The 449,502-nt window shown below is 75.1% G+C and carries 416 protein-coding genes, 9 tRNA genes and 2 pseudogenes (2 of these 427 cut by a window edge); 168 read left to right on the forward strand and 259 right to left on the reverse strand.

All coding sequences use genetic code 11. The features are described from left to right. The 18 genes from rpoB to dnaK form a co-directional block, all read right to left on the reverse strand. On the reverse strand, positions 1-3,942 hold the 5' portion of the coding sequence (gene rpoB, locus A2CP1_RS11855) for a DNA-directed RNA polymerase subunit beta (protein WP_012526295.1). It extends 327 nt beyond the left edge of the window; 3,942 of the gene's 4,269 nt are visible here — the first part of the coding sequence; its start codon is at positions 3,940-3,942; its stop codon lies beyond the left edge, outside the window. A gap of 223 nt (positions 3,943-4,165) precedes the next feature. Beyond that, entirely contained in the window at positions 4,166-4,543 is a 378-nt protein-coding gene (rplL, locus tag A2CP1_RS11860; protein WP_012526296.1) for a 50S ribosomal protein L7/L12, read from the reverse strand. A gap of 93 nt (positions 4,544-4,636) precedes the next feature. After that, complete coding sequence (rplJ, locus tag A2CP1_RS11865; protein WP_012633519.1) at positions 4,637-5,161, reverse strand: 50S ribosomal protein L10; 525 nt, start codon at positions 5,159-5,161, stop codon at positions 4,637-4,639. Between the two features lie 270 nt (positions 5,162-5,431). Then, positions 5,432-6,136, reverse strand: coding sequence for a 50S ribosomal protein L1 (gene rplA, locus A2CP1_RS11870; protein ID WP_012526298.1), 705 nt, complete (start codon positions 6,134-6,136; stop codon positions 5,432-5,434). 16 nt (positions 6,137-6,152) lie between these two features. Further along, a complete protein-coding gene (gene rplK, locus A2CP1_RS11875; RefSeq protein ID WP_011420644.1) occupies positions 6,153-6,599 on the reverse strand; it encodes a 50S ribosomal protein L11 in 447 nt (148 codons plus the stop codon). Positions 6,600-6,686: 87 nt separating this feature from the next. Continuing rightward, positions 6,687-7,226, reverse strand: a complete 540-nt coding sequence (gene nusG / locus A2CP1_RS11880; RefSeq protein WP_012526299.1) for a transcription termination/antitermination protein NusG — start codon at positions 7,224-7,226, stop codon at positions 6,687-6,689. A gap of 110 nt (positions 7,227-7,336) precedes the next feature. Further along, entirely contained in the window at positions 7,337-7,729 is a 393-nt protein-coding gene (secE, locus tag A2CP1_RS11885) for a preprotein translocase subunit SecE (protein ID WP_012633520.1), read from the reverse strand. 62 nt (positions 7,730-7,791) lie between these two features. Then, a tRNA-Trp gene (locus A2CP1_RS11890) sits at positions 7,792-7,867 on the reverse strand. A gap of 15 nt (positions 7,868-7,882) precedes the next feature. Beyond that, entirely contained in the window at positions 7,883-8,041 is a 159-nt protein-coding gene (rpmG, locus tag A2CP1_RS11895; RefSeq protein ID WP_011420641.1) for a 50S ribosomal protein L33, read from the reverse strand. A gap of 15 nt (positions 8,042-8,056) precedes the next feature. Further along, complete coding sequence (gene tuf, locus A2CP1_RS11900; RefSeq protein WP_012525973.1) at positions 8,057-9,247, reverse strand: elongation factor Tu; 1,191 nt, start codon at positions 9,245-9,247, stop codon at positions 8,057-8,059. Between the two features lie 65 nt (positions 9,248-9,312). After that, positions 9,313-9,385 (reverse strand) — tRNA-Thr (locus A2CP1_RS11905). 22 nt (positions 9,386-9,407) lie between these two features. Beyond that, positions 9,408-9,483, reverse strand: a tRNA-Gly gene (locus tag A2CP1_RS11910). A 63-nt stretch (positions 9,484-9,546) separates the two neighbouring features. Next, positions 9,547-9,629: transfer RNA gene (locus A2CP1_RS11915), tRNA-Tyr, on the reverse strand. 46 nt (positions 9,630-9,675) lie between these two features. Further along, positions 9,676-9,748: transfer RNA gene (locus A2CP1_RS11920), tRNA-Thr, on the reverse strand. Between the two features lie 105 nt (positions 9,749-9,853). Continuing rightward, positions 9,854-10,624 carry a 23S rRNA (guanosine(2251)-2'-O)-methyltransferase RlmB gene (gene rlmB / locus A2CP1_RS11925; protein WP_012633521.1) on the reverse strand — a complete coding sequence of 257 codons (771 nt, stop codon included), beginning with the start codon at positions 10,622-10,624 and terminating at the stop codon, positions 9,854-9,856. Positions 10,625-10,628: 4 nt separating this feature from the next. Further along, positions 10,629-11,054 (reverse strand): hypothetical protein, encoded by a 426-nt coding sequence (locus A2CP1_RS11930; protein ID WP_012633522.1) that lies wholly within the window; start codon positions 11,052-11,054, stop codon positions 10,629-10,631. A 42-nt stretch (positions 11,055-11,096) separates the two neighbouring features. Beyond that, positions 11,097-12,038, reverse strand: a complete 942-nt coding sequence (locus A2CP1_RS11935; RefSeq protein WP_012633523.1) for an ATP-grasp domain-containing protein — start codon at positions 12,036-12,038, stop codon at positions 11,097-11,099. A 143-nt stretch (positions 12,039-12,181) separates the two neighbouring features. Beyond that, positions 12,182-14,080, reverse strand: a complete 1,899-nt coding sequence (dnaK, locus tag A2CP1_RS11940) for a molecular chaperone DnaK (RefSeq protein ID WP_012633524.1) — start codon at positions 14,078-14,080, stop codon at positions 12,182-12,184. Between the two features lie 279 nt (positions 14,081-14,359). Between dnaK and A2CP1_RS11945 the strand changes: the two genes are divergently transcribed. After that, on the forward strand, positions 14,360-15,439 hold the full coding sequence (locus A2CP1_RS11945; RefSeq protein WP_012633525.1) for a diacylglycerol/lipid kinase family protein: 1,080 nt from the start codon (positions 14,360-14,362) through the stop codon (positions 15,437-15,439). Between the two features lie 7 nt (positions 15,440-15,446). Here the strand turns inward: A2CP1_RS11945 and A2CP1_RS11950 are convergent, their stop codons facing one another. The 7 genes from A2CP1_RS11950 to A2CP1_RS11980 form a co-directional block, all read right to left on the reverse strand. Continuing rightward, positions 15,447-15,734, reverse strand: a complete 288-nt coding sequence (locus A2CP1_RS11950) for a DUF493 domain-containing protein (RefSeq protein WP_012526306.1) — start codon at positions 15,732-15,734, stop codon at positions 15,447-15,449. A gap of 151 nt (positions 15,735-15,885) precedes the next feature. Next, a complete protein-coding gene (locus A2CP1_RS11955) occupies positions 15,886-17,208 on the reverse strand; it encodes a PhoH family protein (protein ID WP_012633526.1) in 1,323 nt (440 codons plus the stop codon). Positions 17,209-17,309: 101 nt separating this feature from the next. Further along, positions 17,310-19,604 (reverse strand): sensor domain-containing diguanylate cyclase, encoded by a 2,295-nt coding sequence (locus A2CP1_RS11960; protein ID WP_012633527.1) that lies wholly within the window; start codon positions 19,602-19,604, stop codon positions 17,310-17,312. Next, positions 19,601-19,900, reverse strand: a complete 300-nt coding sequence (locus A2CP1_RS11965) for an FtsB family cell division protein (protein WP_012526309.1) — start codon at positions 19,898-19,900, stop codon at positions 19,601-19,603. Before A2CP1_RS11965 ends, A2CP1_RS11960 begins: the two co-directional genes overlap by 4 nt. A 143-nt stretch (positions 19,901-20,043) precedes the next feature. Next, complete coding sequence (locus A2CP1_RS11970) at positions 20,044-21,090, reverse strand: HlyD family secretion protein (protein WP_012633528.1); 1,047 nt, start codon at positions 21,088-21,090, stop codon at positions 20,044-20,046. Between the two features lie 2 nt (positions 21,091-21,092). Further along, positions 21,093-22,682 carry a DHA2 family efflux MFS transporter permease subunit gene (locus A2CP1_RS11975; RefSeq protein ID WP_012633529.1) on the reverse strand — a complete coding sequence of 530 codons (1,590 nt, stop codon included), beginning with the start codon at positions 22,680-22,682 and terminating at the stop codon, positions 21,093-21,095. Then, positions 22,679-23,287 carry a TetR/AcrR family transcriptional regulator gene (locus tag A2CP1_RS11980; RefSeq protein WP_012633530.1) on the reverse strand — a complete coding sequence of 203 codons (609 nt, stop codon included), beginning with the start codon at positions 23,285-23,287 and terminating at the stop codon, positions 22,679-22,681. The genes A2CP1_RS11975 and A2CP1_RS11980 overlap by 4 nt, the downstream gene beginning before the upstream one ends. Positions 23,288-23,412: 125 nt before the next feature. On the opposite strand from A2CP1_RS11980, the gene A2CP1_RS11985 reads away from it, so the two are divergent. Further along, complete coding sequence (locus tag A2CP1_RS11985; protein WP_245529768.1) at positions 23,413-24,417, forward strand: FAD:protein FMN transferase; 1,005 nt, start codon at positions 23,413-23,415, stop codon at positions 24,415-24,417. Between the two features lie 19 nt (positions 24,418-24,436). Here the strand turns inward: A2CP1_RS11985 and A2CP1_RS11990 are convergent, their stop codons facing one another. The 9 genes from A2CP1_RS11990 to A2CP1_RS12030 form a co-directional block, all read right to left on the reverse strand. Beyond that, a complete protein-coding gene (locus tag A2CP1_RS11990) occupies positions 24,437-24,976 on the reverse strand; it encodes a hypothetical protein (RefSeq protein WP_012633532.1) in 540 nt (179 codons plus the stop codon). Continuing rightward, on the reverse strand, positions 24,969-25,445 hold the full coding sequence (locus tag A2CP1_RS11995) for a hypothetical protein (RefSeq protein ID WP_012526315.1): 477 nt from the start codon (positions 25,443-25,445) through the stop codon (positions 24,969-24,971). The genes A2CP1_RS11990 and A2CP1_RS11995 overlap by 8 nt, the downstream gene beginning before the upstream one ends. Then, on the reverse strand, positions 25,442-25,996 hold the full coding sequence (locus A2CP1_RS12000; protein WP_012633533.1) for an FMN-binding protein: 555 nt from the start codon (positions 25,994-25,996) through the stop codon (positions 25,442-25,444). Before A2CP1_RS12000 ends, A2CP1_RS11995 begins: the two co-directional genes overlap by 4 nt. A gap of 9 nt (positions 25,997-26,005) precedes the next feature. After that, the gene (locus A2CP1_RS12005; RefSeq protein WP_150106342.1) at positions 26,006-27,352 is read right to left on the reverse strand and encodes a hypothetical protein; all 1,347 of its coding nucleotides are present in this window, start codon (positions 27,350-27,352) and stop codon (positions 26,006-26,008) included. 69 nt (positions 27,353-27,421) lie between these two features. Next, entirely contained in the window at positions 27,422-28,099 is a 678-nt protein-coding gene (locus tag A2CP1_RS12010) for a metal-dependent transcriptional regulator (protein ID WP_012526318.1), read from the reverse strand. After that, the gene (locus A2CP1_RS12015) at positions 28,096-28,314 is read right to left on the reverse strand and encodes a hypothetical protein (protein WP_012526319.1); all 219 of its coding nucleotides are present in this window, start codon (positions 28,312-28,314) and stop codon (positions 28,096-28,098) included. The genes A2CP1_RS12010 and A2CP1_RS12015 overlap by 4 nt, the downstream gene beginning before the upstream one ends. Before the next feature lie 11 nt (positions 28,315-28,325). Beyond that, on the reverse strand, positions 28,326-30,392 hold the full coding sequence (feoB, locus tag A2CP1_RS12020) for a ferrous iron transport protein B (RefSeq protein ID WP_012633535.1): 2,067 nt from the start codon (positions 30,390-30,392) through the stop codon (positions 28,326-28,328). Then, positions 30,389-30,892, reverse strand: a complete 504-nt coding sequence (locus A2CP1_RS12025; RefSeq protein ID WP_012526321.1) for a Fur family transcriptional regulator — start codon at positions 30,890-30,892, stop codon at positions 30,389-30,391. The genes feoB and A2CP1_RS12025 overlap by 4 nt, the downstream gene beginning before the upstream one ends. 99 nt (positions 30,893-30,991) lie before the next feature. Beyond that, the gene (locus tag A2CP1_RS12030; protein ID WP_012633536.1) at positions 30,992-31,600 is read right to left on the reverse strand and encodes a hypothetical protein; all 609 of its coding nucleotides are present in this window, start codon (positions 31,598-31,600) and stop codon (positions 30,992-30,994) included. Between the two features lie 83 nt (positions 31,601-31,683). Here A2CP1_RS12030 and A2CP1_RS22820 point away from each other — a divergent pair, with 83 nt between their 5' ends. Both A2CP1_RS22820 and A2CP1_RS12040 read left to right on the forward strand, forming a co-directional pair. Beyond that, positions 31,684-33,525 (forward strand): helix-turn-helix domain-containing protein, encoded by a 1,842-nt coding sequence (locus A2CP1_RS22820; protein ID WP_012633537.1) that lies wholly within the window; start codon positions 31,684-31,686, stop codon positions 33,523-33,525. Positions 33,526-33,565: 40 nt separating this feature from the next. Beyond that, a complete protein-coding gene (locus tag A2CP1_RS12040; RefSeq protein WP_012633538.1) occupies positions 33,566-33,895 on the forward strand; it encodes an FmdB family zinc ribbon protein in 330 nt (109 codons plus the stop codon). 51 nt (positions 33,896-33,946) lie between these two features. Here the strand turns inward: A2CP1_RS12040 and A2CP1_RS12045 are convergent, their stop codons facing one another. Genes A2CP1_RS12045 through A2CP1_RS12055 form a run of 3 tightly spaced genes read right to left on the reverse strand, consistent with a single transcriptional unit; the run spans position 33,947 to position 37,177 of the window. Continuing rightward, positions 33,947-35,515: a sensor histidine kinase gene (locus tag A2CP1_RS12045; RefSeq protein ID WP_012633539.1), complete on the reverse strand. Its 1,569-nt coding sequence runs from the start codon at positions 35,513-35,515 to the stop codon at positions 33,947-33,949. Then, positions 35,512-36,789: a periplasmic substrate-binding domain-containing protein gene (locus A2CP1_RS12050; protein WP_012633540.1), complete on the reverse strand. Its 1,278-nt coding sequence runs from the start codon at positions 36,787-36,789 to the stop codon at positions 35,512-35,514. Before A2CP1_RS12050 ends, A2CP1_RS12045 begins: the two co-directional genes overlap by 4 nt. Before the next feature lie 25 nt (positions 36,790-36,814). Next, positions 36,815-37,177 carry a hypothetical protein gene (locus tag A2CP1_RS12055; protein ID WP_012526327.1) on the reverse strand — a complete coding sequence of 121 codons (363 nt, stop codon included), beginning with the start codon at positions 37,175-37,177 and terminating at the stop codon, positions 36,815-36,817. Positions 37,178-37,301: 124 nt separating this feature from the next. On the opposite strand from A2CP1_RS12055, the gene A2CP1_RS12060 reads away from it, so the two are divergent. Both A2CP1_RS12060 and A2CP1_RS12065 read left to right on the forward strand, forming a co-directional pair. Beyond that, a tRNA-Leu gene (locus tag A2CP1_RS12060) sits at positions 37,302-37,385 on the forward strand. Between the two features lie 100 nt (positions 37,386-37,485). After that, positions 37,486-38,211: a tetratricopeptide repeat protein gene (locus A2CP1_RS12065; protein WP_012633541.1), complete on the forward strand. Its 726-nt coding sequence runs from the start codon at positions 37,486-37,488 to the stop codon at positions 38,209-38,211. A gap of 58 nt (positions 38,212-38,269) precedes the next feature. Here A2CP1_RS12065 and uxx1 read toward each other — a convergent pair whose 3' ends face one another. Further along, positions 38,270-38,485 carry a UXX-star selenoprotein family 1 gene (gene uxx1, locus A2CP1_RS12070; protein ID WP_012633542.1) on the reverse strand — a complete coding sequence of 72 codons (216 nt, stop codon included), beginning with the start codon at positions 38,483-38,485 and terminating at the stop codon, positions 38,270-38,272. A gap of 283 nt (positions 38,486-38,768) precedes the next feature. Here uxx1 and A2CP1_RS12075 point away from each other — a divergent pair, with 283 nt between their 5' ends. Then, positions 38,769-40,073: a diguanylate cyclase gene (locus A2CP1_RS12075; protein WP_012633543.1), complete on the forward strand. Its 1,305-nt coding sequence runs from the start codon at positions 38,769-38,771 to the stop codon at positions 40,071-40,073. On the opposite strand, the gene A2CP1_RS12080 is transcribed toward A2CP1_RS12075, so the two are convergent. Beyond that, on the reverse strand, positions 40,070-41,479 hold the full coding sequence (locus A2CP1_RS12080; protein ID WP_012633544.1) for a sigma-54-dependent transcriptional regulator: 1,410 nt from the start codon (positions 41,477-41,479) through the stop codon (positions 40,070-40,072). The genes A2CP1_RS12075 and A2CP1_RS12080 overlap by 4 nt on opposite strands. Then, positions 41,476-42,399 (reverse strand): histidine kinase dimerization/phospho-acceptor domain-containing protein, encoded by a 924-nt coding sequence (locus A2CP1_RS12085; RefSeq protein WP_012633545.1) that lies wholly within the window; start codon positions 42,397-42,399, stop codon positions 41,476-41,478. The genes A2CP1_RS12080 and A2CP1_RS12085 overlap by 4 nt, the downstream gene beginning before the upstream one ends. A gap of 334 nt (positions 42,400-42,733) precedes the next feature. Between A2CP1_RS12085 and A2CP1_RS12090 the strand changes: the two genes are divergently transcribed. Continuing rightward, positions 42,734-43,978, forward strand: a complete 1,245-nt coding sequence (locus A2CP1_RS12090; RefSeq protein ID WP_245529769.1) for a CapA family protein — start codon at positions 42,734-42,736, stop codon at positions 43,976-43,978. Here the strand turns inward: A2CP1_RS12090 and A2CP1_RS12095 are convergent. Continuing rightward, positions 43,956-44,450 (reverse strand): deoxycytidylate deaminase, encoded by a 495-nt coding sequence (locus A2CP1_RS12095; protein ID WP_011420608.1) that lies wholly within the window; start codon positions 44,448-44,450, stop codon positions 43,956-43,958. The two genes, A2CP1_RS12090 and A2CP1_RS12095, sit on opposite strands and share 23 nt — an antisense overlap. Positions 44,451-44,526: 76 nt before the next feature. Between A2CP1_RS12095 and A2CP1_RS12100 the strand changes: the two genes are divergently transcribed. Then, a complete protein-coding gene (locus tag A2CP1_RS12100; protein WP_012633547.1) occupies positions 44,527-45,153 on the forward strand; it encodes a hypothetical protein in 627 nt (208 codons plus the stop codon). A gap of 40 nt (positions 45,154-45,193) precedes the next feature. Here A2CP1_RS12100 and A2CP1_RS12105 read toward each other — a convergent pair whose 3' ends face one another. Continuing rightward, the gene (locus A2CP1_RS12105; RefSeq protein WP_012633548.1) at positions 45,194-46,045 is read right to left on the reverse strand and encodes a S1C family serine protease; all 852 of its coding nucleotides are present in this window, start codon (positions 46,043-46,045) and stop codon (positions 45,194-45,196) included. An 84-nt stretch (positions 46,046-46,129) separates the two neighbouring features. After that, positions 46,130-48,391: a PrkA family serine protein kinase gene (locus tag A2CP1_RS12110; protein WP_012633549.1), complete on the reverse strand. Its 2,262-nt coding sequence runs from the start codon at positions 48,389-48,391 to the stop codon at positions 46,130-46,132. Positions 48,392-48,527: 136 nt separating this feature from the next. Between A2CP1_RS12110 and A2CP1_RS12115 the strand changes: the two genes are divergently transcribed. Beyond that, positions 48,528-50,057, forward strand: coding sequence for an Hsp70 family protein (locus A2CP1_RS12115; protein ID WP_012633550.1), 1,530 nt, complete (start codon positions 48,528-48,530; stop codon positions 50,055-50,057). A gap of 69 nt (positions 50,058-50,126) precedes the next feature. Here the strand turns inward: A2CP1_RS12115 and A2CP1_RS23945 are convergent, their stop codons facing one another. From A2CP1_RS23945 to A2CP1_RS12135, 4 genes are all read right to left on the reverse strand, one after another. Further along, positions 50,127-51,584 (reverse strand): DUF6600 domain-containing protein, encoded by a 1,458-nt coding sequence (locus A2CP1_RS23945; protein WP_012633551.1) that lies wholly within the window; start codon positions 51,582-51,584, stop codon positions 50,127-50,129. A 296-nt stretch (positions 51,585-51,880) separates the two neighbouring features. Beyond that, positions 51,881-53,164, reverse strand: coding sequence for an ATP-dependent Clp protease ATP-binding subunit ClpX (gene clpX / locus A2CP1_RS12125; RefSeq protein WP_012526339.1), 1,284 nt, complete (start codon positions 53,162-53,164; stop codon positions 51,881-51,883). 111 nt (positions 53,165-53,275) lie between these two features. Beyond that, entirely contained in the window at positions 53,276-53,890 is a 615-nt protein-coding gene (locus tag A2CP1_RS12130; RefSeq protein ID WP_012633552.1) for a hypothetical protein, read from the reverse strand. A gap of 7 nt (positions 53,891-53,897) precedes the next feature. Beyond that, positions 53,898-54,830: an AgmX/PglI C-terminal domain-containing protein gene (locus tag A2CP1_RS12135; RefSeq protein WP_012633553.1), complete on the reverse strand. Its 933-nt coding sequence runs from the start codon at positions 54,828-54,830 to the stop codon at positions 53,898-53,900. 83 nt (positions 54,831-54,913) lie between these two features. Between A2CP1_RS12135 and truA the strand changes: the two genes are divergently transcribed. Further along, a complete protein-coding gene (gene truA / locus A2CP1_RS12140; RefSeq protein ID WP_012633554.1) occupies positions 54,914-55,732 on the forward strand; it encodes a tRNA pseudouridine(38-40) synthase TruA in 819 nt (272 codons plus the stop codon). Positions 55,733-55,837: 105 nt separating this feature from the next. Here the strand turns inward: truA and A2CP1_RS12145 are convergent, their stop codons facing one another. The 8 genes from A2CP1_RS12145 to A2CP1_RS12180 form a co-directional block, all read right to left on the reverse strand. Next, complete coding sequence (locus A2CP1_RS12145) at positions 55,838-56,062, reverse strand: ribbon-helix-helix domain-containing protein (protein ID WP_012526344.1); 225 nt, start codon at positions 56,060-56,062, stop codon at positions 55,838-55,840. A gap of 181 nt (positions 56,063-56,243) precedes the next feature. Then, entirely contained in the window at positions 56,244-57,098 is an 855-nt protein-coding gene (larE, locus tag A2CP1_RS12150) for an ATP-dependent sacrificial sulfur transferase LarE (RefSeq protein ID WP_012633556.1), read from the reverse strand. A 36-nt stretch (positions 57,099-57,134) separates the two neighbouring features. Then, positions 57,135-57,878 (reverse strand): adenylyl-sulfate kinase, encoded by a 744-nt coding sequence (gene cysC, locus A2CP1_RS12155; protein ID WP_012633557.1) that lies wholly within the window; start codon positions 57,876-57,878, stop codon positions 57,135-57,137. A gap of 309 nt (positions 57,879-58,187) precedes the next feature. Continuing rightward, positions 58,188-58,880, reverse strand: coding sequence for a HesA/MoeB/ThiF family protein (locus A2CP1_RS12160; protein WP_012633558.1), 693 nt, complete (start codon positions 58,878-58,880; stop codon positions 58,188-58,190). A gap of 22 nt (positions 58,881-58,902) precedes the next feature. After that, entirely contained in the window at positions 58,903-59,181 is a 279-nt protein-coding gene (locus A2CP1_RS12165; RefSeq protein WP_012633559.1) for a sulfurtransferase TusA family protein, read from the reverse strand. Further along, on the reverse strand, positions 59,178-59,927 hold the full coding sequence (locus A2CP1_RS12170; protein WP_012633560.1) for a HesA/MoeB/ThiF family protein: 750 nt from the start codon (positions 59,925-59,927) through the stop codon (positions 59,178-59,180). The genes A2CP1_RS12165 and A2CP1_RS12170 overlap by 4 nt, the downstream gene beginning before the upstream one ends. Before the next feature lie 66 nt (positions 59,928-59,993). Then, the gene (locus A2CP1_RS12175; RefSeq protein ID WP_012633561.1) at positions 59,994-60,368 is read right to left on the reverse strand and encodes a hypothetical protein; all 375 of its coding nucleotides are present in this window, start codon (positions 60,366-60,368) and stop codon (positions 59,994-59,996) included. 1 nt (position 60,369) lies between these two features. Beyond that, on the reverse strand, positions 60,370-62,685 hold the full coding sequence (locus A2CP1_RS12180) for a TIGR02266 family protein (RefSeq protein ID WP_012633562.1): 2,316 nt from the start codon (positions 62,683-62,685) through the stop codon (positions 60,370-60,372). 189 nt (positions 62,686-62,874) lie between these two features. On the opposite strand from A2CP1_RS12180, the gene A2CP1_RS12185 reads away from it, so the two are divergent. The 3 genes from A2CP1_RS12185 (at position 62,875) to A2CP1_RS12195 (ending at position 64,721) form a co-directional block, all read left to right on the forward strand. Further along, positions 62,875-64,191, forward strand: a complete 1,317-nt coding sequence (locus tag A2CP1_RS12185; protein WP_012633563.1) for an inositol-3-phosphate synthase — start codon at positions 62,875-62,877, stop codon at positions 64,189-64,191. A gap of 33 nt (positions 64,192-64,224) precedes the next feature. Then, on the forward strand, positions 64,225-64,548 hold the full coding sequence (gene fdxA / locus A2CP1_RS12190; protein ID WP_011420590.1) for a ferredoxin FdxA: 324 nt from the start codon (positions 64,225-64,227) through the stop codon (positions 64,546-64,548). Between the two features lie 91 nt (positions 64,549-64,639). Beyond that, positions 64,640-64,721, forward strand: a tRNA-Leu gene (locus tag A2CP1_RS12195). A gap of 110 nt (positions 64,722-64,831) precedes the next feature. Here the strand turns inward: A2CP1_RS12195 and secG are convergent. The 5 genes from secG to A2CP1_RS12220 form a co-directional block, all read right to left on the reverse strand. Further along, the gene (secG, locus tag A2CP1_RS12200) at positions 64,832-65,200 is read right to left on the reverse strand and encodes a preprotein translocase subunit SecG (RefSeq protein ID WP_012526353.1); all 369 of its coding nucleotides are present in this window, start codon (positions 65,198-65,200) and stop codon (positions 64,832-64,834) included. Then, the gene (gene tpiA / locus A2CP1_RS12205) at positions 65,197-65,958 is read right to left on the reverse strand and encodes a triose-phosphate isomerase (RefSeq protein ID WP_012633564.1); all 762 of its coding nucleotides are present in this window, start codon (positions 65,956-65,958) and stop codon (positions 65,197-65,199) included. The genes secG and tpiA overlap by 4 nt, the downstream gene beginning before the upstream one ends. A 2-nt stretch (positions 65,959-65,960) precedes the next feature. Beyond that, complete coding sequence (locus A2CP1_RS12210; RefSeq protein ID WP_012633565.1) at positions 65,961-67,151, reverse strand: phosphoglycerate kinase; 1,191 nt, start codon at positions 67,149-67,151, stop codon at positions 65,961-65,963. Positions 67,152-67,159: 8 nt separating this feature from the next. Next, entirely contained in the window at positions 67,160-68,161 is a 1,002-nt protein-coding gene (gap, locus tag A2CP1_RS12215) for a type I glyceraldehyde-3-phosphate dehydrogenase (protein ID WP_012633566.1), read from the reverse strand. 162 nt (positions 68,162-68,323) lie between these two features. Continuing rightward, complete coding sequence (locus tag A2CP1_RS12220) at positions 68,324-68,542, reverse strand: hypothetical protein (RefSeq protein ID WP_232288193.1); 219 nt, start codon at positions 68,540-68,542, stop codon at positions 68,324-68,326. Positions 68,543-68,784: 242 nt separating this feature from the next. Here A2CP1_RS12220 and A2CP1_RS12225 point away from each other — a divergent pair, with 242 nt between their 5' ends. After that, positions 68,785-70,377: an NAD(P)/FAD-dependent oxidoreductase gene (locus A2CP1_RS12225; protein ID WP_012633567.1), complete on the forward strand. Its 1,593-nt coding sequence runs from the start codon at positions 68,785-68,787 to the stop codon at positions 70,375-70,377. Further along, positions 70,374-70,652: a hypothetical protein gene (locus A2CP1_RS12230; protein ID WP_012633568.1), complete on the forward strand. Its 279-nt coding sequence runs from the start codon at positions 70,374-70,376 to the stop codon at positions 70,650-70,652. Before A2CP1_RS12225 ends, A2CP1_RS12230 begins: the two co-directional genes overlap by 4 nt. Positions 70,653-70,962: 310 nt before the next feature. Here the strand turns inward: A2CP1_RS12230 and A2CP1_RS12235 are convergent, their stop codons facing one another. The 8 genes from A2CP1_RS12235 to ispH form a co-directional block, all read right to left on the reverse strand. Further along, positions 70,963-71,319, reverse strand: coding sequence for a cupin domain-containing protein (locus A2CP1_RS12235; protein WP_012633569.1), 357 nt, complete (start codon positions 71,317-71,319; stop codon positions 70,963-70,965). A 30-nt stretch (positions 71,320-71,349) separates the two neighbouring features. Further along, positions 71,350-72,078, reverse strand: coding sequence for an SPOR domain-containing protein (locus A2CP1_RS12240; protein WP_012633570.1), 729 nt, complete (start codon positions 72,076-72,078; stop codon positions 71,350-71,352). A gap of 71 nt (positions 72,079-72,149) precedes the next feature. After that, entirely contained in the window at positions 72,150-73,946 is a 1,797-nt protein-coding gene (locus tag A2CP1_RS12245; RefSeq protein ID WP_012633571.1) for an arginine--tRNA ligase, read from the reverse strand. A 70-nt stretch (positions 73,947-74,016) separates the two neighbouring features. Continuing rightward, positions 74,017-75,126, reverse strand: coding sequence for a tetratricopeptide repeat protein (locus tag A2CP1_RS12250; protein ID WP_012633572.1), 1,110 nt, complete (start codon positions 75,124-75,126; stop codon positions 74,017-74,019). After that, positions 75,123-75,620: an HIT family protein gene (locus A2CP1_RS12255; protein ID WP_012633573.1), complete on the reverse strand. Its 498-nt coding sequence runs from the start codon at positions 75,618-75,620 to the stop codon at positions 75,123-75,125. The genes A2CP1_RS12250 and A2CP1_RS12255 overlap by 4 nt, the downstream gene beginning before the upstream one ends. Positions 75,621-75,645: 25 nt before the next feature. Continuing rightward, complete coding sequence (gene sppA / locus A2CP1_RS12260) at positions 75,646-76,794, reverse strand: signal peptide peptidase SppA (RefSeq protein ID WP_012633574.1); 1,149 nt, start codon at positions 76,792-76,794, stop codon at positions 75,646-75,648. A gap of 105 nt (positions 76,795-76,899) precedes the next feature. Further along, a complete protein-coding gene (locus tag A2CP1_RS12265; RefSeq protein ID WP_011420576.1) occupies positions 76,900-78,606 on the reverse strand; it encodes a 30S ribosomal protein S1 in 1,707 nt (568 codons plus the stop codon). Positions 78,607-78,827: 221 nt separating this feature from the next. Continuing rightward, positions 78,828-79,664 carry a 4-hydroxy-3-methylbut-2-enyl diphosphate reductase gene (gene ispH / locus A2CP1_RS12270; RefSeq protein WP_041450506.1) on the reverse strand — a complete coding sequence of 279 codons (837 nt, stop codon included), beginning with the start codon at positions 79,662-79,664 and terminating at the stop codon, positions 78,828-78,830. A gap of 148 nt (positions 79,665-79,812) precedes the next feature. Here ispH and A2CP1_RS12275 point away from each other — a divergent pair, with 148 nt between their 5' ends. Further along, on the forward strand, positions 79,813-81,201 hold the full coding sequence (locus tag A2CP1_RS12275) for an alpha/beta hydrolase (RefSeq protein ID WP_012633576.1): 1,389 nt from the start codon (positions 79,813-79,815) through the stop codon (positions 81,199-81,201). A 248-nt stretch (positions 81,202-81,449) separates the two neighbouring features. Here A2CP1_RS12275 and A2CP1_RS12280 read toward each other — a convergent pair whose 3' ends face one another. Beyond that, positions 81,450-82,106, reverse strand: coding sequence for a hypothetical protein (locus tag A2CP1_RS12280; protein WP_012633577.1), 657 nt, complete (start codon positions 82,104-82,106; stop codon positions 81,450-81,452). Beyond that, positions 82,103-82,858, reverse strand: a complete 756-nt coding sequence (cmk, locus tag A2CP1_RS12285; protein WP_012633578.1) for a (d)CMP kinase — start codon at positions 82,856-82,858, stop codon at positions 82,103-82,105. Before cmk ends, A2CP1_RS12280 begins: the two co-directional genes overlap by 4 nt. A gap of 98 nt (positions 82,859-82,956) precedes the next feature. Here cmk and A2CP1_RS12290 point away from each other — a divergent pair, with 98 nt between their 5' ends. Continuing rightward, a complete protein-coding gene (locus A2CP1_RS12290; RefSeq protein ID WP_012633579.1) occupies positions 82,957-83,343 on the forward strand; it encodes a hypothetical protein in 387 nt (128 codons plus the stop codon). On the opposite strand, the gene A2CP1_RS12295 is transcribed toward A2CP1_RS12290, so the two are convergent. From A2CP1_RS12295 to asd, 6 genes are all read right to left on the reverse strand, one after another. After that, positions 83,327-84,295, reverse strand: a complete 969-nt coding sequence (locus A2CP1_RS12295; RefSeq protein WP_012633580.1) for an acetyl-CoA carboxylase carboxyltransferase subunit alpha — start codon at positions 84,293-84,295, stop codon at positions 83,327-83,329. The two genes, A2CP1_RS12290 and A2CP1_RS12295, sit on opposite strands and share 17 nt — an antisense overlap. Before the next feature lie 171 nt (positions 84,296-84,466). Continuing rightward, positions 84,467-85,090 (reverse strand): hypothetical protein, encoded by a 624-nt coding sequence (locus tag A2CP1_RS12300; RefSeq protein ID WP_245529770.1) that lies wholly within the window; start codon positions 85,088-85,090, stop codon positions 84,467-84,469. Between the two features lie 154 nt (positions 85,091-85,244). Further along, the gene (gene miaA, locus A2CP1_RS12305; protein WP_012633582.1) at positions 85,245-86,162 is read right to left on the reverse strand and encodes a tRNA (adenosine(37)-N6)-dimethylallyltransferase MiaA; all 918 of its coding nucleotides are present in this window, start codon (positions 86,160-86,162) and stop codon (positions 85,245-85,247) included. Continuing rightward, positions 86,162-86,707 (reverse strand): hypothetical protein, encoded by a 546-nt coding sequence (locus tag A2CP1_RS12310; RefSeq protein ID WP_012633583.1) that lies wholly within the window; start codon positions 86,705-86,707, stop codon positions 86,162-86,164. The genes miaA and A2CP1_RS12310 overlap by 1 nt, the downstream gene beginning before the upstream one ends. Positions 86,708-86,712: 5 nt before the next feature. Next, positions 86,713-87,957 (reverse strand): histidine--tRNA ligase, encoded by a 1,245-nt coding sequence (gene hisS / locus A2CP1_RS12315; RefSeq protein WP_012633584.1) that lies wholly within the window; start codon positions 87,955-87,957, stop codon positions 86,713-86,715. A gap of 68 nt (positions 87,958-88,025) precedes the next feature. Then, positions 88,026-88,874, reverse strand: coding sequence for an archaetidylserine decarboxylase (asd, locus tag A2CP1_RS12320; RefSeq protein WP_012633585.1), 849 nt, complete (start codon positions 88,872-88,874; stop codon positions 88,026-88,028). A gap of 102 nt (positions 88,875-88,976) precedes the next feature. Here asd and hutU point away from each other — a divergent pair, with 102 nt between their 5' ends. The 5 genes from hutU (at position 88,977) to A2CP1_RS12345 (ending at position 93,901) form a co-directional block, all read left to right on the forward strand. After that, complete coding sequence (gene hutU / locus A2CP1_RS12325) at positions 88,977-90,617, forward strand: urocanate hydratase (protein WP_012633586.1); 1,641 nt, start codon at positions 88,977-88,979, stop codon at positions 90,615-90,617. Then, positions 90,614-91,879 carry an imidazolonepropionase gene (gene hutI / locus A2CP1_RS12330; protein WP_012633587.1) on the forward strand — a complete coding sequence of 422 codons (1,266 nt, stop codon included), beginning with the start codon at positions 90,614-90,616 and terminating at the stop codon, positions 91,877-91,879. Before hutU ends, hutI begins: the two co-directional genes overlap by 4 nt. Before the next feature lie 7 nt (positions 91,880-91,886). Next, a complete protein-coding gene (locus A2CP1_RS12335) occupies positions 91,887-92,408 on the forward strand; it encodes a metallophosphoesterase family protein (protein ID WP_012633588.1) in 522 nt (173 codons plus the stop codon). Positions 92,409-92,500: 92 nt separating this feature from the next. Continuing rightward, the gene (locus A2CP1_RS12340; protein WP_012633589.1) at positions 92,501-93,274 is read left to right on the forward strand and encodes a class II glutamine amidotransferase; all 774 of its coding nucleotides are present in this window, start codon (positions 92,501-92,503) and stop codon (positions 93,272-93,274) included. Between the two features lie 165 nt (positions 93,275-93,439). Next, a complete protein-coding gene (locus tag A2CP1_RS12345; protein WP_012633590.1) occupies positions 93,440-93,901 on the forward strand; it encodes a hypothetical protein in 462 nt (153 codons plus the stop codon). 13 nt (positions 93,902-93,914) lie between these two features. Here the strand turns inward: A2CP1_RS12345 and tsaE are convergent, their stop codons facing one another. The 10 genes from tsaE to tilS form a co-directional block, all read right to left on the reverse strand. Continuing rightward, on the reverse strand, positions 93,915-94,466 hold the full coding sequence (gene tsaE / locus A2CP1_RS12350; RefSeq protein ID WP_012633591.1) for a tRNA (adenosine(37)-N6)-threonylcarbamoyltransferase complex ATPase subunit type 1 TsaE: 552 nt from the start codon (positions 94,464-94,466) through the stop codon (positions 93,915-93,917). Beyond that, positions 94,454-95,983, reverse strand: a complete 1,530-nt coding sequence (locus A2CP1_RS12355) for a bifunctional ADP-dependent NAD(P)H-hydrate dehydratase/NAD(P)H-hydrate epimerase (RefSeq protein WP_012633592.1) — start codon at positions 95,981-95,983, stop codon at positions 94,454-94,456. Before A2CP1_RS12355 ends, tsaE begins: the two co-directional genes overlap by 13 nt. Further along, the gene (locus tag A2CP1_RS12360) at positions 95,980-96,366 is read right to left on the reverse strand and encodes a holo-ACP synthase (protein ID WP_012633593.1); all 387 of its coding nucleotides are present in this window, start codon (positions 96,364-96,366) and stop codon (positions 95,980-95,982) included. Before A2CP1_RS12360 ends, A2CP1_RS12355 begins: the two co-directional genes overlap by 4 nt. A 31-nt stretch (positions 96,367-96,397) precedes the next feature. Then, a complete protein-coding gene (locus A2CP1_RS12365) occupies positions 96,398-97,126 on the reverse strand; it encodes a pyridoxine 5'-phosphate synthase (RefSeq protein WP_012526384.1) in 729 nt (242 codons plus the stop codon). Between the two features lie 120 nt (positions 97,127-97,246). Then, positions 97,247-98,737, reverse strand: a complete 1,491-nt coding sequence (glmM, locus tag A2CP1_RS12370) for a phosphoglucosamine mutase (RefSeq protein ID WP_012633594.1) — start codon at positions 98,735-98,737, stop codon at positions 97,247-97,249. Positions 98,738-98,746: 9 nt separating this feature from the next. Continuing rightward, positions 98,747-99,136 carry a YbbR-like domain-containing protein gene (locus tag A2CP1_RS12375; RefSeq protein ID WP_012633595.1) on the reverse strand — a complete coding sequence of 130 codons (390 nt, stop codon included), beginning with the start codon at positions 99,134-99,136 and terminating at the stop codon, positions 98,747-98,749. Continuing rightward, complete coding sequence (gene cdaA / locus A2CP1_RS12380; RefSeq protein ID WP_012526387.1) at positions 99,123-100,004, reverse strand: diadenylate cyclase CdaA; 882 nt, start codon at positions 100,002-100,004, stop codon at positions 99,123-99,125. The genes A2CP1_RS12375 and cdaA overlap by 14 nt, the downstream gene beginning before the upstream one ends. Before the next feature lie 22 nt (positions 100,005-100,026). Then, on the reverse strand, positions 100,027-100,878 hold the full coding sequence (gene folP, locus A2CP1_RS12385) for a dihydropteroate synthase (RefSeq protein WP_012633596.1): 852 nt from the start codon (positions 100,876-100,878) through the stop codon (positions 100,027-100,029). 48 nt (positions 100,879-100,926) lie between these two features. After that, positions 100,927-102,834: an ATP-dependent zinc metalloprotease FtsH gene (gene ftsH, locus A2CP1_RS12390; RefSeq protein WP_012633597.1), complete on the reverse strand. Its 1,908-nt coding sequence runs from the start codon at positions 102,832-102,834 to the stop codon at positions 100,927-100,929. A 121-nt stretch (positions 102,835-102,955) separates the two neighbouring features. After that, positions 102,956-104,308, reverse strand: a complete 1,353-nt coding sequence (gene tilS / locus A2CP1_RS12395) for a tRNA lysidine(34) synthetase TilS (protein WP_012633598.1) — start codon at positions 104,306-104,308, stop codon at positions 102,956-102,958. Positions 104,309-104,813: 505 nt separating this feature from the next. On the opposite strand from tilS, the gene A2CP1_RS12400 reads away from it, so the two are divergent. From A2CP1_RS12400 to A2CP1_RS12415, 4 genes are all read left to right on the forward strand, one after another. After that, positions 104,814-105,029 (forward strand): TIGR04563 family protein, encoded by a 216-nt coding sequence (locus tag A2CP1_RS12400; RefSeq protein WP_011420549.1) that lies wholly within the window; start codon positions 104,814-104,816, stop codon positions 105,027-105,029. Positions 105,030-105,174: 145 nt separating this feature from the next. Then, positions 105,175-106,455 (forward strand): hypothetical protein, encoded by a 1,281-nt coding sequence (locus A2CP1_RS12405; protein ID WP_012633599.1) that lies wholly within the window; start codon positions 105,175-105,177, stop codon positions 106,453-106,455. Positions 106,456-106,635: 180 nt separating this feature from the next. Next, positions 106,636-108,006: an ammonium transporter gene (locus A2CP1_RS12410; RefSeq protein WP_012633600.1), complete on the forward strand. Its 1,371-nt coding sequence runs from the start codon at positions 106,636-106,638 to the stop codon at positions 108,004-108,006. Positions 108,007-108,265: 259 nt separating this feature from the next. Then, entirely contained in the window at positions 108,266-109,030 is a 765-nt protein-coding gene (locus tag A2CP1_RS12415) for a hypothetical protein (RefSeq protein ID WP_012633601.1), read from the forward strand. An 81-nt stretch (positions 109,031-109,111) separates the two neighbouring features. Here the strand turns inward: A2CP1_RS12415 and A2CP1_RS12420 are convergent, their stop codons facing one another. The 16 genes from A2CP1_RS12420 to A2CP1_RS12495 all read right to left on the reverse strand — a co-directional run bounded on the left by A2CP1_RS12420 (position 109,112) and on the right by A2CP1_RS12495 (position 125,803). Further along, a complete protein-coding gene (locus tag A2CP1_RS12420) occupies positions 109,112-109,600 on the reverse strand; it encodes a PilZ domain-containing protein (protein ID WP_012633602.1) in 489 nt (162 codons plus the stop codon). 11 nt (positions 109,601-109,611) lie between these two features. After that, positions 109,612-109,884, reverse strand: coding sequence for an HU family DNA-binding protein (locus A2CP1_RS12425; protein WP_011420544.1), 273 nt, complete (start codon positions 109,882-109,884; stop codon positions 109,612-109,614). Positions 109,885-109,988: 104 nt separating this feature from the next. Further along, the gene (locus A2CP1_RS12430; RefSeq protein ID WP_012633603.1) at positions 109,989-110,807 is read right to left on the reverse strand and encodes a beta-keto acid cleavage family enzyme; all 819 of its coding nucleotides are present in this window, start codon (positions 110,805-110,807) and stop codon (positions 109,989-109,991) included. 45 nt (positions 110,808-110,852) lie between these two features. Further along, complete coding sequence (gene kal, locus A2CP1_RS12435; protein WP_012633604.1) at positions 110,853-111,248, reverse strand: 3-aminobutyryl-CoA ammonia lyase; 396 nt, start codon at positions 111,246-111,248, stop codon at positions 110,853-110,855. Further along, the gene (kamE, locus tag A2CP1_RS12440; RefSeq protein WP_012633605.1) at positions 111,248-112,015 is read right to left on the reverse strand and encodes a lysine 5,6-aminomutase subunit beta; all 768 of its coding nucleotides are present in this window, start codon (positions 112,013-112,015) and stop codon (positions 111,248-111,250) included. The genes kal and kamE overlap by 1 nt, the downstream gene beginning before the upstream one ends. Beyond that, a complete protein-coding gene (locus A2CP1_RS12445; RefSeq protein ID WP_012633606.1) occupies positions 112,012-112,560 on the reverse strand; it encodes a hypothetical protein in 549 nt (182 codons plus the stop codon). Before A2CP1_RS12445 ends, kamE begins: the two co-directional genes overlap by 4 nt. Then, positions 112,557-114,131 carry a lysine 5,6-aminomutase subunit alpha gene (kamD, locus tag A2CP1_RS12450; protein ID WP_012633607.1) on the reverse strand — a complete coding sequence of 525 codons (1,575 nt, stop codon included), beginning with the start codon at positions 114,129-114,131 and terminating at the stop codon, positions 112,557-112,559. Before kamD ends, A2CP1_RS12445 begins: the two co-directional genes overlap by 4 nt. Before the next feature lie 99 nt (positions 114,132-114,230). Next, complete coding sequence (mnmA, locus tag A2CP1_RS12455; protein ID WP_012633608.1) at positions 114,231-115,286, reverse strand: tRNA 2-thiouridine(34) synthase MnmA; 1,056 nt, start codon at positions 115,284-115,286, stop codon at positions 114,231-114,233. A gap of 43 nt (positions 115,287-115,329) precedes the next feature. Continuing rightward, complete coding sequence (locus A2CP1_RS12460; protein WP_012633609.1) at positions 115,330-116,583, reverse strand: hybrid sensor histidine kinase/response regulator; 1,254 nt, start codon at positions 116,581-116,583, stop codon at positions 115,330-115,332. A gap of 18 nt (positions 116,584-116,601) precedes the next feature. Beyond that, positions 116,602-117,912, reverse strand: a complete 1,311-nt coding sequence (locus tag A2CP1_RS12465) for a CCA tRNA nucleotidyltransferase (protein WP_012633610.1) — start codon at positions 117,910-117,912, stop codon at positions 116,602-116,604. Further along, on the reverse strand, positions 117,912-118,217 hold the full coding sequence (locus A2CP1_RS12470; protein WP_012526402.1) for a hypothetical protein: 306 nt from the start codon (positions 118,215-118,217) through the stop codon (positions 117,912-117,914). The genes A2CP1_RS12465 and A2CP1_RS12470 overlap by 1 nt, the downstream gene beginning before the upstream one ends. Positions 118,218-118,367: 150 nt before the next feature. Beyond that, positions 118,368-118,580 carry a phage tail protein gene (locus tag A2CP1_RS23770; protein WP_232288197.1) on the reverse strand — a complete coding sequence of 71 codons (213 nt, stop codon included), beginning with the start codon at positions 118,578-118,580 and terminating at the stop codon, positions 118,368-118,370. A gap of 566 nt (positions 118,581-119,146) precedes the next feature. Further along, complete coding sequence (locus A2CP1_RS12480; protein WP_012633612.1) at positions 119,147-120,166, reverse strand: sigma 54-interacting transcriptional regulator; 1,020 nt, start codon at positions 120,164-120,166, stop codon at positions 119,147-119,149. Between the two features lie 44 nt (positions 120,167-120,210). Then, positions 120,211-121,575 (reverse strand): TolC family protein, encoded by a 1,365-nt coding sequence (locus A2CP1_RS12485; protein ID WP_012633613.1) that lies wholly within the window; start codon positions 121,573-121,575, stop codon positions 120,211-120,213. 25 nt (positions 121,576-121,600) lie between these two features. Beyond that, complete coding sequence (locus A2CP1_RS12490) at positions 121,601-124,687, reverse strand: efflux RND transporter permease subunit (protein ID WP_012633614.1); 3,087 nt, start codon at positions 124,685-124,687, stop codon at positions 121,601-121,603. 12 nt (positions 124,688-124,699) lie between these two features. Next, positions 124,700-125,803, reverse strand: a complete 1,104-nt coding sequence (locus A2CP1_RS12495) for an efflux RND transporter periplasmic adaptor subunit (RefSeq protein ID WP_012633615.1) — start codon at positions 125,801-125,803, stop codon at positions 124,700-124,702. A 276-nt stretch (positions 125,804-126,079) separates the two neighbouring features. On the opposite strand from A2CP1_RS12495, the gene A2CP1_RS12500 reads away from it, so the two are divergent. Further along, positions 126,080-126,646: a TetR/AcrR family transcriptional regulator gene (locus A2CP1_RS12500; protein WP_041450507.1), complete on the forward strand. Its 567-nt coding sequence runs from the start codon at positions 126,080-126,082 to the stop codon at positions 126,644-126,646. Between the two features lie 5 nt (positions 126,647-126,651). Here the strand turns inward: A2CP1_RS12500 and A2CP1_RS12505 are convergent, their stop codons facing one another. From A2CP1_RS12505 to map (A2CP1_RS12515), 3 genes are all read right to left on the reverse strand, one after another. Next, a complete protein-coding gene (locus tag A2CP1_RS12505) occupies positions 126,652-127,788 on the reverse strand; it encodes a sensor histidine kinase (RefSeq protein ID WP_245529771.1) in 1,137 nt (378 codons plus the stop codon). A gap of 143 nt (positions 127,789-127,931) precedes the next feature. Beyond that, positions 127,932-130,217: a PAS domain S-box protein gene (locus A2CP1_RS12510; protein ID WP_012633618.1), complete on the reverse strand. Its 2,286-nt coding sequence runs from the start codon at positions 130,215-130,217 to the stop codon at positions 127,932-127,934. Between the two features lie 188 nt (positions 130,218-130,405). Further along, positions 130,406-131,155, reverse strand: coding sequence for a type I methionyl aminopeptidase (gene map / locus A2CP1_RS12515; RefSeq protein WP_012633619.1), 750 nt, complete (start codon positions 131,153-131,155; stop codon positions 130,406-130,408). 133 nt (positions 131,156-131,288) lie between these two features. On the opposite strand from map (A2CP1_RS12515), the gene A2CP1_RS12520 reads away from it, so the two are divergent. Continuing rightward, positions 131,289-131,561 carry a LysR family transcriptional regulator gene (locus A2CP1_RS12520; RefSeq protein WP_012633620.1) on the forward strand — a complete coding sequence of 91 codons (273 nt, stop codon included), beginning with the start codon at positions 131,289-131,291 and terminating at the stop codon, positions 131,559-131,561. A gap of 94 nt (positions 131,562-131,655) precedes the next feature. Here the strand turns inward: A2CP1_RS12520 and A2CP1_RS12525 are convergent. Both A2CP1_RS12525 and A2CP1_RS12530 read right to left on the reverse strand, forming a co-directional pair. Continuing rightward, positions 131,656-131,729 (reverse strand) — tRNA-Arg (locus tag A2CP1_RS12525). Between the two features lie 106 nt (positions 131,730-131,835). After that, positions 131,836-132,114 carry a YciI-like protein gene (locus tag A2CP1_RS12530; protein WP_012633621.1) on the reverse strand — a complete coding sequence of 93 codons (279 nt, stop codon included), beginning with the start codon at positions 132,112-132,114 and terminating at the stop codon, positions 131,836-131,838. A gap of 167 nt (positions 132,115-132,281) precedes the next feature. Here A2CP1_RS12530 and A2CP1_RS12535 point away from each other — a divergent pair, with 167 nt between their 5' ends. Together A2CP1_RS12535 and A2CP1_RS12540 are read left to right on the forward strand one after the other, a co-directional pair. After that, positions 132,282-132,476 carry a hypothetical protein gene (locus A2CP1_RS12535; RefSeq protein WP_012633622.1) on the forward strand — a complete coding sequence of 65 codons (195 nt, stop codon included), beginning with the start codon at positions 132,282-132,284 and terminating at the stop codon, positions 132,474-132,476. A 264-nt stretch (positions 132,477-132,740) separates the two neighbouring features. Next, a complete protein-coding gene (locus tag A2CP1_RS12540; RefSeq protein WP_012633623.1) occupies positions 132,741-134,330 on the forward strand; it encodes a methyl-accepting chemotaxis protein in 1,590 nt (529 codons plus the stop codon). Here the strand turns inward: A2CP1_RS12540 and A2CP1_RS12545 are convergent. Both A2CP1_RS12545 and A2CP1_RS12550 read right to left on the reverse strand, forming a co-directional pair. Next, positions 134,327-135,217 carry a class I SAM-dependent methyltransferase gene (locus A2CP1_RS12545; protein WP_012633624.1) on the reverse strand — a complete coding sequence of 297 codons (891 nt, stop codon included), beginning with the start codon at positions 135,215-135,217 and terminating at the stop codon, positions 134,327-134,329. The two genes, A2CP1_RS12540 and A2CP1_RS12545, sit on opposite strands and share 4 nt — an antisense overlap. Before the next feature lie 176 nt (positions 135,218-135,393). Next, positions 135,394-135,876: an adenosine-specific kinase gene (locus tag A2CP1_RS12550; RefSeq protein WP_012633625.1), complete on the reverse strand. Its 483-nt coding sequence runs from the start codon at positions 135,874-135,876 to the stop codon at positions 135,394-135,396. Positions 135,877-136,093: 217 nt separating this feature from the next. Between A2CP1_RS12550 and A2CP1_RS12555 the strand changes: the two genes are divergently transcribed. Then, positions 136,094-136,681, forward strand: a complete 588-nt coding sequence (locus A2CP1_RS12555; protein ID WP_012633626.1) for an HPF/RaiA family ribosome-associated protein — start codon at positions 136,094-136,096, stop codon at positions 136,679-136,681. Between the two features lie 92 nt (positions 136,682-136,773). Here A2CP1_RS12555 and A2CP1_RS12560 read toward each other — a convergent pair whose 3' ends face one another. Further along, the gene (locus tag A2CP1_RS12560) at positions 136,774-137,379 is read right to left on the reverse strand and encodes a YceI family protein (RefSeq protein WP_012633627.1); all 606 of its coding nucleotides are present in this window, start codon (positions 137,377-137,379) and stop codon (positions 136,774-136,776) included. Between the two features lie 197 nt (positions 137,380-137,576). Between A2CP1_RS12560 and pdxH the strand changes: the two genes are divergently transcribed. Next, the gene (pdxH, locus tag A2CP1_RS12565; RefSeq protein ID WP_041450508.1) at positions 137,577-138,173 is read left to right on the forward strand and encodes a pyridoxamine 5'-phosphate oxidase; all 597 of its coding nucleotides are present in this window, start codon (positions 137,577-137,579) and stop codon (positions 138,171-138,173) included. 6 nt (positions 138,174-138,179) lie between these two features. On the opposite strand, the gene A2CP1_RS12570 is transcribed toward pdxH, so the two are convergent. The 3 genes from A2CP1_RS12570 to A2CP1_RS12580 form a co-directional block, all read right to left on the reverse strand. Continuing rightward, on the reverse strand, positions 138,180-139,943 hold the full coding sequence (locus A2CP1_RS12570) for a hypothetical protein (protein WP_041450509.1): 1,764 nt from the start codon (positions 139,941-139,943) through the stop codon (positions 138,180-138,182). Between the two features lie 120 nt (positions 139,944-140,063). Beyond that, positions 140,064-140,702 (reverse strand): hypothetical protein, encoded by a 639-nt coding sequence (locus A2CP1_RS12575; protein WP_245529772.1) that lies wholly within the window; start codon positions 140,700-140,702, stop codon positions 140,064-140,066. Continuing rightward, positions 140,699-141,523 carry a metallophosphoesterase family protein gene (locus A2CP1_RS12580; RefSeq protein WP_041450677.1) on the reverse strand — a complete coding sequence of 275 codons (825 nt, stop codon included), beginning with the start codon at positions 141,521-141,523 and terminating at the stop codon, positions 140,699-140,701. Before A2CP1_RS12580 ends, A2CP1_RS12575 begins: the two co-directional genes overlap by 4 nt. A 182-nt stretch (positions 141,524-141,705) precedes the next feature. Here A2CP1_RS12580 and A2CP1_RS12585 point away from each other — a divergent pair, with 182 nt between their 5' ends. Next, positions 141,706-143,061 (forward strand): two-component system sensor histidine kinase NtrB, encoded by a 1,356-nt coding sequence (locus A2CP1_RS12585; RefSeq protein ID WP_012633632.1) that lies wholly within the window; start codon positions 141,706-141,708, stop codon positions 143,059-143,061. After that, positions 143,036-144,382: a sigma-54-dependent transcriptional regulator gene (locus A2CP1_RS12590; RefSeq protein ID WP_012633633.1), complete on the forward strand. Its 1,347-nt coding sequence runs from the start codon at positions 143,036-143,038 to the stop codon at positions 144,380-144,382. Before A2CP1_RS12585 ends, A2CP1_RS12590 begins: the two co-directional genes overlap by 26 nt. Positions 144,383-144,419: 37 nt before the next feature. On the opposite strand, the gene A2CP1_RS12595 is transcribed toward A2CP1_RS12590, so the two are convergent. The 4 genes from A2CP1_RS12595 to A2CP1_RS12610 all read right to left on the reverse strand — a co-directional run bounded on the left by A2CP1_RS12595 (position 144,420) and on the right by A2CP1_RS12610 (position 146,502). Further along, positions 144,420-144,914 carry a universal stress protein gene (locus A2CP1_RS12595; protein ID WP_012633634.1) on the reverse strand — a complete coding sequence of 165 codons (495 nt, stop codon included), beginning with the start codon at positions 144,912-144,914 and terminating at the stop codon, positions 144,420-144,422. A gap of 25 nt (positions 144,915-144,939) precedes the next feature. Beyond that, entirely contained in the window at positions 144,940-145,410 is a 471-nt protein-coding gene (locus tag A2CP1_RS12600; RefSeq protein ID WP_012633635.1) for a universal stress protein, read from the reverse strand. 76 nt (positions 145,411-145,486) lie between these two features. Continuing rightward, positions 145,487-145,975: a universal stress protein gene (locus tag A2CP1_RS12605; RefSeq protein WP_012633636.1), complete on the reverse strand. Its 489-nt coding sequence runs from the start codon at positions 145,973-145,975 to the stop codon at positions 145,487-145,489. 179 nt (positions 145,976-146,154) lie between these two features. Beyond that, the gene (locus tag A2CP1_RS12610) at positions 146,155-146,502 is read right to left on the reverse strand and encodes a LuxR C-terminal-related transcriptional regulator (protein WP_012633637.1); all 348 of its coding nucleotides are present in this window, start codon (positions 146,500-146,502) and stop codon (positions 146,155-146,157) included. A 220-nt stretch (positions 146,503-146,722) separates the two neighbouring features. On the opposite strand from A2CP1_RS12610, the gene A2CP1_RS12615 reads away from it, so the two are divergent. Further along, entirely contained in the window at positions 146,723-148,627 is a 1,905-nt protein-coding gene (locus tag A2CP1_RS12615; protein WP_012633638.1) for a chloride channel protein, read from the forward strand. 134 nt (positions 148,628-148,761) lie between these two features. Next, positions 148,762-150,570 (forward strand): glycoside hydrolase family 15 protein, encoded by a 1,809-nt coding sequence (locus tag A2CP1_RS12620; RefSeq protein ID WP_012633639.1) that lies wholly within the window; start codon positions 148,762-148,764, stop codon positions 150,568-150,570. A gap of 15 nt (positions 150,571-150,585) precedes the next feature. Here A2CP1_RS12620 and A2CP1_RS12625 read toward each other — a convergent pair whose 3' ends face one another. The 4 genes from A2CP1_RS12625 to gnd form a co-directional block, all read right to left on the reverse strand. After that, positions 150,586-152,859: an alpha,alpha-trehalose-phosphate synthase (UDP-forming) gene (locus A2CP1_RS12625; protein WP_012633640.1), complete on the reverse strand. Its 2,274-nt coding sequence runs from the start codon at positions 152,857-152,859 to the stop codon at positions 150,586-150,588. 119 nt (positions 152,860-152,978) lie between these two features. Next, entirely contained in the window at positions 152,979-153,710 is a 732-nt protein-coding gene (gene pgl, locus A2CP1_RS12630; protein ID WP_012633641.1) for a 6-phosphogluconolactonase, read from the reverse strand. A 5-nt stretch (positions 153,711-153,715) separates the two neighbouring features. Continuing rightward, positions 153,716-155,221: a glucose-6-phosphate dehydrogenase gene (gene zwf, locus A2CP1_RS12635; protein WP_012633642.1), complete on the reverse strand. Its 1,506-nt coding sequence runs from the start codon at positions 155,219-155,221 to the stop codon at positions 153,716-153,718. After that, complete coding sequence (gene gnd / locus A2CP1_RS12640) at positions 155,218-156,204, reverse strand: phosphogluconate dehydrogenase (NAD(+)-dependent, decarboxylating) (protein ID WP_012633643.1); 987 nt, start codon at positions 156,202-156,204, stop codon at positions 155,218-155,220. Before gnd ends, zwf begins: the two co-directional genes overlap by 4 nt. A gap of 187 nt (positions 156,205-156,391) precedes the next feature. On the opposite strand from gnd, the gene A2CP1_RS12645 reads away from it, so the two are divergent. The 3 genes from A2CP1_RS12645 (at position 156,392) to A2CP1_RS12655 (ending at position 163,196) form a co-directional block, all read left to right on the forward strand. Next, on the forward strand, positions 156,392-161,041 hold the full coding sequence (locus A2CP1_RS12645; RefSeq protein ID WP_012633644.1) for a GNAT family N-acetyltransferase: 4,650 nt from the start codon (positions 156,392-156,394) through the stop codon (positions 161,039-161,041). A gap of 4 nt (positions 161,042-161,045) precedes the next feature. Continuing rightward, positions 161,046-162,176 carry a homocitrate synthase gene (gene lysS, locus A2CP1_RS12650; protein WP_012526438.1) on the forward strand — a complete coding sequence of 377 codons (1,131 nt, stop codon included), beginning with the start codon at positions 161,046-161,048 and terminating at the stop codon, positions 162,174-162,176. Positions 162,177-162,347: 171 nt separating this feature from the next. Further along, a complete protein-coding gene (locus tag A2CP1_RS12655; RefSeq protein WP_012633645.1) occupies positions 162,348-163,196 on the forward strand; it encodes a DMT family transporter in 849 nt (282 codons plus the stop codon). Here the strand turns inward: A2CP1_RS12655 and A2CP1_RS12660 are convergent. The 3 genes from A2CP1_RS12660 to A2CP1_RS12670 form a co-directional block, all read right to left on the reverse strand. After that, positions 163,182-164,384 carry a patatin-like phospholipase family protein gene (locus tag A2CP1_RS12660; protein WP_012633646.1) on the reverse strand — a complete coding sequence of 401 codons (1,203 nt, stop codon included), beginning with the start codon at positions 164,382-164,384 and terminating at the stop codon, positions 163,182-163,184. The genes A2CP1_RS12655 and A2CP1_RS12660 overlap by 15 nt on opposite strands. Positions 164,385-164,430: 46 nt before the next feature. Further along, the gene (locus tag A2CP1_RS12665) at positions 164,431-164,820 is read right to left on the reverse strand and encodes an ACT domain-containing protein (protein WP_012633647.1); all 390 of its coding nucleotides are present in this window, start codon (positions 164,818-164,820) and stop codon (positions 164,431-164,433) included. Between the two features lie 117 nt (positions 164,821-164,937). Then, the gene (locus A2CP1_RS12670) at positions 164,938-165,960 is read right to left on the reverse strand and encodes a D-cysteine desulfhydrase family protein (RefSeq protein WP_012633648.1); all 1,023 of its coding nucleotides are present in this window, start codon (positions 165,958-165,960) and stop codon (positions 164,938-164,940) included. A gap of 284 nt (positions 165,961-166,244) precedes the next feature. On the opposite strand from A2CP1_RS12670, the gene A2CP1_RS12675 reads away from it, so the two are divergent. Next, entirely contained in the window at positions 166,245-167,768 is a 1,524-nt protein-coding gene (locus tag A2CP1_RS12675) for a WD40 repeat domain-containing protein (protein ID WP_012633649.1), read from the forward strand. Between the two features lie 23 nt (positions 167,769-167,791). Here the strand turns inward: A2CP1_RS12675 and A2CP1_RS12680 are convergent. Continuing rightward, positions 167,792-168,352, reverse strand: a pseudogene (locus A2CP1_RS12680) (DsbA family oxidoreductase); the annotation flags it as partial. Positions 168,353-168,483: 131 nt separating this feature from the next. Between A2CP1_RS12680 and A2CP1_RS12685 the strand changes: the two are divergent. The 3 genes from A2CP1_RS12685 to A2CP1_RS12695 are packed head-to-tail and all read left to right on the forward strand — an operon-like array spanning position 168,484 to position 172,125. Then, the gene (locus A2CP1_RS12685; protein WP_012633650.1) at positions 168,484-169,089 is read left to right on the forward strand and encodes a DTW domain-containing protein; all 606 of its coding nucleotides are present in this window, start codon (positions 168,484-168,486) and stop codon (positions 169,087-169,089) included. 10 nt (positions 169,090-169,099) lie between these two features. Continuing rightward, a complete protein-coding gene (gene tgt / locus A2CP1_RS12690; protein WP_012633651.1) occupies positions 169,100-171,139 on the forward strand; it encodes a tRNA guanosine(34) transglycosylase Tgt in 2,040 nt (679 codons plus the stop codon). Continuing rightward, positions 171,136-172,125 carry a YheT family hydrolase gene (locus A2CP1_RS12695; RefSeq protein ID WP_012633652.1) on the forward strand — a complete coding sequence of 330 codons (990 nt, stop codon included), beginning with the start codon at positions 171,136-171,138 and terminating at the stop codon, positions 172,123-172,125. Before tgt ends, A2CP1_RS12695 begins: the two co-directional genes overlap by 4 nt. Positions 172,126-172,128: 3 nt before the next feature. Here the strand turns inward: A2CP1_RS12695 and A2CP1_RS12700 are convergent, their stop codons facing one another. The 8 genes from A2CP1_RS12700 to A2CP1_RS12735 all read right to left on the reverse strand — a co-directional run bounded on the left by A2CP1_RS12700 (position 172,129) and on the right by A2CP1_RS12735 (position 182,594). Next, complete coding sequence (locus A2CP1_RS12700; RefSeq protein ID WP_012633653.1) at positions 172,129-173,229, reverse strand: acyltransferase family protein; 1,101 nt, start codon at positions 173,227-173,229, stop codon at positions 172,129-172,131. 100 nt (positions 173,230-173,329) lie between these two features. Then, positions 173,330-173,623 carry a c-type cytochrome gene (locus A2CP1_RS12705; RefSeq protein WP_012633654.1) on the reverse strand — a complete coding sequence of 98 codons (294 nt, stop codon included), beginning with the start codon at positions 173,621-173,623 and terminating at the stop codon, positions 173,330-173,332. Between the two features lie 53 nt (positions 173,624-173,676). Continuing rightward, positions 173,677-174,927 carry a sulfate reduction electron transfer complex DsrMKJOP subunit DsrP gene (gene dsrP, locus A2CP1_RS12710; RefSeq protein ID WP_012633655.1) on the reverse strand — a complete coding sequence of 417 codons (1,251 nt, stop codon included), beginning with the start codon at positions 174,925-174,927 and terminating at the stop codon, positions 173,677-173,679. A 16-nt stretch (positions 174,928-174,943) separates the two neighbouring features. Then, positions 174,944-175,924: a 4Fe-4S dicluster domain-containing protein gene (locus A2CP1_RS12715; protein WP_012633656.1), complete on the reverse strand. Its 981-nt coding sequence runs from the start codon at positions 175,922-175,924 to the stop codon at positions 174,944-174,946. Then, positions 175,921-176,556, reverse strand: a complete 636-nt coding sequence (locus tag A2CP1_RS12720; protein WP_012633657.1) for a cytochrome c3 family protein — start codon at positions 176,554-176,556, stop codon at positions 175,921-175,923. Before A2CP1_RS12720 ends, A2CP1_RS12715 begins: the two co-directional genes overlap by 4 nt. 209 nt (positions 176,557-176,765) lie before the next feature. Then, the gene (locus A2CP1_RS12725) at positions 176,766-178,535 is read right to left on the reverse strand and encodes a chloride channel protein (protein ID WP_012633658.1); all 1,770 of its coding nucleotides are present in this window, start codon (positions 178,533-178,535) and stop codon (positions 176,766-176,768) included. Between the two features lie 159 nt (positions 178,536-178,694). Next, entirely contained in the window at positions 178,695-179,987 is a 1,293-nt protein-coding gene (locus A2CP1_RS12730; protein WP_012633659.1) for an MFS transporter, read from the reverse strand. 33 nt (positions 179,988-180,020) lie between these two features. Next, the gene (locus A2CP1_RS12735) at positions 180,021-182,594 is read right to left on the reverse strand and encodes a M1 family metallopeptidase (RefSeq protein ID WP_012633660.1); all 2,574 of its coding nucleotides are present in this window, start codon (positions 182,592-182,594) and stop codon (positions 180,021-180,023) included. 203 nt (positions 182,595-182,797) lie between these two features. Between A2CP1_RS12735 and A2CP1_RS12740 the strand changes: the two genes are divergently transcribed. Both A2CP1_RS12740 and A2CP1_RS12745 read left to right on the forward strand, forming a co-directional pair. Then, positions 182,798-183,781, forward strand: a complete 984-nt coding sequence (locus A2CP1_RS12740) for a zinc-dependent alcohol dehydrogenase family protein (RefSeq protein ID WP_012633661.1) — start codon at positions 182,798-182,800, stop codon at positions 183,779-183,781. Positions 183,782-184,028: 247 nt separating this feature from the next. Beyond that, complete coding sequence (locus A2CP1_RS12745) at positions 184,029-185,969, forward strand: acyl-CoA dehydrogenase family protein (protein WP_012633662.1); 1,941 nt, start codon at positions 184,029-184,031, stop codon at positions 185,967-185,969. 70 nt (positions 185,970-186,039) lie between these two features. Here A2CP1_RS12745 and A2CP1_RS12750 read toward each other — a convergent pair whose 3' ends face one another. Together A2CP1_RS12750 and A2CP1_RS12755 are read right to left on the reverse strand one after the other, a co-directional pair. Further along, a complete protein-coding gene (locus tag A2CP1_RS12750) occupies positions 186,040-187,758 on the reverse strand; it encodes an HNH endonuclease signature motif containing protein (protein ID WP_012633663.1) in 1,719 nt (572 codons plus the stop codon). A 148-nt stretch (positions 187,759-187,906) separates the two neighbouring features. Next, positions 187,907-188,185, reverse strand: a complete 279-nt coding sequence (locus tag A2CP1_RS12755; protein WP_150106345.1) for a hypothetical protein — start codon at positions 188,183-188,185, stop codon at positions 187,907-187,909. A gap of 400 nt (positions 188,186-188,585) precedes the next feature. Between A2CP1_RS12755 and A2CP1_RS12760 the strand changes: the two genes are divergently transcribed. After that, complete coding sequence (locus tag A2CP1_RS12760; protein ID WP_012633665.1) at positions 188,586-189,413, forward strand: hypothetical protein; 828 nt, start codon at positions 188,586-188,588, stop codon at positions 189,411-189,413. A gap of 83 nt (positions 189,414-189,496) precedes the next feature. Here the strand turns inward: A2CP1_RS12760 and A2CP1_RS12765 are convergent, their stop codons facing one another. From A2CP1_RS12765 to A2CP1_RS12780, 5 genes and pseudogenes are all read right to left on the reverse strand, one after another. Further along, positions 189,497-190,189 (reverse strand): hypothetical protein, encoded by a 693-nt coding sequence (locus A2CP1_RS12765; RefSeq protein WP_041450510.1) that lies wholly within the window; start codon positions 190,187-190,189, stop codon positions 189,497-189,499. 383 nt (positions 190,190-190,572) lie between these two features. Continuing rightward, positions 190,573-191,764 (reverse strand): annotated as a pseudogene (locus A2CP1_RS12770) (IS256-like element ISAde5 family transposase). A 71-nt stretch (positions 191,765-191,835) separates the two neighbouring features. Then, on the reverse strand, positions 191,836-192,582 hold the full coding sequence (locus A2CP1_RS24070) for an RHS repeat-associated core domain-containing protein (RefSeq protein ID WP_425358186.1): 747 nt from the start codon (positions 192,580-192,582) through the stop codon (positions 191,836-191,838). Continuing rightward, positions 192,561-192,983 carry a tetratricopeptide repeat protein gene (locus A2CP1_RS24075; RefSeq protein ID WP_150106346.1) on the reverse strand — a complete coding sequence of 141 codons (423 nt, stop codon included), beginning with the start codon at positions 192,981-192,983 and terminating at the stop codon, positions 192,561-192,563. Before A2CP1_RS24075 ends, A2CP1_RS24070 begins: the two co-directional genes overlap by 22 nt. 23 nt (positions 192,984-193,006) lie before the next feature. Further along, positions 193,007-195,004 (reverse strand): RHS domain-containing protein, encoded by a 1,998-nt coding sequence (locus A2CP1_RS12780; RefSeq protein WP_012633668.1) that lies wholly within the window; start codon positions 195,002-195,004, stop codon positions 193,007-193,009. 14 nt (positions 195,005-195,018) lie between these two features. Between A2CP1_RS12780 and A2CP1_RS12785 the strand changes: the two genes are divergently transcribed. After that, on the forward strand, positions 195,019-195,483 hold the full coding sequence (locus A2CP1_RS12785; protein ID WP_041450407.1) for a hypothetical protein: 465 nt from the start codon (positions 195,019-195,021) through the stop codon (positions 195,481-195,483). A gap of 69 nt (positions 195,484-195,552) precedes the next feature. Here the strand turns inward: A2CP1_RS12785 and A2CP1_RS12790 are convergent, their stop codons facing one another. The 4 genes from A2CP1_RS12790 to A2CP1_RS12805 are packed head-to-tail and all read right to left on the reverse strand — an operon-like array spanning position 195,553 to position 200,195. After that, positions 195,553-197,016, reverse strand: coding sequence for an IS66-like element ISAde1 family transposase (locus A2CP1_RS12790; protein ID WP_012631481.1), 1,464 nt, complete (start codon positions 197,014-197,016; stop codon positions 195,553-195,555). Between the two features lie 13 nt (positions 197,017-197,029). Continuing rightward, a complete protein-coding gene (tnpB, locus tag A2CP1_RS12795) occupies positions 197,030-197,428 on the reverse strand; it encodes an IS66 family insertion sequence element accessory protein TnpB (RefSeq protein ID WP_012631482.1) in 399 nt (132 codons plus the stop codon). Next, positions 197,425-197,859: an IS66 family insertion sequence element accessory protein TnpA gene (gene tnpA, locus A2CP1_RS12800; protein ID WP_012633669.1), complete on the reverse strand. Its 435-nt coding sequence runs from the start codon at positions 197,857-197,859 to the stop codon at positions 197,425-197,427. The genes tnpB and tnpA overlap by 4 nt, the downstream gene beginning before the upstream one ends. Further along, the gene (locus A2CP1_RS12805; protein WP_012633670.1) at positions 197,856-200,195 is read right to left on the reverse strand and encodes a DUF6531 domain-containing protein; all 2,340 of its coding nucleotides are present in this window, start codon (positions 200,193-200,195) and stop codon (positions 197,856-197,858) included. The genes tnpA and A2CP1_RS12805 overlap by 4 nt, the downstream gene beginning before the upstream one ends. Before the next feature lie 807 nt (positions 200,196-201,002). On the opposite strand from A2CP1_RS12805, the gene A2CP1_RS12815 reads away from it, so the two are divergent. Next, positions 201,003-202,105 (forward strand): IS3-like element ISAde3 family transposase gene (locus tag A2CP1_RS12815; RefSeq protein ID WP_076611840.1). Its coding sequence is split into 2 segments (ribosomal slippage): positions 201,003-201,258 and positions 201,258-202,105, totalling 1,104 coding nucleotides; the frame shifts between segments, so codons are not numbered across the junction. On the opposite strand, the gene A2CP1_RS12820 is transcribed toward A2CP1_RS12815, so the two are convergent. The 3 genes from A2CP1_RS12820 to egtB form a co-directional block, all read right to left on the reverse strand. Further along, entirely contained in the window at positions 202,094-203,293 is a 1,200-nt protein-coding gene (locus A2CP1_RS12820) for a CARDB domain-containing protein (protein WP_041450512.1), read from the reverse strand. The two genes, A2CP1_RS12815 and A2CP1_RS12820, sit on opposite strands and share 12 nt — an antisense overlap. Positions 203,294-203,551: 258 nt before the next feature. After that, positions 203,552-204,526, reverse strand: a complete 975-nt coding sequence (egtD, locus tag A2CP1_RS12825) for an L-histidine N(alpha)-methyltransferase (protein ID WP_011420465.1) — start codon at positions 204,524-204,526, stop codon at positions 203,552-203,554. After that, positions 204,523-205,824 (reverse strand): ergothioneine biosynthesis protein EgtB, encoded by a 1,302-nt coding sequence (gene egtB / locus A2CP1_RS12830; RefSeq protein ID WP_012633674.1) that lies wholly within the window; start codon positions 205,822-205,824, stop codon positions 204,523-204,525. The genes egtD and egtB overlap by 4 nt, the downstream gene beginning before the upstream one ends. A gap of 199 nt (positions 205,825-206,023) precedes the next feature. Here egtB and A2CP1_RS12835 point away from each other — a divergent pair, with 199 nt between their 5' ends. Further along, positions 206,024-207,817: a MutS-related protein gene (locus tag A2CP1_RS12835; RefSeq protein ID WP_012633675.1), complete on the forward strand. Its 1,794-nt coding sequence runs from the start codon at positions 206,024-206,026 to the stop codon at positions 207,815-207,817. An 18-nt stretch (positions 207,818-207,835) separates the two neighbouring features. Here A2CP1_RS12835 and map (A2CP1_RS12840) read toward each other — a convergent pair whose 3' ends face one another. The 4 genes from map (A2CP1_RS12840) to A2CP1_RS12855 all read right to left on the reverse strand — a co-directional run bounded on the left by map (A2CP1_RS12840) (position 207,836) and on the right by A2CP1_RS12855 (position 212,545). Further along, complete coding sequence (gene map, locus A2CP1_RS12840) at positions 207,836-208,825, reverse strand: type I methionyl aminopeptidase (protein WP_012633676.1); 990 nt, start codon at positions 208,823-208,825, stop codon at positions 207,836-207,838. 169 nt (positions 208,826-208,994) lie between these two features. Continuing rightward, on the reverse strand, positions 208,995-209,492 hold the full coding sequence (locus A2CP1_RS12845) for a hemerythrin domain-containing protein (RefSeq protein WP_012633677.1): 498 nt from the start codon (positions 209,490-209,492) through the stop codon (positions 208,995-208,997). Positions 209,493-209,616: 124 nt separating this feature from the next. After that, entirely contained in the window at positions 209,617-211,905 is a 2,289-nt protein-coding gene (locus tag A2CP1_RS12850; protein WP_012633678.1) for a nitric-oxide reductase large subunit, read from the reverse strand. 31 nt (positions 211,906-211,936) lie between these two features. Next, complete coding sequence (locus tag A2CP1_RS12855) at positions 211,937-212,545, reverse strand: hemerythrin domain-containing protein (RefSeq protein WP_012633679.1); 609 nt, start codon at positions 212,543-212,545, stop codon at positions 211,937-211,939. A 211-nt stretch (positions 212,546-212,756) separates the two neighbouring features. Here A2CP1_RS12855 and A2CP1_RS12860 point away from each other — a divergent pair, with 211 nt between their 5' ends. Then, positions 212,757-214,295 carry a sigma 54-interacting transcriptional regulator gene (locus tag A2CP1_RS12860; protein ID WP_245529773.1) on the forward strand — a complete coding sequence of 513 codons (1,539 nt, stop codon included), beginning with the start codon at positions 212,757-212,759 and terminating at the stop codon, positions 214,293-214,295. Between the two features lie 19 nt (positions 214,296-214,314). Here A2CP1_RS12860 and metX read toward each other — a convergent pair whose 3' ends face one another. Next, positions 214,315-216,549, reverse strand: a complete 2,235-nt coding sequence (metX, locus tag A2CP1_RS12865) for a homoserine O-acetyltransferase MetX (protein WP_012633681.1) — start codon at positions 216,547-216,549, stop codon at positions 214,315-214,317. 403 nt (positions 216,550-216,952) lie between these two features. Between metX and A2CP1_RS12870 the strand changes: the two genes are divergently transcribed. The 16 genes from A2CP1_RS12870 to A2CP1_RS12945 all read left to right on the forward strand — a co-directional run bounded on the left by A2CP1_RS12870 (position 216,953) and on the right by A2CP1_RS12945 (position 231,091). Further along, positions 216,953-218,176, forward strand: coding sequence for a sigma-54 interaction domain-containing protein (locus tag A2CP1_RS12870; protein WP_012633682.1), 1,224 nt, complete (start codon positions 216,953-216,955; stop codon positions 218,174-218,176). A 6-nt stretch (positions 218,177-218,182) separates the two neighbouring features. Continuing rightward, positions 218,183-219,502: a hypothetical protein gene (locus tag A2CP1_RS12875; RefSeq protein WP_012633683.1), complete on the forward strand. Its 1,320-nt coding sequence runs from the start codon at positions 218,183-218,185 to the stop codon at positions 219,500-219,502. A gap of 37 nt (positions 219,503-219,539) precedes the next feature. Continuing rightward, a complete protein-coding gene (locus tag A2CP1_RS12880; protein ID WP_012633684.1) occupies positions 219,540-219,998 on the forward strand; it encodes a flagellar basal body rod protein FlgB in 459 nt (152 codons plus the stop codon). A 13-nt stretch (positions 219,999-220,011) separates the two neighbouring features. Then, complete coding sequence (flgC, locus tag A2CP1_RS12885; RefSeq protein WP_011420453.1) at positions 220,012-220,434, forward strand: flagellar basal body rod protein FlgC; 423 nt, start codon at positions 220,012-220,014, stop codon at positions 220,432-220,434. Between the two features lie 3 nt (positions 220,435-220,437). After that, positions 220,438-220,725: a flagellar hook-basal body complex protein FliE gene (fliE, locus tag A2CP1_RS12890; protein WP_011420452.1), complete on the forward strand. Its 288-nt coding sequence runs from the start codon at positions 220,438-220,440 to the stop codon at positions 220,723-220,725. A gap of 21 nt (positions 220,726-220,746) precedes the next feature. Further along, complete coding sequence (gene fliF / locus A2CP1_RS12895; RefSeq protein WP_012633685.1) at positions 220,747-222,348, forward strand: flagellar basal-body MS-ring/collar protein FliF; 1,602 nt, start codon at positions 220,747-220,749, stop codon at positions 222,346-222,348. Further along, complete coding sequence (locus A2CP1_RS12900) at positions 222,341-223,390, forward strand: flagellar motor switch protein FliG (RefSeq protein ID WP_012633686.1); 1,050 nt, start codon at positions 222,341-222,343, stop codon at positions 223,388-223,390. Before fliF ends, A2CP1_RS12900 begins: the two co-directional genes overlap by 8 nt. Positions 223,391-223,405: 15 nt before the next feature. Beyond that, positions 223,406-224,032, forward strand: coding sequence for a FliH/SctL family protein (locus A2CP1_RS12905; RefSeq protein WP_012633687.1), 627 nt, complete (start codon positions 223,406-223,408; stop codon positions 224,030-224,032). Continuing rightward, positions 224,029-225,387: a FliI/YscN family ATPase gene (locus A2CP1_RS12910; RefSeq protein ID WP_012633688.1), complete on the forward strand. Its 1,359-nt coding sequence runs from the start codon at positions 224,029-224,031 to the stop codon at positions 225,385-225,387. The genes A2CP1_RS12905 and A2CP1_RS12910 overlap by 4 nt, the downstream gene beginning before the upstream one ends. Beyond that, positions 225,380-225,949 carry a magnesium transporter MgtE N-terminal domain-containing protein gene (locus tag A2CP1_RS12915; protein WP_012633689.1) on the forward strand — a complete coding sequence of 190 codons (570 nt, stop codon included), beginning with the start codon at positions 225,380-225,382 and terminating at the stop codon, positions 225,947-225,949. The genes A2CP1_RS12910 and A2CP1_RS12915 overlap by 8 nt, the downstream gene beginning before the upstream one ends. 608 nt (positions 225,950-226,557) lie before the next feature. Then, positions 226,558-227,223, forward strand: coding sequence for a flagellar hook-length control protein FliK (locus A2CP1_RS23775; protein ID WP_245529774.1), 666 nt, complete (start codon positions 226,558-226,560; stop codon positions 227,221-227,223). Between the two features lie 8 nt (positions 227,224-227,231). Then, a complete protein-coding gene (locus tag A2CP1_RS12925; protein WP_012633691.1) occupies positions 227,232-227,909 on the forward strand; it encodes a flagellar hook assembly protein FlgD in 678 nt (225 codons plus the stop codon). A 32-nt stretch (positions 227,910-227,941) separates the two neighbouring features. Beyond that, a complete protein-coding gene (locus A2CP1_RS12930; protein ID WP_012633692.1) occupies positions 227,942-229,228 on the forward strand; it encodes a flagellar hook protein FlgE in 1,287 nt (428 codons plus the stop codon). Between the two features lie 41 nt (positions 229,229-229,269). Next, positions 229,270-229,506 (forward strand): flagellar FlbD family protein, encoded by a 237-nt coding sequence (locus A2CP1_RS12935; protein ID WP_012526482.1) that lies wholly within the window; start codon positions 229,270-229,272, stop codon positions 229,504-229,506. 2 nt (positions 229,507-229,508) lie between these two features. Then, on the forward strand, positions 229,509-230,294 hold the full coding sequence (locus A2CP1_RS12940) for a flagellar motor protein (RefSeq protein ID WP_012633693.1): 786 nt from the start codon (positions 229,509-229,511) through the stop codon (positions 230,292-230,294). 17 nt (positions 230,295-230,311) lie between these two features. Further along, positions 230,312-231,091 (forward strand): OmpA/MotB family protein, encoded by a 780-nt coding sequence (locus A2CP1_RS12945; protein ID WP_012633694.1) that lies wholly within the window; start codon positions 230,312-230,314, stop codon positions 231,089-231,091. A gap of 9 nt (positions 231,092-231,100) precedes the next feature. On the opposite strand, the gene A2CP1_RS12950 is transcribed toward A2CP1_RS12945, so the two are convergent. The 8 genes from A2CP1_RS12950 to A2CP1_RS12985 form a co-directional block, all read right to left on the reverse strand. Further along, positions 231,101-232,189, reverse strand: a complete 1,089-nt coding sequence (locus A2CP1_RS12950) for a protein-glutamate methylesterase/protein-glutamine glutaminase (RefSeq protein ID WP_012633695.1) — start codon at positions 232,187-232,189, stop codon at positions 231,101-231,103. A 3-nt stretch (positions 232,190-232,192) separates the two neighbouring features. Beyond that, positions 232,193-233,104, reverse strand: coding sequence for a CheR family methyltransferase (locus A2CP1_RS12955; protein ID WP_012633696.1), 912 nt, complete (start codon positions 233,102-233,104; stop codon positions 232,193-232,195). Further along, positions 233,085-233,642 (reverse strand): chemotaxis protein CheW, encoded by a 558-nt coding sequence (locus A2CP1_RS12960; protein WP_012633697.1) that lies wholly within the window; start codon positions 233,640-233,642, stop codon positions 233,085-233,087. The genes A2CP1_RS12955 and A2CP1_RS12960 overlap by 20 nt, the downstream gene beginning before the upstream one ends. A 25-nt stretch (positions 233,643-233,667) precedes the next feature. Continuing rightward, positions 233,668-235,533: a methyl-accepting chemotaxis protein gene (locus A2CP1_RS12965; protein ID WP_012633698.1), complete on the reverse strand. Its 1,866-nt coding sequence runs from the start codon at positions 235,531-235,533 to the stop codon at positions 233,668-233,670. An 87-nt stretch (positions 235,534-235,620) separates the two neighbouring features. Next, positions 235,621-237,606 carry a chemotaxis protein CheA gene (locus A2CP1_RS12970; protein WP_012633699.1) on the reverse strand — a complete coding sequence of 662 codons (1,986 nt, stop codon included), beginning with the start codon at positions 237,604-237,606 and terminating at the stop codon, positions 235,621-235,623. A gap of 10 nt (positions 237,607-237,616) precedes the next feature. Next, entirely contained in the window at positions 237,617-237,985 is a 369-nt protein-coding gene (locus A2CP1_RS12975) for a response regulator (protein WP_012633700.1), read from the reverse strand. Further along, positions 237,978-238,271, reverse strand: a complete 294-nt coding sequence (locus tag A2CP1_RS12980; protein ID WP_012633701.1) for an STAS domain-containing protein — start codon at positions 238,269-238,271, stop codon at positions 237,978-237,980. Before A2CP1_RS12980 ends, A2CP1_RS12975 begins: the two co-directional genes overlap by 8 nt. Positions 238,272-238,288: 17 nt before the next feature. After that, positions 238,289-240,079 carry a methyl-accepting chemotaxis protein gene (locus A2CP1_RS12985; protein WP_012633702.1) on the reverse strand — a complete coding sequence of 597 codons (1,791 nt, stop codon included), beginning with the start codon at positions 240,077-240,079 and terminating at the stop codon, positions 238,289-238,291. 589 nt (positions 240,080-240,668) lie between these two features. Here A2CP1_RS12985 and A2CP1_RS12990 point away from each other — a divergent pair. From A2CP1_RS12990 to A2CP1_RS13000, 3 genes are read left to right on the forward strand one after another with little or no spacing between them, the layout of a single operon-like run. Continuing rightward, the gene (locus A2CP1_RS12990; protein WP_012633703.1) at positions 240,669-241,253 is read left to right on the forward strand and encodes a chemotaxis protein CheW; all 585 of its coding nucleotides are present in this window, start codon (positions 240,669-240,671) and stop codon (positions 241,251-241,253) included. After that, the gene (locus tag A2CP1_RS12995; RefSeq protein ID WP_012633704.1) at positions 241,250-243,967 is read left to right on the forward strand and encodes a methyl-accepting chemotaxis protein; all 2,718 of its coding nucleotides are present in this window, start codon (positions 241,250-241,252) and stop codon (positions 243,965-243,967) included. The genes A2CP1_RS12990 and A2CP1_RS12995 overlap by 4 nt, the downstream gene beginning before the upstream one ends. After that, on the forward strand, positions 243,967-245,037 hold the full coding sequence (locus tag A2CP1_RS13000; protein WP_012633705.1) for a protein-glutamate methylesterase/protein-glutamine glutaminase: 1,071 nt from the start codon (positions 243,967-243,969) through the stop codon (positions 245,035-245,037). The genes A2CP1_RS12995 and A2CP1_RS13000 overlap by 1 nt, the downstream gene beginning before the upstream one ends. Before the next feature lie 14 nt (positions 245,038-245,051). Here the strand turns inward: A2CP1_RS13000 and A2CP1_RS13005 are convergent, their stop codons facing one another. Genes A2CP1_RS13005 through A2CP1_RS13015 form a run of 3 tightly spaced genes read right to left on the reverse strand, consistent with a single transcriptional unit; the run spans position 245,052 to position 248,471 of the window. Then, on the reverse strand, positions 245,052-245,531 hold the full coding sequence (locus A2CP1_RS13005) for a chemotaxis protein CheD (RefSeq protein WP_012633706.1): 480 nt from the start codon (positions 245,529-245,531) through the stop codon (positions 245,052-245,054). Next, complete coding sequence (locus A2CP1_RS13010; RefSeq protein ID WP_012633707.1) at positions 245,528-246,334, reverse strand: CheR family methyltransferase; 807 nt, start codon at positions 246,332-246,334, stop codon at positions 245,528-245,530. Before A2CP1_RS13010 ends, A2CP1_RS13005 begins: the two co-directional genes overlap by 4 nt. 1 nt (position 246,335) lies before the next feature. Continuing rightward, complete coding sequence (locus A2CP1_RS13015; RefSeq protein ID WP_012633708.1) at positions 246,336-248,471, reverse strand: chemotaxis protein CheA; 2,136 nt, start codon at positions 248,469-248,471, stop codon at positions 246,336-246,338. 476 nt (positions 248,472-248,947) lie between these two features. Between A2CP1_RS13015 and A2CP1_RS13020 the strand changes: the two genes are divergently transcribed. From A2CP1_RS13020 to A2CP1_RS13095, 16 genes are all read left to right on the forward strand, one after another. After that, positions 248,948-249,373 carry a chemotaxis protein CheX gene (locus tag A2CP1_RS13020; RefSeq protein ID WP_012633709.1) on the forward strand — a complete coding sequence of 142 codons (426 nt, stop codon included), beginning with the start codon at positions 248,948-248,950 and terminating at the stop codon, positions 249,371-249,373. Positions 249,374-249,439: 66 nt separating this feature from the next. Continuing rightward, on the forward strand, positions 249,440-250,597 hold the full coding sequence (locus tag A2CP1_RS13025; protein ID WP_012633710.1) for a response regulator: 1,158 nt from the start codon (positions 249,440-249,442) through the stop codon (positions 250,595-250,597). A gap of 10 nt (positions 250,598-250,607) precedes the next feature. Further along, positions 250,608-251,474, forward strand: a complete 867-nt coding sequence (locus A2CP1_RS13030; protein WP_012633711.1) for an HDOD domain-containing protein — start codon at positions 250,608-250,610, stop codon at positions 251,472-251,474. 300 nt (positions 251,475-251,774) lie between these two features. Continuing rightward, positions 251,775-252,278, forward strand: a complete 504-nt coding sequence (locus A2CP1_RS13035; protein ID WP_012633712.1) for a flagellar basal body-associated FliL family protein — start codon at positions 251,775-251,777, stop codon at positions 252,276-252,278. Positions 252,279-252,286: 8 nt separating this feature from the next. Further along, the gene (locus A2CP1_RS13040; protein WP_232288203.1) at positions 252,287-253,291 is read left to right on the forward strand and encodes a flagellar motor switch protein FliM; all 1,005 of its coding nucleotides are present in this window, start codon (positions 252,287-252,289) and stop codon (positions 253,289-253,291) included. 7 nt (positions 253,292-253,298) lie between these two features. Continuing rightward, positions 253,299-253,592, forward strand: a complete 294-nt coding sequence (gene fliN, locus A2CP1_RS13045) for a flagellar motor switch protein FliN (protein ID WP_012526504.1) — start codon at positions 253,299-253,301, stop codon at positions 253,590-253,592. A gap of 10 nt (positions 253,593-253,602) precedes the next feature. Continuing rightward, positions 253,603-254,286 (forward strand): flagellar biosynthetic protein FliO, encoded by a 684-nt coding sequence (locus tag A2CP1_RS13050; RefSeq protein ID WP_012633713.1) that lies wholly within the window; start codon positions 253,603-253,605, stop codon positions 254,284-254,286. Continuing rightward, a complete protein-coding gene (fliP, locus tag A2CP1_RS13055; protein ID WP_012633714.1) occupies positions 254,283-254,993 on the forward strand; it encodes a flagellar type III secretion system pore protein FliP in 711 nt (236 codons plus the stop codon). Before A2CP1_RS13050 ends, fliP begins: the two co-directional genes overlap by 4 nt. Continuing rightward, positions 254,990-255,253 (forward strand): flagellar biosynthetic protein FliQ, encoded by a 264-nt coding sequence (locus A2CP1_RS13060; RefSeq protein ID WP_245529775.1) that lies wholly within the window; start codon positions 254,990-254,992, stop codon positions 255,251-255,253. Before fliP ends, A2CP1_RS13060 begins: the two co-directional genes overlap by 4 nt. Continuing rightward, entirely contained in the window at positions 255,254-256,006 is a 753-nt protein-coding gene (locus A2CP1_RS13065; RefSeq protein WP_012633716.1) for a flagellar biosynthetic protein FliR, read from the forward strand. 4 nt (positions 256,007-256,010) lie between these two features. Then, entirely contained in the window at positions 256,011-257,078 is a 1,068-nt protein-coding gene (locus tag A2CP1_RS13070) for an EscU/YscU/HrcU family type III secretion system export apparatus switch protein (protein WP_012633717.1), read from the forward strand. Then, on the forward strand, positions 257,075-259,153 hold the full coding sequence (flhA, locus tag A2CP1_RS13075) for a flagellar biosynthesis protein FlhA (protein ID WP_012633718.1): 2,079 nt from the start codon (positions 257,075-257,077) through the stop codon (positions 259,151-259,153). The genes A2CP1_RS13070 and flhA overlap by 4 nt, the downstream gene beginning before the upstream one ends. Before the next feature lie 33 nt (positions 259,154-259,186). Then, positions 259,187-260,329: a flagellar biosynthesis GTPase FlhF gene (gene flhF, locus A2CP1_RS13080; protein ID WP_012633719.1), complete on the forward strand. Its 1,143-nt coding sequence runs from the start codon at positions 259,187-259,189 to the stop codon at positions 260,327-260,329. Next, the gene (locus tag A2CP1_RS13085) at positions 260,326-261,216 is read left to right on the forward strand and encodes a MinD/ParA family protein (RefSeq protein WP_012633720.1); all 891 of its coding nucleotides are present in this window, start codon (positions 260,326-260,328) and stop codon (positions 261,214-261,216) included. Before flhF ends, A2CP1_RS13085 begins: the two co-directional genes overlap by 4 nt. Positions 261,217-261,224: 8 nt before the next feature. Continuing rightward, positions 261,225-261,923, forward strand: a complete 699-nt coding sequence (locus A2CP1_RS13090) for a sigma-70 family RNA polymerase sigma factor (protein ID WP_012633721.1) — start codon at positions 261,225-261,227, stop codon at positions 261,921-261,923. 216 nt (positions 261,924-262,139) lie between these two features. Continuing rightward, positions 262,140-262,910: a GNAT family N-acetyltransferase gene (locus A2CP1_RS13095; protein WP_012633722.1), complete on the forward strand. Its 771-nt coding sequence runs from the start codon at positions 262,140-262,142 to the stop codon at positions 262,908-262,910. Here the strand turns inward: A2CP1_RS13095 and A2CP1_RS13100 are convergent. Then, positions 262,894-263,310: a hypothetical protein gene (locus A2CP1_RS13100; protein WP_012633723.1), complete on the reverse strand. Its 417-nt coding sequence runs from the start codon at positions 263,308-263,310 to the stop codon at positions 262,894-262,896. The two genes, A2CP1_RS13095 and A2CP1_RS13100, sit on opposite strands and share 17 nt — an antisense overlap. Positions 263,311-263,432: 122 nt before the next feature. On the opposite strand from A2CP1_RS13100, the gene A2CP1_RS13105 reads away from it, so the two are divergent. The 16 genes from A2CP1_RS13105 (at position 263,433) to A2CP1_RS13180 (ending at position 275,585) form a co-directional block, all read left to right on the forward strand. Further along, entirely contained in the window at positions 263,433-264,140 is a 708-nt protein-coding gene (locus tag A2CP1_RS13105) for a flagellar hook basal-body protein (protein WP_012633724.1), read from the forward strand. Positions 264,141-264,151: 11 nt separating this feature from the next. Beyond that, a complete protein-coding gene (gene flgG / locus A2CP1_RS13110; RefSeq protein ID WP_041450513.1) occupies positions 264,152-264,937 on the forward strand; it encodes a flagellar basal-body rod protein FlgG in 786 nt (261 codons plus the stop codon). Positions 264,938-264,944: 7 nt separating this feature from the next. Further along, complete coding sequence (locus A2CP1_RS13115) at positions 264,945-265,577, forward strand: hypothetical protein (RefSeq protein ID WP_012633725.1); 633 nt, start codon at positions 264,945-264,947, stop codon at positions 265,575-265,577. Further along, positions 265,574-266,263 carry a flagellar basal body L-ring protein FlgH gene (locus A2CP1_RS13120; RefSeq protein ID WP_012633726.1) on the forward strand — a complete coding sequence of 230 codons (690 nt, stop codon included), beginning with the start codon at positions 265,574-265,576 and terminating at the stop codon, positions 266,261-266,263. The genes A2CP1_RS13115 and A2CP1_RS13120 overlap by 4 nt, the downstream gene beginning before the upstream one ends. A gap of 9 nt (positions 266,264-266,272) precedes the next feature. Beyond that, positions 266,273-267,391 (forward strand): flagellar basal body P-ring protein FlgI, encoded by a 1,119-nt coding sequence (locus tag A2CP1_RS13125; protein ID WP_012633727.1) that lies wholly within the window; start codon positions 266,273-266,275, stop codon positions 267,389-267,391. Next, positions 267,388-268,104 carry a M23 family metallopeptidase gene (locus tag A2CP1_RS13130; RefSeq protein WP_012633728.1) on the forward strand — a complete coding sequence of 239 codons (717 nt, stop codon included), beginning with the start codon at positions 267,388-267,390 and terminating at the stop codon, positions 268,102-268,104. The genes A2CP1_RS13125 and A2CP1_RS13130 overlap by 4 nt, the downstream gene beginning before the upstream one ends. Positions 268,105-268,117: 13 nt before the next feature. Continuing rightward, positions 268,118-268,420 carry a flagellar biosynthesis anti-sigma factor FlgM gene (locus A2CP1_RS13135; RefSeq protein WP_012633729.1) on the forward strand — a complete coding sequence of 101 codons (303 nt, stop codon included), beginning with the start codon at positions 268,118-268,120 and terminating at the stop codon, positions 268,418-268,420. Positions 268,421-268,428: 8 nt separating this feature from the next. After that, positions 268,429-268,869: a hypothetical protein gene (locus A2CP1_RS13140; protein WP_012633730.1), complete on the forward strand. Its 441-nt coding sequence runs from the start codon at positions 268,429-268,431 to the stop codon at positions 268,867-268,869. 11 nt (positions 268,870-268,880) lie between these two features. After that, positions 268,881-270,290: a flagellar hook-associated protein FlgK gene (gene flgK, locus A2CP1_RS13145; RefSeq protein WP_012633731.1), complete on the forward strand. Its 1,410-nt coding sequence runs from the start codon at positions 268,881-268,883 to the stop codon at positions 270,288-270,290. A 3-nt stretch (positions 270,291-270,293) separates the two neighbouring features. Beyond that, positions 270,294-271,178 carry a flagellin N-terminal helical domain-containing protein gene (locus A2CP1_RS13150; RefSeq protein ID WP_012633732.1) on the forward strand — a complete coding sequence of 295 codons (885 nt, stop codon included), beginning with the start codon at positions 270,294-270,296 and terminating at the stop codon, positions 271,176-271,178. Between the two features lie 100 nt (positions 271,179-271,278). Further along, positions 271,279-272,115 (forward strand): flagellin N-terminal helical domain-containing protein, encoded by an 837-nt coding sequence (locus A2CP1_RS13155; RefSeq protein ID WP_012633733.1) that lies wholly within the window; start codon positions 271,279-271,281, stop codon positions 272,113-272,115. Between the two features lie 62 nt (positions 272,116-272,177). Next, positions 272,178-273,533 carry a flagellar filament capping protein FliD gene (fliD, locus tag A2CP1_RS13160; RefSeq protein ID WP_012633734.1) on the forward strand — a complete coding sequence of 452 codons (1,356 nt, stop codon included), beginning with the start codon at positions 272,178-272,180 and terminating at the stop codon, positions 273,531-273,533. A gap of 2 nt (positions 273,534-273,535) precedes the next feature. Continuing rightward, positions 273,536-273,889, forward strand: coding sequence for a hypothetical protein (locus A2CP1_RS13165; protein WP_012633735.1), 354 nt, complete (start codon positions 273,536-273,538; stop codon positions 273,887-273,889). Next, positions 273,886-274,161: a hypothetical protein gene (locus A2CP1_RS13170; protein ID WP_012633736.1), complete on the forward strand. Its 276-nt coding sequence runs from the start codon at positions 273,886-273,888 to the stop codon at positions 274,159-274,161. The genes A2CP1_RS13165 and A2CP1_RS13170 overlap by 4 nt, the downstream gene beginning before the upstream one ends. Before the next feature lie 111 nt (positions 274,162-274,272). Then, complete coding sequence (locus A2CP1_RS13175) at positions 274,273-275,112, forward strand: flagellin N-terminal helical domain-containing protein (protein ID WP_012633737.1); 840 nt, start codon at positions 274,273-274,275, stop codon at positions 275,110-275,112. 89 nt (positions 275,113-275,201) lie between these two features. Continuing rightward, complete coding sequence (locus tag A2CP1_RS13180; RefSeq protein WP_012633738.1) at positions 275,202-275,585, forward strand: flagellar export chaperone FliS; 384 nt, start codon at positions 275,202-275,204, stop codon at positions 275,583-275,585. Here A2CP1_RS13180 and A2CP1_RS13185 read toward each other — a convergent pair whose 3' ends face one another. The 5 genes from A2CP1_RS13185 to A2CP1_RS13205 form a co-directional block, all read right to left on the reverse strand. After that, complete coding sequence (locus A2CP1_RS13185) at positions 275,586-276,920, reverse strand: glycosyltransferase family 2 protein (RefSeq protein ID WP_012633739.1); 1,335 nt, start codon at positions 276,918-276,920, stop codon at positions 275,586-275,588. 67 nt (positions 276,921-276,987) lie between these two features. Beyond that, positions 276,988-277,764, reverse strand: a complete 777-nt coding sequence (locus A2CP1_RS13190; RefSeq protein WP_012633740.1) for a PilZ domain-containing protein — start codon at positions 277,762-277,764, stop codon at positions 276,988-276,990. A 177-nt stretch (positions 277,765-277,941) separates the two neighbouring features. Continuing rightward, positions 277,942-280,149, reverse strand: a complete 2,208-nt coding sequence (locus tag A2CP1_RS13195; RefSeq protein ID WP_012633741.1) for a DPP IV N-terminal domain-containing protein — start codon at positions 280,147-280,149, stop codon at positions 277,942-277,944. A gap of 14 nt (positions 280,150-280,163) precedes the next feature. After that, positions 280,164-280,739 carry a molybdopterin-guanine dinucleotide biosynthesis protein B gene (gene mobB / locus A2CP1_RS13200; RefSeq protein WP_245529776.1) on the reverse strand — a complete coding sequence of 192 codons (576 nt, stop codon included), beginning with the start codon at positions 280,737-280,739 and terminating at the stop codon, positions 280,164-280,166. Then, positions 280,712-281,881, reverse strand: coding sequence for a molybdopterin molybdotransferase MoeA (locus A2CP1_RS13205; RefSeq protein ID WP_012633743.1), 1,170 nt, complete (start codon positions 281,879-281,881; stop codon positions 280,712-280,714). Before A2CP1_RS13205 ends, mobB begins: the two co-directional genes overlap by 28 nt. 189 nt (positions 281,882-282,070) lie before the next feature. On the opposite strand from A2CP1_RS13205, the gene A2CP1_RS13210 reads away from it, so the two are divergent. The 7 genes from A2CP1_RS13210 to A2CP1_RS13240 all read left to right on the forward strand — a co-directional run bounded on the left by A2CP1_RS13210 (position 282,071) and on the right by A2CP1_RS13240 (position 287,625). Next, a complete protein-coding gene (locus tag A2CP1_RS13210) occupies positions 282,071-282,727 on the forward strand; it encodes a Crp/Fnr family transcriptional regulator (protein ID WP_012526537.1) in 657 nt (218 codons plus the stop codon). 46 nt (positions 282,728-282,773) lie between these two features. Next, a complete protein-coding gene (locus A2CP1_RS13215) occupies positions 282,774-282,989 on the forward strand; it encodes a twin-arginine translocase TatA/TatE family subunit (protein ID WP_011420389.1) in 216 nt (71 codons plus the stop codon). Between the two features lie 610 nt (positions 282,990-283,599). Beyond that, entirely contained in the window at positions 283,600-284,022 is a 423-nt protein-coding gene (locus A2CP1_RS13220) for a universal stress protein (RefSeq protein WP_012633744.1), read from the forward strand. Positions 284,023-284,096: 74 nt separating this feature from the next. Continuing rightward, entirely contained in the window at positions 284,097-284,537 is a 441-nt protein-coding gene (locus tag A2CP1_RS13225) for a CBS domain-containing protein (RefSeq protein ID WP_012526538.1), read from the forward strand. 87 nt (positions 284,538-284,624) lie between these two features. Beyond that, positions 284,625-285,764: a sensor histidine kinase gene (locus A2CP1_RS13230; RefSeq protein WP_012633745.1), complete on the forward strand. Its 1,140-nt coding sequence runs from the start codon at positions 284,625-284,627 to the stop codon at positions 285,762-285,764. Positions 285,765-285,778: 14 nt separating this feature from the next. Continuing rightward, positions 285,779-286,501 (forward strand): response regulator, encoded by a 723-nt coding sequence (locus A2CP1_RS13235; RefSeq protein WP_012633746.1) that lies wholly within the window; start codon positions 285,779-285,781, stop codon positions 286,499-286,501. Then, the gene (locus A2CP1_RS13240) at positions 286,498-287,625 is read left to right on the forward strand and encodes a sensor histidine kinase (protein WP_012633747.1); all 1,128 of its coding nucleotides are present in this window, start codon (positions 286,498-286,500) and stop codon (positions 287,623-287,625) included. The genes A2CP1_RS13235 and A2CP1_RS13240 overlap by 4 nt, the downstream gene beginning before the upstream one ends. 19 nt (positions 287,626-287,644) lie before the next feature. Here the strand turns inward: A2CP1_RS13240 and A2CP1_RS13245 are convergent, their stop codons facing one another. The 8 genes from A2CP1_RS13245 to A2CP1_RS13280 all read right to left on the reverse strand — a co-directional run bounded on the left by A2CP1_RS13245 (position 287,645) and on the right by A2CP1_RS13280 (position 293,749). Continuing rightward, complete coding sequence (locus A2CP1_RS13245; RefSeq protein ID WP_012633748.1) at positions 287,645-289,096, reverse strand: sigma-54-dependent transcriptional regulator; 1,452 nt, start codon at positions 289,094-289,096, stop codon at positions 287,645-287,647. A gap of 145 nt (positions 289,097-289,241) precedes the next feature. After that, positions 289,242-289,916 (reverse strand): TatD family nuclease-associated radical SAM protein, encoded by a 675-nt coding sequence (locus tag A2CP1_RS13250; protein WP_041450514.1) that lies wholly within the window; start codon positions 289,914-289,916, stop codon positions 289,242-289,244. A gap of 109 nt (positions 289,917-290,025) precedes the next feature. Then, a complete protein-coding gene (locus A2CP1_RS13255) occupies positions 290,026-290,337 on the reverse strand; it encodes a TraR/DksA family transcriptional regulator (protein ID WP_012633750.1) in 312 nt (103 codons plus the stop codon). Between the two features lie 126 nt (positions 290,338-290,463). Then, positions 290,464-290,925, reverse strand: coding sequence for a CBS domain-containing protein (locus A2CP1_RS13260; RefSeq protein ID WP_012633751.1), 462 nt, complete (start codon positions 290,923-290,925; stop codon positions 290,464-290,466). A gap of 73 nt (positions 290,926-290,998) precedes the next feature. Beyond that, positions 290,999-291,430, reverse strand: coding sequence for a CBS domain-containing protein (locus tag A2CP1_RS13265; protein WP_012633752.1), 432 nt, complete (start codon positions 291,428-291,430; stop codon positions 290,999-291,001). A gap of 106 nt (positions 291,431-291,536) precedes the next feature. Further along, a complete protein-coding gene (locus A2CP1_RS13270; RefSeq protein WP_232288448.1) occupies positions 291,537-292,025 on the reverse strand; it encodes a universal stress protein in 489 nt (162 codons plus the stop codon). Between the two features lie 119 nt (positions 292,026-292,144). Then, a complete protein-coding gene (locus tag A2CP1_RS13275) occupies positions 292,145-292,543 on the reverse strand; it encodes a hypothetical protein (RefSeq protein WP_232288206.1) in 399 nt (132 codons plus the stop codon). Positions 292,544-292,594: 51 nt separating this feature from the next. Continuing rightward, a complete protein-coding gene (locus A2CP1_RS13280; protein ID WP_012633753.1) occupies positions 292,595-293,749 on the reverse strand; it encodes a zinc-dependent alcohol dehydrogenase in 1,155 nt (384 codons plus the stop codon). Positions 293,750-293,855: 106 nt separating this feature from the next. Here A2CP1_RS13280 and A2CP1_RS13285 point away from each other — a divergent pair, with 106 nt between their 5' ends. Continuing rightward, the gene (locus tag A2CP1_RS13285) at positions 293,856-294,509 is read left to right on the forward strand and encodes an SOS response-associated peptidase (protein WP_245529777.1); all 654 of its coding nucleotides are present in this window, start codon (positions 293,856-293,858) and stop codon (positions 294,507-294,509) included. 8 nt (positions 294,510-294,517) lie between these two features. On the opposite strand, the gene pncA is transcribed toward A2CP1_RS13285, so the two are convergent. Then, positions 294,518-295,159, reverse strand: coding sequence for a bifunctional nicotinamidase/pyrazinamidase (gene pncA, locus A2CP1_RS13290; protein WP_012633755.1), 642 nt, complete (start codon positions 295,157-295,159; stop codon positions 294,518-294,520). Positions 295,160-295,342: 183 nt separating this feature from the next. Between pncA and A2CP1_RS13295 the strand changes: the two genes are divergently transcribed. Next, complete coding sequence (locus A2CP1_RS13295) at positions 295,343-296,929, forward strand: HD domain-containing protein (protein ID WP_012633756.1); 1,587 nt, start codon at positions 295,343-295,345, stop codon at positions 296,927-296,929. 78 nt (positions 296,930-297,007) lie between these two features. Continuing rightward, entirely contained in the window at positions 297,008-297,733 is a 726-nt protein-coding gene (locus A2CP1_RS13300; RefSeq protein ID WP_012633757.1) for an HAD family hydrolase, read from the forward strand. 28 nt (positions 297,734-297,761) lie between these two features. On the opposite strand, the gene A2CP1_RS13305 is transcribed toward A2CP1_RS13300, so the two are convergent. The 4 genes from A2CP1_RS13305 to holB are packed head-to-tail and all read right to left on the reverse strand — an operon-like array spanning position 297,762 to position 303,155. After that, entirely contained in the window at positions 297,762-298,538 is a 777-nt protein-coding gene (locus tag A2CP1_RS13305; protein ID WP_012633758.1) for a TatD family hydrolase, read from the reverse strand. Between the two features lie 60 nt (positions 298,539-298,598). After that, positions 298,599-300,683 (reverse strand): methionine--tRNA ligase, encoded by a 2,085-nt coding sequence (gene metG / locus A2CP1_RS13310; protein ID WP_012633759.1) that lies wholly within the window; start codon positions 300,681-300,683, stop codon positions 298,599-298,601. After that, complete coding sequence (locus A2CP1_RS13315) at positions 300,680-302,077, reverse strand: DNA polymerase III subunit delta (RefSeq protein ID WP_012633760.1); 1,398 nt, start codon at positions 302,075-302,077, stop codon at positions 300,680-300,682. Before A2CP1_RS13315 ends, metG begins: the two co-directional genes overlap by 4 nt. Beyond that, entirely contained in the window at positions 302,064-303,155 is a 1,092-nt protein-coding gene (holB, locus tag A2CP1_RS13320) for a DNA polymerase III subunit delta' (protein WP_012633761.1), read from the reverse strand. Before holB ends, A2CP1_RS13315 begins: the two co-directional genes overlap by 14 nt. A gap of 130 nt (positions 303,156-303,285) precedes the next feature. On the opposite strand from holB, the gene A2CP1_RS13325 reads away from it, so the two are divergent. Beyond that, complete coding sequence (locus A2CP1_RS13325; protein ID WP_012633762.1) at positions 303,286-303,789, forward strand: DivIVA domain-containing protein; 504 nt, start codon at positions 303,286-303,288, stop codon at positions 303,787-303,789. Positions 303,790-303,811: 22 nt separating this feature from the next. On the opposite strand, the gene polA is transcribed toward A2CP1_RS13325, so the two are convergent. From polA to A2CP1_RS13420, 19 genes are all read right to left on the reverse strand, one after another. Beyond that, on the reverse strand, positions 303,812-306,505 hold the full coding sequence (gene polA / locus A2CP1_RS13330; protein ID WP_012633763.1) for a DNA polymerase I: 2,694 nt from the start codon (positions 306,503-306,505) through the stop codon (positions 303,812-303,814). A gap of 78 nt (positions 306,506-306,583) precedes the next feature. After that, positions 306,584-307,204, reverse strand: coding sequence for an FHA domain-containing protein (locus A2CP1_RS13335; protein WP_012633764.1), 621 nt, complete (start codon positions 307,202-307,204; stop codon positions 306,584-306,586). Positions 307,205-307,284: 80 nt separating this feature from the next. Beyond that, positions 307,285-310,011 (reverse strand): hypothetical protein, encoded by a 2,727-nt coding sequence (locus tag A2CP1_RS13340; RefSeq protein WP_012633765.1) that lies wholly within the window; start codon positions 310,009-310,011, stop codon positions 307,285-307,287. Then, positions 310,008-311,351, reverse strand: coding sequence for a hypothetical protein (locus tag A2CP1_RS13345; RefSeq protein ID WP_012633766.1), 1,344 nt, complete (start codon positions 311,349-311,351; stop codon positions 310,008-310,010). Before A2CP1_RS13345 ends, A2CP1_RS13340 begins: the two co-directional genes overlap by 4 nt. An 87-nt stretch (positions 311,352-311,438) precedes the next feature. Beyond that, positions 311,439-313,544, reverse strand: coding sequence for a glycine--tRNA ligase subunit beta (gene glyS, locus A2CP1_RS13350; RefSeq protein ID WP_012633767.1), 2,106 nt, complete (start codon positions 313,542-313,544; stop codon positions 311,439-311,441). 63 nt (positions 313,545-313,607) lie between these two features. Beyond that, positions 313,608-314,537 (reverse strand): glycine--tRNA ligase subunit alpha, encoded by a 930-nt coding sequence (locus A2CP1_RS13355; protein WP_012526564.1) that lies wholly within the window; start codon positions 314,535-314,537, stop codon positions 313,608-313,610. A gap of 115 nt (positions 314,538-314,652) precedes the next feature. Next, on the reverse strand, positions 314,653-315,603 hold the full coding sequence (locus tag A2CP1_RS13360) for a carbohydrate kinase family protein (RefSeq protein ID WP_012633768.1): 951 nt from the start codon (positions 315,601-315,603) through the stop codon (positions 314,653-314,655). 69 nt (positions 315,604-315,672) lie between these two features. Continuing rightward, on the reverse strand, positions 315,673-316,437 hold the full coding sequence (gene recO / locus A2CP1_RS13365) for a DNA repair protein RecO (protein ID WP_012633769.1): 765 nt from the start codon (positions 316,435-316,437) through the stop codon (positions 315,673-315,675). A gap of 43 nt (positions 316,438-316,480) precedes the next feature. Then, the gene (locus A2CP1_RS22825) at positions 316,481-316,912 is read right to left on the reverse strand and encodes a helix-turn-helix domain-containing protein (RefSeq protein WP_012633770.1); all 432 of its coding nucleotides are present in this window, start codon (positions 316,910-316,912) and stop codon (positions 316,481-316,483) included. Positions 316,913-316,925: 13 nt separating this feature from the next. Further along, positions 316,926-317,678 carry a tetratricopeptide repeat protein gene (locus A2CP1_RS13375; RefSeq protein ID WP_012633771.1) on the reverse strand — a complete coding sequence of 251 codons (753 nt, stop codon included), beginning with the start codon at positions 317,676-317,678 and terminating at the stop codon, positions 316,926-316,928. A 2-nt stretch (positions 317,679-317,680) separates the two neighbouring features. Next, positions 317,681-318,151 carry a hypothetical protein gene (locus tag A2CP1_RS13380; protein WP_012633772.1) on the reverse strand — a complete coding sequence of 157 codons (471 nt, stop codon included), beginning with the start codon at positions 318,149-318,151 and terminating at the stop codon, positions 317,681-317,683. Positions 318,152-318,167: 16 nt separating this feature from the next. Continuing rightward, positions 318,168-318,797 carry a hypothetical protein gene (locus A2CP1_RS13385; protein ID WP_012633773.1) on the reverse strand — a complete coding sequence of 210 codons (630 nt, stop codon included), beginning with the start codon at positions 318,795-318,797 and terminating at the stop codon, positions 318,168-318,170. Positions 318,798-318,931: 134 nt separating this feature from the next. Then, a complete protein-coding gene (locus A2CP1_RS13390; protein ID WP_012633774.1) occupies positions 318,932-319,564 on the reverse strand; it encodes a radical SAM protein in 633 nt (210 codons plus the stop codon). Positions 319,565-319,623: 59 nt separating this feature from the next. Further along, complete coding sequence (locus A2CP1_RS13395; RefSeq protein ID WP_012633775.1) at positions 319,624-320,310, reverse strand: lytic transglycosylase domain-containing protein; 687 nt, start codon at positions 320,308-320,310, stop codon at positions 319,624-319,626. A gap of 5 nt (positions 320,311-320,315) precedes the next feature. After that, the gene (locus A2CP1_RS13400) at positions 320,316-320,663 is read right to left on the reverse strand and encodes a phasin family protein (RefSeq protein WP_012633776.1); all 348 of its coding nucleotides are present in this window, start codon (positions 320,661-320,663) and stop codon (positions 320,316-320,318) included. A gap of 2 nt (positions 320,664-320,665) precedes the next feature. Then, positions 320,666-321,079, reverse strand: a complete 414-nt coding sequence (locus A2CP1_RS13405; RefSeq protein ID WP_245529778.1) for a hypothetical protein — start codon at positions 321,077-321,079, stop codon at positions 320,666-320,668. Between the two features lie 230 nt (positions 321,080-321,309). Beyond that, positions 321,310-322,404 (reverse strand): quinone-dependent dihydroorotate dehydrogenase, encoded by a 1,095-nt coding sequence (locus A2CP1_RS13410; protein ID WP_012633778.1) that lies wholly within the window; start codon positions 322,402-322,404, stop codon positions 321,310-321,312. 67 nt (positions 322,405-322,471) lie between these two features. Then, positions 322,472-322,951, reverse strand: a complete 480-nt coding sequence (gene rimI, locus A2CP1_RS13415) for a ribosomal protein S18-alanine N-acetyltransferase (protein WP_012633779.1) — start codon at positions 322,949-322,951, stop codon at positions 322,472-322,474. A gap of 1 nt (position 322,952) precedes the next feature. Next, positions 322,953-323,624 (reverse strand): hypothetical protein, encoded by a 672-nt coding sequence (locus A2CP1_RS13420; RefSeq protein ID WP_245529779.1) that lies wholly within the window; start codon positions 323,622-323,624, stop codon positions 322,953-322,955. Between the two features lie 105 nt (positions 323,625-323,729). Here A2CP1_RS13420 and A2CP1_RS13425 point away from each other — a divergent pair, with 105 nt between their 5' ends. From A2CP1_RS13425 to A2CP1_RS13445, 5 genes are all read left to right on the forward strand, one after another. Next, positions 323,730-324,686, forward strand: coding sequence for a DnaJ C-terminal domain-containing protein (locus A2CP1_RS13425; RefSeq protein ID WP_012633781.1), 957 nt, complete (start codon positions 323,730-323,732; stop codon positions 324,684-324,686). A gap of 63 nt (positions 324,687-324,749) precedes the next feature. Continuing rightward, positions 324,750-325,499 carry a HEAT repeat domain-containing protein gene (locus tag A2CP1_RS13430; protein ID WP_012633782.1) on the forward strand — a complete coding sequence of 250 codons (750 nt, stop codon included), beginning with the start codon at positions 324,750-324,752 and terminating at the stop codon, positions 325,497-325,499. 88 nt (positions 325,500-325,587) lie between these two features. After that, positions 325,588-328,188: a 1-acyl-sn-glycerol-3-phosphate acyltransferase gene (locus tag A2CP1_RS13435; protein WP_012633783.1), complete on the forward strand. Its 2,601-nt coding sequence runs from the start codon at positions 325,588-325,590 to the stop codon at positions 328,186-328,188. 132 nt (positions 328,189-328,320) lie between these two features. Continuing rightward, on the forward strand, positions 328,321-329,853 hold the full coding sequence (gene scpC / locus A2CP1_RS13440) for a succinyl-CoA:acetate CoA-transferase ScpC (protein WP_012633784.1): 1,533 nt from the start codon (positions 328,321-328,323) through the stop codon (positions 329,851-329,853). A gap of 103 nt (positions 329,854-329,956) precedes the next feature. Continuing rightward, positions 329,957-330,748 (forward strand): inositol monophosphatase family protein, encoded by a 792-nt coding sequence (locus A2CP1_RS13445; protein WP_012633785.1) that lies wholly within the window; start codon positions 329,957-329,959, stop codon positions 330,746-330,748. Here A2CP1_RS13445 and A2CP1_RS13450 read toward each other — a convergent pair. The 10 genes from A2CP1_RS13450 to uvrB form a co-directional block, all read right to left on the reverse strand. Continuing rightward, entirely contained in the window at positions 330,648-331,310 is a 663-nt protein-coding gene (locus A2CP1_RS13450) for a GNAT family N-acetyltransferase (protein WP_012633786.1), read from the reverse strand. The genes A2CP1_RS13445 and A2CP1_RS13450 overlap by 101 nt on opposite strands. Then, entirely contained in the window at positions 331,307-332,806 is a 1,500-nt protein-coding gene (locus tag A2CP1_RS13455; RefSeq protein ID WP_012633787.1) for an AAA family ATPase, read from the reverse strand. The genes A2CP1_RS13450 and A2CP1_RS13455 overlap by 4 nt, the downstream gene beginning before the upstream one ends. Positions 332,807-332,846: 40 nt before the next feature. Continuing rightward, the gene (locus A2CP1_RS13460) at positions 332,847-334,682 is read right to left on the reverse strand and encodes a GspE/PulE family protein (RefSeq protein ID WP_012526585.1); all 1,836 of its coding nucleotides are present in this window, start codon (positions 334,680-334,682) and stop codon (positions 332,847-332,849) included. A gap of 145 nt (positions 334,683-334,827) precedes the next feature. Then, a complete protein-coding gene (locus tag A2CP1_RS13465; protein ID WP_012526586.1) occupies positions 334,828-335,028 on the reverse strand; it encodes an FmdB family zinc ribbon protein in 201 nt (66 codons plus the stop codon). Between the two features lie 33 nt (positions 335,029-335,061). Next, the gene (locus tag A2CP1_RS13470) at positions 335,062-335,544 is read right to left on the reverse strand and encodes a DUF2721 domain-containing protein (RefSeq protein WP_012633788.1); all 483 of its coding nucleotides are present in this window, start codon (positions 335,542-335,544) and stop codon (positions 335,062-335,064) included. 85 nt (positions 335,545-335,629) lie between these two features. Beyond that, positions 335,630-336,226, reverse strand: coding sequence for an inorganic diphosphatase (locus tag A2CP1_RS13475; protein WP_245529780.1), 597 nt, complete (start codon positions 336,224-336,226; stop codon positions 335,630-335,632). 60 nt (positions 336,227-336,286) lie between these two features. Continuing rightward, positions 336,287-337,225: a serine O-acetyltransferase EpsC gene (epsC, locus tag A2CP1_RS13480; protein WP_012526589.1), complete on the reverse strand. Its 939-nt coding sequence runs from the start codon at positions 337,223-337,225 to the stop codon at positions 336,287-336,289. Next, on the reverse strand, positions 337,222-338,151 hold the full coding sequence (gene cysK / locus A2CP1_RS13485; protein WP_012633789.1) for a cysteine synthase A: 930 nt from the start codon (positions 338,149-338,151) through the stop codon (positions 337,222-337,224). Before cysK ends, epsC begins: the two co-directional genes overlap by 4 nt. A 52-nt stretch (positions 338,152-338,203) precedes the next feature. Continuing rightward, complete coding sequence (gene uvrC / locus A2CP1_RS13490; RefSeq protein ID WP_012633790.1) at positions 338,204-340,327, reverse strand: excinuclease ABC subunit UvrC; 2,124 nt, start codon at positions 340,325-340,327, stop codon at positions 338,204-338,206. A 122-nt stretch (positions 340,328-340,449) separates the two neighbouring features. Beyond that, positions 340,450-342,549, reverse strand: a complete 2,100-nt coding sequence (uvrB, locus tag A2CP1_RS13495; RefSeq protein WP_012633791.1) for an excinuclease ABC subunit UvrB — start codon at positions 342,547-342,549, stop codon at positions 340,450-340,452. Between the two features lie 113 nt (positions 342,550-342,662). Here uvrB and A2CP1_RS13500 point away from each other — a divergent pair, with 113 nt between their 5' ends. The 3 genes from A2CP1_RS13500 (at position 342,663) to A2CP1_RS13510 (ending at position 344,519) form a co-directional block, all read left to right on the forward strand. Then, positions 342,663-343,895 (forward strand): MXAN_6577-like cysteine-rich protein, encoded by a 1,233-nt coding sequence (locus A2CP1_RS13500; protein WP_012633792.1) that lies wholly within the window; start codon positions 342,663-342,665, stop codon positions 343,893-343,895. Between the two features lie 138 nt (positions 343,896-344,033). Next, on the forward strand, positions 344,034-344,237 hold the full coding sequence (locus A2CP1_RS13505) for a cold-shock protein (protein ID WP_011420331.1): 204 nt from the start codon (positions 344,034-344,036) through the stop codon (positions 344,235-344,237). Positions 344,238-344,327: 90 nt separating this feature from the next. Continuing rightward, positions 344,328-344,519, forward strand: coding sequence for a hypothetical protein (locus tag A2CP1_RS13510; RefSeq protein WP_012526597.1), 192 nt, complete (start codon positions 344,328-344,330; stop codon positions 344,517-344,519). Positions 344,520-344,550: 31 nt separating this feature from the next. Here the strand turns inward: A2CP1_RS13510 and cysS are convergent, their stop codons facing one another. The 3 genes from cysS to A2CP1_RS13525 all read right to left on the reverse strand — a co-directional run bounded on the left by cysS (position 344,551) and on the right by A2CP1_RS13525 (position 347,883). Next, complete coding sequence (gene cysS / locus A2CP1_RS13515) at positions 344,551-345,996, reverse strand: cysteine--tRNA ligase (RefSeq protein WP_012633793.1); 1,446 nt, start codon at positions 345,994-345,996, stop codon at positions 344,551-344,553. Positions 345,997-346,030: 34 nt separating this feature from the next. Continuing rightward, entirely contained in the window at positions 346,031-347,191 is a 1,161-nt protein-coding gene (ispD, locus tag A2CP1_RS13520) for a 2-C-methyl-D-erythritol 4-phosphate cytidylyltransferase (RefSeq protein WP_012633794.1), read from the reverse strand. A gap of 176 nt (positions 347,192-347,367) precedes the next feature. After that, a complete protein-coding gene (locus A2CP1_RS13525; protein WP_011420328.1) occupies positions 347,368-347,883 on the reverse strand; it encodes a CarD family transcriptional regulator in 516 nt (171 codons plus the stop codon). A gap of 194 nt (positions 347,884-348,077) precedes the next feature. Between A2CP1_RS13525 and A2CP1_RS13530 the strand changes: the two genes are divergently transcribed. The 3 genes from A2CP1_RS13530 (at position 348,078) to A2CP1_RS13540 (ending at position 351,590) form a co-directional block, all read left to right on the forward strand. Continuing rightward, entirely contained in the window at positions 348,078-350,381 is a 2,304-nt protein-coding gene (locus A2CP1_RS13530; RefSeq protein ID WP_012633795.1) for a DNA internalization-related competence protein ComEC/Rec2, read from the forward strand. A gap of 9 nt (positions 350,382-350,390) precedes the next feature. Next, the gene (locus tag A2CP1_RS13535; RefSeq protein ID WP_012526601.1) at positions 350,391-350,651 is read left to right on the forward strand and encodes a hypothetical protein; all 261 of its coding nucleotides are present in this window, start codon (positions 350,391-350,393) and stop codon (positions 350,649-350,651) included. A 120-nt stretch (positions 350,652-350,771) separates the two neighbouring features. Then, positions 350,772-351,590 (forward strand): FHA domain-containing protein, encoded by an 819-nt coding sequence (locus tag A2CP1_RS13540; RefSeq protein ID WP_012633796.1) that lies wholly within the window; start codon positions 350,772-350,774, stop codon positions 351,588-351,590. A 4-nt stretch (positions 351,591-351,594) separates the two neighbouring features. On the opposite strand, the gene A2CP1_RS13545 is transcribed toward A2CP1_RS13540, so the two are convergent. The 12 genes from A2CP1_RS13545 to A2CP1_RS13600 all read right to left on the reverse strand — a co-directional run bounded on the left by A2CP1_RS13545 (position 351,595) and on the right by A2CP1_RS13600 (position 365,894). After that, positions 351,595-352,002: a hypothetical protein gene (locus A2CP1_RS13545; protein ID WP_012526603.1), complete on the reverse strand. Its 408-nt coding sequence runs from the start codon at positions 352,000-352,002 to the stop codon at positions 351,595-351,597. A 189-nt stretch (positions 352,003-352,191) separates the two neighbouring features. Then, positions 352,192-353,118 (reverse strand): hypothetical protein, encoded by a 927-nt coding sequence (locus A2CP1_RS13550; protein ID WP_012633797.1) that lies wholly within the window; start codon positions 353,116-353,118, stop codon positions 352,192-352,194. A gap of 56 nt (positions 353,119-353,174) precedes the next feature. Next, positions 353,175-354,473 (reverse strand): adenylosuccinate synthase, encoded by a 1,299-nt coding sequence (locus A2CP1_RS13555; RefSeq protein WP_012633798.1) that lies wholly within the window; start codon positions 354,471-354,473, stop codon positions 353,175-353,177. A gap of 133 nt (positions 354,474-354,606) precedes the next feature. Then, complete coding sequence (gene hisZ / locus A2CP1_RS13560) at positions 354,607-355,656, reverse strand: ATP phosphoribosyltransferase regulatory subunit (protein WP_012633799.1); 1,050 nt, start codon at positions 355,654-355,656, stop codon at positions 354,607-354,609. Between the two features lie 42 nt (positions 355,657-355,698). Then, positions 355,699-356,454 (reverse strand): hypothetical protein, encoded by a 756-nt coding sequence (locus A2CP1_RS13565; protein WP_012633800.1) that lies wholly within the window; start codon positions 356,452-356,454, stop codon positions 355,699-355,701. Positions 356,455-356,548: 94 nt separating this feature from the next. After that, on the reverse strand, positions 356,549-358,135 hold the full coding sequence (gene serA, locus A2CP1_RS13570; RefSeq protein ID WP_012633801.1) for a phosphoglycerate dehydrogenase: 1,587 nt from the start codon (positions 358,133-358,135) through the stop codon (positions 356,549-356,551). A 226-nt stretch (positions 358,136-358,361) separates the two neighbouring features. Continuing rightward, positions 358,362-359,006, reverse strand: coding sequence for a TetR/AcrR family transcriptional regulator (locus A2CP1_RS13575; protein ID WP_041450516.1), 645 nt, complete (start codon positions 359,004-359,006; stop codon positions 358,362-358,364). A 129-nt stretch (positions 359,007-359,135) separates the two neighbouring features. Continuing rightward, on the reverse strand, positions 359,136-361,586 hold the full coding sequence (locus A2CP1_RS13580) for an LPS-assembly protein LptD (RefSeq protein WP_012633803.1): 2,451 nt from the start codon (positions 361,584-361,586) through the stop codon (positions 359,136-359,138). A gap of 18 nt (positions 361,587-361,604) precedes the next feature. Beyond that, complete coding sequence (locus A2CP1_RS13585) at positions 361,605-362,975, reverse strand: AMIN domain-containing protein (protein ID WP_012633804.1); 1,371 nt, start codon at positions 362,973-362,975, stop codon at positions 361,605-361,607. A gap of 89 nt (positions 362,976-363,064) precedes the next feature. Next, positions 363,065-364,291: a bifunctional folylpolyglutamate synthase/dihydrofolate synthase gene (locus tag A2CP1_RS13590; protein ID WP_012633805.1), complete on the reverse strand. Its 1,227-nt coding sequence runs from the start codon at positions 364,289-364,291 to the stop codon at positions 363,065-363,067. Between the two features lie 41 nt (positions 364,292-364,332). After that, positions 364,333-365,193, reverse strand: a complete 861-nt coding sequence (gene accD, locus A2CP1_RS13595) for an acetyl-CoA carboxylase, carboxyltransferase subunit beta (protein ID WP_012633806.1) — start codon at positions 365,191-365,193, stop codon at positions 364,333-364,335. Positions 365,194-365,246: 53 nt separating this feature from the next. Continuing rightward, the gene (locus A2CP1_RS13600; RefSeq protein ID WP_012633807.1) at positions 365,247-365,894 is read right to left on the reverse strand and encodes a Crp/Fnr family transcriptional regulator; all 648 of its coding nucleotides are present in this window, start codon (positions 365,892-365,894) and stop codon (positions 365,247-365,249) included. Between the two features lie 525 nt (positions 365,895-366,419). Between A2CP1_RS13600 and purM the strand changes: the two genes are divergently transcribed. From purM to A2CP1_RS13630, 6 genes are all read left to right on the forward strand, one after another. Further along, a complete protein-coding gene (gene purM, locus A2CP1_RS13605) occupies positions 366,420-367,457 on the forward strand; it encodes a phosphoribosylformylglycinamidine cyclo-ligase (protein ID WP_012633809.1) in 1,038 nt (345 codons plus the stop codon). Next, the gene (gene purN, locus A2CP1_RS13610) at positions 367,454-368,131 is read left to right on the forward strand and encodes a phosphoribosylglycinamide formyltransferase (RefSeq protein WP_012633810.1); all 678 of its coding nucleotides are present in this window, start codon (positions 367,454-367,456) and stop codon (positions 368,129-368,131) included. Before purM ends, purN begins: the two co-directional genes overlap by 4 nt. A gap of 116 nt (positions 368,132-368,247) precedes the next feature. Then, complete coding sequence (locus tag A2CP1_RS13615) at positions 368,248-369,792, forward strand: phytoene desaturase family protein (protein ID WP_012633811.1); 1,545 nt, start codon at positions 368,248-368,250, stop codon at positions 369,790-369,792. A 65-nt stretch (positions 369,793-369,857) separates the two neighbouring features. Continuing rightward, a complete protein-coding gene (rpmB, locus tag A2CP1_RS13620; RefSeq protein WP_012526618.1) occupies positions 369,858-370,079 on the forward strand; it encodes a 50S ribosomal protein L28 in 222 nt (73 codons plus the stop codon). Between the two features lie 26 nt (positions 370,080-370,105). Beyond that, on the forward strand, positions 370,106-370,942 hold the full coding sequence (locus A2CP1_RS13625; RefSeq protein ID WP_012633812.1) for an N-acetylmuramic acid 6-phosphate etherase: 837 nt from the start codon (positions 370,106-370,108) through the stop codon (positions 370,940-370,942). Positions 370,943-370,959: 17 nt separating this feature from the next. Next, on the forward strand, positions 370,960-372,588 hold the full coding sequence (locus A2CP1_RS13630) for a DUF6178 family protein (RefSeq protein WP_012633813.1): 1,629 nt from the start codon (positions 370,960-370,962) through the stop codon (positions 372,586-372,588). Positions 372,589-372,719: 131 nt separating this feature from the next. Here the strand turns inward: A2CP1_RS13630 and A2CP1_RS13635 are convergent, their stop codons facing one another. The 4 genes from A2CP1_RS13635 to A2CP1_RS13650 form a co-directional block, all read right to left on the reverse strand. Next, complete coding sequence (locus tag A2CP1_RS13635; protein ID WP_012633814.1) at positions 372,720-372,968, reverse strand: hypothetical protein; 249 nt, start codon at positions 372,966-372,968, stop codon at positions 372,720-372,722. A gap of 95 nt (positions 372,969-373,063) precedes the next feature. Further along, on the reverse strand, positions 373,064-374,065 hold the full coding sequence (locus A2CP1_RS13640) for an amidohydrolase family protein (RefSeq protein WP_012526622.1): 1,002 nt from the start codon (positions 374,063-374,065) through the stop codon (positions 373,064-373,066). A gap of 52 nt (positions 374,066-374,117) precedes the next feature. After that, the gene (locus tag A2CP1_RS13645) at positions 374,118-374,588 is read right to left on the reverse strand and encodes an FmdB family zinc ribbon protein (RefSeq protein WP_012633815.1); all 471 of its coding nucleotides are present in this window, start codon (positions 374,586-374,588) and stop codon (positions 374,118-374,120) included. Between the two features lie 70 nt (positions 374,589-374,658). Then, on the reverse strand, positions 374,659-374,889 hold the full coding sequence (locus A2CP1_RS13650) for a hypothetical protein (RefSeq protein WP_012633816.1): 231 nt from the start codon (positions 374,887-374,889) through the stop codon (positions 374,659-374,661). Between the two features lie 127 nt (positions 374,890-375,016). On the opposite strand from A2CP1_RS13650, the gene folD reads away from it, so the two are divergent. The 7 genes from folD (at position 375,017) to A2CP1_RS13685 (ending at position 382,400) form a co-directional block, all read left to right on the forward strand. Further along, positions 375,017-375,865: a bifunctional methylenetetrahydrofolate dehydrogenase/methenyltetrahydrofolate cyclohydrolase FolD gene (folD, locus tag A2CP1_RS13655; protein WP_012633817.1), complete on the forward strand. Its 849-nt coding sequence runs from the start codon at positions 375,017-375,019 to the stop codon at positions 375,863-375,865. Next, positions 375,862-376,962 carry a metallophosphoesterase gene (locus tag A2CP1_RS13660; RefSeq protein ID WP_245529782.1) on the forward strand — a complete coding sequence of 367 codons (1,101 nt, stop codon included), beginning with the start codon at positions 375,862-375,864 and terminating at the stop codon, positions 376,960-376,962. The genes folD and A2CP1_RS13660 overlap by 4 nt, the downstream gene beginning before the upstream one ends. Positions 376,963-377,177: 215 nt before the next feature. Continuing rightward, positions 377,178-378,260, forward strand: coding sequence for a glycine cleavage system aminomethyltransferase GcvT (gcvT, locus tag A2CP1_RS13665; RefSeq protein ID WP_012633819.1), 1,083 nt, complete (start codon positions 377,178-377,180; stop codon positions 378,258-378,260). An 11-nt stretch (positions 378,261-378,271) separates the two neighbouring features. Next, on the forward strand, positions 378,272-378,658 hold the full coding sequence (gene gcvH / locus A2CP1_RS13670) for a glycine cleavage system protein GcvH (protein WP_012526628.1): 387 nt from the start codon (positions 378,272-378,274) through the stop codon (positions 378,656-378,658). A gap of 63 nt (positions 378,659-378,721) precedes the next feature. Further along, positions 378,722-380,059: an aminomethyl-transferring glycine dehydrogenase subunit GcvPA gene (gene gcvPA, locus A2CP1_RS13675; RefSeq protein ID WP_012633820.1), complete on the forward strand. Its 1,338-nt coding sequence runs from the start codon at positions 378,722-378,724 to the stop codon at positions 380,057-380,059. 2 nt (positions 380,060-380,061) lie between these two features. Continuing rightward, positions 380,062-381,630 carry an aminomethyl-transferring glycine dehydrogenase subunit GcvPB gene (gcvPB, locus tag A2CP1_RS13680; protein ID WP_012633821.1) on the forward strand — a complete coding sequence of 523 codons (1,569 nt, stop codon included), beginning with the start codon at positions 380,062-380,064 and terminating at the stop codon, positions 381,628-381,630. A 59-nt stretch (positions 381,631-381,689) separates the two neighbouring features. Further along, positions 381,690-382,400, forward strand: coding sequence for a hypothetical protein (locus A2CP1_RS13685; protein ID WP_012633822.1), 711 nt, complete (start codon positions 381,690-381,692; stop codon positions 382,398-382,400). Between the two features lie 73 nt (positions 382,401-382,473). Here the strand turns inward: A2CP1_RS13685 and A2CP1_RS13690 are convergent, their stop codons facing one another. Together A2CP1_RS13690 and A2CP1_RS13695 are read right to left on the reverse strand one after the other, a co-directional pair. Next, positions 382,474-382,950: a methylglyoxal synthase gene (locus A2CP1_RS13690; RefSeq protein ID WP_012633823.1), complete on the reverse strand. Its 477-nt coding sequence runs from the start codon at positions 382,948-382,950 to the stop codon at positions 382,474-382,476. A 55-nt stretch (positions 382,951-383,005) separates the two neighbouring features. Continuing rightward, positions 383,006-384,265: a TonB family protein gene (locus A2CP1_RS13695; RefSeq protein WP_012633824.1), complete on the reverse strand. Its 1,260-nt coding sequence runs from the start codon at positions 384,263-384,265 to the stop codon at positions 383,006-383,008. Positions 384,266-384,381: 116 nt separating this feature from the next. Here A2CP1_RS13695 and A2CP1_RS13700 point away from each other — a divergent pair, with 116 nt between their 5' ends. After that, a complete protein-coding gene (locus tag A2CP1_RS13700; RefSeq protein WP_012633825.1) occupies positions 384,382-386,352 on the forward strand; it encodes a biosynthetic peptidoglycan transglycosylase in 1,971 nt (656 codons plus the stop codon). 85 nt (positions 386,353-386,437) lie between these two features. Here the strand turns inward: A2CP1_RS13700 and A2CP1_RS13705 are convergent, their stop codons facing one another. The 5 genes from A2CP1_RS13705 to A2CP1_RS13725 all read right to left on the reverse strand — a co-directional run bounded on the left by A2CP1_RS13705 (position 386,438) and on the right by A2CP1_RS13725 (position 389,613). Further along, entirely contained in the window at positions 386,438-387,520 is a 1,083-nt protein-coding gene (locus tag A2CP1_RS13705) for a heparan-alpha-glucosaminide N-acetyltransferase domain-containing protein (protein ID WP_012633826.1), read from the reverse strand. Between the two features lie 68 nt (positions 387,521-387,588). Beyond that, positions 387,589-387,810, reverse strand: a complete 222-nt coding sequence (infA, locus tag A2CP1_RS13710; protein ID WP_012526636.1) for a translation initiation factor IF-1 — start codon at positions 387,808-387,810, stop codon at positions 387,589-387,591. A gap of 100 nt (positions 387,811-387,910) precedes the next feature. Further along, complete coding sequence (locus A2CP1_RS13715; protein ID WP_011420292.1) at positions 387,911-388,111, reverse strand: cold-shock protein; 201 nt, start codon at positions 388,109-388,111, stop codon at positions 387,911-387,913. Between the two features lie 177 nt (positions 388,112-388,288). After that, entirely contained in the window at positions 388,289-388,714 is a 426-nt protein-coding gene (locus A2CP1_RS13720; RefSeq protein WP_012633827.1) for a tetratricopeptide repeat protein, read from the reverse strand. A gap of 8 nt (positions 388,715-388,722) precedes the next feature. Further along, positions 388,723-389,613: a hypothetical protein gene (locus A2CP1_RS13725; RefSeq protein ID WP_012633828.1), complete on the reverse strand. Its 891-nt coding sequence runs from the start codon at positions 389,611-389,613 to the stop codon at positions 388,723-388,725. A gap of 189 nt (positions 389,614-389,802) precedes the next feature. On the opposite strand from A2CP1_RS13725, the gene ruvX reads away from it, so the two are divergent. From ruvX to A2CP1_RS13755, 6 genes are all read left to right on the forward strand, one after another. Beyond that, positions 389,803-390,216 carry a Holliday junction resolvase RuvX gene (ruvX, locus tag A2CP1_RS13730; protein ID WP_012633829.1) on the forward strand — a complete coding sequence of 138 codons (414 nt, stop codon included), beginning with the start codon at positions 389,803-389,805 and terminating at the stop codon, positions 390,214-390,216. Then, a complete protein-coding gene (mltG, locus tag A2CP1_RS13735) occupies positions 390,213-391,244 on the forward strand; it encodes an endolytic transglycosylase MltG (RefSeq protein WP_012633830.1) in 1,032 nt (343 codons plus the stop codon). Before ruvX ends, mltG begins: the two co-directional genes overlap by 4 nt. Before the next feature lie 180 nt (positions 391,245-391,424). After that, positions 391,425-393,497 carry a PrkA family serine protein kinase gene (locus A2CP1_RS13740; RefSeq protein ID WP_012526641.1) on the forward strand — a complete coding sequence of 691 codons (2,073 nt, stop codon included), beginning with the start codon at positions 391,425-391,427 and terminating at the stop codon, positions 393,495-393,497. 102 nt (positions 393,498-393,599) lie between these two features. Continuing rightward, positions 393,600-394,706, forward strand: a complete 1,107-nt coding sequence (locus A2CP1_RS13745; RefSeq protein ID WP_012526642.1) for a DUF444 family protein — start codon at positions 393,600-393,602, stop codon at positions 394,704-394,706. Between the two features lie 6 nt (positions 394,707-394,712). After that, a complete protein-coding gene (locus A2CP1_RS13750; RefSeq protein ID WP_012633831.1) occupies positions 394,713-396,212 on the forward strand; it encodes a SpoVR family protein in 1,500 nt (499 codons plus the stop codon). Positions 396,213-396,272: 60 nt separating this feature from the next. Next, positions 396,273-397,595, forward strand: coding sequence for a M23 family metallopeptidase (locus A2CP1_RS13755; RefSeq protein ID WP_012526644.1), 1,323 nt, complete (start codon positions 396,273-396,275; stop codon positions 397,593-397,595). On the opposite strand, the gene A2CP1_RS13760 is transcribed toward A2CP1_RS13755, so the two are convergent. Both A2CP1_RS13760 and A2CP1_RS13765 read right to left on the reverse strand, forming a co-directional pair. Further along, entirely contained in the window at positions 397,588-398,901 is a 1,314-nt protein-coding gene (locus A2CP1_RS13760; RefSeq protein ID WP_012633832.1) for a PAS domain S-box protein, read from the reverse strand. The genes A2CP1_RS13755 and A2CP1_RS13760 overlap by 8 nt on opposite strands. A gap of 76 nt (positions 398,902-398,977) precedes the next feature. Next, the gene (locus tag A2CP1_RS13765) at positions 398,978-400,936 is read right to left on the reverse strand and encodes a DEAD/DEAH box helicase (RefSeq protein ID WP_012633833.1); all 1,959 of its coding nucleotides are present in this window, start codon (positions 400,934-400,936) and stop codon (positions 398,978-398,980) included. Between the two features lie 208 nt (positions 400,937-401,144). On the opposite strand from A2CP1_RS13765, the gene A2CP1_RS13770 reads away from it, so the two are divergent. After that, complete coding sequence (locus tag A2CP1_RS13770; protein WP_012633834.1) at positions 401,145-402,113, forward strand: sigma-70 family RNA polymerase sigma factor; 969 nt, start codon at positions 401,145-401,147, stop codon at positions 402,111-402,113. Positions 402,114-402,171: 58 nt separating this feature from the next. Here A2CP1_RS13770 and A2CP1_RS13775 read toward each other — a convergent pair whose 3' ends face one another. Further along, entirely contained in the window at positions 402,172-402,834 is a 663-nt protein-coding gene (locus A2CP1_RS13775) for a hypothetical protein (protein WP_012633835.1), read from the reverse strand. Then, on the reverse strand, positions 402,831-403,085 hold the full coding sequence (locus A2CP1_RS13780) for a hypothetical protein (RefSeq protein ID WP_012633836.1): 255 nt from the start codon (positions 403,083-403,085) through the stop codon (positions 402,831-402,833). The genes A2CP1_RS13775 and A2CP1_RS13780 overlap by 4 nt, the downstream gene beginning before the upstream one ends. A gap of 135 nt (positions 403,086-403,220) precedes the next feature. Between A2CP1_RS13780 and A2CP1_RS13785 the strand changes: the two genes are divergently transcribed. From A2CP1_RS13785 to A2CP1_RS13795, 3 genes are all read left to right on the forward strand, one after another. After that, positions 403,221-404,000: a DUF4159 domain-containing protein gene (locus tag A2CP1_RS13785; protein WP_012633837.1), complete on the forward strand. Its 780-nt coding sequence runs from the start codon at positions 403,221-403,223 to the stop codon at positions 403,998-404,000. 6 nt (positions 404,001-404,006) lie between these two features. After that, on the forward strand, positions 404,007-406,292 hold the full coding sequence (locus A2CP1_RS13790; RefSeq protein WP_012633838.1) for a glutamine amidotransferase: 2,286 nt from the start codon (positions 404,007-404,009) through the stop codon (positions 406,290-406,292). Positions 406,293-406,403: 111 nt separating this feature from the next. Then, a complete protein-coding gene (locus tag A2CP1_RS13795; protein ID WP_012633839.1) occupies positions 406,404-406,895 on the forward strand; it encodes an FKBP-type peptidyl-prolyl cis-trans isomerase in 492 nt (163 codons plus the stop codon). Between the two features lie 63 nt (positions 406,896-406,958). Here A2CP1_RS13795 and A2CP1_RS13800 read toward each other — a convergent pair whose 3' ends face one another. Next, positions 406,959-408,752, reverse strand: coding sequence for a PEGA domain-containing protein (locus A2CP1_RS13800; RefSeq protein ID WP_012633840.1), 1,794 nt, complete (start codon positions 408,750-408,752; stop codon positions 406,959-406,961). A gap of 77 nt (positions 408,753-408,829) precedes the next feature. Here A2CP1_RS13800 and A2CP1_RS13805 point away from each other — a divergent pair, with 77 nt between their 5' ends. The 3 genes from A2CP1_RS13805 to A2CP1_RS13815 are packed head-to-tail and all read left to right on the forward strand — an operon-like array spanning position 408,830 to position 410,893. After that, positions 408,830-409,732, forward strand: a complete 903-nt coding sequence (locus A2CP1_RS13805) for an HAD family hydrolase (protein WP_012633841.1) — start codon at positions 408,830-408,832, stop codon at positions 409,730-409,732. Then, positions 409,729-410,517, forward strand: coding sequence for an SDR family NAD(P)-dependent oxidoreductase (locus tag A2CP1_RS13810; RefSeq protein WP_012633842.1), 789 nt, complete (start codon positions 409,729-409,731; stop codon positions 410,515-410,517). The genes A2CP1_RS13805 and A2CP1_RS13810 overlap by 4 nt, the downstream gene beginning before the upstream one ends. Before the next feature lie 37 nt (positions 410,518-410,554). Continuing rightward, on the forward strand, positions 410,555-410,893 hold the full coding sequence (locus tag A2CP1_RS13815; protein WP_011420273.1) for a (2Fe-2S) ferredoxin domain-containing protein: 339 nt from the start codon (positions 410,555-410,557) through the stop codon (positions 410,891-410,893). On the opposite strand, the gene A2CP1_RS13820 is transcribed toward A2CP1_RS13815, so the two are convergent. Next, a complete protein-coding gene (locus tag A2CP1_RS13820) occupies positions 410,886-411,734 on the reverse strand; it encodes a SirB1 family protein (protein WP_012633843.1) in 849 nt (282 codons plus the stop codon). The two genes, A2CP1_RS13815 and A2CP1_RS13820, sit on opposite strands and share 8 nt — an antisense overlap. After that, positions 411,734-412,735 carry a BtrH N-terminal domain-containing protein gene (locus A2CP1_RS13825; protein ID WP_012633844.1) on the reverse strand — a complete coding sequence of 334 codons (1,002 nt, stop codon included), beginning with the start codon at positions 412,733-412,735 and terminating at the stop codon, positions 411,734-411,736. Before A2CP1_RS13825 ends, A2CP1_RS13820 begins: the two co-directional genes overlap by 1 nt. Positions 412,736-412,896: 161 nt before the next feature. On the opposite strand from A2CP1_RS13825, the gene A2CP1_RS13830 reads away from it, so the two are divergent. The 4 genes from A2CP1_RS13830 (at position 412,897) to A2CP1_RS13845 (ending at position 416,416) form a co-directional block, all read left to right on the forward strand. After that, a tRNA-Asn gene (locus A2CP1_RS13830) sits at positions 412,897-412,972 on the forward strand. A gap of 184 nt (positions 412,973-413,156) precedes the next feature. Further along, complete coding sequence (locus tag A2CP1_RS13835) at positions 413,157-413,600, forward strand: DUF1801 domain-containing protein (RefSeq protein WP_012633845.1); 444 nt, start codon at positions 413,157-413,159, stop codon at positions 413,598-413,600. Between the two features lie 44 nt (positions 413,601-413,644). Continuing rightward, the gene (locus tag A2CP1_RS13840; RefSeq protein ID WP_012633846.1) at positions 413,645-414,502 is read left to right on the forward strand and encodes a class I SAM-dependent methyltransferase; all 858 of its coding nucleotides are present in this window, start codon (positions 413,645-413,647) and stop codon (positions 414,500-414,502) included. Between the two features lie 81 nt (positions 414,503-414,583). Beyond that, positions 414,584-416,416 (forward strand): tetratricopeptide repeat protein, encoded by a 1,833-nt coding sequence (locus tag A2CP1_RS13845; RefSeq protein ID WP_012633847.1) that lies wholly within the window; start codon positions 414,584-414,586, stop codon positions 416,414-416,416. Positions 416,417-416,856: 440 nt separating this feature from the next. Here the strand turns inward: A2CP1_RS13845 and A2CP1_RS13850 are convergent, their stop codons facing one another. From A2CP1_RS13850 to A2CP1_RS13865, 4 genes are all read right to left on the reverse strand, one after another. Beyond that, positions 416,857-418,140: an IS1182-like element ISAde2 family transposase gene (locus A2CP1_RS13850; RefSeq protein WP_012633848.1), complete on the reverse strand. Its 1,284-nt coding sequence runs from the start codon at positions 418,138-418,140 to the stop codon at positions 416,857-416,859. 153 nt (positions 418,141-418,293) lie between these two features. Next, a complete protein-coding gene (locus A2CP1_RS13855; protein ID WP_012633849.1) occupies positions 418,294-418,746 on the reverse strand; it encodes a DUF1801 domain-containing protein in 453 nt (150 codons plus the stop codon). A 179-nt stretch (positions 418,747-418,925) separates the two neighbouring features. Next, the gene (locus tag A2CP1_RS13860; RefSeq protein ID WP_012633851.1) at positions 418,926-419,453 is read right to left on the reverse strand and encodes an SRPBCC family protein; all 528 of its coding nucleotides are present in this window, start codon (positions 419,451-419,453) and stop codon (positions 418,926-418,928) included. Next, the gene (locus tag A2CP1_RS13865) at positions 419,450-419,782 is read right to left on the reverse strand and encodes an ArsR/SmtB family transcription factor (RefSeq protein ID WP_012633852.1); all 333 of its coding nucleotides are present in this window, start codon (positions 419,780-419,782) and stop codon (positions 419,450-419,452) included. The genes A2CP1_RS13860 and A2CP1_RS13865 overlap by 4 nt, the downstream gene beginning before the upstream one ends. Positions 419,783-420,153: 371 nt before the next feature. Here A2CP1_RS13865 and A2CP1_RS13870 point away from each other — a divergent pair, with 371 nt between their 5' ends. Next, positions 420,154-422,556, forward strand: a complete 2,403-nt coding sequence (locus A2CP1_RS13870; protein WP_012633853.1) for a hypothetical protein — start codon at positions 420,154-420,156, stop codon at positions 422,554-422,556. 82 nt (positions 422,557-422,638) lie between these two features. Here A2CP1_RS13870 and A2CP1_RS13875 read toward each other — a convergent pair whose 3' ends face one another. Next, the gene (locus A2CP1_RS13875; protein ID WP_012633854.1) at positions 422,639-425,875 is read right to left on the reverse strand and encodes a fused MFS/spermidine synthase; all 3,237 of its coding nucleotides are present in this window, start codon (positions 425,873-425,875) and stop codon (positions 422,639-422,641) included. A gap of 363 nt (positions 425,876-426,238) precedes the next feature. Here A2CP1_RS13875 and A2CP1_RS13880 point away from each other — a divergent pair, with 363 nt between their 5' ends. Both A2CP1_RS13880 and A2CP1_RS13885 read left to right on the forward strand, forming a co-directional pair. Next, entirely contained in the window at positions 426,239-427,237 is a 999-nt protein-coding gene (locus A2CP1_RS13880; protein ID WP_012633855.1) for a hypothetical protein, read from the forward strand. A 76-nt stretch (positions 427,238-427,313) separates the two neighbouring features. Then, on the forward strand, positions 427,314-428,024 hold the full coding sequence (locus A2CP1_RS13885) for an SDR family NAD(P)-dependent oxidoreductase (protein ID WP_012633856.1): 711 nt from the start codon (positions 427,314-427,316) through the stop codon (positions 428,022-428,024). Here A2CP1_RS13885 and A2CP1_RS13890 read toward each other — a convergent pair whose 3' ends face one another. Next, positions 428,025-429,800, reverse strand: coding sequence for a sensor histidine kinase (locus A2CP1_RS13890; protein ID WP_012633857.1), 1,776 nt, complete (start codon positions 429,798-429,800; stop codon positions 428,025-428,027). Between the two features lie 131 nt (positions 429,801-429,931). On the opposite strand from A2CP1_RS13890, the gene A2CP1_RS13895 reads away from it, so the two are divergent. Next, positions 429,932-430,363 (forward strand): DUF2267 domain-containing protein, encoded by a 432-nt coding sequence (locus A2CP1_RS13895; RefSeq protein ID WP_012633858.1) that lies wholly within the window; start codon positions 429,932-429,934, stop codon positions 430,361-430,363. Between the two features lie 18 nt (positions 430,364-430,381). Here A2CP1_RS13895 and A2CP1_RS13900 read toward each other — a convergent pair whose 3' ends face one another. From A2CP1_RS13900 to A2CP1_RS13940, 9 genes are read right to left on the reverse strand one after another with little or no spacing between them, the layout of a single operon-like run. Then, positions 430,382-431,011 (reverse strand): V-type ATP synthase subunit D, encoded by a 630-nt coding sequence (locus A2CP1_RS13900; protein ID WP_012633859.1) that lies wholly within the window; start codon positions 431,009-431,011, stop codon positions 430,382-430,384. After that, the gene (locus A2CP1_RS13905) at positions 431,008-432,441 is read right to left on the reverse strand and encodes a V-type ATP synthase subunit B (protein WP_012633860.1); all 1,434 of its coding nucleotides are present in this window, start codon (positions 432,439-432,441) and stop codon (positions 431,008-431,010) included. Before A2CP1_RS13905 ends, A2CP1_RS13900 begins: the two co-directional genes overlap by 4 nt. 2 nt (positions 432,442-432,443) lie before the next feature. Beyond that, entirely contained in the window at positions 432,444-434,183 is a 1,740-nt protein-coding gene (locus A2CP1_RS13910; protein WP_012633861.1) for a V-type ATP synthase subunit A, read from the reverse strand. Then, a complete protein-coding gene (locus A2CP1_RS13915) occupies positions 434,180-434,578 on the reverse strand; it encodes a V-type ATP synthase subunit F (RefSeq protein WP_012633862.1) in 399 nt (132 codons plus the stop codon). Before A2CP1_RS13915 ends, A2CP1_RS13910 begins: the two co-directional genes overlap by 4 nt. Before the next feature lies 1 nt (position 434,579). Beyond that, entirely contained in the window at positions 434,580-435,593 is a 1,014-nt protein-coding gene (locus A2CP1_RS13920; RefSeq protein ID WP_012633863.1) for a V-type ATPase subunit, read from the reverse strand. Beyond that, on the reverse strand, positions 435,572-436,183 hold the full coding sequence (locus A2CP1_RS13925; RefSeq protein ID WP_280959877.1) for a hypothetical protein: 612 nt from the start codon (positions 436,181-436,183) through the stop codon (positions 435,572-435,574). Before A2CP1_RS13925 ends, A2CP1_RS13920 begins: the two co-directional genes overlap by 22 nt. Then, positions 436,180-436,395 carry an ATPase gene (locus A2CP1_RS13930; RefSeq protein ID WP_011420255.1) on the reverse strand — a complete coding sequence of 72 codons (216 nt, stop codon included), beginning with the start codon at positions 436,393-436,395 and terminating at the stop codon, positions 436,180-436,182. Before A2CP1_RS13930 ends, A2CP1_RS13925 begins: the two co-directional genes overlap by 4 nt. Before the next feature lie 16 nt (positions 436,396-436,411). Then, positions 436,412-438,271, reverse strand: a complete 1,860-nt coding sequence (locus tag A2CP1_RS13935) for a V-type ATP synthase subunit I (RefSeq protein ID WP_245529783.1) — start codon at positions 438,269-438,271, stop codon at positions 436,412-436,414. After that, positions 438,268-438,606 carry a hypothetical protein gene (locus A2CP1_RS13940; RefSeq protein WP_012633866.1) on the reverse strand — a complete coding sequence of 113 codons (339 nt, stop codon included), beginning with the start codon at positions 438,604-438,606 and terminating at the stop codon, positions 438,268-438,270. The genes A2CP1_RS13935 and A2CP1_RS13940 overlap by 4 nt, the downstream gene beginning before the upstream one ends. A 196-nt stretch (positions 438,607-438,802) precedes the next feature. Between A2CP1_RS13940 and A2CP1_RS13945 the strand changes: the two genes are divergently transcribed. The 9 genes from A2CP1_RS13945 to A2CP1_RS13985 form a co-directional block, all read left to right on the forward strand. Continuing rightward, positions 438,803-440,275, forward strand: coding sequence for a CheR family methyltransferase (locus tag A2CP1_RS13945; protein WP_012633867.1), 1,473 nt, complete (start codon positions 438,803-438,805; stop codon positions 440,273-440,275). Further along, positions 440,262-440,900, forward strand: coding sequence for a chemotaxis protein CheW (locus A2CP1_RS13950; RefSeq protein ID WP_012633868.1), 639 nt, complete (start codon positions 440,262-440,264; stop codon positions 440,898-440,900). Before A2CP1_RS13945 ends, A2CP1_RS13950 begins: the two co-directional genes overlap by 14 nt. After that, positions 440,900-442,543, forward strand: coding sequence for a methyl-accepting chemotaxis protein (locus A2CP1_RS13955; protein ID WP_012633869.1), 1,644 nt, complete (start codon positions 440,900-440,902; stop codon positions 442,541-442,543). Before A2CP1_RS13950 ends, A2CP1_RS13955 begins: the two co-directional genes overlap by 1 nt. 13 nt (positions 442,544-442,556) lie before the next feature. After that, entirely contained in the window at positions 442,557-444,674 is a 2,118-nt protein-coding gene (locus A2CP1_RS13960) for a hybrid sensor histidine kinase/response regulator (protein ID WP_012633870.1), read from the forward strand. Between the two features lie 2 nt (positions 444,675-444,676). After that, positions 444,677-445,705 (forward strand): chemotaxis-specific protein-glutamate methyltransferase CheB, encoded by a 1,029-nt coding sequence (gene cheB / locus A2CP1_RS13965; protein ID WP_012633871.1) that lies wholly within the window; start codon positions 444,677-444,679, stop codon positions 445,703-445,705. Positions 445,706-445,770: 65 nt separating this feature from the next. Continuing rightward, positions 445,771-447,066, forward strand: coding sequence for a GAF domain-containing sensor histidine kinase (locus A2CP1_RS13970; RefSeq protein WP_012633872.1), 1,296 nt, complete (start codon positions 445,771-445,773; stop codon positions 447,064-447,066). A 114-nt stretch (positions 447,067-447,180) separates the two neighbouring features. After that, entirely contained in the window at positions 447,181-447,810 is a 630-nt protein-coding gene (locus tag A2CP1_RS13975; RefSeq protein WP_012633873.1) for a TetR/AcrR family transcriptional regulator, read from the forward strand. A 1-nt stretch (position 447,811) separates the two neighbouring features. Further along, positions 447,812-448,783, forward strand: coding sequence for an HlyD family secretion protein (locus A2CP1_RS13980; protein ID WP_012633874.1), 972 nt, complete (start codon positions 447,812-447,814; stop codon positions 448,781-448,783). Positions 448,784-448,786: 3 nt separating this feature from the next. Next, positions 448,787-449,502, forward strand: partial view of an ABC transporter permease gene (locus A2CP1_RS13985; RefSeq protein WP_012633875.1) — the 5' portion only. The gene runs 421 nt beyond the window's last position; only the first 716 of its 1,137 coding nucleotides appear in the window; the start codon lies at positions 448,787-448,789; the stop codon falls past the right edge of the window.

The raw sequence follows: 449,502 nt of genomic DNA on the forward strand, positions 1-449,502 counted from the left end.
CTGGCCGCCGAACTGGGCCTTGCCGCCCAGCGGCTGCTGCGTGACGAGCGAGTACGGCCCGATGCTCCGGGCGTGGATCTTCTCGTCCACGAGGTGGTGGAGCTTCAGCATGTACATGACGCCGACCGTCACGTCCTGGTCGAAGGGCTCGCCGGTGCGGCCGTCGAACAGGATGGACTGGAGCGTCGCGGAGCCCTCCTCCATGAGGGCCTTCATCTCGTCCTCGCGGGCGCCGTCGAACACCGGCGTCGCGACGTGCATGCCGCGGCGGAGCTTCTGCACGAGCTTCGGCAGCTCCTTCTCCGGCACGTCCTCGATGAGCGCGGCGAGCCGCTCGCCGACGGGGCCGCCCTCGGTCCCGGCGAACGCCGCCTTCAGCTTCTTCCGCAGCGGGTCGGCGCCCCACTCCTTCTCGATCATCTCCTGCAGCCGGAGGCCGACGTTGCGCGCGGCCCAGCCCAGGTGCGTCTCGAGGATCTGCCCGACGTTCATGCGCGACGGCACGCCGAGCGGGTTGAGCACGATGTCGACCGGGGTGCCGTCCTCGAGGTACGGCAGGTCCTCCTCGGGCAGCACGCGCGAGACCACGCCCTTGTTGCCGTGGCGGCCGGCCATCTTGTCGCCGACGGCCAGCTTGCGCTTGATGGCGACGTACACCTTCACCATCTTGATCACGCCCGGCGGCAGCTCGTCGCCCTTCTTCAGGCGGCCGATCTTCTCGCCGAAGAGCAGCTTCACGAGCTCCTTCTGCTCCTCGAAGTTCTCGATGATCTTCCGCGCCAGGTCCTGCACGTCGCCGGCGACGGCGATCTCGCCCCAGTAGCGCTGCGGGACGGTGTCGAGCAGCGCGTCGTCGAGGACGTCGCCCTTCTTCAGGAGCTGCTCGCCCTTGTCGTCGACCAGGCGGGCCGTGACCTCCTTGCCGAGGAGCAGGCGGCGGATCTTCTGGAACGCCGAGTCCTGGATGATCTTGATCTCGTCGTTCTGGTCCTTGAGGAGCTTCGCCTCCTCCATCTCCTCGATGGCCTTGGCGCGCTCGTCCTTCTCGACGCCCTTGCGGCTGAAGACCTTGGCGTTGATCACCGTGCCCGAGACGCCCGGCGGCACGCGCAGCGAGCTGTCGCGGACGTCGCCGGCCTTCTCGCCGAAGATGGCGCGGAGGAGCTTCTCCTCCGGCGAGAGCTGGGTCTCGCCCTTCGGCGTGATCTTGCCGACCAGGATGTCACCGGGCTTCACCTCGGCGCCGATGCGGATGATGCCGGACTCGTCGAGGTCCTTGAGGGCCTCCTCGCCGACGTTCGGGATGTCCCGGGTGATCTCCTCCTTGCCGAGCTTGGTGTCGCGCGCGACGCACTCGAACTCCTCGATGTGCACCGACGTGAACACGTCCTCCTTGATGAGGCGCTCGGAGAGGAGGATGGAGTCCTCGAAGTTGTAGCCCTGCCACGGCATGAACGCGACCACCACGTTCTGGCCGAGCGCGAGCTCGCCCATCTCGGTGGCCGGGCCATCGGCGATGACGTCGCCCTTCTTCACCCGCTCGCCCGGCTTCACGATGGGCTTCTGGTTGATGCAGGTGTTCTGGTTGGAGCGCTGGTACTTGATGAGGTTGTAGATGTCGACCTCGTTCGCGACGTCGGTCGCCGAGGTCGGCACGTCGGCCTTCACCACGATGCGCGAGGCGTCCACCGACTGGACCACGCCGTCGCGCTTCGCGACGGTGGTCACGCCGGAGTCGCGGGCCACGATGGCCTCGATCCCGGTGCCCACCAGCGGCGCCTGCGTGCGGAGCAGCGGCACGGCCTGGCGCTGCATGTTGGAGCCCATCAGCGCGCGGTTCGCGTCGTCGTTCTCGAGGAACGGCACCAGGGAGGCGGCCACGGACACGAGCTGGTTCGGGCTCACGTCCATCAGGTCCACCTCGTCCGGGCGGACGTAGATGTACTCGCCCTCCTTGCGGCACCAGACCTTCGCCTCGGTGAAGTTGCCCTTCTTGTCCACCGGCGCGTTCGCCTGGGCGATGATGTGCTTCTCCTCCTCGAGCGCGGAGTAGAAGGTCACCTCGTCGGTCACCCGGCCCTTCTCCACCTTGCGGTACGGCGTCTCGACGAAGCCGTACTCGTTGACGCGGGCGTAGGTGGACAGCGACGCGATCAGGCCGATGTTCGGGCCTTCCGGCGTCTCGATGGGGCAGATGCGGCCGTAGTGCGTGGAGTGGACGTCGCGCACCTCGAAGCCGGCGCGCTCGCGGGTCAGGCCGCCAGGCCCGAGGGCCGAGAGGCGCCGCTTGTGCGTGACCTCGGAGAGCGGGTTCGTCTGGTCCATGAACTGCGAGAGCTGGCTCGACCCGAAGAACTCCTTGATCACCGCGGTCACCGGCTTCGCGTTGATCAGGTCGTGGGGCATGAGCGTCTCGATCTCCTGGAGGCTCATGCGCTCCTTGATCGCCCGCTCCATGCGCACCAGGCCGATGCGGTACTGGTTCTCGAGCAGCTCGCCCACCGCGCGGACGCGGCGGTTGCCGAGGTGGTCGATGTCGTCGACGTCCTTGTTCGGCTTGCCGTTCTTGAGGTCGATGAGGAAGCGGACGACCTCGAGGATGTCGCGCTTGGTGAGGACCGTGTTCTCGAGCGGCTCCTCGATGCCGAACTTGTAGTTCAGCTTGAGGCGGCCGACCTTCGACAGGTCGTAGCGCTCGGCGTTGAAGAACAGGTTCACGAAGAGGTTCGTCGCGGTCTCCGGCGTCGGCGGATCGCCGGGGCGGAGGCGGCGGTAGATCTCCATGATCGCCTCCTCGGGCGTGGAGATCTTGTCCTGCATGAGCGTGTCGCGGAGCGCGGGCAGGATGTTCAGGTTGTCGATGAAGAGAACCTTGAACTCGTTGATGTTGCGCTTGCGCAGCTCCTCGACCTTGGCCTCGGTGACCTCCTCGTTCACCTCGAGGAGCACCTCGCCGGTGGTCTCGTCGACCACGTCCTCGGCGGAGATCTTCGTGTAGACCTCCTCCGGCTCCACCGGGAGCGACTTCATCTTCGCGGCGACCAGCTTCTTGATCGCGCTCTCGGTGTACTTGCGGTTCTTCTTGACGATCACCTCGTTCGACTTGGGATCGCGGATGTCGCGCGTGGCGCGCTGGCCCTTGAGCAGGTCGGGCACGAGGTCCTTCTCGTACTTGCCCTTCCCCTCGATCCGGATCGTCTCGGTGTCGTAGTAGTACTTGAGGATCTCCTCGGCCGACCCGTGGAACTCCACCGGGTCCTTCTTGGCCGTGTCCGGCGTCGCGCCGAGCGCGCGCAGCAGCACCGTGGCCGGCAGCTTGCGGCGCCGGTCGATGCGGACGTAGAGGATGTCCTTGTGATCGAACTCGAAGTCGATCCACGAGCCGCGGTACGGGATGATCCGGGCGTTGTAGAGCAGCTTGCCGGACGAGTGGCTCTTGCCCTTGTCGTGGTCGAAGAACGCGCCCGGGGAGCGGTGGAGCTGGCTGACGACGACGCGCTCGGTCCCGTTGATGATGAAGGTCCCGTTCTCCGTCATGAGCGGGATCTCGCCGAAGTAGACCTCCTGCTCCTTGACGTCGCGGATCGACTGGGCGCCGGTCTCCTCGTCCTTGTCCCAGACGACCAGGCGGACGACCACCTTGATCGGCGCGGAGTAGGTCATCCCGCGCTGGTGGCACTCGTCCACGTCGTACTTGGGCTTCTCGAGGTGGTAGCTCACGAACTCGAGCGAGCTGGTCTCGTTGAAGTCCTTGATGGGGAAGACCGACTTGAAGACACCCTGAAGGCCGGTGTCGTCCCGCTTCTCCGGCGGGACGTCGGCCTGCAAGAACTTGTCGTAGGAGAATTTCTGGATGGCGATGAGGTTGGGGATCTCGGCGATCTTGTTGATCTTCCCGAAGTTCCGCCGGATCCGGAAGTTGTTCTGAATCGTCGTCGCCATCGATTTCGGTCCTCTTTCCCCAACGAGACCCGCCACAAAAGGGTCTAGCCGGCCGCCGGGCCGGCTATCCTGCGTCGCCCGGCCGAGCGGCCGGAAATCCAGGAATCGTTGATGGGATGGGGGTTTGTAACGGCTCGACCCTCGCCCGTCAAAGATTCCAACGTGGGCCACGGCGGGGCGGCTTGCAACCCCGCCCCGCCGTGCCCAGCAACGGCGAACGGTCCTACTTGACCTCGACCTTGGCGCCAGCGGCCTCGAGCTTCTTCTTGAGCTCCTCGGACTCGGCCTTGGCGACGCCGGCCTTGACCTCCTTCGGCGCGCCCTCCACCAGGTCCTTGGCCTCCTTCAGGCCGAGGCCCGTGATCGCGCGGACCTCCTTGATCACGTTGATCTTGTTCGCGCCGGCGTCCACGAGGACCACCGTGAACTCGGTCTTCTCCTCGACCGGCGCCGCAGCGGCGGCCCCGCCACCGGCGGCCACCATCACCGGCGCGGCGGCGGCGGACACGCCCCACTTCTCCTCGAGCTGCTTCACCAGCTCCGCGGCCTCCATGATGGTCAGGCCCGAGAGCTGCTCAACGATCGCATTCAGATCGGCCATTGCTTCTTTCCTCTTCTCTCCGCCGGGCCGTCCCTGACGGCCCGATGCGTCTCTTTGGCCCGCGCAATCGCGCACGGGCGGTTCACGTACCGTTTACGCCTGCTTCTCGAGCTGCTCGCGGCGGGCGCCGACCACCCGGGCCAGCTGCTGGCCAGGGGTGCCGACGAGGCGCGCGAGCTTGGTCGCGGGCTGGGCGATCATCGCGGCGATCTGGCCGCGGAGCTCCTTCAGGCCCGGCATCTTCGCGAGGGCCTGAACGCCCTTCGCGTCGATGACCTTGCCTTCGATGATCGCGGTGCGGATCACGAAGTTCTCGCGGTCCTTCATGAAGTCCGCGAGGAGCTTCGCCGGGGTGACGACGTCGTCGTACGACATGACGAGGGCCGTCGGCCCCACGAACCGATCCGCCACCGGCTCCACCGGCGTGCCCTTGGCGGCGCGCGCGGCGAGGGTGTTCTTCACGATCCGGTAGTCGATCTTCGCATCCCGGAGCTTCTTGCGAAGATCCGTGACCACCGCGACGTTCAGCCCCTTCGGCTCCGCGACGATGGCCGCCTTCGCCTTCGCCATCTTCTCGTGGAGCTCACTGATGACCTGCTCTTTTTCCGTCCGGTTCAAGTTGACTCACCACCTCTCCGGCCGGCCGGCGCGTCGCGCCGGGCTCGGCGTCGTTCGGGTCTCGGACCGGACGTCCGGTACGAAAACCCCCTGGCCAAGCAGGGGACGCTGCGGTGAATCGCAGTTCCCGTCTCGGCGGGTCGGATCCGCGAGGATCCGCTTGGCCGCTGTCCGCTCCGAACTGCGCTCGCACCGGAGCGGTGGCAGCGGGCCCGCTGTCTTGGACCAGAACCCCGGCGGCGAGATTGCCGCCGGGAACTCCTGAAGCGCTTAAGCGTGCTGCGCGGCGAGCTCCGCCAGGTCCACCTTGATGCCGGGGCCCATGGTCGTGCTCAGGGTGACGTTCTTGACGTACACGCCCTTCGCCGTCTGCGGCTTCGCCTTGTAGATGACCTCCATGATCGCGCTGAAGTTCGCCTTCAGCTTGTCCGGATCGAAGGAGGCCTTCCCGAACGGCACGTGGACGATGCCCGCCTTCTCGACGCGGAACTCGACCTTGCCGGCCTTCTGCTCCTTGACGGCGCGGGCGAGGTCCATCGTGACGGTGCCGACCTTCGGGTTCGGCATGAGGCCGCGGGGCCCGAGGATCTTACCGAGGCGGCCGACCACGCCCATCATGTCCGGGGTGGCGATGAGCTTGTCGAAGTCCATGAAGCCGCCCTGGATCTTCTCGGCCAGGTCCTCGGCGCCGACGATGTCCGCGCCGGCCTCCTGGGCCTCCTTGGCCTTGTCGCCCTTCGCGAACACCGCCAGGCGGACGGTCTTGCCCATGCCGTGCGGCAGCACGACGGCGCCGCGGACCACCTGGTCGGCGTGCTTCGGGTCCACGCCCAGGTTGATGGACGCGTCCACCGTCTCGTCGAACTTCTTGGTGGCGGTCTGCTTCACGAGGCTCATGGCCTCGTCGAGCTTGTAGCGCTTGGTGCGATCCACCTTCTCGGCGGCCGCCTTGTACTTCTTCGCAACGTGAGCCATGTGCGTGTCCTCCCGGCTAGCCGACGATCTCGATGCCCATGGACAGGGCGGTCCCCTCGACGGTCCGCATCGCGGCCTCCAGGGTGCCCGCCGTCATGTCCTGCATCTTGGTCTTCGCGATCTGCTCCACCTGCTTGCGCGTCACCTGCCCGACCTTCTCCTTGCCGGGCTTGTGCGCGCCGGAGCCCTTCTTCTTCTCCGTGTGGAGGCCGGCGGCCTTCTTGAGGAGGATCGCGGCGGGCGGGGTCTTCAGCACGAAGGTGAAGGACCGGTCCTGGTACACCGTGATGATGACCGGGATGATGAGGGCTTCCTTCGCCTGGGCCTGCGTCGCCGCGTTGAACTGCTTGCAGAACTCCATGATGTTGACGCCGTGCTGGCCGAGCGCCGGGCCCACGGGCGGGGCCGGGTTCGCCTTTCCGGCGGGGAGCTGCAGCTTGATCTGTCCCGTGACCTTCTTCATCGTCGCTCCTCGCGTGGTGCAAGCGAGCTCATCGCTCTCCCACGCCGTCGTTCCCCCCGCGGCGGACGCCGCGGGGCCCTGCAAAGGCTAGGTCTTCTCCACCTGCATGAAGTCGAGCTCTACCGGCGTGGCGCGGCCGAAGATCGACACCAGCACCCGGAGCTTGCCCTTGTCCGGCTTGACCTCCTCGACGGTGCCGTTGAAGTTCGAGAACGGGCCGTCGGTCACGCGGACCGAGTCGCCCTCCTCGAACTGCACCTTGGGCTTCGGCTTGAGCGAGCCCTCGGAGATCTGCGTGGTGAGCCGCTGCACCTCGACGTCGGACACCGCCGGGACCTGCTCCGGCGTCTTCGCGTTGCCGACGAACCCGGTGACCTTCGGCGTCCCCTTCACGAGGTGCCAGGTCTGCAGGCTCATCTCCATGTTCACCAGGATGTAGCCGGGGAAGAACTTCCGCTTGGAGGTCTTCTTCTCCCCCTTCACCATCTCCTGGACCACCTCCATCGGGATGAGCACCTCGCCGAACGCGTCCTGCAGCGAGTGCTGCCGGATGCGCTCGTCGAGCGACTTCTTCACCTTGTTCTCGAACCCCGAGTAGGTGTGGACGACGTACCACTTCTTCGCCATGACCGCTCCGTTCCGTCGCCCGCGCGTCGATTCCAGAAAACGCCGATGGAGCCGTGCTGGCGGCCCCCAACCGCCGCGGCTCCGTCCCGGCCGCGAAGAACGCGGGGACCTCAGTAGATCTTCGAGCTCAGCCAGCTCCAGACGAGATCGAAGAGACCGAGGATGACCGCCGCGACGGCGGACGCGACGATCACCGCCACGGTGGCGGCGCGCGTCTCGCGCATGCTCGGCCAGGTGACTCGCCGGAGCTCGAGCGCCACCTCCAGCGACACCTGCTGCGTCTTCGGGATCCGCCAGACCACCACCGCGGTCGCGATGGCGAGCGCGAAGCCCGTCACCGTGGACAGCGTCCAGTCGCTGAACACCGCGAAGTCGTTGACGCCCGCGTACCCGAGCGCCAGCTCGAGGACCTTCTCCAGGAAGATCCCCAGCGCGATGGCCGCGAGCACGTAGAAGATCCCCACGACGCGCTTCGGCTGATCGACCCCGCCGACGTTGTCCATGACCCTCGACCTTCGGCTTCGGAGGGCGGGGCCGCCCGTGGACGGCCCCGCCCCGTTCTGTCTGGCAGGCCAGGAGGGATTCGAACCCCCAACCCGCGGTTTTGGAGACCGCTGCTCTACCGTTGGAGCTACTGGCCTAGGTGCCGCTCGTGGCTACTTCGTCTCCTTGTGCTCCACGTGCTTGCGGCAGCGCGGGCAGTACTTGGAGAGCGTGAGCTTGTCCTGCGTCTTCTTCTTGTTCTTGGTGGTCGTGTAGTTCCGCTCTTTGCAGGTCTTGCACTCGAGCGTGATGATGCTGCGATTGCCGGCCATGACGTCCTTCTTTCCTTACTGGATGACCTCGGCGACCACGCCCGCGCCGACCGTGCGGCCGCCCTCGCGGATGGCGAAGCGGAGCTCCTTCTCCATCGCGATGGGGGTGATCAGCTCCACCTCCATCCCGATGTTGTCGCCCGGCATCACCATCTCGACTCCCTGCGGCAGCTGCACCGACCCCGTCACGTCCGTCGTCCGGAAGTAGAACTGCGGCCGGTAGCCGTTGAAGAACGGGGTGTGACGACCACCCTCCTCCTTCGTCAGCACGTACACCTCGGCCTTGAACTTCGTGTGCGGCGTGATCGACCCCGGCTTCGCCAGCACCTGACCGCGCTCCACCTCCTCGCGCTTCAGGCCGCGCAGCAGCGCCCCGATGTTGTCGCCCGCGCGCCCCTCGTCCAGCAGCTTGCGGAACATCTCGACGCCGGTCACCACCGTCTTCGCCGTCGCCTTCAGCCCGACGACCTCGATCTCCTCGCCCACCTTCACGATCCCGCGCTCCACGCGGCCCGTCGCCACCGTCCCGCGGCCCGAGATCGAGAACACGTCCTCGACCGGCATCAGGAACGGCTTGTCCGTCGCGCGCTGCGGCGTCGGAATGTACGCGTCCACCGCGTCCATCAGCTTGAAGATCGCCTGCTCCCCGAGCTCGCCCTTGTCGCCCTCGAGCGCCTTCAGCGCCGACCCCTTCACGATCGGGATCTCGTTGCCCGGGAAGTCGTACTCGCTCAGCAGCTCCCGGACCTCCAGCTCCACCAGGTCCAGGAGCTCCTTGTCGTCCACCATGTCCACCTTGTTCAGGAAGACCACGATGTACGGCACGCCCACCTGACGGGCCAGCAGGATGTGCTCCCGCGTCTGCGGCATCGGACCGTCCGCCGCCGACACCACCAGGATCGCGCCGTCCATCTGCGCCGCCCCGGTGATCATGTTCTTCACGTAGTCCGCGTGCCCCGGGCAGTCGACGTGCGCGTAGTGCCGCTTCTCCGTCTGGTACTCCACGTGCGCCGTCGCGATCGTGATGCCGCGCTCCCGCTCCTCCGGCGCCTTGTCGATCTGGTCGTACGCCAGGAACTGCGCCCCGCCCTTCTGCGCCAGCACCTTCGTGATCGCCGCCGTCAGCGTCGTCTTGCCGTGGTCCACGTGCCCGATCGTCCCGACGTTCACGTGCGGCTTGCTGCGCTCGAACTTCTCCTTGGCCATTGGGTACGCTCCCTGCTGTTGGCGCGTGCGCCGGATGACTCGGCTACCGCGACGGAGTGACTGAGAGCCCTCGTCCAGGATTGAACTGGAGACCTCGTCCTTACCAAGGACGCGCTCTACCGACTGAGCTACGAGGGCAATTCCTTTGATCCGACCTCACTGGAGCGGGAAACGGGATTCGAACCCGCGACATTCAGCTTGGAAGGCTGACGCTCTACCAACTGAGCTATTCCCGCAAGTTTTCCCGAACCTCTTCTTCGCTTCTCGCCCAGCGAGCTGCTGCTACCGGTGCTGCGCAGTGGAGGGGGGTGGATTCGAACCACCGAAGGCGTAAGCCGGCAGATTTACAGTCTGCTCCCTTTGGCCGCTCGGGAACCCCTCCTGATGTCTTCACCTCGATGACGCTGCGTGAACCCCACGGCGCGCTGAGCTGGCGGTGGGATTCGAACCCGCGACCTGCTGCTTACAAGGCAGCTGCTCTACCAGCTGAGCTACGCCAGCAAAATCCTTCCCGAATCCACGACCGTCGTCCCTCGGGCACGGCTCGGGCGAACCCACCGCCGTCCGTTGTGGAGGGCGGTCTTTAAAATGAGTGGCCCCATCTTGTCAAGGACGCATTTCGACCGCTGATTTCGACGGCGTCCCCGCGCGCTGCCGCGCGGCCTCGTACAGGGCGACCGCGGCCGACGCGGACACCGACAAGCTGTCGAGATCACCCGACATGGGGATCCGCGCGGAGAGGTCGCAGGTGCGGCGCACCAGCGGCCGGATCCCCTCCCCCTCGCTGCCGAGGACGAGCGCCGTGGGGCCCTTGAGATCGACCTCGCCGAGGGGGCGTTCGCCGTCCGCTGCGAGCGCGACCGACCAGATGCCCGCCTCCTTCAGCCGCTCGAGGGTCTTCGCCACGTTGGTGACGCGCGCCACCGGGCAGCGCTCCACCGCGCCGGCCGACGCCTTCGCGACCGCGGGCGTGACGCCCACGGCGCGGTCTCGCGGGATGACGACGCCGTGCGAGCCGAGCGCGTGCGCCGAGCGGATGATGGCGCCGAGGTTGTGCGGGTCCTCGACGCCGTCGAGCACCACCAGGAGCGGCGGGCGGCCGCCGGCCTGCGCGCGCGCGAGCAGATCCTCCAGCTCCGCGTAACGGAAGTCGGCCACCACCGCGACGACGCCCTGGTGCCGGTCGGTGCCGGCCAGCCGGTCGAGCTTGGCGCGGGGCGCCGCGCGCACCTTGGCGCCCGCCCCCCGCCCGAGCCGTTCCAGCTCGGCGAACGCGGCGCCGCGGGTGCCGCCCTCGGCCAGCCACACCTCGGCGACGTCGCCGCCCCCGGCGCGGAGCAGCTCGCGCACCGGGTTCACGCCGTAGACGACGCGCATCGCGCTACTCGACCTTGACCGGGACCGACACGTCGCGCGCCTGCTTCACGCACCACTGGTCGGAGCAGATGAAGAAGTCCACCTTCGCCCGCGCCTCCTGCGCGCCGGCCTGGGCGGCGGTGAACGGCACCTCGAAGCGCGGTCCCTCGGCCTTCGGATCCACCGCGTCCTTGTGGCCGAGCCGGTCCTTGGAGAGCGTGAGCCCGGGCGTCGCCGAGAGCGTGATCTTGAGCGGCGCCTGCGGGTGCACGTGCGTGCCCGCCACCGGCACGATCGAGATCACCAGCTTCCCGGCCGCGCCGGCCTTCACCGACCGCGTGGTGCCCTCGGTGTCGATCCGGTAGCTCTTCGCGGCGGCGTCGGCGGCCGCGTCGGCGCGCGACGCCGCGGGGGCGAGCAGGAGCGCGAGGGCGAGTGCGAGGGTGCGCATGGTCGGGCTCTATACCAGGGACGGCCGGGGGCGGCCACGCATTCAGGGACGCGCCGCGGCGGCCGCCCCGTCGCGCCGCCGCCGCCCCGCGCCCGCCGGGGCGCGCCCGCCGCGCACCAGGGCCATGGCGCGCTCCACGATGCGCCCCGCGGCGTCCACGCCGCACGCGCTCTCCGCCTCGCGGATCGACGGCGAGGAGTTCACCTCGAAGACCCGCGGCGTGCCCTTCACGTCGAGCATGTCCACCGCGCAGACCTCGAGCTGCAGCACCCGGGCGGCCTGCGCGGCGGCGCGCGCGTAGACGGGCGGCAGGCTCACCTGCTCGAACTGCGCCCCGCGCCGCAGGTTGCGCGAGAAGCGGCCGACCGGCGGCCGGCGGCGCATCGCCGCGACGACCTCGCCGCCCACCACCAGGGCGCGCAGGTCCCGCCCCTTCGCGCCCTTCAGGTACTGCTGCACCACGATGTTCTGGCCGAGCCCCAGGATGGCCTCGAGCGCCGCCTCCAGCGACTGGAGCGTCTCGCAGATCATCACGCCCGACTTCTCGCTGGTGGAGAGCAGCTTCACCAGCACCGGGACGCCGCCCACCAGCCGTGCCATGTCCTTCAGGCCGGAGGGGTCGCTCGCCATCACGGTGCGCGGCACCGGCACCCCGGCGGCGGAGAGCATCTGGAGGCTGCGCATCTTGTTGCGGCTGGCGGCGATGCCGTAGGCGCCGTTCAGCGCCGGGATGCCGAGCAGCTCGAGCTGGTTCACCACCGAGAGGCCGTACTGGTGGATCGACAGGCCGATCCGCGGCACGACCACGTCGGTGCGGGGGAAGCGCTTGCCGCGCCAGTAGGCCTGCGGCGCCTGGTCGAACAGCCCCATCTCCACCTCGAGCGGATCGACCACGCGCGAGCGGACCCCGCGGGCGCGCGCCGCCTCGACCAGGCGGCGCGTGGTGTAGATCTCGCTCGAGCGCGACAGGACCGTGAGGTGCACGGGCGCGAGATTAAGGCGGGGGCGGCGGAAAAGCGAGGCGCGCTGGAGCTCGGCGCGGGCGCTCCGCCCGGACGCCGGACGCCGGACGCACGACGGGCCGCCCGGCGACGCCAGGCGGCCCGTCTCGACGCTGCGGTGACGCGCTAGACCTGCTTGAACTCCGCGTCCACCACGTTGTCCTTCGGCTTCTCCTCGGCCGCAGGGCCGCCCGGAGGCGGCGCGCCCTCGCCCGGACCGCCCGGCGCGGCGGTCTTGTAGAGCTCCTCGGCCGCCTTGTGGCTGGCCTTCTCGAGGCGCTCCATGGCGGTCCTCACCTCGGCCGCGGTGCCCTTCTCGCGGACCTTGTGGACCTCCTGCACCGCCTCCTCGATCTCCTTCACGGTGGCGGCGGCGAGCTTCTCCTTGTTGTCCTTGAGCAGCTTCTCCATCTGGTAGGCGAGGTTCTCCGCCCGGTTCCGCTGCTCGACCTCCTCGCGGCGCGCCTTGTCCTCGGTCTCGTGCGACTGGGCGTCGGCCACCATCTTCTCGACCTCGTCCTTCGCCAGGCCGGACGAGTGGCTGATGGTGATCTTCTGCTCCTTGCCGGTCCCCTTGTCCTTCGCGGACACGTTCAGGATGCCGTTCGCGTCGATGTCGAACGTGACCTCGATCTGCGGCATGCCGCGCGGCGCGGGCGGGATGCCCTCCAGGTGGAAGCGCCCCAGCGTGCGGTTGTCGCGCGCCATCTCGCGCTCGCCCTGCAGCACGTGGATCTCCACCGACGTCTGGCTGTCCGACGCGGTGGAGAACGTCTCCGACCGCTTCGCCGGGATGGTCGTGTTCCGCTCGATGAGCCGGGTCATCACGCCGCCGAGCGTCTCGACGCCGAGCGAGAGCGGCGTCACGTCGAGCAGCAGGATGTCCTTCACCTCGCCGGAGAGGACGCCAGCCTGCACCGCCGCGCCCACCGCCACCACCTCGTCCGGGTTGACGGTCCGGTTCGGCTCCTTGCCGAAGAACCGCTTCACGGTCTCGACGATCTTCGGCATGCGGGTCTGGCCGCCGACCAGCACCACCTCGTCGATCTGCGACGGCTGGAGCTTGGCGTCCGCCAGGCAGCGCCGGGTCGGCTCGATGGACCGCTCGATCAGCGCCTCGACGAGCTGCTCGAGCTTGGCGCGCGAGAGCTTGACCGACAGGTGCTTCGGGCCCGTCTGGTCGGCGGTGAGGAACGGCAGGTTGATCTCGGTCTCCATCATCGAGGAGAGCTCGATCTTCGCCTTCTCGGCCGCCTCCTTGAGGCGCTGCAGCACCATCTTGTCCCTCGACACGTCGATGCCGGTGTCCTTCTTGAACTCGGCGATCAGCCAGTCGATGACCTGCTGGTCGATGTTGTCGCCGCCGAGGTGCGTGTCGCCGTTCGTGGCGAGCACCTCGACCACGTTCTCGCCCACCTCGAGGATCGAGATGTCGAACGTGCCGCCGCCGAAGTCGTAGACGGCGATCTTCTCGTTCTTCTTCTTGTCGAGGCCGTAGGCGAGCGCGGCCGCGGTCGGCTCGTTGACGATGCGCCGCACGTTCAGGCCGGCGATCTCGCCCGCGTCCTTGGTGGCCTGCCGCTGCGAGTCGTTGAAGTACGCCGGCACGGTGATGACCGCGTCCGTCACCTTCTCGCCGAGGTAGTTCTCGGCGGCGCGCTTCAGCTTGAGCAGCACCTGCGCGCTGATCTCCGGCGGCGAGTACTGCTTGCCGTCGATCTCGATGCGCGCGTCGCCGTTCGGGCCCTCGGCGACGTGGTACGGGACGCGCTTCATCTCGTCCTGCACCTCCCCGAAGCGCCGGCCCATGAAGCGCTTGATCGAGTAGACGGTCTTCTCGGGGTTGGTGATGGCCTGGCGCTTGGCCACCTGCCCGACGAGCCGCTCCCCTTCCTTCGTATAGGCGACCACGCTCGGGGTGAGCCGGGAGCCCTCCTCGTTCGTGATGACGACGGGGTCCTTCCCCTCCATCACCGCAACCACGCTGTTCGTGGTGCCGAGGTCGATGCCGATGATCTTGGCCATGGTTCGAAAGTCCTCCTGGACGGGGGGCAACGTAAGTCCGCGCGGAACCCTGTCAAACGGCGCGCTCGCGCCCCCGCCGCCCCGGCCGGCGGGCGACGGCGCGCTGCGTAGCCCGCGACGCACCGCCACCCGGACGACGCGTCCCACGCTCCCCGCACAGGGCGCCGCGCAGGCGAATAAGCAGCCGTCATCCCACGGTTTTGCCAGGGTGACGCGCCGTGGCACCTCGCTTGCTCCGGAAACCCGGACATCCGCGTCAGGGCCTCACAAGGGAACTTCATGCTTCGAATGGTCGCCACCGCCGAGCGGTCCCACGGGTTCGAACAGCCGTTCGCCCCGCCAGGCGCCGACGTGGCGGTCCTCCTCAACGCGAACGCGAAGCAGGTGACGCCAGGCGTCCGCCGCGCGCTCTCCTCGGTGCTGCCGGACGAGCACCTCTTCGTGTCGCGCTGCGCCGACGAGGCCGCGGCCATCGCCGACGAGGTGGTGGCGCGGCGGTACCGGACGGTGTTCACCGGCGGCGGCGACGGGACGTTCGTCTCCTGGGTGAACCGGATCCTGGAGAGCGCGGAGCGGCGCGCGGCCCGGCCGCCCTGCTTCGGCGTGCTCGCCCTCGGCACCGGCAACGCGGTGGCCGGTGTGGTGGGCGCGACCCCGCGGCGGCACGTGCAGGACCTTCTCCGCTTCGTGCGCGGCGAGGTCGGCCGCGTCCGCCGCCTCGACCTCGTCTCCTGCGGCGACCGGCTCACCCCGTTCGCCGGCGTCGGCATCGACGCCGCGGTGCTGAACGACTACATCTGGCTGAAGTCGCAGCTCGCCGACACCCCGCTCCGGCGCCTGGGCCTGGGCGCGAGCGGCTACGGCCTCGCCATCGCGCTGCGCTCCGCCCCGCGCTGCCTGGTCGAGCGCCGCCCCACCTACTGCGAGATCGTGAACGTGGGCCGCCCGGCCTGGCGCCTCGACGCGCGCGGCAACCGCGTCGGCCGCCCCATCGCCCACGGCGAGCTGCTCTACGCCGGCCCGTGCATGATGGCCGCCGCGAGCACCGTGCCCTACTACGGCCTGGGCCTGCGCGCGTTCCCGTTCGCCGGGCAGGCGCCGGGCATGATGCAGGTCCGGGTCGCCACCAGCATCCCGATCCGCACCCTGCTCACGAGCGTCCCGAGCATCTGGGCCGGCCGCTTCGCGCACCGGGGGCTGCTCGACTTCCACGCCGACCGCGTGGCGATGCGGTTCGAGAAGCCGATGCCGCTGCAGATCGGCGGTGACGCCGAGGGCTGGCGCGACGAGCTGACGTTCGGGATGGCGCCGCAGCCGGTGGACCTGGTCGACTTCGGCACCCCCTGCGCCGCGGCCTGAGCCGCGATCACAGGTAGTAGACGACGCGCTCGTCCTGCCAGAGCAGCTGGTACACGGCGCGCCGCTGCGCCTCCGACTCCAGCCGCACCGCCACGCTCACCGAGTGGTACTTCCCGCCCGACGAGGCGCGCACCGTGACGTCGATCGCGGGGGCCTCGCCCACGCCGCGGGCCACCAGGCGCCGCGCATGCTCGGCGAAGTCGTCGGCGGCGAGCCCCATCACCTTGAAGGTGTAGCGGAGCGGGTAGTCGAGCGCCGGCGCGGCCGGCGGCGTGGGATCGGCCCGGTTCGTCATCGGTCAGAGCCTAGCGGCGACGCCCGCGCGGCGCAGCCGCGCCCGCGGGGACCTCGCGCGAGCCCGCGAGCGCAGGCGCGGAGGTCACGGGACCCCTCGCAGCAAGCGGGTCCCCGCGGAGCTCCGCTCCGTGGGGCGGGGCGCAGCCCCGTCACAAGAGATTCGCTGCGAGCTCGGCCAGCGGGCTCCGCTCGCCCTTCTCCAGCGTGATGTGCCCCGCCAGCCGCTCGTGCATGAAGCGGTTCACCACGTGGATGAGGCCGTTGTTGGTCTGGTCCACGTAGGGATTGTCGATCTGGTACGGGTCGCCGGTGAGGACGATCTTCGTCCCGTCGCCGACGCGCGTGATGATGGTCTTCACCTCGTGCGGCGTCAGGTTCTGCGCCTCGTCCACGATGATGAACTGGTTCGGGATGGAGCGTCCGCGGATGTAGGTGAGCGGCTCGATCTCGAGGATGCCGAGGTCGAGCAGCTCGTGGTAGCCGCGCCCGGCCTTCTTCTCCGAGCGCGACAGGTTCATGAGGTACTCGACGTTGTCGAAGATCGGCTGCATCCAGGGGTTGAGCTTCTCCTCCACCGAGCCGGGCAGGTAGCCGAGATCGCGGCCCAGCGGGAAGATGGGCCGGGAGACGAGCATCTTCTGGTAGACGCCGTCCTCCATGGTCTTCTGCAGGCCGGCGGCGATGGCGAGCAGCGTCTTGCCGGTGCCGGCCTTGCCGACGATGGTGACGAGCCGCACCTCGTCGTTGAGGAGCAGGTCGAGGGCGAACGACTGCTCCTTGTTGCGCGGCCGGATCCCCCAGACGCCCTCCTTCGGCGTCTTGATGAGCGGCACGTACGCCTGCTTCGCGGCGCTGTACTTCCCCACCGCCGAGTGCTGCGGGTTGGTCCGGTCGCGGAGCACCACGAACGCGTTGGGCGGCGGCGCGTCGCGGCCCTCGGCCGCCGGCAGCGCGCCGCCGGCGTAGAACGCGTTCACGTCCTCCGGCGAGACCTCCAGCTCGGAGCTGCCGCTCCACAGCTCGTCGAGCACCACGCCCTCGACGTCGTAGTCCTCGGCGTGCAGCCCGAGCGCGTCGGCGCGGATGCGGAGGTTGGTGTCCTTGGTGACGAAGACGGTGGGGGTGGCCTGGTCGCGCTGCGCGAGCTCCAGGGCCACCGCCAGGATCTGGTCGTCGATGGTGTGGCCGTTCCCGACGCCGTGCGGGAGCTTGTGCTCCGCGACCAGCACGCGGAGGTGCCCGTGGGCGTCGCCGATGGGCACGCCCTCGCGCAGCTTGCCCCGGGAGCGGAACTCGTCGAGCGAGCGGGAGACCTGGCGCGCGTTGCGGCCGAGCGTCGAGAGGTCGCGCTTGAAGTTGTCGACCTCCTCGATCACGTAGATGGGGATGACGACGTCGTTGTCTCCGAAGCCGAAGATGCTGCGCGGGTCGTGGAGCAGGACGTTGGTGTCGAGGACGAAGTTCTTTTTCAAGCCTGGGCGGCTCCGGGCGAGGCCGTCCAGGGGACGGACGGCGCGGACCGAAGTCTAGCAGGGCGCGGGCGGCGACGGCCACCGCCGCGGCGGACCGACCCTCACACCGCGGCGCGGCGAGGGGCGCGGAGGCTGGCCGCCGAGACGCTCTGGTTCCGGCCGTGCCGCTTGGCGTGGTAGAGGCAGGCGTCGGCGCGCTCGATCAGCGCCGGCTTCTGCGCCCCGTCGTCGGGGAAGGTGGCGACCCCGAGCGACAGGGTCACCTTGAGGGGACCCTGCTCGGTCTCGAAGACGAGCTGCCCGACCTTCTCGCGGATGCGCTCGGCGATCACCATCGCGCCGCCCGTGTCGGTCTCGGGCATGACGATGGCGAACTCCTCGCCGCCGTAGCGGGCCACCACGTCGGTGCCGCGCGCGGCCCGCGCCAGCGTCCTCGCCACCCCGCGCAGCACCTGATCGCCCACCGGGTGGCCGTACGTGTCGTTCACCGACTTGAAGTGGTCGATGTCGCACAGCAAGAGCGACGTCCGCTTCCCGTACCGCTGCGCCTGGCCGAGGTGCGCGTCCAGCCGCTCCTGGAACGTCCGATGGTTCGTGAGGCCGGTGAGGCCGTCGGTGGTGGCGAGCCGCTCGGTCTGGTCGAACAGGCGCGCGCGGTCGATCGACTGGGCCGCGTGCATCGAGATCACGAGCAGTTGCTGGACGGCGTCGCGGCCGTACGCGCCGGCGCGCTTGGCGCCCAGCACGAGCGCGCCGATGGAGCGCTCGCCCACCTTGAGCGGGAAGATCTTGAGCGAGGCGAGGCCGCGCAGGCAGACCGCGCCGAACACCCGCGTCTTCGCGGGATCGAGCGCGTTCACCGGGAGCACGTCGTCGATCTTGATGGCCGAGGACACCAGGCAGCCGTCGCCCATGGCGAACTCGAGGTCGTCGAGGCCGGCCGCGCCGGTGCGATCGCCCTCCCCGCCCGCCACGCGCACCACGCGCACCCTGGACGGATCCACCTCGTCGCGCAGCGCCACCGCGGCGAAGTCCACCGTGACCATCTCCGACGCCACGCCCACCAGCGCGTCGTAGACCTCCGAGAGCTTCCGGGTGCGGTTCAGCCGCTCGATGGACCGGTAGAACCGGTCCACCTCCGCGCGCGTCTGGCGGACGTCCTTCATCAGCCGCTCGGCGCCGACCGCCCGCAGGATCTCGGCGGCCAGCGTGACGAGGAGCTTCTCCTCGGCCTCGGTGAACGGCGTCGGCTCCATCCGGTCCACCAGCACGACGCCGCGCACGTGGCCGCCGCGCGGGTCCACCAGCGGCGCGGCGAGCAGCGCCTTCGGCCGGGTGCCGTCCGCGTAGTAGCTGACCGCCTTCACCTCGCCGTGGAGCCGCACCGGGGAGCGGCGGCGCACCGCGCCGCCCAGCGGGCCTTCCCCGGCCGGCAGCGGCTCGCGGCCCACCGCCTCGCTGGGCGAGCGGCAGTCGAGCAGCGTGAGCGTCTTCTCGTCCTCGCTCAGCCAGAACAGCGCGCAGGTGTGACAGCGCAGGGCGGCCACCGCGACCTCCAGCGCCCCGCCCACCGCCGCCTCGATCTCGATCACCGCGCCCTCGCTCCAGCGGCGCTCGCGCTCGGCCGGATCCTGCGCGTCGTCCGGCGCCGCCACGCTCAGCCGGAACGCGCGCGCCAGGTGGTCGATCTCCTTCATGCGCCGCTCGATGGCGAGCCGCTCGTCGCGCCGGCTGGCGGCGACCTGCCCGGCCAGCACGGCGTAGTAGAGCACCGCGAACACGGTCACGAAGCCGGCGTGCACCACCGCCTCGGGCAGCTCCGCCACCCGCGCGCCGCGCCCGGCCCACAGCAGCGCCTCCAGCGTCACCGCGAGCGCCACCAGCCCGGCGCCGACGCCCGGGGCGAGGAACGCCACCAGGAACGCCATCACCAGGTAGACCACCGGCTGGAACGCCGACTCGGCGTGCCCGAAGCTCGCGCTCTGCGCCACCGCGTACGCCGCCACCACGAACAGCGAGCCCAGCTCGAGCTGCTCGCGGTAGCCCGCCTGCTCCCCCGCGGCCGCGCGCGCCACCCGGCGCCACACCAGCGCGCCGAGCGCGACCGCCAGGACCGCCATGGCGGCTACCTGACCCCAGCCCGCGGCGGACTCGAAGCCGCGCAGCGCCACCAGCGCGCCCACCGCCACCGTGACCAGCGCCGGCAGGCTGCGCAGGACGAAGCGCGCCGCCCGGCGACGGGCGATGGGGCCGGCCAGCCCCGCGTCGCCGAGCAGCAGCGCGTACGCGCGGATGAGCAGGGGCCGCGAGCGCTGCAGCGCCAGGCGGCGGCGCACCGTGGGCGTGGCGCCCACCGGCGCGCGCACCGGCGGCAGCGCGGGGAGCGGCTCGCTCACGGGGCCCCTCCGCGCTCGGCGCCCAGCCAGTAGACCCGCTCGCCCGGGCGGATGTACCGGAGCTCCTCGCGCACGGCGCGCTCCAGCGCGGCGGGCTCGGAGCGGAGCGCCCGGACCTCGCGCGCGAGGCGGGCGTTCTCGGCCGCCAGGCGCTCGTTCTCGGCGCGCATCTGGTCCACCTCGCCGGCGAGGCGCAGGTGCTTGCGGAGGCCGGACGGATCGGCGGCGGAGAGGGCCGCCAGCAAGGCGACGACCCCCACGTACACGCCCCACCTGCGTCCGCGCGTCACGGCCATTCGGCTGCCTCGCCGGGACCGTAGCAGCCGGAGGGGACCCGTCCAGAAATCGGCCGATGTCTGGACGCCGCGCGGGTGGGCGGGTGTGGGGCGCCGGCGGCTCCGACGGCGGGGCGAGGGCGCAGCCGGGCGCAGCCCTCGTTCTACCTGGTATGCACCGTCACGAACGCGGAGAGGCCGGCGCGCAGGGGAAGATCGGCCGGCACCGCGTCCCAGGCGATCCGCACCGGCACGCGCTCGACCACCTTGACGAAGTTCCCGGACGCGTTGTCCGGCGGCAGGAGCGCGAAGCGCGCGCCGGTCCCGCCGGAGATGCTCTCCACCTTGCCGTGGAGCGTGCGCCCGCCGTACGCGTCGATCTCCACGTCCACCGGCTGGCCGGGGCGGATCTCGCCGGTCTGCGTCTCCTTGAAGTTCGCGATCACGTAGGTCCGGTCGGGCACGAGCTGACCGAGGCTCTGGCCCGGTTGCACGATCTGCCCCACCCGCGCGGCCAGGCGCGAGACGCGGCCGGAGGCGGGCGCGCGCACCTCGGTGTAGGAGCGCTGCAGGCGCGCCAGGTCCACCGCGGCCTGCGCCGCCTTCACCCGGGCCCTGGCCAGCTCGCCGCTGGCCAGCGCGGCCGCGTACTGCGCCCGGTTCGCGCCGGCGCCGGCGCGGGCGGTGGCGCCGGCGATGCGCGTGGCGTCGTAGCGCTCGGCCGCGATGGCGTCGCCAGCCTTCAGCTCCTCGGCGCGGCGCAGGTCGAGCGCCGCCTTCTCCGACTCGGCCTCCGCGCGCGTCACCCCGGCGCGCGCGACCGACACCTGCGCCTCCGCGGCCGCCGCCTGCGCCTGGGCCGTCGCCAGCTCGGCCTCGGCCTGGCGGACGCGCACCTCGTAGTCGGCCGGGTCGACGCGCACGAGCGGCTGGCCCTGCCGCACCTGGGCGTTGTCCGCGACCAGCACCTCGGCCACCGGGCCGGCCACCCGCGGCGCGATGGCGACGACGTCGGCCTCCACCTGCGCGTCGTCGGTGCTCTCCTCGCCGCGGGTGAGGAGCGCGTGCGCGCCGAGCGCGATCGCGACGAGCAGCGCGGCCAGGACGGCGCCCACGAGCACGCGGCGCCGGCCGCCCGGACGCGCCGGGGCGGCCGCCGGCGCGGGGGAGCTCGGGACCTCGTGGAGCCTGGGATCGGCGGGAGGGGTCATGGTCACATCTCCATCTCGACGTGGACCTTCTCGCGCGGTCCGTGCCGGTTCACCTTGAGGAAGTAGAGGAGCGGGAGCACGCACAGGAACAGGACGCCGGTGACGAACAGCACGTGCTCGAAGGCGATCACCATCGACTGCTTGCGCACGATGCCGTCCAGCGCCCGGAGCGCGGCCTCGCGGGCGGAGACCGGGTCGAAGCCCCGCTGCGCGAAGAACGCCGCCAGCTGCCCGAGCCGGTCCTGCACCTCCGGCCGCTCGGGCCCGAGGTGGCTCGCGACCGCGGCCCGGGCGTGGACGCCGGCGCGGTCGAGCAGCGTCGCGAAGATGGCGAGGCCCATCGACGCGCCCACCTGGCGCAGCAGCGAGTTCAGCCCGGTCGCGTCCGCCAGCCGGGCGCGCGGCACGTTGGAGAGCGCGGCGGTGGTGAGCGGCACGAACAGGAAGCTGAAGCCCACCCCCTGGATCAGGATCGCGTGGACGATGCCGGAGGAGGTGCTCTCCAGCGTGATGCGCGAGACGTCGAAGGAGCCGAGCGACACCAGCACCACGCCGATGGCGACCAGCAGCCGCGGCGACACGCGCGAGTAGAGCCGGCCGACGATGGGCGTGACCAGCATCATCACCAGCACGCGCGGCATGAGCGCGAGGCCGGACTGCATGGCGGTGAAGCCGAGCAGCTCCTGCATGAACAGCGGCAGCAGGAACATGCTCGCCATCAGGATCGCGAACATGACGGCGCCGATGACCGTGCCGGAGGTGAACACCGCGTCGCCGAACAGCCGCAGGTTCACCGCGGGCACCTTCGCCACCAGCTCGCGCCAGACGAACAGCGCCAGCGCGACGGCGGCCACCGCCGCCACCGCGGTGATGGTGCGCGACTCGAACCAGTCGTCCCGCTGCCCCTCCTCGAGGAAGTACTGGAGCGTCGCGAGCCCGACCGCGAGGAGCGCGATGCCGAGCCAGTCCATGTTCCGCCGCTGCTCGGCCGCCGCGGCCGCGTTCGCGGCGCGGATGTCCTCCGGCTCGTGCACGAAGCGCCACACCATGAACAGGCCCAGCGCGCCCACCGGCAGGTTGATGAAGAAGATCCAGGACCAGTGGAAGTTGTCCACGATGTAGCCGCCCAGGGTCGGGCCGACGGCGGGGCCCACCATCACCGCCATCGCGAACAGCGCCATGGCCATGCCCTGCTCCTTGGGCGGGAAGGTCTGGCGCAGGATGGCCTGCTCGGTGGGCTGCAGCGCGCCCGCGCCGAGCCCCTGGATGGCGCGGAAGGCCACCACCTGGCCGAGGCTGGAGGCCAGGCCGCAGAGCGCCGAGCCGACCACGAACACGAGCAGGCTCGCCATGTAGACGCGCTTCTGCCCGAACAGGCGGCCCAGGAACGCGGTCAGCGGCATCACGATCACCGTGGCGATGGCGAAGCCGGTGGTGATCCAGGTGATCTCCTGCACGGTCGCGCCGACCGCGCCGCGGATCTGCGGGAGCGCCACGTTCACGATGGACGCGTCGATTGCGCCCATGAGCGTGCCGAAGGTGACCGACACGGTCACCAGCCACTTGTTGGTGGGCGCGCGCGCGGCGCTCACCGCCCCGCCCCGCGCAGGAACGCGTCGAGCGCCGCGTCCACGAAGCCGTCCCAGCTGCCCTGCCGTTCCAGCGTGCGCACCACCAGCGCCCGGGTGATCCCCAGGAACGCGACCGCGTGGACGCCATGCCCGTCCGGGCGGAGCTCGCCCGCGCGCACGCCACGCCGGACGATCGCCTCCGCGCGCCGGGTCAGCTCGGCGTTCAGCGTCGCGGGGGGACGGGCCCGCGCCGGCCCCTCCCCGGACTGCGCCAGCACGGCCAGGAACGGGCCCCGGGCGCGGGCGTGGTCGCGCACGCCCTCCAGGAACGCGCGGAGCTGCTCGGCCGCGGGGCGGCCCTGCGCCGCCGCGACCGCCGCATCGACCCGCGCCAGGAGCGCCTCGCGCCCGTCCCGGCACAGCGCCTCGACCAGCGCCTCGCGGTCGGCGAAGTGGTTGTACAGCGTGCCCACGGCCACGCCGGCGGCGGCGGCGATCCGCTCCATCCGCGCCGCGTGCAGCCCCTCCTCCCCGAACACCCGCTCGGCCGCGGCGAGGATGGCCCGGGCGGTCTCCTCGCGGAGCCGCTCGCGCAGGCGGGGGACCTCTTGTGAACGCGTGTTCATGATGCTGAATCCAGATTCATCACGTGAACGTCGATGTAGACATCCTGCCGCACGCGGTCAAGCGTCGCGGGCTGGAGGCCGGCGCGGTGGCAGGCGGACAGGCGCGCGGATATGCCCTGGCATCCGTGCTCGCCCTCCCCGCCCTCCCCGCCCTGCTCGCCCTCCTCGCGCTCGCGCCTCCCCCGGAGGGCGAGCTCCGCGAGTCGCGCCCGGGGATGGGAACCCTGCTCACGGTCGCGGTGGTGGCGCCACCGGAGCGCGCCCGCGCCGGCATCGACGCCGCGTTCGCGGTGTTCGACCGGGTCGACCGGGTGATGAACGAGTGGCGGCCCGACTCGCCGCTGTCGCGGCTGAACGCCCGCGCCGGGCGGGGCTGGGTGGCCCTGCCCGCGGATCTGTGCGAGGTGCTCCGGATCGCCCGGCGGGGCGCCCGCGAGACCGGTGGCCTGTTCGATCCCACCTGGGCGGCCGTCTCGGACCTCTGGCGCTTCGACGGCACCGAGCAGGCGCCCCCGCCCGACGAGGCGGTGCGGGCGCGGTGTGCGCTCGTCGGCTGGCGCGGGCTCGAGCTGCGCGCGCGCCGCGGCGACGCGGGGTGCGAGGCGCGCCTCGTGCGCGCCGGGATGAAGGTGGGCCTCGGCGGGCTGGCGAAGGGCTGGGCGGTGGACCACGCCGCCCGGCGCCTCCGCGCGCTCGGGCTCCGGAACTTCCTGCTCCAGGCGGGCGGGGACCTGTACGCCGCGGGGCGGCGCGGCGGCGCGCCGTGGCACGTCGCGATCCGGGACCCGCGCGGCGGCCCGCTCGACGCGATGGCCGCACTCGACGTCTCCGACCGCGCCTTCTCCACCAGCGGCGACTACGAGCACGCCTTCGAGGCGGGCGGGAAGCGCTACCACCACCTCATCGATCCGCGCACCTGCCGGCCCTCGCCGGCCAGCCGCGCGGTCACGGTGCTGGCTCGCACCGCCGTGGAGGCCGAGATCCTGGGCAAGGCGGCGTTCCTGGAGGGCGGCGAGGCCGGGCTGGCGCGCGTCGAGGCGGCCGGGGCCGCGGCGATCCTGGTGGGCGGCGATGGCGCGGTGCGCGTCTCGCCGGCGCTCGCCGGCCGGCTGGTGCGCGCGCCGCGCTGACGCACCGTCCATCTCACCGTCAATCGCGCCGCGGCGCCCCGGGCACCCGCTGCGGGCTCGCGCCGTCCGCGGCCGCGGCGCGGCGCACGTGCGCCTCGGCCCGCTCCGGCAGGAACAGGCCCACCAGCAGCACGGCCCAGGCGACGAGCGCCGCCTCGAGCCCCACGAACGCGCCGATCTTCACCCAGGCCAGCCACGGCGCCACGAACCGCACGCCCAGCCCCGCCAGCGCGCCGGCGAGCGCGCAGCCGAAGGAGAGCCGCACCAGCGCCGCGTAGGCGCGCGGGCGGAGCGCGCGGGTGAACGCGACCAGGTGCGCCACCGCGAACAGCACCAGCGGGACGGCGACGAGGTGCGGGACGGCGACCTCGAGGATGCCGCCGAGCGTCCGCGGGGCCGCGAAGCGCGCCTCCGACCCCAGGTAGAACTCCTGCACCCGCGCCGCCGTCGTCCCGAGCTTCAGCACGAACAGCACCGCCCCGCTCGCCGCCGAGACGAGCAGGAGCGCCGCGAACGCGAGGGCGGGCGCGCGGAACGGCGCGAGGCGCGGATCACGCACCGGCGCGCCTCCCCGGCCGCCCGTAGGTGGCCGCGACCAGCGCGAGGAGCGCCCCCAGCGATCCCAGCGCGGCGACCGACGTCGCGACCCGCAGCCCGCCGGCGCCCCCGAGCCGCACGACTGCGAACGGCGCGAACAGGTCGGCGAGCGCGGCGGCGAACGCGAGCCCCACCAGCGCCGAGCGCAGCCGCGCCGGCACCGGGCACACCGCCAGGAGCGACCCGGCCATGAGGAGCACGAAGCCGTAGAGGAACGCGCCGACGTGCACCTCCTCCCAGAGCGCCGCCGCGGGGAGCGGGTCGCCGCCGGCCAGGTACTGGTCGAGCACGCCCGCGGGGGTGAAGCCTCCCGCGGCCGCGCGCTGGACCGCGACGCCGGCCAGCGCCAGCGCCGCGAAGACCAGGAAGGCGCGCACCGGCGGGCGGGCCCGCGCCAGCGCGTCGGGGGTGGGCTGGACGAGGAACCTCACGGCCGCCCCCCCGCGGCCTCGCGCAACGCCTGGAGCAGCCAGCGCGACTGCTCGGCGATGCCGCGCGCCGAGAGCGTGGCGCCGGTGATGGGCGCGAGGTCGTCGCCCACCGCCAGCCGGTCCGCGGGGCCCTTGCCCTCGAGCTGCCGCAGCCAGCGCTCCGGCGGCCGGTACTCCTGCGGCTCGAGGAACGCGAGCACCGTCACCTTGCGGATGCGCCCGTCCGGCTCGAACGCGAGGAGCAGCGTCTCGCGCTTGGTCCGGACCACGTGGCTGTGGATCACCGCGTGGCCGAGCACCTCGCCGCCGCGGCGGGCGGTGTAGAACGTCACCAGCCGCTCCTTCACCCGGGCCCGGGCGAGCCGCTCGATGCGCTGGACCATGTCGTCGGTCAGCAGCACGTCACGGATCTCCACCCGCTCGGTGCCCGGGAACGCGGACCGGACCACCGCCTCGTCCTTCGCCGGGGCCGATCCCGCGGCATCGGCGGCGGCCCCGCCGGCGGCGAGCGCCGCGGCGGTGGCCAGCCCGATGAGCAGCGCGCGCGCCATGGCCGCCCCCTAGAACACGAAGCCGGCGCCGACGTTCACCTGGTCGGTGGCCGAGCCGGCCTTCGGGTCGCGCCGCTGCCAGTCCGCCTTCAGCACCACCGTGGGGATGGGCTTGAACGTGAGGCCCGCGGTCACGGCGGTGCGATCGAGGCCGGGATTGCGAACGCCGCCCGCCGGCACGCGGTCGTGCAGGTCGTAGCGCTCCACCCGGACGAACGGCGACAGCGAGGCGGCGCCGCCCGGCGCGACCTGCGTCATGACGTCGTAGGCGACCTCGGCGTAGCCGCCCTTCACCCCCGAGCCGAGGACCTCCTCGCCCGCGAGCCCGAGCTGCTCGGACACCTGCGCGGCGTCCCCGAGCCGGCCGACGACGCCCAGCACCCGGGCGCTCGCGCCGCGCCAGGCCGCCTGCGCGTGCAGCTCGGCCAGGGTCACGTCGGCGCGGATGGCCTCGCCGGTGGCGGTGCGCTCGCGCTGGTCGGCGCGCCCGCGGTAGACCGACCCACCCACGGTGGCGGGCCCGGCGGCGTAGTCGAGCGCGAGCACGCCCGCGCCGGTGGCCGCGCGCGACTCGGCGCCGCCGCTCCGCGACTGGCGGATCCACGAGTCCGCCTCGGGCGTCTCCTCGCCCCCGCGGAACAGGTCGAGCCCGGTGAGCAGGTATGCCTTGTAGCGGAGCCCGGCCACCTCGCCGTGCACGCCCACGCCGTTCTCGCTCCAGGTGGTCGGGATGATCAGGCGCTCCACGTCGGGGCGGAACACGCCGTTGAAGAAGGCCGGCTCGTGCATCTCGTTCACGAAGCCCATGGGGACGAGCACGTTCCCGACCCGGAGGCGCACCGCGTCGGAGAGCAGGAAGTCGAGGTAGGCGAACTCGACGCCCACCTCGTGGCCGGCGTGCTCGAACTCGATCTCCGAGTTGAAGACGATGCGCTCGTCGAAGCGGTAGCCGACGTACAGCACCGCGCGGAGCAGGTCGCTCTGGTCGCCGGTGGGACCGTCGGTCATGTTCCGGTAGGTCAGCTCGCCGTACCCGCCGATGGAGAGCCCCTTGGGCGCGAAGTAGACCTTGGACGCGGCCGGGCCCATGCCGCCGTACGACTGGTACTCGACGTCGCGCAGCCCCAGCTCGAGCTTCAGGCGGCGCACCTCCTCCGCGAGCGTGCGGACCTGGGCCTGCGTGGCGGGGGCGTCGTCGTCCTTCGCGGCCGCGCCAGCCTTCTCGCCGCCGGACGCGGGCTGCGTGGACACCGCGGGCGGCGGCGCCGGGGCCGCGGCGGGCTCGGCCGCGCGCGCGGCGGGGGTGGCGAGGGACAGGGCGAGGAGCAGGGTGCTGGTCGTGATGTTGATTGTCATTCTCATCTTGGGCCCGCGCAGGAGCCCGCCTCCGGTGTGGCTTCCGGGTGGACTGCGATGGCCGGGGCGCTACCGCGCCTCGACCGGCTTCACGTAGATCTCGCCCGCGATCTCCGGATCGAGGGCGATGGTGGTCTCGCCGACCTCGATGACGTACGAGGGCGAGCGCTGGTGCAGGCGGAGCGTCGAGCCGGGGATCACCCCCAGCGCGGCGAGCCGGTCCATGCGGTCGTGGAACTTGGGCGCGATGAAGACGATCCGGCCGGTGGCGCCGAGGTCGAAGGCGGCGAGGCCGGTGACGAGCGGGCGCACCGTGCGCTGGAACGTGCCGCAGCACGGGCCCGGCGGGATGGGCTTGCCGTGCGGGCAGGTGGGCGGGTGGCCCAGCAGCGTGCAGACCGAGTCGGTGGCCTCGGGCGAGAGGATGTGCTCGAACTCGCAGGCCTGCTTCTCCATGGGCTCCTCGCCCAGATCGAGCAGGTCCCGGAACAGCCGCTCGGTGAGGCGGTGCCGCCGGACCACGTCCTGCGCCTGCCGCTCGCCCGCCTCGGTGAGCGCCACCCGCGTGCCGTCGAGGCGCAGCAACCCCTCGGCGGCGAGCGCCTCGAGGTCGGACGCGTCGGCGCCGGGCGCGTGATCCGGCGCGGCCTGCGCCAGGATGCCCGCGGCGGCGTCGCGGCCCGCCTCGCGCTCGGTGAAGACCGCCTCCAGGATCTCCTCGTTGCGGTGCGTGGTGCGGTGATTCACGGTGCGTGTCCCCTCTTCTCCTTCAGGCGATCGAACAGCTTGCGCAGGCCGCCGGCGACCCCGGACTCCTGCGGGAACGAGTAGCCGCAGGACGGGCAGCAGATCACCTTGCAGCCCTTCGCCATCGGGCAGCTCGGGCGGCAGCCCTGCCCCTCCGCGTCGAACTCGGTCCCGCACAGCGGGCACCGCTCGCTCCTCGAGACCACGGCCGGCACGCGCGCTCCTCTCAGTGCACCAGGCGCATCAGCTGGTTGACCGCCGCACCCACGCCGAACGCGAACGGGACGATGAAGCCCATGATGGCGAGGCCGGTCTTCCAGCCCCGCTCCTTCAGGATCATGAAGAAGTTCGCGATGCACGGGACGAACAGCGTGATCGTCACCAGCGCCACCACCACCTGGATCTCCATGCTCCAGGTCATGGTGCCGGCCTGCATGTACGGCTGGAAGTGGCGGAACAGCCCGGCCGCGGCGTAGTCGCGCCGCAGGAAGCCGAGGATGAACGCGGTGGCGGCCTCGGGGGGCAGGTCGAGCATGCCGACCACCACCGGCGCCGCGGCCCGCTCCAGCACCGCCAGGCCGTGGAACCGATCCAGCACCCACAGGATCAGCGTCCCGAGCACGAACAGCGGCAGCGCCTCGCGCAGGTACCACTCGATGCGCGCCGAGGTCTTCACCGCGATGTTCGAGGCCTGCGGGAGCCGGAGCGGCGGCAGCTCCAGGATGAAGTCCGAGCCGCGCCCGGGCAGCACCTTGGCCGCGAGCCAGCCCACCAGGAAGATGACGAGCAGCAGCGTCCCGACGAACCAGGCGGTGGCCCCGGCGGAGAGGCCGGCGGTCATGGCCAGGATGACCGCCATCTGCGCGGAGCACGGCACCGCCAGCGCCAGCAGCAGCGTGACGATCACCCGCTCCTTCCGCGTCTCCATGATGCGCGCGGTCATGGTGGCCATGGTGTCGCAGCCGAGCCCCAGCACCATCGGCAGCACGGCCTTGCCGTTCAGGCCCATCCGCTTGAAGACCTTGTTCACCATCACCGCGAGCCGCGGCAGGTACCCGGAGTCCTCGAGGATGCTGAACGCGATGAAGAACGTGGTGACGATGGGCAGGACGATGGCGACGCCGTACGAGAGCCCCATCGACACCAGGCCGTACTTGCCGATGAGGAACCCGCTGTGCTCCAGCGGCGGCACGCCCGGCGGCCCGACCAGGAACGTCTGCACCGCGCCGGCCGGGACGATCCAGCGCACCAGGTGGTCGGTCCAGGGGATCAGGTACTCGTGGAAGACGGTGTTCTCGAGGAAGTCCACCGCCGTGCCGGCGCCGAAGTCGCCCACGAACAGGTAGGCGACCGCGAGCACCACCGCGAGGATGGGCAGGCCCCACAGCGGGTGCGTGGACCAGGCGCCGAGCCGGCGGGCGAAGCCGCTCGCGGCCGAGGCGTCGCCCTTCGTGAGCACCGCGTCGTGCAGCCGATCGACCGCGGCCAGGCGCTGCCGGGCGATCACGAAGCGCAGCGACTCCGGGTAGCGCGCCGCCAGCGCCCGGCGCGTCTCGTCGATCCGCGCCAGCTCGACGGCCGAGAGCTTGCCGGCGACGTGCGCGCGGAGCGAGTCGTCGCCCACCAGCGCCATCACCGCCAGCGCGCGCGGGCCGATGCCGCCGCGGGGCATGGACGGCTGGACGCGGGCGATGGCGGCCTCGATGGCGGCGTCGTAGGTCGGCCGCCACGGCGACGGCCGGGCCGAGGCGAGCCGGGCCTGGAGGGTGGCGAGGCCCTTGCGCTGCACCGCCACCGTCCGCACCACGTCGATCTGCAGCGCCTTCGAGAGGGCCGCCTCGTCGATGCGGATGCCGCGCCCCTCGGCCTCGTCGGCCATGTTGAGCGCCAGCGCGAACGGGATCTCCGCCTCGGCGAGCTGCGCCGAGAGGAGCAGGCCGCGCCGGAGGTTCTTCGCGTCGCAGACCTGCAGGCAGACGTAGTCGCGCTCCACCAGCAGGATGTCGCGCGTCACCTGCTCGTCCTCGGACATCGGGAGCAGGTTGTTCGTCCCCGGCGTGTCCATCACGTGCCAGGGCCGGCCCTCGATGGTGGCCGAGCCGCGGGTCACCTCGACGGTGGTGCCGGGGTAGTTGGAGACGGTGACGTACTTGCCGGTGAGCGCGCCGAACAGCACGCTCTTGCCGACGTTCGGGTTGCCGACCAGGATCACGGACCGCGCGGCCGAGACCACCTGCTTGCGATCGAGGTCGGCCTCGTGGCGCGCGGCGGCCTCCGGGGGAGGAGGCGTCACGGGCGCGCCTCCGGGCGGGCGCGGCCCGGCGGGCGGCACCGGGCGCAGCGGCCGTACAGCTCGAGGCGGTGGCTCTCGACCTCGAAGCCGTGGCGGCGCGCCACCACCTCCTGCAGGCTCTCGATCCGCTCGTTCGCGAACTCGATGATCTCGCCGCAGGCGGTGCAGATCAGGTGATCGTGGTGATCGCGCCCGGCCGACGCCTCGTAGCGCGTCTGCCCGTCGCCGAACTGCCGCGCCACCGCCAGGCCGCACTCGGCCAGCAGCTTCATGGTGCGGTACACGGTGGCGACGCTGACCCGCGGGTCGTCCCGCCGCACGCGCGCGACCAGCTGCTCGACGGTGACGTGGCCACCCATGGCGAAGAACGACTGGGCGATGCGCTCGCGCTGCCGCGACTGCTTGAGGCCGCGCTCCTGGATGTACGCGGCGAGCGTGGCCGTGGGACCGGACACCTGCGCCGACCCGCTGCCCTCCCGCGGCCTGCTCGAGCCCTTCATCCTGTCGTCCCGTTCGGTGTTCATGTTGATAATGGTTCTCAATATCAGACCACGGCACCGGACACAAGCCCCAGACCGTGTGCCTGCTCCGGTCCGCGCCTAGCGCCGGATCAGCCCCCGCGCGCGCCAGAACGCCCGCCAGCGCGCCGGCGCGTCCGGGCCGTCCCCGCCGGCGTCCTCGCCCGCCAGCGCCGCGAGGCTGGCGCGCGCCTGCCGCCGCACCTCCGGCACCGGATCCGCCGCCAGCTCCACCAGCCCCGGCACCAGGCGCTCGGAGACCTCGCGCGGGCGGTGCCGTGCCAGCTCCGCCGCCATGGCCCGGGCGTCCGGGTCGGCCGAGGCGAGCGCGCGGGCCAGGTCCACCGGCGCGTCCGGCGTCGCCTGCCCGCGCTCCAGCGCGATCCCGGCGATGACCGCGACCATCAGCACCATCAGTCCCAGCTGCACCAGGGCCTTGCCGGCCGGGTACCGGCCGGCGCGGACCAGCGCGAAGCGGTAGGTGGCGTAGCCGGCGATGAACACCGCCACGAGCGCGGGCGGGATGGCGAGGGTGGCGCGCGGCCAGTGCCCGGCCGCGACCGCGCGCTGCAGCTCGGGGAGGCCCGCCAGCGTGAGGGCGGCGGCGGCGAGCAGCAGCGCGTAGAGGATCCACCGGAGGGCGCGCACGAACGCCGGGACGCGCGCGCCGTTCGGCGCAGCAGGTGACATGCGCCGGAGTGAACCACGCGGACGTGCCCCCGGCAACGTGATCCTTGACTCCGGAGGCCCCGTCGGCAACGTTCCGCGTCGCGATGGCCGACCTCGACGACGAGCTGCTGGAGCGGGTGGCGCGCTGGTGCGCGGAGGCCGGGCGGCAGGCGCGCCCGGCGGAGATCCGCCGTGCGCTGGGCGCGCTGAGCTGGGACGAGCTGCTCATGGTGAAGGCGCTGCTCGCCGACCCGCCCCCCGCGCGGCCGCTGGGGCCGCAGGCCCTCGCGGACCTGGCCCGGGGGACCCCCGCCGACGTCGCGGCGGAGCGCGACCGCGGCGGGATGTACCGGCGCGACGAGGAGCCGCCGGCCAGCGCGCCCGCCGGTGCGGCGCCCGGCCGCGCGCCCGCGGCGACCGCGCGCCGCAAGGGCGCCGCGAAGAAGGCGAAGCTGGTGGTGCGCCGCGCGCGCGATCGCGCCGCCGAGCCCGAGGCCACCCCCGCCCCTGCCCTGCCGCTCCTCGACGAGCTGCAGCTCCCGGCCGGCCGCGGCGAGCTGGAGCGGCTGGTGCGCCGCCACGGGGCGCGGCGTCACGCCATCGTCGGAGCCCTCGCCGCCGGATGGCGGAGGGCCGATGGCGCGCCGGTGGATGACGCCGACCTCGGCGCCCTGCTCGACCTTCACGGCATGGCGCACGCGTTCGCCCGCCGCGAGCGGGACGAGCTGCTCCACGCGGTCCGCGCCGCCGGCGGCGTGCTCGCCCGCGCCGCCGAGCGCCTCGGCCTCGACGCGGCCGGGCTGCGCACCGCCCTGGCGCGCGCCGGCGCGGAGCGCGAGGCGGAGCGCGTGCGCGACGAGCGCCGCGCCGAGCTGCGCGCCCGGGCCACGCTCACCGAGCGCGTGCGCCTGCTGCTCGCCGACGAGCCGCGGCTCGCCGACCTCGGCCTGCTGCCCGAGTTCGAGGCCGACCTGCGCGCCCGGCTTCCGGAGCACCTGCGCGCGCTGCGCGCCTCGGGCGGACCGCTCCGGTCCGCGCTCGGCGCCAGCCTCTCGCTGGATCGCGCCGGGGTGGACGCCCTGGGGGCGCGCCTCGGTCTCGAGCTCGGACCGGCCGGCGACGCGTCGGCGCCCGAGTGGCCCGGTCGCCGCTTCGCCCGACCCGAGCGCGCCGACCGCGCGCCGCGCGGGGCCAGCGGTGAGCGACCCCCGCGCCGCCGTACGCCCGGCACCGGCCGCCCGCCGGAGCGCGGCGGGCGGCCGCCCCGGACCGGCGACCGCCCCGCTCGCACCGGCGCCGGACGCCCGGCGGGTCCGCAGCCCTGGCGCCCGCGGACCCCGGATCGCCGCGGCGCCGGACCTGGTCCCGGCCCCGCGCGCCCCGGCGCAGGCGGCGGCGAGGGCTCGCCAGCGGCCGGCGCGAGCCCCCGCCCTGCCCGCTCCGGTCCCGGCCGGCCTGGTGGCTTCGCACGCCCCGGTGGCCCCGGCCGGCCCGGCGGCTTCGGCCGGCCTACCGGCCCCGGCCGGCCCGGTGGCACCGGCCGGCCCGGTGGCTTCGCACGCCCCGGTGGCCCCGGCCGGCCCGGCGGCTTCGGCCGGCCTACCGGCTCCGGCCGGGCCGGCGACTCCGGCCGGCCCGGTGGCCCCGGCCGGCCCGGTGGCTTCGGCCGGCCCGGTGGCTTCGGCCGGCCCGGTGGCCCCGGCCGGCCCGGTGGCTCCGGCAGGCCCGGTGGCTCCGGCAGGCCCGGTGCCTCCGGCCGGCCCGGTGGCCCCGGCCGGCCTGGTGGCCCCGGCCGGCCCGGCGGCTTCGGCCGGCCTACCGGCCCCGGCCGGCCTTCGGGTTCCGGCCGGCCCGGTGGGCCCGCCCGGCCCGGACCCCGCAAGCCGGGCGCCGGCACCTCCCGGCCCCCTCGCGGCCCGCGCCCCGGCGGGCGGCACGGCCGGTGACGCTTTGACCGGCGCCGCTCGGCGCCGCTAGGATCCCGGCGTGCCCATCTACGAGTTCGTCTGCGAGGCGTGCGGCCGGATCACCGAGGTGATGCAGAAGATGTCGGACCCGGCGCCCGCCGCCTGCCCGGAGTGCGGCGCCGGCAAGCTGGCCCGCCTGGTCTCGCGCACCACGTTCCAGCTCAAGGGCGGCGGCTGGTACTCCGATCTGTACGCGTCGGCGAAGTCGAAGCCGGCGCCCGCCGGCCAGGCGGCACCCGCCGGCGACGGCGGCGCGGCCCCGGCGGCGGCCCCGGCCAAGGCGGCGCCTTCCGCGACGCCCGCAGCACCCGCGGCCCCCGGTGCGGGCAAGGGCGGCGCGACGTCCTGAGCCGGCGCGCGCCGGGGATTCACGTTCCGTGATGGGCGCCCCGCTGGCCGCCTAGCCCTCCTCGTCGAGCGGCGGCGCGATCGCCGGGAAGGAGAGCGTGAACGTGGTCCCGGCGCCCTCGGCGCTCGCCACCTCCACCGCCCCGCCGAGCCCCTCCACGATCCGCTTCACGTTCGCGAGCCCGAGCCCGAGGTGGCCGGCCCCGCGCTTGGTCGAGCCGAGGTCGAACAGCGAGGCGAGCCGCTCCGGGGGCATGCCGGCGCCGCGATCCGCCACCGACAGCAGCCCGCGCCCGCCTTCGACCGCCGCGCGCAGCCGCACCTCGGCTCCGGCCGGCGACGCCTCGCAGGCGTTCCAGACGAGGTTCAGCGCGGCGCGCTCCAGCAGGTGCCGGTCGGCGCGGATCCAGGCCTGCGCGCCCGCGTCGAGCGCGAGCGTCAGACCGTCGCGGCCGGCGTGCGGCCCCGCGGTGCGGACCAGGCTGGCCGCGAAGGCGCCGAGCTCCAGCGGGCGGCGCTCCGCCGCGCGCACGTCGCGCGAGAGGTCGGAGAAGTCGGCCACGAACGCGCGCAGCGCCGCCACCTCCGCGCGCAGCCCGTCCCGGAGCCGCGGCAGCGCCTCGCTGCGCCCTTCCTCGGCGAGCCCGGCGAGCTGCTGCAGGATGGCGACCCGATGCCCGAGGTCGTGCGTCACGCCCGCCGCGATGCGGCCGGCGGTGCGCCAGCGCTCCTCGCGCTCGAGCTCGGCGAGCACGCGCTTCGACTGCGCCAGCCCCACCGCGAGCGAGAGCGCGAGCGCCGCCAGGACCACGGCGGCGAGCGCCCACTGCGCGGTCCGGGCGGCCCGCGCCGCCTCGCCGGCGGGCCGCGCCACCGCCACCGCCCAGCCGGAGCGCGGCAGCCGTGCCCAGCCGCCCAGCAGCTCGTCGCCGTCCAGCCCCACCCAGTGCGTCGGCGCGGTGCCTTCGCCGCGGGCGACCCGGACCGCCACCTCGGCCTCCGGCACCCGCTCGCCGGTGAGCACGGCCGCGCGCAGCGCGCCCGCGCCGGACGCGACCAGCCGGCCCGACTCGTCGAACGCGAGGACGGTCCCCGCGCCGCCGCCGTGGACGCGCCCCACGAAGCGCCACAGCTCCAGCAGATCCAGGCTGGCGCAGACCGCCACGTCCGGCTGGCTCGGCGCCGGCACGCACAGGTCCTGGGCCGGGGTGAGATCGCGCGCGAGGTAGAAGGAGGAGCGCACCGGCGACCCGGCCCGCGCGCGGGCGGCCAGCGCCGGCGTGATCCGCTCGGGCAGCGCCGACGGCGGCGTCTCCGGCCCCACGCGCACCACCCGGCCCAGGCCGGGCGCCTCCAGCACCAGCTCCTCCAGCCGCTGGCCCGAGTGCGCGTCGGCGACCGACGCGGCGGCGCCGACCCGCAGGGCCTCCTCCTGCGCCGCGAGGTACGCGTCGATCCGCTCGGCGGCCTGGCGCGCCAGCTCCTGCATGGTCGCGATGGTGGACGCCTCGGTGTGCCGGCGCATCGCCTCGATGCCGACCGCCCCGAGCGCCACGATCGGCGCGACGCCGGTGAGCGCCAGCATGACGATCAGGCGCGCCGCCACCTTCTCGCGCGTCACGGCGCGACCTCCCAGTCCGGCAGCGTGTCGAGCGCGCCCCAGCCGAAGACCGCCCCGCGGATCCGCGCGTCCACCGCGCCGGCGCGCGTGGTCCGGCACAGGCTCACGGCCGGGCCGTCCTCGCGCAGGCGGCGGACGGCGGCGTCGGCGTCGCCCCGCGCGATGGCGGCCTCGAGCTCGGCGTCGCGGTACCCGGCGGCCGCGAACGGCGCGCCCGCCGCCCACACCTGGGCCACCGCGATGGGCGGCCACACCACCTGGCGCGTCAGCACCAGGTCCGCCCCGGCGATCTGCTCCGCCACGCCGGCGCCCGGATCGAACGGGACGATCTCGCCCCCGCGGCGGCCGAGCGCCCGCCGCAGCGCCAGGGCGCCGCGGCGCTCGCCCACGCCCTCGCCCACGACCAGGATCCGGAGCGGCGCGCCCGGCGGGATCTCCTGCGCCGGCCGCTCGGCGGCCGGGGGCGCGCCCGAGGCCGCCTCCGCGCCGCAGACCGCGGCGGCCAGCTCCGCGGCCGGCAGCGCCGCCTGCAGCCGCCGTCGCTGCGCGCCGCCCAGCCGCCGCTCGTTCAGGATCACCGTCCACGCGTGCGGGCCTGGCGAGCGGACCGGCCGCAGCCCCGGGACGTCCTGAAGCAGGTCCATGGAGCGCCGGTCCAGCCCGATCATCGCGTTCACGTCGCCGCGCAGCAGGCGCGCGAGCGCGTCGCGCTCGCTGGGAAAGCCGAGGACCTCCACCCGCGCGATGCGGCGCGGCGACGGGCGCACGCGCTCGAGGACCATGCGATCCGCGGACTGCTCCACCATCCGGTACGGGCCGGTGCCCAGCGCGCCCCGCGCGCCGGCGCGGAACACCGCGGTGAAGAGCAGCGCGCCCTCCACCGGCCGCCGCCCGGACGAGACCGTCACGGTGCCGTCCGGCGCGACCTCGGCCTCGAGCCCTGCGGCGCGCGCCGAGCGGGCCAGGTCCTCCGGCGTCACCGGCGCGCCGTCGGAGAACGCCGCCGCCGGCTCGACCCGCAGCCGGCAGCGCCCCGCACCGCGCCGCTCCACCACCCGCGCGACGCCGGGGCGCGGCGTGCCGTCCGCCCCGGGCGCGAGCGCGCCCTGGTACACGAGGTCATGGGCCAGCATGGCGTGCCCCTCGCTCCCGAGCGGATCGAGCGGCGAGAAGCGCCCGACCACGGCGAGCCGCAGCACGAACGGGCGCTCCGGCGCCGGCCGCGCGCAGGCCGCCGCGAGCGCGGCCACGAGGATGGCGAGCGCGCCGCGCACCGCGCGCCGGGGAGCCGCCGGGCCGCTACCGGGGCTTGGGCGCGGGCTTGCCCTTCTCGAACACCACGCCATCGCCGTACTTCTGCACGATCTGCTTCTTCGTCTTCAACCCGGTCAGCTCGATGACGAAGTTGGGGACCCGGCGCGCGCGGCGATCCGCGGCCCAGCGCGAGATGTCGCCGCGCGGGCGCGTGGTGCGGGCGGCGATCGCGGCGCGCGGCCGCCGGCGGCCGGCCCTCGCCACCCCGACCTCGAGCTGCTCGGAGAGCTGCGCGGCCGCGAGGTCCGCCACCGCGCGCGCGATGGCGACCGAGGCGCGGCGGACCACGCCGTCCATCGCCTCCCGCACGATGCTGTCGATCGAATCCTGGGCTGGACGGCGGGCCATGTTGCGTCTCCTTGTGGCGATCGATTGCTCGGGTTTGCGCCGAGCTCAATCTGGGGGGTGCATCCAGTATAGCCGCCACGGCATGCGCCAATTCCAGTTTTCTGATAGCTTGCCCCCAGTTCGCGGCCCTCTGGCGGAATGGTAGACGCGCTCGACTCAAAATCGAGCGGGGCGACCCCCCGTCCCGGTTCGAGTCCGGGGAGGGCCAAACCGTCGCGCCGCTCCCCGCCGCCGGCCCGTTTTCGCTTGCGGCGGGGGGCCGCGCGCGTGTATCGGGTAGCGGCACCCAATCCCCAGGGATCTCCGCAATGTGGAACCTCGTCATCAGCCTGGCGCTCGGCGTCGCCGTCGCCGCGGCGATCCGCTTCGGCACGGAGTTCGGCTGGGCGGCCGCCATCCTGCCCGGCATGGTCGTCGCGACCGCCGCCTACCTCGTGCTCGCCCGCCGGACGTGGAAGCGGCTCGAGGCGCTCTTCGACGCCATGCAGCGCGAGGTGCAGGCCCAGAAGTTCGACAAGGCCATCCAGACGCTGGAGACCGGGTTCGCGCTGGCGCCCTGGCAGTTCCTGGTCGCCTCCCAGCTGCACTCGAACATCGGGATCCTCCACTACCTGCGCCGCGACTTCGACGCGGCGCTGCCCCACCTGAGGAAGAGCTTCTCGCGCAACTGGATCGCGCGCGGCATGCTGGCCGTCGCGCTCTATCGCAAGCGCGACCTCGACGGCATGAAGAAGGTCTTCCAGGACGCCACCAAGGTGAGCAAGAAGGAGGGCGTCCTCTGGTCGGCGTGGGCGTGGATCCTCGAGAAGGAGGGGGACCACGCGCAGGCCATCGCGGTGCTGGGGCGCGCGGTGGCGGCGAACGCGTCGGACGAGAAGCTGAAGTCCTCGCTGCAGGCGCTGCAGAACGGCAAGAAGCTGAAGCTCGGCAAGCTGTACGAGGAGCAGTGGTTCCAGTTCCACCTGGAGGCCCCGCCCCCGCAGTTCGCCGGCCCGGGCTTCCGCGGCGGACGCCGCGCCATCTACGGACGGTGAAGGGCGTCGGCCGGCGTTCCGGCCGCTCCGGGCTCCCGACCGGGAGCCTTCACACGCCTCAGCTCCCGCCGAAGCCGCTGCTCACCCGGCCCCGCTCCACGATGAGCGGCACCTGGCGCTCACCGCCGGAGAGCTCGAGGAAGCGGGCCATCGCGGCGCGATCCCGCAGCACGTCGAAGTACCGCACCTCGAGCCCGCGCGTCGCGTACTCCCGGCGCGCCGCCGCCGTGTAGGGGCACGCGTCCTTGCCGTAGATCTCGACCACGTCCGCCATCGCCGCGCCTCCGTCCCCGGAGGATAGCCCTCCTCCCGGCGCAGCGGCCCCGGGCCGCCGTGCGATGCGCTCGCCTGCGCAGCCCCTCGGGGGGCGCGCGTGGCCGCCGTGTGCCGGGCGCAGTACGCTGGCCGGCGGGGGTGCGCCGCGGCGGGACGGGCGGGCGGGCGCCGGATGGGCTCGGGCGGGGCTGCTGCCCGGGCGAGCGCCCGAAGGCTGCCCGGAAGGCCGACTGCTGGGCGACGGCGGCCCCCCTAGATTCAAGGGGATCCCCGGTTGCCGCATGAGCTCCGTGAACGGACACCCCGAGGGCCCGCCCTCCGACGTCCCCGCCTCCGACGCGCTGGCGCGCCTCGCGGACGCGCTCGCGGCGGCGGGGGGCGGCGCGCCCGCCGAGATCGCGCGCGCGCTCCGGGCCGCGCTGCCGGCCGCGGTGGCCGAGCTCGCCGATGCCCAGCGCCATCTGGCCGAGTCGGCGGCGCGGCGCGACGCGCTCGTGGCCACCGCCGCGGACGAGCTTCGGGCCGCGGCCCGCCTGCTCGAGCCCGACGGCGGGCCCGCCCGCGCCGAGCAGGTGCGCCGGCTGCTCGAGCTCGCCGACGAGCTGGATCGCGCCCGCTCGCCCGAGGCCGCCGAGGGCCACGCGGCCCCGAGGCGCCGCGGCGAGCGCCCGCTCCTGCTGGTGGCCGACGACGAGCCCGACGCCCGCGAGGTGCTGTCGCAGGTGCTCGCGCCCGAGTACGAGGTCGCGTCCGCCTCCGACGGCCAGGAGGCGCTGGACCTCGCCCGCGCCGAGCACCCGGACCTGGTGCTGCTCGACATCGGCATGCCGCGGCTGGACGGCTTCGAGGTGCTGCAGCGGCTCCGCCAGGACCCGGCCACGGCCGACATCCCGGTGATCTTCGTGTCGGGGCGCGGCGACGACGCGGTGAAGGTGCGCAGCCTCGATCTCGGCGCGGTCGACTACCTCCAGAAGCCGTTCTCCGAGCGCGAGCTGCGCGCGCGGGTGGAGCGGACGCTGCGCCTGGTCCGCTCCCAGATCGCGCTCCGGGAGCTCGCCCAGACCGACGCGCTCACCGGCCTCGCGAACCTGCGCGCGTTCCGCGCCCGGGTGGACGAGGAGGTGAAGCGGGCCCGCCGCTACCGGACGCCGCTCACCTGCGTCATGGCGGACATGGACAACCTGAAGCCCATCAACGACGCGCTGGGCCACGCCGCCGGCGACCGCGCCATCGCCGCCGTGGCGGCGGTGATCCGGGAGGAGCTGCGCGAGACCGACTTCGGCGCGCGCTACGGCGGCGACGAGTTCGTGCTCCTGCTCCCGCACACCACCGGCGAGGAGGGGCACGTGTTCGCCGAGCGCGTCTGCACGCGCCTGCACGAGACCGTGCTGGAGGTGTCCGGGGAGCGGGTCCCGCTGGGCGCCTCCTTCGGCGTGGCCTGCCTGCCGGACGAGGACGGCGACGACGGGGGCGCGGAAGCCCTGGTGCGCGCGGCCGACGCGGCGCTGTACGTGGCGAAGCGGGCCGGGCGCGGGCGGGTGGCGCTCGCGGCCACCGAGCCCCACGCCTCGGCCAGCGCCGGCTAGGCCTTCGCGCCTCCCGCCGCGGCGGGATCGCCCTCCGACGCCTCGCCGCGCGACCGGGCCTCGGCCGCGTAGCGGTTCAGCTTGTTGTAGAGCGTCTTCTCGCTGATCCCGAGGATCTCGGCGGTGCGCGCCTTGTTGCCGCCGTTCCGCTGCAACGAGGCGAGGATGTACTCCTTCTCGACCTTGTCGATGTGCAGGCCGAGCGGCACGCGCAGCGTGGCGGCCTCGGGACGGCTGGCCGGCATGTCGGGCGGGAGCTGCTCCTCGCCGATCACCTCGCCGTCCACCAGGATCATCGCCCGCTCGACCGTGTTCCGGAGCTCGCGGATGTTGCCGGGCCAGGCGTAGCCCTGCAGGACCGCCATGGCAGCGGGCGAGACGCCCTGCACGCGCTTGCCGGTCTCGGCGTTGAACTTCTCGATGAAGTGGTGGACGAGCAGCGGGACGTCCTCGCGCCGCTCCTTCAGCGTGGGGAGCAGGATGCTGAAGACGTGCAGCCGGAAGTAGAGATCCTCGCGGAAGCGGCCGCGGCGGATCTCCTCCTTCAGGTCGCGGTTGGTGGCGCAGATCACCCGCACGTCCACCTCGACCTCGGAGCGCCCGCCCAGCCGCCGGATCTTCCGCTCCTCCAGCACGCGCAGGAACTTGGCCTGCAGCTCGAGCGGCAGCTCGCCGATCTCGTCCAGGAACAGCGTCCCGTTGTGGGCCAGCTCGAAGTTCCCGAGCCGCCGCTGGTCGGCGCCGGTGAACGCGCCGCGCTCGTAGCCGAACAGCTCGGACTCGATCAGCGTGGCCGGGATGGCCGAGCAGTTCAGCGCCACGAACGGCTTGTCCTTGCGCGGCGACAGGTTGTGGATGGCGCGCGCCACCACCTCCTTGCCGGTGCCGCTCTCCCCCGCGATCACCACGCTGGCGTTCGAGGGGGACACCTTCTTCACCAGCTCGAACACCCGCTGCATGGCGGGCCCGGAGCCGATCATGTCGGTGCCGGGGGCGAGCGCGGCGATGCGCCTGCGGAGCAGCTGCACCTCTCGCATCGTCTCCTTCTTCTCGAGCGCCCGCTCCAGCACGAGGCGCAGGCGCGGCACCTCCAGCGGCTTCTCGATGAAGTCGAACGCGCCCTCGCGGATGGCCTGCACCGCGGTCTGGATGGTGCCGCGACCGGTGAGCAGCACCACCGGGCAGTCGGGCAGCTCGGCGCGCAGCGCGCGCAGGAGCCACAGGCCGTCCATGTTCGGCATCACCAGATCGGTGAGGATGACGTCGGGGTGGCCCTCGATGGCGCGGCGGAGCGCCTCGGTGCCGTCGCTGGCGGTCTGGACGTCGTAGCCCCAGCGCTGGGTGAGCTCCGCCAGCGCCTCGCGGCTGTCGGTCTCGTCGTCCACGATGAGGACGCGGTATCTCATGAGCGTTCGTTCCTCGGCAGGCGCAGCACCGTCCGCTGCTCGCCGCCTTCGCGGATGACTTCCTGGCGGCCGCCCAGCGCCTCCGCCGCGGCGGCGGCCACCTCGCTGTAATACCCGCCCTCGGGCGCGGGATCACCCGGGGCCTGCTCCAGGCGCACCACCGCCCACTCCCCCTCCGCGGCAGCCCGGACGACCAGGCGGCCGCCCTCCGGCGTCGTGGCCACCGCGCGCGCGAGCGCCCCGAGCAGCAGCCGCCCCACGCGCGCGGCGTCGGCCACGGTGCGCACCGCGCCGCCGTGCGCGTCCACCGTGAGCGCGACGCGCCGCCGGCGGGCGTCGTGGCCGAGCAGGCTGGCCGCGTCGGCGAGCAGCGCGCCCACGTCGGTGTAGCCGAGCGGCGCGGACGGATCGGCGACGTCCACCAGGCGCCGCAGCACCTCGTTCACCCGGACCACCTGGTCGCGCAGCGCGCCGAGGTGCGAGGCCGCGGCCCCGCTCGCCTCCGGCGAGGCAGAGAGCTTCTCGGTGAGCAGCGCGAGCTGCAGCGCCATCGCGTTGAGCGGGTTCTTGATGTCGTGCGCCACGCCGGCCGCGATCCGGGTCAGCCCCTCCGAGCGCGCCGCGTGCTCCATCCACTCCTGACCGTCCGCCGGCCGGACCAGCAGCAGGACCCCCGCCTTCGCCGGGACGCGCTCCAGCTCCACGGCGCGCGCGCCGTCCGCCCCTTCCAGGCGTGCCCGCGACGGCCCCTCGCCCGCGAGGAGCGCGCGCAGCGCCGGGCTGCCCTCCGCCCGCGCCCGCAGCGCGCCGGTGGGGTCGCCGCCGTCCAGCCCGAGCCCCGCCAGGAACCCGGGGTCGGCCGCGATCACCGTTCCGTCCGGGTCGACGAAGGCTGCGCCTGCTGAAAGGTAGGTGTGCATACGCTCGCTTGCTGCGGCCCCACGGGTGGGCGTGAGATGCGTACGAACTCCGCTTTTTTCAAGCCTGCTGGGAGGATAGCCTGCTAACGGAGGTTGCGTGACCTCGACTGTCGGCCTCCGGCGCGCCGCGCCGGTCGTAACCCTCTGTTTACTCGCGGGATGTGCGGCGGTGCCGCGCCCCTCCGCCACCGGCCCGTCCACCCCGGCGGCGTCCCCGGCGGCAGCGGGCGGCGCGCCGGTCGCGGGTGCGCTGCCTTCCAAACCCCACGCGGTCGCCGTCGCGCCAGCGGTCGCTCCACCGGTCCGGAGCGAGGCGCGCGTCACGCTCGCCGCGGTGGGCGACGTGCTCATGCACGACGCGGTGAAGCGCGCGGCCGAGGCGCGCCGCGCCGACGCGCCGGACGCGGGCTACGCGTGGCTGTTCGCGCCGGTCGCCGACCTGCTCGGCGCCGCCGACCTCACCTTCGCGAACCTGGAGACGCCCATCGCGCCGCAGGCGTCGCAGGGGTCGCGCGCCTTCGTGTTCAACGCGCCGCCCGCGGTGATCGCGGCGCTCCAGCGCGCCGGCGTGGACCTCGTCGCGGTCGCGAACAACCACGCCATGGACCAGGGCCGCCGCGGCTTCGAGGAGACCCTGCGCTGGCTCCGCGCCGCCGGCCTCCCGTACGTGGGCGCCGGGCCCGCGCCGCGCGCGGCCGGCCCGGTGCGCATCGAGCGCAACGGCCTCGCGCTCGCGTTCCTCGGCTACACCTATGGCCTGAACCAGGACGGCAACGCCTGCCCGCCCGCGGCCGCCCGCTGCGAGCAGGTGGCCGAGGTCGACCGCGCCCGCATGGTGGAGGACGTGCGCGCCGCCGCGGCGTCCGCCGACGCGGTGATCGTGTCGGTGCACTGGGGCGTCGAGTACCAGCAGGCGCCGCGCGCCGACGAGGTGGACCTGGCGCACCGGCTCGCCGACGCGGGCGCGCTGGTGGTGCTCGGCCACCACCCCCACGTGCTCCAGCCCGTGGAGCTGTACCGGCGCGCCGACGGCCGCACCGCCGTGATCGCCTACTCGCTCGGGAACTTCGTCTCCAACCAGTCGCGCAACTACGTCGCCGGGGTGACGCCCGACGCGGTGGCCGCCACCCGCGACGGCGCCCTGCTGCGCGTGTCCCTCGCGCGCCGCGACTACGGCCGCGGCGTGGAGGAGGTGGAGGTCGCCGGGGCCGACTACCTGCCGCTCTGGACCGAGAACGACACGGTGGAGATCGACCGGCGCAAGGAGCCCGCCCGCCGCCCGGCCATCCGGGTGGTGGCCGTGGACCGGGCGCTGGCGTCGGTGCGCGCCGAGCTGGCCGCGCTCCCGGACCCGCTGCCCGACGGGGAGCGCACCCGGTACGTGGCGCTCCGCCGCCGCGAGGAGCTGTACCTCGCCCGGCGCGCCGCGGTGGCCGGGGTGATGGGGGAAGACCTGCTCCGCACGCTCGGCCCGGCCGAGCTGGCCGGCACGGACGCGCCAGCGCCGTCCGCGCCCGCGCCAGCGCCGTCGGCCCGCGCGCCGGGCCCCGCGCCGGCTACTCCGTCCGCCGCGCCGTGACCGGGTGCGGGACGCCGGTGTCCGGCGGCTGCACGTCGGGCCGCGCCGGCACCTTCAGCTCGACGAGCTCGATCCCGAGCCGCTGCGCGAACTCGAAGATGCGCGCGTCCCGGTAGAACTCGCCGAACACGATGCGGCGGCAGCCGGCGTTCGCGATGAGCTTGAAGCAGGGCCAGCAGGGCGAGGCGGTGGTGTAGATGCTGGCGCCCTCGATGGCGACGCCGTTCTTGGCCGCCTGGATGATGGCGTTCGCCTCGGCGTGGACAGTCGCCACGCAGTGGCCGTCCTCCATCATGTGGCCGGCCTCGCTGCAGTGGGGCAGCCCGCGGATCGAGCCGTTGTAGCCGGTGGAGAGGATGGTCTTGTCGCGCACCAGCACCGCACCGACGTGCTTGCGATCGCAGGTGGCGCGGGTGGCGACGACGCGCGCCACGTTCATGAAGTACTCGTCCCAGCTCACGCGGTTGTCCATCCGTCCTCCCTGGTGCGGTCGGTCATCCTACCCCACGGGGCCGACGCCGGGCGCCCGCCGCGGCATACCATGTCGCATGATCCGCCCTTCCCTGGCGCTGCTCGCCGCCGCCCTGCTCGTGCCCACCGTCGCCTCCCCGCAGGAGGCCGGGCCGCCGCCGGCCGCGCCCGCCGCGCCGGCCTCCGAGCCGGTCGGCCAGCTCCCGCCCCCCCGCGCCATCCCGGATCCCACGCCCGCCGCCGGCGAGAAGGGCGGCGCGAAGGCCAGGGACGGCAAGGACGCGAAGCCGGCGAAGCCGCTGCCGCGCGCCTCGGTGCTGGAGGAGGTCGTCGGGACGGTGAAGGAGGTGGACCGCGCCCACCACCGCCTGACCATCGACGCCGCCGCCGGGCCGGTCACGCTGACGATCGATCGCAACACGCTGGTGTACGGACCGGCCGGGCTCACCACGGTGCTCGACGTCGTCGCCGGCGCATCGGTGCGCGCCGGGCGCAACGCGGACGACCTGGCCTACTGGGTCACGGTGCGCGGGCCGCAGCGGCCGCCGTCCACGCCGGCACAGGGCACCGGCCCCGGCGGCGGCGGCCCGCCCCCGGCCGGCGAGGGAGGCGCGCCCGCCCCGACCGCCCCGCCCCCGGGTCCGGCCCCGGGCAGCACCTCGCCCGGCCCGCCCTCCCCGCCGCCCGGCGGGCCCGGGCGGTGACGGCAGGTGCAGGACGCGCCGGAAGGCCGGCGCAGGCGCGCTAGAACTGCTTCGCCGCGGCCGGCGTGGCCACCGGCCCCTGGGCGCCGGCCACGGCCTCGGCGGGCGCGAGCCGCCCGAGGCCCTTCTCGACCAGGAAGCGGCGGATCTTCGCCGCCGGCGCGACGAACGTCTCGCCGGGCATGGGGACGTCGAACGCGTACTGCTCGGCGTCCTTGCCGAACGCGACGCGCGCGGTGCGGTACCCCTCGACCAGCCCGATGAGGCGGCCGCCCGGCACGTCGAAGACGCCGCCGCCCGAGCTGCCGTAGCCGATGGCCGCGTCGGTCTTGAGCGCCCGGGCGCGCCGCGGGGCGGCGGCGTTCTCGGCGAGCTCGTACTCGACCTGCGACACGATCCCGGCCGCCACCGACAGCCCCTTCCCGAAGGGCGCGCCGATCACCACCAGGTCGTCGCCGAGCTCCATCCGGTCGTCGCCCGCGAGCGGCGTCACCGGCAGCGTCGCCTGCACCTCGAGGACGGCCAGGTCGGCCTCGGGCACCCGCCCGCGCGCGACCACGTTCGCCGCCACGCCGGCGGAGCCGTCGGAGGGGAGCACCCGCAGCGCCGCGCCCTCCGGCCACTCGCGGGCCGGCTCGACCACGTGCGCGTTGGTGAGCACGTACGTGCGGCCGCCGTCGTGCGCGAACGCGATGCCGGAGGCGCTCCGCACCACCTGCTCGCCGGCGACGATCTGGAGCCGGACCGCCGAGGGGAAGACCTTGTGCACGGTCTCGGCGCGCGGGTTGCCCGCGCGCGGCGTGGTGAGCCCCAGCAGCGGGGAGGCGAGGAGGAAGAGGCCGGCGACCAGGGCCGCGCCGCCAAGGCTGGAGAGGAGTCGATAGCGGGGCACGAAATCCGGAACGGCGGACCCGAACAGGCAATTCCCTCGCCTTTGCGGACGGACTCGCGACCACGGCGTGCGCTCACTCGGCCGTCAGGCGGGCGCGTCGTAGCGCCGCCGCGTCAGGAACAGGATCGCGTCGCGCGCGCAGTCCTCGCAGTAGCCGTAGCGGTCGCGCATCGCGGCGAGCGTGCGCTCGACCTGCCGCCGCGCCTTCTCGTCGAGCGACGCGCGCTCGTCGGAGAGGTAGCGGAGCAGGCCGTCGGTCGCCCGTCCCAGCTCCCGCCGGCGCTCCTCGTACGTGTGCTCGCGCAGCCGCCGGAACAGGTCCGGGAAGATCGCCACGTAGTCGATCTCGGCCGCGTCGGGGTGGTCGAGGCGGTACGCCCCGACCGCCGCGATGAGGCCGCGCCGGAACGCGGTGCGGTCCTCGCCCTCCGGCATCACGACCTTCTCCAGCTCGACCATGCGCGCCTCGTCGGCCGGGGCGTACTCGCCGGTGACGGCGTTGCGGATCTTCTCGCCCCGCACCCAGTGCGAGACGAGCGCGACGTGGCGGCCGAACAGCTCGCGGTACTGGGCCTCGGAGACGAGGCCCATCGACTCGCGGATCTCCTCGTCCACCGCGTCGAGCACCTCCGCCTCGACCACGCGCACGAACGCCTCGTGGTCGTGGTAGCCGTCCACCACCTCCTGCTGGAGGAAGTCGTGCACGGTGCGGTCGCGGCAGATCGCCCGCAGCTCGTCCAGCACGGCGCGCGGGGTGAGGCAGCGCGTGGCGGGCGACTGGGCCGCGTTCAGGAGCGCGGTCTTGACCTCGCGCGCCGAGGCGCCCATGCGCCCCTCGTAGTTCGGGTACGACTCCGACTCGCGGTAGAGGTCGGGGGCGTGCTTGCGCAGCACCTTGCCCTGCGCGAGCGAGAGCCGGTCCGGCGCCGCGCCGGCGTCGTACAGGCGCAGCTTCTCGAGCGGCGCCAGCTCCTCCACCAGGCCGCGCAGCTCGCCCTCGTAGCGCTCGGGGAGCGGCCGCTTCAGCCGCGTCAGCACCGCCCAGCGCGCGGCCACCTCGGTCGCGTGCGGGGCCACGTGGCGACCGACCGCCGCCGAGGTGATCTGCTGGTCGTACACCTCGCGCTCCACCGACGCGCGGCGCAGGTACGGCACGCGCACCAGCTCCAGCCGGCCCTTGTACGAGGCGAAGTCGGGCGACTCCTTGAACGCGGAGAGCTGCTTCTCGTTCGCGCTCGCGATGAGCACCGCGTCGAGCTGCAGCAGGATCTGATCGAGCGCGACCCGGCCCGTCTCGGCCATGCCGAGCAGGTACTTGAACGCCTCCGGCGGGCGCTTCAGCAGGTCGGAGTACTCCACCAGCCCGCGGTTCCCGGCCACCAGCGGCCCGGCCGGTTCGAGCAGCGTCAACGCGTGCAGCGCGGGCGGCAGCGCGGCGGCGCTGCGGTCCACCGTGACCTGCCGGTAGCCGGCGTCCACCGACAGCTGCGGCTCGAGCGTGACCGCCGCCTGCTGGTAGCGCGCCGACACGTAGAGGCGCTCGACCTGGACGTGGCGCAGCACCTTGAGCCAGTCGCCGCGGTACGCGGCCAGCAGCGCGTCGTGCACCTGCCGGCAGTACTGGCAGACCTCGCCGTCGAGCAGGTAGTCGGAGAGCACGAAGTCGCGCTCCCCCGCCCCCTCGCGCGAGCTCGGCCGGCAGCGCTCCTCGAGCAGCGCCCGCCGCTCGGCGCGCGGCACGAGCAGCAGCGGGTGGTCCTTCATCGGGCAGGAGAGCCGCGCGTCCAGCGCGTCGCCCTCCAGGTGCGCGAAGCTGGGCAGCTCCGGCTCGTCGCCGCGCCCGCCGCCGAACCCGAGGCCCCCGCCGCGGCCGGCGCGGCCGCTCGGGAACACCCAGTGGAACCGGTAGAGCGTCCCCTCCGGCGTGCGCGAGTACGCCTCCATCCCGCGGATCAGCGCCGAGACGATCGACGACTTCGCCGAGCCGTTCGGCCCGTGCAGCAGCACCAGCTTGTTCACCCGGCCGCTGCGGACGAACGCGCCGAGCGCGCGGTAGATCGCGGCCTGGACCTCCTCCTGCCCGGCCACGCGGTGCTGCCGGCCGTCCGGATCGAACGGGAGGTCGAACAGCCTGAAGCGGCGCACCCGCCCGACCGGCGTCTCCCGCTCCTCGGATCCGAAGTGATCGAGGACGTCGCGCAGGTACTGGGCGGCGGAGCGCGCGTGGGCCCGCGGCGCCTCGAGGAAGGCCTGCAGGTACTCCGGGTAGGACAGGATCGAGCGGTTCGCCACGAACGCGCCCTTCACGCCCGACCCGACGTTCGCCAGCCAGCGCTGCGCGTCCATGGGTGGCCTCCCAGCGGTTCCTAACCGTGGCACGGGGCGACCGCCGCGCCAACGGCCGGGCGGGCGGGCGCGTGTGTGCGTGCACGCACGGCGGGCACTCCACGCTGGGTCCCCTCCGTAGTACCCTCCGGCACCCATGGAGCGGCTGCCCAGCGACGTCATCATCGGGATCGACCTCGGCACCACGAACTCGTGCGCCGCGCTGGCCGTCGGCGACGGCCAGGTCAAGCTCATCCCGTACAAGGGCGGCGAGTACACCATCCCGTCGATCTTCGCGATCGACGACAAGGGCCACGAGCTCATCGGCCAGGAGGCCAAGCGGCAGTGGCAGCTGAACCCGCGCAACACCCTCTACGCCACCAAGCGCCTCATCGGGCGCGCCCCCAAGGACGACGTGGTCGAGTCGGTGCAGCGCTCGGTGCAGTACCGGGTCCACGCCGGCGACCTGAACGACGTGGCGCTCGACTGCCACGGCCGCAGCTTCCACGTGCCCGAGGTGAGCGCGAAGATCCTCGGCAAGATCCGCGACGTCGCCTCCGACCACCTGGGCATCCCGGTGAAGCGCGCGGTGGTGACCGTGCCCGCGTACTTCACCGACCGCCAGCGCCAGGCGGTGAAGGAGGCGGGCACGCTGGTGGATCTCGAGGTGGTGCGGATCATCAACGAGCCGACCGCCGCCGCGCTCGCCTACGGCATCGGGAAGCGGCTCGACCAGCGGGTGCTGGTCTACGACCTGGGCGGCGGCACGTTCGACGTCTCGATCATCGAGATCCGCGACCGCGTCTTCGAGGTGAAGGCCACCGGCGGCGACATCTTCCTGGGCGGCCTCGACTTCGACAACGCGGTCATCGGGTACGTGCTCGACGACTTCCGCCGCAAGCACGGCATCGACCTGTCGTCGGACCCGGTCGCGATGCAGCGGATCAAGGACCTGGCCGAGCGGACCAAGATCGACCTGTCGGCCCGCACCGAGGCGCCGTTCTCGATCCCGTTCATCACGATGACCGCGCAGGGCCAGCCGCTCAACATGGACCTGCGCTTCGACCGCACGCTGCTCGAGGCGCTCACGCATCACCTGGTGGACCGGTCGATCGAGATCATGGCCGGGGTGATGGTCGACGCGGGCGTCGGCGCGGCCGACATCGACGAGGTGATGCTGGTGGGCGGGCAGACCCGCATGCCCATCATCCAGGACCGCCTCACCCGCTACTTCGGCCGTCCGCCGTCCAAGGGCGTCCACCCGGACGAGGCGGTCGCCATCGGCGCGGCGCTGTACGGGTGGTCGCTGCGCGAGACCTCGGATCTCCGCATCCAGCTCCTCGACGTGATCCCGATGGCCATCGGCATCGAGCAGGCGGGCGGGACGATGCACGTCGTGTTCCCGCGCAACGCCTCGATCCCGAACGCGCGGACCATCGCCGCGACGAACGCGGTGGACGGCCAGCGCGAGTTGGTGGTGCGGATCTTCCAGGGCGACCACGGGCTCACCGCGCAGAACGAGCTGCTGGGCGAGTTCACCTTCAGCGGGGTCCGGCCCTGCCGCGCCGGCGAGGTGCGGCTGGAGATCGCGTTCGAGGTGAACGTCGAGGGGATCCTCTCCATGAGCGCCCGCGACCTCGACACCGGCCGGCAGATGCGCACCACGGTGCGCGTCACCTCGAGCTGAGCCCGGGCGCCGCGGAGACGGCGCGGCCCCCGGGCGCCGGGGGCCGCGAGCACGGCGCGACGACTCCGGCTAGCGCCGGTCGCCGCCCCTGCCGGGCGCGGTCGGCGCCGCGCGCCCGCCGCCGTGCGATGCGGCGGGCGGGGCCGCGCGCGGCGACGCGGCGCGGGCGGGCGCCGAGTACGCCGGCGCGCTGCGGGCCGCGGGGGCGGAGTACGCCGGGGCGCTGCGGGCCGCAGGGGCCGAGTACGCCGGGGCGCTGCGAACCGGCGGCGCGGCGCGGGCGGGGGCGCCGTAGGAGCCATACGAGCCGCCGTAGGCCCCGGCGTCTCCGCCGCGGTCCTGGCGCGCGTAGCCGGGGGCGGCGCGCGGCACCTCGCCGCGCGGGCCCGCGTCGGGCGCCCGGCCACCGCGCGCGGGCGGCGCCGCGGAGGGACCGCGGGCCGGCGGCGCGGCGGAGGGGCCGCCGCCGCGCGGCGGCGCGTAGCCCGGGGTGCCGCGGTTCTCGCCGCCGCGGGGCGGCGCGTAGCCGGGGGCGCCGCGGGTCGCGCCGCCGGACGGCGGTGCGTAGCCCGGGGTGCCACGGTTCTCGCCGCGCGAGGGCGGCGCGTACCCCGGCGCACCGCGGCCGTCGCCGCGAGAGGGCGCGCTGCCGGGGGCGACCCGGCCGCCGTCGGAACGCGCGCCGGGCGCCGGCCGCGCGTCGGGCCGGTAGATGGAGACCTCGCCGGGCCGCGCACGGGCCGGCCCGGGTGCGGGCGCCGCGACCACGCGCACCGGCGTGACCGGACGACCGAGCCGCTGCTCGATCACGCCTCGCGCCGGGCCGCCCCACGCCGGCCGGCCAGGAGCCGGGCGCACGCCGCCGGGCCGCCCGGGCACCGCGCGCCCGCCGCCCATCGGCGGCGCCGGCGCGGTGGCGTAGAAGTACTGGCGCGTGTAGCGCGGCCCGTACGCCACCCGGTACACCGGGTAGGAGACGAAGCTGCCGCACGGCACGAACGTCCACCAGGTGTCCACGAACGGATAGCTCGAGACGTAGATCGAGACGCCCGGCCCGAGCGGCGCCCAGCCGACCACGTCGCCGGAGTAGCGCCAGGCCACCCACGCCGGCGCCCACTGGTAGCCGGGGATCCAGACCCAGCCGTAGCCGGGGTCGAAGGTCCAGCGGCCGTAGTGGTACGCGGCCCAGCCGAACGGCTCGTCGGAGACCCACAGCCACCCTTCGCTCGTCCACTCCCAGCGGCCGTAGTAGTACGGGCGCCATCCGGCGGCGACGTACGGCCGCCACACGCGGCCGTACCCGCCCACCACGACCCACTGGCCGTACGGCGAGAGCGCGCCCTGGAAGGTGTCGAACGTGACGGCGCCCGGAGCGTCGTTCAGGTCCACCGAGACGTCGTAGTCGGCGGGGCGCTCGTCCGACCACTGGTCGGTGTAGTCCTCCTCCCACTCCCGGTCGTCGGCGCGCGGCAGGGCCGGCGCGGCGACGGCCGCGAGGGCGACGAGGGTGAGCGTGCGGCGGAGCATGGCAGCCTCCTGGCGATGCGGTGGCTTCTGCTGGCTGGACGGGCGATCGCCCCTGAGCCTTCCCCCGTCCTACAAGCAAGTGCAGTGCCGCGCAATTCCACCGTTCTGACGCCGAGTTGCCGGCTGCTCGCGGGTCCACCGGGGCACAGTGTGCGCCGGCTTCACCGTGCCGGCACGGACCGCCCCGCCGCGCGGCCACCGTGCGCGGGGCGGCACCCCGCCGCAGCGTCGGGTCCCGGACGTGCGAGCGGCCGCCCGGAGGCGGCCGCTTGGGGGTGTCGGCGAGGCGGACGCGCTCAGGCGGTCCGCTTCTCCTTCTCGAAGCTCAGGAGCGGCGGCTCCCGGTTGACGATCACACCCTCGGTGATCTTGCACTCCTTCACGCCTTCCCGGTACGGCACGTCGTACATGATGTCGAGCATGGCCTGCTCGAGGATGGCGCGCAGGCCGCGCGCGCCCGACTTGCGCCGCATCGCCTCGCGGGCGGTCGCCCGCAGCGACTCCTTGGTGAAGGAGAGCTTCACCTTCTCCAGGTCGAAGAGCTTGATGTACTGCTTCGTGAGCGCGTTCTTCGGCTGCGTGAGGATGGTGACGAGGTCGTCCTCGCTCAGATCGGACAGCGTCGCGATGATGGGCAGGCGGCCGACGAACTCGGGGATCATCCCGAAGCGCACCAGGTCGCCGGGCTCCACCCGCGCGAGCAGCTCGCCCAGGCTAGCCTCCTCCTTGCGCTCGATCTTGGCCCCGAAGCCGAGCCCCTTCACGCCCACGCGCCGGCGGATCACCTGCTCCAGCCCGCAGAACGCGCCGCCGACGATGAAGAGCACGTTCGAGGTGTCGACCTGGATGTACTCCTGCTGGTTGTACTTCTTGCCGCCTCGCGGGGTGACGTTGGCGCGCGTGCCCTCGATGATCTTGAGGAGCGCCTGCTGGACGCCTTCCCCGCCCACGTCGCGGGTCGGCGAGGGCGTGTCACCCTTGCGCGCGATCTTGTCGATCTCGTCGACGTAGACGATGCCGCGCGACGCCTTCTCCACGTCGTAGTCGGCGTTGTGCAGCAGGTTCTGGATGATGTTCTCGACGTCCTCGCCCACGTAGCCCGCCTCGGTGAGGCTGGTCGCGTCGGCGATGGTGAACGGAACGTTGAGGAAGCGCGCCAGCGACTGCGCCAGCAGCGTCTTGCCCGAGCCGGTGGGCCCGATGAGCAGGATGTTCGACTTCTGCAGCTCGACGTCGTCCTGCGCCGCGCGCGCCTGCCCCGGGCGCGCCGGCCGGGCGGGCTTGCGGGAGTAGACGCGCTTGTAGTGGTTGTAGACCGCGACCGAGAGGACCTTCTTGGCGCGGTCCTGGCCGACCACGTAATCGTCGAGGAAGCTCTTGATCTCGGCCGGGGTGGGCAGCGAGACGGCCGGACGGCCCTCGTCCCGCTCGGCCTCCTCCGCGATGATGTCGTTGCAGAGGCGGATGCACTCGTCGCAGATGTAGACCGTGGGCCCCGCGATGAGCTTGCGGACCTCCCGCTGGCCCTTGCCGCAGAACGAGCAGGACAGGTTTCCGTGGTGATGCTCTTTCCGGCTCACGCGTTCCCTCGACGCATCGGATGTTACCACCAAACTGGGAGTCCCCGGAATTCGGAGCCCGGCTTCGAATATAGCCAGGGTGCCGCGTGGCCGCTCCCCCAAACCCCGCGGCTAGCGATCGAGGAGGGCCTCGATCTCCCCGGCGAGGGCATCGGCCTTTTGCGCCACGGACCGAGGCATCGCGTCCTCGTCCCGGCAGGCCGAGGCGAGTCGCCGCGCCGCGGCGGCGAGCCGCTCGACCCGCTCCGACCTGGGCGGCGCCGGCGGCGGCGGGGGTGGACCGAACCGCTCCGCGATCTTGCGGTTCATCGCGGCCGGGGTGGGCGGCCGCTCGATCACCTCGTCCCGCAGCTCGCGCCAGCCCGAGTCGGAGAGCCGGCCGGTGGCCTCGGCGCGGGAGAGCACCTCGATCACCTCGAACGGCGGGGCGCGCGTCTCGCCTCTCGCCTTCGCCAGCTCCGGCTCGTGCCGCTCGAGGAACCCGTAGCTGGCGGTGAGCTTGTCCGCGGTCGCGCCGCGGATGAACAGCTCCTTCGTGCAGTACCGCTCGAAGCTGGGGTAACCCCACCCGCGCCACAGCTCCTTGCGCCGCACCTCGGAGAGGAGCCGCCCCAGCTCGACCCAGGCCGACTTGAAGCGCTGCGCCCCCTCGAGCACCTTCCGGCGCATCGAGCCCTCCGGGAGGTCCTCGGCGCGGGCGGCCAGCTTCTCGGCGGTGGCGGTCATGTGGGGCTCACTGGCCGATGCGGAACGCGAGCGACACGGTCGGGCGCTGCCCCGGGAACGGGTCGAAGCGCCAGCCGTGGAGCGCCTGCAGCAGGCAATCGCGCAGCGCGCCCTGCTTGAAGCGCGGGTCGTCCACCCAGAGCGCGGCCACGCGGCCGTCGTTCCCGATCGCGAACTCGATGGGCACGTCGCCGCGGAACTCGGGCGAGCGGGCCGCCTCGGCGCGGAAGCACGGGACGAGCGTGCGCTGCTCGCGCGCCACCACCGACTGGATCTTCCGCTCGTCGAACTGCGCCGCGACCAGCTCGCCGCCGCTCACGTCGCCGCTCGCCGCGCGCCCCGCCGGACCGCCGCGCCCGGTCAGGCCCGGCTCGCGCCGAAGCGCGCCTCGCGCCCCGCCGCCGCCGCCGGGCCCCGCGCCCGGCGTCCCCTCGCCGGGGCCGCCGTCGAGCGGGACCTCGATCTCGTCGTCCGGCGCCGCGCGGCTGGAGACGCCGACCCGCGCCACCGAGGCGATGCGGATGCCCGCGCCGAAGTCCTCGAGCAGCGGGTTGGTCCCGGCGCTCCGGCGGGCCATCAGGAACGCGCCGCCGATCGCGCCGGCGACGAGCAGGAGCGCGGCGGCCGCGACCGCCAGGGCCTTGCGTCGGCCGCGCCGCTGCCGGAGCAGTCGCGCCCCGGTCACCTCGCGCTCGACGCGCAGGGCGGCCTGCGCCTTCTTGGCGTGGACCACGAACGGCGGGAGCTCGCCCACCGGCGTCCAGTGGCCGTCGCCGGAGGACACCGGCGTGGTCGGCTCGAGCTCGCCCCGGTACAGCATCGCGGCGAGCGTGCGGGAGTCCACCGGCCCGAACACCTCGCCGGCGCGGCGGAACAGCCACTCGCCGCCCTCGAGGGCCGGGTCGTCGTTGATGGGATTCGGTTCGGTGCCTGGCGCCATGCGGTGCGGGGACGTGGGGTGAGGTCGGAGGCGCGCGGCCGGCTCGCGCCGGCGCGGCGGGCGTGGGAACTTAGCACGTCGGCATGGAACGGCGCTCCTACGCACTGCGGCTCGCCTACGACGGCGGCCGGTTCCGGGGATTCCAGCGGCAGCCCGGGCTGCCGACCGTGCAGCAGGCGCTGGAGGAGGCGCTGGAGCGGCTCGGGGTGCGGGCCCAGCTCCACGTCGCGGCCCGCACCGACGCCGGCGTGCACGCCCTCGCGCAGGTCGTCAGCTTCTCCGCGCGCGCCGCGCTCGACCCGGTGGCGCTGCGGGGGGGACTGAACGAGGGCCTGCCCGAGGGGATCCTGGTGCTGGACGCGGCGCGGGTCGGCCCGTCGTTCCACGCGCGCGGCTCGGCGATCGCGCGCACCTACGTCTACCTCGTGGGCGCTCCGCCGCCGGTGGGGCTGCGCCCGTACGCGTGGACGCTGCCCGACGCGCGCGCGTTCCCGGACCTCGCCGAGGTCCCGCCCCTCGACGCCGCGGCCATGCGCGAGGCGCTCGGGCACGCGGTCGGCGAGCACGACTTCGTCGGCTTCGCCCGCCCCGGCGAGCAGCGCGGCACGGTGCGGACCCTGCTCCGCGCCGAGGTGATCGAGGCGGGCTGGGCACCGCTCGTGGCGGTGGTGCTGGAGGGCAAGGGGTTCCTGCGCGCGATGGTGCGGAACCTGGTGGGCACCGCGGTCGCGGCCGGCCTCGGCCGCGCCCCGCCGGACGTGATCCGCACCCTGCTCGCGACGCGCGGCCGCTACCGCGGCGTCCGCGCGCCGGGCTGGGGGCTCACGCTCGCAGCGGTGCGCTATCCGGACGGTACGTGGCCGTCGCGCGCGGCGCCGCCGGACCCGGCAGCGCCTCGATGATCCCGTCGGCGCGGCGCACCACCGCGACGCGGACCAGGCGCAGGCGGGCCAGGGTCCGGACGGGCAGCGGCGGCGGGCGGGCCGACTCGGCGCGCTCGCGCGCGATCACATCGCGCTCCGCTGGTCCGGCAGGTGGCCGTACTTCGCGAGCAGGTCGGCGACCGCCTCCCGGAGGTAGTCCGACTGGCGCACGCGCGTCTTCCGCGCCAGGTTGCGCAGCTCGGCGGCGAGCGCCGGGGGCAGGCGCACCAGCATGGGCTCGAGCCGGTTCGGGTTGCCTTCGACGGCGCTGCTCTCCAGGGACTCGGGTGCGATATCGGCGGGGTGCATGTGCGCTCCTTGCGACATGGGCTGACTTGCACCTACACGCTACCACCCGGTATCCGGCCATCAAGAAAACCGCCAACTGACCGGAAACTTGACAGAACGAGCGGGAGTCGCGCCGGCGCGCCACGGACGGGGCCGAAGCCCTCCGGGTGCGTCCACGACCGCGATGGACCTGCCGGGGCGATCAGCCGTCGACGACGGGCAGCGCGATGCCGGCGAGCGCGTTCATCCGCCCGGAGCGGAACGGCTCCAGATCGAGCACCGCGAGCCGGAAGCCGGCCGCCTTCACCGCCTCGACCAGGGCGGCGCGGCGCGCGAACGCGGCCTCCAGCTCGCCCTCCCCCACCTCGACGCGCCCGATCTCGCCGTGGTGCCGCACCCGGAAGTCGCGAAGCCCGAGCGCCCGCAGCCCCGCCTCCGCCCGCTCCACCTGGGCCAGGCGCTCCGGCGTGACCGGCGTGCCGTAGGGAATCCGGGACGCGAGGCACGCCATCTGCGGCTTGTCCCAGGTCGGCAGCCCGTAGGCCGCGCTCCAGGCCCGCACCTCCTGCTTGCCGAGGCCGGCCTCCGCCAGCGGCGAGCGGATCCGACGCTCCAGCGCGGCCTGGTGGCCGGGCCGGTGGTCGCGGCGGTCGTCGGCGTTGAAGCCGTCGAGGATCGCGGCGAGCCCCGCCTCGCGCGCCGCGTGCTCGCAGAGCCGGTACAGCTCGGACTTGCAGAAGTAGCAGCGGTCGGCGCCGTTCGCGAGGTAGCGCGGGTCGTCCTGCTCGTGGCTGTCCACCTCGAGGTGGCGCGCCCCGAGCCGGGCCGCGAGCGCGCGCGCCTCGGCGCGCTCCGCCAGCGGGACCGACGGCGAGTGCGCCGTGAGGGCCACCGCGCCGGGGCCCAGCACCTCGCGCGCGACCGCGAGCACGAACGTGGAGTCCACGCCGGCCGAGAACGCCACCAGGGCGCTGCCGCAGGCGGCGACGTCCGATTTGAGCCGGGCGAGCTTGGGCTCGGAGGCCCGGCGGATCGCGTCGAGGTCGTCGGGGCGCATGGCGCCGGTCTTATACCCGGCGCGCGCCCGAGGCCGCTACCGGCGCCGCTTCGCGCCCTTGGCCGGGCTCGCCGCCGCCTTCCGCGGGGGGCGCCGGGCGGCCTGGCGCGCGTCGAGCTTCCGGCGTGCGCCGCCGGCGGACGCGGCCTTCGGGGCCGCCTTCGCCGCCTTCGGCTTCGCGGCGGGCTCGGGGCGCGCGCGGCGCGGGCGCTGGCCGCCGGTCAGGCGGCCGAACTCGGCCGGGCCGATGACCTTCGCGTCCACCATCGCCTGGAGCACGCGCAGCACGCACTCGTCCACCGAGAGCTGGTCGGTGTGCACGACCACCTCCGGGCGCGCGGGCGGCTCGTAGGGCACGTCCACCCCGGGCACCCCCTTCAGCTCGCCGGCGAGCGCCTTCGCGTAGAGGCCCTCGGGATCGCGCTCCCGCAGCTTCTCCATGGAGCAGTCCACGAAGACCTCGACGAAGCGGCGCGCCTCGCGGCGGAGCTGCTCGCGCGCGTCGCGGTTCGGCGAGAGCGCGGCGCAGACCGCGATCCCCCCCGAGCGCATCACCGCCTTCGCGACGAACCCGAGCCGGGCGACGACCTTGGCCCGGTCGTCCTTGAGCGTGCCCAGCCCCTCCAGCAGCAGCGCCGCCTCGCCGTCCTCGTCGAGCAGCGTCGCGGGACGGCCCGCGGCCGCGAGCCGCGCGACCAGGTGGGAAGCCAGGGTGCTCTTGCCCGCCCGGTTCATCCCGGTGAGCCAGACCACGAACCCGGCGCCGTGTTGCGTCTCCATGCCGTCCTCCGGACGCGCCGCGGCGGGGTCACCGGCGGCGAACGAGCGGTTTGGTCGGTGGAGTATACCCTCTCGCACCTCCGTTCTCAAAATCGGACCGCATCGCGCCAAACTCACGTTCGCGCTGTTTTTCCAGGCGTTTGCGCAATCCGATATCGGTGGACCCGTTCTCCCTGGGTCAATCTGGAGCCGGCGGCGGGCCCGGCGTTCACGGTGGGAGAACACGGCCGCGGGCCCTCGCCGCCGCCCGGCGCCGGGCGTGGCGCCGCGCCGGCGGCCTCCCCCGGGCGCGGGATCGCTGGGCTTTCCTCAGGCTTCGGCCGGCTGCGCGCCGGCGCAGGCGCAGCCGGCGAGCCGCGCGGTGGGGCGGGCCGTCGCCACGCCGCGGACCAGCTCGACGCGCCGCCCGGCCACGCTGCCCGGCTGGGCCATCAGGTGGAGCAGCTCCGCCGCGCCGAGCGCGGCGAGCGCCGCGACCCCCGGCTCCGGCGGGCGGCCCGCGCCCGCGGCGGACCGCGCGCACGAGTAGCATGGCGCCCCCGGCGGCACCGAGATCACCGCGCCGCCGTCGCCGTCGGGCTCGACGACCACGTGCGGGATGCCGGCCCGGCGCGCCGCCTCCGCCGCGGTGACCGCCTGCACCACCGAAGGCGCGCAGACGAGCGCCGCGCTGGGCACGCCGCCGGTCGGGTACCGGTCCACCTGCACGAAGGCGGACAGCGGCGCGAGCGCGCTCCGGGCCGCGTCGACCCGCGAGGAGCCGACCGCCGACGGTGGGAACAGCCACCCGGAGAGATCTGCGGGCGACACGTCCTCGGGATCGTCGAGCCAGAGCCGACCGACGCCCGCCTGGACCAGGTACACGAGCGCCGCCGACGCGACCGCGTCCACCCCGACCACCCGCACGCGGGCGCCGAGCAGCCGCTCTTGCACGTCCTCCCCGAAGCCGGGCACCAGGAGCTGCCGGGCCCAGCGCGCGATCCGATCGTCGCTCAGCGACATGGCTCCTCCGGGCGGACGCGGCTCACGGGAGCACCGGCGCGTCGGCGGGACGGCGCTTCTCGAGGACCAGACGGAACGCGCCGTCGCCCGCTCCCGGCAGCGGCTCCACCGCGAGCACGCGGTGGCCGTCCTCCTCGGCGCTGCGCGGGACGCTCTCCAGCGGCTCGCCGGCGCGCAGCCACACCTCGAGCCGCTCGCCCTCCGCGAGCCGCTCCAGCGCGATCCGCGTCTTCACCCAGGTCATGGGGCAGGCGTAGGCGCGGATGTCGATCCGGCTCGGGGCGGGCTCGGGGCCGCTCACGCCGCGCCCCCCGCCGGCGCCGCCGGTGCGTCGCAGGCGGCGGGCGCGCTGCTCCCCAGCACCTGGCGCCCGGCGCAGGCCAGGCACCCGGGGCGCTTCCGGACCAGCACGAGCCGCGACCGCCCGCTGCGCAGCTCGTAGGTGAACAGCCGCCCCTCGTACGTCCCGCGCTCGCCGGCGAGCAGGCGCAGCGCCTCGGCGGCAAGGAGCGCGCCGGCGAACCCGGCCACCGGGCCGAGGATCCCGGCCTGCGAGCAGGACGCGACCGATCCCGGCGGCGGCGGCGCCTCGAACAGGCAGCGCAGGCAGCCGCCCAGGCCGGAGGGGGCCACGGTGAGGAGCTGGACGGTGGTCCGGAGCACGCCGGCGTGCACCAGCGGGCGCTTCACGCGCGTGGCGGCGTCGTTCGCGAGGAACTTGGTCTCGAAGTTGTCCGACCCGTCCACGATCACGTCGGCGCCGCCGGCCAGCGCCTCGGCGTTGCCGGCGTCGAACCGCTCGTCGCGCGCGTCCACCGCGACCGATGGGAAGATCGCCCGCAGCCGCGCGGCCGCGACCGCCGCCTTGCGCCGGCCCACGTCGGCCTCCTGGAACAGCGGCTGCCGGTTCAGGTTCGAGGTCTCGACGGCGTCGTCCTCGAGCAGGACGAGCTGCCCCACCCCGGCCGCCGCCAGCGTGAGGAGGGCCGGGGCGCCGAGGCCGCCGGCGCCGATGACGAGGACGCGCTTGCCGGAGAGGCTGGTCATGGGACGCGTTCGCCTATATCCCGCCCCCGCCTCCCCGGCAACAGCGCCGGGGCGCGTCGGCGGCGGTCAGAAGGTGAGCGCCCTGCCCGCCCGCGCCGCGCGCCACAGCGAGGGCAGCGTGTCGATGGCGTCGAGCCGCCCGAGGACTTGATCAGGATCGAGGCCGGCGAGCCGCACCGCGGTGTCGCACGCCACCACGCGCAGCCCCAGCTCGCGCCGTGCCTCCTCCAGCGCCTCCGCGAGCGGCGTCACCCGCGCCTCCGCCGCGGACGGCGGCGCCCCCTCGTCGAAGCGCCCGTCGACCCAGAGCCGCAGCGCCTCGAAGAAGAGCGCCACCGTGACCTGCTCACCGAAGGCGGCCGCGGTCACGGCGAGCGTGACCGCCTGGTAGCGATCCTCCCAGGCGGCGCGGTGAAGGAAGACGACCAGCGGACCGGCCATGTCACTTCCTCGAGCCGAACATGCGGCCGAACAGGCCCTGCCTGGGCGTGGCGGCCGGCGGCGCCGGCGCGGGCGGGCGCGGGTGGGGGGCGCGCTCCAGCGGGCGGGCGCCGCGGGGCGCGGTCTGCGGCTCCGGCAGGTCGAGCTTCTGGCGGAGCGACTCGGGGGTGTCGAGCGTGGCGAGCTGCATGGCGGTGACCTGGCCGGTGGCGAGGTCGCGCGCGGTGACGGTGAGGATGCCCTCGGCGCCGAGCGCGAACTCCACCGCCACCCGGACCTCGCCGCGCGGCCGCGCCGGCAGCCCCTCCACGCGCACGGTGCCGAGGTACTCGCACTCGGACGCCTTCACCGAGTCGCCCTGGAACACCTGCAGCTCGAGCTCCGTCTGGCCGTCGCGCGTGGTGGAGTGCTCGTGCGCCTTCTTCGCGGGCAGGCGCGTGTTGCGCGGGAACACCGGCGCCATCCGGCCGCCGGGCAGCCCGACCCCGATGCCCATGGCCAGCGCGTCGATCAGCACCACCGAGTCGATGCGGTGCGCCGAGTCGGCCAGCAGCGCCGCGCCGAGCGCCACCGCCTCGTCCGGGTGGACGCTGCGGTTCGGCTCGCGCCCCAGCGCCTCCTGGATCTTGCGCCAGACGAGCGGCATCCGGCTCTGGCCGCCCACCAGCAGCACCTCGTCCACGTCGCCGGGCCCGAGCCCCTTCGCACCGAGCACCTCGCGACAGACCTCGAGGGTCCGGTCCACCAACCGCTCGGTGAGCGCCTCCAGCTCGGCCCGCGTGACCGTCACCTCCAGGCCCACGTCCTTGCCGCCCCGGTCCTTGCACAGGTACGGCACCTGGGCCACCGCCACCTCGCGGGTGGAGAGCGCGACCTTCGTCTCCTCCGCGGCGTCGCGGATGCGCTGCCACACCACCCGGTCCTCGGGCGGCGCGAACCCGTGCTCCTCCATGAAGCGCCAGACCAGGTGGTCGAGGAGCTGCGCGTCGAAGTCCACGCCGCCGAGGAACGTGTCGCCGCCGGTGGAGATCACCTCGTAGACGTCGCCCTGGATCTCCAGCACCGAGGCGTCGAAGGTGCCACCGCCCAGGTCGTACACCAGCACCCGCTTGTCCAGCCCCTTGCCGAAGCCGAACGCGAGCGCCGCGGCGGTGGGCTCGTTCACGATGCGATCCACGGCCAGGCCGGCCAGGCGCCCCGCCTCACGGACCGCGTTGCGCTGGTGGTCGTTGTAGTAGGCGGGCACGGTGATCACCGCGTGCTCGACCGGCGCGCCCAGCGCCTGGGCGGCGGTCTCGCGCATCTCGCGCAGGATCAGCGCCGCGATCTGCTGCAGCGAGAAGTCGCGGCCGGCGAAGCGCACCGCCGCGGCGCCGTCGGGCCCCGGCACGATCTCGTAGTGGAAGCGGTCTCGGCACGCCTGCACCGTGGGCGAGGCGAACGGCCGCCCCACCAGCCGCTTCGAGCCGTAGACGGTGTTGCGCGGGTTCACCACCATCTGCGCCTTGGCGGCGTGCGCGACCAGCAGCCGCCCCTGCGCGTCGTAGGCGACCACCGACGGGAGCGTGCGGTACCCCTGGCGCGAGGCGAGCACCTCGGGCTTGCCGCCCCGCACCACCGCCACGCAGGAGTTGGTCGTGCCGAGATCGATGCCGATCACCGGACCGCGCGCCTTCGCCGGGGGCGCCGGGGACGCTGCGGACGGCGGAGACGTCGGCGAGGGCGGGGCGGGCGCCGGCGAGGGCGCGGCGGCCGAGGCCGGGCGGACCGCGGGCACGCCCGGCGGGTGCCCCGGCGGCGGGGCGGCGGCGCGCGTCACGGGCGCGGGCACGCCGGGGGGACGTCCCGGGGGCGGCGCGGCCACGCGCGGCGCGGGCCCGGGCGCGCCGGGCGAACGTGCGGCAGCCGGCGCTGGCGCGGCGGGCGGTCGCGCCGGCGGGGCCGCCGGGCGGGGCGGCTCGTCGCTCTGCGCCGCGCCGCCGCGGCCCGCCACCAGCCGGTCCACCAGCGCCCGGCTCTCGGGCGAGAGGTCCACGAACTTGATGCCCATGCCCGGGACGCGCGCCGGCTCGCCGGGCGCGGACGGGGGCGTGCTCCAGCGCACCACGCCGCTGCCGTGGATGACCTGGTCGCCGGACTCGAGCACCACGTCCAGGCGCAGCGGGGTCCCCGGCGGCTGTGGCTCGAGCGTCCGCACGAACAGGCCGCCGCGCGAGACGTTCAGCGCGAAGCGATCGACGAACTCGTCCACCGATCCGTAGGCCAGCCGGATGCGGAGCAAGACGGGGACACGGGGGTCGCGGCGTTCCTGCGGCATTTCGGCGGATTGTACCCCCGACGGGCCGCCCCGCCAGCCCGAGCCCAATGGCGGCCCCTTCGCGGCGGTCGGTGGCCTACGCTTCCGGTGACCGGCCGCCCGCCCGGCCACGCGTCAGGCCTTGCGGCGGCGGCCACGGCCCGAAACCTTGTTGGGAGCGGTCGCGCACCGCGCCGGGAGGAAGCCACCGTGAGGAAGCCACGCTCGATCGCGCCGGCGAAGGGCCGGCTGGCCGTGCTCGTGCCGGGACTGGGCGCCGTCGCCACCACCCTCATCGCCGGGGTCGAGGCGGTGAAGCGCGGCATGGGCAAGCCGATCGGCTCGCTCACGCAGATGGGCACGGTGCGGCTCGGCAAGCGCACCGAGAAGCGGGCGCCGCTCATCCGCGAGCTGGTGCCCATCGCCGCGCTCGAGGACGTGCGCTTCGGCGCGTGGGACCCGTTCCCGGACGACGCCTACGCCTCCGCGACGCACGCCTCGGTGCTCGACCACGCGCTGCTGGAGCAGCTCCGCGTCCCGCTGTCCGCCGTCCGGCCCATGCCGGCGGTGTTCTCGCCGGAGTACGTGCGCCGCCTCGACGGGCCGAACGTGAAGAAGGCGCCGAGCAAGCTGGAGCTGGGCGAGGCGCTGCGCGAGGACATCCGCCGCTTCGTGCGCGAGAACGACTGCGCCCGCGCGGTGATGGTCTGGTGCGCCTCCACCGAGGTGTACCTGGAGCCGTCGGCGGTCCACGCCGAGCTGGGCCGGTTCGAGAAGGCCATGGCGGCGAGCGACCCGGCCATCGCGCCCTCCATGATCTACGCCTGGGCGGCGCTGAAGGAGGGCGTGGCGTTCGCGAACGGGGCGCCGAACCTGACCGTGGACATCCCCGCGCTGCAGCAGCTCGCGCGGAAGCAGGGGGTGCCGCTCGCGGGCAAGGACTTCAAGACCGGCCAGACCATGATGAAGACCGTGCTCGCGCCCATGCTCAAGGCGCGGCTGCTCGCCCTGAACGGCTGGTTCTCGACGAACATCCTGGGCAACCGCGACGGCGAGGTGCTCGACGATCCCGGCAGCTTCAAGACCAAGGCGGTCTCGAAGCTCTCCGCGCTCCAGTACATCCTGCAGCCGGAGCTGTACCCCGACCTCTACGGCCACTTCGACCACCAGGTTCACATCGAGTACTACAAACCGCGCGGCGACAACAAGGAGGGGTGGGACAACGTCGACATCGAGGGCTGGCTCGGCTACCCGATGCAGATCAAGGTGAACTTCCTCTGCCGGGACTCGATCCTGGCGGCCCCCGTCGCGCTCGACGTGGCGCTGTTCCTGGACCTGGCGCAGCGCGCCGGGATGTCCGGGATCCAGGAGTGGCTCTCGTTCTACTTCAAGAGCCCCATGGTCGCCGAGGGCCTCTACCCCGAGCACGACCTGTTCATCCAGCTCACCAAGCTGAAGAACACGCTCCGCCACCTGGCGGGCGAGGAGCTCATCACCCACCTCGGGCTCGATTATTACGAGCCCTAGATTAGGAACCCGTCCCCTTCTGGAGGACGCGCCATGGCCTATGTCGTCGCCGAGCCCTGCATCAAGTGCAAGTACACCGACTGCGTCGAGGTCTGTCCGGTGGACTGCTTCTACGAGGGGCCGAACTTCCTCGTCATCCATCCGGACGAGTGCATCGACTGCGGCGCCTGCGAGCCTGCCTGCCCGACGAAGGCCATCTTCCCGGAGGAGAGCCTGCCGGCGAAGTGGAACGAGTACGTGCAGCTGAACTCCGAGCTGAGCAAGGCCTGGCCGAACATCACCGAGAAGAAGGACCCGCTGCCCGAGGCCGAGGAGTGGAAGGACGTGGAGGAGAAGCGGGACAAGCTGGAGCGGTGACCGGTCGGGAAAGCTCCGCCTTCCTGACCCGTTCGCGTTTTCCGCTGTTGCGCCCGGAACGGGCCTTTGCTAGAAACCGTCCGCTCCGAACGCCCAGGTGGTGGAACTGGTAGACACACCATCTTGAGGGGGTGGCGCCGTAAGGCGTGCGAGTTCGAATCTCGCCCTGGGCACTCCGAACAGCAGAAAGGGGATCCGGCGAACCGGATCCCCTTTTTCTTTGCCCTCTCGTCGCGATCCCGGGGACGGGCGCCCGCGCGACGCGAGCGCCCTGCCCTCGCCGCTACTTGCCGGGCGCGGGCTGCGCCGGGGCCGGCGCGGCCGGCTGCTGGGCCGGCGCGGGCTGCGCCGGCGCGGGGAGCTGAGCGCCCGGCGCGAACGGCGCCGGGGCCGGGGCGGCCTCGCGCTCGACCACCGAGGTGGTGCGGGACGCGTGGTAGGCGAGCGTCACCGAGGTGAGCATGAAGATGCCCGCGGACACGCTGGTCACCTTGCCGAGGAACGTCTGGGAGCCGCGCCCGCCGAACACCGTCTGCGAGCCGCCGCCGCCCAGGCCGGCGCCCATGCCCCCGCCCTTACCGGCCTGGAGCAGGATCACGAGGATGAGGAAGATGCAGACGAGGACGTGGAGGACGGTGACGAGCGTGATCAACGGAGTGCACCTTTCACGATGGCGAGGAAATCCTTCGCCTTGAGGCTGGCCCCGCCGACGAGCGCGCCGTCGACGTCGGGCTGGGACATGAGCTCCTGAGCGTTCTCGGGCTTCACCGAGCCGCCGTATTGAATCCGGATCGCGTCCGACACGGAACCCCCCAGGTCGCGGAGGATCTTCCGGATGGCGGCGTGGACCTCCTGCGCCTGGGCGGCGGTGGCGGTCTTCCCGGTGCCGATGGCCCACACCGGCTCGTAGGCGACCGTCACCCGGCCCAGCGCGCCGGCGTCCAGCCCGGCGAGCCCCTGCCGCACCTGCCGGTCGACCACCTCGAGCGTCCGGCCGGCCTCGCGCTCGGCGAGCGTCTCGCCGACGCAGACGATGGGCGCGAGCCCGGCGGCGAGCAGCGCCCCGGCCTTCCTGCGGACGGCCTCGTCGGTCTCGCCGAACAGCTGGCGCCGCTCGCTGTGGCCCACGATGCCGTGGCGGCAGCCCGCCTCCGCCAGCATCGCGGCGGACACCTCGCCGGTGAACGCGCCCTGGACCTCCCAGTGCACGTCCTGCCCCGCGACCTCGACGGCCGAGCCGGCCGCGGCCTGCGCGGCGGCGTGGAGGGCGGTGAACGGCGGCGCCACCGCCACCTGCACCTTCCCGGCGGCGTCGCCGAGCCCGGCGGCCAGCTCCTTCACGAGCTGGACCGCCTCGGCGACCGTCTTGTGCATCTTCCAGTTGCCGCAGACGAACTTGGTGCGGGCCACGGTCACTCCTCGCAAGCCTTCACGCCGGGCAGCTCTCGCCCCTCGATGAACTCGAGGCTGGCGCCGCCGCCGGTGGAGACGTGCTTCATCGCGTCCACGAGACCGGCCTGCTCGACGGCCGCGGCGCTGTCGCCGCCGCCCACCACGGTGACGGCCGGGCTCGCCGCCATCGCCTTCGCGACGCCGAAGGTGCCCTCGGACCACGGCTTCTGCTCGAACAGGCCCATGGGGCCGTTCCAGAAGACGGTCTTCGCCGCGGCGATGCGCTGCCGGTAGCGGTCGAGCGTCTTCGGGCCGATGTCGAGGCCCATGAGGCCGTCGGGGATGGCGCGGTCGTTCACGACCACGCGCTCGGCGGTCTCCTTGGGCTCCGCGCCGCAGACGTGGTCCACCGGGAGCAGCAAGTCCACCTTGCGGGCCTCGGCGCGCTCCAGGATCTGGCGGGCCAGCTCGAGCTTGTCCTCCTCGACCAGGCTCTTCCCCACCGGCACGCCCTGCGCCTTCAGGAACGTGTAGGCCATCGCGCCGCCGACGCAGATCGCGTCGGCCTTGGCGATGAGGTTCTCGAGGACCTTGATCTTGTCCGACACCTTGGCGCCGCCGACGATGGCGACGAACGGCCGCGCCGGGCTGCCGAGCGCCTTGCCCAGGTACTCGACCTCCTTCTGCACCAGGAAGCCGGCGGCCTTCTCCTTCACGAACCTCGCCATGCCCGCGGTCGAGGCGTGGGCGCGGTGCGCGGTGCCGAACGCGTCGTTCACCCACACGTCGGCCAGGCTGGCCAGCTCGCGGGCGAACGCCTCGTCGTTCTTCTCCTCCTCGGGGTGGAACCGGAGGTTCTCGAGCAGGAGGACGTGCCCGTCCTTCAGGTCCCGCACCAGCTTCTTCACCCCGTCGCCGACGCAGTCGTCCGCCAGGATCACGTCCTGGGAGAGCAGTTCGGAGAGCCGCACCGCCGCCGGCTCCAGGGTGAGCTTCTGGCGATCCTCCGGCTTGCCCTTCGGGCGCCCCAGGTGCGAGGCCAGGATCACCTTGGCCTTGGCCTGGATCGCGTGGCGGATGGTCGGCAGCGCGGCGCGGATGCGCGCGTCGTCGGTCACCCTGCCCTGCGGGTCGAGCGGGACGTTGAAGTCCACGCGGATGAAGACCCGCTTGCCCGCGAGCTCGAGGGCGTCGATGGTCCTGAGCGCCATGGCGGCTCTCACTTCGTGACGAGCTTCGCCACGTCCACCATGCGGTTCGAGAAGCCCCACTCGTTGTCGTACCAGGCGAACACCTTCGCGAAGTTGCCGTCGATGACGAAGGTGTTGGTGGCGTCGAAGATCGACGAGTGCGGGTTGTGGTTGTAGTCCACCGAGACGGTCGGCGCCTCGGAGTACTCGAGCACGCCCTTCAGCGCGCCCTCGGCCGCCTTCTTGAACTCCGCGTTGATCTCCTCGGCGGTGGCGCTCTTCTCCAGCTCCACCGTGAGGTCCACCAGGGAGACGTTCGGCGTGGGCACGCGCACCGCGGTGCCGTGCAGCTTGCCCTTCAGCGCCGGGATCACCTCGGCGACCGCCTTGGCGGCGCCGGTGGTCGACGGGATCATCGACAGCGCGGCGGCGCGGGCCCGGCGCAGGTCCTTGTGCGGCAGGTCGAGCAGGTTCTGGTCGTTCGTGTACGAGTGGATCGTCGTCATCAGGCCGCGCTTGATGCCGAACGACTCGAGCAGGACCTTCGCCACCGGCGTGAGGCAGTTGGTGGTGCAGGACGCGTTCGAGATGATCTTGTGCTTCGCGAGGTCGAGCTGCTGGTGGTTGATGCCGTAGGCGATGGTGATGTCCGGGCCCTTCGCCGGCGCCGAGATCAGCACCCGCGGCCCGCCGGCCTGGAGGTGGCCCTCGGCCTTGGCGCGCTCGGTGAACAGGCCGGTGCACTCCAGCACCAGGTCCACCTTGTTCGCGGTATGCGGCAGGTCGGCCGGCGACTTGATGGCCGTGACCTGGATCTCCTTGCCGTTCACCACGATGCCCTTGTCCGTGGCCTTCACGTCGGCGTTCAGGACGCCGTGCACGGAGTCGTACTTCAGCAGGTGGGCCAGGGTCTTCGTGTCGGTGAGGTCGTTGATGGAGACGAACTCCAGGTCCTTCTCCCCGCGCTCGATGGCAGCGCGAACGATGCAGCGACCGATGCGACCGAAGCCGTTGATTGCGATACGCGCCATGCGCCGCCCTCCTCCTGGGGGTTGAAAAAGGTGGCCTAAGCTACTTTCCGCGACATGGGGAGTCAACGGAAACGAGGTGGGATGGAGCCGGAAAAAAAGCAAGGACGGCGCCGGGTTCTCCCGGCACCGTCCGCGCGCTCCCAGGCCGTGGGTGCGGCCGCGCTAGAGGGCGGCCCGCCAGCCTTCCTTGGCGTCCTCGCCGAGGAGCTGGGGCGGCGTGGCCCGGAGGGCCTCGGCGTCGTGCTCGCCCTTGAGATCCTGGGTGACGAGGTCGATGAGCTCGGTCGAGAGGCTCAGGATCTGGTTGGGCGAGTAGCCGTTGCCACGCAGCTCCTTGAAGAGCGACTTCGCGAGGATCTGAGTTCCCTTGACGTCGAGCATGCCTGGCACCATTGAGTTTCTCCCGCGCGGTGCGGACTTGGCCGCGCCGCAAACGACCGTGGCCCCCGGAAGCAGCAAGGGGCGGGCCAAACCCATTCGAAGGTGACCGCACCAATATTTTCATGTAGTTGTGCCCTTCCAGGCCCTTTCCGGAGCCGAGGGTGGGTGCGTAGGCCGGTTCGCATCCCCTGCCCGCATGACAGACCGGCGCGTAACCCGCTTCGCGGTCGGAGAGGTGTGGCTTGCGGTACAGGATCTCGAACATCCCGCTCTGGCTCGACGAGGACGAGGGGCTGCTGACGCGCCGCGCCGCCGAGCGCCTGGGCGTCTCGGCCGCGCACCTCCGCGAGGTGCTGGTGATCCGCCGCTCGCTCGATGCGCGGAAGAAGGGCCACGCGCGGTGGCTGGTGAACCTCGAGGCGACGGTCGACGGCGAGGTCCACGCCGCCGGCGCCGACGTGACGCCCGCCCCGGCCCCCGAGCCACCGGCGCCGAGGGTGCGCGCGCCGGCCGCCCCGCCCATCATCCTCGGGGCGGGCCCGGCCGGCCTGTTCTGCGCCTGGGAGCTGCTGGAGCGCGGCGTGCCGTCGGTGGTGGTCGATCGCGGCAAGCCGGTCGGGCCACGCCGGCGCGACGTCGCCGAGCTCATGCGGTCCGGCGCGCTCGATCCCGAGTCGAACATGAACTTCGGCGAGGGGGGCGCGGGCGCGTACACCGACGGCAAGCTCGGGACGCGCATCCACCACCCGGCGGTGCGCAAGGTGGTCGAGCTGTTCGCGCGCTTCGGGGGCGTGTCGCGGATCCTGGCCGAGGGGAAGCCGCACGTCGGCTCCGACCTCCTGCCCGGCGCCATCTCCGCCATGCGCGAGGAGCTGGAGCGCGGCGGCTGCACGTTCCTGTGGGGCGCCCGCGCCGTGGACCTGGAGCTCGCCGGCGGTCGCTTCCGCGGCCTGACGCTCGCCGACGGCCGCACCGTCGACTCCGACCGCCTGGTGCTCGCCCCGGGGAACAGCGCGCGGGAGCTGTTCGAGCTGTTCGCCCGCCGGGGCTGGCCCGTCGAGGCGAAGCCGTTCGCGGTCGGGTTCCGCGCGGAGCACCCGCAGCCGCTCATCGACCGCATCCAGTACGGCACCGAGCGGCGCCACCCGAAGCTCCCGCCCGCCGACTACAAGCTGGCCGACAACCCGCGGGTGGCGGGCGCGGCGCGCGGCGTCTTCTCGTTCTGCATGTGCCCCGGCGGCGTGGTGGTCCCCACCCCGACCGAGCCCGAGATGCAGTGCACGAACGGCATGTCCAACTCGCACCGCAGCTCGCCGCTCGCGAACGCCGGCATGGTGGTCGCGGTCTCGCCGGCGGACTTCGCCGCCGAGGGCTTCGAGGGGCCGCTCGCCGGCCTCGAGTGGCAGCGCAAGTGGGAGCGCGCCGCCTACCGCCTCGGCGGCGGCGGGTACCACGCGCCGGCGCAGCGGCTGTCGGCCTATCTCGCCGGCAGGCCGGGAACCGCGCCCGGCCGCACCTCGTATCGCCCCGGCGTGGTGCCGGCCGATCTGTCGCAGCTCTTCCCGCCGGCGGTGCGCGAGGCGCTCCGCGCCGGCCTGCGGAGCTTCGAGAAGCGCATGCACGGCTTCGTCACCGACGAGGCGCTGCTCATCGGCGTCGAGACCCGCACCAGCGCGCCCTGCCGCCTGGTGCGCGGCGAGGATCTGCAGAGCCCGGCGCTCCGCGGCGTCTACCCCGCCGGCGAGGGCGCCGGCTACGCGGGCGGCATCGTCTCCTCGGCGGTGGACGGGCTGCGCGTCGCCGAGGCCATCGCCGCGGAGCTGGGGCCGGCATGAGACGGAAGCCCATGCGCTACCACGTGCGGGACGCGAGCGGCCGCGAGCTCGTGGTCCCGTCGCTCGCGGACCTGCACGCGCTCTACGCGCACGGCTTCCTCGCCGACGACGATCTGGTCCGCGCGGAGACCTCCGACCGCTGGACGCGCGCCGGGGCCATGCACGCGCTGCAGGGCGTGCGCGAGACCCGCGCCGAGAGCCCGCGCAGGGTGGCGCTGCTGGTCGCGGCGCTGGTCGTCCTCGCGACCGCGATCGGGATCCTGCTCTCCCGCTGACGAGACCGGCTCTCGCCGCTGCGCGCCCTGCCGCGCCCCGCGACCGGCGCGCGGCGGTCTTCGCGCCCCGGGGCGCGTGCGAAGCGGCCGGGGCGCCTGCGCGGGGCAACCCCGGCGTCGCCTGCGGCCGGACCGCCCGGCGCCGCTCAGAGCGCGTGAATCCATCCCCGGACCGAGCCAGGCGGTCGAGACGCGAGCAGCGCGAGGCGCGACGACCGAGCATGCCCCGAGGCCTGTGAGGGAGGAGCAACGACGCGATGCGACGCGGATCGGCCGCCGCGGCGACGGGAGGGGATGGGTTCACGCTCTCTCAGCGCCCGTAGTCGTCCTGGACGCGCACCACGTCCTCGACCTCGGGCGTCGACACCTCCAGCACGTCGCAGTCGGTCACCGCGCGCATGCGGTGCACCGTGCCCGGCCGCACGTGGTAGCTGTCGCCGGGGCGCATCGGGTGATCGACCAGGCGGCCATCCTCCTGGAGGACGAGCACCATCTCGCCGCTCCAGAGGTGGATCGTCTCGTCCTTCCTCACGTGGTACTGGAGCGAGAGCTGCGTCCCCGCCTTCACGTGCAGGAGCTTGCCGACGTAGCGCTCGGTGTGGGCCCACCAGAGCTCGTGGCCCCAGGGCTTCTCGACGCGCTTCGGGTTCTCGAAAGTGCTGGTCATGTCTCTCCGGCTCCCGACGTGAAGCTAGGCTCACCGGCTCGCCGTCACGAATCCCTTGGCCCCCGATTCCCGCTCGGCGTCGCGCAGGTAGCGCTCCGCCTCCGCGCGGGTCCCGAAGCTGCCCGCCCGCACCCGGAAGAAGCGGCCCTTGCCCGGGACGTCGGCGGCCTCGATGCGCGGCGAGAGCGCCCGGTACTTCGCGGCGATCCGCTCCGCCTCGGTCCGGCTCTGGGTGGCGGCGAGCTGCACCACGAACGCGCCCGCCGCGGCCGGCTTCGGCGCGGCGGCGGACGGCGCCGGGGCGGCGGCCGGCTTGGGCGACGGCGCGGGCGGCGCGGCGGCGGGCTTCTCGGGCGCGGCGGCGGCCACGGCGGGCGGCGCGGCGGGCGCGGCGGCGGCCGTGGCGGACGGCGCAGGCGCGGCAGCGGGCGCGGCAGCGGGCGCGGCCGCCGGGGCGGGCGCCGGGCGCGCCTCGACCGGCGGCGGCGCCGACGGCTTCCCCTTGGGGAGCTGGTCGTAGAAGGTCAGGTCGTTCCGGGCCGGGGCCGGGGCCGCCACCGGGACGCGGTCGAGCGCGTCCAGGTCGCCGGAGCCGCGGACCGCCTCCGCCTGCCGGGCGGCCATCTGCCGGCCCACGTTCAGGCCGAGGACGAAGATGACGCCCAGGATCACGAGCGCGCCGACCACGATCGACGCGATCTGGCGGCCGTCCAGGGACAGCTCGAACTTCTCACGGCTCCGGACGTTCTCTTCGCGCATGGACGTCACCCCGCCGCGGAGACGGGCGCGCGCCGCGAGGACCGGGGGCGCGAACCGCGGCAGCCTGGATTCTAGACGTCGTCCGCGATATCGCGAGTTTCCGGACTCTCCATCCGATCCGGCGCGGAGACGCCCAGGACCGCCAGGCCGTTCGCGAGCACCTGCTTCAGGGCGCGGCACAGGAACAGGCGCGCCGCGGTCTTGACCGGGTCGGGCCCGATGACCTTCTCGCCGCTCTTCTTCCCCTGCGTGTACCAGGAGTGGAACGCGGCGATGGTCTCCTGGAGGTAGAACGCCACCCGGTGCGGCTCGTAGGCGAGCGCGGCGGCGGCGAGCATGTCCGGGAACGCGGCGATGCGGCGGATGAGGTCCTGCTCCTCCGGCGAGGCGAGCGTCCGCGCGGCCTCGAGGTCGAAGTCGGGCACCGCGTGCCCGGCCTCGCGCGCCTTCTGGAAGATGGCCGCCAGGCGCGCGTGCCCGTACTGGACGTAGAAGACCGGGTTGTCGAGCGTCTGCCGCTTGGCGAGCTCGACGTCGAAGTCGAGCGGCGCGTCGGAGCGCCGGGTGAGGAAGATGAAGCGGGTCGCGTCGCGCCCCACCTCGTCGACCACCTCCCGCAGCGACACGAGCGTGCCGGCGCGCTTCGACATCTTCACCGACTCGCCCCCGCGCATCAGGCTGACCATCTGGATCAGCACGACGTGCAGGTCCTTGCGCGAGGCGCCCAGCGCCTCCATCGCCGCCTCGAGCCGCGGCACGTAGCCGCCGTGGTCGGCGCCGAGCACGTCCACCAGCGCGTCCGCGCGCTGGCGCTTGTCCCAGTGGTACGCGATGTCCGCGCAGAAGTAGGTGGGCGTCCCGTCCGCCTTCTTCACCGGCCGGTCCACCTCGTCGCCGTACGCCGACGAGCGGAACAGCGTGAGGTCCTCGGCCGCGGTCACGCCCTCCTCGTCGGGCTGCGGCTGCGGCGGCGGCTGCCCCTTCTTCGACTTCGGCGGCGGCAGCTTGCCGACGTAGACGAGGTCCTTCTCCTCCAGGAAGCGGAGGAAGCGGTCCACCGTGCCCGACTCGTAGAGCGCCTTCTCCGACGACCAGCGGTCGAACGAGATGTTCACCGCGGCGAGGTCCCCGCGGATCATCCCGAGCACGTGCTGGACCGAGTGGTCGCGGAACAGCGTGAGCCACTCGGCCTCGGGCGCGTCCAGGAACCTCGCCCCGTACTCGGCCTTCAGGCCGGCGGCGATGTCCTTCACGTACTCGCCCGGATAGCTCTTGGGCGGCATGGTCACGGTCCGCCCGTGCAGCTCCTGGTAGCGGAGGTGGACCGAGCGCGCCAGCGTCTGCACCTGCGCGCCGTAGTCGTTGACGTAGTACTCGCGGGTGACGTCGAAGCCGGCCCAGCGCAGCAGGCCCTGGACGCCGTCGCCCACGACCGCGTTGCGCCCGTGCCCGACGTGCATCGGGCCGGTCGGGTTGGCCGACACGTACTCGACGATGACCTTCTTCCCCTGCCCCACCGCGGTCCGGCCGTAGTCCGGGCCCTCCGCGACCGCGCGCGCGAGCGTGCGCAGCCACAGGTCCGGGGAGAGCCGCACGTTGATGAAGCCGGGGCCGGCGATCTCCAGGCCGGCCAGGTCGCCGGCGGTGTCGGCCGCGCGCACCGCCTCGACGATCGCCTGCGCCAGCTCGCGCGGCGGCCTGCCCGCCTGCTTCGCCAGCACCATGGCGGCGTTCACCGCGAAGTCGCCGTGCTTCGGGTCGCGCGGCGCCTCCACCGAGAAGCCGGCGCCCGCCGCCGGCCAGCGCCCGTCGTCGGCGCCCTGGGCGAGCGCCTTGCGGAAGAGTTCGATGACGCGATCACGGACCATAGGAAGGGGTCTCTCTACCGGGGGCGCGCGCCGGAAGCAAGCGCCGGGCCGCGCGCGGGCCGGAGCTTGCTCAGGGATAGGCGTCGAACGCGCCGCAGCGGCGGCACCGCCACGCGCGCGACGGTGCGTCGGAGCCGCAGCGCTCGCAGCGCGGGGCCTTGCCGCGGCGGAGCAGCGCCGCGACCAGCAGGTCGTGGCGGGCGGCGAGGTCGTCCGGGCCCGGCGCGGCGGCCTGGTGCAGCAGCTCCCGCATCGCCAGCGACACCTCGCCCACCCGGTCGCGCTCCAGCGCCAGGCGCAGCGCCGCCACCGCCTCCGGGTTCCGCGCGCAGCGGTGCAGCGCGCGGCCGTGCAGCAGGTGCAGGGCCGGGTCGTCCGGGCGCGCGGCCGCGCGGGCCGCCGCGAACGCCTCGGCCGCCGCGGCGTCCGGCACCGCGGCGAGCGCCGGCCACGCCAGCAGCGCGGCGCGCGGGTCCTCCTCGAGCGAGCGGCCCGCAGCGTCCAGGGCTGCGGCGGTCGCGCCCGCGGCGGCCTCCGCCTCGGCGAGCGCCATCCAGGCGTCCGCGCTGCGCGGGTGCGCCGCCAGCCCCTCTCGCGCGAGCGCCGCCGCCTGCGCCGGGTCGCCGCGCAGCGCCTCGCGCGCCTGCGCCGCGAGCAGGTGCGCCAGCACCGGGTCTCCGTCGCCCGGGCCGAGGCGCCGCTGCAGCGCCACCGCGCCCGCCAGGTCGCCCTGCTCGACCCTCACGTCGCGCAGCCCCTCGGCCGCGGCGCGATCCCCGTCGCCCTCCGCCAGCCGGGCGTACAGCTCGGCGGCCTCGGCGAGCATGCCGCTCCGCCGGTAGTCCTCGGCCAGCTCGCGCTCCACCTCGGCGCGCCGCGCCGGGTCGAGCCCGCGGCCGAGCAGCATGTTCCGGTGCAGGCGCACCGCACGGGCGAGGTCGCCCTCGCGCCGGAACAGCGCGCCCAGCGCCAGGTAGGTGTCCACCGCCTCGGGCGTGCCCAGGCGCGCGGCGTCGGAGAGCGCCTCGATGGCGGCGTCCGGGTCGCCCTGCACGATGGAGCGGACGCCCTTCAGGTAGGCCTGCGCCTCGTCGCGGCGCCGGCGCAGGCGCTCCGCGAGCAGGATCGCCACGATCGCGGCGAGCGAGCCGGCGGCGAGCGCGAGCCAGAGCTGCGTCACGGGCCCAGCGCGGCGAACCCGGCGTGCAGCCGCTGCCAGGCCTCGTCGAGCGCCTCCACGACCACGCGGTTGTCGGCCAGCACCGGCATGAAGTTGTTGTCGCCGATCCAGCGCGGCACCACGTGCCAGTGCAGGTGGTCGGCGATCCCCGCGCCGGCGGCGCGACCCAGGTTCATGCCGACGTTCATGCCGTCCGGCCGGTAGACCGCCTTCACGACGGCGGCGGCGCGGCGCAGCTCCTCCTGCAGGTCGGCCCACTCCGCCGGCCCGAGCGCGCCGAGGTCGGCGACGTGCGCGCGCGGGATCACCATCACGTGCCCGGAGTTGTACGGGAACCGGTTCAGGCAGGTGAACGCGTGCGCCGAGCGGTGCACCACCAGGTTGCCGCGGTCGGCCGCCTCCGGCGCCGCGGGGAAGTCGCAGAAGATGCACCCGGCCGGCTTCTCGGACCGGATGAACTCCATGCGCCACGGGGCCCAGAGCGGCTGCTGCACGGGAGTCTCCTTGCGGCGCGCGCCGCTACCGCGCGAGGAAGTAGACGCCGGGCTGCCGCGCGTCGGCCGCGCCCTGCGCCACCCGGGTGGCGACCGCGTCGGCCACCGCGCCGGCCGCGCCGCCCATGAGCTGCTCGAGGAACCGGCCGTGCTCGTCGGGCGGGTAGACCAGCACCGCCTCGCCGCTCAGCTTCGCCTCCTGCTTCGCCAGCTCGACCGCGTCGTAGAAGTTGCCGAGCTGGTCCACCAGCCCGGCCTCCTTCGCCTGCGCGCCGGTGAGCACGCGGCCGTCGGCGATGGCGCGCACCTTCGCCTCGTCGAGCTTGCGCCCCTCGGCCACCGCCTTCACGAACTGGCCCAGCGTGTTCTCGACCAGCCCCTGCCAGTAGGCGCGGTCCTCCGGCGTCATGTCGCGGAACGGGTTGCCGGCGTCCTTCAGCTTGCCGGTCTTCACCGTCTCGACCTTCACCCCCAGCTTCTCGGCGAGATCCTTCACGTTCGGGAACTGGCTGATGACGCCGATCGAGCCGGTGAGCGTGCCGGGGTTCGCGACGATCTTCGGGCAGGCCACCGACACGTACAGGCCGCCCGAGGCGGCCAGGTTGCCCATCGAGCAGACCACGACCTTCTTCTGCGCGAGGCGCTTCACCTCGTCGTGGATCTCCTGGCTGGCGCCCACCGAGCCGCCGGGAGAGTCCACCCGGATCACCACCGCCTTGAGATCGCCGTCCTCGGCGAACCGGCGGATGCGCTTCAGGATGTCCTCGGTCTCGTCGCGCTCGCCGCCGCCGATGGTGCCCTTCACGTCGATGACGCCGACGCGCGGACCGGAGCCGAGGCGCGGGGACTCGCCCCGCACCGCGCCGAACGCCAGCAGCAGGAACCCGAAGAACACCAGGAACAGGCCGCCGAAGATGAAGGCGACGATGCCGAGCGCCAGGCGATCGCGGCGCGGCGGCGGCTGCGGCGGCATGCCGGGCGGGGGCGCGCCCCAGCTCGCGGGCGGCGGCGGCGGGCCGGGCGGCGGGCCCCAGCTCGGCGGCGGCGGGGGCGGCGCGCCCCAGCGCGGCGGCTCCGGCCGCGCGGGCGATCCCGGCCCGGTCGCCCCGGGCTGCGGCTCCTGCGGGCCGACCGGCGTGGTGGGGAGGGGCTCGTTGGGATCGCTGGGGTTCATGGTCGGGTCAGGTAAGCACGCGGCCGGGGGGGTCGCAACCGGCAAAAATGAAGCGGGCGGCCCGCTCGCGCAGGCCGCCCGCCGGTGCTCCGGACCGCCGCGAGGCTACTTGCGGCGGTTGAACTTCTCCATCAGGTCGCCGAGGCGGGCGCGGCCGTCGCCCTGGCGGCGCAGGTACTCGCGGTAGTCGTCCTCGCCGCCGTCGCGGTTGACCGCCTTCATGGAGAGGGCGACCTTGCGGTCCTGGAGGTCCATGTCGATGACCTTGACCTCGACCTCCTGGCCCTCCTGCACGACGTCGCGCGGGTTCTCCACGCGCTCGTCCTTCATCTCGGACACGTGCACCAGGCCCTCGATGCCCGGCTCGATCTCCACGAACGCGCCGAAGTCGGTGACCTTGGTGACGCGGCCCTTCACGCGGGCGCCCACCGGGTGCCGCTCGGAGAGCGTGGTCCACGGGTCGACGTGCGCCTGCTTGATGCCGAGGCTGAAGCGCTCGTTCTCGACGTCGATGTTGAGCACCACCGCCTCGACCACGTCACCCTTCTTGAACTTCTCGCCCGGGTGCTTGATGCGCTCGGTCCAGGAGATGTCGGACACGTGCACGAGGCCGTCGATGCCCTCCTCGACGCCCACGAAGATGCCGAAGTCGGTGACGTTGCGGACCTCGCCGCGGATCGTCGTGCCGATCGGATACTTGTCCTCGAGCAGCGTCCAGGGGTTCGCCTCGATCTGCTTCATGCCGAGGCTGATCCGCTTGGCCTTCGGGTCGATGTCGAGCACCACCGCCTCGACCTGATCGCCCACGTTGACCAGCTTCGAGGGGTGCTTCACCCGCTTCGTCCAGCTCATCTCCGAGACGTGGACGAGGCCCTCGACGCCCTGCTCCAGCTCGATGAACGCGCCGTAGTCGGTGAGCGAGACCACCTTGCCCTTGACGCGCGTGCCGACCGGATACTTCTCGTCGGCGCGGTGCCACGGGTCCTCCTGGATCTGCTTCAGGCCCAGGCTGACGCGCTCGGAGGTCGGGTCGAACTTCAGGACGACGACGCGGACCTCCTGGCCGACCTCGAACATCTCCGACGGGTGGCCGATGCGGCCCCAGCTCATGTCGGTGACGTGCAGCAGGCCGTCGATGCCGCCCAGGTCGATGAACGCGCCGTAGTCGGTGAGGTTCTTGACCACGCCCTTGAGGATCGCGCCCTCCTTCAGGTTCTTCAGGGTCTCCTTCTTCAGCTCCTCGCGCTCCTTCTCGAGGAGGACCCGGCGCGACAGGACGATGTTCCCGCGCTTCTTGTTGAACTTGATGACCTTGAACTTGAACTTCTCGCCGATCAGCTTGTCCAGGTTCCGGACCGGCCGGATGTCGACCTGCGAACCGGGGAGGAACGCCTTCACGCCGATGTCGACGGAGAGGCCGCCCTTCACGCGCCCGACGATCACGCCCTCGACGAGCTCGTCGCGCTCGCACGCGGCGGAGATCTCGTCCCAGATGCGCATCTTGTCGGCCTTCTCCTTGGAGAGGACGACCATCCCGGTGTCGTTCTCCCGGGACTCGACGAGCACCTCGACCTTGTCGCCCACCTTCACCGCGGGCTCGCCGCCGGGGGCGGTCGAGAACTCGGAGATGGGCACCTGGCCTTCGGACTTGTAGCCGATGTCGATGACGGCGTAGTCCTTGGTCAGCTGGATGACGGTGCCGTTGACGACCTTGCCCTCCTCGATCGGACCGGCGCTGGCTTCGCTCGCGGCGAAGAGCGTCGCGAAGTCCTCGGTCTCGACGTCGGGCGTGCGGGGAGTCTGATTCTCCATTCGGTTAGGCCAACCTTTTTCCGGGAAGCGCCGGCGCCCGTCGAAGCTCGGGGCTGGATCGTGCCGGCGTTGCCACTGCGTTGCCCCCTGGGTCTGGTGCTTCGCGCCGCGCCCCCGGGGATCGAGGAGCCGTCGCGCGCCGGGCGTACCCCGGCCTACATTCCGGATTACGGAGTGCGCACGCTACACGTCTGAAATTGCAGCGTCAAGGCGGGCCCCGGCTAGCGGAGGACCCGCAGCCAGGCCGCCACCCCCTCGACCACCCAGTCCGGCGTCGATGCCCCCGCCGAAAGGCCGACCACGCGGCACCCCTCGAACCAGGCCGCCTCGAGCTCGGCCTCGGTCTCGACGTGCCAGGTGCGCGGCTGGATGGCGCGGCAGATCTCGGCGAGGTGGCGCGTGTTGGCGCTGTTCTTCCCGCCCACCACCACCACCGCGTCGACCTCGCTGGCGAGCGCCCGGGCGTCCGCCTGGCGCTCCTCGGTGTCGTTGCAGATGGTGTTCACGGCCCGGACCTCCTTGTGCCGGAGGGCCAGGACGCCCACCACCCTCTCGAACTCCGCGCCGATGCAGGTGGTCTGGGCGATGACCGCGACCTTCTTCGCCTTGATCTCGGGGACCGGGCCGCCCGGCTTCACCACCGTGCACGGCTGCTCGGAGTACGAGATGACGCCCTTGATCTCGGCGTGGTTCGCGTCCCCGACGATGACGATGTGGTAGCCCTCGCGCGAGAGGCGCTGGGCCATGGCCTGCGGGTACTTCACGTAGGGGCAGGTGCCGTCCACCACCTCGAGCCCGCGCGCCTCGGCGCGCTCCAGCTCCTCGCGGACCGCGCCGTGGGTGCGGACCACGACGGTGGTCCCGTCGGTCACCTCGCCGATCCCGTTCACGGTCCCGACGCCCTTCTCGCTGAAGCGGGCGACCGCCTGGGGGTTGTGGATGATGGGCCCGAGGGTGACGACGGGGGCCCGGTGCTGGTCGGCGACCTCCATCACCTTGTCGACGGTGCGGCGCACACCCCAGCAGAACCCGGCGGTCTTCGCGATCTTGACGTCCACGGCGCCTCTATATAACGGCGCGCCCTGCGACGGCCAGCCACCCGACCCCTCCATCCGTGGCGCACCGCCGGGGTTGTCCCCTCTACTCGGAGTCACGAAGTTCCCGGGGCGGGCCTCTCGGCACAGGACCCCCGCTGGAGGACTGGCGATGCGAACCCTCGGACGAGTCGTGGCCTCCCTGGCGGCGCTCACCCTCGCAAGCGCTGCCGCGGCGCAGGCGACCACTCCCCCCGCTCCTCCGGCTGCGTCGCCCGGCCCCACGCCCGCCCCTGCCGCCGCAACCGCGGCCGCCTCGTCCGCCGCCCCGCCCGACGCGGCCGCCGCGGCGCCCGCGACGCCGGAGCCCTCCGGCGCGTTCCGGATCCGCTCGGCGGTGCTCGGCGAGGAGCGCAGCTTCGTGGTGCTCGCGCCGCCCGGCTACGCCACCTCCGGCCGGCGCTACCCGGTGGTCTACTTCACCGACGGGAGCCCCAGCCTCGCCCTGCTCGCCACCGTGACGCGGTTCCTCGCGCAGAACGGGCGCATGCCGGAGGTGATCCTGGTCGGGATCGACCACGCCGACCGGGTGCGCGACCTCACCCCGTCGCCGGGCAGGTTCGAGGGCGCGCCGCCGGCCGCGTTCAAGACCGCCGGCGGCGGCGACCGGTTCCTGTCGTTCCTGCAGGACGAGCTCATCCCGCACGTCGAGCGCTCCTACCGGACCGAGCCGTTTCGCATGCTGGTGGGGCACTCGCTGGGTGGGCTGCTCGCGGTGCACGCGCAGCTGGCGCGCCCCGGCCTGTTCCAGGCGACGCTGGCGCTGGCGCCGACGCTCACCTGGAACGGCGACGAGCCGGTGCGGCGCGCCCGCGAGGCGCTGGCAGGCGGCCGCGGGCCGCGCGGCGTGATGGTGATCGTCTCGCCGAACGACGGCCCGGCGGCGGCGAAGCAGGCGCAGGCGCTGGTGCGGACGGTGCGCGGCGCCAGCGGCCTGCAGGTCGCGGCGGTGGAGCTGCCGGAGGAGGATCACGGGTCGGTGGTGCTCGAGGGCGCCACGCGCGGCTTCAAGGAGGTGTTCGCCGGGTGGATGATGCCCGCCCCGGCTGGCGCGGTCGGGCCCGGCGGCGGGCTCCCCGCGGTCGAGCGCCACTACGCGAGGCTGTCGGAGCGGCTCGGCTGGACGGTCCGGCCGCCCGAGCCGGTCGTGGACGCCGCCGGCCGCCAGGCGATCCGCGACGGGAAGCTCGACGACGGCATCCGCGCCCTGCGGCAGAACGCGGCCTGGCACCCGGCCAGCGCGGCGGCGCACGACGTGCTGGGCATGGCGCTGGTGCGCGCGGACCGGCTCGAGGAGGCGAAGGGCGCGTTCCGGACCGCGCTCGAGGTGGCCGAGCGGGCGAAGGATCCCGACGCCGCCGCGTACCGCGCCCACCTCGAGGCCGCGACCGCCCGCGCGCCGATCCGCGAGGCGCTCAACCCCACCTGGCCCGGGCTGCCGAACCTCTGCGGCAAGGCCGGGGATCGGGGCTGGGAGGACCACCACCACCACGGCAACTGAGCCGCGCCGCGCTCCGCGTGCCGTCCCGCGATCGCGCGGCTCGCGACGGCCGCGCGAGCGGCCGGCGCCGCCCGCGATGGGCGCTCAGAGCGCGTGAATCCATCCCCGGACCGAGCCAGGCGGTCGAGACGCGAGCAGCGCGAGGCGCGACGACCGAGCATGCCCCGAGGCATGTGAGGGAGGAGCAACGACGCGATGCGACGCGGATCGGCCGCCGCGGCGACGGGAGGGGATGGGGTCACGTGCTCTCAGGCCTTCTCGCCGACGAAGCGGTCCTTCTCGTCCCTGAACAGCACGTTGAACGTCGTGAGCGAGCCGTAGCACCGCGTCACGTACTGCTGCAGCTCCACCTTCTCGGCGTCCGTCAGCTTGTCGGTGGCGTTGACCTTCTGCTCCAGCACCCGCAGCCGGTCGCGGATCATCACGATCTTGTGGAACAGGCTGTCGAGCGGGATCTCCTTGGGCGCGGTGCCGGGATCCCCGGGCTTCAGCACCACCGTGCCGCCCTCCCACTTGGGCGCGAGCGGGACGGGCACGTCCTCGCGCAGCGCCTCGCGGATGGCCTGGGCGAACTCCTCTCGCGTCATGTCGGTCAGCTCCTCGGGCAAGGGGACGGAGGTGGTGGGCGACGGCGCGGGCGTGCCGTGGCCCGGGGCGCGGTGCACGACCACGCTCGGCCCGGGCGCGCGCGCGCGGCGGCGCGCCGGCTCGGGCGGCGGCGCGGAGGGGATGGCGGCCTCGCGGGACAGGTAACGCTCGCAGACGGGCGCGGTGCCCGGGAAGTCGCCGGTGCGCACGCCCAGGCGGCACGGGCCGATGGGGCCGCGCGCGTCCTCCAGGATGGGCCGCCACAGCCGGCAGGTCCCGCACTCCTTCGGCCCGTAGGTGCGCTCGCCCTCGCTCACGGCCGGCCCCCGGCGCGCCCGCGCCGGCGCTGGCGCGCGCGCACCTCGCGGGCGAGCGCGTCCACCACCGCCTCGAGCGGCGTGCCGCTCGTGTCCACCACCACCGCGTCCTCCGCCGGACGGAGGGGGGCGATCTCGCGCTCCGAGTCCTGCCGGTCGCGCTTCAGCTGGTCGGCGAGCACTTCCTCGAAGGTGGAGCCGTCGCCCTTCGCCAGCAGCTCGGCGTGGCGCCGCCGCGCCCGCTCCTCGGGCGTCGCGACCAGGAAGAACTTGGCGTCGGCGTCCGGGAACACCACCGTGCCGATGTCGCGTCCCTCGAGCACCGCCCCGCGGTTCTCCGCGGCGAGCGCGAGCCGGCGCTGCAGCTCGAGCAGCCCGGCCCGCACCACCGGCCGCGCCGACACCTTGCTCGCCCCGAGCGACATGGGCGGGGTGCGGATCTCCACCGACACGTCCTCCTCGCCGAGGAGGACCCGCTGGCCGCCGCCGGGCTGCCCGGAGGGCGCGAAGCGGATGGCGAGCAGCGGGAGCAGCTGGCCCAGGCCGGCGTCGTCGTCGAGCGCGATCCCGCGGAGCGTCGCGGCGAGCGCCACGGTCCGGTAGATGGCGCCGGTGTCCACCATGGCGAACCCGAGCCGCGCGGCGAGCTGCCGCGAGGCGGTGGACTTGCCCGCGCCGGCCGGCCCGTCGATCGCGACGATGAAGGGGCGGTGCGCGGGTGCGGGGCTCGAGGAGCCCTGGGGGACGGGCATGGGCGAACCGTTATACCCCTGTCCGCCGGGAGGCGCGACCGCGCCGAGGTCCCCCATCGCGGACTGGCGCCGGCCGGCTCCGGCGTCACGATCCCGGGGTGCACGCCGTCGCCGCCGGCCTGGCCGCCCTGCTCGTCGCCATCCCCGGCGCGGCGACGGCGCCGGAGCAGCCGGTGTCCGTCCACCTCCGGCTGGACGAGCGGCCGCACGGCTCGCGGGCGGAGCGCGAGCGGCTCCGCGATCTCGAGTACGCGCTGATGGAGCGGCTGGCGGGCGGCGCGGGCCGGCTGGTCCGGGACGAGTGGCGCGACGGCTTCTGCGTGCTGCACCTGGCCGGCCCCGACGCGCGGGCGCTCTGGGCCGCGGTGGAGCCGGCGGTGCGCGCCGCGCGGCCCCGGACCGGCTCCTACGCGGTGCTGCGGGCGGGACCGGAGGGCGCGCCGGAGGAGCGGATCCCGCTCGGCGCCGTCACTCCTCCGAGGTGAACACGCCCATCGCCCGGAACTTGCGGTACCGGTCGGTGACGAGCTGCTCGGGCGACAGCTTCCGGAGCTCGGCGAGGTGGCGGCGGAGCGCGTCGCCCACGTTCTTGGCGGTGAGCACCGGGTCGCGGTGCGCCCCGCCGGGCGCCTCCGGGACGAGCTCGTCGGTGATCCCGAAGCCGGCCAGGTCGCGCGCCGTGAGCTTGAGCGCGTCCGCCGACTTCTGCGCCTTCGTCGGATCGCGGTAGAGGATGGCGCTGCAGCTCTCCGGCGAGATGACCGAGTAGATCGAGTACTGCAGCATGAGCACGCGGTTCGCGACGCCGAGCGCGAGCGCGCCGCCGGAGCCGCCCTCGCCGATCACGATGGCGATGACCGGCACCTCCAGCGACGACATCACCTCGAGGTTCACCGCGATGGCCTCGGCCTGGCCCCGCTCCTCGGCGCCGATGCCGGGGTAGGCGCCCGGCGTGTCGATGAAGGTGATGACCGGCTTGCGGAACCGGTTGGCGAGGTCGAACAGGCGGCGCGCCTTGCGGTAGCCCTCCGGCCGCGGCATGCCGAAGTTCCGGAGCATGTTCTCCTTGGTGCTCCGGCCCTTCTGGTGGCCGATGACCACCACCGGCTCGCCGTCGAAGCGGGCGAACCCGGACACGATCGAGTGGTCGGCAGAGAAGCGACGATCGCCCTCGATGTCGAAGAAGTCGGTGAACAGCTCCCTCAGGTAGTCGAGGGTGTACGGGCGCTGCGGGTGCCGGGCGAGCTGGACGGTCTGCCACCGGTCGAGGTCGCTGAAGATCTCGGCCTGGAGCTTCCGGGCCTTCTTCTCGAGCTTCTGGATCTCCTCGCTGAAGTCGACCTTGGCGCCGCCGGAGAGCTCCTTCAGCTCGGCGATCTTGGACTCGAGGGCGAGGAGCGGGCGCTCGAAGTCGAGGGCGTAGGCTGGCTTGGACACGGACGGCTTATAGCACGGCGCCGCCGGAACGCACGCGCGCAGCCCACCGGCTTCTCAGCGCTTTTCGACGCGCCGCGCCAACCGAAAGCACGCCCGCGCGGCCTCCGGAAACGACACCGCGCACGCCCCGGGACCGGAGCGTGCGCGGCTGGGTTCGGCGGCTTGGAAGCGCTACTCGCAGCTGCAGTAGGTGACGTGCGAGATGGCCTGACCATTCGGCGTGGCCAGCGTGTCACCGGCGCTCACGCCCACGTACACCTTGTAGCAGGTGCCGGCCTTCACCAGCGCCAGGTCGGCGTCCATCGACGCTTCGTGGCTCTGACCGGTGAGCCCGTCGTCCTTGCCGGCGGGCACGAGGCCGAAGTAGGCGCACTCGTTCCGCGGGTTGCCGAGGTTGCCGCAGAACGTCGAGCCGTCCTCGACGCCGGACAGCTCCTCGCACACGGGCGGCGGCGGCGTGCCGCCGCACAGCGGGATGATGCCCGCGGGGATCGTGATGGTCGGCACGAACGACAGCGGCGAGGTCTCCACGATGTTGACCTGACCGGCATCGTAGTTCGCGGAGCCGCCCTGTGCGGTCAGGTCGATGCTGACGCTCCACAGGCCGAAGTTGCCCGGATACAGCATGAACCCGTACCAGCCGTCGGCGCCCGTCGGCGCGTACGACGTGGACACGACGCTACCCTGCGTGAACGTCAGCACGGCCCCCGGGACCGCCACGCTGGGATCGGACTCGCAGACCAGGTAGCCCCAGGCCTCGCGCGCGGACGCGGAGCGCGCGCCCAGGAGAATCATCAGGACAGCCGCCATCAACCCGAACTTCACTCGACGCATATTTCGCCCCCGTGGAACGTGAGACAGCGGCCGCACTGTAGTCGACTGTGTGCCGGAGTGACGAAGATCAGGCGGGTGTGGCGAAATCGGCTGCGACGTGTGCCGCGATCGCGGGTCACCGGATCGCGGGAGGTCGCGGCTCCAGGACTCGGCGCGACAGCGCCTCGACGTCGTGCGGCGGCGCGATCCAGGCGACGCCGCGCTCCCTGCGGAGCCAGATCACCTGGCGGCGCGCGTAGCGGCGGTGCGCCACCTGGACGCGCCGGATGGCCTCCTCCAGATCGAGCTCGCCGCGCAGGTGCGCCGCCGCCTCCGCGTAGCCGATGGGGAGCCGGGCCGGCAGCGCGCCGACGAAGCGCGCCTCGAGCGCGCGCGCCTCGTCGAGCAGGCCGCCCGCGAACATCGCGCGGACGCGCGCGTCGATGCGCGCGTGCAGCTCGGCGCGCGGCGGGTCGAGCGCGAGCAGCGCCGCGTCGTAGCGGTCCTCGCGGAACGCGTGCGCCTGGTAGAGCTCGGAGGGCGTGCGGCCGCCGGCGGCGATCTCCAGCGCGCGCACCACCCGCACCAGGTCGTTGGGCCGGATGCGCTCCGCCGCGGCGGGGTCCACGGCGGCGAGCCGGGCGTGGACCGCCGGCCGGCCCAGTCGCGCCGCCTCCTCCTCCAGCGCCGCCCGGAGCGCCGGGTCTCGCCCGGGCGCCTCCACCACGCCGTGCAGGAGGGCCCGGACGTACAGCCCGGTGCCTCCCGCCACGATGGGCACGCGTCCGCGCGCGGCGATCCCGGCGATGGCGGCATCCGCGAGCGCCGCGAAGCGGGCCGCGTCCATCCCCTCCCCCGGCTCGACGAGGTCGAGCAGGTGGTGCGGGGCGGCGCCGCGCTCCTCGGCGGTGGGCTTGGCGGTCCCGACGTCGAGCCCGCGGTAGACCTGCTGCGAGTCGGCGTTGACGATCTCGCCGCCGAGCCGACGCGCCAGCGCGATCGCGAGCGCGGTCTTGCCGGACGCGGTCGGCCCGGCGACCACCACCAGCCGCATCAGCGAGCCCCGGCGCCGCGCGCCTCGAACAGCCCGGGGACGAGCGACGCCGCGCGCGCGAGCAGCGGCTCGACGTCCTCCGGCAGCGGCGCCGCCGCCGAGGCCACCGGCACGCCCGCGGCGCCGAGCAGCCGGACCGTGATCCGCAGCCCGCCCGACGCGTCACGCTCCAGGCGCGCCAGGACGCGGCGACCGGCCTCGAGCGCCTCGCCCACCGTCCGCGGGCAGTCCTCGCCCTGGCAGGCGCCGAGCGCCTCGGCGCGCGCCACCACGTCCAGCTCGGGGGCGCCGTCCGGACAGATCGCGTCGGCGCGGGCCGCCTCGGCCACCGCCGCGCACAGCCGCTCGGTCACGGCCCCGACGATCGCGGCCGCGACGCCGCGGTCCGCGGTGACCTCCAGCACGACCGGACCGGCGGCGGCGCCGCCGCTGGCCGGTGCCCGCGCCGACGCCGGCGTCGAGGCAGGCTTCGGGGCGGTCGTCGGGGCCGGCCCGGGCGCGGCGGCGAGGGCGAGCGCGAGCGCGGCGAGGGGCGCGAGCGGCATGGCGGCTACCCCGAGACCCGCGCGGCGAGCTCCGAGAGCGCCACCGGCGTCTCCTCGCGCGTCTGCAGGTCCTTCAGCTTGGCCTGCCCGGTCGCGACCTCGTTGCCGCCGAGCACCACCGCCCACCGCGCGCCGACCCGCTCCGCCTGCTTGAACTGCGCCTTCAGCTTGCCGCCGCGCGGATCGAGCTCGCAGGCGATCCCTGCCCGCCGCAGCCCGGCCGCGAGCCGCAGCGCCTCGAGCGCGCCGGTCGCGTCCGCGCTGACGAAGAACACCGCCGGCCGCCGCTCCGGCGCGGCGCGGCCCACCTTCTCCAGGATCATCGAGAGGCGCTCCTCGCCGAGGGCGAAGCCGATGCCCGGCGTGGGCGGGCCGCCGAGCGTCTCGACCAGCCGGTCGTACCGGCCGCCACCCGCGACGGCGGACTGGGACCCGAGCGCGTCGGAGGTGAACTCGTACGCGGTGCGCACGTAGTAGTCGAGCCCGCGCACCAGCCGCGGCTCGACGCGGTAGGCGACGCCGAGCGCGTCGAGGCCGGCCTTCACCTGGTCGAAGTGCGCCCGGCACGGCTCGCAGAGCCGCTCCAGCAGCCGCGGCGCCTGCTCCAGCACCGGCTGGCAGGACTCGACCTTGCAGTCGAGCACGCGGAGTGGGTTGCGCTCGATGCGGTCCTTGCAGTCGGCGCAGAGCGCGCCCTGGTTCGCGACCAGGTACGCCTTCAGGTCGGCGAGGTAGGCGGGGCGGCACTGCGCATCGCCCACCGAGTTGAGCTTCAGCTCCGCGGTCACGCCCAGGCGCGCGAAGTAGTCGGCGAGCAGCGCGATCTGCTCCGCGTCGAGGTACGGCTCGGCGACGCCGAACGCCTCGCAGCCGATCTGGTGGAACTGGCGGTAGCGGCCCTTCTGCGGCCGCTCGCGCCGGAACATCGGGCCCATGTAGAACCACTTCTGCGGGCCCTCCACGAACGCGCCGTGCTCGATGAACGCGCGCACCGTGCCGGCGGTGCCCTCGGGGCGCAGCGCGAGCAGCTCCTCGCCCTTGTCCTCGAAGACGTACATCTCCTTGTTGACGATGTCGGTGGCCTCGCCGACGCCGCGGGCGAACAGCGCCGCGTGCTCCACGGCCGGGGTCCGCACCTCGCGGTAGCCGTACAGCGCGAACACCTCGCGCGCGACCGCCTCCATCTCGTGCCAGCGGGCGACGTCCGCGGGGAGGACGTCGTTCATGCCCTTCACGCCGTTGATCTTCACGCCGGCATGGATACCAGAGCCCCGCGCGTGATGCACGGGGAGGTGGCAGGCCGGCGGCGCGCCGCGGCCTACGCCGCGCCGCCGAGCGGCTCGCCGACCCGGACCCGCACCCCGGGCGCGAGCCGCGGGTCGAGGCGCGCCTTTCCGGGCTCGAAGAGCAGGATCACGGTGGAGCCCATCTCGAAGGCCCCCAGCTCCTGCCCCTTCTCCACCGGGATCGGCGTCTCGTAGTCGTGCCGGCGCGGCGCCGCGCCGGGCAGGTTGGTGAAGGGGATGGACGGGTCGTAGTAGGCGCACACCCGGCCCACCACCGTGGCCCCCACCGCCACCACCGCGCAGGCGCCGAGCGGCGTCTCCAGCACGGTCACGAGCCGCTCGTTCAACGCGAACAGGCCGCGGACGGTGCGGACCGAGGCCGGGTTCACCGGCCAGAGCTTCCCCGGCACGTAGCGCCAGCCGGTCACCCGCCCGCCCAGCGGGAAGTGGATGCGGTGGTAGTCCTTCGGCGCGAGATAGAGGGTGGCGTAGGCGCCGCCGGCGAACCGGGCGGCGAGCGCCTCGTCGCCCAGCAGCGCGGCGGCCGGGTAGTCGATGCCCTTCGCCTGCACCAAGCGGCCGGCCTCGACCCGACCCGTCTCCGAGACCGCCCCGTCCACCGGCGACGCCACCACCCGCTCCCCGGGCGCGATGGGCCGCAGCCCGGGCCGCAGCGGCCGCGCGAAGAACTCGCCGAAGGTCCGGTAGACGTCGAGGTCCGGGCACTCCGAGAGGTCGATCCCGTAGCGCCGCGCGAACGCCCGGATGGCGGCGACGCGCACCGGGACCGGCGCGCGCCAGCGGGTGAGCGCGCCGACGGCGCGCGAGAGGGCGTTCTTGGGCAGGAGCCGCAGGGCGGAGATGAAGAGGCGGTCGTTCATGGAGCGCGCGGAGTCTAGCAGCGCGCGCCCGCGGCGGGCCCCGTTTTTCGCGGTGCGGCCGGCGCGGCCCCGGGCCAGGCTCTCGCGCCGGAGGTGGCTCCCATGGACGCGATCCGCGCACCGCGAGGGAGCGCCCTCTCCTGCCGAGGCTGGGTGCAGGAGGCGGCGCTCCGCATGCTGATGAACAACCTCGATCCGGACGTGGCCGAGCGGCCCGAGGACCTGGTGGTCTACGGCGGCACCGGCAAGGCGGCCCGCGACTGGGAGAGCTACCGCCGCATCGTCGCGGCGCTGAAGGCGCTCGGCGACGACGAGACGCTGCTCGTGCAGAGCGGCAAGCCGGTGGGCGTGCTCGGCACGCACCCCGACGCGCCGCGCGTGCTCATCGCGAACTCGAACCTGGTCCCGCGCTTCGCCACCTGGGAGCACTTCTGGGACCTCGAGGCGCGCGGGCTCATGATGTACGGGCAGATGACGGCGGGCTCCTGGATCTACATCGGCAGCCAGGGGATCCTGCAGGGCACCTACGAGACGTTCGCGCAGGCCGGCCGCACGCACTTCGGCACCGACGACCTCGGCGGCCGCCTGGTGCTGTCCGGCGGCCTCGGCGGCATGGGCGGCGCGCAGCCGCTCGCGGCCACGCTGCTCGGCGCGGCGTTCCTCGGCGTGGACGTGGACCCGGCCCGCATCGAGAAGCGGCTCGCGACCGGCTACCTCGACGCGCGCGCCGCCGACCTGGACGACGCGCTCGCCCGGCTCGAGGCTGCGCGCCGCGACCGGCGCCCGCTGTCGGTGGGCCTGGTCGGCAACGCCGCCACCGTGTACGCCGAGCTGGCCCGCCGCGGCGTCGCGCCCGACCTCGTCACCGACCAGACCTCCGCCCACGATCCGCTGAACGGCTACGTCCCCGCCGACGTCCCGCTCGCGGACCTCCCCGCGCTCCGCGCCCGCGACCCCGAGGGCGTGGTGCGGCGCGCGAAGGAGTCGATGGCCCGGCAGGTCGAGGCGATGCTGGCCATGCGCCGCCTGGGCAGCCACGTGTTCGACTACGGCAACAACCTGCGCGCCGGGGCGCGGGAGGCGGGCCTCGCCGACGCGTTCGCCTACCCCGGGTTCGTCCCGGCCTACATCCGGCCCATGTTCTGCGAGGGCAAGGGCCCGTTCCGCTGGGTGGCGCTGTCCGGCGACCCGGCCGACATCGCGCGCACCGACCGCGCCGTGATGGAGCTGTTCCCGGAGAACGCCGGCCTGCGCCGCTGGCTCGACCTCGCCGCCCGCAAGGTCCGGTTCCAGGGGCTGCCCGCGCGCATCTGCTGGCTCGGCTACGGCGAGCGCGATCGCGCCGGGCTGGCGTTCAACGAGCTGGTGCGGCGGGGCGAGGTGAAGGCGCCCATCGTCATCGGCCGCGACCACCTCGACTGCGGCTCGGTGGCCTCGCCGAACCGCGAGACCGAGGCCATGAAGGACGGCTCCGACGCGGTGGCCGACTGGCCCATCCTGAACGCGCTCGTCAACGCGGTGAACGGGGCGTCCTGGGTCAGCTTCCACCACGGCGGCGGGGTGGGCATCGGCTGGAGCCTCCACGCCGGCCAGGTGATCGTGGCGGACGGGACGGATGCGGCGGCGCGCCGCGTCGCCCGGGTGCTGCGCAGCGACCCGGCCATGGGGGTGCTCCGTCACGCGGACGCGGGCTATCCGGAGGCCGAGCGCGTCGCGCGGGAACGGGGTATCAAGCTCCCGTGAGCCGCCCCACCGCGACCCTGGTCCTCCGCAACGCCGTCGTCGCCACCTGCGACCGCAGCCCCTCCGACGCCGGCCTGCTCCCCGGGGCCGCGGTGGCCGTGGAGGGGCGGCGCGTCGCGTGGGTCGGCCGCGACCGCGATCTCGAGGCCGAGGTGAACGCGGGGGGCGCGCAGGTGATCGACGCCCGCGGCGGCCTCGTCACCCCGGGGCTGGTGGACTCGCACACGCACCTGGTCTTCGCGGGCGAGCGCGCGGGCGAGTTCGCGCTCCGCTGCGCCGGGCGCAGCTACCTGCAGGTGGCGCTGTCCGGCGGCGGGATCGCGGTCACCACCCGCGCGACCCGCGCCGCGCCGGACGAGCAGCTGCTCGCGGACGCCGCCGCCCGCGCCCGCCGCCTCATCGCCCAGGGCGTCACCACCATCGAGGTGAAGAGCGGCTACGGCCTGGACGCCCCGGAGGAGCTGCGGCTCCTGCGGATCGTCCACCAGCTCGGCGACGCGCTCGGCGGAGACGCGACCATCCTGCCCACGCTGCTGTTCCACGCGGTGCCGCCGGAGCAGGTCGGCGACCGGGCCGCGTTCGTGCGCGAGGCGTGCGCCGCGCTCATCCCCCAGGTCGCGCGCGAGCGGCTGGCGGTGTTCTGCGACGTGTTCGTGGAGGACGGCGCCTTCGCGCCCGACGAGGCCCGGCGGCTGCTGCAGGCCGCGAAGGACCGCGGGCTGGTGCCGCGCGTCCACGCCGAGCAGCTCACCGCGGGCGGCGGCGCGCGGCTGGCGGCGGAGCTCGGCTGCGCGAGCGCCGATCACCTCGAGGAGCTGGACGACGCGGGGGTCGCCGCGCTGGCGGAGGCGCGCGTGGTGGCCGGGCTGCTGCCCCTCTCGACGCTGTTCCTCGGGTCGGAGCGGTACGCGCCGGCGCGGCGGCTGCTCGAGGCGGGCGTGCCGGTCTCGCTCGCCACGAACATGAACCCCGGCAGCGCCATGAGCGAGAACGTCGGGCTCACCCTGTCGCTGGCCTGCCTGAAGCTCGGGCTGACGCCCGCGGAGGCGCTGGTCGCGTTCACCGCCGGCGGCGCGAGGGCGCTGCGCCAGCCGGACCTGGGCCGCATCGCGCGCGGCGCCGACGCCGACCTCGTGTTGTGGGGCTGCGGCTCGCCCGAGCACCTGGCCTGGCACATGGCCGTGAACCACGCGCTCGTGGTGGTGAAGCACGGGCGGGTGGTGCACGAGGCGCCGTCCGCCGCGATGGTGGACTGCCGCTGAGGTGCGCGTGCGGGTCGGGCTGCTCTCGGACACGCACGGCCTGCTCGACCCCGCCCTGCCCGCGCTGTTCCGCGGCTGCGCCCTGCTGGTCCACGCCGGCGACGTGGTCCGGCCGGAGATCCTGGACGCGCTCGCGGAGGTGGCGCCCGTCGCCGCGGTCCGCGGGAACAACGACCGGGATCCCGCGTTCGACGCGCTGCCCGAGACCGTGCGGCTCGCGCTGGGCGCGCTGCGCGCGCTGGTGGTCCACGACCTCGGCCCGCGCGACCGGCCCCGCCCGCCGGCGCGCCCGCTCCTCGCGCGCGATCCGCCCGAGCTCGTCATCCACGGCCACTCCCACCGCCCCGGCGCGGCGCGCCTCGGCCCCACGCTGTACGTGAACCCGGGCAGCGCCGGGCCGCGCCGCTTCCGCCTGCCGCGCACCGCCGCGATCCTCACGGTGCGCGGGCGGCACGCGCAGGTGGCGTTCTTCGAGCTGGGCGCCGGTCGCCCGCGGCCGTTCGGGGCCCCGGTGGACGCGGCGCTCTGACGAGCACGCGAGGCGATCCCGCCCCGCGGCGGGCGCGCCCCCGCCCGGATTGGATCGGCGGGCGGCGCCCTGCTAGATTCCCTGCGTCCGCGATGTGCCGCCTCTTCGGTCAGCACGCCCACCCCGGCCGCGATGCCTGCGAGCCGCTCTGCAGCGCAGAGAACGCCCTCCGGTTCCAGTCGCACCGGCACCCGCACGGCTGGGGGATCGCCTGGTACGTGCAGGGGTCGCCGCTCGTGCGCCGGGGCATCCTCCCCGCCCACGCCGACGCCGCCTTCGTCGAGGCGGGGCGCGAGATCCGCTCGGCGGTGGTGGTCGCGCACGTGCGCGAGGCCAGCGTCGGGCCGGTGCTCCGCGAGAACACCCACCCGTTCGTGCACGATCGCTGGGTGTTCGCGCACAACGGGACGGTCGCCCGCTTCAAGGACGCCCCGGACGTGCGCGAGCGGATCCTCGCCGAGATCGACCCCGACCTGCGCGGCCGCATCCGCGGCGACACCGACAGCGAGCGCTGCTTCTACCTGTTCCTGACCCGGCTGCGCGCGCGCGGCGGGCTCGAGGCGCCCGGCGTCGAGGCGGTGCGCGCGGCGCTCGCGGCCACCACCGACGCCGTGCTGCGCATCGCGGACGCGGTGCCGTCGCCCAAGCCGAGCTCGCTCACCTTCCTCGTGTCGGACGGCCGGCTCCTCGCCGCCTGCCGCCGCGGCCGCACGCTGCACGCCGCGAGCGACGCCGGGCCGCGCCACGCGTTCGTGGTGGCGAGCGAGCGGATCGGCCGAGCCCCTTGGAGCGAGGTGCCCGAGGGAGGCTTCGTCGCCACCGAGGACGGGATCCGGGTGGTTGACGCGCCGCTGCACGCGCCCTGAGCCCCTCCGCGCGGGGACCGCCCCGGCGCTTCCCCCTGCCCCGTGCATCGCAGGCGCGGCGGCTCGACCCGCCCGCGCGACCCCCGCCGTGAGGCCGCCGCGGGTGATTTCCCCCTGTACGCTCGTGGCGAGGTTCCGATCGCTTCGACGCTGTGCGGAGGGGCCATGCGTCCGACGATCCTCGCGGTGCTGTCCGCGCTGGCGGCGTTCGCGCCGGCGCGCGCCCCGGCCCAGACCGAACCGGGCCGCTGGGACGAGATCCACGCCGGCCTGCTGTCGGAGCCGGTGTCCACCTGCGTCGGGTGCCACGAGGAGGCGGCCCGCCTGCACGCCGCACACCCCGTGGACGTGACCTACGCCCCCGACGCGTCCGGCATGCTGCGGCCCCGCGCGGAGGTGGAGCGGCGCGGCGTGGCCCTGCCGGACGGGAAGGTCCACTGCTGGAGCTGCCACTCGGCGAGCTCGCGCTGGCGGTTCCACCTGTTCCTGCCCCAGGCGACGACGGCCCGCCGGCGCGTGATCCCGGGGGTGGAGAGCACCTACGAGGACCAGCAGGGCGACGTGCTCGTGGACGGCTCGGACGTGAGCCCGAAGCCGCTCTGCCTCGCCTGCCACGCGTTCGACTGAGGCCCGCGCCCGCTCAGCGCGATCGTCGGCCCGTGCGCGCGGTCCGGGGCGCCGGGCGCCGCGCGCGCCTCGGCGGCGCGACCAGCGCTTGCGCCAGCGCCGCGTGCCGCGCGCCGACGCCCTCCAGCTCCAGGTGCCGGACCTCCGGCCGCGCGGCGTCGTGCGAGAGCCGCAGCGTGAGCCGCTCCGCGGGGAGCGCCCCGGGGATGCGGTCCGCCCACTCCACCAGCAGCGCGCCCTCCCCGCCCACCAGGTCGCCGAAGCCGGTCCCGTACAGCTCGTCCTCGTCCGCGATCCGGTAGAGGTCGGCGTGGTGCACCGGGATGCGTCCGGCGTAGGTGGCGACGATCGCGAAGGTGGGGCTGGAGACCTCGCCGGGCGGGACGTCCGCGCCCTCGCAGGCGCCGCGGACGAGCTGCGTCTTGCCGGCCCCGAGGTCGCCCTCCAGCGCCACCACGTCGCCGGGCCGGAGCAGCCCGCCCAGCCTCGCGCCGAGGCGGCGGGTGGCCGCCGCCGACCGCGTGGTCCGCCGCGCCGTGAAGCGCTCGCCGCTCATCTCCGCCATTCCGCCCACACCTCCCCGATGGCCGCGCCCAGATCGCCCGCGAGCAGCCCGCGCTCGCCGAGCCGCCGCGCGACCAGGTCGCCGGCGCGCCCGTGGACCCACGCGCCCGCACGCCCCGCCGCCCCGGGCGCGAGCCCGCCGGCGAGCAGCGCGCCGCACAGCCCGGCCAGCACGTCGCCGGTGCCGCCGGTGGCCATGCCGGGGTTGCCGGTCGGGATCACCGCCGGCGGACCGGACGGATCCGCCACCACCGTGCGCGCGCCCTTCAGCACCACCGTCGCCGCCCAGGCGCTCGCCTGCCGCGCCGCGAGGCCGAGCCGGTCGCGCTGCACCTCGGCGGTGGAGAGGCCGCACAGCCGGGCCATCTCGCCCGGGTGCGGGGTGAGCAGCAGCGGCACCCCCGTCGCGGCGAGCCGCTCCGCCTGGCCCGCGACGGCGTTGAGCGCGTCGGCGTCGAGCACCGCCGGCAGGCCCGCGCGCGAGAGCAGCTCGAGGAGCAGCGCGCCGGTGCCGTCGCCGCGCGGGATCCCCGGCCCGATCACCAGCGCGTCGGCGGCGGCCGCCGCCTCCAGCAGCGGGCCCAGGTCGGCCGCGGCGAGCGGCCCCGCCCCCGGCAGCGCCGCGCTCATCGCCTCCGGGCGTCCGGCCAGCGCCAGGGGCAGGACCTCCGCCCGCGCCGCAAGCGTCACCAGCCCGGCGCCGCCGCGCAGCGCGCCGGTGAGCGCGAGGTGCGCCGCGCCGGTCTTGCCGGGCGAGCCGGCGATCACCAGCACCCGGCCCGCCTCGCCCTTGTGCGCCTCCGGGTCGCGCGGCGGGACCAGCGCGCGGGCCTCGTCCTCGACGAGCAGCTCGGCCTCGGCCGGCACCTGCGCCGCCGCCTCCGGCGGGATGCCGATGTCGGCCACCGTCACCTCGCCGGCGTGGGCCGGGCCCGGGTGGAGCACCAGGCCGCGCTTCTGGAACGCGAAGGTGACGGTGCGATCGGCGCGGACGCAGGCCTCGCCCAGCGGCTGGCCGGTGTCGGCGGACAGGCCGGAGGGCACGTCCACCGCCAGCACCCGCGCCCCGGCGCGGCGCGCCGCCTCGATCCGCGAGATCGCCGCGGCGAACGCGCCCTCGGGGGCGCGCGACAGGCCGGTCCCGAAGATCGCGTCCACCACCACGTCGCCCGGGCCGGCCTCGAGCGGCGCGTCGGCGGCCTCGGCCGCCACCCCGGCGGCCTCCGCCCGCGCGCGCTCGGCGCGGGCGTCCGGGCTGAGCCGCGCCGCGTCGACCAGCGACACCACCCGCACCGCCCGCCCGGCGCCCACCAGCAGGCGCGCCACCACCCAGCCATCCCCGCCGTTGTTGCCGCCGCCGCAGACCACTGCGAAGCGGCCCCCCGGCCCGGCCAGCCCGCGCGCCGCGTCGGCCGCCGCCCGCCCGGCGCGCTCCATCAGCTCGAGCGAGGGGATCCCCAGCCCGTCGATGGCGGCCCGGTCGATCGCGCGCATCTCCGCCGCGCCCACCAGCCTCATGGCCCGGTCCCCTCCAGGATCACCGCCGCGACCGCCACGCCGCCGTCGTGCGTGAGCGTGAGGTGCACGCGCGCGACGCCCAGGCGCCGCGCCGCGTCGGCCGCGATGCCGTCGAGCACCAGCGACGGCGCGCCGCCGCCGCGCTCCACCACCAGGTCCAGCCAGCGGACCCCCTCCGGCGTCCCGAGCGCCTTCACCGCCGCCTCCTTCGCGGCGAAGCGCGCGGCGTACCGGGTGGCCCGGTCCTGCCGCGCGTCGCAGTAGGCGCGCTCGGCGGGCGCGAACACCCGCGCCAGGAACCGCTCCGCGCGCGCGGGCGGGCCCGCCAGGATCCGCTGGATCCGGGCCACCTCCACCACGTCCAGGCCGAGCCCCAGGATCACGCCCGCTCCTCGCTCGCCGGGCGGCGCCGCGCTACGGGCGCGCCTCGCGCAGCAGCTCGCGCATCTCGCGCACCGCGCGCTCGAACCCCACCAGCACCGCCCGCGCCACGATCGAGTGGCCGATGTTCAGCTCCTCGATCTCCGGGATCGCGGCCACCGGCACCACGTTCTGGTAGTTGAGCCCGTGGCCCGCCGCCACGCGCAGCCCGAGCTTCGCGGCTGCCTTGCACGCGTCGATGACGCGCGACAGCTCGCGCCGGCGATCCGACGCGAGCCGCGCGTCGCAGTAGCGCCCGGTGTGCAGCTCCACCACCTCCGCCTCGGCGCGGTGGGCCGCCTTCACCTGGTCGAGGTCCGGGTCGATGAACAGCGACACCTCGATCTCGGCGTCGCGGAGCGTCTTCACCACCTTGCGCACGTGCTCGCGACCGCCCACCACGTCCAGGCCGCCCTCGGTGGTCAGCTCCTCGCGCCGCTCCGGCACCAGGGTGGCGATGTCCGGCTTCACGCCGTACGCGATCTTCACCATGTCCTGCGTGGCGGCCATCTCGAGGTTGAGCCGGCTCGAGACGGTCTTCCGCAGCACCTGGAGATCGCGCTCCTGGATGTGCCGGCGGTCCTCGCGCAGGTGGATGGTGATCTGGTCGGCGCCGCCCATCTCGGCGAGCACCGCCGCGGCGACCGGGTCCGGGTACTGGGTGCGGCGCGACTGGCGCAGGGTCGCGACGTGATCGACGTTGACTCCGAGGCGTGCGGGCATGGCGGCGGGAGTCTACCGCGGAACCCGCTCCACCGCCGAGGTTCGTGCCCTCGCCCCGCCGCGGGCGCCCGGCCCGGCGGCCGGGGCCGCTCGAGCGGCTCGCCGCCGCGGCGCGCGGCGTTACCCGATGGCCTGGCGCAGCTCGGCGGCGATGCCGTCGGCGAGCGCCCGGGCGCGCTTCGCGTCGGGCCCCTCGACCAGCACCCGCACCTTGTTCTCGGTGCCGGAGGCCCGGACCAGCACCCGCCCCTCGGCCCCGAGCGCCTTCTCCGCGGCGGCGATGGCCTTCACCACCGAGGGCAGCTCGGCCACGGGCCGCTTCTCGCGCACCTCCACGTTGACGAGCGCCTGCGGGACCGGCTCGAAGCAGCGCGCCAGCTCGGACAGCGGCTTGCCCTCGCGCACCATCACCGCCAGCACGTTCAGGCCGGCCGCCACGCCGTCGCCGGTGGTGACGTGGTCGAGGAACACCAGGTGCCCGGACTGCTCGCCGCCGAACGAGTAGCCGCTCCGGCGCATCTCCTCGACCACGTACCGGTCGCCCACCGCGGTGCGCACCACCTTGCCGCCGAGCGGCGCGAGCGCCCGCTCCAGGCCCAGGTTGGACATGACGGTGGCCACCACGGTCTTCTTGGCGAGCGCCTTGCGGGCGAGCAGGTCGCGGCCCACCAGCGCCATGATGGCGTCGCCGTCCACCACGTTGCCGTGCTCGTCGGCCAGGATCACCCGGTCGGCGTCGCCGTCGAGCGCCAGCCCGAGGTTCGCGCCGTGGCGCTTCACCGTCCGGGCCATCGACTCGGGGTGAACGGCGCCGCAGGCGTCGTTGATGTTCTTGCCGTCGGGCTTGACGTTGAGCGGGATCACCTTGGCGCCCAGCTCCTCGAACACCACCGGCGCGACGTGGTACGCGGCGCCGTGGGCGCAGTCCACCACCACCGTCAGCCCCTCCAGCGTCAGCTCCTTCGGGAAGATGGTCTTCAGGAACTGCGCGTAGCGCCCGATGGCGTCGTCGATGCGCTTCGCCTTGCCGATCCGGGTGGCCGTGGGGCGGAGCGCGCGGAACTCCTCGGCGCCGGCGTCGTCCTCCCCTGCGTCCAGCACCAGCCGCTCGATCTGCAGCTCCAGCTCGTCGGGCAGCTTGAAGCCGTCGCGCGAGAAGAACTTGATGCCGTTGTCCTGGTAGGGGTTGTGGCTGGCGCTGATCACCACGCCCGCGTCGGCGCGCATCGAGTGGGTCACGAACGCGATGCCTGGCGTGGGCAGCGGGCCGCACAGCATCACGTCCACGCCCATCGACGAGATCCCGGAGGCGATGGCCTGCTCGAGCATGTAGCCGGAGAGCCGGGTGTCCTTGCCGATCACGATCCGGTGCCGGTGCGGCCCGCTCCGCACGATGTAGGCGAGCGCGCGGCCGAGCTGGAGCGCCATCTCGGCGGTCATGGGGTGCACGTTCGCGACGCCGCGGACGCCGTCGGTGCCGAACAGGCGCCGCGCGAGCGGCGCGGGGCGGGCGGGCGCCGCGGGGACGCCGTTGCGGGCGCCGGGGGTGCGGGGCGCGCGGCGTGGGAGGCCGACGGCGGCGGGGCGGGTGCGGGTCGCGGGGGTGGTCATCGCGTCAACCTATGGGTGGGTGGGAGCGCCTTCAACGGGCGCGCGGTGGAGCTCGACGGAGCCTTGCGCAGGGTGGATCGCGTCCACGCGGAGCCCGCGCGGAAGGTGGAGCGCCTCGGAGCGGAGGTACCAGGTGGCCACGCCGGGCCCGCTGCGGGAGAGCTCGGCGCGGAGCACGAGCCCGGACGGATCGAGCGTGCGCAGGCGCGCCCACGGCCCCGAGATGGCCACGCTCACGTCGGACGGGAGCGCCGGCTCCGCGGCCAGGTCCTTCGGGAGCGAGGCCACCACCGGGACCGTGTAGGTCGCCGTGACGCGGCGCTCGCCGCGGACCACCAGGAACAGGGCCACCGCCGCGGCCACCGCGAGCAGCGCCAGCGCGAGGTCAGATCGCCGCACGGGGCGCTCCCTGCCCGGCCGGGTGGGGCCCGCCCGCCGGCGCGGGGCGCCCGGCGGCGCCGCCGCTGCCGCGGCCCGCCGTCACGAACAGTGAATAGAGCAGCTTCCGCAGCGCCTTCTCGTCGAGCGCGCGGTGCAGCGTGCCCTCCAGCGCGACCGACACCTCGCCGCGCTCCTCGGACACCACCACCACCGCGGCGTCCACCTCCTCGGCGAGGCCCAGCGCGGCGCGGTGCCGGGTGCCCAGCTCCTGCGGCGCCTCGGCGGCGGAGAGCGGCAGCAGGCACCCGGCGGCGGCGAGGCGCGCGCCCTGGATCACCGCGGCGCCGTCGTGGATGGGCCCGGCCGGCAGGAAGATGGAGAGCAGCAGCTCGGAGGTGACCGCCGCGTCCACCCGCAGGCCGGAGTCGATGACGTCGGAGAGGTCGGCCGAGCGCTCCAGCACGATGAGCGCGCCGTGCCGGCGCCGCGCCAGCTCGCCGGCGGCCTTCACCACCGCGTCCACCGCGCCGCGCTGGGTGGCGAGGTCGTCTCGCGACAGCGCGGCGAGCAGGCGGGAGGAGCGGCCGAGCTCGGCCAGCGCGCGGCGGATGTCCGACTGGAACAGGACGATCACGCCGAAGATGAACGAGTAGCTGAGGAAGTGGCCGAGCACCCAGCTCAGCGTCTCCAGCCCGGCGACCTGCGCGCCGAGGTAGCCGAGGCCGAGCAGGAAGAGCCCGAACAGCACCGCCACCGCGCGCGTGCCGCGGATGATGCGGAGCACGCGGTAGACGAGGTACGCGACGAGGCCGATGTCGACCAGCGCGAGCGCGAGGTCGCCCAGCGAGACGTCGGGGCCGATGAGGTAGACGAGGATCCGCTGCAACGGGCTTCTCCGGCGCGGCAGTCTACAGCGGACCGGGAGCGCGCGCCGCTCCCCGGATCGCGGCCGCGACGTCGGCTGCCTGCCGGGCGGCCGCGACGTCGTGGACGCGCACCAGCTCCACGCCGGCCAGCACGCACGCGGTCACCGCCGCGAGCGTGCCGGGCAGGCGCTCCGCCGCGGGCGCGCCGGTGACCTTCCCGATGAAGCTCTTGCGCGACGGGCCCACCAGCAGCGGGCACCCGAGGCGCCGCAGCTCCCCGACCCGCGCCAGCAGCTCCAGGCTCTGCCGGGCGTCCTTCGCGAAGCCGATGCCGGGGTCGAGCACCACGCGATCGCGCGGGATGCCGGCCGCCCCGGCCCGGGCCAGCGCCTCGTCCAGCTCGGCGGCGACCTCCTCGACCACGTCCGCATACACCGCGCGCGTGGCCATGTCGGCGAACGTGCCGCGCATGTGCTGGAGCACGATCGGCACGCCGGCCCCGGCGACCACGCCGCCCATGTCCGGGTCGGCGAGGCCGGTCACGTCGTTCACCAGGTCCGCCCCGGCCGCGAGCGCCTCCCGCGCCACCCGCGCCTTCCACGTGTCCACCGAGATCGGGAGCGTGAACCCGCGCGCGCGCAGCGCGGCGACGACCGGCACCACCCGCCGGAGCTCCTCGTCGGCCGTCACCGGCGGCGCGCCGGGCCGGGTGGACTCGCCGCCCAGGTCCACCAGATCGGCGCCCTCGTCCGCGAGCCGCAGCGCGTGCGCCACCGCCGCGTCGCGCTCGAGGAACCGGCCGCCGTCCGAGAACGAGTCCGGGGTCGCGTTCACGACCCCCATGACGAAGGGGCCAGGCCCGTCGAAGAGCCTGGCCCCGATCCGCATCCGCATCGCGACGTGATCTCCGGCCGGTGCCCGCGGAACGGGCGCCGCGGCCGATCAGGCCTTGCCCGCCGCCGGGACGCCGCCCACCGCGTCGAGCAGCCCGCCGCGCTTGCCGCCCTTCTCGGCCGGCGTCGGCACCATGGGCTTCGCCGGCGGGGGCCGGCTGATGGTGCCGCCGCCGAGCAGCACGTCGATGTCGGCCGCGTCGAGCGTCTCGTACTCGATGAGCGCGTCGGCGATGGCGTTCAGCAGCGGCTGGTTCTCGAGCAGGACCTTCTTCGCCCGATCGTACTGCTCGGTGACGATCCGGTGCACCTCGGCGTCGATGTCGCGCGCGGTCTGCTCGGAGTACGTGTGCGCGGTCGCCATCTCGCGGCCGAGGAAGACCTCGCCCTCCTTCTTGCCGAAGGCGAGCGGGCCCATCTTCTCGCTCATGCCCCACTCGCACACCATGGAGCGGGCCAGGTTGGTCGCGACCTCGATGTCGTTCCCGGCGCCGGTGGTCTTCTGGCCGAAGGTGATCTCCTCGGCGAGGCGGCCGCCCATCAGGATGGCCACCTGGTTCAGCGCGAACTCCTGGTTCAGGTTGAGCCGATCCTCCTGCGGGAGCTGCTGGGTCAGGCCCAGCGCGCGGCCGCGAGGGATGATGGTCACCTTGTGCACCGGGTCGGTGCCCGGGAGGATCTTCGCGACCAGCGCGTGCCCGGCCTCGTGGATCGCGGTGGTGCGCTTCTCCTTCTCGGAGATGATCATCGAGCGCCGCTCGGTGCCCATGATCACCTTGTCCTTCGCGAACTCGAAGTCCTCGATGGCGAGCTTCTCCTTGTTGCGCCGCGCGGCGTAGAGCGCCGCCTCGTTCACGAGGTTCTCGATGTCGGCGCCGGAGAAGCCGGGCGTCCCGCGCGCGATCTGCGTGAGGTCCACCTGCGTGTCGAGCGGGGTCTTCTTGGTGTGCACCTTGAGGATGCCGAGGCGGCCGTTCAGGTCGGGGCGCGGCACCACGATGCGGCGGTCGAAGCGGCCCGGGCGCAGCAGCGCCGGGTCGAGCACGTCGGGCCGGTTGGTGGCGGCGATGAGGATGACGCCCTCGTTCGACTCGAAGCCGTCCATCTCCACCAGCAGCTGGTTCAGCGTCTGCTCGCGCTCGTCGTGGCCGCCGCCCAGGCCGGCGCCGCGGTGGCGGCCGACGGCGTCGATCTCGTCGATGAAGATGATGCAGGGCGCGTTCTTCTTGCCCTGCTCGAACAGGTCGCGCACGCGGCTCGCGCCGACGCCCACGAACATCTCCACGAAGTCCGAGCCGGAGATGGAGAAGAACGGGACGCCGGCCTCGCCGGCCACGGCGCGCGCCAGCAGCGTCTTGCCGGTGCCCGGCGGGCCCATCAGCAGCACGCCCTTCGGGATGCGGCCGCCGAGGCGCGTGAACTTCTTCGGGTCCTTCAGGAAGGAGATGATCTCCTCGAGCTCGTCGCGCGACTCGTCGATGCCGGCCACGTCGGCGAACGTGATCTTGTTGTGGTGCTCGGTCATCAGCTTCGCGCGCGACTTCCCGAAGCTCATCGCCTTCCCGCCGCCGGATTGCAGCTGGCGCATGAAGAAGAAGATGAGCAGGAACACGAACACGAGCGGCAGGTACTGCAGCACCACCGTCACCCAGAGCGAGTTCTGCTCGGGCTTCTGGTACGTCAGGTTGACGCCCTTCTCCCGGAGCTTCTCGGCGATGGTCGCGGAGGCGTCGATGGGCCCGGTGGTCACGAAGTCGGAGCCGTCGCGCAGGTGGCCGAAGTAGTCGAGGTCCTTGACCGTGACCTCCTTCACCTCGCCCGACTCGACCTTGGCCATGAACTGCGACCAGTTGTAGGACTTCGCTTCGCGCCCCCGCTGCTCGAACAGCTTCCAGAGCGCGATGAACATCACGATCAGGAAGACCCAGAGCAGGGCGGTCTTGTAGGACTGTCGCAAGGCTCGATTTCCCCTTCGGTGGAGCGTCGATCGACCGGAACCGACGGCGAGGTCCGACTCTTCCGCACCGCGCCCCGCGCCGCCAGGCGCCCGGCCAGGCGACGCCCGGGCCAGGTGCCCGTTATAACAGGCCCTCACCCCCTTTGCAGTACGAGCCGTCCGGGCCGGGCGCGGTCGAAATCCGCACGCGCAACCCGGCGCCCGAAGGGCCCAGCCCTTCCGCGACGGCGCCCAGCTCCGGAACCGCCAGCACCGCGCCCCCGGGTGCGGCGAGGAGCACCAGCCGATCCCGCGCCTCGCGCGGCACCTTCCGGTCGATGAGCCAGCGCTTCAGCTTCGTCCCGCCCGGCCCGCCCTCCGGCCGGAAGCGGTCCCCCGGGCGGCGGGTCCGGAGGGTGAGCGGCCAGGGCACCTCGGCCGGCCGCGCGGCGCCGACCTCCACCCAGGCGTCCAGTGCCGGGAGCGCATACCTCCCCGGCCCCGGCACCTCCACCGGCGCCACCACCGGGACGGGCGCCGCGGGGCCGGCGAGCTCGAGGCGCCCGTAGCGGCACCGGGCGCGCCGCCCGCCCGGGAGCGCGACCTCGCCCGGCCGCCCGCGGCGCAGGAGCGCCAGCACCGCCGCCACGTGCTGCGCCTCGAGCGCCCGGCCGCTGCCGGTCGCGGCGCGCCAGAGCCGCCGCACCACCCGCCGCCGCACCGCGAGCGGCTCGCCCCGGAGCGCGGCCACGTCCACCGCGGTGCCGCCCCCCGCGACCGCGCGCGCCCGGCGATCGAGCGCGCGCTCGTCCTCGCGCGCCAGGTCGGCCGCGCGCGCCAGCGCCCGGTCCGCCGCCGGCGCCGCCGCCCGCAGCAGCGGCCAGAGCTCGAGCCGGAGCCGGTTCCGCGCGTAGCCCGGGACGGCGTTGGTGGGGTCGTCGGCCCAGCCCAGCCCCATCGCGCGCAGGTAGGCGTTCCCCTCCTCGCGCGTGCGATCGATGAGGGGCCGGATCACCGGGCCGCGCCGCGGCGGGATCGCGGCGAGCCCGCGCGCGCCGGCGCCGCGGAGCAGGCGCAGCAGCACGGTCTCGGCCTGGTCGCCCAGCGTGTGCCCGGTGGCGATCCGCGACGCGCCGGCGCGCGCCGCCGCCTCGCGCAGCGCCGCGTAGCGCACCCGGCGGGCCTCGGCCTGCACGTTGCCGGCCCCCACCGCGAGGCGCCGCTCCTCGAGCGGCACGCCGAGCCGCGCGCACGCGGCGCGGGCCGACGCCGCCTCGGGCTCGCTGCCCGCGCGCAGCCCGTGGTCCAGGTACAGGGCCCGCACCTCCGCGAGCGCGCCGGCGTCGCGCAGCGCCGCGAGGGCGGCGAGCAGGGCCGTCGAGTCGGCGCCGCCCGAGAGCGCCACGAGCACGCGGTCCGCGGGGCCGAACAGCCGCCGGCGGCGGGCGGTCTCGAGCACGGCGGCGGGGTACGGGTGGAGGTCAGGGCGTCGCATGCAGGAGGGGCTCCTCGGCCCCGGCGCGGAGGTGCGCGGGTCGGGCGTGCACCGGACCTCGACCCGCGCCGGGAATGCGAGCGCCGGCCGGCGGGTTCGAGTGGCTGGAGCGCGCAGCCTGCCGCCTTCCCCGTCGCGGCTGCAAGTTGCGGGATCCGTTGTGGAATGCGATGTTGGGTCGCCGGTGTTGACGACCGTGCAGGATGGAACAAGTTTGTGGCGCTGGGCCTAGGGGTCCCCCCCCTCCCCCTCTGGGCCCACGGAGAGCCGGCAGTGATGCCGGCTCTCTTCTTTGGTGCTGCCCGAACCGCCCCATCACCACGCCTCCGCCCCCAGCATTCGCGCGGGGATCGCTCGCTCGCGCCCGCCGCGCCGCAACCCGGGCGAGCGAGACCTCGTCGCGCCAGCCTCACGGTGGGTGCGCCCCGTCGGGTGGATGAAAGCTTGACCGATGGAGCGATCCCAGCGTACAACGCCGTCGTTTGCCCCACAGCATGGAGCAGTGATGGCCGGCACCGACAAGCGCAAGCAGTCCCTGTACTTCCCCGAGGACATGCTGAACGAGATCCAGGCGGAAGCGAACCGGCAGGACCGGTCGCTCTCGTGGATCGTCCAGCAGGCCTGGCGCATCGCCCGCGGCGAGATCATGCGCTTCCCGTCCGTCAACGACGTGCTGTCCGGCGTCGCGCGGGAGGACGAGCGCGAGGAGAAGGGCATCTAGGCAGCGGCCCTCGCCGCCGACGCTTCGAGAGCTTTCGCGAGCCCGCACCGGTCCATCCGGTGCGGGCTCGCCTTTTTCGCGTCGCCCTTTTGACCGCAGGCATGGGCGGGCAGTACCCTCGTCGAGCCCCGCCCCCGACCTGCCGATGCGAAAGCCCCCCCTGCCCGACCCTGCCGCGGCGCCGTCCGAGGACGGCTTCGTGGAGCTCGACGACGACTCCTACGCGCCCCCCGCCGATCTCGACGGCGACGGCCCCCCGCGCCCCCGCGTCCCCGCGCCCGGCGCGTCGCGGCCGCCCGGCCGCTCGCGGGTGACGCTGATCGCCGGCGCCGGCGTGGTCCTGCTGATCGGCGCCGCGCTGCTCGCCTACCGCGCGCACCACCGCCACCAGGCGCTCCAGGCCGGGATGCAGCGGGCCGAGGAGCTGATCCGCCTCGACACCGCGGCCGGCTACCGCGAGGCCGCGGACCTGCTGGAGCCGCTCGCGGCGCTCGACCCGCTGGAGGCCGCCAGCCTGCGTGCCTACGCGCTCGCGGCGCTGCACGTGGACTACCGCGACGACGGCGCCGGCGCGCAGGCCGAGGCGCTGCTCGTCGAGCCCGGCCGCGCCGCCGAGGTGCCGCGCTGGGCCAGCCTGGCGAGTGGCATGCTGGCGCTGTCGCGGCGCAGCCTCGGCGACGCCACCGCCGCGTCGGCCGCGGCGCAGGGCTCGCCGTTCGCCGACGCGCTGCAGGCGCGCATCGCGCTCGCGGCCGGATCGCTCGCCGCCGCCGCCGACGCGGCCCAGGCCGCCGCCGCCGATCGCGCGCTGCCGGCCGGCCTCGCCCTGCACGGCGATACCGCGCGCCGGGCGCGCGGCGACGCGGCCACGGCCCGCGCCGCGTATGCGGCCGCCCTGACCGCCTCCCCCACGCACCCGCGCGCCGCCTACGGGCTCGCCAAGCTGGCCCTGGCCGGCGACGCGCCCGCGGCCGACGCGGTGAAGGCGCTCGAGCGCCTGACGGCGGACGCCGCCGGCACGCCGGCGCCCGAGCGCGCCCGCGCGGCGCTCCACCTCGCGGCGCTGCGGATCCGCGCCGGCGATCGCGCCGCGGCCGCCGCGGCGCTCGACGGCGCCGGCCTCGCCCCCGGGGCCCGCGACTGGGCCGGCCGGGCCGCCGAGGTGGAGGCGCGCGCCCGCGGCCCGTACCGCGCGGTGGCGGGCGCGCCGCCCTCGGTGTCGAGCGCCTGCGACGACGATCCCGCCGTGGTCGCCGCCGTGCTCCCGCCCGAGCCGCGACCGGAGCCGCCGCCGAGGCCCGCGCCGGTCCGCAAGGCGACGGCCGCGAAGGCCGCCGCCAAGGCGGGCACCCGCAAGACGGCGACGCCGGCGAAGAAGCCCGCCTCCCGCACGGCGGCCAAGCGCACCTCGCGCACTGCCCGCTGACCGGGCAGCCGGGTGCCGCGACCGGCGCGGCTGCCCGCGGGCAGGGCAGCGGGATGCCGCCGAGTCGGGCAACGCACCGCGAGCGGGCTCCGGAACGCCCGCGATCCGCGCACCTCCGGCGGGCACGGGCGCTGCAGTGGCCCGGGGAGCGCGCCCCGCGCACCCTGCCCTGGAGGCTCCGTGAAGAAGCTCCTCGCACCGCTGCTGCTGGCCCTGCCCGCGCTCGCGTCCGCCGCCGACGGCATCGACACCGGCGACACCGCGCTCGTGCTCGTGAGCGCCGGGCTGGTCATGCTCATGACCCCGGGCCTCGCGTTCTTCTACGGCGGCCTGGTCCGCGCCAAGAACGTCGTCCACACCATGAACCTGTCGATCGTGTGCATGGCGATCGTGGGCGTGCTGTGGGCGACGATCGGCTACTCGCTCGCGTTCGCCCCCGGGCCGGGCGCGCTCGACCGCGTGGTGGGCGGCCTGCGCTGGGCCGGGCTCGCCGGCGTGGGCGACGCGCCCGAGCCGTCCCTCGCGGCCACGGTGCCGCACTCCGCGTTCATGCTCTTCCAGGCGATGTTCGCCGTGATCACGCCGGCGCTCATCTCGGGCGCGGTGGTCGAGCGCATGCGCATCAAGGCCTACGTGCTGTTCGTCGCGCTGTGGAGCCTGGTGGTGTACACGCCGGTGGCGCACTGGGTGTGGGCGCCGGGCGGCTGGCTCCGCAACCTCGGCGTCCTCGACTTCGCCGGCGGCACGGTGGTGCACGTGAACGCCGCCGCGGCGGCGCTGGTGGGCGCGGTGGTGCTGGGCAAGCGCCGCGGCCTGCGCGCCCCCACGGTGCTCCCGCACAGCGTCCCGTTCGCCATCCTCGGCGCGGGCCTGCTCTGGTTCGGCTGGCTCGGCTTCAACGGCGGCAGCGCGCTGGCCGCGAACGGCCTCGCCAGCACCGCCTTCGCGAACACCTTCTTCGCGCCCGCGGCGGCGGCCGCCGCCTGGGGGCTCGCCGAGCTGCTGATGCACGGGAAGGTCTCGGGCGTCGGGCTCGCCTCCGGCGCGGTGGCCGGCATGGTGGCCATCACGCCGGCCGCCGGCTTCATCCGGCCCGGCGCGAGCCTGGTGCTCGGTGCGGTCGCGGCGCTCGCCTCCTTCGGCGCCATCCGGCTGCGCCCGCGGCTCGGGCTGGACGACGCGCTGGACGTCTTCGCGGTCCACGGCGTGGCGGCCACGCTCGGCGCGGTGCTCACCGGCGCGCTCGCCACCACCTCGGTGAACGCCGCCGGCGCGGACGCGAGCCTGGCGCTGGTGGGCAAGCAGGCCCTGGGCGTGGCCGTGACGCTGGTGTTCTCCGGCGGGCTGTCCTACGGGCTGTACCGGCTGGTGGCGCTCGTCACGCCGTTGCGCGCCGACGAGCAGGACGAGTGGACCGGCCTCGACCAGGCCGAGGCCGGCGAGCGGGCGTACCTCTCCACCGACCTCGAGACGGCCGGCGCCGCGCCCAGCGCCGCGACGCACGCGCCGGTGCCGGTGGCCCGCCCGAGCCCCGGCTCCAGCGCCGCCTGATCGCGAGCCGCCCCGCGCCGCCCCGCGCCCGCCCCCGGCTCCCGGGGGCGGGCGTTCACGTTTCGTCACGACGCGCTCCGTGAACGTGCGCCGCTTGCTCGCGGCGCGCGCACGCCGCTGCCCCGGCGGCGCTCAATCGCGTGCGCGGGCGGCCGGAAACCCGCGTGTTCGCGCACGGACCGGGGCGGCACGCGCGCTGCAAACCCTTCCGGGCGAGCGGTCACCCGGCCGCGACGACCACCACGGAGGGATTCACCCGATGAACAGTGCTCTGAAGGCGCTCGCGGTCTCGGCGCTCCTCGCCGTCGCGCAGGGTGCGCGGGCCACGCCGTCCACCACGTTCTGGACGCCGGCGACCACGTACACCCAGCCCGCGCTCGTCCCGCACCTCACCTACGACACCTACTTCGCCGAGCAGGGCGCCCTGCAGATCGACACCGGCCTGGAGCTGGGCCTGTTCAGCCTGCCCTACCTGCAGGCCGAGGCGGGCGTGGACTTCTTCTACCCGGGCGACACGAAGAAGTACGTGCAGCTGAACGCCAAGCTGACGCTGCCGGAGGGCGCGCTGGCGAGCTGGGCCCCGGGCCTGTCCGCCGGCATCGCCAACGCCGGGTTCGAGAAGGACGTGTCCGACTACCACCTGCTGCACGCGACGCTCGGGAAGACCACGCCGCTCGGCGTCCTGGGCGTGGGCGGCTACTACGGCGCCGGCTCGAAGGCGCTCTGGACCGGCTCCGACGGCGACGTGAACCGCGCCGGCTTCATGGCGAGCTGGGTGTCGCCGGACGTGACCGTGAACCTCCCCGGCCTGCAGAAGATCATCTTCCTCGCCGACGTGGCCACCGGAAAGAACTGGATGGGCGCGGCCGGCGGCGGCATCGGCCTGTACTTCACGCCGGCCATCGACGTCCTCACCGGCCCGGTCTTCTTCCTCGACCAGGACTACTACAAGGGCGCGACCGGCACCGACTGGATGTGGACGGTGCAGCTCGACGTGGACGTGGAGCTGCTCGCGAAGAAGTAGTGCGGGCGGCGCGCGTGGGTGCGCGCCGGGCGGGGCGCTCCGGGCGATCCGGGGCGCCTCGCCTCTTTCACCGCGCCGGGATCAGGCGGTCAGCTGCTCGAGCACGGTGTCGAACACCATCAGCTCGAGGCGCTCGCGCTCGGCGGCGGTGAGGCCGACGAGCTGGAACGACGCGCGCACGTTCCCCTGCAGCGGCTTCACGTCGGTGACCCGCGCGCGGCACGCGAGCGCCTCGCCGCCGGGGAGCCGCATCGACACCTTCACCTCGTCGCCCGCCGGCGGCGCCTTCGCGAGCAGGCAGGCGAACCCGCCGCTCGACACGTCGACGGTGAGCGCGCGCGCGGCGGAGGTGAGCATGTCCAGGTCCACCTGGAGCGCGCGGGCCACGCGCAGCGCCTGCCGCGGCAGCTCGCCCGGCTTCAGGGTGAGCCGCTGCGCCGCGAGCAGCGCGCGGGCCAGCTCGTCGCGGCCGGCGCGGTAGACGTCGGCCTCGCGCCCGGCGAGCGTGCCGGCGCGCGCCTTCGCGTGGAGCACGCGGAAGTCCTTCAGCCAGTCGGAGAGGCTGCTCATGGGGGCCTCGCCTACAGCGCCTTCTTCAGCTCGGGCGCGGGCTTGAAGCCGACGGTCTTGGTGGGAGCGATCTGGATCTCGGCGCCCGTCTGCGGGTTGCGGCCCACCCGGCCGGCCCGGCGCTTCACCACGAACGTCCCGAAGCCCGGCATGGTGAAGCGCTTGTCCTTGCGGATGCCCTTGGCCAGGTGCTCGAACACCGAGTCCACCAGGAGCGCCACCTGCCGCTTGGAGAGGTCGTCGTGGAGCGCCTGAACCTTCTCGATGAGGTCTGCCTTGGTCATGGAGCGCGCGTCCCCCGCGTGAAACCGCGCGAAGGTAGCCTCCCCTTCCGGGAGCGTCAAGCCAGCGAAGGGAAGGACACGCGCGCGGTGACGCGCAGCGCGGCTCACGTGATCCCGAGCAATGCGCGCGCCTCGGCGGGCGTGGCGGGCTCGCGCCCGGCGCGCCTTACGCGCTGCACCGCGAGCGAGACCAGCTCGTCCGAGCCCTTCGCCAGCACGCCCTTGGCCGCGTACAGGTTGTCCTCGAGCCCGACGCGCACATGCCCCCCCATCGGCGCCGCCAGCTCCACCATGGAGAGCTGGAACCGCCCCACCCCGGCGACGGACCAGTGCACCGCCTCGGACAGCCCCTCCACCAGGAAGCGCAGGTTCCGCTCGCTCGCGGCCATGCCGCCCGGCACGCCCAGCACGAACTGCACGTGGTAGGGCTGCGCCAGGTGGCCCTTCTCCAGCAGCCACCGGAGCGTGTCCAGCATGCCGGCGTCGTAGACCTCGCACTCCGGCACGAGGCGCCGCTCCCGCAGGCGGCCCGCCACCTTCACCAGGTCGGGCCGGGTGTTCACGAACACCTCGTCGCCGAAGTTCATGGTGCCCATGTTGAGCGTGCCCATCTCGGCGCCCTCCACCAGCGAGCCGAGCCGCTCGTCGAGCGACATGCCCACCGCGCCGCCGGTCGAGCACTGGATCACCACGTCGCTGCCGGCCGAGCGGATGCGGTCGATGATCTCGCGGAAGTGCTCCGGCGCCTGCGAGGGGCGGCCGTCGGGCCAGCGCGCGTGCAGGTGGACCACCGCCGCGCCGGCCCGTCCCGCGTCCACCGCGGCCCGGGCGATCTCCTCCGGCGTGTAGGGCACGGCCGGGTTCTGGGCGCGCGTCACCTCCGCGCCGACCACCGCCGCGGTCACGATCGTCTTCTCGGCCATGGGACCTCCCAGCCGCGCCCGGCGCGGCCGAACGGGTGGACCGGCTCAGCGCGCGACGCGCTGCTTGTCCTTGGGGACGACGCAGGTGCCGGTCGCGCGGCACACCACCACCGGCTCCGCCAGCACCTCGGCGGCGGAGTCGGAGAGGTCCGGCCGCGGCGAGATCACCTTGCGCACCTCGAAGCGCATGGCGCGAGAGGTGTTCCCCACCTTCACGATCTCGCCCTCCGCCTCGACGTAGTCGCCGGCGTGGACCGGGGCGAGGAACTCCACCGCGTCGTAGGCGCGGAACAGCCCCTCGTCGCCGTCGTGGCGGATGAGCAGCTCGGTGGCGAGATCGCCGAACAGCGCCAGCATGCGCGCGCCGTCCACCAGGTTGCCGCCGTAGTGCGCGTCGGCCTGCGACATGCGCAGCCGGAGCGTCGCCTTCACCGGGGCCATCAGTGCATCTCCTTGCCCATGCGCTTCAGGACCGACCCGACCACGAAGTTCGCCACGTCGGACGGCCTGGTGCCCGGGCCGAAGCCGGCGTCGTAGCCCAGCTCCAGCGCCAGGCGGTGGTCGATGCGGGGGCCGCCCAGGATGGTGGTGATGCGCCCGCGGATCCCGAGCCGCTCCAGCGCGTCGAGCAGCTGGCGCGCGTTCTCCTTGTGCACGTCGCGCTGGGTCACCACCTGCGAGACCAGCACCGCGTCGGCCTGGCGATCCCGGCACAGCTCGGCCAGGCGCTGGTTCTCGACCTGCGCGCCCAGGTTGGTGGCGTCGAAGCACGCGTAGCGCTCGAGGCCGTAGTCGCCGGCGTAGCCCTTCATGTTCATGATGGCGTCGATGCCGACCGCGTGGGCGTCCGAGCCGGTGCAGGCGCCCAGCACCACGATGCGCCGGCCCACCTCGCGCAGCGCGTAGGCGTTCAGCTCGTCGAAGCCCTTCTTGCGGACCACCACCTCGGGCACCTGGATGCGCCCGTAGTCCACCGCCACGGTGCTGCGCCCGTACACCACGAAGAACGTGTAGCGATCGGCCGCCGGCTCCATGGCGGCGACATGCACCTGCTCCAGCCCCATCTTGCGCGCCACCTCGGCGGCGGCCTCGCGGGCCCGCTCGCCGGGCGGGACCGGCAGCACGAACGAGAGCTGCACCACGCCGTCGTCGCGCCGGTCGCCGTACGGGCGGACCACCTGCCCCGGCTCCCACTCGTGCAGCGTCATGCCTGCCCCCCGATGCGCGCGCTGCTCGACAGCGTCCGCCAGGCGTCGATCGCCTCCGCGCCGGCGGGGGTGCGCGCGGTGAAGAAGACCTGGTACTGGCTGCCGCCGTCGCAGGCCGCCCACGCCCACACGTGCCAGCCGGCGGAGTCGCCCTCGAACGAGAACGCGCGGGCGCCGGCGAAGCGCGTGGGGTGCCGGCGGGCCCGCTCCATCGCCTCGCCGCGCTTCAGCACCGCCTCGGCGTCCGCCAGGCAGGCCTGCTCGCCCTCGAACGGCTGCTCCGGCGTGGACACGTCCAGCCGGGCGTTCCCGTCCGGCGCCTCGAGCCGCAGCTTGCGGGCCGAGCCGGAGGCCCGCCACGTCTCCGGCGCCTCGAAGCGCAGCGCACCCACCGTGTACACGAGCCACCCGGGCCGGCCGGAGGGGACGCCCTCCGGCGCGGGCGAGAGCGCCTCGCGGAGGCCGGCGCAGCCGCCCAGCAGGAGCGGTCCGAGCGCCAGGGCGAGCGCGAGCGCCGCGCGCCGCGGGGATCGGGTGCGGATCATCGCGCGCCCTCCAGGATCTCGAGGAACGGGTTGAAGTACGCCGGATCGCGGGGCACCACGCCGGACAGCCCCTTGCCGCCGTCCTCGGCGCGCGCCACGTCGCCGAAGCGCGCCCGGGCGATCGACGCGGGCAGGCCGTCCCGCGCCACCTCCTCGAGCAGCGCCAGCGCCTTGCCGAGCGTCTCCCGCGCCCGCGACTCGACCATGCCGCCCGGCCGGAACGTGATCTCGGCGCCCATCGAGCGCCAGGCCCGGTAGACGTAGTCGGCGCCCTTCAGCGCGACGTACCGATCCATCAGGAAGGGGTTGTGCATGGCCTCGGTCATCATGCCGAGGAGCTGGATGCCCTGCCCGGTGACCCAGCCCACCACGTCGGACATCATGTCGTAGGCGTGGCTGAAGAAGATGTCGCCCTGCTTGTGCTTGGTGGGCGGCATGTACTTGATGGGCGCGTCGGGGAAGAGCGTCCGCACGAGCAGCGCCTGCGCCAGCTCGCGCGCGATGGTGTCCTCGCGCTCCGGGTCGATCTCGAAGCTGTGGCCGAGCCCGATGAGCCGGTCGGGCAGGCCGGCGCGGTGCGCGAAGCTCTCGTTCACGAACTGCGAGGCGATCACGGTGTGCGCGGCCTCGTCCGCGTCGGCGGTGGTGATGTAGTTGTCCTCGCCGGTGTTGATGAGGATCCCGGCCAGCGCGCAGATGCGGCGGGAGAAGTGCTGGTCGCACAGGGTCCGCTTCATGTTGATGTCGCGGAACAGGATCCCGTACATCGCGTCGTTGAGCAGCATGTCGAGCCGCTCCCACGCCGCCGAGAACGCGATCTCCGGCATGCACAGGCCGGAGGAGTAGTTGGTGAGGTGGACGTAGCGGCGGAGCTTGCGCGACTCGTCGTCGAGCGCCTCGCGCATGATCCGGAAGTTCTCCTGGGTGGCGTAGGTCCCGCCGTAGCCCTCGGTGGTCGCGCCGTGGGGGACGTAGTCGAGCAGCGACTGCGCGGTCGAGCGGATCACGGCGATGACGTCGGCGCCCGCCTGCGCCGCGGCGCGGGCCTGCTCCACGTCGTCGTGGATGTTGCCGGTCGCGACGATGAGGTACTTGTGCGGCCGCGGCCCCACCCCCAGCTCCGCCCGGAGCGCGTCGCGCGCCTGCACCCGCGACCGCAGCTCGTCCACGCCGGCCCGCGCCTCGCCCCGCATCTCCGCCAGCAGCGCATGCTCCTCGGCGGGCGGCAGCGGCTCGGGGTCGGAGGGGAGCGCCGCCATCCGCTCGACGATCGCGAGCGGGTCGGTGGCGCCCCGGCGCATCACGTAGCCCATCCAGTAGGCGGCGCCGCGATGCAGCAGCCGCTTCTCGTGGAGCGCGTCCACCGCCATGTTCACCAGCGGTACGCCACGCGGCCCCGCGTCGTGCAGGCCGAACAGGCGCAGGACGGTGCGCTCGATCGAGACGGTGGTGTGCCGCCCCACGAACTCCAGCACCGGGGCGGTGATGCGGTCGGCGAGCGCGCGGCAGCGCTCGACCTGCGCGCGATCGAGGTGGAGATCCGGGACGTGGCGGCCGTCGCTGAGCTGCATGGCGGCTCATGGATTAGGCCGTCGTGCCCTGATGGGCAAGCTTCCAGCCGGGCCCTGCCGGGTGGTCCAGGACGCCCGCCGAGCCGCCCGCCTCCGGCTTCAGGCGATGCGCCCGCCGCCCACCACCTCGTCGCCCGCGTAGAAGACGGCCGCCTGCCCCGGCGCCACGCCGCGCACCGGCCGCGCCAGCCGGACGTCGGCGCCCGCGCCGCCCGACACCGCGCGCACGGTGCCGCGCTCGCCCTCGTGCCGGTGCCGCACCTTCACCCGCAGCTCGACCGGGCCCGCCGGCGGCGCCCCGGACACCCAGCTCGCCTCGCGCACCTCGAAGCGGTCGCGCGAGGCCTCCTCGGCGCTGCCCACCACCACCCGCGCCGTCGCGGCGTCCAGCCGGACCACGTAGCGCGGCACCGCGCCCGCGATCCCGAGCCCGCGCCGCTGCCCCACCGTGAACCGGTGCACGCCGTCGTGGCGGCCGAGCACCTCGCCCGCGGTGGAGACGATCTCGCCCGCCCGGATCCGCGCCGGCGCGCGCAGCGCCACGAAGTCCCCCGCGTCACCGCGCGTCACGAAGCAGATCTCCTGCGAGTCGGGCTTGTCCGCCACCGCCAGGCCGGCGCGCGCCGCCTCCGCCCGCACGACGGGCTTCGCCAGCGCGCCCACCGGGAACAGCACGTCGCGGAGCGCGTCCTGGCCCAGGCCGTAGAGGAAGTAGCTCTGGTCCTTCGCCGGATCCGCGGCGGTGAGCAGCGCGCGCCGCCCGCCCCGCTCCTCGACCCGGGCGTAGTGCCCGGTCGCGAGCTTCGCGCCGAGCGCGCGGGCGCGGGCCAGCAGCCAGTCGAACTTCACCTCGGTGTTGCAGGCGACGCACGGGTTGGGCGTGCGGCCCTCGACGTAGTCGTCGACGAACCGATCGATGACGCGCTCGCGGAAGCGCGCCTCCACGTTCGCCACGTAGAACGGGATGCCGAGGCGCCGCGCCGCCGCGCGCGCGTCCTCGACGTCGTCGGGCGCGCAGCAGGAGCGTCCGCGGGCCACGTCGGAGTAGTCGGCCACGCGCATGGTGACGCCGATCACCTCGTGGCCGTGGCCGGCGAGGAGGGCGGCGGCGGTCGAGCTGTCGACCCCGCCCGACATGGCGACCAGGATGCGCATGGCAGGTCCGGAGGCGGGGGTGTACCGCCGCCCGCGGCGCGGATCAACCGAGCGAGGCGCTGGGCGGCGCCGCCGGATCCGCGGGGGGCTGGTCGGCCGGGCGGACCGGAATCTCCAGCACGAACTTGCAGCCGGTGAAGTGGCGGGCCACGCTCGCCGGCTGGGTGCGCGGCGGGCTCTCCACCCACACCCGCCCGCCGTGGGCCTCCGCGATGCGCCGCGCCACCGGCAGCCCCAGGCCGGAGCCCGGCAGCCGGGCCTCCTCCCCCGCCCGCGCCGCCGCGTGGTGCAGCGGCTCGAACACCTGCTCCAGCTCCGCCGCGCCGATGCCGGGGCCCTGGTCGTAGACGGTGAAGCGCAGCCGCCCCGGCTCGCGCCCGACCTCCACCAGCACCTCGCCGCCGTGGGGCGAGAACTTCACCGCGTTCGACACGATGTTGGAGAGCGCCTGCCGGAGCTTGCGCGCGTCGGCGAGCACCGCCCCGCCGCCCGCGTGCGACACCGCCACGTGCAGCCGCGCGTCGCGGATCGCGGGCCGGTGCTCGGCCACCACGTCGTCGGCGAACTGGTCCGGCACCACCGGTTGCTCGACGATGGGCGCGCGCCCCGCCTGCAGGCTTGCGAAGTCGGACAGGTTGTCCACGATGCGGCTCAGCCGCGCCACCGAGCCGAGCATCGCCTCCACGATGCGGCGCTGCTGCGGCTGCAGCGGGCCCAGCTTGTCGGACTGGAGGATGCGCAGGTACCCGGCGAGCGGGGTGAGCGGCGTGGAGAGCTCGTGCGCCAGGTTGTGCATGAACGCGCTCTTCAGCCGGTCCACCTCGATCAGCCGCTCGGCGGCGCGGCGCTCGCCCGCGACCGCCGACTCGAGCTGCGCCGCCAGCGTCCCCGAGAACGCCCGCAGCCCGGCGCGCTCGCCGTCCTCGCTGAGCCGCTCGCGCTTCCCCCCGAGGAACGCGCGCACCTCCTCGCCCAGGCGCGCGTCCGGCTCGCGCGACGCGAAGCCGTCGGCCCCGGCCGCGAGCGCGAGGTCGTGATCCTCCTGCGTCTCGCCCAGCGCCACGAACGGCACCGCCTGCAGCGACCGCTCGCGCTTCAGCCGCGCCGCGAGCGCGTGCCCCTCGAGATCCGGGAGGCGCAGGTCGGCGACGATCACGTCGGGCGGGAGCGAGAGCGCGCGGGCGATGGCGTCGAGGCCGGAGCCGGTCGCGTCCACCGCGAACCCCTCGGCCTCGAGCAGGGCTCGCGCCCGGTCGCGGCGCGGCCCGTCCTCCTCGATGAGCAGCACCCGCGGCATCGCGAAACCCCGCCTGAATTATAAGGCCCCGGTCCGACCGGCCCACCATCGGCGCAGCTCGGCCGCGAGCGCCTCGCGCGTGTTCTGCGCAGGATCCTCCAGCACCCGGTCGAGCAGGTGGTGGAGCGCCTCGCCGACGTGGGGACCGGGCCCCTCACCCAGCAGCGACATCACCGCACGCCCATCCAGGGCGAGGTCGCCGGTGGCGAGCGGTGGCGCCGCCGCGAGCTCGGCGTCGATGGCCGCGCGCGCCCGCGAGACCTCCGGCGCGACCGCGGCGCGGTGCGCGGGCGAGAGCGTGCGGAGCTCCGCCGACACCAGCTCGAACACCGCCGGCACGCGCTGCGGGCCCGTGCGCGCGAGCCACCGCCGGATGTCCGCCGGCGCGTCCGGCAGCGCGGCCGGGTGGCGCGCCGCCGGGCAGGCGTACGCCCGGAGGAGCGTCCCGACCTCGTCGGACAGGCGGCGGGGGAGCCGCAGGCCGAACACGATCTTCGAGGCCTCCTCGGGGCCAACCCCGTGCAGCAGCGCCGCGAGCCGCAGCGCCGGCTCGGCGGGGGCGTGACGGACCACCGAGGCCGCGTGCCGGTAGGCGGAGAGCGGGAGCGCGGCGATGGCGGGCAGCACCACCCCGAGGAGCCCGGTGCGGCGGAGCAGCAGCAGCGCGGGCCCGGCGTGCGCGGCGAGCACGAGCCGCGACAGCTCCTCGGCGACGCGCTCCACGCTCACCTTGCGGACCACCTCGAGCGCGCCGGGGATGGCGGCGCGGGTGGCAGGGTCGAGGCGGTAGCCGAGCTGCGCCGCGAAGCGGACGGCGCGCATGGCGCGGAGGCCGTCCTCGCCGAAGCGCGCGGCCGGCTCGCCGACCGCGCGGATGCGCCGGCGGCTCATGTCCACGCGGCCGTCGAACGGATCGCGGAAGTCCGCCTGGAGCGGATCGTACGCCATCGCGTTCATGGTGAAGTCGCGCCGGGCCAGGTCCGCCTCGAGCTCGGCCAGGAACGTCACCGAGGCCGGACGGCGGCCGTCCACGTAGTCGCCCTCCCCGCGGAACGTGGTGACCTCGACCTTCTCGTCGCCCACCAGCACGGTGACGGTGCCGTGGTCGATGCCCGTCGGGATGACGCGCCGGAACAGCGCCATGACCTGCCGCGGCGTGGCCGGCGTGGCGACGTCGAAGTCGGTGGCGGCGCGGGGGCGGTGCAGGAGCAGGTCGCGGACCGCCCCGCCGACCAGCCAGGAGCGGTGCCCCGCGGCCGAGAGGCGGCGGAGCACGTCCAGGATCGCCTCGGGGAAGCGCGCCTGCTCGAGGGCGGCGGGCGGCCGCATCAGTGCATCCTGCGCAGCTCCTCGCCGGCGCGATCGAGGAGGCGGAAGTAGAGGCGGATGAGCGCGAGGCGCGTGCCCTCGTCGAGCGTTCCCACCGCGCCGCGGGCCACCGGGAGCGGGTCGCGGCAGATGGTGAGCAGCGCCTCGCCGAGCGCGTCGGCCTCCTCGCGCGTCACCGGCTCGTCCGGCACCGCGTACGCGGCGCGGATCTGGTCGGGCTCGAAGAGCACGTGGTGCCCCCGCAGGCCCTCCTCGATGATGACGGCCAGGCGCCCGGGCGCGAGCGACGCGAGCTTCTCCTCCATCCTCACAAGCCTCCACCGTGTCCGACGAGCGAGCGGGCGCAACGTAACCCGAAACGCGCCGGGCGGGGCGAGGATCCGCGAAGGGAGGAGCGCGCGCCGGCCGGGCGGCCGGGCGCGCGATTCCGGACGATGTCGAGCGGCGGCGCCGGCTCAGAGGCGCGCCGGGAAGATGCCCTGGGTGCAGATGACGTAGGTGAGGCCGTTCGGGGCCGCCTGGCTGAGGTCGGGCAGCGCGAACGTGGTCCTGCCGTCGCCGCCGTACAGCGTCCCGAGCAGCGAGAACAGCGCGGTGTTCGAGCTGATCGACAGCAGCTGCCCGCGCGCCGGCGTCGCGCCCGCGACGGAGCCGGCGACGAGCCACACCTCACCGATGGTGCACTCGCGGCCGCGCCCGTCGACGGCGTAGCCGGGCTCCCCGAAGCGTGAGTCCGGCCCCGGAGGTCCCTCGGGCCCCTGCGGCCCCTGCAAGCCGGCCGGCCCCATCGGTCCCGGCGCGCCGACCGGGCCCGCAGGACCGGTCGCGCCCGCCGGGCCGGTCGCGCCCGCCGGGCCGGTCGCGCCAGCGGGCCCGGGCGCGCCGGCGGGACCGATCGGCCCGGCCTCGCCCGCGGGCCCCGCGGGCCCCGGCGGCCCGGCCGGACCCGCGGGGCCCTCCGGCCCCTGTGGCCCCTGCAGCCCCGCCTGCCCCGCCGTCCCGTCCTCGCCCGAGGATCCCTTGCACGCCGCCAGGGCCACGACGAGCGCACCGAGCAGCCACGTCCTTCTCACGATCACGCGAACCCACCTCCTGTGGAAGCGGAGGCATACGGTGGGTCCGCGGGCTCGCTCCAGCGGGCATGCGGGATGGGTGTCCCCGCCCGCCACGTCGGCGGGGGACATGGCCGGCCCACGTCGAGCCCTCCACGCGCGGCTCGACGTGGCTCACCCGGTCACAGGAGGCCGTACTTCTTCAGGCGATCGATCAGCACGGTCCGGGCGAGGCCGAGCCGGCGGGCCGCGGCCGACTGGTTCCCGCCGGTCGCGGCCAGCATCGCCGCGATCACCCGCCGCTCCAGCCCGTCGAGCTGCGCCCGCAGCGGCAGCTCCTCCAGCGGGGGCGCGCTCCGGGCGACGGGCGCCGTGTCGCGCGCGGCGCCGGAGGCGGTCGGGAACACGACCGCGATCGCCTCGGGCCCGAGCACCGGGCCCGGGCAGAGCGCGATCATGCGCGCGATCGCGTTCTCGAGCTGGCGGACGTTGCCGGGCCAGTCCGCCTGCTGCAGGCGCCCGAGCAGCGCGGGCGAGAGCCGCACGCGCTCGACCCCGAACCGCTGACCGAGCTCGCGCGCGAGGTCGACCGCGAGGCGCGGCAGGTCCTCGCGGCGGTCGCGCAGCGGGGGCACGACGAGCTCCACCACCGCGAGGCGGTAGTAGAGGTCCTCGCGGAAGCGGCCGGCGCGCACCTCCGCCTCCAGGTCGCGGTTGGTGCACGCGACCACGCGCACGTCCACGCGCTCGACCCGGCCGGCGCCCACCGGCTGCAGCTCGCCCTCCTGCAGCGCGCGCAGGAGCTTGGGCTGCAGCGCGCGGGGCAGCTCGCCGATCTCGTCGAGCACCAGCGTGCCGCCGTCGGCCGCCGAGAAGAACCCGCGGCGCGACTCGACCGCGCCGGTGAACGCGCCGCGCACCGCGCCGAACAGCTCCGCGTCCGCCAGCTCGGCCGCGATCGCCGCGCAGTTGCACCGGACGAGCGGTCCCGCCGCGCGGCGGCTCCGCGCGTGGAGGAGCGACGCCACCCGCTCCTTCCCGGTGCCGGTCTCGCCCCGCAGCAGGACCGTCACGTCCCTCGGCGCGATCCGCGCGACGTCCGCCAGCAGCCGGCGCATCCGCGGCGACTCGGCCACGAGCCCGTCCGCCGCGACGCCCCCGGCGTCGCCTCGCTCCGCCTCGCCCAGGTTCGTGCGACGCATCGGCGACCTCCCCCACTCGCCGCGCCCGAGGGCGGCTCGCCCCGTCACCCGCCGTACCTCCCCGCCGCACGCAGGAGCCGCAGCGCCGCGAGATCCGCGGCGAGCCCCTCGTTCACCGCGCCCAGCTCGGCGGTGGCGAGCGCCACGTTCGCGTCGGTCGCCTCGAGGGACGTCGCCTGACCGGCGCGGAACGCGACCTCCACCAGGCGCTGGTTCTCGCGGGCGAGCGCCACCTGCTCCTCGGCCTTCGCCCGGTTCGCACGGGCCGAGGCGAGATCCAGGCGCGCGCGGCGCACCTCGTCGCGGGCCTGCAGCGCCAGCGAGGCGCGGGCGGCCTCCGCCTCGACGAGCCGCGCGCCCGCCTCGCGCCGGCTGGCCTCGCGGGCGCCGCCGTCGAACAGCTCCCACTGGAGCGACAGCCCCGCCGCCCAGCTCTCCTCCTTGCCGGTGAAGCCGGCGACGCTCGACCAGCGCGCCTGGCCGAAGGCGCCGAGCGTGGGCAGGTAGCGCGCGGTCTCCGCCCGCCGCGAGGCCGTCGCCGCCTCGACGGCGGCGCCGGCGGCCCGCAGCTCCGGCCGCAGGCGCACCGCCTCGTCCTCGAGCGGCGAGAGGTCGGCGGGCAGGTCCGGCGCAGGGGGCTGCGCCAGCGCGAAGTCCGTGGCCTCCCCGCGGCCGAGCAGCGCCGCGAGCGTGCTCTTCGCGCCGGCGAGCCCGTTGCGCGCGCGGACGAGGTCCTCCTCGGCCCGGGCCCGGTCGATCTGCGCGCGCAGCAGCACGATGCGAGCGGCCGTGCCGGCCTGCACCTGCACCTGCGCGTCGCGCTCGTGCAGGCTCGCCACCGAGAGCTGCCGCTCCTGGACCTGCACCGCCTGCTCCGCCGCGGCGGCGCCGTAGAACGCCTGCGCCACGCCGAACCGCAGCTCGCGCCGCGCCGCCTCCGCCTGCTGGGCCGAGGCGCGCGCGCTCGCGCCGGCCGCGTCGATCGCGAACCAGAGCTGCGGCGCGAGGATGGCCTGGGTGAGCTCGAGCTGCGCGCCGAGCTGATCCCGCGCCTGGATGGTCGCGCCCACCACCTGCGACGGGACGACCGCGTAGGACGTCGGGGCGCCGGGCAGGCCCGCCCCCGAGGTCGGCGTCCCCACGTCGCGGATCGTATAGCCGACCGGCAGCTCCAGCTTCGCCTCCTCGGAGTTGCGGGTGTACGTGGCGCCGGCCTTCACCTGCGGCAGGTAGCCGGCGCGGACGCGGTCGGACGCGGCGCGCGCCTGGTCGAGCCGCGCGCGGGCTGCGACGAGGTCGGGGCTGGCGCGTTCGGCCTCCGCGAGCGCCGCGGCGAGCGTGAGCGGCGCCTCGGCGCGGACGGCGAGCGGGATCGCGGCCAGGGCCGCGAGGAGGGTGGTGCGGATCATGTTGGCGCTCCTGTGAGCTGGGGGATCACGTCCCGGTGGGCCGCTCGACCTCGGGCGGCGACTCGAGCAGCTCGACGCGCCGCCGCCGCTTCAGGCGGTCCAGGAGCTGGTAGAACACCGGCACCACCACCAGGGTGAGGATGGTGGAGGTGACGAGGCCGCCGATGATCGCGATGGCCATGGGCACCCGCATCTCCGCGCCGTCGCCCCGGGCCAGCGCCACCGGCACCATGCCGGCGATCATGGCGACCGTCGTCATGAGGATCGGCCGCAGGCGGATGGGCCCGGCCTCGAGGAGCGCGTCGCGCGCGGAGCGGCCGCGCTCCCGCAGCTGGTTCGCGAACTCGACCAGCAGGATGCCGTTCTTCGTCACCAGGCCCATCAGCATGATCATCCCGATGAGCGCGAAGATGGACATGAACTGCCCGGTCGCGAGCAGCGCCCCGAGCGCGCCGATCACCGCGAACGGCAGCGAGAGCATGATGGTGAACGGGTCGAGCAGGCTCCCGAACTGGGCCGCGAGGATCATGTAGACGAGCACGACGCCCAGCAGCAGCGCCTGCACGAACGCGCCGGCGGTCTTGCCCAGCTCCTTCCCCTGCCCCTCGAAGTCGGTGATGACGGTGGGCGGCAGCTCCTTCGCGGCGAACGCCGAGAGGTCCTGCATCGCCGCGCCGAGGCTCGCGCCCTGCGGCAGGTCCGCGAGCAGCGTGACCTGCCGCAGCTGCTCCTGACGGTCGATCTGCGACAGGGTCGGTTCCTCCACCAGGCTCGCCACGTTCCGGAGCTCCACCAGCTGGCCCGCCGCGGACCGCACCGTGAGCTCGCCGAGGCGATCGGCGCCGCGCGCGTCGGGCGGGAGCCTCAGCCGGATGTCGTAGCTGTCGGTGCCCTGGCGGAACTTGGCGAAGTCGTCGCCGCCGAGGTAGGCGCGGACGGAGGTGCCGAGCGTCGCCACGGGGATGCCGAGCGACGCGGCCCGCTCGCGGTCGACCCGCACGGTCACCTGCGGCTTGCCGGGGCGGTAGGTGGAGTCCACGTCGGAGAATAGCGGGCTCGCGCCCATGTGCGCGCGGACCTTCTCGGCCGCCGCGACGACCTCCGCCCAGTCCTGGCCGCGGACGTTGAACTGCACCGGCTGCGGCCGCGAGCCGCTGCCCGCCAGCATCGCGATGTCCTGCACCGCCACCTGCGCGTCGGCCGGGCGGCGGAGCCCGCTGCGCAGCCAGGCCTTCACGTCCTCCTGGGAGTACGAGCGCTCCGCGATCGGCACCACGGTGACGGTCAGCTCGCCCTTGTGCACCTCCTCCTGGACCCCGCCACCGGCGGTGGTGAACACGTGCGTGACGCCCGGCACGGCGGCGAGCTGCGCGCGCAGCGCCTCCAGCTCGCGCGCGGTGCGCTCGAGCGGCGTGCCCGCGGGGAGCTCCAGCGTCACCTTCAGCTCGCTCATGTCCTGCGCCGGGATGAACGTGAACTGCAGGAAGCGGCCCAGGCCCACCGTCGCGACCAGCAGCGCCACGGCGATCGCGAGCGTGGCCGGGACGTGGTCGAGCGCCCACCCCAGCACGCGCCGGTAGAAGCGCTCGACGGCCGCGAGGGCCCGCTCGATGGCGCGGGAGATCCGTCCCGGCTCGCCGTGCGCGCGGAGCACGTACGCCGACGCCATGGGGGTGAGCGTCATCGAGACGAGGTAGGAGATGGCGACCGCCACCGCGACCGTCATGCCGAAGGCCGAGAAGAAGCGGCCGACGATGCCCTCCATGAACGCCACCGGGACGAAGACGGCCAGGATGGCGAGCGTCACCGCCAGCACCGCCAGCGCGATCTCCTTCGTCCCCGCGTGCGCTGCCCGGACTGGCGGCTCGCCGTGCTCGGCGTGCCGGCTGATGTTCTCGATGACCACGATGGCGTCGTCGATGAGCAGGCCGATCGACAGCGTCAGCGCCAGCATGGTGATGACGTTGAACGTGTAGCCGAGCGCGTGCATCGCGGCGAACGTGCCGATGACCGAGGTCGGCAGCGCGAGCGCGGAGACGATGGTGGTGCGCCAGCTCCGCAGGAACAGGAGCACGATGGCCACCGCCAGCAGGCCGCCCAGGACGAGGTCCTCCTTGACGCCGTCGATGGAGGCGCGGATGAACTTGGAGTTGTCTCGGACGACCCGGAGCTGGGCGCCCTCCGGGAGCAGCTGCTGCATCCCGGCGAGCGCGCCCGTGACGCGCTCGGCCACCTGCACCGTGTTCGCGCCGGACTGCTTCTTCACCACCAGCGCCACCGCCGGCCGCCCGTCGTCGGCCGCCGCCGACCGCGCCTCGGCCGGCCCGTCCACCACGTCGGCGACGTCGCGGAGCCGCACCGGCGCGCCGCCCGGGTTCGCGACCACCAGGTCGCGGAGCTCGTCCACCGAGCGCGCCTCGCCGCTCACCTTCACCACCACCTCGGCGCGCGGATCCTCGGCGCGGCCAGCCGGCACGTCCACGCTTCCGCCGCGGACCGCCTGCGCCACCTCCGAGGCCGCCACGCCGAACGTGCGGAGCCGGGCCGGATCCACCAGGATCCGGATCTCGCGCTCGCGCCCACCCACCACCTCGACCGAGCCGACCCCGCCCTGCCGCTGGAGAGCCGGCTTCAGCACGTCGTCCGCGAGCCGCGTCAGCTCCTCCGGCGGCACCGGGCCGGACAGTGCCAGGGTCAGGATGGGCGCGGCGCCGACGTCGAGCTTCTCCACGATGGGCTGGTCGGCGTCGTCCGGGAGCTTCGACAGCGTCGCCTGGACCCGGTCGCGAACGTCCTGCGCGGCGACGTCCACCTTGGTCTCGAGCGAGAACTGCAGGATGACCTGCGAGACCGACTCGACGTTCACCGAGCGCATGCTCTCCAGGCCGGCGAGGCCGTTCAGCGCCTCCTCCAGCGGATCGCTCACGTCGCGCTCGATGGACTCCGGGTCCGCGCCCGGGAGGACGGTGGTGACGGTGACGACCGGGATGTCGACGTCCGGGAACTGGTCGACGCCGATCTTCGGGTACGCGTTCAGGCCGAAGACGACCACCGCGAGCACGAGCATCGCGGTGAACACCGGCCGGGTGATGAAGGTCTTGATCACGTCCATGGCTCGCTCCCGCTACTGCGCGACCGCGACGCGCGCGCCGTCGATCAGCCCCGCCACGCCCTCGACCACCACCGCGTCGCCCGCGGACAGGCCGGCGCGCACGCGCGTCCACTGCGGCGTCACCGGCTCTGCCTGCACCTCGCGGCGCCGCGCCACGCCCTCGTCCGCCACCCACACGAACCGGCGCGCCCCCTCCCGCACCACGGCCTGCGCCGGCACGAACGGCCCCTGCGCCGCCGACGAGCCGCCCAGGTCCACCTCGGCGAGGCCGCCCGAGCGGAGCGCGCCGACGCTCGCGCCCGCGGCCGCGCGCACGTCGGCCAGCACCTCGACCGACCGCGTCTGCGGGTCCACCGTGGCGCCCACGCTCGTCACCTTCGCCTCGAACGGCGCGCCGCCCGGGATGCTCCGGCCGCGAAGCGCCGCGCCCGGCTTCAGGGGGTCCACCAGGCCCTCGGGGACCGAGAGGCGCACCTCCAGCGCGTCCGACGCCACCACCGTCGCGACCGGCGTCGGTGGCATGGTCACGAGGTAGTCGCCGACGTTCTTCGGGCGGGCCGTGACGACGCCGTCGAACGGCGCCCGGACCACCAGGTCGCGGAGGTTCTGCTCCAGCAGCCGCACCTGGGCGTCGGCCTGCTCGAGCGAGGCCTCCGCCTGCTGCGCGCCCGCGCGGGCCTTGTCGAGGACCGCCGGCGCCGCGGCGTCCGCCCGCGCGAGCTGCTCGGTGCGGGCGAGATCGGAGCGGGCGTTGTCGCGGACCGCGAGCGCCATCTTGCGCGCGGCGCGGGCCTGGTCGAGCTGGATGGCGATCGTCGCCGGATCGAGCTCGACGATGGGGTCGCCCTTGCGGACGCGATCGCCCACCTGCGCGCGGACGCGGAGGATGGTCCCGGAGACCTTGGCCGAGACGGTCGCCTGCAGCTTCGCGCGCAGCTCGCCGGTGGCGCGCGCCGTCTCGCCCTCCAGGCGCTCGCGGGGGCGCTCGGCCCGCACCGCCAGGGCGGGCTGCTCGCCCTTCGCGCTGGGCAGCGCCGCGGCGTCGCCGCGCGAGCAGCCGAGGTGCGTGGCGGCGGCGAGGGTGGAGATCAGGAGGAAGCGTCGGGACGGGATCATCGGGGGCCTCGGGGCGCCGGGCCGAGCGGGTCCGGCTGGCTAACGCAACTGAAAGTTTCGTTAATCTGCTCGTCTCGTGCTGTAAACGCAACCGATAAGTTGCGTTAATTTATAATAATATGATTTTTAAGCGATTTTTATGGCATCGGCATGCAGTCCCTGGTCGCCTTTGTTGCCGACCTAACGCAACTCTGTTACGGATGGGACGCCATGGACCGCGCCCGCCCTCCCTCCAGCGAGCCGCGCCGCCGGACCGGCGGCCGGAGTGCACGGGTCGTGAACGACGTGCTCGACGCGGTGCTCGACCTGCTCGCGCGCGCCGGCTACGCCCGGATGACCTTCGACGCGGTCGCCGAGCGCGCCGGCGTCTCGAAGACCACCGTCTACCGCCGCTGGCCCACGAAGGCCGACCTGGTCCGCGCCGCGCTCCTGCGGCTCGTGGACGTGTTCCCGAAGGCGCGCGACACCGGCACGTTGCGGGGCGACCTGATCGAGGTCGCGCGCGTGCGGCTCCTCGAGGACACGCGGGGGCGCGAGCGCGCCATCGGCCTCCTGCGCGCGAACATGGGCGTGCTGGACGACCCGGAGCTCCGGGCCCTGGGACGCCTCGTCACCGAGCGCGCCAACCAGCCCATCGTCGCAGCGGTGGAGCGGAGCATCGTCCGGGGCGAGCTCCCGAGGGGAACCGACCCCGAGCTGGTCATCGAGCCGATCTACGCCACGCTCCAGTTCCACGTGTTCGTGCGCAGCGAGCAGCCGAGCCTCGCGTACATCGAGCAGCTCGTGGACCTGGTGCTCGCCGGCGCCCGCGCCGGCGCCGCGGTCCGCCGCGCCGAGCGCTGACCCCGTCAGCCGGCGCCGCGAGGCGTCGCGACCCCGCCGTCGGGCCCGGGCGCGCTCCGCGGCAGCTGGACGCGCACGGTGGTCCCGTCGGCCTCGGTCGAGGCGATCTCGATGGTGCCCCCGTGCGCGCGCACGATCTCGCGGCAGATGAACAGCCCGAGGCCGATGCCGCCCTGCCGCATCCGCTCGTCGGTCCACTGCGAGAGGCCGTCGAACACGCGCGGAAGGCGCTCGACCGGGATGGGAGTGCCGCCGTTGTGGACCTCCAGGACCACCTCGTCGCCGTCGGCGTACACGCGCGCCACCACGGGCTCGCCGCGCGTCCCGTACTTGGCCGCGTTCGACAGCAGGTTCCCGGCGAGCTGGGCCAACCGATCCTCGTCCCACTCGCCCTGCACGTCGGGGCCCGCGCTGCACTCGAGGACCACGCCCGGGTAGGCGACCCGGGCCTCCTCGGCGGCGGCCTCGACGATCCGGGACAGGTCGGCCCCGGGCCGAGGCCTCACGCCGAGGCTGCCACCGCCCCTCATGCACGTGTAGTCGAGGAGGTCGCGAGCCAGCGCCTCGATGCGGCGCGCCGCCCGGTCGATGCGCCGGACCGCGTCCGCCTCTCGCGCGCCGAGCCCGCCCGCGAACAGCAGCCGGGCGCTGGTCGTGATCACCGCCAGCGGGTTTCGCAGGTCGTGGCCCACGATGCCCACGAGGAGACGCTGCAGCTCCCCCGCGCGCCTCTCCTCGGTCACCTCGGCGACCACGAAGGCGAGGCCGACCACGCGCCCGTGCGCCACGACCGGGAACCAGTCCTCCCGCCACCACCGGGTCTTGCCCGGCGCGGCCGGCGTCTCGCCGCAGAACTCGTAGCCGAGCACCGGCTTCCCGGTGTCCAGCACGCGGCGCCAGATCGCCTCCAGGTCGTCGATCGGGAGCGCCGGAAACAGCTCGCGCGGTGTCCTGCCGAGGTGTGCCTCGGCAGGGATCCCGTTGAGCGCAGCGAGCTTCGGGTTCACGCGCACGAACCGGAAGCCCGGGTCGAGCATCCCGATGCCGACGGGGGCCTCCTCGAACACCGCGCGAAGGAGGAAGTGCGACTCGAGCACGACCTCGGCCGCGCCTCGACCGTCGCCGAGCGCTGGAGAGGGCACCGATTCCGGAGCGTACAAGGCGAGCCTCCCGTGTTCGCGCCATCCTGCGACGAGCCCTCGCGCGAGCCCAGCCTCGTCGGCGGGGACGGCCACGCGGACGAGCCCCGGTCCGAGCCGCCGTCACCCGGTGCCGACCGGCGCCTTCACGCCAGGAGCGCCTCCAGGAAGGTCAGATCCGCGGGCTTGGCGACGTGCGCGTCGAACCCGGCGTCCGTCGCCCGCTTCACGTCCTCGGGCTGCGCGTACCCGGAGACCGCCACGAGCTGCACGCGCTCGCCTGCCATGGCCCGGATCGCCGCCGCGACGTCGTAGCCGCTCATGCCCGGCAGGCCCAGGTCGCACAGCACCACGTCGGGCCGGCCGGTGCGCACCTTGTCGAGCGCGCCCGGCCCGTCGAACGCGATCTCGGCGGTGTGGCCGAGCATGGTGACGATCTCGGCGAGCGTCTCGGCGGCGTCCACGTTGTCGTCCACCACCAGCACCCTGCGGCCGCTCCGCGCCGTCCCCGCGCTTCGCCCGTCCACGGGCGCCGACGGCTGGCCCTGGCCGAGCGGGAGCCGCACGAGGAACTCGGCGCCCCTGCCCTTGCCCTCGCTCGTCACCGAGGCAGCGCCGCCGTGCAGCTCGGCGATCCCCCGCACGAGCGCCAGCCCGAGGCCGAGCCCTCCCTCGCTCCGCGCCAGCGTCCGCTCCCCCTGGACGAACGGCTGGAAGATCGACGCCAGGATGGCCGGGTCGATCCCGGCCCCGGTGTCCCTCACGCGGATCGCGGCCTCGCCCTCCTCGACCGTGAGCGACACGATCACCTCGTCCCCGCGCCGGGTGAACTTCGCCGCGTTCGTGAGCAGGTTCCCGACCACCTGCGTGATCCGCGTCGCGTCGACGTGCGCCCGGACCGGCGCCTCGGGGACCGACGCGCGGAACGAGACGCCGCGATCGTCCAGCGGGAGCCGGAAGTCCTCCGCGGCGCGAAGGACCACCTCGCGCAGATCCACTGTCGAGCGCCGCAGCTCGATCTTGCCGCGCGAGATGCGCGTCACGTCGAGCAGGTCGTCCACCAGGTGCGTCAGGTGCCCCGTCTGCCGCTCGATGACCTGCTGCGCGCGGCTCGCCGCGTCGCTCCCGGGCGCCGCGTGCCGCAGGATGAAGCTCGAGTTGCGGATGGGCGCGAGCGGGTTGCGCAGCTCGTGGCTGAGCATCCCCAGGAACTCGTCCTTCCGCCGGTCGGCCTCGACGAGCTTCGCGTTCGCGTCGCGCAGCTCCGCCTCGGCGCGCTTGCGCCGCTCGATGTCCATGCCCGCGCCGATGAAGCGCACCACGCGGCCGCCCTCCACCACGGGCGCGAGGCGCGACAGGAACCAGCGGTACGTCCCGTCCGCGGCGCGGTACCGGAGCTCCACGTCCTGGGGCTCGAGACGCTTCAGCGCCTGGTACCGGCACTCGCGCGCCGCCTGCACGTCGTCCGGATGCAGGACGCGCTCCCACCCGGTGCGGGCCGTCGCGGCCACGTCCAGGCCCGAGAAGGTGGTCCACGCACGGTTGACCAGCTCGACCGCGCCGTCGGGCGCGAGGACGCACACGATCTGCGGCATCGCCTCCGCGAGCAGCCGGAAGCGCTCCTCGGTGGTGCGCAGCGCCGCCTGCTGCCGCCGCTGCTCGGTGACGTCGCGCCAGGCCACGATGCCGCCCACGACGTCGCCGGCGGCGTCCCGGACCGGCTCGGCGTTGCAGGTGACGGACATGCGCGTGCCGTCGGGCCGCCTCACGACCAGCTCCGCGTCTCGCACCGACTCGCCGCGCCGGGTCGCGCGCCAGAGCGGGAGATCCTCGACCGCGGCCGGCGTCTTCCCGTCCGGGAGGTAGTGCTCGACGCGGGCGAGCCACTGCTCCATCGAGAGGCCGACGCTCCGGTTCCAGCTCCCGAGCAGCCGCTCCTCCGCGTACCGGCTGTTCGCGATCGTGACCACGTCCGGTCCGGTGGCGATGGTGATGCCCTCCGGCACGCAGGCCAGGAGCCGGTCCACGACCTCCGTGCAGGAGGCGCAGCCCGGGGGCTGCTCGCCCGGCCCCGACCTCACCTCGCGCGCGGTGATGAGCAGCCCCGTCCCGCCCTCCATCGCGACCGGCGCGATGCTCCCCTCCCACCACGTCTCGCGCCCGTTCACGGTCTGTGCGTGACGCGGGACCTCGACGCGGTGGCCGGCACGGGCGCGGGCGTGCATCGCGAGCGCCATGTCCCGGGTGCCGGGGAACAGGCTCACGATGTGCTCGCCCAGGACCTGCTCGTGCGTGAACCCGGTCGAGCGGAGCCAGGGCGCGTTGACCCGGACGATCGTGCCGTCCGGCGCCACCAGGCAGAGCCCGACCGCTGCCTCGTCGAACAGGAGATCGGTCAGCGATGCGGAACCGACCGTGCGCTGCGTGCTCATCGAGTACCCCCGGTACCGGCGCGAGCTGAACTCTAGCGAACCGGGGGACGGGACGGGTGTATTCCGGGGTGCGTCCCCGCGTGCTTCCGGCGCCGGCGCGCCGCCAGGGCGACGATCGGCCCCCCGGTCTCACCGCTTGGAGTGGGGACGCCTCCCCGCGAGAGGGGATCCCGCGCGCTGGCGCAGGCTCACCCCGTCATCACCTCGCAGCCGTCGCGCGTCACGACCACCGTGTGCTCGAACTGCGCCGAGAGGCTTCCGTCCGCGGTGACCACGGTCCACCCGTCGGCCAGCAGCCTCACCTCCGGCCGGCCCAGGTTCACCATCGGCTCGATGGTGATGGCCATCCCCGCCGTCAGCCTCACGCCCTGCCCCCTCGGACCGACGTGCATCACGGTCGGCGGGCCGTGCATCGCCTTCCCGATGCCGTGCCCGCCGTAGTCGCGCACCACGCTGCAGCCTTCCGCGCGCGCGACCTCCTCGATGGCTGCCCCGACGTCCCCGAGCCGGACGCCGTGCCGCACCACCGCGATGCCGGCATCCCGGCAGCGGCGGGCGACGTCCACCACGTGCCGCGCGTCGGCGGAGACGTCTCCGATGCAGAACGTGGCCGAGGTGTCGCCGTGGAAGCCATCCAGGCGCGTGGTGACGTCCACGTTGACGATGTCGCCGGGACGCAGCCGCTCCGCGGCGCGCGGGATGCCGTGGCACACGACCTCGTTCCGGCTCGTGCAGACCGCCGCGGGGAAGCCGTGGAAGCCGAGCTGGCTCGGCGTGCCGCCGCGGCGCGCCGTGTCCTCGCGCACCCAGCGATCGATGTCCGCGGTGCTGATCCCCGCGGCGAGCCGCTCGCCGACGTGCGCGAGCGTCGCCGCCGCGGCCTTCCCCGCCTGCCTCATCCGTTCGACCGCCGGCCCACCCAGGAGCGGAATGCCCATGCCTGCAGCCTGCCAGCGCGGCGCAGCGGCGATCCAATACCGTCTCGGTATCCGGGAGGCCGCTCGCGGGCCTCCGAGGCCAGGCCGCCGCTGGGACCTGACACACGGAGCGTCGTTCAGGTAGGTTCGGCCCGTGAGCCTCACGTACATCCAGTCCTTCGTCGCGGTCGCGGAGGAGGGCCACGTCGGCCGCGCCGCCCGGAAGCTTCACCTCACGCAGCCGCCCCTGTCGCGACACATCCTCGCGCTCGAGGACGAGCTCGGGACGCGCCTGTTCGAGCGGACGCCGCGCGGCATGCGGCTCCTCCCCGCCGGCGAGGTGTTCCTCTCCCACGCACGGCGGATCCTGGCGGAGGTGGACGTCGCGATCGAGCGGACGAAGGGCGCGGGCGGCAGCGACGACTGACGGTGGAGCGCAGCTCGCGAGACCGTGGAGGAGGCGCGGGGGGCCGCGCACTGCCGCCCCAAGGAATCGAGGGGCGAGTCGCGAAGTAAAGATGTGGCCCCGGCGGGACTCGAACCCACGGCCTACGGTTTAGGAAACCGCCGCTCTATCCACCTGAGCTACGGGGCCGGCCTTGCGAAGGCCTGGGCTTACCACAACCCCGGCGGCAGCGGGAGCACGACGCCGGGCCGCCGGGGGAGCCCCGGGGGCAGGACGGCGGCTCGTCGCTGGGTCGCTACCCCTCCCCGCCGACCACCACGGTCCACGGCCGGACGCGCCAGGACGTGACCAGGCCGTTCCGCACGTACGGATCCGCGCGCGCGAACGCCTCGACCTCCTCCGCGCTCGCAGCCTTGAACACGAGGAGCGCGCCGTCGGGCGGGTCGAAGGCCCCGGCCAGGATCAGCCGTCCCTCCTGGCGCGCCTGCTGGGCGAGCGCGAGGTGCTCGGACCGGAACGCCGCCCGGCGCTGGACGTAGTCGGGGACCGTCTCGTAGAGGAGCGCGAAGTACATGGTGGCCTCCGTATACCCGGCCGCAGTTCCCCCGGCACGCCTCGGGACGCCGGCGTGCACCGGCAGCGCACCGGCAGGGCGTGGATGTCGGATGGCGCCTTCCTTTCGTGCGCGGAGAGGGGTCGCTAGACTGCCGCCCTCCCACGCACCTTGAGTGGAGTCCTCCCGTGAAGAACCTCCTCGCCCTGCTCACCGTGGTCGCGCTCGGCACCGGCTGCGCCGTGCACCTCCCGGTGCAGCGCCGCTCCGTCCAGGCGGTGCAGCCCGCGGCTTCCGCCAGGAAGTGCCCGCCGGGCCACCAGTGGAGCGACGGCACCTGCCACGACACGGGCAAGGGCCGCGAGCGCGCCAGGCAGCGGTGAGGCGCCCGGCCGGCGACGGTGGCGGCCGCGCGCGGACGATGACCGCTGGCGCAGGGCCGCCGCGGTCCGCGCGCACCGCCGCCGCGGTCGGCGCGCGCACCGCACGCTCCGTGCGGCGGGTGGGCCCGGCCCCCGGGTGGCGCGGGCGGGATCAGCGCGCCGCGGCGGAATACCGCCTCCCCTCCTCGCCCCTTCTGCGCGAAACCTTCGCCCCCCGATCGCAGCACGCGCGGCTCCCGTCGCGCGCCGCCGGAGCCGCCCGCCATGGTTCGCAACTGGAAGATCTCCACGCGGCTCACCGCCGCCTTCGCCGGGCTCATCGCCACGGCGGTCGCGGTGGGCGCCATGGGCGTGTCGCGCATGGAGGTCCAGTCGCGGGCGCTGGAGCGGCTGGTGAGCCAGCGCTACGAGCTGGTGGAGCGGGCGGGCGTCTGCGTGCAGACCACCGAGTCGAGCACGCGCGCGAGCTGGCAGCAGTTCCTGTTCGCCGGGATCTACACGCCGGCGCAGATGGACGGGCTGCGCGCGATCCTCGCGAAGAACAAGCGCGAGTGCTCGGCCGCGATCGCCTGGCTCGAGGGCGCGCTCACCACGCCGGAGGAGCGCGACCTGTACCGCCGCGTGGGTGAGCTGCGCGGGCCCTACCAGGCGACGCGCGACGAGGTCGCGAAGGCGTTCGCGGACGGGCGGCGCGAGGAGGCTGCGGCGCTCTTCCAGCGCGAGCTGATGCCGCGGCTCGAGGCCTACCGCCAGGGCTGGATGGACCTGGTGGCGCTGGAGAAGCGCTACATGATCGAGACGGTGGAGCAGGAAGCGGAGCGGACCCGCGTCGCCCGCCTCGGCATCGCCGGCATCACGGCGTTCGCGCTGCTCCTCGCCGCCGGGGTGGCATTCGTGATCGCGCGCAGCATCGTGCAGCCGCTGGCGGGCGTGGCGGGCGTCGCGTCGCGGATCGCCGACGGCGACCTCACCGCGCGGATCGCGCCGCACGGGCGCGACGAGATCGCGACGCTGGAGGACGCGATGCGCGGCATGACCGAGCGGCTGGCGGGGGTGCTGGGCGAGGTCCGCGGCGGCGCCGACGCGCTCGCGTCCGCCGCAGGCCAGGTGTCCGCCACCTCGCAGGCGCTCTCGCAGGGCACCGGCGAGCAGTCCGCCTCGGTGGAGGAGACCACGGCCAGCCTGGAGGAGATGAGCGCGTCCATCGACACCAACTCGCGCAACGGCCGGGAGGCGGAGCGCATCGCGGCCGCCGGCGCGGTGGACGCCGAGGCCTGCGGCCGCGCCGCCGCGGAGGCGGCCGAGGCGATGCGCGCCATCGTCGAGCGGATCGGGATCGTGGAGGAGATCGCCTACCAGACCAACCTGCTCGCCCTGAACGCCGCCATCGAGGCGGCGCGCGCCGGCGAGCAGGGGCGCGGCTTCGCGGTGGTGGCGGCCGAGGTCCGGAAGCTCGCCGTGCGCAGCCAGACGGCCTCGGCCGAGATCGGTGGCCTCGCCTCGCGCTCGATGGAGAGCGCCGCCCGCAGCGGCGAGCTGCTCAACGCGCTCGTCCCCACCATCCAGCGCACCGCCGCGCTGGTGCAGGCCGTCGCCGCGGCCGGCCAGGAACAGGCGGCGGGCGTCGCCCAGATCAACGGCGCGATGCGGCGCGTGGACGACGTCGCGCAGCGGAACGCTTCGGCCTCCGAGGAGCTCGCCTCGACCGCCGAGGAGCTGAGCACGCAGGCCGAGGCGCTGCAGGCGCTCGTCGCGGTGTTCCGGCTCGACGGCACGGGCGCGCGGCCGGCGGCGCGCGCCGAGCCGCCGCGGCAGCAGCCGGCGCGGCCGCTGCTCGCGGCGACGAGCCGCTAGCCGGAGGCGCCTGCGTCCGCCCGGAGCGGCCCCTCGCCTGCGGGCGCGCGCCGCGGCGCCGCGGCGGCGTCCCGCAGGTGCCCCTCCAGCACCGCCATCCCTCCCAGCCGCGCGAGGCCCGGCACGGCCAGCGTGACCCAGTCGGCGAGGCAGAGGCCGTCGACCGCGGCGCGGCGCAGCGTGCCCGCCGACTCGTAGGCGCCCCCGGGAAGCAGGAACCGGTTCAGCCGCCCCGCGAACGAGAACGGGCGCACGCGCAGGTCCGGCACCCAGCGCCGGATCCGCCTCAGCTCCGCCTCGCGCAGGGGCCGCTCGTCGGGCGTGCCGTCCGGCGGCACCGGCAGCAGGAGCCGCAACCGCCGCAGGCCTGGGACGCGATCGACCGGCTCGGAGAACAGGAAGCGCGCATCCCGCCGGGCCGCCCGGACGAGGCGCTCCAGCACGCCGTCCAGGTCGTGCAGCACGTGGTGCAGGACGCCGTCACCCCAGATCACGTCGAACGCCCCGTCGGGCAGGCCGGCGCGCTCCAGGGGCGCGCACACGAACTCGGGCGGCTCTGCCAGGCCGGCCTGCGCGGCCCGCCGCCGCGCCAGCTCGATGGACCGGGCGGAGAGGTCCACGGCCGTGACGCGCGCCCCGTGCGACGCGAGCAGGATGGCGTTGTCCCCGAGCCCGCACCCCACGTCGAGGATGCGCAGCCCGCGCACCTCGCCGAGCCGCCGGAACCGGTACTCCTTGTTGAACCAGAAGCGGGCGGGCCGGCGGTACCGCGCCACCACGGCCGGGTCGAGCCGCCACGCGGCGCGCTCGAGCGTCGCCGCCTGCGCGTCGAAGAACGCTGCCTCGGAGCGGTGGATCTCCTCGGGGTGACGGACCTGATCCGGCATGGCTCCTCCGACGCGCGAGGATCCAAGACTTGGACTCACAGTGTCGCCCGGCAACGCCGGCTCGGGGTTGCCGCGCGCGGGACCGGAGCGCCCGCCCAGGTCTTCCCCTCCAGCGCAGCGTCCACCGGGAACGTCATGGCGCTGCGCGCGCCACCGGCGAGGCAGGGCCCCGCGGCTCACAGCTTGTAGCCGAACCGCCGCAGCAGCGCCTTCCGCTCGGCCACGTCGGCCTCGGCCTCGACCCCGAGCGGCGACCCGCCGTCCACCACGCCCACGATGCCGCGCCCGGTCGCGGTCTGCGCCACCAGCACCTCCACGTCGTTCGCGGTGGCGCAGAACACGCCGCACACCTCCGGCACCGCCTTCAGCGCGTTCAGGACGCTCACCGGGAAGCCTTCCCGCAGCAGCACCACGAACGCGTGCCCGGCGCCGATCGCCTGCGCGTTGCGGACCGCGAGGTCCACCAGGTCCGGCGCGTTCCCGGACCGCCGCACCAGCCGCGGCCCGGACGCCTCGCAGAACGCGATCCCGAAGCGCAGCGCGGGCGCGCTCTGCGCCAGCGCCTCGTGCAGGTCCTCGATCGTCTTGATGAAGTGGGCCTGGCCCACCACCACGTTCACGTCCTCCGGCTTCTCGATGCGGACCGCGGCGAGCTCCATGGCGTCCTCCTTCCGGCGCGCCCCCAGCATGCGCACGCGCCGGCGCAGGCCGCGGCCACGGGCCGCGCGCACTTGGGTTGCGCCCGCCTGCGCACGCGGACGGGGGAGCGAGCGCGCGCCCGGCCGCCCGCCGCGCCGCCGCGGTCGGCTCCCCGAAGGGCCCGGCCTGGCGCGGCGACCCCCGGGTACGATCCGGATGACCACGCAGGAGGTGATCATGGAGACTCCGCTGCAGCTGGCGTGGATTCACGTGGAGCCCTCGGAGCCGCTGGCCGAGCGCGTGCGCGAGGCGGTGCGGCGGCTCGAGCGATTCCACGGGCGCATCACCGGGTGCACGGTCGCGCTGGAGGCGCCCAGCCGTCATCACCGCAACACCGGCGCCCAGTACCGGGTCCGCATCGAGGTGAGGTTCCCGGGGGGCCGCGCGGTGGTGGGCCGCGCGCCGCCCAGGAGCCGCGACCGCGCCGACCTGTACACGGCCGTGAACGCCGCGTTCCGCGACGTGCGGCGCCAGCTCGAGGACCGGCAGCGCCGCATGGACGGCCGCGTGAAGGCGCACGAGTCGCCGCCGCGCGGGGTGGTCGCGCGGATCTTCCACGGCGAAGGCTTCGGCTTCCTGCGGACGCCGGACGACCGCGAGATCTACTTCGACGCCCGGAGCGTGCTGCGCGGAGGCTTCGGCCGCCTGGAGATCGGCAGCCCGGTGCGCTTCGTGGAGGAGCCCGGCGAGGAGGGGCCGCAGGCGAGCACGGTCGCGCTCCTGCGCCGGCGCGCGCCCGGGCCCGCGGCGCCGACGCAGCCCTGAGCGGCGGGCACGGCCGTCGCCGCCCGTGAACAGCACCGGGCCGGCCCGCGCGTGGCGAGCCGGCCCGGCGACGGCGGTCGTGCAGCGAGGAGCTACTTCGACGCCGTCTTCGGCTGATCCTTCACGACCTCGAGGTCGAGCGTGATGGTGACCTGGTCGCCCACGGCGGGGCCGGCCTCGACCATCTTGTTCCACACCAGCCCGAAGTCCTTGCGGTCCACCTTGGTGGTGGCGGCGTAGCCGCGGCGCGTCTCGCCGCCCATGCCCTTCACCTCCGGCGAGGCGGTCACGTCGAGCGTCACCGGGCGGGTCACGCCGTGCATGGTGAGGTCGCCGGTGACCTTCAGGCCGTCCTTGCCGGCCTTCGAGACCTTGGTGGACTTGAACGTGATGGTCGGGTACTTCGCGACGTCGAAGAAGTCGGGCGACTTGAGGTGCGTGTCGCGATCCGGGACCTGCGTGTCGATGCTGTTCACGTCGATGGTGGCCTCGACCGTGGACTTCGCCAGGTTCGCCTCGTCCAGCACCAGCTTGCCGGAGAGCGTGGTGAACGTGCCGCGCACGGTGGAGATGACGAGGTGCTTCACGGCGAAGCCGGCGTTCGAGTGGGACGCGTCGAGCGTCCAGGTGCTGGGCGCCGCGAAGGCGAGCGCCGGGGCCAGGGCGAGGGCGAGGGCCGCGGGGAGGAGCTTCTTCATGGGAGGCGATTCCTTTCGGTCGTTGGTGGGCGGGGGCGTCGCCGCCCGTCCGGACGCCCCGTGATCTGGCATCGTTCCTCGCATCGCGCAGCAAGCCGTTTCGCACCTCTCTGTTGCGCCGCTGGAACGATGCCCCGGCGCCGCCCCGGCTCGCGCGCCGCTTGAAATCGCGCGCCTCGAACGGCAAGAACGCGGGCATGCCCCTCCCGCCGAGCGCCGCCCCCGACCCCATCGCCCGCTTCCGCGACGCGCTCGCCCGCGCCGCGGCCGCCTCGCCGCACGACGCGACCGCCGCCGCGCTCGCCACCGCGGACGCGCACGGTGCACCGTCGGTGCGGATGGTGCTGGTGAAGTCCGCCGACGCCCGCGGCTTCGCGTTCTTCACGAACCGGGAGAGCCGCAAGGCGCGCGACCTCGCCGCGAACCCGCGCGCCGCGCTCTGCTTCCACTGGCCGGCGCTGGAGGAGCAGGTGCGGGTCGAGGGCGCGGTGACGCCGCTCCCCGACGCCGAGGCGGACGCCTACTTCCGCTCCCGCCCGCGCGAGAGCCGCCTGGGCGCCTGGGCCTCGCGGCAGAGCGCGCCCCTCGGCGACCGGGCCGAGCTGGAGGCGGCGGTCCGCGCCGTGGAGGCGCGCTTCCCGGGCGACGACCTCCCGCGCCCGCCGTTCTGGGGCGGCTACCTCGTGGCGCCCGAGCGGATCGAGTTCTGGCGCTCCGGGCCGGGCCGGCTGCACCACCGCACGGTCTACGTGCGGCGCGGCGACGGCTGGGAGGTGGGCGCGCTGCAGCCCTGACGCGCCCTACCCGCCGGCGCAGGCGCAGCTGCCGCGCGAGGCGCCGGGCTCGACGTGGCAGGCCCAGTCGCCCTCCTTGCCGCCCAGCGCCTGCGCGCACTCTCCGGCGTTCGCGCAGCCGCCCGCGGGCACCGTGCCGAGGTACTCCGCCGCGTAGGTCTCGCCCGGGTTCGCCACGCAGGCCGCCGACGGGTCGATGGCGATGCACTGCGACGTGCCGGCCGGCAGGCACGCCGGCGTCGTGCTCGGATCGTCGCAGGGGACGAAGCACCAGTCGGTGCCGTACGCGCAGGTCCGGCGGGTGGTGCCCGACGCGTCGGCGATGCGGAGGTTGGTCACCGCTCGCGCCGCGGGCACCGTGGGGAGGCGCAGGCCGTCGAGCGGGCGCGCCAGGTCCGCGATCGCCGAGAGGACCGGGCCGAAGGTGCTCGGCGGATACGCGTCGCACACCGTGCCCTCGACCACGGCGATGCCCCGCGCGCGGAGCTGGTCGCCGAGCTGCAGGAAGCGCTCACCGGCGGCGAACGCGCCGCCGCAGGCGGGCGCGGCGGGGTGGCACGTGAGCGGCGGCTGCACCGGGCACGAGGCGATGCCGCTGCACGAGTCGGCGGCCGCGTAGGAGCCGTCGGCGCAGCGCACGCTCGAGACGATGAACGCCGCGCCCAGGTCGGCGGGGCCGTCGGCCCGGACCAGGGACGCGAAGAACGCGGCGTAGTCGGAGACCGGGATCTCGCGCTGCGCGCCGGCGGGCTGGTGCTTGTCGAGGACGCAGGCGTCGGCGCCGGGGGTCGACGTCGCCATGGGCACCGGCGTGGCGGACGGGCTGGAGCAGTCGTCCTCGTCGCCCACCCACACCACCACCAGCTTCGCGCCCGGCCGCGGGAACGTGCCCGGCGCGACGCCGGGGAGCTGTCCCGCGAGCGCCTTCTGCAGCGCGAGCCGTCCCGCCTCGAGCCCCTGCTCCTGGCCCGAGCCGCAGCTCCCGACCTTGATGTTCTGCGCGAACTGCTGGACGAGCTGCGTCAGCCGCCCGTCCTGGGAGGCGGTGCCCCACGAGGCCCAGTCGAGATCCTTCGAGAAGTCGAGGATGCGCGGGTTGCCCGGCGCGGAGACGAGCGCGCCTCCGGGGTACGGCGCGCCGGCGACCGCGTAGCCCGGCGTGCAGAACGACGACGACGGGAACGGGTTCGAGTAGGTGGTCTGCAGCGTGGTGCAGGCGTCGCCGGGGGCGCAGCCGGCCCCGGCGGCGGTGCAGTCGCTGGGGGCGCAGCACTGCTGCTTGGAGCCGGTCACGCGGAGCCCGTCCGCGTCGAGCACCGGGGTCCTCACGCACACCTGCCCGGTGCCGCAGCCCGCGGCAACACCGGGCGTGCACGACGCGACGTCGGTGCACGCCGAGATCCGGCAGCACTGGTTGCCGCCGCTCCCCGCCACGCACGACCGGCCGTTCGGACCCGCCCAGAACACCGAGGTGGTGGTCACCGCGATGCGGAAGTCCACCGGGTCGAGGCCGCGGGCCGCGCGCGCGGTGTTGGCCTGGACCATCCGCGTGATGAAGTCCTTGAAGCTGGCGGCGAGCCCGTCCTGCTTCGGGTCCATGGATGGGGAGTCGTCCACCACGAACAGGACGTCCGCGCTCGAGACCTTGGAGAGCTGCACCCGCACGCTGCCGGGCTGCAGCAGGCAGTGGCCGACCGGGCTGAAGTTGTAGTCGTTGCACCCCGCGGCGGCGGAGGCGACCAGCGCGAGCAGCATCCCGCGTCGAACCATGCCCGACGAGATGAAGCTCGCTCGCCCGAGCGGCAACGGCCCGGAAGCCCGCCCCGCCGGAGGGATGCCGCGCACGGCCCGCGCGCACGCGCGCCGCGCGGGCGCTCGCCCGCAAGCCCGCTAGAGCTGGACGCGTGCACCCGCGGTGAAGCTGAAGACGTCCGCGGGCCCGATGGTCCGCGGGTTCGCGGCCCAGACCCGGAGCATGTGCCCGAGCGCCACGCCCTCGACGTAGAGCGACACCGGCGCGTCCAGGTAGCGCTTCGGCACGGTGAGGCTGGTGCCGAGCGTCAGGCCGGGGTGCAGCGCCGTCGGGACCGGGTAGTAGCCGCTCGGGTACCGGCTGGGCTGCACGATGAAGTAGTCGCCGCCGAGCAGGTACGTCACCTGCAGCCCGACCGTGAACGGGCGCGCCTTCCAGCCCTGCCCGAGGCGGAAGATCCAGGGGGACCAGGTGACCTTGGCCGAGAGCTGGTAGATGTCGGTGCCGCCCACCGACTCCGGCACCCAGCCGAACAGGAGGTCCCCGACCACGCGGTCGTCGCGCCAGGCGTGCCCGCCGCCCACCGCGAGGAGCCCCACGTTGCCGGCGAACTGCGCGGTGAGGTGATCCGGGAGCAGCCAGTGGCGATCACGGCCCTCGTCGCGCTCGTAGGCGCGATCGAGCGGCGCGTGCTCGGCCTCGGCCCGCGCGGGCGCGGGGAGCGCGAGGCAGGCGGCGAGCGCGGCCGCGAGCGCCGGCACGCGGCCGGGGCTCACCACGACACCTGCTCCACCACCGGGTCAGCCCCGGCCGGAAGCGTGAGGAGCAGGATCGACCGCCCGGTGAGCGCGTCCGCGGTCCAGAGCCGCACGCCCGACTCCTCGCGCTGCTCGGAGTGGTGGACGTGCGCGTAGAACGAGTCGGTCACGCCATGCGCGGCGAGCAGGTCCAGGTACGGCTGGCGCAGCGCCGCGTTGAAGTCCTCGTGCCAGGGCGGCACGTGCGCGACGACCACCGCGCGGTCGTGCTCGCCGTCCGGCGCGAGCTGCGCGTCCAGCCACCGGAGGTCCGGCACGTCCTCCGGGAACCCGTACTCGCGCCCGTTCGTGTCGAGCAGCACGAAGCGGGTGCGACCCCAGGTGAACACCAGGTTGCGTGCCCCGAACAGCCGGTCGTAGATCGCGTCGCCGCCGCCGAGCATGTCGTGGTTGCCGAGCACCACCAGCCACGGCACCCGCAGCCCCTCGAAGACGTCCTGCATCAGCTCGTACTCGCGGAGCAGGCCCATGTCGGTGAAGTCGCCGAGCTGGATCGCGAACGAAACGCCGTCCATGGCGTTGACGAGCCGGACCGCGTCCTCGGCCTCGTCGAACGCGAGCTGCGTGTCGCCGAGGAGCGCCACGCGGAGCGGCTCCGCCGGCGGGGTGGCGAGGAGCGATCCCACCGCCTTCCGGTTCAGCCCCTGCTCCCCGGGGAGCGCGTACGGGCTGTACTCGAGGCAGCCCGAGAGCAGCACCGCGAGCGCCGCGACCGCGGCCGGAGCGGCCCGGCCGAGCGGGCTGCGGACGGATGCCGCGAGGTGGGGCCGCTGGGACATGGCCTCCCACTTGGCAAGGACCATGCCCCGCCGCGCTGCGGCATCGAACCCGTGCGGCCCAGGCGAATCGGCTCGCCCCGGGGTCGCCGCCGTGTCGGGTCCGTGGACAGGAGCCACCCCGATTGTCGGCTCGACGTACAGGCGGGGTGGCCGGCGAGCCCGGACCCGCAGATAATCGGGCCATGGAGATGCCGATCGCCCAGGGCCCGGATCTTGCGAAGGATCGGGGCATGGGCACCCATGCGCAGCAGGAGCACCTGCGCCGCTCGAACCTGGCCGCGGCGGACGAGCGGTGGCGCCGGAGCCGGCCCGCGCTCGTGGTGGCCCTCTACGCCTCCTGGATCAGCTTCGTCGTGCTGCTCTGGTTCCAGGGCTACCCGCGCTGGCGCGTGCTCGCGCTCCTCGGCATCCTGGGGCTCGCGCTGGCGATGCACGCCGCGCGCGCGTGCGTCCGCGCGAACGGTCCCTTCTGCGCCGCGGTGACCGCCGCCGACATCCGCCTGCCGCTCGCCATGTCGCTCGCGGCCGTCGCGCTGACCGGGGGCCTGCACAGCCCGCTGCTCGTCGCCCTCCCCCCCACGGTCTCGGTGCTGGTGGTCCGCTGCGGCTGGAGGCGGGAGACCGCGGGAGCGCTCTGGGCCCTGGCCGCCGCCGGCCTGGTCATGCTGCTCGCGCCGGGCTGGATGGGGCCGCCGGTCCCGGAGCGCACGTTCGCGCTCGTCGCGCTGGTGGCGCTCGTCGGGACGGTGGCGGTCCACGCCGACTACGTGGTCATCCTCGGGGAGACGGTCGCCGACTCGGTCCGCGGGATGCTGCGGGCCCGCGACGAGGTGGCGAGCCAGGCGCTCACCCGCGCCCGCGAGCTCGAGCTGATGAGCTCGCAGATCTCGCACGAGCTGAAGAACCCGCTCGGCGCCATCAAGGCGCTGGTCCAGATCAGCGCCCGCGGCTCCTCCGACGGCGACACGTGCGAGCGGCTCAAGGTGGTCTCGTCCGAGGTCGAGCGCATGCGCGAGATCCTCGACGGCTACCTGTCGTTCTCGCGGCCGCTCGAGTGCCTGCAGCGCGAGGACCTCTCGCTGGGCGAGCTCGCCGACGAGGTGCTCTCGGTGCTGCAGGGGCGCGCCGCGGCCGCCGGTGTCGGCCTGCACCGGCGCGGCGACGCGCGCGTCGAGGCCGACCCGCGCCGCCTCAAGGAGGCGCTGCTGAACCTGGTCGCGAACGCGGTGGAGGCGAGCCGCCGGGGCGACCGGGTCGAGGTGCTGGTCGCCGATCACGGCGGCACCGTCGAGGTGGCGGTCCGGGACACCGGCCGCGGCATGCCGCCGGCGGTGGTCGCGCGCCTGGGCACCCCGTTCTTCACCACCCGCGACCAGGGCACCGGGCTGGGCGTCCTGCTCGCCCGGCGCGCGTTCGTCCAGCACGGCGGCGCGCTCGAGTACGCGAGCGCGCCCGACGCGGGCACCACCGCTACCGGCACCCTTCCCCGGGTGCACCAGGAGGCCACCGAGAATGTCCCGGCTGCTGCTGGTCGATGACGAGCCCGCCGTGCTCTACGCGCTGAAGGAGCTGGCGCGCTCGAACGGTCACGAGCCGGTCACCGCGCGCTCCGGCGCCGAGGCGCTGGAGCGCCTGGAGGGCGTGGACGCCGTCGTCACGGACTACGCCATGCCCGAGATGGACGGGCTGCAGCTCCTCCAGGCCATCCACGAGCGCGACGCGTCGCTCCCGGTGGTGGTCCTCACCGCCCAGGGATCGGAGCGCGTGGCGGTGCGCGCCATGAAGGCCGGCGCGTACGAGTACGTGACCAAGCCCTTCGACATCGACGAGATGACGCTGGTGCTGGACCGCGCGCTCGAGACCCGCGCGCTGCGCGTGCAGAACCGGCGCCTCGCCGTCGAGAAGGCGCTCGGCCGCAGCATCGTGGGCGACGCGCCGGCCATGCAGCGGCTGCTCGACGCGGTGGCGCGGGTCGCGCCGAAGGACGTGACGGTGCTGGTGCGCGGCGAGACCGGCACCGGCAAGGAGCTGATCGCGTCGCTGCTCCACGCCCAGAGCCGCCGCGCGTCCGGTCCGCTCGTCCGCTTCAACTGCGCGGCCATCCCCGCAGAGCTGGCCGAGGCGGAGCTGTTCGGCCACGCGCGCGGCGCGTTCACCGGGGCGGTGCAGGCGCGGCAGGGCTTCTTCGCCCAGGCCGACGGCGGGACGCTGGTGCTGGACGAGGTGGGCGAGCTGCCGCTGCCGCTCCAGGCCAAGCTGCTCCGGGCCCTACAGGAGGGCGAGATCCAGCCGGTCGGCGCCGGCCGCGTCGAGCGCGTGGACGTGCGCCTCGTGGCCGCCACGCACCGCGATCTCGCCGAGGAGGCGCGCGCGGGGCGGTTCCGCGAGGACCTGTACTACCGGCTCGCGGTGGTGGAGCTGGTGGTCCCGCCGCTCCGCGAGCACCGCGAGGACATCCCGGCCCTTGCGAAGGAGTTCGCGCGGCGCTTCGGCGCGCGCTTCGGCGTGGACGACGTCCGGCTCTCGCCGCCGCTGCTCGAGCGCCTCGCGGCCGCGGAGTGGCCGGGCAACGTGCGCCAGCTCGAGAACCAGGTGGCGCGCCTGGTCGCGCTGAGCAACGGCGGGGAGCTCGGCCCGGAGGCGCTCGAGGCGGGGGCCGCCCCCGCGGCGCGCGAGCCGGGCGTGGAGGCGCCGCCGGAGGGCGCGCTCACGCTCCACGAGCACCTCGACGCCGTCGAGCGGAACATCATCGCGAAGACGCTGGCCGCGACCGGCGGCAACCAGTCGGAGACCGCGCGCCGCCTCGGGGTGAGCCGCGGCGCGCTCATCGACCGGCTGAAGAAGTACGGGTTCGCGTAGCCGGGGGCGGACCGGCTCGCGACCCTCGCGCGGTCGCCTAGGGGACCTCGGCGTACGCCGGATCCGTCGCGCCGCGCGCGGTCGCGGACGCCTCCTTGCTCCGCGCCACCACCACGGTGCAGGGCGCCTGGCGCACCACGCGCTCCGCCACCGAGCCGAGCACGAGGTGCTTGAGCCCGGTCCGCCCGTGCGTGCCCACCACCAGCAGGTCCACGCCCTCCTCCCGCGCGTGCTGCAGGAGCTCCACCGCCGGGCTGCCCGCGAGCACCTTGCTGCGCACCGGGCGCCCCAGCCGGCGCTGCGCGTCGCCCCGCCAGGCCGCGATGTCGCGCTCGAGGTCCACCGCCACGAGCTCGAAGAGCGCCCGGGGCGGCACCAGCATCTCGGCCGCGGCGGCCACCGGCAGCTCGTGCACGTGCACCAGCTCCAGCTCCGCGTCGAACCGGCGCGCGAGGTCCGTCGCCTCGATCATCGCGAGGCGGGACGCCTCCGAGAAGTCGACCGCGCAGCAGATCCTCGTCCGTTCCGCCATCGTGCCACCTCCCCGCCTGGCGCCGTCAGACCGCGGCGGCCGCCTCGACGACCTCCGCGGACCCGTGCGCCACCAGCACCGGGCACGGCGCCTCGCGCACCACGCGCGCGGCCACCGCGCCGCCCACGGTGCGCCCGAGGCGCCGCCGCGGGTGCGCGCCGATCACCACCAGGTCGTATCCGCCCTCGCCGGCGGCCCGGAGGACCTCGGCCGCCGCCCCGCCGCTCACCAGCAGCGCCCGCACCGGTCTGCCCGCCAGGCCCTGCGCGACGCCGCGCCAGCGCTGCAGGTCGGCGCCCAGCCGCTGCGCCTGCGCCTCCAGCCGCGCGGGATCGAGCGCCGCGGCGCGCGCCGCCGCCCGCGGGAGCCGCTCGTGCACGTGGAGCAGCGCCAGCTCGGCACCGGTGCGGTGGGCCAGCTCCGCGGCCGCCGTCACGGTCGCGCGCGACGCCTCGCTGAGATCGACGGCGCAGAGGATCCGGTGCCACGTCCGCATGGCGCCTCCCCGGGCACGCGCCTGCGCGCCCTTCCCGGCCGTCCCGCCCGCGCCGGACGCGCGCGGGGCGCCGGGGTCAGTGGACCTGCGCGGCCTCGACGACGAGGTCCTGGTGCACCGCCTCGGCGCCGCCCCGCACCACCAGCACCGGGCACGGCGCGCGGCGCGCCACCGCCTCGGCGACCGAGCCCAGCACGAGGCGGCGCAGGCCGCTCCGGCCGTGGGTCGCGACCACCAGGAGGTCCGTCGCGTGCGCGGCGGCGAAGCGGGAGATCTCGTCCTCCGGCTGCCCGGAGGCGACGTGCGTGGACACCGGCGCGCCGACGAGCCGCTCCGCGTCCGCGCGCCAGGCGGCGAGCGTCCCCGCCACCTCCTCGGCGATCATCGGCCCGAGGTCGCGGGCGGCGACCAGCATGTCCGTCGCCGCCGGCGGCGGCGAGACGTACACGTGCAGCAGCGTCAGCTCCGCCCGCATGAGACGGGCCAGCTCGGCCGCCTCATGCATCGCGCGGCGCGACGGCTCCGAGAAATCGACTGCGCAGCAGATCTTCTTCCAGCCGGCCATGGCGCACCTCCGGATCCCCCGGCGCTCGGCCCCGGTCTGCGGCGGGCGCCGGCTGGACCCATCCGATCGTACGCCCGCCGACCGGGCGGAGCGCACGTCCGTGGGGGGGGACCCGGAGGCGGGTGACCGCGGCGCGCGCAGCCCACGCGCGCGCCGGAGCACCCGTCCGCCGCGACGGCTCAGCGGGCCGCGATGAGCGTCGGCGCGCTGGTGGCGGCCGCGTCCTGCGGCTGCGCGGGGACGATCGGGCGCGGCTCGATCCGCTCGCCGGCGGCGAGCATGCGGAGCGAGAGCGCCAGCAGCTCGGAGATCAGCTCACCGGAGCCCGGGACGTCGAGCTTGCGGTAGATGCGCTTGCGGCGGGCCCGGATGGTCTCGGGGGAGACGTTGGCGGCGGCTGCGGAGTCCTTGCACGCGAAACCCTGGGCCAGCCGGAGCACCTCCGCGCGCTCGGCGGGCGTCAGGCTGCGGCCCTCCAGGTACTTGGCGGTGAACGGCGTGAGGATCTCGACGTCGATGTGAGGCATGGGCTCTGCTTCCTTCTCCGGAACGTGTCCGGCCGTCTCGGCGCCGCCTGGTTCCCCGATCCACCCCTGGACCCCACCCCGGGCGGCCGCCCTGGTGAACGCCACGTTAGGCACCATCCAGCCGGGCGCCACGCCCCATATGGTACGTAGACAAGAAAGTTCGCGGGGTTGAGCAGCAGGCTCGCCCCCCGACCGGCCGCGAATAGAATGCCCGGCACGCATGTCGGACCCCGGACCGGACGAACGAAGCCCCCTCACGGCCCGCGCGCTGCGCGCGGGCATGGCGTGGATGACGCCGCTGGGCGGCCCGCTCGACCTCCGGCTCCTGGGCCGGACGCTGCTGCACACCGCGGTGCTGGGCTGCGTGGCCGGCCTGGTGGGCGCGGGCTTCTTCGCCGCGCTCGAGCTGGGGCAGCGCCTGCTGCTGGGCGGGCTCGCCGGGTACCTGCCGCTGCGCGCCGCGGGCGAGCTGGTGTTCGGGAGGGAGCCGGCCGGCCCGCTGCGCCCCTGGGTGCTGGTGCTGCTCCCCGCGCTCGGAGGGCTGGCGAGCGGCCTGGTCACCGCGAAGCTCGCGCCCGAGTGCGGGGGCGGCGGCGGCGACGCGACCATCGACGCGTACCACCTCCACGGTGCGCGCATGCGCGCGCGGGTGGCGCCGGTGAAGGCGCTCGCCTCGGTGCTGACGCTCGCCACCGGCGGCGCGGGCGGCCGCGAGGGGCCGACCATGCAGATCGGCGGCGCGCTCGGCGCGCTCACCGGACGGCTGCTGCCGACCAGCCCGCGCGAGCGGCGCATCCTGATGGTGGCCGGGGTGGCGGCCGGCATCTCGGCGGTGTTCCGGACGCCGCTCGGCGCCGCGCTGCTCGCGGTCGAGATGCTGTACCGCGACGACTTCGAGTCCGACGCGCTCGTCCCGGCCATCCTGGCGAGCGTGGTGGCGTACTCGCTGGTCGCGTCGATCTACGGCGAGGCCACGCTGTTCGGCCGCCTGCCGGCGTTCCCGTTCGTGCCGCGCCACCTCCCGCTGTACGCGCTGCTCTCGCTGCTCGTCTCGCTCGGCGCGGTCGCGTTCGCGGTGAGCCTGCGCACGGTGGCGCGGGGGTTCCGCCGGCTGCCCGGGCCCGCCTGGCTGCGGCCGGGGCTGGGCGGGCTGCTCATGGGCGGGTTCGCCACCGCCATCATCCTGCTGGTCGGCCACCTGTACGGCGCCGAGGACCGCGGCATCGGGCTCCTGGGCGGCGGCTACGGCGCGGTGCAGGCCGCCATCGCCGGCTCCCCGGGCATGCAGCCGGGCTGGTCGCTGGTGGTCCTCCTGCTCGGCCTCGCCGCCGCGAAGGTCGTGGCGGCCTCGCTCACCATCGGCTCGGGCGGCTCCGCCGGCGACTTCGCCCCGGCGCTCACCATCGGCGGCCTGCTCGGCGCCGCGTTCGGCCACGGGGCGGCGCTGGTCACCGGCGATCCGACGCTCCAGCCGGCCGCGTTCGTGCTGGTGGGCATGGGCACGCTCTACGGCGGGCTCGCGCACGTGCCGCTGTCGGCGCTGGTGCTGGTGTCCGAGCTGGCCGGCAGCTACGACCTGCTCGTCCCGATGATGCTCTCCATCGGCGTGGCGTACGTGGCGCTGCGGCGCTGGACGCTCTACCCGGCGCAGCCGCGCAACCAGCGCGAGTCGCCGGCGCACCCCGAGCTCCGCGCGCGCGACCTGCTCACCCGCATCACGGTCAGGGACGTGGCGGTGCCGGCCGAGGCGGGGCCGGCCGAGGCGGCGGCGCGGCTCGCCGACGGGCTGGCCGCCGCGGGGAAGACCTCGCGCCAGCGCGTGCTGCCGCTGCTCGGCCCCGCCGGCGCCTGGGCGGGCCTCGCCGACGTGGACGCGATCCGCGCGGCGGCCGCCGACCCGCACCTCGGCTGGGCGGTCCTCGCCGACGTGGCGGCGCGGTGGACGGCCGTCGCGCCCGAGACCTCCCTCGCGCGCGTGGGCGAGCTGCTGGTGGACAGCGGGCTGCGCCAGCTCCCGGTGCTCGAGGGCGGCCGGGTGACGGGCTACGTCGGCGAGGCGGAGATCGCGCGGGTGTTCCTGGCGGCGATCGCCGATCCGCCCGCGCAGCATCGCGCGGGCGCGTAGCGCCCGTCCGCCTACCCCCGTCTTGCGGCGCGCACCGGTCCGACGCCGGGCACATCCATGAGGATGGGTGCGAGGGCGGAGCGCACCGGCGCCGCGACGGCGGCCGCTGGGCCGCGCCGCCGTGGAGGTGCCGGGTGGCGCAGCGGCTGGAAGAGTACGCGATGGTCGGCGACGCGCAGAGCGCCGCGCTCGTGGCGCGCGACGGCTCGATCGACTGGCTGTGCTGGCCGCGCTTCGACTCCGACGCCTGCTTCGCGGCGCTGCTCGGCACCCCGGAGCACGGGCGCTTCTCGCTCCGCCCCACCGGCGAGCTCCGGTCCGTCCGCCGCGCCTACCGGCCCGGAACGCTGGTGCTCGACACCGAGCTGTCCACCTCGGACGGCGCGGTGCGGATCGTGGACTTCATGCCGCCGCGCGGCGCCGCGCCCGACCTGGTGCGCCTGGTCCAGGGGCTGCGCGGGCGGGTGGAGCTCGACCTCGAGCTCTCGCCGCGCTTCGGCTACGGCGCGCGCCGGCCCTGGATCCGGGGCCGCGGACGCCACCTGTCGGCGAGCGCCGGTCCCGACACGCTGCACCTGCTCGGCGAGGTCCCGCTCCGCGCCGACCAGGGCACCATCCGCGCCCGCTTCGCGGTCTCCGCCGGCGAGGCGGCGCCGTTCGTGCTCACCTGGCACCCGTCCCACGAGCCGGCGCCCACCCCGCCGGATCCCGGCGCGGCGCTGGAGGAGACGGAGACGTGGTGGCGGCGCTGGTCCGGGCGCTGCACCGCGGGCGGCCGCTGGCACGCCCTGCTGGTGCACTCGCTGGTGGTGCTGAAGGCGCTCACGTACTCGCGCACCGGCGGGATCGTGGCCGCGCCCACCACCTCGCTGCCCGAGGCGCCCGGGGGCGTGCGCAACTGGGACTACCGGTTCTGCTGGCTCCGCGACGCCACCTTCACGCTCCTCGCGCTCATGGGCGCCGGGTACGTGGACGAGGCGCGCGCCTGGCGCGACTGGCTGCTCCGCGCCGTCGCGGGCCAGCCGGAGGACCTGCAGATCATGTACGGCATCGCCGGCGAGCGGCGGCTCACCGAGCTCGAGCTGCCGTGGCTCCCCGGCTACGAGGGCGCCCGGCCGGTGCGGATCGGCAACGCCGCCTCCTCGCAGCTCCAGCTCGACGTGTTCGGCGAGGTGCTGGACTGCCTGCACCAGGCGCACCTGTCCGGCCTGCCGTTCAGCGCCGACGGCTGGACCGTGCAGCGCGCGCTGCTCGACTGGCTCGAGTCGCACTGGAACGATCCGGACGAGGGCATCTGGGAGATCCGCGGGCCCCGCCGCGACTTCACGCACTCGAAGGTGATGGCCTGGGTGGCGGTGGACCGGGCGCTGCGCTCGGCGCGCGCCGGCCGGCTCGAGGGTCCGCTCGAGCGCTGGCGGGCGCTGCGGGCGCGCATCCACGCCGAGGTGTGCGCCCGCGGCTTCGACGCGGAGCGCGGCGCGTTCACGCAGGCGTTCGGATCGAAGGCGCTCGACGCGAGCCTGCTCCTCGTGCCGCAGGTGGGGTTCCTGCCGGCGACCGATCCGCGCGTGCGCGGCACCGTCGAGGCGATCGAGCGCGAGCTGACCGAGGGCGGCCTGGTGCACCGCTACGACAGCCGCACCGGCGTGGACGGCCTGCCGCCCGGCGAGGGGGTGTTCCTGGCCTGCACGCTCTGGCTCTCCGACGCGCTCCGCATGATGGGCCGGCACGCCGACGCGGCCCGGTACTTCGAGCGCGTGGTGGGGCTCGCGAACGACGTCGGGCTGCTCGCGGAGCAGTGGGACCCGGTCCAGCGCCGGCTGGTGGGCAACTTCCCGCAGGCGTTCTCGCACGTCGCGCTGGTCAACGCCGCGCTGGGCCTGAGCAGCCCGGCGCCGCACCGCTCCGGGCGCTGCCCGGAGGGCGGCGACGACTGCGACTGACGCAGCGGCCCCGCGTCAGCGCCGGCCGCCGGCCTCGCCGGGCACGGTCCGGAACGGCACGGTGATGCGCCCGGAGACCCGGTCCCGCTTGCGCAGCCGCCCCGCGTCCACCAGCATGCGCCCCGCCCAGCGGTACACGTTGAACTCGGACACGAACGTCCGCAGCGCCCGCATCCGCTCCCGCTGCTCCTCGCGCGGCATGGCCAGCGCCGCCGCCAGGGCCGAGCTGGCCTCCTCGAGGTCGTACGGGTTCACCAGCAGCGCCTCGCCCAGCTCGCGCGAGGCGCCGGTGAACCGCGACAGCACCAGCACGCCCGCCTCGTCGTCGCGGGCCGCCACGAACTCCTTCGCCACCAGGTTCATGCCGTCGTGCAGCGACGACACGTAGCAGAGGTCCGCGGCGCGGTAGTAGCGGAACACGGTGGGCGGCTCGTGGTGCTCGCGGAGCAGCACGATGGGCCGGTAGTCGCCCTCGCCGAACCGCTCGTTCACCCGGCGCGCGACCTCCTCGACGTTGCGGTTCAGCTCCTGGTAGCGCGGGATGCGCGTGCGGCTGGGGGCGGCGAGCTGAGCGAACGTGAACCGGCCGCGGAACTGCGGGAAGCGCTCCAGCAGCCGCTCCACCGCCAGCAGCCGCTCCTCGATCCCCTTGGTGTAGTCGAGCCGGTCGATGCCGACGCCCAGCAGCGCGTCGGGCGCGAGGCCGAGGTCCGCGAACACGCGCTCGCGGCAGAGGGGCGCCGCCGGCGCGTCCGCCGCCCAGCGGGTGGGCCAGTCGATGGAGATCGGGTACGCGCGGATCAGCGTCTCCTGGCCGCCCAGCACCACGCTCTGGCGCTCGCGGTCGAGCCGCGCCTCGAGGTAGCGGTCCACCGAGTCGAGGAAGTTGTTGCAGTGCGCCTGGACGTGGAACCCGAGGATGCTCGAGCCGAGCATGCCCTCCAGGATCTCCGGGCCCCACGGGCAGATCCCGAAGCGCTCGGAGTTGGGCCAGGGGATGTGCCAGAACGTGATGATGGTCGCGCGCGGCAGCCGCTCGCGGATCATCCGGGGCAGCAGCGCGAAGTGGTAGTCCTGCACCAGCACCACCGGGTCCGGGCCGTTCGCCTCCTCGCACACCGCGTCGGCGAACTTGCGGTTCGCGTCGCGGTACGCGGCGAAGTCCCCGCCGCGGAAGGTGGGCCGGGTGTGCGCCACGTGGCACAGCGGCCACAGCCCCTCGTTCGAGAAGCCGTAGTAGTAGCCCTCCTCCTCGGCTGCGGTCAGCCACACGCGCCGCAGCGTGTAGGCGGGGTCGTCGGGCGGTACGCGCACGCGGGCGTGCCGGTCCACCACCTCGCGATCGGCGGCGCCGCTGCCGTGCGCGATCCAGGTCCCGCCGGTGGCTTGGACCACGGGCTCGAGCGCGGTGACGAGGCCGCTGGCCGGGTGCTGCACCCGGAGCACGCCGTCGCGTCGCTCGTGGATGTAGGGCTCGCGGTTCGCGACCACGATCACCTCGCTGCCGGGGAGGTGCCGGGCGAGCGCGTCGCGCAGGCGGGCCGGCGACCAGAGCCCCGCCCTGCCCTCCGACTGCTCCGACGCGAGCTCCGACACCAGGGCGCGCACGTCGGACAGGAGCGGCTGGAACTCGCGCCGGGTGCGCGGCGGGGCCGAGGGGCCCGGCATCAGCCAGGTGGCCCGGAGCACCCGCTGCAGCTCCGCGCTCCACCCGCGCCACGAGAAGCGCGCCGCGAGCGTCGTCGCCACCGCCGCGGCGAGCGCCACGATCGCGAACGCGACCGCCAGGAAGCCGCGCGTCTGCTCCTCGCGCGTCGCGACCCAGCTCATGTCGTGCACGAGCGCCACGAACCCGAGCGGCCCCTCCTCGTCCGCCAGCGGCACCGCGGTGAGGTGCACCCGCGTCTCCCCGTACGGCGCCTCGAACGCCGAGGTGACGGGCGCGGCCGCGCCCGCCGCCGCGTGCGCCCGGATCCGCCCGCAGTCGAACGGCTCCGGGTACTCGGACGTGCTCGCGACCAGCGCCCCCTCCGGATCGCAGGCCGCCGCGCCGAGCACCCGCTCGTCGCGCGCCACCTCGCCCAGGATACGGCGCACCCGCGCGCGCTCGCCCTTGCGGAGCGCGCGCTCGAGCCCGTCGCGGGCGCCGGAGACCGCCAGCTCGGCCCGCATGCGGGTGTCACGATCGAACCAGCGCCGGGCCGTGTGCTCGACGAGGACCGACGCCCCCCAGGCGATGGCGCCCAGGAGGAGCATCAGCGGGACGAGGACCTTCAGGACCGCGCGCATCGGAGCATCCTATGTCCGGTCGGTTGGCCCTCCAACCGCCTGCGGGGGACCCTGCGCCAGGAGGACGCACGGTCGTGGGGTCCCTCCGATGCCCGCCCGGAGGCCCACCGGGCGAGCGCCTACCCTGCCGCCGCGCGGTCGGCCAGCACGAGGAGCGCGCCGTCGAGCGGACGCACCCGCGCCGCCGGGATCGAGGGCGTGCCGGGGGCGAGGAGCCGCCCGAGCGCCGCCCGCTTCTCGGCGCCGGACACGAGGAACGCGATCGCGCGCGCCCGCTCCAGCACCGGCAGCGTGAGGGTGATGCGGTGGGCGCCGACGGCGGGCACGAAGGGCGCCGCCACCCAGCGCGCGCGCTCGTCGAGCGCGGGGCTCCCCGGGAACAGCGACGCGGTGTGGCCGTCGGCCCCGAGGCCGAGCAGCACCAGGTCGAGGCGCGGCGGGCTCCCGTCGGGATCGGCCGCCCGCCGCAGCGCCGCCTCGTAGCCGGCGGCCGCCTCCGCGGGCGGTCGCTCGCCCTCGATCCGATGCACGGCGGCGGCGGGGACGTGCTCCAGCAGCGCCTCGCCCGCGGTCCGATAGTTCGAGTCGGGGTGGTCGGGCGGGACGCAGCGCTCGTCGCCGAACCAGATCTCGGTGCGGGCCCACGGCACCCGCTCGCGCCAGGGCGCGGCGGGATCGGCGAGGAGCGCGTACAGCGCCCGCGGGGTGCTTCCTCCGGCGAGCGCGATCGCGAAGCGCCCGCGCGCCGCGACGGCCTCCTCGGCCCGCCGCGCCACCTCCTCGGCGGCCACGCGCGCCAGGGCCGCCGCGTCCGCGGCCCGCACCAGCGCCGGCCCCGGGGGACGCGCCACCGGGGTCACTCCCGGTCCGCCCAGCGCCGCCCGTCGCGCGCGAGCAGCTCGGACGCCGCCGCGGGCCCCCAGCTCCCCGCGGCGTAGTTCGGGAAGTCGCGCGCGGGCAGCGTGGACCAGACGTCGAGCACCGGGGTGGCGATGCGCCAGCTCGCCTCCACCATGTCGGCGCGGTGGAACAGCGTCGCGTCGCCGATCATCGCGTCGTGGAGCAGTCGCTCGTAGCCGGTGGCGGGCGGCAGGCCGCCGAAGTCGGCGTAGCTGAAGTCGAGGCGCACCGGCTGGAGCTGGATCGAGGGGCCGGGGCGCTTCGCCTTCATCGAGATGCAGATGGCCTCCTCCGGCTGGATGAGGATGTCGAGCCGGTTCGGCTCGATGCCCTCCACCCCGGCCTCCTGGAACAGGAGCAGCGGCGGCCGCCGGAACTGGATCGAGATCTGCGTGTCGCGCCGCGCGAGCCGCTTGCCGGCGCGCACGTAGAACGGCACCCCGGCCCAGCGCCAGTTCTCCACCTGGAGCTTCAGCGCGGCGTAGGTCTCGATCTGCGAGGCGGGCGACACGCTCGGCTCGGCCCGGTACCCGGGCACCTTCTGGCCGCCCAGGTAGCCCTCGCCGTACTGGCCGCGCACCGTGTTCCGCAGCACGTCCTCCGGCGACATGGGCCGGATCGACTCGAGCACCTTCGTCTTCTCGTTGCGCACGGCCTCGGCGGCGAGCGTCGAGGGCGGCTCCATCGCCACCAGCGTGAGGAGCTGCAGGATGTGGTTCTGGACGATGTCGCGGAGCGCGCCGGCCTGCTCGTAGTAGTCGCCCCGCCCCTCCACCCCCAGCTCCTCCGCCACGGTGACCTGCACGTGGTCCACGTAGCGGCGGTTCCAGATCGGCTCGAAGATCCCGTTCGCGAACCGGAACACCATCAGGTTCTGGACGGTCTCCTTCCCGAGGTAGTGGTCGATCCGGTAGATCTGCTCCTCGCGCACGATCGAGGCGAGCTCGCGGTTCAGCGCCACCGCCGACTCCAGGTCGCGGCCGAACGGCTTCTCGATCACGACGCGCCGCCAGCCGGCGCTCTCCCCGAGCAGCCCCGCCGCGCCCAGCCCGCGCACGATGTGGCAGAACTCGCCCGGCGGCGTGGCCAGGTAGAACAGCGCGTTGCCCGCGGTCCCGTGCTTCTGCGCGGCGTGCGCGAGCGCGGCCCCGATCCGCTCGTAGGTGGCCGGGTCCTCGAAGTCCCCCTGCACGTGGTGGACGCGCTCGGCGTACTCCGACCAGACCGCGTCGTCCACCGGGCGCGTCGCGAAGGTGCGGAGCGCGCCGGTGACGGCGTCGCGGTAGGCCGCGTCGTCGAGCGCCCGGCGCGAGACGCCCACGATGGCGAACTCGCGCGGCAAGAGGCCGTTCAGGCGCAGGTTGTAGAGCGACGGGAGGAGCTTGCGCCGGGCGAGATCGCCCATCGCGCCGAAGATCACGAACGCGCAGGGGTCGCCGGGGCGGTCGGGGAGCGCGGTCATCGGGAGCCCCCCTTCACCGCCTCGTGGTGCCCGCCGAACCCGCGGCGCATCGCGCTCAGCAGCTTCTCGCCGAACGTGTGCGCCCGGCGCGAGCGGAAGCGCGCGAACAGCGCCGCGGAGAGCGCCGGGGCGGCCACGCCCTCCTCCACCGCGGCCTGGATCGTCCAGCGCCCCTCGCCCGAGTCGGCCACCGCGCCCTCGAACGCCTCCAGCCCGGGGTCGCGCGCCAGGGCCGCGGCGGACAGGTCCAGCAGCCAGGAGGTCACCACGCTCCCGCGCCGCCACAGCTCGGCGACCTCGGCGAGGTCGATCCGGTAGCGGATCGCCTCGGGCATGCCCTCGCCGGCGGCGCCGCGCAGCAGGTCGAAGCCCTCCGCGTACGCCTGCATCAGCCCGTACTCCACGCCGTTGTGGATCATCTTCACGAAGTGGCCGGCGCCGGCCGGGCCGCAGTACAGGTAGCCCTCCTCGGCGGTCCCGCCGGCGGTCCGCCCCGGCGTCGGCGGCGCCGCGGCGCTGCCGGGCGCCAGCGTCCGGAGCACCGGCTCGAGCCGGTCGAACGCGTCGCGATCGCCCCCCACCATCAGGCAGTAGCCGCGCTCCAGCCCGGCCACCCCGCCGCTCGTCCCGGCGTCGAGGAACCGCACGCCGCGGGCCCGGAGCAGCTCGGCCCGGCGCACGTCGTCCTTGAACCAGGAGTTTCCCCCGTCCACCACCACGTCGCCCGGCCCGAGCCGCTCCGCCAGCGACGCGATCGCCTGCTCGGTGGGCCCGCCGGCCGGCACCATCAGCCAGACCGCCCGCGGGGGGGCGAGCGCCGCCACCAGGGCGTCCAGCGAGGCCGCCCCGGCGCCGCCGTCGGCGGCCAGGTCCTCGACCGCGCGCGCATCCGGATCGAAGCCGACCACCCGGTGGCCTCCGCGGAGCAGCCTGCGGGCCATCCGGCCGCCCATCCGCCCCAGCCCCACCATCCCGATGTCCATCGCGCCTCCCGTGGTTGACGTGGGGCAAGGTTAAGCGGACGGAACGCCGCCCGCCCGGACGGATTCCGGCACCCGTGGGGTCGCGCGGAGGGGCGCGACGCGCGTGCGCGGCGCCGGCGCCGTCACCCACCGTGTGGCCTCCGGCGCGCGTCGACATGGCCGCACATCCGTGGTTTGTTGGGAGGGCATGTTCCAGGTCAAGCAGGAGTCCCCGTTCCCAGGGCTCGCCGACCGCTGGTCGGCCGCGGAAGGGCCCGGCGCCGAGACGCTGGAGCTGACGCGCGAGGCGCTCGCCGCCGTCCGGCCCGGCGACCGGGCGGAGGTCGCGCCGCTCGTCGAGATCCTGCTGCGGCGGCTCGACGGCGCCCAGCGCCCCCAGGCCCGCCGCGCGCTGCTCGCCCTGCTCGACGGCGCGCGGCGCCGCCTGTTCACCAGCCAGCTCCGCCCCGACGACGTCGACCCCTGGCTGGAGCTGCTGTTCCCGGTCATCGCCCGCGCCGACTGCACGCTGGGCGAGGTGCTCCGCTCCCGCGAGGAGACGGACCCGAAGACGGTCGCGATCCGGGTCCTCGGGCAGGACGCCTGCGAGGTGACCGTCGCCGACCTCGCCCGGCGGACGCGGGCCATCGCGCGCGGCATCCTGGCGCTGGTGGACGACCACCCGGACGCGCGGGTGGCGATCCTGTCGGAGAACTGCCTCGAGGCGGCGCTGTGCGACCTCGCCTGCCTCACGAACGGCATCGTGGACTACCCGCTCCCCGCGAACGCGGTGGCCGAGCAGGTGGTGTTCATGCTGAAGCACTCCGGGGCGCGGGTGCTGCTCGCCTCCGACGAGGAGCAGGTCGCGAAGGTGCTCCCGTCGCTGCCGGCGCTGCCCGAGCTGCGCGAGATCGTGGTGTTCTCTCGCGCGGCCGCGGAGCGCAACGGGCTGCTCTCGCTCGAGCAGATGATCGGCCAGGGGGCGGACTTCGACGACGACGCGCGGGCGGCGCGCGCCGGCCGCGTCCGGTCGGGCGACGTCGCCACCGTGATGTACACCTCGGGCACCACCGGGAAGCCCAAGGGCATCCTGTTCACGCACCAGAACCTGGTGACCAAGCGGCTGGCGCGGGGGTACGCGCTGCGCGAGGTGGGCGAGGGCGACGTCTTCCTCTGCTACCTGCCGCTGTACCACACGTTCGGACGCTGGCTCGAGCTGACCGGCACGCTGTGGTGGGGCGCGACCTACGTGTTCGCCCGCTCCACCGCGCAGGGGCCGCTGCTCGAGGACTTCAAGCGGGTGAAGCCCACCGTCTTCATCTCGGTCCCGAAGAAGTGGATGGAGCTGCACGAGGCGGCGGTCTGGGAGGCCGCCTCCGACGATCCCGACGACGTGGCGGCGCACCTGCGCGTCATCACCGGCGGCCGGCTCCGCACCGGCCTGTCGGCGGCCGGCTACCTCGACCCGGTGGTCTTCCGCGCCTTCCACCGCGCGGGGACGGAGCTCTGCTCCGGCTACGGGATGACCGAGGCCACCGGCGGCGTGACCATGACGCCGGTGGGCGAGTACGTGGACGGCTCCATCGGCAAGCCGCTCCCCGGCATCGAGTGCCGCCGCGCCGAGGACGGCGAGCTGCTCATCCGCGGACCGTACGTCTCGCCCGGCTACTACCACCCCGGCCCGAACGACCACGGCGCGGACGCCGACGGCTGGTTCGGCACCGGCGACCTCGTCTCCATCGACCCGGCCGGCCACTTCCACATCACCGGCCGCAAGAAGGAGATCTACAAGAACCGCCAGGGCCAGACGATCGCGCCGCAGCGCGTGGAGAACCTGTTCCGCGACTTCGAGGCGATCTCGCAGGCGTTTCTGGTCGGCGATCACCGCGAGTACAACACGCTGCTGGTCTGGCCGAACCAGCAGTCGGCCGCGGTCCAGGGCCGCTCGCCCGACGCGCAGCGCGAGCTGCTCGGCTCCCTGGTCGCGAGCGCGAACCGGTTCCTGGCCCCGTTCGAGCGCGTGGTGGCGTTCCAGCTCCTGCCGCGCGCCCTCGACGACGCGCACGGCGAGCTGACCCACAAGCTCACGTTCAAGCGCGAGGCGGTGGAGAAGAACTGGAAGGATCTCATCGAGCGGATGTACGAGCAGAAGCACCTCGCGCTCGCGCTCGACGGCTTCTTCCTCCGCATCCCGAACTGGGTGCTGCGCGAGATGGGCGTGCTCCAGCACGAGGTGGCGCTCGACGCGGGTCAGCTCCGCGCCGGCGAGCGCAGCCTGCGCATCGGCCCGGATCCGGCCGCCCCCGGCGCGCTCCGCATCGGCGACCTCGCCTACGCGGCGGAGGGCACCGTGATCGATCTGGGCGCGCTGCTCGCCCGCCCCTCGCTCTGGCTCGGGAACCAGGCGCTGCGGGCGTTCCTGGGCGAGGAGGCGTTCCTCTCGCTCGTGTCCCGCCGCCGCAAGGGCAGCGTCGACCTCCGCCTGGACGCGCGCCTCTGGCCGGCGCCGCCGGCGGAGCGGCTGCGCGAGATGCTGGACGTGGTGGACGGCGGGGAGGTGACGTTCCACTCCATCCACGTGGCCGGCGAGCTGCTGCGCGCCGAGCGCCCCGAGGCGCGCCGCGCCATCAGCCACCTCCACATCGGCCTCGCCGCCGCCCAGAGCGAGCACGCGTCGCTGTGCCGCGCGCTGCTGCGCCGGGCCGCCGAGGCGCCGGACGAGGACGTGCGGCGCCGCGCGTTCCGGGTGCTCCTGCCGAACGAGGACGCGGGCGAGACGCTCGCCACGGTGCGCCTGTTCCTCGACCGGATGGGCGCGATGGCGCTGCGGGACGAGGACCTGGCCGACCTGGGCGAGCGCGGGCTCTCGGACGCGCAGGTCCAGGTGCTGCTCGCCCACCTCGCCTCCGACCGCGCCAACGGCGCGCCGGCGGATCCGTCGGACCGGCGGCTGCTGGTGGGCGCGATGCGCCTGCTCACCGCCTGCGCCATCGCGCACCCGGTCTACTTCGGCCGCGTGCGCGTGCCGCTCGCCCGGCTCACGCTGCACGACGACCCCGAGGTGTCCGCCCGCGCCGGCGAGGAGCTGGACCGGCTGCGCCGCGGCTTCTCCAACTTCGTCGGGCCCAACCTCCGCCTGGCCATCGACCCGCAGACCGGCGTCGAGTACGGCTGGCACCACGTGCTGGTGTTCGACGACACCGTGCCGGCGCAGGTGCGCCCCTCGCTGCTCTCCGCGTTCGAGGACGCCACCATCGTGCGCGCCTCGGTGTTCGAGCTGGGGCGCGGCGTGCTGCTCTCGCTCGCCGACATCCCGCCCGGCGGCCTGGCGGTATCGCTGCTGGGCCGCCAGCACGGCAAGAGCGTCTACCGCGTCTCCATCCACACCCGCGCGCGCGAGGTGTTCGACTTCGCCATGAACGTGGCGGAGGACATGACGTTCGCCGAGCTGCGCCAGGAGGTGAGCTGGCTCCTCGCCGCCGGCGCGCCGCCGCCGCTGGTGGAGAAGTTCGGCGGCTACTTCGCCGAGTGGGGCATCTTCACCGAGGAGTTCATCCCCGGCTCGGACGTGGAGCGGCAGGTGGCGCGGCTGGTGCGCCAGGGCGAGACGCGGCGGCTCCAGCTCCTCTGGCCGTTCCTGGTGTGGACCGCGGTGGAGGGGCACGTCCGGTTCTGGGACCGCACCGGCCGGCGGCTGGCGCTGCGCGAGCCCTCGCCGGCCGCGTTCATCGTGCCCTCGCACGACTACCACTCCGGCGCGCGGCTGGTGTCCATCTCCGACCGCTCGCCGTGCGCCGGCTTCGACGAGCTGCTCGACCGCTTCGAGGAGGCGTTCATCGAGCGCATCGAGCGGTCCCGGCCCGAGCTGAAGGGCGGCGCCGAGGACGCCATCGTGCTCTCGGCGGTGGTGGAGGCGCTCGGGCTCGAGCGCGGCATCAGCCTGCTCGAGGAGGTGTCGCAGACCTCGCGGCGCGCCGTCGCCATCGAGACGTTCCTGGAGCGGCTGCGCGAGGGCGGCTTCACGCCGCAGCGCGTCCACTTCGCGGCCCGGCGCTACCGACGCTGGCTGGAGGTGAACCCGCAGGCGACGTTCGAGGCGCAGGGGAAGATGCTCGGCGAGCTGTGGGGCACCTACCGGCTCTCCGAGGTCGAGACCGTCTGGCCCGACACGCGGGTGCGCTTCTTCCGCCAGACGGTGTTCGCGAACGTGCGCCCGGAGCTGGGCGCGGCGCTCGACCGGATCATGAACCGGGCCCGCGTCCTCCCCGCCGGCGGGCTGGACCTCGAGGAGCAGGTGGCGGCGGTGCGCAGCGCGGCGCGCCCGACCTCCGAGGAGGACTACTTCCTGGCGCGCATGACGTACCGGTACCTGGCGCCCACCGACGAGGTGGCGCTCATCTCCATGCCGTCGGGTGGCCACTACGTCACCGAGGTGGTGGTGGCGCTCACCGACGAGGCCGGGGAGCGCTACACCGTGCGCGGCCCGGTGTCGCCGCGCGAGGTGGCGCGGCTGCTCCACATGTTCCACGAGTCGAACCTGCAGGTGACCTTCACCACCGAGCACGAGTTCCTGCTCTGCCTCGACCCGAAGGACACCGTCATCGGAGGGCTCTTCTACCGGCAGGTGGCGCCGGACCGCGTGCACATGGAGAAGCTGGTGGTGGGGCGGCGCCACCGCGGGCGCGGCGTGGCCGACGGGCTGATGCGCGAGTTCGCGCGGCGGCTCAAGGCACGCGGCGTGCGGCGGATGGAGACCGGCTACTTCCAGCCCGAGTACCTGCGCCGCTTCGGCTTCCGGACCGATCCCACCTCGGGCGGCCTGGTCCGCGAGATCGAGCCCGACGACTTCCCGCTCTAGCGCCATGACCAAGTCCACCTGGAAGCTCATCGACTCGACGCTCCGCGAGGGCGAGCAGTTCGCCCACGGGACGTTCCGCACCGAGGACAAGCTCGAGATCGCGCGCGCGCTCGACACGTTCGGGGTCGAGTACGTCGAGGTGACCAGCCCGGCCGCCTCGCCGCAGTCGCAGCGGGACGCGGTGCAGATCGTGAAGCTCGGGCTCGGCGCGCGGGTCATCACCCACTCGCGCTGCGTCCTCGACGACGTGCGCGCCGCCATCGACACCGGCGTCCGCGGCATCGGCCTGCTCTTCGCGACCAGCCGCATCCTCCGCGAGTCCTCGCACGGCAAGTCCATCCAGCAGATCATCGACGCCATGGGGCCGCCCATCGAGCTGGCGCTCAAGGCCGGCCTCGAGACGCGCTTCTCCGCCGAGGACGCGTTCCGCAGCGAGGTGACGGACCTGGTGGCGGTCTACCAGGCCGCCGAGCGGCTCGGCGTCCACCGCGTCGGCATCGCCGACACGGTCGGCATCGCCACGCCGCGCCAGGTGTTCGCGCTGGTGCGCGAGATCCGGCGCGCGGTCCGCTGCGACATCGGGTTCCACGGCCACAACGACACCGGGTGCTGCATCGCGAACGCCTACGAGGCCCTGGCCGCCGGCGCCACCCACGTGGACGTGGCGGTGCTGGGGATCGGCGAGCGCGTCGGCATCACCCCGCTCGGCGGCATCATCGCGCGCATGTTCTCCATCGAGCCGCAGTCGGTGGCGGAGCGCTACCGGCTCGGCCAGCTCCGCGAGCTGGAGCGGCTGGTGGCCCGGGTCACCGGCATCGAGGTCCCGTTCAACAACTACGTGACCGGCGAGACCGCGTACTCGCACAAGGCCGGGATGCACCTGAAGGCCATGATGGCGAACCCCGGCTCCTACGAGATCATCCCGCCGGAGGCGTTCGGCCTCACCCGGCGCCTGATCCTGGGCAGCCGCCTCACCGGCCGGCACGCCATCGCCTACCGGGCGCGCGAGATGGGCATCACGTTCGGCGAGACCGAGCTGAAGGCGCTCACCAAGCGCATCAAGGAGCTGGCGGACGCCGGCGAGCTGTCGGAGGAGCAGATCGACCGGGTCCTGCGCGACTGGGTGACGGCTTGACGGGGCTGCGCCCCGCCGCACGGAGCGGAGCTCCGCGGGGCCCCACCCTGCTCGCGTGTCCCGTGCGCCGGCGCGAGCGGCTGCCGCCGCTTCCGCGCCGGGCGCCCCGGCGGCTCGCTTCGCTCGCGTGATTCACGAATCCTGCGCGGTCGTCTAGACTGCGCGCCCCCCATGCTGCGCAGCCGCCTCCTGCTCCTCGCCGCCGCCGGGCTCTGGTCCACGGCCGGCGCCGCCATGAAGCTCTGCGACCTCTCCGGCTGGCAGATCGCCGGCGGACGGTCGCTGGTGGCGGGCGTGTTCCTGCTGGTGGCCGTCCCGCAGGCGCGCCGCCGGCCCTCCCGCGGCGTGCTGCTCGTCTCGGTGGCGTACGCGGCCACCGTGGTGCTGTTCGCGCTCGCGAACAAGCTCACCACCTCCGCGAACGCGATCTTCATCCAGGACACGGCGCCGCTGTGGGTGCTGCTGCTCTCGCCGGCGCTGCTCGGCGAGCGGCCCGCCCGCGGCGAGCTGCTCGCGGTGCCGGTCTTCGGCGCCGGGCTGGCGCTGTTCTTCCTCGACGAGCTGACGCCGGGCCAGGTCACCGGCAACCTGGTGGCGCTCGCGTCGGGCGTCGCGTTCGCGCTGTGCATCCTCGGCCTGCGGCGGCTGCACGCGGCCGGGGCCCCCGCGCTGGTCTGGGGCAACCTGCTCGCCGCCGCGGTGGCGCTGCCGCTCTGGCCCGCCGGCCCCGCGCCGCGGCCCCTCGACCTGGCGCTGGTCGCGTACCTGGGAGTCTTCCAGCTCGGGCTCGCCTACCTGTGCTTCGCCCGCGGGCTGGAGAAGGTCCCGGCGCTGGAGGCGTCGCTGCTGGTGCTGCTCGAGCCGGTGCTCAACCCGATCTGGACGTTCCTGCTCGCGGGCGAGCGGCCCGGCCCGTGGGCGCTGGCGGGCGGCGCGGTGGTCCTGGCCGCCACCGCCTGGCGCACGCTGGCGCCGGCGCTGCTCGCGCCGCGGCTGCGGGCCGGCTCACCGCGCGCGTAGGCCGCCGGCGGCGCGGCCGTTCCGATCGCGCCGGTCGCCGCGCTCGTCCGGCGCCAGGAACGCCTCGACCTCGGCGCGGCGCGCCATCGTGTCCGCGTAGCCGAGGTCCATCACGCGGTGCACGTACACCGGCTCGAACGCGAGGTAGCTGAGCAGGTCCTCGCCGGCGTGCCCCGTCGCGCCGATGCCCTTCAGCAGGTAGCGGAGCATGCGCGGGAAACGGCCGTACTCGTCGGCGGCGAGCTTCCCGAGGTCGAGCGACGGCCGCAGCACGAGGGCCGGCACCTCGCGCAGCTCCAGCTCGCCGCGCCCGAGCCGCTCGTGCGGGATGAGCGCCAGCGTCCGGTTGATCCGCTCGAGCCGCTCCACGTCGGAGTCGAGCGAGTCGAGGAAGACGGCGTTCAGGAGCACGCCCGCGATCTCGGACAGCGGCAGCGTGCCGTCCCCGCTGCTCACCTCGTCCCGCGCCGTCTCCGCCGCGCTGCGCAGGTGGCGCACGCTGATGGCCACGATGCGCTCCGCCCCGAGGTGGATGGCCGGGCTGAGCGGGCAGATCATGCGGACGCAGCCATCCCCGTAGAACGTCCGCTCGATCCGGACCGGCGGGAAGAAGATGGGGATGGCGGCGGACGCCATCACGTGGTCCAGCCCGAGCCGCGCCCGCACCCCCACGCGCGTGGACCGGATCCACGGCTCGATGTCCGGCGCGCCCTCGAAGAACGTCACGCCCGCGCCGGTGTGGTAGTTCGTGGCCGAGAGCGCGACCGCCCGCAGCCGGCCGGTGCGCAGGTTGCGCCGCAGCCGGCCCATGGGCAGCGCGCCGGCGAGCAGCGCCCGGAGCGGCGCCGGGTCGAGCAGGTAGTTGATCCCGGTCTTGCCGACGAGCCCTCCCGCGGAGAGGTCGCGGATCCAGCGGCCGCCCACGCCGGCGAGCGCCAGCGCGCCGGTGCGGAAGACGCGATCCGGCGTGAGCGAGGCCCAGGTGGCCTGGAGCCGCTCCGCCGCCGCCAGGAAGTCGCCGGCGCCGCAGCCCAGCACCGCGCCGTTGATGGCGCCGGCGCTGATCCCCGCGAGCACGCCGAACGGCATCGGCCCCGGCCCGGCGATCTCCGCCAGCGCCCGGAGGGCGCCGACCTGGTATGCCGCCCGGGCGCCGCCGCCCGTCAGGACGAGACCGGTATGGCCCACGATCGAAAGCTAGCGCCGATGCCGCACCGCGGCACCGGCCACCGCCTCACCGGAGCGCCCGCAGCGCGGCCGCCACGTCGGCCACCGCCAGGTAGAGGTTCACCTGCTTCGCGCTGCCGGCCGTCCCGATGTAGGCGTACTGGACGTTGATGCCCCGCGCGCCGAGCCGGTCCGCGACCTCGCCCAGGGCGCCCGGCCGGTCCGGCAGCGTCACCTCGACGACGTCGTCCTCGGTGATCTCCCAGCCGTGCGCCGTGAGCGCGCGCCGCGCCGCGGCCGGCTTGTCCACCACCATCCGGAGGAAGCCGCGCCCGTCCAGCACGCTCGCCATGAAGGCGCGGATGCTCACGCCCTTCTGCCCCAGCGCATCGGCCACCTCGCCCATCACCCCGGGACGATCCGCCACCCACGCGGAGATCTGCTTGACCCTCGGCATCGCGCGCCCCCTTCCGCACCGCGGAACCACGGCGAGTGACCGGCCTCCCGGCTGCATACCGCCGGGGGGCCGCCCGCGCCATCCCCGCGCCGCGGGACCGGGACCGTGGGCGCGCGATCAGCCGGCCAGCGCGTTCGCGAACGGGAACAGGCCGAACGCACCGCCGGTGTGGAAGAACACGACGCGCGGCGCGGGCAGCCCCCCCGGCTCGCGCGCTCGCGTCGCCAGTCCGAGCATCGCCTTTCCGGTGTAGACCGGATCGAGGAGCACCCCGTCCTCGCGCGCGGCGCGGCGGATGATCTCCAGCCCGTCGGAGGTGGCCTGGGCGTAGCCCGGGCCGATGAACCCGTCGTCGATCCGGAGCTCGTCCGCCGGCACCTCGGGCAGCGCCGGCCACCGGCGGCGCGCGTCCGCGCACAGCGCCGCGATGGTCGCGCGGAAGTACGCCGCGTCGTTGCACACCGCGAAGCCCACCGGCCTCGCGTCCTTCCACCCCAGCGCGCGCACCCCGAGCTCGAGGCCGGCGCCGGTGCCGCCCGAGCCCACGGCGTACGCCAGCGTCAGCGGCCCGGTCCGCCACGCCTCCGGGAGCTGCCGGCGCAGCTCGGCCACGGCCAGCAGGTACCCGAGGCTCCCGAGCGGCGACGACCCGCCCTCCGGGATCACGTAGGCCCGCCGCCCGGCGGCGCGCAGCTCCGACGCCACCGCGTCCATGAGCTCGGCGCGGCGCCGGTACTCGTCGTGCGAGACCCAGCGGATCTCCGCGCCGGCCAGCCGATCGAGCAGCACGTTCGCCTCGGGCGCGGGCGGCCGCGCCGGGTCCGGCACGCGCAGCAGGAGCACCGCGCGCAGCCCGCGCTTCGCGGCCGCGAACGCGGTGGCGCGGCAGTGGTTGGACTGCACGCCGCCGCAGGTCACGAGCGTGTCCGCGCCGGCGGCCTCGGCCTCGGCGAGCAGGTACTCCAGCTTCCGAGCCTTGTTGCCGGACAGCTCGAGGCCGGTGAGGTCGTCGCGCTTGTAGAGCAGGTCGAGGCCGAGCGCGGCCCCCACGCGAGGCGACGGCTCGATGGGCGTGGGCAACCGGGCGAGCGGGACGCGCGGCGGCAGGTTCAAGGCGGCGGGTTCACGGGTGGCCGGCATGGCAGGGCTCCTCGTCCGGTCAGCGTAGCCCAGCAGGGCTGGCGCCTGGAACCGGGCCGGCGGGGGCCTGGCGGGCGACCAGCCGCTCCCGCGGGCGGCCGCCGTGCGGACGGCGCTGCGCTCCGCGTCGACCTGCCGTGGAACTCGCCTTCCACCGATCGCCCACCGCCACCCACCTGCCGCCGCGGTTCTCCGCGCGGCGGCGCGTCCCGGTCGCTGGCCCGGCGCTCGCACAGCGGGCCGCCGGTCCCGCGCGGCTCGCGGGCGGACTTCACGGAGGGGAGATGCTCGGACGAGGCGGGGCCTGGGTGGCGCTGGCGGCGGCGGTCGCGATCGCGGGCTGCGGCTCGGGCGGGAAGGATCCCGCGCCGGTCACGCCGCCCGGCGGCGGCGCCGGCGGAGGCGGAGGGGGCGGCGATGGGGGCGGCGGAGGAGGCGGCGGCGGCGGCGGGGGCGGCGGGACCACGCCGCCCCGCTTCCAGTTCGGGACGCAGGGGCCCTGGGCGGTGGAGAACGCCACCTACGGCGCGAGCGCCGGCATCCAGGAGTCGCCGGTGGTCGGGTTCAGCACCGACGAGACGCAGAACCGGTGGCTGGCCACCCCGTCGGCGCTCTACCTGCTCCGGCCCGGCGAGACCACGTTCCGCCGCTACGACGAGGGCGACGGGCTGCACCTGGGCGCGAACCGGATGCGGTACTGCCGCGACCGCCCGGTCCGCCCCGAGACGCCCTGCGCCGACGCCGACGTGAGCTGGGGCGTGGCGGCGCCCGAGGGCATCCGCTCGATCGTGGGCGGCGGGCCGGACGAGGTGTTCGTGGGGTACCACGGCATCCACCCGGGCGGCTCGGACTGCGGCGCCAACGGGGACGGCGAGGACTGGTGCGATCCCGACCGCCACAGCGGGAAGATCGACCGCGTCCGCCTGAACGCGGACGGGACGCTGGCGGTCGAGCGCTTCGACCTGGTCGCCGGGAACCACGGCGCGAAGTACTGGCACGACCGGTCCATCTACCGGATGGTCTACGACCACTTCGCCCATCCGCACACGCTGTACGCCGGCACCGAGCACGGCGTGGACCTGCTCTTCCCCGACCAGTTCCGCTGGCCGGATCCGCCCATGGAGTGGCTCGACTCCTTCAACGACGACTACATGGGCGACCACCTGCACGCCAGCGTCTGCAAGGACGCGCCCTGCGACGGCAGCGGCGCGAACCAGCGCCTCGGCGACTGGGCCGGCCTCGCCATCGACGCGAACGGGGACCTGTGGCACGCCGGCAAGTGGGCCGCCGGCCTGATCACCTGGGACGCGGATCCGTTCCACTGGGTCGCCCGCAACGGCGCCGCGTTCAAGGTCGCGTTCGGCGACCCGTACTATCCCGACGGCACCGGCAACATGCCGGTGTTCCCGGTCGCGAACGAGGGACACGACGTCCTCATGACCGGCGTCGCGGTCTGCCCGGACGGCACGGTCTGGTTCTCGAGCGCCGGCCCGGCGGACGGGGTGATGGAGACGGTCGCCTCGTGGGACGGGCACCGCTTCACGCACTACCTGTCGAGCGCGCTCGGCCTGGGCGAGCGGCCGGTGCGCGACATCGCCTGCCTCCCCGACGGGCGGGTGGTGCTGGCGGGGTACACCACTGGTGTCTCGATCTGGGATCCGGCCACCCGGACGTCGAGGTCGATCCGCGCCGGGAGCGGCCTGCCGAGCGACCGGGTGACCGCGATCGAGGTGGACCGGATGCCGTCGCCGCCCACGCTGCACGTCTCCACCGCCGGCGGCGCGGCGGCCATCCGCGTGCTGCCCTAGCCTGGCCGCCCCGGCCCGGCCCGCTACGTGCGCGGGCGGGCCCCGGCGCGCCGGGCGGCGTCGGCGAGCACGTCGTACGGGCGGCAGCCGACCACCCGGAGCGCGTCGCCGAAGTCGAACGTCGGGATGCCGGTGACGCCGGCCCGCGTCGCCTCGGCGCGGGCCGCGTCCACCGCGGCGAGGCGCGCCGGATCCGAGCCCGCCGCCACCGCGGCGACCGGGTCCAGGCCGGCCTCGCGCGCCAGCCAGCGCAGGTCCTCGTCGGTTTCGATGCCCCAGCCGCGCCGCCAGTGCGCGTCGAACGCCACCGCCCGGTACGGCTCGAGCCGGCCCTGCTCGCGCGCGAGCTGCGCCACCGCCAGCGCGCGGCGCGTGTTGGGGATGCGATCCGGCGGGCGCAGGTCGTCGATGCCGAAGCCCGCGGCGAAGGAGCGCAGGTAGCCGGACATGGCCTCCGCGTTCGGGAACCGCTCCGCCACCGCGATCCCGCCGGGCGGCGTGTCGGGGTGGAGCTCGTATCCCACCCACTCCAGCTCCAGCTCGTACTCGTCCAGCAGCCTGACCAGGCTGCTCCGCTCCGCGACGAAGCAGAACGGTCAGACGAAGTCGGTGAAGAGTCTCAGGCGTGCAGGCATGCGGGAGAGTTAACGCGAGCGCGGCCCCGGTTCCACCCCACCGCGCGCGCCGCGGCCGCCCGTGGTAGATCGGCGTCGCCGTGCCCCCCGCCCCCGACCGCTGCCCGCGCTGCGCCTTCCCGACCGCGCTCTGCCTGTGCGCCGAGGTGCCGCGGCTCCGCGCCCCGGTCCGCTTCCTGATCGTGCGCCACGCCAGCGAGCGGGAGCGGATGACCAACACGGCGCGCTGGGCCGCCCTGGCGCTCCCCGGGACCGAGATCCTGGAGCACGGCCTGCCGGGCGAGCCCCTCGCGCTGCCCGACCTCGCCGCCGCCGGCGCGGTGGCGCTGTTCCCCTCCCCCGTCCCGACCCCGCCGCCGCCCGCGCCGCCGCGCCTGGTGGTGGTGCCGGACGGCACCTGGAGCCAGGCCCGCCGCATGATGCAGCGGATCCCCGCGCTCCAGCGGCTCCCGCGGCTCACGCTGGGCGGTCCGCCCGACGGCCTGCGCCTGCGCCGCCCCCCGCGCGCCGACGGCATGTCCACGCTGGAGGCGATGGCCGGCACGCTCTCCGCGCTGGGCGCGCCGGACGCGGCGGAGCGGCTCCTCGGGCTGCACGCCGTGGCGGTGGAGCGGGTCCTCAGGCTGCGCGGCACCTGGGAGGCCGGCTGCGCCGAGGCCGCGCACGGCCACCTCCCCCGCGCATAGGATCTGCCCGATGCCCTTCCGCTTCCACCCCGGCCCGAGGGACGCCGAGACCCGCGCCCGGCGCGGCACGCTCGAGACGCCGCACGGGCGCGTCGAGACCCCCGCCTTCATGCCGGTGGGCACGCGCGCCAGCGTCACCGGGCTCACCCCCGCCGACGTGCGCGAGGCGGGCGCCGAGGTCATCCTCGGCAACACCTACCACCTGCTGCTCCGCCCCGGGCCCGAGGCGTTCCGCGCGCTCGGCGGCATCCACCGCTTCATGCGCTGGGACGGCCCGATCCTCACCGACTCCGGCGGCTTCCAGATCTTCTCGCTCTCGCACGACCGCGTCATCACCGAGGCGGGCGCGCGCTTCCGCAGCTACGTGGACGGACGCCCGCAGCTCCTCACCCCCGAGTCCTCCATCGCGATGCAGACCGCGATCGGCTCGGACGTGATGATGGTGCTCGACGTCTGCCTGCCCTCCACCGCCGAGGCGGCCGAGATCCGCGCCGCCATGGAGCGCACCCACCGCTGGGCGCTGCGCAGCCTGGCCGCGCGCACCAACCCCGAGCAGGCGCTCTTCGCCATCGTCCAGGGCGGCCTCGACCCGGCGCTGCGCGCCGCCTCGGCCGGCTTCCTCACCCAGCACCCGTTCGACGGCTTCGCCATCGGCGGGCTCGCGGTCGGCGACACCCGGGCCGAGCGCGGCGAGGTGGTGGCGCGCGCCGCCGAGCTGCTCCCGCTCGATCGCCCGCGCTACCTCATGGGCGTGGGCACGCCGCCCGACCTCCTCGAGGCCATCGGCCACGGCGTGGACATGTTCGACTGCATCCTGCCCACCACGCTCGCCTGGCAGGGCACCGCCTTCACCTCCACCGGCCGCGTGCGCCTCACCCGCACCGAGCACCGGCTCTCCGAGCTCCCGCTCGACGCCGCCTGCGGCTGCGACACCTGCCGCGGCTGGAGCCGCGCCTACCTGCACCACCTGTTCAAGTGCCGCGAGCCCCTCGGGCCGCGCCTCGTGTCCGTCCACAACCTCCGCCACTACCTCGACCTCATGCGCGGCGCGCGCGCGGCCATCGAGGCCGGCCGCTACGGCGCCTACCAGCGCGAGCGGCTCGAGGCGCTCGACCGCCACGAGCACGACCGCAGCGCACGCCCACCGGGCCGCCGCCGCCTCCCCGAGCCGCCGCCGCCGACGCCCGCGGCCCCGCCGGCGGAGGCGCCGCGCGACGGCGCCCGCTTCCACCTCGTCGTCACGTCCCAGGGCGCGCCCGCGGTGCGCGACTCGGAGTCCGGCGAGGTGATGCACCCGGTGATCGGCCCGGCGGTGGAGGCGGAGCGGCTGTACGTGGCCCAGTCGCGCCTCCGCGAGCGGCTCGCCGAGCCGGGGCCGCCGCTGGTGCTGCTCGACGTGGGGCTGGGCGCCGGCTCGAACGCGCTCGCCGCGATCCGCGCGGCCGGGGCGGTCCCGCCGGGCGGACGCGGCCTGGAGATCGTCAGCTTCGAGCGCGATCTCGGGGCGCTCGGGCTGGCGACGTCGGACGAGGGCGCGGCGCGGCTGGGCCTCGGGCCGGAGGACCTCGACGCGGCGCGGGCGCTCCTGCGCGACGGCGCCTGGGGCTCGGCGCGCGTGCGCTGGCGGATCGTCCTGGGCGACCTGCTGGAGACGCTGCCGCGGCAGGACCTCCGCGCCGAGGTGATCTTCTGGGATCCGTTCAGCCCGCGCGCGAACCCGGGCCTGTGGACGCTGGGGGCGTTCGCCGCCGCATGGGCGCGCTCCGGCCCGCGCTGCGCGCTGTACACGTACAGCACGGCCACCGCGACGCGCTCGGCCCTGCTCCTCGCCGGCTTCCACGTGGGCGTGGGCGACCCGAGCGGCCCGAAGGAGCAGACCACCGCGGCCGCGACGGATCCGGCGCTCCTGGCGCGCCCGCTCGACGCGCGCTGGCTGGCGCGGCTCGAGCGCTCCTCGGCGCCGTTCCCGCCGGACGCGCCTCCCGACGCGCTCGCGCGGGTGCGCGCGCACCCGCAGTTCTCGGCGCGGCGCGAGGAGGAGGTCGCGTGACCGCCTACCGCCCGAGCCGCTGGCTCCCGGGCGCGCATGCCATAACCGTGTTCGCGAGCGTGGCGCGCCCGCTGCCGCGCCCGCCCGCCGTCCGCGAGCGCTGGGAGCTCCCCGACGGCGACTTCCTCGACGTGGACCGCTTCGCCGGCCCCGCCGCCGGGGCGCCGGTGCTGGTGGTCTGCCACGGCCTGGAGGGCTCGTCGCGCGCCCCCTACGTGCGCGGGCTGGTGGCGCTGGCGCTCGCGCACGGCATGGGCGCGCTCGCGATGAACTTCCGCGGCTGCTCCGGCACCCCGAACCGGCTGCCGCGCTTCTACCACTCGGGCGAGACCGGCGACGTCGACGAGGTGGTGCGGCGGCTGGTGGCGGAGCGCCCGGGCCGGCCGCTGGTGCTCTCCGGCTTCTCGCTCGGAGGCAACGTGGTGGCGAAGTACCTGGGCGAGCGCGGCGACGACCTCGCGGCCGAGGTGCGGGGCGGCGCGGTGGTGTCGGTCCCGTTCGACCTCGCCCGCTCGGCGCGCGCCATCGACGGCCCGGGCTTCTGGAACTGGGTCTACCGCGAGCGCTTCCTGCGGCGGCTGCGCGCGAAGGCGCTGGAGAAGGCGGCCCGCTTCCCGGAGCGCCTCGACGCGGCGGCCATCCGCGCGGTGACCACCTTCGCCGGCTTCGACGGCGCGGTGACGGCCCCGCTCCACGGCTTCGCCTCGGCGGAGGAGTACTGGAGCCGCTGCTCGGCCGGGCGCTTCGTGGCGGGCGTGCGGCGGCCGCTGCTGGCGCTCGCCGCGCTCGACGACCCGATGGTCCCGCGCGACACGCTGCCGGTCGAGGCGGCGCGAGCCAACCCGCACGTCGAGCTGGTCGCGACCCCGGCCGGCGGGCACGTGGGCTTCGTCTCGGGGGCGCCGTTCCGGCCCAGCTTCTGGGCGGAGCTGCGGGCGGCCGCGTTCGCGGCGGAGCTGGCCCGCGCCGGGCAGTCCGCGCGCTGACGCTCAGGGATCGAGCGCGACGCCGTCCATCGCCGAGCGCACCCGGCGCAGCCCGGCCGCCCCGGCCGCGCGGGCGTGCTTGATCGCGAGGTGGAGCCCGAAGCTCGCCGCGAGCACCAGCGCCGCGACCAGGACCGCGTTCCACGCCGACAGCGACGGCCCCACCCGCAGCGCGAGCCCGTGCCAGGTGGACCAGCCCCACACGATGGGGATGTGGATGGCGTAGACGCCCAGCGACGCCTTGCCGACCGGCGCGAGGCGCGCGGCCGCCGCCGCGGGGACCGCCGAGAGCGCCGCGAGCAGGAGCAGCACCGCGCCGATGCGGTAGGCGATGAGCCCGGGGTGCGCGGGGGGCAGGTCCTCGAGCCCGGTCCAGAGCGTCACCGCGAACATGGCGGCGCCGGCGAGGGCCAGCGCCACGGTGCGGCGCCGCGCGTCGGCGGGCGCGCTGAGCCCCACCACCGCGCCGGCGAAGAAGTAGATGCACCACGGGAGCAGCGGGAACGGCGACGTGCCGCCCAGCGCCTGCGCCACCGCCATCCCGAGCCCGGGGGCCGGCAGCTCCGCCGGCGCGGGCAGCACCGGCGCGGGCGCGCGCATCGCGAGCGCCACCGCCAGCACGCCGAGCAGCGCGAAGACGCCCACCTTCTCCCGCGACGTCCAGGGCAGCGCCAGCACCAGCGCGGCGACGAGCAGCGACACGCCGATGACGTGGAGCGCGTCGAACGCGAGCAGGTGGCTCCACACCGCCGGATCCCCGGCGCGGAGCGCGTCGATCCCCCACCCCGGCCAGCGCAGCCCGTAGCCGATGGCCAGCAGGAGCAGCACGCGCCCGAGCCGTCCGCGCGGGATGTCGAGCCCGCGGGCCCGGCCCCGGCCGATGGCGACCGTCACCGCCCAGCCGGAGACCAGCATGAACAGCGGCGCGGTGAAGCCGCGCGCCTTCCAGTAGAGGACCATCCCCGGCGCGGCCCGCGCCTCCGCGGAGAGCAGCGCGTCGAGCGTGTGGCCGAACACCATGGCCACCACGCCCACCGCGCGGGCGGCGTCGAGCGTCGGGATGCGGGGGGCCTTCGGAGGGGTCGTGAGGCTGCCGTCGGACAAGGCGCTGCGCGCTATAGCACGGAACGCGCCACCGTGCAGGCGAAGCGGCGCCCGCGAGGGACGGGACGTCCCCCGGGGCGCCGCGGCGGTGCACGGACCGCTACTTCAGGCCGCCCTTCACGTACTTCGCGACCGACTTCACCTCGTCGTCGCTGAGCTTGCCCTTGAAGCCGGTCATCTTGCCCTTGCCGTTCTCGACCACCTTCACGATCTCGGCCTCGGACAGCTTCACGGTGGTGAGGTCCTTCGCGCCGAGCGCCTTGCCGGCGGGCGCGCCCTTCCCGTCCTTGCCGTGGCACACGGCGCACTTCTTGGCGAACACGGCAGCGCCGTCGTCGGCGCGGGCGGCGGCGGCGAAGGCGGCGAAGGCGAGGACGGCGACGAGACGCTTCATGGTGACCTCCAGGTGTGGTGCGGCATGTGAACGCTTCCGGCGTGTGAACGCATCTAGGGAACCGGGTACCCGGCCGCCGGCGCATGGCCGTGCGCGCGCTCGGGCGCCCTGAACGTACCGACGAGGATGGGCACCGCGATCTTCACCAGGATCGTGAAGGTCAGGAACCCCACCCCGAACACGCCCGCCGCGATGGCCCACTCCATCTTGGTCGGCGTGTACTCGTAGATCTGGCCCAGCGTGGACGGCGTGAAGCCGGGGATGATCAGCCCCATCCCCTTCTCGATGTAGACGCCGGCCCAGATGAGTACGCACCCGACGTTCAGGGTGACGAAGTTCTTGCGGGTGCGCGGCGTGAGGAACAGCAGGAACGCGATCACGCTGCACGCGAGCGACAGCCAGGCGTACTTCACCAGCACGGTGTGCTCGCCGATCCCGCCCCACAGGTACTTCGTGTAGAGCAGGTGCTCCGTCGCCGAGTAGTACTCCTTGAACAGCTCGGCGCCGAGGAGGAACAGGTTGATGAACATCGCGTAGGCCATCAGCTCGGCGATCTTCCAGATGGCCTCGTCCTTGATCTCGAACTTGAACGCCTTCCGCAGCAGCTGGAACAGGATGATCATCACCGCCGGGCCGGAGCAGAGCGCCGAGGCGATGAAGCGCGGCGCCAGGATCGACGCGTTCCAGTACGGGCGCGCCGCCATGCCGTTGAACAGGAACGCGGTCACGGTGTGCGTGGAGATCGACACCGGGATCGAGAGCAGCACCAGCGGCAGGAAGATGCGCTTGTCGTAGTGCTCGCCGCGGTAGGTCTTGAACAGCAGGTACAGGACCAGCACGACGTTCAGCAACAGGTACGTGTTCAGCACCAGCGCGTCCCAGGTCAGCAGGGAGGCCGGCCAGTTCGGCGTGCCGAGGAACGGCATCATGTGGTGGACGCGGTCGGGGCGGCCCAGGTCCACCGAGATGAACAGCAGCGCCATCACCAGCGCGCTGATGGCGAGCAGCTCGCCGAGGACCACCACCTCCTTGATGGGCTTCCACTGGTACACGTAGGCGGGGATCACCAGCAGCACCGCCGCCGCGGCCACGCCCACCAGGAACGCGAAGTTCCCGATGTAGAACGCCCAGGACACGTCGTCGCGCATGTTGCTGGCGATGAGGCCGGCGGTGGCCTGCCGCGTGTACGCCGCGACCCCCACCGCGATCACGCAGAGGAGGAACGCCATCCAGGCCTTGTAGGCGCGGCCGCCCGAGAGCACCTGGCGGACGCAGCCCTTCACGAACTCGAGGAATCCGGACATCGTCGGGCCCTCTCCGCTAGGTCGCGTAGAAGTAGAAGAACTGCGGGTGGGTGGCGAGCTCCTCCTTGAAGACGAAGACCCGCTTCGTCTCCATCACCTTGCGGATCTCGCTCTCGGGATCGAGCAGGTTCCCGAACTTCCGGGCGCCCACCGGGCACACCTCGACGCAGGCCGTGTAGCGGCCCTCGCGCACGCGCTGGATGCAGAAGGTGCACTTCTCGACCACGCCCTTCGGGCGCGGGCGGTTCCCGAGGTAGTGCTGGTCCGGGTTCAGCTCCTCGGCCGGCAGGTTCGGCGTGGCCCAGTTGAAGTGGCGCGCGCCGTACGGGCAGGCCGACATGCAGCAGCGGCAGCCGATGCACCAGTCGTAGTCCACGACCACGATGCCGTCCTGCTCCTTCCACGTGGCCTGCGTCGGGCAGACCTTCACGCAGGGCGGGTTCCGGCACTGCTGGCACTGCACCGGGAAGTAGAACTTGCCCGGGCGCGGCACCGCGTCGGCCTCGTAGTAGAGGTCGGCGTGGGCCAGGTCCACGCCGTGCTCCTTGTCCATCTCCAGCACCTGGATCCAGTGGATCTGCGGCTCGGTGCGGGACTGGTTGTTCTCCTTCACGCAGGCGTAGACGCATCGGCGGCAGCCCACGCAGCGGGAGATGTCGAGGCCGTAGCCGTACTCGACGCCGGGCTGCGGCCCCTTCGCGGAGACGGTGGTCTTCTTCCCGAAGCGCTCCTGGTTCCGCTTCTCCACCTTGGCGAGCACCTTCTTCAGCTCGTCCGGCGAGAGCTCCTTGAAGTGCTTGCGGAGGAAGTCCTCCATGTCCAGGCCGCTGCTGCACGACGCGAGCGCCGCGACCGCGGTGCCGGCGGCGGCGGTGCGGAGGAACGCGCGCCGCGCCGGGTCGAGCGGGCCGTCGCCGATGGGGTCGATGCCTTCGCGCGGCGACGGGGGCGGCGCGTCCGCGCCGCCCAGGACCGGCAGGCTCTTGTTCGGGGTCATCGGCGCTGCTCCTCCGGGCGCTTCGGCCGCGGCTCGGGCTTGAGGTAGGTCAGGGTCGGGGCCACGGTCTTCTTCCCGCCGGAGACGATCTCCTGGACGCCCTTGAACCGCGGCGAGTGCGGGTTGTGGCAGTTCACGCACAGGAAGTAGGTCTTCTCGCCGTTCCAGTGCCCCACGCGCTTGCCGTGCACGCCCACGCGCCAGTCGCGGTACTTGTCGCCGTGGCACTGGCCGCACAGCCGGTAGGACTCGGTGAACGGTACCGGCGCGCCGTTCGCGAGCCGGAGCACGTCGCGGTTCTGCAGGTCGTGGCAGTCGAGGCACCAGCGCTGGTCGGCGCCGTGGTCGAAGATCGACTGCTGCTCGTCGTGGAACACCAGCTCGCGGCGGGTCCCGTTCTTGGGCATCCCGGCGTGGCACGCCGAGCACGGGTAGATCCCCTCCGAGAACGGCGGCGCCTCCGCCTGCACGAGCAGCGGCGGCTTCGCCTCCGGCCGGGTGGCCTTCACCGCCGGCGCCTTCGGGGTCGATCCCGGTGCCGCCTCGGCGGCGGGCGCCCCGGCGGGAACGATGGCGAGCGCCACCGCCACCGTCACCGCGAGCGGCCCGATCCTCGGTCGTACGTAGCCCATTCGCACCTCCCTGTGCGGCGTCGGAACCTACCCCCGTCTTGACCGCCGTCAGTTGACGGGGATCAAGCGCGGGCCGGTCCGGATGGGGCGCTCACGCAGCGTGGGGCAAGCCGCTCCGCGCGGTTACGTCACCTGCGGCGGGCGCGCGCGCCGTGACGACGGCGCCGGGTCGACCTGGACCCGGCGACCTTCGGATCCCCGCCAGGGGGTCAGAAGCTCCCGCGGGCGAGCAGGTCGCGCATGGCCACCACGCCCACCAGCCTCCGCTGGCCGTCCACGACCGGCAGGCGCTCGAGGTCGGTCTCCCCGAACCGCACCGCGACCTCCGCGAGCGTCATGGCGGTGGTGATGGGCTCGATCTCGCGGTCCACCACGTCGGCCGCGACGATCATCCCCAGGTCGGCCTGGTCCGAGATGGTGCCCTTCAGCGCGTCGAGCCGGATGACGCCGAGGAGCGCGCCCTCCGCGTCGGTGACGTACAGGTCGTGCCCGGGCGGCAGCGCCAGCAGCTTCTTCACCAGCGCGTCGAACGCGAGCGTGGGCGGGACGCGCTCCGCGTCGCGCTCCACCAGCGCCGCCACCGGCGTGGTGCGCAGCCACTCCGGGCGCGGCAGCTCCGGCAGCGCCACCCCGCTGCGCCGCAGCGGCGCGGTGTAGAGCGAGTCCGGCTCGATGGCGCGGCTGGTGGCGGCGGCGACCGCGGCCGAGAGCATGAGCGGCAGGATCACCCCGTAGTCGCCGGTCAGCTCGAACACGATCAGCACCGAGGAGACCGCCGCGTGCGTGGTGCCCGCCAGCACGCCCGCCATGCCCACCAGCGCGAGCGCGCCGGAGGGCGGCGCCCCTGGGAGCACCCGCGCCAGCAGCTCCCCGGCCGCGCCGCCGATGGCGGCCCCGAAGAACAGCGACGGGGTGAACAGCCCGCCGGGCACCCCGGTCCCGGCGCACACCGCGCTCGCCGCGAGCTTCAGGAGCGGCAGCACCAGCAGCAGGCGCAGCGGCAGCTCGCCGAGCAGCGCCTGGTGGACCGTGTCGAACCCGTTGCCGAGCACGGCCGGAAACCGGATCGCGAGCAGCCCGACCGCGCCCATGCCCAGGACCGGCAGCATCGGCCGCAGCCGCGCCGGGAACCGATCGAAGCGCACCTCGACCCAGCCCATCACCCGCACGTAGATGGCCGACGCGAGCCCGAGCACCGGCGCGAGCGCGAGCCCGAGGAGCAGCTCGGCGGGGTGGAGCAGCGCGTACTCGGGGATGTCGTAGGTGGCGTGCGGGACCGGCAGCGTGCGCGCCACCGCGGTGGCGACCACGCAGGCGACGGCGATGGGCCCGAGCAGCTCGAGGGCGAAGCTCCCCAGCAGCACCTCCAGGCCGAAGAGCGCGCCGCCGATGGGCACGTCGTAGGCGGCCGCGATGCCCGAGGCGGCGCCGCAGGCGACGAGCACGCGGGCCTGGCGCTCGCTCACCCCGAGCCGGCCGGCCAGCCACGATCCGCTCGCCGCGCCCGCCTGGACGAGCGCGCCCTCCCGGCCCAGCGACGCGCCCATGCCGACGCAGGTGATCGAGAGCAGCCCGCGCACGAGCGTCCGGCCCAGCGACAGCTCGCGGCCGCGATGCCAGATGGCCTCGAGGATGCGCGCCGTGCCGTGCCCGCCGAGCGGCTTGCGCCAGAGCAGCGCGGTGACCCCGACCAGCAGCCCGGCCAGCGCCGGGACGAGCACCCGCCGGCCGGGCGACGAGACGTCCACCGAGTCGACGAACCGCGCCGCCTGCGGCCAGGCGAGCTCCTGCACGCCAGAGAGCGCCAGGAGCAGCGCGCCCGAGCCCAGCCCGGAGAGCGCCCCCGTCGCGATGACCAGCACCCAGAACCGCTGCGCGGCGCCCGGCAGGACGCGCAGGAAGTCCCGGAGCGAGCGGAAGAAGACCGGCGGCGCCGCGGTGGGCAGGGCCTTCGCGTCCTGTGACCCCGTCCGCTCCACGCGCCTCCCGCGCCGCCCCGGCGGTCCTCCACCCCGGCGCGGCCGCCCGGCCGCCGGACGGCGCCGCGCGCGCGAGGGGCCCCGAACCACGTTGTGGACGGCGGCGCCGCGCGACAGGGCTCGCGCCGGCCCCGATGCGGGCCGCGCCGGCGATCCGGGTCAGGAGGGGCGCACGGCGGGCGCGGGGCGGCGCGTCACCAGCAGCATCGCGAGCAGCACCGCGATGCCGCCCAGCGTGAGCGCCGCGTCGGTGAGGAGCACGCCGCGCGCCTCGGCGATGCCGAGCGTCCGGTGCAGCCAGGCGCCGCCGAGGCCGTCGGCGGCGGTGACGTAGCTGATGGCGAGGTTGGCCGACGCGTTGAAGAGCGCGTACTTCGTGGCGGTCGCGGCCGAGAGCCCCACCATCTCGAGCACCATCCCGGCCCAGGTGGCGAACGCGATCCCGCCCGCGAACAGGTACGTGAACGTGCCCCAGGCGTAGGTCCACTCGTTCAGCGGCGCGGCGGCCATCGCCACGGCGCAGAGCGCGGTCAGGCCGCCGGACGCGGCGTAGGCGACCCGGCGGCTCATCCGGTCGGCGAGGACGCCGCCCAGCAGCGCCCCCACCGCGCTGGCGATGCCGCCGCCGACGCCGTTCGCCATCCCCACCAGCCGCGCGCTGGCGCCGTACTGCTCGGAGATGCCGGTGAACAGGTTGGACATCGCCTGGCAGCCGACCGGCGCGAGGCAGATGACGAGGCCGGTGAAGCCCTCGCGGCTCCGCACGGTGGACCAGAGGTCGCGCAGCATCGCCCCGAGGTGCCGGACCGTGGCGCGGGCCAGCCCGTGCGCCGCCCGGACCGCCGGGTCGACCAGGCGCGGCTCGACGATGCGCAGCGCGAACGCGGCGCCGGCGAGCACGAGGACCGCCAGCGTCAGCCCGGCCGCGCGCGGGGAGACCGCGTCCGACACCAGGATCGCCACGGCGCCGAGCAGCCCGGTGCTGCCGACGTTCGAGGCCATGGCGAACCCCCCCACCTTGCCCTTGTCGGCGAACCGGGTGGTCGTCGCCATGAGCGCGTTGTTGGCGGCGTGGCCGGTGGTGGCCGCCGCCTGCAGCGCGGTGAGCAGCGCCGCGAACAGCGGCAGGTTCGCGAGCGGATCCGGCAGCGCCGAGATCACCGCCAGCAGCGCGGCGGTGGTGGCGGCCATGGCCAGGTACCAGACCTTGCGGTAGGCGCCGAGGTCGAGCACCGGGATCCACAGCAGCTTGAACGCGTGCGCCAGGTTCGCGCCCGCCGCCACCGCGGCGATGGCCTCGATGGAGAAGCCGCGCCGCTCCATCCAGAACGGCACGCCCAGCGAGAGGTAGCCGACCGCCGCGCCGAACGGGAAGTCGAGGAACAGGAAGATCCAGGGCGGCGTCGGCTTCGCGGGATCGGCCGGGACGGCGCCGGCGGGCGGGGTGGTCACGGCGGCGGATTGTAGCGGCTCGCGGCCGCCGCGCTAGCGTCCGCCGCGCGCCAGCCACGCGCCGACCTGGGCGGTGGTCCGCTCGCGCAGCTCCACGTCCTGGCGGAGCCGCTCCAGCGTCTGCGCGATGGCCTGGCGCGCCTCCTCGACCGGGTGCGCGGCCAGGAACGCCTCGGCCTCCTCCAGCTCCCGCCGCTCCACCAGCGCCCCCATTCCCTCCACCACGCGGCGCAGCAGCATGGGCGCCCCCTGCACGCGCCCGAGCAGCGCGTCCCATTCGCCGCGCAGCCGGGCCCAGTACGGCCCGCGCGCGGTCCGGTTGGCGAGCAGCGCCGCGGAGTAGGAGGCCACGTCCTGCAGCGGGACCTCCTCCCCGCCGAGCAGCACCTCGATGCCCCGGGCGGCGAGGACCGGATCCTCGAACGCGGCCTGTGCCAGCAGGTAGCGGCGGCGGAAGGCGGGGTCGGCCTCCTTGCGGAACAGTCCCTGGAACGCGTCGAAGCGCGCGGCGTCGCCGTCGCGCGCCACCATGGCCACGAGCGCGTCGTGCAGGTTGGGCTCGACCGCGGCGCGGTCGCCGGCGAGCCAGCGATCGAGCCGCTCGCGGGCTTCCTGCGCCGGCCCGGGCGCGCGGGCCACCAGCCCGAGCGCGCGCACCGCGGCGGCGCGGCGGAGCCGCACCGTGTCCGGCTCGCCGGGCGCCGCGTCCCAGCCGGTGACGGCGAGCTGCGGCGCGAACAGGCGCGCCACGAAGCCCCGGAGCGCCGGCCGATCCGCGTCCGCCACCAGCCGGTGCTCCACGGTGGCGAGGCGCGCCACCAGCTCGTCGAGCACCGCGTGGTCCTCCTCGCCGGCGAACCGGTCGCACAGGTCGAGGAACGCCCCGATCTCGCGCGCGCCGGCCCGGACCAGCGCCCACTCGTCGGAGAGGAGCTGGATCCGCTCCGCGGGCGCGAGCGCCGCCAGGTTGCGACCCAGCGCGGCGAGGCCGGCGGCGTCGTACCGCACGCGGTAGAAGCCCGTGGCGCCGGCGTTCGCGCACACCCAGTCCGGCTCTCCGTCGCCGGCCAGCGTCACCTCGGCGGACCGCCCGCGCAGCAGCACCCGCTGCTCGGTGACCTTCCCGCCCTGCCCCACCCGCAGCACCAGCGGGACCGGCCACCCGGCGGCGGGCTCGTCCCCGGCCCGCGCCGGGTCCGACCAGAAGCGCTGCTGCTCCAGCCGCAGCGTGCGGCCGGCGCGCGACGCCGTCACGAGCGGGAAGCCGGGCTGGCGGATCCAGGCGTTCGCGAGCTCGACCACCGGCTCGCGCGAGGCCTCGGCGAGCGCGCCCCACAGGTCGTCGGCGACGGCGTTCGCGCGGGCGTGGCGGCGCATGTACAGCCGGATGCCGTCGCGGAAGCGCTCCTCGCCGAGGTAGCCCTCGATCATGCGGAGCACCGCCCCGCCCTTCTCGTAGGTGATGAGGTCGAACGCCTCGCCGGCCTCGGCGACGTTGTTCACGTCGGCGCGGATCGGGTGCGTCGAGCGGAGCGCGTCGAGGTGCATCGCCGCGGCCTTGCCCTGGTCGAACTCCAGCCACACCCGCCAGCCCGGGTTCCAGGCGTCCACGGTCTTGAACGCCATCCAGGTGGCGAACGCCTCGTTGAGCCACAGGTCGTCCCACCACGTCATCGTCACCCAGTTGCCGAACCACTGGTGCGCGAGCTCGTGGGTCACCACCTCCGCCACCCGCTTCTTCTGCGCCAGGGAGGCGGTGGCGGGGTCGAGCAGCAGCGCCACCTCGCGGTAGGTGACGAGGCCCGCGTTCTCCATCGCGCCCGCCTCGAACTCGGGCAGGCCGGCCTGGTCGAGCTTGCCGAACGCGTACGGCACGCCGAAGTAGTCCTCGAGCCGCGGCAGCACCTCCACCGCCACGTCCTGGCCGAAGCCGGTGAGGGCCAGCTTCTCGGGCGTGGCCCAGGTTCGCACGGGGACGCCGCGCACCGAGATCTCCGGCAGCGCCTCGAGCCGGCCCACCACCAGCGCCACGAGGTACGTGGGCAGCGGCGGGGTCTCGGCGAAGCGCACCCGCCGGATGGCGCCGCGCTCGACCTCCTCGATGGCCTCCGGCCGCCCATTGGAGAGCACCACCGCGTCGCGGGGCGCCTCGACCGTGAGCCGCCACGGCGCCTTGAAGCCCGGCTCGTCGAGGCACGGGAACACCCGCCGCGCGTCGGCGGCCTCGAACTGCGTCGCCGCGAGCCCCGGGCCGGCCAGGTACAGGCCGCGCAGGCCGCTGACGATGGCGCCCGCGAACTCCAGCTCGAGCACGGCCGGGCCCGCCGGCACCGGCGCGTCGAAGGAGAGCACGGCCGTCTCGCTCGCCGGCGCGAGCCGCACCGCCGCCTCGCGCCGGGCCTCGCCGGCCGTGACCACGGCGCGGGAGATCTCGAGGGCGGCCGCGTGCAGCACCAGCTCCGTGGACGGGGCGGCGAGCGCGAGCCCGATCCGGATCCGGCTGGCGAAGCGCCTGCCGTCCAGGTCCACCGCCAGGCTGGCGTCGTAGCCGGTCGGGCGGACGGTGGAGGGGAGGCGGAAGTTGCGGTCGTCGGTCGGGTGCGCCATCTCGTCTCCGGTCGGTGAATCCCGGCCGGCAGCATGCGGCCCGGGGCGTGCCGGGGGCAACGAGAAGATGCGGCTCCCCCCGGCGTGGCTGGCCGGTGCGGCGGGACCCGGGGCCGGGTTGCACGCAGCGTCCGTCGCCCCGCCGCCGAGGGCCCCCGCCCCGCCCGCTTGACCCGCTCCCCGGCGCCGTGTTCCGTCGAGCCATGCGCGCCATGGTCCTCGCCCGCCCGGGCGCCCCGCTCGCCCCGGCGGAGCTCCCCGATCCCGTCCCCGGACCCGGCGAGCTGCGGCTGCGGGTGGGCGCCTGCGGCGTGTGCCGCACCGACCTGCACGTCGCCGACGGGGAGCTGCCGGACCCGAAGCTGCCGCTGGTGCTCGGCCACGAGATCGTCGGGCGGGTGGATCGGGTCGGGGCCGGGGTGACCCGCTTCCGGCCCGGCGATCGGGTGGGGATCCCGTGGCTGGGCTGGACGTGCGGCCGGTGCGCGGCCTGCCGGAGCGGCCGGGAGAACCTGTGCAGCGCGGCGCGGTTCACCGGCTACCACCGCGACGGCGGCTACGCCGAGCTGGCCGTCGCGGACGCGCGCTACGCGTTCGCCATCCCCGGGGACTACGAGGACGCCGACGCGGCGCCGCTGCTCTGCGCCGGCCTCATCGGCCACCGCGCCTGGGCGCCGGTCCGCGGCGCCCAGCGACTCGGCCTCTACGGCTTCGGGGCCGCGGCGCACCTGGTGGTGCAGCTCGCCCGGCACGCGGGGCAGCGCGTGTTCGCGTTCACCCGGCCCGGGGACGCCGAGGCGCAGGCGTTCGCGCTGCAGCTCGGGGCCGAGTGGGCCGGCGCCTCGGGCGAGGTGCCGCCCGAGCCGCTCGACGCCGCCATCCTGTTCGCGCCGGTGGGCGCGCTCGTGCCCATCGCGCTCCGCGACGTGGTGCCGGGCGGCACCGTGGTCTGCGCTGGCATCCACATGAGCGACATCCCCTCGTTCCCGTACGCGCTGCTGTGGGGCGAGCGGACCCTCCGCTCGATCGCGAACCTCACCCGCGCCGACGGCGACGCGCTGCTCGCGCTCGCGCCCGAGGTCCCGCTCCGCACCGAGGTCGTCCCGTACCCGCTGGAGCGCGCCAACGACGCGCTCGCCGACCTCCGCGCCGGCCGGCTGCGCGGGGCGGCGGTGCTGGTGCCGTGAGCGGCCGCATTCACGGTCGGTGACGGCGTTCGCGAGGTTCTCGCTCCGGGTTCGACGGGGCTCACCCTGAGCGGCGCGCCCCCCGGAGCCGGTCGCGCGCCCGCCCGCCCGCTCCCTCGCCGCTCCGCCGGAACCTCGAAGGGTCCTGGCCGGTCCCGTTGTACCGGCGGCGCAGCGCGTTAGCTTGATTACAGAATCGACAGGCTGCCGCACCGCTAGGGCGGCAGGCCGAGCGAGCGAGGGCGCCATGACCGAGTCCGTTCACGCCGGCGAGGAGATCCGTCGTTCCCGCGAGGTGGCCGAGGCTTCCCGCGAGGCCGAGTGGCGCGGGGCCGGGTTCCTGCGCGACCTGTTCCTCGGCCGCTTCCGCGTCGGGCTCATCCACCCGTACCCGCTGCCCGGCGAGGAGCGGCCCGAGTTCGCCCGCTGGTACCGGACGTTCGAGCAGTTCCTGCGCGAGCACGTGGACCCGGTCGCCATCGACGAGACCGGCGAGTACCCGCCGCACGTGATGGAGGGCCTGCGCAAGCTCGGCGCCTTCGGGATGAAGATCCCGGTGGAGTACGGCGGCCTCGGCTTCGACCAGGTCGAGTACGGGAAGGTGATGGCGCTCCTCGGGAGCTGGGACGCCAACCTGACCGCGCTGCTGTCGGCGCACCAGTCGATCGGCGTCCCGCAGCCGCTGAAGCTGTTCGGCTCGGACGCCCTGAAGCACAAGTACCTGCCGCGCATCGCGAAGGGCGCCGTGAGCGCGTTCGCGCTCACCGAGGCCAACGTCGGCTCCGACCCGGCCCGCCTCGCCACCACCGCCGAGCGGTCGCCGGACGGCACGCACTACGTGCTGAACGGCGCGAAGCTCTGGTGCACCAACGGCACCATCGCCGAGCTGCTGGTGGTGATGGCGCGCGATCCGCGGACCGACGCCATCAGCGCGTTCGTGGTGGAGACGTCCTGGCCCGGCGTGGAGGTGACGCACCGCTGCCGCTTCATGGGCCTGCGCGCCATCGCGAACGCCGCGCTGCGCTTCACCGACGTGAAGGTCCCCGCCGAGAACCTCATCGGCAAGGAGGGGCGCGGGCTCAAGATCGCGCTCACCACGCTCAACACCGGCCGGCTCTCGCTCCCCGCCGCGGTCGCCGGCGGCGTGAAGAACGCGCTCGCGCTGTCGCGCACCTGGGCCGCCGCGCGCGTGCAGTGGGGCCAGGAGATCGGCAAGCACGAGGCCATCACGCACAAGCTCGCCGACATGGCGTCCACCGCGTACGCGATGGAGGCCGTCTCCGACCTGGCGCAGTCGCTCGCCGATCACGAGGGCTACGACATCCGGCTCGAGGCCGCGGCCGCCAAGGAGTGGAACACCGTCCAGGCGTGGCGGCTCATCGACGAGACCATGCAGATCCGCGGCGGCCGCGGCTACGAGACGGAGCGCTCGCTGGCCGGGCGCGGCGAGACGCCGGTCGGCGTGGAGCGCTGGATGCGCGACGCGCGGATCAACCTGATCTTCGAGGGCTCCTCGGAGATCATGCACCTGTTCATGGCCCGCGAGGCGGTGGACAAGCACCTGCAGATCGCCGGCGCGCTCATCGATCCGAAGGTGCCGGTCGGGAAGAAGCTCGCCACGCTGCCGAAGGTCGGCGCGTTCTACGCCACCTGGTACCTCGGCCTGTGGCTGCGCGGCCTGGTCGCCCCGCGCTACGGCGGCTTCGGCCGGCTCGCGCGCCACCTGCGCTTCGTGGAGCGCTCGAGCCGCAAGCTCGCGCGCGAGATCTTCCACTCGATGGTGGTGTTCCGCGCCGCCGCCGAGCGCAAGCAGGCGTTCCTGTTCCGCCTCGTGGACATCGCGAACGAGCTGTTCGCCATGTCCGCGAGCGTCGCCCGCGCCGACGCGCTCCGGCGCGAGGGCCGCCCCGAGGCCGCCGGCGCGATGCGGCTCGCCGATCAGTTCTGCCTGCGGAGCCGCCGCAAGGTGCGCGCGCTGTTCGGCGCGCTCTGGCACAACGACGACACCGTCGCGTACGCCGTCGGCCGCGAGGTGCTGGATGGTGAGCACGCGTGGCTGGAGCAGGGCGCCATGAGCCTCGACCTCACGGTCGAGGCGCTGCGGCCCAAGGTCCCCTCCCGCGCCGCGCCCGCGCCGGCCCCTGGTCCCGCGCGCCCGGCGGTGCCGGCGGAGGCGGACCCGGTCTGACAGCGCCGCCCGTTCGCGTGGTGCCCTGCTGCGGCGCGCGCTGACGCCCGCCGCCGTCAGCACGCGGCCGTCAGCACGCCGCCGCCGCCGCGCGGTCCGTCGCGTCGCCGCCGCGCCGGTGCGGTCCCGTCCAGACCTGGCCGCCCAGCAGCCACACCAGCCCCCCCGGCGCGCGCCCCTGGACGGAGAGGTGGCCGCCGTGGATGCAGCGGAGGTGGTGGAACGCGCAGAGGCCCACCAGGTTCTCGGAAGCGTCGCTACCGCCGTGCGAGCGGAAGTCGATGTGGTGCGCGTGCGCCGCGTGCCGGCTGCAGCCCGGCACCTGGCACCAGCCCGAGTCGCGCTCGCGGATGCGCCGCGAGCGCGTTCGTGAGCCCCCCGGCGCGTCCCCCCAGGTCGCGAGGAAGTGGAAGGCGATGACCGCCAGGCACGTTCCGGTGGAGAGCGCGGGCCCATGGCGCTCCCGGACCGAGGCGATCGCCGCCGCGAGCAGCACCGCCACCCCGCGCGGCAGGGACGCGACCAGCTGCCCCCGCGCACGCAGCTGCCCCTCGCGCTCGCCCTCCACCTCGCGGCGGAGCGCGACGCAGGTCGCCTCGAGCGCCCGCGGAATCCATCGAGCGATGTCGGACTCCTGCAGCCGCGCCAAGACCCGCAGCTTCTCGTAGGAGACGCCCCGCTGCCGCGCCTCCTCCAACGCCGGCGCCGCCGCCAGCCGGGCCTCCAGCGCCACGCGCTGCTCCACCGCCCGCGCCGGCAGCCCCAGCCGCTCCTCCACGTACTCCCGAAAGCTCCCATATCCGGACAGCCGGTGCATCCCGCTCCGCTTCACCGCGTACCCACACAACCCGATGATCCGCTCCCATCCCGCGCGGCACTCCGCCAGCGCGCGCAGGCGCGCGTCGAGCTCCTGCGCGGAGAGCGACTCGTGGAACGAGAGCTCCGGTGCCGGCAGCGCCGGGACGTCCGGAAGCTCCGCCCACCCGTCTGGCCCCAGGCTCGCCGTGGCGCCCCGCCGCGTCGACTCGGGGCCTCGCGCCCGGAACCCCGGACCCAGCGGACGGGAGTCGTCCCCGTCCGGATCGCCCGGGTGCTCCGCCAGGTACTCCTGGGCCAGCACCTCGAGCTGCTCGATGCGGCTCGACCCCGGCTCCAGCTCCCGGGCGAGCGCGAGCGCCTCGTCCAGCACCCGCCGCTCGTCCGGCGGCAGCTGCGTGCGCAGCTCGACCCACGCCTCGTCCTCGTCGTCACCGACGGCACCGCCCGCCCCGTCGCCCAGCGCTCGGGCCGCGCGGACCGCCGCCTCCAGTGCCCGGACCGTCTCCCTGCCCGCGCGCTCGACCCACGCCGCCTCCGCCTCGCCCACCGCGACCGGCAGGATCGTCTCCGCCGCCCGGAGCCGGACCCGCCCCGCGCGCAGCGCCTCGCGGAGCAGCGGCCGCTCGCGCAGCCCCGCGCCCAGCCGCGCCAGGTTCTCGGCCGCGCGCTTCCCCAGGTCGAGCGCCTCGCGGGCGTAGTCGTCGAGGTGACACCCCAGCGCCGCCAGCCGGTCGCCCCGCCTCAGCGCCGTGAGCCCTTCCGCCAACTCGACGTCGAGGCACCCCCGCATCCGCGCCGCCCAGACGAGGAGATGCTCGCCCACGTCGCCCTCGAGCTCGCCTCCGCGGAACCACGCCTCGATCTCGGCAGGCGTGAACGGCGGCAGCTCGACCCGCGGCGGCGCGTGGCGCGCCAAGGCCGCGTCCAGCGCGGCGGCGTCCAATCCGGCGGTGGCGTGCGCGGCGTTCATTGCGCACATCATTGCGCAATGGTCTGACACTGTCGGTCATGGCTCTGCTCACGAGCGGCGGCTCGGATGGGGTGCGAGGCGCGGCGAGAGCGCGCGCGCCAGGATCACCGTCGACGCCGCTCTGACCAAGCACCCGGTACCTGCTCCCCTACTCCAGGACGCCGAACACCACCGCCTCGAACTTCCTGCCGCTCTGCTTAGACTCGAAGTTCCTCAGAACGGCGCCGTTCTTCACGGTGACCTTTGACCTCTTCGGCACCTCGGCCTTCGGCACGGCGACCCAGACCTGACCCTTCTCCGTCTCCAACCGCAGCAGGCTGTACGGCGCCGCATCGACCCGCTCTACGACGGTACCCGTGATGGTGGCGTTCGGACCCGTGGGCGGCGGGGCGGTGGGGGAGGTGCAGGACACGAGCACCACGAGCACGAATGCTTTGCGCATTACTCCTCCGACAACTTTCGGGAGCGCCGCCCGGGCGCTGATTCAGCGATCCGATGCACCACAACAACAGAAGAACTACAGAAGGACGGTGCTCTTCCCGCACGGTCCGTGAATCTCACCGCGACTCGGTACGCGCCTGCGTCTAATTGTGTGTCGGCGGTCAAGATGGCTGGGACCTGGCCTACGCGACCCATCCCGAGATCTCCCTGCTCCGGCGAGGCCCCGAACGCCAGCAACGTCGTGGTCGAGCCCGGGTGCCCAGTAGCAAGCTACCGGACCACCCCTGCTGCCTCACGCCGTTGTTGGCGTTCTTGGCCTTGCTGGAGGGGGAGGATTTCGGGACCCCAGCCTGCACCAGCGGACCAGGGTGCTACGCTCGGACACCATGAACACGCCGGCCGAAGCCCTCGCGCTGTCGCACATCGGCTACGCCGAGGCCCAGGTCGTGGCCCGGTTCATCGACGAGAAGCTCCGGGCAGCCGTCGATGAGCGCACGCCGACGGGGCTCCACGGCATCGCCTTCCAGGGCCAGCTACTCCGGACCATCGCGTGGCTGAGGAGCCTCGCCAAGCTGGACGACCCCGGCAACGACTTCCAGGCCATCACCTCGGCCGCGCGCTCGGTCTTCGAGAGCGCGGTGGACGTGACGCTGATGCACTTCGACGGGTCTGCGAACGGGCCAGAGAAGATGGACGGCTGGGAGGACTCCGCCAAGTTGAAGCACTCCCAGAACGCGACCGAGTACCTCGCCGCCTCGGGGCGGGCACCCACCGACGCGGAGCGGACGGTGATGGCCTACGCCAGCCGCGAGAAGGACCGCGTCGAGAAGCTCCGGCTCCGCTGGTGGCCGAACGAGAACGGGCGGCACCCTCGGAACCGCTGGACAGGTCGCGACCTCGGGACCGACGCGCGGGAGGCCGACAAGCTCCTCCCGGAGGGCTTCGAGGAGTTCTACCGGCTGCGCTACCCGCAACTCTGCTGGAACGTCCACGGGTCGGGCTTGGCCGCGGTCGCGAACGTTGGCCCCGACGCCTTCGCCTACATCGGCGGGCAAGCCTACGAAGAGGCTGCCCAGTTCGCGACGGTCGTCGCGAAGGTCGTGGCGCTGCACCTCGGCTGCTGGAACGAGGAGGACTTCAAGCGCCTCGCCCAGCACGTCGAGGAGACGAGGGTCGCGGTCTACCTTGCGCACCAGGCGAAGCGCGGGGCGTGAGGCCGGACGAGCCGCTCGAACTCGGCGCCGCTCCGGTCCTCGAAGTGGATCGGGAGGACGGTGGCCTCGGGTGCGGCGGCTCGTCATCGCCGCTTCCGCGTCCTCCGCGTCGGCCTCCGAGCGCCCCCGGGGCCCGCGCTGCGCCGGGACGCGAGTTTCAGCGCCGCCGCGAAGAGGGCGGGCACCAAACCGGCACGGAATGAGAGCGCCTCGATTTCGAGCCCCTTCCCGTTCAGGAGGGCTGCGGCGACGCGAGGCCCGAGGAGGACTTCGGGGTCCGCCAGCGCCTGAACCACCTGGAGGTGCGCCTTGTCGAACGCCGACAGGTCGCGTGCCCGCAACCTCTCGGGCTCTACGTCGGGGTCGCCCATGGCGTCGAGGACTGCGTCCGAGACACCGTAGAACCGAGCGCGTTCTGGGCCAAGGTGGGCCCGCAACGAGAGGAACGTGTGCAGGTCCATCGGGTCGGCGTCCCCGACGAACGTGACGGGCCCCGAGCCGCCAGCTGCGAGCGCCGCGATGGCCGTCGCGTGCGCGCGGGTCAGCATTCCACTTGCCACCACCACGACCAGGCCCGCCGGCCAGCTAGACCTGCTCCAGCGCGCGACGGGCGCCTCCTTCGTGACGACCAGCACACGTCGCGGCGCGCCCGTCCCGACGAAGACCCGCAGAGGCGCGTCGCCTTCAAGGTCTTGCCCTTCCCATTCATCGGGATGCTGTTCAGCGAGCTTGCGGACCTTTGCCCAAGACTCTTGTAGCGCGCGCGCCCCGGTCACGTCTCCTCCTCAGATGCACTGAGAGTTATTGAAGCCACGGAAGGTGCACCCCGCGGCAATCCGCCTTGTTGCCCTGCTGCCCCACGTCCCGGTCGCCATGCTTCGGGTCCGTTGGGTTCCAGGTCGGGTCCGCTATACCCAGGCAAGTGCACTTGCACGTCCCGGCCTTGGGCGAGCAGTCGTTCGGCGCGGGCTGGGGGTTCTTCCACGGCCACCATGGCGGCGGCCATGGAATTACTGGGGGGCGGCGCGGTTCGGGAGTGCCACAGCACTCGGGACACCCGGGGAACTTCTTCATGCAATTACTGGGAGTGTCGAGCGTCTGACGGGTCAAGTCCCGATCAATGTGTAAAACGGACTCACGGTGAAGCTCCTCGTTTGCTTCACGCGGCCTTGGCGACGACAGCCTCCTTCGACTTCAGCAGGGACATGTCCAGGTAGCGGCGGTCGGTCCAGATCGCCGTGACCTGGAGCGCGACCGCGGTGACGAGCCGGAGGGCGCTCGCGCGGTCCGGGAAGGCGCCCACCGCCCGCGTCCGGCGCTTGATCTCGCCGTGGAGCCGCTCGAGCCCGTTCGTCGAGCGGATGCGGTGCCAGTGCTCCTTCGGGAACGCGTAGAACTTGGTGGCCGCCTCGAAGCCGGCCTCGAGGCACGCCATCGATTCCGGAAGCTGGCGCCCGAGGCCGGCGGCGAGCTGGGCCATCCGCTTGCGGGCCTCGGCCTTGGTCGGCGCCACGAACACCTGCCACACCTCGCGGGCAAGCCGCGGCCTGAGCTTCTGGGGGGCCTTGCCGACGACGTTGCGCTGCAGGTGGACGACGCACCGCTGCTGCGGCGCCTCGGGCAGGTGGAGCCGGACCGCCTTCGCGATGCCCGCGTGGGCGTCGGCGATGACGAGCTGGACGCCCGAGAGGCCGCGCTCGACGAGCTGCGCGAGGAGCTCGCTCCACGACTCCTCCGACTCCTCGGCGCCGATCGTCACGGCGAGGAGCTGGCGGTGGCCATTGAGGCCGATGCCGTAGGCCACCAGCGCCGAGACGTTCTCAACCGTCCGCGCCCAGCGGGCGTCGAGGAACGTGGCATCGAGGAAGAGGTACGGGATCGGGCCGGCGATGGGTGCGTTCCGCAGCTCCTCGACCTTGGTGCCCAGGGGTCTTCGCCACCCGGCTCACCGTCGACTTGCTCACGTGCTCGCCCATGAGCGCCTCGGTGATCTGGCCGATGTCGCGGGTCGAGGCCCCGTGGACGTAGGCGCTGACCATCGCGTCGTCGATCTCCGCCGACCGGCGTTTGTACCGTCCGATGACCGCGCCGCCGGCAGAGCCGCCCTCCCGAGCGCGCGGGACCTCGAGGTCGACGGCGCCCATCGTGGTGATGAGGCGGCGCAGGTACGTGCCGTTCCTGCTGTCGACGCGCTGGGCCTGCCGCTCCCACTTCTTGGCCCCGACCATCTCTCGGATCTCGTCCTCCAGCACGACCTCCAAGGCGACGCGGATCGCGCCCTGGAAGAGCGCGCGAAGATCCGTCCGGAAGTTCTCTTGCGTGGGCAGCTCAAGCTCGGCAACCTCGTTCACGGGAAAGCTCCTCGACCTCGCTTGGCGGCGAGGCCTGTTGGACTTGGTTTCGAGGAGCTTCCCTTCTCTCTTCACCCTCCGCGAACTTCCGAATCACACAATTCTAGGGACACGAACGTCTGACGCCCGGTCGGGTCCACGTTGGTCAGCGGGTTTCCGTCCCCGTAGTTGTACCAGTCGGGCGCGTACCAGCCGACCCCATCGAACCCACCCTCCAGCGCCAACGGGTCCAACTCCATGTACCTGCCGACCGACGGCAGATACCACCTGTTCCACTTGTAGTACGGCCCCTGGAGCCCGAGGCTCCCGAGCAGCCGCTCGTCGTACTGCCCCGGGAGCCGCAGGTTCGTCACGACCGTTTGTCCGGTGGCGGGATCGGGCGTCATCGTCTCGCTGACTTCCCCATAGGGCTTCGTGGCAGCGGACCAGACCGTGACTCCCTCTGGGCTCGATAGCGCCCGAGGCATGCCGATGTGGTCCAGGTGGAAGTAGTACGGTCTGGGAGCCGCCTGCGATGGCGTGTACTCGAGCTGCGCGAGGGGCCGTCCATCCAGCCAAACGTACTCCCGCAGCGGCGTCCACGGCCGCGACGGATCGTTCGTGAACCCCAGCTCACAACGCGTCCCAAGCCGGACGAAGCAGTACGGAGCCCCATCGATCGGCTCGACGACGGTCCCGGCGATGGTGGCCGTTCGGACCCGCGGGCGGCGGGGCGGTGGGGGACGTGCAGGAGAGGAGGGCCAGCACGAGCACGGAGGCCGTGGTGATGCCCAAGCCGCGTTCGGTGAAGCGGACGTCAGCCACTGCCGCCCTCCCACTTTGCGCGGGCAGCCGCGACTACGGTCTGAGCATCTTCATCGCCGCTTGACCGAGCCAAAGACGCTGCTCGCGCATGGCACGCCTGAGCCTCGCGGACTCGACCGAGTCGAAAGTAGACGTCAGCCAGCGCGACAAGCGTGAATGGCTGCGGACCTTCGGTGGCAATCGCCTCATCGTAATAGCTCGCCGCCCTCAAGAGGTCCCCGTCCTGGTCGCAAAGAAGCCCCGCCGTTTTGGCCAATAGAGCGGTGTTGGCTGGCCGAGAAGCGCTTGGCCGGCTACGAGCCAACGCTTCCTCCAGGCAAGCGATGGCTTCGCCAAGTTTGCCTGCCCGAGCGAGTTCGGAAGCAGCTCGAAGCGGGTTGTCCTCATCCTTCATGGACCGCCTCCAGAGACTCATGAACACACCCCAAGGCCCTCGCGCTATGGGTTCTGCTTCCAGGGAAGGCCATTAATACACCGGATATAGTTCTTCCATGCGCGCTCCATGCACGCGTCGTACTGGGCGTCGTCGCCAGACGTGTACCAATCAGCGCACCTAACCGTAGCCTCTTCGTACTGGACGCGGCATGGATCCTTGGGCGGACAACCACCGCCACCGCCCCCCGCCCCTCCCCCGGCTCCCGGTCCAGGGTCCGAACTATCTCCTTGACCCGGCCCAGGTTCCGCGCACCCTCGCGGGCTGTTTTCGCAAGGATCTCCTCCGGTCGGCGCTGGCCACAAGATCCCGATGCCTATGCCGATACCGGTGCCAATTGCAGCACCGATCCCTGTCCACCACGGCGGCGGAGGTGCCCAGTATAAGCCTCTCCGGTCGGTGTAGCGCACCGCGTTCTGGCCCGCATACCCGTACCAGTCCACGCCGTAGCCCGAGTTGAAGAACCCGCGCGAGGCAATCGGGTCCAACTCCAGATACCTTCCCACCCCCGGCAGATACCACCTGTTCCAGTTGTAGTACGGCCCCTGGAGCCCCAGGCTGCCGAGCAGCCGCTCGTCGTACTGCCCCGGCAGCCGCAGGTTCGTCACGACCGTTCGCCCGGTGGCGGGATCGGGCGTCATCGTCTCGCTGACTTCCCCATAGGGCTTCGTGGCCGCGGACCAGACCGTGACTCCCTCTGGGCTCGATAGCGCCCGAGGCATGCCGATGTGGTCCAGGTGGAAGTAGTACGGTCTGGGAGCCGCCTGCGATGGCGTGTACTCGAGCTGCGCGAGGGGCCGTCCATCCAGCCAAACGTACTCCCGCAGCGGCATCCACGGCCGCGACGGATCGTTCGTGAACACCAGCTCAGACAGCAGCTCGCCTGCCGGGCCGAACACGAAGTGCGTCCACTGCCCCGTGACAGCGACCCAGCGCGCGATGCGCCGCCCTTGAGCGTCGTACTTGAATCGAGCCGTCGGCTCGGTCACGTCCGAGTCGCGCGCACACGAGATTCCATCGCCTCCCGAGTTGACGCCGGCGCCGACGAGCGTCAGGCGGCCCAGCGGGTCGTGCCGAAGGCACATGACCGCGTGCGCCTGACCGTCCGAGTACGCGGCGATCGAGCTGACGTTGGTTTGCCAATCGTAGTCATAGGCATGGGTGAGCGCGAAGCCAGACGCACCTGGAACGCCGGAGTCGCGGATGCGATCCGTGACAACCGGCGACGACGTGTACTGACTCGAGGAGGCGTACCGATGCGTCAGATCGGAACCCGGGCCGAATCCCGGGCTGAAGCCGATCAGCCGGTCGCGAAAGTCATAGGCAAATCGCGAGGAGCTGCCGCCGTCCTGGACCATGCTGACGTCGCCGCTCGCCGTCATCATGTAGTCGAGCGCAAGCGGGCCGCTACGGATCGACGCGGGCTCGTACCGGAGGTTGACGGTCTGGCTGAAGCTCTGGCCATTCCCGAACACGAAGGCCTTCAGCGGACCGCCGGGCCACCTCGAGATCGCATCCGCGAACACGATCGTGCCGTCGGAGGTGCTCAACTTCCGAATCTCGCGCGACGCGGGATCGCGGTCTGCCTTCACGACGAGTCCTGACGGGTACGTCACTGTCTCGACGTACCCATCCACATCGTAGCCGTACTCCGTCACGATTGGCGCGCCGCCGTCTACCTGCGTAGCGACCACGCGGCTCTGCCGCCCGGCGGCGTCGTAGTCGATCTCGACGACGCGATCCGGCTCAACGGTGGTGGTGAGGAGGCCAGCGTGGCCGCGCTCGTCGTACCGGTGCTCGTACGAGACCTGCTTGTCATCCCAGGTGTCGCTCGCAGCCACGGTCCTCACGCGGTCGAGACCATCGTACGAGTACGTCACGACCACGTGATCGGTCGTGCGCTGGAGCAGGTTGCCGCGGGCATCGTAGGCGAAGCGTATCCGCCCGACGACGGGCGTCTTGCGACGGTAGACTGCTGAACGCTGTATCCGCCGTACGGTCACCGCGAGAGAACGGCATGCCCCAGGTCGATTCGCTGCTCAGGTCGGACATCCTCGCTTCTGTTGGAGGGTTTCGAGCACCCGCATCGGAGCCGATCTGGGCGGACAGTGGTGAGCCCACGACAGGAGGTGCTCAGCTTTTCTTCTACGTGACGCGAGCCAAGCACCACTTCGCCTCGCTGGGAGTCTTCTGGGTCCACGCGCTGTTCAACTTCCTTGAGGATCGGTTGGAAACCGAGGCCCTCGTCCAAGTGGCGACTCGCAGCTTATGTCACGAGGTGACGCCCGCCGAGGTTGTCGACGCGCTTCAAAGTCGGATGGGCCGTCCGCTGGAAAATACCGAACGCGCCACGATGCTCATGACGGGCGGAAGAGCTCTGCGCGTGTTTTCGATGCTCGTCTCCGAAGTGTGGTGGGCCGGCCTGGTCGAGGCCGAGGGTGCGTGCGTAGCCGTGTTCCTCGATTCGACGTCGAAGCAGTAGCCGGCAACTCTGCGCGTCGCAGGCATCGCCGCCCTTCTCCCGCTGCGTTCGAGTTCGCCGCCGACCCGCTCAGGCCGACGGCTCGGGTCTGGGTGGCGTCCAGTTGTGCGGCAGGAGCTCGTCGATCCGCGACGCCGGATGCGTCTGCACGCGGAGGAGGACGTCGGCGAGGTAGTCGACCGGGTTGATGCCGTTCGCCTCGCACGTCGCGATGAGCGAGTACAGGCCGGCCAGGTTCTCGCCCGCCGCGTCCGTTCCAACAAACAGGAAGTTCTTCCGTCCGAGGGCGCAGACGCGCAGCGCGCCCTCGCTCGCGTTGTTGTCGATGGGTAGATGGGGATCGGTGAGGAAGAGCGTCAGCTCGTTCCACTGGCCAAGCGCGTAACCGATCGCGACGCCGATCGGCGAGCGTGGCGGATGCCGCCCCTGCACGGCATCGAGCCACGCCCTGATCTCGTCGATGACGACGCGGCTGCGCGTCTGCCGCATCGCGAGGTGCTCCGGAGTGCCGAGCAGATCCGCGTCGAGCGCAGCGCGCTCGATCTTGTACAGCTCGAGGATGAGCTCCATCGCGTGCTTGGCGGCCGCTGTCGCGGTCGACTGGGCGTCGAAGAACTTCCTGCGAGCGTGGGCCCAGCAGCCGGCGCGTTCGCGTCCGCCCGGCAGCGTCACCTTGTTGTAGCCCTCGTACCCGTCGACGAGCAGCTTGCCGATCGTGCCTTCAAGCACGCGGACCGGAGTCTCGCCCGATCGGCTGCGGGAGAAGACGTACGCGATCAGCTCACGCTCCGCTTCGTCGCGCGCGATGAAGCTCCAGATCCAGGCGGTGCGCGTCTTCCCCTTCGCCTGCACGCGATGCGTCGTCTCGTCCGCGAGCACGATCTCCTTCTCGGCGACGAGATGCAGGAGCCGCTCGTAGAGGGGGTCCACCAGCTCCGCGGTTCGGTGGAAGAGATCGCCGAGGGTCGAGTCGTTCACCTCGACTCCGGTGCGCCGGTACGCCTTCGCCTGGCGGTAGAGCGGGAGTGAGTCGGCGCACTTCGAGACTGCCACCTGCGCCATGAACGTCGGGCCGAAGCGCGTCTTGTCGAACACCTTCGCCGGCCCGTCGGCGGTGATGATGGTCTCGCCGCACCGGCAGCGGACCTTCTTCTGCACGTGGAGCTGCCGCTCGATGCGCGCGGGGACGAGCTCGTACAACTCCGTCACCTTGCCTTCGCCGAGCGGCGTGAACTCGTGGCCTCCGCACTTCGGGCACGACTTCTGGTCTTCGCGGACCTCGTGAACGATCTTGCGAGCGACGAGCTGCCGCTTCTTCTCGGCGTTCTCACGCCGCTTCTGCTGGGCGGCGATCCGCTCGGCCTCGGCGTGCGCCGGATCGCGGATCGCCTCGGAGATCGGCGGCATCTTCTCGGAGCGCGCGCCGAACTGGTGGCGCTGCAGCTTCTCGAGCGTCGCTTCGACCTGCGCGAGCCGGGCCTCGAGCGCTTCGGCTCGCTCGCGCCACTCGCAACGATGATCGTCGCCGCCCATCGGCGACTGTAGATCACGCCGGAGCGGGCTTGTCCATGGGACGAGCGGCCTGAGGATCCGACTGGGACGGCTGCCAGTGCTCAGGCCGGCGGACGCGTCCGAAGTCGATGCCGTCGAGGAGCATCGCGAGCTGTGTCGCGTCGATCTCGACGGCCATCGTCGATGGATCCATGTGGGGCAGCTTGAACTGCCCGCGCTCGAGCCGCTTGTACACCAAGACGAACCCGCCCTTGTCCCACGTCAGGATCTTCACGCGGTCCCACCGCCGCGAGACGAAGACGAACAGGTGGCCCGAGTACGCGTCCTTCGCGAGCTCGTTCTGCACGATCGCGTGAAGGCCATCGATCGACTTGCGCATGTCGATCGGCGTCGAGCCGATGTAGATGCGCACCGAGCGCGGGATGGTGATCACGACGCGAGCGCAGCGGCGAGGGCGCGGACGTACGCGAGGTCGGTGCCGGCGGTGAAGCGGAGGCGGGCACCGGACGGGAAGAGCAGCTCCAGGGCGGCGTCCGCGGCGACCGCTGCGGCCGTGTCTTGCCGCGCCTTAGGCGCGGACGCTACCACGCGCACCGGCACGAGACGCGAGCCCTCTGGAGCGGCGCGACGCTCAGGTACTTGATCTGAGCGCTCCGGCGCCTGCGAGACGAGCGGTCGCGACTCTTTGCGCAGGCGGTAGATCCAGTAACGCAAGTTGCTGAGCGGGATTCCTCGCTCCGTCGCGAACTCGCGCTGCGGGAGATCGCACGACTCGAAGTCGGCGACGAGCTTGGTCCAGCGGCTTCTGTCCTGGTCGGCCATGAGGTCCTCCGCGAGAGAAGCGCGGAGGATCTCGTCGCTCATGGGCGCGCGCTACACGTCCAGCGCCGGGCGGTTACGGCGAAGCGGAGCACGCCTCCCCGGTGCGTCTCGGTCCACAACTCGATGAGGCGTCCGAAGTCGTCATAGCCGTACGTCGTCCGCTGCCCCTTCCCATCCGTCACAGTCGAAAGGGAGTCCTGGTAGTCCTGGAACTGGTACGCAGCCACGAGCGCTTGGACTGGCACTCCGGACGCATCCATCCCCGACTGCTCGATGGATGCGATACGGCGTAGCGGATCCGGGTGGAAGACCGTCTTCCGACCATCCTCGTCCGACGCGCTCTCGAGGAACCCCGACGCACCGTACGCCCATGTGCGCCTTGCCTCGGGGCGCGCGGGATTCGCTTGCATGACGACGCGATGGCGGACGTCGTACTCACGGTCCTGCTGCCACGTGACGAGGCCGTTCGCGTCGCGACGCTCGACGTGGATCGGGTTGCCGGCCGGATCGTATCGGGTGCTCTCGCTCCACGCGACCACAGGCATTGCGCCGGGTTCATCCGGATCGCGGTCGAGATACTCCGTCAACTCCACGCGTCCGCGCAGATCGTAGCCCGTCCGAATCGTCGATCCGCTCGAGTCGATGACCAAACGGGGCAGCGAGCCGTCGTAGAACCGGGTCTCGACCTGCCGGCCTGCGTGCAACGCAAACCGCGTGCGTCCGCGGACGTCCTTGATCAGGACAGTGGTGGTCCCATTCGGCGCGACAACGGTGTAAGGACCGAACGCGTCGTAGTCGAATGCGGTGATCAACGGCGGCGAGCCAGGGCTCGCGTAGCGCTTCACCTCATGGAGGCGCCCGCGACGCACGAGCGTCGCGTCGTCCGGCCAGTACGTTCGTTCCTCCAAGGGCACCACGTCGGATATGCTCGGCCGGTCGAGGTTGACGGGACCGATGCTTCCGATGAGCCGACCACGCGGATCATACGAATTGAAGGTGGCGTGGCGCTCCAGTACTGGACTCCCGTCAGCCGCGCGCGTGTACCCTGTCGAGAGGCGCCGGCATGCGACGGACCCCGCGGGCAACGGCGTTCCCGTGCATTGGTAGCCCACGGGGTCGAGGGGCGACGTTGCCTGGGTGTAATCCACCGTCTCCGTCGCGTAGGCGTTTGCTTGCAGGCTGCTCCGCCGGCGCGTCGTGATGACCCGCTCGAGCGGGAGCGTCACACTCGTGGCGATCTCCTTGACGCTCCCGTAGTCGTACCACTCCTCCGTCGACGCCTTCGGGAGCGGACCATTTGGCGGGCATGCCGCCGCCCCGTCCGCGCTCGCGAACCTTGCCGTGTATGCCAACCGACCATCCTCGTCGTATCGCCGGTACGTGACATGGCCTTCCGGATCCGTCTCGCACACGAGCCGACGATCCACCCACTGGCGCATGGTCGCCGGGCCGCAGGAACAGTTGTCCGACACCGATGTCACGAGACCATCCGGGTCCAGTGTTCGCTGGCCGGTGACGGACGTGGCCCCGAATCGCTCAGTGACCTGTGTCATGCCTCCCGATGCGTAGCCGACGCTCACATCCGAGGTCGCGTCGATGACGCCAACCGCTTCACCGTTCGCGGCGTAGGCGAACTCCGCAACGGCGACCCCAGCCTCGTTCACCACGGCATGCAACAGGCCGTCAGCTCCATAGACGTACGTCCGAATCGGATTGCCATCGGCGTCCTGCACATGGCCGAGGTCCGAATCTTGATAGCCGTAGGTCGCGTACGTTTGGCCATCGTATCGGAGCTCCCGAACGAGCCCTTCGCTACAGGCGTTCGCCGACCGAAGCTCCAGAGAGTGCCCAAGGTCGTCGGACAGCCCGATGAGGATGCCGCCCGGCCTGTCGTAGGACAAATAGGTCACGTTGCCATACGGGTCGACCTTCTCGACGAGCCGGGCTGCGCCTCCCTCCCGCGGGTCGACGCATGTCCTGTCCAGCGATCCACAGGAATCGCAGACGGTCGCGAACCTCAGCTCCGTTCCGTCGACCATGAAGACGGTCCAAGTCGAGTTTGGACGCCGCACCAGCACGTTCGGATTGTCGGAACGCGTCACCGCAGTGTCACCCCTGCGAAAGACCTCCCATACCTCCGTCCCGTCGACGGACGTCACGTTCCCGGATCGGCGGAAGACGAGTGCGGACTGAATCCCCCGGACAACGGTGCAATACTCACCCAAGCACGAGAGGGTCGCCTCCCAGTCATGGTGCCATCCCCTGCCAAACACTCCGACCGGACCGCCCCACAGGGACGCGTCCGCGCTCGAGTAGGTCCGCGTGATGCCGAGGTTGACCACTGCGCTCACGGAGAAGTCCGTGAACGGTTCCGTCACGGCGCTTCTGGTCGCCAGCAGGATCGGGTCAGCCCCGGCAACCCCTCCGAGGCAATTGGGAGGCTTCGGGGACGGTCCTGCGCCTGGCGGCGGAGGAGGAAGCGGGGGCCCCGGCGGCGGTTCGGGCGCACAGCCCTCATCTGCCAGTCCATTGCAGTTCTCGTCCGTGCCGTTACCGCAGACCTCCAGCGCGTCCGCCTTGAAGGGATCGCACGTGGCGACCGTCGCAGGGTTGCACGATCGCGACGAGCAGGCCGCAGTGCACGTGCATGGTGGCTCCCCGATCGTGCATCCTTCGTCGATGCAACCATCGAAGTCGTCGTCTATGCCATTCCCTGAGTCATCGGCGGCGCACAGGTCCTGCGGCGACCCGATCTCCGTGCAGGAGGCGGCGCTCGAGTCGCCGTCGCACACGCATGCGCTCGGGTCTGGATAGAAGGCACAGTACCCTGAGCAACTCGTCTCGACCCAGCAATCCGAACTCTCGCCATAATGGCGATCGCAAATGACCGGCCCGGCAGGCTGCTGAGTCCCACAATAGTACCGCTGACTCAGGATGCATGTATGGGTGTCCGTCATCAATGAATGCCGACACAGGGCCGCGTCCTGCCCGAACCACCACTTCTTGTAGGTCTTGCTGTTGCACGCGGGGGCCTGCGCTGACGCAGAACCTGCCACAACCAGCAGCGCACACGTGACGAGAAGGCGCTTACCCATGGAAGCTCCAGGACGGGCGAGCATGCCTGACCTGCCCCCCGAAAACTGGACGGTTCTTAGCGTGAGTCCTCTACTGGCAGTGGAGGACGGATGCGGAAGAGTAAGTTCACCGAGGAGCAGATCATCAAGGTGCTGAAGGAGGTCGATGCCGGGGCCAAGGTCCAGGACGTCGTCCGCCGGCTCGGGATCACCGAGACCACCTTCTACCGGTGGAAGTCGAAGTACGGCGGGCTCGAGGTCAGCGACGCGAAGCGGCTTCGTGCGCTCGAGGACGAGAACCGGAAACTGAAGACGCTCGTGGCGGACCTCACGCTCGACAAGCAGGCGCTGCAGCACCTTCTCGGAAAAAAATGGTAGGGCCCGTCGCGCTCCGCCTCGGTGTCGAAGAGATCCGGGCGGAGTTCGCGATGAAGAAGCGGCGGGCCTGCCGCGTCGTCGGACTCGCGCCGGCGACCTACTATTACCGCGCGCGTCGCCCGGAGCGGGTCGACCTCCGGGAGAAGCTGAAGGCGTTCGCCGCCGAGCGGCCGCGCTGGGGCTACCGGCGCCTCCACGTCCTGCTGAAGCGCGAGGGTCACGCGGTGAACCACAAGCTCGTCTTCCGCCTCTACCGCGCGGAAGGCCTGGCAGTCAGGCGAAAGAAGCGCAAACGCATCGCTGCGTCGGTCCGGGTTCTCCCGCCACCGCCGACGCGGCCGCGCCAGCAGTGGACGATGGACTTCACCCAGGACTCGCTCGCGAGCGGGCGCCAGTTCAGGACGCTCAACGTGATCGACACCTTCACTCGCGAGTGCGTCGTCATCGAGGTCGACCACTCGCTGCCGGGCGCCCGGGTCGTCCGCGTCCTCGAGCGCCTCGTCGAGCTCTGCGGGAAGCCCGAGGTGATCCGGGTCGACAACGGCACCGAGTTCACGAGCCACGTCGTCGACGCGTGGGCGTACGAGAACGGCATCAAACTCGACTTCATCCGCCCGGGCAAGCCGACCGAGAACGGGCACATCGAGAGTTTCAACGGGAAGTTCAGGGACGAGTGCCTGAACGAGAACTGGTTCATCAGCCTCGACGACGCGCGCAGGAAGATCGAGGCGTACCGAGTCGACTACAACCAGGTCCGGCCGCACAGCTCGCTGGACAATCAGACGCCAAACGAGTTTGCTCGCAGTCTCGCCGGGCTCACGAAGCTAGCCGTCTAAAGTCGGGGGGCAGGTCAACGATCCCAACGGAACGGTCGTCGGCGTCGCCGTGAGCGCGGTGACGACGAGGTCCGGCTTCGTGATGGTGATGACCGGGCCAGTGATCGCATTGTTCGTCTCGTCCGACTCGTCGATGTAGGTACTGTCGACGATCGCCCCCACGTAATAGGTTCCGGTGATGCTGGTGGACGGGGAGAGCGTCGTCGTCGCCGAGTTCGACTGCCCCGGTGTCATCGCGGCCCCAATGCTGCGGCTGCCAATCGAGATGTCGGAGGCCGTGATGACAGGATCCGTCGACAGGTAGTACCTGACGTAGAAGCTCGAGAGTGTCTTGCCGCCCGTCACGGTCACGGAGTCCGTCACCGTCAACGACGATCCCAATGGAACGGTCGTCGGCGTCGCCGTGAGCGCGGTGACGACGAGGTCCGGCTTCGTGATGGTGATGACCGGCCCCGCGAGCGCGTTGTTCGTCTCGTCCGACTCGCTCACCTGCGACGTCGCATCCACGATCGCGCCGACGTAGTACGTCCCGCTGATGCTCGTGGGCGGAGAGAACGCCAGCGTCGCCGTGCTCGATTCACCATCCTTCAGACCTGCCGACAGGTAGCGGTTTCCGAGCGGCACGTCCGACGTCGTGATCGTCGGGTCGGACGACAGGTAGTACTTGACGTATATCGTGTTGCTCGCCTTGCCTCCGGCACAGGTCACCGTGTCAGTAACGGTGAGCGGCGAGCCCAGCGGCACCGTGGCCGGGGTTGCGCTCACCGCCGTGACGACGAGATCCGGCTTCGTGATGGTGATGACCGGCCCCGCGAGCGCGTTGTTCGTCTCGTCCGACTCGCTCACCTGCGACGTCGTGTCGACGATCGCGCCGACGTAGTACGTCCCGCTGATGCTCGTCGGCGGCGAGAACGTCAGCGTCGCTGTACTCGATTCGCCGTCCTTCAGACCAGCCGACAGGTGGCGGTTACCGAGCACTACATCCGAGGTGGTGATCGTCGGATCCGTCGATAGGTAGTAATGCACGTAGAACCCATTGACCGCGCCGCCCCCCGAGGCCGCGACCGTTGACTCGACCGTCACCGTGGAACCGAGCGGCACCGTGGGCGGCGACGCCGAGATTGCCGCCACCGTGAGGTCGACCGCAGCGGCCGGATACGCCGACGCGAGCGTCAGCGCCAAGATCACGTTTCGAAGTCGATCCATGCCCTCACCCGGCGCCCGGGCCGCCCGCGCGACACGCGGCCGGCCTCGCACTCTACGTGAGGACACGCTACTTGACTGATCGTTCAACGCCAAGCGGCATCGGTTCGCCGCCGGCAACCCCTTGCCGTCGCGGAGAGATTTTCCCGTGGGTCAACAGGGACCGTAGCGTGCAGCGACGCGCGCGCGCCTGCGGCCCGCCCGCCCCGCGTGCCGCGCCCGCGCTCGGGCGCTGCCCCGCCCCTACCCCGCCCGCCTGTAAAGCCTCACCGAGAACCAGGCGCGGTCGTCGGCCCAGGCGCGCTCGAGCTGCCAGCCGGCGATGGCGGCGAGCGTGTCGAACGCGCGCGGCTCCCACTTGTACGCGCTCTCGGTGTGGATGGTCTCGCCCTCGCGGAACGTGAAGGGCGCCCCGGCCACGTGGACCACCTGCGCCTGCAGGCTCTCGAGGTGCATCTCCACCCGCGACAGGCGCGCATCCCACAGCGAGCGGTGGCGGAACTGCGAGAGGCGGAAGTCGCCGTCCAGCTCGCGGTCGATCCGGGCGAGCAGGTTCAGGTCGAACGCGGCGGTGATCCCGCGGGCGTCGTCGTAGGCGCGCTCCAGCGTGCCGGCCTCCTTGGGCAGGTCGAGGCCGAGCAGCAGCCCGCCGCCGGGGCCGGCGTCGCGCGCCATGCGGCGCAGGATCCCGACCGCCTCGGGGGGATCGAAGTTGCCGATGGTGGAGCCGGGGAAGAACGCGAGACGGCGCGCGCACGGCAGGTCGAGGCCGGGCAGCGCCACGGGCTCGGTGAAGTCGGCCACCACCGGCCGCACCGGCAACCCGGGGAAGCGCGCCTCGAGCTGCCGCGCCGCCGCGGCCAGCGCCTCGCCGGCGATGTCCACCGGCACGAACGCGGCCGGCCGTTCGAGCGCGGCGAGCAGGAGCTGCGTCTTGCGGCCCGAGCCGACGCCGTACTCGAACACGAGCGCGTCGGGCCCGATCGCCTCGCCGATCTCGGGCGCGTGGCGCTCCAGGATCCGCAGCTCGGTGCGCGCCGGGTAGTACTCCGGCTGCTCGCAGATGAGCTCGTACAGCGCCGAGCCGCGCGCGTCGTACAGCCACTTCGGCGAGATGGCCTTCCGCGGCGCCGCCAGGCCCTTCAGCACCTCTTCCAGGAAGCGGTCCGCCTCCGCCCGCTGCGCGATCCCGCTCTCCGCCTCTCCCAGTCCGATCACAGGTCCCTCGCGAGCCGGACCCCGGTGAACTGCCACCGGGCGTCCGGGTGGAAGAAGTTGCGGTAGCTCGCGCGCAGGTGGCGCCGCGGCGACGCGCAGGACCCTCCGCGCAGCACCTGCTGCCCCACCATGAACTTCCCGTTGTACTCGCCCAGCGCGCCCGCGGCCGGGCGGTACCCCGGATACGGCCCGTACGCGCTCGCGGTCCACTCCCAGACGTCGCCGAGCACCTGCCGCGCCCCGCGGCCGGGCGTGGCGGCCGCGGGGTGGAAGCGGCCGTCCTCGGCGAACGTGCCGTCGCCGCCCTCGCGCACCTCCGCGTGCGCCTCCCACTCCGCCTCGGTGGGGAGCCGCGCGCCGGCGAAGCGCGCGTACGCGTCGGCCTCGTACCAGGAGACGTGCGCCACCGGCTCGGCGGGGTCGAGCGGCCGCACCCCACCGAGCGTGAACTGGAGCCAGCCGTCGCGGTCGGGGATCCAGTGCAGCGGCGCGGTCCACCCGTGCCGGCGCACCGCGTCCCAGCCCTCCGACATCCACAGGTCGGGCCGGCGGTACCCGTCGGCCGCCACGAACTCCAGCCACTCGCCGCAGGTCACCGGCCGGCTGGCGAGCGCGTGCGGCGGGACCAGCGCCGCGTGGCGGGGCCGCTCGTGGTCGAACGCGAAGCCCTCCGCGCCGGCGCCGAGCTCCACCCGTCCGCCGGCGTGCCCGAGCCAGGCGAGGCGCGGCGCGGGCCCGGACGCGGGCGGCGGCGGGGCCGCGGCGTAGGCGGGCCGGAGCGGGCTCGCCGAGAACGCGTGCTTGAGATCGGTGAGCAGGAGCTCCTGGTGCTGCTCCTCGTGCGCGATCCCCAGCTCGACCACGTCGAGCAGGTCCGCGTCGCGCGCGCGCGCCAGCGCCGCGTCGAGCCGCGCGTCCACCTCGGCGCGGTAGCGGAGCACCTCCTCGAGCGGCGGGCGCGAGAGCAGGCCGCGCTCCGGCCGCGGCTGCCGCGGCCCCAGCGCCTCGTAGTACGAGTTGAACAGGTAGCCGTAGGCCGGGTCGAACGGGCGGTGCGTCCGCTCGGCGCGCGCCAGCACGAACGTCTCGAAGAACCAGGTGGTGTGCCCGAGGTGCCACTTGGCCGGGCTCGCGTCCGGCATCGACTGCAGCATGGCGTCCTCGGGGGTGAGCCGCGCGGCGAGCCCCGCCGTGGCCCGGCGCACCTCGGCGGCGCGCGCACGCAGCGCGGCGGCGCGGGCGTCCCCCGCGCGCTCGCCCTCCCCAGGGGCGGTCCGGCGGGCTTGCGGTCCGGGCACGCCAGGAAACCTCTCCACGCGGACGGGGCGCCGCAACGGAATCGACGCCCCGGGCGGCTCCCGTTCGAGGCGCGCGCGCCCGGGCGCGCCGGCTGCGCGGGGGTGCCGCCTCCGGCGGGGTGCCGCCCGCACGGCGCCGTCCGGACGAAGCGCGATCGCGCGACACGGACGGGGACGTCCGGGGTAGTTTCGCCTCGACATGGCCGACCCCTCCGCCCTCCTCCGCGCCCGCCTGGCCGAGCGCGCCGCCCGCGTCGCCCGGCTCGACGGCGCCGACGCCTGGGTCGCCCGCGCGCGCCTCGCGGTGGCCGTCGGCGCGGTCGCGATGGCGGTGCTGGTGTTCGGGACCCACGCGCTCCACGCGCGCTGGCTCGCCCTCCCCGCGGCGGCGTTCCTCGCGCTCGTCGTCGTCCACGACCGCGTGTTCCACGCCCGCGACCGGGCGCGCCGCGCGGTCGCGTTCCACCAGGCCGGGCTCGACCGCATCGAGGGCCGCTTCGCGGGGCACGGCACCGCCGGCGAGCGCTTCACGGATCCGGCCCACCCGTACGCCGAGGACCTCGACCTGTTCGGCCCCGGCTCGCTGTTCGAGCTGCTCTGCGCCGCCCGGACGCGCGCCGGCGAGGACCGGCTCGCCGCGTGGCTGCGCGCGCCCGCGGACGCCGCCGAGGTGCGGGCCCGCCAGGCCGCGGTGCGCGAGCTGGCGCCGCGGCTCGACCTGCGCGAGGACCTCGCCGTCCTCGGCGAGGACGTGCGCGCCGCGGTGGATCCCGCGCGGCTCGCGGCCTGGGGCGAGGCGCCGAGGCTGCTCCCGGCGTTCGTGGTGCCGGCCGCGCTCGCGCTCGCCGCCGCGGCGGTCGCGACCGCCTGGGCCTGGGGCGCGGGCTACGGCCCGGTGCCGTTCCTCGCGGCGCTGCTGGCGACCTGGGCGTTCGGCCGCGCGCTCCGCGATCCCATCGCGCGCGTGCTGGGCGGCGCCGGGCGCCCGGCGGCGGAGCTGCGGGTGCTGTCGCTCCTGCTGGCGCGGCTCGAGCGCGAGCCGTTCGGCGATCCGCGGCTGCTCCGGCTGCAGCAGATGCTGGGCGTCCAGCCGAAGGACGGCGGCCGGGCGTCGGCGCGCATCGCCCGCCTGGAGCGGCTGGCCGCGCGGGCGGAGTGGGCGCACAACCAGGTGTTCGCCCCGGTGGCGTTCGCGCTGCAGTGGACGCCGCTCCACGCGGCGCTGGTCGAGCGCTGGCGCGCGGCGCACGGCGGGGCGGTGCGCGGCTGGCTGGAGGCGGTGGCCGACCTCGAGGCGCTGTCGTCGCTGGCCGGCTACGCGTTCGAGCACCCCGCGGACGCGTTCCCGGAGGTGGTCGATCCCGGCGCGGAGCCGCGCGCGCTGCTCGACGGCGACGCGGTCCGCCACCCGCTCCTCGCGGCGGCGGTCGCGAACGACGTGCGCCTGGGCGGCGACGCGCCGGCGGTGCTGCTCGTCTCCGGCTCCAACATGTCGGGGAAGAGCACGTACCTCCGCACGGTGGGCGTGAACGTGGTGCTCGCGCTCGCCGGCGCGCCGGTGCGGGCGGCGCGGCTGCGGCTCACGCCGGTGCAGCTCGGCGCCACGCTGCGCATCCAGGACTCGCTCCAGGCCGGCAAGTCGCGCTTCTACGCGGAGATCACCCGGCTGAAGCAGCTCATGGACCTCGCCGGCGGTCGCTTCCCGCTGCTGTTCCTGCTCGACGAGATCCTGCACGGCACGAACAGCCACGATCGCCGCATCGGCGCCGAGGCGGTGGTCCGCGGGCTGGTGGCGCGCGGCGCGCTCGGGCTCGTGACCACGCACGACCTCGCCCTCACCGAGCTCGCCGGCCAGGACGGCGCGCTCGGCAACGCGCACTTCGAGGACCAGGTGCAGGGCGGCGAGATCGCGTTCGACTACCGGCTGCGGCCGGGCGTGGTCGGCCACTCCAACGCCCTCGCGCTCATGCGCGCGGTGGGGCTGCGGGTGTGAGCGGTCCGCAGGGCCGGCTCACTCCTCGACGGTGAGCACCTCGACGCCGTCCTCGGTCACCGCCACGGTGTGCTCGAACTGCGCCGAGCGCTTCCCGTCGGCGGTCACGGCGGTCCAGCCGTCGTCCCAGAGGAGATCCTCCCAGGTGCCCTCGGTGATCATGGGCTCGATGGTGAAGGTGAGCCCGGGCTCCATGACGCGCTTCAGCGACGGATCGTAGTGGTGCGCGATCTGGAGCGAGGTGTGGAAGCTCTCGCCGATGCCGTGGCCGCAGTAGGAGCGGACCACGCCGTAGCCGTGGCGCGACGCGTGCGCCTCGATGGCCTTGCCGATGTCGGAGATGGGCCGGCCCGGCCTCACCACGCCGATGCCCTTCGCCAGGCACTCCTGCGCCACCTGCACCAGGCGACGCCCCTCGGGATCCACGCTGCCCACCAGGAAGGTGGCGGAGCAGTCGGCGTGCATGCCCTCGCGGAAGACCGTGATGTCGAGGTTGACGATGTCGCCGTCCTCGAGCGGCCGGCTGTCCGGGATGCCGTGGCAGATGACCTCGTTCACCGAGGTGCAGATGGCCTTGGGGAAGCCGCGGTAGTTGAGCGGGCTCGGGTAGGCGCCGAGGCGGAGGGTCTCCGCGTGGGCGATCTCGTCGATCGCGTCGGTGGTGATGCCCGGCCGCACCGCCTCGCCGGCCACCCGCAGCACCCGCGCCGCCGCCCGGCAGGCGCGGCGCAGGCGCGCCAGCTCGTCCGGCGTCTTCACGTCCTTGCCCTGGGCGCGCGGGCGGCCGCTCACGGCGTAGTCCGGGCGGGCGATGGTCGCGGGGACGGCGCGGCGGGGCGAGACCACGCCCGGCGCGAGCGGACGCCGGCCGTTCCTTGCCGGCGCGCCCTGCAGCGCGCCGCGCGAGTCCGCGTCGAGGTGGCACTTCTTGTACTTCTGCCCGCTGCCGCACCAGCAGGGGTCGTTCCGCCCCGGCCTCGCGTGCGCCGCCAGCTCCGATCCGCTCACCGCACGACCTCCGTCCGGCCCAGGGCTCGAACGGCCCAGGTCGTCGGGTGTTTGTAAGGGAATCACCCGTCCCGGGCAACAGCGCGTCCTCGACGGGCGGGACGCGGGCGAGGCCCGTCGCGGCGCGGACGGCGCGCGCCGCGGCGGGCAGCCCGGCGACGACGGCGCGCTAGATGGGCGCCGGCTCGTCGGTCTGGTCCGGGATGGAGGCGGACGGCTGCCCCTCCTCCTCCAGCTCCTCGGCCAGCTTCTGCATGCGGCTGCCCATCTCGTCGAGCTGCTCCGCCGAGCAGGCCTTCCGCACCTTCGGGAACAGCTCCTTCTCCTCCTCCTCGACGTGGTGCTCGACCTGCTCCTTCAGCACCGACATCTTCGCCTCGAGCTGCGGGTCGTCCATGCTCGCGTCGAGGATCTCCGCCAGCAGGCGCTTCACCGACAGGTGCTCCTCGACCGACTCGCGCAGCAGGTCCTCCGCGTCCTCGACCGCCTCCTTGGCCTCCGGGTAGAAGATCCGCTCCTCGATGGTGGCGTGCACCGCGAGCGCGTCGGCGATCGCGCGGCAGGTCCGCTCCCGGGTCTTGCGGGCACCCTCCCCCGCGCCCTCGAACTCCTCGAACAGCTCGTCCACCTCACGGTGCTGCTGCTTCAGCATCTCGATGGCGTTCACGGCGCCTCCTTTCCCCGTGACTCTGGTCACCGCAGACGGGAACGGCCGGGGGCGGGCCGGAGGAACCCGGTCCCACCCCCGGCCGGCCGGGGAGGAGCACTCGGCGGCTCGCGCCGCGTGCGGTCTAGGCCGCCTTGCGCACGGTCGCCGCCTCGCCGTCCGCGGGATCGGCGCGGCGCAGCTTCACGTCGAGCACGATGGCCCGGAGCACGAAGCCGAGGAGCGCGAGCGCGCCGCCGACGAACACCAGGTCGGGCAGCACGCGGGCCCAGGTGACCGCGTGGATGAAGGCGCTGCCGGTGACCTCGGGGCTGCGCGCGTACCAGAGGCCCTCGCGCACCGCGATGACGAGCTGGTAGATGCCGGCGGGCAGGAGCGAGAGGACGATCATGCCCGCCAGGCCCGCGTTGAGGCCCCAGAACGCGATCTTGAGGAGCCGGTCGCTCCAGGCCGCGGTCCGCACGATGTTGCGCATCGAGAACAGCATCAGCGCGATGGCGAGGAAGCCGTACACGCCGAACAGCGCGCCGTGCGAGTGGATGGGCGTCGTGTTCAGGCCCTGCGCGTAGTACAGCACGATGGGCGGGTTGATGAGGAAGCCCAGCACGCCCGCGCCCACCGCGTTCCAGAACGCCACCGCCACGAAGAAGTAGAGCGGCCACTTCCACGGCGTGGCGTTCCCGCCGCTGCGGGCCAGCTTCAGGTTCTCGTACACCTCGAACCCGAGCAGCGTGAGCGGGACGATCTCCAGCGCGGAGAACGTGGCGCCGAGCGCGGTGATGAACAGCGGCGAGCCGGTGAAGTACAGGTGGTGGAACGTGCCGATGATGCCGGCGCCCAGGTACAGCAGGATGGAGAAGTGGGTGGCGCGCGTCGCGGACCGCTCGCCCACCGCGCCGATCTTCGAGAGGATGAAGGCGAGCGCGACGGTCGCGAACACCTCGAAGAAGTTCTCGACCCACAGGTGCACCACCCACCAGCGCCAGTAGTCGGCGACGGCGATGTGCGTGCCCGGCGTGTAGAACAGGCCCACCGAGTAGAACAGCGGGATGGAGACCGAGGCGTAGAGCAGCAGGTGCGTGAGGCCGCCGCGGTCCTGCTCGGCCTTCAGCGCCGGCTTGATGGCGCGGTACACCAGGAACAGCCACAGCAGCATGCCGGCGATGAGCGCCACCTGCCACACGCGGCCCAGCTCGATGTACTCGTAGCCCTGGTTGCCGACGAGCCAGCCGTTCGGGCCGGAGAGCTTGCCGCGGACGCCGAGGTAGGTGCCGGCGAGCGCGCCGACCACGACCACCACCAGCGCGCCGAGAAGCGTCCAGACCAGCGCCTTCTGGCCCTTCGGCTCGTGGCCGCCCGCGACCGCCGGGCCGATGAACAGGCCGGTGGCGAGCCAGCAGGTCGCGATCCAGAACACGGCGAGCTGCAGGTGCCAGCCGCGGGTGGCGGCGTACGGCAGCAGCATGCCGAGGTCGATGCCGAACAGCTTGTTGCCCTCGACGGCGAAGTGGCCGGTCAGCGAGCCGAGCGCGGCCTGCAGGATGAAGAGGACGATGGCGACCGCGAAGTACGGCAGCGCGGCGCGCTGGCTGGGCGTGGGCTTCGGCTCCTGCAGCGGCGCGATCTTGACGTGGTGCTCGGGGTCCTTCGCGCGCAGGCGCAGGTAGTAGAAGATCGCGAGCGCGGTGCCGAGGATGAGCAGCACCATCGAGACGATCGACCAGACCAGCGACGAGGGCAGCGGGCCGTTGCCGACCAGCGGGTCGAACGGGAAGTTCGCGGTGTACGTGAACGTCTCGCCGGGCCGGTTGGTGCCGGCGGCCCAGGCGGTCCAGAAGAAGAACGCGGTGATGGCCTTCGCGTCGGCCGCGTCCGGCACGAAGCCGGCCGGGATCGACATGGGGTCGTTGCCGTCGCGGAACAGCCGCGTGTAGTACGCCACCAGCGCCGGGTACGCCGCGACCTGGCCGGGCGACAGCGTCAGCGTGTCGCTGGCGGGGTCGTAGCGGTTCTGCCGCAGCTCCTCGGCCACCTCGGCCTGGACGCGGCCGCGCTCACCGGCGGGCAGCGCGGCGAGGTCCGCCTGCGTGAAGCCGGCGGCCGCGCCCGGGGTGAGGCCGCGCTTCAGGCCGGCGGTGACGAGGCCGGTCCGGTGGAGCGCGTCGGCCGACCAGTCCGGCGCGAGGTACGCGCCGTGGCCCCACACCGAGCCGGTCTGCTGGCCGCCGCGGGACAGGTACTGGCGCTGGCCGAGGGCCACGTCCTCGGCGGTGAAGATCACCTCGCCGGACGGCGCGACCGCGCGGGCGGGGATGGGCGGCTTGTGCTTCGAGATCTGGGCGCCGCCGAAGATGAGGACGGTGAAGCAGGCGACGATGACGAACAGCGAGACTGCGCGGGCCTTCGGGCTCATGTCGGACGTCTCTCCTGGTGCGTGAAGTGGGTTAGCCGGCGCAGCCGAAGCGGTGCGCGGTGGACGGCTGGGCGCCGGGGTGGATGGAGCCGGCGTGACGGCGGATCAGCTCCTCGGCCAGCGCGTGGTACCGCTCGTGCGCGCCCGCGCCGGTGCGCTCCGCCTCGAAGCGGTCGCAGGCCTCGCCCACCTCCGCCATCACCTCGGGCGGCAGGTGCTGCTCGGCCATCGGGTAGAGGATCGCGTCCTCCTTGTGGATGTGCGCGTGGAGCAGGCCGGAGTAGCCGTGCGCGGCCGCCTCGACCTCCTGCAGGTCGGCGGCGCTCCAGGGCGCGTCCTGCGCGGCCTTCTCCGCCATGGCGCGGATCAGCGCGCGCCCCTGGTCGTGCTCGTGGAGCATCACCGCGATGGGCCCGCCGTTCGACGGGAACCCGTGCTGGGTCATGGTCTGGAAGAGGATGTCCTCCTCCTTGCCGTGGTGGCAGCCGTCGGCGAACTCGCGCAGGAACGTGACGAAGCGCCCCAGCTCCTCCTTCTCGGTGGCCCCCTTGCGGCGGAGCTCCTCGGCGAAGCCCACCAGGGCGTCGCACACCTGCTCGATCACCCGGTGCTCGCCCATCAACGTCTCGATCGCATCCATCGTTCGGCCTCCTTCCGGCGGCACCGCCGGTGCTTTGCTCCCGCGCGTGACCATCAGCAAGATGCCTGCCGAACTCGACATTTCGGTAACCACTCAGGTTTTTCGGCTAGCGCCCCCTGAGGCACCGATCGACCGTTGCCTCCGGCACCGATATTTCGGTAGACACCGTTCCATGGTTGGAACCGGGCTCCCCGTGGTTGGGCAGGACGACGTGCACCGCCGGATCGTCGAGGAGGCGATCGAGCTGGTGCTCTCGACCGTCGATCTCCAGGCCGTGCTCGAGCGCACGGGGCGGCTCCTGCGCCGCCACTTCGGCGAGACGCGCGTGGCCATCAACCGCCTCTCGGCGGAGGACCCGACGCGCGCCGAGGTGGTGCTGGTCTCGGACCCCCGGCAACCCTCGCCCGAGGTGGGCACGTCCTTCCCGCTGGCCGGCTCCGCCGCGGGGGAGGCGCTCGCGAAGCGGCTGCCCTGCGTGGTGGACCCGCTGCGCCCGCGCGAGCCGCGCTGGCGCGAGGAGCCGCTGCTCGCCGCCTACGGCTACGGCTCGCTGGTCTCGTTCCCGCTGGTCTTCGAGAACGAGCTGCTCGGGACGCTCGACATCGCGCACCCGCCGGCGGAGGGGCTGCTCGACTGCTGCTTCGAGGTGGCGCGGCAGGTCGCGCACCTCGTCGCCATCGCGCTCCACAACAGCCTCATGGTGGAGGAGGTGCAGCGGCTGAACCGGCTCCTCGGCCGCGAGAACGCCCTCCTCAAGGAGGAGATCCGCCAGATCAAGCGCGATTCCCGGTACGTGGCCGAGAGCGAGGGGATGCGCGCGGTGGTGGAGCGGGTGCGCCTGGTGGCGCCCTCCACCACCACCGTGCTGGTGCGCGGCGAGACCGGCACCGGCAAGGAGGGGCTGGCGCGGATGGTCCACGAGTTCAGCCCGCGGTTCAACGCGCCGTTCGTGGCCGCGAACCTCGGCGCCATCCCCGAGGGGCTCATCGAGAGCGAGCTGTTCGGCCACGAGAAAGGCGCGTTCACCGGCGCCACCCGCCGCCGCGCCGGCCGCTTCGAGCAGGCCGACGGCGGCACGCTGTTCCTCGACGAGGTCGGCGACGCGCCGCCCAGCGTGCAGGTGCGGCTGCTGCGGGTGCTGCAGGAGCGCGTGGTGGAGCGGGTGGGCGGCACCGAGCCGGTCAAGGTGGACGTGCGCGTCATCGCCGCGACCAACCGCAACCTGGAGGAGATGGTCGCGCGCGGCACGTTCCGCGCCGACCTCTACTACCGGCTGGCCGTGTTCCCGATCGAGCTGCCGCCGCTGCGCGAGCGGCGCGAGGACGTCCGGCCGCTCGGGACGTACTTCCTCGCGAAGCAGGCCGCGCTCATGCACCGGCGCCCGCCGCGCGTGGGCGAGGACGTGTGGCGCGCGCTCGAGGCGTACGGCTGGCCCGGCAACGTGCGCGAGCTGGAGAACTTCCTCCAGCGCGCGCTGATCCTCTCGCCCGGCCAGGAGCTCTCGCTGCCGGCGCTGCCCACCGCCGCGACGCAGGCGTCCCCCGCCGCGGCGGCCGCCGCCGAGCCCGCCCCGCCCGGCCGCTTCGACGACGAGGTCCGCGAGCTGATCGAGCGGGCGCTGGAGCACGCCGGGGGGCGGGTGTACGGCCCGGGCGGCGCCGCGGCGCTGCTCGGCCTGCGCCCCACCACGCTGCAGGGGAAGATGAAGAAGTACGGGGTGGGCAACCCGGGCCGGCCGACCGGCACGTAGCCCCGGGGCCGGCGGGCGGCTACCGCGCCCCGCGCCCGCTCGTGATCCGGAAGATCTCGGCGATGACGCCGCCGGCGGTGTTCGCGCCGCCCACGCCCGCGCCCTGCACCACCAGCGGCCGCTCGGCGTGCCGCGCGGTGGTGAACGCGACGTGGGCCTCCACGCCCACGAGCCGCGCCAGCGGGTGCTCGAGCGGCACCGCCTCCGGCCCGACCCGCGCTGCGACGCGCCCGCCCTCCCCCACCGTCACGCGCGCCACGTAGCGCAGCACCTCGCCGGCGCGCCGCAGGCGCTCCACCCGCGCGGCCATCGCCTCGTCGTGCCCGCGCAGCGCCGCGATGAGCGCGTCCGGCGTGCCGGGCGCGAGCAGCGCCGGCGGCACGAGCGGCTCGACCTCGACGTCCTCCAGCGCCAGCGTCGCCCCCAGCTCGCGCGCCAGGATGAGCGCCTTCCGGGCGGAGTCCACGCCGGACAGGTCGTCGCGCGGGTCGGCCTCGCAGTAGCCGAGCCCCATCGCCCAGCGCGCCGCCAGGGACAGCGGCGTCCCGCGCGCGAGCTCGGTGCAGAGGTACCCGAGCGTCCCCGACAGCGAGCCCTCCACGCGCTGCACCCGGTCGCCGGTCCGGACCAGGCGGCGCAGCGTCCCGATCACCGGCAGGCTCGCGCCCACCGCCGTGTCGTAGTGCCAGTGCCGGTGGTGCTGGCGGCGCATCGCCCGGAGCGCCTCGAGCCGCCGCGGCGCGACCGCCAGGGGCCGCTTGTTCGAGGCGATGACGTCGATGCCGCGCCGGAACGCCTGCTCGTACACGTCCTCCATGCCGTCGGCGGCGGTGAGGTCCACCAGCACCGGCCGCGGAAGGGCCGCGAGCCGGTCGAGCAGCGCCGGCGCCGAGCGCGCGTCCACCGGGCCGGTGGCCGGGGCGGCGGCGAGCGCCTCCTCCCACCGCGCCAGGTCCACGCCGCGCGGCTCGAGCAGCGTGCCCCGCGTGTCCGCCACGCCGACCACCCGCAGCAGCACGTCGTAGTCGCGCTCCAGCTCGGTGCGCTGCACCCGGACCTGCTCCAGCAGCTCGCGCCCGACCTTCCCCTTCCCGAGCACGAGCAGCGACAGGCCGCGCTCGGCGAACGCCTCCTCCCCCGGCATGGCCGGCGCTGCCGCCGCGGCGGCGGGTCGGCCGCGGAAGTCGGCCACCATGTCGCTCAGCCGGTCCACGTCGATGAGGAACGCGTCGTGCCCGTGCGGCGAGTCCATCACCGCGAGCCGCGCGCCCGGGACCAGCATCGCCACCTCGCGCTGCTCCCAGGGCCAGTAGAGGACGTCCGAGTCGATCGACACCACCAGCGTCGGCTGCCGGAGGCCGCGCAGGACCTCCTCGAAGTCGCCGCGGCCGCGCGCCACGTCGTGCGTGTCCATGGCGCGGGTGAGCGTGACGTACGTGGCCGGGTCGAAGCGATCCACCAGCTGCTTGCCCTGGTAGCGGAGGTAGCTCTCCACCGCGAACAGGTCCTCGGTCTGCGGCCGGCGCCCGAAGCGCTCCTCGAAGGACGGCTGGCTCCGGTAGGACAGCATCGCCATCATCCGGGCCGCGGCGAGGCCGGCCACCGGCGGCTCGTCGGCGGGGTAGCGCCCGTCCTTCCAGAGCGGGTCGGCGTAGATGGCCTGGCGCTGCGCCTCGGAGAGGCCGATGCACCAGGCCGAGTGGCGCGCGGTCGAGGCCACGAACACCACCGACTCGACCAGGTCCGGGTAGAGCAGCGCCCACTCCAGCACCTGCATGCCGCCCAGCGAGCCGCCCACCGCCATGCGGACGCGGCGCACGCCGAGCCCGTCGACGAGGGCGCGCTGGACGCGGACCATGTCGCGGATGGTGATGGCGGGGAAGGTGCCGTGCCAGGGCGCGCCGGTGGCCGGGTCGATCGAGGTCGGCCCGGTGGTGCCGTAGCAGCTCCCCAGGATGTTGGAGCAGACGATGAAGTCGCGCTCCGGGTCCAGCGCGCGGCCCGGCCCGAACATCTGCGTCCACCACAGATCGGCGTCGGCCGAGCCGGTCAGCGCGTGGCACACCACCACCGCGTTGCCGCCGTCGGCGTCGAGCGTCCCCCAGGTGCGGTACCCGACCGTCACGCCCGGCAGCGCGCCCCCCAGCTCCAGCGGGAACGGACCGGGGATCTGGAACGAGCGCGTCTCCGGGGAGACGAAGGCGGCGCGCCCGGCGGCTGCGGTCGCGCCGGCGCTGCCGTTGCGGTGGGCCATGGAGCGCGGAGGGTATCGGCGGCCGATCGGGGGTGTCAAGGCGGCGGCGCCGGCCCTCCGCCGCGCTCCGCGGCCGCCTGCTCCGCGCGCGCCGCCGGCGGCGCACGAACGGTTCGTCCGCGAGGCGCCGCGCCCTGCACCTCGCGTCGATGACACCCGCCCGGCGGACATGGCGCGGCCCCCCCGCCTCGACCCCCCGGGTGGCCTGCGCTGCGCCGTTTTCATGGTGGAGGGTGGCCACCGCACGCCGGGTGAAGCGTCACCCCCCGCCGCCGCACCGCGCCGCCGCCGGTTCGCGCCGGAATCGCGTGACGCCCGGGACGTGACGCGTTGGCCCCGACCTTGCTCTGGCGCCAGCCGAGCGACGCGCCCCCCAGCGTCGCGACGAGAAGGAGCCAACGCCATGACGACGATCGCCACCACCGGGCCGGACGCAGCGCCGCAGCAGGGCCAGCACGGGCTCGTGTTCGGCCCCGGCAGCCCGCTCGGCGCGCTGGTGCGGACCTGCGAGCGCATCGCGCGGAGCGAGGCGACGGTGCTGCTGACGGGCGAGACCGGCACGGGCAAGGAGGTGTTCGCGCGCGCCATCCACGCCGCGAGCCCGCGCGCGGCGCGGCCGCTGGTCCCGGTGAACTGCGGCGCCATCCCGGAGGCGTTGCTGGAGAGCGAGCTGTTCGGCCACGTGCGCGGCGCGTTCACCGGCGCGATGGCCTCGCGGCGCGGGCGGGTGGCGGCCGCCGAGGGCGGCACGCTGTTCCTCGACGAGGTGGGCGAGCTGCCGCTGGCGCTCCAGGTCAAGCTGCTGCGCGTCCTCCAGGAGCGGACCTACGAGCCGGTGGGCTCGACCGAGGCGGTCCCCGCCGACTTTCGCCTGGTGGCCGCCACCAACCGCGATCTCTCCGCCGAGGTGGCCGCCGGCCGCTTCCGCCGCGACCTCTACTACCGCCTGCTGGTCTGCCCGCTCGAGATCCCGCCGCTCCGCGCGCGGAAGGGCGACGCGCTGCGCCTGTTCCAGCACTTCTGGGCCGCGCGCGGGGAGCGCCGTCCGCTCGAGCCCGAGGTGGCGGAGGCGCTCGCCGCCTACGACTGGCCGGGCAACGTCCGCGAGCTGGAGAACCTGGTGGAGCGGCTCTCGGTCTGCGCCGAGGGCGCCGTCATCCGCGTGGCCGACCTCCCGGTCGCGCTGCGCTGCCGCCGCGCGAACGACGCGGCGCGCGCGCTCGCCCTCCCCGCGGCCCCGGCGTCCGAGGACGCGCCGGCGTCGATCCCGGCCCGCGCCGCGGAAGGCGACGCGGCGCCCCCGCCGGCGCCGGGGGACAGCGCCGCCGCGGCGCCCGCCACCGCGGGGGAGGCGATCGACCCGGCCGTGCTGCGCGCCCTGACGGCGGAGGACGCGCCCCCGCCTGCCGAACCGACCTTCGACGCCGGCCGGCCGGTGGACCTGCCCGGCCTGCTGCGGCGCCTGGAGGACGCGTACATCTCGGCTGCGCTGGCGCGGACCGGCGGCAACAAGAAGGCGGCGGCCGACCTGCTGGGGCTGCAGCGCACCACGCTGGTGGAGAAGCTGCGCCGCCGCAGCCGCGAGGCGATCGCCGCGGCGCCGACGGCCCACGCCGCCCAGGCCTGAGCACGCGTGACGCCCGCCGCCGTCCTCCTGGCGCTCGCCGCCTCGGCGCCGCCGCCGCTCGCCCTCACCGTCTCGGCCGAGCGCATCGCGCTCCCCGCCGCAGCGGCCCCGGCGCGCCTCGAGGCCCGCCCGCTGGAGCACAGGGTGGCGTTGCGGGTCCCCGCCGCGGCGACGGCGGCGCTCGCCCGCCGCCTGCGCGGCGCGTCCCGGCTCTGTCCCGCGGTGGACGCCGCGCCCGGAGAGGTGGTGCTGCGCTGCACCGCGCGATGGGTCCGCGCCGCCGTCGTGGAGGGCCTGCCCGGCCCGACGCTGGATCTGTTCGAGCTCTCGGTGCCGCCCTGGCGCCCGGAGGAGGAGGGCCCGCCGCTGGTCCCGTTCGACGGGGCGGCGCTGGGCCTGGGCCCCTGCCCGGGCGAGCGGCCCGCCACCCGCGGCGAGTGCGCGCTCGCCGCCGGCGACCTGGCCGCGGCGCGCGCCGCCTTCGAGGAGGCGCTCGCCGCCGGCCCGTCCGCCCACGCCCAGCTCCGGCTCGGGGACCTCGACCTCCGCGAGGACCGGCCCGATGCGGCGGTGGAGCGCTGGCGCCGCGCGCGCGCCGAGGCCCCCTGGGGCCGGCTCGCGGCGGAGCGGCTCTGCGAGCTCGAGCCGGGCTGCCTCGCGGCGGGCGGGCGGGCCGCGGTGTTCGACGCGCTCGCGGTGGAGCGACCGCTGCGGGCGGACCTCGTGCTGCGGCGCATCCGGCTGCGCGCCCTCGCCGGCGACCTCGCCGCCGCGGCCCGCGCGGTGGCCGAGGACTCGCGCCCGGCCGGTGCCTGCGCCGGCGCGGCGGCCTGGTGCCGGCACGTGCTCCTCGTCGCCCTCCGCCAGCCCGGCGCCGACGGCGCGGCCGCGCTCGCCGCCTACCTGGAGGTGCCCGGCCGCGGCGAGGGGCCGCTGGCGCTCGAGCTGGCGCGCGCCGCCGCCGACCGCGCCCTGCAGGCGGGCGCGCCGCGCTTCGCCGCCGCGGTGCTGGCCGGCCAGACCGGTCGCGTGCCGCGGGACGAGCTCTCGGATCACCTGCGCCGCGTGGTGGAGCTGTACGGCGCCGCCGGGGACGCGGTGCGAGGCCGCGAGGTGGCGCGGTTCGCGCGCACCCGCCTCCCCGAGGCCGAGCTGGCGCGCGCGCCCTGGCGGACGGCGCTCGCGGCGCTGCGCCCGTCGGCGCCCCCGGCCCCGCGGCCGGCCCCGGCCCGCCCCCCCGCCCCGGCCGACGACGGGGACCTGCGCGCCGCGCGCGCCGCGGTGGAGGCGGCCCGGCTCGGCGCGGCCCCGGCGACGCGCCCCTGACGCCGCGCCGGGCACGGCGCTCGCAGAAGGAGCGGGCATGAGGATCTTCGACGCCACGCTCTCGACGCTGGAACGCGCGCTCGACGTCCGCCTGGCCCGCCAGACCGTGCTCGGCGGCGATCTCGCGAACGCGAACACGCCCGGCTTCACGCCGGTCGACCTCGACTTCCGGGCCGCCATGGCCGCCGCGCCCGCGCCCGGCCCCGACCTGCCCGCCGCGCCGCCGCCCAGGGTGGCGGCGCGCCGGGGCGACATCCCGTTGACGCTCGCCGCCGCGGTCGCGGGCGCCCCGCAGCCGATCGCCGGCCCGGCCGCGCCGGAGCGCTTCGTCGCGGAGGTGCCGGGCGCCGCGCCGGGGCTCGACGGCAACGCCGTGGACCTCGACCGCACCACCGCCGCCATCGCCGAGAACGCCATCCAGTACGGCGCGGCCGCCCGGGCCGCCGCCAAGAAGCTCGCCATCCTCCGCTACGTCGCCTCGGACGGCGCGGCCTAGCCCGGGAGCTGCCATGGACTTCCTCTCCGCCCTGAACGTCAGCGCGTCCGGCCTCGCCGCCGAGCGCGTCCGCGTCAACCTCGCCGCCTCCAACCTGGCGAACGCCGAGACCACCCGCGGCCCGGACGGCCAGCCCTATCGCCGGCTCGACCCGGTGCTCGAGGCGGTGCCGTTCGACGCCGCGCTGGGCGCGGCCGGCCCGGCCCCCTCCGGCGTGCGCGTGGCCGCCATCGCCGAGGGCGACGGCCCCGGGCGCCGCGTGTTCAGCCCGGCCCACCCGGACGCCGACCCCGACGGCTTCGTGACGCTCCCCGACGTCAACCCGGTGCACGAGATCGTGAACCTCATGTCGGCCCAGAAGGCCTACGAGGCGAACGCCACCGCGGTGGACACGCTCAAGACGATGGCGCAGCGCGCCCTCGAGATCGCGAGGTAGGCCATGGACGGCATCCGCGGCATCGGCCCGGCCCTCTACCAGCCCGCGGCGGCGCCGGCGGCGCGGCCGGAGGGCGGCACCTTCGGGCGCGCGCTCGGCGAGGCGCTGGCGCAGGCCGAGGCGCTGCAGGGCGCGGCCGACGCGCAGGCCGCGCGCTCCGCGCTCGGCGAGGGCAACCTGCACGAGACCGCGCTCGCGCTGGAGAAGGCCGACGTGGCGATGCGGGTGGCCACGCGCGTCCGCAACAAGCTCGTCGAGGCCTACCAGGAAGTCATGCGGATGAGCGTGTAGCGCCGCGCTCCGGACACGTCCATGGAGCCCCTCCTCAAGCAGCTCCGCGAGCTGCCGCGCCTCCTCGGCGCCCTCCCCGCCGGCCTGAAGCTGGTGCTGGTGGCGGGCGCGCTCGTCGCCATCGGCGTCGCCGCGCTCAGCGCGGTGCGCTCCTCCGAGGCGTACCAGTACGCCTTCACCAACCTCACGCCGGAGGACTCGGCCGAGGCGGCCGGCGCCCTCGGCGCGGCCGGCGTCCCGTATCGCCTGGAGGCGGGCGGCTCCGCGCTGGCGGTGCCCGCGTCGCGCGTGTACGACGCCCGCCTGCTGCTGGCCGGCGCCGGCCTCCCCCGCGGCGGGGGGGTGGGCTTCGAGATCTTCGACCGCGGCGACCTGGGCGTCTCCGAGTTCACGCAGAAGGTGAACCTGCGCCGCGCGACCGAGGGCGAGCTGGCCCGCACCATCTCGCGCCTCGCGCAGGTCCGCTCCGCGCGCGTGCACCTCACGCTCCCGGAGAAGGGGCTGTACCGCGACCAGGACCGCCCCGCCGCCGCGGCGGTGGTGGTGAACCTGCAGCCGGGGCGCACGCTCGACCAGCGCGAGATCTCCGGCATCCGGCACCTGGTGTCGTCCGCGGTCGCCGGGCTGGCGCCGGCGGGGGTCTCGGTGGTGGACGGCCGCGGCGAGGTGCTCTCCGACGAGGGCCCGCTGGGCGAGGCCATGGGCTACCAGCGCCGCATGGAGCGCGACCTGGAGCGGCGCATCGTGGACCTGCTCGGCCAGGCGGTGGGACCGGGCGCGGTGGTGGCGCGGGTGACCGCCTCGCTCGACCAGACCGAGGTCCAGAGCAGCGCCCAGGTCCTCGACCCCGACTCGGCCACGCTGCGCAGCGAGCGCAAGCTCACCCAGCAGTCGTCGAGCGACGGCGCGGGCCCGGCCGGCGTGGCGGGCGCCGCCGCCAACCAGCCGCTCGCGCCGCCGGCGCCGGCGGCCGGCGCGCGCGGGCGCAGCAGCGCCTCCACCGAGGACCAGACCCGCAACTACGACGTCTCCACCACCACCACCACCTCGGTGGCGCGCGTCCCGCGCCTGGAGCGGATCTCGGTGGCCGTGCTGGTGGACGGCGCCGCGGGGGCGCCTCGCGCCGACGCGGAGATCGCGCGGCTGGGCGAGCTCGCCAAGCGCGCGGTGGGCTTCGACGCCGACCGCGGCGACACCTTCGAGATCTCCTCGTCGCCGTTCGTGCGCGCCGAGGAGCCCGCCCCGCCCCCGGCGCCCCCGCCGGCCCTGCTCGAGCGCCCCGCGGTGCGGTGGGGCGCGCTGGGCGCGGGCGCGCTCGTCGGCCTCGCGCTGCTCGCGGCCGCGCTGCGGCGCCGCCGGGCGCCGGCCGCGCCCGAGGTGCTGCCCATCCGGCCCGGCGCCCGCGTGGCCGAGATCGAGGCGGCGCTCGCCCGCGACGCCGCGCTCCCCGGCGCGCCGCCACCGCGCCCGGCGGCGCTGGCCGATCCGTCCGCCACCCTGCGCGACCGCGCCCGCGACCTCGCCTCGCAGGACCCCACCCGCACCGCCCACCTCCTGAAGGCCTGGATCGCCCAGGAGCCCGGCCAGCCGGTCCAGCCCGAGCGGAGCAACGCCGATGCCTGACCTCGCCCCCGCCCCGCCCAGCCCGTCCCCGGCGTCCGCCCCCGAGCGCCCCGGTCCCGGCGCGCAGCGCGCCGCCGCCGTGCTGCTCGGCGTCGGCCCGGAGGTCGCCGGCGCGGTGTTCAAGCTGCTCGGCGAGGCCGAGCTGCGCCGCATCGCGCTCGGCGCCAAGGCGCTCCGCGCCCGGGGCCCGAAGGCCATCACCGAGGCGCTGGAGCAGTTCGTCACCAGCATGGAGACGGTGGGCGGCGACGCGGCCGCCGGCGACGACCTGCTGCGCGAGGTGGCGGAGCGCGCGCTCGGCGCCGACGCGGCGCGGCGCGCCTTCGACGGCGTGGTCCCGCCGCCGCCGCCGGACGAGGTGCTCGGTCCGGTCTCGCAGGCGGATCCGGAGGCGCTCGCCATGGTGCTGCAGCGCGAGCAGCCGCAGACCGTCGCGCTCGTGCTCTCCTCGCTCGACGGGCCGCGCGCGGTGGGCGTGATGGAGCGGTTGCCCGAGAAGCTCCGGCCGGACGTGCTGCGCCGGATGGCCACCATCGAGTCGGTGGCGCCGGAGGTGCTCCGGGAGGTGGGGCAGGCCCTCTCCTCCGAGCTGAAGGCGGTGGTGGCGGGCGGGATGCGCAAGGTGGACGGGAAGGCCACCGCGCTCGAGATCCTGCGCCGCTCGCCGCCGCAGGAGCAGGCGCAGGTGCTGGGCGAGATCGAGCGCGACGACGCGCAGCTCGCCGGCGAGCTGCGGGGCCGGCTGTTCACCTTCGGCGACCTGGTCGCCCTGGCCGATCGCGACCTGCAGCTCCTGCTGCGCGAGATCGACGGGCAGCGGCTCACGGTGGCGCTGAAGGGCGCCACCGCCGAGCTGCGCGACCGCTTCCTGCAGAACCTCTCCGCCCGCGCCGCGGAGATGCTCGCCGACGACCTCGCGGCCATGGGCCCGGTGAAGCTCGCGTCGGTGGAGGCCGCGCAGCAGGAGATCGCCAAGGCGGCCCAGGAGCTCGCGCAGGAAGGCCGCATCACCATCGTCAACCCCGCCGAGAAGATGCTCTAGCCGAGGCCCCTCGCCATGACCGGCACGCCCAGACCTCCCGCCTTCCTCGCCGCGCACACCGCAGCGCCCTCCATGCGGGCAGCGCCGTTCGCGGTGGCGGTGAACGCGGCCGCGCCGGCCGCGCCGCGCCCGGCGGAGCCCCGGGCCGCCCCGCCGCCGGAGCCGCCACCCCCGTCCGCGCCCGAGGCCCCCGCCGTGGAGGCGCTGCGCGCCGAGGCGCTCGAGCGGGTGGCGCACGCGGTCGAGGTGCTCCGGCTCCAGGCCGGCCGCCTGGCCGAGCAGGCCCGGACCGATGCGCTGGAGGTCGGCTTCCAGGTGGCGCGCCGCATCCTGGAGGCGGAGGTGAGCACCTCGCCCGAGGCGCTGTTCGCGCTGGTGCGCGCCGCCCTGCGCAAGGCCGGCGGGTCGCGCCGCGTGACGGTGCGGCTGCACCCGGACGACGTGCCCCGCGTCGCCCCGGCGGCCGTCGCCGAGGCCGCCGGGCTCTCGGCCGGCGCGATCGAGGTCGCCGGGGACGCCTCGCTGGAGCGCGGCGACTGCGTGGTGGACACCGACTTCGGCCGGGTGGACGGCCGCCTGCGCACGCGGCTCGAGGAGCTGCACCGCGCCGCTCAGGCGGCCGCGGAGGAGGAGGTCGCGTGACCCTGCTGGATCGCGACGCCCTCGCCCGCGCGCTCGCCGAGGCCGATCCCACCCCGCTCACCGGGACGGTGGTGCGGGCGGCCGGCCTGCTCGTCGAGGCGCTCCTCCCCCAGGTGCCGGTGGGGACGGCCTGCGAGATCCACGCGCAGGACGGCGCGGTGGTGCTCGCGGAGGTGATCGGGTTCCAGGGCGGCACGGCGCGGCTCATGCCGCTGTCCGGGATCCAGGGCGTGGCGGAGGGCTGCGCGGTGGTGCCGCGCGCCAGCGCGGATCGCATCGCGGTGGGCGAGGCGCTGCTCGGCCGCGTGGTGGACGCGTCGCTCCGCCCGGTGGACGGCGGCGCGGTGCCCATGCTGCGCCAGCGCACCGCGCTGCACGCCTCCCCGCCGCCCGCGCTCTCGCGCCGCCGGGTGGAGCGGGCCGTGCCGCTCGGCATCCGCGCGATCGACGCGTGCCTGACGGTCGGCGAGGGCCAGCGCATCGCGGTGATGGCCGGTCCGGGCGTGGGCAAGAGCGTGCTGCTCGGGATGCTGGCGCGCTCCGCCACCGCGGACGTGGTGGTGGTCGGGCTCATCGGCGAGCGCGGCCGCGAGGTGCGCGAGTTCGTGGAGCGCGACCTCGGGCCGGGCCTGGCCCGCGCGGTCGTGGTGGTGGCCACCAGCGACGCCTCGCCGCTCGAGCGGCTGCGCGCCGCCATGGCGGCGACCGCGGCCGCGGAGTGGTTCCGAGGCCGCGGCCGGCGGGTGCTCCTGCTGGTGGACTCGCTCTCGCGCGTGGCCCAGGCGCAGCGCGAGATCGGCCTCGCCGCGGGCGAGCCTCCCACCACCCGCGGCTACCCGCCGTCGGCGTTCGCGATCCTGCCCCGCCTGGTCGAGCGCGCCGGCAACGACGCCGGCCCGGGCAGCATCACCGCGTTCTACACGGTGCTGGCGGAGGGCGACGACCACGCCGGCGATCCCATCGCCGACGCCGCGCGCGCCACGCTGGACGGCCACCTGGTGCTGTCGCGCCGCCTGGCCGAGTCCGGCCACTTCCCGGCCATCGACGTGCTCGCGTCGGTGTCGCGCGTGATGAACGACATCGTTCCGGCGGAGCATCGCGCCCTGGCCCGCGAGGCGCGCGAGGTGCTCTCGGCGCACCGCGAGGCCGCCGACCTGGTCGAGGTGGGCGCGTACGCGGCGGGGTCGAACCCGCGCGTCGACCGCGCGCTCCGCTGCATCGAGCCGCTGCGGGCGTTCCTCCGGCAGGACCCGGCGGAGCGGACCCCCATGCCCGAGGCGCTGGAGCGCCTGGCGCGGCTGCTGGCCCCGCCCGCGGCAGCCCCGCCCGCGAGGAAGGAGGCGGCGCATGGCTAGCCCCGCCCTGCTGGCCGGCCTCGCGGCCGCGCTGCTCGCCGCGGACGCGCCCCCCGCGACCCCGGCCGCGCCCGCGCCGGTGCCGCCGGCCCTCTCCGGGCGCGCGCTCGGCGAGGAGCTGCAGCGCGCCGCCCGCGACCGCCGCGTGGAGCAGGCGGCGCTCGCGCAGGAGCGGCAGCGGCTCGAGGCGCTCGCCGCCGAGATCGAGCGCGCCCGCGCCGCGCTCCGCGAGGAGACCGCGCGCCTGCAGGCGCTCGCCGCCGCCGCCGCGAAGGCCCCGGCGGCGCCCCAGGCGGCCCAGCCGCACAGGCCCGCCGCGCGCACCGCGGGCCTGCGCCCCGGCGCGAGGCCGCCGCCCACGCCCGCGGGCGTGGCGGCGCGCACCGTGCGCAACCTGCGACCGGAGCAGGCCGCGGCCATGCTCGCCCACCTCGATCGCGCCGCCGCCGCCGCCATCCTCCGCGAGATGCGGCCGGCCGACGCGGCCGCGGTGGTGGACCGGATGGCGCCCGACGCCGGCGCCGAGCTGCTCACCCTCCTCGCCAGGAACCCCGCGCCATGACGCCAGGACCGATCCTTCCCGGCGCGCCGTCCGGCGGCGCCCCGGCGCCGCGGGCGATGCGCCCCGGCGACGCCGACCCGCGGTTCGAGGACGCGCTCCGCGCCGCCCATCCCGCCGCGGAGGTCGCCGAGCCTCGGGCGGTCCGCGGCCATGCCCGCGTCCCGGGTCGGGAGCCCGCCGGCGGCGGTCGGCCCAGGTCCGACGACGCCGCGCCGCCCGCCGTGGCCGAGGCGCTCCCGTCCGCGACCCTGGCCGTGCAGGCGGCCCAGGCGGCCCAGGCGGCCCAGGCCGCCCAGGTCGCTGCGGCGCACCGGCGGACGCCCGGCCCTTCCGCGCCCCCGCGAGCACCGTCGCCCACCGCGGTTCGCTCCGGGCTCGGCCGCGCGATCGCCGGCCCGGGCGCCCCGCCCCTCGAGGCGAGCCCGGAGGCACCGGCGCCGCGCGGCGCCGCCCACAGGTCCCCCTCCGCCGCGGGGCCGCAGGCCGGCCCGGGACCGGCCCTCGCCGCCGGCTCGCGCCAGGCCGCCCCGCCGGTGCGTGGCGCGGTCCGTCGCACGCCCGGCGCGGCCCCGCATGCCTCCGCCGCGGGCGCCTCCGGCGCGCCCCCCGTGCACGCCGCCGTCGCGGCGCGCCTCCCCGACGCCGAGACCGGCCTCCCGTCGGCCCGCGCCGCCGCCGCGGGCGGCCGGCGCCGCGCCCCTGCTACGCCCGCCGAGCGCGACGCCGTCCACCGGCCCGCCGGCGCGCCGGACTCGCCCGGCCCGGGCCCGCTCGGCGGCGCAGCCTCCGCGAGCCGCGCCGCGGATCCCGGGCCGGCAGCCGGCGCCGAGGCCCCGCGCGCGCCGCTCCCGCCGCTGCCGCCCGAGCCCGCCGAGCCGGTGGTGGCCGGCGCGCTGCTCCCGGCGGCCGCCCACCTGCGGGTCCGCTCCGACGCGCTCGGCGACCTCGCGCTCCACCTGCGGATCGCCGACGGGGCCGCCCACGTGCGGGTGGAGACCGCGTCGGCGGCCGCGCTCGAGGCGCGCGCCCCGGAGCTCGCCCGCGCGCTCGCGGCCGAGGGGCTGGGCCTCGCCCGCCTCGAGGTGGAGCCGCGCGTCGCCGCGCCGGCGGCGCCGTCCGCCGGTCCGGGCGAGCAGCGCTCCGCCACCACCGGCGGCGGCGGCGACCGGTCCGGGGGCCGCGAGCGCGAGCCCGCCGCGCCGTTCCCCACCCCCTCCACCGCCCCCGCGCGCGCCGCCCGCGCGCGCCGGGGCGCCCACGACGTCACCGCCTAGGAGCCCGCGTGTCCACCTCCCCCGTCACCAGCGCGCTGGGCGCGCTCCCGCAGGCCGGGCAGGCGCCCGCGCCCGCCTCGAGCGCGCTCGGCAAGGACGCGTTCCTGAAGCTCCTCACCACCCAGCTCCAGCACCAGGATCCGCTCTCCCCCATGGACAGCCAGGCGTTCGTGGCGCAGCTCGCGCAGTTCTCGTCGGTCGAGCAGCTCGGCGCGCTCGGCGACAAGCTCGACACGCTCGCCATGGCGCAGGCCTCGTCGAACCAGCTCGGCACCGCCGCGCTGGTGGGCAAGGAGGTCCTCTTCCGCGCCGACCGCGTCCGCCTCGACCCGGGCGGCCCCGCACGCTTCGAGGTGACGCTCCCGGCCGACGCCGGCGAGGCGGTGGCGATCCTGGCGGACGCGAGCGGACGGGTGGTGCGGACGCTGCAGCTCGGTGCGCGCGACGCCGGCACGTTCCCGGTGAGCTGGGACGGGCGCGACGCGTCGGGCGAGCCGCTCCCCGCCGGCGACTACCTGCTCACCGTCTCCGCCACGCGGACCGACGGCACCGCGCTCGACGCGGCGACCAGCCTGCGCGGCACGGTCACCGGCGTGACCTTCGAGAACCAGGCGCCCGAGCTGCTGGTGGGCGGGCGCCACGTGAAGCTCTCCGACGTCCTCCAGCTCGCCGCCCCCGCGGCCTGATCCCCAGACCCCGCCGCACGAAAGGAAGCCCCATGTCCCTCCTCACCGCGCTCTCCTCCGGCACCACCGGCCTCCAGGCCTCCTCGCTCGAGCTCTCGGTGGTCGGCGACAACATCGCCAACGCCAACACCGTCGGCTTCAAGTCCGGCCGCGCCGCCTTCGAGGACGCGCTCTCGCAGAGCGTCATCGGCGGCACCGGGCAGATCGGCCTCGGCTCGCGCCTCGCCGGCGTGCAGAAGATCCTGACCCAGGGCGCGCTCGCCTCCACCGGCCTCGCCACCGACCTGGCGCTCCAGGGCAACGGCTTCTTCGTGGTGCGCGGCGCGCACGCCGGCCAGACCGGCACGTTCTACACGCGCGACGGTCAGTTCACGGTGGACGACGACGGCTACCTGGTGAACCTGGAGGGCCTGCGGGTGCAGGGCTTCCCCGCCGATCCCTCCGGCGCGCTGGCCGGCCTGCCCGACGACCTGCTCGTCGGCACCGCCTCCGCGCAGCCGCGCGCCACCACCCGGCTCACGCTCAAGGCGAACCTCCAGGCCGACGCGGCGGTCCCGACCGCCGCATGGGACCCCGCCAACCCCGGCGCCACGTCCAACTTCTCCACCACCATGACGGTGTACGACGCGCTCGGCGCCGGCCACGCCGTCCAGGTCTACTTCCGCAAGACCGGCGACGGCGCCTGGGACTGGCACGCGCTCACCGACGGCGCCGGGGTGGCCGGCGGCACCGCGGGGCAGCTCACCCAGATCGCCGGCGGCACGCTCGCGTTCGGCGACGGCGGCGAGCTCACCTCCATGACCCAGACCTCGAGCTTCACCCCGGCCGGCCAGGCCGCGCCCCAGCCCCTCGACTTCTCCTTCGGCGATGCCACCTCCGCCGGCGGGACCGGCCTCGCCGGGGTGACCCAGTTCTCGGCCACGTCCGCGAGCACCTTCATCGGCCAGGACGGCTACGGCTCCGGGCAGCTCGCCTCCGTCCGCGTCGGGCCGGAGGGCGTCATCTCCGGCGTGTTCACCAACGGGCAGACCCGCGTGCTCGGCCAGGTGGCGGTGGCGGGCTTCGCCGCGCCCGACCAGCTCGACCGCGCCGGCGGCAACCTGCTCCAGCAGACGCCCGGCTCCGGGCAGCCGGTGGTGGGCGCGGCCGGCTCCGGCGGGCGCGCGTCGGTCGTGGCGGGCTCGCTGGAGCAGTCCAACGTGGACCTGGCCGAGCAGTTCGTGCGGCTCATCGCGGCCCAGCGGGCCTTCCAGGCCAACTCCAAGACCATCACCACCGCCGATCAGCTCCTCTCCGAGCTCATCGCGATGAAGCGCTAAAGGGGACCGGCCGGCGTGCCGATGACCGTGCGGGAGCGCCCATGATCGTCCTCACGCGCCTCGACGGGAAACCGCTCGTCGTCAACGCCGACCGGATCCTCACCGTCGAGGCCACGCCCGACACCGTGCTGCTGCTCGACGGCGGCCTGCACCTGATGGTGCGCGAGCCGCCCGACGAGGTGGTCGAGCGCGTCGTCGCGTTCCGCCGCCGGATCGCCGCGGGCCCGGCGCGGCCCGGCGGGCTGGTCGCGCTCCCCCGCCCCGCGCCCGAGGAGTAGCCATGGACGTCACCACCATCGCCGGCATCTTCGCCGCCGTGGGCCTGATCCTGCTGGGCCAGGCGCTGGAGGGCGGGCACGTCGGCTCGCTCCTGCAGGCCACCGCGGCGCTGATCGTGTTCGGCGGGACCTTCGGCGCGGTGCTGGTGGCGTTCCCGCGGCGCGACGTGGGCAGGGCGCTCTCGCAGCTCAAGCTGGTGTTCGCCGAGCGCAAGGTGGACCTGGGCGCGCTCTCGCGCGAGCTGGTGGAGTACGCCGGCGTGGCGCGCCGCGACGGCGTGCTGGCGCTGGAGGCGAAGCTCCCCGGCATCCCGGACCCGTTCCTGCGCCGGGCGCTGCAGCTCGTGGTGGACGGCGTGGACGCGTCGGTGACCCGCTCCACCCTCGAGGCCGCGGTCGACGCCGAGTACGAGGAGCACGCGGTCGGCGCGAAGGTGTGGGAGGCGGCGGGCGGGTTCGCCCCCACCATCGGGATCCTCGGCGCCGTGCTCGGGCTCATCCACGTGATGGAGAACCTGTCCGATCCCTCCAAGCTCGGCGGCGGCATCGCGGTGGCGTTCGTGGCCACGGTCTACGGCGTGGGGAGCGCGAACGTCCTGTTCCTCCCGTTCGCGACCAAGATGAAGCGCAAGCTGGGGGCGGAGCGCGACCGCAAGACGCTGATCACCGAGGGCGTGCTCGCCATCCAGGAGGGCATCAACCCGCGCGTGCTGGAGGAGAAGCTGCGCGCCTACTCCGGGGAGCCGCCGGCCGAGCGCGACGCCGAGCCCCGGCGCAAGGCCGCGTAGCGGCCGCTGGAGGAGCCATGGCCCGCCGCCGCCGCGAGGAGGAGCACGAGAACCACGAGCGCTGGCTGGTGTCCTACGCCGACTTCATGACCCTGCTGTTCGCGTTCTTCGTCGTCATGTACGCGGTGTCGCGCGTGGACAACAAGCGCATCGTCCAGGCCACCGAGTCGATCCGCTGGGCCATGCACTTCTCCGGCACCGGCGGGACCGGGGCGCTGCCGCTGTTCGACGGGCCGCCCAGCGAGGGCGGCGGGCCCGCGCTCGAGGCCGGCACCAGCATGCGCCAGGAGCACCGCGGCATCGAGCTGCTCCGCAAGCGGATCGAGCGGCGCGTGCGGCCGTTCGTGATGGAGCGGCGCCCGGTGCCGGTGGTGTCGGTGCTGGTGGAGGGGCGCCGGCTCACCGTCCGGCTCGCCGCGACCGAGTTCTTCGACCCGGGCCAGGCGGCGCTCCGGCCCCAGGCGCTGGCCCTGCTCGACGCGATCGCGGTCGAGATCGTGCCGCTCGAGCGCCCGCTCCGCGTGGAGGGGCACACCGACGAGACGCCGGTGGGCAGCGGGGGGCGGTGGATGAGCAACTGGGAGCTGTCGGCGACGCGCGCCGCGACGGTGGTCGGCTACCTGGAGCAGGCGCACGCGGCCCGGCCCGCCCTGCTCGCCGCGGTCGGCCTCGGCTCCGCGCACCCGCTCTCGACCGACGCGACGCCGGAGGCGCACGAGCGCAACCGCCGCGTCGAGCTGGTGCTCGAGCTCGACCCGCACGACGAGCTGCTCGGGGCCTCGGCCGCGGAGCGCTAGCCGCGCGGCTCAGCGACACAGCCGCAGGAGCTCGGGCGGGATGGCCGGCAGCGGGAGCACGCGGTCGGCCGCGCCCAGCCGGATGGCCTCGCGCGGCATGCCGAACACGACCGAGGTGGCCTCGTCCTGCGCGATGGTGTCGGCGCCCATGCGCTTCAGCTCGGCCAGGCCGTGCGCCCCGTCGTCGCCCATCCCGGTCATGATGACGCCCACCGCGTTCCGGCCCGCGTAGCGCGCCGCGGATCGGAACAGCACGTCCACCGAGGGTCGGTGGCGGGACACCAGCGGGCCGTCCCGCACCTCCACGTGGTAGCGGGCGCCGCTGCGCCGCAGCAGCGTGTGCCGGTTCCCGGGCGCGATCAGCGCCCGCCCCGGCACCACCGCGTCCCCGTCGGCGGCCTCCTTCACCGCCACCGCGCAGAGCCCGTCGAGGCGGCGCGCGAAGGCGGCGGTGAAGACCTCCGGCATGTGCTGCACGATCACCAGCCCGGGCGCGTCCCCCGGGAGCGCGGTGAGCAGCTCGCGCAGCGCCTCGGTCCCGCCGGTGGAGGCGCCCACCACCACCACCCGCTCGGTGGTCTGCAGCACCGCGTCCGGGCGCGGGCTGGCCAGGACGGCGTCGGCGGTGAGCTTCGGCTGCACCAGCGGCGCGCCGGCCCGCGGCCGACCGAGCCGGGCGCGCGCGGCCGCCTTGACCGCGTCGCAGAGGCGCACCCGCGACTCCTCCAGGAACCGCCGCGTGCCGACGCGCGGCTTGGCCACCACGTCCACCGCCCCGCACTCCAGCGCGCGCAGGGCCGGCTCGGCGCCGGCCGTCGCCAGGCTGGAGCAGATCACCACCGGGATCGGGTGCTGCGCCATCAGCCTGCGCAGGAAGGTCAGCCCGTCCATGCGCGGCATCTCGATGTCGAGCGTGATGACGTCGGGCGCCTGCCGGCGCATCCGCTCCACCGCGGCGTACGGGTCGCCGGCGGCGCCGATCACCTCGATCCCCGCGTCGGAGGCGAGCACCGCCGTGAGCGTCTCGCGCACCAGCGCCGAGTCGTCCACCACCAGCACGCGCACGCGTCGCGCGGTTCGCTTCGGCCCGGGCGGCATGTGCTAGCCGCCCTCCCGCCGGCGGTAGACGGTGGGCGCCACCGGGTCGAACGGCACCTCCAGCCCGGCGATGCTCTCCGCGTGTCCCAGGAAGAGGAAGCCGCCCGGGGCGAGGACGCGCGCGAACTGGAGGAGGACCCGCTCCTGCACCGACCGCTCGAAGTAGATGAACACGTTGCGGCAGAAGATCACGTCCATCCGGTCGCGGAGCCGGTAGTCGGCGTCCAGCAGGTTGAGCTGCTCGAGCGCGACGAGCTCACGCACCCGCTGGCACACCCGGACCACCTGCGGATCGCGGACGCTGCGCAGCAGGTAGCGCCGCCGCAGCGGGAGCGGCACGGGCCTGACCTGCGCCTCGGTGTACTCGGCGCCGCGCGCGCGCTCGAGCACGCGGGTGGAGAGATCGGTGGCGAGGATCCCGAAGCGCAGCCCGGCCGCCTGCCGCCCGGCCTCGAGCAGCACCATCGCCAGCGTGTACGGCTCCTCGCCGGTGGAGCAGCCGGCGCTCCACAGCCGGAGCGGCCGCCGCGTCCCCGCGCCGCGCTCGGCGGCGAGCGCCGGCAGCACGTCCCGGACCAGGAGCTCGAAGTGGTGCGGCTCGCGGAAGAAGTCCGTCTTGTTGGTGGTCACGTGATCCACCATCCGGACCATCTCGTCGCCCGCCGCGCCGCCCAGCACGTGCTCGCAGTACTCGCCGAAGCCGGCGAGCCCCAGCTCGCGGACGCGGCGCCCCAGCCGCGACTCCAGCAGCGTCCGCTTCGAGGGGGGCATGCGGATGCCGCAGCGCCCCTCGATGAACGCGCTCAGGCGCGCGAAGTCCCGCGGCGAGAGCGCGGGCGGCCCGGCGAGCCGGCTCGCCGCCGGGCCCGTCGGGCCGCGGTCCGCCCCGCGCCGATCAGCCCGCGAGCCCAGCATCGCCCACCCGCTCCACCCCGGCGCCGTCCGGCGCCGCGCCCGGAGGGACGCCCGCGCCCAGCGGCTCCGTCAGCGCGCGCAGCCCGTCCTCCGCGAGCACCCGCTCGATGTCGAGGATGACGAGGAACTGGTCCTCGCGCCGGCCCATCCCGCGGATGAAGGCGGTGTCGACCCGCGCGCCCATGCGCGGCGGCGGCGCGATGGCGGCAGGATCGAGCTCGATCACCTCCTGGACCGAGTCGGCCAGGGCGCCGAGCACGAGGGGCTCGCCGTCGGCCGTGACCTCGGTGATGACGACGCAGGTGTCGATCGTCCGCTCCGTGGGGGAGAGGCCGAGCTTCAGGCGCAGGTCCACCACCGGGACGATGTCTCCCCGAAGGTTGATCATGCCGCGCAGGAAGTCGGGGGTGCGCGGCACCTTGTTCACCCCGGTGAACTCGAGCACCTCACGCACCCGCTCGATCTCGACGGCGTAGTGCTCGCCGTCGAGCGTGAAGGTCAGGTACTGCTGGCTTCGGGTCGAGGCCGACTCGTCCATGGCGTTCTCCGGTCGGGCGGGGCGCTCAGTAGGCCTGGTAGCCCGGCTCCGGCTCCGGGGCCTCGGCGAGCTCGATGCGGACGCCGGCCTCGGACGGCGCGGCGGCGGGCCGGGCCGGCTTCGGCGCCGGCTTCGGCGCCGGCGGCGTCGCCCTGGGCGCGGGCCGCGCCGGGGCGTTCGGAGCCTTCGAGGCCTTCGGGGCGTGCAGGGCCGGCGGGGCGGCCGGTCGCGCCGGCGGCGCCGCGCGCGCCGCGGCACGCCCGGCGCCGTCCGCTAGACGGAAGAACGCGATCAGCTCCTGCAGCTTCACCGCCTGGGCGGTCAGCTCCTCCGCGGTGGAGCTCATCTCCTCGGCGCCGGCCGCGTTCTGCTGGATCACCTGGTCGAGCTGCTGGATGGCCTTGGAGATCTGGGCGGCGCCGGTGTCCTGCTCGCGGCTCGCGGCGCTGATCTCCTGCACCAGCTCGGAGGTCTTCTGCGCCTCGGGCCGGATGCGCCCGAGCAGGTCCCCCGCCTTCTCCGCCACCGACACGCTGCTCGCCGAGAGCTCGCTGATCTCCCCGGCCGCCTTCTGGCTGCGCTCGGCGAGCTTGCGCACCTCGGAGGCGACCACCGCGAAGCCCTTGCCGTGCTCGCCCGCGCGCGCCGCCTCGATGGCGGCGTTCAGCGCGAGCAGGTTCGTCTGCCGGGCGATCTCGCCGATGATCGAGACCTTGCCCGCGATCTGCTTCATGGCCTCCACCGTGCGGGCCACCGCCTCGCCGCCCTCGGCCGCGACGCCGGCCGCCTTCGTCGCGAGCTGCTCGGTCTGCGAGGCGTTGTCCGCGTTCTGCCGGATGTTCGAGCCCATCTCCTCCATCGACGCGGAGATCTCCTCGATCGACGAGGCCTGCTCGGTGGCGCCCTGGCTGGTCTGCTCGGACGCGGCGCTGAGCTGCTCCGAGCCCGCCGCCACGCCGTCCGCGGCCACCTTCACGCCCTGCACGACCTCGGTGAGCCGGTGCACCATCTCGGAGAGCGCGCGGAGCAGCTCGTCCTTGTCCGAGCGCGCCTCGAGCCGGACCTGCAGGTTGCCGCCCGCGACCTCCTGCGCCGCCCGCGTGATGCCGCCGAGCGCGTGGTTCATCGCCGCGAACGCGCGGGCGAGGACGCCCACCTCGTCCTTGCGGTCCTCGCGGAGCTGGACGTCCAGATCGCCGATCGCCATCCGCTCCGCCGCGGTGACCATCGCCCCGATGGGCCGGCTGATGGTGCGCGCGACGAGGATCCCGAGGCCCACCGCGAGCAGCATGGCGGCCAGGGCGATCACCAGCATCAGCCGGTTGGCCCGCTCGGCCAGCGCGTCGTTCGCCTCGCTGGTCTGGCGCGCGACCTCGTCGTTCGAGTCCAGCATCGCCTGGAGCGCCGCGCGCTCGGCCTCGAACGCGGTCGCCAGCTCCCCGCGCAGCACCTCCTGCGCGCGCTGGTCCTCGCCCGCCCGGATGTGCGCCGCCACCCGGTCGCGGGCGGCCGAGTACGCGCGGTGCAGCCCCTCCAGCTCCGCGAACGCCTTGCGGTCCGCGTCGGTGGAGAACGTCTCCGGGTAGCGCTTCATGCGGTCCTGGAAGCGCGCCTCGTACGCCTCGAGCTTCGCGAGCGGCGCCTCGCGCGCCGAGCGGTTGGTCTCGCCCAGCGCGTCCTGGAGCTCGGACTTCTGGCCGCGGTAGCTCGCGACCATCTCCGCGAGGTACTTCAGCGACAGGGTGCACTTGTGGTAAAGGAAGGTGTCGGCCGCGTTCAGGGCGTTGAGCTGCCTGTACCCCACCCCGCCCACCACCCCCGCCATCAGCGCGACCAGGGTGAACCCGACGAGCAGCTTCGCGGTGATCCCGAGGTTCTCGTACCAGCGCATACGGTCTCCGTTGCGTCGCGCGCGAGGGCGAGCGGCGCGTTTGCGCCGGCCCCTCCGAGGGGCCGGCGTCCTGCGGTCGACTTCGCCTCACGCGGCGCGGGCCGCGTGCTCCTTCAACAGCGCCGCGACGTCCAGGATGGGCGCGACGCTCCCGTCGCCGAGGATGGTGGCGCCGGACAGCCCCTTCACGCTGCGGAACATCTGCCCCATCGACTTGATGACGGCCTGGAGCTGGCCGGCGACCTGGTCCACCGCCAGGCCGCAGCGCCCGGCCTCGGTCCGCACGATCGCGATCTGCTCGTGGTCCGGCCGCGCGCCGCGCACCTCGAACACCTCCCGGAGCCGCAGGTACGGGACGAGCTCGCCCCGCACCGGCGCGAGGTGCGCCCCGCGCGCCGCCTCCACCTCCGCGGCGGTGAGCCCGACGCACTCCTCCACCGCCGCGAGCGGCAGCACGTAGCTGCCCCCGCCCACCTCCACCAGCAGCCCCTCGATGATCGCGAGCGTGAGCGGCAGCTCGATGCGCAGCGCCGTGCCGGCCCCGGGCGCGCTCTCCAGGGCCACGGTCCCGCGCAGCGCCTCGACCGACCGCTTCACCACGTCCATGCCGACGCCGCGCCCGGAGACGCTGGTGACCGTCCGCGCGGTGGAGAATCCGGGCTGGAACACGAGGTTGAGCAGGTCCGCCTCGGCGAGGCGCGCGCCGGGCTGCAGCAGACCGCGGGCCTCGGCCCGCGCGCGCACCGCCGCCGGGTCGATGCCGGCGCCGTCGTCGCGGACCTCGACGACCACGCTGCCGCCCGCCTGGCGGGCCGAGAGCGAGATGGTCCCGCGCGGCGGCTTGCCGGCGGCGCGCCGGGCCTCGGGCGTCTCGATGCCGTGATCGCAGGCGTTCCGGATCACGTGCACGAGCGGGTCCGCGAGCCGCTCGATGACGGTCTTGTCGAGCTCCGTCTCGGCGCCCTCCGTCACCAGGTCGATCTCCTTCCCGAGGTCGGCCGCGAGGTCGCGCGCCACCCGCCGCAGGCGCCCGAACGCCGTTCCGATGGGCACCATGCGGAGGTCGAGCGCGGTGTCGCGCAGGTCGGCGGTGAGCCGCTCCAGGCCCTCGGACACCGCGCCCAGCTCCGCGTCCTCCGCCTGCGCGGCGAGCCGCGCAAGCCGGGACTGCGCGGTCACCAGCTCGCCCACCAGGTCCACCAGGTGGTCGAGCTTGGCCGCCGCGACCCGCACGCTGGAGGCCGCCTCGGGCGGCCGGGCCGGGCCGCCGGTGGAGCGCGCGATCTCCCCGGCCCCGGCCGCCAGGGCCGGGCTGGGCGCGGCAGGCGCGGCCTCCGCGCTGGGGAGCGCCTGGACGCGCAGCGTGCAGCGGTCCTCGACGAACGCGAAGACGTCGCGGATGGCGTCCTCGCCGCGGTCGGTGGTGAGGGTCACCTCCCAGGCCAGGTGGCACCGCTCCGGCGCGAGATCCTCCAGGCGCGGGATCCCGTCGGTCCGGGCCACCACCACGCATGGGCCGAGCGTCGACAGCTCGTCGAGCAGCCCCAGCGGATTGGTGCCGTTCTCGAACAGGTCCGGGTTGGGCTCGAAGGCGATGCGCCAGGTGCGCGGCCCGAGGGCCGCAGCCGCATCCCCGGCCGCGCCGCACCCGGCGTCGGCCTGCTCGCCGCCGGCGGGCGTCGGCGCCCCGGCCTCGGCGTCCGGCGCGAGGGCCCGGTAGGCCGCCACGAGCCGATCGCGCTCGCGCCCGTCCGCGCCGCCCTCGCCGTCCAGCATGCCGCGGACCAGATCCTTGCCCGCGAGCGCGAGCCCGATCAGCTCGCGGGTGACGGCGAGCCGCCCGCCGCGGACGTGCTCGAACACGGTCTCCAGCTCGTGGGTGAACGCCGCCACCTCGTCGAAGCCGAACATCGCGCCCGAGCCCTTGATCGTGTGCAGCGCGCGGAAGGCGCGCGACACGAGCTCGGCATCGTCCGGCGCCTGCTCCAGCTCGAGCAGGGTGGCCTCCAGCTCCGCCACCCGCTCGCCCGCCTCCTCGCGGTAGCTCGCTGCCAGCTGCTCCAGGGAGCGCATCGTGTCCTCCTCAGGCGCCCAGCAGGCGCGCGGCCACTGCGAGGAGCTGCTCGGGGGTGAACGGCTTCACGATCCACCCGGTGGCGCCGGCGGCCTTCCCCTCCAGCTTGCGCGCCTGCTCCGACTCGGTGGTCACCATCACCACCGGCGTGAGCCGGTGCGCGGGGTCGGTGCGCACCGCGCGGATGAGCCCGACGCCGTCGAGGTTGGGCATGTTGAGGTCGGTGAGCACGAGCTGCACCGGGCGCGCCGCCAGCTTCGCGAGCGCGTCCTGCCCGTCGACCGCCTCCAGCACCTCGTACCCCGCCCCCGTGAGCACGACCCGCTCGGCGAGCCGGACGCTCGCGGAGTCGTCCACGACGAGCACGCACCTAGCCATCTCGATCCTCCACGTCCAGCCAGCTTCCCTCGGGCGCGCGATCGAGCCCGGACCGCGCCACCGCGGCCGCGAGCGCCCCGCTGCGCGCCTCGAGCCCGAGCCGCACGCCGCGCGCGGCGGCGGTGCGCGCGGCGGCGCACAGCACCTGCAGCCCCGCCGCATCGGCCGACGCGACCGCCCCGGCGCCCAGCGCGAGATCCTCCCCGCGATCGAGCGCCTCGAGCAGCAGCGCCCGGAGCGCCTCCGCCCGCGCGATCGTCAGGTCCTCCGGCAGCTCGATCCGCATCCCGCTCCTCCCGCTCCTCAGAACAGCTCGACGTTCGCGCCCAGGTCGTGGGCCGCCGCCGGCGCCGCGACGCCCGCGACCGGCGTCGCCGCCTCGCCGGTCACCCGCGCGTGGACGTCGCGCTCCGACGACATGGTGTAGCGCTCCAGCGCGGCCCGCCCGCCTGCCCGCGCCGCGGGCGCGGCCGCGCCGGCCCCCTCCGCCGCGCGCGCGCCGGCGCTCGCGAGCTCGCGCTCGAGCGCGTCCAGCCCGCGCGAGATCTCGAGCTGCCGCTCCAGCCGCGCCGCGACCTCGTCCACCTCTCGCCGCAGCGCCGCGCTGTCCTCGCGCAGGCGCCGGGTGCCCTCGGCGAGCGCGAGGTGCTGCGCGCCCAGCCGCGCGACGAGCGCGCCCATCGCCTCCGTGAGCGCCTCGCCCTCGGACGCGGCCGCGGCCGCGCGGTCCACCTCGAGCGCCGCGGCGGCCGCGGTGATCGCGTCGAGCGACGCGGACACCTCGTCGGTGCGCCGCACCACCTCCGCCGCGACCACCTGGATCTCGCGCGCGAGCACGGCCAGCACGCGCCCGCCGACGCCCGCCCGCTCCGTCTCCACCAGCGCGTTCAGCGCGATGATCTTCACCGCGTGCCCGATGGCCCGGGTCGCGCGGACCTGCTCGGCGATCCCGCCCACCGCCTCGGCGACCCGCCGCGCCGCGTCGGCCCCGGCGCGCGTCTGCGCCAGGTGCTCGCCGAGCGTGCCGGTCGCCGCGCCCACCCCGCGCTCCACCCGCGCGATGGGCGCGCCCTCGGCCCCGTCGCCCGCCACCTGCCCGAGCTCGCGCCCGAGCACGTCGGCGCGCGACGCCATGGCGCGCAGGCTCTCGCGGATGCCCTCCAGCGCCTCCAGCAGCCGCGCCCGCGCCCCGCCCACCTGCGCACCGGTCAGCCGGCACACCCCCGCCGCCTCGGCGAGCCACGCCGCCGGCTCGGGGGACCTGCCCGCCGTCTCGCCGGCGTCCGCGTCGAAGGCGCGCAGGACCTCGGCCACGTGCTCGAGGATCTGGCGGGTGGCGTCGTGGCCCTGGAGGCCGACCACCACGCTGGCCGCGCTCCCGGCGATCCCGACCGACGCGTCCGCCGCCCCGGCCACCACGCGGGCCTGCGCGGCGGCGAGCGCCCGCAGCGCCGTGAGCGCCTGGCGCGTGTCGCCCAGCATCCGGTCGGACCAGGCCCGCTCGCGCCCTGCGAACGCCTCGGCGGCGCCGCGGGCCGCCCCGACCGCCTGGGCGAGCTCGCCTGCGCGGGCGACCATGGCCGCGAAGCGCGCCTCGACCTCGTCGGCCAGGCGGCGCACGTCGGAAGCGACCGTCTCCACGCCCGCGTTCGGGACCGCCGCCCGGCAGTTCTCGATCCGCGTGTTCACCCCGAGCGCCCGCAGCGTGCGCGGCACGTCCGCGAGGGCGCCGCCGGCCGCGGCGAGCACGTCCGCGCGCGCGCCCACCCCCTGCAGCGCCTCCCGCTGGCGCGTGGCGCCGGCCCGGCTCTCGCCCAGGTACGAGGCGAGCCGCTCGAGCACCGGGGCCAGCTCCGCCGCGGGGTCGGCGTCGCTCCCGGCCCCGCCCGGCCCCGCGGCCCGGCGCGCCGCGTCCACCATCCCGCGGGCCCGCCCCTCCAGCGCGCCGAGGCGGTGGCCCGCCTCGAGGAACACGTCCTCCGAACCGTCGAGGAGCGCAGCGAGGCGCTCGGCCACGCCGCGCAGCTGCGCGCGGGTCGCCTCGAGCAGTGCCGCCGGGGCCTCCGGCGCCGGTCCGGACGGAACGGCTTCCATGCGCTCGCTCATCCTCTCCACGCGCCGAGACCGCCGCGTCGCGCCGCCCCGGCACCGGCCGGGGGGGCCGAGCGCCCGGCTCAGCACCGCCCGTGCCACGGCCGGCGCGCGCGCCGGAATCGCGCGGCGTCGCACGCGCCAGCGTCGCCGGCGCATGGCGGCGCCGCTTTCACCCGGGGTTCATGGGCGCGGTGCGCGGCGACCCGCCCGCCTCGGCCGCGGCGCCGGCGCGAGAGCCGCCCCCAGCGCGAGGATCCGGCGGGCACCCCGCGCGCGCAGTGAAACGCACCCCGGAGTGGAGGCGGCCCCAGCCGCGGGCGCGCGCCGCCCGGGGCGAGCCGCGCGACTCGGGTGCGTCGCCACCCGCGGCGCACGCGCCCGCAGGCGCCGCGCGCGTCGCGTTCCTGACGCCGCCGCGGCCCCGGCGCGCGCGTCCCGGCGGGGCGCCGGGCGGGCGCGCCGGTCCCGTGGCGCGCGCCGGCGGCTCGCGCCCCGCTGGCACGCCGGGTGCTCCATCGCGGCGCGGAGCTCGCGGCGCCAGGACCGCGACGCGGCCGCGACGCCGCGAGACGAGACGGGAGGATCGCACGTGACGACGGAGCTGGCGAAGGCCGACGGAGCGGCGGGCACGGCCACGGAGCTGGGCCGCCGCCTCGCCGGGAAGTACATGACGTTCCAGCTCGCGCGCGAGGAGTACGGGATCGAGATCCTCACCGTGCGCGAGATCATCGGGCTGCTGGAGATGACCCGCGTGCCGCGCACGCGCGACTTCATCCGCGGGGTCATCAACCTGCGCGGCAAGGTCATCCCGGTCATCGACCTGCGCCTCAAGTTCGGCATGGAGCGGTGCGAGCCCTCCGATCAGACCGTGATCATCGTGGTGCACTGCGCGGTGGACGGGAGGCCGCTCACCATGGGCCTGCTGGTGGATCAGGTGCTCGAGGTCCTCTCCATCGGCCCGGCGATGATCGAGCCGACGCCCGCGCTCGGGCAGGCCGCGCCGGAGGAGGACTTCATCCTCGGCGTCGGGAAGCACGACCGGCGCATCGTGTTCCTGCTCGACATCGCTCGGATCCTCTCCTCGGACGACGCCCGCGAGCTGGGCCGCGCGTCCGCCGCCGGCGCGCCCGCCGGCGTCACCCCTGGCCCCGAGACGACGGGAGACGTGCCATGAAGACCCGCAACACCAACAACGGGAAGCTCATCTTCGCGGGGTTCCTCGCCGCGAACATCCTGGCGGTCGCCATCGGCGCCACCTCCTTCTTCACGGTGCGGCGCCTGTCCGGCTCGCTCACGGCCGTCACCAACCAGGAGCTGCCCGCAGCGCTGGCGCTGGCGCGGGTTCGCGCGGCGGTCAACGGCGTCATGCGCGCCGCCAACGGGATGATGAGCCCGCGGATCTCCGGCGACGCCGAGACCCGCGAGGCCGTGTTCACGCTGGCGGAGGGCTCGCTGCGGGACCTCGCCCAGGCCCGGAAGGTCTTCGATGGGGTCACGCACGCCGCCGCGGAGCGCGACGTGTGGGGGCGCGTGAGCGGGTCGCTGGATGCCTGGAACGGCCTGGTCGCGGCCTACGTGGACGCGGTCCGCCGGCGCGAGACGCAGCTCACCCCCGAGGCCGACGAGCGCTGCTGGATCCTGTACCAGCGGCTCCGCGGCAAGCAGGTCGAGTTCGCGCCGCTGCTCGACGGGATGATCGAGGCGTCGGCGAAGGACGCGCAGGCGCTCGAGGCGGAGTCCGCCGTGGCGGCAGGCCGCAGCCAGCTCACGGTCGCGGTCCTGGTGATCGCGGGCTCGATCGCGATGCTGGCCATCGCGTGGCTCCTCGCGCGGCGCGTGTCGCGGGCCATCGGCGCCATGGTGACCGAGACCGGCCGCCTCTCGGCGGCGGTCGAGGCGGGGCGGCTGGACGTGCGAGGGGACCTCGCGCGCGTCGACCCCGACTTCCGCCCGGTGGTGCAGGGGATCAACGCCACCATGGACGCCTACGCGCGCCCGATCCGGATGGCCGCGGACTGCGTCACCCGCATCGCGCAGGGCGACATCCCCGAGCCCATCACCGACCGGTACGAGGGCGACTTCGACCGCATCAAGGAGGCGCTCAACGGCTGCATCGCGAGCCTGTCCGGCGTCCTCGGCGCCATGGAGGCCACCGGCCGGGCCCAGGACGAGGGCGACATCGAGGCGTTCGTCGAGGAGGAGCGGTTCCAGGGCGCCTACCGCCGCGTCGCGGCGAGCATGAACGCCGGGCTCCGCACCCACGTCTCCGCGATCCTCGAGATGCTCACCACGTTCGGCGCCTACGGCGAGGGCGACTTCGAGCCGAAGCTGGCGCCGCGCAAGGGCAAGCAGGCGGTCGCGAACGAGACCTGCGACCGGATCCGCGACAACCTGCGCGCGGTCGCCGCCGAGGTCCAGGCGCTCACCGCCGCAGCCGCGGAGGGGCGGCTGTCGACCCGCGCCGACGCCGCCCGCTTCCAGGGCGACTGGCGCACGCTGGTCGAGGGCGTCAACGGTACGCTCGACGCGATCGTCGGCCCGCTCAAGGTGGCGTCGAACGTGGTGGACGAGATCTCGCGCGGCGCGATCCCGCCGCCGGTGGCCGAGGCCTGGTCCGGCGACTTCGTCCGCCTGAAGGATCACCTGAACGGCTGCATCGCCGCGGTGAACCTGCTGGCGGCCGACGCGAACCGGCTCGCCGAGGCCGCGGTGGCCGGCAGCCTCGACGCGCGCGCCGACGCCGCGCGCCACCAGGGCGACTTCCGGCGCATCGTGGAGGGGGTGAACCGGACGCTCGACGCCGTCCTCGCGCCGGTGGAGGAGGCCGCGGGCGTGCTGGAGAAGCTGGCGCACCGCGACCTGCGCGCGCGGGTCCAGGGCACCTACCAGGGCGGCCACGCCCGCATCGCCGACTCGGTGAACGGCACGGCGACGGCGCTCCACGACGCGCTCGCCCAGGTGAACGACGCGGTGGAGCAGGTGTCCAGCGCCGCCGCGCAGATCGCCGCCTCGTCGCAGGCGGTGGCGTCCGGCGCCTCGCAGCAGGCCTCCTCGCTGGAGCAGACCTCCAGCTCGATCGAGGAGGTCTCGGGCATGACCAAGCAGTCCTCGGACAACGCGCAGCAGGCGAACCAGCTCGCGGTGACCGCGCGCGGCGCCGCGACCGAGGGCGCGACCGCGGTCGAGCAGATGCAGGGCGCGATGGCGCGCATCAAGGCGTCGGCCGAGGGCACCGCGCAGATCATCAAGGACATCAACGAGATCGCGTTCCAGACCAACCTCCTCGCGCTCAACGCTGCGGTGGAGGCGGCGCGCGCGGGCGAGGCCGGCCGCGGCTTCGCGGTCGTCGCCGAGGAGGTGCGCTCGCTCGCGCTCCGCTCCAAGGAGGCGGCCAACAAGACCGAGGCCCTCATCCGCGACTCGGTGAAGCAGGCCGGCGAGGGCGAGGTCACCGCGCGGCACGTGGCCGCCAAGCTCGGCGAGATCGTGCAGGGCATCGGCAAGGTCACCGACATCGTCTCGGAGATCGCGGCCGCCGCCCGGGAGCAGTCCACCGGCATCGAGCAGGTGAACAAGGCCATCGCCGAGATGGACAAGGTCACCCAGCAGAACGCCGCCTCGGCGGAGGAGTCGTCGTCCGCCGCCTCGGAGCTGTCCGGTCAGTCGGAGGAGCTCGCGGCGATGGTGGGCGCGTTCCAGCTCGACCGCTCGCAGCGGCAGGCGGCGCCGCGCCGTCCCGCCGCCGCGCCGGTCCGCTCGCCCCCCGTGGCGCCGCCCGGCGCCCGCCCGCGCCCCGGCACGAACGGCGCGGGCGCGCTCGCGAGCTCTCGCGCGCTCGCGGAGCAGGCGTTCCCGATGGACGACGACGCCGAGATCCGGGACTTCTAGTGGAGGCCCCGCGCCCCCCAGGGACCGGACCCCGGCGCGTCCGGGTGCTGGTGGTGGACGACTCCGCCGTGGTGCGGAACGTCTTCCAGCAGGAGCTCTCCGCCGATCCGGAGATCGAGGTGGTGGGGACGGCGCCGGATCCGTTCGCGGCGCGCGACCTCATCCTGGAGCGCTCGCCCGACGTGATCACGCTGGACGTGGAGATGCCGCGCATGGACGGCCTCACGTTCCTCCACAAGATCATGCGCTACCGGCCCACGCCGGTGATCGTGGTGTCGTCGCTCACGCCCGCCGGCGGCGCGCTCGCGCTGGAGGCGCTCGCCGCCGGCGCCTGCGACGTGATGTGCAAGCCCGGCGCGGCGTACTCGGTGGGCGAGATGACCGCCGACCTGGTCGAGAAGGTGAAGGAGGCGGCCGCGGCCGGCGTGCGCGCGCCCGCGCCGCTGCCGCCGCCGCCGCGCGCCGCGACGTCGTGCGCCCTGTCCCGGACCACGCACCAGGTGGTCGCCATCGGCGCCTCCACCGGCGGCACCGTCGCCATCGAGCGGATCCTGGTGGCGCTCCCGCCCAGCGCACCCGGCATCGTGATCACCCAGCACATGCCCGAGCTGTTCACCCGCTTCTTCGCGAAGCGCCTGCGGGACCAGTCCGGCCTCGACGCCCGCGAGGCGCAGGGCGGCGAGTCGGTGGTGCCGGGGACGGTGCTGGTCGCGCCGGGCAACCGGCACATGCTCCTCCGGCGGTCCGGCGCCCGCTACGTGGTCGAGGTCAAGGACGGGCCCCGGGTGAACCGGCACCGACCCTCGGTGGACGTGATGTTCCGCTCGGTGGCCCGCACCGCCGGGAGCAACGCGGTCGGCGTGATCCTGACCGGCATGGGCGGCGACGGCGCCCAGGGCCTGCTCGCGATGCGCGAGGCGGGCGCGCGCACGGTCGCGCAGGACGAGGGATCCTGCGTGGTGTACGGGATGCCGAAGGTCGCGGTGGAGGCCGGGGCGGTGGAGCGCACCCTCCCGCTCGACCGCATCGCCCCGGAGCTCCTGCGGCTCACGGACGGCGCGCTCCCCTGAGCGGGGTCACGGGATCAGAGCGGCGCGATCTCCTCGCCCGACTGCACCGTCACCCGGCCCGAGTCCAGGAACAGGCGCACCGTCCGCGAGCGCGCGCCGCCCACGTCCTCCGCCGCCACGGCCACCCGCGCGCGGCGCAGGATGCGCCGCATGGCGGCGTGGTTGCGCCGGCCGATGTCGAAGACGCCGTACAGGTCGTTGAAGCTCCCGCCTCCCGCCGCCTTGACCACCAGGTCCTCCTTGCGACAGCCGCGGGCGTACAGCCGCTCGAAGAGCAGCGGGATGCCGGTGTCGGCGAACGTGCCCGGCGCGCCGCGCGCCCGCTCCGGCGAGAGCGCGGAGGTGGGGAGCTGGAAGTGCAGCATGCCGCCGACGTGGCGGCCGGGATCCCAGACGACGAGCGCGATGCACGAGCCCAGCCCGTGCGTCACGATCACGCCGCCCGGCTCACCGGTCACCACCAGGCCGCCGATGCCGACGGTGACGAGGCTCACGTGGCCTCCGGCATCCGGTACACCGAGGGGCGCTCGCTGCGCAGCCGCGTGGGGATCCCCGCCAGCGTCTCCGAGTGGCCCACGAACAGCGGGGCGCCCGGGCGCAGCAGGCGCTCGAGCTCCTCGACCAGCCCCGCGCGCATGGGCCGGTCGAAGTAGATCATCACGTTCCGGCAGAAGATCGCGTCGAGCGGCCCGCGCATCGGGTACGGGTGCTCGGCCAGGTTGAGGCGGCGGAGCACCACCCGCTCCCGCAACCGTGGGACCACCTCGTGCAGCGTCGACCCGCCGGGCCCCGGTCGCGCCGCGAGGAACCGCGCCCGCAGCGCCGCCGGGATGGCGGCCACCTCCTCGTCCGCGTAGGTGGCCTCCGCCGCGCGCGCCAGCACGCGGGTGGAGAGATCGGTCGCGAGGATCCGCCAGTCGCAGCCGTCGAGCTCGGGCTCGAGCACCATCGCGGCGGTGTAGGGCTCCTCGCCGGACGAGCAGCCGGCGCACCACACCCGGAAGCGCCGCTGGCCCGCCCGGCGTGCGACGCGCACCGACTGCACCAGCGCCTCGAAGTGATCGGCCTCGCGGAAGAAGTGGGTGAAGTTGGTGGAGATGGCGTCCAGGAACCGCACCAGCTCGTCGCCGCCCGCCGCCTGCAGGTGCGCCAGGTACTCGCGCTCGGTGGAGAGGGCCAGCTCCCGAAGGCGCCGCGCGAGCCGCGCCTCCACCAGGGCCGCCTTGCCCGGGCGCAGGAAGATCCCGGCCCGCTCGTGGGCGATGCGCTGGAAGCCCTGGTACGTCTCCGCGTCCACCCTAGGCCCCCGCCGCCAGCCGGGCGCCGCGGTCCGCCGCCGCGTCGCGCGACGCGAGCCCTGCCAGCCGGTCCACGTTCAGGATCAACCCCACCCGGCCGTCGGAGAGGATCGCCGCGCCGGAGAGGAAGTCCGTGTCGCCGAGGCCGCTCCCCAGGGGCTTGATCACCACCTGCTGCTGGGTGACCACGTCGTCCACCACCAGCCCCACCTTGCGACCCAGCCCCTCGACCACGACCACCCGCAGGTCGTCTGCGCCCGCGGCGCGCTCGCGCGCGCCGAGCAGCCGGTGCAGGCGCAGGAGCGGCAGGATCTCGCCGCGGACGTCGATCACCTCGCCGCGTCCCGCGGCGCGCCGGATCGTGTCATCGGCCGGCCGCAGCGACTCGACGATCGAGAGGCTGGGCAGGATGTAGGTCTCGCCTCCGCAGGAGACGAGCATGCCGTCGATGATGGCGAGGGTGAGCGGGAGCACCAGCCGGAACGTGGTCCCCCCGCCCGCGCGCGAGGCCACGGTGACGCGGCCGCGCATCCCCTCGACGTTGCGCTTCACCACGTCCATGCCCACGCCGCGCCCGGAGATCTCGGTGACCTTGGCCGCGGTGGAGAAGCCGGGCAGGAACACCAGCCCGTGGACCTCGGCGTCGGACAGCTCCTGCCCGTCGCCCACCAGCCCACGCTCGCGCGCCTTGCGCAGGATCCGGTCGCGCTGCAGCCCCCGCCCGTCGTCGGCCAGCTCCACCACGATCGACCCGCCCTCGTGGTAGGCGGCCAGCCGCAGGACGGACCGCGCGGCCTTCCCCGCGGCGAGGCGCTCCGCCTCCGGCTCGATGCCGTGGTCGAGCGCGTTCCGCACCAGGTGCACGAGCGGGTCCTCGATGCGCTCGACCATGCTGCGGTCCATCTCGGTGTCCTCGCCGGAGGTCTCGAGGACCACGTCCTTGCCGGTCCTGCGCGAGAGATCCCGGACCAGGCGCGCCATCTTCTGGAACGCGCCGCGCACCGGGACCATGCGCATCCGCATGGCCACGTTCTGCAGGTCGCGGCTGATCTTGGTCATCTGGTTGAGCGAGTTGCGCAGGCGCAGGGAGGCCACCGCCGCCAGCTCCGGCGCGTGCACCACCATCGACTCGACGATGATGAGCTCGCCGATCATCTCCACCATCGAGTCCACCCGCTCGAGATCCACCTTCACCGTCTCGCGGAGCTGACCGCCGCCGTGGGGCGGCGGCGCGGGCGCGGCCGACGCGGGCTCGGCCGCCGCCTCCGGCTCCACGGCGGGCGCTGGCCTCGGCGGCGCGGGCGCGGGCCGAGGCGGGGGGATCGCTGCGGTCGGAGCCGCGGTGGCGACGGGGGTCGCGGCCAGGTCCGTGGCAAGCGGCATGGCCGGCGCCGTCCCCTCGCCCGCCGCCTCGGGCGCCGCCTCGGCGGCCGCGCTCACCGCCGCGATCCGCGCCACCAGCCCCGGCACGCGCGCGTCCGGCAGGAGGTCCGCGCGCGCGTCCACCGCCTCACGCAGCCGCTCCAGCAGGCTCCGGAGCGCTGCGGTCGCCTCGAACGTCACGTCGAAGGCCTCGCCGGCCAGCGCCGCGCGGCCGCTGCGCACGTGGTCGAGCAGCGTCTCGGCCGTGTGCGCGAGCGAGACGATCTCGCCGAGCTCCAGGAACCCGGCCACGCCCTTGATGGTGTGGAAGACGCGGAACAGCGCGTTGGTGCGGTCCGGGTGCGGCCCGTCTCGCTCCACCGCGAGGAGCGTCTCGTCCGCGCGGGCCAGGCCGTCGAGCCCCTCCTCCAGGAAGTCGCCGATGAGCTCGAGCGTGTCCGCGTCGCGGCTGGCCCGCGCCGCCGGCGGCAGCGCCTCCGCCGCGGCGGGCCGCTCCAGCTCGCCGCCGCCGAGCAGCGCCGAGAGGCGGGCCAGCGCCGCCGCGGCCCCGCCGGCGTCGTCGCCGTCGCTCCCGTCCAGCGCGCGGCCCAGCGCGCCGGCCTCCGCGGCGAGCGCGCCGTCGAGCGCACCCGCGGCGGTGGCCGCGGCCAGCGCCCGCGAGACCTCGCAGAGCGACGCCGGGTCGGCCGCATCCGCCGCCACCACCGCGGCCGCCAGCGCCTCGCGCGCGTCGTCCCCTGGTCCTCCGGACATCCCGTCCTCCGATCGCTCCCGGCGCCGCGTCCTGGCCGTGCCGGTCGACCCGCACGCCGTTGCAGCGCGCGTGCCCGGATCCCGGGACGCCGCGCCCGGGCGGCCGTGGCGCGTCGGGCGTGCGCAGTCCGGCGTCTCCCGCCACGGGTCGCCGCCGCGGCGTCCCCGGGGCCGGGGCGGACCCGAGTCCGCCGCGACACGCCGCCGGCGCGCGTCATGCGGCTGGCGTCAGGATCGGCCGCCCGCCGCGTCGATCCGCGAAGCCGCTGGGGCGCAGCGCGAACGTGCGCGAGGCCCGGCGCCGGGCCCCCGGCGCGCTGCGCGCGAGGCGAGCCCTGCGTCCCGGCGGCGGCCGCCGCGTCGAGGCAAGGCGCTTGCAGAGTGCCGCCGCGGGGTCCGCGCCCGAGCGCGGCGCCGGGACGCTCCCGGCACAGCCCCGGTGCCCGCTCATGACGACCTTGCCGCCCCCAGAACAGATGGCCTCCGTGGTGTCGGGGGTGACCCAGACGATGCTGGGACTCACCTTCGTCCCCGACGCCGCCCGGACGCCGTGGCGCGATCTGGTGTGGCGCGGCGCCGTGCTCGCCATCGATGGCGCTCGCCCGCTCACGGTGGGCCTGTCCTCGGATCGCGAGGGCTGCACGGCGCTGACCGCGGCGCTGTTCCAGATCGGCGCCGACGAGGTCTCGGACGAGATGCTGTCCGACTCGCTCTGCGAGCTGGTCAACATGACCGCCGGGCTGCTCAAGGCGCACCTGCGCCTGGAGCAGGCGCTGGGGCTGCCGAGGGTGGTCCCCGCCGGACAGCCGCCGGTGCCCCCGCCGCCGGACAGCGCGAACAGCGTGGTCCTCCGCGCGGAGCACCTCGGCCTGGTGCTGTGGGTGTTCGAGGGGCTGGCCTGACCCATTGACGATTTCGCGCCGGCGCGCAGCCCGTGACGGGCCGGGCGCCGGGGCCGGAGGCAAGAGATGCCCGCCATCCTGACCGTGGACGACAGCCGCGCGGTGCGCACCATCGTCGGCAAGCAGGTGAAGGAGCTGGGGTTCGACGTGCTGGAGGCCGAGGACGGCATCCAGGGGCTCGAGCAGCTCGCGCAGACCCAGGTGGACCTGGTGCTGCTCGACGTGACGATGCCGAACATGGACGGCCCCGCCATGCTGCAGAGCATGCGCGACGGCGGCAACCAGACGCCGGTCATCATGCTCACCTCGGAGTCCAAGCGGAGCATCGTGGCCGGCGCCATGAAGCTCGGCATCTCCGACTACATCCTGAAGCCCTTCAAGCCCGAGGAGCTGCGCTCCAAGGTGCTCTCGGTCCTCCAGGGCGAGGGCGGCGTGGGCGGCCTCGGCGCCGAGCCGGCGGTGGAGGCCGCGCCGGCCGAGGCAGCCGCGGCGGCCCCGGCGCCGGCCGGCGGCCGGTTCGTGGACGTGCTGGTGGTGGACGACATGGAGAACGTCCAGAAGAAGCTGCGCTCGATGGTGCCGCAGCACGTCAGCCTGAACGGCTACACCAGCGCCGCCTCGGCGCTCGCCGCCTGCCGCGAGCGCGTCTACCGCGTGGTGCTGGTGGACACCGAGATCCCCGACGTGAACAGCGCCGTGCTGGCGCAGCAGATCCGGGTGCTGCAGCCGCACGCCGCCCTGGTGGCGCTGGCCCTGCGCACCGCCAACGACGTCACCAAGGAGGTCAAGGAGCAGGGCTTCGACGACGTGCTGTTCAAGCCCTTCCGTCCCGAGACCATCGACGACTTCCTGCTCCAGTACTTCGACAACCAGGACTTCCTGCAGGTCGAGGACAACGTCCTGCGCCTGGCGCCGTTCGCGGGCCGGGCCGACAAGGTGGACCGCTTCTACAACCGCGTCCACGCCGTGTTCGCCGACGCGCTCGAGAAGGTCGCCGCCGCCTGCTACGACGAGGTGGTGCTCGACGTGGGGACGCCGCCGCTCGAGGGCGACCGGCTGCCGAAGCTGGTGAACGCGGTGGCGGAGAAGGCGCGGGACTTCGGCATGTCGCTCGCGCTGGTCGGCGCGCCCGACGTCCGCAAGGCGCTGGGCGGCTACACCGAGACCAAGGACCTCCGGCTGTTCGCGACGGTGCAGGAGGCGCGCGCGGGCGGCGCCGCCTAGCGCGACGCGCATGAGCGTCGACAAGCTCTCGGCCGAGCTGGAGGCGATCCTCGTCAAGCGGATCGAGACCGACCAGCTCTTCCTTCCGACGCTCCCGGCCGTGGCCGCGCGGGTGCTGGACGTGCTGCGCGATCCCGACGCGGGCATGAAGGAGGCGGCGCAGATCCTGGAGAAGGACCCGGTGCTGGCGGCCCGCGCGCTGCGCATGGCCACCAGCGCCGCCTTCGCCGGCGGCACCCGCAAGATCACGCTGCAGGAGGCCCTGGCGCGGCTCGGCACCCGCGCGCTGAAGGGGCTGCTGGTCGAGGCGTCGGCGCAGAAGCTCTTCGTCTCGCGCGACGCGCAGATCAACGCGGCGCTGAAGGCGCTGTGGGAGCACTCGGTGGCGGTGGGCATCCTCGCCCGCGACGTGCTGGCGCTCACCGGCACGGGCGACTCGGAGTCCGCCTACCTGGCCGGCCTGCTCCACGACGTGGGCAAGCCGGTGGTGGCGAGCGTCCTGCTCGAGGTGGAGCGGCAGCTCACCGAGGTGTACCAGCGCGGCTGGATCGACTCCGGCGAGTGGCTGGCGGTGGTGGGCCGGGTGCACCGGCGGGTGGGCGTGGCGCTGGCGGAGAAGTGGCAGCTCCCCGCGCCCCTGGTGGCGTGCATCCGCGAGGCGACGGAGTTCGAGAAGGGCGACCGCGCCTCGCTCGCGAACGCGGTGTGCTTCGCGAACGCGCTCGCCAAGAAGTCCGGCATCTTCGCGGGCGCCATCGACGCCGAGGACGTGGACGCGCTCGTGATGATCGGGCGCTCCGTCATCGGCATCTCCGACGACGTGCTGCGCACGCTGACGCGCGGCCTGCGCGAGCGCGTGCGCGGCATCTACGACTGACAGCGCCGCCCATTCGCGTGCAGCCCTGCTGCGGCGCACGCTGGCTGCCTGCGCCGGGCAGACTCGTTCCTGCGCTGCTCGACGTGCCGACGGGCACGCCTGCGCTGCTCGGTCCTCGTGTGCCCGGCTCGGCGACGCCATCGTGTGCCTCGCGACGGGCCCCACGCAAACGGGAGGCGCTATGAGGCCCGGCACGTCACCGCGGTGACGGCGCCAGGCGCCTGACGTCTCCCAACCCCACGGGATCGCGCCGTTCCGGTGTGGCGCGCGGCTTGCTCCCGGGGTCTCGCGGGAGACGACATGGCAGACGCGATCGACAGCCCCACCCCGCCCCCCGCCCCTGCGCCCGGCGGCTCGAAGCTCGTGCCGGCGCTGCTCGCGCTCAACCTCCTCGTGGTGGCCGCGCTGCTGGCGGTGTTCCTGCTGCGCGGCGGCGCGACCGGGGCCCCCGTCGCCGCCGCGGCCGGCGCGGCGCACGGCAGGGAGGGCGCGGCCGCGCCCCCCGGGCCCACCATCAAGCTCGCCGACTTCATCGTCCACCTGCGCGACACCGACGCCGATCGCTACGCGCGCGTCACGTTCGACGTCGAGGTCGCGACCGAGGAGGACCGGACGCGCCTCACCCCGCTCGTCCCGCGGGTCCGCGACGCGTTCATCGCCTACCTCTCCGACCGGACGGTGGAGGAGCTGCGCGGCAGCGACGCCATCGCGCGCACCAAGGCGGCGCTCTCCGAGCGGCTGGGCGCGCTGGCCGCCGGCGTCGAGATCCGCGCGCTCTACATCACCGACCTCGTCATCCAGTGAGCCCGCCCGTGCCCGCCGTCCTCACGTCCGACGAGATCAAGGCGCTCATGGGCGCCATCCAGGACGGCCGCCTCGCCACCGAGGGCGCGCCGTCCAGCCGGGCGCAGGTCGCGCCCTACGACCTCACCAGCCAGGACCGGATTATCCGCGGCCAGATGCCCACGCTCGACGCCATCAACGAGCAGGTGGCGTCGATGCTGGGGATCGGGCTGGCCGGCCGGACCCGGCAGGCGCTGCGGATCACCTCCGCGCCGGCCACGCTGCTGAAGTTCGCCGACCTCGCGCCGCTGCTCGCGCCGCCCGCGTCGGTGTGCATCCTGGGCCTGGGCGCGTCCTACGGGTTCGCGCTGGCGGTGCTGGAGGCGGGCCTGGCCGAGGCGCTGCTCGCCGCGGCGCTCGGCGACCGGCGCGTCCGCCAGCCCGAGGAGGGAGGCGACACGCGCCGCGAGCTCACCTCGGTGGAGCAGCTCGTGCTGCGCCGCCTCCTGCGCCTCCTCGCCGAGGCGATGACGCAGGCCTGGGCGCCGGTGCTGCCGTTCGAGCCGGAGGTGCTGCGCCTCGAGCCCGACCCGCGCATGGCCAGCATCGCCTCGCCCACCGACGTCGGCATCGTCTCCGGGTTCGAGCTGAAGGGCGGCATCGAGGGGCGCCTGCACCTCGTCATCCCCTACGCCGCGGTGGAGTCCGCCAAGCAGAAGCTCTCCTCGCCCCGTCGCCTGTCGCAGCGCGCCGACGAGCGGTTCGCCGACGCGCTGGCGCGCGAGGTGGAGCAGGTGCCGGTGGAGATCCGCGGCCTCTACGGCCGCGCGCGCATCCCGTTCGCGCGCCTGCTGGAGCTCGCCGAGGGCGAGGTCCTGCTGCTCGACACCGACGAGGGCAGGCCGGTGCCGGTCGTCGTGCAGGGGCGGGAGAAGCTCCTCGGGACGCCCACCGTGTCCGGCGGGAGCCTGGCGCTGGTGGTGGACCAGCCGCTCCGCCCGCCCGCCCTGACGCCGGCCACCCTGCTGCGCTGAGGATCCCATGGAAGCCCAGACCCCGCGGAACGGCGACTCGACCCGGCGCCTCGACATGCTGCTCGACGTGCCGCTCGAGGTGAACGTCGAGCTCGGCCGCACCCGCATGACCATCCAGGACCTGCTCCAGCTCGCGCCCGGCTCGGTGATCGAGCTGGACAAGGTCGCCGGCGAGCCGCTCGACATCCTGGTGAACGGGCGGCTGGTGGCGCGCGGCGAGGCGGTGGTGGTGAACGACAAGTTCGGCGTGCGCATCACGGACATCGTCTCTCCCCAGGAGCGCATCCAGCGCCTCCGCTAGGAGCCGAGCCATGCCCACCCCGCTCCTCGCCGCGCTCCTGCTCTCCGCCGCGCCCCTGCCCGCCGCCCTTCCCGCCGCCGCGCCGGACCCCGCCGCGCCCCCCGGCCCGGAGCTCGCCGCTGCCGCCGCGCCCGGCCCGTCGGACGTGCCCGCGCCGCTTCGCGCCGCCGAGCCGGTGGCGCCCGCCGCCCCCCGCGCCGCCCCCGCGCCCGGCGCGCCGCCGGCGCGCTCGCTCGACCTCGCCGGCGCCCCCGCGCTCGGGCGCTCGCTCGCGGCGCCGGGGCTGCTCCTCGCGGCGCTGGCCGCGGCGGCGCTGCTGCTCGCCCGCCGGCGCCGCGCCACGGGGCGCCACGTCGAGGTGCTCGAGACCACCAGCCTCGGCCCGCGGCGCGCGCTGGTGCTCGCCCGGGTCGGGGACGAGGTGCTGCTGCTCGGCTCGAGCGAGGCCGGGCTCGCGCTCCTGCGCGCCCTCCCCGCGGCCGCGACCGCCGCGGCCGCCGCGCCCCTACCCCCGCCCTCCGCCGCGCCCCCGCCGCTCCCCGCCCGGACCGACCTGCTCGCCCGGCTCCGCGGCCTGGGATGCTCGGGCGAACCGGCGCCGGCGCCCGGCTTCGAGGCGCTGCTGGCGGAGAGCGCCGAGGACCAGGAGCTGCGCCGCAAGCTGGCCCGCGGCCAGTCGGGGAGCGTCCGGTGAGCGCGCTCGGCCTGCCGCTCGCGGCGCTGTCGGTGGCGAGCCCCGCCGCCGAGGGCGCGCTGCAGATCTCGGTGAACGGCGGCGGCTCCGCGCCGGTGAAGCTGTTCCTGGTGCTGACGGCGCTGAGCTTCGCGACCGCGCTGCTCGTGTCGGTCACGTCCTTCACGCGGATCGTGATCGTGCTCTCGTTCCTGCGCCAGGCGCTCGGGACGCCGCAGGTCCCGCCGAACCAGGTGCTGATCGGGCTGGCGCTGGTGCTCTCGTGCTTCGTCATGTCGCCGACGGCCACCCGCGTGTACGGCGACGCGCTGGGGCCGTACCTCGACGACCGCATCGGCCAGGCGGAGGCGCTCGAGCGCGCCAGCGGGCCGGTGCGCGAGTTCATGCTGCGCCAGACGCGCGACCAGGACCTGGCGCTCTTCTACGAGATCTCCGCCACGCCCCGGCCCGCCAGCGGCGACGCCATCCCGATGTCCATCGCCGTCCCCGCGTTCATGATCTCCGAGCTGACCACCGCCTTCCGCATGGGCCTGTTCCTGTACGTGCCGCTGCTGCTGGTCGACCTGCTCGTCTCGGCGATCCTCATGTCGATGGGCATGATGATGGTGCCGCCCACGCTCATCGCGCTGCCGGTGAAGATCGGCCTGTTCGTGATGGCCGACGGGTGGCGGCTGGTGGTCGGCGCGCTGGCGCGGAGCTTCGCGTGACCCCCGGGATGCCCGGCGCGCTGCTGCGCGAGGCGCTCCTGCTGCTCGCCGCGGTGGGCGGGCCGGTGCTGGGCGCGCTCCTCCTGGTCGGCCTGGTCGTCGGCGTGCTGCAGGCGGCCACGCAGGTGAACGACGCCGCGGTGGGCTTCCTCCCGCGGGCGGCCGCCGCGGGCGTGGTGATCTGGCTGCTGGGCGGCTGGATGATGGACCGGCTCTCCGGGTTCCTGGCGCAGTGCATCGTCAGGATGGCGGGACGCTGAGTGGACCTGCCGCTCGCCGCCGCCTGGGGCTTCGGCCTGCTGCTGCTCCGCACGGCCGGGCTGTGCGCGGTCGCGCCGGTGCTGGGCGCGCGGGTGGTGCCGGCCCGCGTCCGGCTCGGGCTGGCCCTCGCGCTCACCTGGGCGGTGCACGCAGGCGCCGGCTCCCCCGCGGTGCCGCCGCCTCCCGGCCTGGCCGCCCTGGCCGGCGCCGCGCTCGCGGAGACCGCCACCGGCCTCCTGGCCGGCCTCGCGGCGCGCTGGACGCTCGACGCCGCGCTCGCCGCCGGCCACCTCGTCGGCCTCTCCGCGGGCCTGGGCTACTCCGCGCTCGTCGATCCCATCACCGGCGCCGAGTCGAGCGCGGTGTCGCAGACCGTGTTCGTGGTGGCGCAGGCGGTGGCGGTGGCGCTCGGGGTGCACCGCGAGGCGGTGGCGTGGCTCGTCCGCGCGGCCCTGGTGTGGCCTCCGGGCGCGGCGCCGGACCTGGCGGAGCTCGCCTCGCGCGCGGTCGGGCAGGCGGCCCTGTCGGTGGCGCTGGCGGTCCGGCTCGCGTTCCCGGTCATGGCGGCGGCGCTGCTCGGCCACCTCCTGCTGGCGGCGATGGGCCGGATGGCCCCGCAGCTCTCGCTCTCGAACGTGGGGTTCTCGGCCTCCACGCTCGCCGCCGGCCTGGCGCTGTACCTGACCGCGCCCGCCGCCGCCGAGCTGGCGGCGCGCGCCGCGGTGGCGGCGCTGGCCGGGCCGGGAGGGTGACGCGGTGGCCGACGCCGAGGACCAGGAGAACCGCACCGAGCCGGCCAGCGCGCAGCGCCTGGCCCGCGCCCGCGACGAGGGCCAGGTGCCGCTCGGCCACGACGCCGCGCTGGCGGCCGGGCTGGCCGGCGCGGCGCTGGCGCTCGGGGCGCAGGCGCGCGCGCTGGGCGGCGGGCTCTCCGAGCTGATGCGCCAGGCCGCCGCCTCGGTGGACCGCACGCCGTTCTCGAGCCTGCCCGCGCTGGCGCTCCGCCCGGCGAGCGCGGCGCTGGCCGTGTGCGCGGCCGCGGCGCTGGCGGGCGCGGCCGCCACGCTGGCGCAGACGCGCGGCGGGTTCTGGCCGCGGCTGGCGGCCCCGGATCCCTCGCGCCTGCTGCAGCCCGGCCGGCTGCTGCGCCCGCTCTCCCGCGACTTCCTCCTCGACCTGGCCCTGGCGCTCGCGAAGGTCGCGGCGCTCGGCGCGGCCGCCTGGACCGCCGCGCGCGACGGGCTGGCCCGGCTCCCGGCGCTGCTGGGCGCCGCGCCGGGCGAGCAGCTCGCCATGGTCTTCGCGCTGGTGGCGCGCGTGGCGCTCCCGGTGCTCCTCGCCGCCGCCGCGCTCGCCGCCGCCGAGCTGGGGCTGGCCCGCTGGCGCTTCGCGCGCAAGCACCGGATGACGAAGGACGAGGCGAAGCGCGAGGTGAAGGAGGACGAAGGCGATCCGCTCGTCCGCGGGCAGCGGCGGCGCCGCCACCGCGAGCTGCTGCGCAACCAGGCGCGCCTGGAGGTGCCGCGCGCGGACGCGCTGGTGGTGAACCCGACCCACGTGGCGGTCGCGCTCCGCTACCGGCGCGACGAGGGACGCGCGCCGCGCGTCACCGCCAAGGGCAAGGGCGAGCTGGCCCGCCAGATGCGGGCGCTGGCGCGCGAGCACGGGGTCCCGGTGGTGCAGGACGTGCCGCTGGCCCGGCTGCTGTACCGCAAGGTGAAGGTGGGCCGGGAGATCCCCGCCCAGACCTACAAGGCCGTGGCCGCCGTGCTCGCGTTCGTGTACCGCGCGGCCGGCCGCCGCGACGGAGGGGCGCGCGCGTGAGCTCGACCTCGAACCCCGGCCCGCCCGCGGGCGGCCGGGCGGAGCTGGCGGTGGCGATCGGGGTGCTCGGCATCCTCGCCATCCTGATCGTCCCGCTCCCGCCGGCGGCGCTCGACGTGTTCCTCGCGCTGTCGATCGGGCTCTCGGTGCTGATGCTGCTCGTCGCGCTGGGCCTCACCCGCGCGGTCGAGTTCTCGGTGTTCCCGTCGCTCCTGCTGCTCGTCACGCTGTTCCGGCTGGCGCTCAACGTCGCGACCACCCGGCTCATCCTCACCGACGGCGGCAAGGGCGCCGGCGCGGCCGGCCACCTCATCGAGACGTTCGGCCGCTTCGCGGTGGGGGGCAGCCTGGTGGTCGGCCTGGTGGTGTTCCTCATCCTGCTCATCGTGAACTTCACGGTGATCACCAAGGGCTCGAACCGCGTGTCCGAGGTGGCGGCGCGCTTCACCCTGGACGCCCTCCCCGGCAAGCAGATGGCCATCGACGCCGACCTCGCCGCCGGCCTGGTGGACGATCGCGAGGCGCGCGGGCGCCGGCAGGCGCTGGAGCGCGAGACCGAGTTCTTCGGCGCCATGGACGGCGCCTCCAAGTTCGTGCGCGGCGACGCGGTGGCCGGCCTCGCCATCACCGGGGTGAACATCGTGGGCGGGCTGCTCGCCGGCCTCCTGCGCGACCACCTGTCCCTGTCCACCGCGGCCGAGACCTACACGCTGCTCACGGTCGGCGACGGGCTCGTGTCGCAGATGCCGGCCCTGCTCGTCTCGACCGCGGCCGGCCTGGTGGTGACCCGCGCCGCCGGCAGCGACCTCGGCACGCAGGTCGCGAGCCAGATGCTGGGCCGGCCGGTCGTGCTCCGCACCACCGCGGGCGTGCTGGTGGCGCTGGGCCTGCTCCCGGGCATGCCGCTCGTCGCGTTCGGCGGGGTGGCCGGGGCGCTGCTGCTCGCCGCGCGCCGGGCCGCGGGCAGGCAGGAGGCGGCCGCCCGCGCGCCGCGCCCCGCCGCCGAGGAGAAGGGCCCGGAGCGGATCCAGGACCTGCTCGCGCTCGACGCGCTCGAGCTGGGCGTGGGCTACGGCCTGGTGCCGCTCATCGACCTCGACAAGGGCGGCGAGCTGCCCGGGCGCGTCACCGCGCTGCGCCGCCAGCTCGCCACCGACCTCGGCATCGTGCTCCCCCCGGTGCACCTGCGCGACGACCTCCGCCTCGACCCCGGCCAGTACCGCGTCCTGCTCCGCGGCGTGGAGCTCGGCCGCGGCCTCGCCCACCCCGAGCGGCTCATGGCGCTCGACCCGAACGGCGGCGACCCGGCGGTGGAGGGCGTGCCGGGCGTGGATCCGGCGTTCGGCCTGCGCGCGGTGTGGATCACCCCGGCCGATCGCCCGCGCGCCGAGGCGCTCGGGCTCACGCTGGTGGACGCCGCCTCGGTGATCACCACGCACCTCTCCGAGCTGCTGCGCCGCAACGCGCACGAGATCGTGGGCCGCCAGGAGGTCCAGGAGCTGCTCGGCGTCCTGGGCCGCGACGCGCCCAAGCTCGTGGAGGACGTGGTCCCGGGCGCGATCTCGCTGGGCGAGCTGGTCCGGGTGGTCCGCGGGCTGCTGCGCGAGGGCGTGTCGGTGCGCGACCTGCGCACGGTGCTGGAGGCCGTCGCCGACGCGGCGCCGCGCTCGAAGGAGCCGGCCTGGCTGGTCGAGGCCGCCCGCCGCCGGCTCTCGCGCCAGCTCACCGCCCGCGCCGCCGGCGCGGACGGCGTGGTGCGCGCGCTCACGCTCGACCGCAGCACCGAGGAGACGCTCCGGGCCACGCTGGGCGCGTCCGACGGCGAGGCGGCGCTCGCGCCGGACGTCGAGACCGCGCGGCGCCTGGTCGCGTCGCTCGAGTCCGGCGCCACGCGCCTGACCGGCGCAGGGCAGCCCGTCGTGCTCCTGGCGCCACCCGACCTTCGCCGGCCGCTGTTCGACTTCGCCAGCCGCTTCGTGCCCGACGTCCAGGTGCTGGCCGCGCGCGAGCTGGCGCCGGGCACCACCGTGGAGCCGGCCGGCACGGTGCAGGCGCAGCCGCAGCTCGCGGCCTGACGGTTGCAGAACCCCGGGCCAGGAGCCACGCCGATGACGCCCACCGTCCGAACCTTCCGCGCCCCCGATCCCACCTCCGCGCTCGCCGCGGTGAAGGCCGCGCTCGGCCCGGAGGCGGTCATCCTCGCCACCCGCACCGTGGACGGCGGCCTGTTCCGGCGCGCCGAGGTGGAGATCACCGCCGCCCTGGAGCCCGCCGGCGCCGCCCCCGCGGCGCGCGCCCGCCGCCCCGCCGCGGCGCCGCCGCGCCCGCCGCCGCTGCCCGCCGCGCCCGCGGCGCCCGCGCGGCCCCCCGACGACCCGCTGCAGGACGAGCTGCGCCGGCTGCGCCGGTCGGTGGAGGAGACCCGCCGCGCGCTCGCCGCCGTGACGCTGGAGGCGCGCGCCGGGCGCGAGCTGCAGCTCCCGCCGGCCGGCGCCGACGCCTACGCGCGGCTGGTGGGCCGCGGGATGGAGCCGGCGCTGGCGGAGGGGCTGGTCCGCTCGGCGCTGGAGCTGGGCGGCGCCGACCCGGGCCGCGCCTGGCGCGCGGTGAAGGACCTGCTGGGCGAGCGGCTGGTGCCGTGCCGTGCCCCGTGGCTCCACGACGGCCGCCGCGTGATCGCCGCGGTGGGCCCCACCGGCGTGGGCAAGACCACCACGCTCGCCAAGGTGGCGGCGCGCGCGCTGCTGGAGACGCGCAAGCGCGTCGCCTTCGTGACGGTGGACACCTACCGGCTCGGCGGCGCCGAGCAGCTCGCGCGCTACGCCGGGATCATGGAGGTCCCGGTGCTGGTGGCGCGCGACCGCGGCGAGCTCGGGCGCGCGCTGGAGCGGCTCTCCGACGTGGACCTCGTGCTGCTGGACACCGCCGGCCACGCGTCGGTGGAGGACGTCGAGCGCCAGGCGGCGCTGGTCCGCTCCGTCCCGCGCGTCCAGCTGCACCTGACCGTCTCCGCGGCGGCCGGCGCGCTGGAGCTCGCGGCGGTCGCCGATCGCTACCGCGCGCTCGCGCCCGATCGCCTGGTGCTGACCAAGCTCGACGAGGCGGCCGGGCCGGGGAGCGTGCTCTCCGCCGCGGTCCGGGTGTGCCGCCCCATCGCCTGCGTGACCAACGGCCAGCGCGTGCCCGAGGACGTGCACGCGCTCGGCGGCGGGGAGCTGGTGGACCTCGTCGCCGGAGAGGATGCCCCGTGAACGATCCCCGTGAGCGCGCCGTCGCCGACCAGGCCCAGGGCCTGCGCGACCGCGTCCCCCCGCGCGACCCCGCCCCGCCGCTGCGCGTGATCGCCGTGACGAGCGGCAAGGGCGGCGTGGGCAAGACCCACATCTCCGCCAACCTGGCGGTGCTCGCCGCGCGCGCCGGGCGCCGCGTGCTGCTGGTGGACGCGGACCTGGGCCTCGCCAACGCCGACATCGTGCTGGGGATCTGCCCAACCCACCACCTCGGCCACCTGCTCGACGGCGCGGCCACCGCCGAGGACGTGCTCACGCAGGGCCCGCGCGGCGTGCGCGTCCTGGGCGCGTCGAGCGGCATCCAGTCGCTCACGCGGCTCTCCGACGCGCAGAAGCTCGCCCTCGTCTCCGCCTTCGAGGCGCTCGACCGGCGCTTCGACCTCGTGCTCGTGGACTGCGGCGCGGGCATCGGGGACAACGTGCTGTTCTTCGCCGGCGCGGCGCAGGAGGCCCTGCTGGTGGTCTCGCCCGAGCCCACCTCGCTCTCGGACGCCTACGCCACCGTGAAGGTCCTGTCGCAGCAGGCCGGCGTGACGCGGTTCGGGGTGGTCGCGAACCAGGCCGCCGACTTCCAGGGGCGGGACGTGTTCCGCCGGCTGACGCAGGTCACCGGCAAGTTCCTCGACGCGCGCCTCGCCTACCTCGGCTCCATCCCGCGCGACGAGGACCTGCCCCGCGCCGGGCGCGTGCAGCAGCCGCTCGTCGAGCTCTACCCGCGGTCCCCCGCCAGCCGCGCGCTCGAGGGGCTCTGCGACGCGATCCTCTCGTCGCCGCCACCGGCCACCCTGCCCGGCGGCGTGAAGCTGTTCTGGCAGCAGCTCCTCCGCGAGCGGCAGCCCGCCGCCTAGGTCCGCCGATGCACGCCGCCCTCGCCGCCCTCGCCCGCTACGGTCCGCCCGCCCCCGAGCCGGACGACGCCCTGCTCCGGCGCCACGCGCCGCTGCTCGATCGCTGCGCCCGCCGCCTCGCCGCCCGCACCGGCCATGCGGTGGAGCCCGGCGATCTCTGGTCCGCCGGCGCCATGGGCTTGCTCGAGGCGGCGCGCCGCTACGACCCGGCGCACGACGTCCGCTTCGAGACCTTCGCCGAGCACCGGGTGCGCGGCGCGATGCTGGACGAGCTGCGGCGGATGGACCACCTGCCGCGGCGCCTCCGCGCGGACGCCGACCGCGTGCTCGCGGCCCGGGCCCGCCTGGAGCAGTCCCTCGGCCGCGAGCCCGACCCGGTGGAGGTGGCCGAGGCGGCGGAGCTCCCCGCCGAGCAGGTGGGGGAGCTGCTCCTGCTCGCGTCGCCGCCCGTGCCGGTCGAGGACGACCTCGCGCCCACCCCCGCCCTGCCCGCGGACGAGGCCCTCGGGGCGGCCGAGCGGCGCCGGGCCCTGGCGCGCATGGTGGCGGCGCTGCCGGAGCGGCTCCAGGTGCTGCTGGCGCTCTACTACGACGAGGCGCTCACCTACCGGGAGATCGCGAAGGTGCTGGGCGTGTCCGAGCCGCGCGTCTGCCAGCTCCACGCGGAGGCCGTGAAGAGGCTCCGCGCGCTCATGTCGGATACGTGACGACATCCGACCACGTTTTCGGGTAGTACGCGGGCCTACATCGGTCCCAAGACATGCGGAACCCCGCGAAACGGGCGGCCGTTCGCGGAAAGCTTTACCGGCTCCGGGCCCGGTGCTGTCGTCTGGGCGATCGCGCCGCCGTTCCGGGATGTCCCCGCAGGCGAGGATGCGCGGTCGAGGCGAGCGCCGGATGCGCCGCCAGGAGCACGCTGAGCCATGCCGTCGTACGACGACCCAGACGAACGATGCGCCCGTCCCACGGGGCGGGCGACCTTCCGTTTCACCTCCCTCGAGCCCGACGACCCCGATCTCGCCCAGGAGCTGCGGGGCTGGATCCTGACCGCCCAGGCCTTCCTGGCCCGCGGGGTCACCCCGCCGACGCGGGCCCGCCTGGAGGACTCGCTGCGCATCGTCGGCGAGCTCTCCCGCGTGCTGGCCGGCGAGGAGGAGGGCGAGGGCGTCACCGAGCAGCGCACCGTCCACGCCGCCGTCCACCGCGGCCGCATCCAGGCCGTCACGTCGCTGTTCGTGTGCCCCGGGGCCGCGTTCGTGGAGCTGCTCGCCACCGCCCCTTGGAACCTGCTCGGCCCGGCCGACCCGCCCGATGCGCGCACCGTGCGCGGCGCGGGCAGCGCGCTGGTCGAGCGGGCGGTGACGCTGTCACGCGGCGCCGGCGCCGGCGGGCGGGTCACGCTGCAGGCCGAGAACCCGCGCGCCTTCGCCGTGTACCAGAAGCTCGGCTTCGAGCGCATGCGCCCGTCCGACGCGCCGCTCGCGCTGGTGCCCCGCGGCAAGGACGGGTTCTCGAAGTCCGTGGTGCGGCTGGCCCGTGGCGCCGCCGGGCCGGAGGAGGCGCGCGCGCCCTGGATGCTGCTCGACCCGGGCCGCGCGGCCGTGCGCGCCCGCGGGGCCGCGCCGCGCGCGCTGCTGTCGCACCTGCCGATCGCCGCCTCGGCGCGCCCGCCCGCGCTCAGGCGCGCCGGTTGAACGCGAGCGTCGCGAGCTCGTCCAGCGCGCGACGCTCCTTCCGCTCCTGCTCCGCCCGCTGCTCCTCGAGCTTCCGCTCGCGGGCGCGGCGGGCGGCCTCCGCCTCGTTCCGCGCGCTCGCCAGCCCGGCCTGGGCGACGCGCTCGCGGCGGAGCGCCTGCGCCACCTCGGCCTCCGCCGCCTCCACCGAGCGCAGCGCCCGCGCGTGCGCGATCTCCTCCACCGCCCACAGCCCGGCCGCCCCCGCCCCGCGCCCGTCGATCCGGGCGCCCGCGCGCGTCGCCTCCAGCCGCTCCGCCGCGCGCGCCACGCCTCCGCGGGCCCGCGCCAGGTCCTCCTGCGCGCGCGCCTCGGAGCGCTCGCGCACCTTCACCAGCCGATCCAGCCGCGTCCGCGCCACGCCGCCCCTCCTCGCCCCCGCTCGCCCCGCCCTGCACGCCGCGGGCCTTGCCGGCCGCGCCGGTCCCCTGGCGCGCCCGGCTGGCGCGCCCCTTGCGAAGGTGCCGGGCGGGAGACGCGGACATGGCGGACGGCATCTACGTGAGCATGTGCGGCGCGGTGGCCCGGGCGGAGCAGCTCGACGCCGTGGCCGACAACCTCGCCAACGCGCAGACGCCCGGGTTCAAGGCGGCGCGCCCGGCGTTCGAGAGCTTCCTCGCGCCCGGAGCGGCGCAGGACAAGCGCTACGCGGCGGCGGTCGCCACCGGGATCGACCTGCGCCCCGGCCCGACCCAGCGGACCGGCAACGCGCTCGACGTGGTCCCGGAGGCCGGGATGTTCCTGACGGTGCGCACCGCCGGCGGCGGCACCGCCTACACGCGCGACGGCCGGCTGACGCTCGACCCGGATCGGCGTCTCGTCTCTGACGGCCGGCCGCTGCTCTCGCCCCGCGGCGAGCCGATCGTCCTCCCGCCCGACCTCGAGGCGCGGGTGGACGCGGCCGGGCGCGTGTGGGCCGGTGACGTGGAGGTCGCGGCGCTGGGCCTGGCCCGGCTCGACGGCCCGGTGGACCGCGTCGGCCCGTCGCTCCTCGCGCCGGGCGCCGGCGGACGGGCGCTGCCGGCGGAGGGCGCGGTGCGCAGCGGCGAGCTCGAGCTCGGCAACGCCGGCGCCCTCGAGGCGTCGATCCAGCTCGTCTCCGCCCAGCGCGCCTACGAGGCCTCGCTCCAGGCCATCCAGACGTACCGGCAGCTCGACCAGCGCGCCGTCGAGGTGGCGCGCGTGAAGTGAAAGGGATCCCCGTGCTCCGCTCGCTCTACACCGCCGCCACCGGAATGGAAGCCCAGCAGCTCCGGATGGACGTCATCGCCAACAACCTCGCCAACACCGGCACCACCGGGTTCAAGCGCCAGCGGGCCGAGTTCGAGGACCTGCTCTCCGAGACGATCCACGGCGCCGAGGCGCCCGACCCGCGGGGCGGCACCGCGCCGGCGGCGCTGCAGGTCGGGCTGGGCGTGCGCACCGGCTCGACGGTCCGCAACTTCGGCCAGGGCGAGCTGCTCACCACCGGCAACGCGCTCGACCTCGCCATCGAGGGCGACGGCTTCTTCCGCGTGCAGCGCCCGGACGGCTCGCTCGCGTACACGCGCGCCGGCAACTTCCGGGTGGACGCGGCCGGCCGGCTGGTCACCGCCCGCGGCGAGGTGGTGGACCCGGAGATCACCTTCCCGCCCGAGACCACCCGCGTGACGGTGGACGCCGACGGCACGGTGCGCGCGCAGGTCGCGGGGCGCGAGGCGCCGCAGGAGCTGGGCCGGCTCGAGCTCTGCACGTTCCCGAACCCGGGCGGCCTGGAGGCGGCGGGCGGGAACCTGCTCCTGCAGACGGCCGCGAGCGGCGAGGCGGTGGACGCCCGCCCCGGCGAGCAGGGCGCGGGCACGCTCGCGCAGGGCTTCCTCGAGGGCGCCAACGTGAAGGCCGTCGAGGAGATGATCGACATGATCGCCACCCAGCGCGCCTACGAGCTCAACTCGCGCGTGGTCCAGACCGCGGACCAGATGCTGCAGCGCCTCACCTCGCTGCGCTGAGCCCCGCATGCCCGCCGCCCTCCACCTCGCCGCCGCGCTGCTCGCCGCCTCCGGCGGTCCGCCCGCGGCCGCCTCCGCCGAGGCGGCCGTGGCCGCGGCGCTCGCGCCCGACGGCGCGCGCGCGCGCGTCGAGGCGCTCCGCGGCGGCGCCTCCGGCTGCGCGCCCGCCGCCTTCCGGGCGCTGCGGCCGGTGCTGGCCTCGGGGGAGACCCCGCTGCAGGTGGACGGCCGCGACGGCGCCGGGCGGCCGTGCCGGTCCTTCGCCTGGGCCGCGGTGCGGGTCACCGGCCCGGCCCTGCGGACCACGCGCGCCGTCGCGGGCGGCGAGCCGCTCGCCGGCGCGGTCGAGCCGGCCGAGGCGGAGCGCCTGCCGGGGCGCTCCCCGCTCGCCGGGCTTCCGTCCGGCGCGCGCGCCGCGCGCGCCCTCGCGTCCGGCACGCTGCTCGCCGGGGCCGACGTCCGCGCGGGCCCCGCGCCCGGGGCGCCGGTGCAGGTGGTGGTTCGCGCGGCCGGCCTGGAGATCACCCGCGAGGCCCGCGCCGTTCCCTGCGTGCGCGGCCGCGCCTGCGCGCTCCTCCCCGGCGGCCGCCGCGTGGAGGGCCGGCTGCAGGACGGCCGGATCCTGGTGGAGGTCCCGTGAACCCGCTCACCCGCGTCGCCCTCGCCGTGGCGGCCTTCGCCGCGCTGGTCCTCGCGCTCTCCGCCTGCGGGCCGGCCCACGTGGCCGGCCACGTCCCGAAGCGCCGCGACTACGCCGTGCCGGACGCCGCCGGGCAGGAGGCGCAGGTCGCATCCGCCGGCTCCACCTGGCGCGAGGGGCGCGCCGCGTCCATGCTCTACACCGACGCCCGCGCGCTCCGCGAGAACGACCTGGTGGTCGTGCGCATCGAGGAGATCGCGGACGCGAAGCGCTCCGCCGACACCGACCTCACCCGGCGCAGCGAGCTGAACGCGTCCATCGAGGCGTTCCTCACCTCGCTCGACACGCCCTACGCGCTGAAGGGCGGCGCGACCACCGGGTTCAAGGGCCTCGGCTCCACCGCGCGCACGGAGCGGCTCACCGCCACGGTGCCGGCGGTCGTCCGCAAGGTGCTGCCCAACGGCAACCTGTTCATCGAGGGGCACCGGGTGGTGCTGGTGAACGCGGAGGAGCAGCACTTCTACATCTCCGGCGTGGTCCGGCCGATCGACATCGACCAGGAGAACGGCGTGAAGTCCTCCATGGTCGCCGACGCCGAGATCGAGTTCACCGGCCGCGGCGTGCTCTCCGACAACCAGCGCCAGGGCTGGCTCTCCCGCCTCCTCGGCTGGTTCTGGCCGTTCTGAGCCCCCGCCATGCCCGCACGACCGATCCCCGTCCCCGCCTTCGCCCTCGCCCTCGCCCTCGCGGCCGCGCTCGCGGTGCCCGCCCCCGCCGCCGCCGCGCGGGTGAAGGAGCTCGCCGACGTGGTCGGGGTCCGCGAGAACGCGCTCTACGGCTACGGCCTGGTGGTGGGCCTGGCCGGCACCGGCGACTCGGAGCGGGTGCTGTTCACGCAGCAGTCGGTGGCGGGCATGCTCGGGCGCCTCGGCATCCGCATCGACCCGAAGGACGTCCGCGCGCGCAACGTGGCCGCGGTGATGGTCACCGCGCGGCTGCCCCCGTTCGCGCGCCCCGGGACCCGCATCGACGTGGCGGTCGCCTCCATGGGGAACGCGCGCTCGCTCGCGGGCGGGCTGCTGCTCGTGACGCCGCTCGCCGGCGGCGACGGGAAGGTCTACGCGGTCGGCCAGGGCCCGGTGCAGGTGGCCGGGTACGACGCGGGCGCCGGCGGCGCCGAGCTGCGCAAGAACACGCCGACGTCCGGCCGGGTGGCGGGCGGCGCCGCGGTGGAGCGCGCGGTGGACTTCGCGCTGGGCCAGGCGCCGCTCGTGCTCGCGCTGCGCCGGCCCGATCTCACCACCGCGAGCCGGCTCGCCGCCGCGGTGAACGCGAAGCTCGGCGCGGGCACCGCGCGCGCCGTCGACCCCGCCGCGGTGGAGCTCTCGCCCCCGCCGGCGCGCAAGGACGACGTGGTGGGGTTCCTCGCCGAGATCGAGCTGCTGGAGGTCGAGGCCGATCAGCGCGCCCGGGTGGTCGTGTCGGAGCGCACCGGGACGGTGGTGGCCGGGGAAGGGGTGCGCCTGCGCCCGGTGGCGGTGGCGCACGGCGGCCTCCAGGTGCGCGTGCAGCGCGATCCGGCGGTGTCGCAGCCGGCGCCGTTCGGCGCCGGGCGCACCGTGGAGGCGACCCGCGACCGCGCCGCCGCCACGGAGGCCGGGGGCGGCGTGGTGGCCCTGCCCGCCACCGCCTCGGTGCAGGATCTCGCCCGCGCGCTCGACCTGCTCGGCGCGAGCCCCCGCGACCTCGTGGCCGTGCTGGAGGCGATCCGCGCCGCGGGCGCGCTCGACGCCGAGCTCGAGGTGCTCGAGTGATCGCGCCCGCCGCCGCGCCCGCCGCGGATCCGCGGCTGCGGGAGGCCGCGCAGGCGCTCGAGGCCATGCTGCTCCGCGAGATCGTGAAGACGAGCGGCGCGTTCCGCGGCGGCGAGGGCGCCGGCGCCGGGGTCCGCGCCGACCTGTTCGCCGACGCGCTCTCCGACGCGGTGGCGCGCTCGGGCGGCATCGGGCTCGCCGGCGAGATCACCCGATCGCTCGGAGGCGCCGGAGATCCCGCGCCGGCCCCGCCGGCCGGCCCGTCCCTGCCGCGGGGCGTCGCGCCCGGCGCGCTCGCGGCGCCGCTGCTGGGCCGGCTCACCAGCGCGTTCGGCCCGCGCGCCGATCCGCTCACCGGCGCCGCCACCCGCCACGACGGCGTGGACGTCGCCGCGCCGGAGGGCACGCCGGTGCGCGCCCCCGCGGCCGGGGTGGTCGTCCGCGCCGGACCGCGCGGCGGCTACGGCAACGCGGTGGAGGTGGACCACGGCGGCGGCCTGCTGACGCTGTACGGGCACGCCGCCGAGGTGCGCGTCCGCCCGGGCCAGGTGGTGGCCGCGGGGGACGAGCTGGCGCTGGTGGGGAGCACCGGCCGCTCCACCGGGCCGCACCTCCACTTCGAGGTCCGGATGAGGGGCCGGGCGATCGATCCGGCGCGAGCCCTCAAGATCTACGCACAGCGTGCCGATGAGCGCGGCAGGAGCGGACCGTGAGCAGGAGGTCTCCATGAAGATCAACGATGCCGCAGAGATCCGTCGCGTCCAGGCGGGACGTACCGCGGGGTCGCCGCGCACCCGGGAGGCGGGTGCGCCGGCTGCCGACCGGGTCTCGACCGAGTCGCTGGCGCGGCTCGAGGCCGCCGCCGCCACCGCCCGGACCGGGGCGGCGCAGGACCGCGCCGTGCGGCTCGAGGCCATCGAGGCGGCGGTGAAGCAGGGCACCTTCCGGCCGGATCCGCAGCGCATCGCGCAGCGGATCCTCGAGGACGCCGAGCTGACCGCGCAGCTGCGCGCGATGCTCGAGCGGTGAGGCCGCCGATGGAGGACGTCCTCGCCGCCGCCGCCGCGCTGCGCGACGCGCTCCGCGCCGAGTCGGCCCGCGCCGGCGCGGTGCCCGAGGCGCTGCGCGCGCTCGACGCAGCCCGCATCTTCGAGGGCGCGAGCGCGCGCGCGGGCTTCAACGCGCAGGTGGCGGCCCTGCAGGAGCGGCTCGCCGCAGCGCTGGCCCGCGCCGCCCCCGGCGGCCAGGCGACCCTGCCCCGGCTGCGGGCGCGGGCGCCCGGCGCGGCGGACGCGCTCGGGGTGCTGCTCGCCGACGTCCGCGCGCTCGCCGCCCGGATCGCGGAGCGGGACCGGATCAACCTCGCGCTGGCGGCCGGGGCGCGCGCCTGCGTCGAGGGCTACCTCGCCGCGCTCAGCCCCCGCCCCGCCGCCTACGACCGGCGCGGCGCGCCCGCGGCCGCCGCCCGCCGCGCCTGAGGAGCGTTTCCGTGGCCGACCTGCTGAGCATCCTCTCCTCCAGCGCCGCCAGCCTCGCGGCGCAGCGCGCCGCCGCCGCGACCGCGTCGCACAACCTGCAGAACGCGAACACCCCCGGCTACGCGCGCCAGCGCGCGGTGCTCGCCACCACCCTCCCCGCCCAGCAGGCCGGCGGGGCCTGGATCGGCCGCGGCGCCACGCTGGCGCAGGTGACGCAGGCGCGCGACCGGTTCCTGGAGGCACAGCTCCCCGCGGCGCAGGGCCGGGCTGCCCGCTCCGCCGCGGCGTCCTCGCTGCTCGGGGCGGTCCAGGTGCTGGACCCGGAGGCGGAGGGCGGGCCCGGCGAGGCGCTCGGCGGCCTCTACGCCTCGCTCACCGAGCTGTCGCAGGCGCCCTCGGATCCCGGCCTCCGCCAGGCGGCGGTCGCGGCCGCCCGCACGCTCGCGCTCTCGCTGAACCGCGCGCGCCAGGGGCTGGAGGACGCGCGCGCCGGCGCCGACGCGCGCATCGCCGCCGGCCTGTCGGACGCGAACGCCCTCGCCGCCGAGGTGGCCGCGCTGAACCGCGACATCCGGGCGGCGCGCGCCGTCGGCGCCGGCGAGCCGAACGACCTGCTCGACGCCCGCCAGCGCTCCGTGGACCGCCTCGCCGAGCTCACCGGCGCGACGCCGGCCGCGACGAGCGAGGGCGACGTCTCGCTGCTCCTGCCCGGCGGCTCCGCGCTGGTCGCCGGCCTGAGCGCTTCCACGCTGCTCCCGCAGCCCGGCCCGGACGGCCACCTCTCGGTGCAGCTCGCCACCGGCGGCGTCTGCGCGGACGTCGCGCCCGGGGGCGAGCTGGGCGGGCTCGTCGACGCGTCGTCCGGCCCTTTGAAGGACGCGATCACCGCGCTCGACCAGCTCGCCTGGGCGGTCGGCAACCAGCTCAACTCCGTGCACCGCGCCGGCTGGGGGCTCGACGGCGGCACCGGGCGGGACCTGCTCGACGTGGGCGCCACCGCCGCCGGCGCGGCCCGGCGCATCGCGGTGTCCGCCGCGGTGGCCGCCGATCCCTCGCGCCTCGCCACCGCCAGCGCCGCCGGTCAGCCCGGCGACGCCGGCAACGTCCTCGCGCTGCTCGCCACCTCGACCACGCGGATCGCGACCGGCCAGGGCTCCGACCTGCTGGCCGGCCTGGACGCCACCGGGGCGCTCTCGCGGATCACCGGCACGTTCGGCGCCGCCGCGCGCGGGCTGGCCGCGTCCGCCGCCCAGGACGCGGGGCTCGCCGGCCACCTCGCCACGATGCGCGAGTCGGCCAGCGGCGTCTCGGTGGACGAGGAGCTGCTGGAGATGGAGAAGGCGCAGCGCGCCTACGACGCCATCTCGAAGGTGATCCAGGCCTCCTCCGAGATGTTCGACACCCTGCTGAAGCTGGAGTAGCCAATGCGCGTCACCGACCGGATGACCTTCGACCGCGCCGCCCTCGAGGGCGGCCAGGCCCGCGCGCGGCTCGACCGCGCCGTGGCGCAGGCCGCGAGCGGCGTGCGCGTGGTCCACCCCGGCGACGACCCCGGGGCCGCCGCGCGCATCGCGGCCGAGCGGGTGAAGGTGCAGCGCATGGACGCGATCGCCACGGCCACGGCGCGCGCCTCGGACGAGCTCGCCGCGGTGGACGCGGCGCTCGGCGAGGTGGCGAACGGCCTCGCGCGCGCGCAGGAGCTCGCGACGATGTTCGCGAGCGCCCCCTACGACGCGGCGCAGCGGGCGGCGGGCGCGCGGGAGGTGCGCGGGATCTTGGCCTCGGCGGTGGCCAGCCTCGGCGTGAAGGTGGGCAACCGCTACCTGCTGGGCGGGTTCCGGGATGGCGCGCCCCCGTTCGACGCGGGCGGCGCGTACCAGGGGGACGGGGGGGTGCGCGAGGTGGAGATCGCCCCGGGCGTGCGGCAGCCGGCCGGCGTCCGCGCCGACGTGGCCATCGCCGGGGCGGGCGGCGGGGTCGACGTGCTCGCCACGCTCGGCGCGCTGGCCGCGGCGCTCGAGGCGAACGACCCGGAGGCCGTCCGCGCCACCCTCTCGCCGCTCGCGCGCGGCACCGATCAGCTCGCCTCCGGCCGCGGCGCGGCCGGCGCGGCCATGGCCACCCTCGACGCCGCGACGCGCGCCGGCGAGGCCGCCCGCGACGCCGCGCGGATCGCGATCGGGAAGCTGGCCGACGCCGACCCCATCGCCGCCGCGAGCGAGCTGGCCCTGGCGCAGCGCGCGCTGGACGCGGCGCTCACCGCCACCGCGAAGGGGTTCCAGCTCACCCTGCTCGACCGGCTGCGGTGACCGACGGCGCCGCCGGCTTATCGCCGGGCGCCGACGCGCCGATGCGGAGGGTGAGGGCGACCAGACGGTCGCCCCGCCACACCACCAAGGAGAAGCACGGATGTCCCTCTCGATCCGGACGAACATCGCCTCGCTCAACGCGCAGCGAAACATGTCCAACACGCAGAACGCGCTCGACTCGTCGATGTCGCGCCTGTCCTCGGGCTACCGCATCACCAAGGCCGGCGACGACGCCGCCGGCCTTGGCATCAGCACCAAGCTCGAGGCGCAGATCCGCAGCTACAACCAGGCCGTGCGCAACGCGAACGACGGCCTGTCGGTGATCCAGACGTCCGAGGCCGCGCTCAACGAGACCTCGAACATCCTCACCCGGCTCCGCGAGCTCGCCATGCAGGCGGCCTCGGACGGCATCGGCGACAAGGAGCGCGCCTACGTCCAGGCCGAGGCCGACCAGCTCACCGACGAGATCGACCGCATCGCCAACGTGACCAAGTACAACGGCACCGCGCTGCTGAGCGGCACGTCCACCTCGCTGAACTTCCAGGTGGGCGTGGAGAAGGACGCGTCGAGCAACGACCAGATCTCCTTCTCGACGCTGGACGCGACCGCGTCCAGCCTGGGCCTGGACGCGTCCACGCTGGACTTCACCAGCGGGACCGCCGCCCGCGACGCGCTCTCCTCCATCGACGCCGCCATCGAGACCGTCTCGAAGAACCGCGCCGACCTGGGCGCGGTGGGCAACCGGTTCCAGAGCGCCATCAACAACATCCAGTCGTTCTCGGAGGCGCTGTCCGCCGCGAACAGCCGCATCCGCGACGTGGACGTGGCGGAGGAGACCTCGCGCCTCGCCCGCGCGAACATCCTCCAGCAGGCCGGCGTCTCGGTGCTCGCCCAGGCGAACCAGATGCCGCAGCTCGCGCTGAAGCTGCTCGGGTGATCTCGCGGTGAACTTCGCGCGCCGCTCCCCGGCCACGCGCCGGGGAGCGGCCGGAGGCCTACATGGACGCATCGTTCCGCGCGGGCGGTCTCGCCTCGGGGATGGACACCAACGCAATCGTCGAAAAGCTCGTCGAGCTGGAGTCGCGGCCGCTCGGCCTCCTCCGGCAGCGGCAGGCCGCGTTCCGCACGCAGATCTCCGCGCTGGGCGACGTCATCTCCGGGCTGTCCACCCTCTCCGCCGCCGCCGCCGACCTGGGCGCTCACGGCGTCCTCTCCACCCAGGCGCGCTCCAGCCCGAAGTCCTTCTCGGCCGCCCCGGGGACGGACGCGGTCGCCGGCAGCTACCGGGTGGCGGTGAAGGCGCTGGCGCGCCCGGCCAAGTGGCGCTCGGACGCGTTCGCCGACGGCGTCGGCGTGGCCGGCGGGACGCTCCGCCTGACCGTCCAGGGCACGGCCTTCCCCCCCATCGCCGTCGCGGACGGCACCAGCCTCGCCGACGTGGCCTACGCCATCCGTCAGAGCGGGGCGCCGGTGTCCGCGGTGGTGCTCGACGACGGCACGTCGTCCTGGCTCTCCGTGACCGCCCGCGACACCGGCCACCCGCCGGGCGGCGCGCCCGCGGACGCGCTGTCCATCGCCTTCACCCCGGACGCCGGCGCCACCGGCCAGGCGCCGGGCCTCGCGGAGATCGAGGCCGCGCGCAACGCGCAGGTGGAGGTCGACGGCCTGACGTTCACCCGGACGGGCAACGTGATCGCCGACGCGCTGCCGGGGGTGACGCTCACGCTCACGAGCGAGGGCGGCCCGGCGGAGGACCTGGTGCTCGGGACCGATCCGGACGGCACCCAGGCGCGGCTGCAGAAGCTGGTGGACGCCTACAACGGCGTGATGCGGCTCGTGCAGCGCCACCTCGCGGTCGCGAAGGACGCCGACCGCGCCACCACCCTGGCCGGCGACTCCACCCTGCGCTCGCTGCAGGCCCGGCTCCAGCGCGTGCTGGTGACCGAGGTGCCCGGGCTCGCGACCGTGCGCACGCTCGCGGACCTGGGCGTCAAGACCGCCCGCGACGGCAGCCTCTCCATCGACGCGACCACGCTCGCCTCGGCGATCTCGCGCGATCCCGCCGCCGTGAACGCGCTGTTCTCGAACTCGGGGACGGGCCTGGCCGCGGTCGTGAAGTCGCTCGTGACCGACCACACCCGCGCCGGCGGCGGCACGCTGGTGCTCCGGCAGGAGGGGCTGGGCCGCACGGTGAAGGACCTCGACGGCCAGGCCGCCGCGCTGCAGCTCCGCATCGACGCCTTCCAGCAGAACCTGATCCGCCAGTTCACCGCGATGGAGAACACCGTCAGCGGGCTCAAGTCGATCGGGAGCTTCCTCGCCGGCCAGACCACGCAGCAGCAGAAGGGGAGCTGATCGTGACCGCCTGCCTCGCCGCGCCGTGCCCCCGACCCGCCTCGTGCGATCCCGGCGGCCACCTCCGCCGCGCCATCGCGCTGATGCGCACCGGCGCCGCGGCCCTCGAGGCGCGGCGGTCCGCGGAGGCCGTCCGCGCCCTGGGCGCAGCGGTGGACCACCTGGTCTCGGTCCGCCTCGCGCTGGAGCCGGAGCACGCGCCCGAGGGCCAGGGCACGCTCGCGGCGGCCTGCGTGCGGGCGGCGCGCCGGCTCACCGACGCGGCGCTGCTCGGCGACGCCGCGCTGGCCCGCGAGGCGGAGCGCGCCGTCGCGCCGCTGCTCGGGCCGGGGGCGCGCCCCGGGACGGCGCGATGAGCACCCTGCTCGAGGACGCGCTCGCCGAGGTCGAGGCCGCGCTCGCCCGCGACGACGTGGCCGCCGCGGCGAGGGCGGTGCGCCGGGCCGCGGCCGCCTGCGAGGCGCTCGCCGCCGCCCGCGCCCGCCTGGACCCGCGCGCCCTGGCCCGCGCCGCCGACGCCCAGCGCCGCGCGCTCGCCCGCGCCGAGGCCGGCCGCGCCCACCTGGCCGACGCGCTCGACCGGACCGCACGCTCGCGGCGCGCCGCGGCCGCGTACCGGCGCGGCTGAGGCGGGCGGCGCGCGGATCGCGCCGCCGCCCTTAAGCCCGGGCCGGAGCGCGCCGAATCCCGGGGTGAAGCGCCCCTCGCGTCCAGCCGGGCGCGCCCCGGAGACCCGACCATGTCCCTGTCCATCCGCACCAACATCGCCTCGCTGAACGCGCAGCGGAACCTGTCCACCACGCAGACCGCGCTCGAGTCCTCCATGTCGCGCCTGTCCTCCGGCTACCGCATCACCCGGGCCGGCGACGACGCCGCGGGGCTCGCCATCAGCACCAAGCTCGAGGCGCAGATCCGCAGCTACAACCAGGCGGCGCGCAACGCCAACGACGGCCTCTCGGTGATCCAGACCACCGAGGCGGCGCTGAACGAGACCTCCAACGTGCTGAGCCGGCTCCGCGAGCTGGCCATGCAGGCCGCCTCCGACGGCATCGGCGACACCGAGCGCGGCTACGTGCAGGCCGAGGCCGACCAGCTCCGCGCCGAGATCGACCGGATCGCGGCGGTCACGAAGTACGACGGGACGCCGCTGCTGGACGGCACCGGGACCGCGCTCGGGTTCCAGGTGGGCGTGGAGAGCGACGCGTCCGGCGACGACCGCATCGGCTTCTCCACCCTGGACGCGACCGCCAGCGCGCTCGGGCTGGACGCCTCCACGCTCGACTTCACCACCGCCACCGGGGCGCGCGACGCGCTCTCCACCCTCGACGCCGCCATGGAGACCATCTCCCGCAGCCGCGCCGACCTGGGCGCCGTGGGCAACCGCTTCCAGAGCACCATCGCGAACATCCAGTCGTTCGCCGAGGCGCTGTCCGCCGCGAACAGCCGCATCCGCGACGCCGACGTGGCCGAGGAGACCTCGCGGCTCGCGCGCGCGAACATCCTGCAGCAGGCCGGCGTGGCGGTGCTCGCCCAGGCGAACCAGACGCCGCAGCTCGCGCTCAAGCTGCTGGGCGGGTAGCGCCGCACCGCACCGTCCTCCCGGGATGATCCCGGGCCACGAGCCCCGCGCCGCCTCCCCACCCTCCCTCCCGATCCCGAGGTACGCCCGTGAACCCAGCCGCCCGCCGCTACGCCCAGGCCGAGCGCCAGACCGCCTCCCCCGAGCGCCTCATGGTGCTCCTGTTCCAGGCGGCGCTGCGAAACGTCCGCGCCGGCGCCGAGGCGCTCGAGCGCGGCACCGCCGCCGAGGCGGCGCGCCCCCTCACCCTCGCGTCGGACATCGTGGTGGAGCTGCACGCCACCCTGGACCGTCCGCGCGCGCCGGAGCTCTGCGACCAGCTCGCGGCGATCTACCGCTTCGTGTGCGATCGGCTCGGGGCCGCCGCGCTGGCCCGCGACGCGCGCGCGGCGCGCGAGGCGGAGCGGGCCCTCGCCCCCATCGCCGAGGCGTTCGAGGCCGCCGCCGCGCGGCTCGCGGCCGGCGGGCGCTGATCAGCCCGCGGCCGCCGCCCGCGCGCGCGCCAGGAACAGCCGCGCGTCCTCGAGCGCGCCGAGCGCGTGCGCGGCCCGGGCCGCGGCGGCCCAGGCGCGCGGTGGGCCGCCCGCGGCCAGCACCGGCTCGAGCGCGGCGAGCGCCTCCCCGGCCCGGCCCAGCGCCACCAGCGCCTCGGCCTCCCCGGCCGCCGCCTCGATCCCCTCGGCCGGCGCGAGCGCGTCCGCCGGATGCGCCGGGGTGCGCGCCGCGCGGTACGCCGCGCGCGCCGCCTCCGCCCGGCCGGCCCGCAGCTCGACCGCGCCGAGGCGCGCCAGCGCCCGCGCCCGCCGCGCGTAGATCACCTGGTCGAACACCCCGCCCTCCAGCAGCGCGAGCGCGCGGCGCAGCTCGGCAGCGGCCCGCGCCAGCCGCTCCTCGCGCCCGGGCGCGCCCGGGGCGCCGGCGGAGATCTCCAGGGCGCAGGCCCGGAAGAACGGCAGGTCCGGGTTCGCGCCGCCGGCGGCCTCCGCCCGGTCGACCGCCTCGAGGGCGACCGCGGCGTCGCCGCGGCGGACCGCGAGCGCCGCCCGGACCACCGCGAGGCGCCGGATCGAGCGGTGGCGGGGCTGGCGGTCCAGCGCGGCCCAGGCACGCTCCGCGATCTCCCCGGCCTCCTCGGCCTCCCCGAGCGCGAGCAGCTCCGCCGCGAGGTAGCCGAGCGCGATGACGCTGTCGGGCTCGTCCTCGGCGCGCCGGCGCAGCAGCGCCAGGTTGCGCGCGCGCTTGCCCCGCCCGTCCCAGATCTCCTTCGAGTAGCCGAGGTGCACGAGGTCCACCTCCAGCGCGGCGATGCGCCCGCCCCGCGCCGCGGCCCACTCCAGCACGCTCTCGTGGATCCGCCCGGTCCAGCGCAGCCCGGGCGCGCGCCGCACCACCCGCGGCAGCAGGGCCGGCGGCCCGGCGCGCCGCACGCCGGAGAGGACCTCGCCCGCCGGCGCGTCGGGCGCGTCCGCGTTGTGACACCGGACCAGGCCCACGTCGAACGTGGCGCGCCGCAGCGCGCGCCGCAGGGCCACCCCCGCGCCCGGCGCGAGCCGCTCGTCCGCGTCGAGCGGGAGGATCCAGTCGCCGGTGGCGTGCGCCGCGGCGAGGTTTCGCGGCGCCGCGAAGTCGTCGTCCCACGGGCGCTCCAGCACCCTGGCGCCGGCCGCGCGCGCCAGCTCGCGGGTCCGGTCGGTGGAGCCGGTGTCGACCAGCACGATCTCGTCGACGACCCCCCGGACCGACTCCAGGCACCCGGGGAGCATCCGCTCCTCGTCCTTCGCGATGAGGCAGAGCGACACATGGGCCATCCCTCGCAGCAGAGCAAGGGCGGTGCCGCCGCCGCCGCGCCCGTCGCGGCGCGGGGTTGCGCCCGCGTCACGCCGCTGGCGCGCCCGGCGCGTCGGCGCGCTGACACGGACCGCCCGCACCGAGCAGCGCCGCGGCCAGCTCGCCGAACCGGCGCAGGTCCACCGGCTTGGCCAGCACCACGGCGTGCGCGTCCTCGGCGTCGCTGGTGCCGCCGGCGGCGAGCAGGATCACCGGCAGCCGCGCGCAGCCGGGATGCCCGCGGAGCGCCGCGAGCAGCGGCGCCGCGGCGGCCCCGACGGCGTCGCAGTCCAGCACCGCCAGGCCGTGGGGCGTGGCCGCGAGCGCCCGGAGCAGGGCCGCGGGATCGGGCAGCGCCGCCACCTCGACGGCGCGCCCGCCGGCCCGGCCCAGCGCCTCGAGCGCCGCGGCCAGCCCGGCGCGGAGCAGCGGATCCGGGGCGAACAGGGCGGCGGTGAGCGGCCCCGCTGCGCGAGCGTCCCCGGGCGCCGGCGGCTCGGGGGCCGCGCCCGCCGTCCGCCGCTGGAACAGCAGGTCGAGCTGGACGCGATCGCGGTGCGAGGCCGGCCGGAGCTCCACCGCCGCGATCGCGCCGCTCGCGAGCGGCGTGGCCCAGCGCACCTCGCCGGCGAGGTGCAGCTCGACGCGCTCCTGCGCGAGCACGAGCCGGACGCGCAGCCAGTCTCCCGGGGTGACCGGCGCGCGGGTCCGGACCAGCAGGCCGTGCTCGAGCTGCGGGACCGCGTCGCGACGCGCCGCGGTGGCGGAGCCGTACGCGAGCCCGATCTCCTCGCCCTCCATCCCTTCGGCGCTGCGGTCGCGCATCCGCCCCCCGCCCGATGCCGGGCCAGGATTCCCTACCGCCACGCGGACGGAGCGTCAGTCCCGTGACCGTGGGTGTAAGCGGCGGGCGCATTCACCGACCGTCCGCGCCCGAGCCAGGGCGGCCGGCGACCCTCCCCCGCCGGGGCCGGGGTCTCGCGCGCCGGCGGAATCCCCGGATCAGGGCGCGGGCGCGAGGGCGGGGCCGGGTCGCACCGCGCCCAGCGTCCGGCGGAAGAATCCTGCGGTCCACTCCCAGCGCCGCTCCGCCGCGAGCGGCTCCGGCACCGCGTGCGTCGCGCCGGCGATCGGGACGAGCTCGAACGGGCGCCCGGCGCGGAACAGCGCGTCGGCCAGCGCGAGCGAGTGCGACAGGAACACGTTGTCGTCGGCCGTCCCGTGCAGCAGGAGCAGCGGCCGCTGCAGGCGCGGCGCCCAGGCCAGCAGCCCGCTCCGGGCGTACGCCTCGGCGCGATCGCCGGGCAGGCCCAGGTAGCGCTCGGTGTAGTACGTGTCGTACTGCTCCCAGTCCGCGACCGGCGCGCCCGCGACCGCCGCCTGGAAGCGATCCGGCCGGCGCATCACCGCGAGCGCCGCGAGGTAGCCGCCGAACGACCAGCCGGTGATCCCGGCGCGCGCCACGTCGGCCTCCGGGACCTCGCGCCCGAGCGCCTCGAGGGCCGCCACCTGGTCCTCGAGCGGCACCGTGCCGAGGTCGCCCGCGATGGCGCGCTCCCAGGCGCGGCCGCGGCGCGGCGTGCCCCGCCCCTCGAAGACGGCCACCAGGAAGCCCTGGTCGGCCAGCCACTGCTCGATCAGCATGGGCCGGTGCGCGACCTGCGGCACGTAGTACGCAGGCACCGGGCCGCCGTACACGTCCACCACCACCGGCAGCCGCGCCCCGGCGCCGAGCGCGCGCGGCCGCAGCACCGCCGCCCGGATCCCGTCCGCCCCGCCGAGCTGCCGCAGCTCGGTGGTGGGCACGAACGCCGGCTCCTCCGCGACGCTCGGCAGCACCGCCAGCCGCGCGCCGTCCGCGGCGAACACGGCGGTGACCGGCAACCGGCGCAGCGTGCTCCAGGTGACCGCCACGTTGCCGCCGCACGGCGCCAGCACCGCCTTGCGCGTCGCCGGCCCCGGCTCGCCGAGCGCGAGCCGTTCGGGCGCCGAGCCGGGCCGCACCCGGTACAGCTCCTCGCGCGTGGGATCCGGCGCGCCCGCGAACACCAGCGCGTCGCCGTCCACCCCCGCGAACGCCGCGTACCCGAGCTCGCGCGGGACCGCCAGCCCGAGCCGCGCGCCGTCGGGGGCGCGCAGCTCCACCTCCGGCGCGCCGCCGCGCTCGGTCACCCACCAGAAGCGGCCGTCGGGGAGGAACGCCGGCATGCCCGGCCACAGGTTCAGCCAGGCGTCGTCGCGCTCGGCGAGCAGCGCGCGGGTCGCGCCGGTGGCGGGATCGGCCGCGAGCAGCCGCTCCTCGCGCTGGAGCCGGTCCTGCACCAGCAGCGCGAGCGGCCCGCCCTTCGACCAGCGCACCGCGGCCAGGTACGGGTAGCGCCCCGCGTCCCAGCGCATCTCCACGGCCGGACCGCCCGCGGCGGGCACCACCTTCAGGCGCACGGCGGCGTTGGGCGTGCCGGCCCGCGGGTAGGCACGCGCCTCGCACGGCCGCGCCGGGCGCGCCGGGTCGCAGAGCATGCGCCGCTCCACCGCCGACTCGTCCACCTCCGCGTAGGCGATCCGCCGCGCGTCGGGCGACCACCAGAAGCCCTCGTCGCGGTCCATCTCCTCCTGCGCCACGAACTCGGCGAGGCCGTTCGTCACCTGCGGCCCGCGGGCGCGCGTGAGCCGCCGCTCGGGTCCGCGCGGCACCGCGCGCACGTACAGGTCCCCGCGCTTCACGTACGCGAGCGCGCGGCCGTCCGGCGAGAAGCGCGGGTCGAGCGCGCCCTCGGAGCCCGGCAGCGGGGCCGCGCGGCCGGCGGAGCGGTCGAGCAGCCACAGGCGCCCGCCCAGCCCGTACACCACCCGCGCCCCGTCCGGCGAGAGCACGAAGTGCGTGATGCCGCGCGCGGTGATGCGCTGCCGCTCCAGGCGCGCCGCCTCCTCGGGCGAGAGCGCCCCGGCCCCGTCCGCCTCGACGACGGTGCGCGTCACCCCGGTGGCGAGGTCGGTCTCGAGGAGCGCCTGCGCGCGCGACCGCGGCCCGGAGCGCAGGAACAGGGCCGTGCGCCCGTCCGGCGAGAGCTGGACGCCGGTGGGCCGCCCGGCGCGGAAGCCGCGCGTCTCGGCGTACTGGCGCAGGAACGGATCCGAGGGCGGCGGCGTGGGCGCGGCGTCGGCGGCCACGGCCGCGGCCAGGAGGAACGGGCACAGGAGCGCGGGCATCGGCCCCGTTTGTATCACCCGCGCCGGCGCGGCGCCGCGGACCGTCCGCCCGCCCTGCGCCGCGGGGCGGGCCCGAGCCGATGGCGGGTGCAGAGGAGGTCCGCGAGCCCGGAGGCGTCGTCGGCCTCGAACGCCGGGAGCGGGCGCGGTGGCGGCGCGTCGGTCACCACCGCGAACACCCGCCGGTCGCGCGCGCACAGGAACTCCGGCGACACGCCGCGCCGGTACACCTCGATCCGCGGCAGCGGCTCGCGCTTCCAGCCCTCGGCGAGCACCAGGTCCACCGCCGGCAACATGCGGGCGAGCGCGCGGGCGCCGCCGGCGGGTGGGCCGAAGTACGCCATGCCGGAGGGGCCCTCGATGGCGGCGGCCACTGCGCCGGCGCGCCGCAGCACCTCGGTGTCCTTGCCGCGCCGGTCGAACGGGTGCTCGTGGCCGGTGTGCTTCAGGATCCCGACGCGCAGGCCGCGCCGGGCCAGCTCCGCCACGAGCCGGCGCAGCAGCCGGGTCTTCCCGACGCCGCTCGGCCCGCTCACCGCCACGATGGGCGGCGCCCGCCGCGTCACCCTGCGCAGTCCTCGAGCAGCCACGCCGCCACCTCCGCGCCCTCCGGCAGGTCGCCGGCGTCGGCGGGCACGAACAGCAGCGCGTCGGCGAGCGCCGGCCCGCGCACCTGCGCCGAGTCGCGGCCCAGCGGCCGCGCGCGCCCGCCGGGCTCCACGGCGGCCCACAGCAGCCGCGCCCGGCCCGGCCGCCCCTCCGCCGGCGCGGCCAGCCGCAGCGGGACCACGCGCCGCTCGGTCCGGGCCGCGCCGCACAGCGCCAGCAGCGCCGGGCGCGCGAACACCTCGAACGCGACCAGGCACGCCGACGGGCTGCCCGGCAGCCCCAGCACCGGCGCGCCGCCGGCGAGCGCGAACAGGAACGGCTTCCCCGGCTTCATGGGCACGCCGTGCACGCGCACGTCGGCCTGCAGGTGCGCGAGCGCCTCCGGGACGAGGTCGCGCGCGCCGATCGACACCCCGCCGATGGTCACCGCCGCGTCGGCGCTCGCGAGCGCGTCGCGGATCGCGGCGACCACCGCCTCGAGCCGGTCCGGCACCGGCCGCCGCTCGACCTCCGCGCCCAGCGCGCGGACCAGCCCCGCCACCGCCTCGCCGTTCGAGTCCGGCGTGCGGCCGGACACGACCTCATCGCCGGTGGAGAGCACCGCCACCCGCGGCCGACGGCGCACCGACACGACCGGCCCGCCCACCGCCCGGAGCAGCGCCGCCTGCCGCGGGCCGACGCGAACGCCGGCCGCGAGCGCCAGCCCGCCGGCGGGCACGTCCTCGCCGGCCTGGCGCACGTGCTCGCCGCGGCGCGCCGCCTCGAGGAAGCGGACCCCGCCGCCCTCCTCGCGCGTCGCCTCCTCGCGCACCACCGCGTCCGCGCCCTGGGGCACCGTCGCGCCGGTGAAGATGCGCGCCGCCTCGCCGGGGGCGAGCGCCGCGGCGGGCACGTCGCCGGCGTAGATCGTCTGCCGGACCGGGAGCACGGCCGGCCCGGTCACGTCGCCCGCGCGCACCGCGTAGCCGTCCATGGCGGCGCACGTGTGCGGCGGGGCCGGAACGCTCGCCAGCGCGGGGGACGCGAGCCAGCGGCCGAGCGCCTCCTCGGAGGGAACGTCCTCGGCGCCGACCGGGAGCAGCGCGGCGAGGATGCCGTCGCGGATGCGGAGGAGCCTGTCCATCGTGGACCGCATCATGCCACGTACCGGGGCCGCGGCGGCCCGATCGCAAAAGGTGCGCAGAGCGAGTATTGATCCGGGCCAAAACGCAACGTCTGCGGCGGCAGGCGGGCAAAACCCCGCTCTCTCGCGGGCCTAGCTCGTGCAAACAGACGCCGATCAAGACGCCGTTCGCCACCGGAGGATCCAGCCGTGCTCTCCAACACTCCCGTCTCGGACTGCGGCTCCTGCTCGCTCGGGGTCGCGTCCCAGGGCCGCTGCCGGCTGACGCCGACCACCCGCGAATCGGGTGCGACCATCTGTGCCCAGGGCGAGCGCCCGCGCACGGTCTACTTCGTCAAGGAGGGCTTCGTGGCCCTCTCCGCGGTCTCGCCCCGCGGCTCCGAGCTGCTGCTCTCGCTCCGCGGCCCCAGCTCGCTGCTCTGCACCGAGGCGATGCAGGCCGAGCCCTCGCCGTTCGAGGTGCGCGCGCTCTCCCGCGTGAAGATCTGCGGCATCGGCGGCGACGCGCTCTCGCAGTGGGTGGGCCCGGACAAGAGCGCCGCGCGCGTGGTGCTCGACCTGCTGCTCACCGAGTCGCGGCAGCAGCGCGACGAGGTCAACTGGCGCCAGGGCGACTGCCTCTCGCGCGTGGCCCGCTTCGCGCTCGCCCATGCGAGGTTCCTCGCCGACCGGCCCAACGCGGTGCGGAAGCAGGTGGTCGCGCGCCTCCTCGGGATGCGCCCCGAGACGCTCTCGCGCTGCCTCACCAAGCTCGAGAAGGACGGCGTGGTGGACGCGTCGCGCGGGGTGAGGGTCCTGGATCAGCGCCGCCTCGCCGCGCTCGCGATGGAAGACAACGCGGCCTGATCCCTGTTAGAAGAGGAGCGCGTCAGGCGACGAAAGGAACACCCCCATGTTCGGTCTCAGAATGCCGGAGCTGCTGCTCATCCTCGCGATCGTCGTGATCCTGTTCGGCGCGAGCAGGCTGCCGGCGCTCGGCGCGGGCCTCGGCCAGGGCATCCGCAGCTTCAAGAAGGCGTTCGGCGGCGAGGACGAGAAGCCGACCGCGTCCGGCAACGGCAGCACCCCGACGCAGTCGTCGTCGGACCAGGGCTCGAAGCAGGCTTGATCGAGGGGCGGCCTCCGCCGCCCTCGCCTCCCCGCCAGCCTCGCTCCACGGCCGCCGGTGTCCCTCGGGCACCGGCGGTGCCGCATCGCGGGTGCGCGCTCTCGCACACGCCGCTCGCGCCGGCGCGCGCGGACCGTGCGTCTCCGCCGGCGTGGGGCCGCGGCACGCGCACGCCTCCCCCGGCCCACGCGCGCCGCGGCTGCGCGCTCGCGCCGCGAGCCCCCGAGCGCCCGCGCGGTCCGCCGGCGGATTTCCCGGCGCCGTCCCCTCGCCCGCGGTCGGACACCTCCCCGCCTTACCCGGCGCCGCACCCATCGCGGCTGGCCTCTCCGTTGCTCTCCGTCGTCCCAGGGACGCGTCTCGCGCATCCCGGGCAGACTCGCTGGAGCCACCCGCACAGGCGGGGGAGCCCAGGCGCCCGCGCGGCACCCGCGATTCGCCCGGCGAGCGTTCCGGGCGAGCCTGGAGATCGCGGCGGCCGATCGGACGCTGGAACGGGCGAGGCTCGCTGACCGGCCCGGCGCGCCAGCGCGTCCCGCCTCCTCTCGCGGCCCGCGCCGGCATCCCCCTTGAAGGGGAAAGGCGGTGCCTGCACCGGAGGGGAGCGGCCATGAAGCGGATCCTGGTGGCGGTGGACGGCTCGGACACCTCGCTGAAGGCGGCGCGGATGGCGTCGGACGTGGCGCTGCGCTTCGGGGCGAAGCTGACCCTGGTGCACGTCGTCCCGAAGCTGCTCCTGCCGCCCGACGTCTACGGCCTCACCATCGCCGAGGTCGAGAAGGAGCACCGCGCCTACGCGGACGCGCTGCTGGAGAAGGCCGTGAAGGCGCTGGAGGAGCCGGGGCTGGACGTCTCCACCACCGTCCTCTACGGCTCCCCGGCCGAGGCCATCGCCGAGGAGGCCGCGGCCATCGACGTGGGCATGGTGGTGGTCGGCAGCCGCGGCTACGGCGCGGTCGCCCGGATGTTCCTGGGCAGCGTCTCCGACCGCCTGGTGCACATCAGCTCGAAGCCGGTGCTCGTCGTCCGCTGAGGTCCGCGAGGCGGGATGCCGCGCGCCCGGTCCCGGGTTACACTCGCCGCGCGCGGGGCGCGCGCGGAGGCCTCATGATCTCGGTGGCGGACTTCATGACCAGGGACCTCGTCACCGTGCGCGAGAGCGACGACCTCGCGCTGGCCGAGTCGCTGCTCAAGCTGGGCGGGATCCGGCACCTGCCGGTCGTCCGCGAGCGCAAGCTGGTGGGCCTGCTCACCCAGCGCGACCTGCTCCGCTCCGGACAGGCGGGCGCGCCCGCGGCCCGCGACCGCGCGGTCTCCGAGGTGATGACGCGCGAGCCCGTGGCGGTCCGCCCCGGGACCGGGCTGGCCCACGCCGCGCGCCTCATGCTCGAGCGGAAGTTCGGCTGCCTGCCGGTGTGCGAGGACGACGGGCTGCTGGTCGGCATCGTCACCGAGGCCGACTTCGTGCGCTTCGCCGCGGACGTGGTCCGGGACCTCGATCTGGTCTCGGAGGCGGTCAAGGCGCGGGAGCGGGCCGGCCAGGCCTAGATCGCCCCTCATGTCCGGCCGCCCGCCGGCTCGCCCGGGGCAACGCGCGTTGACCGGCCGCCCGGGCCCCCCTTACATAGGGGTCGAATGCCCGAGACCGTGCTCGAGGAGCTGAAGCGCTACGTCCGCTTCGATGCCGGGGACGAGCGGGCGCTCCGCGCCCTCCACGGCGCGGCCGCGCCGCAGCTCGACCGGATCGCCCAGGTCTTCTACGACCGCATCCTCTCGCACGAGGGGGCGCGCACCGCGCTGGTGGGGGGCGAGAGCCGGGTGGGTCACCTCAAGGTGACCCTGATCGGCTGGATGGACACGCTGCTCAGCGGTCCGTGGGACGAGGGGTACTGGGAGCACCGGACCCGGATCGGCCGCGTCCACGTCCGCATCGGCCTGCCGCAGCACTACATGTTCGGCGCGATGAACGTGATCCGCACCGAGCTGATGCGCGTCTCCTGGGAGCGCTTCAACGCGGACCCGCCCGAGCTGGAGCGGGTGCGCAACGCGCTCGCGAAGATCCTCGATCTCGAGCTCGCCATCATGCTGCACACCTACCGCGACGACCTGCTCGCGCAGCAGGCGCGGGTGGAGCGGCTCTCGACGTTCGGCCAGCTCGTCGGCTCCATCGGCCACGACCTGCGCAACCCGCTCGGCGTCATCGAGACCTCGCTCTACATCCTGCGCGGGCGGGTGGGCGACGACGAGCGCGCCCGCAAGCACGTGGACCGCATCGGCGAGCAGCTCGGCGTCGCGAACGGGATCATCACGAACCTGCTCGACATGATCCGCAACCGGCCGCTGGCGCGCGAGCCGGTGGACGTCGGCCAGGTGGTCGCCGCCGCCGCGGCCGCGGTGAAGCACGCGCCGGGCGTGTCGGTCGCGGTGGAGGGCTTCGAGGGGCTGCCGCCGGTGGACGGCGACCCGGGCCAGCTCCGCCAGGTGTTCGTGAACCTGCTCGAGAACGCGGCGTTCGCGGCGGCGCCGCAGGGCGCGGTGACGGTCCGCGCGCGCCGCGACGACGGCGCGCTCGAGGTGGCGGTCGAGGACACCGGCCCCGGCGTGGACCCCGCCACGCGCCGCCGCCTGTTCGAGCCGCTCATCACCACCAAGGACAAGGGCATCGGCCTGGGCCTGGCGCTCGTGAAGCGCATCGCCGAGCGCCACGGCGGCTCGGTCGAGTACTCGGACCGGCCCGGGGGCGGCGCGCGGTTCACCGTTCGCCTCCCCGCCTGAGCGGAGGATCCCGCATGCGCCGCTACCTCATCGTGGACGACAACCGCGACTTCGCGGAGAACCTGGCCGAGATCCTGCGCGACGCCGGCCACGAGGTCGCGCTCGCCGGCGACGGCGCCGAGGCGCTGGCGCTCGCGCGCGGGACCCGCTTCGACGCCATCCTCACCGACATGCGCATGCCGCTCATGGGCGGCGCCGAGCTCGTCCACGAGCTGCGCCGCGTGGACCCCGGCGCGCCGGCCATGGTCATCACCGCCTACGTGGGCGACAACGACCTCGAGGCCGCGCGGCGCGAGGGGCTGGTGGCGGTGCTGCAGAAGCCGGTGAACGCCGCCTACCTGGTGGAGCTGCTCGAGGTGGCCCGGCGCGACGGCCTGGCGGTGGTGGTGGAGGACGACCCCCGGCTCGCCGACAACCTCTGCGAGGCGCTGCGCTCGCGCGGCTTCGCCGCGGTGACCGCCGCGTCGGTGCTGGAGACCGAGCGGCTCGGGCCGGTGCAGCCGTTCTGCGCGCTGGTGGACCTGCGCGTGCCCGGCGGTCCCGACGGCGCCGCCATGCAGCGCCTCGCCGCCAAGTACCCCGCCCTGCCCATGATCGTCGTCACCGCCCACCACGACGCCTGGCCGGCGCTCCCGCACCAGGGCTTCTTCCACAAGCCGTTCGACACCGCCTCGCTGCTCGCCGCGGTGGAGCGGCTCCACGGCGCCCGCGCCCCCTCGCCGGTGCCCGCCCCGTGAAGCACGGCGGCGGGCCGCGGCGGCCGCGCGTGCTGGTGGTGGACGACAACGCCAGCCTGGTGGACAACCTCTCCGAGATCCTGGAGGGCGCCGGCTACGCGGTGGCCGGGGCCGGGAGCTGCGCCGCCGCGCTCGCGCTCGCCGAGCAGGGCTTCGACGTGGCGCTGGTGGACCTGAAGCTCCCCGACGGCGACGGCACCGCGCTCGCGCCGCGGCTGAAGGAGCTCTCGCCGAACGGCGAGGTGGTGCTGCTCACCGGGTTCGCCACGCTGGAGTCCGCGGTGGCCGCGGTGCGCGCCGGCGCCTGCGCCTACCTGGTGAAGCCGTGCGCCACGCAGGAGCTGCTGCTGACGGTGGAGCAGGCCATGCGCCAGGTGCGCCTGCACCAGGAGAAGCGCGACCTCGCCAGCCGCGCGCAGATGGCCGAGAAGCTGGCCGCGGTCGGCACCATGACCGCCGGGCTCTCGCACGAGATCCGCAACCCGCTCAACGCCGCGGCGCTCCAGCTCTCGGTGCTGGAGCGGCGCATCCAGAAGCTCGAGGCGGAGCGGCAGGGGCCGCTGCTCGAGCCGCTCACGCTGGTGAAGGACGAGATCCGCCGCCTCGACCACATCCTGGAGGACTTCCTCCAGTTCGCCCGCCCCCGCGAGTTCGTCCGCAAGGCCATCGAGGTCGCGCCGGTGATCACGAAGGTGGTGGACCTGCTCGGCGGCGAGGCCGAGCGCCGCGGCGTGCGCCTGGAGCGCGAGCTCGAGCCGGTGCCGCCGGTGGCGGGGGACGAGGAGCGGCTCCGGCAGGTGCTGGTGAACCTGTGCCTGAACGCGCTCGAGGCGGTGGACGCGCGCGGGCTGGTCCGCGTCTCGTGCCGGCCCGCACCCGCCGACGTCGATCACCCCGAGGCGCCGGCGATGGTCGACCTCCTCATCGACGACGACGGCCCGGGCGTCGTGCCCGACCAGCGCGACCGCATCTTCGAGCCGTTCTTCACCACCAAGGCGCGCGGCTCCGGCCTGGGGCTCTCCATCGTGCACGCGATCGTGACGCAGCACGGGGGCACCATCCGGATCGAGGACAGCCCGGAGGGCGGCGCGCGCTTCGTGCTGCGGCTCCCGCGCGCGCAGTGAGCGCGCGCGGCGCCGCGCCCTACTCCATCCCGCCGGCCTTCTCGGGCTCGTGCTCGCCGTCGTGGGAGTGGTCGTGCCCGGCCCCGCCCTCCCGGCCGCCCGCGGCGTACTCCTTCAGCCGGTACTGGATCTTGCGGACGCTGATCCCGAGGATCTCGGCCGCGCGCGAGGTGGAGCCGCCGACCATCTCGAGCGTGCGCAGGATGGCCTCGCGCTCGATCTCGTAGAGCGTCGCGCCCGGGATGAGCGCGCCCGGCGCGCGCTCGCGCGGGCGCGGGCCGCGCAGCGTGGGCGGCAGGTCGTCGGCGGTGAGCTCCGAGCCCTTGCAGAGCACCACCGCGCGCTCCACCACGTTCTCCAGCTCGCGCACGTTGCCGGGCCAGTCGTGGCTCAGCACCGCGTTGAGCGTGCCGGGCGCGAGGCCGCGGATGTCCTTGCCGTACGCCTTCGAGTACTTGTCGATGAAGTGGCTCACCAGCGCCGGGATGTCGCCCTTGCGCTGGCGCAGCGGCGGCAGCGTCACCGCCACCACGTTCAGCCGGTAGTAGAGGTCCTCGCGGAACCGCCCGTTCTTCACCTCGGCGGCGAGGTCGCGGTTGGTGGCGGCGACCAGGCGCACGTCCACCTTGAGCGTCTGCGTCCCGCCGACGCGCTCGAACTCCCGCTGCTGGAGCACGCGGAGCAGCTTGATCTGGAGCGCCGGCGAGATGTCGCCGATCTCGTCCAGGAACAGCGTGCCGCCGTCGGCGAGCTCGAACCGCCCCTCCTTGCGGCCGATGGCCCCGGTGAACGCGCCCTTCTCGTGGCCGAACAGCTCGGACTCGAGCAGCGTCTCGGAGAGCGCCGCGCAGTTCACCTTGATGAAGGCCTTGTCGGCCCGCGGCGACTCCTCGTGCAGCGCCTGCGCGAAGAGCTCCTTGCCGGTGCCCGACTCGCCCAGGATCAGGACGGTGGCGCGGGTGGGCGCGGCGCGCTTCACCACCTCGTAGACCGCGTGCAGCTCGGGCGCGTCGCCGACGATGTTGTGGAACCGGTACCGCTCGCGCACGCGCTCGCGCAGGTTCGCGGTGTCGCGCTGGAGGCGCAGCTTCTCGAGCGCCTTCTCCAGCACCACCAGGACCGCGTTCACGTCGAGCGGCTTGACGAGGTAGTTCTCGGCGCCGGCGCGCATCGCCTCGACGGCGGCCTCGACGCTCGCGAACGCGGTCATCATCACGAACACCGCGTCGGAGCCCTGCTCGCGCGCGCGGCGCAGCAGGTTGATGCCGTCCATGCGGGGCATCCGCACGTCGGCGAGCACCGCCGCCGGCGCGAACCCGGGGAGCAGCGCCAGGGCCTCCTCGCCGTCCGCGGCCTCGGCGATCTCGTACCCCTCCTCGCTCAGGATGGTCCGAAGCGCGACGCGAGCGTTCTGCTCGTCGTCCACCACCAGGATCCGTTCCTTGCCCGGCCGGGCGCCCACATTCGGCATGCTCATGCTGCTCCTGACCTGCGCAAAGCCTGCGTCGGTCCGCAGGTTATGCACCATTCTCGCCTCGAGGTCCAGTGACTACCCGAGGCCAAGTGCTGAGGCCGACACCTGAAAAACCCCGTTACTCCCCCGGACCTTCCGGCCTTCAGCCCACCCGGGCCGACCCCGCCGAGGATGGGATGCGACCCACCCGGTCGTACGGGCGCCAACGGAACCGCGCGCCGAGCGATTCCGCGACCGCCCTGCAGGCCGCCTCGGAGACGCCCGGCATCGCCACCGCGCTCGCGGCGACGTCGGGGATGACGCCGACGGCGGCGCGGAGGAACGCCTTCACCGCGTCGTACGCCGCCTCGCCGTAGCGGCTCGGGCAGATGCGCGCGTAGGCCGCCGCGTCCGGCGCGTTCAGCGACACCGATACGGCGCCCACGCCGGCGGCCGCGAGCTCGGCGACCACGTCGCGCCCCTCGCGCAGGTTCGCGAGCCCGTCCGTGTCGAGCCGGATCCGGCGCGCGCCCGCCGCGCGGAGGCGCCGCGCGATCTCGAGCACCACCTCGAGCCGGCGGGTCGGCTCGCCGAAGCCGGTGAAGCAGACCTCCGAGCGGCCCTCCAGGCCCACCGCCTGGATCGCGCGCCAGACCTCGTCCGCGTCCGGGTTGCGCGCCAGCCGCAGGTCGAATCCACCCACCGTGAAGTCGTCGTCGCGGATCTTGGGGCAGAACGTGCAGGCGAGCGTGCAGCCACTCGTGACGTTCAGGTAGAGCGCGTCGCCCAGCGGATAGGCGAGCACCGGCACGTTCCTGGGGGAGGTTTCCGTGGTCACGAGCGCCCGGGTGAATAGCAGGACCCAGGCGGGAGCGCCACCCGGATGCGGCCTGCTGCGTCACCGTTTCAACCGGCGGCGCGGACGGGCATTTCCCGGGGACCGGGCGCTACTCGGCGTGGGGGTGGTGACCGCTGCAGGCGATGCAGTAGCGCGCCTCGGGGATCGCCCGGAGGCGCTGCAGGCCCATGGGGCCACCGCAGGCGAGGCAGGTGCCGTAGCGGCCCTGCTGGATGCGGTCGAGCGCCGCGTCGATGTCGGCGAGCTCGCGGCGCACGCCCTCGGGCACGGGCCCGGGGATGGACTCGTAGTCTGCCCAGCGCGCGGCGGGATCGGATGGGCGGGGCGGCGCGGCCCCCTGGCTGAGCGAGCGACGACGCCGCAGCAGCACCTCGCGGGCGTCCGCTTCGAACCGGCTCATGCCGGACACGCTCTTCACGAGCCGTGCCCGGGCGCACGGCGGCGATTTTCGAGCCGTTTCCGGGGATTCGGCCGCGAGAGTTGCGTGGCCCCCTTGGATTGGCGCACGGCTTGCGCAAGCGCGCGTTCAGCGATCGGGCCGGCGTGACACGCCGGCGGGAGGCGCTCGGGGCGGGGTCCGCGCCGGCCTCGTCCCGCGCCGCCGGACCAGCGTCCCCAGCGCGCGGAGCGCGTCCACCGTGGTGAACAGGCCGATGACCACGCCGCGATCCACCACCACCGCGGACCCGAGCCGGTGCTCGGCCATGTGGTCGGCGACCTGGTCCAGCGGCGCGTCGGGGGGCACCGCGAACGGCTCGGTGGCCATGGCCTCGCGCACCCGCTCCTGCTCAGCGTCCACGCCCCGCAGCGTCTCCAGCAGGTAGAGGTCGCGCTGCGAGACCACCCCGACCAGCGCGCCGGCGTCCACCACCGGGAGGTGGCGGATGCCGCGCTCGCGCATCAGCCGGTGCGCGTCGGCGAGCGTTCGCTCCGGCGCGATCACCACCGGGCCGATCGTCATGAACGCCTGGACGGTCTGCTTGCGCATGCGCCTCCCCCGCCCGCTCCGGTAGCAAGGGGGAGGCCACGCGGGCGTGCGCGCCGGCGCGCGCGCGTGACCATCAGTGATGGTGTGCCAGGTGTGGGCCTGGCGGCTCCAGCCCGTGCGCGCGCGGGTGGCAGCGCCGGTGCGGCAGCCGGCCCTGGATCCCGGCGGCGGCGAGCTCCTCCTCGCCGATGGTGCCGAGCACCAGGCCGCCCACGGCGACGGGCAGGCACCCCACCCCGCAGTCACCCAGCGTGACGGCCGCGTCCTCCAGCGTCGCGTCCGGGCGGATGGTGATCACCGGCACGCTCATGCGCTCCGAGACCTGCTCGTCCGGTCCGGCCGCGCGCAGGTCGCACGCGCAGAGGATGCCGATCAGGTCGTCGTGATCCATCACCAGCAGGTGCGCGGCGCCGGTGGTCTCCACCACGGCGAGCGCCCGCGCCGCGGTCACGTCCGCCTCCACCGACATCGGTGCCCGGTTCATCGCCTCGCAGACGAGCGTCATGGGACGACCTCCTCCTCGGGGCCGGCCCCTGCCGCGGCCCCGCGGAGCCGCCGCCGGCGCCCGTCCCTGGTCCCCCCCGCTCACGGGCGGACGCGTCCGCCCGTCGCTACAGCGGCACCGACTCCCGCGGCGCGCGCGAGGCGACCCGCAGCGTCAGCACCGGGCAGGTGGAGCGGCGCAGCACCGCCTCCGCCACGCTGCCGATGAGGAGGCGCGACAGGCCGGTCCGCCCGTGCGTCCCCATCACGATCAGATCCGCGCCGCCGTCCCGGGCGATCCCCAGGATCGCGTCGGACGGCTCGCCCGCCTCGACGCGCACCGAGACCGACCGCGGGCGCGCCGCCGCCTTCGCGAGGAAGTGATCCACCTCGCGCTGCACCTCGTTGCGCGTCTGCTCCCAGCCCGGCTGGCCGCTGCCCACCGGGAGCAGCGCGAGCGTGTCGGGGCCGACGTAGCCGGGCGGCTCCCAGACGTGCAGCACGTCGAGATCGGCGCCGTGCTTGCCGGCCACGAAGATGGCGTACTCCAGGGCCGCCCGCGACGACGGCGAGAAGTCGATGGGAACCAGCACTCGGGTGACGGCGGGCAAGCACACCTCCTCGACGGGCGCCGCCGCCATTCTAGCAGCAGAACGCGCCGCCGAGTCCCCCTCGCGCCGCCCGCGCGCGGATCCTCCGCGACGCCCGGCGGGGCGCAGGGCCGGCGCCGGCGCCCTCACCGGCGGCGCAGGGCGCGGGAGGCGACCAGGTACCCCGCGGCGAGCGCCGCCAGGGCGGGAAGCGCCCACCCGGCCCGCCGGAGCCGGTGCTCCAGCACGTCCACCCGGTCCGCGGCCAGCAGCAGGGCCCACCGCCCGGCGCGGTGCTCGGGGATCCGGTAGGCGGCGCGCCGCAGCGCGCCGGAGGCACCCCGCACCGGCTGCGCCGTGCCGAACACCGGCGTCCGCACGCGGAGCCCGGTCCGGCCCAGCGCGTCCGCACCGGGCTGGCGCGCCGGCTCCTCGCGATCCACGTCCGGGAGCGCGGTCTCCCGCCGCTCGCGCGGCACCCCGGGCCGCATCGGGCGGGCGCCGTCCACGCCCGCGCCCGGCGGCGGCCCGTCCCCCCGGTGCATCGCGCCTGGCCCCATCCCCTGCATCCGTCCCCCCCTTCGCCGCCGCGCCGGTCAGGCCTGGGCGCCCGGGACCAGCACGCACTTCACGCAGCCGTCGGCCCGGTCGCCGAACAGCGCGTACGCGTGCGCGGCGCGCTCCAGCGGGAACCGGTGCGTGATGAGCCCCTTCCCGTCGAGGCGCCCCGCGCGCACGTGCTCCAGCAGGTGCGGCATGTAGCGCTTCACGTTCGCCTGCGCGGTCCGGAGCGTGAGCCCCTTGTTCATCGCGGCGCCGATCGGCACCAGGTTCGCGGGCGGCCCGTACACGCCCACGATCGACACGGTCCCGCCCTTCCTGACCGCGTGGATGGCCCAGGAGAGCGCCACGGCCGACCCGGCCTGCAGCTTCAGGCCGCGGCCGAGCAGCGTCTGCCACGGCGAGCCGGACGCCTCCAGCCCGACCGCGTCCACGCACACGTCCGGCCCGCGTCCGCCGGTCTGCTCCTTCAGCACCGGCACCGGATCCCACCCGGCCGCCTCCAGGTCGAGCGTCTCGGCGCCGGCCCAGCGCTCCGCGAAGCGAAGCCGCGCCGGCACGCGGTCGATGGCGATCACCCGCCTCGCCCCGAGCAGCCAGGCCGAGCGCGCGGCCACCAGGCCCACCGGGCCGCAGCCGAACACCGCCACCACGTCGCCCTCGCGGACGCCGCCCATCTCGGCCGCCTGGTAGCCGGTCGGGAGCACGTCGGAGAGCAGCAGGACGTCCTCGTCCTCGAGGTCGTCCGGGATCTTCATGGGCCCGACGTCCGCGAACGGGACGCGCACGTACTCCGCCTGCCCGCCGTCGTAGCCGCCGGTGGTGTGCGAGTAGCCGTACACGCCCGAGGCCAGGTCGGACATGGGGTTCGAGGACTCGCAGTCGCCGTAGAGGCCGCGCGCGCAGTAGAAGCAGCGCCCGCACGAGATGTTGAACGGGACCACCACCCGGTCGCCGCGCCGCAGCGTCCGCACCGCGGGCCCGGTCTCCTCGACCACGCCGGTGAACTCGTGGCCGAACGTGCTCCCCACCCGCGTGTCCGGGACGAACCCGTGGAGCAGGTGCAGGTCCGAGCCGCAGATGGCGGCCCGCGTCACCCGGAGCACCACGTCCTCCCCGTGCTCGATCCGGGGCGCGGGCTTGTCCCTCACCTTGACCCGGTACGGCCCCTCGTAGACGAGCGCGCGCATCCCACCCCCGGGGTCAAGGTTCTCCCGGCCCGTGCGCGCCGCAAACGCCGGGCGCCACCCGGGCCGGCGGCGGCGGGAGCGCCCGCCGGCTGCTATGGTCGGGCGCATGTGCGGACGCTTCACGCTCACGGTGGCCGACCTCGCCGCGCTCGCCCGCGAGTGGGCGGCGGAGGTGGACGCGGCGCTCGCGGCGCGCTGGCGCCCGCGCTTCAACGTGGCGCCCGGCGATCCGCACCCGGTGCTGCGCGGGCGCGGCGGCGCGCGCCGGCTCGAGGCGGCCGCGTTCGGGCTGGCGGGCCCGGGCGGCAAGCTCCTGCTCAACGCGCGCGTGGAGGGCGCCGCGGGGCGGCCGGCGTTCCGCGAGGCGTGGGCGGCGCGGCGCGCCGCGGTGCCGGCCGACGGCTTCTACGAGTGGGAGGGCCCGGCCGCGGACCGTCGGCCGAGCTGGCTCCACCCGCGCGCCGGGGGCACGCTGCTGCTCGCGGCGCTGTGCGGGGACGCGCCCGGTGGCGGCCCCGCCTTCGCCATCCTCACCACCGCCGCGAACGCCGAGGTGGGCCGGCTCCACGACCGCATGCCGCTGCTCGTGCCCCCCGCGCTGCTCGACGCGTGGCTCGACGGCCCCCCGCCCGCCCTGCCCGCGCCCGCCGACGGCGTGCTCGCGGTCCGCCCCGTGTCACCGCGCGTCAACTCGCCCGCGAACGACGACGCCGCCTGCCTCGCGCCGCCGCCCGAGCCGCTCCAGCGCGCGCTGTTCTGAGCACCGCCTCAGCGGATCAGGTCCTGGCTGACCGCCAGCCGCGCGCCCGCGGCCGCGAGCTCCCGGTCCACCTCGTCGCGCCGCTCGGGGAACACCGCGCGCGTCAGGTCGTCGAGCACCACCACCTCGAAGCCCTCTACAGCCGCGTCGACGGCGGACACCCGCACGCAGAAGTCGCGCGCCAGCCCGCCGAGGAACAGGCGGCGCACGCCGCGGGCGGAGAGCCAGGCGCCCAGCCCGGTGGACGGGCGCCGGCCGTCCGGGCCGACGTTCTCGCGGAAGGCGCTGTAGGAGTCCACCTCGCGCCGCGTGCCCTTGCGCAGCACCAGCGTGACCGCCGCGTCGGGGAGCGCCGGGTGCAGGGCGGCGCCGCGCGTGCCGCGGACGCAGTGGTCCGGCCAGAGCTCCTGCGGCCCCTGCGAGAGCGCGATGGACGCGTAGGGCTCGCGCCCCGGGTGCGTGGAGGCGAAGGACACGTGGCCGGGCGGATGCCAGTCCTGCGTCGCCACCACGGTCGAGAACGCGGGCGCCAGGCGCGCCAGCGGCTCCACGATCCGGTCGCCCTCGGCGACGCCGAGCGCGCCGCCCGGCAGGAAGTCGTGCTGGAGGTCCACCACCAGGAGCGCATCCGACCCGGGATCGATCCGCATGGGCACCCCATAACACCGGCGTGGCGGATCGTCCGCGGAGGTGCCGCGCCGCGTCCCCCGGCGGGGCCGCCGCGAGCGCCGTCGCACACGCCGGAGCGGCGTCGCGCGGAGGCCGCGGATCGCCCGATTCCGGGCCCAATCCGTGTTGTGTCCGCGCGCGGCCTGAGCTAGCTTGCGCGCACCATGGACAAGATCTGGGCCAAGGACGTCAAGGAGGGAGAGCGCGCCAAGAGCGTGTTCCTCGTCGCCCGCAAGGCGATCCCCACCGCGAAGAGCGGCAAGACGTACCTCTCCGTCACCTTCCAGGACAAGACCGGCGAGCTCGAGGCGCGCGCCTTCGAGAAGGTCGAGGAGCTGGCGGCGGCCTTCGAGGAGAAGGATCTCGTCGAGGTGGAGGGCGCCATCGGCGCGTTCCAGGGCAAGCCGCAGCTGCGCATCGAGGCGCTCGCCAAGGTCGACCCGACCACGCTGGACGCGGCCGAGTTCGTGTGGGCGCCGCCGCCCGAGCCGAAGAAGCCGGAGAAGTCCGGGCCGGCCGAGGCGGAGTCGGGGCACTGGAACGAGCTGCTCGCGCTGGTGGACTGCGTCGTCGACCCGCACGTGAAGGACCTCATCAAGGCGTTCGTCGAGGACGACGACGTGGCGGCCCGGCTGCGCCGCGCCCCCGCCGCGAAGACCGTCCACCACGCCTACCCGGGCGGCCTGCTCGAGCACACCGTCTCCTGCCTCAAGCTGGCGCACCGGCTCGCCGACCACTTCCCGCAGGTCGATCGCGACCTGCTCGTCGCCGGCGCGTTCTTCCACGACCTCGGCAAGATCCGCGAGCTGAGCGGCGACCGGAGCACCGAGTACACGGACGAGGGCCGGCTGATCGGGCACCTGGTCATGACCGCCCAGTGGATCCACGACAAGGCGCGCCGCGTGGGCGCCTCGCGCGACCTCGAGCACCACGTCGTGCACATGGTCCTCTCCCACCACGGGCGCCTCGAGTACGGCTCGCCCAAGGTGCCGATGACGCTCGAGGCGATGCTCACGCACGCCATCGACGAGATCGACAGCCGGGTGAACTCCTGGCTCAACCTGATGGGCAAGGACGGCGGCAACCGCCGCTGGACCGACGCGAACAACGTCTACGAGCAGCCGATCTGGCGCGGCAGCCTGCCGACCGTGCAGGCGGAGAAGAAGGGACCGGCGCCGGAGCTCCTCACCCCGGTCATCTACGTGCCGCGCAACGGCGCGAGCGCCGGCGGCGGTGCCCAGCCGCGCCCACCGAAGAAGCCCAGGGATCGCAAGCGCGAGCCGCGCCCGCAGGGCGGCGCCGCGGAGGCGAAGCCGGCCGAGGGCGCCGGCGAGGCGAAGGCCGAGGGCGCCCCGGCGGCGGCGCAGGCGCCGCGCCCCGAGGGCCGGCCCGAGCGCCCGGATCGCGGCCAGCGCGAGCACCGCGGCTTCGGCGGCGGCGGCGGCGGCTTCGGCGACAAGAAGCGCGGCTACACCGGCCCGCGGCTGCCCGGCGACAAGGGACCGCACCGGCCGCCGGAGAAGAAGAACCTGACGCACAACCCGTTCGCCGCGCTCGCGCAGAAGCTCGAGGACGCCGGGAAGCCGGCCGAGGAGAAGCCGGCCTCGCCCGCCGAGGCGGAGCAGCAGCAGGCGCCCGCCCCCACGCCCCCCGAGCCGCAGGACCAGGCGGTGGCGGCCCGCGAGCCCGACGTCGCCCCGGAGCCCGCTCCGGCCGGGACGCCCGCTCCCGAGGACAAGCCGGCGGGGTAGTTGTCGTAGAATCGCCTCCTCGCGCCCGGCGCGGCCGCGCGGCCGCCCGCCGGGCGCGCGGGGGAGGCGCACCGGTCCATGGTCCCGTTCGGCCGCACGGCCGCCATCTTCGACGTCGACGACTCGCTCCTCGACGGCAACGCCGGGACCATCTTCACCTGGTACCTGTACAGCGAGCGCGTGATGCGGCCCGAGGTCCGGTCCCGCATCCCGCGCGTCATCTACGAGTACGCCCGCAGCCGCCTCACCGAGCAGGACATGGTGGAGGTGGGCTCGCGCTGCCAGCAGGGCCTCTACGCCGACCAGGTGAAGGCGCACGCCCACGTCTGCTTCGAGCGCCACCTGCGCAAGCGCATCACCTCCGGCGCCATCCGGCAGATCCGCAAGCACCTGCTGTCGGGGCACTTCGTGGTGATCGCCTCCGGCTCCTCGCAGTACATCATCGACGAGGTGGGCCGGCACCTCCGCGTGCACGCCGCGGTGGGCACGCGCACGCGCATCGTCGACGGCCGCATCACCGACCAGATCCTGCCGCCGGTGGTGTTCAAGGACGGCAAGCGCGCGGCGGTGGAGGCGATCGCCGAGCGGTTCGACCTCGACCTGACCCGCAGCTTCCTCTACTCCGACTCGAGCGCGGACGTGCCGCTGTTCGAGGCGGTCGGCACGCCGGTGGTGGTGAACCCCAAGGCGCCGTTCCGCGCCGCCGCCGAGAAGCGCGGGTGGGAGATCGTCACCTGGAAGGAGCGCAACCGGCCCGGCGCCGAGCCCGACCTCGCCGACGAGTGGGGGAGCTGGGAGGGCTGACGGTGGGGCGGGGCCGGCCCGCCGCAGCTCAGGCGAGCCGGAACAGCCGCCGGGTGTTCTCGGCGGTTCGCGCGGCCACCTCCTCGAGCGGCGCGCCCCACAGCTCGGCCACCTTGCGCGCGGTCTCGACCACGTGCGCGGGCTCGTTCCGCTTGCCGCGGAACGGGACCGGGGCGAGGAACGGGCTGTCGGTCTCGACCAGCAGCCGGTCGCGCGGGACGATGCGCACCGCCTCGCGGATGGGCTCGGCGGTCTTGAAGGTCACGATGCCCGCCACCGAGACGTACAGGCCGAGGTCGAGATAGGCGCGCGCCGCCGGGGCGTCGCCGGTGAAGCAGTGGATCACCCCGCCCGCCTCGGGGACGCCCTCCTCGCGCAGCACGCGCAGGCAGGCGGCGTCCGCCTCGCGCACGTGGATCACCACCGGCTTCCCGGCGGCGCGCGCGGTCCGCAGCGACCGGCGGAACGCGGACTCCTGCACGTCGCGCGGCGAGTGGTCGTAGTGGAAGTCGAGGCCGGTCTCGCCCACCGCGGCGACGCGCGGGTCGCGCGCCAGCGCCTCGTGACGGGCCCAGTCCTCCTCCGGCACGCGCGCGGCCTCGTGCGGGTGGATCCCGATGGTCGCGGCGAAGTACCGGGGGTCCCGGTCGGCGAGCGCCAGCGCGTTGCCGAAGTCGCCGGGCCCCCGCCAGAGGCCGACGCAGACCACCCGCGCCAGGCCGGCCTCGCGGGCGCGGGCGATGACCGCGTCGAGGTCGCCCCGGTAGTCGTCGAGATCGAGGTGGGCGTGCGAGTCGATCAGCATCGGGCGGATCTAACCCGGTCCGCCCCGCCCGCAAGGCGGGCGGGCGGACCGTGCGAGGCGCTACTTGACCCGTGTCCCGGGCGCGATGCCCTCGCCCACGGTCACCACCTGGAGGTTCGGCGGCTCGCCGGCGGCGAGCAGCATCCCGTGGGAGGTGATCCCGCGCAGCGGACGGGGCGCGAGGTTCGCGACCACCACGATGCGCCGGCCCACCAGCGCCTGCGGCTCCGGGTAGGCCTGCGCGATGCCGGCCACGATCGTGCGCGGCTCCGGCTCGCCCACGTCCACCGAGAGCTTCAGCAGCTTGTCGGCCTTCTCCACCTTCTCGGCGGCCTTCACCAGCCCGACCCGCAGCTCCACCTTCGCGAAGTCGTCGTACTGGATGACCCCGGGGACCGGCGGGGGCGCCGGCTTGGCGCTGGCGCGGGTGGCCGTCTCGGCGGGGCTCTGGGCGCGCGCGACCTTCGCCGGCGCCGCCTCGGCGGCCGGCACGATCAGCCTCTGCACCTGCTTCGCGTCCACCCGCGCGATCTGCGGCGGCTTCTCGACCACCTGCACCGGCGCGCCGTCGAACGGCTCGAGGTCCGGCGTCCAGGCCGGCAGCTCGGGCCGCCCGTAGGCCGCGGCGAGCGCCGCCGAGAAGCGCGGCAGGATGGGCGCGAGCACGCGGGCGAGGCCGAGGAGCGCCTTGCCGGTGGTGTAGAGCACGCTCCGCTCCGCGTCGCCGGCCGGGTTCTCCCAGGGCTTCGTCTCCTGCACGCGGCGGTTGCAGACGCTGGCGGCCTGGCTCACCAGGCGGACCACGTCGCGGGTCTCGAGCACCTGGTACGCGGCGCGGGCGCCCTTCACCGCCTCGCGCGTCGCGGCGGCGATCTCGGGGTCGAGCGGCGCGGTGACGCCGCCGGGCAGCCGCTGCAGCAGCGCGGCCACGCGCGAGGCCAGGTTCGCGACGTTGTTCGCGAGGTCGGCGTTGATGCGGTTGCGGAACTCGTCCAGCGACAGGTCGAGGTCGGAGACGCCGCTGCCCAGGTTCGCCGCGTAGAAGTAGCGCAGCAGCTCCGGGTCGAGCCCGGACTCGAGGTAGGTCCGGCCGGTGACGAAGGTGCCGCGGGACTTCGACATCTTCTCGCCGTTGACGGTGAGGTGCCCGTGGACCGGCATCCGGTCCGGGCGCTTCAGGCCGGTGGCCCAGAGCATCGCCGGCCAGAACACCGCGTGGAAGCGCAGGATGTCCTTGCCGATGAAGTGCTCGAGCCGGGCCGGCGCGCCCACCGCGAGGTAGCGCCGCTCGAACTCGGCCGGCGCCAGCCGCTCGCCGTCCGGCGCCTCGGCCGCGAAGTAGTGCTCGGCGGAGGACAGGTAGCCGATGGGCGCGTCCACCCACACGTAGAGGAACTTGCCCGGGAACTCGGGGTCGGTCACCGGGAAGCCGAAGTACGGCGCGTCGCGGGTGATGCACCAGTCCTGCAGGTCGGCGAGCCAGCCCTTCACCTGCTCGCGCACCGCCGGCTCGAGGTGCCCCTCCGCGTTCACCCACTCGTGGATGACCGCGTTCACGTCGGGCTTGCGGAGGTTGACGTACGCGTGGTCGCTGGCGCGCACCACCGGCGACGAGCGGCAGATGGCGCAGTACGGGTCCTTCAGCTCGCGGGGATCGTAGGTGGTCCCGCAGTGCTCGCAGACGTCGCCGTACTGGTCGGGCGTCCCGCACTTCGGGCAGGTGCCCTTCACGAACCGGTCGGGCAGGAAGCGCCGATCGACCTCGCAGTAGAGCTGCTCGACCGACTTCTTGTAGATGAGCCCCTTCGCCTTGAGCGCGTCGTACACGCGGTAGGCCCAGCGGCGGTTCTCGTCGGAGTCGGTGGTGTAGTAGGTCGAGAACTCCACCCCGAACGCGTGGAAGTCGGCGTGCTGCTCGGCGCGGTACTTCTCCACGAACGCCTTCGGCGTCATCCCGACCTTGGCGGCGTTCACCTCGATGGGCGTGCCGTGGGAGTCGGCGGCGCACACGTAGGCGACGTCGTCTCCGCAGGCGCGCCGGAAGCGCACGTAGACGTCGGTCTGGACGTACTCGACCAGGTGGCCGAGGTGGATGGGGCCGTTCGCGTACGGCAGCGCGCTCGTGACGAGGAGACGCTGGCTCAAGGGGTGCTCCTTTCCCGGTTGTCGCGGGCGAGCAGGCCGATCAGCACCCGCTCCAGGCGCACGCGCCCGTCCTGCCCGCTCTTCATGGCGACGTCGGCCTCGGCGAGGCCGGCCAGCGCGTCGAGCAGCTCCGCGCGCGAGAAGCGCGCCGACGCCTGGTACTTCATCCAGAACCCGTAGGGCTTCTTGCCGTCCAGCTCGTCCTCGTCGATGGACGGGAGGACCTCGGCCTGCCACTCGTTGAACGAGCCGATGCGCCGCTCACCCACCGCGGCGCGGGCGCGCTCCCGCTCCACCACCAGCCGGCGCACCGTGGCGGCGAGCGAGCCGAGCAGCATGAACGGGCTCGCGCCGTCGGCCACGGAGCGGTCGAGCACGCCCATCGCGAGCGGCAGGTCCCGCGCCTCGACCGCGTTGCCGAGCGCGAAGAACGGATCCGACGCGACCCGCGTCACCACCGCGTCCACGTCGGCCGCGCCGATCACCTTGCGGTCGCCCACGTAGGCGGCGAGCTTCGCCACCTCCGACGCGAGCGTGCGCGCGTCCTCGCCCACCAGCTCGGCGAGCCGCGCCTCGCCGCCGCGGTCCACCCGCTTGCCGGTGCCGGCGAGCAGCGCCTCCAGCACCGGCCCGAGCACCAGCCGCTGCGCGTCCCAGGTGCCCTCCTTCTCGAGCTGGGTGGTCACCCGGCGCCCCGCCGCGGCGAGCTTCTTCACCACCGGCAGCCGGCCGTCGATCTTCCCCGCCGCGATCACCAGCACGTGGCCGGGCGGCAGGCCGGCGGCGAGCGCGGCGTCGAGCGCGCCCGCGTCCTCGCCCTTGCCCACCTTCAGCTCGCGCTCCTGCGCGTACCGCGCGGCCGCGTCCACGAACGCCGCGGCGGCGCCGTCCATCGGCACGCCCAGCTCCTCCGCCAGCGCGGAGCGGGCGCCCTCCGGCACCCGGCCGTCCTCGCCCGGCGCGAGCGCCCGCGCGCCGATGCCGGCCTTGCCCGCGAGCGCGAGCAGGCGCCGCGCACCGTCGCGCTGCCGGCCGTCGGCCCAGCTCTTCATGGCGGCGCGGAACGCGTCCGCGGCGTCCTCCTTCGCGGTCAGGAACGCCGGCTCCTGCACCAGCACCAGCTTGCCGCCGCCGAACAGGCCGCCCGTGGCCAGCTCGGCCGCCACCTCGGCCGGCGAGGCGGCGGCGTCCAGCTCGACCAGGTTGAGCGCGCGCTGCGCCTCCGGCACGAGCGCCCCGGCCAGCTCGCGCGCGGCGCGGAGCGACAGGAACGCGTCGCCGTCGAACAGGTAGACCGGCTGCGCGCGCCCGGCGCGTGCCTCCTCCAGGCAGGTCTCCAGGGTGGCCCCGGCGACGGCGCGCGCGCGCCCTCCCCCGGCCCTAGGCCCGGCCATGGAACCACCCGATCATCAGCCGCTCGAGGGCGAGCTGCGAGGTCGCGTTCTGCCGCAGCGCCCGCATCGTCCGGAGCACCTCGCCGCGCCGGCGCACCACCTCGCCGGGCGGGAGCGCCGCGGCGGCCCGGCGCGTGGCGGGCTCCAGGTCGGCGACCGCGAGCCGGTCCGCGCCGGCCTGCACCGCCAGCACGTCGCGCAGCCACACCAGCATGAGCTCGCAGATCTCCGGCGCGAGCTCCTTCACCTCGGCCTTGCGGTCGCGGTCCTTCGCGCGCGCCTGGGCCGGGTCGGCGCCCGGGTCCGCCGCCCAGGCCAGCCACGCGCCCGCGTCGTCCGGCCGGAGCGCCGCCGCCTGGGCCACGGCCCGCAGCGGCCGCCGGGCCGCGTCGCCCGCGTGCGCGCGCGCCCGGCCCAGCGAGCCGCCGGAGAGCGCCGCGGCCACGCGCGCCTCCTCCGCCGGGATCCCCTCCTCCTGCAGCCGCGCCGCGATCGCCGCGGCCGGCAGCGGCCGGAAGCTCACCCGCAGGCAGCGCGAGCGGATGGTGGGGAGCAGCGCGTCGGGGCTCGAGGCGACCAGCACGAGCGTGGTGTCCTCGGGCGGCTCCTCCAGCGTCTTCAGGAGCGCGTTCTGCGCCTGCGGGTTCATGGCGTCGGCCGGGTCGATCACCACGAAGCGCCGCCGCCCCTCGAAGCGCTTCATGGCCAGGCGGTGGTCCACCAGGTCGCGCACCTGGTCCACCACGATGTCCTTCGACGGCGCGCGGCCGCCCTTCGGCTCCCATCGCCCGGCCTTCGCCATGGTCCGCTCCGCGGCGAGCACCACGACGTCCGGGTGGAGGCCCCGCTCGATCTTCCGGCAGGGGCCGCACGCGCCGCAGGGATCCTCGCGGAGGCCGCCCGGCCCGGCCTGCCCGCCCTCGCAGTTCGCGGCCTGCGCCAGGAGCACGGCCGCCCGCGCCTTGCCGGCGCCCTCCGGGCCGCCGAAGAGGTAGGCGTGGTGCAGCGAGCCGCGACGGAGCGCGGACCGGAGCGAGCCGACGGCGCGTTCCTGCGCGATGAGCTCGGAGAACGGCATGGGCGGCGCGGAACATAGCATAAGCGCCGGAACCCACGGCCGCTTCCCGGGTCGCGGCCCTCGCCCCGGCGGCCGGGGGGCGAGGTGGACACCCGGCCGCGGGCCGCTATCATGACCGGCGGAGCGACCCATGAACATCACCCCCCTCGACATCACGCAGAAGCAGTTCCGCAAGACCTTCCGCGGCCTGGACGCCGAGGAGGTCGAGGCGTTCCTGGCGCTCGTCGCCGCCGAGTTCGAGGGGCTGGTGAAGGAGAACCTGGCGCTCCGCGAGGACAACCAGCGCAAGGCGGACGAGATCGCCGATCACCGGGGGCGCGAGCGCGCGCTCCAGGAGACGCTCGTCACCGCCCAGAGGGCGTCCGAGGAGATCCGCGACTCCGCCCGCAAGGAGGCGGAGATCACCATCTCCGACGCCGAGCTCCAGGCCGAGAAGATCGTCCAGGGCGCCCACTCGCGCTTCCTGCGCATCGTGGACGACATCAACGAGCTGAAGCGGCAGCGCGTGCAGTTCGAGGCGAACGTCCGCACGCTGGTGGAGAGCCACCTCAAGCTCATCGAGGCGTTCCGCGAGCCCGCGCGCGAGGAGGCCGTGCAGCTCATCCCCGGCCGCCGCCGGGCCGCCGACGAGTAGCGCCCGCCGTCCGCCGCGCCGTTCAGTGCCCCTCGGCCCAGGTCTGGCCGTGGCCGACCTGGACCTCGAGCGGGACCTTCAGCCGGGCCGCGCCCTCCATCTCGCGGCGCACCAGCGCCTCGACCGGCGCCAGCTCCCGCTCCGGCACCTCCAGCACCAGCTCGTCGTGCACCTGCAGCAGCAGCCGCGCCGCGCGGCGCTCCTGCGCCAGCGCGTCGTGCACGCGGATCATGGCGATCTTCACGATGTCCGCGGCCGTGCCCTGGATGGGCGTGTTGATGGCGGTGCGCTCGGCCGCGTTGCGGAGCGCCGGGTTGCGCGCGCCGATCTCCGGCATGGTGCGCGCGCGCCCGAACAGCGTGCGCGACTCGCCCTTGGCGCGCGCCTCCTCCACCGCCCACTCGATGTAGCGGCGGACGCCGGCGTAGCGCGTGAAGTAGCGGTCGATGATCCCCTGCGCCTCCGACGGTGGCAGGTCGAGGCGCTGCGACAGCCCGAACGCGGAGAGGCCGTAGGCGATGCCGAAGTTGAGCACCTTGGCGATGCGCCGCTGGTCCGGGGTCACCTGCTCGGGCGGGACGCCGAACGTCTCCGCCGCGGTGCGGGTGTGCACGTCCTCGCGGTCGCGGAACGCCTGCAGCAGGCCCGGGTCGTCGGAGTAGTGCGCCAGGATCCGCAGCTCGATCTGCGAGTAGTCGGCCGAGAGCAGGCGCGCGCCCGCCGGCGCCACGAACGCCTGGCGGATGCGCCGCGACAGCTCGGTGCGGACCGGGATGTTCTGGAGGTTCGGATCCGAGGAGGAGAGCCGGCCGGTGGCCGCGCCCGCCTGGTGGAACGTGGTGTGGATGCGCCCGTCGGCCGGGTCCACCAGCTGCGGGAGCGCGTCGACGTAGGTGCCCTTCAGCTTGGAGAGCGAGCGGTGCTCCAGCACCAGCCGCGGCAGCGCGTGCTGCTCGGCCAGCTTCTCGAGCACGTCCTGGTCGGTGGACGGGCCGGTCTTGAGCCGCTTCACCACCGGCAGCTCCAGCTCCACGAACAGCACCTGCGCCAGCTCGCGCGTCGAGGCGACGTTGAACGGGTGCCCGGCGGCCGCGTGGATGCGCGCCTCCAGGTCCTGCATCGACCTGCCGAACTCGGCGCTCATCCCCTCCATCGCGCCGCGGTCCACCAGGATGCCGGTCCGCTCCATCTCGACCAGCACCGGCACCAGCGGCCGCTCCACCTCGCGGTAGAGCGGTGACAGGCGCTCCGCCTCCAGGCCCTCGGCGAGCTTCGCGGCCAGGTCCGGCAGCGACGCCGCGCAGGCGCCGGCCCAGGCCGCCACCCGCTCCACCTCGAGGCCCTCCAGCCCCGGCGCCCCGCGCTTCGCCCCGTCGGCCGGGTTGCGCGGCAGCTCGCAGCTGGTCCGCTCCCGCGCCACGTCCACCAGCGCGTGCTCGCGCCGGGTGGGCAGCAGGAGCCGGCTCATCAGCTCGGTGTCCTCGCCCGGGCCCGACCGCGCCAGCCCGAGCCTCGCCAGCGCGTGGGCCGCCGCCTTGAGCTCGTGGGCGTGCAGCGGGAGCGCCGCCTCGACCAGCGGCCGGAGCCCCTCGCGCACGTCCGCCGGCGCGAGCGGCGCGGGCGCGCCCAGGTAGCGGTGCCCGAGCGGCAGGTAGAACGCGCGCCCCGCGCCCGCGAACGCCAGCCCGACGAGCGGCGCGGTGCGCGGCGGCCCCTCGCCCAGCACCGGCAGGAGCCCGACCGGACCGCCGGCCTGGACCAGCGCCGCCACCGCGGCGTCCAGCGCGGCCCGGCCGTCGATCGTCTCCGGCGTCTCGGCGCGCGCGGTGGGCGGCGGCGGCGGGAGCTCCTTCACCAGCCGCGAGAACTCCAGCTCGGAGAACAGCGCGCGGGCCCGCTCCTGATCGGGCGGCCGGCGGCCGAACGCCTCGGGCGCGAAGGGCAGGTCGAGGTCTCGCCGCAGCGCGACCAGCCGGCGGTTGGTGCGGATGCGCTCGGCGTTCGCGACGACCTTGTCGCGCAGCTTCTCCCCGCCGCGCGACACGGCCGCCGGGATCTCCCCGGGCCGCGCCAGCATCGCCTCGGTGGTGCCGAAGTGGCGGATGAGCGCCGCCGCCGTCACCTCCCCCACCCCCGCGATCCCGGGCACGTTGTCGATCTTGTCGCCCAGGATGGACTGGTACTCGACCACCTGCTCCGGGCGGACCCCCATCTTCTTCTCGACCTCGGCCGGGCCGGTCCACCCGCCGCGCCCGCTCGCCTCGGCCATGGGGTCGTAGAGCGACAGGCCGCCGTCCACGAGCTGCGCGAAGTCCTTGTCGCCGGTGACGACCACCACCTCCCAGCCCGCCGCGCGCGCGCGGCCGGCCAGCGTGGCGATGATGTCGTCGGCCTCGAACCCGGGCTCCTCGATCACCGGCACGTTGAGCGCGCGGGCCACGTCGCGCACCAGCGGGAACTGCGACGCGAGGTCGTCGGGCGCCTCGGGGCGGTTCGCCTTGTACTCGGGATCGATGTCGTGCCGGAAGCTGCGGCGCCCCGCGTCGAACACCAGCGCCACGTGCGTGGGCGCGTGCTCGCGCAGCGCCTTCAGCAGCATGTTGGTGAACCCGTAGACGGCGTTGGTCGGGATCCCCTTCGTGGTGGAGAGGTGCGGGATCGCGTGGTAGGCGCGGAAGATGAAGCCCGAGCCGTCGATGAGCGTCAGGGTGGGCATGTCGCGGTGAAGGGTAGCCGCGCGGGCGCGCGCCGGCGCGGGAAAAGCGCGGCGGGGCCGGATCCCGCCGCCGCGAGGCTACCGCAGCCCGCAGCGGAGCCGCTCGGCGCAGACGAAGTACTCGTCCCCGTCCTCGATGCGGCGGCGCTGGATCCGCTCCTGGTCGTGCCAGGTGCCGTTCGCGGAGCCCAGGTCCTCGATGAACCAGGCGTCGCCGTCGCGCACGATGGCCGCGTGCTCGCGCGACACCTTGGCGCTGTCGATCACCAGGTCGCAGTGGCGCCCGCGCCCGATGAGGAACCGGTCGCGGGCCACCTCCCACTCCGAGCCGTCGTCGCGGCGCAGCGACAGCGACGGCGCGGTGCCCGCCGGCTCGCCCAGCGGCGGCGGGCCCGCGCCCGGCGTGCGCTCGTGGATCGCGCGCTCGAGGCGGGCGGCGGTCTGGAGCACGCGCTCGGCGACCGCCAGCCGCTCGGAGTTCCCGCGCGGCGGGCTCGCCGGGCGGGGGCCGCGCGGCGCGCCCGGCGGCTCGGTCCGCGGCTCGAACGCCCCACCGGTCAACACGTAGCCGTGCAGGCGGGCGTAGACGTGGATCGCCTGGTTGAGCAGGCCCTCGCGATCGACGCCCATCTCGTCGGCCATGCGCCCGAGCGCCTCCCAGAGGTGGTCGGCGATCGCGACCTGCCGGACGGATTTCATGGGCGCCCTCCGCGTACCCCGCTCCCGTCCACCGTAGCAGACGGGGGGCGCCCGTCAAACGAGGGCGTCCCGGGCGGGGATCAGCGGATCACCTTGGACGTGCTGTAGGCAGTCGCGGGGGACATGTCGAGGAGGAAGTTCTCCGAGTAGGTCACGAAGAACCGGTAGCCGTCCGCCTGCTTCCCCGGGAACGGGCTGCGGTCGAACGGGACCGCGGCCACCGGGAAGCTCGAGGCCGCGTTGGAGCCGGTGGTCGGGCCGCGGTACGCGTACGCGATCCCGCTCTGCGTGATGAACGTGAGCGACATGTCGCGCTCGAGCTCGGTCGTGCAGACGTCCTCGACGACCGTCTTGGTCCGCGGGTCGATGACCACGTCACCGTTCGCGTCCACCTGCGCCTGGCCGCAGCCGAGGTGGAAGGACACGATCGGGCCGCTCGCGTCCGGGAGCGTGTCCGCGATGGCCGCCCAGTCCACCCAGCAGCCCTTCGTCGCCGAGGCCTTGGGGCCGTCCACGATGTCGAGGCACCGGTCGGACAGATAGTAGAGGCGCCGCGCCTTCCGCGCGAGCACGAGCCGCTCGCACTCGGAACGGCACGCCTCGTCCACGCAGGCCGTGAACGCCGCCGGTGCGTTCGGACCGTAGGCCTCCGCCGGCCAGGGCAGGATCGGGCAGCTGATCGCGTCCTCGCCGAGCGGCGGCGGCGCCAGCGCCGAGTAGGTCAGGTGGAACGGATCGGCAGCGGTCGGATCGCTCTCGAGCTGCGGCCGCCCCACGTAGCCCATCGAGGCGCCGCCGGCGATCAGGCCCGCGGCGCGGATGGTGACGAGCATGTTGCCCGCGGGGGCGACCTGCTTCAGCGCGGCGATGCACTCCGGGGTCGCGGGCAGCCGCTCGGCGGCGACCGGGTTCCGCAGGTCGATGAGCTGCGTCTCGTCGAGCGTCACCGCGCCGCCCGGGTACGCGGCGGAGGGCGGCAGGATCGCGGTGATGCGCGTCTCGTAGGAGGTGGTGCTGGGCGTCTCGGTGTCAGGGTCGGTGGTCAGGCAGGCGGTCACCGTGCTGGCGGGCGCGAGCTGCGCGATGTCGCCGACGTGGACCGCCAGCGAGGGATCGAACAGGCGCGCCACGTCCACCAGCTGCGTGGAGCCGTCTGAGCGCGGGAGCGGCGTCTGGACCGCGAGCCAGAGGCGGCCGTCCGCGGTCGCGCCGGTCTGGCCTGCCCGCGCCGAGAGCCCGGGGAGCGGTCCCTGGTACAGGACGGTCCAGGTGTCCGTCGCGGTGTAGCCCGGGGTGACGCGCACCGTGCGCGGCATGTTGGCCGAGGTGGAGGCGAGCGCCGCGGTCGGTCGCGTCACCGTCGGCCACGCGGTGAGGTCCCAGAGGCCCAGCCGCAGCCGCGAGGGCTTCACCAGGTACTTGCCGGGGTTCTCGGGGTCCGGCACCACCAGCGACGGCGAGAACACCGTGCCGCCGGTGACGCTGGTCCGGGTGCTGGTGCGGAGGATGGAGGCGTTGAGCGGGATGTGCCAGCGCGCCAGGTCCACCATGTAGACGCGCCCGTCGCCGGAAGCGAGGACCGCGACGCCGGTGGTCTTCACCTGGCCCGATCCCGGGGCGAGCAGCATGTAGCCGTTCGCGGCCGACAGCTGCACGTCGCTGGGCTCGTTGGTGGGCGGCAGCGCCGGCGGCCCCGAGATCGCGATCGCGATCGGGATGCTCGGGACCGCCATCGGCGCGAGGTACGGCATCTCGCCGGTCGGATCGGCCATGAGGCCGCCGCGCGCCGGGTCGATCACCGCGAGCCCGCACGGCATCCGCGCGGTGCGCCCGCAAGCGGCCGGATCGAGGAACGCGTACACGCGGAGATCCTGGTTCGGCGCCTTGCAGAAGGGATCGCCGGGCTGGCGCACGCAGAACGTGTCGCCGTCCTGCACCCCCACGAAGCGTTCGGTCACCTTCGCGGCGGCCACGAGCGTGGTGCCGACGCGCGCGTCGAGCGCGCGGACGGTCCAGGAGCCCACCGCGCCGGTGGTGTCGATCTCGCCGACGCCGAAGACGCCCGACCCCGGGATCACCTCGTCCACGGTGGCCGCGAACAGGCGGTCGTGGTCGGGCGACTCGGCCAGCGAGAGCGCCTCGAAGCCGAGGTCCTGCAGCGCCGGCGTGCCGCTCGGCGCGATGCTCCCGTCCGCCTGCCGCGCGAAGTCCACCACCGCGAGGCGGCCGCCCGCGATGCTCGCCAGGACGCGCGCCTTGCCGCGGGCCACCTGCCAGGTGCCGGCGGTCGCGCCGGGCTCGAGCACCGGGACGGCGATCATGTCGAGCACCTGCGCGCCGGGCGCGAGCGCGCCCAGGTCGAGCGGGTCCGCCCCGGCCGGCTGCACCACGTGCGTGGCCAGGTCCCAGGTCGCCACGAGCTGCAGCCGCGACGAGCCCGGCGACACCACCACCAGGAGGTCGGGCAGGCCGGTGCCGTCGGCGTTCTGGCCGTCGTGCAGCCCGGCCGAGGCGAGCAGCGTCGGGTGCGGCTCGCCGGGGAGCGTCGGCACCGCCAGCGGGCGGATCACCACCGGCGCGAGCACCGGTTCGTCGTCCAGCGCGTCGATGAAGATGAGCTCGTCGCGGCCGGAGTTCGCGACCGCGACGTACGGGTGCGCCGGGTCGAGGGCGTTCTTGGTCGTGAGGCCGCGGAACACGGCCACGCCGCCCGGGCTCACCAGCCCGAGGTCCGGCTTCGCCGCGGAGCTTCCGCAGCCGGCGCTCGCGGCGAGCGCCAGCAGGAGGAGGGCGTTGCGTGCGGTCACGGGCGCTCCTGGCCCAGGCGCCGCGGCACCTGGCGCGTCGGATCGTTGGGGTCGGCCACCTCGACGATGGCCGCCTCGCCCGGGTTGTCGAGCGGCACGTCCACCGGGGTGACGAAGCTGGAGTCGAACGCGGACACGTAGAGCCGCGCGCTGGCGCCGCGATCCTGCACGGCGATGCCGTACGGCACGCGGCCGAGCAGCGGCGCGCCGGTGACGTCGTCGCGCCCGAACACGCGCGCCATCGCGCCGACGTCGTCGTCGTAGATCCAGAGCAGGCCCTCGTCCGACACCGTGATCGCGACCACGTCGCGCTTGCCGGGCCGCCGCGGCAGCACGCGCACCTCGGCCGGCCCGAAGCCGACCGGGATTGCGCCGATGAAGCGGAACGCGGGCACGCCGAACTGCGCCTCGTCCACCTCCAGCACGATGAGCACGCCGCCGGTGTCGAAGCCGGGGCGCCAGCCCAGGGAGGCCGCCAGGTCCGCGTCGAACAGCCGGGCCCCGATGTAGAGCCGGCGCGGCATCGGCTTGCCGTCCGCGCCCACGTTCGGGTTGGAGATCGCGATCCCGCCGAGGTCGGCCCCGCGCACGAACTCGCCGACGTTGACGACGTCCGCGTGGCACTCCGCCAGGTACAGCGGCGGGTCGCACCAGCGGGTCACGTCCACGTAGCGCAGGGCGGCGCTGCCGTAGTCGGCGCTGCTGGTGAAGTAGATGCGGTCGAGCGCGGCGTCGTACACGACCGAGTGCGTGGTCCCGTAGCCGAAGTCGGCCGTCCGCTGCTCGCCGGTGGAGAGGTCGATCTCCACCAGGCGGGAGACGGCGCGGTTGGTGCGCCGCGCGGTCACGAAGGCGCGCGGGCGTCGCGCGTCGCGGCAGGCGACGGTCACGCCGAACGGATCCAGGAAGTCCTCGGGCAGCAGCTGCGGGCAGTCGGCGCCGCAGGTGAGCGCGCCGTCCGCCCCGAGCGCCACCTTGTAGACCTGCCGGGTGGCGCGGGACGCGACCAGCGCCACCGACTGCGGCAGGTCGCAGGCATCGGCGGACGTGTCGAGCCCCGCCGGCGCGGCCGCCTCGGCCACGGCCAGCTCGCCGCCGAAGCTGCCCATGCGCAGCGTGTCGTCGATGGCGAGCCCGCCCTGCGGGCTCGCCTCCGGCCCGACCGAGAACAGCACCCCGCCCTCGTCGCGGTCGTAGGCGAGGTCGTAGTTGGAGGAGACGACGAGGAGCTGTTCCTGGCCGGCGGGGCCGCGGACCGCCACGCCCACCGGGTAGTGGAAGCGATCGAGCGGCGAGGGCGGCGCGGTTCCGGAGCTTCCGCACGCGGCCGCGAGACACATCAGGAGGATCGGGGCGCTGCGTCGAGCGACGTGGTGCACGGGGTGCGAACCGTAATCCGGCGTCCGAGAGAGGGTCAAGCGCTCCACCTACCCGGCCCTGGCCTGGGCGGGCGCCTCGGCCTGGATCTTGCGGAAGTCGGCGAGGTCGGAGAACAGCGCCGCCACCCGCCGCATCAGGCCGAGCCGGTTGGCGCGGAGCGCGGGGTCCTCGGCCATCACCAGCACGCCGTCGAAGAAGCGCGCCACCGCCGGCTCCAGCGTCGCCACCGTGCGGAGCACGGCCGGGTAGTCGCGGGCCGCGCGGCGCGCCACCACCTCCTGCTCCACCTTCTCGAGCGCCGCCAGCAGGTCCTTCTCCGCCGCGTCGCGCAGCAGCGCCGGATCCACCGCGGCCGCGCCGGAGCCGCCCGCCTTCTCCTGGATGTTCGCGACGCGCTTGAACGCGACGGCGAGCGAGCCGAAGTCGGGTCGCGCCTTGGCGTCGGCGAGCGCCTCCAGGCGCCGGCGGGCGTCCACCACGTCGTCGGAGCCGGCCGCGAGCACCGCCTCCACCAGGTCGGCGTCGAACCGCTCGGTCCAGGCGGCGCGCACGCGCCCGCGCAGGAAGTCCAGCACCTGCTCGGCCACCACCGCGCGGCCGGCGGCGAGCTTCACCCCGGAGAGCGCGTCGAGCGTCTGCTCCACCGCCGCGGCGAGCGACAGGTGGTACCCGCGGGCGATGACGATGCGCAGGATGCCGATGGCGGAGCGGCGCAGGCCGAACGGATCGGCGGCGCCGGTCGCCTTCTCGCCCACGCCGATGATGCCCACGAGCGAGTGGAGGCGGTCGGCCACCGCCACCAGCGCGCCCAGGTCGCTGCGCGGCAGCTCCTCGGCCGCGCCGATGGGCTTGTAGTGGTCCTCGATCGCGTCGGCGATCTCCGGCTTCAGCCCCTCCAGCCGCGCGTAGTGCGCGCCCATGGTGCCCTGCAGCTCGGGGAACTCGCCCACCATGCCGGTGTTGAGGTCCACCTTGGCGAGCCGCGAGGCCTCGAGCAGGTCGGCGACCAGCGCGTCCTTCCCGAGCGCGCGGGCCAGCGCGCTCGCCACCGCGCCGATGCGCTGGGCGCGATCCAGCTCGCTCCCCAGCTTCGCCTGGAACGTGCGGCGACCCAGGTCCTCGATGCGCTCGTGCAGCCTGCGCTTGCGGTCCTCCTCGAAGAAGAAGCGCGCGTCGGCGAGGCGCGCGCGGAGCACGCGCTCGTAGCCGTGCCGCGCCACCGCGGGATCCTTCACCCGCGTGGCGGAGACGGCCACGAAGCGGTTCTTGAGCCGCCCCTTGCCGTCCACCACCGCGAAGTAGCGCTGGTGGTTGCGCATCTCGGAGATCACCACCTCCGGCGGCAGCTCGAGGTTCGACTTCTCGAACTCGCCGACCACCGCGGTCGGCTCCTCCACCAGGTACAGCACCTGCTCGACCAGCGCGGGATCGTCGCGGACCTTCCCCGCGGCCTCCTTGCCGGCGCGGGCCAGCTCGGCGAGCAGCGCGGCGCGGCGCTCCACCGGGTCGGCGAGGACGTGCGCCCGGCGCAGCTTCGCCAGGTAGTCGTCCGGCGTGCCCTTCAGCGCGATCGCCTTCGGCGCGAGGAAGCGGTGGCCGTAGGTGACCTTGCCCGAGGTGACCTCGCCGTGGCGCACCTTGAGCGGGCGCCCGCCGAGGAGCGCCACCATCCAGCGCACCGGGCGCGCGAAGGTCGCCTCGTCGAAGCGCGAGCGCATCGCCTTGCGGAAGCGCAGGCCGCCGACGAGCCGCTCCAGCAGCGCGGGCAGGACCTGCTCCGCCCTGCGGCCCTTCTCCACCTTCGTGACCGCGACGCGCTCGCCCTTGGGCGTCTGGGCGCGGACCAGCGCCGAGACCTCCACGCCCTGGCTGCGCGCGAAGCCGGTCGCGGCCGGGGTAGGCTTGCCCTCGGCGTCGTAGGCCTGCGCCACCGGGGGCCCGAACGCCTCGGTGCGCGCGTCGGTCTGCTTCGGCGCCACGTCGCGCGCCCAGACCGCCAGGCGGCGCGGCGTGCCGACGGACCTCACCTCACCGTGCGCCAGCCGCGCGTCGGCGAGCGCCTTCGACAGGTCGTCCTCGAGCTGCCTGAGCGCGCCCGGCACGAAGCCCGCCGGGATCTCCTCCGCACCGATCTCGAACAGAAGGTCAGCCATGATCTCGTTCCGTCCCCGCTCCCCCGCCGCGCGCGGCGAGGGAGGCCCGGGGGTGAGGGGTCGTCACCTGGACTCGCGCGCCTCGCGGGCCGCCCGCGCAGCCTCCACCGCCTGCTTGCGATCGGCCGGCGGGAGCAGCGGGAACCCGAGCGCCTCTCGCGAGTCGAGGTAGCCCCTGGCGCACTCGTGGGCCAGCGCGCGCACGCGGCCGATGTAGGCCGCGCGCTCGGTGACGCTGATGGCGCCGCGCGCGTCGAGGTTGTTGAACGTGTGCGAGCACTTCAGGCAGTAGTCGTAGGCGGGCAGCGGCAGCTTCAGCCCGTTGAGCCGCTTGCACTCCGCCTCGTAGGTGTCGAACAGGCCGAACAGCATCTTCGGGTCCGACGCCTGGAACGAGTAGGTGCTCATCTCCACCTCGTTCCGGTGGAAGACCTCGCGGTACTTCACGCCCTTCACCCACTCCACGTCGAACACGTTCTCGACGTCCTGCAGGTACATGGCGATGCGCTCGAGGCCGTAGGTGAGCTCGGCCGCGACCGGCCGCACCTCGAACCCGCCGGCCTGCTGGAAGTAGGTGTACTGGGTGATCTCCATCCCGTCGCACCACACCTCCCAGCCGAGGCCCCAGGCGCCCAGCGTCGGGCTCTCCCAGTCGTCCTCGACGAAGCGGATGTCGTGCTCGCGGGGATCGATCCCGATGGCGCGCAGCGAGCCGAGGTAGAGCTCCTGCACGTCGGGCGGGTTCGGTTTCAGGATCACCTGGAACTGGTGGTGCTGGTAGAGGCGGTTCGGGTTCTCGCCGTAGCGGCCGTCGGCCGGCCGGCGCGACGGCTCGACGTACGCGACGTTCCAGGGCTCCGGGCCGAGCACGCGCAGGAACGTGGACGGGTTCATGGTGCCGGCCCCGACCTCCTGGTCGTAACCCTGCGCGAGGATGCAGTTGCGGCTCGCCCAGTAGGTCTGGAGCTTCAAGATCAGGTCCTGGAAGTACACGCGCGTCCTCTCCTCGCGTTCGAGCCGGCGCGCGCCCGCGGATCATCCGGCGGGGCGGCCGCGCCGCGGCGAACGGGCCGGGGAACGGGCACCGTAGGGCCGTAAGGTGCGGGTGTCAAACGGAAATCTCGCCAGTGTGCGGCAGCCCGGCGACCGCGCCGACGCGCGTGCAGACGCGCCCCGCCACCCGGTTCGCGAAGCGCACCGCCGCGACCACCTCGGCGAACGAGCGGGCGGCGAGCGGGGCCGCGCCGCGCGAGAGCGCCGCGAGCAGCCCGGCCACGAACCCGTCGCCGGCGCCGGTGGTGTCCACCACCGCCACCGGCTCGGCCGGCACGTGCGCCTCGTCGGCGCCGCGCCGTACCAGGGCGCCGCGCGGGCCCAGCGTCACGCAGGCGATGCCGACGCCCATCGCGACGAGCCGCGCCGCAGCGCGCGCGGGGTCGGCCTCGCCGGTGCAGAGCGCGATCTCCTCCTCGGAGAGCTTCGCCACCGCGCAGCGCGGCAGCACGTCCTGGCAGAGCGCCCGCAGCGGCGCGAGGTCGTCCCACAGGTGCGCGCGGACGTTCGGGTCGAAGGACACCTCCACGCCGAGGCGCCGCGCCGCCTCCACCGCGGCCCGCAGCGCCGCCCTGCCCTCCGGCAGCACGTGCGCCGAGGTCCCGGTGTGCAGCACGCGGGCGCGGCCGATCGCGGCCGGGTCGGCGTCGGCGGGCGCGACGAGCTTGTCGGCGGAGAAGCGGGCGTTGGGCGAGAAGAACGTCCGCTCCCCCGCCGCGTCGAGCGCCACGAACCACATCCCGGTGGGCCGCTCGCGCGCGAGCCGGAGCGAGACCTCGATGCCCTCGGCGGCGAGCCGGCGCGCCAGCATCCGGCCGAACGGATCGTCGCCGACCACGCCGCGGAAGCCGGTGCGGACCCCGAGGCGCGCCAGCCCGGTGGCGACGTTCGCCGGCGCGCCGCCGGGGCACGCCTCGAAGCGGCCGCAGTCCTCCAGGGCCCCACGCCGATCCGGCAGCAGGTCCACCAGCGCCTCCCCCAGGCACAGCACGTCGAGATCCCTCATGGCGGCCTGCCTCCGGGCGTGGCGCGGTCGAGCGGATGCGATGGCGGGCCGGCGCGGGCCGACGTCACGTCAGGCGCCCAGCAGCGGCCCGATCTCGTCGAGGAAGCGGCGGGCCGCGAGCCGCCGGCCGAGGTGGTGCTCCAGGAACGCGGTGAGCGCCTCGCGCGCCTCGCGCCCGGCGGGCGGGGCGAGCGGCTCGGACGCGGCGGCGGCGAGGCCGCCGTCCTGGAGCCGCAGGAGCGCGGCGAGGGTGCCGGCGGCGAGCGGGAGCGTGCGCGGGACGCCCGGCGCGCAGCCCGCGCAGAGCGCGCCCCCCTCCCCCGCGTCGAAGCGCACCGGGCCCTCGCCGACCGGCGCCCCGCAGCGCGCGCAGGCGTCGAGGCGCGGCATGAGCCCGGCGGCGCGCAGCGCGCCCAGCTCGAAGGCGCGCAGCGCCGCCGGGCGCGGCGGCCCGGCGTCCAGCGCGTCGAGGTAGGCGACCAGCAGCTCGAACAGCTCGTCGTGGGGCTGGTGGTCGCGCACCAGCTCGCGCGCCAGCTCGGCCGCATAGCCGGCGCAGGCGATCCGCCCGAGGTCGCCGCGGAGCGCGCCGAAGCCGCGCACCACCGACACCGAGTCCAGGCCGAGGAGGTCCGAGCCGGAGCGCTCGCGGACCTCCGCCGAGAGCAGCGTGAACGGCTCCAGCGCGCCGCCGAAGCGCCGCCGCGAGGCGCGCGCCCCGCGCGCGAACGCGGAGACCTTGCCCCGCTCCGCCGTGAGCAGCGTCACCACGCGATCCGACTCGCCGTAGTCCACGGCGCGGAGCACCACGCCGGTGAGCTTCGCCCGGTCCATTCCCGGCCATCTTACCGGCCAGGCGGCGCGCGCGCTCGGGACCTCAGCGGCCGAGCATGGCCCAGGCGGCGGCCGCGGCGACCGCGAGCGCCAGGGCGGCGCCGGCGAGGACGCGCGGGTCGGTCCCGCGCCGCGCGCGCCGGGCGCGCGCCTCCACGGGCCCCGCCGCCTCCTCGAACCGGAGCACGACCTCGTCCGGATCCAGCCCGACCGCGGCCGCGTAGCCGCGGAGGTAGCCGACCACGTACGCGCGCGGCGGGATGCGCGCCTCCTCGCCGGACTCGAGCGCCTCGACCACGCCGGGCGCGAGCTTGATGGCGCGGGTGACCTCGTCGCGGGTCAGCCCGCGCAGCTCGCGCTCCCGCGCCAGCCAGCGGCCGAAGGCGGGCAGGCCCTCCTCGGCCGGCGCCGCCCCGGTCTCGGGCGCCTCCGCGGCGGGCGCCTCCGGCGCGGGCGTGTCGTGCTCGTCGCTCATCGCGTTCCCGGCGTCACTGGAGGCGGCCCAGGCTCCGGCGGCACTCCTCGCCCTCGTTGGTCCCGTCGCCGATCGCCTGGCACTTCTCGAACGCGGCGCGCGCGCCGGCGAGGTCGCCGGCCTTCATCCGCGCCAGCCCGAGCTGCAGGTGCGCGTCGGGGCGCTGGTCGCAGCTCCGCGCGTAGGCGTCGAGCTCCTCCAGCGCCTCGGTGATCTGCCCCTCCGACAGGCGGATCCGCCCCAGCTCGCGCCGCCCGTCGCAGTAGCGCGGCGCCATCGAGAGGCAGGTGCGGAGCTCGGCGAGCCCCTCGTCCTTGCGCCCCATGCGCCAGAGCGCCTGGCCCTTGTTGCAGCGGGCCACGTACGGCTCCCGGTACATCATGTCGGCGAGCGCGAGGTCGAACTCGGCCACCGCGGCCTGCAGGCGGCCGGTCTTGGCGAGGAGCTGCCCGAGGTCGTTGTGCGCCTCCGAGTAGCCGGGGCGCAGCGCCAGGGCGCGCCGGTACGCCTTCTCCGCCTCGTCGAGGCGGCCGAACCCGAGCTCGAGCACCAGCCCGCGCCCGAGGTGCGCCTCCGGGAACTCCTCCACCGCCGCGAGGGCCTGGTCGAACTCGCGGAGCGCGTCCGGCGCGCGCCCGGCGCGGAGCGCCTCCAGCCCCAGGTCGTGGTGGATCTCGGCGCCCCGGCGCTCCTTGGCGCTGGGGGCGTGGGCGCAGGCGAGGGCTGCGGAGAGGACGGCGGCGAGGGCGAGCGATGAGGGGCGCATGATCAGAACGAGGCGAGCAGCCGGGCGAGGCGCGCGGGGTCGGCGGGCGCGGTGCCGCCGCCCGGCGCCGCGGCGCCGGGCGCCGCCGGGCGGGGGGGCGAGAACAGCGGCGTGCGCCGCAGCGCCTGCTCCTGCACGTCGGGGGTGAGGTTGCGGAAGTTCAGGTTGTCGAGCATGAAGCCCATCGACTCGAGGAACTGCAGGCCCTCGATCTCGACCTGGCGGTACTCCTCCACGGTGAGCTGCCGGCGATCGTGCACGTACACGACGTTCTCGCCGGTGCGCACCAGGTGGAGCCCCACGTAGATGGAGAGCGTGCCGTTCGCGTTGCGGACGCCGCAGAGGTGGCCGACCACCGCCTGCGGCGCCTTGCCGGGGACGGAGACCTGCGGCTGGTTGATGCTCTCGATGACGGCCACCACCTGCTCGCGCGTGGCGGACAGGTGGGTGATGCTCGGATCCGGCACGAACACGTCGCCCCCCTCGGCGCTAGCGCGCCTCCACCACGAGCTCCTCGGTCCGGTCCTCGGTCTCGCCGGCGGTGCGCGTCAGCTCCACCAGCGGATTGTCGATGACCACCTGGCCCCCGCCGACGGTCCCCTCGCCCACGACCGCCCTGAGCGCCAGGGCGTCGGGCGATGGGGCGGGCGGGCCGCCGGCGCGCCGGGAGGCGGCGAGCACGATCCGGTTCGGCCCGGGGTTCAGCCAGCGGGTGAGCTCCATCACCACCTGCGGCTCGCCGGCCTTCACCTCGCGGATCCACTGCGCGTTCACGAAGACCGCCAGGTCGTACCGGGCACCGGGCTGGGCGTGCTCGGCGACCAGGAAGTAGCGACGGGAGAGCCGGGCCGGCGCGCTGCCGGCGGCCACCGCGGCCGCGGCGCCCACGGCCGCGACCGGCGCGCTGCGCGGGGCGGGGTCGCCGGCCGGGCGCGCCGCGTAGCCGCGGGCCTCGATGTGCACGTCGCCGCGATCGTCGATCACGACCGTCGCGCCCTCGAAGCGCTGGCCGGTGGCGCCGTCGATGGGGACGCCGTTCAGCGTGATGGCGGGGCCCGCGAAGGCGGGGCCGGCGGCGCCGGCGAGCGCGGCGGCGAGCGCGAGAGCGGGTGGGCGCATCCGTTCGCCTAGCTAGCCCCGCCCGGCCCGCCGCGTCAAGGAAGCGGGCGTGCGCGCGGCGGCGTGAGGGTGGGCACTCCGGGATCGCCGGTTGGACGCGCGAGCGGGCGCCGGTATTCGAGCGCGCCGCGGGCCTACACGCCGTGCACGTCCGGGCCCCAGACCACCTTGTGGACCTGCAGCGAGAGGCGCGCGTCGAGCCCGCTCTCGAGCATCCAGCGCACCAGGTCGCGCGGCGCCACCTGCCCCCACGCCGGCGAGAAGAGCACCTGCACCCTCCCCTCCAGCGCGTGGCGTCGCACCACCTCGCGCGACCAGCGGAAGTCGTCCTCGGAGCAGACCACGAACTTCACCTCGTCGTGCGGCTGCAGCCGATCGAGGTAGGCGAGGTCGGTGGCGACCTCGCCCGAGCCGGGCGTCTTCACGTCCACCACCCGGATGGCCTCGGCCGGCAGCGCGTCCAGCGGCCGCTGCCCGTGCGTCTCCACCGCCACCTCGTAGCCGCGCGCGAGGAGCTCGCGGGCGAGGTCGGGCAGCTCGCGCTGCAGCATGGGCTCGCCGCCGGTGAGGCAGACGAAGCGCGCCGGGTGGCGGGCCACCTCCGCGAGGATCGCGGCCCGATCCATGTCCGCGCCGCCGTGGAACGCGTAGGCGGTGTCGCAGTAGCCGCAGCGCAGGTCGCAGCCGGTGAACCGGACGAACACGCAGGGGCGGCCGGCGCGGGAGCCCTCGCCCTGGATGCTGAAGAAGATCTCGGTGACGCGCATGGGAGCCTGGCGCCCGGCGGGGCCGGGCGGACGGGGACAGGGTGTAACCGAGATCGGCCCTACTCGGCCACCGGCGCGGGCGCGGCGGCGGCCGCCACCGCCTCGGCCGGGCGCTCGTCGCCGATGTCGCGCCGGATCCGGCGCAGCTCCGCCTTCACGCGCCGCGGGTACACGTGGAAGCGCTGCGGGATCGCGCCCTCGCGCAGGTAGCCCAGGATCCGGTTCGGGCCGGCGTTGTAGGCCATCAGCGCCACCTCCTCGCGCCCGAAGGCGTCGAGGAGCCGGCGCAGGTAGCGCACCCCCGCGCGCACGTTGAGCACCGGATCGTGCGGGTCCCCCGCCGGGAGGCCGACGCGCTCCAGCTCGCGGCGCAGGGTGGACTCGCGGAGCTGCATGAGCCCCTTCGCGCCCGCACCGGACAGCGCGCGGGCGTCGAAGGAGGACTCGACCTCGATGAGCGCGAGCACCAGCAGCGGGTCGATCCGCGCCGCCTCGGCCTCCAGCACGATGGTGCTCGCCAGCCGGGTCCGGTCGCCGTCGGCCAGCCCGGGCATCCGCGCGGCGATCTGCGCGTCGATGGCCTCGACCAGCGGATCGGCCTCGGGCTCGCACCCGCTCGCGCCGCAGCCCGGCTCGCCGGTCCCGTGCGTCCGCGCCTCGTGCGAGAGCGTCCGCGGGAACGCCGCGACCACCACCCACGCGGTGATGGCCAGGGCGGCCCCGAGGAGCCCGCTGAGCCGCGGCATCCGCACTATTCCCCCTGCTCCTGCCGCGGCGGCGGCGGCGCGACCGGCGCGCGCCGCGACAGCGCCTCCACGCGCTCGGAGACGGCGTCGAGGCGACGCTGCAGCGTCTCCAGGTCGTCGCGGGTCGGGATGCGGAAGCGGTTCGCCGCCCGGCGCACCGCGTCGTCGAGGCCGCGCTCGAGCCCGCGCCGCTCGCGGTCGAGCCGCTCGCCCAGCTCGCGAGCCTGGCGCCGCACCCCCTCCGTCGAGACGCCGATGCGGCCGAGCACCTTCTCCGCCTCGGCCTCGGCCGCGGTCACGCCGGCGCGCGCGCTGGACCAGACGTCCTTGAACATTCCCTGGATGTCCGGCATCGCTAGCCCTCCGCCCTGGCCTTCTTCGCGTTGCGGCGACCCTTCTCCGCTCGATCGAGGCGCTTCGCGAGGCGCTCCAGCTCCCGGCTCAGCTCCTCCACCTGATCCCGCGTGGCGACGCCGAGGAACGCGACCGCGCGCGTCTGGAGGTCCGTCACCCGCTCCAGCGCCTCCGTGCGGAACGTCTCGGCCTTCCCCCGCCACTCGGCTGCCCGCTCCACCCCCTGCTCCCGGAGCTTCCCGAGCCGGTGCTTCACCTCGGGGAGGTTCCAGTCCTGCCGGGACAGCCGCTGCATCATGTGTTCGATGTCCTTCCTTCCCGCACGTCCCCTGACCATGAGGTCCTTCAGCACCCGCTGGGCCTCCTCCTCGATCTGGCCGAAGCGGACCTGCGCCGCCTCGAGGGGCTCTCTCAAGAATTCCGGAACCTTCAACTTCTCGATCCGCTGCATCTCGGCCATGTGGAACCTCCGGGTTTGGGCCGGCGTGGCGTTCCCGCCACCCCATCTGCCCCGACCGTAACGCGTCGCGTCAGACCTCTCAAGACCCTACCGCGCTGCGTCAACTTTCAGGCCCCTACATGGTTGTTCCCCGATGAGGGAACGTAAACGACCTGCGAGGGACGGCCGTAGGTCAGAACGCACGCCTACCCCGCCGCCTTCCCGCCGCCCTGTCGGTGGTCTGCGCCGACCGCGTCCGAAAGGGTGCTGAACCCGTCCCGCTCGAGCAGCCGGGCCAGGCCGGCGTTCACCCGGCCCACGAACGCGGGGCCGCCGTAGATGAGCCCCGTGTACGCCTGGACCAGCGTCGCGCCGGCCCGGATCTTCGCGTACGCGCCCTCCGCGTCCATCACCCCGCCCACCCCGACGATCGGGACCCGGCCGGCGGCGCGCGCGTAGCAGCGCCGGACCACGTCGGTGGCCAGCCGCTCCAGCGGCGCGCCGGAGAGCCCGCCCGCCTCCGCGGCGCGCGGGTGACGCTCGACGCCGGCCCGGGAGAGCGTGGTGTTGGTCGCCACGATCCCGGCGGCGCCCGCCGCGATGGCCACGTCCACCGCCTCGTCGAGCGCCTCGGGCGAGAGGTCCGGCGCGAGCTTCACCAGGAGCGGCTTGCCCGGCGCCCGCTCCGCCAGGTGGCGCACGCAGGCGCGCAGCAGGCGATCCAGCGCGTCGCGCTCCTGGAGCTGGCGCAGCCCCGGGGTGTTCGGCGACGAGATGTTGACCACCAGATAGTCGGCGTACGGGTGGAGCCGCTCGATGCACGCGAGGTAGTCGGCGGCGGCGTCCTCGTTCGGCGTCACCTTGTTCTTCCCGACGTTGATCCCGACGGGCCCGAGGCGCGCGGCCGGAGGGAGCGCCGCGAGCCGACGCGCGCAGGCCTCCATCCCCTCGTTGTTGAAGCCCATCCGGTTGAGCAGCGCGCGGTGCTCGGGAAGGCGGAACAGGCGCGGGCGATCGTTGCCCGGCTGGGGGCGCGGCGTGATCGTCCCGATCTCGACGTGCGAGAAGCCCAGCCCGAAGAGCCCCGGCAGCGCCACGTCCCCCTTGTCGAAGCCGGCCGCCAGGCCCACCGGCCCGTCGAAGTCGAGCCCCATGCAGCGGACCGCGAGGGCGGGGATGGACGCCGGCCGGCGCGCGCGCGCCACGGCGAGCGGGACGCGGTGCAGCGCCCAGTGCGCGAGGTGGTGCACGCGCTCCGGGTCGAGCTGGAACAGGACGGACCGCAGGGCTGGCCAGAGCATGGGGCGGCCTGCTTACACCAGCGGGGGGCCGCCTGTCAGCCCGCCTCCGCCCGGCGCGGCCGGCCGCCTAGGGCAGATCCGCGGTCATGACGACGGCGTCCTCGCCCTCCTCGGCGTAGTAGCCGGGCCGGATCCCCACCTGGCGGTAGCCGAGCGAGCGGTACAGCTCGATGGCCGCCACGTTGGAGCGGCGCACCTCGAGCGTGGCGAGCACCGCGCCGCGGCCGCGGCCGATCCGGTGCCCCTCCAGCATGAGCGCGCGCCCCACCCCGCGGCGCCGCGCCTCCAGCGCCGTCGCGATGTTGAGGACGTGCAGCTCGTCGTGCACCAGCCAGAAGACGATGAAGCCGAGCACCACCTCGCCGCCCGGGCCGTCCTCCACCGCGAGCAGCGTGCTCGACCACGCGTGGCCGAGCTCGCGCTCGAGCAGCTGGCGCGACCACGGGTTGCGGAACCCGTCCTTCTCGATGTCCACCACGCGATCGAGATCCGCGGTCCGCATCGGGCGGAAGCGGAGCGCCGCGGCGGCGTCGGCCGGCCTGCGCACGTCAGCTCCCCCTCGCCGGCTCGCGGCGGAGCGCCGGGTCGAGCACGCGGATCTCGGCCCGGCCGCGCAGCTCGCGCACCAGCTCCTGCGCCTGCGCGCGGGCGCGCGCCTCGGCGAGGCCCGCGCGGACGGCGTCGCGCGAGCCGGCCGACGGCGCCGCCGCGCCGCGCGCCCGGAGCGCCGCGTCGACCTCGTCGTCGCCGACGCGCACCCCGCGGCCCACGCGCGTGCCGAGATAGCGCTCCACCTCGAGCGTCCGGGCCAGCGACGCGGCCACGTCCTCCTCCCCCAGCTCGAACCGCGCGAGGAACCGGCGGTAGGCGTCGTCGTCCGCGAAGCGCCCGCGGAACCGCCGCAGCGCCGGCTCGAGCGCCTCGCGGTCCACCGCGTCCAGCCGCAGCCGGGCCGACTCGTCCGCCACCAGCATCTCGTCCAGCAGCCAGTCGAGCGTGGCGCGCAGCACCTCGACGTCCAGCGACCGGAACGCCGCCTCGGCGCCGCCGCGCGAGACGAGCGCGACGCGGGCCTCGGCCTCGAGCCGGGTGAGCGTGATGGGGCGCGGCGCCGCGCCGGCCGGGTTGCGCACCACCGCCACGACCTGCTCGACGACGCGCGCGCCCGGCGGTGGGGACGGGGCCGCCGCGGCCGCGGCGAGGAGCAGGGTGAGGAGCATGGGCCCCATTGTAGTCAGCGCGGGCCGCGTGGGGAGCCCGTCCGCGCGCGCCGCCCCGGGGCGGCGCGATTTGACCTCCCGCCCGGGAGCGTTACGTTTCCCCGCGTGCCAGAGCACGACCTCTACGAGATCATCGGAGTTCCACGCACCGCGACCCACGACGAGATCAAGCGCGCCTACCGCAAGCTCGCCAGGAAGTACCACCCCGACGTGAACCCGGGGGACAAGGCGGCGGAGGAGCGCTTCAAGGAGGTCACGGCGGCGTTCGAGGTGCTCTCCGACGAGAAGCGCCGGAAGCTGTACGACGAGTTCGGACCGGACTCGCTGCGCTCCGGGTTCGACGAGAAGAAGGCCGAGCAGTACCGGCAGTGGAAGCGGCACGGCGCGCCGAACGGCGGGATGCCGTTCGACTTCGGCGACTTCTCCACGGTGAACGTGGGCGACTACGGCGCGTTCGACTTCGGGTCGATCTTCGGCGACCTGTTCGGCGGCGCGCGCGGCGGGCGGGTGCGGCGAGGCCCCATCCCGTCCCAGGGCGCCCACGCGGAGGCGGAGATCGCCATCGACCTGCGCGACGCGGTGCTCGGCGCCGAGCGCGACCTGCGCGTGGACGGGCGCACGCTGCGCGTGAAGATCCCGGCCGGCGTGACCGACGGCTCGCGCATCCGCCTGGGCGGCCAGGGCGGGCGCGGGGCCCACGGCGGCCCGGCCGGCGACCTGTACCTGGAGGTCCGGCTGCGCGCGCACCCGCACCTGCGCCGGGAGGGGCGCGACCTCTACCTCGATCTCCCCGTCACCATCCCGGAGGCCGCGCTCGGGGCCGAGGTGGAGCTGCCCACGTTCGAGGGCCCGGTCCGGCTGCGCGTGCCGCCGGGCGCGCAGAGCGGAATGCAGCTCCGGCTCCGCGGCAAGGGGATGCCGGACCTGCGGGGCGGGCCGCGCGGCGATCTGTACGCGGTGGTCCAGCTGCGCCTGCCGCCGGATGGGCCTGCGCTGCACGAGGCCGTGAAGCCGCTGGCCGAGCTGTACAAGGACGATCCGCGCGCGGGCATCTCGTTGTAGAACCTCGTGCCTCCGTCCGCTCCCGCGGGGGCCGGACGCTGGAGCGGGGGTTTCGGAGGTCGGATGGGACTGTTCGATCTGTTCGGGTCGAAGGAGGAGCGGGAGCAGAACCAGCTCCGCAAGCTCGCGAAGAAGCTCACCGAGCGCTACGGCCCGCCGGAGAACCGCCAGAAGGTGATCGAGCAGCTCGGGGAGATGGCCACGCCGGGCGCGCTGGGCACGCTCTGCCTGCGCTTCACCGTCCGCGCCGAGCCGGGCATCACCGACGACGAGGAGAAGGAGACCGCGCGCGGGATCCTGGTCGCCGCCGGCCAGGAGGCGCTCGGGCCGGTGGAGGCGTTCGTCCGCGAGCAGGAGTCGGGCATCGCCTGGGGCCTCCGGGTGCTCGCGCAGATCGCGCCGCCGGAGAAGGTGATCGACGTGGTGGTGAAGGAGCTGACGCGCCTCTCCCGCTCCTACACGCGCGACCCGGAGAAGAAGCTGGTGCTGCTCACCTGGCTCGCGGAGCACGCCGGGCCCGAGGCCGACGCCGGCCTGGAGGCCGCGCTGCTCCCGCTGCTGGAGGACTTCTCCGACGACGTGCGCATCGCCGCGGCCCGGGTGCTGTCGGGGCGCGCGCCCAGCGAGCCGGCGCGCGACGCGCTCATCCAGCTGCTGCTGCGCGATCGCGACAACGCGCGCGTGCGCGGCGAGGTGCTGGAGGCGCTGGCGCGGCTCGGGGCCGACGTGAAGGGCCACCGGCCCAGCGTCGAGGCGCTGCTGGTCGAGCCGTTCTACCTGGACCGCGAGGGCCGGGTGAAGAAGCGCGGGTGACCGCGGACCCGCTCTCCGGCCCGCAGGCCAGGGATTTCCGGGCGGAATCCGCCCGCCAGCCGCCACCGCTGTAATACACTCGCGCGCCGTGACGAAGGCCTCGGATCCCCAGCCGGACGGCTCGACGCCGCCGCCGTCCGCGCCTGAGGGCACCGGGCTCGGCGAGGGCGGCGGCGTGCTGGGGCGGTGGTTCGCGCCGGTCAAGATCCCCCGCGACGCGATCGCCACGCTGCGCGCGCTCGCCGCGCGCGGCAGCCTGGTGTTCGTGATGCGCTCGCCGGGCCTGCTCGGCTTCCTGTACCTGCGCTGGTTCCTGCGCCGCGCCGGCCTGCCCCCGCTCCGCGCGGCGCAGGGCTTCCACGGCCTCACCGGCTGGCTCGCCCGGGTGCGGCGCACCCGCCGCGCGTTCGAGGACGCGGTCGCCGCCGGCGAGTCGAGCCTCGTGTTCCTCGGGCGCCCGGACGCCGAGAAGAACCCGCTCGCCGCGCTGGTGCGGCAGCAGCGGGACTTGTTCCAGCCGGTGTTCCTCGTCCCGGTGCTGCTGGTGTGGAGCCGGCGGGCGCAGCGGCTGCAGGGCTCGATCTGGGACGTGCTGTACGGCTCGCCCGAGTCGCCGAGCGCCTTCGCGAACGCGATCGCGTTCCTGCGCGCGTTCCGGCGGGCGGTCTTCGACGTGGGGCGCGCGCTCGACCTCAAGGAGTACCTGGCCCAGCGCGCCGCCGAGCCGGACGCCTCGGTGGCCCTGCGCGTGCGCGGCGCGCTCCACCAGCACCTCGCCCGCGAGTTCCGCACCGCGGTCGGCCCGCCGCTCAAGGCGCCGTCCCGGGTGCGCGAGAAGGTGCTGCGCGATCGCTCGCTGCGCGCCGCCATCGAGGCGGTCGCCGCCGGGACCGGCCGGCCCGCGCAGGCGGTGGTGGCCGAGGCCGAGAAGGACCTGCGCGAGATCGCGAGCAACTACGACCCGGTCTTCGTCGGGGTGATGCGGGCGCTGCTCTCGCGGTTCTTCCGGCGGCTCTACACCAGCGTGGAGGTGGACGAGGAGGGCCTGGCCCGGCTGCGCCGCGCGGCGGGCGAGGCGCCCTTCGTGCTGTGCCCCAGCCACAAGAGCCACGTGGACTACCTGGTCCTCTCCTGGCTCCTCTACGAGAACGGCATGACGCCGCCGCACATCGCGGCCGGCATCAACCTCGCGTTCTGGCCGTTCGGCGCGATCGCCCGCCGCGGCGGCGCGTTCTTCATCCGGCGCAAGGTGAAGGGCGACCGCGTCTACACCGCGGTGCTGCGCGCCTACGTGAAGCACCTGCTGCGCGACCGCTTCCCGCAGGAGTTCTACGTGGAGGGCGGGCGCAGCCGCACCGGCAAGCTCCTGTTCCCGAAGACCGGCCTGGTGTCGATGGAGGTGGACGCCTGGCTGGACGGCGCCGCCGACGACGTGCTGTTCGTGCCGGTGGCGATCGACTACGAGCGGCTCATCGAGGCGTCCAGCTACGCGAACGAGCTGGCGGGCGGCGAGAAGCGCAAGGAGAGCCTGCGCGGCCTGCTGGGCGCGGCCCGCGTGCTCCTGCGGCGGTACGAGCGGCTGTACGTCCAGTTCGAGACGCCCATCTCGCTGCGCCAGGTGGCGGCCGAGCGGCTGGGGGCGCGCGCGGCGTCGCTGGCGGTGGACGAGGCCTGGGGCGGCGAGGCGGAGCGGCGCGCCGCGCCCGGCGCCGCCGGGGCGGGCGACGACGCCGAGGCGAAGCGGCAGCTGGTGCAGGGGCTCGCGAACCGCATCGCCTACGGGATCAGCCGCGCCGTCACCATCACGCCGGTCGGGCTGGTGGCGGCGGCGCTCCTCTCGCACGTGCGGCGCGGCCTCGGGTCCGAGGAGGTGGCGCGGCGGGTCGAGCTGCTCCGCTACGTGGCCGCCGAGGGCGGGGCCCGCTTCGCGCGCGACCTCGCCGGCGCGCCCTCCGATCCGCGGCAGGCCGGGCCCATCGCAGACGCGGTGCGGCGCCTGGCGCGCGACGGGCTGGTGCGGGTGGAGGTCGCGGCGGGCGACACCATCTACCAGGTGGTCGACGAGAAGCGCCCCCTGCTCGACTACCACCGCAACGCGGTGATCCACCGCTACGTCGCGCCCGCGCTGGTGGCCTCGGCGGCGCGCGCCGGCGGGACGGGCGGCTCGACGGCGGCGGAGGTCCGCGATCGGGCGCTGTGGCTGTCCCGCCTGTTCAAGCTCGAGTTCATGTACCGGAGCGGCGCGAGCTTCGACGAGATCTTCGAGTCGAACCTCGCGTTCCTGGTGCGGGTGCGGGCGGTGGACTGCGACGCGGGCCGGGTGCTGCCCGGACCGGAGACCACCGCCCTCGCCTTCCTCGCCGACCTGGTCCGCGCGTACCTCGAGGCCTACCACCTCGCCGCCGCGGCCGCCCTCGCCGCCCTCGGGTCCGACGCGCCGCGGCAGGCGCCGCTCGACCGGCGGGCGCTGGTCCGGGAGGCGCTCGAGCGAGGCCGGGGCGAGTTCCTCTCCGGCCGGATCGCGCTCCGCGAGACGCTCTCCAAAGCCACGCTGGAGAACGCGGTGGAGTGGCTCATGGCGCAGCGCGTGATCGCCGAGGAGGCGGGCAAGCTGCGCCTCGCCAGCCCGGCCTCGGTCGCGGAACTCCGCGCCATCATGGACGGAATCGCTCCGCATCTGGCGATGTGAGAAGCGTTCCGCCCCTTCCCCACGGGGCCGCGCTCGCGTTACTCTGCGCCACCCACAGCAGGTGTGTCGCAGCACTCTCGGTCGTACCCGCGCTTTCCGTGACAAGCAGCAGGAACCTAGGAGGCTGAACGCATGTCGGATCGGATTCTCCACAAGGGCCTCAAGGCGAAGGTGATGTCCGCCGAAGAAGCCGCCGGGCTCATCCCCAACGGCGCCATCCTCGGCATGTCGGGCTTCACCGGCGCCGGCTATCCCAAGGCCGTCCCCATCGCGCTCTCCAAGCGCGCGATCGAGGAGCGGATGAAGGGCAAGCCCTTCAAGATCACCGCCCTCACCGGCGCGTCGACGGGCCCCGAGCTCGACCAGGCCATGGGCCTGACGGAGTCGGTCAGCTTCCGCTTCCCGTACAACGGCGACGCGGTCATGCGGCAGAAGATCAACGAGGGCGTGATCGAGTACCAGGACATGCACCTGAGCCACGCCGGCTCGCTGGTGCGCTACGGGTACTACGGGCGCCCCGACAACAAGATCGACTTCGCCGTCATCGAGGTCACGAAGATCAAGGAGGACGGCTCGCTCGTCTTCTCGTCCTCGTGCGGCGCGAACACCGCGTACTTCGACGTCGCGGAGAAGTACATCCTCGAGGTCAACGAGTGGCAGGACGAGCGGATGGAGGGGATGCACGACATCCTCGGCGTGACCGGCCGTCACGGTGAGCGGACGCCGATCCCGATCCTCCGCGCCGACGACCGCGTCGGGTCGCCCACGCTGAAGATCGACGTGTCGAAGGTCGCGGCGGTGGTGGTCACGAACAACCCCGACCGCAACGCGCCGTTCAAGGCCCCCGAGGCCGATCACAAGCGGATCGCCCAGCACATCCTCGACTTCCTCGACGGCGAGGTGAAGGCCGGCCGGCTCCCGAAGAGCCTCACCCCGCTGCAGTCGGGCGTCGGGAACATCGCGAACGCGGTGCTCGTCGGCCTGAACGAGGGGCACTTCGAGAACATGATGAGCTACACCGAGGTGATCCAGGACGGCATGCTGGACCTCCTCGACTCCGGCAAGCTCAAGATCGCGTCCGCGACGGCGTTCTCGGTCTCGCCCGAGGGCCAGGAGCGGTTCAACAAGAACATCGACCGCTACCGCAAGCAGATCATCCTGCGCCCGCAGGACGTGTCGAACCACCCCGAGGTCATCCGGCGCCTCGGCTGCATCGCGATGAACGGGTTCGTCGAGGCCGACATCTACGGCCACGTGAACTCGACCCACATCGTGGGCAAGGGCATCGAGAACGGCATCGGCGGGTCGGGCGACTTCGCCCGCAACTCGGCGTACACGATCTTCATGTCCCCGTCGGTCGCGAAGGGCGGGAAGATCTCGGCCATCGTCCCGTTCGCGTCGCACATCGACCACACGGAGCACGAGGTCAACGGCATCGTGACCGAGTACGGCTTCGCCGACCTGCGCGGGAAGAGCCCGAAGCAGAAGGCGAAGGAAGTCATCGAGAAGTGCGCGCACCCGGACTGGCGCCCGATCCTCTGGGACTACTACAACCGCTCGCTGAAGGGCGGCAGCTTCGGGAAGCACACGCCGCACATGCTCAAGGAGGCGTTCTCGTTCCACACGCGCTACCTCGAGACGGGCGACATGCGCCCGAAGAAGTAGCCGGCCTCCGAGAGACCGTCGCAGCCGCGGCGGCCGTCCTCCCGGGCGGCCGCCGTTCCATTTTCCGGCGGCGCCTCGCCGCCGCCGCGCTAGGCTCCCGGCCATGCCCGAGCTCGATCTGCAGCGCGCGATGGAGACCGCCCGCGCGGCGGTGGAGGCCGCCTCCGCGGCCAGCCTCGCCCACTTCCGCCGCGGCGTGCGCGTGGAGCGCAAGCCGGACCGCAGCCCGGTCACCGCGGCGGATCGGGAGTCGGAGGCAGCGGTGCTGGCGGTCGTGCGCGCCGCGTTCCCGGACCACGGCTTCCTGGGCGAGGAGACCGGCGAGCACGCCGGCAGCGCCGAGACCCGCTGGATCGTGGACCCGCTCGACGGCACCAAGGGCTTCACCCGCGGGCGCGGGTTCTGGGGCCCGCTGGTCGCGTGCGAGCACCGCGGCGAGATCGTGGCGGGCGCGATGGCGCTGCCCGCGCTCGGCGAGGCGTACTGGGCGGCGCGCGGCCAGGGCACCTGGCTCCGCGCCGGCGACGCCGCCCCGGCGCGGCTGCGCGTCTCCGGCCTCGCCGCCTGGGAGGACGCGACGCTGTCGCTGGGCGAGCCGCACGTCCTGTTCCGGCCGCCCATGCTGGAGCGCGTCGCGGCGCTGGCGATCTCGGCGCAGGCGGCGCGCTGCTACGGCGACCTGGCGGGCTGCGCGCTGGTGCTGAAGGGCGAGGCCGAGGCCTGGGTGGAGGCGGGGGTCAACCTGTGGGACCTCGCCCCGCTGAAGATCCTGGCGGAGGAGGCGGGCGGCCGCTTCACCGACCTCGACGGGAGGCCGACGGTCGCGTCGGGGAGCTGCGTGGCGTCGAACGGGCTCCTGCACGACCACGTGCTGCGGGCGCTCTCGGGGCGGTGAGCAGCTTGCGGACGATGGGCCGGGTCGGGCTGCGCCGCAGCACCTCCTCGAAGCCGGCGGCGCGGAACGTGGAGGCGAGGCCGGTGTAGAGGAACGCGGAGGCGGTCGCGCCGCGCGGATCCACCGGGTACGCCTCCAGGATCGACGCCCCCGCCGCCCGGGCGTGGCGCTCGGCCCCGTCGATGAGCGCGCGGGTCACGCCCCGGCGGCGATGCGAGCGCGCCACGTAGAAGCAGGTGATCGACCAGACCGGCTCCGCGTCCACCGGGGCCAGGATCCGCGAGGCGCCCAGGCGCGGGTACTCGGCGCGCGGCGCGAGCGCCACCCAGCCCACCGGCGTGTCGCCGTCGTACGCGAGCAGCCCGGGGACCGTGCCGCCGGAGACGTGCGCCCGCAGCGCGCGCCGGTTGCCCTCGCCCTTCCCGTCCGCCCACGCGGCGCGCGGGAGCCGCCACCACATGCACCAGCAGCCGGCGCAGGCGCCGTTCGGGCCGAACAGCCGCTCCAGGTCGGCCCAGCGCTCCGGCGAGGCCGGGTGGATCTCGAGGCGGCCGCCGGTCATTGCACCCGCCGGAACAGGTCCACCACCGCGCCGGCCCGGCCGGCCACCCGCGCCCGCCCGCGCGCCCACTCGCGCAGCGCCTTGATCTGCTCCTCGTAGGTCCGGAACAGCGGGACCAGGTCCTGCGCCACGCGGCGGAGGTCGGCGGTCTCGAGCTCGCGCCCGAGCGCGTAGGCGCGGTGCAGCGCCCCGATCACCACCTGCTCCAGCTCCGCCCCGGAGTAGTCGGCGCACAGCTCGGCGATGGCGGCCACGTCCACCGCCCCGGGCTCGCGGCCGCGGCGCCGCAGGTGCAGCGCCAGGATCTCGCGGCGCGCCTCCGGGTCCGGCAGGTCGACGAAGAACAGCTCGTCGAAGCGCCCGCGGCGCAGCAGCTCCGGCGGCAGCCGCGAGACGTCGTTCGCGGTCGCCACCACGAACACCGGCCCCTTGCGCTCCTGCAGCCAGGTGGAGAACGCGCCCAGCAGGCGCGCGGCGCGCGGCTCGCCGCCGTCGCCGGGCGCGCTGCCCGCGAAGCCCTTCTCGATCTCGTCCACCCAGAGCGCCACCGGCGCGAGCGCCTCCGCCGCCTCCAGCGCGCGCGCCAGCCCCTCCTCGGCGCCGGTCTGCGCGCCCAGCACGCGCGGCAGGTCCAGCCGCAGCACCGGCACGCCCAGGCGCGCGGCCGCCGCCTTGGCCGCGAGCGACTTCCCGCAGCCCTGCACGCCCACGAGCAGCACGCCGCGCGGCGGCGGGAGCCCCCAGCGCGAGGCGTCCGGGTCGAACGCGAGCGCGCGCTCGTCCATCCAGGCCTTGAACGCGCCCAGCCCACCCAGGTCCTCCGGGCGCTCTGCCGCCTCGACCAGCTCGAGGCCGAGGTCCCGCGCCAGCAGCCGCTTCTTCTCGGCCGCCACCGCGCCGATGCCCTCCGGCCCGAGCGCCGCGTCGCGGCGCAGCGCCCGCGTGAACGCGCGGCGCGCCTGGGCCTCCGACAGCCCGCGCGCCGCCACCAGCGCGCGGTGGCGCACGTCCGCCGGGAGCGGCGGCGGCGCGGCCGGGTGCGCCAGGCCGGCCTGGACCACCTCGAGCAGCGCGCCCAGCTCGGCGTCGTCCGGGAGCGGCACGCGGATCACCGCGGCGTCGGTGCCGAGCCCGTCCGGCAGCGCCAGGCGCGGGGCCACCACCGCCAGGCACCGCCCCTCGGCCGCCATGCGGGGCAACGCGTCGCGGAGCTGGCGCGCCACCGCGGGCGAGGCGAGCGCGTGATGGAAGTCGAGCGCCACCGCCAGGAACGGCGCCGGGGCGCGGAGGAGCGCGTCGAGCAGCGCCGCGGGCTCCTTGGCGCCCGGCGCCGCCGGGTCGAGGCCCCGGTGCGAGGACCATACCGCGCAGCGCGCGTCGAACGCGGCGGCCGCGGCCTGGCACGCGGCCACGGCGCGGTCCTCCTCCGGCGTGACCAGGTAGAGGACCGGGGTGCCCGCCGACCACAGCTCGGCGATCTCGGAGGAGACGCTCATGGCTCGCTCACCGTGGGTTCGGGGATCCGGGCCGCCCGGCTCACGGCGCCGCCTCGGCGTCGGCGGTGGCGCGCATCGCCTCCTCGAAGGAGGTGACGCCCGCGGCCACCTTGCGCACCGCGTGCTCGCGCAGCGGGCGCAGCCCGTCCTGGCGGGCGGTGCGGAGCAGCACCTCGGGCGTGGCGCCCTCCGCCACCAGGTGGCGCAGGCGCGCGTTCACCGGCAGGACCTCGAAGATGCCGCTGCGCCCGTAGTAGCCGGTGAACCGGCACTTGGGACACCCGCGGCCGCGCCGGGCCAGCAGCTTGCCGGCGTGGTCCTCGGGGTGCGGCACGCCCAGCGCCTGCACCTCGTCCGCCGTGAGCGGCACGTCCTCGGCGCAGGAGGGGCACACCTGCCGGACCAGCCGCTGCGCGGCGATGCCGGTGAGCGTGGCGGCGATGAGGAAGCTCGGCACGCCCAGGTCGCGCAGGCGGGCCACCGCGCTCACCGTGTCGTTCGTGTGCAGCGTGGTCAGCACCATGTGCCCGGTGAGCGCCGCCTGGACCGCCTGGGCGGCGGTCTCCGCGTCGCGGACCTCGCCCACCATCACCACGTCCGGATCCTGGCGCAGCACGTGGCGCAGCGCCTCGGCGAAGCCGGTGCCGGTCTTCTGGTTGGCGGCGATCTGGTTGAAGTCCTCGTGGACCATCTCGATGGGATCCTCGATGGTCACGACGTTCACCTCGGGCGAGGCGAGCGCCTGCAGCGCCGAGTAGAGCGTGGTGGTCTTCCCGCTGCCGGTGGGCCCGGTCACGATCACCAGGCCGTGCGGCCGCAGCAGCCAGCGCTCGAACTGGTCGCGCTCGTCGGGGAGGAACCCCAGCTCGGAGAGGTCGCGCACCAGCACGGTCGGGTCGAGCACGCGGATCACCACCTTGTCGCCGAAGGTGGTGGGGACGGTCGAGACGCGCAGCTCCATCTCGGCGTCGCCGCGGGCGGTGCGGATGCGCCCGTCCTGCGGGCGCTTCAGCGCGATGTCGAGCCGGCTCATGATCTTGAAGCGATTGGCGATGGCGCCGTGCACCGCCTTCGGGATGCGGTGGACCGGGTGGAGCACGCCGTCGATCCGCATGCGGATGATCGACTCCTCCCGCCGCGGCTCGAGGTGGATGTCGCTGGCCCGCTGCTCGAACGCGTAGTGCAGCAGGTACTCGACCGCCGCGACCACCGGCTCGCTCGACGCCTCCAGCGCGTCGATGCCGGACAGGTTGACGAACTGCTCGAGGTTCGTGACGTCCGGGGCGCCGCCGCCGCCCTCCAGCTCGACGCGGGCCTGCGAGATCTGCTGGCGGAACCCGTACACCTCGGCGATGGCGCGGTGGATGTCCGAGGGCGACGAGAGGACCGCCTCGACCTCGGCGCCGATCAGGCCGCGCAGGTTCTCCAGCAGCTCGCGGTCGAACGGGTTCGCGGCCGCCACCACCAGCGAGCCGTTGCGGCGCTCCAGCGGGAGCACCGCGTGCTTGCGCGCGAAGGGGCGCGACAGCGTCCGGGTGATGAGCTGGGCGTCGAGCTTCAGCGGGTCGATCTTGCGGTACGGGATCCCCACCGCCTTCGCGACGGCCTGCGTGGCCTTGTCCTCGTCCACCAGCTCGGCGTCGCGCCGGGCGTCGGGGAACTCGAAGGAGGCGAGCACCTCGACCGGCGAGAGCTCGGCGCGCCGCAGCGCCCGGCCGCCGCTGCGCGAGGCGCCGTCGCGGAGCAGGCGCGCGCGCTGGACGCCCTCCCGGGCGGTGGCGGTGCGGCGCGCGTCGTCGGTGAGGATCCCCTCCCTGGCGAGGAGATCGGCCACGAACTCGAGGGTGTAGTCGGTAGCGCGGTAGGTCCTTGGCACGCCGCGGGATTCTACCGCGGCACCGGCGCGCGACCCAGCCCGCGCACCGGCCGGCGTGTGGGTGCGGCGACGCCGGCGTGCGCCCGCCGGGGCGCGGCGTTCCTGCTCGGTGGACTCGCCCGACCGGGCGAGCGGCTCAGATCCCTCAACCGACCGGGCCGCAGCCGCGCGCGGGCGCGCCGCCGCCGTCCGAGCCGGTCCGCGCCGCCGCCGGGCGGGACATCTGCCGGGACACCTCGCGGCCGCCGCAGGCAGGGCACGCGACCTCGGCCTCGTCGGACCTCCGGATGATGAGCGTCTCGAAGGACTTGGCGCAGCGGGCGCAGGCGTACTCGTAGATGGGCATCGCCGGATCTGAGCCGGCCCGGGCCGGAAGGGTTCAGCCGCGGGCGGGCGCCGGCCTCCCGCCGCCCGGCGGCACGCGCCGCTCGCGCAGCACCTCCGCGGTCTCGGTCTCGATGGTGCTCCGCGCCAGGGTGATCGCGGCGATGACCAGCACCGCCATCGCGGCCAGCATCGCCACCCCCAGGCCGAACACCAGCACCGGCAGCTCCGGCGGGACCGCCCAGTACGCCTGCGCCAGCCACAGCAGCGAGGTGACCACGAACGCGAACAGCGCGCCGTAGTTGAGCAGCAGCGCCCGCGAGTAGAGGCCGTGGCGGCGGTCCAGCACCTCCACCTGCTCCGCCACCGCCGCGCGCCGGGTCGCGTGCGGCGGGAGGGCGCGCCACTCGCGCGCCAGCTCGCGGAGCCGCGCGGCCATGCGGGCGGTCTGGTTGTCGAGGCCGAGCGCGATGAGCCCGCAGGCGGAGACCATCACCGCCGGCGTCACCGCCGCCGCGATCTGCTGGAGCGCGCCCACCGGCGTCCAAGATGGACACGGGCGGGCGCGCTGCCGCGCCGCTCCCCTCCCCTGCGGCCGGGGGAGCGGGCGCCGGGCGCGGGCGCTACCGGCGCCGGCCGCCCTTGCCGGCCCGGGTCGGTCGCCGGGCGCGGGGCGCCTCCGGCGCGGTCGGGCCCGGCGTGCCCATGAGCCGCGCGCGATCCCGGTCGTAGAGCCGGATCGCGTCGCGGAGCACCTCGAGCGCCTCGGAGCGCCCCTGCGGCGCGCGGACCAGCACCTTCTTGTTCTCGAGCGCCTTGTAGTCCTGGAAGAAGCGCTGCAGCTCGCGCAGGCGGTGCTGCGGCAGCTCCGAGACGTCCGAGTAGTCGGCGTAGTTCGGATCGTCGGCGTGGACGGCGATGAGCTTGTCGTCCTGCCCCTTGTCGTCGCGCATCTGCATCACGCCGATCACCTTCGCCTGCATGATGGCGAGCGGCTGGATCTGCTCGGAGCAGAGCACCAGGATGTCGAGCGGGTCGCCGTCGTCGCAGTAGGTGCGCGGCACGAAGCCGTAGTTCGCCGGGTAGTGCACGGCGGAGAACAGGATCCGGTCCACGAGCAGCAGCCCGGACTTCTTGTCCAGCTCGTACTTCACCTTCGAGCCGGTGGGGATCTCGATGATGGCGGGGATGGGATCCTCGACGAAGCGAGGCAGCTCCACGTCGTGCCACGGGTGATAGGCCACTGCGGTGCTTCCTTTCAGGGGCGCGGGCGCGCCGGATCAGATGCCCGCGCCGTGCGCGAAGCGCTGCTCCCGGACCTCGGCCTGGGTGACGCGGCTGCCGGGCGGCAGGCTGGAGGTGACCCAGACGTTGCCGCCGACCGACGACCCCTTGCCGATGGTGATCCGGCCGAGGATGGTGGCGCCGGCGTATACCACGACGTCGTCCTCGACGATGGGGTGGCGATCGATTCCCTTGATCGGGTTGCCGTTCTCGTCCAGCGGGAAGCTCTTCGCGCCCAGGGTGACGCCCTGGTACAGCCGCACCCGGTCGCCGATGACCGAGGTCTCGCCGATGACCACGCCGGTGCCGTGGTCGATGAAGAAGCGCTCGCCGATCCGCGCGCCGGGGTGGATGTCGATGCCGGTGAGCGTGTGCGCGTGCTCGGTGATGATGCGCGGGATGAGCGGCACGCCCAGCACGTGGAGCTCGTGGGCGATGCGCTGGTTCGTCACCGCCATCATCCCCGGGTACGCGAAGATCGCCTCGTCGCGGCTCTTCAGCGCCGGGTCGCCCTCGTAGGTCGCCTCCACGTCGGAGGCGACCAGGCGCCGGATCGCCGGGACGCGCCCGAGGAACGCCTTGGTGATCGCCTGCGCCTCCTCGAAGCAGTGCGTGCAGCCGTTCAGGTCGTGCCGCTCGGTGAACGCGAAGCCGCGCCGGATCTGCTCCTCCAGCGCGCGCATGGCCCGGGCCAGGGTGGCGCCCACGAAGTAGTGCAGGCTCTCGTCGTGCAGGTCGCTGGTCCCGAAGTAGCCCGGGAACAGCACCGCCCGCAGGTCCTCCACCACCCGGATGACCGCCTCGCGCGACGGCAGCGTCACCCGCCCGCCGGCGCCGAACGCCGCCGCCGCGTCGCGGCAGAGCGCGTCCACCACCGGCGCGAGCGCCACCTGGTCCACCGCCGGGGCCGCCGGAGCCTTCACGCCGTCGCTCACTTGACGTCCTCCCAGAGCCAGGTCGAGAGGTAGCGCTCCCCCGTGTCCGGCAGGACCGCCACCACCAGCTTGCCCGCGTTCTCCGGCCGCCTCGCCACCTCGCGCGCCGCCCAGGCGACCCCGCCGTCCGAGATGCCCGACAGGAGCCCCTCCTCGCGGCAGAGCCGGCGGGCCATGTCCCCGGCGTCCTCGTGACGGACGGTGACGATCTCGTCGAGCAGCTTCGGGTCCAGCACCTTCGGCACGAACCCGGCGCCCCAGCCCTGGATCTTGTGCGGCCCGGGCTTTCCGCCGGAGAGCACGGGCGAGTCCGCCGGCTCGGCGGCCACGATGCGGAGGGACGGCTTGCGCGGCTTCAGCACCTGCGCGCAGCCGGTCACCGTGCCGCCGGTCCCGGTGGCGCACACCAGCACGTCCACCTTGCCGTCGGTGTCGCGCCAGATCTCCTCGGCGGTGGTGCGCCGGTGGACCTCGGGGTTGGCCGGGTTCTCGAACTGCTGGAGGACGAGGTAGCGCGGGTCCTTCGCCGCGAGCTGCTCGGCCCGCTGGATGGCGCCCTTCATCCCCTCGGCGCCGGGCGTCAGGATGAGCTCGGCCCCGAGCGCCGCCAGCAGCTTGCGCCGCTCGATGCTCATGGTCTCGGGCATGGTGAGCGCGAGCTTGTAGCCCTTCGCCGCCGCCACGCACGCCAGGCCGATGCCGGTGTTGCCGCTGGTGGGCTCGAGCAGGATCGTGTCCGGCCCGATCTTCCCCTCGCGCTCCGCCGCCTCGATCATCGACAGGCCGATGCGGTCCTTCACGCTGCCCGCCGGGTTCTGCATCTCCAGCTTGGCCGCGACCACCGCCCCCGCCCCGTCCATCACGCGGTTCAGCCGCACCAGCGGCGTGTTGCCGATGAGCTTCGTGACGTCGTCCGCGATCCGCATGTCGTCTCCTCGGGAGCCCCGACCTTATCAAACCGGCCGGCCGCCGTCCGACTTAAGCCGCGGGCTCCGGGGACGCATCCTCGTCGGCCAGCGCGGCGTCGATCTCGGCCTCGGTGGCGGCGGCCACCGCCTCCGGGCTCGCCTCGGCGGGACCCCCGCCGGGCGCGCCGGCGGGCGCGCCGGACGGCTCGTCCGCGGCGATCGGCGGCGCGTCCGGTCGGTGGAAGAACGCGTGCACGGCCGCCGCCTGCCTCGGCCCGAAGCCCTCCACCTGCGCGATCTCCTCGGGCGTCGCCTCCCGGACGCGGCGCAGCGCGCCGAAGTGGCGCAGCAGCGCCCGCTTGCGGCCCTCCCCGATCCCCGGGATCTCCTCGAGCACGCTCTGGAAGTTCCGCTCGCGCCGCAGCTTGCGGTGGAACGTGATGGCGAAGCGGTGCGCCTCGTCGCGCAGCCGGGCCAGCAGGAACAGCTCCGCGGAGTTCTGCCGCAGCACCACCGGGTCCTTGCGGCCGGGCAGGAACACGCGCTCCGGGCTGCGCGCCAGCTCGGACACGAACCCCTTCTCCGCCGCCTCGGCCGCGTCCGCCAGGCGCGCCTCCGCGCGCCGCCCGCGCCGGCCCACCACCCGCGCCGTCCCGAGCGACGGGCCGTCCACCAGCCGGCTCTTGGCGAGCCCCACCAGCTCGACGAACGGCGCGTCGGGGTTGCCCGGCGACGGGCGCGTCGGGACGCCCAGGTCCTTCGCCGCCGCCAGCGCCGCGTTGAGCTGGCCCTTCCCGCCGTCGATCACGATGAGGTCGGGCAGCTGTCCCTCCCCCAGCGCCCGCCGCAGCCGGCGGGTGATGACCTCGTGCAGCATGGCGAAGTCGTCCTGCCCCGCCACCGCCTTCACCTTGTAGCGGCGGTAGTTCGCCTTGTCCGGCTCGCCGTCCTTCATCGACACGCCCGAGCCGACCGCGAGCGCGCCCTGGAACGTCGAGATGTCGTAGCACTCCATCCAGCGCGGCGGCCGCGCCAGGTGCAGCGCCCGGGCCACGGCGGCCAGCGCCTGCTCGCGCCGCTCGTCGTGCTCGTGCCAGGCCCGGAACCCCTGCTCCGCGTTGCGGCGGGCCACGTCGAGCAGGTCGGCCTTCGCGCCGCGCTGCGGGGTGAGCAGCCGCACCCGCCGCCCGCGCCGCTCCGAGAGCACGTCGGCGAGCGCCTCGGCCTGGACCGGCTCGAGCGGCACCAGGATCTCGTCCGGCGCGTCGGTGTGCTCGTAGTAGAGCGACAGGAACGAGGACAGGATCTCCTCGTCGGGGAACTCCTGCTCGCGGAACGGGTGCGCCTGCGCGTCCTGCAGCTTGCCGGCGCGCATGGAGAGGACCTGGACCACCAGGTCCGGCCCCTCGCGGTAGAGGCCGATGACGTCGCGATCGCCGCGATCCGACATCAGCACCCGCTGCTTCTCGAGGCTCCGCTCCACCGCCTGGAGCTGGTCGCGGAGCCGCGCCGCCTCCTCGAACCGCAACCCCTCCGCCGCGCCCGCCATGCGCCCGCGCAGGCGCTCCACCAGCTCGCCCTCGCGGCCCTCCAGGAACTCCACCGCGTCCTCGACCGACTGCCGGTACTCCTCCGCCGCCACCTCGTAGACGCAGGGCGCCGGGCAGCGGTGGATCTGGTACAGGATGCAGGGCCGCTTGCGGTGGTCGAAGACGTGGTCGCTGCAGGTCCGGAGCTGGAAGTGCCGGTTCACCATGCGCAGCGTCTCGCGGATGGACGAGGCCGAGGAGTACGGGCCGAAGTAGCGCGCCCCCGGCTGCCGCTTCTCCCGGGCGCGCCGCACCTCCAGGCGCGGGTACGGGTGGCGCTCGTCGAGCTTCAGGACGATGAAGTCCTTGTCGTCGCGCAGCCGGACGTTGAAGCGCGGGCGGTGCTTCTTGATGAGCTCGTTCTCGAGGAGCACCGCCTCCTTCTCGGAGCGGGTGACGATCACCTCGAGGTCGCCGAGCAGCTCGTCGAGCAGCGCCACGAACGCGCGCTGATCGCCGCGGCCCGGGTCGAAGTAGGAGCGCACGCGCGAGCGCAGGCTGGACGCCTTGCCGACGTAGACCACCTCGCCGGCCCGGTCCTTCATGAGGTAGCAGCCCGGCTCGGCGGGCAGCTCGTCCAGCTTCCTGCGCAGGTTCGCGTCCATCCGGGCAAGGAATTACCCGGAAACGGGGCGCCGATCACGCCCGTCCGCCCGGGCGGGCGGCGGGCGGGCGTCCGGGGCTGCCGCCGGTGGCGGTGCCGTGCGCGCCCGCGGCGCGCCCGCGCTCAGCGCCGGCGCCGGCGCTGCATGGGCCGCTTCGCCCCGCGCAGCTTGCCCATGGCGGCCGCGCTCGCCACCGCCCCGCTCCCCAGCGACCCCCTCGCCCCCGCGGCGCGCGCCGGCAGCCCGAGCTGCAGGTCCTTCAGCGCCTGCACCCGGTCGCGCAGCTGCGCCGCCTTCTCGAACTCCAGCGCGCGGGCCGCGTCCTGCATCTCGCGCTCGAGCGCCGCCACGATCTCCGGGAGCTGCTCGGGCCGGTACTCGGCGCCCTCCTCGGCCGCGAGCGGCACGGTCACGTAGTCCGCCTCGACCACCGCCATGCCGAGGTCGCTGATGTTCCGCTTCACGGTGGTGGGCGTGATGCCGTGCTCCGCGTTGTAGCGCTCCTGGATCTCGCGGCGGCGCCCGGTCTCGTCGATCGCCTGGCGCATCGAGGCGGTGATCGCGTCCGCGTAGAGCAGCACCCGGCCGTTCACGTTGCGCGCGGCGCGCCCGATGGTCTGGATGAGCGACACCGCCGAGCGCAGGAAGCCCTCCTTGTCCGCGTCGAGCACGGCCACCAGCGAGACCTCGGGGATGTCGAGCCCCTCGCGCAGCAGGTTGATGCCGATGAGCACGTCGAACTCGCCGCGGCGCAGGTCGCGGATCACCGCGCTCCGCTCCAGCGTGTCGATGTCCGAGTGCAGGTACCGGCAGCGCACGCCGACGTCGGTGAAGTACTCGGTGAGATCCTCCGCCATGCGCTTGGTGAGCGTGGTCACGAGCACCCGCTCCCCCGCCTCGGCCCGCTTGCGCACCTCGCCCAGCAGGTCGTCCACCTGGGAGCCCACCGGCCGGACCTCGATGTGCGGATCCACCAGCCCGGTGGGCCGGATGAGCTGCTCGACGACGACGCCCTGCGCCTGCTCCAGCTCGTACGCGGCGGGCGTCGCGGACACGTAGATGGCCTGGCGGACCAGCGCCTGGAACTCCTCGAACTTGAGCGGGCGGTTGTCGAGCGCGGAGGGGAGCCGGAACCCGAACTCCACCAGCGTCTCCTTGCGCGAGCGATCGCCCCGGTACATCGACCCGATCTGCGGGACCGTCTGGTGCGACTCGTCGATGACGAGGAGGAAGTCCTCCGGGAAGTAGTCGAGGAGGCAGGGCGGCGGATCGCCCGCCTTCCGTCCGGAGAGCCACCGCGAGTAGTTCTCGATGCCCGGGCAGAAGCCCATCTGCTCCAGCATCTCCAGGTCGAACATCGTCCGCTGCTCGAGCCGCTGCGCCTCGACCAGCTTGTTCGCCGCCTTCAGCTCGCCGAGCCGCTCGCGCAGCTCCTCGCGGACGCCGGCGATGGCGCGCGCCCGGACCTCCGGCGCCGACACGTAGTGGCTGTTCGGGAAGATCGCGACCTTGTCCAGCTCGGCGAGCGTGGCGCCGCGGAGCGGGTCGAACTCGTGGATCGACTCGACCACGTCGCCGAAGAACTCGATGCGGACCGCGCGGTCCTCCTCGTACGGCGGGAACACCTCGATGGTGTCGCCGCGCACCCGGAACGTGCCGCGGTGGAAGTCGAGGTCGTTCCGCTCGTACTGGATGTCGATGAGCGAGCGGATGAAGCGGTCGCGCAGGAACTCCTGGCCGCGCTCGAGGCGCTGCAGCAGGCCGTGGTAGGCCTCGGCGGTGCCGAGGCCGTAGATGCACGAGACGGAGGCCACGATGAGCACGTCGTTCCGGGTGAGCAGCGCGTGGGTGGCCGCGTGGCGCATCCGGTCGATCTCGTCGTTGATGGACGAGTCCTTCTCGATGTACGTGTCCGTCGAGGGGACGTACGCCTCGGGCTGGTAGTAGTCGTAGTAGCTGACGAAGTAGTGCACCGCGGCGGTCGGGAAGAGCTCCTTGAACTCCGCGTAGAGCTGGGCCGCCAGCGTCTTGTTGTGGGCGATGACGAGCGTGGGGCGCTTCACCTCGGCGACCACGTTCGCGACGGTGAACGTCTTCCCGGAGCCGGTGACGCCGAGCAGCACCTGGTGGCGCTCGCCGCGGCGCAGGCCGTCGGTCAGCTCGGTGATGGCCCGCGGCTGGTCGCCGGTGGGCTGGAACGCGCTCTGGAGGTCGAAGGGCACCGCGGGAATGTAACAGCCCTCCCCGGCGGGTTCAGCGGCCCCTTGCCGCGGGTTCCAGGCCCCACCTCGCTTCCCACCCAGAGTAATCTGGAGCCCCGCTCCGAAAGGCCCCCATGCACCCGCTCGTCCACGCCGTCCGCGCCGTCCCCCTGGTCCTCGCCCTCGCGCTCGCGGCGTGCAGCGGGGGCTCGAAGGCGTCGTGCCCGGCCGGCCAGACCGACTGCGGCGGCACCTGCGTCGACCTGCAGTCGAGCACGATCCACTGCGGCGCCTGCCTCCACGCGTGCGCGGCCGGCGCGGCCTGCACGGCGGGCGCGTGCGCCTGCCCGGCCGGGCAGATCCCCTGCGGCGGGCGGTGCGTGGATCCGGCCACCGACGCCGCGAACTGCGGGGCCTGCGGCCACGCGTGCGGCCTCGGCACCTGCGCCGGCGGCGCCTGCGCCTGCGCGGCGGGCGCGAGCGCCTGCCCGGGCGCGAACCCGGAGTGCGTGGACCTCCAGGCGGACCGGACCCACTGCGGCGCCTGCGACGTCGCCTGCGGGCAGCCGGCGCCGGACTGCGCGGCCGGCGCGTGCACCTGCAGCCCGCCCCGGACCGCCTGCGGCGCGGCCTGCACCGACACCCGCATCGACGCGTCGAACTGCGGCGCCTGCGGCACCGTCTGCCCGCTCACCAACGACGTGTGCCTGGGCGGGACGTGCCAGTGCCCGTCCGCCCTGCCCGACGTCTGCCCGGCGGCCGGCTCGCCGCAGACCTGCGTGAGCCTCGCGCACGACGTGCGGAACTGCGGCGCCTGCGGTCACGCCTGCGCCGCCGGCCAGGACTGCGTCGACGGGACCTGCGCCTGCCCGGCCGGGACGGTCGTGTGCGGGACCGGGAGCGGCGCCGTCTGCACCGACCTCCTCTCGGACCCCGCCAGCTGCGGCACGTGCGGTACCGCGTGCGCACCGGGGACGGCGTGCAGCGGCGGCCGCTGCCTGTGTCCGACCGGCGCGCCGCTCGCGTGCGGCGGGGGCTGCTGCGCCGGCACCGGCTGCTGCGAGGCGGGGACGGCCTGCCAGACGGCCCACGACAACGGTCTCGGGCAGAAGTACTACGACTGCGGCGCCCTGGACGAGCACACCCGGGCCCAGGCCGTCCTCGCGGCGCTGGCCTGGAGCGGCACGGGGACGACGTACGACGGCAGCACGATCTGCGGGACGTTCTGCCTCTGCCGGGAGACGGGCACCCAGGCGGCGGTCTGGTGCTACGCCGGCAGCCCGATGAAGGGCCTCGCCACCGTCAGCAACGTCGGGTCGTGCGCGATCGCCACCTGCCCCTTCGCGGGCGGCGTCGCCTGGCACTAGCCGGAGCGAGGTCCGTCCCCCTGGAACCTGCTCGACTTTTCACCACCCTGCGGCTACGTTACAGGCGTCCCACGCCTCTGGCGCGGCTCGGGGCCGACGGGAAGTGTATCCCGGACGAACACGGAAAGAAGTGTGCAGATGGCGAGTGGTACTGTGAAGTGGTTCAATGACGCGAAGGGCTTCGGCTTCATCTCCCAGGACGGTGGCGGCGAGGACGTGTTCGTCCACCACACCGCGATCGTCGCCGAGGGCTTCCGCAGCCTGCAGGAAGGGCAGCGGGTGGAGTTCGAGGTGAAGAAGGGCCCCAAGGGGCTGCAGGCCGCGAACGTCCGGGGGGCGTAGCCGCCGGTCGGAGTCGCACGTGTCGTGGGGGCCCGGCCGCTCGGCCGGGCCTTCGCGCTTTAGGCCCCCAACCTCGAAGGAGCGCACACCATGGCCTTCCACCCCGGAGCGACCAAGCGGCAGAAGGAAGCGGCGCGGCGAGACAAGCAGCGCCACAAGGAAGAGAAGAAGGAGCAGCGCAAGCGCGAGAAGGCCTCGCGCGAGTCGAACCCCCTCGCCCCCGGCGAGGATCCGGACATCGCCGGCATCGTCCCCGGCCCGCAGCCGCCGCTCGAGGAATGAGCCGGCGAGGCGCGCGGCCGCGCGCCTGCCCCTACTCCACCTTCCAGGTCGTGCCCTGCGGCCCGTCCATCAGGACGACGCCGCGGGCCAGGAGCGCGTCGCGGATGGCGTCGGAGCGCGCGAAGTCCTTCGCCGCCCGCGCCGCCGCGCGCTCCGCGATGGACCGCTCCACCTCGCCGCCGTCGATGCCCCGCCGCGCCGCCGCCCGGTCGCGGATGGCCGTGAGCGCCTGCGCCGGCGGGCGGTCCAGGATCCCGAGCACCGCGCCCACCGCGCGCGCGCCGCGGGCGAAGGCGGCCAGCCGCGCCTTCTCCTCGGACGACTTCTTGCCCTTGCGATCCGCGAGGGCGTTCGCCTCGGTGAACGCCTCGGCCACGATGCCCAGCACCTGCGGGGTGTTGAAGTCGTCGTCGAGCGCGGCGCGCGCCCGCTCCACGAACGCGGGCTCCGCGGCCGGCGCCGCGCCCGCGCCCAGCCGCTCGGCCTTCTCCACCGTCTCGTAGAGCGCGGAGAGGCGCCGCTCGGCCTCGGCCAGCACCTGGTCGGAGAAGTTGAAGTCGCGGCGGTAGTGCGTGCCGAGCAGGAAGAAGCGCAGGGCCTCGCCGTCGAAGCGGGCCAGCACGTCGCGGATGGTGAAGAAGTTGCCGAGCGACTTCGACATCTTCTCGTCGTCGATCTGGACGAAGCCGTTGTGCATCCAGTACCGCGCGAAGTCCTCGGCGTGCAGGCCGTCGCTGGTGGCCGCCACCGACTGCGCGATCTCGTTGGTGTGGTGCGGGAAGACCAGGTCCTTGCCGCCGGCGTGCAGGTCGATGGGCGCGCCCAGGTGCTTCTGGGTCATGGCCGAGCACTCGATGTGCCAGCCCGGCCGGCCCTTGCCCCAGGGCGACTCCCAGGCCGGCTCGCCCGGCTTCGCCGCCTTCCACAGCGCGAAGTCGAGCGGGTCGCGCTTGGCCTCGCCCGGCTCCACCCGCGCGCCGGCGATGAGGTCGTCCAGGTTGCGCTTCGAGAGCCGCCCGTACTCGGGGAACTTGCGGACCGCGTAGTAGACGTCGCCGTTCCCGGGCGCGTAGGCGAAGCCTCGCTCCACCAGCCGGGCGATCAGCGCGACGATCTCCGGGATGTGGCCGGACACCCGCGGCTCGACGTCGGGGCGCAGGTTGCCGAGCGCGTCCATGTCCTCGTGGAACGCGTCGGCGAAGCGCGACGCGAGCGCGATGGGGTCCTCGCCGCGCTCGTTGGCGCGCTGGATGATCTTGTCGTCCACGTCGGTGAAGTTGCGGACGAAGCGCACCTCGAGGCCGCGCGCGCGCAGGTGACGGACCACCACGTCCCAGACCACGTAGCAGCGGGCGTGGCCGAGGTGCGAGTAGTCGTAGACGGTGGGGCCGCACACGTAGAGCCGGAGCTTGCCCGGCTCGAGGGGGACCAGCTCGCGCTTCTGCGCGGTCAGGGTGTCGTGGACCTGGATGCTCATCTCTGTCGTGTCCCGTTCGTCGGCGGGGTCCGGCTCAGCCGGCCGCGCGCACCAGCAGGGCGATCGCGTGCGCGGCGACGCCCTCCTCGCGGCCGACGAAGCCCATGCCCTCGCCGGTGGTGGCCTTCACGTTGACCTGCGCCGGGGAGATCCCGAGCGCGCCGGCCAGCCGCGCGCGCATCTCCTCGGCGCGCGGCGCGATCTTGGGCCGCCTCGCGGCCAGCGTCACGTCGCAGTTCCCCACCCGCCAGCCGCGCTCGGCCGCCTTCGCCGCGATCTCGCGGAGCAGCGCCAGCGAGGAGACGCCCTTCCAGCGCGGGTCGGTGTCGGGAAAGTGCCGGCCGAGGTCGCCGAGCCCGGCCGCGCCCAGGATGGCGTCGCCGATGGCGTGCGCGCAGACGTCGGCGTCGGAGTGGCCGAGCAGGCCGTCGCCCTCGAACTCCACGCCGCCGAGCACGAGCCGCCGGCCCGGCGCGAAGCGGTGGGTGTCGTAGCCCACGCCGGTCGCGACCGGCGCCTCGAGCAGCGCGCGGGCGCGGCGCACGTCGTCCGGCCCGGTGATCTTGAAGTTACCGGCCTCGCCCGGCACGAGCGTGACCGGCGCCCCGGCCGCCTCCACCAGCGCGCACTCGTCGGTGGCGGCGGAGGCGGACGGCCCGGCCGCGGCGTAGGCCTGCTCGAGCACCGCGCGGCGGAAGCCCTGCGGCGTCTGCGCCAGCCACACCGTGCGGCGGTCCAGCGTCTCGAGGACGCGCGGCACCGCGGCGCCGGCCTCGGCGCGCTTCACGGTGTCGGTCGCCGGCAAGGCCGCGAGCGCCGCGCCGTCGCGCGCGGCGGCATCGGCCACCCGCGCCGCCAGCCCCGCGCTCGCGAACGGCCGGGCGGCGTCGTGCACGAGCACCACCGCGCCGTCGGCGGCGGCGAGCCCGTTGCGCACCGAGTCGGCCCGCGCCGGGCCGCCGGCCACGGCCCGCACCGGCTTCCCCAGCCCGGCCACCTCCGCCTCGCCGCGCGCCTCGTCGCCGGGCGGGACCACCACCACCAGCCCGTCCACCGCGTCGCAGGCCGCGAGCACCCGCGCCGAGCGGCGCAGCACCGTCTCGCCGCCCAGGGATAGCCACTGCTTCGCGACGCCGGCCCGCTGCCCCGAGCCGCCCGCCGCCAGGATCCCGATCACGCGCTCGCCGCGGATCACCTCGTCGCCTCCTCGCGGCGCGCGCGCCGCCCGTCCCGCGGCGCCGGCTGGCACCGCCCCTGCTATCACCCGGACGCGTGCCGCACCCGGGCCCAGACGTCAAGCGATCCGCGCGGAGACGCGACCGCCGCGCGGACTTCCGTCCGTGCGGCGGCCCCGGATCCCGCGGAGGGGGATCAGCAGTTGAAGATCTTCTTCAGGTCGTCCTCGACGTCCTGCTCGTCGCACGCCTTCGCGATGGCGAGCTCCTTGATGAGGAGCGAGCGCGCGGTGTCGAGCATCTTCCGCTCGCCGAACGAGAGGTCCTTGTCCGACCGGAGCAGGTAGAGGTCGCGCAGCACCTCGGCGATCTCGAACACGCTGCCGGTCTTGATCTTGTCCATGTACTCCCGGTAGCGGCGGTTCCAGGTGGTGGAGTCCACCGAGACCTCCTTCTCCCGGAGGATCCCGTAGACGCGGCGGACGTCCTTCTCCCCGATGATCTCGCGCAGGCCGACCGAGCCGACCTTGTTCATGGGGATCATGATCTTCATCCCGTTCTCCAGGATGCGGAGCACGTAGAACGACTGTCGCTGGCCGGCGACCTCCTTGTGCTCGATGCCCATGACCTCGCCGACCCCCTGCCCGGGGTAGACGGCCTTGTCCCCGACCTTGAAATTCGGGGCGACCTGAGTAGCCTGCGTTGCGGACATTCCTTCCTCCGCTCCACCGCCGGTGCCGATGGCCGACCGGACGGGTCGACTACGGGGCGGGAGCTTAGTCGCGGGAGACTACCACAGCTCCCCGACACGGTCAATAACACTCGAATTTTCGAGCATATTCGTGACGACCCCGCTGGGACGGCGGCCTGCGTCACGATCCGTCCGCCGGCCGCCGGGGCAGCCCGGTGACGCGCCGGCCGCTGCTCCTGCCGGCCCTCGGCCTGGCGCTCGGCGTCGGCCTCGGGCTCGAGACCTCGGCGATGCCAGCGGCCGCGCTGGGCGCGCTCCCGCTGGCGCTCGTCCCGCGCCTCGCCCCGCTCGCGTTCGGTGCGGCCGGCTGGCTGGCCGCCGCCTCCGCGCGCGTCCCGCCGGTCGCTCCGCCGGAAGGGATCGTGGAGCTGCGCGGCCGGGTGGTGGGCGCGCCCGATCGCCTGGAGGACCGGGTCCGGTTCCCGCTCCGAACCCCGGGCGGCGCCCTCGTCGAGGCCTGGGCGGAGCCCACCCCGTGGCCGCTCGCGCTCGGCGACGAGGTGCGGTTCCGCGCCGCGCTCCGGGCGCCGGGCGGACGCCGGAACCCCGGCGGCCGCGACCCGGGGGAGCGGCTGCGCGCGGGGGGCGCGGCGCTCGTGGCGCTCGCCGAGGGACCGGTGGTCCGCACCGCGGCGCCCGCGGCCGCCTCGCGGCTCGAGCGTGCCCGCGACCAGCTCGCCGAGGCGGCCGGGCGCTGGCTCCCGCCGGAGCAGGCGGCGCTGGTGCGCGCCATCGGCACCGGCGACCGCGCCGCGCTCGACCCCGCCGCCTCGGCGTCCTTCGCGCGGAGCGGCCTCGCGCACGTGCTGGCCGTGTCCGGCTTCCACCTCGTGGTGGTGGCGTTCGGGCTGGAGCGGCTGCTGCGGGCGCTGCTGCTGCGCAGCGACGCGCTGGCGAGCCGCGCGGATCCCCGGCGCCTCGCCGCCGCGCTCACCCTCCCCTGCGCCCTCCTGTACGCGCTCGCCACCGGCGCCGGGGCGCCGGTGGCCCGGGCCGCCCTCGCCGCCGCCGTCATCCTGGCCGGCGCGCTGCTCGACCGGGCGCCCGACCCGCTCAACTCCCTCGCGCTCGCCGCGGTCGCCGTCCTCGCGGCGGAGCCGGCCGCGCTGCTCGACGCCTCGTTCCAGCTCTCCTTCGCGGCCGTGGCCGGGCTCGCCCTCTGGGCCACCCCGCTGCGACGCGCGCTCCCCGTCACGCGCCCTGCCCCGGGCAGCTGGCGCGCGCGGCTCGTCGAGCCGTTCCTGTCCGGCGCGGCCGCGACGGTGGCCGCCACGCTCGCCACCGCCCCGGTGCTCGCGTTCCACTTCCGCCAGCTCCCGCTGCTCGGGGTGGCGGCGAACGTGGCCGCCATCCCGCTCGGCGCCGCGCTCACCGCCCTCGCGGCCCTCTCCGCGGTGGCGGCCGCCGCGTCGCCGCTGGCGGCGGCGCCGTTCCTGCTCGCGGCCGGCCCGCTCGCCGCGGCGCTGCGGGCGGTCTCGGACGCGGCCGCCGCGCCGCGGTGGGGGGCGGTCGGGCTCGCCGCGCCGGGCGGATGGGCGGCCGCCGCGGCCACCGCGCTCGTCCTCGCGATCCCTGCGCTGCCCCGGCGCCTCCGCCTCGCCGCGGGCGCGCTCGCCGCGGCGCTGCTGCTCCTCCCGGGCCCGCTCCGCGCGGCGGCCGCGCGCGCGCGCGGCGGGCTGGAGGTGATCTTCGTGTCGGTCGGCCAGGGCGACGCGGCGCTGCTCCGGCTGCCGGACGGGAGCGCGGTGCTGGTGGACGGCGGCGGCGCCGCGGGCGGCGGGCCGGATCCGGGCGCGCGCGATCTCGTGCCGCTGCTGCGCGACCTCGGGGTCCGCCGGCTCGAGGCGGTGTTCGTCTCGCACCCGCACCCGGACCACGTGCTCGGGCTGGAGGCGGTGGCGCGGGCCTTCCCGGTGGCCCGCGCGTTCTCGAACGGCGACCGCGGCGACGGCCCGGCGCGCGAGGTGCTCGCCGCGCTCTCGCCGATCCCGCTCGCGCCCGGCGAGGCCTGGGAGCGCGCCGGCGTCCGCTTCGAGGCGCTCGGCGGGGATCGGACGCCGTTCGCCGCGAACGACGCCTCGCTGGTGCTGCGCGCCACCTACGGCGCGACGTCGTTCCTGTTCCCGGGCGACGTCGAGGCGGCCGGCGAGGCGGCGGCCGTCGCGCGCGGCGGGCTCCGCGCCGACGTCGTGAAGATCCCGCACCACGGCTCGCGCACCTCCTCCACCGAGCCGTTCGTCCGCGCGGTCGGGGCCCGGTGGGCGGTGGCGTGCCTGGGAGCGCACAACCGCTTCGGCTTCCCGCACCCGGAGCCGCTGGCGCGCTGGGCCGCGGCGGGCGCCGAGGTGCTCCGCACCGACGAGGGCGCCGTCCGCTTCCTGTCCGACGGGCGGGCGGTCCGGCGCGTGGAGGCCGGCTCCGTGCTGGACGCCCTGGCCACCTGGCGGGAGCAGCCCTAGCTTGCGCGCATGAGCATCGAGGACATCGACCTGGCGGCGCTCGCCGAGCGCATCCAGCGCCACATCCCGAGCACCGAGCCGCCGGTCGGCTACCTGCGCGGCCGGAGCTACTTCCGCGACGTGGTCGCGAGCGAGCTGGGCTGCTCGGACCTCGAGGCCGAGGAGCTGGTGGACACGCTCGAGATGAACGGGTTCCTCCGCTTCCAGGGCGATCCGTCGGCGCGCTCCCGCGCCGAGAGCCGCTGGACGGTGGTCCCCGCCGGCCGCTGAGCCGCGGACGCGGGGGCCGCGCCGCGGACGGTCGCGCCCTCCGGGCCCGCGCGATCCCCCCGCCGCAGCGGCGATCCGCGGCGCCGGCCGGCTGGCACGCACCGTGGAACCCGGCCGCACATGCGCCACAGGCTCCACGCCCGGGTCCCCGGGCTCGACGACGCGCCCGGGATCGTCGTCGCGGCCGCGATGACGGCGGGCGGCTCGCAGGCGGATGGGATCGTCCTCGCGGGCCTCCCCCCCGCCGCGCTGCGGCTGCTTCCCTGCGAGGCCGGCGTGGTGGTGGAGCCCGCGGTGGCGGGCGCGCGCGTGGGCGGTCACCCCGTCCCTCCCGGCGCCCGCCGGCTGCTCCGACCGGGCGAGCGCGCCACGCTCCTCGGCGCGGAGCTCGCGCTGGGGACGCCGGAGCCCGGCCCCGGGACGCCCGCGGACCACCGGACGCGCACCTGCGCGGCCGGGATCCTTCGCGCCGGGGCGGCGGGGGGGCCCGCCGCGGCGGGACCGCACCTGCTCGTGCTCGACGGCGCCTCGGCCGGTGCGCGCCTGCCGCTCGGCCCCGATCAGACCATCGGGCGGAGCCGGCGCGCCGACCTCCGGCTGCCGGAGGCGCAGGCGTCGCGCCTCCACGCGCGCGTCCGGGTCCGCGGCGGCGCGATCACGGTGGAGGACCTCGGGGCGAAGAACGGACTGCGGGTGAACGGGGTGGCGGTGGAGCGCGGCCCCCGCGCGCTCGCCCCCGGCGACGAGCTGGAGCTGGGCGGCTGCGCGCTCGCGCTGGTGGTCCCGCCGGCGGCGCCCGAGCCGCCCGCCCGCGCGGCGCCGCCCGCCCCGGCCCGCCCTCGGGCGCGGCCGCTCCCGCGGCTGCCGCGCCTGCCCCGGCGGCTCGCGGCGGTGCTGCTGGCGCTCTCGGCGCTCGCGCTCGCGGCGGCCGGGTCCTGACGGATCAGCGGCGCTGGAGCTGCGCGCGCTCCAGCAGCAGCTCGAACAGCTCGCGGTGCCGCGCGAACAGGCTGGTGAACTGCACCAGGCCGCGGCGGGTGAACACGGCGTACACCCTCCCCGCCAGGCCGTCCTGCACCACGATCTCGACGATCTCGTCGAAGCGCACCGGCCGCACGCGCAGCGGCGTCGCGGCGACGATCCCGTCCGGCGTCACCGTGATCCAGGTCTTCCGGTACACGAACGTGAAGACCAGGAAGAACGCCACGAACGCGCCCGCGGAGAGCACCGAGCGCGCCTCCGAGCCCGGGGCGGCCAGGAGCACGACCAGCACGCCGGCCCAGAGCACGGCCGCGGCTGCGACCGCGATCCGGAGCGGCAGGCGGGTCCGGTAGGTCCGCGCCGTCTCCATGCCTCAAGTGTACGGCCGCGCGCGGAGCCCTGCCATCCCACCCGGCGCGCCGCCGGGCCGCCCGGGAGAGGTGCCCCCGGACGCTCCGGCGCGCAGCGCGCGGAAGCCCGCGGAACCCCGCGGAACCCCGCGTGAACGTCCGTTCGCGCGCGCCCGCGGGCGGCGGCGCTCCGCGAAGGGGCCGCGCCGTCAGGGCTGCAGCGCGGACGTCGCGGCGTCCGTCGTCGCCGGCGCGCTCCCCGCGGACGGCGTGGGCGCGGCGGGCGGGGGCGCCCCGCCGGCCTCGACCGCCAGGCGGCGGGCGTCGGCGCTCGACGGGTCGAGCGCGAGCGCCTGCTCGGCCTGCGCGAGCGCCTGCTCCGCGTAGCGCAGCGCCAGGTACGCGCGGCCGAGCTTCACCCGCGCCGGCGCGCTGCCGGGATCGACGTAGACCGCGTCCTGGTACGCGAACAGCGCCGCGCGGTACTCACCTGCCGTGAACGCGCGGTCACCCTGCGCGAGCTTCGCCACGGCGGCGGCGTTCGGCGGCGGCGGCTCCAGCCCCTCGCCGGAGGCCGGCGCCTCGGCCGCCGCCCGGTCGGCCGCGAGCGCGGCGCGGGCCGCCTCCAGCTCGGCCGCGGGCGCGCCGCCCGCCTCCGCCAGCCGCAGCTCGGCCTCGCGGGCGCGGACGGCCCCGGCGGCGTCGCCGGCGTCGCGCAGCGCCTCGGCGAGCGCGCGCCACGCGGCGGCGTCGTCGGGGCGGAGCCCGGTGCAGCGGCGCCCTGCCTCGGCGGCCCGCCCGGCCTCGCCGGCCCGCCGCGCCGCGACCGCCAGCCCGCACCACGCCGGCGCCAGCTCCGGCGACAGGCGCGCCGCCACCGCGAACGCCTCGGCCGCGTCGGCGGCGGAGCCCGCCGCGAGCAGGAGCTCGCCCAGGGCCGCGCGCGGCTCCGCCCACTCGGGCGCGGCGCGCACCGCCTGGCGGTAGGCCTCGAGCGCGCCGGCGGCGTCGCCCAGCCGGCGACGGGCCGCGCCCTGCGCCTCGAGCGCCGCCGCGTGTGCCGACGGCTCGGCGGCGCGCGCCGGCGGCCCGGCGACGAGCACGGCCAGCCAGAGGAGGAGGACGGGACGGCGCATGCGGGCCGGCACGGGCGCCCGCGGCCGGAGCCGGGGCGCCCCCCTGCGAGCGGCGATCAGCGCGCCAGGAACGGGTTCTCGACCAGGATGGTCTCGCCGCGGTCGGCGCCGACGGAGCAGCCGACGACCTTCACGCCGGCGAGCTCCTCGACCCGCTTCACGTAGGCGCGGGCGCGCGGCGGCAGGTCGTCCCAGGTGCGCAGGTGCTCGAGCTTCTCGGTCCAGCCGGGCAGCTCCTCGTACACCGGCGTGCAGCGCTCGATGACCTCCGGGTCGCTCGGCATCTCGTCGAGGACCTTGCCGTCGAGCCGGTACCCGACCGCGATCTTCACCGTGTCGAAGCCGGTGAGGACGTCGAGCTTCGTCATGGCGATGCCGGAGAGCCCGTTCACCCGCACCGCGTAGCGGAGCGCGAGCGCGTCCAGCCAGCCGGTGCGGCGCGGGCGGCCGGTGGTGGCGCCGTACTCGCCGCCGAGCTTGCGCAGCCGCTCGCCGGTCTCGTCCTTCAGCTCGGTGGGGTACGGGCCGCCGCCCACGCGCGTGGAGTAGGCCTTGGAGATGCCGAGCACGTAGTCCACCGCGGTCGGCCCGAGGCCGCACCCGACCACCGCGTTCCCGGCCACCGTGTTCGAGCTGGTGACGAACGGGTACGTGCCGTGGTCCACGTCGAGCATGGTGCCCTGCGCGCCCTCGAACAGGAGCGACTTGCCCTGCTGCAGCGCGCGGTGCAGCCAGATCGACACGTCGGTGGCGTAGCCGGCGACGCGGCGGCCCAGCTCGGCGTAGCGCTTCACCAGCGCCGGCTCGTCGAGCTCGAGCTTCGCGCCGAGGCGCGCCAGCTCCTCGCGGGCGAGCGCGGCGCGCTCCTTCACCTTGCGGGCGAGGCGCGCCTCGTCGAGCAGGTCGCGGATGCGCAGCCCGCGCCGCGCCACCTTGTCCTCGTAGGTCGGCCCGATGCCGCGGCCGGTGGTGCCGATCTTGCCCTCGCCCATGGCCTGCTCGCGCGCCACGTCGATGGCCTTGTGCCACGGCATGATCACGTGGGCGTCCAGCGAGACCACGAGCTGGCCGTCGTCCTTCAGCGCGCCCTTCGCCTTCAGCCGGTCGATCTCGAGGACCAGCACCTCGGGGTCGATCACCACGCCGTTCCCGATGACGCACGACTTCCCCGGGTGGAGGATGCCGGACGGGATGAGGTGGAGGACGGTCTTCTCGCCCCCGACCACCAGCGTGTGGCCGGCGTTGTTGCCGCCCTGGAACCGCACCACCACGTCGGCGTACTGGGTCAGCAGATCGACGATCTTGCCCTTGCCCTCGTCGCCCCACTGGGCTCCGACGACGACCACGTTCGGCATGTTTGGCTCTCCCTGTCGGCGGGCCCACCCGGACGCGGGACGGCTGCCGTCCCGCGCCGCGCACGCGCACCCGTGGACCGGGCGCGGGCGGGACGCGCAGGTGCGACACCTTACCAGCCGGGCCCCGGATCCGCTAGCGCGGACGTGCGCGCGCGCGACCGCCGCGAGCGGACGCGCGCCGCGGCCGGACGCCGCGGCCCCGCCCGTTCACCCGCTCCAGCGCCTGGGTGGCGAACTCCAGGTCCACCGCGAAGCCGATGGCCGGCCCGGGCCGACCGAAGCGGGCGAGCAGCCCGTCGTAGCGGCCGCCCCGCGCCACCGCGGCCCCGGCGCCGGGCGCGTACCCGGCGAACGTGATGCCGGTGTAGTAGCCGAGGCCGCGCGCCTCGCCGAGGTCCACCGCCACCTCGCGCACGCCGCGACGCCGCGCGATGCGCAGCGCCGCCTCCGTCTCGGCGAGCGACGCCGCCGCCTCCGGCACGGCGCGGGCGATGGCGCGCGCGCGGTCGAGCGCGCCGTCGCCGAACAGGCCGGCGAGCTGCGGCACCGCCTCGCGCGCCTCGGCGCTCCCCCGCCCCTTCGCGGCGGCCGCGGCGAGCGCGGCGCGGTCCTTGCGCGAGAGCGCCTCCCACGCCGCGGACCGGAGCCGCTCCGGCAGCCGCGCCGCCTCCATGACCGCCTCGGCGAAGCGCGCGTGCCCGACCTCGACGCGCGGCGCCTTCAGGCCCACCCGCTCCAGCGACCGCGCCAGCAGCACCAGCGCCTCGGCGTCGGCGGAGGCGCCCCCGGCGCCCAGCAGCTCGACGCCGGCCTGGTAGACCTCGCGCGGCCGGCCCGCCCGGGCCTCGCGCGCGCGGAGCACCGGGCCGTCGTAGCAGAGCCGCGCGGGCGACGGCAGCGCGTCCGGGCGCGCCGCGTAGAGCCGGGCGATCTGCGGGGTGATGTCCGGGCGGATCGCGACCACCTCGCCCGAGCCCGGCTCCACGAACTTCATCACGTCGGCGAGCGCCGCGGGCGAGAGCCCCCGCTCCACCACGTCGAGCCGCTCCAGGGTGGGCAGGAACACGCGCCGGTAGCCGAAGCGGGAGAAGACGTCGTGGAGCTTGGAGGACAGCTCCGCCAGGTGCGCCGAGTGATCCGGCAGCAGGTCGCGGAGGCCGGACGGGAGCGAGAGGTCGAGCATCGGCGCCCGACTCTATTCGCTCCCGCCCGGGTTGCGAAGCGATCAGTGGTGGTACGGATCCGACGGCGGTGCGCCGGGGATCTCGGTCCGCGGCTCGCGGCCCGCCGGCGGGATGCGGGTCCCCGCGCCCAGGTCCGAGCCGTACGCGCCGCTCGCGCCCAGGCCGGCCGGGTGCTCCGCGCCGGCGCCCACGTCGTGGGTGCGGTGCACGGCGATGCGCCACCCGAGGCCGCGCCCGCGCTCGCGCCGCCGCGCGACCGCCGCGCCGGCGAAGCCACCGAGCAGGCCGCACAGCGCCGCCATGGCGCCGCCGCCGGCCGCCGCGGCCGCCGCGGCGCCGGCCCGGTCCGCCGACTGCTCGGTCTGCGCCGGCGTCGCGTTCGGCCGCACCAGGCCCATCTGCCGGAGCACGCCGGCGTTGCCGCTCGCCGAGGCGCCCGCGGCCATCGCGCCGGTGGCGAGGGTGCCGGTCAGGAACACCGCGCCCGCGAGCAGCCCGATGCACCAGACCATCACGCCGTGGAGGTTCGAGCCCGCCTCGTCGTACCGGCCGGCCATGCGCACCGCCAGCCAGGCGCCGAGCAGCGTCGCGACGAACGGGGTGAGGAGCGCCCAGATGGCCGCCCCGGCCCCCAGCGCGCCGGAGTCCGCCGGCTGCGCGGCGAAGCCGATCGCGCCGCCGATGAGCCCCATCACCACGTGGACGGCGAGCGCCAGCAGCACGCCGGCGATCACCGACCCCCACGACAGGCGCGGCAGGATCCCCGCGCCTCGCTCCTCGATCTCGCTCGAAGCCATGTCATCCCTCCCGGCGGGGAAGACCCCGCCCCGGTCCGAAGATGGGGACCGGGACGGGCGGGCGGAAGGGCGGCCGCGACGGCGAGGGCGCCGCTCACAGGTGGATGGAGCGGACCGTCCGGACGTGCGGAAGCCTGCGCACCTGCTCGAGGACCCCGGGCGCGGGCGCCGAGTCCACGTTCAGGAAGGCGAACGCGCGAGAGTGGTCGTCGAGCCGCGACAGCGAGATGCGCGCGATGTTCACGCCGGCCGCGCCGAGCGCCGTGCCGAGGTTGCCGACCACGCCGGGCGCGTCGTCGTTCTCGCACAGGATGACGTGGCCCTCCGGCACCGCCTCCAGGCGGAACCCGTCCACGCGCACGAGGCGGGCCTCGCGCTTGCCGTACACGGTGCCCGCGACGTGCGCCTCCCCGCCCTGCCCGCGCACGGTCACCGTGACCAGGCTGGCGTAGTCGTGCGGCTCGGCGGAGCGGACCTCGCGCACCGCGATCCCGCGCTCCTTCGCGACCGCCGGGGCGCTCACGTCGTTCACCGGCGTCTCGAGGTGGTGGCGCAGAAAGGCCGCCAGCGTGCGCGCGGCGAGCGGGCGGATCGGCGCGGCGGCCAGCTCTCCGGCCACCTCGACGGTGACCTCGCTCGGCCCCTGCGGCGCGAGCTGCGCCGCGAGCGACCCGAGCTTCTCGCAGAGCGGCAGGAACGGCGCGATCTGGTCCATGATCTCCCGCGGCAGCCCCGGCACGTTCACCGCGTTCTTCACCACGCCGTGGTTCAGGTACGCGGCGAGCTGCTCCGCCACCGCGACCGCCACCGCCGACTGCGCCTCCTCGGTGGAGGCGCCGATGTGCGGCGTGGCGACGAACCCGTCCAGCCCGAGCAGCGGGTGATCGGCCGGGGGCGGCTCCTGCTCGAACACGTCCAGCGCGGCGCCGCCCAGGTGCCCGGACGCGAGCGCGTCCGCGAGCGCCCGCTCGTCCACGATCCCCCCGCGGGCGCAGTTCACCAGGAGCGCGCCCTTCTTCATGCGGGCGAGCACCTTCGCGTCCACCAGGTTGCGGGTCTGCTCGGTGAGCGGGACGTGCAGCGAGACGACGTCGGCCTGGGCCCAGAGCGCGTCCAGCTCGACGCGCTCGACCCCCAGCTTGGCCGCGGCCTCGGCGGAGATGAACGGGTCGTAGGCGACCACGCGCATCTTCATGGCGAGCGCGCGGTCCACCAGCACCGACCCGATGTTGCCGATGCCGACCACGCCCAGCGTCTTGCCGGCGAGCTCGTGCCCCTGGAAGCGCTTCTTCTCCCACTTGCCCGCCTTCACGCTGGCGGTGGCGGCCGGCACGTGGCGGGAGAGCGCCAGGATCATCGCGAGCGCGAGCTCGGCGACCGTGACCGACGAGCCGCCCGGCGTGTTCATCACCACCACGCCGCGGCGGGTCGCGGCATCGAGGTCGACGTTGTCCACGCCGACCCCGGCGCGGCCGATCACGCGGAGCCGCGAGGCCTTCTCCAGCAGCTTCGCGGTCACCTTGGTGGCGCTGCGCACCGCGAGCGCGTCGTAGTCGCCGATGATGGCCTCGAGCGCGTCGGGCTTGAGGCCGACCTTCACGTCCACCTCGAGGCCGGCCTGCTTCAACACGGCCACGGCCTCCGGGGAAAGGTCATCGGACACGAGGACACGGGCTGCCATCGATCTCCTCCCGCCCGGGCTGGGGTGTGCACGCGGGCGTTCACGTTGTCGGTCGAGCTGCGAGGGAGGAGGGACCTAGTGTCCGGCCACGTGCGCGTCAACGCCTCTTGACCCCCATCAAGAGAGATACCCGGCGGGAAATTGCCTGGTCCCGATGGGTTCGCGCGGATGCCCTGGCGCGGGCGTCGGCGTCGGCGTCGGCGTCGCCGGCGGGACGGCGCGGGCGCTACCGCCGCCGCAGCCCGGACAGCGCGTTGTCCACGGCCTGCTGCTTGACCCGGTCGATCTCGGCCTCGCTGCCGGCGGGCACGATCCCGACCACCATCGCCGACACCGCCAGCTCGAGCGCGCCGAGCAGCCCCGCCGCGCAGATGACCGGGTCGGCGTCGGCGCGCAGCTCGCCGCGCGCCTGCCCCTGGCGCACCACGCCCGCGACCAGCTCCACCGCCTTCTCGAACGTCTCGCGCGTCGAGCCGGCGCGGAGGCCCTGGGGCGTGCGCGTGACCTCCAGGATCAGCACCCGCACCGCGGCGGGCGCGGTCTTGTACACGTCGAACACGAACGAGAAGATGCCGGCGACCTTCTCCTCCGCGCTCCCCGGGCCGGCGTCGATGGCCGCGAGCGCGTTCATGAAGATGGTCCACTGCTCGGCGAACACGCTCTCCAGCAGCTCGTCCTTGTTCCGGAAGTAATGGTAGACGAGCCCGTAGGCGACCTCGGCGGCGCGGGCCACGTCGGCGATGCGGCAGCCGTGGTACCCGCGCTCCGCGAAGACGCGGACGGCGGCGTGCAGGATGGCGCGACGCTTCTCGGGCTCGGCCCGGCCGGCCGCGCCCGCGGAGGGCGCCGGCCGCGTTCTCGCTCGGCTCACCCGCTGATTCTTCGGTCGATCGCGGCCGCCCGGCAACCGCCGAATCCGCGCCGGCGGCGATTTACCCTCCCGGGATCGCCCGGCCGCGCACGCAGGGTGAATCCGGCCGGGCTCCCGCCCCCTGGCGCCTCAACGCACCGCGGCGCGCTCGCCCAACCGGGAGAGATCCACCGCGGCCGAGTACGACGTCTCGCCGCAGTCGTTCACCCGGACCACGAGCCGCGCGAGGAAGCAGTGGCACGGCGAGTTCCAGGTGACGCTCCCGGCGTGCTGCTGCACCTGCCCGGCGTCCACGCGGCGGGTCCCGGCGCCGCTGCAGCGCGCGACCTCGATCGGGCGCACCGTGAACAGCGCGTCGTAGCCGAGCGTGGCGCCGCCGAGCACGCCGCGGAAGCCGGCCGAGCCCTGCGCCGAGGCGTCGATCGCCGCGGGCCGGAGATCGAACAGCGCGTCCACCCCGGCCATGAGCTGGCCGGACGCGCCCGGGCCCACCGCGACCAGCCCGGCGCGGACCAGGTCGCCGCGCCGGTCGGCGGCGGTGATCGCCCCGTGCAGCTCGGTGAAGTGGTCGAGCCACGACGGGAACCTCGGCGCCGGCGCGGCCACCGCCCGCCCCTGGAACGCGAGGACGCGCCCGGACACCTCGGCGGTGACGGGGCCGCGGTGCGCCGCGGCCGAGAAGAACGTCTCGCCGGCGACGCCGCCGACGAGGTCGACGTCCTGGCCGAGCTGGAGGCGCAGGCTGCCGCCGGGCCCGTCGAGGCGGCTCTCCACCGAGGCACGGAGCTGGCGGAAGGTGCCGTCGGACGCGGCGGTCAGCGAGCCGGCGGGCTGGCCCGCGGGCTCCGCGACGGACACCGGTCCGCGCTGCACGTCGTCGCCCACCCGGTCCCAGACGTCGTACGCGCGCAGCGGCAGCGCCCCGTCCTCCGACCCGAACGCCCGCGTGCCCGCGCGCAGCTCCAGCCGCGGCACGATCCGGTGGAGCACCGCGCCGTAGCGGCGCGACACCTCGGAGGACAGCGCCGCGCCGCCGACGCCCCAGGCCACCACCGCCGGCGAGCGCCCGGTGTCGAAGCGGTAGCCGAGCGCGGCGCCGCGCGCGTACGGCGTCACCGTCAGCGCGGACCCGAGCCGGAGCGGGGCCGCCAGCTCGGCGCGCGCGTCGAGCCGGCTCACGCCCTCGCGCGAGGTGGTGACGAAGCCGCGGGTGGCGCCGGGATCGCCGGCGGTGAACGTGGCGCCGGTGTCGCCGTTCACGGTGGCGTAGCGCGAGAGGCCGAGCCGCCCGGAGACCTGGACCGGCCCGAGCGCCTCCGGGAGCAGCGTCGCCGCCAGGCCGGGCCAGCGGTGGAACGTGGGCAGGTCGGCGCCGAACGTGCCGTAGCCGGGCCGCGCGCCGGTGGCGTCCGGGTACCAGCCGGAGGGCGTGAGCGGCTGGTGGTACGCGGCGCCGCCCTCCACCACCAGCGCGTCGCCGGCGAAGGACGCGAGCAGCGCCGAGCGCCGGTAGTAGGCGCTGCGCAGCAGCAGGTCGCCGGTGGCGTCGCGGAACCAGACCGGATCGCTCGCGAGCGCCACGTCGGCGCGCAGCCGGCCGGACGCGCCCAGCCGCTGGCCGTGCGTGCCCACGATCCCGAGCCGGCCACCGCCGGCGCCGCCCGGCTCCCGGTCCTGGTCGTCGATCCCGTGCAGCTCGATCTCCCCGGCCGCGTCCTCGGCCGGGGCCCAGCGCAGCTCGAGCCGCAGCCCCCAGCCGCGCACCGCCGGCTGCCCGTCGGCCACGTCGGCGCGCGCGCGGCCGAACAGGTACTCGGGGGTGAGCGTCGCGTCCGCGCTCCGGCCCAGCGTCACGAACACCGGCAGCGCGACCCCGAACCCGGTCGCGCCGGTGGAGGCGACCGAGGGGAACAGCAGGCCGCTCTGCCGCTCGCCGAGCGGGAGGAAGATCCACGGCAGGATCAGCACCGGCACCGGGCGCTTCACGAACAGGAAGCGCGGGGTGACGTAGAGCACCGGCCAGGACAGGGTGGCGTGGTGCCCCGGCTCCACCTCCGCGCGCCGGGCGCGCAGCTCCCACGACGGCGCGCCGCCGCCGCAGTCGCACAGGGTCAGGCGCGCGTCGCCGAGGCGCAGGTGGCCGGAGCGCTCGCCCTCCAGCGTCGCGCCGGTGAACGTGGCCCGGTTGCGGCCCCGCCGGCGCGCGTCCTCGGCGCCGGTGGCGTCGCCCATCGCCACCGGCCCCTCCTTGAGGAAGGCCACCACGTGCTCGGTCTTGAAGCCGCCGTCCATCACGGCGCGCAGGCCGTCGGCCGCCACCGCCCGGGTCGCGTCGGTGAGCAGCACGTCGCCGACCGCGTCCACCTCGCCGGTGGACGGGTCGTACGAGGCGCTCCGGGCGCGCAGCGTCACCACCCCGCGCCGCAGCACCACCCCGCCCTCGAGCTGGTAGCGGCCGGTGTCGGCCCGGTACGTGACCGAGCCGGCCTCGACCGTCAGATCCTCGGCGGTGGCGGGGATGGACGGCGGGGCGGACAGGGCGAGCAGCCCTGCCGCGGCGACTGCAGCGAGCGCGATCACGGGCGCGGGGCCTGGCGCCTACCGCGCCGGCGCCGCGGCGGTCTCGGCCGGGGCGGCGTCCGCTGCCGGCGCGGCCTCGGACGGCGCGTCCGCATCCGCGGCCGGCGCGGACGGGGCCGCGGCGGTGCCCGGGCGCTCGAAGTCGATGGCCAGCGCGTCGCCCTCGATGCGCTGCTGGTAGGGCACCCGCTCGCGCAGCTTGATGTCGAGGACGTAGCTCGTGCCGTGGCGCGAGGGGGTCACCAGGGCGACCGCCGACTTGAAGAAGGTCGTGTCGAGGAAGCGCAGGTCGTTGCGCCGGTCCGCCCGCGTGTTCTCCAGCTCGACGCGGATGACGTCCGGCCCCACGTCCTGGATGGTGAAGCGCGGCGGGACCGTGGTGCGAACGTACACGCGCGACGCGCCGGGGAGCTGCTTGAACCCGACCTCGCGGACGTGCGCCACCGGCGCGACGCCGTCCACCCGCGCGGCGTCGGGCCGGGCCGCGGGCGCCGCCGCCACCGGGGCCGCGCCGACCGGCTCGGGCGCCGGCCCGGCGGCAGCCGCGACCGGCGCGGTCGCGTCGGCGACCGGCTCGGCCGCGGGGGAGACGGGCTCCGCCGGGGCCGGGGCCGCCGCGGCCGCAGCCTGCGCCTTCGTCGGCTCGGTGGGCGCTGCCGCCTCGGCCGCCGCGCGCGCGTCCGCCTGGGCCTGCGCGGCCGCCCGCGCCTCCGCCTCGGCCCGTGCGCTCGCGTCCGCCTCCGCCTGGGCCCTGGCCGCGGCCTCGGCGCGGGCGCTCGCCTCCTGCGCGGCGCGCGCATCCGCGGCGGCCTGCTCCGCGGCCCGCGCCTCGGCCTCGGCGCGCGCCTTCGCGTCCGCCTCGGCCTGCGCCTTCGCGCCGGCGTCCGGGGCGCCGCCCACCGCCGCGGCGACCGCCTCCGCCACGGTCGGCGCCGCCGCCGACGCGGCCGGCGCGGCCTCGGCCGCCGGGGCCTTCGCGACGGCCGCGCCCGGCACCGAGGGCTTCTCCACCTTCACCAGCAGCGTGCCGCCCGACTCCTCCAGCACCGGCGGCGCCACCTCCACCTCGAACGCGACCATGACGCGGGCGATCGAGGTCGCGTCGGAGCCGTAGGAGAGGTTCTTCACCACCTTGACGGTGCCGTCGCCGACGCGGACGTCCTCCGGCACGCCCTCGAAGCGCGACTCGGAGAAGTCGATCACGAAGCGCGGCGGATCGGCCATGGAGAAGGTGGTGAAGCTCGGCTTGCGCGAGCCCTTCACCGAGAGCACGACCGAGGACCCCGCGTCGCGCACCTCCACCGCGGTGATGACGTTCAGGTCGACCGCCCGCGCGCGGGGGGCGGACGCGGCGGCGAGGGCGATCGCGAGGAGGAGGCGAAGACGCATGAGGGGGCTCCGCGGAAAGGTCGGCGCGAGGATAGCACGCGGTCCCAGGGCTCCGAAGAATTCCCCAGGATTTGCAGTCCGATATCCACCTACCCCGGCGCAGGAGCGCCGAGGAGCGCGCGGGCCTCGCCGACCAGGTAGAGCGAGCCCGCCACGCCCACCACCCCGTCCTCGCCGGCCGCGGCCCGCGCGCAGGCGATCGCCTCCGCGAGCCCCTCGTGCACGTCGGCGGCGACGCCGTGCGCCTCGGCGAGCGCGCGCAGCTCGGGGGCCGGGCGCGCCCGCGGGCTCGGCGGCGTGACGAGGTGCAGGCGGCGCACCGCCGGCGCCAGCGCCGCGAGCATGCCGGCGTGGTCCTTGTCGGCGAGCACGCCGAACACGAGCTCCACCGGCCGGCCCGGGTGGAGCGCGGGCAGCGCGGCGGCGAGCGCCGCGGCGCCCTGCGGGTTGTGCGCGCCGTCGAGCAGCACGCCGCCCAGCTCCTCCAGCCGCCCCGGCCAGCGCGCCCCGGCGATGCCGCGCGCGATGGCGTCCTCCGGCACGGCCACGCCCGCGCCCGCCAGCGCGCGCAGCGCGGCCGCCGCGAGCGCCGCGTTCGCGCGCTGGTGCGGCCCGCGCAGCGCGACCGGCCCGTCCCAAGCCTCGCCGGCCACCACGAAGGGCGCGCCCCGGCGGGCGGCCTCCGCGCGCAGCACCCCCAGCGCGCCGGGCGGCTGGGCCGCGTGCACCACCGCGGGCACGCCCGGCTTGAAGATGCCGGCCTTCTCGAACGCCACCCGCTCGACGGTGTCGCCGAGGAGCTGGGTGTGGTCGAGGCCGATGCGGGCGATGGCGGTGACCGCCGGGCGGATGGCGTTCGTCGCGTCGAAGCGGCCGCCCAGGCCGACCTCGATCACCGCGGCGTCCACCCGCGCGTCGGCGAGGTGCAGCAGGCCGGCCAGCGTGGCGACCTCGAAGTAGGTGAGCCGGTCGGCCTCCCCGCCCGCCTCGTGCCACGGACAGGCGCGCCGCACCGCCTCCAGGGCCGCGGCGAGCACGGCGTCGGAGATCTCCACCCCGTCGACCTGGATGCGCTCGTTGAACCGGACCAGGTGCGGCGAGGTGTAGAGGCCGGTGCGGAGGCCCGCCTCGCGCAGCGCCGCGGCGGCCATCGCGCAGGTGGAGCCCTTGCCGTTCGTGCCGCCCACGTGCAGCACGCGGTAGCCGCGCTCGGGGTGGCCGAGCGCGTCGAGCGCGCGCTCCATGCGCTCGAGGCCGAAGCGCATGGCGAGCGGCTGGAGCGAGGAGAGGTAGGCGTGGGGATCGAGGGGCTTCACCGGCGGGCTCCGGGCGGCGCGGCCGCCCCGGCGTGCGGCGCTCAGCCCACCAGCGACAGGAGCTGGCGGAGCTTCTCGCGCATCTCCAGGCGCGGCACGATCGCGTCGATCATGCCGTGCTCGAGCAGGAACTCGCTGCGCTGGAAGCCGGGCGGCAGCTTCTCGCGGATGGTCTGCTCGATCACGCGCGGGCCGGCGAAGCCGATGAGCGCCTTGGGCTCGGCGATCACCACGTCGCCCAGCCAGGCGAAGCTCGCCGCCACGCCGCCGGTGGTGGGGTGCAGCATCACCGACACGTACGGCTTGCGCACCGAGCGGAAGCGGTGGAGCGCCGCCGAGGTCTTCGCCATCTGCATGAGCGAGAAGATGCCTTCCTGCATGCGCGCGCCGCCGGTGGAGCTGAACACGATGGCGGGGATGCGGCGCTCGTAGGCGCGGTCGAACACCCGCGCGACCTTCTCGCCCACCACCGAGCCCATCGAGCCGCCCATGAACTCGAACGCGAACGAGCCGAGCGACACCGGCTGGCCGCCGATGGCGCCCACGCCGGAGATGAACGCGTCGCGCAGGCCCGACGCCTTGAAGGTGGACCGGAGCCGGTCGCGGTACTTCTTGGAGTCGGAGAAGCCGAGCGGATCCTGCGGGGTGAGCTCCGCGTCCAGCTCCTGGAACGAGCCCGGGTCGAGGACGAGGTCGAACCGGCGCCGCACCGGCAGCGCGTCGTGGTTCCCGCAGGACGGGCAGACGTTCCAGCTCCGCTCGTACTCGGCGCGCGGCACCACCTCGCCGCAGGCGTCGCACTTGTACCAGATGCCCTCGCCCTTCGCGGCGGGCGCGGGCTGGGCGGCGGGGGTGGTGGACTCCTTCGACTTCAGCTTCTTCTGCTTGGAGAACCAGGCCATGTGCTTTCCAGTCTAGGGCGCGAGCGCGCCCCGGGCGCGGGGGGCGCACCCCGTCACGCGATGCCCCCGAACTGCGCCTTCACCTGCAGGAACTCGAGGAAGTGGCGGAGCTTCGAGACGTCCGGCACCAGGAAGCCGTCCGGGCGGACGGCGACGATCTTCGCCTTCACCAGCTTCGCCAGCGCCTCGTCCGCCTCCTCCGGACGGACGCCCACCCGGCCGGCGAGCTCGCGCGGCGCCACCTCGATCTCGTGGCCGGCCGGGCCGCGGGAGGCCTTGTCCGCCGCGGTGACGAGGAAGTGCACCACCCGCGACGAGGCGTCCTGGAAGAGCAGGTTCGCGATCTGCTCCTCCGCCTCCTGCAGGCGGTCCGCCAGCTTCTTGACCATCCGGACGGCGATCTCCGCGTTGCCCCGGATCATCGCCTCGAACGTCAGGGCGTCGATGACCAGCAGCCGGGCGTCCTCCGCGCAGGTGGCGGTGGCCGATCGGGGCCGGTTGTTCAGGATCGACATCTCGCCGAGGAACTCACCCGGCCCCATCGACGCCAGGATCTTCTCGACGCCCCCGGCGGTCGTCGAGAGCGTCACCCGCCCCTGCTGCACCACGAACATCTCGCGGCCCGGCTCGCCCTCGCGGAACAGCACGCTCCCGCGCGGGAACTCCCTGCCGAAGCGCTGGAGGAGCTGATCGTCTGGCATGGGGTCGGGCGGCCGGCCGGCGCCGCCTCGCCTCGAGGCCGGCATGCCGGGAGCCGAACGGCGGTCCTAGCCGACCTCGCGGAGGGCTGTCAACGAATCGCCCCCCGGCGCCGGGCGACACGTCGCGTCAGGGCGGCGGCGCCGCGCGGGCCGCTTTCTTGCGGGGTCAGAGGCCTCCGGTACGATGTGGGTGTCACCCTCAGAGAACCCGGGAACCTCGATGCGCCTGTCGGTCCTCGTCCTCGCCGCGGCCCTGCTCGTCGCGGTGGCCTTCTAACGGGGCTGCGCCCCGCCCCGCGGAGCGGGTCTCCGCGGGGCCCCACCCTGATGCTCCTGCTGCGCGGGGCCCGTGACCTCGCGCGCCCGCCTTCGCGGGCTCGCGCGAGGTCCCCGCGGGCGCGCCTGGCGGCGCGCGGCCGCCGCGGCGATCGGCTGGCTCGAGGCTTCGACCCGCCCTCCCCGCCCCCCGCGGCGCCCGGGCGCTCGCGGCTTGCAGCGGCCGCGCCGTCGCGGTAAGGCGCAGCCATGTCCCTGACCTACCGCGACGCAGGCGTCGACATCGACGAGGGAGACCGGCTCGTCGACCTCATCAAGCCGCACGCCCGGCCCACCCTGCGCCCGGAGGTGCTCGGCGGCATCGGCGGGTTCGGCGGGCTCTTCGCGCTCGACGTGAAGAAGTACCGCGAGCCGGTGCTGGTGTCGGGCACCGACGGCGTCGGGACCAAGCTCAAGGTGGCGTTCGCCGCCGATCGCCACGACACCGTGGGCATCGACCTCGTGGCGATGTGCGTGAACGACATCGCGGTGGTGGGGGCCGAGCCGCTCTTCTTCCTCGACTACTACGCCACGGGCAAGCTCAGCGCCGAGCAGGGCGCCCAGGTGGTGAAGGGGATCGCGGAGGGCTGCCGGCAGGCGGGCTGCGCCCTCATCGGCGGCGAGACCGCCGAGCTGCCCGGGTTCTACGAGCGCGGCGAGTACGACCTGGCCGGCTTCGCGGTCGGCTGCGTCGACCGCCCGCGCATCGTGGACGGCACCCGGGTGGCCCGGGGCGACGTGGTGATCGGGATCGCGTCCTCCGGCCTGCACTCCAACGGCTTCTCGCTCGCGCGCAAGGCGCTCCTCGAGCGCTACCCGCTCGATCACCGGTTCGACGCGCTGGGCGGGCGCACGCTGGCGGACGCGCTGCTCGAGCCCACCCGCATCTACGCGAAGGACGTGCTGGCGCTGCTGGAGCAGGTGCCGGTCCGGGCGTTCGCGCACATCACCGGCGGCGGGCTGCCCGGCAACGTGCCGCGCACCCTGCCCGACGGCACGCGGGCGGTGCTCGAGGAGCAGCGCTGGCCGCGGCCGGCCATCTTCGACCTGGTGGAGCGCGAGGGGCAGGTCCCGCGCGACGAGATGTACCGCACCTTCAACATGGGCCTCGGCCTGGTGGCGGTGGTCGCGCCCGGCGACGAGGCGGCGGCGCACGCGGCGCTCCGGGCGCGCGGGCTGGAGGCGTGGACGGTCGGCGCCATCGAGGCGGGCGGGCCCGGGGAGGCCACCTGCGAGGTGGTGCGGTGACCCGGCTCGGCGTCCTCGCCTCGGGCGGCGGCACGAACCTCCAGGCGCTGCTCGACGCCTGCGCGGCCGGGCGCGTGGACGCGCAGGTCGCGGTGGTGCTCTCGAACGTGCCGGGCGCCGGCGCGCTGGAGCGGGCGCGCCGGGCGGGCGCGCCGGCGGAGATCCTGCCGTCGAAGGGCGTCGCCGACCGCGCCGCCTACGACCTCACGCTGGTCGAGGCGCTCCGCGCCCACCGCGTGGACCTGGTGTGCCTGGCCGGCTACATGCGGCTCGTCACGCCCGGCTTCCTCCGGGCCTTCGGGCCGGACGCCGCCAGCCGCGGCTGCCCGCGGGTGATGAACATCCACCCCGGCCTGCTCCCGTCGTTCCCCGGCCTGCACGCCGCCCGGCAGGCGCTGGAGTACGGCGCCCGCATCGCCGGCTGCACGGTCCACTTCGTGGACGAGGGCACCGACACCGGGCCGATCATCGCCCAGGCGGTGGTCCCGGTGCTGCAGGGCGACGACGAGGCGGCCCTGTCCGCCCGCATCCAGGCCGAGGAGCACCGCCTCTACCCGCAGGCGGTGCAGTGGTTCGCGCAGGGGCGCCTCTCGCTGGAGGGGCGCAGGGTCCGGCTCGATCGCTGCGCGCCGCACGGCCCGTCGCCGCTGCGGAACCCGCCGCTGGAAGGATAGACCGGACCGCGCCCGGCCCTGGGCTCGATCGGCTAGGTCGTCCGAGTGGGAGCGTCCCTCGACCGCGGGACGAGATCGTTTGGCGCCCGGGCGCCCTCGACGTAGACTCCGCCGCCGTGGCGCAGACCTTCCGACCCCCCGCAACCCAGCGCATCTACGACGTCTGCATCGTGGGCTCGCAGCTCGGCGGCATCGTCGCCGGCGCGCTGCTGGCGCGGCGCGGCTTCCGGGTGCTGCACGTCGCCCACGACGATCTGGGCCCGAGCTACGTGGACGCCGGCTACGTGCTGCCCTGGGCGCCCGCGGTCATCCCCTCTCCGCGGCAGATGCCCGCCGCCGAGGCCGTGCTCGCGGAGCTGGGGCTCGCCACCGACGTGGGCCGGGCGCTCGAGCCGTCGGATCCCGATCTGCAGATCCTGCTCCCCCGCCACCGCGTGGACGTGTCGCGCGACGCCGCCGCGCTGCGGACCGAGCTGCACCGCGAGTGGGCCGGCGAGGCCGAGGCGCTCGAGGCGGGCTTCGCCGAGCTGTCCACCCTCTACGAGTTCTCCGGGTTCTTCCTGAAGGCCGCGCCGCCGCTCCCGCCGGACGGGTTCGGCGAGCGCCGGGCGGTCAAGAAGGCGCTGAAGGTCGCCTCCACCCTGCCGAACGCGCCCGCCGGCGAGGTCGGCGAGGCGCGGCCCTTCGACGCGCTGCGCGGGCACGAGCTGGTGCGGAGCCTCGAGATCGCGCACCGCTTCCTCACCTACCTCGACGGCCCCCCCTCGCCGCTCTCGCTGGCGCGCCTGCTGGGCGGCGCGCTCCGCGGGACGCACCGGCTGGCCGGCGGCCAGGGGACGCTCCGCGAGATGATCCGCCGGCGCATCGCCGAGTCGCGCGGCGAGCTGAAGGGCGGCCCCGGCGAGCCCGCCAGCGCCGCCGGGCTGGAGCTGGACGGCGGCCGCATCGCGGCGGTGCGGCTGGCCGACTCCCCCGACGCGTTCGTGGCCAGGGCCTTCGTGCTCGCCGCCGACGCCGAGTCCATCCGCCGGCTGCTCCCGGCCGGCGCGGCCGAGGCGCGCGCCGCCCGCGTGCTCGAGGCCATCCGCCCGCAGCGCCGGCTCGTCTCGCTGAACCTGATCGTGAAGGAGGCCGCGCTCCCGCCGGCGCTCGGCGAGAACGCGATCGCGCTCCGCGACGCGGAGGGCGGCGACGGCATCGACAACGCCGTGTTCCTGCAGGTGCTTCCGGCCCGGCGCGACGGCAAGAAGGGCTCTGCGGACGCGGTCCCGGGCGAGCGGGTGGTCTGCGCCGCCGCGTTCGTGGACGCGGGCACCACCTCGCGCGAGGCGCTGGCCGCGGCGTCGGCGCGCATCCGCGAGGCGGTCGCGGACGCGATCCCGTTCTTCGAGCGGCACCAGGTGAACGAGTCGTCCCCGGTGCTCAACGCGCCGGTCGGGCCGGAGGAGGCGGTGCGGCTCCTCACCCATCCGCTCTACGGCACCGAGCTCGAGTCCACGCTCGGCGTGACCGGCCTGCCGGTCCGCGCGCCGTGGAAGAACGCGTTCTTCGCCGGCCGCGAGGTGCTCCCCGGGCTCGGCCTCGAGGGCGAGTTCTACGCAGGCATCCAGGCGGCCGGGCACGCGGTCGCGGCGCTCGGGCGGCGGGACGTTCTGAAGTGAGCCCTTGCCTTTCGCGGGCCACTCTGTAATATCCCGCGCTCCTTTTGGTTTTCGGAGTAGAGACCATGGCACGCCGCTGCGAGATCTGTGGGAAGGGCCCGCTCGTCGGGAACACCGTCTCCCACGCCAACAACAAGAACAAGACGCGCTCCCTGCCGAACCTCCGCTCGGTCCGCGCCAACCTGGCCGGCGAGATCCGGCACATCCGCGTGTGCACGCGCTGCCTCAAGGCCGGCAAGGTCGTGAAGGCGGGCCGCGGGCGTCCGACGGCGTCCGCGCAGGCGTAACGAGGTTCCAGGGCGCGCGCGGCGGGATGCGCAGCCTCCCGATCACCGAGGCGCCCCACCCCAGAGGCTCGGATCTCGAGCGGCTCCCCGCGGGCCGCCTCCTCGCCCGTCTCCACGAGGGCGACCGGGAGGCGGTGCGCGCGGTGGGCCGTGCCCTGCCTTCGCTCGCCCGCCTGGTCGAGGCCGCCGCCTCAGCGCTCGGCGCGGGGGGACGGCTGGTCTACGCCGGCGCCGGCACGAGCGGGCGGCTCGGCGCGCTCGACGCGGCCGAGTGCCCGCCCACGTTCGGCGTCTCCCCCCGCCAGGTGCTGGCGCTGGTGGCCGGCGGCCGCCGCGCGCTCACCCGCGCCGTGGAGGGCGCCGAGGACGACCGCGCGGCCGGCGCCGCCGCGGTGCGCCGCGCGCGCGCCGGGGCCCGGGACCTGGTCGTCGGGGTGAGCGCGTCCGGCACCACGCCGTTCGTGCTCGGCGCGCTCGAGGAGGCCCGCCGCCGGGGAGCGCGGACCGCCCTCCTCACCTCGAACCCGGCCGCCCGCGCCCGGACCGGCCTGCGGGTGGTGCTCGACACCGGGCCGGAGCTGGTCGCCGGCTCGACCCGCATGAAGGCGGGGACGGCCGCGAAGATGGCGCTCGGGCTGGTGAGCACCGCCGCGTTCGTGCGGCTGGGGACGGTGCGCGGGGGCCGGATGGTCGCGCTGGCGCCGGCCAGCGAGAAGCTGCGCCGCCGGGCGGTGCGCAACGTCGCGGTGCTCGCCGGGGTGGGCGAGGCGCGCGCCCGGAAGCTGCTCGAGGGGTGCGGCTGGAGCGTGCGCGACGCGGTGGATCGCGCGGCCCGGCCGAAGGCGCGCCCGCGCCCCCGCTGATCGAGGAAGGAGGGACGATGGCCAAGGAAGAGAAGGCGCTCGCACCGGAGGAGCTGTCGCGCGCGCGGGCGGCGCTGGCCGCGGCGCAAGGGAAGCGGCGGCTCGACCTGGTGCTCGAGGCGCGGGATCCACAGGCGCTGGTCCGCGCGCTGCCGGCCGACGAGCTCTACTTCACGATCCGGGACATCGGGCTCGGCGACGCGGCGCTGCTCGTCCAGCTCGCCTCGCCCGAGCAGTTCAAGACGTTCCTCGATCTCGACGCCTGGCGCGGCGGCGCCTTCGAGCCGCGCCGCGCCCTCCCCTGGCTCCGGGTCGCCCGGGCCGGCGCGCACCTCGACCCGAAGGCCGCGGCGCGCTGGACGCGCAAGCTGGACGCGCTCGATCGCGAGGTGCTGTACCTGGTGCTGCGCGACGCGCTCCACCTGCACGACCTCGAGGAGGACCCGGATCCGGAGCTGGTCTCCGACCGGTTCATGCGGACGCCCGAGGGGCGCTTCGTGGTCGAGTTCCAGGTGGAGGGCACCGAGTACCTGGCGGTGCGCGGCCTGCTCGACGACTTCTACGCGCGCGACGCGTTCCAGGCGACGCGGCTGCTCTCGGCCCTCCGGGGCGAGCTGCCCAGCGAGCTGGAGGAGACGGCGCTGCGCTGGCGCACCGGCCGCCTCGCCGACCTCGGCTTCCCCTCGCTGGAGGAGGCGCTCTCCTGGTTCGCCCGGCCGCCGCGCGCGCCGGCCCGCCCCGCCGGCCCGCCGCCGGCGCGGCCGCCCGGGTTCCTGCTGGCGACGCTCGGCGGTGGCTCGGCGATGGATCGCGCCGCGGCGGCGCTCCCGGCCGGCGAGCGCGAGGTGCTGGAGCGCGAGATCGTCGCGGCGGCCAACGCGGTGCTGGTCGCCGATCAGGTGGACCCCTCCGACCTCCAGGCGGTGCGCGGCGCGTTCGCCGCCGCGCGCGCCATGCTGGAGCTGGGCCTGGCCCGCCTCGCCGGCGCCGATCCCGATCGCGCCGCCCAGGTGCTGGCGGAGACGCCGGTGAAGCGGCTGTTCCAGGAAGGGTTCGGGCGCGTCCTCGAGCTGAAGTGGCGGGCCGAGCGGCTGCTGGCCGGCGGCGGCGCGGGGAGCCGCGCGGCGCCGCTGCTCGACGCGCCGCTGGGCGAGGCGGTGGCGTCGCTCGCCGCGAAGCGCCCGCGCTACTTCCCGGGCCTGGAGGCGCCGCGGGACGAGTGGGGCACGATGTCCGCCGCCGCGCACGAGCCGCGCCGGTTCCTCGCCGCGGCCGAGCTGGACCGGACCGCCGCCGCGCTCGACCTCGCCGAGGGGCTGGCCGGGCTCGCGCAGGCGCTGGGGCTCGCCGGCGGCCGCGCCGAGGGACCGCTCGCGCCGCGCCTCTCGACGCTGTACCTCACCGCGCTCGCCAACGAGCGGCTGGGCCGCGCCTTCCGGCCGGATCCCGTCGCGCGCGCGGAGCTGCCGGGCGCGGCGCGGGCGCTCGCCGCGATCGAGGACCCGCGGCTCGCCTCCGCCGGTCAGGCCGGCGCGCTGCTGCTGGAGCTGGCGCGGGCGCGCGCGGCCGAGCTGGCCCCGATCGCCGAGGGGGGCACCGCACGGCCCGAGCACCTCTCGGCGCTGCTGGTGCTCGACCCGGACTAGCAGCGCCCGCGAGCGCCGTCCCGCCCCGCTCATCCCGAGCCTGGGCCCGCCGCCGGCGGGCGGCGTGAGGGACGGGCGGAAGGGCACGGCCGGCACCGCCGGCCGCGCCCCTCCGTGGGAATCCGCCTCGGCTACTTCGCGACCGGGGCTGCCTCGGGGGCCGCCTTGTCGGCCGCCGTGTCGGCGGCCTTCGGGGTGGCCTTCTTCGCCGTCGCCTTGTGGTGCTTCTTGTGCGTCGCAGGCTTGGCGGCCGGCTTCGCGGCCTCCGCGGCGGCCGGCGCGGCCGGGGCCGGCTCCATGGCCTTCGGCTCCTCGGCGAACGCGGGGGAGACGAGGCCGAGCACGGCGAGGGCCGAGACGATGCGCAGGATGTTCTTCATTTGGGGTACCTCCGGCGCGGGGCCGCGGTCGATCCGCGCGCACCCGCTGCGAGGACGTACGCGCGCGCTCCCGGCCGTATTCAACGCGCGCCTCGTCAGGGCAGCTCGCCGATGAAGGTGGCCTCCCGGGCCCACCGCAGGGCCTGGTCGATCTGCTCCTCCGCGAGCACGCCGGACTCGCGCAGCAGGCGCACCTCGGCGCGCATGTTCGTGTCGAGCAGGTACGGGCCGTCGGTGTTGATGGTGAACCGCACGCCGCGATCCCAGAAGCGCGCGAGCACCTGCCCCAGCTCCTCGATCGACCCCACCGCCCGCGTGGCGAGGTTCGAGCTGGGGCAGATCTCCAGCACCACGCCGCGCTCGCGGAGCAGGTCCATGACCTTCTCGTCCCGCGCCGCGCAGATGCCATGGCCGATGCGGTGCGGCTCGAGCTGCTCCACCACCGCCCGGACCCCCTCGGCGCCGGTGGTGGCGGTCTCGCCGGTGTGCACGGTCGTCTTCAGCCCGGCGCGCCGCGCCCGCGCGTACAGCTCGCGGTACCGCCCGACCTCCTCCGGCATCAGCTCGAGCGCGTGGCGCTCGGTGCCCGCCAGGTCGATGCCGACCACGCCGCGCCGCCGGTACTTGATGGCCTTCTCGACCAGGATCTCGTTCAGGTGCGCGGGGAACTCGCGCGCCAGGCAGAAGATGAGCCCGGCCTGCACGCCGTACTCGAGGACGGCCCGGTCCATCCCGCGCAGCGCGGCGTGGATGATGTGGTCGAGGTCGCGCTCGCCGCCGACGTTGCGCTTCATCGGGTTGAAGCGCAGCTCGATGAGCGAGACCCGCGACGAGCGGTACTCCTTGCCGATGACCTCGTAGACGCTGCGCTCCATCGCCTGCGGGGACGACTGGATCTTCTCGGTCCACTCGTGCATCACCGCCAGGTACTCGTCCAGCGACCGCACCTTCCCCGGGCGCGCCGAGATCAGCTCCTTGAACTCCCAGTAGCTCGCGACCGGCAGCTTGAAGCCCTGGTCGTGGGCGATGGACCACAGGATGTGCGGCGCCACCGCGCCGCCGACGTGGATGTGCAGGTCCGAGAGCTCGCGTGCCATCGGCCCGAGATACCGCCGCGGCGCGAGGCACGCCAGCGCTTCTCCGACGCGGCTACCCGTTCTCGTCCGGCGCCGACTCGCCGGGCGCGCCGAGCCCGAGGCCGCACTCCGGGCACTCCACCTCCCCCGCCCCCTGCACGGCGAAGCGGTGGCCGCAGGCCGGGCAGGCGATCTCGCCGCCGGCGTCGAGGTCGATCCCCTCGGCGCCGCGCGCCGCCGCGGCCGCGGCGTCGGGGTCCTCGAGCAGGCCGGCCCAGTCGCGCCGCAGGAACGCCTGGGCGCGCTCCAGCTCGTCACGCGGGACGTACAGGTTCCACAGCGGGTGGTGCGCCTCCTCCGGTCGGCCCGGCGGGACCTTCTCCATCTCCGGCGCCAGCCCCTCCGTCTCCAGGAGCGACATGACCTCGCGCACCGACGCGTAGCCGGAGCGGGTGAGCACGGCGAGGCCCTCCGCGGCGGCCTCGCAGGTCACGCAGCGCCCGCCGTCGGCGAGCGGGGTCGAGCAGGTGGTGCAGCGCTCCATGGACGCCTCCCGCGGCCCGGGCTCCGGGCGCGGCCCGATGATACCCCGGGCGCGGGAGGTGCGGCGGCCGTCAGCGGCGGCCGGTCGCGCGCGCCCGGAGCGCGGCGGTGGATGGACGAGGCGCGGCGGGCGCCGCCGGCGGGACCAGGCTCGGCGGCTCTGGCACCGCGGCCGGCAACGGCCTCACCTCGGCCGGAGGCGGCAGCGGAGGAGCCGCGGCGGAGCGCCGCTCCGCGCCCGCGCCGAGCGCGGCCGCGACCAGCAGGAGGGCAGGCGCGAACAGGAAGCGGTAGAGAGCCATGGCGGCCTCCGGGCGTGGTCGGGAGCGAGGGGTGGTCCGCCGAGCACGGTTCGCACGCGCCGGGCGCGCCACAAGCGTCCAGGATGGGGGACACGGGCGCGCGGCGTGCTCTATACTCGCGCGCCTCATGAACCTCATCGACGGCAAGCAGATCGCGGCGAAGGTGAAGGGCGAGGTGGCGACCGAGGTCCGCGCGCTGGCCGCCCGCGGCGTGCAGACGGGCCTCACCGTGGTCCGGGTGGGCGACGACCCCGCCTCCGCGATCTACGTGCGCGGGAAGCGCAAGGACTGCGAGGAGGTTGGCATCACCTCGGTGGAGCACCACCTCCCGGCCACCACCACGCAGGCCGAGCTGCTCGCCCTCATCGCGCGGCTGAACGCCGACCCGGCGGTGCACGGCATCCTGGTGCAGCTCCCGCTGCCGAAGCACGTGGACGAGCGCGCCGTGCTCGACGCCATCTCGCCCGCCAAGGACGCGGACGGCTTCCATCCGTTCAACGTGGGCGCGCTCTCGATCGGCATCGCCGGCGTGCCGCGCCCCTGCACGCCCGCCGGCGTGATGCGCATGCTCGACGAGGCGAAGGTCGATCCGAAGGGCAAGCGCGCGCTGGTGGTCGGCCGCTCCAACATCGTCGGCAAGCCCATGGCGATGATGCTGCTCGAGCGGCACGCCACCGTGACCCTCGCCCACTCCCGCACCGCGGATCTCGCCGGGGAGGTCGGCCGCGCCGACATCCTGGTGGCCGCCATCGGCAAGGCCGAGCTGGTGAAGGGCGCCTGGGTCAAGGAGGGCGCGGTGGTGATCGACGTCGGCATGAACCGCCTCGCCGACGGGAAGCTGGTGGGCGACGTGGAGTTCGCGGCGGCCGCCGCGCGCGCCTCGGCGATCACGCCGGTGCCGGGCGGCGTCGGCCCGATGACGCGCGCCATGCTGCTCGTCAACACGGTGGAGCTGGCGAAGCGGACGGTGCGGTGAGGCGCTGCGCCCGGGCGCTCGCGGCCATGGCCGTGGCGCTCGTGGGCGCCGCCGGCTGCTGCACCTGCGTCGACCTCGACTACACCTACCGGAGCGGCGCGGCCCGCGCCCCGGCGGCCGCCCCGCCCCTCTCGCCCCTGCTCCGCGTGCTGCACGTCGCGGACATCGGCGAGCCGAACTGCCAGCAGCGCGCCATCTCCGACGGCATGGCCGCGGCGCACCGGCGGGCGCCGTTCGACCTCGCGGTCGCCCCCGGCGACAACGTCTACAACTGCGGGCCGGACGCCACCCTCCCCGGCGCCGCCGAGTGCCGCTTCGCCGACGACGGGAACACGGTCGCCGCCGGGTACGCCGGCCCGGCCGACCCGACCTTCGCGCGCTTCGAGGACGCGTTCGCGCCGCTCGCGGGCGTGCCCATCCACCTCGCGCTCGGGAACCACGACGTCGCCACCGCCGGGAGCTGCGCGGTGCCGGGCGTGGAGCCGGCCACCGCGGCGCGGCGCAAGGCCTGCCTGGAGGTGGCGCACGCCTCGCCGCTCTGGGCCATGCCCGGTCGCCACCACCTCGTCGATCGCGGACCGGCCCGCTTCATCGTGGTGGACACGAACCTCCTGAAGGGCGACTACGGCGGCTTCACCTTCGCCGACGAGGAGGCGTTCGTGGCGGCGGCGGCCGCGGGCTGCGACGCGCGCGCCTGCTTCCTGGTCGGCCACCACCCGGCCGTCACCGCCGGCTCGCACCACGACGACGCCACGCCGGAGTACCTCGCGCGCGTCGATCGCCTGCTCGCGGCCGGCCAGGGCCGGATCCGGGCCTGGCTCGCCGGCCACGATCACGACCTGCAGCACCTGCGGACGCCGGGCGGCGTGGACGTGCTCGTGTCCGGCAACGGCTCCCGCGCCCGCGGCGCCGAGCGGTTCCGCGAGATCTCCGCGCCGGGCGCCGAACTGCTGTTCGCGTCGGTGCGCTGGGGGTTCGGCGTGCTCGAGGTGGGGGACGGCGGCTGGCGCTACCGCTTCGAGTCGGACGACGGCGCCGCGCTCTACTGCTGCGCGGCCAGCGGGTCGGGGCGGTGCGAGCCGGTCGCATGCCGGTGAGCGCGCCGCGCCCAGCCACCGCCCGCCCGTGCGGCCGTGCGCCCGCGCCCCAGCCCCTTCCGGTGCTGCCAGGAACGCGCGATGGCACCTTGCGGACCCTGGCGCGAGCGGCTACTGCTCGGGCGCGCCGGGCGCGAAATCCCGCGTCCTGGCGCGCTTGACCCCCGGGTCAGCCCCGATAGAATCCGCCCGCCCATCCCCACCCGAGGCGCCCAATGGCCCTGCGCACGCCCCTTCACGACACGCACGTCCGCGCAGGCGCACGGATCGTGGAGTTCGCCGGCTGGCAGATGCCGGTCCAGTACTCGGGCATCCTCGCCGAGCACGAGACCGTCCGCACCCGCGTCGGCCTGTTCGACGTCTCGCACATGGGCGAGGTCGTGTTCCGCGGCCCGCGGGCGATCGCGGCGCTCGGCCGCCTGTTCACGAACGACCTCTCCAAGGTCGCCGACGGCCAGGCGCAGTACGGCTGCCTGTGCCGCGACTCCGGCGGCATCGTGGACGACGTGGTGGTCTACCGCCGCTCCGCCGAGGACCTGCTCGTCTGCGTCAACGCCGGCAACCGGCAGAAGGACTTCGAGTGGCTGGCGGGCCACGCCGCCGGCGCCGACGTCCGCAACGAGTCGGACGACTGGGCGCAGCTCGCGCTCCAGGGGCCGCTCGCCGCCCAGCTCCTGCAGCGGCTCACCACCGTGAACCTCTCGGCGATGCGCAGCTACCGCTTCGGCGAGGGCGAGGTGGCCGGCGTCCGCTGCATCGTGGCCCGCACCGGCTACACCGGCGAGGACGGCTTCGAGCTGTTCTGCCGCTCCGACCTGGGCCCGCGGCTCTGGGACGCGCTCATGGAGGCGGGCGTGCCCGAGCGCATCGCCCCCTGCGGCCTCGGCGCCCGCGACTCGCTGCGGCTCGAGATGGCGTACCGCCTCTACGGCTCGGACATGGACGAGACCACCACGCCGCTCGAGGCCGGGCTGGCCTGGGTGGTGAAGCTCGACAAGGGCGACTTCATCGGCCGCGAGGCGCTGCTCAAGCAGAAGGAGCAGGGGCTCTCGCGCAAGCTGGTGGGGTTCCAGCTCACCGACGCGGGCATCCCGCGGCACGGCTACCCGGTGCTGCAGGACGGCCGCAAGGTGGGGGACGTGACCAGCGGGACCAAGAGCCCGTCGCTCGGCACCGCCATCGGGCTCGCCTACGTGCCCCCCGCGCTCGCCGCCGAGGGCTCCACCTTCGCAGTCGAGATCCGCGGCCGGGCCGCGGCGGCCAAGGCCGTGAAGACGCCGTTCTACACTCGGAAGTGACGGAGACGACCATGGAAATCCCCGAGGACCTCAGGTACACGCGCGAGCACGAGTGGGCGCGCCGCAAGGGCAGCGCGATCGTGGTCGGCATCACCGACTTCGCCCAGCAGCAGCTCGGCGACGTCGTCTACGTCGAGCTCCCGGACGTCGGCGACCCCGTCAAGAAGGGCGAGTCGTTCGGCGTGGTCGAGTCCACCAAGGCCGTCTCCGAGCTGTTCGCCCCGATCTCCGGCAAGGTGATCGAGGTGAACGACCCGCTCTCCGACGCGCCCGAGACCATCAACGAGGATCCGTACGAGGAGGGCTGGATGATCACCATCGAGCCGTCCGATCCGAAGGACCTCGAGGCGCTGATGGACGCCGCCGCCTACAAGGCGTTCGTCGAGGAGCAGGAGTAGCGCCGAGCGCCGCCCGCCGGGCGGTCCCCCTCCCTCGCGGCGCCGTCGCCGCGGAGCCAAGCCTTGCGATACCACCCGCACACCCCGGACGACGTCCGCGCCATGCTCGACGTCGTCGGCGCGGAGCGCGTCGACGACCTGTTCCGCTCGATCCCGCAGGCGCTCCGGCTCGACCGCCCGCTCGACCTGCCGCCCGCGGCGGACGAGATCGCGCTGTTCTCCGAGCTGCGGCGCCTGGCGGCGCGCAACGAGACGGCCCACCCGCCGTTCGTCGGCGCGGGGTGCTACCCGCACCACGTGCCACCGGTGGTGGACCAGCTCCTGCTCCGCGGCGAGTTCTTCACCGCGTACACGCCCTACCAGCCGGAGATCTCGCAGGGCACGCTGCAGGCGCTGTTCGAGTGGCAGACGTTCGTGTGCCTGCTGACCGGCATGGACGTGTCGAACGCGTCCATGTACGACGGCGCGACCGCCACCGCCGAGGCGGCGCTCATGGCCGGCCGCATCACCGGGCGCGACAAGGTGGTGGTCTCCGCCGCGCTGCACCCCGAGTACCGCAAGGTGCTCGCCACGTACCTGCGCTCGACCGGCGACGAGATCGTCACGGTGCCGTTCGGCGCCGACGGGCGCACCGACCTCGCCGCGCTGGCGCAGGCGGTGGACGGCCGGACCGCCTGCGTCATCCTCGGCTACCCGAACTTCCTCGGCGTGGTGGACGCGCTGCCCGAGGCGGCCGCCCTCGCCCGGGCGGCCGGCGCGCTCACCGTCGCGGCCACCGCCGAGGCGGTCTCGCTCGGCCTCCTCCAGGCGCCGGGCGCGCTCGGCGCGGACGTCGCGGTGGGCACGTTCCAGAGCTTCGGCAACCCCATGTCCTTCGGCGGCCCGGCGCCGGGGTTCTTCGCCACCCGCGAGAAGAGCCTGCGCCAGATGCCCGGCCGCGTGGCGGGCGCGACGGTGGACAAGCAGGGGCGGCGCGGCTTCGTGCTCACGCTCTCCACCCGCGAGCAGCACATCCGCCGCGAGAAGGCCACGTCCAACATCTGCACCAACTCCGGCCTGTGCGCGCTGGCCTCCACCATCCACCTGTCGCTCCTCGGCAAGCGCGGCCTCGCCGAGCTGGCGCGCCTCAACCACGGGCGCGCCCGCATGCTGCGCGACGCGATGGAGCGGGCCGGCTGCCGCCCGGTGTTCTCCGGGCCGTACTTCAACGAGCAGGTGTTCGACGTGGGCGACGCGGAGGCGGTGGTGGCGAAGCTCGCGAAGCGCGGCATCGTGGCCGGCGCGCCGCTGGCGCGCTGGTACCCGGACGCGCCGCACGCGAAGGGCGCGCTGCTCTGTGCGGCGACCGAGCTGCACGGCCCCGAGCTCATCCAGCTCTTCGCGAGCACGGTGAGGAGCTAGCCATGGCGAACCCGACCGGCTGGAAGCCCAGCATGGAGCAGGACGCGAAGGGCGGCGCCGCCGCGGCCGAGGCGCCCGGCCTGGGCGGCGCGGTGCGCGGCCTCGCCTACGAGGAGCCGCTCGTGTTCGAGCACGGCTCGCGCGGGCGCTGCGGCGTCTCGTTGCCGCCGCCCCCCGCCGACTTCGACGCGGGCGACCTCCCCGCCGCGCTGGTGCGCCCGGCGGTGGACGGGCTGCCGGAGCTGTCCGAGCTGGAGGTGGTCCGGCACTTCACCCGGCTCTCCTCCTGGAACCACGGCATCGACACCGGGTTCTACCCGCTCGGCTCCTGCACCATGAAGTACAACCCGAAGTCGAGCGAGGCCCTGGCGCGCCTGCCCGGCTTCGCCGACCTCCACCCGCTCGCGCCCGCCGAGCTGGCGCAGGGCGCGCTCGAGCTCATGTACCGGCTGGAGCGGGCGCTGTCCGAGATCGCCGGGTTCGACGCCACCACGCTCGCGCCCGCCGCGGGCGCGCAGGGCGAGCTGACCGGCCTCATGCTCATCCGCGCCTACCACGAGGCGCGCGGCAACCCGCGCAAGAAGGTGCTCATCCCCGACACCGCGCACGGCACCAACCCCGCGTCGTCGGCGCTGAACGGCTACGCGGTGGTGCAGCTCGCCTCCGGCCCCGACGGCCGCCTCCACCCGGAGACGGTCCGCGCCGCCATGGACGAGGACGTCGCGGCCATCATGATCACGAACCCGAACACGCTGGGCGTGTTCGAGTCGCACATCGCCGAGATCGCCGCGATCGTCCACGCGAAGGGCGGGCTGGTGTACGGCGACGGCGCGAACATGAACGCGCTGCTCGGCGTGGCGCGGCCCGGCGACATGGGCTTCGACGTCATGCAGTACAACCTGCACAAGACGTTCGCGACGCCGCACGGCGGCGGCGGCCCGGGCTCGGGCCCGGTGGCGGTGAAGGCGGCGCTCGCGCCGTACCTGCCGCTCCCGCTGGTGGTGAAGGAGGGCGAGCGGTTCCGGCTGGTCACCGAGGCGCGCGAGCGGCCCGCCACCGTCGGCAAGCTGCGCGAGTTCTGGGGCAACTTCGGCATGTTCGTGCGGGCCTGGGCGCTCATCCGCGAGTACGGCCCGGACGGCGTGCGCGCCACCGCCGAGCTGGCGGTGCTGAACGCGAACTACGTGCGCAAGCAGCTGGAGGGCACCTACCACCTGCCCTACCCCACCGACTCGCTCCACGAGGTGGTGTTCGACGACGCCCAGCAGAAGGACGCCGGCGTCACGACCATGGACGTGGCGAAGCGCCTCATCGACCACGGCTTCCACCCGCCCACCATCTACTTCCCGCTGGTGGTGCACGGCGCGCTCATGATCGAGCCGACCGAGACCGAGTCGCGCGAGACGCTGGACGCGTTCGTCGCGGCGATGAAGGCCATCGCCGAGGAGGCGAAGGCCGATCCGGAGGCGGTGCGTGCCGCGCCCACCCGGCCCGTCCGCGCGCGCCTCGACGAGACGCGCGCGGCGCGCAAGCCCGTGCTGCGCTGGCAGCCGGGCATGAACGTCGAGTAGACGGGCGGCGGTCGCGCTATCATCGCGGCGCGCCCGCCCCACGGCGCCGCGGAGGAACCATGCGCAACCGCCTGCTCGCCCTGTTCGTCGTCGCCGCCCTGCCCGCGCTGGCCGCCGGCCAGTACGATCCCCGCCGGCCGCCGCCGCGCACGCCCGCCGGGCCGCGCGAGCAGGGGCTCACGCTGTCCGCGCGCCTCGCGTACGGCGCGCCGTCCGGCGACATCTCGGACGAGGTGGACGCCACCGGTGCGCCGCTCTACCCGAAGCTCGACGATCTCGTCCGGCACAAGGTGCCGATCTGGCTCGAGCTGGGCTACCGCTTCAACCCGGCGGTCTGGGGCGGCATCTACCTCGAGCTCGCCCCGGCCTCGATCTCGAAGGACTTCTGCGTCCCGGGCCGCTCCTGCGACGGCTCGGACATCCGCTTCGGATTCGACGTGCAGTTCCACCTGCAGCCGTACCAGATCGTGGATCCCTGGGTGGGCTTCGGGATGGGCCTGGAGGTGCTGAACGCGGAGGCGTACGAGCCGGGCACCGGCACCATCGCCGAGTTCAGCTGGGCCGGCTTCGAGTTCCCGATGCTGGAGGCGGGGCTCGACCTGGCGCTCTCGCCCTACCTGACCATGGGCCCGTTCGTCTCGTGGAGCGCCGGGCAGTACACGAGCTACGACGTGTCGGTGCCGGGCTGGGGTGACGAGTCCGGCCGCATCCACGACCGGAGCTTCCACAGCTGGTTCCAGATCGGCGTGAAGGGGACGCTGAAGCTGTAGCGCCCCCGCCTCGATCCGCCCCGCCGGCGCGGCGCCGGGGCCGTCCGGCGACGCCGGCGAGGGCGGGCCCCGGCTACCGCCGACCCTGGCCGGCCAGCCAGGCCTGCCGCTTCGCGGCGTGGTCCTCCACGATCCGCTCGTACTCACCGTGGAACAGCGACGACGCCACCAGGAAGTCGGCGGTGGCGCGGTTGCACGCGGTGGGGATGTTGTAGAGCACCGCGATCCGCAGCAGCGCCTTCACGTCCGGATCGTGCGGCTGCGGCTCGAGCGGATCCCAGAAGAACACCAGCACGTCCAGCTCGCCCTCGGCGATCTTCGCGCCGACCTGCTGGTCGCCGCCGAGCGGACCGCTCTTGAAGCGGGTCACCGGGAGGTCGGTCTGCGCCTGCACCAGCGCGCCGGTGGTGCCGGTGGCGAACAGGCGGTGCTCGCGGAGCACCGGCCGGTTGTACTTCACCCAGTCCAGCAGGTCCTGCTTGCGGCTGTCGTGCGCGATGAGGACCACGTTCTTGACCGCGCGCATCGGGACGCGCTGCACCTGGGGCATGCTGAGCTCTCCTCCTGTGGATCGGGACCGGCCCGCGGGACGCGGGGCGGCTGAGTCATTCCGGGTACGGGCGCTGCGAGGGCAGCGAGGGCATGAGCACCTGCACGCGCGAGGCCCGCCGCATCTCCAGCGTGTACGCCAGCGCGAGGTGGATCTGCCCGCTCGCGTCGACCAGGCCCGCCGGCGGGTTCGGGAACGGCCCGGCCGCCCGCGCCGCCCGGACCACCTCCTGGTCGAGGAAGTCCAGGCCGCTCGAGTCGAGCAGCTTCACGAAGCGGATCGCGCCGCTGCCGTCGAGCACCAGCTCGATCGACGTGGTGCGGTCGCGCGCGGGGTAGACCTTCCCCTCGGGATCCCGCGCCTGGTACGCCCGGTTCGGATCCCACTCGCGGTAGATGGCCATGCCCACGCGGTTGATGAACGTGGCGTACTTGAACGAGCGGGTGTTGAGCGCGGTGGAGTCGCCCTCCTCCACGCCGTCGAGCCGGTCCGGGCTGGGCCCGCCGGCGATGCGCGCGAGGTTCTGCGGATCCGGCAGGAGCCGCCGATCGATGCCCGACTTGCGGCCGCCGCCCTGCGCGCCGGCGCCGCCGGGCACCTGCAGCGCCTGGCCGCCGCCGCTCAGCCGCTGCTGGTCGGTCCGGGGCGCGACCGGCACGTCGCCCGCGCCGGGCGCGTCCGGGCGCGGCGCGACCGCCAGCCGCTCCTGCGCCCGCTGCTCCGGGATGACCAGCTTCTCTCCGCCGGTGCCGTGCGGCGCCGCCGGCCCCTCCTTGCCCGGCGTGCTCTTCGCCGCCTGGCCGTTCTCGCCGGCCTCGGGCGGTGGCGGCGGCGCCTTGCGCTTCAGGCCGTCGGACGGCGCCGGGAGGGTGTTCTCGAACGCCTGCGTCCCCGCGAAGCGCGAGCGCGACTCCTTCTCGACCGTGTTGTCGCGGTCGGACAGGAAGCGGGAGTCCTTCGGCGGGCGCGAGTCCTTCGACGGCGCCACGTCCACGATCTGCCCGTGCGCCCGGCGCTCCTCCGGCGGCGGCGGGGGCGGCGGGATCTTCGGGAGGTCCGACGGCCTCGGCGCGGCGGCGGGCGGCGGCTGGCCGCCCACGATGGCGCGGTTCGCCGCCCACTGATCCGCGGTGAGCGGCGCGAGCGCCACCGGCCGCACCGTGGCGGGCTTTCCCAGCTGGAAGGCGCCCACCCGGCCGAGGATCAGCAAGATCAAGGCGTTGAAGGCGAGCGACAGCAGGATGGCGGCGGTGGTCCGGGTGCCCGGCCGCTCGTCCACCTTCCTCCGTCGCAGGCTGGGGCCCAGGAACGCCATTCGCCGGGATGTTAACAGCCATGACGGCGGTTTCATCCCCTCGAGTGCGCGTCCACGGGCCGGCCGGGGAACCGGTTGACCCCCCGCGACCCGCCCGGTAAAGAGCGCGCGATTCCATGGCTTCCGCCCTGCCCACCCCTCCCCGCCCCCGCCTCGCGCTGCGCCCCCTCTGGCGCGCCGCGGGCTGGGGCGTGCTGGCGCTGGCCTGCCTGTACGGGGTGGCGCTCGTGGCGCTCTCGCGGCCCGCGGCGGAGGCCGCGCTCCGCCGACGCATCCTGGCCGGCCTGCGCGCGTCGGTGGGCGACGTCACCCTCGGCCCCGACGTCCACGTCTCGCCGCTGCTCCGCGTCTCCTTCGGCCCGCTCGCCATCGCCGGCGCGCGGCCGGGGGCGCCGCCGGTGCTGCGCGTCGAGCGGATCGAGGCGCGGCCGCGGCTGCTCGCGCTGCTGGCCGGGCGCGCCGAGCTCGCCTCGGTGCGGATGACCGGCGTGCGCGTGGAGGCCGGCCGCTCCGGGCGATCGCTGCTGGAGCTGGGCGAGCGCCTGCGCGGCCCCCCTGCCCGGCGCGGCGCCCTCCCTGCTCGCGCCCCCGCCGCGTCCGCCCCCGAGCCCGCGCCGGAGGCGGACGAGGCCGCCCCGTGGCCCTCGGTGCAGGCGCGCGCGCTGGTGATCGCCTTCGTGCTCGGGGGCAAGACCGTGGAGCTGGGGCCGATCGACGCGCACCTGTCGCGCGCCCGCGGCGACGGCGAGGAGCGCCTCCGCGCCGACCTGCGCCTGCCCGGCGGCGGCACCGCCACGGTGGACGCCCGCCGGGAGGCCTCCGGCTGGCGCGCCACGCTGGGGGTGCGGCACCTCGGGCCCGCCGCGATCCCGGAGGCGCTCGGCGCAGGGGCGGTGTCGCTGCGCGAGGGCACGCTCTCGCTCGACGCGACGCTGGACGCCGCGCCGGACCTGTCCCGCCTCGGCGGGCGCGCCGTGCTCGCGGTGGAGGGCGCCTCGGTGGCCGGCGAGCGGATCGGCGCCGAGCCCCTCGGGCCGATCTCCGCCACCGCCGAGGGCGACGTCGCCTGGGAGGGCGCGGAGCGGCGCGTGTCGCTCTCCGGCGGGCGCGTGGTGCTCTTCGGCGCCATCCCCGCCGCCGTCTCCGGCCAGGCGCGGCTCGGCCCCGGCCTCCCGTTCGAGCTCTCCGCGCGGCTCGACCGACTCGACTTCGCCGCGGCCGTCGCCGCGCTGCCGGCGGCGCTGGGGCTGCCGCCGGAGGCGCCGCGGCCCGCCGGCACGCTCGACGCCCACCTCGACCTGGCCGGCCCGCTGCTCGCGCCGGCCGCCTGGACGGTGGACGCCGGGCTGGACCTCTCGCGCATGCGCGAGGCGGCCCGGCGCGCGCCGCCCGTCGCGCTCCGCGCGCCGTTCGTGCACCGCCCCGAGGTCGAGCACGGCACGCCGCCCGAGATCCTGGTGGGCCCGCGCAACCCCGCGTTCGTCCCGCTCGCCACCCTGCCGCAGCACGTGATCCGCGCGGTGACCGCCAGCGAGGACGCCGGGTTCTACGGCCACTCCGGCTTCGAGTTCGAGGAGCTGCGCAACGCGTTCGCCGCGTCCGCCGAGCGCGGCCGGCTGGTGCGCGGCGGCTCGACCATCTCGCAGCAGCTCGCGAAGAACCTGTACCTCTCCCGCGAGAAGACGCTGGCGCGGAAGGTGCGGGAGGCGGCGCTCACGGTGGCGCTCGAGGCGACGGTGCCCAAGGCGCGGCTCCTCGAGATCTACCTGAACGTGGCGGAGTGGGGCCCGGGGCTGTGGGGCATCGGGCCGGCCGCGCGCCACTGGTTCGGCGTGCCCGCCGCCGAGCTCACGCCGCGGCAGGCCGCGTTCCTCGCCACCGTGATCCCGAACCCGGTCCGGTTCCACTTCATGTGGTCCCGCGGCGCGCCCACCGAGGCGTGGGACCAGCGCGTGGACGAGCTGCTGCTGAAGATGGCGGCGCAGCAGGTGCTCGACCCGGACGCGCTCGACGCGGCCCTGGTCGAGCCGCTCGCGTTCGCGCGGCCGGGCGCGGCGGTCGGGCCGGGCGCGACGCCGGCGCCGTAGCGGGGCCGCGGCGTCGGAGCACGCGCACTGCGGCGGACCACTCCTCGATCAACGCACGATGCCCCCGGCGCGGGGCCGGGAATCGCTACGCGGGCGCGGGCGCGGCGGGCCGCGGGCGGGCGCGGCGCCGGGCCTGCAGCCGCTCCCAGGCCACCGAGATCGCCCAGGTGACGCCCACCATCGCGACGATCGCCGCGATCGTCGCCGGGAACGGGAGCCGGCCGCGCAGCGGCCGCGCCAGGCCGCCGTAGGTCAGCTCGACCGAGGCGATGTACCCGACGAGCGACTGCCGCCCGAGCACGGTGAGCCAGCGCAGCGCCCGCTCCGCCACGAGCGGCACGAGCTGGGTGAGCCCGGTAAGCGCCACGCACGCGCCGAGCCGCATCGCGAACCAGGCCGGCGAGGCGCGCCAGAACGCGTCCCCGCGCAGCGGCGCCCGCGCGTCGAGCCCGAGGCCCGCGCCGAGGAGCGCCGCGCCCAGGGCGAGCCACAGGAGCGGACGGTCCGGTCCGCGCGCCAGCGGCGCGAGCGCGGCGCCGGCGAGCAGGAAGGCGACCCAGTTGAACAGGTGGAAGTTCCCGCGGCGGCCCAGGTCGGCGGACGCGATGTAGGCGTAGTCGAGCAGCCGGCTCGGCGCGTGCGCCGTCCCCGCCACGCCGGGCGTCGCGAGCACCACCGCGACCGCCGCCAGCGCCGCGAGCGCGGGCCCGAGGCGGCGCGGCACGCCGATGGTGAGCAGCGCCGACAGCCCCAGGCCGACCGCGATGACGTTGAGGATGTCCACCTTCAGCACGTCCCCGACGCCGGCCCAGGCCGTGTCCCACCAGCCGTGCCACAGCGCCGGGGCGTAGCCGAGCAGGTACTCCGCCGCGCGGAAGCCGTACGCGACGCCGAGCAGCCACAGCGCCCGGCGCAGCGCGGCCGACCGGCGCGCGCCCGGCGCGACGCCCTTGCGCTCCAGCGCGGCGTCGCCGAGCGCCTGCGAGAGGCCGGCCATGTAGAGGAAGCCGGGCGCGGCGAGCCCGCCCAGCATGCGGAGCGCGCCGAAGCCGTGGCCGTGCGCCGCGGCCGGTGCGAGCCATGCGTCGAGCACGTGGACCTCGACCATGAACAGCACGGCGAGGCCGCGCTGCCAGTCGAGCCAGAGCTTGCGTCTGGGAGCGGTCACGGGGTGGGCGCCAGGTGCGGCGGGGGGCGCTGGAGCGGCTCGGGCGGCCGGAGGCGGCCGCCCCGCGGTCACTTGTCGCGGTACGTGATGCGGCCGCGGGTGAGGTCGTACGGCGACAGCTCGAGCTTCACGCGGTCGCCGGGGATGATGCGGATGTGGAACTTCTTCATCTTGCCCGACGCGTACGCGAGGACCACGGGACCCTGATCGACCTTGACCCGGTACATGCCGCCGGCGAGCGCCTCCTCGACGGTGCCCTGTACCTCGATGCCGGTTTCCTTCTCGCTCATCGAACCTCTCCGCACGCTCCCAGGCTATCGTGTAGCAGGCTCAGAAGCGCGAGCGGCCTCGGTCACCCGAGGCCGCTCGTCACCCAGCGGACCGGATGCTCTACGGACGGCGGACGTTCGCCGCCTGAAGCCCCTTGGGGCCCTGGGTGACGTCGAACTCCACCCGCTCCCCCTCCTTCAGGGTGCGGAAGCCATCCATCTGAATGGCCGTGTGGTGAACGAAGACGTCCTCCCCGCCCTCCTGGGAGATGAAACCGTAGCCCTTCGCGTCGTTGAACCACTTCACGGTACCAAGTGCCATCGCTTCACGCTTCCTTCGTGTGTCCCGGGCCGACCGCCGGCCCGCGGAGTCGTGGGGCACGGACCCTCGACTCGGCCGCGAAATATCCCCGAAACCTACAGGGACCGTCAAGGGGACGGAGTGCCCCAACCGCGCGGAAAATGTGGACTTGTCGGGTCCGCCACGCGCTCGCCACGTTCACTCTCCGAGCGCGGAGCAAAGCGCGCGCGCTCGGCCTCCCACCTCCCCGTCGGCGGCCAGCGCGGCGAGCTCGGCGCGCGCCGCCTCCCGGGCGCCCGGATCGGCCAGCAAGGCCTCCGCCCGCGCCAGCCGGATCCACGGATCGGCCGGGGCGAGCCGCACCGCCACCTCGGCGCAGAACCGGGCTGCGAGCGGCTGGCCCAGCCGGCGGTGCGCCGTGGCCAGCAGCGCCCAGGCCGCCGCGTCCTCGTGGTTGCTCACCACCAGCCCCTCCAGGATGGCCCGGGCGGTCTCCACCCGCCCCGCCTCCAGCTCCGCCTCCGCCAGCGCGGCGATGGCGTCGCCCAGCTCCTGGGTCATCCCCTGCACCTCGGCCAGCGTGGGCGTGCGCCCCCCGACCGCCGTCTCGATCGCGTCGTCCATGGCGCGCCTCAGGAGCGGATGTTGTGCACCGCCGACATCTTCATGTCGTGCAGCGAGCGGAGGACGTTGGAGACGAGCGTGAACATCTCCTTCTGCTTCTCCATCGCGTACTGCAGCTCCATCATCTTCTTGCGATCGATCTCGGGCGAGTCCGCCGAGCCGGTGCTGCCCGTGCCGCCGGTCCCGCCGGTGCCGCTCGAGCCGCTCGCCGGCGCGTCCTTGAACGCTGCCGCCAGGTCGAACGCCACGCCCGCGAGCTGCGGGCCGGCCTTGGCGAGCACGGGCGCGAGCCCCGGGAACCCCATGGCGGCGGCGCCCGCCGCGAGCGCGGGCCCGCCCAGCGTCTTCACCAGCGCCTGGACGTTCTTGTCGTTCAGGATCTCCATCGACATGCCGAGCGCCGGGAACGCGGTCTTGAGCGCGCCGGCCAGCTTGGCGAAGGGCCCGCCCTTCTTCTTCTTGGCGCCGGACGAGCCGCTCGTGCCGGAGGCCTTCCCCGCCGCCTCCTTCATCTTCTGCTCGACGTCCCGGTCGAAGCGGTCCTGCACGTACATCATGAAGCGGAACAGCTTCTCCTCGATCGAGAGCCTCGGATCGTCGAGGAACGCGAGCGCGCCGGTGGACCGCGAGGACGACGGCTTCTTCGCCGCGCCCGACTTCGTCGTTCCCTTCGCGCCCGAGGCGTACCCCGCCCCGGAGCTCCGCCGCGTCTTCTTCGCCGAGGTCTTCTTCGCGGAGGGGAGCGCGGCCGCCGCGGCGGCGATCACGGCGCCGCCCTTCCCGACGCCGGCGGCGCTGGCGGCCCGGATGGTGCGCGGCGCGGCGACCTGGGCGAGATCGGCGGCGAGCGCGGCGCCCTGCGAGAGCAGCGCGGCGCCGGTGCGGACGGACGGGATCATCTGGGTTCCTTTCGGATGGGGTGGGCGGTGCGCCTCGCGGCGCCCACCCTTCCCCGGAGCGCGCCCCGTGCCAGCGCCGGGCGCCCGGATCCCGCGCGGTTGCGCGGGGCGCGCGGTCGCGCCGGAGCCCGCCGGGACGCAGCGCGGACCGTTTGACCCGGGCGCGGACGGCGCCTAGATTGCCGCGCCATGCGCACGCTCGGCGTCGACCTGGGGCGGGTCCGGATCGGCCTCGCCGTGGCCGACGAGATCCTGCGGACGGCGCGCGCGGTGACCACGGTGGTCCGCCGCACCGAGGCCGAGGACCTCGCCGCCATCGCCGAGGTGGCCCGCGACTACGAGGTCACGCGGGCGGTGGTGGGGCTCCCGCTCAACATGGACGGCACGGAGGGCCCGTCGGCGCGGCTCGCTCGCGGCTTCGCGCCGCGGCTGGAGGCGGCGCTCGGCGTGCCGGTGGAGCTGTTCGACGAGCGGCTCTCCTCCTTCGAGGCCGAGTCGCGGCTGCGCGCGCGCGGCCTGTCGGCCCGCGAGCAGCGAGGCCAGGTGGACGCGGAGGCCGCGGCCGTCATCCTGCAGGGCTGGCTGGATCGGAGGGCGCCGTGAGGAAGGTCGTCACCCTGCTCGTGCTCCTCGCGCTCGCGGGCGCCGCGTGGGCGGCGCTCACCTGGCGCGACCTGCGATCGTTCGGGGCGACGGCGTACGGCGGCCCCGAGGAGAAGACGGTGGTGGTGCCGAGCGGCGCCCCGGCGCGCGCGGTGATCCGGTCGCTGGCCCAGTCCGGCGTGCTCTCCGACGAGACCCGGGCCTGGCGCTATTTCCGCTGGGTGAAGCGCGACCACCGGCGGCTGCGCGCGGGCGAGTACGCGTTCTCCGGGCCGCTCACCCCGGACCAGGTGCTGGACAAGGTCTACCAGGGCCAGGTGAAGCTCTACCGGTTCACCGTGCCCGAGGGCCTGCGCATGGACGAGATCGCGGAGATCGTCGGGCGCAGCGGCCTCGCGCGCACCGAGGACTTCGCCGCGGTCGCGCACGACCCCGCGACCGCCCGCGCGCTCGGGCTGCCCTACGCGAACCTCGAGGGCTTCCTGTTCCCCGACACGTACACGTTCGCCCGGGGCGTCTCGGCGCGCACCATCGCCGAGGAGATGGTGGAGCGGTTCAAGGAGGAGTACGCGCGCGCCGACGCCGGCCGGCGGCCGGGCGTGACGCTGACGATGGGCGAGGCCGCGACCCTCGCCTCGATCGTCGAGAAGGAGACCGGGCAGCCGGCGGAGCGCGCGCGCATCGCCTGCGTGTTCCACAACCGGCTCCGGCTCGGGATGCGGCTCGGGACCGACCCGACGGTCATGTACGCGACGCTGCTGCGCACCGGCCGCTGGTCGAAGAACATCACGAAGGCCGACCTGCTGGCGACGCACCCGTACAACACGTACACGACCGCCGGGCTGCCGCCCGGGCCCATCGCGAACGCGGGCGCCGCGGCGCTGCAGGCGGCGCTCGCTCCCGCCACCTGCTCCGACCTGTACTTCGTCTCGCGCAACGACGGCACCCACGTGTTCTGCCCGACGCTCGCCTGCCACAACGCGGCGGTGCGCGCCTGGCAGGTCGAGTTCTTCCGCCGGGCGCGCTGACCGCCGGCGGCCGCCTCGCCGCCGCGGTGCCGCGCACGGGGGGACCCGCCTCGCCGCCTGCCCGCAGGCCCCATTGGGCGTGCGTCTCCCGCCGGCCTCGCGGTCTGCAGCCCGCTCCTCCGCTCCTTATGCTCCTTGGGTCGGCGCGCGTGCGCCGAGCCCAGATACAGAGGGAGCGAGATGCGCGAGCCTCGGGAAATGACGACGTCGGGTTGGGTGAACCGGATCGCGGCCCTGCAGGACCGGCAGGGGTACTCGGAGCAGCACTGGGAGGGCTCGTTCGAGGACTATCTCGGGATCGTGCGGCAGAACCCGAAGGTCACCCGCACGGCCTTCCAGCGCGTCTACGACATGATCCTGTCGCACGGGAAGACCGAGTACATCGACAACAAGAAGAAGCTCATCCGGTACAACTTCTTCACCGACCCGGACTTCGGCGGGAAGGACGCGATCTACGGGCTCGACATCGCGCTCATGAAGCTCGTGAACGTGTTCAAGAGCGCGGCGCAGGGCTACGGCACCGAGAAGCGCGTCATCCTGCTGCACGGCCCGGTCGGCTCGTCCAAGTCCACCATCGCGCGCCTGCTCAAGAAGGGGCTCGAGGCGTACTCGAAGACCCCCGAGGGCGCGCTCTACACGTTCGCGTGGGACATCGAGCGCACCAACCTCGACGGGCAGAAGCGCCGCGAGGTGATGCCCTGCCCCATGCACGAGGAGCCGCTGCACCTCGTGCCGCACGAGTGGCGCGGCAAGGTGATCGCCGAGCTGGCCGCGCCCGAGGGCGGCTACGCCATCCCGGACACCGGCGACCTGTGCCCGGCCTGCCGCTTCGTCTTCAAGGACCTGATGACGGAGTACAAGGGCGACTGGGAGAAGGTGATGCAGCACGTGCGCGTGCGCCGCCTGATCCTGTCGGAGAAGGACCGGGTCGGCATCGGCACGTTCCAGCCCAAGGACGAGAAGAACCAGGACTCGACCGAGCTCACCGGCGACATCAACTACCGCAAGATCGCCGAGTACGGCTCCGACTCGGACCCGCGCGCGTTCAACTTCGACGGTGAGTTCAACATCGCGAACCGCGGCATCATCGAGTTCGTCGAGATCCTGAAGCTCGACGTGGCGTTCCTCTACGACCTGCTCGGCGCCACGCAGGAGCACAAGATCAAGCCGAAGAAGTTCCCGCAGACCGACATCGACGAGGTCATCGTCGGGCACACCAACGAGCCCGAGTACAAGAAGCTCCAGTCGAACGAGTTCATGGAGGCGCTCCGGGACCGCACCGTCAAGATCGACATCCCGTACATCTCCCGCCTCGACGAGGAGGTGAAGATCTACGAGCGCGACTACAACAGCCACAAGATCCGCGGGAAGCACATCGCGCCGCACACGCTGGAGATGGCCGCGATGTGGGGCGTGCTCACCCGGCTCGAGGAGCCGAAGAAGCACAACCTCACGCTGGTCCAGAAGCTGAAGCTCTACAACGGCAAGTCGCTGCCGAACTTCACCGAGGACAACATCAAGGAGCTGCGCAAGGAGGCGCTGCGCGAGGGCATGGAGGGCATCAGCCCCCGCTACGTGCAGGACAAGATCTCGAACGCGCTGGTCTCGGACAAGGGCGACGGGTGCGTGAACCCGTTCATGGTGCTGAACGAGCTGGAGGCCGGGCTCCGGCAGCACTCGCTCATCTCCTCGGAGGACCAGCGCAAGCGCTTCCGCGAGCTGCTCACCGACGTGAAGCGCGAGTACGAGGACGTGGTGAAGAACGAGGTCCAGCGCGCCATCAGCGCGGACGAGGACGCGATCACCAAGCTCTGCGCGAACTACATCGACAACATCAAGGCGTACACGCAGCGCGAGAAGGTCCGCAACAAGTACACCGGCCAGTACGAGGAGCCCGACGAGCGGCTGATGCGCTCGATCGAGGAGAAGATCGACATCGCGGAGAGCCGGAAGGACGACTTCCGCCGCGAGATCATGAACTACATCGGCGCCCTCGCCATCGAGGGGAAGACGTTCAACTACCGGACGAACGAGCGGCTGCACAAGGCGCTCGAGCTGAAGCTGTTCGAGGACCAGAAGGACTCGATCAAGCTGAAGAACCTGGTGGCCTCGGTGGTGGACCGCGAGACGCAGGAGAAGATCGACGTCGTGAAGCAGCGGCTCATCAAGAACTACGGCTACTGCGAGGTGTGCTCCACCGACGTCCTGAACTTCGTCGCCTCGATCTTCGCGCGCGGCGACGCGAAGGAGTAGCGCCCCCCGACGCGCTCGGGGAGAGCGGGCCCTTCGACAGGCTCAGGGTGACCGGGTGGTTCGACCGATCGGGCACGGAACGACAGCGAGGACGGGCCGACCATGTCCCTGAAGATCAAGCAGGACCACGCCCGCTTCCGCGACATCGTGCGCGGCCGGATCAAGAGCAACCTCAAGAAGTACGTCCAGAAGGGAGAGATGGTCGGGAAGAAGGGGAAGGACTTCATCACCATCCCGATCCCGACCATCGACATCCCGCACTTCCGCTTCGGCGAGCGCTCGCAGGGCGGCGTCGGCCAGGGCGAGGGCGAGCCGGGCGATCCGCTCTCGCCCGGCGACGGGCAGGCCGGCAGCGGGCAGGCCGGTCAGGGCGAGGGGCAGCACATCCTCGAGGTGGACGTGCCGCTCGAGGAGCTGGCCGACATCCTCGGCGAGGAGCTCGCCCTGCCCCGCATCGAGCCGCGCGGCAAGGACCGCATCATCGCCACGCGCCTCAAGTACACCGGGGTCGCGCCGAGCGGCCCGGAGTCGCTGCGCCACTTCAAGCGCACCTACAAGCAGGCCCTGCGGCGGCAGATCGCGAGCGGCTCGTACAACTGGCGACGCCCGGTGATCGTCCCGGTGCGCGAGGACCGCCGCTACCGCACCTGGAAGCAGGTCCCGCTCCCCGAGACCAACGCGGTCGTCATCTACATGATGGACGTGTCGGGCTCGATGGGCGACGAGCAGAAGGAGATCGTCCGCATCGAGTCCTTCTGGATCGATACCTGGCTGCGGAAGCACTACAAGGGCCTGGAGAGCCGCTACATCATCCACGACGCGGTGGCGCGCGAGGTGGACCGCGACACGTTCTTCCACACGCGCGAGTCGGGCGGGACCATGATCTCGTCCGCCTACAAGCTCGCGCTCGAGATGATCGAGACCGACTACGCGCCCACCTCCTGGAACGTGTACCCGTTCCACTTCTCCGACGGCGACAACTGGAGCGCCGACGACACCCGCCTCTGCGTGGAGCTGCTGCAGAACCGCATCCTCCCGGCGGTGAACCTGTTCTGCTACGGCCAGGTGGAGAGCCCCTACGGCTCGGGCCAGTTCATCAAGGACCTGAAGGAGTCCGTCGGCCCGCGCGAGAACGTGGCGCTGTCCGAGATCGCGGACAAGGAAGCGATCTACGCCTCCATCAAGACGTTCCTCGGCACCGGGAAGTAGGCGCGCATGGACAAGCACACCCACCTGCCCTCGCACCTGCACGACATCCGCAACCGCGTGGAGGGGTACGCGCGCGCCTACGGGCTCGACTTCTTCGACACGGTCTTCGAGGTGCTCGGGTTCGACGAGATCAACATGGTGGCCGCGTACGGCGGCTTCCCGAACCGCTACCCGCACTGGCGCTTCGGGATGGACTACGAGCGGCTGTCGAAGGGCTACGAGTACGGGCTCTCGAAGATCTACGAGATGGTCATCAACAACGACCCCTCGTACGCGTACCTGCTCGAGTCCAACATGGACGTGGACCAGAAGCTGGTGATGGCCCACGTCTTCGGGCACGTCGACTTCTTCAAGAACAACTTCATGTTCCGGCACACCAACCGGAAGATGATGGACCAGATGGCGAACCACGCCACTCGCGTGCGCCGCTACCAGGACAAGCTCGGGGTCGAGCTGGTCGAGGACTTCATCGACCGCTGCCTCTCCATCGAGAACCTGATCGACTACCAGTCACCCTACGTGAAGCGGCGGCCGGACCGGACCGGCGTCGAGGGCGAGGGCGCGGAGCGCCAGGTGGCGCAGGGGTTCAAGAACGAGCGCGAGTACATGCGGGAGTACATCAACCCGCGCGAGTTCATGCAGGAGCAGCAGCGCAAGCTGGACGAGGAGGCCGCGCGCAAGAAGAAGTTCCCGGAGCGGGCCGAGCGCGACGTGCTGCTGTTCCTGCTCGAGCACGCGCCGCTGGAGCGCTGGGAGCACGACGTGCTCTCGATCATCCGCGAGGAGGCCTACTACTTCGCGCCCCAGGGCCAGACCAAGATCATGAACGAGGGGTGGGCCACCTACTGGCACTCCAAGATCATGACCGAGAAGGCGCTCGACGCCTCCGAGGTCATCGACTACGCCGACCACCACTCCGGCACGCTCGCCACCCACCCCGGGCAGCTCAACCCCTACAAGCTCGGGGTGGAGCTGTGGCGCGACATCGAGGACCGGTGGAACAAGGGGCGCTTCGGGAAGGAGTACGACGAGTGCGACTCCTTCGTCGCCCGCAAGCAGTGGGACAAGCAGCTCGGGGTGGGACGCGACAAGATCTTCGAGGTGCGCAAGCACTACAACGACGTCACCTTCATCGACGAGTTCCTCAGCCTGGAGTTCTGCGTCCAGCAGCGCCTCTTCACCTTCGGCTACAACGAGAAGCACCAGCGCTGGGAGATCATGGAGCGCGAGTTCCGCAAGGTGAAGGAGAAGCTCCTCCACATGCTCACCAACTTCGGGCAGCCGGAGATCGCCGTCGAGGACGGCAACTGGGAGAACCGGGGCGAGCTCTACCTGGTCCACAAGCACGACGGGGTGGACCTGAAGCTCGACTACGCCCGCGACACCCTCCGCCACGTGCAGTCCCTGTGGCGCAGGCCGGTCAACCTCCACACCAAGGTGGAGGGCCGAGGCACCATCTTCCGGTACGACGGCAAGGAGCACTCGGACCGGCGGGCCGACCTGTAGGCCGAGGTGGTCGACTCGGAGCTTCCTGTTCCCTTTCTCGCCTGCTAGATTCCCGCGCCGATGCAAGTACCTCGCTTCGACGACGCCCCCCGCCGCCGCCGCCTCCCCGTGCTGCTCGCCGGCGCCGGCTTCCTCGCCCTCCTGATCCTCGCGCTCGCCGGAGCCGCCGGCGGCCTCCGCACGGTGCCCGGCGCGCCGGCCGCCCCGGTCGCTGCTGCGCCCGAGGCCGCGGCCATGCTGCCCGCGCCCACCACCGCCACGCTCGCCCCGCACAAGCCCACGCCGGCGGAGCGGTTCCGCGCGGTGACGGTGCGGCTCGCCCGCAACCAGACCCTCGCGCAGGCGCTGGTGAAGCTCGACGTGCCGATGGCGCAGGTGAACGCGGTGGTGGCCTCGCTGAAGGGGCTGTTCCCGTTCCACCGCGCCCGCCCTGGCGACCAGCTCCGGGTGGAGCGCCGCGACGAGGACGGCGAGCTGCACCGGTTCAGCTACCGGCAGGGGCCGGCGGACGAGTGGACCGTGGAGCGCAAGGAGGACGGGTCCTTCGAGGCTCGCAAGCGCCCGGTCGAGCTGACCACCGAGGTGGCGCGCGTGGCGGTGAAGGTGGAGGGCTCGCTATGGGCGTCGCTGGAGCGCGCCGGCGAGGATCCCGAGCTGGCCGTGCTCGCCTCCGACGTGCTGGCCTGGGACGTCGACTTCTACCAGGACGTCCGCGCCGGCGACGCCATGACCATGGTGGTCGAGAAGGTGCTCGCCGACGGCAAGCTGCTCCGCTACGGCGAGGTGCTGGCCGCCGAGTACAAGGGCGAGGCGGCCGGCCGTAAGCGGCTGTTCCGCTACACCGATCCGGACGGCCACACCAGCTACTACGACGAGAACGGCAACAGCGCGCGGCGCGGCTTCCTGAAGTCGCCGCTCAAGCTCGCGCGCGTCACCTCCGGCTTCGGGATGCGCAACCACCCGCTGCTCGGCTACGTCCGCGCCCACCAGGGCGTGGACTACGGCGCGCCCACCGGCACGCCGGTCTGGGCCGTCGGGGACGGGCAGGTCCGCGAGGCCGGCTGGAAGGGCGGCTGCGGCAAGGCGGTGGTGCTGAAGCACCGCAACGGCCTGGAGTCGGTCTACTGCCACCTGTCGGCGGTGGCGGTCTCCGCGGGCAAGGCGGTGTCGCAGAAGCAGGTCATCGGCTACGTCGGCTCGACCGGCCTCTCGACCGGCCCGCACCTGCACTTCGCGGTGAAGCGCGGCGGGTCCTTCGTGAACCCGCTCCGGCTGCAGATCCCGCGCGACGCGCCCATCCCCGCGAAGTGGGCCGCCGACTTCGCCGAGAAGATCGCGCCGGTGCGGGCCAGCCTGGCCGGCGAGCCGGTCGCGCTCAACTAGCCCGCAGCACCGCCAGCGAGAGCCCGGGGAGGATCCCGGGCACGAGCGCCCACTCCAGCGCGCGCGCGCCGCTGGGCGTCGCCACCGTCGCGGCGCCCTGCCCGGCGGCCGCGCCGGACAGGTCGAGCGCGGTCTGGGCCACGTCCGCCGGCCGTCGTCCGCGCAGCGCCTCGAGGGATGCCCCCAGCAGCCGCTCCGCCGCGGGGTTCGCGTCCACGCAGCGCCCCTCCCCGTCCACGATGATCATCCCGTCGCGCGCGCTCGCGAACACCGCGCGCGCCAGCCGCTCGCGCCCGCGCAGCGCCTCGGCGGCCGCCCGCGCGTCCACCGCCGTGGCGACCACGTTCGCGACCGTCTCGAGGAAGCTCAGCTCGTCGCGCTCGAACGCCCGGGGCGCCGGGCCGGCCACCAGCAGGACACCGTGGGCGCGGCCGCTCCCGCGCACCGGCACCGCCAGCGCGCAGCCCGCGCCCGCGGCGGCGAGCAGCGCGTCCGCCAGCCGGCCGTCGCGCGCGACGTCCGGCGCGCGCGCCGGGGCGCCGCTCGCGTGCGCCAGCCCCGCCAGCGTCATCACGCTCGGCACCCCGCGCCCGCGGACATCCACGGGGAAGCCCGAGGCCGCGCGCACGCGCAGCCCGCCGTCCGCGACCTCCAGGAACGCGCCCGCCGGCAGCGCCAGCGCCGAGGCCGCCAGCGCGGCGGCCGCGTCGAGCACGTCCTGCACCTCGGGGAGGCCCAGGGCGAGCTGGGAGACGCGCGCCACCGCGGCGCTGCGGCGCAGCTCGGCCGCGCGCCTCGCCTCGTCCGAGCCGGCCCCGACCGGATCGCGGTGGCGCTGGGCGTCGCGCCAGCGCGCCACGATGAGGCGGGGCGCGCTCCTGGGCCAGGCCCGCGCCGCGAACTCGAGCCAGCGGACCGAGCCGTCGGCGTGGCGCGCGCGGACCTCGATCGGCAGGCCGTCGTCGAGCGGCGTGGACCGGGCGCTCGCCATGCTGGCGACGTCCTCGGGGGCCACGAGCGCCCAGGCGTTGCGGCCGATCAGCTCGCCGGCGCGGTAGCCGAGGAGCCGCTCGATGCCGTCGCTGAGGTAGAGGATGTCGGCGGCGGGGGAGAGGACGCCGATGACGTCGTCGGAGAACTCGGCCACCGCGGCGTGCAGGCCGTCGCCGAGGTGATCGACCTCGCGCGCGGCGTCTGCCGGCGCGCCGGAGCCGGCGCGCATGCCGGCGCCGGCCTCGAGCTCCGCGATCCGTCGGTACAGCGTGGCCAGCTCGCGCAGCAGCTCCGGGGTGGTGGCGAAGGGCATGGGGGTCTCCGGATCATACCGATCCGGGGTGTTCCCCCAAGCCCCACGGACGCGTGGCGTCCCTGCCGCCTCCGGGTCAGCGCCGCCGGCGGCGCGCCTTCTCGGCGGCGAGCTTCTTGCCGTTCCACTCCTTGCCGTCGAGGGCGGCCACGGTGGCCTCCAGCGCGGCGGGCGGGACGTCCACGTAGCTGTGCGAGCGGCGCACCTCCACGCCGACCGGCTCGAGCTCCGGCGCGAGCGCCCGGAGCGCCTCGCGCACCCTGGCCTCGTCCGCGCCGTCCTGCTCGCCGAGCGTCACGAAGACGCGGGCGCGCTGGGGCGCCGCGGCCGCTCCGGCCTCGGCGGCCACCTCGACCACCGGGGTGCCGTCGCCGTTCGCCGCCGGCGGAGCTTCGGGCCGGGCGCCGGCCGTCGCCTCGCGATCGCGTCCGCCGCGGCGGCCGCGATCCCGATCCCGATCCCGGTCCCGATCCCGGTCCCGGTCCCGGTCCCGATCGCGGCCGCGGTCGCGCGAGCGCTCCCGGCCGCCCTCAGGCCGGCCCTCGCCGGCCTCGCGCCGGGCCTCACCGGCCTCGCGGCCCTCGCGCTCCTCGCCGCCCGGCGCGCGGCGCCCGGCGGCGCGGCCCTCGGGCTGCACCCGGCGCTCGTGCTCCGTGCGCTTGTGCTCGGCCTTCTCGCGGTCCTGCGCCTTCTCCATGCGCTGGTGCGTGAAGAAGTACTTGAGCGCGAACGAGATCAGGTACTCGCCATCGGGCCGGTTGCGCAGCTCCTGGGCGAGCGGGATGTAGGCCTCGAAGATCGAGGAGCTCATCGCGTCCTTGAGGACGGCGACGTGGCGGTCGGTCCAGATCTTCCGCGCCTCCTCCGGCGTCGGGAGCGCCTTCTTCTCGAAGACGATCTCGTACTTCTTCTGCAGCGCGGTCAGCGTGTGCAGGTCGCCGCCGGACACGAGCGAGAGGCTGGTGCCCTTCTTGCCGATGCGGCCGGTGCGGCCCACGCGGTGCAGGAACACCGCCGGGTCCTCGGGCAGCGAGTAGTTGATGACGTGCGAGAGGTCGGAGATGTCGATGCCGCGGGCCGCGATGTCGGTCGCGACCATGAAGCGGACCTCGCCGCGCTTCACCTTCGCCATCACCCGCTCGCGCTCCTTCTGCGGCAGGTCGCCGTTCAGCAGCTCGGCGTCGTAGCCGTTGCGGTTCAGCACCGCGGTGACGAGCGAGGTGTCGCTGCGCGTGTTGCAGAAGATGATCGCCGCCTCGGGCTCCTCCATGCCGATCATGTAGAGGAGGTTGCGCGGCTTCGGGTACGCGTCCACGGTCGGGTACATCACGTTGTTGATGTTCTCGACCTTGTACTCGTCGCCGGAGAGCAGGATGGTCTCCGGGTCGGTGAGGTAGTCGTGGATGATCTGCTCGATGTCCGCCGGGACGGTGGCGGAGAAGAGCAGCTGCTGCACGTCGGCGGGGAGGTGGTCGAGGATGCGCGTCACCTCCTCGAAGAACCCCATGTTCAGCATCTCGTCCGCCTCGTCGAGGCAGCAGACCATCACCTCCTCGAGCCGGAGCGTCTTGCGGCGGATGTGGTCGTAGATGCGGCCGGGGGTGCCGACCACGATCTCCGCGCCGGCCTTCAGCTTGTCGAGCTGGTCGCCCATCGACGCGCCGCCGTAGATCGTCACCACGCCGAGGTCGCGGTGCTTCGCCAGCGCGGTGACCTCCTCGGCGACCTGGATGGCGAGCTCGCGGGTCGGGCACATCACCAGCGCCGATGGCTTGCGGCGGCCGTCCGGGATGCGCTCGAGGATGGGGATGGAGAACGCGGCGGTCTTGCCGGTGCCGGTCTTGGACCGGACGATCACGTCCTTGCCGTCGCGGATGGGCCGGAAGGTCGCGGACTGGACCGGCGTCGGCTTCGTGTACCCGTGCTCCGCGACCGCGCGCCGCACCGGCTCCGAGAGCCCCATGTCGTCGAACGACGCTTCCGAAACGTAATCAGAGGGCGCCGCCGAGGGCGCCTCGCCGTGGACTTCTTCCATGCTGTCACTCACTCCGTTGGAGTTGGGAGCGACGCATGGCGGGCTCGCCTGGTTCCGCGCCAGCCCCGATGCGTTGATCGGGGCCCGCGCCGCTCCGCGAAAACCGCCATGCGCCGACGTGTCGTCTCGCGCCTTGCGCGCGAGGCGCGACACCTATATCACAACGCACTTGCGCGGCCGCCAGTTCCCGTGGCAGCCCGGACTCCCCATGTCGGACGAGACGCGTCACCGCTCCACGAAGGGCCGCCCCGCACTCCCGTCCGCCGGGGAGGCGCGCGACCGCTCCGAGGGCGGGCTGGTCCGCTACGACCCGCTCCGCGCGTACATGGCCGAGGTGGCGCGCCACCCGGTGCTCTCGCGGGACGAGGAGCACGCGCTCGCGGTCCAGTACCGCGAGACCGGCGACGTGGACGCCGCGTACCGGCTGGTCGCGTCCAATCTGCGACTGGTGGTGAAGATCGCCCACGAGTACCGCCGCACCGCGTTCCAGCTCCTGGATCTCGTCCAGGAAGGCAACCTCGGGCTCATGCAGGCGGTGAAGAAGTACGATCCGTGGAAGGGCGTGAAGCTCTCGTCCTACGCGGCCTGGTGGATCCGCGCGTACATCATCCGCTTCATCATGGAGAACTGGCGGCTGGTGAAGCTCGGGACCACCCAGGCGCAGCGCAAGCTGTTCTTCAACCTCTCCAAGGAGCGCGAGAAGCTGCTCGCGCGCGGCATCGAACCGACGCCGCGGCTGCTCGCGAAGAACCTCCAGGTCGAGGAGAAGGACGTGGAGGAGATGAGCGCGCGCATGGCCGCGGACGACCTCTCGCTGGACGCGCCGGTCGGCACCGAGGGCGACGACGGCCGCCAGAACCGCCTCGACCGGCTGGCCGACGACGGCGGCCCGTCGCCCGACGCCGCGCTCGGCGACGAGCAGCTCCGGCGGATCTTCCGCGAGAAGCTGGACGCGTTCTCCGGGACGCTCACCGACGAGAAGGAGCGGTACATCTTCGAGCACCGCCTCCTCCCGCCCGACGGCACGCCGCCGCTCACGCTGCAGGAGGTGGGCGACCACTTCCGCCTCACCCGCGAGCGCGCCCGCCAGATCGAGGCCAAGCTGACCGGGCGGCTGCGCGAGTTCCTCCGCGCCGAGATCCCGGACTTCGAGCTGCTCGGGCCGCCCGAGACCTGAGGCACGTGCACCGCCCGGACCGCGCCCCTGCGCGCCGCCGGGCGGCGCGCGAGTCGCGCTAGTCGCGCAGCGCGCCCGGCCCCGGACGCGCCGCGGCCGCGCCGCGCGCGAGCTGGAACGCCGCGCCCGCCACGCCCGCCACCACCGCGAACCCGAGCAGCGCGAACGGCCGGATCGCCAGCTCGGAGGCGAGCGGCCGGGGCCCGGCCGCCGCCAGGAGCCCGACGCCGAGCGCGAGGCCGCCGGAGAGCGCGCACAGCACCACCGCGACGGCGCGGGACGCCGCCAGCGCGAGCAGCGCCGCCGCGAGCGCCCCGAGCCCCGCCCCGACCGCCGCCCGCCCGCCGATGGGCAGGTGGACTCCGGCCAGGGCGCCGGCGAGCGCGCCGGCCGCGGCGGGGAAGAGCGGCGGCATCGCCGCGCAGGCCACCCCCAGCACCGCCGCGCCCAGCCCGGCCGACGCGACGGCGGAGAGCTCCAGCTGCGGGCCGAGGAGCCGCCGCGCCGCGAGCGCCGCCAGCACCCCCACCGCAGCGCCCCCCACGGCCGCGGCCGGGCGCCGCAGCCGGTCGGAGGCGACCAGGGCCGCGAGCCCGACCACCACCAGCGCGAGGCCCAGCGGCCAGCCGAACGCACGGGTCGCCAGCGCGACCCGCACCAGCCCCGTCAGCGCGTCGCCCAGCGGGCCGACCGGCATCGCCGCCGCGAGCGCCGCGGTCACCCCGCCCCCAGCACGGTCCAGAGCGTCAGCGCGACGGCGACGAGCACCCCGGCGGCTCCGACCGCCAGCGCCGCCGGGTCCGGCCTGAAGGAGGCCAGCGCGTCCCCGGCGGTCCGCCGGGCGACCTCGCTGGCGTCCGGATCCCCGAGCACGCGCCGCGCCTCGAGGGCGGCGCCCCGGTGGTCCCCGACGTCCAGCAGCGCGGCGATCCGCCCGCCCGGGCCGGTGCTTCCCCTGTCCCTGCGCGACATGGCGGCGGACTCTAGCACGGGCCTCTGGCGGGCCTCCGCCGCAGGCGCGGGTTGTGCGGGCGTCCCGGCGCGACCCGGCCTAGACTGTGGGGGCCCGCGGCGCGGTCCGGCCGCGGCCGACGCTGGCCCATCCCGATGCCCCGCCCCTCGCGCCCCATCTCGCGCCGACGCTTCCTGCAGGGCGCCGCCGCCGCGGCCGTCGCGGCCGTCGCGGCCGCGCTGCCCCGCGGCGCACGCGCGCTGACCCCGGACGCGATGCTGCAGATCGGCCACGTCCAGCACGGGGGCAACTGGAACCCGCGGCCCACCGCGCTGCGCCGGCTCGGCTGGGAGCTCGGCCGCCGGACCTCGATCGAGCCCGCCGCCGACGCCGTGCCGGTCCGCCTCGATCGGCCGGGCCTGCACCGCCACCCCATGCTCTACCTGGCCGGCGCCGGCGGGCTACCCGCGTTCTCCGAGCCGGAGCGGGCCGCGCTCCGCCGCCACCTCATGTACGGCGGCTTCCTGCTGGTGGACTCGGCCGACGCGTCGGACGGGACCGGCTTCGACGCGGCGGTCCGGCGCGAGCTCGCCCAGGTGCTGCCCGCCTCGCCGCTGCAGCCGGTGGCCCGCGAGCACGTGCTCCACAAGACGTTCTACCTGCTCGACCGGCAGGGCGGCCGCGTGCTGGTGAAGCCGTGGCTGGAGGCGCAGGCCGTCGACGGCCGGCTGGCGGTGGTCTACTCGCAGAACGATCTCGGCGGCGCGTGGGCGCGGAGCGAGCTGGGCGACTGGGAGTACCCGTGCACCCCCGGCGGCGAGGCGCAGCGCGAGGCGGCGTTCCGCGCCGGCGTGAACCTGGCGATGTACGCGCTGTGCACCGACTACAAGGACGACGCGGTGCACCTGCCGTTCATCCTGCGGCGGCGGAGCTAGGCGGCGGTGGACGGCGAGACCTTCAACGCCTGGCGGCTCACCGCCCTCACCCCGCTGCCGGCGTGGGCGCTCGCCCTGCTCGGCCTCGCGGCGCTCGCCTCGATCGCGCTCGCCTGGCGCGGCCTCGCCGGCGAGCCGCGGCGCGCGCGGAAGGCCGCGCTCGTCGCGCTCCGCGCGGTCGCGGCGGCGCTGGCGCTGGCGCTGCTCGCCGAGCCCGCGCTGGAGCTGCTCCAGACCGCGCGGGTGCGCAACCGGTTCGCGGTGCTGGTGGACGCGTCGCGCTCGATGGCGTTCCCGCTCGAGCCGGGCGGTCCGTCGCGCGCGGCCGCGGCGGGCGCGTTCCTGCGCGAGCACCGGGCCGAGCTGGAGCGGCTGGCCGACCGGGTCGATCTCGAGTGGTACGGGTTCGGCGGCGAGGTGGCGCCGGCGGACCCGGCGCAGGCGGTGCGCGGCCTCGAGCCCGCGGCCGGCCGCACCGACCTGCTCGGCGCGCTCGAGGCGGTGACGTCGGGCGCGGGCGCGTCGAGCCGCCGGCTGGCCGGCGCGCTGGTCGTGTCCGACGGCGCCGACAACGCGGCGCTCGCCGACGGGCTCTCCGGCGCCACCCGCGCCCGGCTGCGCGCGCTGGGCGTGCCGGTGAGCGCGGTGGCGGTGGGGCGCAGCGCGCCGCGCGACCTGGCGGTGGAGCGCGTCGCGGTGGACGACTTCGCGTTCGTCCGCAACACGGTGACCGTCGAGGCGACGCTGCGCGCGCGCGGCCTGGAGGCCCAGGACGTGCGGGTGGTGCTCCGGCGCGAGGGCGCGGTGGTGGCGCAGGCGACGGTGCGGCTCGAGCCGGGGAAGGAGCGCTACTCGGTGCCCCTCTCCTTCGCGCCCGACCAGACCGGCACGTTCGTGTTCACGGTGGCCGCGCCGGTCCTGCCCGGCGAGGCCGTGACCGAGAACAACCAGCGCTCGTTCGTGCTCCGCGTCATCCGAGACCGCGTCCGCGTGCTGATGGTCGCGGGCCGGCCGAGCTGGGACGTGCGCTTCCTGCGCGGGCTGCTCAAGCAGGATCCCAACGTGGACCTGGTGAGCTTCTTCATCCTGCGGACCAACGCCGACCAGCCCGGCCCGCAGGAGGACCTCTCGCTCATCCCGTTCCCGGTCGCGGAGATCTTCGGCGAGCAGCTCCGGACGTTCGACGCGGTGCTGTTCGTCGACTTCGCCTACGGGCCGTACCGCGGCCTGGAGATCGACCGCTACCTGCCGAACCTCCGCGACTACGTGCGCGGCGGCGGCGCGCTCGCCATGGTGGGCGGCGAGCAGAGCTTCGGCGACGGGCGCTACGGGCAGACGCCGCTCGCCGAGGTGCTGCCGGTGGCGCCGCTCGACGGCACCAGCGAGGCCGAGGGCGAGTTCCGGCCTCGGCTGACCGCCGAGGGCAAGCGGCACCCGGTCACGGCGCTCGCGCCGGGCGAGGCGCCGAACGAGGCCGCCTGGGCGGGCCTGCCGCCGGTCACCGCCGTCAACCTCACCCGCGCCCTGCCGCCGGGCGCCGGCGCGTCGGTGCTGCTCGAGGCGCCCGCGGTGAGCGTGGGCGGCCGCGCGGCGCCGCTGGTGGCGGTGCGGGAGGTCGGCCAGGGGCGCACGCTCGCGGTCGCCACCGACGCCACCTGGCGCTGGGGCTTTCTCGCCGCCGAGGGCGGCCAGGGCAACCGCGCGTACCTGCGCTTCTGGAACGGCGCGCTGCGCTGGCTGGTGCGCGATCCGTCGCTCGGGCCGCTGCAGGTGGAGCCCGACGCGCCGTCGGTCGAGCCCGGCGCGCCGGTGGGGCTCACCGTCACCGCGCGCGGGCCGGACTGGGGCCCGGCCGCCGGGAAGAAGGTCTCGGCGGACCTGGTGTCCGAGGACGGACGCACCGTGGCGCACGGCGAGGCGGTGGCGGGCGAGGACGGGACGGCGCGGATCGAGCTCGTGCCGCCCGGGCCGGGCGCCTACCGGGTGGTCTCGCGCGCGGAGGGCGTCGGGGACCCGGCCAGCGCCGCGGTGGCGGTGCGCGGCGCCGGGCCGGAGGACGCGGACGCGGCACCGCGGCCGGAGCTCCTCCAGGCGGTGTCCGAGGCGACCGGGGGCGCGTTCTCCGCGCTGCCCGGCGGCGACCTCCCCGACCTCGCCCTGGCGGACCCCGAGGTGGTCGAGATCGGGCGCCGCAAGGCGCTGCCGATCTGGGATCGCTGGTGGACGCTGGCTGGCCTCGCGGCGGTCCTGACGGCCGAGTGGGTGCTCCGCCGGCGATGGGGCTACTGGTAGGCGGGTGGCGGACCCCCGGTCGTATTTCCTTGCCAGCCGGTCCCCGGCCGGGAAATACCGGCCGAAGGGAGGCGCACCGCCGTCCCGAGCTCCACGGCCTCAGGAGGGCCCATGAAGATCGCGAAGGGCAGCGTCGTCGGCCTCGATTACTCGCTGCACCTCGGAGACGGGAAGGTCGTGGACCAGTCCGAGCCGGGCGAGCCGCTCACCTACCTCCACGGCGAGGGGCAGATCGTGCCGGGTCTGGAGTCGGCGCTCGAGGGCGTCGACGTGGGCGAGTCGCGCAAGGTGGTGGTCGCGCCCTCCGACGGGTACGGCGAGCACGATCCGCGCGGCGTGCAGGAGGTGCCGCGCAAGGCGTTCCCGCCCGGCTTCGACCCGCAGGTCGGGATGGAGCTGACCGCGGAGGGCGCCGACGGCGAGCCGGTGCCGTTCGCGATCCGCGAGGTGAAGCCGGAGTCGGTGGTGATCGACCTCAACCACCCGCTCGCCGGCAAGACCCTGCACTTCGAGGTGACGGTGCGCGACGTCCGCGCCGCGACCGCGGAGGAGCTGGAGCACGGTCACGCCCACGGCCCCGAGGGCCACGGGCACGACCACTAGTCCCTCGGCTCCGCGCCGCCGTCGCGGCGCGACGCTCGGGACGAGCGGCGCGGTCGAAGGGCGCTACGGCGTCGGCGTCACCGCGTAGGTCCAGGTCTCGTTGGGGCGGAGCTCGAAGCGCTCCTGCACGCGGGCCTCGCCGAGACGCGCCTCCACCTGGTGGGCGCCCTCCCAGAGCTGGACCTTGACGCTCCCCTCCCCGACGCGCCGCCCGTCCACCCGGACCTCGGTGCCCGGCGGCGCGGTCACGGCGAGCACCCCGCGGCCGAGCGCGAAGCGTACGGCCGTGCCCTGCCCGCGCGCGGTGACCCGCTTCTGCACGTCCACCCCTTCGGCCGCGTTGCGCAGGCGGACCCGGTGGTCGCCCCTCGACACCGGCACCGTCACCGGGCTTCGCCCCACCCGCTTGCCGTCCACGTAGACGTCGCCTTCCGGCTCCGCGGTGATCGCGAGCGACGGCGCCGGTGCCGCCGCCGCGCGGCGCGGCTCGGGGGCGGCCGGCGTGCGCTCCGCCGGCGCGGCGTCGGCCGGAGGCTCCGGCGCGGGCGCGGGCGCGGGCGCCGTGGCGCGGGGCGCCGGTGGCGCGGCGACGGGCGCCGGGGCCGCGGCGATCGGCGCGGCGGCGGGGGCGGCGGCGCGCGGCTGGGAGCGGGACAGCACGAAGCCGATCCCGAAGCCCACCCCGGCCATCGCCACCGCGATCCCGAGCACGATCGGCAGCGCCGACCGCGGGGGCGGCGCGGGCGCGGCGAAGGTGATGGCGGCGTCGGGTGGCGGCGCGAGCGACACCGGCGCCGGCTGGGCGGCGGCCGCTGCCGCGCCGACCAGGACCGGGGCAGGGATCTCGACCGGCACCGCGGCGGCGAGGGCGGCCGAGGCCGTGGCCGGCGCGGCGGCCACCTCGGCCACGGGCGCCGCCGGGGCCGGGGCCGGGACCGTGGCCGGGGTGACCACCGCCGCCGGCCGCCGCGCCGGGAACGGCGCCACCAGCTCCGCCGAGACCTCGGCGGTGATCTCCGGCGCGGGCCGCACCGGCACGGCGCGCTCGGCGCCCGCCGGCGAGAGCGCGCGGGCCACCATCCGCAGCACCTCCCCGCGCTCCCCCTCCCCGGCCGGAAGGATCGCCTCGAGGTACGCCGCCATCGCCTCCGGCGGTGCGGCGGGCAGCGCGCCCGCCAGCGCCTCGCCGAGCGCGTCCGCAGACGGGAACGGCTCGTGGCCGCCGGCCCCGAGCGCGCGGTCCACCACCGCGGCGAGCGCCGGCGGGATCCCCGGCCCCTCCAGCGGCACCGGCGCCGCCGGGGGCGGCTCGCCGGCCAGGCACTCGTGCAGGATCGCGCCGAGCGCGCGAAGGTCGCCGGCCGGGTTCCCCGCGCCGCCGGTGCCGAGCCCGGACAGCAGGCAGGACCCGTCGTCGGCCACCAGCACCCGCTCCGGCGCGAGCGCGCCGTGGGCGAGCGGCTGGCCCTCCCCCGCGTCCACCGCGTGGACGGCCGCGAGCGCCGCGCAGGCGTCCAGCCCGGCGCGGAGGACCAGCTCGGGCGGCAGGCGCCCTCCGCCGTCCAGCAGCGCGCGCAGGGTGGCGCCGCGCCGGTGCGCCTCGACCGCCACCAGCGCCTCGCCGAGCGTCTCCAGCCCGAGGACGGGGACGGCGTTCGGGTGGTGCACCCGCGCGGCGGCCTCGGCGTCGCGCACCAGCGCGGCGAGCCGCGTCGGGTCGTCGGTGAGCCCCGGAGGCGCGTACGCGAGCACCACCGCGCGCGGGGCGCCCCCGCGCCGGTCCACCGCGAGGGCGCGCCGCCAGCCGGCGGCGTCGTGCAGGGGCGTGATCACCTGGAAGCGTTCGTTCGCGGTCACGCGCGGATATTAGCAAGGGACCGCCGGAAGGCGTGTCCCCGGTGGCGGCTGCGGCCCCACCCGGCTACCATGCGCGCGTGCCGAGCATCCGGGCGGTCGTCACCGACCTCGACAACACGCTGTATCCGTGGGTGGACTACATCGTCCCCGCCCTGGAGGCGATGATCGACTCGCTGGCGGCCACCACCGGGCTGCCCCGCATCCGGATCGTCCAGTCGCTGAAGGCGGTGTACGCACAGTACGAGTCGAACGAGTACCCGTTCGCGATCCAGCTGTCCGACATCTTCCGCCCGTACGAGGCGGACTTCGACTCGTTCAACGCGCTGGTGGTGGACCCGGCCCGGCTCGCGTTCCGCGCGGCGCGCGACCGGTACCTGAAGCCCTACCCCGGCGTGCGCGAGACGCTCGACCAGCTCCGCGGCCGCGGGCTGAAGGTGGTGGCGCTCACCGACGCGCCGCGGAACGCGGCCGAGCTGCGCCTGAAGCACCTGAAGCTCGACGGCCACTTCGACGCGCTCTACACGCTCCCGTTCTTCCCGCTCCCGGAGAACGTGGCCCCGGAGATCCGGCGCAAGGAGGAGGAGGGCCACTACCGCGGGAAGACGCCGGTGGTGGAGCTCCCGCGCGACGCCGAGAAGCCGAACCCGGCCGGCCTGCGGCGCATCCTCTCCGACCTCGGCCTGCGCGGCCGCGAGGTGATCTACGTCGGCGACAACGTCAAGAAGGACATGGCGGTGGCGCAGGCGTGCGGCGCGGTGGGCGTGTGGGCGGAGTACGGCACCTACGTGTCCAAGGAATACCGCGATCGGCTCGCGGTCATCTCCGCGCGGAAGATCACCCAGCGGCACGTGGCCGACGAGGCGCAAGGGCGCTGGCCGCTCGCCATCTCCAGCTTCGTCCAGGTGCTCGACGTGCTCGAGGGCGCACGATGGGGCCCGGGCCGCCGCGCGCCGGCCGGGCGCGCCAGGAGGGCGCGATGACCGTGGTGGCGCGGTACGCCGATCTCGCGGGACGCAGGGCCCTGGTGACGGGCGGCTCCTCCGGCATCGGCCTCGGCATCGCCGAGGCGCTGCTCGGCCAGGGCGCGCGCGTCGCCGTGCAGTACCGATCCCACCGGGCCGCGGCCGAGGCGCTCGCGGCGCGCCACCCCGGGCAGGCGATGGCGATCGGCGCCGACCTGGGCACCGAGGCCGGCTGCGTCGCGTGCGTGCGCGAGGCGGCCGCCGCGCTGGGCGGCCTCGACCAGCTGGTCCACTCGGCAGGGATCTGGAACGAGGCGCCCATCGCGACCCTCCAGGCCGACCGGCTGGAGGAGATCTTCCGCGTCAACGTGTTCAGCGCGTTCTACCTGGTCCGCGAGGCGCTCCCGCACCTCGGGCACGACGGGCGCGGCAACGTCGTCCTCATCGGCTCCACCGCCGGGCAGCGCGGCGAGGCGCGGCACGCGCACTACGCGGCGTCGAAGGGCGCGCTGCAGTCGCTCGCGATGAGCCTCGCGGTCGAGCTCGCCCCCGGCACGCGCGTCAACCTCGTCTCCCCTGGCTGGATCCGCACGCCCATGGCGGAGGCCGCGCTCGACGAGACCGGGGCCGCCATCGCCGCCACCCTGCCCAACCGCCGCCTGGGCGAGGTGGACGACGTGGTGCAGGCGGTGCTCTACCTCGCGAGCGAGGCGTCGGGGCACCTGGTCGGCGAGGACCTGGCCGTCTCGGGCGGCGCGCTGCTGGTCGTGCCGCGCGGCCAGCTCGTGCCGCGCGATCCCTGACCTGGCGGCGCGCGGGCGCCAGCGCTAGATCCGCGCCATGCGCTTCCGCCATCACGTCTTCGTCTGCGAGAACCACCGGGACCCGTCGGATCCGCGCGGCGCCTGCGGCAACAAGGGCAGCGAGGCGATCCGCGCCGCGCTGAAGGCGGAGGTCGCCCGGCGCGGGCTGAAGGCGCAGGTGCGCGTGAACGGCGCCGGGTGCCTGGACGCGTGCGCGTTCGGCCCGTCGATCGTGGTCTACCCGGAGGGCGTCTGGTACGGCCACGTCTCGCCCGCCGACGTGCCGGAGATCGTGGAGCGGCACCTGGTCGGCGGCACGCCGGTGGAGCGGCTCCGGCTCCCGCGCCTGGAGGGCCGCGAGCCGCCGGTCAGTTGAGCAGCGCGCCGCGGCCGGCCCGCAGCCCGGCCACCGCCGCCCGCACCTCCTCGGCGTCTCCGGCCGCGGGCGCGAGCGACAGGTACGCCTCGAGATCGCGGATGGCGGCGGCGGCCCCGCCCAGCCGCGCCGCGGCGAGGCCGCGATCGCGCAGCGCCTCGCGCTGGTCCGGGGTGACCAGCAGGATGCGGTCGAGCACCCAGAACAGCCGGACGTCGTCCTTCCGCTCCGCGTAGACGCGCTTCAGGTTCTGCAGCATGCGCGCGAGGAGCTGGCGCGGCGAGACCGCGGCGAGGTAGCGCGCGTCGAGGTCCTTGCCGCCGGTGCGCGCCTTGTAGCGCGCCACGCACTCGTCGGCCGAGAGCATCTCGCCGCCGTGGTAGGCGTCCACGAACACCTCCACGCCGCCGGGCGAGACGTACTTCGCGAGGAAGTGGCCCGGGAAGCCGACCCCCTCCAGCCGCAGCCCGGCGCGCCGCCCGACCTCCATGTACACCAGCGCCAGCGTGATGGGGATCCCGAGGCGGCGATCCAGGACGTCGTTGAGGAACGAGTTGCGGGGGTCGTAGTAGTCGTCGTCGTTGCCGCGGAGCCCCTCCTCGTCGTGGAGCACCTCGCGCAACGCGCGGAGCGCAGACGCCGCGCGCACCGGCCCGGGGACCCGCCGCACCACGCGCGCGGCGAGTTCGTCGAGGCGGGTGAGGTACGCCTCGGGCTCGAGCGCCGGGTACTCCTCCTGCGCGATGGCGAGCGCCGCCTCGTCGAGCGGGACCGGGTCGCGTCCCAGGAGCTCGGCGAAGCGCGCGCGCGCACGGCCCTCCAGATCTCTCGTCGCCGTCATCAGGGCACCCGCGCCGCCACGTCCTCGTGGTACCGCCGCTCCGCCTGCGCCAGCGCGCGCGCCTGCGCCGCCAGCTCCGGGGACACCGCCGCCCCGGGCGCCTCGCCCACCGCCCGCATCGCCCCGGCGAGCGCGCTCCAGCCCGCCGCGAGCGCGTCCATCCGCTCCGCGAGCCCGAGCGCGGCGAGGCCGGGGACCGCCGCCTCCGCCTCGCGCAGGAACCGGGCGTACAGCGCCCGGAACATGCCGCCGCCGGTGCCGCGCTTCTCGATCACCTGCCAGGCGTAGCGGAAGCACCAGGCCCGGTCCGCCTCGCCGGTCGCGCGCGCCGGCCAGTCCGGCAGCTCCGCCGCGAAGCGCTCGACCGCCGACACGCCCGCGAAGCCGTCCGGGTCGAGCAGCATCTCGCGCGCCTGCCGGCGCAGCGCCTCGCGCACGGCCTCGCCGAGCGGGCGCGGCGGGGCCGGCGCGTCCACCTCCAGCCACGGGTTGCCGCCCGTCCCGAACGGCGGCGCGATGGAGGCGCGGGCGCGCGCCAGCGCGTCGAGCGGGACGGCCTCCAGGCCGGGCCGGTCGGTGTCGGCCAGCCAGGCGATCCCGCGCGCCGGGTCGTGGCCCGCGAGCACCACCCGGTGGCCGCCGAAGCGGGTGCGGCTGTGCCAGTACGGCAGCTCCGCCAGGTCGGTGGACAGGATCGGCGCGAGCCCACGCTCCAGGGCGGCGCGCGCGCCCTCCCAGGCCGCGGCGGGATCGTCGGCGCCGCGCTCCACGGCGGAGACGCCGAGCACCTCGCAGGCGGCGCGCTCCAGGTGCGCCGACCGGCCCACGAACAGGTGGCTGGGCGAGAGCTCCGGCGCAGAGAGGTAGTAGAAGCCGAGTCCCGCGCCCAGGCCGAACGCCATCGGCTCGGACAGCGCCACGCCGCGGACGCGCAGCGCGTCCGCGAGCGCGGTGGAGCCGCAGTGCAGGCCGGGCCGGTGCTCGAAGCCGGGCAGGATCACCGGAGGAGTATAGCGGCCGGGGCACGCTGCACGACTTCCCGGCCCCGGAGGCCGAGGGACGCCTGCCTCGGCACCGGGCACCCGCGCGGCCGATGCACCGGGCGGGGGCGCTACCCCCTTGACGACGCCCCGGCCCTTCTCTAGATTCGCGCCCCTGCCATTCCCCAGTAGCTCAGTTGGCAGAGCAGGTGACTGTTAATCACCGGGTCGCATGTTCGAGTCATGCCTGGGGAGCCATCTTCGACAGCCCGGCGGACCGTCGCTCGACGGTTCGCCGGGCTGTTCGTCTTTTCAGGCCCCAGCTTCGCCCGGGCCAGGCGGTCGCACGTTCAGTAGAATCGTGCGCATGCGAGCCAAGCCGCGACCGAAGCCCAGGGCCACGTCCAGCGCCACCCGGCGACGCCCATCCGCCGCCACGTCCGTGCGCACGCCGACCGCGCGCCCGAAGGCCAGGCCGCGCGCGAACGGGAAGGTGGTCCTGCTCGCGGGGGGCAACCCGCAGATCGCGAAGGCGGACGGCGACGCGCCGGTTCAGGCGTACGTCGCCGCGCTGACGGGCTGGAAGGGCGACGTCGCGAGGCGCCTCGACGCGCTCGTCGTCGGCAGCGTGCCCGGCGTGCGCAAGGCGGTGAAGTGGAACTCGCCGTTCTACGGCATCGAGGGCCAGGGCTGGTTCCTGTCGTTCCACACCTTCTCCCGCTACGTGAAGGTGACCTTCTTCCGTGGCACGTCGCTGCGCCCCGCTCCCCCCGGAGGCACGGGCAAGGACGCGCGCTGGATCGACCTCCACGAGAACGACCTCGACGAAACGCAGCTGGCGAGCTGGGTGAAGCAGGCGGCGGCGTTGCCCGGCTGGACGCCGTAGCACACGAGCGCGGCGCCACCTGCCGCCCTTCCCGGAAACGCAACATGTCGGACCGCCCGAGGCAGATCCCCGATCCCACCGCAGTGCGCGTGGCGCTGTGGCGCGCGCTGCACGTGCTCGCCGACCCGCCGCCGCACGTGCTCGAGGACACCGTCGGCCTCGCGCTGGCAGGCCCGGACGAAGGCTGGCGCCTGCGGCCCGACATGGGCGCGTTCACGCGTCCGTTCCGCGCGTCGATCGTGGCCCGCGCGCGCTTCGTCGAGGACCTCGTCGAGGAGCAGGTCGCGCGCGGCGTCGGGCAGTACGTCGTCCTCGGGGCCGGCCTGGACACGTTCGCGCTGCGCCGGCCGGAGCTCGGCGCGCGGCTGCGCGTGTTCGAGGTGGACGAGCCGGCGACGCAAGCCTGGAAGCGGCGGCGGCTCGACGAGCTCGGCCTCGCCGTCCCGCCGTTCCTGCGGTTCGCGCCGGTGGATCTCGAGCACGGCGACCCGTGGCTCGCCCGCCTCGGCGGCGCGGGCTTCGACGCGGGGCGGCCGGCGGTCGTCGCGTCGACCGGCGTCAGCATGTACCTCACGCGGGAGGCCATCGCCTCCACGCTCCGCGCCGTCGCGTCGCTCGCGGCGGGCTCGACCCTGGTCATGTCGTTCATGCTGCCCATCGAGCGCGTCGAGCCGGCGATCCGCCCGGGCGTCGAGGCCGCCGCGCGCGGCGCGCGCGCGAGCGGCACGCCGTGGCTGAGCTTCTTCGAGCCCGGGGAGATGCTCGCCCTGGCGCGCGACGCGGGCTTCGCCGCGGCGAGGCACGTCTCGGCGGACGCGCTCAGCGCGCGCTACTTCGCGGACCGGCCGGACGGCCTGCGCCCGCCCAGCAACTCCGAGGAGCTGCTGGTGGCGACGACCTGAGCGTCGCTCATCGGCGCGGGCGGGCCTGCCGCCAGGTGACCGCGCCTCGCCCGCGGTGGTAGCATCCGCGGCCGATCTTCGATGGACCGCTCTCCACGACGCCCCGTCCGGCTGGCTGCCCTCGCCGTCGCGCTCGTCGCGGTCCTCCCCTACCTCCACACGCTGCGACACGGGTTCGCGTACGACGACCGCGTCGAGGTCGTCGAGAACGCGTACCTCCGCGGCGTCGAGGGGGTACCGGCTATCCTCTCCCATCGCGACTGGGCAGGATCGGGCAAGGGGTCCGCCACCTACCGGCCGCTCACCACCCTCTCCTTCGCCCTGAATCACGCGGTCCACGGGCTCGCCCCGTCGGGCTATCACCTCGTCAACCTGCTGCTCCACGCGGCCGTTTCCGTCCTGGTGCTCGGGCTCGCGCTCGGGCTCGGGCTCCCCCTGGCGGCCGCCACGCTGGCCGGCCTGCTCTTCGCGGTCCACCCCATCCACGTGGAGGCGGTGGCGAACGTGGCCGGGCGCAAGGAGCTCCTGGTCACCGCCTTCACCCTGGGTGCCGTGCTCCTCCACCCGGTCGCGCTCCGCCGCGGAGGCCTCCGACTCGTCGCCGCGCCGCTGCTCGGCGCGCTGGCGGCCTTCTCCAAGGAGACCGGGCTCGTCCTGATCGGCCTGATCGTCGCGCTCGACCTGCTCTTCCGCCGCGCCGAGGTCCGCGCCGCACCGCGCCGCGCGGCCACGCTCTACGCGTCCTACCTCGCGGCCGCCGGCGCCTACCTCGCCGCCCGCTGGGCCGTGCTGGGAAGCCTGGGTATGCCGGGCACGATCTTCCTGGTGAACCCGATCGCCGATGCACCGCTCCTCGAGCGGATCGCGACCGCGCTGGTCGTGCTCGGGAAGGGCCTCCAGCTCTCGATCGCGCCGGCCACGCTGTCGCCCGACTACTCGTACGCCGCGATCCCGCCGGTTGCCTCCGCCCTCGACCCGCGCCTGGCCCTGGCGGTCGCCGCGCTCGCAGGCGCGGCCGCGTTCGCTGCTTGGCCCGGGCGGCGCCGGCGCGTGCGGCTCGCCGCGGCGGCCATCTACGCCTTCGGCGTCTTCCCCGCGTCGAACCTGCTCGTCCCCATCGGGACGATCTTCGGGGAACGGCTGCTTTACCTCCCCAGCGTCGGCTTCGTCCTCGGGGTCGCCGCGGTGATGGCCACCGTCCTCGAGGGACCGCGCCGCGTAGCGCTCCGCACGATCACCGGGGTCGCGCTCGCGCTGCTGGCGGTCCGCGGCGCGTGGTACGCACGGGCCTGGTCGAACAGCCTCTCCATCTTTGCCGAGGGCGTGCGGGTCCAGCCGGCCTCGGCCCAGATGCAGCTCACCTATGGCGCGCAGTTGCTCGGGCGCAAGGAGATGGCCGGAGCGGCCGCCGCCTTCGCGCGCGCGGCGGAGATCCTGGCCGTGCGGCCCGACGCCCAGTCGGACGCCCTGGTGCAGCTCGGGGTCGCCTATGAGCAGCTCGGCCGGGCCGAGGAGGCGGAGCAGCTGTACGCCCGCGTCCTCGCGCGGGAACACCGCCATCCGGACGCGCTGTGGCGGATGGGCGTCCGGCGCTGGGCCCAGGGGGATCCACCGGGCGCCGTCCAGCTCTGGGAGCGAGCGATCGCGGCCGAGCCGCGGCACGCCCCCGCGCTCTCGGACCTCGGCTTGGCCGCCTACGCCGCCGGCGATCTCCAGGGCGCCGAGGCGCGCTTCCGCGAGGCTGCGGCGATCGCGCCGACGCTGCCGGGGGTCTGGTACAAGCTCGGCGTGGTCTGCGAGCAGCTGGGGCGCCGCGAGGAGGCGCTGGCCGCCTGGCGCCGCTTCCTCGAGCTCGCTCCGGAGCCTTCGCTCGAGCGAGACGAGATCGAGCGGCGTCTCGCCGCCAGTCCGTGAGCGCGGACCTCCCGCGATCGCCGTCGTGCCGGTCCTCCGCGCGATGGGCCAACGCCGCCGGAAGCGCTCGAGCCGCGAGGCGCGGGCTTCGCCGCGGCGAGGCACGTCTCGGCGGACGCGCTCAGAGCGCGTGAATCCATCCCCGGACCGAGCCAGGCGGTCGAGACGCGAGCAGCGCGAGGCGCGACGACCGAGCATGCCCGTCGGCATGTGAGGGAGGAGCAACGACGCGATGCGACGCGGATCGGCCGCCGCGGCGACGGGAGGGGATGGGTTCACGTGCTCTCAGGGACCGTGAAGTAATCCGTCCGCGCTGAGGGAAGCGGCGCGGGCAGGCGCCCGGGGTCGAGACGCGCCCACCTTCGGGGACGCAGGGGCGTCGGAGGGCTCGTTCAGCCGGCGGAGCTCGGTCCGGCGCCGGGAGTCCCGTCCGGAGGCGATTAGGCCGAGAGTCTGCTCGCGATGAGACGCATGATGTTGAAGCTGATCGCGGCGAGCAGCACGATCGTCTTCACCTTTACCAGCCCTCGGACGTTCAGCCGGTCGAGTCGCCGGTGCACACGGAGATCTGCGTTCGTCCTCTCGGCGAGGACGCCGCGCTGCACGTAGACGCGCTTGGCGTCCTCTGTCCCCATCCGCACGCGCCAGGCCCCGATCGCAGGTGTGTCGTTGCGCTTCGGAGCGTGCGGATCGACGGCTTTGCTCTTCGGCTTCGGCAGCGGCGCATACGGAGTCGCGCCCCGCTCTGCGATGGCCTCGATGTTGTCGAGCGTCACGAAGCCACCGTCGACCAGGTACTCGCGTGGCGTCTCGCCCGTTCGGCGCCGGATCTCGTCGAGCATCGGCACGACGTGCGGCTGGTCGGTACCGTTGTTCGTGACGTCGGTGCCCACGATGACACCGCTCTCGTCCGTCGCGAACTGCACGTTGTAGGCGGGCCGGAACCCACCGTCCGCCATCTTCATCACGCGGCTCTCCGCGTCCGTGGTGCTGACGCGGATCTCGCCGCGACGCCTCGCGTCCGAGGGCTTCTTCTCGTCTCGCTCGACGCGCTGCTTCTCGACGACTTCGACCTCCGCAAGTGCGGCCTCGACGGCATCGAGCCGAGCTTGCGCGGCCCGCTCCTTCGCAGCCTGCACACGCTTCGTCGAAGCTGACGGATCGCTCTCGATCTCGCGCCTGAGCTTTCGGACCTGTTCCTCGGCTTCTTTGCGGCAGCGCTCCAGTGACTGACGACGCCGGAAGCTCGCCGCGCCGGCGCTCGCCCGGACCTTCATCCCGTCCTGCGCCACGCGCCGGAGCTGCACCACGCCTTCCTTCATGAGCGCGGCCAGCACCTGCGTCATGAGCCGGTCGAGCTTCTTCCCGTGCTCCACGCGAAAGTCGGCGAGCGTATGGTGGTTCACCGGCACCCCGCCGCAGATCCAGCGGTAGGGCGCGTCCCGCTCGCACAGCCGCTCGAGCAACCGCGCGCTCCCCACGCCCTCCGAGTTGGCGAACAGCCACAGCGCGAGCAGCACCGCCGGGTCCGTTGCTGGCCGCCCAGCATTGCTGCCGCGCGACGCGATCTCGTCGTAGAACGCCGACAGGTCCAGCCGCTCGACCAACGTCCAGATGGCGCGAACCGGGTGCTCGTCCGGGACCAGCGCTTCGAGGTCCGTCGGCTGCAGCGAGAGTTGATTTCGGACCGGCCTCACCACCCGCGGCGCGTCGTGTTCGCTCACGCCCCGAGAAGATCACGGCCGGCGGCCACAGTCCATGGGGCACCGGCCGATTCCTTCACGCTCTCTCAGCGCGCGCTGCTTCGCGGACCGCCCGGACGGCCTGCGCCCGCCCAGCAACTCCGAGGAGCTGCTGGTGGCGACGACCTGAGCGTCTCATCGGCGCGGGCGGGCCGGCCTCCGTGCCTTCGGCCTTCCCTTCGCCTCAAGGTTGAGCGCCACCGCGGCGCGGACGAGCGCCTTCAGCGCCTTCGCGTCGACGGCCTCGCCCTCGCGGAGGTCGATGGCACGCCGCACCTTGCCCTCCAGGCTGGAGTTGAACAGGTGCGCGGGGTCCGGCAGCGCGGCGCCGCGGGCGAACGTCAGCTTGACGACGCTCTGGTAGGTCTCGCCGGTGCACACGATGCCGCCGCGCGACCAGACCGGCGTGCCCATCCACTTCAGCTCCTCGACGATGTCCGGGTCGGCCTGGAGGATGATCTCGCGTACCCTCGAGAGCGTCTCCCCGCGCCAGTCGCCGAGCGCCGCGATCTTCCGGTCGATCTCCGCGGAGGCGGAGCCTTCCGGCGCTGCCTTCTTCGTCCCGGCCTCGGGTCCGCGCGCGGTCATCGGAGTGCGTCCCGGGGCTGCGCGCGGGCGGTGAACGTCACGTGGACGCAGCAGAGCGCGGTGACCGCCCTCGCGGCGGCGGTCGTGGCGCGGGGGCGCGAAGGCTCGGCCGCACGGGCCGGCGCCTGCAGGGTCGTTTCCATGCGATGCTCCTCGATGTCCGTTCGCGGGTTCGACGGCTACCCGCCGAGCCGGGCCGCGTACTCACCGACCAGGCGCTGCCAGCCGGCGAGCTTCATCGCGTCCGGCCCGACGATGCGTACGATGGGCTCGCCCGCCAGGCGCCGGTCCAGCACGTCCAGGCAGACGTGCCACCCGGCGGCGCCCCACGACACGAAGCGCCGGTCGATGCCGTGCCACAGCGTCAACCGCGTGCCGCCGGCGAGCGGCTCGAGCTCCCAGCGAAGCTCGCCGTCGCCCCAGGTGTACTCCAGCACCCTCGGCGCCTCCGCCCGCCTCACGGTGGACGCGGACACCTGCGGCGTCGGCGTGCCCACGGTCGAGAGGGTCACCGGCCCCGCAGCGGCCAGGGTCCGGTCCGCGTCGAACGGCGCCCACTCCGCGAGGTGCGCGGGATCGGTGAGCGCCTCCCAGACCCTCGCCGGCGGGTGGCGGAGATCCCGCACCAGCACCAGGGTCCAGCGCTCGCCATCCTTGCGGACCTCGGCCCCGGACGCGGCGCCGGGTTCGTACTCGCGGCTGCTCATCGCTTCGTTCCTTTCCGTGAGGCCTGCTCCATGCGATCGAGGTGGCGCTCGAGCGCGTCCACGTGGGCCGTCCAGAAGCGCCGGAACGGCGCGAGCCACGCGTCGATCTCCCGCAGCGGCTCGGGCCGGATCCGGTAGACACGCCGCTGCGCCTCGACCCTCGCCTCCACCAGGCCCGCCTCGCGCAGCACCCGGAGGTGCTTGGACACCGACGTCTGCGGCATCCGCAGCCGGCGCTCGATCTCGCCGACGGACTGCTCCGAGGATGCGAGCAGGCCCAGGATGGCCCGGCGGTTCGGCTCCGCGATGGCGGCGAAGGACGTCTCCACGCTTCGTCATATGCCGACTCGTTCATATGACCGCAACCACACCAAAGGGTCCTCGTCGCGCTCCCTCGCGGCTCCGGGACGCGAGCGGGCGGCGCGCCTGCCGCCGCGCCGGATGGAGCGGCTCCACGCGGCGGCGCTCGCGGCGGGGCCGACGACGGGACGCGCCGACGCGGTCCCGCCGGCGCCTGCCCGCGTGGCGTCCTCACCCCCCGAGCGAGGAACCGGACGCCGGGTACACGTTCCGTACGGCACGTGATCGTGGGATGGCGTGCACGTCGGGCGCCTGCTCTGGTGGCGCGTCACGGGGATGGCGCTGCCGGCGGATCGACGCCGCCGAGCGACCGGGGATGGGGGCGCGGGGGGCCCGACCGATGACGAAGACTTCGACGGTGCTCGCGCTCGTGATCGCGGGCTGTGGCGGCAGCGGTGGCGGCGGCTCGCAGGTCGGGCAGGTCGTCACGGTGGTGCGGACCGACGCCTTGACGGCGCCGGACCAGGTGACGGCGGTGAGGGTGTTCGCCTCGCCGGCGAACGTCACGCAGGACCTGGCACACCAGCCGGACGGCACCTTCGGCGGCGTGCTCACGCTGCCCGTCGGCGTGCAGACCATCACGGTCTCGGTGTATGCGGGCCCGTCCGTCGTCGGCACCGGCGCCGCCACCGTCGCCATCCAGGCGAACGCGGCCTCCCAGGTCACGCTCCGCATCGTGGACAGCACCGGCCCCGGCCCCACGCCGGGCCAGGGCCCGATCATCGTCGCCCTCTCGGCCTCCAAGATGACGCCGCTCGTGGGCGAGTCCATCGCCCTGAGCGCGCGCGTGGTGGCGCCCGCGGGCGCGGCCGTGACCTACGCATGGTCCCAGGATTGCGCCTCCGGAACCTTCACCACGCCGGCCGCCGAGTCCACGAGCTGGTCCTCGAGCGCGGCGGGCGCCTGCGCGCTCACGCTGACCGCCACCGCGAACGGCCTCGCCGACGCGAGCGCGGTCGCCATCCAGGTGCTGGCGCCGGGGAGCGCCACCGGGTCGGTGTCGATCGTGGGCACGTTCGTGCCCCGCACCACCATCGGCGCCATCTCCGCCTACCCCTCCCCCGCCGCGACGGAGGCGGGCTGCACGGTCGGCCGCACCGGCGCCGACGGCACCTGCCGCATGGCGGTCCACTCCGGCCAGACGATCGGGATCACGCTCGACCCCGGGGCGGCCCCCGGCGCCGCCACCTACGCGCTCCGGGACGGCTGCGGCGGCGCCATCGTCCCCGGCGCCGCGGCGTCCTCCTTCCAGTGGACGCCGCCGTCGGCGGGCGGCTTCTGCGTGCTCACCGGGACCAAGGTCGAGGACGGCGTCGCCGACGCCTTCGCGTTCGGGCTGTACGCCGACCCCGTGCTCGCCCCGTCGCCCCGGCAGGCCTTCGACTGGACGCCGCACGCGGTGGGGACGGCACCGCCGCCCCACGCCTTCGTCGAGCAGCCCACCACGGCCGCGCACGTGGTCTGGAGCGGCACGACCTTCGCGGACACGCATGGCCGCATCACCTTCGTCCCGCAGGGCGCGCTGCCGTCCACCACCGCCGTGGGCCTCTGGAGCCCGGCGGAGACGCTGGTCGGCCCATGGGCCACCGGCGCGACCCGGTTCGTGGCCGACGCGGCGCACGGGGCGAGCGCGGTGGACACCTCCGGTGACTTCACGGTCTGCGTGAAGTTCAAGCCCGGCCTCCACCCCGGGATGACGGCGCCCAACAAGACGCTGGTGGCGCGCGGGCAGGCCGAGTTCCCCACCGCGGCGTGGCCGGAAGGCTGGGCGCTCATGCAGATGCACGAGGCCTACTGCTTCCACTACCTCACGGCGACCGCCGGAGGCGCCATCATGTCGCCGGACACGAGCGTGACGCCGGAGGCGGTCGAGACCTACGCGTTCGACTACATGTGCGGCGGGCGCGCCGGCGGGCAGATCCTCGCCGGCGCACATGGCCAGAGCGGCGCGCTCGCCACCGCGGTCGCCACCGCGTTCTCCGACGAGTCCGCCCTGCCGCTGTCCATCGGCTCGTACCCGACCGGCGACGACCCCACGCTGGACGCCTCCGTCTACGAGGTGATCTTCGACACGCGCCCGGCGACGGTGGACACGTTCCGCGACATCGTCGGCGCTGCGGAAGGCACGCGTCTCGCGAACGGCGCGGTGTGGGTCCCGCGGCGCGTCGCGGGGGAGACGGCGACCGGCGCCGACGGTCAGGGCTACCCGCTGCCTCCCTACGCGAACCCGGGGCGGTGGCCCGTCCCGGTGGTGGACGGGACGGTCCCCGGCAACGCCCAGCTCGGCTACCGCCGGCCGCTCGCGGAGCGGACCTCGACGACCGGCTACTGCATCGGCGCGGAGCTGGTCGCGGACGGCGCGTGGGCCGACGTCGGCGGGATCGTCCTCACGTTCATCGACGACGCGGCCACGCAGTCCACCCGGCTCTACCTCGACCCCCGCGTCTGCTTCGCCACGGAGGCACCGGGGCAGGCGGCGACGTCGGCGTGCAGCGCCTCGACGCTGCCCTACGACTCGTGGCCGCCGGGTTCGCTGCACCGGTTCACCGCCTGCGCCGACGCCAGCAGCGGGGCGCTGACCGCCTACGTGGACGGCGCCGCCACGTCCGTGCTGCCCGCCGGAGCCACCGGCGGCGTCCCGGACCTCTCGAGTGGCGTGCTCACCATCGGCTCCAGCCTGGGCGGCGCCAGCATCTCGCGGGTCTTCGCCTGCCCGTTCGCGGACGCGGCGCGCTGCCAGTGAGCCCGGCGCGAGCCGGGGGGCCGGTGCGCGCGCCGGTGTTCGATCGCCGCGCGGGCGCGTCGCCGGCCGCGACGACTTCGCGTCAGGGCGCCGCCGGAGCCTCCAGCCGGAGCGGCTGGCCCGACCGGTAGCGCGCCAGCGTCGCGCGCGCGTCGCCCGCCTGCGCGGCGCCCGCGCGCTCCAGCAGCTCCACCGCCCTGCCCTGCTCCGCGACCGCGTCGCCGAACCGGCCCGCGGCGGCATACGCGGCCGCGAGCGTCTCGAGCGCGGCGGGATCGCGGCCGTCGGTGAGCGAGCGGGCCCGCGACGCGAGCCGCACCGCCTCCTCGGCGTCCGTGCCGGTGGCGCCGGGCCGGGTGGCGAGCAGCAGCGCCGTGCGGCCCAGCGGCTCGGGTGCGCGCGGATCGAGCCGGACCGCCTCGCGCAGCTCGCGCAGCCCCTCGTCGAAGCGGCCCGCCATCGCGAGCGAGGTCCCGAGCGCCGCCCGGAGCCGGGCGGCGCCGGGGGCGAGCCGCACGGCCTCGCGCGCGTGATCGGTCGCCTCGCCCGGGCGGCCCACCCCGAGGAGCAGCTCGGCGGCCCAGCGGTGCGCGCTGCCCGACTCCGGGTTGAGGTCCAGCGCCCGGCGCTCCGCGGCGAGCGCCTCGGGGACCTGGCCCTCGAGCGCGAGCGCGCGACCGAGGTTCACCCAGGCGGTCGCGAAGCGCGGCCACGCCGCGATCGCCGCGCGGTACAGGCCCTCGGCACGCGCGAGATCGCTCGAGCGGTCGGCGTCCACCCCCAGCTGCACCAGCGCCTCCGCCACCGCCTGGCGGATCACGCCGTCGGCGGGCGCGGCCTGCGCGGCGGCCTCGAGCTGGGCGACGCCCGCCGCGTCCCCGCGACCCAGGGCCGCCACCCCGGCGACCAGGAGCCGCTCGGCCCGGGCGCCGTCCGCCAGCGCCGCCGGGTCGCCGCCGGTGACCCGCGCCGTGGGAGGGATGCCGCGGCTCAGGGTCCCGAGCGTGGCCAGGTTCGCGGCGGCGCGCACGCCGGGCGGCACGGCGAGCTCCGCGGGCGCGTAGAACTCCAGGACCGGGCGCTCCAGGGTGTTGACGGTGTCCTCCAGCGCCAGCCACGGTGCGAGCGTCTCGCGGTCGGCCGCGAGCAGCGCCACGACCTCGGCCGCCGTCCGCCAGCCGTGCCGGCGCAGGTCGTCGCTCTCCGGCGCGTCGAGCACCCGCTGGACCCTGGCCAGGTCCAGCGCCAGCGGGCCGTCGAGCCCGACCAGGAAGCACGACGACTGCGCGATCCACACGTAGGTGTCGGGGAACGCCTCCTCGAACGTGCGCAGGATGACGCGGAGGTCCGCCGCGGGCACGTCGAGCGGAACCCATTGCATCATCACGCCGCCGGGGGCGAGGTGGGCGCGCGCCGACCGGTAGTAGTCCTGCGAGTAGAACTGCGCGTTCCCTGCGTGCCCGGACCGCGACTTGCCGTCGGAGATGATCGCGTCGTACCGCTCGGCGCTCCGGCGCAGGAAGGCCACGCCGTCGTCGTTCACCACCCGCACGCGCGGGTCGTCGAGCACCGCGCCGTCGAAGCGGTCGAAGAGGCGCGCACCCTCGATCACCGAGGGCGACAGCTCGACCACGTCGACCCGCTCGACCCCGGGGTGGCGCGCCACCTCGCCCGCCAGGATCCCGGTGCCGAGGCCGATGGTGAGCACGCGGGCCGGAGGCCGGTCGCGCAGAAGGATCGGGAAGTGCGCCAGCACCTGCTGCTTGCGGTCCACGCCCTCGCTGCTCTGGCCGATGCGGACCCCGTCCACCAGCATGACGCGCTGCCGGCCGTCGTCGGCGCGCTGGATCACCTTGACCGTCGAGACCAGGCCCTCGCGGTAGAACAGCACCGGATCGTCCGGGCCCTCCTCGGTGGCGCCGAACGGCGCGGGCCGCCAGAGCGCGACCAGCAGCGCGCACGCCCACAGACCGGCGGAGACGGGCGCCGCGCGGAGCAGGACCGCCGGCCGCCGGTGGTCCTCGCGCGCGGGGAGGAGCGCCCAGGCGGCGGCGATCAGGTTCAGCACCGCCATGAGCGCGACGCCCCGCTGCATCCCCACGGCCGGCAGCACCACGAAGCCGCCCAGCACCGCGCCGGCGATGTTCCCGAGCGTGTTCGCGCCGTAGAGCTGCCCGAGGCGCCCGCCCAGCGTGTCGAGCGAGCGGGCCCAGATCCGCGCCGCGAGCGGGAACGTCATCCCGATGAGCGTGGTCGGGACGATCATCACCAGGAAGCTGAGCCCGAACCGACCGGCGAGCAGCGCCTCCCACCGGAGCTCCAGGCCGTCGATCCACCGCTGCGCGTCGCCCATCAGCGCGCCCATGAGCGGCAGGGTCGCGAGCGTGGACGCGGCGATGCCGGCCTGGACCCAGCCGAACGCCCGGCGCGGGCTCCGCACCCGATCCACGAACGCGCGCGCCACGAAGCTCCCCAGCGCGATGCCCACCAGGAACGCGGTGAGCATGGTGACGAACGCGTAGGTGGAGGTGCCAACGATCAGGATCAGCATGCGCGTCCAGATCACCTCCAGCGCGAGGGAGGACACGCCCGAGAGCGCCATGACGGCGAGGATCCACCCGGTCCCGGACGCCGCGCCCGCCGCCGGCGCGGGCGCGGGAGCCTCGACGGCGGGCGGCGGCGCCCCGGCCGCGCCGCGGGCCCGCGAGAACGCGAGCGCCCCGAGCCCCACCGCCACGTTCGCCGCGGCGGCGGCCCACAGCGTGCCGTGCACCCCGAGCGCGCGGATCAGCGCGAAGCCCGCCGCGACGCTCCCCGCCACCGCGCCCGCGGTGTTGAGCGCGTACACGAAGCTCAGCTCGCGGCCGAGGTGGCCGATGCGGCGGACCAGGGCCCGCGTGATCGCCGGGAGCGTGCCGCCCATGAGCACGGTGGGCGGCAGCACCACCACCGCCGCGAGTCCCGCCCGCACCAGCAGCAGCCCGAGGGAGTCCGGCGCGAGCCGCGAGGCGGCCCACAGGTGGACCGGATCGAGGGCGCGCACCACGGCGGTGCCTGCGATCGCCGTGACCGCGACGCCCAGCTCGAGCAGCGCATAGAGCCGCAGCGGGTCGCGGCAGCGGTCCGCCGCGCGCCCGAGCAGCCAGCTCCCGAGCGCCAGCCCACCGAGGAACGTGGCGAGCACCGCGGTCACCGCGTGCGCGGTGACGCCGAAGATCTCGTTCAGCAGGCGCGACCACGCCACCTGGTAGACCAGGCCGGCCGCGCCGGAGACGAAGAACAGCGCGTACACCCCGCCGTCACGCCGGAAACCCCTCATGGGGGTGCGACTGTATGCTCCGGCCCTGCGACGATCCATCCCCCGGGAGTCGGTGGGAAGCCCCAGGCCACCCGGGGCGGTGAGCGACGGCGCGCGGCAGCGACGGATTCACGATGCGTGCGTGCGCGGCCCCGGGACGTATCCCGCCACCGCGCGCGCTCGCGCGGCCCCGCCCGACGCCGGAAACCTACAACCGATGCAAGGAGATGTGCGCTGTCTGCCCACGGCGGCGCCGCTGCTTTGGCGGCTTTTGCTGACCCGGTGCGTCGTGGGATTTTGCCCCACGATTCAACGACACCGGATCGCGGGACGCACCCAGGGCTCACCGGGGGTTCCGCCACCCCAGCCCGCAAGGAAAGCGAGATGCCGATCACCCGCCTGCTCCTCGCCTTCGCCGTCCTGGCCGCCCTGGCCGGATGCGGAGGCGGAGGCTCCACCTCCACGCAGGGGCCGCTCCCCCCCGCCGGCCAGACCGTGACGGTCGAGGTCCGCCCGAAGGAGATCCAGGTCGCGCCGGGCGGGACCGTGGACTTCTCCAGCGTCGTGACCGGCACCGCCGACACGGGCGTCACCTGGGAGGCCGACGCCGGCACCGTGAGCCAGACCGGCAGCTACGTCGCGCCGCTCGCCGCGGGCACCTACACCGTCAGCGCGACGAGCAAGGGCAACGGACTGGCGAAGGGCCGGTCGAAGGTCGTGGTCACCCCGACGCCGGCGCCGATCTCGGTGACCGTCTCCCCATCGACGGCCGCCGTGGGCGCGGGCGGCACGGTCGCGTTCACCGCGACGGTCAGCAACGCCATCGACCCGAGCGTCGCCTGGACCGTGCGCGAGCCGTCCGGCTGCGGCAGCGTGAGCGCGGCCGGCGTCTACACCGCCCCCGGCGCGGCGGCCACCTGTCACGTGGTGGCGGCGAGCGTCGCCGATCCCACCGCCACGGCCGAGGCGACGGTCACCGTGAGCGCGCCGACGCTGCCGGGGCCGGTGGTGGTGAGCCTCTCGCCCGTCAGCGGCGCGGTGGACGCGTGCCGCACGCTCACCTTCACGGCCACCGTCACCGGCGCCGCGAACGGCGCGGTGACCTGGTCCGTCCAGGAAGGCGCGGCCGGCGGGTCCATCACGTCGGGCGGCGTCTACACCGCGCCGGACGCGGCCGGCACGTATCACGTGGTCGCGACCAGCCAGGCGAGCGGGACGGCGAGCAAGGTCGCGGCGGTCACGGTGAGCGACCGGATCCTCGGCGTGTCGGTCTCGCCGGCCACCGTGGAGCTGGCGCCCGGCGCGAGCGCGCAGTTCACCGCCACCGTCACCACGACCTGCGGCGCGTACGCGACGACGCGGACGATCACGGCGCCGAACTGACCCGCCGCTGCGCGGGCGCGCGCGGGCCCGCGCCCGGGGGCTTTACTCGCGACCGGATCCGGCGCATGCCGTCGGCATGACCGGATCCGATCGCCCGCCCCGCCGCACCGCGCTCGTCACGGGCGCGAACCGTGGGATCGGGCTGGCGGTCGCCGAGGCGCTGGCCGCCCGCGGGATGGCGGTGCTCCTGGGGACGCGCGATGCGGCGGCCGGCGCCCACGCCGCCGCCGCGCTCTCGGCCCGCGGTCACGCCGCCCGCGCCCTCGCCATCGACCTGTCCCGTCCCGCCTCGGTGGACGCCGCCCTCGCGCAGCTCGCCGCCGACGCCGTCCACGTGGACGTGCTCGTGAACAACGCCGGCGTGTACCCGCAGGGCGGCGTGCTGAGCGCGCCGGAGGAGGCCTTCCGCGAGGCGATGGAGGTCCACCTCTTCGGCCCGCTCCGCCTGTGCCGCGCGCTCGTGCCGGCGATGCAGCGCGCCGGCTGGGGGCGCGTGGTGAACGTCTCGTCGGGCTCCGGATCGTTCGGCGAGGGGCTGGAGGGCCCGGCGCCGTACAGCATCTCCAAGGCGGCGCTCGACGCGCTCACGCTCAAGCTCTCCGGCGTGACCGGCCCCGCGGTGAAGGTGAACGCGGCGTGCCCGGGGTGGGTCCGGACGCGCATGGGCGGCGAGGAGGCCCCCCGCTCGGTGGAGCGCGGCGCGGAGGGGATCGTCTGGCTGGCCACGCTCCCGGACGACGGCCCGAGCGGCGGGTTCTTCCGCGACGGGCGGCTCATCCCCTGGTGATCAGTGCGCCTGCCCCGGCTGATCCTCGCCGGACGGCTCGCCGGCGCCGTGAACGGCGAGGTCCTCGCGCGGCAGCTCGCGCGGCACCTCCAGCACGAAGGCCGTCCCCTCCCCGTCCGCCGGCTCCAGGCGCACCGTGCCGCCGTGCGCCTCGGCGATGCGCCGCGCCAGGAACAGGCCCAGCCCCAGGCCGCCATGGTGGCGCCACGACGTCGCCCGCTCGAACCGGCCGAAGATCCGCTCGGCGTCGGCCGGGGCCACGCCGGACCCGTGATCCACCACGACCATGCGGCCGAGCGCGCCCGCGGCCTCGACGCGGATCTCCACCGGTCGCCCCGCGCCGTGGCGGACCGCGTTCGAGAGCAGGTGCCCGAGCGCCTGCTCGAGCCGCGCGCGGTCCCCCCACGCTGGCACGCTCCGGCTCCGCAGGTGCAGCTCGATGCCGTGGTGCGACGCCTGGTCGACGCTCCGGCGCAGCGCGCGCCGCGCAACCTCGGCGAGGTCGAGCCGCTCGCGCTGCAGGGCCACCGCGCCCTGGCCCGCCCGCGAGACCTCGATGAGCGCGTCCACCAGCGCGTCGAGGCGCGCGGTCTGCCGCAGCGCCGCGTCGGCCCGGGCCACCGCGCGCGCCGGGTCGGCCCCTCCGCGCGCCAGCGCCGCCCGGAGCGCCTCCGCCTGGAGGCGCAGCGTGGCGAGCGGCGTCCGCAGCTCGTGCGACGCGACCTGCAGGAACTCGTCGCGGGCGCGCACCGCGGCCCGGAGCTCCTCCTCCACCCGGCGGCGGGCGGAGACGTCCTCCGCGGACCGCACCAGGTAGCGCGCGCGCCCCGCGCCGTCCCGGACCGCGGCGCAGGTCACGTTGACCCACTGCGTCCCGCCGTCGCGGCGGAGCAGGCGCTCCTCCGCGGCGTAGCCGTCGAGGTCGCCCGCCAGCAGCCGCGCGCTGCGCTGCGCCTCGGCGGCGCGGTCGTCGGGGTGGGTCAGGTCGAGCACGGTGGCGCCGCGCAGGTTCTCGCGCTCGCAGCCCAGCAGCTCCCGGTAGCGGCGGTTGAGCCGCAGCCAGTGGCCGTCCGGCGACACGTGCGCCATGCCCACGCCGGCGTGCTCGAAGGTGGCGCGGAACCGGGCCTCGCTGCGCCGGAGCGCGCCGAGGCTGCGGCGCAGCCACGCGCCGAGCAGCACCGCGAGCGCCACCGCCACCGCCGCCGCGCCGGCCAGCGCGAGCAGGCCGCGGCGCTCGCCCGCGGCCACGGCCTGGCGCGCCCGGGCCAGGTCCTGCTCGTGGGCCCGCACCAGCGCCGAGACCCCGTCGTCGATGCGGCGCCGCACCGGGCCCGCCGCGGTTTGCAACCGCCTCGCCACCACCCCCGCCGGCTGCCCGCCCAGCCGCTCCATCGCCGCCTGCTCGCCCAGGCGCCACAGGAGCGCGTGATCCCCCGCGAGCGCGGCCACGCGCTCCCGCTCCTCGGGGGTGCTCGCGCGCGCCGCGGCGCGCCCGAGCAGGTCGGCCACCTCCGCCTGGTTGCGGCCGAGCGCGCGGACGGTGGCGGGCTCGCCATCCACCGCGGCGTCGCGCGCGAGGCGCAGGCCGAGCTCGCTCGCGGTCGCCAGCCGCTCCGTGTCCACCAGCGCCGCCACGTTCTCGTCGAGCAGACGGTCCCACGCCTCGCTCGCCATGCGCTGCGTCCGCACGCCCAGCGCGGCGACGCCGAGCACCGACACGACGCCGACCGCCAGCGCCGCGGGCCAGACCGAGGCCCGGGCGCGGGACGCCATCCCCGGCGCGCCGCGCGGGCGCTCCCGCCCCGTCCTCCCCGTTCCGAGCCCCATCGCCACCCGGCAATATGGCGGCCCCGCGGCGGGGAGGCCGGGATGACGGCCACGCGTCCGGTGACGACGTTCCGGGCATGCCGAGGCTCGCGGATCCGCTCATCGATGCAGACTTCCGGGCGCTCGTCGAGGCGCTCGCCCGCGAGGGCCTGCCGCGCCGCGCCGAGGCGGCGAGGGCCGTCGAGGCGGTCGCCTGCGCGCTCGCCGATCGCACACGCTCCTCGGACTTCGCCTCGCTCCGGGAGGTCCTGCCCGAGCCCTTCCGCGGGAAGCTCTCGCTGTGCGAGCGCCACCGCGGCACGACCCTGGCGCGGCCGCGCGAGCCGCTCACGGCGGAGGCGTTCGAGGCGCACGTCGCCGAGGACCTGGGCCCGTCGCCCGGCGGCGCCGAGGCCGCCGCCCGCGCGGTGTTCGCGGCGCTGCGGGCGCAGCTCCCGGAGGAGCAGGCCGAGGAGGTGGGGCGGCTGCTCCCGCCCGAGCTGCTGCCGCTGTGGCGACGGCCGAGCTGAGAGCGCCGGCGCAGCCGTTCAGGCCGGGCGTGGGTGGCGGGCGCGGAAGCGGCGCAGCCGCACCGCGTCCTCGCGGTCGCGTTCGTCCAGCGCCGCGGCGATGCGCGAGGCCTCGGACCGGAGCGCGGGCAGGACGAGCTGCTCGAGCGCGTTGATGCGCCGCGAGGTCTCCCGGATCTCCTCGCCGAGCCGGGCGAGGTGCAGCTCCTTGGAGGCGATGGTCAGCAGCACCTCCAGCGACTCCTCGTGGTGGCGCGCGGCGTCCGCGCCGGACGGCCCCCAGCTCACCGGCGAGCTGCCCCGCTGATCGGCCGCGCGCACCAGCGGCGGCGCCGCCACCGACGGAGTCGGCACGCCCCACACGCGCCGCACCGTCACGGCGAGCGGGACGGCGCGGGCCGCCGGCAGCGCCAGCGACGCGAGCCGCTCCTCGCCCTCCAGCGCCTTCGCCAGCTCGAGCGCCTTCACCGCGCGGTGCAGCGCCTCGTCCAGCCGGGCGCGCCCCTCCAGCACGTCGTGCACCAGCTTCCACAGCTCGCTCGCCAGCACCTCGCGCTTGGCGCGCAGGAGCCGCGCCCCCTTGCCGGCCACGGCGCGGCGGGCACGGACCTCGAGCAGCCCCATCCGCGTGGTGGCGGCGCGGCTCATGCGACGGCTCCGCCGGACACCGCCGCCGCCCCGGCCGCGGGTCGGGCCGAACGGGCGCGCAGCAGCCGCTCCGGGATGCGGGTGAGCGCCGCGGGCGGGAAGCCGGACAGCAGCCGCCAGCCGGCCTCGAGCGTGTCCTCGATGGTGCGGAAGGTGCCGCCCTGTCCCACCAGCTCGTCCTCGAACGCGTCCGCGAACGCGAGCAGCCGCTTCTCCTCCTCGCCCAGGCTGGCCGCGCCCACGATGGCCGCCATGCGCCGCACGTCGCGGCCGCGCGCGTAGAACGCGTACAGCTGGTCCGCCACGGGGCGGTGGTCGTCCCGGGTCTTGCCCGGCCCCGCGCCCAGGCCCATGAGCCGCGACAGCGAGGGCAGCACGTCGATGGGCGGGTACACGCCGCGGCGGTCCAGGTCGCGCGAGAGGACGATCTGCCCCTCGGTGATGTAGCCGGTCAGGTCGGGGATGGGGTGGGTGAGGTCGTCGTCCGGCATGGTGAGCACCGGGAGCTGGGTGAGCGAGCCCGGCCGCCCCCGCACGCGCCCCGCGCGCTCGAAGATCGTGGCGAGGTCGGTGTACATGTAGCCGGGGTAACCGCGCCGCCCCGGCACCTCCTCGCGCGCCAGCGCCACCTCGCGCAGCGCCTCGCAGTAGCTGGTCACGTCGGTGAGCACCACCAGCACGTGGAGCCCGTGCACGAACGCCAGGTGCTCGGCGCAGGTGAGCGCGCACCGCGGCGTCATGAGCCGCTCGATGGGCGGGTCCTCGGCGCGGTTCAGGAACACCACCGTGCGAGCCAGCACGCCCGCGGCGCGGAACGCCTCCAGGAACGCGTGGTACTCGCGGAACGGCGAGCCCATGGCCGCGAACACCACCGCGAACGCCTCGCCCCCGCGCACCCGCGCCTGGCACACGATCTGCGCCGCGAGGCGCGAGGCCGGCAGCCCGGCGCAGGAGAACACCGGCAGCTTCTGGCCGCGCACCAGCGTGTTCATCCCGTCGATGGCGGAGACGCCGGTCTCGATGAAGTCGGAGGGCTTCTCGCGCCGCGTGACGTTGAGGGCCGCCCCGTGGATGGCGGGGCGCGCCTCCGGCACCGGCGGCGGCAGGCCGTCGGCGGGCCGGCCGAGCCCGTCCAGCACCCGCCCCAGCATGCCGCGCGAGACGCCCAGGCGCGCCACCTGCCCGGTGAGCGTGACCTCGGCGCGCGCGGGCGCGAGGCCGCGCGTCTCCTCCAGCACCTGCACCGCGATCCGGTCGCGCGAGAGCGCGATCACCTGCCCGCTCCGCTCCTCCGCGGCGCGCCCGTTCGCCTCGGGCTCGCCCCGGATGCGCACCACCTCGCCCAGGCGCGCGCGCGGCACGCCCTCCAGGAACAGCAGCGGGCCGGCGATGCCGAGCGCCCCGCGGATCCGGCGGGTGACGAGGTCCATGATCACTCCGCCTCCAGGCGCGCCAGCGCCTCCGAGAGATCCGCGCGCAGCGCGGCCGCCGCCCCGGGCACCTCGGCGGCCGGGAGCTGCGCCAGCCGGAGCAGGCGCGCACCCAGGCCGGTGTCGAGGATCGACCGGAGCGGCACGCCCGCGCCGACCGCGGCGCCGGCGCGCCGGTGCCACTCGAGGAACAGCCGGAGCATCTCGAACGCCTTCGCGGGCGGACAGGTCGCGTCCGCCGGATCGAGCGCGCTCTGGCGCAGGAAGCCCTCGCGCAGCAGCCGCGCCGACTCCAGCACCAGCCGCTCGGCGTCCTGCAGCGACTCGGTCCCCACGAGCTCGGCCACCTCGGCCAGCTCGCGCTCTCGCTGCAGGAGCTTGCGCGCCTCGTCGCGCAGCGCGCCGAACCCGTCGCCCGCCTCGCGCTCGAACCAGCCCGCGAGCCGGTCGCCCTCCAGCGTGAAGGACACGCTCCAGTCCACCGCCGGGTAGTGGCGGCGGTGCGCCAGGTCGGCCGAGAGCGCCCAGAGCGCGCCGGTGGCGCGGAGCGAGCACTGGGTGACCGGCTCCGAGAGGTCGCCGCCGGGCGGCGACACCGCGCCCACCATGGTCACCGCGCCCTCGGCCCCGCCCAGCGTCTCGACCCGGCCCGCGCGCTCGTAGAAGCGCGCCAGCCGCGAGGCGAGGTAGGTCGGGTAGCCCTCCTCGCCCGGCATCTCCTCCAGCCGCGCCGAGATCTCGCGCAGCGCCTCGGCCCAGCGCGAGGTGGAGTCGATCATGAGCGCCACCGATCGGCCCATGTCGCGGAAGTACTCGGCGATGGCGCAGCCCGTGTAGATGGACGCCTCGCGCGCGGCCACCGGCATGTTCGAGGTGTTCACGATCATCACCGTGCGCGCGAGCAGCGGCCCGCCGGTGCGCGGGTCCTCGAGCCGCGGGAACTCGTCCAGCACCTCGGACATCTCGTTGCCGCGCTCGCCGCAGCCCACGTAGACGACCACGTCGGCGGCGGCCCACTTCGCCAGGCTCTGCTCCAGCACCGTCTTGCCGGTGCCGAAGCCGCCCGGCACCACCGCGGTCCCGCCCGCCGAGACCGGGAAGAAGCAGTCCAGCACCCGCTGCCCGGTGAGGAACGGCACGTCCGGCGGGAGGCGGCGGCGCGCCGGGCGGGGGCGGCGCACCGGCCAGCGCTCCAGCAGCGCGAGCGTGGCGCCCCCTTCCAGCAGCACCGCCGGCTCGTCCACGCGCCGCGCGCCGCCGCGGACCTCCGCGACGCGACCGGTCACGCCGGGCGGGACCACCACCGGGTGGTCGGGGGCGCCCGGCGCGCGCGCCACGCCCAGGCGCGCGCCGCCCTCGACGCGGTCGCCGGGCGCGACGGCGGGCTCGAACTCCCAGGCGCGCGTGCGGTCCAGCGCCGGCAGCGAGGCGCCGCGGCCCAGGAAGTCGCCCTCGCGCGCGGCCAGCTCGGAGAGCGGACGCTGCACGCCGTCGAACACCGAGCCGAGCAGCCCCGGGCCGAGCTCCACCGCGAGCGGCTCGCCCGAGGCCTCCACCGGCTCGCCCAGCGCGAGCCCCGCGGTCTCCTCGTAGACCTGGATGGTGGCGCGGTCGCCCTCGATGCGGATGATCTCGCCGAGCAGCCGCTCCTCGCCGACGCGCACCACCTCGTTCAGGCTCGCGCCGGAGAGGCCCTCCGCCACCACCGTCGGTCCGGCCATCCGCATCAGCGTCCCGCTCATGTCGCCCCTCCCCCGCCCGCGCTGCCCAGCTTGACCCCGTAGCCCACGGCGCGGCGGATGAGCGCCGCGACGTAGGCGCGCCCCCTGCCCTCCTCGCCCAGGCGCCGCGGCAGCGCGAACGGCAGCACCACCGGCAGGCCGCGCTCGCGCACGCGCGCGAGCAGGCGCTCCGGGACCGAGCGCAGCAGCTCCTCCTCCGCGGCCAGCACCCCGACCTCCGCGTCCCCGAGCAGCCGCCGGAAGGCCGCCGCCTCCTCGCCCGGCGCCACCGCCTCGACAGGCGCCCCCGCCAGCCGGAAGCCCAGCGCGTCCGCCGGCCGCACCGCCACCGCGAGCCGCAGCGCGCCCGCCGCGCCGGCCGCCACCCCCGCCCGCCCGCCAGGCGCGGCCGCCATGTCACGCCTCCACCAGGTCGAGGAGCTCGTCGCCCGCGACGCCGACCGCGGCGCCGCGGAGGAGCACGGCCACGCGGGCCACCTCGGCCCGGCGCTCCAGCAGGTGCCGCAGCGGCACCGCGATCGAGAGCGGCCGCCGTCGCGCCTCGCGCCGGAGCGGCGCCACCAGCGCGGCCTCCAGCGCGCGCTCCGCCGCCCATGGCGACGCCAGCGCCGCGTCGGGCAGGCCGAACCCCGCCGCCACGGCCCGCCGCGCCGCCGGCGGCCCCGCCCGCGCCAGGGCGTCGAGCGCGGCCGCGCCCCAGCGCCGACCGCCCTCGAGCCAGGTCCCAGGCTCCGGCGCGCCGCCATCCAGCTCCAGCAGCGTCTCCGCGTTCCGCGCGTCCACGCGATCGGTGAGGTGGCGCGCCAGGATCTCGCCGTCCTCGCCGCGGCGGCGGCACGCGGCCCGCGCCCGCGCCAGCCCGGCGCGATCCGCGGCGCGCTCCAGCGGCGCGAGCCCGGCCTTCGCGACCTGCGGCAGCGCGGGCCGGACCGCGGCCGCGACCGTCGAGCCGGCCGCCTCCAGCACCGCCACGGCGTCCGCGAGCGCCGGCGCGGCCGCGGCGGCGCGCAGCGCCTCGGGCCCGGGGGGCGTCACCGCGGGCGCCGCGGCGACGGTCGCGTCGATGGGCGCCCCCAGCGCCACGCCGCGGAGCACCGCCTTCACCGCCGCGGCCTCGTCGAGCGCGAGGAACGCCGCGAGCAGGGCGCGCGCGCGGCGCCCCTCGGCCAGCCCCACCAGCCGCTCGGCCTCGGCCCGTGCCGCGGCCCGGAGCCCGGCCTCGACGCGCGCCAGCGCCACCGGCGGGACGGCCGCGTCCGCCGGCAGGCCGGCGCCGGCGGCCCGGGTCCGGAGCAGCTCCACCCGCGCCTCGGTGGACGGGCGCGTGAGCAGCTCGCGCAGCCCCTGCGCGTCGAGCAGGAGCGGTCGCCGCGCGCCCACGCGCGCGTTCAGGCGGTCGAGCCGGGCCACGCGCCCGCCTCCGCGAACAGCATGGCGGCCAGCTCCGCCTCGGCCTCGGGCCACAGGCGCTCGAGGCGGGCCGGCAGCGTGTCGTCGAGCTCCCGCCGCCCCACCCGCACCCGGACGCCGCCGCGGGGAGCCGGGGCCTCGCGCACGGTGGCGCGCGCCGCCGCGGCGGGGTCGAGCCGCGCCAGCGCGGCGCGGCAGGCCTCGGCGGCGCCGGGGTCCACCTCCACCTCGAACGGCGCGTCCCCCACCTCCGGCAGCAACTCCGCGAGGAGCTGCGCGTCCAGGGCCGCATCCCCGGACCCCGCCAGCGCCCCGACGGCCGCCCGCTGCAGCGCCTCCAGGGCCTCGCGGCGCGCCAGGAGCGACACCCGCTCCCGCTCGCGCCCGAGCGCCTCCCCGCCGGCGCGCGCGGCCTCCGCCGCGTCGCCGGCGGCGCGGGTCACCAGCGCGTCGCGCGCCGCCGCGGTGGCGCCCCGCGCCTCCTCGAGGATGCGCGCGGCCTCGCGCTCGGCGGCCGCGCGCACCTCCCGGGCCTCGCGCTCCGCCTCCTCGGCCAGCACGCGCAGCAGGTCGCCGTAGCCCACGATCACCCTCCGGTCAGGATCAGCACCGCCACCACGAACCCGAGGATCACCAGGGTCTCCGGGATGGCGAGCATGACGATGACCGCGCCGCGCACCTCCGGCTTCTCCGCCAGGGCGCCGGCGCCGGCCGACCCGATGCGCGACTGGACCCAGGCGGTGGCGAGGGCGGTGACGCCGACGGCGAGCGCGGCGGCCAGCGTGATGAGCACCTTGTCCACGTCGTCCTCCCTTTCGTCATGCGTCGAGGGCGAACGGCCGGAACGGCTCGCCGCCCTCCTGGTAGAACTTCTCGAAGAACTCCACGTAGTGCAGGCGCAGCGCCGCCACGATCGGGCTGATCAGGCACAGGCTGAAGTTGACCGCGTGCAGCAGCACGCCGATGGCGATCCCGACCGGCGCGGGCTCGAGCGTCGCGGCGATCAGGTTCGCCACCTCGGCGAGCATCGCCGAGGCGAGCCCGAGCGCCATGAGGCGGGCGTAGGACAGGACGTTCCCGAGCCCGAGCACGAGGTCGAGCGCGGCCATCGGCCCCTCGGCCCCCACCGCCACCGCGAGCGCGCCCAGGGTGCCGAACAGCGCCGGCCGCAGCGCCCCCGCCGGCAGCTTCCCCGCCAGCGCGGCCGCGCTGGCCGCGGCCGCGACGAGGAGCACCCCCTTCGCGGCCCGGCCGACCGCCTCGCGCACGTGCCGCTCGCGCAGCGCCGACCCGACGCCGAGCCCCATGCCCAGCAGCACGTGGACGCCGCCGAGGGCGAGCACGCCGGCGAGGAAGGACATGAAGCCCCGCCGGCGGTCGAGCAGCAGCGGGTGCAGCCCCAGGTGGGCGCCGAGCTCGCCCAGCGCCTCGCCGTAGAGCAGGCCAAAGAACGCCGACGACGCCGAGCACCACAGCGCCACCCAGGCGAGGTCGCGCCCGGCCCGCCCCCCCCAGCCGCGCCGGCGCGCCCAGAGCGACACCGCCACCCCCGCCGCGCCGAACGCCACGTCGCCCAGCACCAGGCCGAAGAACAGCGGGAAGAACAGGGCCAGCCAGGGCGTCGGGTCCACCGAGCCGTAGCGCGGGAGCGAGACGAGCGCGAGGAGCCGCTCGAACGGGCGCAGCCAGCCACGGTTGCGGAGCACCACCGGGACCTGCGGCCACTCCGACCGCCGCGGACGCTCGGCCAGCACCGTGATCCGGTCGCCCAGCTCGGCGGCGACGGCGGCCCGCAGCGCCGCGACCTGCTCGGCGGGCATGTAGCCGGTGGCCACGAACGCGAAGCGGGTCTCGCCGCAGCTCCCCATGGCGTGCAGCCGCGCCAGCTCGCCTTCGGCCCGGGCGCGCGCGCCCGCCAGCGCCGGGGCGAGCCCGGCGCCGAGCCGCGCCAGCGCCGCGTCCGCCGCGGCGATCTCCTCCGGCAGCGCCCGGGCACGCGCCGACAGCAGCAGGAGCACGTCGAGCAGGCGCCGCCCGCCGTACGCCGGCGGCAGGCGCACCTCGTCCACGCCGCGCTCGAAGAACAGGGCCGTCAGGGCGCGCCCGGCCGCGCGCGGGACCACCACCAGCACGCCGGTGTGCTCCGCGTCGAGCGGCCGCGCCTTCACCTCGCAGGCGCCGCCCGAGAGCCGGCGCACCTCCGACTCCAGGAGCGCCAGCGCCGCCGGGTCGGTGCGGAGCACCAGGCCGTGCAGCTCCGGCTCGGCCGCGGGGTCCACGCCGTGCGTGAGCGGCGCGAGCGCCATCACCAGCCGGGCGAAGCGCGCGGTGGCCTCGCGCTCCTCGGCGAGCGCGGCGCGCCCCGCCTCGATCCGCGCCAGCTCCGACTCGAGCGTGGCGAGCCGGTCGAGGAGCTCCTGCGTGCCGGGCTCGGGCAGCTCCAGCGGCGCGGCCTCCCCGCGCGCGGGCGGGAGCCGGCCGGCGAGCGCGTCGATCTGGCGGACCGCCTCGGCGAGCCGCGCCGCCCGCTCCGGCGCGCCCGGGAGCGGCGCCGCCGGCCGCGCTGCGGCGGGCGCCGGGCGGAGCTCCACCGCGCCCCGCACCTGGAGCAGCTCGAGCGCCCGCGGGAGCAGGTCCCGCGGCCCGAGCACCTCCACGCGCGCCATCGGCAGGATCACGGCTCCCCCCGCACGCGCGCGCGCAGCCAGGCCAGCGCCCGCGCGCGGTTCGCGCCCGCTCGGCGCGCCACCTCGGCCCGGTCGGACTCGCACGCCGCAAGCGCCGCCTCCTGCGCGCGATCCTGGGCCTCGGCGGCGGCAGCCCGCAGCGCGTCGGCGGCGCGCTCCGCCTCGTGACGCGCGCTCGCCGCCAGCGCCTCGGCCTCGCGCCGCGCGCGCTCCAGCGTGGCCGCCGCCTGCCTGCGCGCCTCGGCGACCTGCTGCTCCAGGGTCGCCTCGTCCTGCCGCAGCCGATCGACGGTCCCGCGCTCGCCGCCCTCGAACGGCGTGTCCACGGTTGCCCCCTGGGAGCGAGCAAACGCCCCGCGCACCCGCGAGGCAAGCGCGACGGGTGCTCACCGGTGGGGCTGCGCGGAGCAGGCGCAGCGCCGCCGCGCGCGCGCGGCCCGCCGCGGCCCGGGCTCGGATAGACTGCGCTCCCATGTCCGATCCGGAACGCCCGCCCGGCGCCGCGGCCCCGGGCCGCCGGTCATGACGACGGGTTCCCCCCCGGGCGCGTGGTCGCATCCCGCCTTCGCCGACGTCGCGGCGGAGGTGGCGCGCCACGCCGGGCTCCGCATCCCCGCGCACCGCCGCCCCGAGGTGGAGCAGGCCGCGCGCCGCGCGATGCGTGCGGCGGGGCTCACCGATCCGCGCGCCTACGCCGAGCGGCTGCGCGACGGGCGGCTCGCGGTGGCCGACCTCGTGACCGCCGTGACCGTGGGCGAGACGTACTTCTTCCGGGATCCGGCGCAGCTCGCGCTGGTCCGCGACCGCGTCGTGCCCGCGCTCGCGGCGAGCCGCCCGGCGGGGCACGCGCTCCGGGCCTGGAGCGCTGCGTGCGCGACGGGCGAGGAGGCGTACACGCTCGCGTTCACGCTGGAGCAGGCCGGCGTGGGCGAGCGGTCGCGCGTGCTCGGCACCGACATCTCGCGCCCGGCGCTGGCCCGCGCCCGCGCCGGCGCGTACGGCGAGTGGTCGCTCCGCGGCCCCGAGCGCGCCACCGCGGCGCGCCTGCTGCTGCGGGAGGGCGAGCGCTGGATGGTCCCCCCGCGGATCCGCGCCCGGGTGCGCTTCGAGTACCTGAACCTCGCCGACGACACCTACCCGTCGCCGCGGACCGGCACCGCGGGCGTGGACCTGGTCCTGTGTCGCAACGCGCTCATGTACCTAGAGCGCGAGGTGGTGGCCGCGGTGGCGCGCCGCCTCCACGCCGCGCTCGCCCCCGGCGGCTGGCTGCTCACCGGGCTGGCGGATCCGCCGCTCGGCGGGCTCGCGCCGTTCGAGCCGATCTCCACCGCGGCCGGCGTCGTCTACCACCGCCCCCCGCACGGCGCGCCCGCCGCGCAGCGCGACCGGCCCGCGCGCCGTCCGGTCGGGCCAGGGACCGCGGCGCGCCCGGCCGCCGCGCCGCCTCCGCCTCCGCCGCCGCCGGCGCCGGTCCTCCCCGCGCCCGCCGCCCCGCCACCGGACACGGCCGGCGCGCTCGATGCGCTCCGGCGCGGCGACTGGCAGGCCGTCGTGGACCGGGCCGGCGCGCTCCTCGCCACGCCGGAGGGAGCCGCCACCCTGGTCCGCGCCGCGGCGAACGCCGGAGATCCGGCGCGGGCGGAGGCGCTGGCCGCACGCGCCGTGGAGGCGCACCCGCTCGCCCCCGAGCTGCACCTCCTCCACGCCGCGATCCTCGCCGAGCTGGGCCGGGTCGAGGTCGCGCTGGAGGCGGTCCGCAGGTGCCTGTACCTCGACCCGGGCCTGGCGGTGGCGCACGCGCAGCTCGCCGGGCTGCTCGCCCGTGCCGGCGACGCGGTCGGCGCCCGCCGGTCCTGGCGCAACGTCCGGCGCATCTGCGCCGCCCTGCCCCCGGATGCCCCCCTGCCGCTGGGCGACGGGCGGTGCGCGGGCCCCCTTTCCGAGGTAGCATCGGCGCAGCTCGAGCTGCTCGGCGGAGGCGATGACCGAGGGTGAACGAAGGCGCGCCGGCGCGCCGATCGACTGGAAGGCACTGGAGGACCGGCTGGCCCGCGCCGCGTCGGCGCTGGGCGCCGGCGCGCGCCCGTCCGGCGACGCCGCCCGCGCCGCGCTCCAGGCCCGGGCGCGCGCGCTCGCCGCGCCCCCGCCCGCCCCGCGCCCGGCCGGCGCCCGCCCGGTGCTGGCGTTCCGGCTGGGCGGCGAGCGCTACGCGCTCGAGACCGAGGTGGTCCGCGAGGTGGCGCGGCCGCCGCGGCTGGCGAGGCTGCCCGGGGCGCCCGCGTTCGTGGCCGGCCTCGCGAACCTGCGCGGTGAGCTGGTCGACGTGATCGACGTCCGGGAGTACCTGGGTGCGCCGCCCGTCCCCGCCGACGAGCGCACTCGCCTCGTCGTCCTCGGGGCGGAGCGCGCCGAGCTGGCGCTCCTCGCCGACGAGGTGGACGGGCTCGACGAGCTGGTCCCGGCCGACCTGCTCCCCGCCCCCGCCGCCCCGCGCCGCGCCCGGCCCGAGTACGTCCGCGGCGTCACCGCCGCCGGCCTGGCGCTGCTCGACGGCCCGGCCCTGCTCCGTGACCCACGGCTCGTCGTGGACGCCCCTTCCCTCCCGACCGAGGTGACCTGATGCAGACGCAGATCCGCCGGAGCCGATCGCTCGGCTTCCGCCTCGGGGGCTCCGCCCTCGCGCTGTTCGCCGCGGCCGCGGTGCTCATCGGCCTGAACCTGTGGATGCTCGCCGGCTTGCACGGCGAGGAGGAGTGGACCGCCAAGCTCGTCGAGGGCGCGGTGCTGCGGTACCAGGCGCTCGATCTCTCGGAGCGGCTGTTCGACGCGCCGGCCGAGCGCGCCCGCACCCGCGAGGCGCTGGTGCACACCATGACCGCGCTGGACGAGCGCTACCGCGTGCTGCTCCAGGGCGATCCCGAGGCAGGCACCGAGCCCATCCGCGACCCGCGGGTGGTGGCCTCGCTCCGGGCGCGAGAGGGGACGTGGACGAACGAGCTCCGGCCCCTGCTCGCCCGCGTCATGGCCGCGCCCGGCCGCGCCGAGGCGCAGGCCGACCTCGACCGGTTCCGGGAGATCCACGAGCGCTACCTGACCCAGCTGCAGGGCGACTCGGCGGTGGCCGCGCAGGTGACCGCCGGCCGCGTGCGCCAGTTCCTGGTGGTGCAGGTGCTGTTCGCGATCCTGGTGATCGCCGTCCTCGCGGCGGTGCTGACGGTCACGCGCGACACCACGCGCCGCATCGGCCGGCTCGCCGCCGCAGCCGACCGGCTCGCCACGGGCGACCTCGAGGCCCGCGCCGCGGTGCCCGGCCAGGACGAGGTCGCCGCGCTCGGGCGCTCGTTCGACGCCATGACCGAGAAGGTCCGCAGCGGCCTCACCAAGGAGCAGTCGATGCGGCGCCAGGTGGAGGAACTCCTCGCGGCGGTGCGGGACACCGCCACGCGGCTCGCCACCGGCACGAACCAGATCGTCACCTCCACCAACCAGCAGGCCACCGGGGCGCAGGAGCAGGCGGGCGCGGTCACCGAGACGGTCGCGGTGGTCGAGGAGCTGGCACAGATGTCGTCGCAGGCGGCGCAGCGCGCGCAGGCGGCGGCCGAGACGGCGCGGCGCTCCGACGAGATCGGGCAGGACGGCCGCCGCGCGGTGGAGCGCGCGGTCGGCTCGATGACCGCGGCGAAGGAGCAGGCCGACTCGGTGGCCGAGAGCATCGTCCGGCTGGCCGAGCAGACGCAGGCGGTGGGCGACATCGTCAACCTGGTGAACGAGATCTCCGACCAGACCAACCTGCTCGCGCTCAACGCGGCCATCGAGGCGTCGCGCGCCGGCGAGCAGGGCAAGGGCTTCTCGGTGGTCGCGGCCGAGGTGAAGTCGCTCTCGGAGCAGGCCAAGAAGGCCACCGTGGAGGTGCGGCGCATCCTGGGCGAGATCCAGAAGATGGCGAGCCGCTCGGTGGTCTCGACCGAGCAGTACTCGAAGGGGATGGCCCAGGCGACCGAAGCGGCCCGCAGCGCCGGCGAGACCATCCACTCGCTCGCCGGCGCCATCGCCGAGCTGGCCGAGACCTCGAGCCACATGTCCGCCACCGCCACGCAGCAGGCCCAGGGGCTCGGGCAGATCAACCAGGCCATGCGCGACGTGAAGCAGACCACCGACCAGACCGTCCAGGCCATCCGCCAGACCGAGCAGGCGGTCCAGGACCTCTCCACGCTCGCGGTGCGGCTCACGCAGCTGCTCTCCGAGCCGGACCGGGCCGCCTAGCGCCGCGCCCGCCATGGACGCCGATCGCCTCCAGGCGCTGCTGCGGGCCACGTTCCTCGGCGAGCTCGAGGACCACGTGCGCAGCCTGACCGCCGACCTGCTCGCGCTCGAGCGGGCGCCCGGGCCGGACCGCGCCGAGCTGCTCCAGCGCATCTTCCGCACCGTCCACAGCGTGAAGGGGTCGTCGCGCGCGGCCAGCGTGGAGGCGGTGGAGGCGCAGGCGGCGCGCATGGAGCGGACGCTGGCGGCGGCGCGCGACCGGCCGCCGGAGGAGGCGCGGCCCCTGGTGGACGAGCTCCTCGACGCGGTGGACGCCATCGAGGAGGCCGGCCGCCGGCTGCGTGGCCCCGGCGAGCGCGAGGGCGCGCCCCTCTCGGCGGTGGTGCGGCCCGCCGAGCCGCCCGGCGCCGGCGCCGGCTCGGTGCGGCTGGACGCGGCCCGCCTCGACCGGCTGCAGGCGCTCGAGGCAGAGCTGCGGGCGGCCCGCCACGCGGGCGAGGGCGCGCGCGCGCCGCTGGAGGCGTTGCAGGCGGAGGTCCGCCGCTGGCGGGCGGAGTGGGCCGAGGACGAGCGGGTGCTCCGCGACGCGCTCGGCCGCGCCTCGGCGCCGCCCGCCGCCCAGGCCGCCCCGGGCCGGCAGGCGGCGCGCCTGGCGCGGCTGGAGTCGGAGCTGGAGCGCCTCGCCGCGGCGGGCGCCTCGGCCCGGCGCCGCGTGGCGCAGGCCGTCGAGCCGCTCGCCGAGGAGCTCCGCGCGCTGCGCATGGTGCCGTTCGCCGAGGCCTGCGCCGGGCTGGAGCGGGCCGCGCGGGACGTGGCCCGCGGCGCCGGCAAGGAGGTGGACGTCTCGATCGCCGGCGGTGAGGTCTCGCTCGACCGGGCGGTCGCGGACGCGCTCCGGGCGCCGCTCCTGCACCTGGTGCGGAACGCGGTGGACCACGGGCTGGAGTCCCCCTCGGCGCGCGCCGCCGCCGGGAAGCCCGCGCGCGGACGGATCGGCGTGACGGCGGTGCTGCGCGGGGGCGAGGTGGAGATCGCGGTCGAGGACGACGGCGCCGGCCTCGATCTCGACGCCATCCGGCGCCGGGCCGAGCGCGGCGGGCTGCCCGAGGCGGCGGACGCGCGGGCGCTGGCGCGCCGCGTCTTCCTGCCCGGGTTCACCACCGCGCCGCGTGTCACCGAGGTGTCGGGCCAGGGGGTCGGCCTGGACGCGGTCCGCGCCGCGGTCGAGGCGCTGCAGGGCGCGGTGGACGTGGAGACGCGGCCCGGGCACGGGACCCGCTTCGTGCTGGTGGTGCCGCTCACGCTGCTGGCGCTGCGCGCGCTGGTCGTCTCCTGCGGCGGCGAGTCGGTGGCCATCCCGGCGAGCCAGCTCCGGCGGCTGCTGCAGGTCCACCCGGACGGCCTGCGGCCGCTGGGCGGGCGGGACACCGTGACCGTGGACTGCGAGCCGGTGCCGGCCGTCGCGCTCGCCGAGGTGCTGGGCCTGCCGGCCGCGGCGCCGGCGGGCGGACGCGCGCCGCTGCAGCTCGCCGTGGTCGCCGCGGGCGGACGCGCGGTGGCCCTGGCGGTGGACGCGCTCGTCGCCGAGCAGGAGCTCCGCGTGCGCGGGCTCGGCGCCCGCGTCCGCGCCCTGCCCCACCTCGCCGGCGCGGCGCTGCTCCCCGACGGCGGCGTGGCGCTCGTGCTGAACGTGCCGGCGGTGGTGGCCTCGGCGCTGGGCCGGCCCACCGCCTCGCTCGCGCCCGCCGCGGCCGCGCCGCGGCGAAGGCCGCGCATCCTGCTGGTGGACGACTCGCCCACCACCCGCGCGCTGGAGCGCTCGATCCTCGAGACCGCGGGCTACCGGGTCGCGACCGCCGCCGACGGGGCGGAGGCCTGGGCCATCCTGGAGCGCGAGGGCGCGGACGCGCTGGTGGCCGACGTGGAGATGCCGCGGCTCGACGGCTTCGCGCTCACCGAGGCGGTGCGCGCCTCGAGGGCCCTGGCCGCCCTGCCGGTGGTGCTGGTGACCGCGCGCGAGGCCGAGGCGGACCGCGCGCGCGGCCTCGCCGCCGGCGCCAGCGCGTACCTGGTGAAGAGCGCGTTCGACCAGCGGAGCCTGCTCGACACGCTGGAACACCTGCTGGGGTGACCATGATCCGCGTGCTCGTGGTCGAGGACATGCCCACCGCCCGCCAGCTGCTGGTGGGCATCCTCTCGGCCGATCCGGAGCTCGAGGTGGTGGGCCAGGCGTCCGACGGCGCCGAGGCGCTGGCGCTGGTGCGCGCGCTACGGCCCGACGCCATCACCATGGACGTGATGATGATGCCGATGGACGGCATCCAGGCCACCGCGCAGATCATGGCCGAGCGGCCCACGCCCATCGTCATCGTCACCTCGCTCGACGTGAACGAGGTGACGCTGTCGATGAAGGCGCTGGCCGCCGGCGCGCTCGCCGCGCTGCCCAAGCCGCGCGGCCCGGGCTCCCCCGGCTTCGCCGAGGACGCCCGCCGGCTCGTCACCACGGTGAAGGCCATGAGCCGCGTGGCGCTGCTGCGCCGCCCCGAGTCCGCGCGCCGCGCCGCGCCGCCCCCGGCCGCCCCGCCCGACGTCCCTCGCGGCCGCGTGGTGGCGGTGGCCGCCTCGACCGGCGGGCCGGCCGCGCTGCAGCGCATCCTGGCCCGGCTCCCCGCCGCCTTCCCCGCGCCGGTGCTGGTGGTGCAGCACATCGCGCTCGGCTTCGCGGAGGGCTTCGCGCGCTGGCTCGCCTCCGCCGGTCCGCTCCCGGCGCGCGTCGCCCGCGACGGCACGCTCCTCGAGCCGGGCGTGGTGCACGTCGCGCCCGACGACCGCCACCTGGGCGTCACCGCCGACGGCGCGCGCGCGACCGTCACCGACGAGGCGCCGGTGGGCGGCTTCCGCCCCTCCGGCACCCCGCTGTTCCGCTCGGTGGCGGCGGCGTACGGCGCCGGCGCCGTCGGCGTCATCCTGTCGGGCATGGGCCGGGACGGCGTGGACGGGCTCGCCGACCTCCGGCGTGCCGGCGGGCGGGTCGTGGCACAGGACGCCGCCTCCTGCGCGGTGGACGGCATGCCCGGCGCGGCGCAGGCGGCGGGGCTCGCGGACGCGGTCCTGGCGCCGGATGCCATTGCCGATCGGCTGGCGCTCTGGATCCGCCGCTGAGGGGCGCCCGCTGGCCTCCCGGGCAGGTTGTGTTCGTCCCACATGCGGCCTAGAGTCGCCTCCGAATGGACGCCACCCAGCCCCTTTCGGGTGCGCCCGACGCCGCAGCCCAGGCCGCGGCCGACCTGGACGCGCGCGCGCAGCTCGAGGAGACGCAGCGCCGCATCGCGTTCCTGTACGAGGTCACCGGCGCGCTGTTCGAGGACGCGCGCGGGCACCGCGCCACGCTGGGCAAGCTCGCGCGGCTGGTGGTGCCGCACCTCGCCGACTGGTGCCTGGTCCACCTGGTCCGCGACGATCAGGCCGAGCGCGTCGCCGCCGAGCACTGGAACCCGGATCTCGCGCCGCTCTCGAGCACCCTGCCCCGCACCGTCCCGCTCGCCGGCCCGGCGGCGCAGGGGCTCGCCGCGGTGGTGGCGAGCGGGCGCGCCGAGCTGGTGCCCGATCCCCCGCCGACCCATCCCGCCGAGCCGGCCGACCTGGCCGCGCTGCGCCGGCTCCGCGCACGGTCCTGGATGATCGTCCCGCTGCGGGTGCGCGGCCGGACGCGCGCGGTGATGACGCTCGCGTTCGCCGAGTCCACCCGGCGCTACACCGGCCACGACCTGGCGCTGGCCGAGGACCTCGCGGCGCGGGCCGCCATGGCGCTCGAGAACGCGCTGCTGTTCGAGGAGGTCGAGCGCGCGGTGCGGGCGCGGGAGGACACGCTCTCGATCGTCTCGCACGACCTCAAGAACCCGATGTCCGCGCTGCTGCTGGGCATCCAGCGGCTGGCGCGCCTGGTGGACGAGCCGCGCCGCCCGCAGGGCGACGCGCTCCTGGCGAAGCTGGAGCGCACCGTCCGCGGCATGAACCGGCTCATCGAGGGGCTGCTGGACCTCGCCCGCATCGAGGCCGGGCGGCTGCAGCTCGATCGCCGGCCCGAGCCGCCCGCGGCGGTGGTGGCCCGGGCCACCGAGCCGCTCGAGGCGCTGGCCGCGGAGCGCCGCCAGCGCATCGCGGTGCGCCTCGCGCCGGACCTGCCGGTGCCGGCCTGGGATCCGGACCGCATGGCGCAGGTGATCGCGAACCTGGTCGGGAACGCGCTGAAGTTCGGACCGGACGGCGAGGAGGTCGTGATCACCGCCGAGCGCCACGGCGGCGGCGTGCGCTTCGGGGTGGTGGACCGCGGCCCCGGCATCGCGCCGGAGATCCGCGAGCACCTGTTCGACCGCTACTGGCAGCCGGCGGCCGACCAGAAGCGCGGCCACGGCCTGGGGCTGTTCATCGTGCGCGGCATCGTCGAGGCGCACGGCGGGCAGGCGTGGGTCGAGAGCGAGCCGGGCCGCGGCGCCGCGTTCTACTTCGTGATCCCCACCTAGCCTCTCACTGGCGCGGCGTCGCTCCGCCGCACCCACCCACCCCGCTTGATCCGGCGCCGGCGGCGCGCTAGAAGAGCGCGATGCGGAAGTAACTAACCGGTTATATACTTCGCCATGGCACCCTCCCCTCCCCGCAAGCGCGACGCGCAGGCCACCCGGGCCGGGCTGCTCGAGACCGCCGGCCGCGCGTTCGCGGAGCACGGCTACGACGGCGCGCGCATCGACGACATCGCGGCGCGCGCCGGCGTGAACAAGCGGATGATCTACGCCTACTTCGGCGACAAGGACGGCCTGTACCGCGCCGTGCTCGACGCCCACCTGACGCGCGCGCTCGCGGCCGCCGAGCCCCCGGCCGCAGGGGCGCGCGCGGCACCGCGCGAGGAGGTGGAGACGCTGGTGCGCCGCTTCTTCGGGTTCCTCTCCGAGCACGAGGACTTCGTGCGGCTGATGGGCTGGGAGGCGCTCTCGCGCGCCCGCCGCGGCCGCAAGCTCCTCGCCGACCGGATCGCCGCGAACCTCGACCCCATCCACGCGGTGCTGCGGCGCGGCGTGGCCCAGGGCGCGTTCCGCGCCGACCTGGACCCGCGCACGCTCACCATGAGCGTCAACGCCCTGATGCTCGGCTACTTCCTGCAGCGCCCGTTCCTGGAGGCGCTGTGGTCCACCGACCTGCGCGCCGCCCGCGCGCGCGAGGCCGTGCTGCGCGACTTCGTGCGCCTCCTCCTCGACGGTATCGGAGCCTGAGATGACCCGCCGCCTCCTCCCCTTGCTCCTCGCGCACGCCGCGCTCCTCGCCGCCTGCGGCGATCGCGCGCCTGCGCCCATCACCGGCCTGGTGGACGCGACCGAGATCGACGTCGCCTCCAAGATCCCCGGCCGCGTGAAGGCGCTGGCGGTGCGCGAGGGCGACCCGGTGAAGGAGGGCCAGGAGCTCGTCACCATCGAGAGCCAGGAGGTCGCCGCGAAGATCGACCAGGTGAAGGCGGCCGTGGACGCGGCCCGCGCCCGGCTGCAGATCGCCGAGCGGGGCGCGCGCGCCGAGGAGCGGCAGCAGGCGCGCCGCGCGCTCGACACGGCCCGCAGCCAGCTGGAGGTCGCCACCAAGGCGCACGAGCGCGCCACCGCCCTGCTCGCCACCGGGACGATCACCCAGGCCGCGTTCGACGAGGCCGACTTCAAGTTCAAGGCCGCCCGGGACCAGCTCGCGGTCGCGCAGGCGCGGAACGACCTGGTGATCAAGGGCGCCCGCGCCGAGGAGGTCGAGGCGCTGCGCGCGCTGGTCCGACAGGGCCAGGGGAGCCTGGCCGAGGTGGAGAGCTACGGCCGCGAGACGGTCCAGACCGCGCCCATCGGCGGCGAGGTGGCGAAGATCCTGGTCCACCGCGGCGAGCTCGCCGCCACCGGCTATCCCATCCTCACGCTGGTGGACCGGACCGACGCCTGGGCGGTGTTCCCGGTGCGCGAGGACCTGCTGGGCGCGGTGAAGGTCGGGACCGAGCTGGACGTCGAGGTGCCGGCGCTGCGCCGGCGCCTGCCCATGACGGTGTTCTCGGTGGCCCCGCTGGGCGACTTCGCCACCTGGCGCGCCACCGGCGAGAAGGGCAGCTTCGACCTGCGCACGTTCGAGGTGAAGGCCCGGCCGCGCCAGCCCGATCCCGAGCTTCGCCCGGGCATGACGGCGCGCTTCGCGCCGGTGCTGCCCGCGGCCGCGAGGTGAGCCGTGGGGTTCCGCGCCGCCTTCCTCGCCCACCTGCGAGGGCTCGCCGCGAGCCCGCGCTACCGCCTGATGCTGGCGGTGTTCCTGGGCGCGAGCTGGCTCACCATCGCCACCTACCAGCAGCGCGTGATGCGCGAGCTGCCCATCGCCGTCCTCGACCTGGACGGGACGGGGCCATCGCGCACCGTGGGCCGGTACCTGGACGCAACCCCCGAGCTCCGGGTGCTCACCGATCCGCCTCCGACGCTCGCGGCGGCGCAGGAGGCGCTCGACCGCGGGACGCTGGCCGGCGTGGTCCTGGTGCCCGACGGCCTCTCGGCGGACCTGAAGCGCGGGCGCCGCGCCGAGGTCCTCGTCGCCGTGGACATGAGCAACGTGCTGGTCGGGCGCACCGCCTCGCGCACCATCGCGAAGGTGCTCGCCACCGTGTCCGCGGGCGTCGAGCTGGGCGTGCTCCAGAAGCTCGGCACCCCGCCCTCGGCCGCGCTCGCGAAGGCCGCCCCGGTGGTGGTCACCGAGGCGCTCGCGCGCAACCCGGGCGCCAGCTTCGCGGTGTACCTCGCCCCGGCCTTCGCGCTGTTCTTCGTGCACCTCGTGACGCTGTTCCTGGCCTGGTCGGTGATCTGGCCGGCCGATCCGGCGCGCCGCCCGGCCGAGGCCCTGGGCCGGTGGGCCGCGGTGCTGGCGGTGGCGCTCGCCCTGGCGGTCCTCTCCACGTA

Origin of the sequence: Anaeromyxobacter dehalogenans 2CP-1, assembly GCF_000022145.1 — a bacterium.
Taxonomy (GTDB): domain Bacteria; phylum Myxococcota; class Myxococcia; order Myxococcales; family Anaeromyxobacteraceae; genus Anaeromyxobacter; species Anaeromyxobacter dehalogenans.

Excerpts from the sequence above, each read along its gene's own strand:
- A2CP1_RS13305 (WP_012633758.1), bottom strand. The coding sequence starts at position 298,538 with ATGCTGATCGACTCGCACGCCCACCTCGATCTCGACGACTACCGGGGC.
- A2CP1_RS12230 (WP_012633568.1), top strand. The coding sequence starts at position 70,374 with ATGAGACGGAAGCCCATGCGCTACCACGTGCGGGACGCGAGCGGCCGC.
- A2CP1_RS13885 (WP_012633856.1), top strand. The coding sequence starts at position 427,314 with ATGACCGGATCCGATCGCCCGCCCCGCCGCACCGCGCTCGTCACGGGC.
- A2CP1_RS13780 (WP_012633836.1), bottom strand. The coding sequence starts at position 403,085 with ATGTCGCGCAGGGACAGGGGAAGCACCGGCCCGGGCGGGCGGATCGCC.
- recO (WP_012633769.1), bottom strand. The coding sequence starts at position 316,437 with ATGGACCGGGCGAAGCTCACCGGCGTGGTGCTCCGCGCCGTGGACTAC.
- A2CP1_RS12495 (WP_012633615.1), bottom strand. The coding sequence starts at position 125,803 with ATGATCCCGTCCCGACGCTTCCTCCTGATCTCCACCCTCGCCGCCGCC.
- uvrC (WP_012633790.1), bottom strand. The coding sequence starts at position 340,327 with ATGGACGCGAACCTGCGCAGGAAGCTGGACGAGCTGCCCGCCGAGCCG.
- A2CP1_RS13395 (WP_012633775.1), bottom strand. The coding sequence starts at position 320,310 with ATGCCGCGGCTCAGCGGGCTCCTCGGGGCCGCCCTGGCCATCACCGCG.
- A2CP1_RS13105 (WP_012633724.1), top strand. The coding sequence starts at position 263,433 with ATGGCGGACGGCATCTACGTGAGCATGTGCGGCGCGGTGGCCCGGGCG.
- A2CP1_RS12425 (WP_011420544.1), bottom strand. The coding sequence starts at position 109,884 with ATGACCAAGGCAGACCTCATCGAGAAGGTTCAGGCGCTCCACGACGAC.
- A2CP1_RS12025 (WP_012526321.1), bottom strand. The coding sequence starts at position 30,892 with ATGAAGGGCTCGAGCAGGCCGCGGGAGGGCAGCGGGTCGGCGCAGGTG.
- A2CP1_RS12735 (WP_012633660.1), bottom strand. The coding sequence starts at position 182,594 with ATGGCGCACCCGACCGACGACCGCAACTTCCGCCTCCCCTCCACCGTC.
- A2CP1_RS12240 (WP_012633570.1), bottom strand. The coding sequence starts at position 72,078 with ATGCGCGAAGAGAACGTCCGGAGCCGTGAGAAGTTCGAGCTGTCCCTG.
- A2CP1_RS12850 (WP_012633678.1), bottom strand. The coding sequence starts at position 211,905 with ATGAGCCCGAAGGCCCGCGCAGTCTCGCTGTTCGTCATCGTCGCCTGC.
- A2CP1_RS12460 (WP_012633609.1), bottom strand. The coding sequence starts at position 116,583 with ATGCCGCGGGTGCTGCTCATCGAGGAGGACGGGCCGCGCCGCGACCGG.
- A2CP1_RS12905 (WP_012633687.1), top strand. The coding sequence starts at position 223,406 with ATGACCGGCACGCCCAGACCTCCCGCCTTCCTCGCCGCGCACACCGCA.
- rpmB (WP_012526618.1), top strand. The coding sequence starts at position 369,858 with ATGGCACGCCGCTGCGAGATCTGTGGGAAGGGCCCGCTCGTCGGGAAC.
- A2CP1_RS13960 (WP_012633870.1), top strand. The coding sequence starts at position 442,557 with ATGGACGCCGATCGCCTCCAGGCGCTGCTGCGGGCCACGTTCCTCGGC.
- A2CP1_RS12560 (WP_012633627.1), bottom strand. The coding sequence starts at position 137,379 with ATGAAGAAGCTCCTCCCCGCGGCCCTCGCCCTCGCCCTGGCCCCGGCG.
- A2CP1_RS13870 (WP_012633853.1), top strand. The coding sequence starts at position 420,154 with ATGACGAAGACTTCGACGGTGCTCGCGCTCGTGATCGCGGGCTGTGGC.
- A2CP1_RS12980 (WP_012633701.1), bottom strand. The coding sequence starts at position 238,271 with ATGCGGATCGAGCTGCCGGAGGACCTGACGATCGCGCGGGCGGAGGCG.
- A2CP1_RS12550 (WP_012633625.1), bottom strand. The coding sequence starts at position 135,876 with ATGGAGCTCGCCGCGGTCCGCATCGAGAAGCCGGAGGACGTGAACGTG.
- dsrP (WP_012633655.1), bottom strand. The coding sequence starts at position 174,927 with ATGTCCGGATTCCTCGAGTTCGTGAAGGGCTGCGTCCGCCAGGTGCTC.
- A2CP1_RS12210 (WP_012633565.1), bottom strand. The coding sequence starts at position 67,151 with ATGGCGCTCAGGACCATCGACGCCCTCGAGCTCGCGGGCAAGCGGGTC.
- pdxH (WP_041450508.1), top strand. The coding sequence starts at position 137,577 with ATGCCCCTCCCGCCGAGCGCCGCCCCCGACCCCATCGCCCGCTTCCGC.
- A2CP1_RS12065 (WP_012633541.1), top strand. The coding sequence starts at position 37,486 with ATGTGGAACCTCGTCATCAGCCTGGCGCTCGGCGTCGCCGTCGCCGCG.
- cysS (WP_012633793.1), bottom strand. The coding sequence starts at position 345,996 with ATGAGCATCCAGGTCCACGACACCCTGACCGCGCAGAAGCGCGAGCTG.
- rplA (WP_012526298.1), bottom strand. The coding sequence starts at position 6,136 with ATGGCTCACGTTGCGAAGAAGTACAAGGCGGCCGCCGAGAAGGTGGAT.
- pncA (WP_012633755.1), bottom strand. The coding sequence starts at position 295,159 with ATGCGGATCGATCCCGGGTCGGATGCGCTCCTGGTGGTGGACCTCCAG.
- A2CP1_RS13295 (WP_012633756.1), top strand. The coding sequence starts at position 295,343 with ATGGACAAGATCTGGGCCAAGGACGTCAAGGAGGGAGAGCGCGCCAAG.
- A2CP1_RS13430 (WP_012633782.1), top strand. The coding sequence starts at position 324,750 with ATGGGACTGTTCGATCTGTTCGGGTCGAAGGAGGAGCGGGAGCAGAAC.
- A2CP1_RS12115 (WP_012633550.1), top strand. The coding sequence starts at position 48,528 with ATGGAGCGGCTGCCCAGCGACGTCATCATCGGGATCGACCTCGGCACC.
- A2CP1_RS13500 (WP_012633792.1), top strand. The coding sequence starts at position 342,663 with ATGCACCCGCTCGTCCACGCCGTCCGCGCCGTCCCCCTGGTCCTCGCC.
- A2CP1_RS12955 (WP_012633696.1), bottom strand. The coding sequence starts at position 233,104 with ATGCTGGGCTCGCGGGCTGATCGGCGCGGGGCGGACCGCGGCCCGACG.
- A2CP1_RS13325 (WP_012633762.1), top strand. The coding sequence starts at position 303,286 with ATGAACATCACCCCCCTCGACATCACGCAGAAGCAGTTCCGCAAGACC.
- A2CP1_RS12995 (WP_012633704.1), top strand. The coding sequence starts at position 241,250 with ATGAAGACCCGCAACACCAACAACGGGAAGCTCATCTTCGCGGGGTTC.
- folD (WP_012633817.1), top strand. The coding sequence starts at position 375,017 with ATGAACCTCATCGACGGCAAGCAGATCGCGGCGAAGGTGAAGGGCGAG.
- A2CP1_RS12705 (WP_012633654.1), bottom strand. The coding sequence starts at position 173,623 with ATGAAGCGTCTCGTCGCCGTCCTCGCCTTCGCCGCCTTCGCCGCCGCC.
- A2CP1_RS13390 (WP_012633774.1), bottom strand. The coding sequence starts at position 319,564 with ATGCGCGTCACCGAGATCTTCTTCAGCATCCAGGGCGAGGGCTCCCGC.
- dnaK (WP_012633524.1), bottom strand. The coding sequence starts at position 14,080 with ATGGCCAAGATCATCGGCATCGACCTCGGCACCACGAACAGCGTGGTT.
- A2CP1_RS12135 (WP_012633553.1), bottom strand. The coding sequence starts at position 54,830 with ATGGCGCCAGGCACCGAACCGAATCCCATCAACGACGACCCGGCCCTC.
- A2CP1_RS13540 (WP_012633796.1), top strand. The coding sequence starts at position 350,772 with ATGCGCCACAGGCTCCACGCCCGGGTCCCCGGGCTCGACGACGCGCCC.
- A2CP1_RS12915 (WP_012633689.1), top strand. The coding sequence starts at position 225,380 with ATGGCTAGCCCCGCCCTGCTGGCCGGCCTCGCGGCCGCGCTGCTCGCC.
- hutU (WP_012633586.1), top strand. The coding sequence starts at position 88,977 with ATGGACGCGATCCGCGCACCGCGAGGGAGCGCCCTCTCCTGCCGAGGC.
- rplK (WP_011420644.1), bottom strand. The coding sequence starts at position 6,599 with ATGAAGAAGGTCACGGGACAGATCAAGCTGCAGCTCCCCGCCGGAAAG.
- A2CP1_RS12880 (WP_012633684.1), top strand. The coding sequence starts at position 219,540 with ATGAGGATCTTCGACGCCACGCTCTCGACGCTGGAACGCGCGCTCGAC.
- scpC (WP_012633784.1), top strand. The coding sequence starts at position 328,321 with ATGTCGGATCGGATTCTCCACAAGGGCCTCAAGGCGAAGGTGATGTCC.
- A2CP1_RS12605 (WP_012633636.1), bottom strand. The coding sequence starts at position 145,975 with ATGGCCGGCTGGAAGAAGATCTGCTGCGCAGTCGATTTCTCGGAGCCG.
- A2CP1_RS13625 (WP_012633812.1), top strand. The coding sequence starts at position 370,106 with ATGCGCAGCCTCCCGATCACCGAGGCGCCCCACCCCAGAGGCTCGGAT.
- A2CP1_RS13740 (WP_012526641.1), top strand. The coding sequence starts at position 391,425 with ATGCGCGAGCCTCGGGAAATGACGACGTCGGGTTGGGTGAACCGGATC.
- A2CP1_RS12530 (WP_012633621.1), bottom strand. The coding sequence starts at position 132,114 with ATGTACTTCGCGCTCCTCTACGAGACGGTCCCCGACTACGTCCAGCGC.
- A2CP1_RS12975 (WP_012633700.1), bottom strand. The coding sequence starts at position 237,985 with ATGGCTAGGTGCGTGCTCGTCGTGGACGACTCCGCGAGCGTCCGGCTC.
- A2CP1_RS13750 (WP_012633831.1), top strand. The coding sequence starts at position 394,713 with ATGGACAAGCACACCCACCTGCCCTCGCACCTGCACGACATCCGCAAC.
- A2CP1_RS13640 (WP_012526622.1), bottom strand. The coding sequence starts at position 374,065 with ATGGCACGCGAGCTCTCGGACCTGCACATCCACGTCGGCGGCGCGGTG.
- A2CP1_RS13445 (WP_012633785.1), top strand. The coding sequence starts at position 329,957 with ATGCCCGAGCTCGATCTGCAGCGCGCGATGGAGACCGCCCGCGCGGCG.
- A2CP1_RS12870 (WP_012633682.1), top strand. The coding sequence starts at position 216,953 with ATGACGACGATCGCCACCACCGGGCCGGACGCAGCGCCGCAGCAGGGC.
- A2CP1_RS12785 (WP_041450407.1), top strand. The coding sequence starts at position 195,019 with ATGCCCCAGGTCGATTCGCTGCTCAGGTCGGACATCCTCGCTTCTGTT.
- A2CP1_RS13315 (WP_012633760.1), bottom strand. The coding sequence starts at position 302,077 with ATGGCCGGGCCTAGGGCCGGGGGAGGGCGCGCGCGCGCCGTCGCCGGG.
- A2CP1_RS13525 (WP_011420328.1), bottom strand. The coding sequence starts at position 347,883 with ATGTCCGCAACGCAGGCTACTCAGGTCGCCCCGAATTTCAAGGTCGGG.
- A2CP1_RS13205 (WP_012633743.1), bottom strand. The coding sequence starts at position 281,881 with ATGGACAGGCTCCTCCGCATCCGCGACGGCATCCTCGCCGCGCTGCTC.
- A2CP1_RS13175 (WP_012633737.1), top strand. The coding sequence starts at position 274,273 with ATGTCCCTGTCCATCCGCACCAACATCGCCTCGCTGAACGCGCAGCGG.
- A2CP1_RS12540 (WP_012633623.1), top strand. The coding sequence starts at position 132,741 with ATGGTTCGCAACTGGAAGATCTCCACGCGGCTCACCGCCGCCTTCGCC.
- cysK (WP_012633789.1), bottom strand. The coding sequence starts at position 338,151 with ATGCGGATCGCGGACGACGTCACGAAGCTCATCGGCAACACGCCGCTG.
- A2CP1_RS13980 (WP_012633874.1), top strand. The coding sequence starts at position 447,812 with ATGACCCGCCGCCTCCTCCCCTTGCTCCTCGCGCACGCCGCGCTCCTC.
- larE (WP_012633556.1), bottom strand. The coding sequence starts at position 57,098 with ATGCGCCCCGACGACCTCGACGCGATCCGCCGGGCCTCCGAGCCCAAG.
- A2CP1_RS12740 (WP_012633661.1), top strand. The coding sequence starts at position 182,798 with ATGCGCGCCATGGTCCTCGCCCGCCCGGGCGCCCCGCTCGCCCCGGCG.
- A2CP1_RS13510 (WP_012526597.1), top strand. The coding sequence starts at position 344,328 with ATGGCCTTCCACCCCGGAGCGACCAAGCGGCAGAAGGAAGCGGCGCGG.
- gnd (WP_012633643.1), bottom strand. The coding sequence starts at position 156,204 with ATGGACATCGGGATGGTGGGGCTGGGGCGGATGGGCGGCCGGATGGCC.
- A2CP1_RS13385 (WP_012633773.1), bottom strand. The coding sequence starts at position 318,797 with ATGCGCCCACCCGCTCTCGCGCTCGCCGCCGCGCTCGCCGGCGCCGCC.
- A2CP1_RS11970 (WP_012633528.1), bottom strand. The coding sequence starts at position 21,090 with ATGACCCCTCCCGCCGATCCCAGGCTCCACGAGGTCCCGAGCTCCCCC.
- A2CP1_RS13840 (WP_012633846.1), top strand. The coding sequence starts at position 413,645 with ATGTCGGACCGCCCGAGGCAGATCCCCGATCCCACCGCAGTGCGCGTG.
- secE (WP_012633520.1), bottom strand. The coding sequence starts at position 7,729 with ATGGACAACGTCGGCGGGGTCGATCAGCCGAAGCGCGTCGTGGGGATC.
- metX (WP_012633681.1), bottom strand. The coding sequence starts at position 216,549 with ATGGCCCACCGCAACGGCAGCGCCGGCGCGACCGCAGCCGCCGGGCGC.
- A2CP1_RS13875 (WP_012633854.1), bottom strand. The coding sequence starts at position 425,875 with ATGAGGGGTTTCCGGCGTGACGGCGGGGTGTACGCGCTGTTCTTCGTC.
- A2CP1_RS12900 (WP_012633686.1), top strand. The coding sequence starts at position 222,341 with ATGCCTGACCTCGCCCCCGCCCCGCCCAGCCCGTCCCCGGCGTCCGCC.
- A2CP1_RS13420 (WP_245529779.1), bottom strand. The coding sequence starts at position 323,624 with ATGCTCCTCACCCTGCTCCTCGCCGCGGCCGCGGCGGCCCCGTCCCCA.
- polA (WP_012633763.1), bottom strand. The coding sequence starts at position 306,505 with ATGCCCACCCTGACGCTCATCGACGGCTCGGGCTTCATCTTCCGCGCC.
- A2CP1_RS13690 (WP_012633823.1), bottom strand. The coding sequence starts at position 382,950 with ATGCCCCAGGTGCAGCGCGTCCCGATGCGCGCGGTCAAGAACGTGGTC.
- A2CP1_RS12675 (WP_012633649.1), top strand. The coding sequence starts at position 166,245 with ATGCTCGGACGAGGCGGGGCCTGGGTGGCGCTGGCGGCGGCGGTCGCG.
- ruvX (WP_012633829.1), top strand. The coding sequence starts at position 389,803 with ATGCGCACGCTCGGCGTCGACCTGGGGCGGGTCCGGATCGGCCTCGCC.
- A2CP1_RS13020 (WP_012633709.1), top strand. The coding sequence starts at position 248,948 with ATGGCCTCCGTGGTGTCGGGGGTGACCCAGACGATGCTGGGACTCACC.
- A2CP1_RS13905 (WP_012633860.1), bottom strand. The coding sequence starts at position 432,441 with ATGGACCTCGTCACCCGCCGGATCCGCGGGGCGCTCGGCATCGCCGGC.
- A2CP1_RS13030 (WP_012633711.1), top strand. The coding sequence starts at position 250,608 with ATGAGCGTCGACAAGCTCTCGGCCGAGCTGGAGGCGATCCTCGTCAAG.
- A2CP1_RS12265 (WP_011420576.1), bottom strand. The coding sequence starts at position 78,606 with ATGGAGAATCAGACTCCCCGCACGCCCGACGTCGAGACCGAGGACTTC.
- A2CP1_RS12715 (WP_012633656.1), bottom strand. The coding sequence starts at position 175,924 with ATGACCCCGAACAAGAGCCTGCCGGTCCTGGGCGGCGCGGACGCGCCG.
- A2CP1_RS13185 (WP_012633739.1), bottom strand. The coding sequence starts at position 276,920 with ATGGCCCATGTGTCGCTCTGCCTCATCGCGAAGGACGAGGAGCGGATG.
- tuf (WP_012525973.1), bottom strand. The coding sequence starts at position 9,247 with ATGGCCAAGGAGAAGTTCGAGCGCAGCAAGCCGCACGTGAACGTCGGG.
- A2CP1_RS13155 (WP_012633733.1), top strand. The coding sequence starts at position 271,279 with ATGTCCCTCTCGATCCGGACGAACATCGCCTCGCTCAACGCGCAGCGA.
- A2CP1_RS13140 (WP_012633730.1), top strand. The coding sequence starts at position 268,429 with ATGGAGGACGTCCTCGCCGCCGCCGCCGCGCTGCGCGACGCGCTCCGC.
- A2CP1_RS12175 (WP_012633561.1), bottom strand. The coding sequence starts at position 60,368 with ATGGCCGGTCCGCTGGTCGTCTTCCTTCACCGCGCCGCCTGGGAGGAT.
- A2CP1_RS12585 (WP_012633632.1), top strand. The coding sequence starts at position 141,706 with ATGGAGATGCCGATCGCCCAGGGCCCGGATCTTGCGAAGGATCGGGGC.
- A2CP1_RS13890 (WP_012633857.1), bottom strand. The coding sequence starts at position 429,800 with ATGGCGTCCCGCGCCCGGGCCTCGGTCTGGCCCGCGGCGCTGGCGGTC.
- A2CP1_RS13125 (WP_012633727.1), top strand. The coding sequence starts at position 266,273 with ATGCCCGCACGACCGATCCCCGTCCCCGCCTTCGCCCTCGCCCTCGCC.
- A2CP1_RS13035 (WP_012633712.1), top strand. The coding sequence starts at position 251,775 with ATGGCAGACGCGATCGACAGCCCCACCCCGCCCCCCGCCCCTGCGCCC.
- A2CP1_RS12950 (WP_012633695.1), bottom strand. The coding sequence starts at position 232,189 with ATGCCGCCCGGGCCGAAGCGAACCGCGCGACGCGTGCGCGTGCTGGTG.
- A2CP1_RS12750 (WP_012633663.1), bottom strand. The coding sequence starts at position 187,758 with ATGAACGCCGCGCACGCCACCGCCGGATTGGACGCCGCCGCGCTGGAC.
- A2CP1_RS13900 (WP_012633859.1), bottom strand. The coding sequence starts at position 431,011 with ATGAGCCGCGCCGCCACCACGCGGATGGGGCTGCTCGAGGTCCGTGCC.
- A2CP1_RS13285 (WP_245529777.1), top strand. The coding sequence starts at position 293,856 with ATGTGCGGACGCTTCACGCTCACGGTGGCCGACCTCGCCGCGCTCGCC.
- A2CP1_RS13785 (WP_012633837.1), top strand. The coding sequence starts at position 403,221 with ATGCCCCGCCCCTCGCGCCCCATCTCGCGCCGACGCTTCCTGCAGGGC.
- A2CP1_RS13235 (WP_012633746.1), top strand. The coding sequence starts at position 285,779 with ATGCGCCGCTACCTCATCGTGGACGACAACCGCGACTTCGCGGAGAAC.
- A2CP1_RS13050 (WP_012633713.1), top strand. The coding sequence starts at position 253,603 with ATGCCCACCCCGCTCCTCGCCGCGCTCCTGCTCTCCGCCGCGCCCCTG.
- A2CP1_RS13215 (WP_011420389.1), top strand. The coding sequence starts at position 282,774 with ATGTTCGGTCTCAGAATGCCGGAGCTGCTGCTCATCCTCGCGATCGTC.
- A2CP1_RS12145 (WP_012526344.1), bottom strand. The coding sequence starts at position 56,062 with ATGCACCCCGCCGATATCGCACCCGAGTCCCTGGAGAGCAGCGCCGTC.
- A2CP1_RS12490 (WP_012633614.1), bottom strand. The coding sequence starts at position 124,687 with ATGGACGTGATCAAGACCTTCATCACCCGGCCGGTGTTCACCGCGATG.
- A2CP1_RS12555 (WP_012633626.1), top strand. The coding sequence starts at position 136,094 with ATGGAGACTCCGCTGCAGCTGGCGTGGATTCACGTGGAGCCCTCGGAG.
- A2CP1_RS13860 (WP_012633851.1), bottom strand. The coding sequence starts at position 419,453 with ATGAGCAGCCGCGAGTACGAACCCGGCGCCGCGTCCGGGGCCGAGGTC.
- A2CP1_RS13755 (WP_012526644.1), top strand. The coding sequence starts at position 396,273 with ATGCAAGTACCTCGCTTCGACGACGCCCCCCGCCGCCGCCGCCTCCCC.
- A2CP1_RS12655 (WP_012633645.1), top strand. The coding sequence starts at position 162,348 with ATGCTGCGCAGCCGCCTCCTGCTCCTCGCCGCCGCCGGGCTCTGGTCC.
- A2CP1_RS11965 (WP_012526309.1), bottom strand. The coding sequence starts at position 19,900 with ATGGCCGTGACGCGCGGACGCAGGTGGGGCGTGTACGTGGGGGTCGTC.
- folP (WP_012633596.1), bottom strand. The coding sequence starts at position 100,878 with ATGCGGATGCGGATCGGGGCCAGGCTCTTCGACGGGCCTGGCCCCTTC.
- A2CP1_RS12970 (WP_012633699.1), bottom strand. The coding sequence starts at position 237,606 with ATGCGCTCCCTGGAGCAGCTGGCAGCGAGCTACCGCGAGGAGGCGGGC.
- A2CP1_RS13770 (WP_012633834.1), top strand. The coding sequence starts at position 401,145 with ATGTCGGACGAGACGCGTCACCGCTCCACGAAGGGCCGCCCCGCACTC.
- fliD (WP_012633734.1), top strand. The coding sequence starts at position 272,178 with ATGGACGCATCGTTCCGCGCGGGCGGTCTCGCCTCGGGGATGGACACC.
- A2CP1_RS11930 (WP_012633522.1), bottom strand. The coding sequence starts at position 11,054 with ATGCGCACCCTCGCACTCGCCCTCGCGCTCCTGCTCGCCCCCGCGGCG.
- A2CP1_RS12790 (WP_012631481.1), bottom strand. The coding sequence starts at position 197,016 with ATGGGCGGCGACGATCATCGTTGCGAGTGGCGCGAGCGAGCCGAAGCG.
- A2CP1_RS12510 (WP_012633618.1), bottom strand. The coding sequence starts at position 130,217 with ATGAGCACGCAGCGCACGGTCGGTTCCGCATCGCTGACCGATCTCCTG.
- serA (WP_012633801.1), bottom strand. The coding sequence starts at position 358,135 with ATGGCAGCCCGTGTCCTCGTGTCCGATGACCTTTCCCCGGAGGCCGTG.
- A2CP1_RS13880 (WP_012633855.1), top strand. The coding sequence starts at position 426,239 with ATGCCGATCACCCGCCTGCTCCTCGCCTTCGCCGTCCTGGCCGCCCTG.
- fliE (WP_011420452.1), top strand. The coding sequence starts at position 220,438 with ATGGACGGCATCCGCGGCATCGGCCCGGCCCTCTACCAGCCCGCGGCG.
- A2CP1_RS13695 (WP_012633824.1), bottom strand. The coding sequence starts at position 384,265 with ATGGCGTTCCTGGGCCCCAGCCTGCGACGGAGGAAGGTGGACGAGCGG.
- A2CP1_RS12075 (WP_012633543.1), top strand. The coding sequence starts at position 38,769 with ATGAGCTCCGTGAACGGACACCCCGAGGGCCCGCCCTCCGACGTCCCC.
- A2CP1_RS13015 (WP_012633708.1), bottom strand. The coding sequence starts at position 248,471 with ATGTCCGGAGGACCAGGGGACGACGCGCGCGAGGCGCTGGCGGCCGCG.
- glyS (WP_012633767.1), bottom strand. The coding sequence starts at position 313,544 with ATGGCTGACCTTCTGTTCGAGATCGGTGCGGAGGAGATCCCGGCGGGC.
- A2CP1_RS13795 (WP_012633839.1), top strand. The coding sequence starts at position 406,404 with ATGAAGATCGCGAAGGGCAGCGTCGTCGGCCTCGATTACTCGCTGCAC.
- A2CP1_RS13545 (WP_012526603.1), bottom strand. The coding sequence starts at position 352,002 with ATGGAGACGGCGCGGACCTACCGGACCCGCCTGCCGCTCCGGATCGCG.
- A2CP1_RS12235 (WP_012633569.1), bottom strand. The coding sequence starts at position 71,319 with ATGACCAGCACTTTCGAGAACCCGAAGCGCGTCGAGAAGCCCTGGGGC.
- A2CP1_RS12310 (WP_012633583.1), bottom strand. The coding sequence starts at position 86,707 with ATGCCGCTCGCGCCCCTCGCCGCGCTCGCGCTCGCCCTCGCCGCCGCG.
- A2CP1_RS13745 (WP_012526642.1), top strand. The coding sequence starts at position 393,600 with ATGTCCCTGAAGATCAAGCAGGACCACGCCCGCTTCCGCGACATCGTG.
- A2CP1_RS13450 (WP_012633786.1), bottom strand. The coding sequence starts at position 331,310 with ATGACCGGCGGCCGCCTCGAGATCCACCCGGCCTCGCCGGAGCGCTGG.
- A2CP1_RS13335 (WP_012633764.1), bottom strand. The coding sequence starts at position 307,204 with ATGAAATCCGTCCGGCAGGTCGCGATCGCCGACCACCTCTGGGAGGCG.
- sppA (WP_012633574.1), bottom strand. The coding sequence starts at position 76,794 with ATGAACCCCAGCGATCCCAACGAGCCCCTCCCCACCACGCCGGTCGGC.
- A2CP1_RS12465 (WP_012633610.1), bottom strand. The coding sequence starts at position 117,912 with ATGCGGCCGCCCGCCGCCCTCGAGCAGGCGCGCTTCCCCGAGGCGATC.
- A2CP1_RS12600 (WP_012633635.1), bottom strand. The coding sequence starts at position 145,410 with ATGCGGACGTGGCACCGGATCCTCTGCGCCGTCGATCTCAGCGAGGCG.
- A2CP1_RS13585 (WP_012633804.1), bottom strand. The coding sequence starts at position 362,975 with ATGCGTCTTCGCCTCCTCCTCGCGATCGCCCTCGCCGCCGCGTCCGCC.
- A2CP1_RS13895 (WP_012633858.1), top strand. The coding sequence starts at position 429,932 with ATGCCGAGGCTCGCGGATCCGCTCATCGATGCAGACTTCCGGGCGCTC.
- A2CP1_RS13725 (WP_012633828.1), bottom strand. The coding sequence starts at position 389,613 with ATGATCCCGTCCGTCCGCACCGGCGCCGCGCTGCTCTCGCAGGGCGCC.
- A2CP1_RS13300 (WP_012633757.1), top strand. The coding sequence starts at position 297,008 with ATGGTCCCGTTCGGCCGCACGGCCGCCATCTTCGACGTCGACGACTCG.
- A2CP1_RS12480 (WP_012633612.1), bottom strand. The coding sequence starts at position 120,166 with ATGCGTCGCACGAACCTGGGCGAGGCGGAGCGAGGCGACGCCGGGGGC.
- A2CP1_RS13115 (WP_012633725.1), top strand. The coding sequence starts at position 264,945 with ATGCCCGCCGCCCTCCACCTCGCCGCCGCGCTGCTCGCCGCCTCCGGC.
- A2CP1_RS13260 (WP_012633751.1), bottom strand. The coding sequence starts at position 290,925 with ATGCGCAAGCAGACCGTCCAGGCGTTCATGACGATCGGCCCGGTGGTG.
- accD (WP_012633806.1), bottom strand. The coding sequence starts at position 365,193 with ATGGCCTGGTTCTCCAAGCAGAAGAAGCTGAAGTCGAAGGAGTCCACC.
- A2CP1_RS12220 (WP_232288193.1), bottom strand. The coding sequence starts at position 68,542 with ATGCTCGACGTCAAGGGAACTCAGATCCTCGCGAAGTCGCTCTTCAAG.
- mnmA (WP_012633608.1), bottom strand. The coding sequence starts at position 115,286 with ATGCGCATCCTGGTCGCCATGTCGGGCGGGGTCGACAGCTCGACCGCC.
- rpmG (WP_011420641.1), bottom strand. The coding sequence starts at position 8,041 with ATGGCCGGCAATCGCAGCATCATCACGCTCGAGTGCAAGACCTGCAAA.
- A2CP1_RS12965 (WP_012633698.1), bottom strand. The coding sequence starts at position 235,533 with ATGCGCTGGTACGAGAACCTCGGGATCACCGCGAAGCTGCTCGTCGGG.
- A2CP1_RS12245 (WP_012633571.1), bottom strand. The coding sequence starts at position 73,946 with ATGGTCCGTGATCGCGTCATCGAACTCTTCCGCAAGGCGCTCGCCCAG.
- A2CP1_RS13090 (WP_012633721.1), top strand. The coding sequence starts at position 261,225 with ATGCACGCCGCCCTCGCCGCCCTCGCCCGCTACGGTCCGCCCGCCCCC.
- A2CP1_RS12545 (WP_012633624.1), bottom strand. The coding sequence starts at position 135,217 with ATGCCGGATCAGGTCCGTCACCCCGAGGAGATCCACCGCTCCGAGGCA.
- A2CP1_RS12110 (WP_012633549.1), bottom strand. The coding sequence starts at position 48,391 with ATGGACGCGCAGCGCTGGCTGGCGAACGTCGGGTCGGGCGTGAAGGGC.
- A2CP1_RS13915 (WP_012633862.1), bottom strand. The coding sequence starts at position 434,578 with ATGGCGGCCGCGCCTGGCGGGCGGGCGGGGGTGGCGGCCGGCGCGGCG.
- A2CP1_RS12355 (WP_012633592.1), bottom strand. The coding sequence starts at position 95,983 with ATGAGGCTGGTGGGCGCGGCGGAGATGCGCGCGATCGACCGGGCCGCC.
- asd (WP_012633585.1), bottom strand. The coding sequence starts at position 88,874 with ATGAACGACCGCCTCTTCATCTCCGCCCTGCGGCTCCTGCCCAAGAAC.
- miaA (WP_012633582.1), bottom strand. The coding sequence starts at position 86,162 with ATGCGGCTGGTGGTGGTCGCCGGGCCGACCGCGTCCGGCAAGACCGCG.
- A2CP1_RS12930 (WP_012633692.1), top strand. The coding sequence starts at position 227,942 with ATGTCCCTCCTCACCGCGCTCTCCTCCGGCACCACCGGCCTCCAGGCC.
- A2CP1_RS13195 (WP_012633741.1), bottom strand. The coding sequence starts at position 280,149 with ATGCCCGCGCTCCTGTGCCCGTTCCTCCTGGCCGCGGCCGTGGCCGCC.
- A2CP1_RS13095 (WP_012633722.1), top strand. The coding sequence starts at position 262,140 with ATGCCGTCGTACGACGACCCAGACGAACGATGCGCCCGTCCCACGGGG.
- rplL (WP_012526296.1), bottom strand. The coding sequence starts at position 4,543 with ATGGCCGATCTGAATGCGATCGTTGAGCAGCTCTCGGGCCTGACCATC.
- A2CP1_RS13245 (WP_012633748.1), bottom strand. The coding sequence starts at position 289,096 with ATGCCGAATGTGGGCGCCCGGCCGGGCAAGGAACGGATCCTGGTGGTG.
- A2CP1_RS13410 (WP_012633778.1), bottom strand. The coding sequence starts at position 322,404 with ATGCTCTGGCCAGCCCTGCGGTCCGTCCTGTTCCAGCTCGACCCGGAG.
- A2CP1_RS13820 (WP_012633843.1), bottom strand. The coding sequence starts at position 411,734 with ATGACGGCGACGAGAGATCTGGAGGGCCGTGCGCGCGCGCGCTTCGCC.
- kamD (WP_012633607.1), bottom strand. The coding sequence starts at position 114,131 with ATGCAGCTCAGCGACGGCCGCCACGTCCCGGATCTCCACCTCGATCGC.
- A2CP1_RS12080 (WP_012633544.1), bottom strand. The coding sequence starts at position 41,479 with ATGAGATACCGCGTCCTCATCGTGGACGACGAGACCGACAGCCGCGAG.
- A2CP1_RS13760 (WP_012633832.1), bottom strand. The coding sequence starts at position 398,901 with ATGCCCTTCGCCACCACCCCGGAGCTGCTGCGCGAGCTGGCCACGCTG.
- kal (WP_012633604.1), bottom strand. The coding sequence starts at position 111,248 with ATGGCCCCGGTGAAGGCGACGCTCCGGCTGCGCATGTCGCAGGCCGAC.
- A2CP1_RS24075 (WP_150106346.1), bottom strand. The coding sequence starts at position 192,983 with ATGAGTCTCTGGAGGCGGTCCATGAAGGATGAGGACAACCCGCTTCGA.
- A2CP1_RS12340 (WP_012633589.1), top strand. The coding sequence starts at position 92,501 with ATGTGCCGCCTCTTCGGTCAGCACGCCCACCCCGGCCGCGATGCCTGC.
- A2CP1_RS23945 (WP_012633551.1), bottom strand. The coding sequence starts at position 51,584 with ATGCTCCGCCGCACGCTCACCCTCGTCGCCCTCGCGGCCGTCGCCGCG.
- A2CP1_RS12415 (WP_012633601.1), top strand. The coding sequence starts at position 108,266 with ATGAACAGTGCTCTGAAGGCGCTCGCGGTCTCGGCGCTCCTCGCCGTC.
- A2CP1_RS12940 (WP_012633693.1), top strand. The coding sequence starts at position 229,509 with ATGGACGTCACCACCATCGCCGGCATCTTCGCCGCCGTGGGCCTGATC.
- A2CP1_RS13225 (WP_012526538.1), top strand. The coding sequence starts at position 284,097 with ATGATCTCGGTGGCGGACTTCATGACCAGGGACCTCGTCACCGTGCGC.
- A2CP1_RS13400 (WP_012633776.1), bottom strand. The coding sequence starts at position 320,663 with ATGCCGGACATCCAGGGAATGTTCAAGGACGTCTGGTCCAGCGCGCGC.
- A2CP1_RS12405 (WP_012633599.1), top strand. The coding sequence starts at position 105,175 with ATGCGAAAGCCCCCCCTGCCCGACCCTGCCGCGGCGCCGTCCGAGGAC.
- kamE (WP_012633605.1), bottom strand. The coding sequence starts at position 112,015 with ATGACGCTGCACGAGTGGGAGCCGGGGCAGGTGGTCCGCCCGTACGGC.
- A2CP1_RS12445 (WP_012633606.1), bottom strand. The coding sequence starts at position 112,560 with ATGATCCGCACCCGATCCCCGCGGCGCGCGGCGCTCGCGCTCGCCCTG.
- A2CP1_RS12745 (WP_012633662.1), top strand. The coding sequence starts at position 184,029 with ATGACCGAGTCCGTTCACGCCGGCGAGGAGATCCGTCGTTCCCGCGAG.
- A2CP1_RS13345 (WP_012633766.1), bottom strand. The coding sequence starts at position 311,351 with ATGTGTCTCGCGGCCGCGTGCGGAAGCTCCGGAACCGCGCCGCCCTCG.
- A2CP1_RS13950 (WP_012633868.1), top strand. The coding sequence starts at position 440,262 with ATGACCGAGGGTGAACGAAGGCGCGCCGGCGCGCCGATCGACTGGAAG.
- A2CP1_RS12275 (WP_012633576.1), top strand. The coding sequence starts at position 79,813 with ATGCGAACCCTCGGACGAGTCGTGGCCTCCCTGGCGGCGCTCACCCTC.
- A2CP1_RS12835 (WP_012633675.1), top strand. The coding sequence starts at position 206,024 with ATGGCCGACCCCTCCGCCCTCCTCCGCGCCCGCCTGGCCGAGCGCGCC.
- tsaE (WP_012633591.1), bottom strand. The coding sequence starts at position 94,466 with ATGGCGGAGATGAGCGGCGAGCGCTTCACGGCGCGGCGGACCACGCGG.
- rlmB (WP_012633521.1), bottom strand. The coding sequence starts at position 10,624 with ATGCGCGTCGTCTACGGCGTGAACCCGGTGCGCGAGCTGCTCCGCGCC.
- A2CP1_RS13230 (WP_012633745.1), top strand. The coding sequence starts at position 284,625 with ATGCCCGAGACCGTGCTCGAGGAGCTGAAGCGCTACGTCCGCTTCGAT.
- A2CP1_RS13150 (WP_012633732.1), top strand. The coding sequence starts at position 270,294 with ATGCGCGTCACCGACCGGATGACCTTCGACCGCGCCGCCCTCGAGGGC.
- tnpA (WP_012633669.1), bottom strand. The coding sequence starts at position 197,859 with ATGAGCGACGAGATCCTCCGCGCTTCTCTCGCGGAGGACCTCATGGCC.
- fliN (WP_012526504.1), top strand. The coding sequence starts at position 253,299 with ATGGAAGCCCAGACCCCGCGGAACGGCGACTCGACCCGGCGCCTCGAC.
- fdxA (WP_011420590.1), top strand. The coding sequence starts at position 64,225 with ATGGCCTATGTCGTCGCCGAGCCCTGCATCAAGTGCAAGTACACCGAC.
- A2CP1_RS12610 (WP_012633637.1), bottom strand. The coding sequence starts at position 146,502 with ATGCCTCACATCGACGTCGAGATCCTCACGCCGTTCACCGCCAAGTAC.
- cysC (WP_012633557.1), bottom strand. The coding sequence starts at position 57,878 with ATGGAGACGCAACACGGCGCCGGGTTCGTGGTCTGGCTCACCGGGATG.
- A2CP1_RS22820 (WP_012633537.1), top strand. The coding sequence starts at position 31,684 with ATGGCCGACCTCGACGACGAGCTGCTGGAGCGGGTGGCGCGCTGGTGC.
- A2CP1_RS13360 (WP_012633768.1), bottom strand. The coding sequence starts at position 315,603 with ATGAGGGATCTCGACGTGCTGTGCCTGGGGGAGGCGCTGGTGGACCTG.
- A2CP1_RS11980 (WP_012633530.1), bottom strand. The coding sequence starts at position 23,287 with ATGAACACGCGTTCACAAGAGGTCCCCCGCCTGCGCGAGCGGCTCCGC.
- A2CP1_RS13265 (WP_012633752.1), bottom strand. The coding sequence starts at position 291,430 with ATGACGCTCGTCTGCGAGGCGATGAACCGGGCACCGATGTCGGTGGAG.
- A2CP1_RS13220 (WP_012633744.1), top strand. The coding sequence starts at position 283,600 with ATGAAGCGGATCCTGGTGGCGGTGGACGGCTCGGACACCTCGCTGAAG.
- A2CP1_RS12960 (WP_012633697.1), bottom strand. The coding sequence starts at position 233,642 with ATGGACGAGTCGGCCTCGACCCGAAGCCAGCAGTACCTGACCTTCACG.
- A2CP1_RS13555 (WP_012633798.1), bottom strand. The coding sequence starts at position 354,473 with ATGCCGAACGTGGTCGTCGTCGGAGCCCAGTGGGGCGACGAGGGCAAG.
- A2CP1_RS13765 (WP_012633833.1), bottom strand. The coding sequence starts at position 400,936 with ATGGAAGAAGTCCACGGCGAGGCGCCCTCGGCGGCGCCCTCTGATTAC.
- A2CP1_RS11950 (WP_012526306.1), bottom strand. The coding sequence starts at position 15,734 with ATGACGAACCGGGCCGATCCCACGCCGCCGGCCGCGCCGGCGCTCGAC.
- A2CP1_RS12615 (WP_012633638.1), top strand. The coding sequence starts at position 146,723 with ATGTCGGACCCCGGACCGGACGAACGAAGCCCCCTCACGGCCCGCGCG.
- A2CP1_RS12000 (WP_012633533.1), bottom strand. The coding sequence starts at position 25,996 with ATGGCGCGCGCGCTGCTCATCGGGCTGGCCACCGCCGCGGCGCTCGCC.
- A2CP1_RS12855 (WP_012633679.1), bottom strand. The coding sequence starts at position 212,545 with ATGGATGCGATCGAGACGTTGATGGGCGAGCACCGGGTGATCGAGCAG.
- cheB (WP_012633871.1), top strand. The coding sequence starts at position 444,677 with ATGATCCGCGTGCTCGTGGTCGAGGACATGCCCACCGCCCGCCAGCTG.
- tilS (WP_012633598.1), bottom strand. The coding sequence starts at position 104,308 with ATGCGACGCCCTGACCTCCACCCGTACCCCGCCGCCGTGCTCGAGACC.
- A2CP1_RS13455 (WP_012633787.1), bottom strand. The coding sequence starts at position 332,806 with ATGAGCGTCTCCTCCGAGATCGCCGAGCTGTGGTCGGCGGGCACCCCG.
- A2CP1_RS12170 (WP_012633560.1), bottom strand. The coding sequence starts at position 59,927 with ATGACCAGCCTCTCCGGCAAGCGCGTCCTCGTCATCGGCGCCGGCGGC.
- gcvH (WP_012526628.1), top strand. The coding sequence starts at position 378,272 with ATGGAAATCCCCGAGGACCTCAGGTACACGCGCGAGCACGAGTGGGCG.
- A2CP1_RS13810 (WP_012633842.1), top strand. The coding sequence starts at position 409,729 with ATGACCGTGGTGGCGCGGTACGCCGATCTCGCGGGACGCAGGGCCCTG.
- A2CP1_RS12985 (WP_012633702.1), bottom strand. The coding sequence starts at position 240,079 with ATGGAAGCCGTTCCGTCCGGACCGGCGCCGGAGGCCCCGGCGGCACTG.
- flhF (WP_012633719.1), top strand. The coding sequence starts at position 259,187 with ATGACGCCCACCGTCCGAACCTTCCGCGCCCCCGATCCCACCTCCGCG.
- glmM (WP_012633594.1), bottom strand. The coding sequence starts at position 98,737 with ATGACCACCCCCGCGACCCGCACCCGCCCCGCCGCCGTCGGCCTCCCA.
- A2CP1_RS13715 (WP_011420292.1), bottom strand. The coding sequence starts at position 388,111 with ATGGCACTTGGTACCGTGAAGTGGTTCAACGACGCGAAGGGCTACGGT.
- A2CP1_RS13910 (WP_012633861.1), bottom strand. The coding sequence starts at position 434,183 with ATGAGCGGGACGCTGATGCGGATGGCCGGACCGACGGTGGTGGCGGAG.
- hisZ (WP_012633799.1), bottom strand. The coding sequence starts at position 355,656 with ATGCTCGACCTCTCGCTCCCGTCCGGCCTCCGCGACCTGCTGCCGGAT.
- A2CP1_RS12935 (WP_012526482.1), top strand. The coding sequence starts at position 229,270 with ATGATCGTCCTCACGCGCCTCGACGGGAAACCGCTCGTCGTCAACGCC.
- A2CP1_RS12570 (WP_041450509.1), bottom strand. The coding sequence starts at position 139,943 with ATGGTTCGACGCGGGATGCTGCTCGCGCTGGTCGCCTCCGCCGCCGCG.
- gap (WP_012633566.1), bottom strand. The coding sequence starts at position 68,161 with ATGGCGCGTATCGCAATCAACGGCTTCGGTCGCATCGGTCGCTGCATC.
- map (WP_012633619.1), bottom strand. The coding sequence starts at position 131,155 with ATGGGCATTCCGCTCCTGGGTGGGCCGGCGGTCGAACGGATGAGGCAG.
- A2CP1_RS13550 (WP_012633797.1), bottom strand. The coding sequence starts at position 353,118 with ATGCGCCGTCCCGTCCTCCTCCTCTGGCTGGCCGTGCTCGTCGCCGGG.
- A2CP1_RS13685 (WP_012633822.1), top strand. The coding sequence starts at position 381,690 with ATGCGCAACCGCCTGCTCGCCCTGTTCGTCGTCGCCGCCCTGCCCGCG.
- A2CP1_RS12625 (WP_012633640.1), bottom strand. The coding sequence starts at position 152,859 with ATGCGCGCGGTCCTGAAGGTCCTCGTCCCGCTGATGCTCCTCCTGGGC.
- nusG (WP_012526299.1), bottom strand. The coding sequence starts at position 7,226 with ATGGCGAAGAAGTGGTACGTCGTCCACACCTACTCGGGGTTCGAGAAC.
- fliF (WP_012633685.1), top strand. The coding sequence starts at position 220,747 with ATGGAGCCCCTCCTCAAGCAGCTCCGCGAGCTGCCGCGCCTCCTCGGC.
- A2CP1_RS13565 (WP_012633800.1), bottom strand. The coding sequence starts at position 356,454 with ATGGCTTCGAGCGAGATCGAGGAGCGAGGCGCGGGGATCCTGCCGCGC.
- A2CP1_RS12130 (WP_012633552.1), bottom strand. The coding sequence starts at position 53,890 with ATGACCGCCACCGCCGAGAAGCTGGCCGCCCGCGCCGAGGACCTCCCG.
- lysS (WP_012526438.1), top strand. The coding sequence starts at position 161,046 with ATGACCAAGTCCACCTGGAAGCTCATCGACTCGACGCTCCGCGAGGGC.
- A2CP1_RS12580 (WP_041450677.1), bottom strand. The coding sequence starts at position 141,523 with ATGTCCCAGCGGCCCCACCTCGCGGCATCCGTCCGCAGCCCGCTCGGC.
- flgC (WP_011420453.1), top strand. The coding sequence starts at position 220,012 with ATGGACTTCCTCTCCGCCCTGAACGTCAGCGCGTCCGGCCTCGCCGCC.
- A2CP1_RS13975 (WP_012633873.1), top strand. The coding sequence starts at position 447,181 with ATGGCACCCTCCCCTCCCCGCAAGCGCGACGCGCAGGCCACCCGGGCC.
- A2CP1_RS13635 (WP_012633814.1), bottom strand. The coding sequence starts at position 372,968 with ATGAAGAACATCCTGCGCATCGTCTCGGCCCTCGCCGTGCTCGGCCTC.
- A2CP1_RS12055 (WP_012526327.1), bottom strand. The coding sequence starts at position 37,177 with ATGGCCCGCCGTCCAGCCCAGGATTCGATCGACAGCATCGTGCGGGAG.
- A2CP1_RS12095 (WP_011420608.1), bottom strand. The coding sequence starts at position 44,450 with ATGGACAACCGCGTGAGCTGGGACGAGTACTTCATGAACGTGGCGCGC.
- A2CP1_RS13375 (WP_012633771.1), bottom strand. The coding sequence starts at position 317,678 with ATGCGCCCCTCATCGCTCGCCCTCGCCGCCGTCCTCTCCGCAGCCCTC.
- A2CP1_RS13025 (WP_012633710.1), top strand. The coding sequence starts at position 249,440 with ATGCCCGCCATCCTGACCGTGGACGACAGCCGCGCGGTGCGCACCATC.
- A2CP1_RS13505 (WP_011420331.1), top strand. The coding sequence starts at position 344,034 with ATGGCGAGTGGTACTGTGAAGTGGTTCAATGACGCGAAGGGCTTCGGC.
- A2CP1_RS12365 (WP_012526384.1), bottom strand. The coding sequence starts at position 97,126 with ATGCCCGCACGCCTCGGAGTCAACGTCGATCACGTCGCGACCCTGCGC.
- gcvPB (WP_012633821.1), top strand. The coding sequence starts at position 380,062 with ATGGCGAACCCGACCGGCTGGAAGCCCAGCATGGAGCAGGACGCGAAG.
- A2CP1_RS13955 (WP_012633869.1), top strand. The coding sequence starts at position 440,900 with ATGCAGACGCAGATCCGCCGGAGCCGATCGCTCGGCTTCCGCCTCGGG.
- A2CP1_RS12180 (WP_012633562.1), bottom strand. The coding sequence starts at position 62,685 with ATGCCGCAGGAACGCCGCGACCCCCGTGTCCCCGTCTTGCTCCGCATC.
- A2CP1_RS12430 (WP_012633603.1), bottom strand. The coding sequence starts at position 110,807 with ATGGCCGAGAAGACGATCGTGACCGCGGCGGTGGTCGGCGCGGAGGTG.
- A2CP1_RS13720 (WP_012633827.1), bottom strand. The coding sequence starts at position 388,714 with ATGGACGACGCGATCGAGACGGCGGTCGGGGGGCGCACGCCCACGCTG.
- A2CP1_RS12670 (WP_012633648.1), bottom strand. The coding sequence starts at position 165,960 with ATGCCGGCCACCCGTGAACCCGCCGCCTTGAACCTGCCGCCGCGCGTC.
- purM (WP_012633809.1), top strand. The coding sequence starts at position 366,420 with ATGTCCCTGACCTACCGCGACGCAGGCGTCGACATCGACGAGGGAGAC.
- A2CP1_RS13855 (WP_012633849.1), bottom strand. The coding sequence starts at position 418,746 with ATGACCGCGCGCGGACCCGAGGCCGGGACGAAGAAGGCAGCGCCGGAA.
- A2CP1_RS13815 (WP_011420273.1), top strand. The coding sequence starts at position 410,555 with ATGCGCTTCCGCCATCACGTCTTCGTCTGCGAGAACCACCGGGACCCG.
- A2CP1_RS12100 (WP_012633547.1), top strand. The coding sequence starts at position 44,527 with ATGATCCGCCCTTCCCTGGCGCTGCTCGCCGCCGCCCTGCTCGTGCCC.
- A2CP1_RS12720 (WP_012633657.1), bottom strand. The coding sequence starts at position 176,556 with ATGGGCTACGTACGACCGAGGATCGGGCCGCTCGCGGTGACGGTGGCG.
- tgt (WP_012633651.1), top strand. The coding sequence starts at position 169,100 with ATGCCCTTCCGCTTCCACCCCGGCCCGAGGGACGCCGAGACCCGCGCC.
- A2CP1_RS13275 (WP_232288206.1), bottom strand. The coding sequence starts at position 292,543 with ATGCACCGGGGGGACGGGCCGCCGCCGGGCGCGGGCGTGGACGGCGCC.
- A2CP1_RS12595 (WP_012633634.1), bottom strand. The coding sequence starts at position 144,914 with ATGGCGGAACGGACGAGGATCTGCTGCGCGGTCGACTTCTCGGAGGCG.
- A2CP1_RS13650 (WP_012633816.1), bottom strand. The coding sequence starts at position 374,889 with ATGGCTCTCTACCGCTTCCTGTTCGCGCCTGCCCTCCTGCTGGTCGCG.
- A2CP1_RS11945 (WP_012633525.1), top strand. The coding sequence starts at position 14,360 with ATGCTTCGAATGGTCGCCACCGCCGAGCGGTCCCACGGGTTCGAACAG.
- uxx1 (WP_012633542.1), bottom strand. The coding sequence starts at position 38,485 with ATGGCGGACGTGGTCGAGATCTACGGCAAGGACGCGTGCCCCTACACG.
- A2CP1_RS13630 (WP_012633813.1), top strand. The coding sequence starts at position 370,960 with ATGGCCAAGGAAGAGAAGGCGCTCGCACCGGAGGAGCTGTCGCGCGCG.
- A2CP1_RS13535 (WP_012526601.1), top strand. The coding sequence starts at position 350,391 with ATGAGCATCGAGGACATCGACCTGGCGGCGCTCGCCGAGCGCATCCAG.
- A2CP1_RS13970 (WP_012633872.1), top strand. The coding sequence starts at position 445,771 with ATGGACGCCACCCAGCCCCTTTCGGGTGCGCCCGACGCCGCAGCCCAG.
- A2CP1_RS12085 (WP_012633545.1), bottom strand. The coding sequence starts at position 42,399 with ATGCACACCTACCTTTCAGCAGGCGCAGCCTTCGTCGACCCGGACGGA.
- A2CP1_RS12485 (WP_012633613.1), bottom strand. The coding sequence starts at position 121,575 with ATGATCCGCACCACCCTCCTCGCGGCCCTGGCCGCGATCCCGCTCGCC.
- A2CP1_RS12005 (WP_150106342.1), bottom strand. The coding sequence starts at position 27,352 with ATGACAATCAACATCACGACCAGCACCCTGCTCCTCGCCCTGTCCCTC.
- A2CP1_RS12590 (WP_012633633.1), top strand. The coding sequence starts at position 143,036 with ATGTCCCGGCTGCTGCTGGTCGATGACGAGCCCGCCGTGCTCTACGCG.
- cmk (WP_012633578.1), bottom strand. The coding sequence starts at position 82,858 with ATGCCCGTCCCCCAGGGCTCCTCGAGCCCCGCACCCGCGCACCGCCCC.
- A2CP1_RS13845 (WP_012633847.1), top strand. The coding sequence starts at position 414,584 with ATGGACCGCTCTCCACGACGCCCCGTCCGGCTGGCTGCCCTCGCCGTC.
- A2CP1_RS12420 (WP_012633602.1), bottom strand. The coding sequence starts at position 109,600 with ATGAGCAGCCTCTCCGACTGGCTGAAGGACTTCCGCGTGCTCCACGCG.
- A2CP1_RS12160 (WP_012633558.1), bottom strand. The coding sequence starts at position 58,880 with ATGTCGCTGAGCGACGATCGGATCGCGCGCTGGGCCCGGCAGCTCCTG.
- A2CP1_RS13135 (WP_012633729.1), top strand. The coding sequence starts at position 268,118 with ATGAAGATCAACGATGCCGCAGAGATCCGTCGCGTCCAGGCGGGACGT.
- A2CP1_RS12945 (WP_012633694.1), top strand. The coding sequence starts at position 230,312 with ATGGCCCGCCGCCGCCGCGAGGAGGAGCACGAGAACCACGAGCGCTGG.
- truA (WP_012633554.1), top strand. The coding sequence starts at position 54,914 with ATGGAACGGCGCTCCTACGCACTGCGGCTCGCCTACGACGGCGGCCGG.
- A2CP1_RS13700 (WP_012633825.1), top strand. The coding sequence starts at position 384,382 with ATGGCTTCCGCCCTGCCCACCCCTCCCCGCCCCCGCCTCGCGCTGCGC.
- A2CP1_RS12665 (WP_012633647.1), bottom strand. The coding sequence starts at position 164,820 with ATGCCGAGGGTCAAGCAGATCTCCGCGTGGGTGGCGGATCGTCCCGGG.
- A2CP1_RS12645 (WP_012633644.1), top strand. The coding sequence starts at position 156,392 with ATGTTCCAGGTCAAGCAGGAGTCCCCGTTCCCAGGGCTCGCCGACCGC.
- A2CP1_RS13280 (WP_012633753.1), bottom strand. The coding sequence starts at position 293,749 with ATGCGCGCGCTCGTCTACGAGGGGCCGTACCGGGTCAAGGTGAGGGAC.
- A2CP1_RS12300 (WP_245529770.1), bottom strand. The coding sequence starts at position 85,090 with ATGATTCTCCTGGGCGCGCGCTCCGCGTCCGCGCGCGAGGCCTGGGGC.
- A2CP1_RS13645 (WP_012633815.1), bottom strand. The coding sequence starts at position 374,588 with ATGGAGCGCTGCACCACCTGCTCGACCCCGCTCGCCGACGGCGGGCGC.
- A2CP1_RS13465 (WP_012526586.1), bottom strand. The coding sequence starts at position 335,028 with ATGCCCATCTACGAGTACGCCTGCGCCCGCTGCGCCAAGTCCTTCGAG.
- A2CP1_RS13600 (WP_012633807.1), bottom strand. The coding sequence starts at position 365,894 with ATGCCAGACGATCAGCTCCTCCAGCGCTTCGGCAGGGAGTTCCCGCGC.
- A2CP1_RS12400 (WP_011420549.1), top strand. The coding sequence starts at position 104,814 with ATGGCCGGCACCGACAAGCGCAAGCAGTCCCTGTACTTCCCCGAGGAC.
- gcvT (WP_012633819.1), top strand. The coding sequence starts at position 377,178 with ATGGCCCTGCGCACGCCCCTTCACGACACGCACGTCCGCGCAGGCGCA.
- A2CP1_RS12030 (WP_012633536.1), bottom strand. The coding sequence starts at position 31,600 with ATGTCACCTGCTGCGCCGAACGGCGCGCGCGTCCCGGCGTTCGTGCGC.
- A2CP1_RS13255 (WP_012633750.1), bottom strand. The coding sequence starts at position 290,337 with ATGAGCCGGTTCGAAGCGGACGCCCGCGAGGTGCTGCTGCGGCGTCGT.
- holB (WP_012633761.1), bottom strand. The coding sequence starts at position 303,155 with ATGCCGTTCTCCGAGCTCATCGCGCAGGAACGCGCCGTCGGCTCGCTC.
- A2CP1_RS13945 (WP_012633867.1), top strand. The coding sequence starts at position 438,803 with ATGACGACGGGTTCCCCCCCGGGCGCGTGGTCGCATCCCGCCTTCGCC.
- infA (WP_012526636.1), bottom strand. The coding sequence starts at position 387,810 with ATGAGCGAGAAGGAAACCGGCATCGAGGTACAGGGCACCGTCGAGGAG.
- A2CP1_RS12760 (WP_012633665.1), top strand. The coding sequence starts at position 188,586 with ATGAACACGCCGGCCGAAGCCCTCGCGCTGTCGCACATCGGCTACGCC.
- A2CP1_RS13190 (WP_012633740.1), bottom strand. The coding sequence starts at position 277,764 with ATGCGCGACCGCAGCGCCGAAGGGATGGAGGGCGAGGAGATCGGGCTC.
- A2CP1_RS13170 (WP_012633736.1), top strand. The coding sequence starts at position 273,886 with ATGAGCACCCTGCTCGAGGACGCGCTCGCCGAGGTCGAGGCCGCGCTC.
- A2CP1_RS12470 (WP_012526402.1), bottom strand. The coding sequence starts at position 118,217 with ATGGAGGAGAAGCTCGCGTCGCTCGCGCCCGGGCGCCTGGCCGTCATC.
- A2CP1_RS12345 (WP_012633590.1), top strand. The coding sequence starts at position 93,440 with ATGCGTCCGACGATCCTCGCGGTGCTGTCCGCGCTGGCGGCGTTCGCG.
- zwf (WP_012633642.1), bottom strand. The coding sequence starts at position 155,221 with ATGACCGCGCTCCCCGACCGCCCCGGCGACCCCTGCGCGTTCGTGATC.
- A2CP1_RS22825 (WP_012633770.1), bottom strand. The coding sequence starts at position 316,912 with ATGAGCGACGAGCACGACACGCCCGCGCCGGAGGCGCCCGCCGCGGAG.